Consider the following 457,371-nt stretch of genomic DNA (forward strand, 5'->3'; position numbering starts at 1 on the left):
CTCGACCGGCGGCTACTGCGCGCTGAAGCTCACGATGACCCATCCGGACGCGTTCTCGGCGGCCGTGTCGCTCTCGGGCTACTACAAGACGATCATCGACGGCACCACCGGTGACCTGTTCGGCGGGGACAAGGCGGTCGAACAGCGCAATGACCTCATGTGGCGGCTGTCCAGCCTGCCCGCGCCGCCGGTCACCGTGCTGGTCACCAGCAGCAAGAAGGGCGAGAGCGACTATGGGTCGACGCAGCGGTTCTTGGCCGCGGTGAAGCCGCCGATGCAGGCGTCGTCGCTGATCCTGCCCAGCGGCGGGCACAACTTCAACACCTGGAACAGGGAGCTGCCACAGGCTCTGCCGTGGCTCGCTCAGCAGCTCCACGCCCCCGCCTCCGCCGCGTAGCGGCCCCTACCCGTTCTTACTCGTGGCCGGTTATGCAGGACGTGCCCGCGTCCGACTGGTCGAACAGGCAGCGGCCGTCCTTGTCCAGCGTGATCACTTTCTTGACCGACTTGAACTGCTTCAACGTGGCGGCGATCGTGTGCAGGGCGCGCGCGTCGCCGCCCACCCCGCTGCCCCACACCGTCCGGCAGAAGCGCAGCGTGGCCTTGCCGTCCTTGATCTTCAGCTTGAAGTCGGCGCCGCAGTCGGACGGTCCGCGGAGCCGTCCGGTCAGCTCGGAGCGCAGGCCCCTCCCGCGCTCCGCCTTGGTCGGGCCCGCGATCAGTTGCTCGATCGCGAACTTGGCGACGCCGCGATCGGGCGCCTTCCTGGTCACCGCGACCACCTTGCCGGGAATGCCGTCTCCCTTGGAGAAGTAGACCTTGACCTCGCCGGTCAGCTGCGCCGGGGAGAGGGCGAGCACGGTGGCCATCAGCAGTTCCATCATGACCGTTTGGACGCGTGGCCGGGAGCGGAGGTTCGCAGGAGGCGCAACGCCTTCTCCTGCTCGAAGTCCAGGGCGCGGCGCGGCGCCTGGATGCGCCCGATTCGCACCCCGAGATCGCGTACGGCACCCGCCACGGCGGGCTCGCTGAGCACCCGCAACGCGAACGCCAACTCGGCGGGCGAGATGTCGAAGCGCTTCTCCAGCTCGATCCCCTGAGCCACCGCCGCGAGCTCGTCCGCGCCGAACCTCCGATGCGCACCCTGCTCCCGGACCGGCGGCAGAAGGCCAAGAGCCTCCCGGTATCGGAGCATTCGCGGGGACATGCCGAGCCGCCTGGCCGCTTCAGTGATGCGCATCCTTACATTCTTACGTCAGCTTTCGGGTGGTAGAGATGCGACCTTGCTCGGACGGCACCTAAACTCATCGCGACAACTCCGTGATGCGAGGGGAAAACCCGATGGACTTCAAGGTCGCCGACCTTTCACTTGCCGACTTCGGCCGCAAGGAGATCCGGCTCGCCGAGCATGAGATGCCCGGCCTCATGGCGATCCGCCGTGAGTACGCAAGTACGCGACCCCTGTCCGGCGCGCGGATCATGGGCTCCCTGCACATGACGATCCAGACCGCCGTCCTCATCGAGACGCTGGTCGCGCTCGGCGCCGAGGTCCGCTGGGTCAGCTGCAACATCTTCTCCACCCAGGACCACGCCGCCGCCGCGGTCGTCGTCGGCCCCACAGGCACCGTCGAGGACCCCAAGGGCGTCCCGGTCTTCGCCTGGAAGGGCGAGACGCTGGAGGAGTACTGGTGGTGCACCGAGCAGGCGCTCACCTGGCCCGGCGGCGTGACCCCCAACATGATCCTCGACGACGGCGGCGACGCCACGCTCCTCGTCCACAAGGGCGCCGAGTATGAGAAGGCCGGGGCCGTCCCGTCCGCCACGGACGACGACCCGGAGGAGTGGCACGTCATCATCGACCTGCTCCAGCGCACGGTCGGCGACGACAAGCGGTGGACCGCGATCGCCGAGAGCATCAAGGGCGTGACCGAGGAGACCACGACCGGCGTGCACCGCCTCTACGAGATGCACAAGACCGGCTCGCTGCTGTTCCCGGCCATCAACGTCAACGACTCGGTGACCAAGTCCAAGTTCGACAACAAGTACGGCTGCCGCCACTCGGTGATCGACGGCCTCAACCGCGCCACCGACGTGCTGATCGGCGGCAAGGTGGCCGTGGTCTGCGGCTACGGCGACGTGGGCAAGGGCTGCGCCGACGCGCTGCGCGGCCAGGGCGCCCGCGTCATCGTGACCGAGATCGACCCGATCTGCGCGCTCCAGGCGGCCATGGACGGCTTCCAGGTCACCACGCTGGACGAGGTCGTCAGCCAGGCCGACATCTTCATCACCACGACCGGCAACTTCGACATCATCACCGCCGCGCACATGGCGAAGATGAAGCACCAGGCGATCGTCTCCAACATCGGTCACTTCGACAACGAGATCGACATGGCCGGCCTGGCCAAGCTGCCCGGCGTCGAGAAGCGCAACATCAAGCCGCAGGTGGACGAGTGGGTGTTCGCCGACGGCCACTCGATCATCGTCCTGGCCGAGGGCCGGCTGATGAACCTGGGCTGCGCCACCGGGCACCCGAGCTTCGTCATGTCCAACTCGTTCACCAACCAGGTGATCGCGCAGATCGAGCTGTTCGCGAAGACGGACGAATACCCGATCGGCGTCTACGTGCTGCCCAAGCACCTGGACGAGAAGGTCGCCCGCCTGCACCTGGACGCGCTGGGCGTGAAGCTCACCGAGCTGACCAAGGTCCAGGCCGAGTACATCGGCGTCCCGGTCGAGGGCCCGTACAAGCCCGACCACTATCGTTACTGATTTCTTTTAAGCCCGGCCACTGTCGGTGCTGATTTCTTTCTTTACGGCAGAGCACGGTGAGCGCCAACCCCGCACGGGGTTGGCGTCTGTCCAGGGGAACGCTCCTCCGGTGATGCGGGGCGGGGCGCCGTTAAGTGCGTCTTCTTGACCGTCTTCTTCGGGGAAGTGTGGGGTGGAGCGGTGGATCTTTCGGAGAGCGGAGAGCGGCATATCAATTGGGCCGCTCGGTCCATGCCTGTGTTGACCGCTGTGGGGTCGCGGTTCGCTGTGTCCCGGCCGCTCGACGGCTTGAAGATCGCCGCCTGCCTGCACGTCACCGCCGAGACCGCGGTGCTTATGGGGGCGTTGAAGGCCGGCGGGGCTGAGATCGCTCTTGCCGCCTCCAACCCCCTGTCCACGCAGGATGACGTCGCCCAGGCGTTGCGTGGGTACGGGATCGCCGTTCACGCGCGGGCCGGGGTGGATCGGGCCACCTACTACCGGCATATTCATCAGGCGCTCGATCTGGGGCCTGACCTTGTGCTGGACGACGGGTGTGATCTGGTCAACATCCTGCACACCGAGCGGACCGATCTCCTGGACGGGGTCTCCGGAGGTTGTGAGGAGACCACCACCGGGATCATCCGGTTGCGGCAGATGGCCGCCGAGAGCGCGTTGCGGTTTCCGGTCGTGGCCGTGAATGACACCCGGACCAAGCGGATGTTCGACAACCGCTACGGGACCGGGCAGTCCACGCTCGACGGGATCATGCGGGCCACCAACATGATGCTGGCCGGGCGGACCGTCGTGGTGGCCGGGTTCGGCTACTGCGGCCGGGGGGTCGCCGAACGGGCCAAGGGGCTGGGGGCGCGGGTGCTCGTCACCGAGATCGACGCCGTCAAGGCGCTGGACGCCACCCTTCAGGGGTATGAGGTGCGGCCCATGGCGGAGGCCGCCGTGGCCGGGGATCTGTTCATCACCGTCACCGGGAACCGGGACGTCATCCGGGGTGAGCATCTGGCCGTCATGAAGGACGGCGCCATTCTCGCCAATGCCGGGCATTTCGACATCGAGATCGACGTGCGGGCCCTGGACGAGCTGGCCGAGGAGGTCCACCGCGGGGTGCGGCCCAACACCGACGAGTACGTGCTGGCGGACGGGCGGCGGCTGCTGTTGCTGGCCGAAGGGCGGCTGGTCAATCTGACCGCGGCCGAGGGGCATCCGGCGGCCGTGATGGACATGTCGTTCTCGGCGCAGGCGCTGGCCGTCGCCTGGCTGGCCGAGGAGCGGGCGCGGCTGATGCCGGGCGTCTACGACGTACCCGAGGAGATCGACCACGAGGTGGCCAGGCTCAAGCTGGCCGCCGCCGGGATCGGGATCGACACGCTCACCGGCGAGCAGGAGGAATATCTGCATTCCTGGCGGGTCGGTTCCTAGGCCAACATTCCTGGCTGCCAGGGCACATTCCTGGGGGCGGCTGCTAGAGCAGTTGGCCCATCCGCCGGATTTCCGCCGCCTGGCTGACCGAGATGTCCTCGGCGATCTCCTGGACGCGCAGGTGTGAGCCCTGGGTGATGACCTCGGTCGACATGGTGATCGCGCCCTGGTGGTGGGCGGTCATCAGCTGGACGAACAGCTGGTCGAACGCCGGGCCCTTGGCGGCCTTGAGGCTCTCCATCTGCTCCGGCGTGGCCATGCCCGGCATGCCGTCATGGGCGGCGTGGTGCTCGGGCACCTGCTGGCCCTGAGCCTTCAGCCAGTCCGTCATCATGGCGATCTCCGGGCCCTGCACCTGGTTGATCCGCGACGCCAGGCGCTTCACTCCGTCGTTCGCCGATCGCGAGGGGGCCAGCAGGGCCATGTCGAGGGCCTGGCGGTGGTGGATGATCATGTTCTGCATGTAGCGGACGTCGGCCGCGTTGGCCTTCTGGGGTGGTACGGCGGTGGCGGCCTCGCTCGGGCTCAGCGTCCTGGCCTCCTCGCCGGGTCGTCCGGGAGCGATGACGGGCGCCGTCGCGTCGGCGGTCGGGGCGGGCGGGGCCGCGGAGGTGCCCCCCGAGCAGCCGGTGACGAGCAGGATGGCGCAGGTGCCGACGGTTAGTGCGTTGCGCACCTGACCTCCTTGACCGCGGGGAGTCGCGACGTCGCACTATAGACGCCTCTCCGACTCCAAGGAAATAGGGCAAGTCAGCAAATTTCTTGACACAGTGCTTGCTAGGCGAGAGCTGACAGTCCGGGTCAGAATTTTGTCATTTATGTGTGCCTTATGACCCGGAAGGAGCCCGAGGGTGCTGACCCTTCGCAGGACCCTGGTCGCGGCCGGAGCCGCCGTCGCGTTAGGACTGACGGCGCTGCCCGCCTTGGCCGCCGACATCCCGCCGGCCGACACCGTGGTGACCAGCCCGAACGTGACCCACGTGCTGAACATCCCCAAGCCGGCGCCGATCGCCGCCACCATCAACACCGACATCGCCTTCCAGGGTGACTACGCCTACGTGGGCAACTACGGCGGCTTCTCCATCTACGACATCCGGAACCCGAAGAAGGCCACGCCGGTCAGTTCGGTCGTGTGTCCTGGAAGCCAGATGGATGTCACCGTCTACGGCAATCTGCTCTTCACCGCCGTCGACTCCTCGCGCAGCGACGACTCCTGCAACAGCACGGCCCTGTCGGCGGATCACAAGGAGGCCTGGGAGGGCATCCGGATCTTCGACATCAGCGACAAGACCGCGCCCAAGTACATCAAGTCCGTCGAGACGAACTGCGGCTCGCACACGCTGACGCTGGTGCCGGGCAAGGGCTGGGACAAGAAGAAGAACGTCTACATCTACGTGCAGTCGTACAACCCGAACGCGACCTTCCCCGACTGCCTGCCGCCGCACGACAAGATCTCGATCGTCAAGGTGCCGCTGAAGGACCCGACCGCGGCGGCCGTCGCGGCCACCCCGGTCGTCTTCCCCGACGGCGGCAACGAGACCCAGCCGGGGCTGCTCATCCCGACGAGCGGTTGCCACGACATCACCGTGTACGCGGAGAAGGACATCGCGGCGGGCGCCTGCATGGGTGACGGCGTGCTGTTCGACATCTCCGACCGGCTGAACCCGAAGGTCACGGCCAGGACCACCGATCCGAACTTCGCCTTCTGGCACTCGGCGACGTTCAGCAACGACGCCAAGAAGGTCGTCTTCACCGACGAGCTCGGCGGTGGCGGCGCGGCCACCTGCAACGAAGCGACCGGGCCGAACCGCGGCGCCGACGCGATCTATGACATCTCGCACGGCCGGCTCGTCTTCAAGAGCTACTTCAAGATCCCGCGCTACCAGGCCGACAGCGAGAACTGCGTCGCGCACAACGGCTCGCTGATCCCGGTCAAGGGCAAGGACATCATGGTCCAGGCGTGGTACATGGGCGGCGTCTCGATCTGGGACTTCACCAACTCGGCCGCGCCGAAGGAGATCGGCTACTTCGAGCGCGGCCCCCGCGCCGACAACAGCGGTGGTGGCGTGTGGTCGGCGTACTACTACAACGGCTACATCTACGCCGCCGACTTCAACGAGGGCCTGGACGTCATCAAGATCAATGACCGGCTCACCGACGGCGCCGCACGGGTGCGCGCCGACCAGCTGAACGTCCAGACCCAGCAGTCCTACCGCGAGTGGGGCTGGGGTTACGACGACTGACCCCACCACCTGGCACTGATCCCGCCATCTGGCACTAAATCCGGCCACCTGGCACTGATCCGGCCACCCGGTACGGCGGAGCCCATCCGGCTCCGCCGTACCGGCGTAAGTCCTGAGACCTCCGTTGTACCGGCGGGGCCTCAGGACGTCCGGTGCGGGCCTCAGGACGTCCGGCAAACGTCTCAGGACGTCCGGCAGACGTCTCAGGACTTGCGGCAGAGGCTGATGGCGTCCGCGACGGCCGCCACGTCGGACCGGTCGTTGTAGTAGTGGAACGACATGCGCAGCAGGTCGCCGCGTGGCGCGGTCACGATGCGCCGCTCGGCCAGCCGGGCGGCCAGCCCCTGGGGGTCGTCGTCCGCTATCGCCACCTGCGGCCCGCGCGCGCCGGCCGGGCTCGCCACCCGCTCGCCCGCCGCCGCCAGCCGCTCGGCCAGCTCCTCGACGAGCGCCGACACATGATCCCGTACGGCCCGCGGGTCCACCCGCTCGATGAGGTCGAACCCGGCGTTGGCCGCGTAGGCCGACGGCACGGGCGGCGTGCCGGTCTCGAAGCGCCGCGCGTCCCCGGGGAAGTCCAGCAGCCGGGTGTCGAACGCGAACGGGTTCACCCGGCCGAACCAGCCCGTCAGCTCCGGGTCGCGCTGATGCTCCAGGCCGTCGCGCACGTAGAGGAACGCGATGCCGGGCAGGCCGAGCAGGTACTTCAGTGAGCCCGAGGTCAGATAGTCGCAGCCGAGCGCGCGCACGTCGATCGGGGTGACCCCGGTGGCCTGGTAGGCGTCCACGAACACTCGCGCCCCCTGCTCGTGCGCCAGCCGTACGACGTCCTCGGCGGGCAGGCGGGCGCCGTTGCGGTAAGTGATCAGCGGGACCGACACCAGGTTGACGCGTTCGTCCACCACCCGCGCGTACGCTCCGGCCTCGACGTACTCGCCCGTGTCCGCGGCCACCCGCACCTGGGCGCCGCGTCCGCCCTGGGCCAGCCAGACGTGCGCGATCGACGGGAACTCCAGGTCGTTGGTCACGATGCCGGAGCGGCTCGACCAGTCGAGCGACGAGGCGACCTGGAAGGCGGCCTCCGAAGCGCACGAGAGCACCGCGATCTCGCCGGGGGAGGCCCCGATGAGCCGGGCGAACCGCTCGCGGGCCCACTCGACCTCGGCCATCCACACGTCCCAGGGAGCGCCCTTGTCCCGCAGCGAGTAGCCGATCTCCTGCAGCGAGTACGCCAGCCGGGAGGACAGGGCGCCCTGGCTGCAAGTCGCCAGATGCACGGTGTCGGCCAGCGACGGAAACTCCGCCCGGAATTGGGCAGCGTTCAACATATGTAACATTCCGGGCCGCCTATCAGCCGCTTTTCCTTGAATTCAATAAACCTTCAATCACGCTACATCGATAGGATCGCCGGATGATTGGCACCAGAATTCGCGAGCTCCGGTCCGAACGTAATCTCACCGTGGCGCAGCTCGCGACTGCCTCGGGGGTGCCGAGCGCGTTGCTCAGCCAGGTCGAGCGCAATCGGGACGACCCCAGCCTGGAGACCCTGCGGAAGATCGCCAAGGCGTTGGGGCTGCCGCTGTTCAGCCTGTTCCAGGAGTCGGATCCGGCCCTCGTGGCGGTGATCCGCGCCGAGGCCCGGGTGCGGGTCAAGTCGCCGGCCGACGGGATCACCTACACGCGCGTGTCGCCGGGTCGCGGCCTGCTTGAGGTCCTGGAGGGGCACCTGCTGCCCGGTGGCTCGTCGGCCGCCGAGCCGTGGACGCATCCGTCGGAGGAGTGCGTGATGGTGCTGCGGGGGCGGCTCGTCGTCGAGGTCTCAGGCATCACCCATGAACTCGAGGCGGGCGACAGCTGCTATTTCGACTCCTCGCTGCCGCACCGCTATCTGAACACGGGCACCGAACCCACCGACTTCATCATTGCCGCGACGCCCCCTAGTTACTGATTTTTCCTGTCATAGTGATGCGGCTAGTGCCAACCCAAACCAGGAGGTCCTTCGTGGTGTCCAGATTCGGCCGCGCCTTGATTGTGGCGGGAGCGGCGTTGCTGGTGCTGCCGGTGCTACCGGCCCAGGCGTCGGACGACGTCAAGGCCAGCGCCAACGTCAAGCTCGTCGCCAACGTCCCGAAACAGGGGCCGTTCAAGGACTCCGAAGCCTACGACACCGACCTGGCCTTCCAGGGTGACTACGCCTACCAGGGCAATTACCACGGCTTCACGATCTACGACATCAAGAACCCGGCCAAGCCGGCGGTCGTCAGCCGCGTCAGCTGCCCCGCCGCCCAGAACGACGTCTCGGTCCAGGGCGACCTGCTCTTCCTGTCGGTGGACGAGTCGATGACCAATGACTCCTGCAAGGCCGACGCCGAGACGCCCAGCGTGAAGTCGGCGTGGGAGGGCATCCGGATCTTCGACATCAGCGACAAGAAGCGGCCCAAGTACATCAAGTCCATCGAGACCGCCTGCGGCTCGCACACGCACACGCTCGTGCCCGACAAGACGCGGCCGGGCAAGAAGAGCACGGCCGTCTACCTGTACGTCTCGTCGTACGGGCCCGCCAAGTCCTACCCCGACTGCAAGCCGCCGCACGACCGGATCTCGATCGTCAAGGTGCCGCTCGGCAAGCCCACCTCCGCCAAGGTCGTCGCGCGCCCGGTGCTCTTCCCTGACGGCGGCAACGAGAAGCAGGAGGACCTGCTCGCCCCGACCACCGGTTGTCACGACATCACCGTGTTCCCGGCCAAGGACCTGGCCGCGGGCGCCTGCATGGGCGACGGCGTGCTCATGGACATCTCCGACAGGGAGCACCCCAAGGTCACGGCCAGGGTCACCGACGAGAACTTCGCGTTCTGGCACTCGGCGACGTTCAACAACACCGGTACCAAGGTCGTCTTCACCGACGAGCTGGGCGGGGGTGTCATGGCCGCCTGCAACACGACGGTCGGTCCCCAGCGGGGCGCGGACGCGGTCTATGACATCACCGATGGCCAGCTCGGGTTCAAGAGCTACTACAAGATCCCGCGCAACCAGACCGGGGACGAGAACTGCGTGGCGCACAACGGCTCGCTGATCCCGGTCGCGGGCCGCGACATCATGGTCCAGGCGTGGTACCAGGGCGGCGTGTCGATCTGGGACTTCACCGACTCCTCGGCGCCCGCGGAGATCGGCTACTTCGACCGCGGCCCGCTCAAGCCCCAGAACCTCGGCGGCTCCTGGTCGGCCTACTACTACAACGGCCACATCTACAGCAGCGACATCCAGAAGGGCCTGGACGTGCTGACCATCACCGACCAGCGGACCGACCCGGCCGCCACGAAGCGGCTGAAGGTCCTCAACACCCAGACCCAGTACGCCTACTGACCCGCCCGGTTACTGGGGCGGCACGAACCCACCCGGAGTCGCCTGCGGCGACTCCGGCGCACTCGGCGCCTGCGGCTGGTAAGGCTGTGCGGGCTGCGGCTGGTAAGGCTGTCCGGCCTGAGGTTGGTACGGCTGGGCGGCCTGAGGCTGGTACTGCTGAGCGGGCGGCGTCGTCGGCGGATAGGGCGCTTGGTACCCCGGCGGAGGCGGCGCCTGGTACGCCCCCGGTTGCGCGAAAGGCCCCGGTTGGGGGAAAGGTCCAGGTTGCACCGGGGGAGCCATGCCGTTGCGCTGAGCCAGCCGTACCTGGTCGCGCCTGCGACGTTCGGCCAGGACGGCGCTCAGGTAGGCGTGCGGCGGCACCCCGGACGGCGCGGCGGGTGAGACGAACGCCGCCACCTGAGCCGCGATGCGCATCCCCACCTCGTGCTGGATCTGCGGCGACAGGTCGTGCCAGCGGGAGACGTACTGCCGGGCGGCCGTCGCGACCTCCTCTGGCAGTTGGGAGAGCTCCAGCGTCGCGGCCCAGGCGGCCAGCGGCGGCGGCATCATGATCAGGTGCCCGTCGGATCGCGGCCCGCGCTCCGAGATCACGATCGTGCCCGCGAAGATGTCGCCCAGCCGCTTGCCCCGCTGGGAGACCAGCGAGGAGATCAACGCCGGCGCCCCGGAGAACATCCAGAACTCCACCAGCCCGGCCAGCCCGCGGAACAGCGCCTGCCGGAACCGTTCGGGGCTCCCGTCGTCGCTGACCACCCGCAGCCCGAGCGCCAGCTTGCCGAGGCTCCGCCCCCTGCTCACCGTCTCGAAGATGACCGGGTAGCCCACGATCACCAGCACGAGCAGCACGATCGACACGGCCGCGAACAGCGCCGTGTCGGTGACCAGGAAGAACGCTTGCAAGGCAACGTACGTGGCGATCAGGACGGTCATCTGGACCGCCATGTCGATGATGAGCGCCAAGGCGCGGGACGGCATCTGGGCCACCCGTACCTCGACGACGACGGCGTCACCGGTCACAACCTCTGACATACGTGGAGCCTAACGGCATTGACTCGATGGATGACCGGCCACAATGGTCGGGTGGACATCGATGCGTTCGTCACCGTACACCGCCCGGTATGGGACAGATTGGAGCACTTGGTCAAACACCGCTCCTCCCTGACCGGTCCCGAGGTCGACGAGCTGGTCGACCTCTACCAGCGGGTGTCCACGCATCTGTCGATCGTCCGTTCGTCCTCCGCGGACGCGATGCTGACCGGCCGCCTGTCCGCGCTGGTGGCCAGGGCGCGGTCGGCGGTGACCGGCGCGCACACGCCCGCCTGGCGGGAGTTCGTCAGGTTCGTCACCGTGTCGTTCCCGGTGGTGGCCTACCGGGCCCGGTGGTGGTGGCTGGCCACGTCGCTGGCGTTCATCGCCGTCTCGTGGGTGCTCGGCGCGTGGGTGGCGAGCAATCCCCAGGTGCAGACCTCGATCGCCTCGCCCGATGAGATCACGCAGCTCGTCGAGCACGACTTCGCCGACTACTACTCGGAGAACCCGGCCGCCTCCTTCGCCGGACACGTGTGGATCAACAACGCGTGGGTCTCGGCGCAGGTCATCATCTACGCGATCCTCCTGGGCCTGCCGATTCCGGTGCTGCTCTGGTCGAACGCCGCCAACCTCGGCGTCTCCGCCGGGCTGATGGCCTCCCGTGGCAAGCTGGACATCTTCTTCGGCCTGATCACCCCGCACGGCCTGCTGGAGCTGACCGCGGTCTTCCTGGCGGCGGCCGTCGGCATGCGGCTGGGCTGGACGGTCATCGACCCCGGGCCGCGCAAGCGGGTCGAGGCGCTGGCCGAGCAGGGCCGGGCGGTGGTCAGCGTGGCGCTCGGGCTGGTCGGGGTGCTGTTCGTGTCGGGGCTCATCGAGGCGTTCGTCACGCCGTCCGGGCTGCCGACCCCGGTGCGGGTGGGCATCGGGGTGCTCGCCGAAGGGGCCTTTCTCGCGTACGTGATCGTCTTCGGCAGACGGGCGCTGCGCCAGAACGAGACCGGCGACCTCGAACGCGCCCCGGACGTCGCACCCAGCGCCTGACCTTGTTTACAGGCGGCCGGCGGCCTTCAGCGCCAGGTACGCGTCCGCCAGGGCCGGGGCGATGTCCTCCGGGGGCGCGTCCACCACCTCGACGCCGTGGCGGCGCAGCCGGGCGGTGATGCGCCGCCGCCCCAGCTGCGTGTGCTCGGCCGCCGCCGCGTCGTACACCTGCTCGGCCGTGTCCTTCTGGGCCGCCATCGCCGCCACGCGCGGATCGGAGACGCCCGCGACCAGCACCAGGTGGCGCGCGGACAGCTGCGGCAGCACCGGCATCAGCCCCTCTTCGAGCGCGGCCGAGTTGAGGTCGGTGAGCAGCACGACCAGGCAGCGCCGCTTGGCCCGGGACAGGACCGCCGCGACCATGCCCTGCGAGTCGGCCTCGATCAGCTCCGCCTCGATCGGTGCCATCGCGTTGACCAGCGACGACAGCAGCTCGGTGCGGGAGGCGCCGGCCACCCAGGCGCGTACGGCCCGGTCGTAGGCGAGGAAGTCCACCTGGTCGCCCGCCTTGGCGGCCAGCGCGGCGAGCAGCAGGGCGGCGTCCATCGACCAGTCGAGCCGGGGCCAGCCCGGCACCGGCCGGGGCTCCGGCCGGACCAGCAGCCCGCCGGCGCCCGCCGCGGCGCCGGCCATCGGCGTCGGGGCGTCGCCCACTCGGCCCGCGGAGGTGCGGCCGGTGTCGAGCACGATCAGCACCCGCCGGTCGCGTTCCGGACGCCAGGTGCGGACGACCACGTCGTGGCGGCGCGCGGTGGCCCGCCAATCGATGGAGCGTACGTCGTCGCCCACCACGTACTCGCGCAGCGAGTCGAACTCGGTGCCCTGCCCGCGTACCAGGGCCGGGTGCTGGCCGTCGAGCTCGCGGAGCCTGGCCAGCCGGGAGGGCAGGTGCTTGCGCGACAGGAACGGCGGCAGCACGCGCACCGACCACGGCGCCCGGTGGGTGCCCTGACGGGCGGCCAGGCCGAGCGGCCCGAGCGAGCGCACGGTGAGCGCCACGGACTCGCGGTCGCCGCGCCTGGTCGGGGTGAGCGTCACGACGAGCTTGCGGCGCTCTCCGGCGGGCACGTCGAGCCGCTGGGAGCGCGGTGAGGCGCCCGCGGAGGGCGGCCAGGCGTCGCGCAGCAGACCGCGTACGCGCCTGCCGCCTGGGTTCTCCACCACCAGCTCGACCGTCGCCTGGCCGCCGAGCCGGACCAGCCGGTCGCCCGAGCGGTGGAAGCGCAGCGGGCGGACCGCGCCCGCGAACACCAGGTCCACGATGATCGCGGCGGCCAGCAGCAGGCAGACGCCCGCGACCGCGGGTCCCGGATCGGGCGCCAGCAGCACGACCACGATGCCGATCGCCGCCACCAGCCCGGCGCGTCCCGTCAGAGCCATCAGCGCGGGACCGGGACCGAGGCCAGGATGCCGTCGAGCAGGCCGTCGGAGGTCGCGCCCTCCAGCTCGGCCTCGGGCCGCAGCTGGATCCGGTGCCGCAGCGCGGGCCTGGCCAGCGCCTTGACGTCGTCGGGCGTGACGTAGGCACGGCCCGACAGCCACGCCCAGGCCCGCGAGGCGGCCAGGAGCGCGGTCGCGCCACGCGGCGAGACGCCGAGCTGGAGCGAAGGAGAGTTCCTGGTGGCCCGGGACACGTCCACGATGTAGCCGAGCACCTCGGGCGCCACGTGTACCTTCGAGACCGCCTCGCGGCCCGCTTCGAGGTCCTGGGCGGTGGCGACGGGCTTGATCTCGGACAGGTCGCGCGGGTCGAAGCCGCGCGCGTGCCGTTCGAGGACCATGATCTCCTGGTCGCGCGGTGGCAGCGGCACGGTCAGCTTGAGCTGGAACCGGTCGAGCTGCGCCTCCGGCAGCTGGTAGGTGCCCTCGTACTCGATCGGGTTCTGCGTCGCGCACACCACGAACGGGTCGGGCAGCTTGCGCGCGTCGCCCTCCACGCTGACCTGCCGCTCCTCCATAGCCTCCAGCAGCGCGGCCTGGGTCTTCGGCGGGGTGCGGTTGATCTCGTCGGCCAGCAGCAGGTTGGTGAACACCGGCCCCTCTCGGAACTCGAACCGCGCCGTCTTCGCGTCGTAGATCAGCGAGCCGGTCACGTCGCCCGGCATCAGGTCGGGCGTGAACTGCACCCGCTTGAAGTCCAGCGACAGCGCGGCGGACAAGGTGCGGACCATGAGCGTCTTGGCCACGCCCGGCACGCCTTCGAGCAGCACGTGCCCCCTGCACAGCAACGCGATGACCAACCCGGTCACCACGGCGTCCTGGCCCACCACGGCCTTGGACACCTCGGCGCGCAGCGCGCTGAGCGCGTCCCTGGCCGCGTCACCGCCGGGCACGTGGGCGGTCTCCTCAATGTTCACTGACGGTCCTCTCGATGACGTCCAAGTAGCGTGCCAGGCCGACGAGCCCGGCGTCGTCGGCGGGGGGCGGGCCGTACAACGCGGCGCCGACCTCCTGCGGGTCCTGGCCGGTCCGTACGGCGATGGCGGCCACCAGCTCATGCCGGCCCGAGCCGGAGCCGAGGCCGAGCCGGGGAGTGAGCCGGTCGATCGTGCCCGCTCTGAGCGAGTCGGCCGCCCTGCCCCTGGCCCGCCTGGCTCGGTAGAGCCGCCCGCGCCCCTCGACCGTCTCCGCGGCCCGCACCACGACGGGCAGCCGCTCGGTCACGACCGGCCCCAGCCGCCGGCCCCGCCAGAACGCCACCAGCGCCACCGTGATGACCGACATCAGCACGGCCCAGGGGATGCCCGCGGGCATCAGTTCGTAGATGGACTGACCGGCCTCGCCGGGCAGCTCGCCCACCGGCGGCGTCTCCGGCGCCACCAGCCAGGTCACGGCCTTGGCCGAGCCCAGCAGGTTGAGGGCGAGCGCGGCGTTGCCGTCCTCGGCCAGGCGCTGGTTGGTCATGAACTCGCCACTGCCCAGGACCGTCGTGGTGCCGCCCGCGTTGGGGTAGCTGACCAGCGTCGATCCGTCGCCCGCCGGGTAGCAGCCGATGGTGCCCGACGGTCCGGTGAACGCGCTGCCGCCGATGAACGCGCTGCCCGCGGCCTTGGCGGCGGGCAATGAGCACTCCGGCTCGCGGGAGCGCTCGCGGGCGCCGCCCCGCTCCGGCCGTACGCCGGGGGCCAGCTCGTCGAGGTCGAAGACGCTGCCGACGATCACCCGGTCGCCCTGGATCGCGGCCAGCTCGCGGGTGTTGGCGTAGGTCGCGTCAGTGATCAGCAGCAGCCGGTCGCCCGGCGCGGCGCCGTTCGCCTTCGCGGCGGCCGCCCCTGAGGAGCCGACCCGGTCGACGGTGACACCGCGGTCGCGCAGCAGCTCGGCCAGCGCCATCGAGCCCGACAGCGAGGAGTCGGCGGGGTCCAGATGGCGGGCCGGGCGGGAGCCCGGTTTGAGCAGCACGCTCAAGACCGCGGCGAGCACGATGAGCGCGCCGAGCAGGACGATCATCCGGCTCGCCCGCCAGGTCGAGCGCACGGTCGGGGCGGTGGAGTAGGACTCGCCGGTCTCCTGGGGGCGCATGTCGAGGCTCATGGGGTCCTCCCGACCGACGGGACCGGCCTGGCGCTCATGGGGTCCTCCCGGCCAGTGGGACCGGCCTGGCCTGGCGGAGCCGCTCGTCGAGCCCGCTCATGGCGGTGTACGCCTCCCGGGTGCCCGGCACGTCGCCGTAGGTCACGTCGTCGAACGAGCGGGCGGCGGCCGTCAGTTCCGCGGCGAAGGCGGGCAGCGCCTGGCCCGCCTCGGCGGCCAGTTCGTCGGCCGTGCGTCCGGGCAGCCCGTCGACCAGGGCCCGCTCCTCCAGGTCGCGGGCGATGGCGCGCAGCCGTTCCTGGATCGCCTCGGTCCATCGGCTCTCGGCGGCCAGCCGTTCGGCCGCCTGGCGGTGCTCGGCGGCGGTCATCCTCCGCTCGCCGAACAGGCCGTCCGCCGCCGTCGCGTTCGCCCGCGAGGTCTTGCGGAGCTGCCATACGACCAGCGCGATGACCCCGCCGATGATCAGTACGATCACGACGGCGGAGATGATGCCGCCGGTCGTGCCGCCCCCCGTGGCCGCGTCCATGAGATCGCCGACGAACTGGGTGAAGCGCCGGTACGCCTGGTCCAGCAGTGATTCCTTCTCGTATCCGGGCTTGAGGAGCTCATCCGCGGCCCTGCGCGCGGCCTCCCCCCTGTCGATCGGCGTCACGGCCTGGCGGAGTTGGACGGGTGCCAGAGCTCGTCGGCTGAGGCGTGCACCCAGCCCTGACGCTGCTGCTCGATCGCCGCCGTCTGCAGCACCAGGTCGAACGCCTCGCTGCGCATCCGCCGGTCGGCGTAGAGGAGACCCGAGACGCCCGCCTCGAACGGATAGGTGATCATCGCGCCGAGCGTGCCGCCGATGGTGATCAGCACCGTGGACAGGACGGTGGCGCCCGCCGACTCGCCGAGCAGGCCGAAGAGGGTGCCGGCGATGGTGAAGGGCACCTCCAGGATGCCCGCGACGAGCCCGACCAGCAGCGAGGTGAGCAGCAGGATGCCGAGCACCCGCCAGAAGTCGCCGGTCACGAGGTTCCAGGAGCGCCGCAGGGCGTCGACGGGGCCCCTTCCCTCCAGCACCACGGCCGGGGCCGCGAGCGCGAAGCGGGTCCGGAAGTACAGCACGTAGGCGATGTACAGGATGAGCAGCAGCCCGGTGATCACGAGCACGCCGCCGGCCGCGGCGGGCGAGTCGTCGCCCGTGCCGGTCGCGATGACCGCGACGATGATCAGCGCGATGACGACCAGCGGGACCAGCATGATGACGGCCATCAGCCCCACCACGCCGAACAGCGCCGGGACGCGGCCCTTGGTCAGCTGCCACGCCTCTCCGGCGGAGATCTTGCCGCCGAACACGGCGCGGCCGAGTATCCGCATCAGCACGCCGGTCAGGAGGGTCACCACGACGAAGCTGACCGCGTAGGAGACGATCGCGCCGCCGTACTGGGCGATGAACCCGCCGTACAGGCCGCTCACGTCCGCCTGCTCCGCCGAGGACGGATCGTTCAGCACGCCGCGCATGGTGTCGAAGGCGAACACCTGCCCGATCGCGATCGGGACGGCCCCGAGCAGCGCGGCGACCGCCGAGAGGCCCAGCACGGCCTTGGGGTTGGACCGGATCAGTTTGATCGTTCCGTCGAGGATGTCGCCCAGCCCCAGCGGCCGTAGCGGTATGATCCCCGGGCGCAGTGCGGGCGGATGCGGCATGTAGCCGTAGCCGGGCGGCGGCTGCTGATAGGGCGGTTGCGGACCAGAACCGGGTGGCGGCTGCTGCGGCTGTTGGTGCTCGAAGCCGGGGGCGGTCCACGGCGAGGTCTGCGGGGCGCCGTAGGGAGGGGGCTGTTCTGGAGCCCAGCCTGGTGGCGTCTCGGGCGAGGGACCGTGACCGTCTGACATATCCCAATCCTGGCATGGTGGGCGGGGCATTGGTGTCGTGCGTACGATTCGCCGGCGCAACTTGCCCGCATTCCAGGGCGTTCCGGCTCAAGGATCTCATCGAAGGATGGCCGAAAGTCGTTCCGTTACCGCAGACTGAGATTGCGGTCGCGGATGCAAGTCTAAAACTCGTCTTTTGCGGGTCTCATGTCCCACGCATGGGCCAACTAAGGGTAACCTTCAGCGATCGTGCGGGTATGTCCCAGAATGCGTAGAACGAATGAGGGGCCATGAAAGGTCGCGTGCTGGTCGTCGATGACGACGCCGCTCTCGCCGAGATGCTGGGCATCGTGTTGCGCGGCGAAGGCTTCGAGCCATCCTTTGTCTCAGACGGCGACAAAGCCCTCGACGCTTTCCGGGACACGCGCCCGGACCTGGTGTTGCTCGACCTGATGCTGCCGGGGGCCGACGGCATCGACGTGGCGCGCAGGATCAGGGCGGAGTCGGGGGTGCCCATCGTCATGCTCACCGCCAAGAGCGACACGATCGACGTCGTGCTCGGTCTGGAGTCGGGGGCCGACGACTACATCGTCAAGCCGTTCAAGCCGAAGGAGCTCGTGGCCAGGGTGCGGGCGCGGCTGCGCCGTACCGACGAGCCAACTCCGGAGATCCTGCAGATCGGCGACATCACCATCGACGTGGCCGGTCACTCGGTCAAGCGCGGCGAGGAGACCATCAACCTGACGCCGCTCGAGTTCGACCTGCTCGTCGCGCTGGCCCGCAAGCCGCGCCAGGTCTTCACCCGTGAGGTCCTGCTGGAGCAGGTCTGGGGCTACCGGCACGCGGCCGACACGCGCCTGGTCAACGTGCACGTTCAGCGGCTCCGGGCGAAGATCGAGAAAGACCCCGAGCACCCCGAGATCGTGGTCACGGTCCGTGGTGTGGGCTACAAAGCCGGGCCGGCCTGACCGGCGCCCAACTCTGCCATGCCCCCGACCAGCCAGAAACGACTCCGTCGCCGTACTCTCCGCCAGATTCTCGGCGGGGTCCGGCGGCGGACCCGGCGTGCGGCGGGCAGGGCACGGAGCGTATGGCGACGCTCGCTCCAGCTCCAGGTGGTCACCAGCACGCTGGTGATCTCCGTGACCGTGGTGGTCGTGCTCGGCGTCTTCCTGTCCGACCAGATCAACCGGTCGGTCATCGAGAGCCGCCAGCAGTCCTCGGCCACCGAGGCGTTCGCCGACCGCGTGCAGATCGCCGACGCGCTCAGCCAGAAGCCCGACGACCAGGCCAAGTCGACCTCCGACACCAGCGGCAACGCGCCCGCCGACCCGCTCGACGAGGTGATGGACACCATCACCGGCTCCGGCGAGAACGGTTCCAAGAAGCGCTACGAGGTGCTGGTGCTCAACACCACCAACCCCGGCAGATCGCGCGCCTCGGGCAACGTCACACCCGAGGACGTGCCGCTGGCACTGCAGCAGGCCCTGCGGCGCGACGAGCGGAAGTTCGACTTCGACAAGCCGTACCGCTTCACCGCGCCGATCACGTTCACCGGGGCGAGTCAGCCCACGCCCACGCTGGTCATCGCCGGCGTGGTCAGCCTCCTCAACGGCGAGATCTACGAGGTCTACCACTTCTTCCCGATCAGCGAGGAAGAGCGGATGCTGTCCAACGTCCGGCTCGCCATCGCCGTGGTGGGCCTGGGCCTGGTGGTGCTGCTGGCCGCCATCGCCTACCTGGTCGCCCGGCAGGTGGTCAGCCCGGTCCGGCTGGCCCGCGAGGCGGCCGAGCGCCTGGCAGCGGGCAAGCTCGACGAGCGGCTCAAGGTACGCGGTGAGGACGACCTGGCCCGCCTGGCCACCTCGTTCAACGAGATGGCCGTCAACCTGGCGCTGAAGATCCACCAGCTGGAGGAGCTGTCCCAGGTCCAGCGGCAGTTCGTGTCCGACGTCTCCCACGAGCTGCGTACCCCGCTGACCACCGTGCGGATGGCCGCCGACCTGCTCTACGACGCCCGCGAGGACTTCGACCCGATGGCCGCCCGCTCGGCCGAGCTCATGCAGGCCCAGCTGGAGCGGTTCGAGTCGATGCTGGCCGACCTGCTGGAGATCAGCCGCTACGACGCGGGCGCCGCCACGCTCGACCTCGACCCGGTCGACGTACGTGACGTGGTGCTGCGCGCGATCGGCGACTCCGAGGCGCTGGCCGAGCGCCACACCACCCGCTTCGAGCTGCGGCTGCCCAACGAGCCGTGCATGGCGGAGATCGACAACCGGCGGGTCGAGCGCATCCTGCGCAACCTGCTGTTCAACGCCATCGAGCACGGCGAGGGCAGGGACGTCGTGGTGACGGTGGGCGCCGACCGGGACGCGGTGGCGGTCGCCGTACGAGACCACGGGATCGGCCTGAAGGCGGGCGAGGACACCATGGTGTTCGACCGGTTCTGGCGCGCCGACCCGTCACGGGCGCGGACCATCGGCGGCACCGGGCTGGGCTTGGCCATCTCGCGCGAGGACGCCTCGCTGCACGGCGGCTGGCTGCAGGCGTGGGGGCAGCAGGGGGAGGGCTCGCAGTTCCGGCTGACCCTGCCTCGCGTGGCCGGGACCGACCTGAAGGGGTCGCCGCTGTCGCTGGTGCCACCGGAGATCGAGATGCGGCGTACGTGGCGCGGGCAGATGACGCCGGTGCTGCTGCCCGCCTCGGCGGACGGGGCCGGTTATGACGAGGACTAGTCCTTTCAGGCGGCTCGGCGTCGCTGTAGCCGTCGTCGCGGCTCTCCTCTGGAGCTCGGCCTGCGCGGTGATCCCCGTGGGCGGCCCGTTCCCGGTCGGCGAGGCCGATGGCGGCGACCCGATGAACAAGCCGTTCCAGCGCATGGTCGCCATCCCGCCGCAGGCCGGCTGGTCGCCGGAGCAGGTGGTGACGGGCCTGCAGGCCGCCATGGCCGCCTACGCCGACGATCCGGAGATCCTGGCGAAGTATCTGACCCCCGAGGCGCGGCAGGCGTGGAAGCCCGGCGGTCCGGTGACGGTGCTCGACAACCTGGTGAAGTACGACGTGGAGGGGAAGATCGGCGACAAGGAGATCACCGTCTCCCTGTCCGGAACCCAGGTCGCCCGCATCGAGAACGACGACACCTACGTGCCCACCTCCGTGGGGGTCGACAGGAAGTTCACGCTGGTCAAGGACCAGCAGGGCGACTATCGGGTCAAGTCGCTGGTCGGCGGCCTCCTGCTCACCGAGGCGGACGTCACCCGCGCGTACCGGCCGACGAACCTCTACTACCTGAACGGCACGCCCGGCAGCGGCGGCGCCAACTCGGACATGCTCGTCGTCGACCGGGTCCGGCTGCGGCTCAAGCCCACCGAGAGCTTCGCCAAGACGATCATCGAACGGCTGCTCAAGGGCCCGAGCAAGGCGCTGCAGGGCGCCGTGGAGAACGTCTTCCCGCACGGCACGCGGGTCGAGTCCGTACGCGCCGGGGACGACCGCGTGGTGATCAACCTCAGCGGTCCCATCGACTCGGGCGACATCTTCACCAGGGGACTCCAGGCCCAGCTCAGATGGAGCCTGACCAGCAACAACGTGGCCAACGGCCGGTACATCGAGGTGCAACTGGACGGCGAGCCGTTCTACTCCTCGGAGCCCCTGACCATCCCGCCCAACATCAGCGACCCCTGGCTGGGCACCTCCTCGAACGCCGCCTACTACACCAGCAAGGGCGCCGTCTACGCGATGGCCACCGAAGGCCCCGGCCGGCCCGTGGCCGGACCCGCCGGTCAGGCGAACAACCAGTACTCGGCCTTCGCCGTGGCGGTCGGCGGTTTCTCCGTCGGCCAGGGCGCCGATCTCATCGCCGCCAAGTCGAGCGCGGGCGGCATCTGGGTGACCACGGCCGCGGCGGACGGCCGCTGGCAGCAGTGGATCCAGGGGGCCAGCGCGGATCTCACGGCGCCTTCCTGGCATCGGGATGGCACCCTATGGACGTACGACCGCCGGAACGGCGCCGTGCTGCGATGCAATCCGGGCGCCGGGCGCGGGCCCGAACGGATTGCCGCGCCCAGCCTCGACGGGTTCGACGTCACGCGGCTGCGGATCGCCAGGGACGGCGTGCGGGTGGCGGTGACGATCGGCCAGCACGAGATCCGGGTCGGCGCCATCACAGGAAGCGGCGCCGCCGTCATGCTCGGAAATTTCCAGACATTGAGTACGGTCGACGACGAGAAGATCCGGGACCTGGCCTGGCGCGACGGCGAGCACCTGGTGGTGCTGTCGCAGAGCAAGGCCGGGCCGGTGGTCAAGGAGATCAACGTGGGCGACGGCACGATCACCAAGCTGCCGTCGGACACGCGGCTGCGGGCGCTGGCCGCGCAGGGTGAGCGGATCCTGGCGGGGACCGAGAAGAAGAACGAGATCCTGGAGTCCAACCTGGACAAGCAGAACTGGACCTCCAAGATCGCCGCAGACGCCGACACCCCGCTGTTCCCCCTGGGCTGACCGGACGGCGATCCGCCACTCGTGTGGGGGCATTCCCGGGCCGAAACTGTCGGGGTCGGCGGGCATGCTGGTCCTCGTGTTCGCCGCTCTCGCCGCTCTCGCCGACCTCGCTGACCTGGCCCTTCCGCAGTGCTGTCTGGGTTGCGGCACCAGGGGCCCGCGTCTGTGCCAGACCTGTCTGGACCCCGTCCCGGCCCGCCGCATGCCGAGACCCGCTCCCCACGGTCTCCCCGAGTGCTGGTCAGCCGCCGACTACACGGGGGCCGTGCGCGAGGCGATCGTCGCCTACAAGGAGCGCGGCCAGACCACGCTGGCCCGTCCCCTGGCGACGGCCCTGGCCTTCACCGCCTGCCACGCCCTGGCATACACCGCCGGTCACGCTGTGGCGGACAGGCCCGCCACACCTGTGGCCGTGGCGGTCGTCCCCGTGCCCAGCGCCCGTCGAGCTCTCCGGGCGAGGGGCCACGACCCGGTCGGCAGGCTGGCGGCGTTGGCCGTGCGGCAACTGGCGGCGTTCGGTCACCGGGCGGAGCTGTGGCCCGCGCTCGGACAGGCGCGTCAGGTTGGCGACCAGGCGGGCCTGAGCGCCACGCAGCGGGCCGCCAACCTCGCCGCCTCACTTCGGGTCACCCCCGCCGCGCAGGCCCGCCCAGCGGCCTCTGTGCTGCTCGTGGACGACATTGTGACCACGGGCTCCACACTGGCCGAAGCCGCCAGGACACTCCGGGTGCACGGCGTCGACGTCCTACTGGCGGTGACCGTGGCCGCGACACGCCGAAGATCTTGCAATCCATTACGGTCACACTGAGTAAAGGGAGATCATTTTTCCGCTCTCACCTGGACGCCACATGTGCCTACCCGCTGGGCAGCGGTGGGGCAGCTCAGACCTCCGTAAGGGAGGGGATATGTGGCCCGGCGTACGCAAAAAGCGGCATCCGTCACGTGAGTCACATCGGAGGAAAATCACAGAAAGTGATCGTTTGACCGATCCCTAGGCTGACATTCGTCTCCGATGCGGATAGCGTTCTGACATGGCACCCGTTCGGGTCCGTGGTTGCGCAGGGCCGGGAGTCCCGGCTCTGCTAGCCGATGCCAGCCGCAGGCAAAACGGTCCACGTAAGGCGACTCTTTGTCGACCGATCACGGTGCGGCTTAGGGGTAAGTCCTGCCTTCCCGGGGGTCCAGATGTCCCCCGTCAGGAGAGAAGGGCAGTAGTGGCATCAGAGCCGCGAAATCCTCAGCAGGCGGATGTGGGGTCGAAGACCAGGTCGGCCGGGCGGGTGCCACCCGAGAACCCGGTGACGGAACGTCGGAAGAGGGTAACGGTGACAGCAGAGAGGCAGACGGAAGACCCCGCCCGGCAAGCACGTCGTCGGGCGCTCTTTCTCAGTCGTTAGACGAAGGGGGGCTGTTGCATGGACATCATCGTCAAGGGCCGGCACACAGGAGTGAGTGATCGGTTCCGAGACCAGGTGGAGACCAAGCTGGCCAGGATCGAGCGTCTGGACAACAAGCTCATTCGAGTTGATGTGGAGGTGTCGAAGGAGCGCAATCCGCGCATCGCCAGTCAGCGAGAGCGCGTCGAGCTGACCATTCACTCTCGAGGACCCGCCATTCGCGCGGAGGCTTCCGCCGACGATCGATTCGCCGCCCTGGACATGGCGCTGGACAAACTGGAAGGCCGCCTCAGGCGCCTGTCCGACCGGCGCAAGGTGCACCACGGCAACCACGCCCCGCCCTCCGTCGCGGAGATCACCGCGACGCTGCCCGAAGCCGCCGACCTGGCGCCACCGCGCAAGGCCGAGGTCGTACCGGAGTTCGACGAAGAAGAAGAGCTCCCCGACGACAAGCAGTATGACGACATCGTCCCCATCGAGATGGACGGCGACGGGCCGCTCATCGTACGAGAGAAGCACCACAAAGCGGAACCCATGACCATCGACCAGGCTCTCCTCGAGATGGAGCTGGTCGGCCACGACTTCTATCTGTTCCGTGACAAGGAGAGTGGCCAGCCGTGTGTCGTTTACAACCGGCGCGGCTACAACTATGGCGTACTTCGGCTCGTAGAGCCGTGACACAGCGCTAAAAGATCTTCTCGACCACCCTAGGACCGCGTGAGACATGCCATCATTGGCGGTCCAACGGCTCTGGCCCCCCGACGAGGAGGAGACGTGAGCGAGCTCAGTCAGGTCATGAGCGAGCGAAGCGCGGAGATGGCGGTCTCCAGGCTGATCGAGGAGGCCTGGTGACGGAGTCCGGCGAGGCGCGCCCGTCAGGAGGCGAGCCGATCCGCGTCCTGATCGTGGACGATCACGAGCTGATCAGGCGGAGCCTGGCTCTGGCGCTGGCCGCCGAGCCAGACATCGAGGTGGTCGGTGAGGCGAGCGACGGGCATGAAGCGGTCGAACTGGCCGACCGCCTCATGCCCGACGTGGTGCTCATGGACGTACGCATGCCGCGGCGCGACGGCATCGAGGCGGCGAAGGGCATCAAGGCCTCGGTGCCGAGCACCCGCATCATCATGCTGACGGTCAGCGACGAGGAAGAAGACCTCTTCGAGGCCATCAAGGCGGGAGCGACCGGCTATCTGCTCAAGGACGTGCAGATCAACGACGTCCCCGCCGCCGTGCGCGGAGTTCATGAAGGCCAGTCGCTCATCAATCCGGCCATGGCCGCCAAACTCATCAACGAGTTCGCGAACATGAGCAAGAAGGAGAGCGAACGCCCACCCCAGCTCCCTGTGCCGCGGCTGACCGAGCGGGAGATGGAGGTGCTGCGCCTGGTGGCCAAGGGGATGAACAACCGCGAGATCGCCAAGCAGCTCTTCATCTCCGAGAACACGGTCAAGAACCACGTCCGCAACATCCTCGACAAGCTGCAGCTCCACTCGCGCATGGAGGCTGTGGTCTACGCGGTACGCGAGCGCATGCTGGAGATCACCTGACATCGCCCTCGGGCGGGCGCGGCGGCTGAGAATCGCCCGCCCCCTCGGTGGGCGTGCCGGGCGGTGACCCCTGCCCCCTCGGTGGGCGTGCTGGGTGGCGACCGTCTACGCCCGCGGTGAGCGTAGCGTTGCTGACCGTCTGTCCCTGCGGTGGGCACCGCGGCTTCTGATGGCCTGCGTCCTCGACGGATGCAGCGGCTGCCGACCGTCTGCGCCTGCGGTGATCGTGGCGCGTCAGGCGGCATGCCCCGGCAACTGTCGACCACGTACCCGCCCGCTCGGCGGGCGTGGCGGTGGTTCGTCGGCATCGGCCGCAAGTAGGCGATGAGGCTTTGTCGGCACCCGTTGCCCAGTAGGCAATGAGGTGGCGGTCAGTGCGCCCTTCGCCTCCAGGTGGTGATATCCGAGGTCCGACCCCCAGCCCGGCCGAGGCCTGACCCCCAGCCCGGCCGAGGTCTGACCCCGGTCCGACCGGGGCCCACCTGGTGTCCGACCCGAGCTGTGTCCGAGGTCCGATCCCCGGTCCGACTGGGGCCCATCTGGTGTCCGACCCGAGGTCTGGTCCTCCCTGGGGCCCGAGGTCTGGCTGGGGGTCCTCCCTGGGGTTTGGTCCGAGGCGCTATCTGGGGTCCGCCTCCAGGTGGGCGATGAGGGTGGGGTCGGCGCGTTCGACTCGTACGGTGTCGCAGCCCACCCACTCGGCGGCCGACCACAGCGCGTCGCTCAGGGCGTCGGCCCACTTGGCGCCGGTGAGACCCGGTTCCAGGCTGAGCTGTCTGGCCACCAGCGTGGTGCCGTCGCGGGCCGGGTCCACTCGGCCGATCAGCCGGCCGCCGGCCAGCACCGGCATCGTGAAGTAGCCGTGCACCCGCTTGTGCTTGGGCACATAGAGCTCGAGCTGGTAGTTGAAGCCGAAGACCCGCTCGGTCCGGCCGCGATGCCAGATGAGCGAGTCGAACGGCGACACCAGCGTCGTCCGGTGCCGCCCGCGCGGCGCCGACTCCAGGGCCGCCGGATCGGCCCACGCGTTGGTCTGCCCCCTGGTCGAGGGCCAGCCGGTCACGCGTACGGGCACCAGCCCCGTGGCCCCGCTGAGCAGCGTCTCGTCGAGGATGGCGGCGAATCTCCCCTTGAGGCGCAGGAAGTCGATCAGGTCGCCCCGGGTCGCCACGCCCAGCGAGGCACCGGCGATGGCCGCCAGCCGTACGATGCACTCCTCGTCGGAGAGGTCCTCGGCCTGGAGTTCGGCGGGGACCACGCGCTCGGAGAGGTCATAGACCCGGCGCCAGCCGACGCGGCGGCTACAGACGAGCTCGCCGATGTCCAGCAGCCATTCCAGGCCGATCTTCGAGTCGGACCAGTCCCACCAGGGGCCGCCGTTCTTGGCGCCGCCGACGTCGGAGGTGGTGAGCGGGCCCGAGGCGCGTACCTGATCCAGCAGCTTCTCCACGTGGTCGGGCACCTCGTGCCAGCGGTAGCGGCGATCGCGGTAGGCGCGCCGCCTGAAGGAGTAAAGGGGCCAGTGCTCGATCGGCAGGATGCAGGCGGCGTGGCACCAGTATTCGAAGCTCTGGGCGGGATTGTGCCAGTAGGCCCGCTCGACTTTGGGCCTGCCCACCGCGCCCAGGCGCGCGTAGGCGACGAGCTCGTGGGAGCGGGCCAGGACCGAGATCGTGTCGAGCTGGATCGCGCCGAGCCTGCGGAGCATGCCGTGCACGCCACCTCGGCGGGCGTCCGCGCCGAGCAGGCCCTGGGCGCGCAGGATCAGCCGCCGCGCCTCGTCGGCCGTCAGATCCGTCATATCAGCACATTGGTACGGCTATGCATGCCGCGATGCTAGCGGCGGCCACCGACAGAAACCCGACAGGAGGAAAAACGACAGGAGGAAAGAGGAGACGATGGCCCGCCGCCTGATGCCTGGCATGGGCGGGCGTCCGCTGTGCCGCCTGGACGAGCGATGGCCCGCCGTGTGGCGCCCGCATGAAACGCATGAGAGAGAGGTCTGCCGCGTGGCGCCCGCGTGAGAGAGGTCCGCCGTGTGGCGCCCGCATGAGAGAGGTCGCTGCGATGCCCGGATGGACGATGGTCCTTCCGCCGCGTGACGCGTACGTGAGGCACGACGCGTACGTGAGCGGCGTCCTGCGACGCGTGGCGCACGGGAGCGGAGTCCGCCGCGTAGCGCGTACACCAGCGGCGGCCTTCCGCGTCTGCGTCGGAGGCTCGGGCGGCCCGGAGGGGTAGGGATGCCGGAGGTTCGGGCGTCCCCGAGGTTCGCCGGAGGCTTAGCGGTGGTCTTCCGCGTGGAGTCCCGCCCTGGGCGCGTCGATCACGACGTCGGTGAAGATGTCGAAGACGAGGGCGAGGATGCCGCCCACGACGAACACCCCGGCGCCGATCCAGATGAGCGTCCAGTTGGCGGCGGTCATCCCATAGCCGGCGACGACGGTGCCCAGCAGCATCACGGTCACCGCGAGCCATGAGGACGCGCGGCCGCCATGGTTACCGAGATTCTCCGTGTGCTCTGACTTGCGCCCCTCAACCATCACAAATCCTTCCCTTTGCCAGATATCCCGCTAACGGTGCAAACCACGGGCTTACCGGCATACGCTCTGCCTAGACCCCATTCTCCCAGACATGCCCGACGCTCTCGTCGTCGCGGTGGCTGTGTCTGGTTGCTGAACCGCCTACGATGGCAACGGGGAAGTTTGTCTCAGCCTCTCCTCCTGGCGGCGCCGCCGGGGTAGACCTGCGAGGAGCTTTACATAAAGTGGCAGCCATTCTCGACAAGATCCTACGTGCCGGCGAAGGCAAGACGCTGCGCAAGCTCAAGCGGATCGCCGATCAGGTCAACTCCATCGAGGACGACTTCACGAGCCTGTCCGACGCGGAGTTGCGCGCCCTGACGGACGAATTCAAGCAGCGGCTCGCGGACGGCGAAACCCTCGACGATCTGCTTCCCGAAGCGTTCGCGACCGTGCGCGAGGCGGCCCGCCGCGTGCTCGGTCAGCGTCACTTCGACGTGCAGATCATGGGCGGCGCGAGCCTTCACATGGGCAACATCTCGGAGATGAAGACCGGCGAGGGCAAGACCCTCACCTGTACTCTCCCCGCCTACCTCAACGCGCTCGCCGGCAACGGCGTCCACGTCATCACGGTCAACGACTACCTGGTCAAGGTCGGCGCCGAGAACATGGGCCGCGTCTACCGATTCCTCGGTCTCGAGGTCGGCATGATCCTGGCCGGGCAGGTCCCGGAAGAGCGGCGCAAGCAGTACGAGGCGGACATCACCTACGGCACCAACAACGAGTTCGGCTTCGACTACCTGCGCGACAACATGGCGTGGTCGCTGGACGAGTGTGTGCAGCGCGGCCACCACTTCGCGATCGTCGACGAGGTCGACTCCATCCTCATCGACGAGGCCCGCACCCCGCTGATCATCTCCGGTCCGGGGGAGCAGTCGGGCAAGTGGTACACCGAGTTCGCCAAGATCGTGCCGCGGCTGCGCAGGGGCGTCGAGGCCAAGTCGCCCGACGAGGAGAGCACCGGCGACTACATCGTCGACGAGAAGAAGCGCACGGTCGGCGTTCTGGAGTCCGGTGTCGCCAAAGTCGAGGACTGGCTGGGCATCGACAACCTCTACAAGGCCGAGCACACCCACCTGGTCGGCTTCCTGAACAACGCTCTGAAGGCCAAGGAGCTGTTCAAGAAGGACAAGGACTACATCGTCGCCGAGGGCGAGGTGCTCATCGTCGACGAGTTCACCGGCCGCATCCTGCACGGCCGCCGCTACAACGAGGGCATGCACCAGGCCATCGAGGCCAAAGAGGGTGTGAAGATCAAGGACGAGAACCAGACTCTCGCCACGGTCACCCTGCAGAACTACTTCCGCCTCTACAAGAAGCTGTCCGGGATGACCGGCACCGCCGTCACCGAGGCGAACGAGTTCCACCAGACGTACAAGCTCGGCGTGGTCCCGATCCCGACGAACCGTCCGATGATCCGCAAGGACCAGGCCGACGTCGTCTACAAGACCGAGGACGCCAAGTTCGCCGCGGTCGTCGAGGACATCAAGGAGCGCTACGACGTCGGCCAGCCGGTGCTGGTCGGCACCACCTCGGTCGAGAAGTCCGAGCGGCTGTCCAAGGCGCTCAAGCGCCGCGGCGTCCAGCACGAGGTGCTCAACGCGAAGAACCACGCGCGTGAGGCCGCGATCGTCGCCGAGGCGGGCCGCAAGGGCGCCGTCACCGTCGCCACCAACATGGCCGGTCGAGGCACCGACATCATGCTCGGCGGCAACTCCGAGTTCCGGGCCGACCTTGAGCTGCGCCAGCGCGGCCTCGACCCGCTCGAAACGCCCGAAGAATACGAGAAGGCGTGGCCCGAGGCGCTGGAGAAGGCCAAGGCGGCCGTCAAGGCCGAGCATGACGAGGTCACGGTGCTCGGCGGTCTCTACGTTCTCGGCACCGAGCGGCACGAGTCGCGCCGCATCGACAACCAGCTCCGCGGTCGTTCCGGCCGCCAGGGTGACCCGGGCGAGTCGCGCTTCTACCTCTCGCTCGGCGACGACCTGATGCGCCTGTTCAACTCGGCCAGGGTCGAGATGATCATGACCAGGCTCAACATCCCCGACGAGCAGCCGATCGAGTCCGGCATCGTCTCCAAGGCCATCGCCTCCGCCCAGCACCAGGTCGAGCAGCAGAACTTCGAGATCCGCAAGGAAGTTCTCAAGTACGACGAGGTCATGAACCGGCAGCGCAAGGTGATCTACGCCGAGCGCCACCGTGTGCTGGAGGGCGCCGACCTGCACGAGCAGGTGCAGGGCTTCATCGGCGAGGTGATCGACGGCTACGTCGCGGGCGCCACGGCCGAGGGCTTCGCCGAGGAGTGGGACCTCGACAAGCTGTGGAAGGCGTTCGGCGAGCTCTACCCCGTGACGGTCACCATCGACAACGTGGTGGAGGAGGCCGGCGGCCGCGAGGAGCTCAGCGCCGAACTCATCAGCACGAAGATGAAGAAGGACGCGCTGGAGGCCTACGCCAGGCGTGAGGAGGAGCTCGGCGCCGACGCCACCCGCGAGTTCGAGCGCCGCGTCATCCTGTCGGTCCTCGACCGCAAGTGGCGCGAGCACCTTTACGAGATGGACTACCTGCGCGAGGGCATCGGCATGCGGGCCTACGCGCAGAAGGATCCGCAGATCGAATACCAGCGCGAGGGTTTCGAGATGTTCGCCGCGATGCTCGAGGGCATCAAGGAGGACTCGGTCGGTTTCCTGTTCAACATCGAGGTCGAGGTTCAGGAGAACCCGATCGTCGAGGAAGAGGACGCGATGATGGCGGAGACCCGCTCGATCATCGCGCGCGGCCTGCGTGGGCCCGAGCGGCCCGCCGAGCTCGAATACTCCGCGCCGGGTGAGGCAGGCGAGGTCGAGCACACCCGGGTCCGCAGCACTTCGGCCGAGCGCGCCGCCTACGGCAACGTCGAGCGCAACGCGCCCTGCCCCTGCGGCTCGGGCAAGAAGTACAAGCGCTGCCACGGCGACCCCAAGAACGCCCAGGCATAACGCACCGGTCCGGTTCTGGGAGAAGGCCCTCGCCTGTCGGCGGGGGCCTTCTGCCGTCTTCCGGGCGGACCGATACCTCGGCTTGCTTCCGGCGTGTGTTGGGGGTTGTCAGGCGGTTTCGAAGTCCGTGCACAGCCATTGGACGCCGCGCCGCTCAAGCCGTACGGCGAGTACGTGGCTGCGTTCGCCGCAGTGGACGAGGAGGCACATCTCGACCGCTCCGTCCTTGGGCTCCTTCACGTGCGGGCTCCCCACGAACGGCGGTCGTTTCGTCTCGATCATCCGCCCCGCCTTGACGAGGTCGCGGTAGGCCCGGTCGGTGAGCCGGTCGGCGACGCTCTCGGGCGGCCGCCGCCCCGAGAGCACCTCGGCCAGTGCCTGCCCGAGCAGTCGCAGCCTGCGCTCGTCGGGACCGACTCCCGGCGGTCCCCACACGAGCGGGTCGGAAATGGCGGCGTGCGGAAGGGATGACATGGGGGCCTCCGATGTCATAGGGGGAGAGGGACAGTACAAAGAGTTTCCGGCCCGGCCCTTGAATACATCGCCCACCAACTTTCCCGCTCAGTCCACCCATTCGAGGTGATTGGCGAGAAAGATCGCCGGAAGTTGGAGTGGTGTTGGGCGGCGCGATCCGAATTTCGGCCCTGTACCCGCCATCAATAGGCCGTCCCCAACGAATTCGGCCGGGCCTCTACGGTCTACTGGCGATGGCAGGTTGGGGTGTCGCGGTCCGTAACCCCATTGCGGCACTGCGTGGCAGTCAACGGCCAAGCGCGCAGGGACAGACCACCAAACGTGCGGAGATGATCAGTATGTCGGGGACGGCTGCTAGGTTGCGGTGGCATGGCGAAGTCCTCCCGGCATAAGGCGCCGCACCTTTATGTGATCGATGAAGATTTCGTCCTGCCCGATCGGGGTGACGAGCAGGAAGGGGCGCCTGAGTCCGCGGTTCCCGCCGGCGATCCGGACGAGGCGGTGCGGCTCTTCCACTCCTACCGGCGGCTGATGGCGCGGATCCTCGGATACGAGGAGGAGCTCCCCGAGCCCGCGAGTGAGGAGGACCTCGCCGCGGTGGAGGACAGATTCGGCGTTACGCTGCCTCCGGACCTCCGCGCGCTGTACGGCATCGCCGACGGTGACGGCGACCTGATCAATGCGCTGTTCGACCGGCACCCGTGGCTCTCCCTCGCCGAGATCGGCGACCAGGATGACGAGTGGTTCGACATCGGGCGGGAGTGGCAGTACGAGCCCTGGCGCCGGACGGTGTTCGATGCCCAGCCCCCGAACACCGTCCTGAGGTCGTCGCTGCGCCTGGGCTGGATCCGGTTCGCCTTCGACACCGGCGGCAACTGGCTCGCCGTGGACATGGATCCCGGCCCGAACGGTCGTCCCGGGCAGGTCATCTCGGTCGGAGTCGACTACACGACAGAGCCGACGTACATCGCCGACTCGGTGACCACGTTCCTGCGCCGTCTGGTGGAAGCGCTGGAACGCGGTGACTACCGCCGTCACGACGAGAGCCTGTGGATCGACGCGGACCTGCCGCAGCTGCCCGTCGAGCATGCCACGTACAGCGACGACCCGCCCTCCCGGGAGCGGGCCATGCGGGCCGGTCCACGGGTGCAGGAGGTGCGGGTGGTCGACGTAGAGGATTGCGCGTTCCTCGCCGTGGTGCCCGAGGTGTGTTCGCTGGCGCTGTCGAGCAAGGGTTCGCCCGATCTGACCCTGCTCGGTGACCGTCCGGTGGAGTATCTGGAGCTCGATGTGGAGTCGGCCGACCTGACGGCGCCGGCCCGAAACCGGGAGTTGCGTTCGCTGTCGATCACCTGCGCGCGACCCGTCGAGCTGGCTCCGCTCCGTACGGTGCCGAACCTGTGGGCGCTGGACATCGCGGCGGCGCCCGTCGCCGACATCGCCACGGTGACCGAGCTGAAGGGACTGCGGTACCTGGAGGTGACCCAGGACCAATGGCGGGAGCTGTCGGAACTCGATGACCTGCCGCCGCTGGCCGTCGTCGGTATCCACCCCCACCGCCCCGAACGCGACTGGCCGAGCTCAACGGACTGGGTCACCAGTTATGACGATCCGCCCAGGAGCTAAGAGGGCGGCTCGCCCGAATCGACGTCTGGTTCGGGCTCGCGGCCCGGGGTCATGATGTTCAGTTTGCGGATGAGGAAGCTGAACACCACGTAATAGACCACCCCATAGATCACCCCGAGCAGGAGGATGCCCGGCAGGTTGTGGGTGTTCGACTTGCTGGCGTTCAGCAGCATGTCCAGCAATCCCGCCGAGAAGCCGAAGCCGAGCTGCCCGCCGATGAGCGTGGTGAGCGCCATCGCCAGTCCGGTCAGCACAGCGTGTACGGCCAGCAGCACGGGTGCCACGAAGATGAACGCGAACTCGATCGGCTCGGTGATCCCGGTGACGAACGAGGCCAGCCCGGCCGACAGCATGATGCCGCCCACGGCCGCCCGCCGGTGCGGGGGCGCGGCCCGCCACATGGCCAGCGCGGCGGCCGGCAGCGCGAACATCATGATCGGGAAGAACCCGGCCATGAACTGGCCGGAGTGCGGGGCGCCGCCGAAATAGCAGTTCCAGTCGCCGCCGAGGACCTGGCCGCCGACCTGGCACTGCGGCACCACGTACCAGACGATCGAGTTGACGAAGTGGTGCAGACCGAGCGGGATCAGTAGCCGGTTGATCAGGCCGTAGATGCCGGTGCCCAGTGGTCCGAGTGTGGTCAGGGCCTCGCCCGCGTGGCCGATCCACTCGCCGAGAATCGGCCACACCCAGCCGATGAGCACGCCGAGCAGCAGCGCCACGATCGAGGTGATGATGGGTACGAACCGGCGCCCGCCGAAGAAGGCCAGCCAGGACGGCAGCTTGATCCGGTGGAAGCGCTGCCACAGCATGGCGGTGACCAGCCCGATCATGATGCCGCCGAGCACCTGGGTGGGGTTCTGCATGCCGTAGTTGATGATCTCCTTGATGCTGCCCTGGGGCTGGACCGCTTTGATCAGGACCGTGTCCCTGATCGCCGAGCCGAAGAACATCACCTTGGTCACGCGGTCGAACACCAGGTAGCCGACCACCGCGGCGAGCGCGGTCGAGCCGTCGGACTTGCGGGCGAACCCGATCGCCACCCCCACCGCGAACAGCAGCGGCAGGTTCTCGAACAGCGCCGCACCGGCGGCGGCCAGCACCTCGGCGACCTGGTTCATCCAGCCGAAGCCGGCCACGTCGGCCAGGCCGCCCGGTTCGGCGCCGTTAGAGCCGAGCATGTCGGGCTGGCCGAAGCGGAGCAGCAGCGCGGCCGCGGGCAGGGCGGCGATGGGCAGCATGAGCGAGCGGCCCAGGCGCTGGAGCACGTTCATCACGCGTGAGAACGGCGAAGGCCTGGCGGCGGTGGTCTCGTTCACCGGGCGTTCCTCCGGGTCGGGCCCTCAGCCCCGTCTGGTGGGCATTTCCAGAATGGTGCGCAGCTGGTAGCGGTCCGCGCGATAGGTGGACACGCCCAGCTCCGCGCAGATGCCGCCGGAGAAGGATCTGCGCTGCAACAGTAGTACGGCCCCGCCCCGGGGGAGTTTGAGCAGGTCGGCATCGCTCGGATCGGCGATGCCCCCGTCGATGGTCAGCTCGCCGGCGTCCATGACCAGCCCGTAGCGGCTCTCCAGCAGCTCGTAGAGCGACCTGCCCGACAGGTCGTGCTCGGCCAGGTCGGGCGCGAGCTTGACCGGGATGTGCGCGCGCTCGATGGACAGCGGTTCGCCGTCGGCGGTGCGCAGCCGCTCGATGAAGTGCACTTCCTCGCCCGGCTGGATGCCCAGCTCCTTGGCCAGATGGGCGCTGGCGCGTACGACCCGCCGGTCGAGGTCGCGCGAGCCCGGCTCCATGCCGCGCGCCCGCATGTCATCGCTGAACGACGTGAGCTGCAGCGCGAGCTCGATCTTGGGTCTGGCCACGAACGTGCCCTTGCCCGGCACCCGGTGCAGGCGGCCCTCGGACACCAGGTGGTCGACCGCCTGCCGGACTGTCATCCTGGAGAGGCCGAAGCGCTGGCAGAGCTCGCGCTCCGACGGGATGGCGGCGCCGATGCTCAGCTCGTCGCTGTCGATCAGGTCCAGCAGGATCTCGCGCAGCTGGAAGTACTTGGGCACCGGGCTGTCCGGATCGATGTGCGCCACGGATCCTCCCCTCGATCTGACCTGGGCGATGGGCTATGGTTCGTACTGGTCTAGTCCGGACTAGACCACATGTCGCAAAACAGGGTCAAGTCTGCCCGGTAACGATTTGAGGGATGATGACCACCAAGATGCGCAGCGAGATCGCCGAGCAGCCTGAGGCGCTGCGGGCCACGCTCGATTCCCTGCTCCCCAGGGTCGACGAGGTGAGAGCACTGGGCGAGCGGACCCGCCAGCTCCTGTTCATCGCGCGTGGCACCTCCGACAATGCCGCAGTCTACGGCCGCTACCTGGTCGAAGCCCACGCCGGGCGGCTGGCCGCGCTCGCCGCCCCGTCCGTCGCGACGACGTACAAGCGCAAGCTGGACCTCGACGGCGTGCTGGCCGTCGCCATCTCGCAGTCCGGCCGGACCGAGGAGATCGTCGAGACGCTGACCTGGGCCAAGGACTGTGGCGCCAGTACGGTCGGCGTGACCAACGGCGGCCCGGACAGCCCGCTCGCCCAGGCCGCCGACCTGGCGCTGTGCACGCTGGCGGGTGAGGAGAAGGCGGTCCCCGCCACGAAGACCTACACCACCCAACTCGCCGCGCTGGCCGTGCTCGCGCTCGGCCTCGGCGCCGACGTGGACGCGGCCGACCTGCAGCGGGTCCCGGATGCGGTCGAGAAGCTGATCGCCGAGCCGGGCGACCTCGACGCGGTCGTCGAGGGCCTGGCCGACAAGCAGGGCGCCGTGGTCTCCGCGCGCGGGCTGGCCTTCTCCACCGCGCTGGAGACCGCGCTGAAGCTCAAGGAGGCGTGCTACCTGCACGCCATGGGCCTGTCGTACGCCGACCTGCTGCACGGGCCGATCGCCGTGGTCGACGCCGACACCCCCGCCCTGCTGGTCGCCGCCGAGAACAGCCCGACGCTGTCCGGTACGGTCGCGCTCGCCGAGCGCGTCGTCGCGGCGGGCGCCGCGGCCTTCACCATCGGCGGCGGCCCGGCGCTGGCCCACGCGGGTACGGCGGCGCTCAACGGCCCCGATCTGCCCGAGTGGGTCGCGCCCATGGGCCTCATCGTGCCGGGGCAGTTGCTCACCGAGGCGCTGGCCCGGAGGCTGGGCATCGACCCCGACGCGCCGCGCGGGCTCAACAAGGTGACCCAGACCGACTGACGTTTAGCCTGGTCGTAACGTTACGAGGAGGACGGATGGCGGCTGATGCCAGCGCGATCATCGCGGGGCTCGGCGGTGCGGGCAACATCATCGACATAGAACCGTGCATCACCCGGTTGCGTACGGAGGTGCGTGACGTCTCCAAGGTCGACCAGGCCGCGCTCAAGGCGGCGGGGGCGCACGGCGTCATGGCCGCGGGCAACGTGGTGCAGGTCGTCGTCGGGCCCGAGGCGGACACGATCGCCAGCGACATCGAGGACATCATCGGCTAGAGGGCGAGACCATGACGACTGTTCTCGCCCCGGTCGAGGGGGTGGCCGTGGGGCTGTCGGCGGTGCCCGACCCGGTGTTCTCCGCGGGCATGGTGGGGCCGGGAACGGCGATCGATCCGGCGCGGGAACCCGGCAAGGCCGTAGCCCCAATATCCGGGAAAATCATGAAATTGCATCCGCATGCCTATGTCATCGTCGGGGATGACGGCAAAGGCGTGCTGGTGCATCTGGGCATCGACACGGTCCAGCTGAAGGGGAAGGGCTTCGAGTTGCTCGCGGCCGAGGGCGACAGGGTCCGCGCGGGCCAGCCCGTGGTGGCCTGGGACCCGGCCGCGATCGAGGCCGGTGGCCGCTCGCCGGTCTGCCCGGTGGTCGCGCTCGACGCGCCCGCCGGTGCGGTGACGGCCATGGCCGGCGGGCCCGTGCACGCCGGCGACGAGCTTTTCCTGTGGGACTGAAGAGAGCCATGGGCCGAAACTTTGGGTAGGTGCCGGGGTCGGGTGGTCCGGACCGGTTGGACAAGGAGGAGTACATGGCCGAGCGCAAGGTCACCGTGGCGGCGGAAGTGGGCCTGCACGCCCGCCCGGCGGCGACATTCGTGCAGACCGCAGTCAAGGCCCCGATGGACATCACCGTGAGCAAGGGGGTGACCGGCCAGCCCGTCAACGGCAAGAGCATCCTGCAGATCCTGGGGCTGGACGTCCGGCAGGGCGAGGACATCGTGATCAAGGCCGAGGGCGAGGGCGCCGACGAGGTGCTCGACGCACTGGCGGCGATCGCCGGGACACCATGAACCTGCGGGGGGCCGGGGTCAGCCCGGGGATCGGGACCGGGCCCGCCTACGTGCTGACCGGGGCCGTCCCCGAACCCCCCGCCGGCTCCACCTACGAGGGTCCGCCGGAGCCGGAGCGCGAACGCGCGGTGGCGGCGCTCGGACAGGTCGCGGGAGAGCTGGAGGCCCGGGGCAACCGGGCCGGCGGCGAGGCCAAGGAGATCCTCAAGGCCCAGGCGCTGATCGCCGAGGACCCCGGGCTGGTGGTGGGGGTCAAGGCCCTGATCGACCAGGGCGTCGCGGCTCCCCGGGCGGTTTACCAAGCTTTCGCGAAATATCGGGACATGCTGGTGAGTGCGGGTGGGTACCTCGGCGAGCGGGTCGCCGACCTGGACGACATCAGGGACCGCGTGATCGCCCGCCTCACGGGCCACCCCCTGCCGGCCCCGCCACCCGTTCCGGGCACGGGTGAGCCCTATGTGCTGATCGCCGTCGATCTGGCGCCCGCCGACACCGCGTTGCTGTCGAAGGACGCCGTGGCCGCGTTCGTGACCGAGGCGGGCGGGCCGACCAGCCACACCGCGATCCTGTCCAGGGCGATGGGCGTGCCCGCCGTCGTGGCCTGTCCGGGCGCGACGGAGATCCCGGCCGGCACTCGGATGCTGGTCGACGGCAACACCGGGGAAGTACGGCTGGAGCCCACCGAGTCCGACATCGCCCGGCACGTCAGCGCGCACGAGGCCAGGCGGCGACGCATGACGACCGGCGGTCCCGGCCGGACCCGGGACGACTTCCGGGTGCAACTGCTGGCCAACATCGGTGGCCCGGACGATCTCGACGCGGCGCTGGCCGCCGGGGCCGAGGGTGTGGGGCTGTACCGGACCGAGTTCCTGTTCCTCGGGCGGACCGAGGCGCCGTCCGTGGCAGAGCAGGAGGCGGCCTATCGGGCGGCGCTGGCCGCGTTTCCCGGCGGAAAGGTGGTGGTGCGGACGCTGGACGCCGGTGCCGACAAACCGCTGGCGTTCCTGCCCTCCGCCGCGCCCGAGCCGAACCCGGCCCTGGGCGAGCGTGGCGTGCGGCTGTTCGAGAGGTTCCCCGAGGTGATGGCCGCCCAGCTGGAAGCGCTCTCCGTGGCGGCGGCGGTGAACCAATCGGGTGCGGTGCGGGCCAGTGCGGCGGCGGCCGAGCTCCAGGTGATGGCTCCGATGGTCGCCACGGCCCAGGAGGCCCACTGGTTCGTCGACGCCTGCCACGCCAGGGGGCTCCCGCAGGCAGGCGTGATGATCGAGATCCCGGCGGCGGCGCTGCGGGCGGAGAGCCTGGTCACCGTGGTCGATTTCGTGTCGATCGGGACCAATGACCTGGCCCAGTACGCCTTCGCCGCCGACCGCCAGTCCGCCGCGCTGGGCTCGCTGCAGGACCCGTGGCAGCCAGCGCTGCTCGACCTGGTCGCCATGACCGCTACGGCCGCCTCCGACAACGGCAAACCGTGCGGCGTCTGCGGGGAGTCGGCCGCCGATCCGGCGATGGCCTGCGTGCTCGTGGGGTTCGGGGTGTCCACGCTGTCCATGGGGGCCGCCGCGCTGCCCGCCGTACGGACCGGGCTGGGGGCGCACACACTCGACCAGTGTCAGCTCGCCGCCCAGGCCGCGCGGGGAGCGGCTACGGCGGCGCACGCCCGCGCGGCGGCCCGCTCCCACCTGCCGGGCCTCGTCGAGTTGGGGATCTGACCGGACCGGGAGGGCTGGGGCTCCGACAGGACCGGGAGGAAGAGGGCATTTGTCGGCTGTGTGGCTCAGGGGTCCCGCGGCATGGATACCTTTGAGAGCATGTTTCGACGGACAGGCACGGCTGGGCTCCTCGTGATGGCTCTCGCGGCATGCGCCGGGGGAGGTGGCGGCCCGGTGGGTGCGGCTCCGGCGACCCGGCCGGAGGTGGCGCCTCCGTCCACGGTTCAGCAGAGCTCGTCGTCGGCCGGCCAGGGCAGCGGATTGCCGGGCGTCCTGTCGAAGATGAGCGTGGAGGAGAAGGTCGGCCAGCTGTTCATGCCCGTCCTGTACGGCACGGGCCCCGGTAGCGTGTCGGGCGAGAACCAGGCGAGGTATGGTGCGCAGACCCCGGCCAAGGTGGTCGCCAAATACCATCTCGGCGGCGTGATCCTCTTCCCGGCGAACATCCAGAGTGTCGGCCAGGTCGTCGGCCTGACCAACGGGCTGCAGCAGGCGTCGAAGGACGTGCCACTCCTGATCGGCACCGACCAGGAGAACGGCCTGGTGTCCAGGATGGGCGCGCTTATGACCGACTTCCCCGGCGCCTCGGTCATAGGCGCGACCAAGGACACCGCGGTCGCCCGGTCCGTGGCCAAGGCCACCGGCGAGGAGCTGCGCGCGGTCGGCGTCAACCTCGACTTCGCCCCGGTCGCCGACGTGAACATCGACCCGAGAAACCCGGTCATCGGCAAGCGCGCCTTCGGCGATCAGCCCGGTGAGGTGGCCAAGATGGTGGCCGCGTCGGTGAAGGGTTTCAACGACGCCAAGGTAGCCGCCACCGCCAAGCACTTCCCCGGCCACGGCGACACCAACATCGACAGCCACACCGGACTGCCGGTGATCAAGCACACGAAGGAGCAGTGGGAGCGGATCGACGCGCCGCCGTTCAAGGCCGCGATCGCCGCCGGTGTCGACGCTGTGATGAGCGCGCACATCGTCTTCCCCAAGCTCGACGCGTCACGCGACCCCGCGACGCTGTCCAAGCCCATCCTGACCGGACTGCTCCGTAACAAGCTCGGCTTCCAGGGCGTGATCTCCACGGACGCGCTCAACATGGACGGGGTGCGCAAGAAGTACAGCGACGCCGAGATCCCCGTACGGGCCATCCAGGCGGGCGCCGACCTGCTGCTCATGCCGAACAACCTGCCCGTGGCCTACAACGCGGTGCTGGCGGCGGTGAAGTCGGGCAAGATCTCGCAGGAGCGGCTCGACCAGTCGGTGACGCGGCTGCTCAAGCTCAAGCAGGCCCGCGGACTGCTGCCCAAGGCGCCCGTGGCGTCGGCCGCGCAGGCGGCCAAGGTGCTCCGCAGCACGGAACACCGCAAGGTGGCCGCCCGCGCCGCGCGTTAGTGCGAGCCCTTCAGCCCGCTGGCGATGAACATCGCGGCGAGCAGGGCGAACAGGAACGCCTGCAGGAACTGGATGAACATCTCGAACGCGGTCATCAGTATCGTCATCGCCACGCCGAGGACGCCGATGCCCGCGCCGAGCACGGTGAGCCGCTCGAACAGGAACCAGAAACCGACCGAGCTGAAGAAGGCCAGCAGGAGATGGCCGGCGAACATGTTCGCGAACAGCCGGATGAAGTGCGTGAACAGCGAGTTGATGAAGGTCTCGGCGAGGATCAGCGGGGCGTAGATGCCGTAGGCCCAGCCGGGTAGGCCCTCCAGGTACACCACGCCCTTCAGGTAGCCGCGCACGCCGTGGTGCTTGACGCCGAGGAAGACCTTGACGACGTACACGCTGAGCGCCAGCCCGAGAGGGAAGTCGATGTGCGCGGCGACCGGGAACTGGATGAACGGGACGACGCCCATCAGATTCCAGACCAGCACGGTCAGGAAGATCGTGAGGAGCAGGCCCATCCACCGGTCGGCGTCCTTGCCGAGATTGGGCTTGGCCACCTGTTCGCGGACGAACACGTAGGCGTACTCGCCGAGGTTCTGCCAGCCTCGGGGGACCAGTTTCGGCTTGGCGAAGGCGCCCCAGCACAGGGCGATGACGATGATCGAGGAGAGCAGGGCGAGCAGCGTGGGCTTGGTCAGCCATTCCGGCCCGCCGGGGAGTATCGGGTCGAAATCGAACAGCTCCGTACCAGGAGCTTTGAACTCATCCGAGGTGATCAGGATCGTCGTGCGCACGGCGGTCCCTCCATGGGGTCAGCTCAATGGACCCTCACGATAGCCAGGGAATTTGGCCGCCCTTTATCCGGGGTTTATGTGGGTCTGCGGGTGATGTGCGACGCTCAACTACCCTAGAACGGGATTCCAAGGAGGGGCCTTGATCACAGGGGTGCTGATCGACTGGGGTGGCGTGCTCACCACCAGTCTCTCTGTCTCCATCGGCAAGTGGATCGAGGCGGATCGCATCGACGACCGCCACTACCGAGCCGTCATGCGCGAGCTGATCGACCAGGCCTACGGCGGCGAGCAGGAGAGCGTCGTGAACGCGCTGGAGCGCGGGGAGATCGACGGGGCCGCGTTCGAGCGCGACCTGGCCGCCCGGCTGCTGACCGTCGACGGGGTCTCGCCCGAGGCCGAGGGGCTGCTGGAGCGGATGTTCGCCGGCTTCGAGCGGGTCGAGGTGATGTACGACATGCTGCGCGACGTCAAGCGCAACGGCGTCAAGACGTGCCTGCTGTCCAACTCATGGTCCAACGTCTATCCCCGGGACGGCTGGGACGAGCTCTTCGACGCGGTAGTGATCTCCGGAGAGGTCGGCATGCGCAAGCCGGAGCCGCGCATCTTCGAGCACGCGCTCGGCCGGGTCGGGCTGCCCGGCGAGGCGTGCGTGTTCATCGACGACATCGAGGTCAACATCCTGGCCGCGCGGGGCCTCGGCATGGCGGGCATCCACCACCGCGACGCCGATTCGACCATCGCGGAGCTCGAGACTCTGCTCCAACTTCCGTTGCGACGGGCATGATAGAGCCCTTGCACGCTGTGAAAGGTTCGTGATGCGCGTCTATTTGCCGTGCACGCTCCCCGCGCTGGCCCGAGCGGTCGAGGCGGGGGAGCTAGGCCCGGCCCCGCTGACCGGCTACGCGGTGACCCCCGCGCTGACCGAGTGGTACGCCTCGGGTGACACCGAGGAGCTCGAATACGTGGCTCTCACCGAGGCCGCCCGCGCCTCGCTGCGCCGGCTGGCCGCCGACCGCGCCGACGGCGTCGAGGCGTCCTCCCGGCGCGTGGTCGTCGTGGCCGAGGTGCCCGACGGCACGCTCTCGATCGGCTCCGACCTGGAAGAACGGGCCCGAGTGCGCGTGACGGCGCCGGTTCCGCTGGGCAAGGTGGACGCGGTCCACGTCGACGACCTCTACGCGATCCCGGACATCCAGGCCGCGGTCGCCGCCCTCCCCGCCGCCGACGAAGGCGACGACGACGCCCGCTTCACCGTGGACGGCGCCGAGGCGCACGAGCTCATGTGGTTCGCCACGCAGGAGATCCCCGATCTGCTTCAGACACGTTAGGTATACGTTAAATAGCTCACAGTGCCTTGACCATTTCTTGAAACTTCTCGCTATGGTCCAGACGGATCCCCATCCCGAACCCAAGGAGTCGGTTCCAGTGAAGTTTCGAGTGACGGCCATCGCGGTCGGCGCGGTGGCGGCGGCCCTGCTCACGATCTCTCCTGCCAGTGCGCAGGCGACCGCGAAGCCGTACGACCACAAGGACCCCTACCAGACCGGCTGCGGCAACTCAGCCAAGATCGTGAAGACTGGCTCGATCAACAGCCGGGCCAACGGCAAGGTCGGCACGATCCAGCTCTGGTGGTCGGGCAGGTGCAAGACCAACTGGATCGAGATCAAGACGGCCACGTCCGCGTCCGGCAGCATCAGCGTCTACACCGAGGACGGCAGGTACGACCGGTTCGCCTTCAAGAAGGGCAACGGCGGCCGTCACTGGGGCAACATGCTCTCTGCCAACAACATGTGCGCCTGGGGCGGCGCCAGCGTCCAGTGGAACGGCGGCCGGGGCGGCCAGAACGGCGCCGGCAGCACCGCCAAGGCCTGCGGCTAGCCACACCTCTGTAGTGCGGGTCTGACCCGCAGTCACGGGTGAAGCCGCGGCCAACGGGCTGCGGCTTCGCCGTTCACCGGGATGTCACACCCGCCCGTTAAACTGATCGTGACATGACAAAGCACATCATCTGGGACTGGAACGGCACGCTGTTCCACGACATCGACGCCGTCGTCGGGGCCACCAACGAGGTCTTCCGGTCGTACGAGTTGCCGCCGCTGACCGCTGACGACTTCCGCGCGGTCTACACCCGGCCCATCTGGGTCGCCTACGAGCGGCTGCTCGGCCGCCCGCTCAACGAGGGCGAGTGGGAGCTGCTCGACAACGGCTTCCATGAGCACTACTTCCGCCTCAGCGTCGCCTGCGGGCTGGCCGCCGACGCCGAGCTGTCGCTCACCAGCTGGACGGGCACCCAGTCGCTCTGCTCGATGGCCCCGCACACCCACCTGGTGCCGCTGATCGAGTCCTTCGGCATCACCCGGCACTTCACCAGGGTCGACGGCCTGGTGGGGCTGACCGGCGGCGAGAAGGCCGCGCATCTGACCGCGCACATCGAGGCCATCGAGGTCGAGGCCGGCGAGATCCTGGTGATCGGCGACAGCGTCGACGACGGGCTCGCCGCCAAGCACGTGGGCGCCAGGGCCGTCCTCTACACCGGTGGCATGACGACGCGCGCCGAGCTGGAGGCCACCGGGCTGCCGGTCGTCGACACCCTCGCGCAAGCCCTCACCTATGCCTGAATGCCCCAGCAGGCAGCCTTCGGCGGCCAGATAGCCGTACCCTGGCTGGATCCCCCACAGGAGGTCGCCATCAAACGCCTTGTGCTCTGGAACATCGACCTCACCTTGGTCGACGTCGCGATCGTGACCAGGGACGCCTACGCCGAGGCGTTCCGCGCCGTGACGGGGCGTCCGTTGCTCAAGCTGGCGCCGGCGCGCGGCCGGCCCGACTCCGAGATCGTCTTCGAGACCCTCGCGGTCAACGGCATCGTCACCGAGGACGACACCCTGCCGAGATTCCTGTCCGCGCTGGCGATGGCCTTCGCCGACCGGCGTAAGCGGCTGGCCACTGAAGGCCACGTGATGGCGGGGGCCAAGGAGGCGCTCAAGGCCGTCGCCGGGCTCGACGGCGTGGTCCAGTCGGTGCTCACCGGCACGATCAAGAGCAACGCCGTGCACAAGCTCAAGGCGTTCGGGCTGGACAAGCACGTCGACTTCGAGCTCGGTGGCTACGGCGAGGAGGTCTATCCCAAGGCGACGCTGCTCCAGGTCGCCCAAGGGCGGGCCAAGGCGCGTTTCGGCATGCCGTTCACCGCGGTCAACACCGTGGTGATCGGCGACTCGACGCGTGACGTGCAGGCCGCCAAGATCGGCGGGGCGGCGATGATCGGGGTGGCCTCGGGCCGGTCGATGGCGAGCGAGCTGCGCGAGGCCGGGGCCGACCTCGTGCTGCCCGACCTGTCCAACGCCTCGGAGGTGGTGGCCGCGGTCGCGGGCCTCACCACGCCGGTCGACCGCAGACCGGTCAGCCCTTGACCTGACCATCGGGCCGCACGTCTGCCGGGCCGCACGTCTGCTGGGCCGCACGTCTGCTGGGCCGCACGTCAGCCGGGCCGCGCGTCAGCTCAGCGCGCTGAGGAAGCGGGCCGCGATCGGGGCCGCCACCGCGGAGCCCGCGCCGCCGCCCTCCACGATCACCGCGAACGCCAGGTCCCCTCGGTAGCCGATGAACCAGGAGTGCGCCGGCGGCTCCTTGCCCGAGCCGTACTCCGCCGTCCCGGTCTTGCCGGCCGTACCGGAGGGGAACCGCACCGCCTGGGCGGTTCCGTCCGTGACGACCGCGGGCATGAGCTCGCGCAGGGCCCGCACCACGCCGTCCTCCAAGGGGCGTGGCCGGAGGGTGCGGTCCGGCACCAGCTCCTGGGCGACCAGCCGGGGCGGGCGCCAGGAGCCGTCGGCGATGGCGGCGGCCACCGAGGCCATGTTGAGCGGGCTGGCCAGCACCCTGCCCTGGCCGATCGAGGCGGAGGCCAGGTCGGTGTCGTCCTTCGGCGCCGGGAACTCGGCCTTCACCGCCGGCACGCCCGGCGTGATCGCGGAGCCGAAGCCGAAGGCGCCGGCCACCTCGGCGAGCCGGCCGTTCCCGAGCTTGGCCACCCCCATGGCGCCGAACGTGGTGTTGCACGAGTGGGCGAAGGCGTCGCGGAAGGAGAGCCTGCCGTAGTCGTGGAAGCCCGCGTTGTGGAAGGGGAAGCCGCCGATGTTCTGCTCGGGCGGGCATTCGACCTGCTCGTTCGCCTTCGCCCCGTCCGCGACCAGCGCGGAGGCCGTCACGACCTTGAACGTCGAGCCGGGCGGGTACTTGCCGAGCAGCGCCCGGTTGAACCCGCCGGGCTTGTTGACCACCGACAGGATCTCGCCGGTCGACGGCCGGACGGCGACCAGCGAGGCCGGTTTGCGCACGCCGTCGAGCGCGGCGGCGCCCGCCCGGTGCACCTTGAGGTCGATCGTGGTGTGCAGCGGCGTCCGCGCCGCCGGCTTGACCATGGTCTGGAGGAACTGATCGCCCTGGTAGAGGTCGATCCTGCGGGACTGCCCGTCGGCGAGCCGGTCCGGATAGGTCTGCTTGAGCCCTTCGACGAGTTGCAGCACCGAGCCGGGCGCGTCCGGGGTGTCGACGCGGCTGCCGTTGGCCGCCAGCACCGGGACCGTCGCGGCCTTCTCCGTGACCAGCCGCAGGGACCTGCCCTGCTTGAGCGAGGGATTGATGGCGGCGGGGGTCCAGTCGACCTTCCACTCGCCGCCGCGTTCGACGAGCTTGAGCTTGCCGTCGTACGTCCAGCTCTTCGGGCCGGTGAGACCGGCGTGGAAAGCGATCACACCAGCCGGGCCGGCGGCCGCGTCGCGCTTGAAGGTCGCGCCGGTGAGCTTGAGGTCGGCGCGGAAGCGCTGGTGCCAGCGCTCGAAGTCGGCGGGCGGGTCGGCGACGAGCTCCCGCATCCGCGCATAGTTCTGGACGGACCAGGCGGACAGGTACGAGTCCGCGGTCTCCTCCGGGGTGCCCTTCGTACGCAGCACCCAGATCGTGCCGGCCGCCGCGACGGCGGGAACCAGCACGGCGGCGGTGATCCACGGCCATCGGCGTTTTCGCCTGGGCGGCGATTCTGGCTGAAGATTCATGAAGATTGTCCCCCTTTGTGACCCCATGCGGCCGAGCACACCAGAGCCCGCCGTGTGGTGTCCAATACCGATATGAGCGCTATGTAGATATAAATGTGGATATAGTTGCTGGTCATGGACCTTGTCCGGCACCTGCGCTACTTCACCGTGGTGGCGGAGGAACTCCACTTCGGCAATGCCGCGATCCGGCTCGGCATGGCCCAGCCGCCGCTCAGCCAGCGGATCAAACGCCTGGAGGAGGAGCTCGGCGTGCGGCTCTTCGACCGCTCCGCCCGCCAGGTCCGGCTGACCGAGGCGGGCCGCCTGCTGGTCGGCGAGGCCCGCGAGATCGTGACCAGGGCCGACCGGCTGCGCGAGCTCGTCCGTCACGGCGAGGGCCGGGCGCTCAAGCTCGGCGTCCCGCCCGACCTGGCCGCCGCGGTGATCGCCGCCCTGGTCGAGGGCTTCCGCGCGAGCAATCCGGACGTACGTCTCACGCCGGCGGAGATCTGGACGGCCGATCAGGTGGCCGCGCTGACCGAAGGCGCCATCGACGTCGGCATCGTGCGCCACCCGATCAACGCGCCGGGGCTGCGGTTCGGGCAGGTGCTGGTGCAGCCGCAGGGCGTGCTGCTGGCCGAGGGGGATCCCCTGGCCGTGGCCGGGGAGGTGCACCTGGCCGACCTGGCGGACCGCGAGCTGCTGATGCCGCCCAAGGAGGGGGAGCCGGGGCTGCACGCCGTGACGCTGGCGGAGTGCCGCCGCCACGGCTACGTGCCCGCCCAGGTGCATCAGGGCGCCGGGCTCGGCCTGGTGCTCGCCGGGGCGGCGGTGGCGTTCGGGGCCAGGACGGACCACCCTGGGATCGTCTGGCGTCCGCTGCTAGGCTCGCCGATCAGTTCCCGGGTCTCCACGGCCTGGCGAGTGGAGACGGAGGCGGTCGCCGGCTTCTCGGCGGTGGCCGTACGAACGCTGAAAGAGAGCGCCGGGATGACGGACGAGGCCGCGGCGCCCGTGCGGCACATCAGCCGCAGACCCGGGATGCTGGCATGAACGAGCCGGATCTGGCCGCGCTGTTCGGCGCGGCGGGCGTGACCGGGTGGCTGCACGCGACCGACCTGCGCTCGGGCCGGGAGATCGGGCTCGGCTCCGACGTGCCGCTGCCGACCGCCTCGATGTTCAAGGTGCCGTTGATGGTGGAGTTCTGCCGCCAGGCCGACGCCGGGCTGCTCGATCCGGCGAGCCGGGTGACCGTAGGGGCCGCCGACCGGGTGACCGGGCCCACCGGCCTGTGCGCGATGCTCGACGACGTCACGATCTCCCTGCGCGACCTGGGCCACCTGATGATCACGCTGAGCGACAACACCGCCGCCGACGTGCTGCTGGCCAGGGTCGGGCGCGAGGAGATCAACGCGATGCTCGACGGGTTCGGGCTGCGCGAGACGCGGGTGCGGCAGAGCTGCCGGGACATCTACGAGAGCATGGCCGAGGACGCCGGGCACAGCTGGCCGTACCTCGATCCGGAGGACATCGCGCGGCTACGGGTGCTCGATCCCCCGCGCGCCAACAGCGCCACGCCGCGCGAGACGGCCGCGCTGTTCGGGCTGATCTGGCGTGATCAAGCGGCCTCGGCGGAATCGTGCGCCTGGATGCGCAACGTCCTGAACCTGCAGGTCTGGCCGCACCGGCTGGCTTCCGGCTTCCCGTACGACGACGTGGAGGTCAGCGGGAAGACCGGGACACTCCCGACACTCCGCAACGAGGCGGGCGTGGTCGAATATCCCGACGGCGGCCAGTACGCGGTGGCGGTGTTCACCCGCTCGCTCAGCACCGCGCTCAACCAGCCGCGCGCCGACGCGGTGATCGGCACGGCCGCGCGTATGGCGGTGGACCACCTACGCCGGTAGCAAGTTATGTGGCGGTTCGGGTATGACATTGCCCTTACCGGCCGACAGGATGGGCACATGGTTGCTGAAGGCACACTTCTCTGGGAACCGACCGAAGACATCATCGCGCGCGCCAGGCTGACTCACTATCTGGAGTGGCTGGGCCGGGCAGGGTCGGACTATGAGGAGGTGTGGCGCTGGTCGGTCGACAGTCCGGCGGAATTCTGGACGTCGATCTGGGACTACTTCGAGGTCATCGGCGAACGTGGTGACGGGCCCGTCTTGACTGGGACGATGCCGGGCGCCGAATGGTTCACCGGGAGCTCCGTCAACTACGCCGAGAACGCGCTGCGCGAACGTGACGGCACCGCGATCGTCTTCGTCTCGGAGGACGGCGCCCGCCAGGAGCTGACCTACGCCGAGCTGCGCGAGGAGGTCGCCCGGGTCCGGGCGGGCCTGATCCGCCTCGGCGTCGGGCGCGGCGACCGGGTGGCCGGTTACCTGCCGAACATCCCGCAGGCCCTGATCGCCTTCCTGGCCACCGCGTCCCTGGGCGCGATCTGGTCGGCCGGGTCCCCGGACTTCGGCGTGCCGAGCATCGTCGACCGGTTCAAGCAGATCGAGCCCAAGGTGCTGATCGCGGTCGACGGCTACCACTACAACGGCAAGAGCTACGACCGGTCGGCGGCCGTCAACGAGATCGCCGCCGAGCTGCCCACGCTCCGCGCGACCGTCTGGATCCCGTACCTTTCGGCGGCCGAGGAGGGGCAGCCGCCGCAGCGGGCCGAGCCCGGCGCCGCGCACACCGACTCCGTGCCGCACGGCGAGGTGATCGGCTGGGAAGGGCTGCGCGCGGAGGAGGGGCCGCTGGAGTTCGAGCGGGTGCCGTTCGGCCACCCGCTGTGGATCCTCTACTCCAGTGGTACGACCGGGCTGCCCAAGCCCATCGTGCACGGGCACGGAGGAGTCATCCTCGAACACCTCAAGTCGCTCTCCTTCCACCAGGATCTCGGTGAGGGGGACGTGTTCTTCTGGTACACCACCACGGGCTGGATGATGTGGAACTACCTCATCGGCGGCCTGCTGGTGGGCGCCACCCCGGTGCTGTACGACGGTTCGGCCGCCTACCCCTCCGCCGCGGTGCTGTGGCGGATCGCCGCCTCGGAAGGGGTGACCTACTTCGGGGTCGGCGCGCCGTACATCATGGCCTCGCTGAAGGCCGGGATCGCGCCCGAAGGGCTGGAGGCACTGCGCGGCATCGGCTCGACCGGGTCGCCGCTGCCGCCCGAAGGGTTCGCCTGGGTGGCCGCGGAGCTGCCGGGCATACCGCTCGGGTCGTTCTCCGGCGGCACCGACGTGTGCACCGGGTTCGTCGGGGCGACCGTGCTGCATCCGATCCGGGCGGGCATCATCCCCTGCCGGTCGCTGGGGGCGCGGGTGGAGTCGTTCAACCCCCTGGGCGAGCCGGTCGTGGGGGAGGTGGGCGAGCTCGTGCTCACGCAGCCGATGCCGTCGATGCCGGTCATGTTCTGGAACGACCCCGACGGCGACCGCTATCGCGAGAGCTATTTCGACGTCTACCCGGGCGTGTGGCGGCACGGCGACTGGATCAAGCTGAACGAGGACGGCAGCTGCGTGATCTACGGCCGCTCCGACTCGACGCTGAACCGGGGCGGCGTCCGGATGGGCACCAGCGAGTTCTACCGGGTCGTCGAGCGGTTCGACGAGATCGCCGACAGCCTCGTGATCGACACCGGCCAGCTCGGGCAGGAGGGGCGGCTGCTGCTCTACCTCACGCTGGCCGAGGGTGTCACGCTGTCGGACTCGCTGGTCGAGGCCCTGCGTACGGCGCTGCGGCAGGAGCTGTCACCCCGGCACGTGCCCAACGAGATCCACGCGGTGCCCGGCATCCCGCGCACCCTGTCGGGCAAGAAGCTAGAGGTGCCGGTGCGTAAGATCCTCCTCGGCACCCCGGTCGAGCAGGCGGCCAACCCCGACGCCATGGCCAACCCCGAGGTGCTGCGCCACTTCAAGCCTTGAATCCGCTTCAGCCATGAGCCTGCTTCAGCCATGAGCCCGCTTCAAGCCTTGAGCCCGCTTCAGGCCGCCCTGAGCGGGCGCAGCGCGGTGCCCCAGGAGACGATCTGGTCCAGCATCGTGGTGACCATCTCTTCGCGGTGCGCGGCGGGCTTGAAGTCGGTGAACCCCTCGAAGTCCGTGTGCAGAGAGAGCGTGACCTGAGCCGGCACATCGGCGACCTTGACCCGGCCGAGCACCTGCCTGAGGTGTTCGGCCGCGCGGGCGCCGCCGTCGACGCCGTAGCTGACGAATCCGGCCGCCTTGTCCGCCCACTCGGCGTAGAGGAAGTCGATCGCGTTCTTCAGCACGCCCGAAGTGGAGCTGTTGTACTCCGGGGTCACGAACACAAAGCCGTCGAACGAGGCGATGCGCTCCGACCAGGCACGGGTGTGGGGGTGTTCGTACTGGCCATAGGCCGCCGGGAACGCCTCGTCCAGGTGCGGCAGGTCGAAGTCCCGCAGGTCCACCACCTCGAACTCGGCGTCGCCGCGCTTGGCGGCCAGGTCATGCACCCACTCGGCCACGGTGTCCGCGTTGCGGCCCGGCCGGGTGCTGCCGATGATGATGCCAATCTTGATCATTATTTATCCCCTTGAATGATGATTTTTCCGCGTGTCTGCCCGGCCTCGGCCCGGCGATGGACCTCGTCGAGGCCGGTCAGTGGGTATGTCTCGGCGACCTCCACCACGAGCTCGCCCTTGTCGATCAGCGCCACCAGCCGGGCCAGGTGCGCCGGGTCGTTGCGGGCCACGAAATGGGTGGCTCGGGGCGCGTCGATCGGGGTGGCGATGGTGACGATCACCTCGCCCAGCGTGGCCAGCGTCGCCGCCTGCTCCGGGCCGATGGCCGCCAGGTTGAGCACCACGTCCATGCCGCCGGGCAATGGGGTCGTGGTGTAGTCGACGACCTCGTCGGCGCCGTAGCGCCGTACCGCTGCCGCGCTGCGCGGACCGGCCGTCGCGATCACGGTCGCGCCCGCCAGCTTGGCCAGTTGCACGGCGAACAACCCCACCCCGCCGCCCGCCCCGTTGATCAGCACCCGCTGCCCCGGCCCGACGCGGGCGTGCTCGTGGACCGCCTGCCAGGCGGTGAGCCCGGCGACCGGGATGGCGGCGGCGTCCGCCAGCGGGAGCCGCTCCGGCGCCCTGACCAGTGAACTCGCCGCCGCCACCGTGTACTCGGCCGCCGCCCCCTCCACGAGGCCGATGACCCGGTCGCCGACGGCGGGCCCTTGTACGTCCGCGCCCACCTCGACGACCGTGCCGGCGAGGTCCAGGCCCAGCGTGTACGGCAGGGTGACCGGGAGCAGGTCCCGCAGGAACCCGGCCCGCAGCCCCACCTCGGACGGGTTGAACGAGGTGGCGGCCATCTGGACCAGCACGTCCCCCGGCCCCGGCGAGGGCCGGGGGATCCGGTCGTAACGGATCACGGACGCGTCGCCGTACTCGTGGATGCGGGCGGCGGTCATGGTTGGGCTCATGAGGGACAACGGTAGGAGCCTGGAGCGAGATGGCCAATGCTTGTGTATCTGCCTTTTATACGCGATCGTCTCGCAGGGTAGACTTCGGTCATGGACGTGCTCAGCGACGTGATCGCCATCATGCGCACCGGACAGCCCCGTTCCGCGCTCGTCGAGTGGCACGCCCCCTGGGGTCAGTGGTTCCCCTCGGCTCCCGGCTCGGCGGGCTTCCAGGTGATCATCCAAGGCTCCCCGTGGCTCATCCCGCCGGACGGCGATCCCGTCCAGCTGAGCGTCGGCGACGTGGTCTTCTTCCCGCACGGCCACGGCTACGCGATGGCCGACAGCCCGGCCACCCCGCTGGCCGACCCTGAGTGCGACCCGCTGGAGGAGCGGGACCTGTTCGCCTCGGCCTCCATGGAAGGGCCTGGCGCGGCCACGGTCCTGCTCTGCGGCGGCTACCGGCTCGACCCCAGCCGGGCCCATCCGGTCCTGCGCGACCTGCCCGACATGGTCCACCTGCCCGCCCGCCTCGGCCACCACCCCGAGCTCCGCGCGGCCGTCGACCTGCTGGGCAGCGAGATCGGCAGTCCGCGCCTGGGCGCCGACACCGTCGTCACCTCGCTGCTCGACATGCTGCTGCTGTACATCCTGCGCGCCTGGCTCGACACCGAGCCCGGACAGTGCGAGGTCGGCGGCTGGGCCACCGCGCTGGCCGACCCGTCGATCAGCGTGGCGCTCAACGCGATCCACCGCGATCCCGCGCATCCCTGGACGGTCGAGGCGCTCGGCGGCGAGGCCGGGCTCTCCCGCGCGGCCTTCTCCCGCCGCTTCACCAGCCTGATCGGCCAGCCGCCGCTCACCTACGTCACGTGGTGGCGCCTGGCCACGGCCGCCCGCCTGCTCCGCGAGTCGGAGGACTCACTGAGCGAGATCTCCGCGCGTGTCGGCTACACCTCCGAGTTCGCCTTCGCCAACGCCTTCAAGCGCGAGTACGGCACCGCGCCCGGCAGATACCGCCGCCACGCCTGCCCGCCGCCCGCGTCTGTCGGGGTGGCGCCTTAGCCCGCGAAGGGGTGCGTCACGCATGAAGCAGGCGCGAAAGCCGTGCACCCGGCACACCTGCGGACGGCCGGGACCGCATACGGTGCGGCCATGACTTTTCGCGTCGCCATGGACATCGGCGGTACCTTCACCGACGTGGTCTGCTACGACGAGCAGACCGGTGCCGTGCTGGCCTCGAAGGCGCCGACCACCCCCGGAGATCTCGCCGAGGGCGTCTTCGCCGCACTCGGCCGCGTGGTCGACGACCCGACCCGGATCTCCTTCTTCGTGCACGGCACCACCCAGGGTCTCAACGCCCTGCTCGAACGCAAGGGCGCCAAGGTCCTGCTGCTGACCAGCGCCGGCGCGCGCGACGTCTACCAGATCGCCCGCGGCAACCGCGACCGCATGTTCGACCTGCGCTACCGCAAACCGACGCCACTGGTGCCCCGTGCCGACGTCATGGAGGCGGCGGGCCGGCTCGACTGGCGCGGCACCGAGCTTCAGCCGCTCGACGAGCAGGCCGTACGGCGGGCCGCCCACCGCGCGAAGGCCGAGGGCTTCGACGCCGTCGCGGTCACGCTGCTGTTCTCCTTCGCCAACCCGGCCCACGAGCTCCGCGCGGGCGAGATCCTCCGGCATGAGCTCGGCGACGACGTGCTGATCGTGCTCAGCCACGAGGTGGCCAGGGAGTGGCGCGAGTACGAGCGCACCTCCTCCGCCGTTCTCGAGGCCTACGCGGGACCGGTCGTACGCACCTACCTGTCGCGGATCGAGCGGCGCTTCGCCGAGCGTGGCCTGACCGTGCCCGTACACGTGATGCAGTCCTCCGGCGGCCTGGTCAACGCGGGCTTCGCGATGCGGCGGCCCCTGCAGACCCTGCTGTCGGGCCCCGTCGGCGGCACGATGGGCGGGGTCGCCGCGGCCCGCCTGCTCGGCCGCGAGAACGCCATCTGCGTGGACATGGGCGGCACCTCCTTCGACGTCTCCCTCGTCGTCAACGGTCGCCCGGACGTCAGCGCCGAGGCGCACATCGAGGGCTTCCCCGTCCTGATGCCGATCGTGAACCTGCACACGATCGGCGCGGGCGGCGGCTCCATCGCCTACGCCGAGGCGGGCGCGCTGCGCGTCGGCCCCGAGTCGGCGGGAGCCGTGCCGGGGCCCGCCTGTTACGGCAGGGGCGGCGACCGGCCGACCGTGACCGACGCCAACGTGGTGCTGGGCCGCGTCGACCCCGCCTGGTTCGCCGGCGGTCTGATGGAGCTGGACGTCGAGGCCGCGGGGACGGCCGTCGCCACGCTCGCCGAGACCCTCGACATGGATCCGCTCCAGCTGGCCGAGGGCGTGTGCGACGTCGCCAACGCCAAGATGGCCCAGGCCATCCGTACGCTCACGGTCGAGCACGGCGTGGAGCCGCGCGAGTTCGCCCTGGTCGCCTTCGGCGGCGCGGGCGCCATGCACGCCGTCTTCATCGCCCGCGAGCTCGGCATCGGCGAGGTGGTCGTGCCGCGCTTCCCCGGCGCCTTCTCCGCGTGGGGGATGCTGGAGGCCGACGTACGGCGCGATCTCACCCATCCGTACTTCCGCGCGCAGGACGACCTCGACGGCGAGCACCTGGCGGCGCGGCTGGCCGAGCTCGAACGCGACGCCATGGCCGCGCTCGACAGCCAGGGCGTCCCCCTCGACCGGCGGCGGGTCGAGCACGCGCTGGACATGCGTTACGAGGGGCAGGACTACACGCTCACGATCCCGCTCCTGGACGCCACCGAGCCCGCTGCGCCCGGCTTCCTCCAGGCCATCGCGCGGCGCTACGCGGAGGCTCACACCAGCAGATATGGCCATGCCACGCCTGAGGCGCCGGTTGAGTTCGTCATGCTGCGCAGCGCCGGCTTCGGCACCTTCCCCAAGGCCGCCACCGCGGCTCCGGTGCGCGAGACGCACCCGCCCGCCGTACGCGATGTGATCTTCGACGGGCAGGTGCACCGCACCGCCGTCCTGCGCAGAAGCGCCCTGGACGGTGAGGTTGAGGGGCCCGCCATCGTGGTGGAGGAGACGGCCACCACCGTCATCCCGCCCGGCTGCCTGGCCACCGTCGACGCCAACGGCTTCCTGATCATCAAGGTGACCTCATGATCGACCCCGTGACTACAGAGATCATCCGCTGCGCGCTCCTCCAGGCGGCGGAGGACATGAACACCACCCTCATCCGCTCCTCCTACACGCCGGTCATCTACGAGGCCAAGGACTGCGCCGTCGCGCTCATGGACCGCGACCACAACGTTCTCGGCCAGTCGAGCGGTCTGCCGATCTTCCTGGGCAACCTGGAGGTGTGCACCCGCGAGACCGAGCGGATGTTCGGCCGTGACGCCTGGCAGGAGGGCGACGTCTGGGTGCTCAACGACTCCTACATCGGTGGGACGCACCTCAACGACGTCACGGTCTACGGCCCGATCTTCGTCGGCGGCGAGCTCGTGGGGTTCGCCGCCTCGCGCGCCCACTGGCTCGACATGGGTTCCAAGGACCCCGGCGGCTCCATGGACTCCACCTCGATCTTCCAGGAGGGCCTGCGCATGGGCCCGATGAAGATCTACGAGAACGGCGCGCCCTGTCGCGACCTGCACGAGGTCATCGCCCGCAACGTCCGCTTCCCCCACGCCACGCTCGGCGACATGCGCGCCCAGGTCGCCTGCGCGATGACCGGACAGCGCCGCCTGGCCGAGATCATCGGGCGCTGGGGCGTGGCGACCGTGATGGCCGCCCGTGACGAGATCTTCGCCCAGACCGAGCGCCTCGAACGCCAGGCCGTCGCCGCCATCCCCGACGGCATCTACACCGCCGGTGGGTTCCTCGACAATGACGGCATCGACCTGGCCACCCCGCTGCCGGTCAACGTCACCGTGACCGTCGAGGGCGAGCGCGTCCACGTCGACCTCACCGACTGCGCCGACCAGGCGACCGGGCCGGTCAACTGCGGCGCGGCCCAGGCCGTCGCCGCCGTCCGCGTCGCGTACAAGCTGCTCATCAGCGCCGACGTGCCGCTCAACGGCGGCTCGTTCCGTCCCCTCGACGTGGCCACCAGGCCGGGCTCCATGCTGGCCGCCCAGTCGCCCGCCGCTTGCCAGTACTACTACTCCCACCTCGGCCTGCTCATCGACCTCGTCGTCAAGGCGCTGGCCCCGGTCGTGCCCGGCAAAGCCGCCGCGGCCTCCTACGGCGACTCCCTCATCGTCCAGTTCACCGGCACCGACCCGCGTACCGGCAAGCTGTACGTCTCCCAGGAGGCCACCGTCGGCGGCTGGGGCGCCTGGGAGGGAGGCGACGGCGAGACCTGCCTGATCAACAACGTGAACGGGTCGCTGCGCGACATGCCGATCGAGGTGCTCGAAACGCTCTTCCCGGTCCGCGTCACCCGCTACGAGGTCCGCCCCGACACCGGCGGCCAGGGGCGGTGGCGCGGTGGCCACGGCGTGGTCCGCGAGTACGAGTTCATCGGCGACACCTCGTTGTCGCTGTGGTTCGAGCGCTCGGTCACCCCAGCGTGGGGTCTGGCCGGGGGCACGGCCGGTGCGCCGCCCCGCGTCACGCTCAACCCCGGCACGCCGCGGCAGCGCGAGATGCTCAAGGTCAACGCGCTGCCGGTCAGCGCGGGGGACGTGCTGCGCTGCGAGTCGGGAGGCGGTGGCGGGTACGGGCAGGCGGACCTGCGCGATCCTGATGCTGTGGCGGACGACCTCACCCAGGGGATGGTCACCGGCCCTTGCTAGAGACCGAAGAGGGGCAGACAGGGCTCTAGGTTGTGGATTTCGATGCCGTTCATCGGCTTCCAGTCGGACCGGGGGAGGCGGAAGCGGCGGCCCGTTGCCACTGTGCCCTTGCGGTTGTGCAGGATGATGCCGTCCTCGTGGTAGCCGAGTCGGCGCGTCACCGCGAGTGAGGCGTGGTTGTCGTGGAAGGCCTCCGTCGTCGCGTACTCGGCGCCCAAACCCTCGAAGGCCAGGTGAAGCACCGCCGCGCGCATCTCCCTGCCGATGCCCCGGCCCTGGAAGCGTTTGCCGAGCCACGAGCCCGTCGCGGCCTCCCGCGTGACCAGGAAGTCGGCGGCCATCAGTGCCTGCACGCCGACCACCTGGCCCTCCGAGACCACCGCGAACTCCAGCGTCCACTTCTCCCGAGTGAACTCGGCCCAGGTGCGGAAGTGGTAGCGGACGGTGGCCTTGGCCCGCTCCTGCGGCTCGGCGTCCGACCACGGGAACAGGAACGGCATGTAGCCCGGCTCGTGTACGCCCTCGGCCGCTCGATCACCGAGCTCGTCGAGGTCGGCGAGCGACGGCATGCGGAGTTCGAGGCGCGGGGTGGTCACGGAGAGCCCGAAGAGCGGCCAGTTGCGCATGTTACCGATCTTCCCAGCTCACGGCCCGGTCCGGCGACCGATTTAGACACCTTGGGGCAGGTGGAAGACCCGGCCGGGATCGTAGGCGGCCTTCACGGCGGCCAGGCGTGGCGCGTTGGCTCCGTAGTAGGCGGTCCGCCAGTCGGTCAGGTCCGGGTCGATGTAGTTCACGTACGCGTGATCGCCCAGATGCGCCCGCATGTCGCCGTGGATGCCGCGCAGCCAGGCCCGGCTGGTGCCCTTCGAGTAGTACTGGACACCGAACAGCGCCGCCCGGTGCGGGAAGGCGGTGGCGTCCGGGCGGACCCGGGCGACCGCTCCGCCCAGCGCGTCCAGTTGTACGGTGTGCTCTCCCGCTCGGGCCACCCCGGCGACCAGCGCCTTGACCCCGGCCGCCGACAGCTTCTGGTAGGCCAGATGCGACTTGGCGGCGAAGGTGTCCCTGCTGAGGCGGCCCGCGGCGGTCTGGCCAGGAAGGTGACACTGCGCTACCGAGAGCGAGGAGCAGCCCGCCATGACCATCATGGCGTGCGTGTAGGACGTCGTGGAGGCGTAGCGGGAGGAGGGGCGGCCGATCTGGGCGACGAGCGGCGCCAGGAGGCGGTCGAGCGCCGCCTTCCCGCCCAGGTACGTGCCGCCGATCTGCACGTCCAGCCCGTTGTTGCGCGTCAGGTGCAGCGTGGACCACAGCTCGTCCGGCGCGGTGGGCGCCCAGGACTGCCAGGCCTTGACCGCCGCCTCGGCCTTGGCCCACGGCCAGTGCAGGAAGAACACGGTGGTGTCGCGGGTCTTGTGCGTGCGGAAGGTGAAGGACACGGCCACGCCGAAGTTCCCGCCGCCACCGCCCCTGCACGCCCAGTAGAGGTCGGGGTGGTTATTGGCGTCGCAGGTCAGGAGGCGGCCGTCGGCCGTGACGATCCGTACGGACTCGAGCGTGTCGCAGGTCAGGCCGTACTTCCTGGAGACCACGCCGATCCCGCCGCCCAGCGCCAGGCCGCTCACCCCGACCGTGGGGCACGAACCGGCGGGGATGCTCACGCCGGCGCGGCCCAGCTTGTCGTAGACGTCGACCAGCTTGGCCCCGGCGCCCACGGTGGCGCGGCCGGCGGCGTGAGTGACGGAGTTCATCCGGGAGACGTCGATCACCAGGCCGGTGCCGGTGGACCAGCCCGCGTAGGAGTGGCCGCCCGAGCGGGCGGTGACGGGCAGGCGGTTCGCGCGGACGAAGGACAGGCACGCGGAGACATCCGCGGGGGTCGCGCAATAGGCGACGCCGCCCGGCCTGATGCTGTCGAAGGCGGGATTGAACAGCCGTTGCGCCGCGCCGTACCCCGCGTCGGCCGGCAGGACGAGCGTGCCGGTGAGGCGGCGGCGTAACCCCGACCAGTCGGAGGCGGAGGAGGCGAGCGCGGGCGGTACGGAGACCAGCCCCAGTACCGGTGCCAGCGTGGCGGCGCGGAGGAAGTCGCGACGGTCCATGGTCGTCTCCTGGTGATCGTGGTGAACCGATCGGTGAGACGACTCTGGAAGCCGCCAGGTTGGTCACAAATGCATAACCGGAAGAGCGCGGCCCGTCCGCCTGAGCGCGCTCAGGCGGACGGGCCAGGGATTAGCCCGCCCGTACCGCTATGGACTCATTGAGGCGCAGGGCCAGCGCGGGGCACATGTCGACGGCCCGACGCGCCTCCTTCGCCATCCAGCCCGGCACGGTCTTGAAGGACGGGAAGCCGTATTCGTCCAGTTCCACGAATTCCGGCAGCAGGTGCGCGCACAGGCCGTGGCCCTCGCAACGGGTCCAGTCCACGTCCAGGCGGTACTCGGGCTCGTCCTCGTGCTCCGGGAGGGGCAGCACGCCGCGGACCGGCCGGCCGCAGGAGCCGTACTCCAGGTGAAGGGCGATGTCGCTCTCGAAGGCGTCCAGGGAGGAGAGGACGAACCTGGCGGTGCCGTCGGGGTGGAAGCAGGCCCCTCTCCGCTCGACGGCGCGTACGGTGCGGCGTACCGCGTCCGTGGACCCGGTGCCCTCGACCAGCGCGAGCAGTGCCCGCGCCACGTCGGGCAGCCCGAGGCGGCAGGGGCCGCACTGGCCCGAGGACTGGGCGGCGAGGTAGGCCGCCACCCGGGTGGTCTCGCCGAGTGGGCAGGTCGAGTCGCCGAGCGGGACGATGATCCCGGCACCCAGCTCGCTGCCCATCTTCTTCATGCCTTCGCGCGAGATCACCGCGGAGAGGGCGTTCTCGTAACTCATCCAGGCGCCGTGGTAGCCGCCCATGAGGACGCCGTCGCCGATCTCCGCCTCGCACAGGTCGAGGACGTCGATCAGCGGGGTGCCCGTGGGCGCTTCCACGACGGCGGGGTTGGTGGCGCCGCCGCTCACGCTGAGCAGGACGGTGCCGGGTTCCTTGGCGGTGCCGTACTCGGCGTACCCTTCGGGGCCGAACTCGGCGAGCAGGGCGAGCTGGGCGAAGGTCTCCGTGTTCGACAGCAGCGTGGGCAGGCCGTCCACGCCGCTCTCGGCGGCGCGCTTCTTGCGGCCGTTGGGGATGGCCACGTCGCCGTTCACGCCGCGGACCAGCGCGCCGCCCTCGCCCGAGATGAACCGCTCCTCCAGGCCGACCACCCGGATCTTCACGTGGCTCTCCTGGCCGCCCGCCACATTGGCGGCGCGGCGCTCGGCCACGGCGGCGGAGACCGACGACTCGGCCACCTCGCCGCCGGATCCGATCGCCACGACGACCTCGCGCGCGTGCAGGGCCTCGGCGGCGAGGACCGCTCCGTCGAGCACGAGGTGCGGGTTGCGGATGAGCATCATGGTGTCCTTGAAGCTGGCCGGCTCGCCCTCCGAGCCGTTGACCAGCACGACACTCTCGCGTGCCCCGGCGGCGTCGGCGACGGCGCGCAGCTTGCGGCCGACGGGGAACGCCGCTCCGCCTCGGCCGCGCATGTCGACCTCGTTCACCTGGGCGATCAGCGTCTCGATATCGCGCAACACCGGCTCGCCATGAAGCGTCCGGTGCGCCGGCAGGTCGATCCGCCTGGTGTGCTCCAGCCCGGCGGTCAGCCGGGCCGGGCCCACGCGTAACACGCGTGGGACTCTATGCGGGATCACTCTGGCGCCTCCTGGGCATTCCTGTGCGGTCTCATCCCGCCTCCCGGTACTTCCTGCGCGCCGCGTCGAGGCTAACCGGCGCGTTGACGTCCACCGGCCGCTCGACCGGTGAGGTGTCGACCTCCATCGTCTTCACCCATTCCGGCTGGAGAGCCGGCCTGAGCGTGGTGGCGAGCACTCGTACGAGCAACGCCCCACCGACCGCCGCGAGGCAGGCGATGTAGGACCACGCCACCCAGGGCGCCGGAGGACGGCCCGCCGTGAGGCCATGCATGATGGCCACGGGCCAGGACAGGTACGCGGTGGCATGGAGCGTCCGCCATATCCATGGCTTGGCCGTCACCGCGAACCGTCCTCGGACCATTCCCGACACAACGATGATCACCATCATGTCGAAGGCTACAGCGCCGAATCCCACATAGATACCGGCAATTGGGACCACTGTCGCGGCCAGTGGGGCATGCCCCAGACTGACCATGAGGGTGATGTGCGTGACCAGGTAGGCCATCCCGATCATCGCTGTGGCCCGGTGTGCCAGCTGTGCCCTGACCCTGTTGGACGGGGACAGGAAGACGCGTTCGGTGGTGAGCAGGCCGAGCCCGACCGTCGCGCTCAGCAGCACCAGGGCGAACACGCCCGCGTAGAACTCGAGGAAAGCCACCCCTTGGCCGAGCACTGACATCCCGCTGTCGGTCCTGGTCAGGGCGAACCCCGCCAGGACCAGCGCGGCCAGCACGGCGCTTACCCCGAACCGGACCCACCTGGAGTCCAGCTTGCTCGGAGCATGCCGGGGCAGTCTTCTGTGGAGCATCGATTCCCTCCATGGTCGTCGATTGAGGGTGCGACTCGGGAGGGCCGATCTACGTCAGCAACGACGTCCGCGGTTGATGCAGCTGACCACGAAGTTCATGAGCTGGTCAGACATCACGTTGGCGAAGTCTGCGTGATCGGTCACCGGATTGTGCTTCTGCTCAGGGAACGCGTCCACGGCGAAGGACGGTCCCTGTGGAACCGAGTACGTGAGCGACATGCGCAGCTGTGGGACGGCCTTCGTTCCCTGCGGGCAGGCGCCACCCTGGCCCGGGAACACGATGTGCGTGCGGTGGTTGGCGCTGTCGGTGTTCTGTCCGTCCCAGCAGCTTGGGAAGTCTAGAATACGGACGACCTGGCTGCCGCGTGGGCAGAGTGGATATTTGTTATTAGTGATGCGGTTCTGGAAACCGGTACACGTCCACGCGGCCTTCGCGTTCGCTCCGCCGTTCGTGGCCGCCTTCGCGTCACCGGTGATGATCCTCAGGAACCTCGGCATCGCGACCACCCTGGACGAGGCGTTGCCGCGGAACTGGAGGGTCACCTGGCGGGCCCGCAGGACCTGGCCGACGTTGCCGTCCTGGTCGTTGGTGTTGACGTCCACCTTGCGGTCGCGGAGCACCGGCCAGAAGTAGGTCGACTTGTCGCCGAACCGGCAGGTGGTGCCTCCCGCGGCGAGACTCTGGTCCGTCGAGAACCCGTCCGTCGTCAGGTTGCCCACGTAGTCGTGCAGGTGGTGAGCGCCGTTGCTCACGCCCGGAGCGACGATGAAGTTGTCAGGGTTGTTGTGCTTGTTGCCGTTCGTCCCACAGGCGGAGACGAAGGTGCCCCTGGAGCCGTTCCTACCGAACTGGGGGTTGGCGAGCTGGCCGCGGCCGACCTGGCGGATGTCGACGAAGTCCTCGACGAACGGGCCGAGGTCGGCGCACTCGCCCTCGTCGTGGTCGCTCTCGGTGGGGGAGGGGGACGCGGACGGGCTCTTCGTCGGGTTCTGGTTGTTGTTGTTGCCCCGGCGGCGGAACTGCTGCTGCTGACCCTGGTCCTGCTGCTGCTGGCCCTGGTCCTGCTGACCCTGCTGGTCCTGCTGCTGGTCCTGGTTGTTGTTCTGCTGGTTGTTGTTCTGCTGGTCCTGGCCGTTACCGGTGTCCTGCGTTCCCGGCTCCGGGGTCGGCGCGGCCAAGAGGGCTCCGCCGCCTTGCTGCTGCTGCTGCTGACCCTGCTGCTGTTGCTGGCCCTGGTCCTGCTGCTGACCCTGGTCCTGTTGCTGTTGCTGGCCCTGGTCCTGCTGACCCTGCTGCTGCTGATCCTGGTTGTTGTCCTGTTGCTGGCCCTGGTCCTGCTGCTGTTGCTGGTCCTGGTTGTCCGGGGCCTGCCGCTGTCGCCGTTGTTGCGTCGGTGATTGAGACGGCTGCTGGTTGCTGTTCTGCTGCGCCGGATCGCAATGGTCCGCAAGCGCCGGACCGACGCCGATCACGGCCGCGGACACCAGGCCGCTGGCCATTACGGCCAGGGCGGACACGGCCGCGGCCGTGCGTCTGGATCTCCTCATTACTGTCTCCTCGTATCGACCGCCGTTGCGACGGGTGGAACCGGTGAGGGCGTGGGGGGCTCGGGAAGGTCGCCGAAGTCGACCAGGCCAGTGCCTTCCAGCAGCGTCATGTGCTTCAGCACCACCGTGTTGGCGGTGTTGGCGAACTTCCTGATCTCGGTATTGCGAGTCCCCGACCGCACCTCTGCCACGACGGCGAAGACCTTGCCGTGCGCGGCACGCAACAGGTTGGCGAAGTCCTTGTCGAAGGCGGGACCCTTCTCCGCGGACAGCTGGGCCATCCAGCTCTGCTGATCGGCATTGGCCACGTCTGGGATGGGCACGCCGAGTTTCGCGGCGAGCGCGCGAGTCGCCTCGTCCAGCTTCGTGTGATCTTCGACCAGGTGCTTCCCGGTCTCCTTCACGCTCGCTGACTCAGCCCGTGTCTGGGCCCATTGGCCAACAGGAATCTCCCAGAGGCCCGCCTGGCGTACTCTGACTAGCAGGTCGCGGTCCGCCGGCCCGAGAGGGCCGGCGGCCGACTGCGTGTACTGAGTGGATCCTGCGGAGCTTCCTGGCGGCAGGACCAGCAGGATCGTGACCGTGGCAGCCACTGCGAAGCCGCCGAACATGAGCAGTTCGCCGCGCAAAAGCCTGTGCATGATCGGAGGTACGCGGGCCTTCGGGGACCGGTTCACTCATGGGGTCCAAATAGTCAGAAATGACTGGAGTTATCGGAGTGGCTACCGGAGTGATAACGAAGGTGTAAAGATGTGCCCCGTGCTAGGTCATCTCGCCGGCAGGTTAGAGAGTGCGGATGCCGAGGCGGAACACCGCATTGCGGTGCTCTACCAGGAGTTCGGCGGCCCTCTGCTGCGCCACGTACGCAAGTCGACCGGGAACGATCTTCAATGGGCCGAAGACGTCGTTCAAGAGACGATCGTTAGAGCCTGGCGTCACTCGGCAAGACTGCAATGGGAGCCCAGCCTCATCTGGGCATGGCTACTGACAGTGGCCCGCCGTATCGTCATCGACGGTCGCCGGCGTAAGAGTGTTCGGCCTCACGAGGTCGAGCCGCCGGAAGTCGACATGCTGGCGGTGCCTGACGGCTCGGAGCGGGCGCTCTCGGCCATGGTGGTCGCTGACGCGCTGCGGAGCCTGTCGGACGAACACCGGGAAGTCATTGAGCAGACCTACCTTCGGGACCGTACGATAAGTGAAGCGGCGGAGATTCTGGGGATTCCGCCGGGCACGGTGAAGTCCAGGCTCTACTACGGGATCCGGGCTCTCCGTGTGCTTCTGCAGGACAAGGGGGTAGCCGGGTAATGCATGAAGGGGTGGCCGCCTACGTCCTCGGTGTCCTCGATGAAGAGGAACTAGAGGAGTTCGAGCGCCACCTCGACACATGCGCAAGGTGCCAGGCGGAGCTCCAGGACATGGCCGAGATTCCGAGCCGACTCGACGAGCTCAAACACCTGCCCTCAGCTGCTGAGGACGACCCGCCGATGTCGATGTCACGTTGACCTTTTTCCCCTTTTCGGGTGATATCGGTACGGCGAGGCGCGTACGCCCGGTCGAACAGACCGGGCGGCTTGGGGAGGTGTTCGGTGGGCATCGACGGTGATGCGGCCGTTCCTCCCGACAGGCGATTCGGCGAGGAGGGCGGCCGGCTCTCCTATGGCGGCTACCTTCGCCTGCCCGAATTGCTCGACCAGCAACGGCCTCAGTCCGAGGCGCCCGACGAGCTGCTGTTCATCACCATCCACCAGGTCTACGAGCTCTGGTTCAAGCTACTGCTGCACGAGCTGGAGGCCGGCCGCGAGGCCATGTTCCAGGGCGAGCTCTGGCAGGCCAGGCACGTGTTCCAGCGGGTGCACGCGGTGGAGCGGGTGCTGATCGAGCAGGTCGACGTGCTGGAGACGATGACGCCCCAGGACTTCCTGGAGTTCCGGGCCAGGCTCGCCCCGGCGAGTGGGTTCCAGTCGGTGCAGTTCCGCGAGCTGGAGTTCCTGTCGGGGCTGAAGGATCCGAGCTATCTCGGCCGGCTCAGGGACGCCGACGACGCCGAGCTCACCAGGCTGCGCCGCCGACTCGACGAGCCGACACTGTGGGATGCTTATCTCACCGCCCTTTCCCAGCGTGGGCTGCCGGTCTCCGACGAGGAGATCATGGGCACGCTGCTGGCCGTGGCGAGGGACCGCGGGTCGCACGACGACCTGTGGCAACTGGCCGAAGATCTGCTGACCCACGACGAGACCGCCGCCCAGTGGCGGACCCGCCACGTGCAGATGGTCGAACGGCAGATCGGCACCAAATCGGGCACCGGCGGCTCGACGGGAGCCCCCTACCTGCGAGGCAGGACCCGCCTGCACTACTTCCCACTGCTGTGGGAACTAAGGGCCTGGCTATGACAAGCCATGGCGAACCCTCACAAAGGAGTGAGAGCGAAATGCCGCTCGACGAGGCCAAGGATGAGCTGCTCCAGCGAGCCGCGCAACGATGCGCGGTGAGCAGCGACCATGTGAGCCCCGAGGACGCGCTGGCCTTCCTACGCGTCTACTACCGGCACATCGCGCCGGAGGACCTGCTCGACCGCAGCCCCATTGACGTCTACGGCCCGGCGATGTCGCAGAAGCAGCTGGCCGAGGTACGCCCCCAGGGCCGGGCCATGGTCCGCGTCTACACGCCGACCCTCGAGGAGAACGGCTGGGACCCGGGACACTCCGTGGTGGAGGTGGTCACCGACGACATGTCCTTCCTGGTCGACTCGGTGACGATGGAGCTGGCCAGGCATGACATCAACACCTACCTGGTGGTCCACCCGCAGATGCGGGTACGCCGCGACATGACCGGCAAGATGCTCGGCCGGGGCCAGGAGGACGTCACCGGCCAGATGCTGGTCGAGTCCTGGATGCACTTCGAGATCGACCGGCAGACCGACCCCGAGGTGCTCGGGCAGCTGGAGGCCGACCTTCAGCGGGTCCTGTCCGACGTACGGCAGGCGGTCGAGGACTTCAGGAAGATGCGGGGGGTGGCCGTACAGACCGCCGAGGACCTCACGCTGAACCCGCCGCCGCTGGAGCCCGCGGAGGTCGAGGACAGTCTCGACCTGCTGCGCTGGCTCGCCGACGGGCATTTCACCTTCCTCGGCTACCGCGAATACCGCCTGGAGCAGACCGACGAGGGCGACGCGCTGCGCGCGCTGCCCGGCGCGGCGCTGGGCATCCTGCGGGATGACAAGATCGGCTCCGAGAGCTTCTCCGTGCTGCCCCCTGAGGTACGCGCCAAGGCGCGCGAGAAGCAACTGCTGATCATCACCAAGGCCAACTCCCGGGCGACCGTGCACCGCGCGGCCTACCTCGACTACATCGGGGTGAAGCTGTTCTCGCCGGAGGGCGAGGTGATCGGCGAGCGCCGGTTCCTCGGCCTGTTCACGCACGTGGCCTACAGCGAGTCGATCTCCAGGATCCCGGTGCTCAGGCGCAAGCTCGCCGACGTGCTGGAGCAGGCCGGGCTGGCTCCCGACAGCCACGACGGCAAGGACCTGATCGAGATCCTGGAGACCTTCCCGCGCGACGAACTCTTCCAGACCTCGCTCGACCAGCTGCTGCCGATCGCGCTCGGCGTACTGCGGCTGCGCGAGCGCAAGCAGGTCAAGCTGTTCCTGCGCCGCGACGACTACGGCCGCTACATCTCCTGCCTGATCTACCTGCCGCGCGACCGCTACACCACCCAGGTGCGCTACAAGATGCAGGAGCTCCTGCTCAAGGCGCTGGGCGGCAAGACGCTCGACTACAGCGCGATGATCGGCGAGTCCGCCCTGGCCCGGCTGCATGTGGTCATCCGCGGCGAGCGCGGCAGGCAGCTGCCGCCGCCGGGCGTCGACGTGCAGGAGCTGGAGTCGCGGCTGGCCGCGATCACCCGGTCGTGGGAGGACGACCTGGCCACGGCGCTGGCGGAGCAGACCTCCGAGGCGGAGGCCCCCAAGCTGACCAGGCGCTACCAGTCGGCCTTCCCTGAGGGCTACAAGGCCGACTTCCCTCCGGAGATGGCCGTGGTGGACCTGCGCCGCCTGGAGGAGCTGGTCGGCGCCGACGAGAACGAGATCGGCCTCAACCTCTACGAGCCGTACGACGCGGCCGAGGGCGAGCGGCGGCTGAAGATCTACAAGCTGGGCTCGCCCATCTCACTGTCGCGGGCGCTCCCGCTGATCCAGCGGCTCGGCGTCGAGGTCGTGGACGAGCGGCCGTACGAGATCGACAGGGACAACGACCCCGCCACCAAGAACGCCTGGATCTATGACTTCGGCCTGCGCTACACGCCCAACGACGAGGTCGACAGGAAGGACTTCAAGCGGCTCTTCCAGGACGGCCTCATCGCGCTGTGGAAGGGCGAGGTCCAGGCGGACAACTTCAACGCCCTCGTCCTGCGGGCCGGACTGACCTGGGAGCAGGTCGAGATCCTGCGCGTCTACGCCCAATACCTGCGCCAGGCGGGCTCCGCCTTCTCCCAGCGCTACATGGAGCGAGTGCTGACGGGCAATGTACGGCTGGCCCGGCTGCTGGTGCGGCTGTTCGAGGCGCGGCTCGACCCCCGGCGCGGCGACGACGTGCGGACCGACCTGGCCGACGCGCTCAACGAGGAGATCCTGGGCGCGCTCGACGAGGTCGCCTCGCTCGACGAGGACCGGATCCTGCGGGCGTACCTGGAGATGATCCAGGCGACGCTGCGTACCAACTACTTCCAGACCGTCGGCGGGCGCCGCAAGCCGTACATCTCGCTGAAGTTCGACCCGCAGGCGATCAGCGTGCTGCCGCTGCCGCGGCCCAAGTACGAGATCTTCGTGTACTCGGCCCGGGTCGAGGGCGTGCACCTGCGTTTCGGCAAGGTGGCCAGAGGCGGGTTGCGGTGGTCGGACCGGATGGAGGACTTCCGGACCGAGATCCTCGGGCTGGTCAAAGCCCAGATGGTGAAAAATACCGTTATCGTGCCCACTGGGTCCAAGGGCGGATTTGTCGTGAAGCGTCCGCCGGTGGGCGGAGGGCGGGAAGAGCAGCTCGCCGAGGGCGTGGCGTGCTACCGGATGTTCATCTCCGGACTGCTCGACATCACCGACAATCTGGTCGACGGCAAGGTCGTGCCCCCGCCGGACGTCGTCAGGCACGACGGCGACGACCCCTACCTGGTGGTCGCCGCCGACAAGGGCACCGCGACCTTCTCCGACATCGCCAACGGCGTGGCCAAGGAGTACGGCTTCTGGCTCGGCGACGCCTTCGCCTCCGGCGGCTCGATCGGCTACGACCACAAAGCCATGGGCATCACCGCGCGCGGCGCCTGGGAGTCGGTCAAGTACCACTTCCGCACGATCGGGACCGACATCCAGACCACCGACTTCACCGTGGCCGGCGTCGGCGACATGTCGGGCGACGTGTTCGGCAACGGCATGCTGCTGTCGCGGCACATCCGGCTGGTGGCCGCCTTCGACCACCGGCACATCTTCATCGACCCCGACCCCGACACCGCTCGCAGCTTCGCCGAGCGGCAACGGCTCTTCGACCTGCCCCGCAGCTCCTGGGCGGACTACGACACCCAGCTGATCTCGGCGGGCGGCGGCGTCTACCCGCGTACGGCCAAGTCCATCAAGATCACGCCGCAGATCCGCGAGGCGCTCTCCATCCCCGCGGCGGTCGCCTCGATGGCGCCGAACGACCTGATCAGCGCCATCCTCCGGGCCCCCGTGGACCTGCTGTGGAACGGCGGCATCGGCACCTACGTCAAGGCGGGCACCGAGTCCAACGCCGACGTGGGCGACAAGGCCAACGACCCGCTCCGGGTCGACGCCGGAGACCTGCGCTGCAAGGTCATCGGCGAGGGCGGCAACCTGGGGTTCACCCAGCTGGCCCGCATCGAGTTCGCGCGCGGCGGCGGGCTGGTCAACACCGACTTCATCGACAACTCGGCCGGGGTCGACACCTCCGACCACGAGGTGAACATCAAGATCCTGCTCGACCAGGTCGTCCGCGACGGCGAGCTGACCGACAAGCAGCGCAACCAGGTCTTCACCTCGATGACCGACGAGGTCGCCGACCTGGTGCTGCGCGACAACTACGCCCAGAACGTGGTGCTGGCCGCGACCCGCGCCCAGGCCCCCGAGATGCTCCACATCCACTCCCGCTACCTGCGGCGCCTGGAGCGTGACGGGCTGGTCAACCGGGAGCTGGAGTTCCTGCCCTCCGACAAGATCCTGGCCGAACGCCGCCAGGCCCGGCTGGGTCTGACGGCGCCCGAGTTCTCGGTGCTGCTGGCCTACACCAAGCTGGTGGCCGACGCCGAACTGCTCGCCTCCGATCTGCCCGACGATCCGTACCTGGCTTCGTGGCTGGTGTCGTACTTCCCGTCGGCGCTGCGCGAACGGTTCCGGCCGTACATGGACGCTCACCCGCTGCGCCGCGAGATCATCACCACCACGGTGGTGAACGAGCTGGTCAACTCGATGGGCACCACGTTCATGTTCCGCTTCAGCGAGGAGACCGGCGCCTCGACGCCCGACATCGTCCGCGCCTACCTCGTCGCCCGCGAGGTGTTCGACCTGGCCAGCTTCCACCGCGCGGTGGAAGCGCTGGACAACAAGGCCGACACCTCGATCCAGATCGCGATGCTGCTGGAGGCCAGGAAACTGGCCGAGCGCGGCACGCGCTGGCTGCTCGGCAACCGCCGCCCGCCGCTCGACCTGGCCGGGTCGGTGAGCTTCTTCGTCAAGGGCGTGAACGGCCTGCTCTCCCACATCCCGAAGCTGCTCGCCGGACCCGACCTGGCGGCCTTCGAGGAGCGCCGCGACTCCTTCGCGGCCCGCGGCGTGCCGATGGAGCTGGCGGAGCGGGTGGCGGCCATGGTGCCCGCCTATTCGACGTTCGACCTGGTGGAGATCTCGTCGCTCACGGGGCGTCCGGTCAACGAGGCGGCGGAGGTGTACTTCGACCTCGCCGACCGCCTCCAGCTGGCCCTCCTCAGGGAGCGGGTGATCGCGCTGCCGCGTGACAACCGCTGGAACTCGATGGCGCGGGCGGCACTCAGGGACGACCTGTACGCGGCCCACGCCTCGCTGACCCGCGATGTGCTGGCCCACAGCACGCCTGGGCTGTCTCCGGAGGAGCGACTGGCCCGCTGGACGGAGGCGAACTCGGCGGCGGTCCACAGGGCCCGTCAGACGCTCTCGGAGATCTGGGAAAGCGACAACTTCGACCTGGCGACGCTGTCCGTGGCCCTCCGCGCCATCCGCACGCTGGTGGCCTCAAGCAGCCTTCCCCACAGCGAAGGTTGATCGCTTTTACAACCTTTTCGATCCTTTACGGCAGGCACGGTGGGCCCCAGTCGCCGCACGGCGCTGGGGCCTGTCCAGGGGCACGCTCCTCCGGTGGAGGTGGTTGAGCGCCGTTACGTGCGCATTCTTGGCCCCGGCCGTGGGCAGTCCCCACCCATCGCACAGAGCCGGACCCCCGTCCCGGGGCACGCTGCTCTGGTAGGGGTGGCTGGTCGCCGTGACATGCGCGTTCTTGGCTCCGGCCGTGGTCGCGCCTTACCCCCGGCCGGGGGTCTTCTCAGCCCTCGGACTCTGGTTGGTTTGTGGCTGTGAAGGCGTGCTTGTGGTCTTCTGTCCACTGGGCGAAGGTTCTTGGGGGTTTGCCGGTTAGGTCGGTGAATGTGGTTGATGGCGTTTCTGGGGTGTTTATGGCCGCTATGGAGTTTTGAACGAGTGACTCCACTACTTCCGGTGAGCCCCAGCGGGACAAAGCCTGGCGGTGAGTTTCCAAGTCCTGTAGGTGCCACTCGATCGTCCTGCCGATCACTCGCGCAATTGTGTTCATCTGGTCGCGTTGGGTAAGGGAAGCGGGGCCGGTCAACCTGTAGACGGCGTTCTCGTGGCCATCTTCTGTCAGGGCTTTCAGCGCGATTTCGGCTATGTCGGCTTCGTGGATGGGGGCGGAGTGGGTGTCAGGGAACGGACTGGTGACCTTGCCTTCCGCGATGATCTCCGGCGCCCATCCGAGGGTGTTGGTGGCGAAGGCGCCGGGCCGCAGGACGGTCCAGGAGAGCCCTGAGGCGGTCACCGACTCCTCCGCCACGCCGTGCATGCGGGCGATCGCGTCCGTGGCCGCAGGGTCCGCCAGAGCGGCCGACAGGAGGACCGCGTGGCGCACTCCGGCCTCACGGGCCTTCGCCAGGAAGGCGTCCAGCCCCTGCCGGTCGGCGTAGAGGAACATCCGGTCGACGCCGTCCAGCGCGAGTGCCGCACTGCCCGCGTCGACCACGTCCACGCCAGTGGGCAGGTGGGTGGCGGCGGGATTCTTGCTGGCGGCGCGGACCTGCTCGCCGGCCGCCAGGAGCTGCCGTATGAGACTCCGGGCCACGTGTCCACGGGCCCCGGTTACCAGGATCGTCATGCGGACATGCTGGTCCGGGGCCGTATCGGGCGGGTAGGCACCGCCAGGGCTGGGACTCGCGGTACCAGGCCCGGATGGGCTGGGTCATCATGGTTGGGATGAACAGGGAGGAACTCGGCGGCTTTCTGCGTAGCCGGAGGAGCCGGATCCAGCCCGCGGAGGTGGGGCTGGCGCCCGGCCCACGCCGGCAGACCCCTGGGCTGCGCCGCGAGGAGGTCGCGCTGCTGGCGGGCATCTCCGTCGACTACTACATCAGGCTGGAACAGGGCCGCGGCCCGCACCCGTCGGACCAGGTCCTCACCGCGCTCGGCCGGGTGCTGCGGCTGACGGGCGACGAGCACGACTACCTGCTCCGGCTGGCCGACCACTCCCCGGCCCGCGCCGAGCCCGCACGCGAGGTGCCCGCCTACGTCCGGCGCCTGCTGGACCGCCTCACTGACGTCCCGGCCATGGTGATCAACGCAGGCTACGACGTACTGGCCTGGAACCGCATGCTGGTCGCCCTGATCGGCGACCTGTCAGAGACGCCATCCCGAGAACGCAACACGCTGCGCTGGCTCTTCGGCAATCAGGCCACGCCGCCCGACAAGCTCCAACTCGCCCGCAAGTGCGTGGCCGACCTCCGAGCCACCGGCCGCTACCCAGGGGACGCCGACATCAGATCCCTGGTCGACGACCTGAAAGAGCGCAGCCCTTATTTCGCCGAGCTGTGGGCGACCCGCGACATCGAGATCCAGCGCACCCTGACGAAGCACATGACCCACCCCATCGCGGGCCCCATCGAACTCGACTGCGACTTCCTCCCCATAGCCGGCGCGGACCAACGCCTGGTCCTCTACACCGCCGCCCCCGGAACCCCCTCCCACAAGGCCCTCCAACGCCTACGAGAGACCTACGCGTAGCCACCACCGCTCCTGCCGCCACAGTGCGGAAGGCCACGGCCAAGAAGACGCACGTCACGGCGCTCAGCCCCTCCACGGGGGCAGCGTGTCCCGGCTCTGTGCGGTGGGTCAGGGACGACCACGGCCGGGGCCAAGAACGCGCACGTCACGGCGCCCAGCCACCTCCACCGGAGGAGCGTGCCCCTGGACAGGGCTCAGCCCCGTATGGCGGGTGGGGCCCACCGCGCCTGCCGTAAAAAAAGAAAATGGTGTTAGGGGTCGCCGCCTACGGCCTTGGTGAGGGCGCCGGTGTGGGCGATGATGGCGGCCGGGGTCGGGGTGCCGGATGGCGGGACGACCGTCGCGTACTGGTTGATCTCCGTCGTCTTCAGGAAGCGGCGCGCCCTGTCGTTGTGATAGAGCCAGCGGGCCGACTCAGGCACCGGGACGAAATCCGCCTTGTCCGTCTCCACCGTGGTCGTCGTCGTGCGCGTCATCGCGTATTGGATCAGCGCCCCGCCGCCCACCATGCGCAGCGCGTAGACCGGGTAGTCGCCGGCGCTGAAGATCGAGTCGTAGCTGAACCCGCCGATCTTGGCGCGTTCCCGGTCGGTGGTGATCTGCTCCGCCACGTCCGTGGTGTAGGGGCCCCGTTCGAGCAGGCCGGCCGCCACGCCCGTCTCTCCCGCCTCCGCCACCGTGGCGTGCAGCGGGCCCATGAACTGCGGACTGATGGTGATGGTTTTGTCGTCGGGCGCCAGCACCGTCGCGTAGCCGTCAGCGTCGAACTGGATGTGGGGCGGGTCCTGCCCCGGCAGCAGCTGCGTCGCCGAGCTGAGCCGCCAGTCGTCGGTCTTGGCGTCGGCATTGGCGAACGTCAGCAGCGTCGGATGGCCGTTGCGCGTGGCCAGCACCGTGAACCAGGCCGCCGTCTCACTCTGCTTGAACCGCGGGACGATCAGCGTCGGCGCGCCCCACGTGAAGCGCGGCGGCCGGTTGCCCGTCGACAGGAACGCGGACGAGGTGAGCTGCGCCTCCGCGTCGCGGGTCAGCTCCATCGCCAGCCGCAGGTCGCCCCCGGCGCGCAGCAGGTCGTCGGTGGCGGTGAACGTGGCGAACGCCTTGGCCGCGTCGGCCGGCGTGATCAGCGGGGTCTCCGCCGAGGGCGTCGGGGTCACGGGCTTGGCCGTGGTCGCCGCCACCTGACTGGGCTCGGATTGTGGCGCGGCCGAGCAGCCGACCGCCGCGGCCAGCAGGCCGGCGGCGAGCGCCAGCACCTTCCGCCGACCGTAACTACGCACGTGGCCATGTTATTCGGGCCCGCGAGGGTCGCGTACCCTAAGGAAACGTGGCAGGTATCGATCCAGCAGAAGAGATCAACGAGCTCGCGGGCACCCTGCGGAGCATCCAGGACGTGCTCGACCTCGGCGCCATGCGCAAGCAGATCGAGGAGCTGGAGGGGCAGGTAGCCGCGCCCGACCTGTGGGATGACCCTGAGCAGGCCCAGAAGGTCACCAGCAAGCTCTCGCACATGCAGGGTGAGCTCAACCGCGTCGAAGGGCTGGTGCGCCGCCTCGACGACCTCAGCGTCCTCTACGAGCTGGCCGCCGAGGAGGGCGACGAGGACACCAGGGCCGAGGCCGACAAGGAGCTGGCCTCCCTCCGGTCCGACATCGGCGCGCTGGAGGTCCGCACCCTCCTGTCGGGCCCCTACGACGCGCGCGAGGCGCTGCTCACCATCAACTCGCAGGCCGGTGGCGTCGACGCCGCCGACTGGGCGGAGATGCTGCTGCGGATGTACTTGCGGTGGGCCGAGCGCAAGGGCTTCCCGACCGAGGTCTACGACACCTCCTACGCGGAAGAGGCCGGCATCAAGTCGGCCACCTTCACGATCAAGTCGCCCTACGCCTACGGCACGCTCCGTGGCGAGCACGGCACCCACCGTCTGGTCCGCATCAGCCCGTTCGACAACCAGGGCCGCCGCCAGACCTCGTTCGCCGGGGTCGACATCGTGCCGGTCGTCGAGCAGACCGACCACATCGACATCAACGAGGACGAGCTCCGCATCGACGTCTACCGCTCGTCGGGACCTGGCGGCCAGGGCGTCAACACGACCGACTCGGCGGTCCGCATCACCCACCTGCCGACCGGCATCGTGGTCTCCTGCCAGAACGAGCGCTCACAGCTCCAGAACCGCGCCTCGGCGATGAACGTGCTGCAGGCCAAGCTGCTGGAGCGCAAGCGGCAGGAGGAGGCTGAGCGCATGTCCGAGCTGCGGGGCGCCTCGACCACGTCATGGGGCACGCAGATCCGCAACTATGTGCTGCACCCCTACCAGATCGTGAAGGATCTGCGCACGGGCACGGAGGCGGGCAACCCGACCGCCGTTCTCGACGGCGACATCGATGAGTTCATCGAGTCGGAGATCCGCTGGATGCGCCGGCAGGAATCAGAGCCCGCTTAGGTGCTTGAGCACCAGGGCCAGGAAGAGCAGCACGACCAGCAGCAGCAGGATAAGGGCGGGTGACAGCCCGGCGAAGCCGTGGTTGTGCATCCGCTCGCGGTTGGCACGGCACAGGGGGCAGCGGCCCTCGATCACGGGGTGGGCGCACTGCGCGCATACGAGGTGTTGGCAACTCATGTCAGCCCCAAGTCTAGCCGCACAATCGTTTTGTTTCCGTTATGGACGTTCCATGCCAGTCTTCCCCCTAGACTGTGCTCTGGCCAATCGGAACGTCGATCATCAGTAAAGAAAGCCGTCCCCGATAGGCGTGTGGCGGGAAGTGGGCATGTGCCACCCTCGCTTCCGTCCTGACCCCTAGACTGGCATGCCGTGATGCTCTCGTGATCCATTTCGATAATGTCACCAAGGTCTACACGAACCAGAACCGGCCCGCTCTCGACCATGTCTCCGTTGACGTGGACAAGGGCGAGTTCGTGTTCCTCGTCGGTCCTTCGGGATCAGGCAAGTCCACCTTCCTGCGTCTGGTTCTGAAGGAGGAGCGGCCCAACTCCGGGGCGATTCACGTCGCCGGCAAGGATCTGGCCCGCCTGTCCAACTTCAAGGTGCCGCACCTGCGCCGCCGCATCGGCTGCGTGTTCCAGGACTTCAGGCTGCTCCCGAACAAGAACGTCTACGAGAATGTGGCGTTCGCGCTCGAGGTCATCGGTAAGCCGCGGCGGTTCATCCGCAAGGTGGTGCCCGAGGTCATCGAGCTGGTCGGCCTGGAAGGCAAGGCCCACCGGATGCCCGACGAGCTGTCAGGCGGCGAGCAGCAGCGCGTCGCCATGGCCCGCGCCTTCGTCAACCGGCCCATGATCCTGCTGGCCGACGAGCCGACGGGCAACATCGACCCCGCGACGAGCATCGGCATCATGAAGGTGCTCGACCGGATCAACAGGACTGGCACTACGGTCGTCATGGCCACGCACGACGCGGCCATCGTCGACTCCATGCGCAAGCGTGTCGTGGAGCTGGAGGACGGCAAGATCGTCCGCGACCAGTCGCGTGGCGTGTACGGCCAGGCGTACTGACAGGGAGCAGTAGACAGAACATGCGGGCGAACTTCATCTTCTCCGAGGTCTGGATCGGCCTCCGTCGCAATCTCACGATGACGATCGCAGTGGTCATCACCGTGGCCGTCGGCATGGCGATGCTGGGCGTCGGCCTGATGATCAACGCCCAGGTCACGATGATGCAGGGCTTCTGGTACGACAAGGTCGAGGTATCGGTCTTCTTGTGCGGCAAGAACCCCACGATGCCCACTTGCAAGGGCAAGCCGATCAGCACCCAGCAGACCAAGGCTCTGGAGGGCGAGATCCAGGGCATGGCCGGCGTCGAAGCGGTCATCTACGAGGACCAGGCCACCGCGTACGCCAACTTCCAGAAGTCCTATGCCGCCAACAAGCTGCTCGTCGAAGCGACCAAGGTCGACGACATGCCCACGTCCTTCCGCGTCAAGCTGAAGGACCCCAACAACTATCAACCGATAGTGCAGGCGCTCACGGGCAAGCCCGGCGTGTCGCAGGTGACGAACCAGAGGGACCTGGTCAACCAGTTCTTCGGGCTGCTGGACAAGCTCAGATCCGGTGCGCTGGCGGTGGCCATCGTCCTTGTGCTGGCGGCGGCGTTGCTGATCGGCAACACCGTGCGGCTGTCGGCCTTCAACCGCCGTCGAGAAACCGGGATCATGCGGCTGGTGGGGGCGTCCAACCTCTATATCCAGCTGCCCTTCGTCATGGAGGGCGTGATCTCCGGGCTGATGGGCGGGGTGATCGCCGCCGTGATGCTGATCGTCGCGAAGGTCTTCCTGTTCGAGGAGATCGCGCGTTATTTCGCGTTCGGCAGTCAGCTCGGCTGGGACTCGGTGGCCTCGGTAATCACGCTGACCATGGTGATCGGTGTGTTCATCTGTGTGCTGGCATCCTTCGTCACGCTCCGCCGCTACCTCAGGGTCTGACGAATCGCCGGTAAGGTCGAGGCATGCCACGTGAGACCGGGCGGAAGGTCGTCGCCCAGAACAAACGTGCCCGGCACGACTACCACGTCGAGGACACCTTCGAGGCGGGGCTCGTGCTGCAGGGCACCGAGGTGAAGTCGTTGCGCGAGGGACGGGCGTCCCTCACCGACGGCTACGCCTCCATCGACGATGGCGAAGCGTGGTTGCTGAACGTCCACATCCCCGAATACACCCAGGGGACGTGGACGAACCACGCCGCCCGTCGCAAACGCAAGCTCCTGCTCCACCGCAAGGAGATCGACAAGCTCGCCGCCAAGACCAAGGAGGGCGGGCTGACGATCGTGCCGCTGTCGCTCTACTTCAAGGACGGCCGGGCCAAGATCGAGATCGGCATCGCCCGCGGTAAGAAGGACTGGGACAAGCGGCAGACGCTGGCGGAGCAGCAGGCCAAGCGCGAGATGGCCCGGGCAGTGCGGCATCGCAACCGATGAACCGTCCCGTACGCCTGGGCCGCGTACGCCGCGGCCTGGCCGCGACCGTCACGCTGGCCGTCGCGAGCATGTCGCTGACCGCCTGCTTCGAGGAGTCCTCCCCGCACGATGCCGTGCGGGACTTCCTGGTGGGCTGGCAGTCGGAGGACTACGACCTGGCCGCCGGCCGTACCGACGGTGACCGGGCGACCGTACGCAAGGCGCTCTCGGACGCGAAGGTCGAGCTCGACGCGGCCTCGTTCCGGTTCAAGATCACAAAGATCAGCCTGGCCGGCGACCAGACGCGGGCCGACTTCCGCGCCGAGGTCGACCTGGGGGAGAACAATCCCCTCTGGGCGTACGACGGCGTGCTCCCGCTGCACCTGGTGAACGGTCAGTGGAAGGTGCGCTGGTCGCCTTCCGTGCTGCACCCGCAGCTGAAGGACGGCCAGCGGTTCGCCGTCTCCACCGATCCGAACCCCCGCCAGTCGGTCGTCGACAGAAACGGCAACCCGCTGCAGAGCCCCCAGTTCCTCTACGTGGTCAGAGTCATCCCGTCGCAGCTCGGTGACCAGGCGGAGGAGGTCGTCGCGCAGCTCTCGGCGATCACTGAGTTCGCCCAGGACCGGCTGCTGAGCCGCATCAGGTCGTCACCGCCGAAGCAGTTCGTCCAGCTCGCCAACTTCGGCGCCCAACGCTACCGCGAGCTGAAGGACAGGCTCGACAAGATCCCGCAGCTCAACATCCAGCAGCAGAAGCAGCCTGTCGCGCCCGACGCCCCCAAGGACATCGTCGGCAAGGTGAGCGCGCTGACCCCGGAGACCGAGCAGAAACTCGGCGGCCCGCAGCGGGCGGGCGACTCCTATGGACAGAGTGGGCTCCAGCGGGCCTATCAGGACTACCTCACCGGATCCACGCAGACCCGGGTGATCACCCTCGACCTCAAGACCGACGACGAGGTCGCGCAGCTAAAGGAGTGGCCCGGCCGCAAGAACGTACCCGTACACACCACGATCGACAGCGCCAAGCAGCGCGCCGCCGAAGCCGCCGTGGCGCAGACGGAGACCAGCGCGCTAGTGGCGGTCGACCGGTCGACCGGCGAGATCCTGGCGGTGGGCACGAAGGGCCTCAACCAGGAGAAGGACGCCTTGGCCGGCAAGTTCCCGGCCGGCAGCGCCTTCTCGATCGTGGCCGCCGACGCGCTGCTCAAAGCCGGGATGAAGACCAAGCAGAAGCTCGCCTGCCCGGCCGAGCGCACGGTGGGCGGCGCGCACTTCGTGACGGCGAGTCAGGTCATCGGCGCCTCACCGACGTTCAAGGACAACTTCGCCAAGGGCTGCGTCACCGCACTGGCCTCGCTGGCCCGGCGCGTCGACGCCACGGCCCTGAAAAAGAGTGCTGAGGCGCTCGGCATCGGCAAGGACTGGCGGCTGCCGCTCAAGTCGTTCAGCGGCTCGCTGCCCGAGCTGACCAGCGACGCCGACAAGGCCAGGGCCATCGCGGGCCAGAACGTCCAGGTCAGCCCGCTCAGCATGGCCCTCGTCGCGGGGGCGATCGCCTCGGGCACCTGGCACCCGCCGGTGCTGGTGACCGACCCCAAGACGCCCGACCCCTCGACGGAGACGGTCGCGGTCAAGCCGCCGCAACCGGTCGCCGTTGACCCCAAGGTGCGCACGGCACTGACCGCCATGATGCAGGCCGGCGCCACCGACTCGCCCGCCCAGGCCGGCCGCGGCCAGGTCTACGGCGTGACGGCCGCGGGCGACCAGGAGAAGCGGATGGGCTGGTTCGTGGGCTGGCAGGGTGACGTGGCGATAGCCGTCATGGCCAAGAACTACGACCCCGCGGCGGTCGCGGGCGACTTCTTCTCCGGCCTGCGCGACGCTAAGTGATTTCTTGTCGCTCTAGGCAACCGTTCGGGCGGTCGGCTGCGTCTTACTCAGTGACTGCCCCGCTCGGGGGGTTGCGGGTGCAGTCGCCGTGATGAGTTCAGGACTTCATCTCGGGGGAAGTCCTGCCGTCCGGACCGGCTCGACCCTGCCGGTCGGCCCCCGGGGACGCCTACGCGTTTCCGGGGGTTTCGGCGTCTAGGGAATCAAGTTGACGCCGCAGGTGTTGGAGCATGTAAGGTCATGTTGCTCGGCTCTTCGGGGCCGTGTTGACAACTGCACATGGGGGTGACTGGCTTCGACTTCGACTTTGCAAGTCAGGTGAAGCGGGCCGAGGACTGCGGACATAACCTCGTTAACACTGTGACCGCAAACAACAAGTGCCAATTCTAAGCGCACTGTGGTCGGCCAGGGTTCCCTGGCCCTCGCTGCCTAAGTAGCGTAACCACTGTCAGCCCGGGAGTGCCTTCGGCCCGGGATCTGGCATCGTTAGAAGGCTCAACCGCTCAACCCGGCCACGGGGGAGAGCGGGAAATCAAACAGTGGCTGAGCCCGTCGGCGACACGCCTGCGTGATTGCCGGGGCTGAGAAAAGCACAGCAGGCTGCGCCCGGAGAAGCCCTGTCTTGGGGTTGAAGGACGCGGGTTCGATTCCCGCCACCTCCACTGTTGATCACGATGCGGCGGCACCCGATGCGGGTGCCGCCGTTTTCGCGTCAAAGGGCTTCATCGGGGCGCTTCGCGCTTGAGGGCTTCAGGCGCTGTCTCCAGTCGCGCCGGAGCCGCGACCCTGAGGGGCCTCCGCTTCGCTCCGGGCGTTTGTCTTTGGCGCGGGCTTCACCCGCGCGTCCCCATTGACTGATCGAGCAGTCCAGGAGTCCAGCACTGGGTCGTTGATCATTGGTGATCCATGTAGGAAGGGCTCGATGGCTGAGGAGGCGAGCGCCACAGCCGAACGATGATTGAGTCAGCGCGCAAACTCATCCCCAACTTGTCCCTCTTCTGATTCGTCTACCAGGGCGCCCAGTCACATGGGTATGGGACGTCAGAGGCCGTCGGCTCTAGGAGTAACTGTTCGTCGCCGCGAGCATCCACTTCGACGATCTGCGCTGGGAGGCCTGCTCGTACCCCTGCTCGCGGGCCTGAAGCGCACGGTGGCCGGCAAGGTCATCCTGGCCGGCGACTGACGATCGGAGGCGTTCCGCTTGGCTCGCCGGAACCCTCGCGCGGCGGGTGACGGGGGCCGGGCTGAGCCGCCCGGCCCCCGTCACCGCACGGCTCACAAGCCCAGGTCGGCGCGCCATCACGCGCCTGCCTTATCGGCGCGATGCCGTGGCGAAAGGGCGGTGATAGCCGGTCGGGCGAGGCTCGGTCCGAGCTTAGAACCTGACGCCACCGCCGAAAGCGCATCAGCGTTCGCCGCGACGACAAGGAGAGACCATGCAGACCCTGACCCCCGAGGGCGCCGCGACCACCCTGCTCGAGGCCGGCAACCGGCCGCCCGCGACCGTACGGGACGACGTGGTCGAGGAGCTGGACACGCTGCTGTCCAAGCACCTGGCCACCCGCGCGGACGCGGTGGAGAAGGCCGCGGTGCAGTATTCACGCGAGCACTACGCGCGGATGACCGGGCTGCTGCCCGACGAGATGGTACGCCGCCTCCAGGAGGAGACGACCATGTTGACGGCGGCCAACACCCGCCGCATCGACATCCGCGTGGCCGTGACCGGCAACACGCCGCGGCGGCTGGGCAGCCTGCCGAACTCGCTGTTCGCCTCGCACAGCACGCTGTTCACCGCGCTCTACCACGTGCCGGCGTTCCGCGGGCTGCTCGGCGACATCGCCGGGGCCCCGGTTTTCGACTGCACCTACCCGGACGAGCAGATCACCGGCACCCACCAGACCCAGGTGGGCGACACGCACGGCTGGCACTGGGGCGACCACGAGTTCGCCTGGATCTTCATCTCCCAGGCGCCCGCCCCCGAGCACGGCGGCCTGCTCCAGTGCGTGCCGCACACGCCGTGGAACAAGCAGGACCCGGCCGTGAACCGGTGCCTGACGCGGGGCCCGATCCGTACGTACCACCACGAGAGCGGTGAGTCGTACTTCTTCAAGACCGACACCACGCTGCACCGCACGATGCCCATCCAGACGGACGGCATCACCCGCTCGATCGTGAACCTGACCTACTCCGGCGTCTCCGACCTGCTGACCGAGAAGACCTACGAGACCACCGACGCCGTCTACCTCGACTGATCATCCCATCGCCGCCCGGTCCGGGCGGGAGGCCCGCCGCCTCCCGCCCGGACCGTCGCCGTTTCGGCAGTCCCATATCCGCAGACATGTCGAGGAAAATGGGATATATACGAGAGAGCATCCAATAACAGGGTATAGGGGTGCCCATGCACATTCGGATCCTGGGGCCATTAGAGGTACTGGCAGAGGGTCGCCGAATACCACTCACTGGAGCACGTCCGCAAGTCATTCTGGCGATGCTCGCCCTGGAGCCGAACCGGGTCATCTCCATGGACCGCCTGCTGGACGCCATCTGGGAAGATGAGCCGCCGAGCACGGCCAGGGTGCAGATCCACATATGCGTCTCGGGGCTTCGCCGGACATTTTCCGCATTGGGATTGACCGACGTCATCAGCACCAGACCGCCGGGCTATATCTTGAATATTCCTGTGGAGAATATTGACGCCCATCAGTTCGAAGAATTCATCGCGAAGTCGTATTCCCTGGTCGAGGCCGGAAAACCACAGGAGGCGGTGACCGAGCTGCAGTCCGCGCTCGGCCTCTGGTACGGCACCGCGCTCGACGGCCTCCAGGGCCGGATCATCCGCGGCGGCGCGCTGCAGCTCCAGGAGCGCCGCCTGGCCGCCGTCGAGGAGTGGCTGCGCCTGGAGCTGTCGCTCGGCCGCCACGCCAACCTCATCGGCGACCTCACCGTCCTGGTCCGCGACCACCCGCTCAGGGAGCGCCTCTACGCCCACCTCATGGTCGCCCTCTACCGGTCCGGACGGCAGGCCGAGGCGCTGGAGACGTACCGTATGGCCCGCGCGACGCTGGTCGAGGAGCTGGGCATCGAGCCCGGCGACGAACTGCGCCGGCTGGAGCAGGCCATCCTGCGCGGTGACGGCGACATCGGCGACGAGGCGGTCGCCGAGCAGTCGGCCGCCGCGCCCCGCGACACGCCCACGGCGGCCGTCCAGGTCATCCCGCGCCAGCTGCCCGCCGCGATCGGTGACTTCACCGGGCGCACCGGCGCGTTCGCCGACATCGTGGACACCCTGACCGGCCCGGACGGCGGCGAGGCGTCGGGTACGGTGCCGACCATCGTCATCAGCGGCCGGGGCGGCGTCGGCAAGACCACCCTGGCCGTGCAGGTGGCCCACGACGTGCGCGAGCACTTCCCCGACGGGCAGCTGTTCGCCGACCTGCGCGGCGGCAGCGGCCGGCCCGCGTCCGCGCTGGAGATTCTGGAACGCTTCCTGCGCGGCCTGGGCGTGGACGGCTCCGCCATCCCCGACACCCTCGACGAGCGGGCCGAGATATACCGCAGCCGGCTCGGCGAGCGGCGCATGCTGGTGCTGCTCGACAACGTGATGAGCGAGTCGCAGGTGACGCCGCTGCTGCCGGGCAGCTCCGGCTGCGCCGTGGTGGTCACCAGCCGCACTCGGCTGACCGGCCTGCCCGGCGCCCGCCGCATCGAGCTGGGCGTCCTGGAGAGCGGCCGGGCCGTCACCCTGCTGGAGCGCATCCTCGGCGAGCAGCGGGTCCGGGACGAGCCCGAGCAGGCCGCCGCCCTCGCCGAGCTGTGCGGGCACCTGCCGCTGGCCGTCCGCATCGCCGGGGCCAAACTCGCCTCCCGTCCGCATTGGCAGCTGGGCCGGCTCGCCGACCGGCTGCGCGACGAGAACCGCCGGCTCGACGAGCTGGAGCACGGCGACCTCGGCATCCGGGCCAGCATCGAGGTCAGCTACCAGGGCCTGCCCGGCCCGGCCAAGCGGCTGCTGCGCCTGCTGTCGCTGCTGGAGACCCCGGACTTCCCCGGCTGGGTGGGCGCCTGCCTGCTCGACGAGGATCCGGCCGAGGCCGAGGACCTGCTGGAGGAGCTGGTCGACGCCCAGCTCGTGGACGCCGGCGCCGGCCCGGCCAAGAGCGCGCCCCGCTACCGCTTCCACGACCTCATCAGGACCTTCGCCCGCGACCGGGCGCTGGCCGAGGACAGCGCGGCGGACCGCACCGCGAGCCTGCGCCGCGCCCTGTCGGCCTGGCTCGCGCTGGCCAAGGAGGCGCACCGCCGCGAGTACGGCGGCGACTACACCATCCTGCACAGCGGCGAGGCCCGCTGGTCGACGCCGCCCGCGCTGCTCGAACGGCTCTCGCCACACCCGATGAACTGGCTGGACGGCGAGCGCGCCGCCCTGGTCGCGGGCGTCCGGCAGGCCGCGCAGCTCGGGTTCGACGAGCTCTGCTGGGACCTGGCACTGGCCGCCGAGACACTGTTCGAGGCCAGGAGCTACTTCGACGACTGGCGCTCCACCACCGAACTGGCGCTCGGCGTGGTGCGCAGGAAGGCCAACCCGCGCGGCGTGGCCGCCATGCTGTACTCCCTGGGCAGCCTGCGCATCTTCCAGCTTGAGCCGGACGCCGCCCTGGAGGCGCTCGAACCCGCGCTACGGCTGTTCAAGGAGCAGAACGAGCCGCACGGGTGGGCGCTGGTGCTGCGCAACCTCGCCTACGTCGACTCGCTGCGCGGCGACACCGAGCAGGCCATCCGCCGGTACGGCGAGGCGCTGGAGGTCTTCAAGCTCGTCGGGGACCGCACCAGCGAGGCCCACGTGCTGAGCAACCTGGCGCGATCCCTGCTCGACGGCGGCGAGTACGCCGCGGCGGAGACGTACCTGGAGCGGGCCTTGAAGATCGCCAGGGACGTGGGCAGCCGCCGCTCGGAGGCGCAGGTGCTCTACCGGCTGGGCGAGAGCGCCCTGCGGCAGGGCCAGATCGACCGGGCCGGCCGGTCGTTCACGCTGGCGCTGCGCATCGTCAGGGACGGCGCCGACCACATCGGCGAGGCGTACATGCTGTACGGCCTCGGCCAGGTCTACGTCCGCGAGGGCCGTCACGACCAGGCGCACATGACCCTGGAGCAGTCGCTGGCCCTGGCCGTGCGGGTGGGGGAGCGGCTGGTCGAGGGCCGGGTCCGGCACGAGCTGGGCGAGCTGGCGCTGGCGCGCGGCAGGTTCGGGGAGGCGGCCGGGCGGCTGGGCGAGGCGGTGGAGGTCTTCCGCAGCCTTGGCCTGCCGCCGTTCGAGGCCCGGGCGCTGGTCGGGCTGGCCGAGGCGAGCGATGGGCTGGCCTCGGCGGAGGGGGCGCACGCGGCGGAGGACGCCGCTCGCGCCGCCTGGGCGCTGCTGGCCGGCCTGGACTCGGTCGAGGCCGACGGACTGCGCGACCGGCTGGCGTTGCGCCAGCCGGTCAGGAGTCGCGCCTAGGGCGGCGGAGCAGTTTCAGGAGTCGTGCTTGAGGCGGCGGAGCAGGTCAGGAGTCGCGCCTGAGGCGGCGGAGCAGGTCGAGGCAGGGTGCCGTCATCACGGTGGAGACCAGCGTCATGAACACCAGCATGGTGAACACGGTCGGGCTGATCACGCCCATGGACATCCCGATGTTCAGCACCACCAGCTCGGTCAGCCCCCGGCAGTTCATCAGTACGCCCAGCGACAGCGAGTCACGCCAGCCGATGCCCGAGACGCGGGCGGCCGTCGTCGAGCCGCCGGCCTTGGCCAGCACCGCGACCGCGGTGATGAGCAGGCACCACGCCCACAGCCGCCCGTCGGCGCCGAGCAGCCCGAACTCGGTGTGCAGGCCGGTGTAGACGAAGAACAGCGGCAGTAGCAGCGTCACCGTGAGACCGTGCAGCTGCCCGGCGGCTCGCCGCACCGGCAGGGACCCGCGCGGCATGATCGCGCCGAACAGGAAGGCGCCGAAGATCGAGTGGATCCCGATCGCGTCGGTGGCCAGTGCCGACAGCATCAGGCCGGCCAGCGCCACCGGCAGCACGGCCGCCTCGGGCAGCAGGCCGCCGGGACCGAGCAGCCGGCGCAGCAGCGGCCGGACCCCGAACGCCATCACCGCGAAGAAGCCCACCGACATCCCCGCCGTGACCAGCGCGACGTCCGCGGCGGCGCTGCGGGTGACCGCGACCACGGCGGCCAGCACGCACCAGGCCGTGACGTCGTCCACGGCCGCGCAGGTCAGCGACATCACGCCGACCGGTGTACGGCTCATGCCCCGGTCGGACAGGATCCTGGCCAGCACCGGGAACGCGGTGATGCTCATCGAGATGCCGAAGAACAGCGTGAACGCCAGCTGCCCGACCCCGCCGGAACCGAGCACCGGATACAGCGCGAGCGCCAGCAGCACCCCGCACAGGAACGGCACCACGATGCTGACGTGGCTGATCACCGCGGCGGTGTAGCTGCGCTGCCGGACCAGGTCGAGGTCGAGCTCGTAACCGACGAGGAACATGAAGAAGATCAGGCCGACCTGCGACAGCGTGGACAGCGTCGAGACCAGGCCGGGCGGGAACAGGGTGGCGTACCCGGCGGGCCACAGGGCGCCCAGCACGGACGGGCCGAGCAGCACACCGGCGATGATCTCGCCGATGACGGGGGGCTGCGCGAGCCGCCGGAACAGGCGGCCGCACAGGTGGCAGGCGGCCAGGATCACCGGTATGGCGATCAGCAGCCTGGGGAAGACGTCGGGGACGCTGGGGGTGGCCGGCCCGCCGGCCGGCCGCCCCGTGGCGGAGAGGCCGTGCCGGAGGGTGAACCAGATGAGGGCGACGGGTACCACGACCAGCGCCAGGTAGACAGCGATCATCCGCAGTGATCGCGGACGGACGATCGGGGAGGTCAGCTCCGGCCCGTCGTCGATTCGCACGGACATGTCGGCTCCGATGAGTGACGAGGTACGGGGGGATGAGCTAGGGCGTCAGGAGTGGGTCGGGTCCCAGCCCCAGTGGGTGTTGACGTCGTCGCCGGGGCCGACGGCGACCACGTGGCCGGCCGGCGCGGTGTGCGTCCCGGCGGTGAGTACGACGGCCGGCAGCGCGAGGGAGGCAGCGATGAGGGCGGGGGTGATCAGCCGCTTGAGCATGACGCCTGCTTTCGTGGTCTCGAAGATCTGCTCTGCCCCATACTCAATCGGCACGGGCTTTCTTCGCACTAAGCGCTCGCTAAGTCCGCCCGCTTAGCGGCGTGAAGCCCGCCCGATAGGCGGCCTTCGCAGACTTACCGGCGTGAACAACGACGCCACCGCACTCTGGTACCTCACCGAGGAAGAGACCAGGTGGGCCTGCCAGCGCCTCGACCCGGTCAAGATCGTGCGTGAGGCCCTCGTCCTGCAGGCCGAGGGGAAGACCACCTTGCCGGCCGAGGCCTACCTCGGCTGGACCAGCCCCTCCGGCGCGGCCGCCCGCAGCTTGAACATGCCCGGCTACGTCGGGGGCCCGTTCGAGATGGCCGGCACGAAGATCATCAATGGCTGCCTGGACAACCCTGAACGCGGGCTGCCCCGCGCCAGCGGCCTGACCATGCTCTTCGACCGCCAGACCGCGCGCATCCGCTGCGTCATGGCCTCCGCCCACATCAGCGCCCTCAGGACCGCGGGCGTGACCGTGGCCAGCGCCCAGGCGCTGCTGCCGCAGAAGGTCATCACCGTCGGCGTCATCGGCGCCGGCGCCATCGCCCGCACGCACATCGAACTGCTGGCCCGATCCCTGCCCGGCACCGCCGCCATCGTGCTGCATGACCAGGATCCAGGCCGGGCCGCCGCCCTCGCCGACGGGGTGGAAGCCCTGCTGCGCGCGTACGGCATCCGCATCTCCCTGGCCGACACGGCCCGCGAGGCCGTGCTCGGCGCCGACCTGGTCATCCCCGCCACCACGACCACCCAGGGCTACATCGCCTACGACTGGCTCAGCAAGGGCTGCGTCGTGGTGAACGTCTCCCTCGACGACGTCCTGCCCGACGTGGTGGTCGAGGCGGGCACCCTGCTGGTCGACGACTGGGCCCTGGTCCGCGACGACGAGCACCGCCTGCTCGGCCGCATGCATCGGGCCGGGCGCGTGGTCGGCCCCGGCGAGCACGCGGGCGCCGGCGTCCGCCGCGTGGACGCCGAGCTGGGCGAGGTGTTCGCCGGCCGGCACCCGGGCCGCTACCACCCCGACGACGTCATCCTGGTCAACCCCTTCGGCCTGGCGATCGAGGACATCGCGCTGGCCACGGAGGTGTACCGGATCGCGATGCGCGAGGGCCGCGGCATCCCGCTGCCCCGATGAACCACCCCCAACCCGACAGAACCGATGGGAGACCGATCATGAGCAACGACGAGACCGACGACGGCCGCACCTACCGCGTCGTGCTGAACGACGAGGAGCAGTACTCGATCTGGCCCGCCGGCAAGGAGCTGCCCGCCGGCTGGTACGCCGAGGGCGTCGAGGGCGCCCGCGACACCTGCCTGGCCCACATCGGCCAGGTGTGGACCGACATGCGCCCCAAGAGCCTGCGCGAGCGCATGGCGGCCACCGCCGCTACTGCCACCGCCACAGCCGGCGACGCGATCGCGTGAGGAGGCCGTCGTCATGTCCGTCAGACACCTGATCTCCATGGCCGGCCTCGGGTCCGGCGACGTGCGCCGGATCGTCGAGCGCGCCGCGTGGTACGGCTCCGGGCACCACCGCTGCGACCGGCCGCTGTCCGGCCGCACGGTCGGCGTCTACTTCCGCCGCACCTCCACCAGGACCCGCACCGCCTTCTCCCGCGCCGCGCAGCTGCTCGGCGCCGACATCATCGCCTACGGCCCCGCCGACCTGCAGGAGAACACCGGCGAGTCGGTGGCCGACACCACCCGCGTGCTGTCCGGCATGCTCGACGCCCTGGTGGCCAGGACCGCCGGCAGTGACGCGGAGATGCGCGCGTTCGCCGCCCAGGACCGGATGGCCGTGATCAACGCCATGAGCGCCGGCGAGCACCCCACCCAGGCGCTGGCCGACCTGGCCACCATCCACCGCCGCTTCGGCAGCGTGGACGGGCTGCGGCTGACCTACATCGGCGAGGGCAACAACACCGCCGCCGCGCTCGTCCTCGCGCTCGCCCACTACGGCAGCATCGAGCTGCACCTGCGCACCCCGCCCGGCTACGGCCTGGACCCCGAGGTGCTGGCGGCGGGCCGGCGCGGCATCGAGGCGCGCGGCGGCTTCCTCGCCGTCGAGCACGACATGACCACGCCGATGAAGCCGTGCGACATCGTCTACACCACCCGTTGGCAGACGACCGGCACGACCAAGCCCGACCCTGACTGGCGAAGTGTGTTCGCGCCGTTCCGGGTGACGGCCGAGGTGATGGCCGCCCACCCGCAGGGGATCTTCATGCACGACCTGCCCGCCCACCGCGGCGAGGAGGTCGACGCCGAGGTGCTCGACGGGTCCGACAGCATCGCGTTCGAGCAGGCTGAGGGGAAGCTGGCCGGCGCGCTGGCGGTGCTCGAATGGTGCCTGCTGGGACCGGACCGGTGAGCGCCGCCCCGCTGCGCGGCAACCGCTCCTACCGGCTGCTCTGGGTCGGCGGCGCCGCCTCCGCGCTCGGCTCGCACGCCTCGGCCATCGCCATGCCGATGCTCGTGCTGGCCCTCGGCGGCTCCGCCACCGAGGCGGGCGTCGTCGGGTTCGCCGCCGGACTGCCGTACCTGCTGGCGCAGCTGCCCGCCGGCGTCCTGGTGGACCGGCTCGACCGGCGGGCCGTGATGGTCTTCTGCGACGTAGGCCGGTTCCTGGCGCTGGGCAGCATCGTGATCGCGCTCACCGTCGGCCGGCCGCCGCTGGCCCAGCTCGTCGTGGTCGCGTTCGTCGAAGGCGTGCTCACCGTCGGCCACCAGCTCGCCGAGCAGGCCGCCATCCGGCACGTCGTGTCCCAGGAACAGCTGCCCGAGGCGCTGTCGGCTAACGAGGCCCGGATCCGTGGCGCGCTGCTGCTCGGCCAGCCCGTCGGGGGCGCGCTGTTCGGGTTCGCACGATGGCTGCCGTTCGCGTTCGACCTGGTCACGTACCTGGTCTCGATCGTGACGTCGCTGGCGTTGCGCGGCACCTTCCGCGCCGCCCCGGCAGCGGGGGAGCCCGCGCCGAACCCGCTGGCCGAGCTGCGCGCCGGGATCGCCTGGCTGTGGCGGCAGCCGTTCCTGCGCTCGGCCGTGCTCGCCATCGCGGCCAGCAACCTGCTGTTCCAGAGCCTCAACCTGATCGTCATCGTGGCCGCCACCGGCGACGGGGCCTCACCCGGCGCGATCGGGCTGCTGTTCCTGGGCGCGGGCGTCGGTGGCGTCGCCGGGTCGCTCGCCGCCCCCAAGATCACCCGCCTGTTGTCCATGAAGACCGTCGTCATCGGCGCGAACTGGCTGTGGGCCGCCCTCATGCCGCTCATCGCCGTCGTCGACGGGCCGCTCGCGCTCGGGCTGACGTTCGGCGTGCTGTGCTTCGTCGGGCCCGTGTGGAACGTCGCCGTCGCCGCGTACCAGCTGCGGATCACGCCGGAGCACCTGCTCGGCCGGGTCGGCAGCGCCATCGGGACACTCGCCTTCGGCGTGCTGCCCCTGGGGTCACTGCTGGCCGGATGGCTGCTCGACGGCATCGGCGTCACCGGCGCCGCGCTCACCCTCGCGGGTGTCATGGCCGTCGTCGCGGCCGTCGTCACCCTCACCCCCGCCATCCGCCGGGCCCCCGAACTGGACGCCGGCCCGGAATCTGGCCCGGAACCCGTTCCCGACCGCTCGCTGCAGCCGAGCGGTGACCTCGAGAGGTAAGACATATGCCATCCCGACCTTTCGCCGCCCTGCCCGACCTGGTGCGGGCGCAGGCACGGCGCACGCCCGACGCGATCGCCGTGCAGCACGAGGGCACGCTGCTCGACTACGCCACCCTGGACCTGCGGGTCTCCCGCATGACCGCCCGGTTGCGCGCCGCCGGGGTCGGGCGCGGCGACTTCGTCGGGGTCCTGCTGGAACGGGACGCCGGCCTGCTCGTGGCGCTGCTGGCGGTGCACCGGGCGGGGGCGGCGTACCTGCCGCTCGACCCGTCGCACCCGCCGGCCCGGATCAGCCGGATCGCCGCCGACGCGGGATCGCGGCTGCTGGTGACCACCCGCGCGCACGAGAGTCTGGGACTGCCGTCCCTCTACACCGACGACCCTGAGGCCGACGCCGCCCCCCTCGACACGTCGGCGGTCGCGCTCGACCCGCAGGACATCGCCTACCTGATCTACACCTCCGGCTCCACCGGCGCGCCCAAGGGCGTCCTGGTCACGCACGGCGCCGTCGCCAACCTCATGGCCTCGATGCTGACCTGGCCCGGACTGACCGCCTCCGACGTGCTGCCCGCCGTCACCACCGCGGGCTTCGACATCTCCGTGGCCGAGCTGTTCCTGCCGCTCGTCGCGGGCGCGCGGGTGGTGATCGGCAGCGCCGAGCAGGCCCGCGACCCGCGGCTGCTCGGCGAGCTGCTGGACGCCTCCGGGGCCACCCACCTGCAGGCCACGCCGACGAGCTGGCGGATGCTGCTGGACTCCGGCTGGCGGCCGCCGCCCGGGTTCACCGCCTGGTCCGGCGGCGAGAAGCTGGAGGCCGACCTGGCCGAGCGGCTGCGGGAATCGTGCGCGGTCGTCTGGAACCTGTACGGCCCCACGGAGACCACCGTCTGGTCGGCGGGCGGCCGCATGACCGGCGATCCCATGACCGGCGGCCCCGCGGACCCGGCGCACGACTTCGCCGGCTCCCCGGACTCCCCGGACTCCGCCAGCTCCGCCGACTCCGCCGGCTTCGCGGCCTTCGCCGCGACGAGCCTGCACGTGCTGGACGACGACCTGGAGCCGGCCGACGAGGGCGAGCTGTACATCGGCGGCGCCGGGCTGGCCCGCGGCTACCTCGGGCGGCCCGCGTTGACCGCGGACCGGTTCGTGCCCGACCCGTACGTGCCCGGTGCGCGACTGTACCGGTCGGGCGACGTGGCGCGGCGCACCGCCGACGGGCGGCTGGAGATCCTCGGCCGGACCGACCACCAGGTGAAGATCCGCGGGCACCGGGTCGAGCCGGGCGAGATCGAGGCCGCCCTGCGGACCCACCCCGAGGTCCGGGCGTGCGTCGTGCACCCGTTCGGGACGCCGCCTCGGCTGGCCGCTTACGTGGTGGGCAGGGCCGGGCAGGCTCCGCCGGCCGACGAGTTGCGGGCGCACCTGGCGACGACGCTGCCCGCGTACCTGATCCCGGCGGCGTTCGTCACGCTGCCCGAGCTGCCCGTGTCGGCCAGCGGGAAGGTGGACCGGACCGCCCTGCCCGTGCCCAGCGCCGACCTGGGCGCGCCACCGTACGCCCCGCCCGTCACCGCGACCGAGAAGCTGGTCGCCGCCACCTGGCAGGACGTCCTCGGGGTCGAGCGGGTGGGGCGGGACGACGGGTTCCTGGCGCGTGGCGGGGACTCGCTGGCCGCCGCCAAGGCGATCTTCCGCGCCTCCCGGCACGCGGGGGTCCGGGTGCCGCTGCGCGCCCTGTTCGAGGCGGGTACGGTGCGCGCGTTCGCCGCCTGGCTCGACGAGGCCGTGGCCGCCGCCGCGCTCGCTCCTGTCGCCGCCGCGGTCCCGGAATCCGGCGGCGGGGTTATCGAGGGGCGTGTCGCCGGGCAGTGGGCGCCGGTGCCGGCCGGGGAGCGGGCGCCGCTGTCGTCCGCGCAGCTACGGCTGTGGCTGCTGGACCAGATGGGCGACGGCGGCGACGCCTACCACGTGCCGCTGGTGCTTCGCCTGACCGGTCGCCTCGACCACGACGCCCTGCTGGCCGCCGTACGCCGGCTCGCCGAACGCCACGAGTCGCTGCGCTCCCGCTACGCCTGGGACGGCGGCGAGCCCGTTCAGGAGGTCATGCCGGCCGAGGCCGTCACCGTCACGGTCGCCCGCCTCCCCGCCGGCCGCGACGCCGAGACCGAGACCCGCGCATGGTTGCGGCGGCTGGTGAGCGCCGGCTTCGACCTCGAACACGCCGCCCCCTGCCGCGCCGGCCTGCTCCAACTCGCCCCGGACGAGCACCTGCTCGCCCTGGTCGCCCATCACATCGCGATCGACGGCTGGTCGCTGGACGTGCTCCAGAAGGACCTGGCCGACCTCTACAGGGCCCTGTCGGCGGGCGCCGAACCCGCCCCCGCCGGCCCGGCCGCCCGCTACGCCGACCACGTGGCCCGGCAGCGCGACCGGACCGGCGACGACGCCCACCTGGCGTACTGGCGCGACCGGCTGGCCGGGCTGGCGCCGCTCGACCTGCCCGCCGACCGGCCCCGCCCGCCCGTGTGGTCCCCGGCGGGCGCCGCGCTGCGGTTCGAGGTGGCCGCCCCGCTGCGCGCCGCCGTCACCGAGCTGGCCGCCCGGCACGGCGCCACCCCGTTCATGGCGCTGCTGGCCGCCTTCCAGGTGCTCCTCGGCCGATACGCCGGCACCGGCGACGTCGCCGTGGGCACGGTGCTCGCCGGGCGGTCCGGGCCGGAGTTCGACGAGGTCGTCGGCCTGTTCGTGAACACCGTGGTGATGCGGGCCGACCTGTCCGGCCGCCCGGCGTTCGCCGAACTGCTCGACGGCACCCGGCGTGACCTGCTGCACGCGCACGAGCACCAGGACCTGCCGTTCGAGCGCCTCGTGCAGGAGCTCGAACCCCGCCGCGACCCGTCCCGCAACCCGCTGTTCCAGGTGATGTTCGCCTTCCAGGGCCCCGACTGCGACGACCCCGACTGGGGCGACGGCCTGCGGGCGCGCCGCGAGCCGCGGCCCGCGGGCGGCTCCACCACGTTCGACCTGACGCTCTCGGTCAGCGACGGCGCGGATGGCGGCTGGTCCGGCTACCTGGAGTACAGCACCGCGCTGTTCGACGAGGCGACCGCCGCCCGGCTGGCCGCCCACTACCGCACCCTGCTCGCCTCCGCCGTCGCCGACCCGTCGGTGCCCGTGGCCGAGCTGCCGGTGTTCGACGGCGCCGCCGCCGTCGAGGGGCCGGCCGGCGTCCCCGCCCCCGGCACCCTGACGGACCTGGTGGACGCCCGCCCGCCCGGCGACCCAGCCGTCACCTGCGGGGACGAGCGGATGACGTACGGCGAACTGAGCGCGGCGAGCGACCGGCTGGCCCACCATCTCGTCGCGGCCGGCGCGGCGCCCGGTGACCTGGTCGCGGTGCGGCTGCCGCGCGGCGTGCCGCTGCTGGTGTCGATGCTGGCCGTGGCCAAGGCCGGCGGCCACTACCTGGCCGTGGACCCGGACCACCCGCGCGAGCGGGTCACCGCGATGCTCGCCGATGCCCGCCCCCGCCTGCTCATCACCGCCGGGCCGCTGAACGGCGTGCGGCTGGACGGCGTACGGGTGGACGGCGCGCGGCCGGACGGTGTGCGGTCGGATGGCGTGCGGTCGGACGGTGTGCGGGTGGTGCGGCTGGATGACGAGGCCGGTGCCATCGCCGCCCGGCCCGCCGGTCGGCCGGCCGTGCCCGTGACGCCCGCCGACCCGCTCGCCCTCGTCTACACCTCCGGCTCCACCGGCACGCCCAAGGGCGTCGTCCTCACCCACGCCAACGTGCTCAGCGCCGTCACCGGCCGCCGCGCCTACGCCGAGCCGCCGCGCCGGCTGATGCTGCCGGTGTCGCCGACGTTCGACGTGTTCCTGTCGTTCGCGGCCTGGACGCTCTGCTCCGGCGGCGAGCTGCTGCTGCCGCCGCCCGGCCCCCGCGCCGACCTGGACGAGCTGGCCCGCCTGGCCCGCGAGCACCGCCCCAGCCACGTGGTCTGCGGCCCGCACCTGGTCAGAGCGCTGCTCGAACACGACTCCGCCGCCCTCGCCGCGATCTCCACGGTCGTCACCGGCGGCGAGTCCTGCCCGGTCGCGCTGCTCGACGACCTGGCCCGCCGCGCCCCCGGCCTGACGCTGATCAACGAGTACGGCCCCACCGAGGCGTCCTGGGGCAGCTACTTCGACACCGCCGCCGGTACGGTGCCGCCGGGGCGGGCCGCACTCCCCATCGGCGCGCCCCCGGCCGGCTACCGCGTCCACCTATGGGACGACGGCGGCTCTCCGGTGCCTCTCGGCGCGGCCGGGGAGATCGTCATCGGGGGCCCCGGCGTCGCCCAGGGCTACCACGGGCGGCCCGCGCTGACCGCCGCGCGGTTCGTACCCGACCCGTCCGGGCCGCCCGGTGCCCGCGCCTACCGCACCGGCGACCACGCCCGGCTCGACTCCGGCGGGAAGCTGCAGTTCCTCGGCCGCGTCGACGGCCAGGTGAAGATCCGCGGCCACCGCGTCGAGCTGGGCGAGATCGAGGCCGTACTGTCCGGCCACCCGGACGTCGCCCAGGCCGCCGCCCGCCTCGACGCGGCCGGCCGGCTGGCCGGGTACCTGGTGCCGGTCCCCGGCCGGGCCGCGCCCGACGCCGCCCGGTTGCGCGCCTACCTCGCCGAACGGCTGCCCGAGCACATGATCCCGGCCGGGTACGTACCGATGCCCGAGCTGCCCGTCACCCCGCACGGCAAGGTGGACCGCGCCGCGCTGCCCGAGCCCGGCGACGGCGCACTCACGCCCGCCCGGACCGGCACGCCGCCGCGCACGCCCATCGAGGAGCTGGTCGCGGAGGCGTTCGCGGCCGTGCTCGGGCTGACCGGGTGCTGCGCCGAGGACTCCTTCTTCGACCTGGACGGCAACTCACTCACCGCCGCCCAGGCCGTCGCCAAGGTCCGTGCCCGGTTGCCCGTCACCGTGGGGGTGCGGGACCTGTTCGCGGCGCCGACCGTGGCCGGGTTCGCCGAACTTCTCGGGGCCCGGATGTTCGAGGCACTGACCGCGCGGGGGACCGAGGCCGAGCCGCAGCCCGCCACCGCGCCCGAGGTGCCCGCCGTCCGGCGTCAGGACGCACCCCTGTCGTACGCGCAGGAACGGCTGTGGCTGCTCGACCGGATATTTCCCGGCGGCGCCGACTACGTCGCCCCGATCGCATGGCGACTGCGCGGCCGGCTCGACCCCGCCGCGCTCCGCCAAGCCCTCGACGGGCTGGTCGCCCGGCACGACGTGCTCCGCACCCGGTACGAGCTGCGCGACGGCGAGCCGCGCCAGGTCGTCGACCCGGCGACGGCGCTGCCTCTGGCCCGCCACGACCTGGCCTCCGACGACACCGCCCCCTACGACCCGGCTCACCAAGGCCCGGCTTTCGGCGACACCGCCCCCCACGACCCGGGTGGTGGCCGGCGGCTGGAGGCGTTGCTCGCCGAAGAGGCCGCGCGCGGGTTCGATCTGGCCAGGGAGTGGCCGCTGCGGGCCACGCTGGTGCGGCTCGGCCCCGACGAGCATGTGCTCCTGCTCACCGTCCACCACATCGCCTGCGACGCCTGGTCGCTCACCCTGCTCACCGACGAGCTGGACACCCGCTACCGAGCCGCCGCAGCAGGGACCGCGCCGGACCTGCCGCCGCTGCCCGCCCAGTACGCCGACCACGCCGTCGGCCAGCGCGGGCAGCCCGACGACGCCGAGGCGCTGCGGTACTGGCGCGATCGGCTGGCCGGGCTGCGCGACCTCGCCATGCCCGCCGACCGGCCTCGCCCGCCGGTGCGCGACCGGCGCGGCCGCACCCTCGGCTTCCGCCTCCCCGGCGACCTCGCCGCCCGGGTCAGGGCGCTGGCCCGCGAGCGCGGCGCAACCCCGTACATGGTGCTGCTGGCCGCGTTCCACCTGCTGCTGGGCCGCTACTGCGGGCAGGACGACACCGTCGTCGGCACGCCCGTCGCCCGGCGTGACACGCCGGACGAGGAGACCATGATCGGGTTCTTCGTCGACACGGTGGTGCTGCGTGGCGACCTGGCCGGAGCCCGGGTGTTCGGCGAGCTGCTCGACCGGGTCCGCGACGACGTACTCGGCGCGTTCGCCTACCAGGCGCTGCCGTTCGAGCGGCTGGCGCAGGAGCTCGCCCCCGAACGCGACGCCTCGCGCAACCCGCTCTTCCAGGTGATGTTCTCCTACCAGAACGCCCGCGCCGCCACTCCGCGGCTCGGCGCCCTGGAGGTCTCCGAGGTGCCCGTCGCGCCGCGGACCGCGAAGTTCGACCTGACCCTGGAGGTCGCCGAGGGCCGTGACGGGACCCTGACCGCGAGCTTGGAGTACGCGACCGGGCTGTTCGACCGGGCCACCATGGAGGCGTTCGCGGAGCGGTACGTGTCCGTGCTCAGCCAGGTCCTCGACGACTCCGGCCGGCCGCTGGACACCGTCGACCTCCTCACCCAGGCCGAACGCCACGACCTGATCACCGGCTGGAACGCCACCGCCGCCGACCGTCCAGGCCTGCCGCTGCACGCCCTGTTCGAGCGGCAGGCGGCGGCCACACCGGGCGCGACCGCCTTGGCAGACGGAACACGCACGGTCACCTACGCTGAGCTGGACACCGCGGCCGGTGCCCTGGCCGGGCGGCTGCGGGCTGCCGGGATCGGGGCGGAAAGCCTGGTCGCGGTCGCGCTGCCGCGCGGGACGGCGCTGGTGGTGACGCTGCTGGGCGTGCTGAAGGCAGGGGCGGCGTACGTGCCGCTGGACCCCGGGCACCCGGCGGAACGGCTGACCGCGGTGCTGCGCGAGTCGCGGGCGGCGGCGATCGTCACGGACGGCGACCTCGCCGCGCGGCTCGCCACCCGGCCGCCGCTGGTCATCCCGCCGCCGAACCTGAACGCGCCCGACGCCCCACCCGCTCTCGACCCCGCACCCGCTCCTGGTGCTTCACCCGCCCTGGCGGGCGCGCCGCAGGTCGATCTGGATGCGCCCGCGTACGCGATCTTCACGTCCGGGTCCACCGGTACGCCCAAGGGCGTGGTCATCACCCATCGCGGCATCGTCAACCGCGTCCTATGGACCGTCCGCCGGCACGCCCTGACCGCGGCCGACCGGGTCCTGCAGAAGACCACGATCGCGTTCGACGCGGCCGGGTGGGAGATCTTCGCCCCGCTGGCCGTCGGGGGCACCGTCGTGCTCGCCTCCCCGGGCGCCGAACGCGACCCCGCGCTGATCGTCGCCGACGCCGCCACCCACGGCGTGACCGTGCTCCAGGCCGTCCCGTCAATGCTCGGCCTGCTGGCCGAGGAGCCCGGCCTGTCCGATTGTGCGGCCCTGCGCCTGGTGTTCTCCGCCGGCGAGCCGCTGACCGCCGACCTGTGCGCGCGGCTCGCCGCCCGGCTGCCCGCGGAGCTGCACAACACGTACGGGCCGACCGAGTGCTCCATCGACGTGACCGCCTGGCCGTACCGGCCGGGCATCACCACCGGCGGCCACCTGTCCGGCAAGGGGACCGTGCCCATCGGCGGCCCGATCGACAACACCGCGATCCGCATCCTCGACGCGGAGTCCCGCCCGGTGCCGGTCGGCGTGCCCGGCGAGCTGTGCGTCGCCGGGGACGGCCTGGCCCGCGGCTACCTGCACAACCCCGCCCACACGGCCGCCCGGTTCGTGCCCGACCCGTACGGCCCGCCGGGCGGCCGCGTGTACCGGACCGGCGACCTGGCCCGCTGGCGGGCCGACGGCGCGATCGACTTCCTCGGCCGCCTCGACCACCAGGTCAAGGTACGCGGCGTGCGCGTCGAGCCGGGCGAGGTCGAGGCCGTCCTGGCCGCTCACCCCGACGTGACCGCCGCGGCCGTCGCCGCCGGGGCCGATCCGCACGGCGACACCCGCCTCATCGCGTACGTGCTGCCGGCCAGCCGGCCCGACCTGTCCGTGGACAAGCTCCGGCTGTACCTGTCGGAACGGCTGCCCGAGCCGATGGTGCCCGACGCCGTCGTGGTCCTGGACCGCTTCCCGTACACACCGAGCGGCAAGCTGGACCGGGCGGCGTTGCCCGCGCCGGACGCCGCGCTGTTCGTCCCGCGCGGCGGAGCGTACGTGGCGCCGCGCGACCCGGCCGAAGAGGTGATCGCCTCGGTGTTCGCCGATGTGCTCGGGCTGGAGCGGGTCGGTGTGCACGACAGCTTCTTCGCCGCCGGGGGCAACTCGATGCTCGCCATGCGGGCGGTGTCGCGGCTGCGGGAGACGTTCACGGTGCCGGTGACGATGGGGGCGCTGCTGGACGCGAAGACGGTGGCCGAGCTGGCCAGGCGGCTGTCGGCCGCCCAACCCGCTCAGCCCGAGCCGCCCGGTCCGGTCCCCACCGCCGCACAAGCACCCGCCGACGCCACCCGCACCGATCCCACCGGCCCCGCTCTCCTCGGCCCCGCTCTCACCGGCACCGTTGAGATCGCCTCGGACGCGGCCGCCCGATCCGCTCCCGGCGTCGCCGGGGAGCACGTGCCCCTGTCCGCCGCGCAGCGCCGCATGTGGCTGATGTACGCGATGGACCCCGCCGGCACCGAGTACCTGGCCCCGATCGCGCTGCGCCTGCGCGGCACGCTCGACGAGGCCGCCCTGCTGGCCGCCGTCGAGTCCGTACGCGACCGGCACGCCGTCCTGCGCACCCGGTACGAGGCCGCGGACGGCGAGACCCGCCAGGTCGTCGACCCGCCCACGCCGCTCAAGCCGTACCGCGTGGACCTGTCCGGCCGCCCGGACCCCGAGCGGCAGGCGGCGGAGCTGGTCGAGCGGTGGGTCGCCCGCCCGTTCGACCTGGCCGCGGAGGCCCCGCTGCGGGTGGCGCTGGCCAGGATCGGCACCGACGACCACGTACTGCTGCTGCTCACCCACCACATCGCCTGCGACGGCCGCTCCCTCGACGTCATCGCCCGCGAGCTCGGCGACGCCTACAACGCGCTGCGCGCCGGCGAGCGGCCGGCCCCCGAGCCGCTGCCCGTCCAGTACGCCGACTACGCCATCTGGGAGAACGGTCCCGAGGCCGGTCAGGCCCGCCGCCGGCGGCTGGCCCGCTGGCGGGCGGAGCTGGCCGGCGTGCCCGCGCTCGACCTGCCGCTGGACCGGCCCCGGCCGCCGGTGCGCGACCCGCGCGGCGCCGTGCACACCTTCCGGATCCCGGCCGGCGTCGCCCGCCCCATCCTCGACCTGGGCCGCGAGCGGGCCGCCACCCCGTTCATGACCTGGCTGGCGGCCTTCCAGGCGCTGCTCGGCCGCTACACCGGCCGCACGTCGTTCCTGGTCGGCGCGCCCGTCGCCGGGCGGGACCTGCGCGCCGTCGAGAACCTCGTCGGCTGCTTCGTCAACACCATGCTCACCCGCGCCGACCTGTCCGGCGAGCCGGACTTCGGCACCCTCGTGGACCGGGCTCGCGAAGGTGTGCTGGCCGCCCTCGATCACCGCGACGTGCCGCTGGAGGACCTCGTGGACGCGCTCGGCGTCGAACGCGACCTGTCCCGGGTGCCGCTGCTCGACGCGATGCTGGCCGTCGAGGACACGGCGCTGACGCCGTACCGGCTGGACGGGCTGGCCGTCGGGCCGTTCCCGGTGACGCGGCGGGCGGCGATGTGCGACCTGACGCTGACCCTCGGCGAGGGGCGCGACGGGGGGTGGACGGCGGAGTTCGAGTACGCGGCCGCGCTGTTCGATCCCGGCACCGTGGCCCAGCTGGCCGAGCACTTCCTGCTGCTGCTCGGCGCGTGCGCCGCCGACCCCGCCGCCCGGCCGTCGGACGTGCGGCTGGTGGACGTGGACGAGCCGGACGAGCCGTTCGCCACCCCGCTGGTGGCCGCCGCGGTCGCCGACTGGGCCCGCCGCACGCCCGGCGCGGTCGCCCTCACCGAGGCGGCCGGCGACGGCGGGACCGGGACCTACACCTACGCCGAGCTGGACCGGCTGTCGGGGCACCTGGCCGCGCGGCTGGTGGCGGTGGGAGTACGGCCGGGGGAGTGCGTGGCCTCGTGCCTGCCGCGCGGGTCGCTGGTGGCGGTGTCGCTGCTCGGCATCCTGCGGGCCGGGGGCGTGTACGTGCCGGTGGACGCGGACTCGCCGCCGGAACGACTCGCCGCGCTGCTGGCCGACATCGCCCCGGTCGCCGTCGTGACGGACGGGTCCGCGCCCGCAAGCGCCTCGTCCGTGACGGACCTATGGGTGACCGGCTCGTCCGAGTCGGGTCCGTTCGGGTCCGGTCCGTCCGGGTCCGTCGTGGCCGTGCCGGTCGTGGCGGAGGGTGCCCCGCCCGACGTGCCCCTGCCCGAGCCGGATCCCGGCGACCTGGCGTACATGATCTTCACCTCCGGCTCCACCGGCCGTCCCAAGGGCGTGCAGGTCGAGCACGGCTCATACGCCCAGCACTGCGTCGTCCAGGCCCGCGCCTACGGCCTCGCACCCGGCGACGCCTTCGCCCTCATGGCGTCCGTGACGTTCGACGCCTCGCTGGACCAGATCGCCGCGACCCTGATGGCCGGTGCGACCGTCGTGGTCGCCGACCCCCGTGCCACCCTGCCCGGCGACCTGGCCGACCAGCTCACCCGCAGCCGCGTCACCGTACTCGACGTCACCCCCGCCTACTACCGCGAGCTGGTCGCCGCGCTGCGCCCCGGCGACGGCCGGCTGGCCGGGCTGCGGCTGATGAGCGTGGGCGGCGACGCCGTCACCTACGCCGACGCGGCGATGTGGGCCGCGACCGGCCTGCCCGCCGGCTTCCACACCGGCTACGGGCCCACTGAGGCGACCATCGCCACCACCGCCCACACTGTCACTGACCTCGGCGAACCCCCCGACACGCTGGTCCCGCTCGGCCGTCCGCTGCCCGGCACCGGCGCGTACGTCCTGGACGCGAACCTGTCGGCCGTCCCGCACGGCGTCGTCGGCGAGCTGTACGTCGGCGGCAGCCGGGTCGCCCGCGGTTACCACCGCGCGCCCGCCCTGACCGCCGCCCGCTTCCTGCCCGACCCGTACGCGCCACTGCCCGGCGCCCGCATGTACGCCTCCGGCGACCTGGTCCGCCGCCGCGCCGACGGGATCATCGAGTTCGTCGGCCGCGCGGACCGGCAGATCAAGATCCGCGGCTTCCGGGTCGAGCCCGGCGAGATCGAGGCCGTCCTGGCCACCTGCCCGGGGCTGCGCACCGGCGTCGTGGAGGCCAGACGTTCCCCGCTCGGCGACCTGCGGCTCGTCGGCTACGTCGTCGCCGAACCCGGCGTCACCCCCACCGACCTGGCCGCCCACCTGCGCGAACGGCTGCCCGACTACATGGTGCCCGCCGCCTGGGTGGAGCTGGCCGCCCTACCGCACACCCCGAACGGCAAGACCGACAGAAAGGCCCTGCCCGACCCCGACTGGAGCCGCCCCCAGCCCGCGAACCGCTACACACCGCCACGTACCGAGATGGAGGAGTACGTCGCCGACGTCTGGGCCGCGGTACTCGGCCTGGAACGGGTCGGCCGCGACGACGACTTCTTCGTCCTGGGCGGCAACTCGCTGCTCGCCTCTCGGGTGCTGCTGCGCCTGCGCGAGGCGTTCGACCTGCCCCTGTCCCTGCGTCAGATCTTCGAGGCGCGCACCGTCGCCGCGCTCGGCGAGCTCTTGGAGCACGCCATCACGGAGGAGATCTCCCACTGGACGCGGGAGCAGACGATGTCCCTGCTCTCCGAAGGAGACCAAGCATGACGACCACGACGCCGCCGGACGCCGGGCTCTTGGTGCGCCGCTACCTCGACCGGAGCCGACGCTCCAAGCCCACGCTCATCGCCGCCCGCACCGACCGAGACCGTCCGCCGCCACTGTCGGCCGGCCAGCGCCGCCTCTGGTCGCTCGACCGGATCCGCCCCGGCGGCACCGAGTACCTGGTCCCGGTGGCGCTGCGGCTGCGCGGCCCGCTGGACGCCGCCCGGCTGCGCGCCGCGCTCGACGGCCTGGCCGCCCGCCACGAGATCCTGCGCACCCGGTACGCGGAATCCGGCGGCGAGCCGTACCAGCTCGTCGACCCGCCCGGCCAGGTGCCGCTGACCAGCGTGGACCTGTCGGCGGAGCGGGACCTGCGGGTGCGCGGCATCGTCGCCGCGGGCACTCGCCGCCCGCGCCCCGCCCTGGACGCGCTGCTCGCGCAGGAAGGCGAACGGCCCTTCGACCTGGCCGCCGAGTGGCCGCTGCGCGCCGCGCTGTTCGCGCTGCCCGGCGGCGAGCACGTACTGCTGCTGACCGGCCACCACATCGCCGTGGACGGCGTCACCATGGACGTGCTGGTCGACGAGCTGTGCGCGGAGTACGCCGGCGGCGTCCCGGCCGCGCCCGCCCTGCAGTACGCCGACTACACCGACTGGCAGCGTGCGTTCCTGGCCAGTCCGGCCGCCGCCCGCCAGCTCGGCTACTGGACGCGGCGGCTGGCCGGCGTCGCCCCGCTGGAGCTGCCCGCCGACCGCACCCGCCCCGCCGAGTGGGACGCCACGGGCGACGTCGTCACCTTCGACGTGCCCGCCGCCGAGGCCGCCGCCGCGCTGGCCGAGGGGGCGCGCCGCTCGGCCACGCCGTTCATGACGCTGCTCGCCGCCTTCTGGGCGGTCCTCGGCCGGTACACGGGCACGGACGACGTCGCCGTCGGCACCCCCGTCGCCGGTCGGAGCAGGGTGGAGTTCGAGCGGCTGCCCGGCTACTTCGCCAACACGCTCGTGCTGCGCGGCGACCTGTCCGGCGAGCCCTCGTTCGGCGACCTGGTCGGCCGGGCGCTGACCGCCGTCACCGAGGCATACGACCACCAGGACGTGCCCTTCGAGCGGATCGTCGAGGAGCTGCGGCCCGGCCGCGACCTGGCCGTCAACCCGCTGTTCCAGGCCCTGCTCACCTACCGCGAGGACACGGCGGCCGCCCGCGCCGCCGGACCGCTGACCGTCGTCGAGGAGCCGGTCGGCTGGTCGCCCGCCCGCGTGGACATCGCCCTCGACCTCACCCTGCGGCCCGACGGGTCGCTGCGCGGCGCGCTGGTCTATCCGACGGCGCTGTTCACCCGGGCCACCGCCGAAGGGCTGGCCGGGCACCTGGTCACGTTCCTGCGCCGGGCCGGCCGTACCCCCGGCGTGCCTGTACGCGAGATCGCCCTCACCTCCACCGCCGAACGCGAACGCCTGCTGACCGGCTGGAACGCCACCACCGTGGACCGGACCGCGCACTGCCTGCCCGACAGGTTCGCCGCTCGCGCCGCCCGCGACCCCGACGCCGTCGCCCTCGTCACGCCCGCGGGGACCATGTCGTCTGGAGAGCTCGTCACCCCTGCGGGCACCATGAGGTCCAGCGAGCTCGACGCCGCCACCAGGACCATGACCTACGGCGAGCTCGACGCCGCGGCCAACCGGCTCGCCTGGCTGCTGCGCTCGCGCGGCGCCGGACCCGAGAGCCGGGTCGCCGTCTGCCTCGACCGCTCGGCCGATCTGGTGACCGCGCTGCTCGCCACCGTCAAGGCGGGGGCCGCGTACGTGCCGATCGACCCCGAGTACCCGCGCGACCGGATCGCCTACCTCGTCGCCGACTCGGCCGCCCACGTGGTGCTGACCAGCGCCGCGCACGCTCACCTGTGCCCGCCGGACGCCGTCGTCCTCGACGGGCTCGACCTGGCGGCGTACCCGGCGACACCGCCGCCGGTGCCGCGCGACCCCGACGGCGCCGCGTACGTCATCTACACCTCCGGCTCGACCGGGCGGCCCAAGGGCGTCGTCGTCTCCCACCGGGCCATCGCCAACCGGCTCGACTGGATGCAGGACGCCTACCGGCTGACCCCGGACGACGCGGTGCTGCAGAAGACGCCGTTCGGGTTCGACGTGTCGGTGTGGGAGTTCTTCTGGCCGCTGGCCGAAGGCGCCCGGCTGGTCGTCGCCGCGCCTGGCGGGCACCGCGACGGGGCGTACCTGCGCGACCTGATCGTCGACGAACAGGTGACCGTCTGCCACTTCGTGCCGTCAATGCTGCGCTCGTTCCTGGACGTGCCCGGTGTCGGGGCGTGCACCTCGCTGCGGGAGGTCATGTGCAGCGGCGAGGCGCTGCCCGCCGACCTGGCCGGCCGCTTCCACGATCTGCTCGGCGCCCGCCTGCACAACCTGTACGGGCCCACCGAAGCGGCCGTGGACGTCACCGCCTGGGCGTGCCGGCCCGGGTGGGCCGAGGCGCGGGTGCCCATCGGCGGGCCCATCGACAACATCGCCGTACACGTACTGGACGAGGCGATGCAGCCGGCGCCGGTCGGCGTACCGGGGGAACTGCACATCGGCGGGGTCGGGCTGGCGCGGGGGTACCTGGGGCGGCCGGGACTGACGGCCGAGCGGTTCGTGCCGAACCCGTACGGGGCGGGGCGCCTTTACCGGACCGGGGACGTCGTGCGGCGGCGGGCCGACGGGACGCTCGACTACCTGGGGCGGCGGGACCACCAGGTGAAGATCCGGGGGCACCGGATCGAGCCGGGGGAGGTCGAGTCGGTGCTGCTGGAGCATCCGGGGGTGGGGGCGGCGGCCGTGATCGTGCGCGACGACCGGCTCGTGGCGTACGTGGTCGGCACGGCCTGTGCGGACGGCTCTCGTACGGACGGCTCTCGTACGGACGGCTCCCGTACGGACGGCTCCCGTACGGACGGCTCTCGTACGGACGGCTCCCGTACGGACAGCTCTCGTGAGGACAGTGCTTGTGCGGACGGCTCCCGTGCGGACGGCTCTGGTGAGGACAGTGCTTGTGCGGATGGCTCTCGTGCGGTGGGGGCTGGCAGCGGAGGGCTGGACGGCCGGCAGGTGCGGGGGTGGCTGGTCGGGAGATTGCCCGCCTACCTTGTGCCGGCGTTCGTGGTGACGCTGGACGCGCTGCCCGTCTCCGCGCACGGCAAGCTCGACCGCGACGCCCTTCCGGCGCCCCGGGCCGCCGAGGCGGACGACGCGTTCGTGGCGCCCCGCGACCCGGCCGAGCGGGCCGCCGCCAGCGCCTGGGCCGCCGCGCTGGACCTGCCCGCCGTCGGCGCCCACGGGAACTTCTTCGAGCTGGGCGGCGACTCCATCCGGGCGCTGCGGGCCATCGGGCTGCTGCGGGAGGCCGGCTGGGAGGCGGGCGTGCAGGACGTGTTCCGGCACCAGACCCCCGCCGCCCTGGCCACCGTCATGACTCCCGGAACGTCCGCCGGACACGTCCCCTCGGCGCCGTTCGTCCACGTCCGTCCCGCCGACCGGGCGCTGCTGCCACCATCGGTGGCAGACGCGTACCCGCTCACCCAGGTGCAGGCCGGCATGCTGGTCGAGCTGGCCGCCGATGGCGAGCTGAGCCCGTACCACAACGTCACCTCCTACCTGGTACGCGACGACGGGCCGTTCTCGCTCGGGGCCCTGACCAAGGCCGCCGAGACGCTGGCCGCCCGGCACGACGTGCTGCGCACCTCTTTCGACCTGGCGGCGTACTCCGAGCCGATGCAACTCGTACACCCCGAAGCTCGTGCGCACATCACCGTCGAGGACCTCACCGCGCTGCCCGCCGCCGAACAGCGCGCCGCCGCGGCCGCCGCGCTCGACCGGGAGCGGCGGCAGCCGTTCGACCTGGGGCGCGCGCCCCTGTGGCGGCTGTACGCCCAGCGGCTCGACGAACGGCGATGGCGACTCGGCTGGGTGGAATGCCACCCGATCCTCGACGGCTGGAGCCACAACTCGCTGCTGACCGAGCTGCTGGAGGTGTACCGGGCGGTCCGTGACGGCCGGCCGGTGCCCGAGCCGGCGCCGTGTCCCGTCCGGTTCGCCGACGCCGTCGGGCTGGAACGGGCCGCGCTCGCCTCGGCCGAGCAACGTGACTTCTGGGAGAGCCGGGTGCGCGGCTTCGAACGTCTCCGGCTTCCCGAGGCGTGGACCGCGGACATTCCCTTCGAGCGTCTCCGGCTCCCCGAGGCACGGACCGCGGACATCCCCGCCCCGGAGGGTGAGCCGGGGGCCTGCACCAATGATCCGTTCCCCTATGACCTGCGGGTGCCCGTCGGGGAGCTGATGCCGGGGCTGCGTGCGTTGGCGAAGGTTGCCGGGGCGCCGCTCAAGAGCGTGTTCCTGGCCGCGCATGTGCGCGTCATGAGCATGGTGACCACGCAGCGGGCGTTCCGTACCGGGCTCGGAGTGAATGGGCGGCCCGAGGTGGCCGGTGGGGATCGGGCGCGCGGCATGTTCCTGAACGTCGTCCCGTTCGCGACCGGCACCGGCGCGGCCACTTGGCGTGAGCTGGTGCGGGAGGTGTTCGCGGAGGAGACGGCGCTGTGGCCGCACCGCCGCTTCCCCGCGCCGGAGATGCAGCGGCGGTGGAGCCCGGACGAGCCGCTGATCGACGTGCTGTTCAACTATCTCGACTTCCACGTGCTGGACCGGGACGCGCTCGACCTGGCCGAGACCGACGACCGCAGCGCCACCGACTTCGCGCTGGTGGTATCCACGGAGCCTGGCGCGGTGGTGCTGTCCGCCTCGCCGCGCGCCGTCCGGCCGGCGTGGGGGGAGCGGCTGGCCGCGTTGTACGCGTCGGTGCTCGCCGCGATGGCGGCCGACCCGGACGGGGACGCGCAAGCCGACCTGCTCTCGCCGGTCGACCCAGTTGGGTATGCGCGGGCTGACCTGGTCCCACCGGCCGAACACCGCCGCGCCCTGGCCGGCAGGGACGCCGCGCCGTCCCTGCCGGGGCTGTCGATCCACGAGCTCTTCGCCGCACAGGCGGCCCGGACGCCGGACGCGATCGCGGTCGAGTTCGCGGTCGCGCCGGTCTCAAGCCCGCCACCCGTCGGCCGCATGGGCCCCTTGTCCACGGAGCGTTCGTCTACGGTGGGCTCCTCCACGGCCTGCGGAAGCGAGCCGGAGCGGCTGACCTACGCGGAGCTCGACACCGCCGCGAACCGCCTGGCGCACCGGCTCGCCGGCCGGGGTGTGCGGCCGGGAGACATCGTCGGGATCTGCCTGGACCGCTCGCCCCGCCTCATCGTGGCGGTCCTGGCCGCGCTCAAGGCGGGCGGCGCGTACCTCGCCCTGGACGCCACCGACCCGCCCGTTCGGATCGCCGAACTGCTGACCGACGCGGCGCCCCGGCTCGTGATCACCTCCGCCGACCTCGCGAGCGCCATCGGGCGCCTGGACACGATCCTCCTCGGCGAGGCGATCGAGGCGATCGAGGCGATCGAGGCCACCGAGACCACTGAGAGGACGGAGAGGACGGAGAGGACGGAGAGGACCGAGAGGACCGAGAGGACCGAGGCGACCGAGACGACCGAGGCCACCGGCGGCGGTCCGGCCGCACCGCCGCTCGCGCCGGTCACGCCTTACGACCTGGCGTATCTCATCTACACCTCGGGCTCGACCGGCCGACCCAAGGCCGTGGCGGTCCCGCATCGGGGCGTGGTCCGGCTGGTCACCGGCCAGACCTACGCCGAGTTCGGCCCCGGGGAGGTGCAGTTGCTGCACTCGCCGATCACGTTCGACGCCGCCACGTACGAGATCTGGGGCGCGCTGCTGCACGGCGGCCGGCTGGTCGTCGCTCCGCCCGGCCTGCTGGACGCCCGCGAGCTGCGTGAGGTGATCACCCGGCACGGAGTGACCTGCACGTTCGTCACGCACGGACTGTTCAAGCTGATGATGGACGGCGACCTGACCGGCCTGCGCGGCCTGCGCACCCTCATCACCGGCGGCGAGGCCGTCTCCGCCGAACACCTCGAACGCGCCCGCCGCGCCCTTCCGGCCACCCGCCTGGTGAACGCGTACGGACCCACCGAAACCACCACGTATGCCACCTGCCACCCCCTCGATCCCGGTCAGCCGGTCACCGGGCCCGTCCCCATCGGCCCGGCCATCGCCTACACCACCGCGTACGTCCTCGACCACCTCAGCCGGCCGGTCCCGCTGGGCGTGCCGGGCGAGTTGCACATAGGCGGCCCCGGCGTGGCCCGCGGCTACCTCGGCCGACCGGTGCTCACCGCCGACCGATTCGTCCCCGATCCCTTCAGCCCCGAACCTGGCGCGCGGCTCTACCGCACCGGCGACCTGGCCCGGCTGCGGCCGGACGGCGGGTTCGACTTCCTGGGGCGGATGGACGACCAGCTCAAGATCCGCGGCCACCGCATCGAGCCGGGCGAGGTCGAGGCGACCATGAACAGGTACCCGGGCGTCCGCATGGCCGCGGTGGCCGCCCGTGAGATCACTCCGGGCGACCGGCGGCTGGTCGGGTACGTCATGCCGGGCACCATCGACGTGTCACGGCTGCGCGCCCACCTCGGCGGGCTGCTGCCGGCGCACCTCGTGCCCGATCACCTGGTGGCGCTCGAGGCGTTCCCGCTGACGGCGAGCGGCAAGGTGGACCGCGCCGCCCTGCCCGCCCCCGGAGGGCACCGTCCAGACCCGCGCACCGGGTCCGGGCCGCCCCGGGACGGGCTGGAACGCGCGGCGGCCGAGGCGTTCGCGGCCGTGCTGGGAGTGGACGCGATCGGCAGGGAGGACGACTTCCTGCAGCTCGGCGGGCACTCGCTGGCGGCCATGCGGGCGGCGGCACGGCTTGAGGCCGGCGCGGGCGTCCGAGTGACGGCCCGCGACATCATGCTCCACCGCACGGTCGCCGCCCTCGCGGCGGCTCTCGCCTCCCTTCCCGGTACGGCGGCCTTTCCCGGTACGGCGGCTCTTCCTGGTACGGCGGCCTTTCCCGGTATGGCGGCTCTTCCTGGTACGGCGGCTCTTCCCGGAATGACGGCCGCCTCGCTCGGCACGGACACCGTTCCGCGGGCCTTGGCCGGGGCGACTGTCGGCGCGGGCGTGACGCCTTCGATCGGTGGCGCGGTTGTGGCGCCTTCGACCGGCAGCCCGGACGTGGCGCCCTCGACCGGTGGTGCGGGCGTGGAGCGGGAAAGGCCGGGCCTGGCGGCAGTGTGGTTCCGGGCGTCGGGGGAGCGGGCGCCGCTGTTCGCCGTGCATCCGGGCGGCGGCAGCGTGCACTGGTACCGCGAGCTGTCCCGTCGGCTGCCGGGGGACCGCCCGTTCGTGGCGCTCCAGCATCCCGGGCTCGTGGACGAGGACGCCGCCGCCACCCCTGTCTGGCGGCTCGCGGAGGCGTACCTGACCGAGGTGCGGGCCGCGCAGCCCGCGGGGCCGTACCGGCTGTTCGGGTGGTGCGGTGGGACCGGGGTTGTGTGGGAGATGGCGGCCCGGCTGCGCGACCTGGGCGAGGAGGTCGAGCTGCTGCTGCTCGACCCGTGCCTGCCCGCCGTCGACGAGCCGCTGCACCTGCGGCTGCTCAGACGCGGCGAAGCACTCCTCTCCGCACTGGCCGCCAACGGCGGCGACGGCAAGGCGCGGGCCGAGCTGGCCGTCACTGGCGACGGTGGCGATGGCAAGGCGCGGGCCGAGCTGTCCGCCGACGGCGACGGCAAGATGCGGGCCGAGCTGGCCGAGGTGCTGGCGGCCGTCGTGGACGACAACGACGGGCGGCCGATCACCGAGGAGGATCTGCACGAGGACTGGGCGCCCCGGCTGCGGCTCTGGCGCGGCATGGCCGAGGCCGCCCAGCTCGACCGGCCGCGGCCCGCCGCCGTGCCCGTCGAGATCATGCTCACCGACGACCTGATGGGCGACGGGCACGACGCCAAGGGCGGACTCACGCACGAGGCATACCTGCGCGAATGGCGCCGGCTACGCGGCGGGGACGTGCCGGTCGGCCGGTTCCGCCACGGCCACTTGGACGTTATGGCCCCGCCGCACGTGGACGAACTGGCCGCCCACATCGCGCGCTGGCTCGACCGAGCGGATCAGACAGAGCAGACAGAGCAGAGAGATCAGACGGAGCAGACGGAGCAGGCGCACCGGGTCGGCAGGGCGGGGGAGGCCCGATGAGCGCGCCGTCCACCGTGGCCGCCTCCACCGTGACCGCGACCGCCTCCACCCTGGCCGCCTCCTCCGGGAGGGCGGTCCTCGGGGTCCGGGGCGGGAGCGTGCGGGAGGAGCTGCGGCGGCTCGGGGCCGGTACGCCGCCCACCCCGCTCGTCTGCGTCGGTGCCGAGGTAGAAAGCCGGCGGGTGATCGTACGGCTGAAGCTCGAAGGGGCCGGCACCTGGGGCTCCATCAAGGATCGCACCGCTCTCAGCCTCCTGCGTTCGGTTGCCGACCGGCTCGACGTGCCGGGCGCCGCCCTGGTCGAGTCCACATCCGGCAACCTCGGTGTCGCCCTGGCGTCCGCGGCCCGCGCGCTCGGGATCTCGTTCACCGCCGTGGTGGACCCCAGCCTGTCGCCTGTGCTGGCCGAACGGATGATCGGCCTGGGCGCCGTACTGTCCGAGGTCAGCCGGCGCGACGCCCAGGGCGGCTACCTGTCGGCCCGCCTGGACCGGGTCGCCGCGCTGCTGGCCGCCGACCCCGCCCTGGTCTGGACCGACCAGTACCACAACCCGGCCAACCCGCTGGCCCACTACCAGGGCACCGGCCCGGAGCTGCACAAGCAGGCACCCGGGTCGATGGATGCGGTGTTCGTGGCCGTGTCCACCGGTGGCACCCTCGCCGGGCTCGGCCGGTACCTGCGCCAGCGGCGGCCGAAGGCGCGGGTGATCGCGGTGGACGTGCCGGGGTCCCGGGTGTTCGCCGACCCGGCGGGCACCCGGCTGCTGACCGGTATCGGGGCGTCGCGGCCGTCGGCGTTCCTGCGGCAGGGGGACTGGGACGACGTCGTCATCGTGGACGACGCCGATGCCGTCTCCCACTGCCACGCCCTGGCCGGAACGACCGGGATCAGGCTCGGCGGCTCCAGCGGGGCCGTACTCGCCGCCTGCACCCGCTACCTGGCCGAACACCCGGAGATCACCTCCCCGGTCTGCGTCTGCCCGGACTCCGGCGGCAACTACACGCAGACGCTGTACGCGCCCGCGTGGCTGGCCGACCGCGGCGTCGAGGTGGCCCGCGACCTGCCCGCCACGTTCCTCCGCCGAGAACACTCATGAGCGCCGCGTCGGCGGAGGACGCCCCGGGGGTCCTGCCCTCCGAAACGCAGACCGCCCTGTCCGTACCTGCCGAAAAGCAGGCTGCCCTGTCCGTACCTGCTGAGACACAGGCCGCCTTGTCCGTGCCCGCCGGGACGCGGGCTGCCTTGTCCGTGCCCGCCGGGACGCGGGCCGTGCGGCCCGGTGCGCCCGCCGTGAGCGTGTGGTGGGCGCGCGTCGCGGACGCCAGGGACAGCCTCGCCGCGCTGCTCGACCCCGCCGAACGGGCCAGGTACGAGGAGTACCGCCGCCCCGCCGACCGCGCGAGGTTCCTCACCGCCGCGGCGCTGCTGCGCCTGGTCGTCGGCCGGATGCTCGACGTGGCCCCCGAACTGGTTCCCCTGGATCGGTCGTGTGACCGGTGTGGGCGCCCGCACGGCCGGCCACGCCTGCCCCCCGGGACCGGCGCCCCGTCAACCTCCTGGGCCTCGACCCCCGTCCTGTCGGTCTCGCACGCCGGGGACAGCCTGGTCGTGGCCGTCGGCGTCGGGGTCGAGGCGGTCGGCGTGGACGTCGAGGCGATCGACCACACCCTCGACATAGGCGAACTCGTCGGCGTCGCCCTCACCGATCGGGAGACCCGGGCCCTGGACGCGCTCGACCCGCCCAGCCGGGCGTCGGCGTTCCTGCGGCTCTGGACCAGGAAGGAGGCGGTGCTGAAAGCCCTGGGCGTCGGCCTCGACCACGCCCCCGACCAGGTGGATGTTCTCGGCACGGGAGAGCCGGTACGCGTCATGACCGAACAGGGGGAGGCGACGCTGCTGTCCCTCAACCCACCCCGCGGATATCACGCCAGCCTGGCGGTGATCCGCGGCCCGGTACCGATCGTCGAGTGCGACGGCACCGGCCTGCTCGCCGGCGGAACCCAGAAGGAGCACATCTGGTGATCAGCGTCGGCGGCGGGACGGGCCTGCCGGGGTGAGCCCGGGGATCGTCCGCGAACCTTGGTGGGAGCGGGCCGGGACATCGAGCGTGAGCGATCACGACAAGGCGTCCCGGTCCCGTGCGGCGTTGCCGGCGGTGGACGGCGAGCTGACCGGTCGCGGTGCATGCCATGGGCAAAGGCGCAGGCGACCCACGGCTCGACGGCTGAAGGCTATTGACGCCACAGGTCGACCAGGGCATCCGCTACTCAGCTGTTCCTGATCATGCGGTCTCCACCGAGAGCGAGCAGGCAGAACATGTCGAACTGATGAAGGTCGGCCTTGTCCATACGCTTGATGGCCTCGATGCCGGAGCGAGCCGTGTTGATGTGACCGAGTGTGTCCAGGCGGGTTGCATCGAAGGCAGGGTCGTAGTCCGCGCCATGTCTGGCTTCCAGAAGCTCGTTGAACGCGCTGGCCAGCACTTCCAGATCCACCGGAACGCGCCAGGAAGCGGAATCAACCAGAAGAAGCCGGACCGGGCTCGGTGGCGTACGGCCAGCCGCGATGTCCTCCACCCAGCGGGCGACCTTCTTGAAGTTGCCATGGGCATACCAGCGGCCGATGGCTTGCTGATGCTCGACCGGCCCATTCCTGGCCGCGCGCTTCGCGCCATGCTGTACGAGCTCATGGAAGAGCGCATAGTAGGCCGTTGAGGTAGCACGCCTCAGGTAGGCGGTCCGAGGACGGCCGCGCCCGGCGGTACGGCCTGCGAGGGTGTCGGCTAGATGGAGGTAGTCGTCTGCCTTGAAGTCTCGCCTCACAACCAGTCCTGCTGGTCCCTGGTCAGGGCCTGGTCAATAACGCCTGTGCTGTTGTCTTCGAGCGGCTCGTCGACGTCTTCCCGGGCTTGGAATTCTTCCGGGGTGAACAGTTTGACGTAGACGTGCTCATCGATCTGGCGTTGAGCGGCAAGCTTGTTCACCTCCCTACGCAACGCATGGGTAAATTCGGCCGGCCACCCGTTCTCGTCAGGCGTGTCCATAATGATCACAGCTCGGAGTGCTGCCTCGCCATCGGCATCAAGGTACGGCTCAACCGAAGCCTCCTGGATGTGCGGCGCGTCTGGAATTCGCATGTCGCGGATCGCCATGGCCAGTTCGTTCAAGACTTCGCCCTGCCGCTTCATGCTCATGATGACCATCTTCGCACTTCCCGACTTCGACCAGAGGGCAGGCGAGGGCGCGTCACCAGAGGATCCTGTTCCGACCGAACATCTTCTTTGTGGTCAAGCCGACACCCAGCGTAGCGGCCCTGGTGACCCAGGGGCGGTGAAATCGTGGTGGTAGCGGCGTTCGTGCGTTCGCCCCGGCTGTCCTTGATGTGGACGATGCCGCCGCCGGTCAGAGTTTGAGTCGTCGGCAGACGGGGCGGTTTAGGTTGTGTGCGGTTCGGTGCCCGCCGGAGTGGCGTGCCCTCCGAACATTGCCGCGGCTTGCCGGCCTTTCACCTGGTTCTCCGTGACGTAAGGCCGCAGTTCCGCCTCGTACGCGGCGAAGGCGGTCTTGTGGTCGCCGTCCGCCTCGACCAGGCCGCGGGCGAGCGTCCATGCTCCGATCAAGGCCTGTGAGGTGCCCATGCCGCTGGTGGGCGCGGCGCAGTAGCCCGCGTCGCCGAGCAGCGTGACCCGGTCGTGGGACCAGCGGTCCAGATGGACCTGGCAGGAGGAGCCGAAGTAGAAGTCGTCGGCTTCGCTCATCGCCTTCAGCAGCCGGGGCGCTTCCCAGCCGTGCTCGGCGAAGGCGGCCCGCACGGCCTGTTCCTGCTCCTGGCGGTCGCGGCGGTCCAGCGCGGGGGAGGTGGTGGCGAAGGAAAGACTGACCGTGAGAGGGGCCGCCGCGTCGAGGCCGAACAGGTAGATCGCCGTGTTCGGGGTCTGCTGGAGCAGTCCGGCGCGGTCGAGCCCGAGGTAGTTGGGGGTGCTGAACCCGGCTCCGGAAAGGCCCAGGTGCCGCAGCGCGTCGGCGTGCGGGCCGAAGGACAGCAGCCGGACCTTGGAGTAGACGCCGTCGGCGCCGATCACAAGGTCGAAGTCGCGGGTGGCGCCGCGCTCGAACTCGACCGTGACGCCGGACTCGTGCTGAGTCAGCGCGCTGATGGAGTCGTCGAACACGTACGCCACGTTGTCCGCGGTGATGCGGTGCAGGATCCGGGTCAGTTCCTGCTTGGGCACCTCCAACTCGCCGGCGAACGCCTCCGCGGGCAGCTGCCCGATCTCGGCGCCGTTCTCGTCCACCAGCGTGGTGCCGCGCATCTTCGTGTCGTGCGCCCGGACCTCGGCGAGGATGCCCATCTCCTCCAGTACGCCGAGTGCCTGGCCGCGGAAGTCCACCGCGTAGCCGCTGTCGCGCAGGTGCGGGGCCCGCTCTATCACGGTCACCTCGTACCCGTCGCGGTGCAGGAAGTAGGCGAGGGCGGGCCCGGCCACGCTGGCGCCCGAGATCAGAACCGTCGTCTTGGTCATGGAGATGACCGTAAGCGCGTCTTGCCCATTTGGTCAAACCAAATGGATAGACCGAATGGGCAAGTTCTTCGGTATGCTGCGCCGCATGGGAAACCGAGAGGATCTGCTGGCCGGCGCCAAGCGATGCCTGATCGAACGTGGCTGGGCTCACACGACCGTCCGGGACATCGCCTCGGCCGCTGGAGTGAGTCACGCCGCCATCGGCTACCACTTCGGCTCCAAAGACGCCCTGCTCACCCAAGCCCTGGTGGAGGCGGTTGACGAGCTCGGTGACGAACTCGCCCGTCGCACCCCGTCCGACGAGCCGGAACAGCGCTGGCAGGCGCTGATCGACAGCTTCACCACTCATCGGGCGTTGTGGGTGGCCCAACTCGAGGCCGTAGTGCAGGCCGAGCGATCACCAGAGGTGCGTGAACACCTCGCCAAAGGGCAGCGCCAGGGGCGAGAAGGGCTCGGCGGTTCCGTGCCGCTCGCGTTGCTGACCGGTCTGATGCTGCAGTGGCTGGTGGACCCGGATCACGCGCCCTCCGGCGCAGATGTGATCAGCGAGCTCCGATCACTCCGTGACCTGTGACGTCCGCCGGTGAACGTTCATCGGCTCGGATCGGGATCAGACGGCGCCGAGCGTGGCGATGAGTTCAATGACCTGGTACGCGGTCGGGAAGTCCGGGGCCGCGTAGCGCAGCGTGCAGCCGTCTTCGAGCTCCATGCCCGGCACCAGCAGCGCGTGCTCGGTCATCCGCGGCCGGTGCACCCGTACTTCCAACCGCACCGGGCCGTCGAAACGCAGCGGACGGACGACCCCACGGCCGGCCAAGGCCTCGGGTATCGCCTGTTCGATCCTGTCGCATGCCTCGTCGGGGTGCAGCAGCGCGGCGGCGCGAGCGCCCAGCGCGTGCTTGACCACCACTGAGCGGATGCCCGGGGCGACCTCGGCCGCCTCTGCCGCCACGCTGTCATCGCCGCTCACCAGCACCGGCGGTACGCCGCTGTGCGCCGCGAGCGCGGTGTTCAAGCCGATCTCGCCGAGGGAGCGGCCATTGCAGCGCACGTCGGCGATCACTCCGCCAGAGACGGTGTGAGCCATGACCGAGCGGGGCGTGCCCGCCTTGCCGTGATAGCCGATGAACAGTACCGCGTCGATGGTGTCCGCCAGTCCGGCCATCATTCCGCCGGGTTTGGGCGCGCCACGCAGTAACTCGGCACGCCGGTCCAGCAGTTCGGGGAGAAGATTGCGGAAACGCGCGTGGGCCTCGGTGACCAGCACCTGGGCGCCTGCCTCGTAGGCGTGGACGCCGCGGACGGCTGCGCTGGCCTCCGCCGTGAGCAGTTTGCGGTTGCGCTCGTATTCGCTGTGGCCGGGGATGACATCATCGCCATCGACCACCCCGGCGATTCCCTCCATGTCCACCGAGACAAGCACCCGCATCTCGATCACGCCTTTCCAGGTCGTTCGCACGTACGCCTGCGGCTGAAGCGCCATGGTATCGAGCGCTTTGCGCCCCTCGGGGTGTGGTCCGCCAGCATGTGGATCATGCCCGGCGGGATCCCGGTTACCTGTCCGTGTATTCCGTGGTACGCCGTGGTACGTAGGGGTACAATTGAGCCATGGATGCTCCGATGCCTCGACCGACCGAGGTGAGCGTGCGCCAGTTCGTCAACGACTCTGGAAGCATCACGCGCGGCCTTCGCGAGGGAAAGCGATACATACTGACGATCAACGGCGAGCCGCTGGCCGAAGTGAAGCCGATCAAGCGCCGCCGGTTCGTTCCCACAGCTGAGGCGCAGGCCGTTTTCGCCACAGCCCCGGCTATTGACTGGGACGAGGTGCGGGCTGATCTGGATACGATGATCGATGACGAGCTAGGCGATCCGTTCGGCGGGACCGGCCTGTGATCCGGCATGAGCGGGGCGTTCTCGACACGAACATCGTGGCCGCCTTCAAGCTCTTTGATCCCGCCGAACTGCCCGCGGAGTCGGCGATCACCGCAGTCACGCTTGGCGAGCTGTCGCGTGGCCCATACGCCACCGATGATCCGATCAAGCGCGCGGGAAGGGTCGCGGTGCTCCAGTATGCCGAAGCGGCATTTGGTGACCCACTGCCGTACGACGCCGACGCCGCCCGCATGTTCGGGCAGATCTGTGCTGTCGTGTACGCGCAGGGCCGACAGCCACGAAGCCGGACCGCCGACTTGATGATCGCCGCGACAGCCGCCAGTAACGAGCTGCCCTTGTTCACCGCGAACCCCAAGGACTTTGACGGCCTGGAACGGCTCGTGAACGTGGTCGCCGTGACGCGACCTTACGGCGCGACGGGTTAGCCTCGGGAGCGGAATGAACGTGATCGACAGCCTCGTCAGGCCGACCAGGGAAGACGACACATATTCCACCGCCTCCAGTGGCGCGAAGGAACATCTGTATGGGACACCCGCAGCTTCCGCGACATACAGACGCCCCCGCACCCATGGCGGGCGCGGGGGAGTTGATTGTGCGAGGTGGTCGTCGGAGACGAACCTCTGGCAATTAGCTGAAAGGCACCTATATACGTCTTTCAGAGAGGCGGCGCGCTTGCGTTCTTTGCGGTGGCGACGACCAATGGTGAGAGCCGGCGTCGGCGACCGGGCGCGGGCCGAGGAGGCGGAGGTGCGGCCGTGGATCGACGCGGCGGGCGCCGCTCTCGCCCGACCGGCACTGCGGTGAACCGGGTGCCTCGGGATGGGGGCGACTGTCCGGCGGCGAGGATCGAGGCCGGGACCCGTCACCCGGCGAAGGCTTCCCGGAGGAACTCGACGATCTCCGCCCGCGCGGCCTTGGCCTGCGGCACCACACCCGGCATGCTGAGGAACGCGTGCGTCGCTCCCGGATATTCGGTGAGCCGCGCGGGCGTCCCGGCCGCCCGCAGCCGTTCTGCGTAGCAGCGGCCGTGATCGGCCACCGGATCGATGGTCGGCACCACCACGAGCGCTGGGGCCAGCCCGCTCAGGTCGTCGGCGTACAGCGGCGACAACGCGCGAGGATCCGTCCCCGGCGGAATGGCGAGCTGCTGGAAGAACCGCATCTGGGTCAAGGTGAGGGCCGGGCTGTTGGCGTACTGGCGCATCGAGGCGTGGTCGAATCCCGCCGAGGTCAGGTCGACAGGGGAGTTGGCCAGCACCTGCGCCCGCAAGGGCAGGCCGGACTCCCTGGCCCGGATCGCGGCCAGCGCGGTGACCATCGAGCCGGTGCTCTCGCCGAAGACGGCGGTCCGCGCCGGGTCGATGCCCCACTGCGCGGCATGCCGCACCACGTGCCGCAGTACGTCCCAGCCGTCGTCGACGGCCGCCGACAGCGGAGTATCCGGGTCGAGGAGGCGGTGCTCGACCGAGGCGACGACCGCGGGCAGCTGGGCGGCGAGGTGACTGTTCACCCAGTCGCTCTGCACGGCCGTACCCACGAACCCGCCTCCGTGCACGTGGAGTACAAGTGGCAGGCATTCGCCGCCGTGCCCGAGCGAGGGCCGGTACACCCGGACCCGGAGCCGGCGGTCGGGTAGCGCGACCTCTTGCCACTGGATCATGGCGCCGCGGTCAGGGAACCCGGTGATCAGCCGCGCCAGACGGGAGGCCCGCTTGCGGTTCACCGTGTCGCGGAGGGTGACCAGCTCCTCGGCCGTCATCCCCGACCAGTTCGGCTCCTTCCGCAGGGCATGCATCAACCGGATGCCCAGCGGCGGCCGCTCCGTACCGGTGGCCTCGCTCATCTGTCCCCCTGGTTTCGCTACGGCAAGTATCGATACCGATGGTAGCGCAAGGGGATATCGTGTGAGCATGACCCGAACGACCACATCCGCCAGGCCACCCGGTCGCCCACGAGCCGGCCTCAACGACGTGGTCTTCGCCGCGACGCTGAGCACTGTGCACGAGCTCGGGTACGCGAGTGCCACCGTCGACCGCATCGCCGCCGCGGCCGGCGTCGCGAAGACGACGATCTACCGTCGCTGGCCGTCGAAGGGCGCGCTGATCGTGGACTGCCTGCTGGACGCGTTCGGCCCGGTGCCGCTGGAGGGCGTCAGCCGGGCCGAGCTCATGTCCTCGGCCATTCACTGGATCGCGGCGAAGATCGGCGAGCCCGGGGTGGGTGACGCGTTCGCGGGCGTGTTCAGTGACGCTGTCAGTGATCCGGCCGTACGCGAGATGCTGTCCGCGCGGTTGCAGGACCCGTACCGGCTCGCGCTCCAGGAAGCGCTGGGCGAGCCGGAGAGCCGGGTCCTGTTCTTCATTGACGTCGTCGTCGGTACCTTGCTGCACCGGATGGGCATGACCGGCGAGCCGATGGTCGACGCCGACGTGGCCGCGCTGGTCGAGATGGTTCTGGCGCACTTCGCTGATGGTGCTGATCCGAACTAGACCTGCTGTTTTAGTACTGCACCCACAGGTAGTAAAGGCCCGGGGCGTTCCAGTTGGTCGGGATGACGGTTTCGCAGTAGTACTGGCGCCAGGTGTGGTTGGTCTGACCGTCGTAGCCGATCCCGGCGCATTGGTCGGGCCAGCCATAGGTGCCCTGCTTGACATAGCCGGGTATTTCGGCCTGTGCGGGCGAGGCGAAACTGAATGCGGTGACGAGGGTGGCCGCAGCCAATGTGAGCGCGGCTAGGGGGCGCGACTTCATACAGGAAAGTTAACTAATAATTTAATGATAGGCAATGCACCGCTCCCGTTCCGGCGAACAACCCCTGACCGTTTTGTTGCTATTCGTTCTGTATGTTCGGTAGTCCAGCCCCGTACACGGACTCTGACGCGAGGAGGGACGCATGGCGCGGCTGGTATCGGTCAACGTGGGTCTTCCGCAGGACGTCGCCTGGCAGGGCAAGACGGTGCGTACCGGCGTGTGGAAGTACGCCGTCGCCGGCCCGCGGATGGTGCGGCGGCTCAACGTCGACGGTGACGGCCAGGGGGATCTGGCCGGGCACGGCGGTGAATACCGCGCCGTCCTGGTCTACCAGCTGGACTCCTACCGCCACTGGCAGGAGTACCTGGGCCGCGACGACTTCGTCTACGGGCAGTTCGGGGAGAACTTCACCGTCGACGGGCTGCCGGACGACGAGGTCCGCATCGGTGACCGGTTCCAGGTGGGCGAGGCGCTGTTCGAGGTCACCCAGCCGCGGGTCACCTGCTACCGGGTGGGGTTGCGGATGGGCGAGCCCCAGATGGCCGCGTTGCTGGTGTCCCACCGGCGTCCGGGGTTCTACCTGAAAGTCCTCGTCGAGGGCCGGGTGGAGGCGGGGCAGGAGTTCGTCAAGGTCGACTCCGGTCCCGAGGAGGTGACGGTCGCCGACATCGACGCGCTGCTGTACCTGCCGGGCCACTCCCGTCGGCAGCTCGCGCGGGCGCTGCGCATTCCCGCTCTCAGCCCTGGCTGGAGAACGTCATTGGAGGCGCTGCTCGACCAGGCCGACGGCGCTTCCGGCGCGGCGGGCGGCAACGCGGGGTTGGCCCCCGCCGTCTCTCCGCCGCCGGCCTGGCCGGGGTTCCGGCCGCTCCGGGTGAAGCGGATCGAGGCGGAGAGCGCCAGCGTGTTCTCCGTGACGCTGGCCGCCCCCGACGGCGACCCGCGTCCTGCCGCCTCCGACGGTGACCCGCGTCCTGCCACGCCCGGCATCGACCCGCTCCCTGCCGCGCCCGGCGGCGGCCCGCTTCCTGCCGCGTTGCCGGGCCAGTTTCTCACCGTTCGGGTGCCATCCGAGGGCGGCGGGCCGTCGCTCATCCGCAGTTACTCGCTGTCCGGCCCGCCGGGCGGCGCGGAGTATCGCCTCAGCATCAAGCAGGAGCCGCACGGGGTGGCCAGCGGATACCTGCGTGCCCATCTGCGTACCGGAGACGTCCTCGAATGCGCGGCCCCGCGAGGCGCCTTCACGCTCGTGGCCGGTGACGGTCCCGTTGTCTTCATCTCGGCGGGCATCGGCGCCACCCCCGTCATGGCCATGCTGCACACGCTCGCCGCCGAGCGATCCTCTCGTGAGGTGTGGTGGCTGTACGGCGCGCGAGACGGCACCGAGCACCCCTTCGCCGACGAGAGCCGCGACCTGCTCGGCCGGCTGGCGAACGCGCACCGGCACGTCTGCTACAGCCGCCCGGCCCCAGGCGACCGGCAGGGCGTCGACTACCACTCCAGGGGCCGGCTCTCCCTCGACCTGCTCTGCGGCCTCGGCCTGCCACGCGGCGCCGACACGTACGTGTGCGGCCCTCCCGCGCTCATGCGGGACCTCCCGGTCGCGCTCGCCGCCTCCGCGCTCGCTCCTTCCCATGTACGTACGGAGATCTTCGGCGCCGGTCCGTCTCTGACTCCTGGTGTCACCAGCGCTTCGGTGGCTCCCGTACACCCGCCCGCGGGTCCGCCGGGTGACGGGCCCGCGGTCTCCTTCGCGCGCAGCGGGCTGACGGTGAGCTGGAGCACCGCGTACATGAGCCTGCTGGAGCTCGCCGAAGCCTGTGACGTGCCCACCCGCTGGTCATGCCGTACCGGCGTATGCCACAACTGTGAGAGCGGCCTGCTGGCCGGAAGCGTCGACTACTCGCCCGAGCCGCTCGACGCGCCCGCCGAAGGCGACGCGCTCATCTGCTGCTCCCGGCCACGTGAGGACGTCATCCTGGACCTTTGACACTCCCCGGTCTTCGGACCTCAGGTGCCGCCCTTGGCCTCCATCAGCAGGTCGAGGTGTGTCTGGACGATGGGCTTGGCATCGGTGGCGAGCTGCTTCACCTCCGGCGAGGATCCCTTCCGCAGTTCCTTGGCGCCGTTGGCGAGACTCTGGCGGTGCCCGGCGATCTGCGCGGCCAGCCATGCTCGGTCGAATGCTTCGCCGCTCTTGGCGGCCAACTCCCCGAGCTGGCGGCGCTGGACCTCGCTCGGCTTGTCGGGCAGGTCCACCCCTACCTGCTTGGCGACCCGGGTCACGTCGTCGTCCATCTTGGTGTGATCGCTGACCAGTTTGGCGCCCAGTTCCCGGACCGCCTTGCCGGCGCCCATGTCCTGGGCGGTCTGTCCGGCCTGGATCTCGGCCAGGTTGCCTTGGTGCGCCTGCCGGAGGAAGGTCCGGTCCTGTTCGTTCACGTCCAGGGGCGTGCGCGCGCCGGCGGCCGCGTGAGGCATCACGGCAATCGCAAGGGCGAACATGATGGGGATGATCGCTTTGGGCATTGAATGTCCCCCTTTAGTCGGTTTGTCCGTCCCGACTTGGTGCCCTCCGCTGGCTCCAGACGAACTCATGTGTGATCAAAATGAACGCATGGGTCGTACTGAACCGGCCGCCAAGCGCCTGCTCGTGGGCACCGTGATTTCGGCCGGGGTAGCGGTCATCCGGCGAAGCTGAACTTCGGCGATTGCTTCGCGTATGCGCTGGCGAAGGCCGCTGGGGAACCGCTGTTGTACAAGGGTAAAGATTTCTCGCATACAGATGTGACTTCTGCCCTGTAGGGCCGAGGAGTGGAAGAGGTGCCACGCTTCTACGGCCTTCAAGACAGGGCCCCCATCACGAAAAGTGCCTGTCCACTCGGCTGCATGATCGTTATCAGGCGCCGGTAGCTTGATCGGATATGTCCCTGAGTGCAGGTGGCCTCGGCTAGGACCGTGGGCCTTCCAGGGGCGAAGGTGTCCCATGAAGCGATGGAGGCATGATGCGCTGGGTCTGGCTGCCGTTACTTCTCGTCCTGAGCGGGTGCTCGATCACGTTGCCCTTCTGGCCGCTGCCCATCAGCTCTCCGACGCCTGACAGTGAGGCCGTGATCCCGGCGGAGTCTGTCAGCGAGAAGCGGAGCGTGGTGCGCATCTCTGGGCTGGCGCAGTCATGTGGCAGGAAGCTCGAGGGGACGGGTTTCGTATACGCGCCCCAGCGCGTAGTGACTGTGGCGCACGTGGTGGCGGGGGTCTTGGAGTCCGTCACCGTCACGGCCGACGACGGCAAGGCCTATAAGGCGCGTGTCGTCGCCTTCGATCCGGACGTTGATGTCGCGGTCCTGTACGTACCAGATCTGTCCGTGCCTGCGCTGCGCATCACCGAGGCGCCGCCCGGCGGCAGGCGCGCCGCTGGTCCTTCCCGTGGGTTCGCCCTGCCCGCCGAGGAACTCCTGCCCATCAACCAAGGACGCGAGTGATGCCACAAGGCGGGTCTCGACCCGCCAGTGCGATTGATGATCTGCGAGGTCAGTTGTACGGGTCGCGGCTTCGGCGCTGCTCGTATTCGCGCTGTTCGTACTCGCCGGGACGTTCGTACCCGCGCCGCACGTGTCCCCTGGGCTCGTGACCTCGGGGCTCATGTCCCCGCTGGTCGTATCCCCGCTGGTCGTATCCGCGGGGCTCGTAACCTTGCGGCTCATATCCCCGGGGCTGCTCGTACGGGTACGGGTCGGGGTCCGATACGTGCTCGAAATCCATGGCCGTGCGGCCGATCGAGGCCAGGAGCGAGAAGATGGCGATGCCGACGACGAGGTTGATGGCGGCCGTGGCGATCTGCCTGATGAGGTCCACGGAGTACATGAACGGCAGGATCGTGATGATCACCGTGAAGAGCCCGGCGATCCAGCCGAAGAACTTGGTCGGCTCCGGCGTCGACAGCATGAGGACATAGAGCAGCAGCGTCGCGACGAGCGCGGCCGTGGCGGCCGAGATCGCGTATCCCGTGATCGCCGTGCTGCCGTAAGCGGAGTTCCCGTACGGAGTCAGCGCGCGGATGCCCAGGAGCCGGTTGCTGATCATGGCTCCGACGACCACGATCAGTGCGGCCACCACGGCGGCGGCCACGCCGCCTCCCCACACTCGCGCCGGATTGACCCTCGGCCGGGCCGACCCCGAGTGGCGATCATGGCGGTCATGGGAGGGATATGACATGCGAATCACCTTTGTCGCGAAGGCTGATCAAGCACTTACGGAACCCTACACGCGCTGTCAAGAGCGGATGACGCGCCGTGCGCGTGGTGGATCCCGTAGATCGCCTCGCTTCTCGGTCCCCAGCTCAGTCCCCAGCTCATAGGAATCGGACCCGAATGGCCAAGGGGTTTAATGGCCGCCCCTTCTCCGATAGCGTCGTCGGCGCGATTCCCGGCTGACGGTAGGAGGGAAATCGGTGTCTGAGCCCTATCCCCGTGAAGGAACGCCCGCCCCGCCGCGGCGGTCCACACGCTGGGTGCGACGCTGGGCCGTGGCGATGCCCGCCGCATGGATCGTCGGCATCCTGTGGATCGTCATGTACTACGTGGATCCCGCCTTCCCGGTTCTCGGTGAGTTCGGGAATTGGAATCTGTTGATCGGGTTCGGGCTGCTCTTGCTGGGTGCGGTGTTCGGGTTGTTCCTGTTGGTGGCCTTGGTCATGTCGGCGCGCCGCCGCCCCTGAGAAGGGCCTATGTGACCGTACGGAGGAGCCTTCACACCGAGTCGGTCAGCAGGCCTTGTCGCGGTTCGGCAACTGGCCGGTGGTCAGGAAGCCGGTGACGGTCTGGTCGCCGCAGGCGTTGCCGTTGGCGAGGTAGGCGCCGTGGCCGCCGGAATCGACGCTGACCATGCGGGCCCGCTGCCCGAACGCCTGCCGCATCTTCAGCGCGCCGCTGTACGGCGTGGCCGGGTCACGCAGGTTCTGGATGAGCAGCACATTGGCCGGGCCGCGCGAGCCGACCCGTACGGGCGACTCGGCGGGCTTGACGGGCCAGTACGCGCACGGCCCCATGTTGACCGGCATGCCCGCCGTGAGCGGGTGGGCGATCCGGTCACGCGCCACCTGCCGCTGGAACTTGGCGACCGAGCCCGTCCACTCCACGTCGTTGCACATGGTGGCGCCGGCGTGCGCGGCGGTGTTCTGCAGGACGGCCGGCGGCGGCGTGTTCGCCGGAGGCAGTTCGGCGGAGGTCAGGGCGGCATGCATGAGTCCGGCCAGCATGGGGAAGTTCGCGTCGGAGTAGAGCGCGTTGAGCATGGTCTCCCGGAGGAGGTTGCCGTTCAGCTCCTCGGGGTTGGCGCCCGGCCACGGCAAGGGCTTGCGGTCCAGGTCGGCCGCGAGCTCCAGGAAGGTGCGCCGGACCGCCGCCGCGTCCGTACCGAGGCCGTAATCGGCGTCACGGGCCGCGGCCCAGGTGGCGAAGTCGGGGAAGCGATCCTCCACGCCGACGGAGTAGTTGGCCAGCCACTGCCGCGCCACCCGGCTCGGATCGGGATCGTCGTTGCTGTCCAGAACGACCCGGTCCGTACGCTCGGGGAACATGGTGGCGTAGACCGCGCCCGCGTAGGTGCCATAGGAGACGCCCCAGTAGGAGATCTTCTTCTCGCCCAGCGCCCGGCGGATGGCGTCGATGTCCCTGGCCTCGTTACGCGTGCTGATGTGCCGGATGAGCGGGCCGCCGTTGCGGGCGCAGGCCTCGGCGATCCTGCGCGACCAGGCGGCGTTCTCCGCGATGCCGCCGTCGGCGTCGGGGTACGGCTTGAGCTTGGTGAACGAGAGGTCACCGGTCGCCAGCCCGCAGGAGACAGGGGAGCTCTGGCCCACGCCACGCGGGTCGAACCCGATGATGTCGAAGCGGTCGAGCACGTCCTGCGGCAGCCGCTTGACCTGGACACTCGGCCGGTTCAGGCCCGGGCTGCCCGGCCCGCCGGGGATGATCAGCAGCACACCACGGCGCGACGCGGGTTTGGCGATCCTGATCCGCGACACCGCCAGCGAGATCGCCGGCCCACCGGGCGCCTGATAGTCCAGGGGAACCTTCAGCGTGGCGCACTCCTGTCGCGCGTCGACACCGGGCCCGGCGGGGCAGGCGCTCCACGAGACGGCCGCCGCCTGCGCGGGGGTCACGAGGGCGGTGGCAAGGATGGCGGTGGCCGCTGCGGCGGCGGACAGTCTTGCGAGGTTTCGCATCAGGGGTCCTCTTCAATGATCGTTCGGCTTGCGTCACCGAATCCAGTGATCGTTCGGCTTGCGTCAACGACTCTGCCGAGGCGCGGATCTCCGAACCAGAGACCGCGTCACCGAAGACCCATGACCTCCTCATAAAACGGACAACCCGTAGGCTTGCCCCCGATCTGACACGGGGGAGTGAGTTGTCGCAGGTTCCGGTGCCGCGCCTGGCGCGGGGGATCGTGGTCGTGGTGCTCGCCGGGTTCGCGTCCGTCTATGTGCTGGCGGGGTCCCCTCTCGCGATCGTGGCGTTCGGGCTGCAGCTCGTCTACGTACTGCGCTCCCTGCGGCGGTTCAGGGGGCCGTGGCTGCTGGTCCTACAGGCGGTGGTCGGTTACGTGGCCACGCTCGGCTTCGGCACCTCCGTCGGGATCCTCGGCTTCCTGGGCGGATCGCTGCTGCTGACCCCGGCGTGGCCGTTGGCCCCGCTGGTGGCGGTCAGCGCCGCCGTCGTCGGTCCGGCGGACCCCGCGATCAGCATGGTGCTGATCGCCCTGGTGATCTACGGCCTCACCCGGCTCACCGATCGGGTGGACGAGATGTACGCCGCCCGGCTCGCGCTGGCACTGGCGGCGGCGGCCGAGGAGCGGTTGCGCATCGCCACCGGGCTGAGCGACGGCCTCGGCAGAGGGCTCACGGCGATCGCCGCGGGCGTACGGTCCGCCCTGGATCGACCCGAACGCGTCGCGGAGACGCTCGGCGAGGTCGTCGCCACCGCCCGCCGCTCCCTGGCCGACGCCAGGAACGCCGCTGCGGGCTACCGCGCCACGTCACTCGCGCCCGAGATGACGACCGCCCGCGCGATGCTGACGGCCGCGGCGATCGAGACCGAGACGCGGGTCGGGCACTCCGAGCCGCTCGGCCCCGCGGGCGCGCTGCTCGCTGCGGTGCTGCGCGAGGTGGTGACCGAGGCCGTACGCCAGAACACGGCCACGACGTGCGTGATCGAGACCACCACGGCCGACGGGACGGTACGCCTGCGCGTCACCCACGACGGCGCCCGCACGGCCGAGGACGAGGGCCTGGCCGATCTGACCCGGCAGCTGGGTGCGGCGGGTGGCAGCCTCACCACGGGCCTGTCCGATGAGGGCCGGCTGACCGTGGACGCCGTGCTGCCCGAGGGGCGGGCGGAGGCGGTCGTGGACCCGGGCGCCTACCGGCTGTCGGTCGCGCTGCTCGCCGCGGTGCTGGTCGGGTTCTCGATCAAGGCGCTGCTGTTCGTCCCCGCGAGCCTGTTGGTGCCCGCCGCGGCCTGTCTCGCCGTGATCGTCGTCATGCAGCTCCGTTCGATCAACGGGCGGCACATGCTCGCCCTCGCGTTGTTGGCGTTGCTGGTCTACCTGCCGATTCCGGTGTTCGGGCGGGCCTGGCTGGGCGCGGCCGGGTTCCTCGCCGGTCCGATCCTGCTCGCCTTCCCGTGGAGCGTGGCCTGGCCGCTGGTCGGGTGCGTGATGGCGAGCGTCGCGGTGAGCGCGGTGCTGCTCGGCCTGCCGGTCCCGCTGACGGTCAACTTCACTGCGAGCACGCTCGTGACCGGTCTGGTCGTGTACGGGCTGCTCAAGCTCGCTCAGTTGGTACGGGAGTTGCAGGAGGCCAGGCAGGCGCTGGCCCGCGCCGCCGTGGTCGAGGAGCGCCTGCGCGCCGCGCGCGACCTGCACGACCTGCTCGGCCACAGCCTGGCCGCGATCCTGCTCAAGTGTGAGCTGGCCAGACGCCTGGACCCCGCGCGGGCCCGGGCCGAGTTGGCGGACGTACTGGCGATGGCCGAGAAGGCGGAGGGAGATCTGCGGGTCATCTCCGGTGAGCGGCCGGCGCTGTCGCTGGTCGCCGAGGCCGAGTCGGCACGGTCGGTGCTGGCCGCCGCGGGCATCCAGGTGGAGCTCGGCCTCGCGCACGCGGAGCTGTCCGCCGAAGTGGAGAACGTCCTGGGCACCGTGCTCCGGGAAGCGGTGACCAACGTGCTCAGGCACAGCTCCGCCCGGCATTGTGCGATCACGATGGTGGTGGAGGAGGACGGGGTGGTACGGCTCCGCGTGCGCAACGACGGCGTGCGCTCGTCCGAGGGGCGGCCCGGTTCGGCCGGGATCGGCAACCTGACCACCCGCCTGGCGGCCCTGAACGGGCGGCTCGGCACGGAGCGCGACGACGACTGGTTCGAGCTGACGGCCCAGGCGCCGACCTCCCTGCACATGGTCGGTTAGATCCAGCCCGCCTCGGTGGCGATGCGGACGGCGTCCGTACGGTTGCGGGCATTGAGCTTGGCGACGATGGCGGTCAGGTAGTTACGTACCGTGCCCGCGCCGAGAAAGAGCTTGGCCGCTATCTCGGCCGCGTCGGCGCCGCCCGCCGCCAGCCGCAGCACGTCGGCCTCTCGCGACGTCAGCGGGTTGTCGGCCAGGTCCCAGGCGGTGACCGCCAGCGAGGGGTCGAGCACCCGCTTGCCCGCCGTGACGTCGCGGATCGCCGCGACCAGGTCCTCGGGCGGCGCGGTCTTCAGCAGGAACCCGTCCACCTGCGCCCCGAGCGCCCGGCGCAGGTGCCCCGGCTTGCCGTGTCCGGTCAGCATGAGCGTGCGGCACGACGGCAGCTTCGCGCGTATTTCGGCCGCGGCGGCCAGGCCGTCGAGCGTGCCGGGCATGTCGATGTCGAGCACCGCGACATCCGGCCGGTGGACCAGGGCCGAGGGTACGGCGGCGTCGCCTGATTCGACGGCCGCCACGATCTCCAGGTCCGGTTCGAGGCTGAGCAGGGCGACCAGGGCGCCCCTGATGACGTGCTGGTCCTCGGCCAGAAGCACTCGAATCACAGGGATATGTCTACCAGTGTCCGGATCATGATGAGGTCATGGTGCAGGCGTGATCGCGTCTCTGGTCCGTGCCGTACCTGGTCAGCAGGCTGAGAGGCATGACAGACGTGCTGCGCTTGGACGCGGTGAGCAAGGTGTACGGCAAGGGGCAGGGCGCGGTCGCGGCCCTGCGCGAGGTGTCGGTAGGCATTCCACGAGGGAGTTTCACCGCGGTCATGGGCCCTTCGGGCTCGGGCAAGAGCACGTTCCTGCACTGCGCGGCGGGATTGGACGTGCCGTCCTCGGGTTCGGTACGGCTCGGCGGCACCGAACTGGCCGGGATGGACGAGACCGCGCTGACCGAGCTGCGCAGGCAGCGGATCGGTTTCGTGTTCCAGGCGTTCAACCTGGTCTCGGCGCTCACCGTGATCGAGAACATCACCCTGCCGCTGCGCCTGGCGGGCGTACGCGTGGACCGGGCATGGCTCGACGAGGTCGTGTCCAAGGTGGGCCTGACGGGACGGACGGGCCACCGGCCCGCGCAGCTGTCCGGCGGCCAGCAGCAGCGGGTGGCCATCGCCAGGGCGCTGGTCACCCGGCCGGAGGTCGTGTTCGGTGACGAGCCGACCGGCGCGCTGGACACGATGACCGCCCGTGACGTGCTGACGCTGCTGCGGGAGATCGTGGACGTAACCGGACAGACGGTGGTGATGGTCACCCACGACCCGGTGGCCGCCTCGTACGCCGACGCGGTGCTGTTCCTGGCCGACGGCAGGATCGTGGACTCCGTCGCGGCGCCCACCTCGGAGCAGGTCGCCGAGCGGATGACCAGGCTGGGAGCGTGGGTGCGTTGAGCTCCATGATCTTTGTGGCCCTGAAGACGCTTCGGCACCGCAAGGCCGCCTTCGCCGGGGCGTTCGTCGCCCTGTTCTGCGCCGCCGCACTGGTCTGCGCCTGCGGCATGCTGCTGGAGACGGGACTGCGCGGCAGCGTGGCGCCCGAACGTTACGCGGGCGCCCCGGTGATCGTCAGCGGGGACCAGTACGCCCGCCAGACGGTCCGCGCGTCCGAGACGAAGACCAAGACCAAGGCCAAGCAGCTGTCCGAGCGGGCCTGGGTGCCCGCGTCCCTGGCCGACCGGTTGCGCCGGATCCCCGGGGTGTCGCGGGTGGTCGCCGAGGTGACCTTCCCCGCCTATCTCGCGGGCCGCCGGTTCCAGGGGCACGGCTGGGAGTCGGCGGCGCTCACTCCGTACACGTTGCGCACGGGACGTGCGCCCAGGGCGGCGGGAGAGGTGGTCGTGGAGGCCGCCTCAGGGCTCTCGGTGGGGGCGCGCGTGCCCGTGCGGACGGCGGCCGGGAACAGGAACTACCTGGTCACCGGTGTCACCGCCCAGGACCTGCCGAGCCAGGACACGCTGTTCTTGGCCACCGCCGAGGCGCGGCGCCTGGCGGGACGGCCGGGACAGGTGGCCGCGATCGGCGTCTTTCCCCAGGTGGACGTGTCCGAGGTGGTCAAGGGCGCGCTCGCCTACACCGGGGACGTGTCCGGGATGGTCAAGGCCTACACCGGGGACGAGCGCGGTGCCGTGGAGTTCCTGGACGCCGAGCAGTCGCGGGTGAGGCTGATCAGCCTGGGCGGCGCACTCGGCGGGACCTCGCTGCTGGTGGCGATCCTCGTCGTGGTCGGCACGTTCGCGCTGTCCATCCAGCAGCGCCAGCGGGAGATCGCCCTGCTCAGGGCCGTCGCCGCCACTCCCCGTCAGGTGCGCGGGATGCTCGGTGGCGAGGCGCTGCTGGTCGGCGTGGTGGCCGGGACACTCGGCTCGGCGGCCGGGGTCGGGCTGGGATTCTGGTTGCGGTCCCGGTTCGTCGCGCTGGGCGCGATGCCGGACAACCTGCGGCTGGTGGTCAGTCCGTTTCCGCTGCTCGCCGCGCTGGGCGCGGCCGTGATGGCGGCCTGGGCGGCGGCGTACTTCTCGGCGCGGCGTGCCGTACGGATCCGCCCGGTGGAGGCACTCGGCGAGGCGGAGCTGCCGACGGCGCGCATCCCCCTGGGCAGGATGGTCGCCGGGCTGCTGTGTGCCGCGGGCGGCGTCGCGCTGACGCTGGTGCTTTCCGCCCTGTCGAGCGAGGCGGCCTCCGGCCCGGTCACCCTGCTCACCGCGCTGGTGTGGACGGTCGCCGTGGCCCTGCTCGGCCCGGTGCTCGCGCAGGCGGCGACCGCCCTGCTCGGGGTGCCGCTGCGCGCGGCCCGGACGAGCGGGTACCTGGCCGCCGCCGGTCTGCGGGCCACGTCCAAGCGGCTGAGCTCGGTCGTCACGCCGCTCAGCCTGATGGTGGCGATGACCTGCACGATCCTGTTCGTACAGACGACCATGGGGTACGCGGCCCAGGAGCAGGCGACGGCGGGCACCAGAGCGGAGCACGTCCTCGGCCCGCACGTACCCTCCGGCACGGCGGCGGCCGTGCGGCGGCTTCCGGGCGTCGAGGCGGTCACCGAAGTGCTGCCTACCTCCGTGCGGGTGGGCCTGGACAAGTACGGCGCGCAGGCCGTGACCGCTGGCGGGCTCGGCCGGACCATGGATCTGGGGGTCGTCTCTGGTTCGCTCGATGACCTCGACGACGGTTCCGTCGCGGTCAGCCGGACGGCGGCCGAACGGCTCGGCGTCTCTGTGGGCGCGAAGATCAACCTGACATTGGGTGACGGCACCCCCGTCGAGCTGCGCGTCGTCGCGATCTACTCGCGCGGGCTGGGATTCGGCGAACTCACGCTCTCCCACGCGCTGGTGGCCGGGCACGTGGACGACCCACTCGGGACCGTGCTGGTCGCGGCCCCCTCGGTGACGCGGGCGGACCTGGAACGGGCCGTGCCGGGGGTCGGCGTACTGGACCGGGCCGCCTCGTCCTCGGTCGGCGGGGCCAACGGTGAGGTGAACTACGTGGCGATGGGGCTGATCATCGCGTTCACGGCGATCGCCGTGGTCAACACGATCGCCATGTCCACGTCGTCGAGGTCGCGGGAACTCGCCCTGCTACGCCTGGTCGGCACCACACGGCGGCAGGTGCTGCGGATGCTGCGGCTGGAGACGCTGGCGGCGGTCGTCGTCGCGGTGACCATCGGGACGGTGATCGCGCTGGTCACGCTGTCGGCGTTCAGCATGGGGATGACCGGTTCTTTGCTGCCGCACGTCCCGCCGCTCACCTACCTCGCGGTGATCGCGGCCGCGGCCGGCCTCGCCCTTATGGCCACGGCGCTGCCCGGCCGCCTTGTCCTCGGTCGGCGGCCGGTCGAGCTGATCGGCGCGCGCGACTAGTGGGATGGTTTGGGCATGAGCTTCGTCGGTACGCCACGGCCGCGTCCGCGCTGGTTCCACGCGCGGACGGAGCTGGAGGATTTCGCGATCGTCAGCTACCGGGTGGACGCCGACGCGCTCGCCCGGCACCTGCCCGAGGGGTTCGTCCCGATGCAGATGGACGACGGTCCCGGTGCCCTGGTCTCCGCTGTCGCCTTCCGGGACCGGGACTTCCACTTCCGGTTCCTCCCGTCGGTCGGGATCGACTGCGGGCAGATCAACTACCGTGCCTACGTCACCGCGTACGGCAAGGCGGGCGTCTGGTTCTTCGGCACCAGCCTGGATCACCCGGTCGTCGCGATCCCGCAGCGTCTGTGGGGCATGCCGTGGCGCCGCGATCGCATCCGCATCGAGGCGGACTGGGACGCCGATCCGGCCCGGTGGCGGCTGGCGGCCGGGGACGCCCACTGCGAGGCGGTCGAGCTGGCCGAGCCCCTCACTCAGCTGGCCGGGTTCACGGACGAGCCGGACTGGCTGGAACGGCTCACCCATCCGACCCAGGGCTGGTACCGGCGGCGAGACGGGCGGGTGGGGGTCTACGGCATCTGGCATCCGCCGATGCGTCCCCGCTATCTCGTCGCCGGCTCCGCGGGCTTTCCGGTCTTCGAACGGCTCGGACTGATCACGCCGGACGCCGCGCCGCACTCGATCCTGGCTCAGGCGCGGCTGAGCTTCGACATCCACACTCCGCCGCGCCGCTTCCGACCGGGAACGTAGGTCCTGATGGCCCCGTCCGAGTGCGGACGGGGCCATCGTCTACGGGGACGGCCTCGCAGTGGCGGTCGTAACCGGCGGTGGCCCGGGAGCCGGAGCGTCACCGGCGGCCGTCGTCTACCGGGACGGCCTCGGGGCCGGGGCGTAACCGGCGGCCCGGGTGGTGAAGGTGCCCCGGCCCTGCGTCCGGCTGCGCAGCCGGGTCGCGTACCCGAACACCTCGGCCAGTGGCACGGTCGCGGTGATCACCACGGTTCCCGCCCGCGCGGTCGAGCCCGAGATCCGGCCGCGCCGGGCCGCCAGGTCGCCGAGCACCCCGCCGGCCGCGTCGTCCGGCACGGTGGCCGTGACCTCGACCACCGGCTCCAGCAGTACCAGGAGGCTGGCGCGCAGTGCCTCGCGCAGCCCGAGCCGGCCGGCCGTACGGAACGCCATCTCCGAGGAGTCCTTGGGATGGGTGGCCCCGTCGGTCAGGGTGATCCGCAGGCCGGTCACCGGATGGCCGCCGAGCGGTCCGTCGGCCAGGGCGTCCCGGCAGCCGGCCTCCACCGCCCGAACGTACTCGCGCGGCACCCGTCCGCCGACGACGGTCGAGCGGAACACCACGCCGTCGGCGACGTCCAGCGGATCCACATCGAGGACGACGTGCGCGAACTGCCCCGCCCCGCCGTCCTGCTTGACGTGCCGGTACAGGAACCCGGAAACTCCGCGCTCGACCGTCTCCCGGTGAGCCACCTGAGGCCGGCCGATGGCGACCTCCAGCCCGTGGTCGCGCCGGATCTTCTCCGCCGCGACCTCCAGATGCAGCTCGCCCAGCCCCGACAGCACCGTCTGACCGGTCTCGGCGTCGGTGCGTACCACCAGCGAAGGATCCTCCTCCACCAGCCGGGCAAGCGCCGACGTCAGCCGGTCGGTCTCGGTGCTCCTGCGGGCCTCGACCGCCACCGAGACCACCGGATCGGCCACGGTCGGCGGTTCGAGGAGCAGCGGCGCCGCGGGCGCGCACAGCGTGGCGCCGGTGCGGGCCGTCTTCAGCCCGACCACCGCGACGATGTCCCCGGCCGCCGCCCGGTCCACCTCGGTGTGCCGGTCGGCCTGCACCCGCAGGATCCGGCCGATCCGCTCAGTGCGCCCCGCGCCGGTGTCCAGCACCGCGTCTCCTCTCCGCATCGTTCCCGAGTACACCCGCAGGTACGTCAGCCGCCCGGTGGCGGTCGACTGCACCTTGAACACCAGCGCGGCGAACGGCGCCGCCGGGTCGGCCGGGCGCTCCTGCTCGGTGCCTTTGTGCATGCCGCGTACCGCCGGTACGTCCAGCGGCGAGGGCAGGTAGGCCACGGCGGCGTCGAGGAGCGGTTCGATGCCGCGGTTGCGGTACGCCGATCCGCACAACACCACCACTCCCTCACCGGTACGGGTCAGGTCGCGCAGCGCGGCGGCGAGAGTCTGTTCGGAGATCGCCGACTCCGCGCAGAACTCCTCCAACGCGAACGGGTGCAGCTCGGCCACCGCCTCCTCCAGCAGCCGGCGGCGCCGGTGCGCCTCTTCCCGCAGGCCGTCCGGGATCGGGCCCTCCTCGACCGGGTCGCCACTGTCAGGCCAGGCCAGCATCCGCATGCGCGGCAGATCGACCACCCCGGTGAAGCCGTCCTCCCGCCCGATCGGCAGGTGGACCACCAGCGGGACCACGCGCAACCGCTCGCGGATCGACTCGACCGCCGTGTCGAGGTCGGCACCGGCGCGGTCCAGCTTGTTGACGAAGGCGATGCGCGGCACCCCGTACCGGTCGGCCTGCCGCCATACCGACTCGCTCTGCGGTTCGACGCCCGCGACGCCGTCGAACACCGCGATCGCGCCGTCGAGCACCCGCAGCGAGCGCTCGACCTCGTCGGAGAAGTCGACGTGTCCCGGTGTGTCGATCAGATTGATCCGATGGCCGTCCCAGGAGCAGCTCACGGCCGCGGCGAAGATGGTGATGCCACGGTCGCGCTCCTGGGAGTCGAAGTCGGTGATGGTCGTGCCGTCGTGTACCTCGCCGCGCTTGTAGGTGGCGCCGGTGAGGTACAGGATCCGCTCGGTGATGGTGGTCTTGCCGGCGTCGACGTGGGCGAGGATGCCCAGGTTGCGGACGGCGTTCAGCGAGTCGGTGTGATGACGGTGCAGTTCGGTACGCACGGCCTTATGGCCCTTCGGGACGCTTCAGACAGGACAGCGCGATTCCCGGACGAACACCGCCCGATGTCTGTTCGATTCCGAAAGGAAAGGGCTGATCAGGTGTTCGTCAGAGACGTCCAGTGCCGGCCGCGCAGCCGACGCCGGGCGGACGAAGACACCAGGATCACCTCGTAGCGAGACGTGGGGATGACCGAGGCGGTGCTGTTGCTGGTGCTGTGCACGGTCGGCTCCCCTCACTCGTCAATGCGCGCCACGTTTCCGGGCGAGTGTACTGAAACGGCGGTAAGCGGAAAACCGATTTAAAGCGGGAAAAGTCGGTGTTCTCCGGCGCTGGTGTGAGGGCGGACGTTACCCTGGGCGCGGCTTTGGGGGATCATCCGATCTTAGCGGGGTGGACGGTGACGGTTCCTCGTGCGCTGGGTTTCAAGGAGCCGGAACGCATCGGTGACCATCGGATCTCGGCGGTGCTGGGGGAGGGCGGCCAGGGCACGGTCTATCTCGGGCAGTCACCGGGGCAGGCGCCGGTGGCCATCAAGGTGCTGCACTCCCGGCTGGCGGCCGATCCCGAGATCCGGCGCCGGTTCCTGCGCGAGGCGGAGGTGGCGGCGAGCGTCGCCGCCTTCTGTACGGCCCGGGTCATCGGCACGGGGATGGTGGACGAACGGCCGTACATCATCAGCGAGTACGTACCAGGGCCCTCGCTCGACGCGCTGGTCAAGAACGACGGCCCGCGTACCGGCAGCGGGCTGGAGCGGCTGGCGGTCAGTACGCTGACCGCGCTGGCCTCGATCCACCGGGCCGGGATCGTGCACCGTGACTTCAAACCGGGCAACGTGATCCTCGGGCCGGAGGGGCCGGTGGTGATCGACTTCGGCATCGCCCGCGCTCTCGACCACATGACGAGCAACACCCAGCTGACCGGCACTCCCGCCTACATGTCGCCGGAGCAGCTCAGCGACCAGCCGCTCACCCCGGCCTCCGACATGTTCTCCTGGGCCGGCACGATGGTCTTCGCCGCGACCGGGCGGCTGGCCTTTCCCGGGCAGGCCGTCCCGGCGGTGCTGCACGGCATCATGTCCGGCCGGCCCGACGTCGCGGGCGTACCCGCTCCGCTCCGGCCGCTGGTGATCGCGTGCCTGGCCAAGGATCCGTCGGCCCGCCCGGACGCCGCCCGGCTGCTGAGCGACCTCACCGGCGAGAACGCGGGCCCGCCCGCTCGCGGGCGGCATTCGGCGGCGCCGGCCAACGGGCACACGCTCGTCGAACCGGCCGCTGTCGGACCGGCCGCGCAGGCGGGTCCTATGGGCGCCGTCCAGGCGGGCCCGGTGGGCGGAGCGGCGTTCCGGTCCGTCGGCGGGGGCCCGGAGCGCGGACCGGCCTCGCTGTCCAGCGGGGACCCGGAGCGCGGGGCGACCTCGCCGTCGGGCGCCGTACATCCAGGATCATCCCGGAAGCGCCCGCGAGGGGAGGTGATCGCGGTGGCCGCCGTGCTCACGGCGGCGGCCGTGACGGCCGCGGTGCTGGTCGTGCCGCACTGGCTCAGCGGCTCGGGCGGCGGACAGCCGACTGGGCCCTTCGACCTCGCGACGTTCTCGCACCTCGATGTCGCCGACCAGTTCGGCAAGGACACCTCCCAGCAGTACGCCACCTTCCAGCCGAACAACAACGAGGCCATGCCCGCGATCAGGGCCGGGGGCGGCCGGTTCACCGGGACCGGATCGGCGCCGTTCTTCGGCCTGGTCGCCGGGGAGAGAGGCCTGCCACCCGCCGGTGACGCCGTCAGCGTGCTGACGGCGGGCACGTTCGCGAACACCGGGCAGCCGGAGGACAGCCTTTTCGTGGGGTGGGTGAAAAACGGCAATAGCTATGTGACCGCCTGGTACAACAACACCCGCAAGGAATCGGGGCTCGAAGTCCAGATGGACGGCGCCTTCGTCAGTGTCCCGGGCTCGACGCCCCTGACGCTCAAGCAGGGCGACCGCTTCGCCCTGCTGCTGTCCGGCGACAGAATCACCTCCTATGCCGAGAGCGGCGGGAAATGGCGTCGGCTGGGCACCGGCTCCATCGGTGACATGCTCGCGACGCCGCAGGCGCGGCAGCAGTATCGGTACGGCTTCGGCCTGCGCGGCTCGACCGGCTCGATCGCCATCGCCCGTACGGAAGGCCGCAGCGCTCAGGACTAGGTCGGCTGTCATTCCGAATTGTTCATTCTTTTGCGCTGAATGCTTTAGAGAAAGCTGAATGCGGTAAAGAAACCCGCCATTCTTGGTTTGGGCTCCTGAGCTGCCTGACATTATTTGTCACATTCGCTGTCAGGTGTTAGTTTGTCGGCCGTGGAAAGGGATCCGGAACGCTCGGGGGAACGGCCCGACCCGCCGAAACGGCTGCTGGCCGTCGGCCTGGTGCTGGTCGGCGTGGTGTTCCTCATACTCACCGCGTTGACGACATTTCTCATGGTCGCTGGCCCGGACTGAGCCGGCCCTGGAGGTGGGCTACCTCGGGAATGTGCGCTGACCCTGGCTAGGGTGTCTGCGATGAGTGGCGAGCGGGTCATAGGCGGGTACACGCTGCGGCGGGTGCTCGGCCGGGGTGGCATGGGCGAGGTGCATCTCGCCACCACGCCCACCGGTGGCCTGGCCGCGGTCAAGGTGATCCATCCCGAGCTGGCCCGCGATCCCGCGTTCCGGCGGCGGTTCGAGCGCGAGGTGGCCGCGGCTCGCCGGGTGGCCAGATTCTGTACGGCTCCGGTGCTGGATGCCGGGATCGATGGGGATATCGCCTATCTCGTCACCGAATACGTAAAAGGGCCGGACCTGGCGAAGGCCGTACGTGAACAGGGGCCCTTGTCCGGGTCCGACCTGGAAGCGCTGGCCGTGGGCATCGCGACCGCGCTCGGTGCGATTCATGGGGCCGGGGTCGTCCACCGGGACCTCAAGCCGTCGAACGTGCTGCTCTCGCCGCTCGGGCCGCGCGTGATCGACTTCGGCATCGCGCAGCTCGCCGAGGCCGACAGCCAGACCAGCCAGGCGATCTTGGGGACACCCGCGTTCATGGCGCCCGAGCAGGTACGCGGGGAGCCGCTCGGGCCGGCGGCCGACGTGTACGCGTGGGGCGGAGTGATCGCCTTCGCGGGGACCGGGCGGCTGCCGTTCGGTGGCGGGCCGCCGGCCGAGGTGCTGTACCGGATCGTCAACGAGGGGCCGCGGCTGGACGGGCTCGACGCGGGCATGCGGGACGTGGTGGAGCGGGCGATGGCCAGGGATCCACGCCTTCGCCCCACGGCCCGGCAACTGCTGGAGTCCCTGACAGGCGGCAGGCAGCTGAGCCCGGCCACGGCCACTCAGGTCGTCGAACGTACCTGGACCGGCCCTCGCGGTTTCGCCGCAGCGGTCGAAGAGGCGTCCGTTCAGGCTGCTTCCGGTGTGAGCCTCGCCCGTGGCGCCCGTGGGGGAATGGCGCGGCGTCGGTGGCCCTGGGTGGCGGGGGCGCTCGCCGTTGTGGCCGCCGTGGTGGCGGGGGTCGTGGTGGTGCCTCGGGTGTGGTCGCCGTCGTGGCCGTACACGGCGGGGTTCGGTGACTCGTGGGCCACCGGGGCGTCCGATGGCGGGGACGCGCGGGTCGCCGGGAGCGACTATGTGCTGACCGCCAAGCCGGGCTGGCGGCTGTGGAAGTCCGCGCCCGTGCCGGAGCCGTCCGGTGGGGTGGTGGTGAGCGCGAAGGCGCTGCTTGAGCAGGGGTCCGGTGAGTACGGCGTGTGGTGCCACGGGTCGGCGAACTCGGGGGATCGCTACGAGTTCGGGGTGAACGGCTCGGGGCGGGTGACGATCGTCAAGCGCCGTAGCGGGCAGAAGGGCACGACTCTGTACGGTCCGGCGGCTCTGAGCGGTGCGGCGATGGCCAGGGGCGGCCGGATCGTCGCCGAGTGTGCCGGTCCCAGCGACTCTGCTGGGGTGAGGTTGCGGATGTGGGTTAATGAGAAGCTCGTCGCCGAGGTGTCCGATGCGAGTGATCCGCTCGGGCCGGGGGCGGCCGGGGTACAGGTGGCTCCGGACGCCGGGGAGGCGCTGCGCGTACGCTTCGAGTCGTTCGCCATCGACCGCACGAAGGACTAAGCCCCCCAAATGCCGAAATTCCCGGCGCTGCCCGGCGAAGAGGGGCGCGGTCCCCTCCGGTTCCGGCTGCTGGGACCACTGCGACTCGAAAGCGACCCGGGGCCGGGGCCGGCGAAGCATCGGGCGGTGTTGGCCGCGCTGCTGGTCTCCGCCGGACGGGTGGTGCCGATCGAGCGGCTGATGGTCGTGGTCTGGGACGACCGGCCGCCGGCTTCTGCGGAGTCGGTGCTCAGGGTGTACATCAGCGCGCTGCGCAAGCTCGTCGACGGCATCAGGACCGTGCCCGGTGGCTATCTGATCGAGGTGGAGCCGGATGCGGTCGACTGCCATCGGTTCGAGCGGCTGGTCGGTGAGGCCAGGCGGGCGAGGGAGGCGGGCAGGGCCGAAGCGGCGGCCGAGGGGTTCCGGGCGGCGCTGGCGCTGTGGCGAGGAGACGCCATGGCCGATATCGAGTCCTCATACCTGCGCAGAACGCACGCCGTACCCCTGGAAGAGCTCCGCCTGACCGCGCTCGAAGAACGTGTGGAGCTGGACCTGCGGTTGGGCAGGGGTGGTGAGGTGGTCGGCGAGTTGCGGGCGCTCGTCGGCGCGTACCCGCTGCGCGAGCGGGCCTGGGCGCGCCTGCTCGACGCGCTGCGCCAGGCCGGGCGGCGGGCGGAGGCGCTGGCGGCCTACCAGGAGGCGCGCCGGGTCCTGGTGGACGAGCTCGGCTTGGAACCGGGCACCGAGCTGGTCGAGGCACACCGGCGCGCGCTGTCGAGCGAAGAACCGCAGCAGCGTGTGCCGGTGAAGAGCGAAGCACCGCCGGATATTTCGGATTTCACGGGGCGGCGGGCGGTCCTCGACTGGATCGTCGCCCGGGTGCCTGCACCGGGAGGTGCCCCCGTGCACCTCGTCGTGCACGGGCCGCCGGGGTGCGGTAAGTCCGCCGTGGCTGTGCGCGCCGCGACCATGATCGACCTCCCGGACGGTCGCCTCTACGCGTCCATCCGCGACCGGCCGCCCGGCGCCGTGCTGGAGGACCTGCTCCGGTCTCTGGGGTGTCCCGACGGGGCCGTGCCTGCCGCGTTCGAGGAGCGTGTGCGGCTATATCGCGGCATGACGGCCACCCGCAGCCTGCTCGTGGTGCTCGACGACGCCACGGACGAGGCCCAGGTACGCCCGCTGCTCCCCACCGGTCCGGGCAGCCTGACGCTGGTGACCAGCCGTTCCCCGTTGGCGGGGCTGGAGGCGGCCAGGGCGTACGAGCTGGGGGTGTTCGAACCCGGTGAGGCCGTGGCCATGCTCGCCGAGGTGGTGGGGCGCGAACGGGTCGGCGCCGAGCCCGAGGCCGCAGACCGGATCGTGCGGCTCTGCGGTGGTCTGCCGTTGGCCCTGCGCATCGCCGGATCCCGCCTGGCCAGGAAGCCGGGCTGGACCCTCGACCACCTGGCCGGACGGTTGGGCGACGAGCGGCGCCGACTGGACGAGCTGAGCGCGGGCGACCTGGCCGTACGTGGCAGCCTGGCGCTCGGCTACCACGGGCTGGCCGACTCCGAACGGCGGCTGCTGCGCAGGATGGGCGCGCTGTCCGCGCCCGACTTCGCCTCCTGGGCGCTCGGTGCCGACCTGGAACCGCTGGCCGAGGCCGGGCTGCTCCAGTCGCTCGGCTTGGACGAATCCGGCGGTGAGCGGTACGGCTGGCACGACCTGACCCGGCTGTACGCCGCCGAACGCCTGACCACCGAGGACGGAGGCCCCGCAGCGGTACTGGCCGGGATCGCGGGCGAGATCCTCGACCGGACCCGCCACGCGAGGACGGCCCTCCTCCCCGCCGAACCCGGCTCAGGCCGCACCCTGACCCACACCGACCACCAGGCGCAGGCGGCCGGTCTGGGTTGGACGGGAGAGCCGGGTCTCGGACTGGCGGGCGGGTGGGGGCTGACAGGTGGGTGGGCGTTGGAGACCGGGCGGTTGCGGGCCGACGCTCGGTGGCTGAGTGCCGAACGCCGGTTCCTTGTGGCGACCGTGGGCGACTTCTACCGGGCCGGTCTGCACGAGGCGGCCTGGCGGCTGGCCTTCTATCTGACTCCGCTGTTCGAACTGGGCGCGCATCACGACGACTGGCACGTCACCACTGCTACCGGCCTCGACGCGGCGCGGGCGGCCGGGCATCGGGAGGGTGAGGCGCTGCTGTTGCGTGCTCTGGCCGATCTGCATCGGGTGGAGGGCCGTCCTGAGTCGGCCGCCGCCGCGCTGAGGGCTGCTCAGCCGCTGGTCGAGGGCCTGGAGCTGGCTCGGATCATGCTGCGGCTCGGCCTGGTGGAGCGGCGGCCGGCCGAGGCGGAACGCGCGCTGGCCAGGTGCCTGCACGTCTTCGAGGAGGCCGGTGACCGGCGCGGCACGGCAGACGCGCTCCGGGCGTTGGGCGTCGCACGCGGAGACCTGGGGTTGGTCGACCGGAGCCTGGAGGCGTACGAGGAGTTGGGTGACCCGCGCGGCGCCGCCGAAGCCCTGCTCGACCTGGCCCGGCTGCACCTCGGCGCCCATCGCTACGCGCGGGCCCGCGACTGCGCCGAGCGGCGGATAAGGATCAACCGGCGCCTGGGCGACCGGCTGCCGGAGGCGGCCGGGCTGCTCGTGCTGGCCGACATCGCCAGCGCCGAGGGAGACCCGGAGGCGGCGGCCAGGCTGGCGAGCCAGGCCGAGGTGATGTTCACGGCTCACGGTGACCGGAGAAGCGCGTCAAGAGCCCTGATTGTCCTTATAAAAGCGCACCTGGACCTTGATGAGGTCGATACTGCGGTTGATGGGCTTGCGCGTGTTATGGGAGAGTCTGACAGCTTCGGTGAGCCCCCGGGGGCCGAGGTCGAGCTTCTGGCGCAAGAGCTGGACAGGCGCCGTGGCCTGGGGATTTAGCCCACTATGCGGATCCTGAAGGTCGCCCGGCTACCTTCGGGGCCACGAGTTCCACCCCTACCGGCAAAGGTGATCAGAACATGCGGAAGACGATCGCGCTGGCTGTCGCGGCCGTCGCGTTGACCGGCTGCGGGATGCTCCCTGGCCAGCAGGGCGGCGGCGGCGAGGAGCAGACGGGACAGACCGCGCCGCCTGAGCGGGCCACCACCGCGGCGAGCGCACCGGCCGAAGCGCAGCCGACCGCGCCCGCGCAGGAGGCCAAGGCGATCGCGAGCCGGGAGGTCAAGGTCGGGGCCGGCGGTCAGTACGGCAAGGCTCGCGTCGACATCACCGGGCTCAAGCGGCAGGGCAGGACGATCAGCCTCAACTGGACCGTCACCGCCACCGAGGGCAAGGTCAACCTGCACAACGGCATGAGCAGCGGCACGCTCGACTACACGGTGTCGGCCGTCTCCCTGATCGACCCGGTCAACGCCAAGCGCTACCGCGTCGCCCGCAACGGTACGGGCGAGGACGCGAAGTGCGTCTGCTCGGGCACCCAGGGGCAGTTCCTGGACAGCGGCGACGCCTCCACGCTCTACGCGGTGTTCGCCGCCCCGCCCCCGGACGTCACGAAGATCAATGTCGAGATGCCGATGATGGGCGTGTTCACCGATGTTCCGATCTCTTAGCGTCGCGCTGGCCCTGTTCCTGTCACCAACGACACTCTCTTCGCCGACGCTCTCTTCGCCAACGCTCTCTTCGCCGACGCTCCTGTCCCCGACCCCCGCTCCGCCCGCCGACGCCACCGGTCCGGTGGAGGATCTGGTGCTTCCCGTCGAGGACATCATCGGCGAGGTCGAGTCGCTCGACGGCACCGAGAGCGAGACCAAGCAGGGCGAGCAGGTCACGGTCGCGCTCACCAGCGACGTGCTGTTCGCGGTGGACAAGTGGGTGCTGACCGCTGCGGCGAAACAGCGGCTCAGGGGAGTGGCGCGCAAGATCGACGCGGAGGGCGCCGGGGGCGTCGTGAAGGTCGAGGGGCACACCGACGACCAGGGCAGCGACGCCTACAACGTCACGCTGTCGCAGCGCCGGGCGCAGGCCGTACAGCAGGCCATGCGCGCCATGCTGACCCGCGGCAACGCCGACCTCCAGGCGAAGGGGTACGGCGAGAGCCGCCCGAAGGTGCCCAACATCGTCGACGGCAAGCCCGTCGCCCAGAACCGGGCGAAGAACCGCCGCGTGGAACTCGTCTTCAATGTCAAACAGTGAGCCCATGCGGTCAGCCCGGCCGAAGTAAGTGAGCTCGCCCCAAGATCAGGTGGTGAGCTGGGCCAGACCGTCGCCCATCGAGGTGCGGCTGTACAGGACAGACCGGCCGCTGCGCGTACGCGAGACCAGGCCCGCCCGCCGCAACACGGCCAGATGACCCCCCACCCCGCCGAGCGTCATCGACAGCTGGGCGACCAGCTGGCTGGTGCTGGCCGGGCTGTCGAGCGCCGTCAGCACCGCCGCCCGGCCCCGCCCGAGCAGCGCGACCAGGCCGTCGGCGGCGGGTGAGCCCCGCTCCCAGAGCGCGGCGACGCCGTGCGCGGGGTAGGTGAGGCCGTACGCGCGCGGTGGATCGAGGTAGACGTACCTGGCGCCGAACGCGTTCGGCATCAGCACCACGCCCACCCCGCCGAGCCGGTGGGAGGCGCCGCGGACCTTGCCGAGCAGGATGCGCTCCTCCTTCAGCTCCATGTCGATGCCGAGGCGGCCGAACACCTCCATCCAGCCGTACACCACCAGCCGCCCGGCCCGTTGCACGATGTCGCGCTCCAGCAGGGCGCGCAGCCGGGGCCAGTCGGGGGCGAGCAGCTCGGTCCAGAGCGCTTCGAGGGCGTCGGCGACCCGCGCGGCGGCGTCGGGAACGTCCAGCGCCGGATCGACCGGCCGCTCCCGATGGCTGAGCCGGAAGTCGGCGGCGACCCGGTCGGCGGGCATCCGCCGGACGGCGGCCACCTCCCGCTCGAACGTGGTGTCCACGCCGTCGGGCGGAACGCAGTAGAAGTCGGGGGCGTAGTCGGTCACCCGGTGCAGCCGGATCAGCGCGCGTAAAACGGGGCTGCCCGCGAGCAGCCGCTGGTAGCGGTCGCGTACGCGGGTCGTCCAGATGGGCAGGCCGGGCGGCACGTGCTGGCCGCTCAGCACGTTGAGCGCGCCGACGACCTGACTCATGGGCGACAGACCGAACCTGACCTTCGCCAGATCCTCGGGCGTGCACTCCAGATGAGCCACCGTCCCACCTCCGGACGCAAAGACTAGCGTTGGCGAAAGGAGCGTTGGCGGAAGGAGCATTGGCGAAAGAAGCGAGGAGAGTCAGTCGCCCGGCAGGACGCCCAAGGTCACCGTGATCGTCGTGGTCGAGCCATTGAGCCTGACGACCCCCACCTTGGCCTGCTTCCCCGGCTGGAGCGTGCTCAGCGCCTCGGCCAGCGTGGCCATCGTCAACGTCTCCCGGCCGTTGACGGAGATGATCACGTCCCCCGGCCTGATGCCGGCCTTGGCGGCCGCGCTGCCCCTGTCGACCTTGAACACGGCGACCCCGGCGGCCTGGCCGTCCTTTACGGCCGTAGTGCCCCTGATGCCGAGCGCGGCCCGGTGGCTGTTGGTGACCTTGCCGTTGCGGATGATCTGAGCGGCTATGTCCGTGGCGGTGTTGCTCGGGATGGCGAACCCGATGCCCGGCGCGGCTCCGCCGCCGAGATCCTGGTCGATCGCGGCGAGCGTCGGGATGCCGATGACCTGCCCGGACAGGTCGACGAGGCCGCCGCCGCTGTTGCCGGGGTTGATCGCGGCCGACGTCTGGATGGCGCCGGTGATCGTCGCACCGGGCGAGTCGGGATCCTGCGGCTCGGTCACGGTACGGCCCACCGCCGAGACGATCCCCTGGGTGACGCTGCCCGACAGCCCCAGCGGGTTGCCCATGGCGAGCACCATCTGGCCGACCCGGAGCTTCGACGAGTCGCCGAACCTGGCCGGTGTCAGCCCCTTCGGGTCGTCCACCTTGATGACGGCCAGGTCGCCGCCGCCGAAGCTCTTGACGAGCCTGGCGTCGTGCGCCTTGCTGCCCGTGGCCAGGGTCACGGTCATCTGCTTCGCCCCGCCCACGACGTGCGCGTTGGTCAGGATGTGTCCCGCCGAGTCGTACACGATGCCCGAGCCGAGCCCGTCCTCGGTGGTGATCTGCACGATCGACGGGAGCACCTGCTTGATGGTGCGTTCGAAGGACGCTTCCAACGGCACCATGGACTCCTGGGCGGCGGGCGTCTGGGACGGTGGCCAAGTCGGGGGCGTCGTAGAGCGGGCCGCAGTGGTGTTCGGCGGTCCTGAGCAGGCGACCAGCAGCATGGCGGCGGCGATCGCGGCAACGACCTTGCCCATGCAGGGCTACTGCCCCGGTCAACTGGAAAGATACGCCTCGCGGACGTTTCGTCTGCTCAGCTTGCCGGTGGGCGTACGCGGCAGCGCGTCGCGGAACTCGATGACGCGCGGATGCTTGAGTTTGGCCAGGCGCGGCGCGCAGTGCCGCATCAGTTCGGCGGTGAGGTCGCCGGTGTCGGCTCCCTCGGCGGGCTGGACGAGCGCGACGACCCGCTGACCCCACTCGGGGTCGGGCACACCGATCACCGCGACGTCGGTCACGGAGGGGTGTTCGAGCAGCACCGCCTCGATCTCGGCGGGATAGATGTTGACGCCGCCCGAGATGATCAGGTCGGTCCTGCGGTCGAGCAGGAACAGGTAGCCCTCATCGTCCAGGTAGCCGATGTCGCCGGGGGTGTAGGCGGGTCCGCGCATGGCGGCGGCCGTCTTGCCGGGGTCGCCGTGGTACTCGAAGCGGTTCACGCCGCCGATGTAGACCAGGCCCGGCTCCCCGGGCGCCACCTCCTCGCCGCCGTCGCCGACGATCGTGAACGTCATGCCGTCGAGTGCCCTGCCGACCGTGCCCGGCCTGGCCAGCCACTCCCGCGACGACACCATGGTGGCCACGGCCGCCTCGGTGGAGCCGTAGTACTCCCACAGCACCGAGCCGAGCCAGTCGATCATGGCCTGCTTGGTCGCGGGCGGGCACGGCGCCGCGCCGTGGTAGAGGTGCGTCAGCGATGAGAGGTCGTACTCCTCCCGATCCGGTACGGCCAGCAGCCGGTGGAACATCGTGGGCACCATGAACGCGTTCGTCACCCGATGCCGCTCCACCAGCCGCAGGGTCTCGGCGGCGTCGAACCGCTCCGGCGCCACGATCGAGTGCCCGAGCTGCAGCGCCATCATCGCCTGACCGTACGGCGCCGAGTGGTACAGCTGCGAGCACACCAGATGCACCCCGCCGGCCGGCAGCCCGAAATGCCGCCAGCTCTTGCGCATGAGGATCGGGTACAGCTCTTCGGGAGTCAGGGGCAGCAGCCGCCGGCGCACGCCCTTGGGCCGCCCCGTCGTGCCGGAGGTGTAGAGCATCATCGACCCGGCCCGCCGGTGCTCCGGCGCGGTGTCCGGCTGACCGGCCACCAGCTCGCCGACGCCGAGCGCGGCGGGGGAGACCACGACCTTCGCGCCGCAGTCGGCCACGATGTAGGCGATCTCCTCGTCGGTGAAATGCCAGTTGACCGGTACGAGGTAGGCGCCGATCTGGTACGTCGCGAGCATCATGGTCAGGGCGTCCAGCCCGTTCCTGAGTACGGTCACCACCGAGTCGCCCGGCGCCACTCCGCGCGCGGTCAGGCCGTGGGCGACCTGGTTGGCGCGGGCCAGCAACTCCCCGTACGTCGCGCCGTCCGGGCCCAGCAGGGCGGGACGCTCGGCGTCGGCGGTGGCGATCTCGTAAAAACCCCTCATGCTCGCGACCATACAGAACTAGATTCTGGCGAGCGAGTAGCGGAATTATCCCGCTCCTTCGTAACGTAACCTGAAAGCCATGGCGGACGTCGGCGACCAGATACCTACCTCGGACTCTCCCACCACCCCGTTCAGGAAGATCGTCCTGCCCGCCGACGAGACGGTCATGGTCCCCCGGCCGTTAGAGCGGCCACAGCCGCCCGACCACCCACCGGTCCAGCCCGGCCAGGGTCAGCCCGGCCAGGTTCAGTCAGGCCAAGGTCGGCCGGTCCAGCCGCTGCCGCCGATCCCGCCCCCATCTCTCAAGGGTGGGCTGCTCGCCAGGGTCGGTGACATCCCGATCAAGGTCATCTACCTGTTCGGCGCCATCATCGCGACCGTGCTGGCCGTGCTGCTGGTGTTCGTGATCTTCTCCGGTGACGTGCCGAAGGACACGCAGCAGCCCCCGCGGCAGGTGGCCCCGGTCTCGCCGGCGCCGGGCGGCTCCGCCTCGCCCAAGCCGTCGGCGGCCGGGATCGTGCTCCCCGAGGTGCCGAAGAGTCTCGCGTACCCCGACCAGGCCGGTACGGCGACCGTCACCATCGGCACCATCTCCGACCTGGCCACCGGCATCGGCTACCCGCGCCTGGGCCTGCCGTGGACGGCCAAGTCGTTCGCGCCGTTCGCCATCGCCCAGCGCGTCGGCAAGGTCGCCATCCCGCACACGGTGATCGGCTCGGCGATGCTCCCCGGCGCCACCCCGAAGCCCAAGCCGGCCAAGAACGCCGACTACCGCGACCTCGCCGTCAGGGCGGTCAACTGGACGCTGCGCACGCAGTATCCGGCGGGCGCCACGATCGCCTGGACCGGATCGCAGAAGGCGCCGGTGGGCAAGGGCTGGATGGTCGGCTACAAGGTGACCTACACGGTCTCGGGCAAGCAGAAGACCTCGCAGGCCATCATCTCGATCCACGACGTGGGGAAGGCCAAGCCGGCGATGCTGTTCGCCTCGATCCCCCAGAGCGGCAAGTCGCACTACCGTGACCTGAACACGATCGCCCTCAACATACGGACCCTATAGGCCAGAAGCATGCTCTAGAATATGGTTCTGGCATATAACGGGGCCTGGCTGGAGGATGTGCGATGGCGATCGGGTTGAGCGAGGAACACGAGGCGCTCCGCGAGTCGGTGAGCGGCTGGGCGGCGCGGAACATCCCCGCCGAGCTGCTGCGATCCGGGACGGACGGGCGTCCCGCGTTCTGGTCGGGGCTCGCCGAGCAGGGCCTGCTCGGCCTGCATCTGCCCGAGGAGTTCGGCGGCTCCGGCTACGGGCTGCTGGAGGCCGCGGTCGCCGTCGAGGCGCTGGCCGAGCGGATGGCGCCGGGGCCGTACGTGCCGACGGTGCTGGCCAGCGCGGTGATCAACGCCTCCAAGCGGCCCGAGCACCTGGAGTCGTTCGCCGACGGCTCGCTCACCGCCGCGGTCGCACTGACCGGCACGCTGACCGGAACCCTCACCGAGGACGGCGGCCTGATCGTCTCCGGCACGGCCGAGAACGTGCTCGGCGCCTCGCTGGCCGACGCGCTGGTGCTGCCGGTCGCCACGGCCGAGGGCGAGGAATGGGTCATCATCGACGCCTCGTCCGCCACCGTCACGGAGCTCAAGTCCCTCGACCTCACCAGGCCGGTGGCCAAGGTGGAGCTGTCGGAGGTGCTGGTGCCCGACCTGGGTGTCCTGGGCGGCGTCCAGAGCTCCGACGTACGCAATCTCGCCGCGATCCTGCTCGGCGCCGAGGCCGCGGGCCTGGCCTCCTGGTGCGTGACGGCCGCCGCCGATTACGCGAAGGTCCGCGTCCAGTTCGGCCGCCCGATCGGCCAGTTCCAGGGCATCAAGCACAAGCTGTCCCGCATGCTCGTGGCACTGGAGCAGGCGCGCGCCACCGTCTGGGACGCCACCCGCGCCGACGGCAAGGAGCTGGACTACGCCGCCGCGATCGCCGCCGTGATGGCGCCCGACGCGGCCGTGCAGTGCGCCAAGGACGCCATCCAGACCTTCGGCGGCATCGGCTACACCTTCGAGCACGACGTCCACCTCTACTACCGCCGCGCGCTCACGATCCGCGCGCTGCTCGGCTCGTCGGCCGAGTGGGCGGCCACCGTCACCGCGCTCGCGCTGCAGGGCGTCACGCGCGAGATGGAGCTCGACCTGCCCGAGGACGCCGAAGAGCTGCGCGAGTCGATCCGCGCGGAGATCGCGTCGCTGAAGGAGCTGGAGGGCACGGAGCAGAAGCGGGCGCTGGCCGCGCGCGGCCTGGTCATGCCGCACCTGCCCAAGCCGTGGGGTCGCGGCGCCAAGCCGCTGGAGCAGGTGCTGATCGCCCAGGAGCTCAAGGCCGCGCGGGTGAAACTGCCCGCGATGATCATCGGCGCGTGGGTGGTGCCGTCGATCGTCTCGTACGGCACCCCCGAGCAGCAGGAACGCTTCCTGCTCAAGACGCTCGGCGGCGAGATGATCTGGTGCCAGCTCTTCTCCGAGCCCGGCGCCGGATCCGACCTGGCCTCGCTGCAGATGAAGGCGGACAAGGTCGAGGGCGGCTGGAAGCTCAACGGCCAGAAGGTCTGGACCTCGGTCGCGCACGTCGCCGAGTGGGGCATCTGTATCGCCCGCAACTCCTCCGAGGGCTCCAAGCACGAGGGCATCACCTACTTCCTGGTCGACATGAAGGCGCCCGGGGTCACAGTCCGGCCGCTGACCGAGATGACCGGCGAGAACCTGTTCAACGAGGTGTTCCTGGACGATGTGTTCGTGCCGGACGAGCTGGTCGTGGGCGAGGTCGGGCAGGGCTGGAAGGTCGCCCGCAACACACTGTCCAACGAGCGGGTCTCGCTCTCGTCCGGGTCGGGCGGCACGGGCGCGTCCGTGCCGGACCTGCTCGGGCTGGCCGGCCGGCTCGGGCGGGAGCTGTCGCCGGTCGAGGCGTACCAGGTCGCGCAGGTGATCTGCGAGGGGCACTCGATCAACGCGCTGTCGATGCGGGTGACGCTCAAGCAGCTGGCGGGGGCCGAGCCCGGCGCGGACGCCTCGGTACGCAAGCTGCTGTCCACCGCGCACGCCCAGCACGTCTCGGAGTCGGCGGTGGAGCTGCTGGGGTCCGCGGCCGTGGTGGCGGCCGACATGAAGCTCGGCGACGCCGGCTACTGGAACCGGGCGGTGCTCGCCACCCGGGCGATGACCATCTACGGCGGCACCACCGAGGTGCAGCTGAACATCATCGGGGAGCGCATGCTCGGCCTGCCGAGGGACCCTGAGCCGGGTAAATGACGGCGGGGGCCGGGCTCGGGGGCCCGGCCCTCCACGGGCACTGGACCGGCTCGCCACGCGAACCGAGCCCTGAAGCGGGCGGAGGTGGAGCGGGTCGGTATGGGCTTTACGGGGTGACCGGCTGGAGCGGGCTCGGCGTCCCGTCGGCCCACGGTCTCGGGATGCCGATCTTGATCTCGCCGAGGCAGGCGTCCGGGCCGTTCGCCGTACGGATGACGAGCTCGGTTCCGCCGCCCTTGACCGCGGCGAACGTCCAGCCGAACCCCTTTTCCGCGGCCACCTCGTCCCGCCCGGTGCCGAGCCGTACCGACAACCGGGTGGCGGCCGGGTTGAGGTAGCCGACCTGGACCGTCCACTCGCCCTCGGGCAGCCGCGCCGGCAGCCGGAAGCGGACCTCGCGCGCGCCGACCGGCTTGCAGCCGGTGGGCTGGGGGATCGTCAGCCCGTCGATGCTCACCGGGCGCAGACGGCCCTGCGGGTCGAAGGTCAGCGGGTTGCGTACCGGGCCGCTGAGGCGTCTGGCCCAGGTCACCGGGTGCGGCGCGATCGGGCCGAGCACCTTCGAGGCCAGCGCGTAGTCGTAGAAGAAGATCGGGTAGACGACCTTGGCGGGTACGTGCGTGTCCAGCACGACCGCGTGCTCCGGGGCGCGCTTGAGCGCCAGCCTGCCGGTCTCGACGTAGCTCTTGACGTCCGCGCCGAACGGCAGGCGGGCGTAGGCCGCGACCGACCAGACCGAGCCGATCGCGACCGCGGCGGCCAGCGGGAGCCAGGCGAACCTGAGGCGCGGCCAGGCGCGCAACCAGGGGCGTTCCTCGCCGGCGAGCGGGATGAACGCCAGGCCGATGGCGATCGCCACGACCGTGGCCGTGGACGACACGTAGCGCAGCTCGGCCCCGCTCAGGTCCGGCCCGAGCTGCTGGATCCGGCCGATCATGACGGGCACCACGTCGGCCAGCGCGAAGTAGGCGAGCAGCACCAGCCACGCCAGCCAGGCCCGCCGCCGGAAGAACACCGAGACCGCCAGCACGACCACCGCGACGCCGAGCCCGGCCCAGACCAGCGCGGGCGGCGTCCCAGCCATCGCGTAGTCCTCGCCGATCGGGCGCCACTGCCACGGTCCGCCCAGCGACGTCGGCACCAGTGAGCTGGACAGCAGCGTCCAGGTGAACTTCGCCGCGAGCCCCGCGTCCGGCAGGCTGGGCTGGATCGTGTCGTTGGTGAGCTGCACGGAGGTGAGAAGCTGACGGAAGAAGACGGCCGCGTAGCCAGCGAGCAGGCCCGCGTACAGCAGCAGCGCCGGCCACTGCCGCCGCCAGCGCCAGCCGAGCCAGCCCACGCTCAGCGCGACGGCCAGCAGCAGGATGAACGGCGCCTTGACGAAGAACGCCATCGCGAACAGCGTCCAGCCCGCCGCGGCCAGCGCGTGCCTGAAACGCCCCGTCCTGGTGTAGAGGACGTGCGAGCACAACGCCATCGGCAGCGCGATCTGGAACGGCAGCGTCTCGATCACCACCGCCCACCACGACAGCGAGGAGATCGTCATCGGCGTCAGCAGGTAGAACCCCAGCGGCACCAGGATGGCCGGGCGCGCCCCGAACAGCAGGCGCAGCAGCCGCAGCAGGGCCAGGCCCGCCGCGCCTAACAGGGTGACCGTCACGACGTGCGCGAGGACGTCGTTGTAGACGCCCAGGCGGCCCATCGCCCACTGGATCGCGAACGGGCCGGGGACCAGGTGGCCGTAGTCGACCCGCATGAGGTAGTCCCACGTCAGGTTGTGCTCCAGGCCGCGGGCGATGAAGGTGAAGTCGTCCTGGCGGAAGTACGTACGCCGGACGAGGCCGGACTTCCAGACGAGCTGTACGGCGATCATCGCCAGGGCGGTGGCCATCACGGCGTCCCCGCCGCGCAGCCAATGACGGGCCCCCACCGTCGTCTCGCTCGTCGCCACCCCGCCCCCTCCAGGCCCCCTCAAGCCTCCAGCGGGAAGCGTAGTCATTGGGTGATTTGCGGGGAATGGCCGTTGTTCGGTTGTGATGTCATAGCGGGATGCCGCACACGACCCGAGCCGGACCGCTGTCGGCCGTGCTCGGGCTCGTCCTCGGCTGCCTCGCCCTCGGACCCGCTCTGGGCTGGGGTTTCGTCCTGGTGCAGGACATGGTCTTCGTGCCGGACCCGGCTTTCTCACGCTTCACGTTCGGGCTGGCCGGCGGGGCGCCACGGGTGGTGCCCAGCGACGCCGTGGTCACCGCGCTCGCCACCGTCGTCCCGGCAGAGCTGGTGCAGAAGGCGATCCTGCTGGGGATCTTCGTGCTGGGCTGCTCGGGTGCCGCCCTGCTCGTGCCTTCGGGCCTGCTCGGGGCTCGGCTGGTGGCCGGGGCGTACTACGTGTGGAACCCGTACGTGGCCGAGCGGCTGCTGATGGGGCAGTGGGCCTTGCTGCTGGGGTACGCGGGGCTGCCGTGGGTGGTGCGCGCGGTCCTCGCCCGGCGCGGACTGCTGCTCGCCGTGCTGCCCGCCGCCGTCGGGGGGTTCGCGGCCATGACCGTCACGGCCCTCGCGGCGCTGCCCGTCGCGGGCCGGCGGGTCCGGGTGGGCGCGGTGCTGCTGGGCGTCAGCCTGCCGTGGCTGCTGCTCGCGCTGCTGCGGCCGGGCGGGCTGAGCGGGGATCCGGTGGGCGTGGACGCGTTCGCGGCCAGGGCGGACGGGCCGTTCGGGGCGGTGGGCAGCCTGCTGTCACTGGGCGGGATCTGGAACGCCAATGCCGTCCCGGCCGGGTACGAGACCGCCGTGGGTTCGGTGGCCCGGTTGGCGCTGGCCGTGGCGGGGATCGTGGGGTTCGTCCTGATGAGGGACCGGCCGAGAGGGCTGGGTGCGGCGGCGGCCATCGGGCTCGGGATCGCCTGCCTGGGGGTGACCGAGCCGGGGCGCGCGGCGTTCAGGTGGCTGGTCGGGGTGTGGGGCGGATTCGCGGTGTTCAGGGACGCCCAGCAGTTCGTGGCGCCGCTGGCGCTGCTGGCCGCGGTCGGACTGGGCGCCCTGACGAGAGAAGCCCTGACACGGGAGGCGCCGAAACGAGAGGCGCTGGCAAAAGAGGTGCTGGCAAAAGAGGCGGGGAAGGCCGGACGGTGGGCGGTCCTGATGGTGCTCGTGCCCGTGGCCGTGCTGCCGACCCTGGCCTGGGGCGGCGCGGGGGCGCTGCGGGCCGTGAGCTACCCGGAGGGCTGGAGCCAGGCCCGTGAGGTGATGCGGCGCGATCCGGAGCCGGGGGACGTGCTGGTGCTGCCGTTCGAGTCCTACCGGAGGTTCCCGTGGAACGGGGACCGGGCGGTGCTCGACCCGGCGCAGCGCTACTTCGCCGTGCCCGGCCGGGAGGTGGTAGCCAACGACTCGGTACGCGTCGGTAGCATGGTCGTCCAGGCCGAGGACAAGAGGGTACGCGAGCTAGAACGCGTACTAGTAGGACCCTCGCCAGACCTGGCCGCAGCGGGTTTCCGGTACATCGTGGTCGACGCGGGGACACTGGAGGAGCGGCAGCGGTTCGCGGGCTGGCTCAGCGGAGCGAGCCTGCTAGTGGCCACAGATGACTTGAAACTGTACCGAACCGACCGCCGGTTTGTACGTTTTTTACAACACTAGGTCCGCTGATCAGCGGATTTATTAAGATTTCGTAGAGCTACTTCCGAGTAGCAAGAATTGGTTCTAAGTTTGGGACGCCCGCTCATTAGCCGCTCGAGGAGGAACCCCCCGTGATCAAGATCCTCTTAGCAGCGATCATCGGTGTCGCCGTCGCCGCGCTCGTCGCGACGGTCACCACCGTGTCCTTCACCGGGGCCACCGCGACGCCCGTCAACCGCCCGCTCTACAACTACGGCGACCGGTAGTCCGAGCCGTTATGCCGCCCTCCCCCCAAGGGGACGAGAGGACGAGCCGACCACCACTGCTCGAGATCGTCGTTCCCGCCTTCAACGAGGAACTTCGACTCCCGGGGGGGCTCCTGCAGCTGTGCGCGAAGCTTGCCCGCATGCCGTTCCCGACCGCCGTCATCGTCGTCGACAACAACAGCACGGACAGCACCGCTGAGATCGTCAGGACCTGGCCACGGGGACCGGTTCCGGTTCGGCTCGTCGAGTGCGCGACTCCCGGCAAGGGTGCCGCCGTCCGCGCGGGGTTGCTCGACACCAGCGCTCCCTTCGTGGGGTTCTGCGACGCCGACATGGCCACCGACCTGGCCGCCATCGATGTCGCGTTCGGCCTGCTGCTCTCCGGTGAGCGCGTGGTCGTGGGCTCGCGGGCGCATGCCTTCTCCGATGTCGAGAACCGGCACAGCCGGGTGCGCGAGCTGGGCGCCGTCGGCTTCCGCGCGCTGGCCCGCGTACTGGTGCGCGGGGTGAGCGACACGCAGTGCGGCTTCAAGTTCTTCGACGGCGCGCTCGTCCGCGAGGCCGTCGACGGGCTGCGTACCTACGGCTTCGCCTTCGACGTCGAGCTGCTGGCCCGCTGCGTCGCGTTCGGCTCGACGGTGCTGGAGATCCCCGTCAACTGGCGGGACATGCCCGGCTCCCGCTTCTCCCCGGCCAGGCACAGCGTCGGCATCCTGCTGGAGCTGGGCCGGATCTGGCTCAGACTGCGCGCCGTGCCGAGCCCCGGTGTGACTCCGAGGTGGGAGCAGCCGCTCGACCCCGTCGGATCTCCGTGAACGTCGCCGTCGTCAACTGGCGTGATCCGTGGCACCCGGCCGCCGGTGGCGCCGAGACGTACGCCTGGGAGATGGCCCGCCGCTTCGCGCGGGCCGGCGACCAGGTGTGCTTCGTCACGGCGCGGGCGCCGGGCCAGCTCAGGAAGGAGACCGTCGAGGGGGTAAGGCTGGCCCGCATGGGCGGGCCGTTCACCGTCTACCCCCTGGTCCTGGTCTGGCTGGTGCTGCGCCGGGGCGTGTTCGACGCGGTGCTCGATTGCCAGAACGGCATCCCGTTCTTCACGCCGCTGGTGCTGCCTCGCCGTACCAAGGTCATGTGCGTCGTCCATCATGTGCACGACCGGCAGTTCGACGTGCACCTGCCCCGGTGGCTGGCGGTGTTCGGGCGCTTCCTGGAGGGGCCCGCGTCGCGGTGGACGTACAAGGGGCGCGACAGCGTGGCCGTCTCGCCCTCGACCGTGAGCGCCATGCGCGAGCGGCTCGGCTGGGTCGGCCCCATTCACATCGTGCCCAACGGGGTGAACGTCTCCACGGACGGAGACTTCCCCAGAAGCCGGACACCGCGGCTGGTCTGCGTCGGCAGGCTGGTCGCGCACAAGCGCGTCGACCTGCTGCTCGACGCGGTGAGCCAGCTCAGGAAGCGGTGGCCGGACCTCGCCGTCGACGTGATCGGCAGGGGCCCGGAGGAGGCGCGGCTGCGCGCCCGGCTCCCGGAGGGCGTCACCATGCACGGCTATCTGCCCGAGGACGAGAAGGAGCGGCTGATCGCCGCCGCCTGGCTGCAGGTCAACGCCTCGCAGGGCGAGGGCTGGGGGTTGTGCGTGCTGGAGGCCGCCGCGCTCGGCGTGCCGACCGTCGCCTACGACGTGGACGGCCTCAGGGACGCGGTACGCCACGGCGAGACGGGCTGGCTGGTGCCCGAGGGCGTCGGGAGCACCGGCCTGGCCAAGGGCATCGCCGCGGCCCTGGACGAACTCAACGACACCTATCGCATGAAATGTCGGGAATGGGCGAGGAAGTTTTGCTGGGACCGGAGCGCGGAACAGCTGGCCGCGCTGGTGCATGGCCGTACGGCGGGACCCGGCTGGGAGGAGCCGTGATCGACAGGGTCCGGCACAGGCTCTGGCTGGCGCTCTGCTGCCTGGGCTTCGCGGTGCTGACGTTCACCACCAAGCCGGGCAGCATCATCTCCGACACCAAGCTCGACCTGGCGCTCAACCCGGTCGGCTGGCTGGAGCGCGCCGCCCACCTGTGGGACCCGCAGCACTTCGGCCAGCTGCAGAACCAGGTGGCCGGCTACCTGTTCCCGATGGGCCCGTTCTTCGCGCTCGGCGACCTGGTCAACCTGGCGCCCTGGGTGACCCAGCGGCTCTGGATGACGGTGCTGCTGTGCGTGGCCTTCCTCGGTGTGGAGCGGCTGGGCAGGCAGCTCGGCGTCGGCACGCCGGGCGCCCGGATCGTGGCCGCGCTGGCGTACGCGCTGGCGCCGCGCACGCTGTCGATCATCGGCGAGATCTCCATCGAGTGGCTGCCCGCCGCGATGCTGCCGTGGATCCTGATCCCGCTGCTCACCGCCTCGGAGACGGGCCAGCGGGCCAGGGCGGCGGTCAGATCGGGGCTGGCCGTGGCGCTGTGCGGCGGCGTGAACGCGGTCGCGGTGCTGGCCGTGCTCATCGCCCCCGTGCTCTACATCCTGACCCGGCCCGCCCCGGTGCCCCGCTGGCGGATGCTCGGCTGGTGGACGGGCGCGGTCGCCGTGGCCACCCTGTTCTGGTGGCTGCCGCTGCTGCTCGTGGGCCGCTACGCCTTCTCCTTCCTGCCCTACACCGAGACGGCCTCGACGACCACGCAGGTCACCTCGCTGACGAACGTGCTGCGCGGCGCCTCCGACTGGGTGCGCTACCTGACCGTCGGCGGCGTCACCGACCAGCCCGCCGGCTACGCGATCGCCACCTCCGCCGTGCTGGTCGCGATCACCGGCCTGCTGGCCGCGCTCGGCCTGGCCGGGCTGGCCCGGCGCGACCTGCCCGCGAAGGGCTTCCTGCTGGTGCTGTTCGTCGTGGGCGTGGCCGCGCTGGTCGCCGGGCACGTGAGCGCGCTGGAGCCGGTGGTCGCCGAGCCGGTGCGCTGGCTGCTGGACGGGCCGCTCGCGCCGCTGCGCAACCTGCGGAAGTTCGATCCCCTGGTACGGCTGCCGCTCGCCTTCGGCCTGGCGCACCTGCTGGCCGGGGCCCGGCTGCGGCTGCGCTCGGTGGCCCTGGTGGCCTTGGCCGGACTCGTGCTCCCCGTCTTCAACCAGGGGTTGAGCGCACCCGGCGACTTCAAGGAGGTGCCGCTCTACTGGAAGCAGGCGGCCGCCTGGGTGAACGAGAACGCCGGGGACGACGGCGTGCTGGTCGTGCCCGGCGCCAAGTTCGGCGAATACCTCTGGGGCCGGCCGATGGACGATCCCATGCAGCCGCTGTTCACCGCCCGCTGGACCACCCGGCAGGTCGCGGCGGCCGGCTCGGTGGGCCTGACCCGGCTGCTCGACGTCATCGACCAGCGGCTCACGGCCGGCTACGGCTCGGTGGGGCTGACCGACGTGCTGCGCAGGATGGGCGTGCGCTACCTGGTCGTCAGGAACGACCTCATGCGGGCGAACCTGCAAGGCGCCTGGCCGTCCAGGGTCTACGAGGCGCTGCGCGAGTCGCCGGGCATCACGAAGGTGCGCTCGTTCGGCGGGGAGGTCGGCGACACCGTCACGGACGACGTGATCGAATCGGTGGACTGGCCGTTCCCCGCCCTGGAGATCTACGAGGTGTCGGGCAGCTCCGACCTGCTCAGCGTGCAGTCGGCGGGCGACGCCGTACAGGTGCGCGGCGGCCCCGACTCCCTGCTCGCGATGGGCGATCTCGGGCTGCTCGGCGACGGCCCCGTGCTGGTGAACGACGACGCGGGCAAGCGCGAGGCACCGGTCGTGGCCAGCGACGCGCTGCGACTGCGCGAGCGGCAGTTCGGTGAGATCCGGTCGAACTGGACGCCCACGCTGACGGCCGACAGGCGCGACGACTTCTCCGGGGTCAAGACGCTCGACCTGCTTGAGAACGGCTGGCTGCGCGACACCGCCACCGCCGAGTACGACGGCATCTCCAGCATCACCGCCTCCTCCTCGGTGGCCGACGCCGAGGCGGTGCCCGGCCTCAGCGCCACGGGCCGCAGCCCGTGGGCCGCCATGGACGGCGACTACGAGACCGGCTGGGAGAGCGGCGGCTGGCACCGGCCCCAGGGCGAGTGGCTGCGCGTGGACCTGCCCAGGCCGCGGGTGATCCCGCGCTTCCAGGCGACGTTCACCAACAACGTGCTGCTCGGGCAGTCGGTCAAGCGCGTGGCCGTGGAGACCGAGGGCGGCCGGATCGAGCAGGACGTCCAGCAGACCAACAGCCCGCAGTGGCTGCGCGTCCCGCCCGGCGCGACGAGCTGGCTGCGCGTCAAGATCCTGGCCACGTACAACAGGAACTGGAGCTTCGTGCAGCGGGTGGGCATCACCGAGCTCACGATCCCCGGCATCCTGCCGGGCCGGACGATCCGGCTGCCCGGCGAGGGCGGCGACGCCTTCGTCATGGACCGGGGGCTCGACTCCCGCCCCTGGTGCATGCGGAACCAGAGCCGCTGGATCTGCAACCCGCTGCTGGCCAGGCCGGGCGAAGAAGGCGCCGGATTCGACCGCACTTTCACCGTTGAGGCGGGGCGGAAGGCCGCGGTACGCGGCTCCGCCGTCCTGCGCGACGCCAAGCTCGTCGACCGCTTCACCCGGCTGGGCGGGGACCTGACCACGGTGACCGGTTCGTCGCAGGCGACCAAGGACGCGGTGGTCGCGCCGCGGTCGGCGTTCGACGCCGACGCGGCCACCACCTGGCTCCCGGCCGCCGACGACCCCGAGCCCACGCTCACGCTCGGCTGGCGGGCCAAGCGCGTCCTGTCGCGGATCCAGATCGCCCGGCCCGGCGGCGACAAGCAGCCGCTCGACGTGGCCGTGACCGGTGACAAGGGCGCCGTTCGCAGCGGCCGGGTGGACGCCAACGGCTACCTGACGTTCAAGCCCCTCACCACGACCCGGCTCAAGCTGCGCTTCTATCCCGCCTCCAAGCGGCTGCAGGTCACCGAGCTGGTGATCCCCGGCGTCGCGCCGGCCAGCAGGCCGGAGGGCGTGCCGTTCCGGCTGGCCTGTGGGCAGGGACCGCAGCTGCAGGTCAACGGCGCGAGCGTGGCGACCAAGGTGAGCGGCACCTTCGCCGACCTGCTCGAACAGCGGCCGGTGAAGTTCACCGGCTGCTCCAAGGCCGCGCTGGCGGCCGGCGACAACCGGGTCAGGGCCGCCGGCTGGGACCCCTTCGCGGTGGAGAACCTGGTGATCGGCGCGCTCCCCGCCGGGCCGCCCGCCGTGGAGGGCGCGGCCGTCCCGGCTACATGGTCGTCGTCGGTACGCGAGGCGCGGGTGACGGCGCCGAAGGACGCCTTCCTCGTCGTCAACGAGAACTACAACGCGGGCTGGCGCGCCGAGCTCGACGGCAAGGCGCTGCGGCCGCTCCGGATCGACGGCTGGAAGCAGGCCTGGGAGCTGCCCGCCGGCACGACGGGGACCGTACGCATGGAGTACCTGCCCGACCGGCCCTACTGGCTCGCGCTCGCCGTCGGGCTGGCCGGGATCGCCCTGCTCACGTTGCTCGCCCTCGTGCTGCGCGGGCCGCGTCCCGAACATGTCCTGGCGACCGCCGCCGCCGCCGACTCGCGGCTGTCGCGTTGGCGGGTGCCGTACGTGATCGTGCTGGGGCTGGCGTTCGGCGGCTGGGTGGCGGACTGGCCCGGCATGCTCGCGGTCCTGGCCGCCGTCGTGGCGGTGCTGCTGCTACGCGTACGGCGCGCGGTGGCCGTGCACTGGGTGGCCGGTTGGCTGTTCGGCGGGGCCACGGCGGCGCTGGCGGCGGCCATGGCGCTGCGCGACTACGGGGTGGACGTCGGGCTGCTGACGGACCAGGTGCCGCAGCTCATCGCCTGCGCGGCCATGGGCGTGCTCTTCGGGCAGCTGGTCACGGAGCCGGAACCACCGGCGGCTGAGCCGGAGCCGGCGGTGGCGGAGGAACAGGAGCTGGCCGGCGCCCGGCCAGCCTGAGCGCGCTCTCCTCGACCAGGTGGTAGCTGGTGGCGCTGAGCAGGAGCGAGGCGATGAAGGTCAGGATCGCGACCTTGACGAAGTCACCGGTGAACGGCTGATCCCCGGTGATCTTGTAGTACAGGGTGATCACCGGGGCGTGCCACAGGAAGAAGCTGTAGGAGATGCGCCCCAGGTACGCCGTGACCGGATTGCCCAGCACGCGATGCCTCAGTGAGTCGTGCCTGGAGGCGAGCGCGAACGGCGCGACCACCAGGACGGCCACCGACGTCTCCAGGATCATCCGCCACAGCGACTGCGACAGCGTGGGCAGGGTGAGCGTGCGCGGCCCGGCCAGCTCGGTGCTCAGCACCGCGTACAGCAGCAGGGCCAGCACCAGCAACTGGGGCGCGAGCGCGTCGACGACCTGGCTCTGCTTGATCCACACCGACAGGACGGCCATGGCCATGCCGGCGGCGAAGTAGATCAGGTGATGCGGCAGCCAGAGCGCCAGCTGCGGCTGGTCGAAGACGTGCGAGACGACCACGCTGGCCAGCGAGACCACCGGCAGCACGGCGATGCCCGCCAGCAGCCTGACCGGCCGGTTGCCGCCGCGCGCCCAGGCGTGCAGGGCCCAGACGTTCAGGACCCAGGCGAGCACCGGCAGCAGCAGGTAGAACGCCATCTCGATCGGCATCGTCCACATCTGGTAGAGGCCGTCGGGGGCGCGGTTCTGCTCGGTGTAGTTCTGCAGCAGGAACAGCCACTTCACCCAGCCGGTCCAGTCGAGCGAGCTCCACGCCCACAGGGCCAGCGCCGTGACCAGCCAGTAGGCGGGCATGACGCGGACCACACGGCGCCACAGGTAGCGTCCCGGCCGGGGGCGGGGTGTGTCCTCGATGACCGCGCGGGCCCACGGGCGGTAGAGCAGCAGGCCCGACAGCAGGAAGAAGATCGGCACGGCGATGCCCAGCCGGGTGGTCATCCAGGCGAACATGCCCTCGCGGTACATGATCCCGGTGTTGCCGCCGACGTGCAGCACCCAGACGCCGAGCGCGGCCAGGGCGCGGATGCCGTCGAGCGCGGCGTCCCTGCCCGCCGGTGGGTCCGTCGCGGGCGTCTGCGGGAGGCTCACGGGTGCTTGTTGCGGATTCATGGGCGCTTCCTGAGCACGAGGACCAGATTCCACGTGGCGAACTCCCTGACGATCGGCACCTTCAGCATCGGCCGCCACCACCAAGGCAGGTAGCGGGGCAGCACGTCGACCAGGTCGGCGTCCGTACGGGTCCGCGCCCAGCGCAGACCGTCGGCCACCGAGACCGGATAGAGGCTCTGGCCGTAACGATTTTTGGGCGGCTTCCCGTTTTTTTCCTCATATTTCCGGGCGGCCCGGTCGCCCCCCAGGTAGTGCCAGGGCGAGGTCTCGTGGCCGCCCCAGGGGGAGAGCCAGTTCGTGTACGCGAGGAAGATCAGGCCGCCGGGCCGGGTGACGCGCGTCATCTCGGCCGCCATCCGCCACGGGTCTGGAACGTGTTCCAGGACGTTGGACGAGAAGCAGACGTCGAAGGAGGCGTCGGCGAGCGGCAGGTCGAGCGCGCTGCCGAGCACACCCCCGCTGGGCGCGCCCTGTCCGGCCAGCTCGCCGGCGTCGACGTCCACGCACAGGCAGCGGGCGCCGTCGCGTCTGAAGGCGTCGGCGAAGTATCCAGGACCGCCCCCCACGTCGAGCACCGTCTTGCCGCTCAACGTGACGTAATGCCGCAGCTGTGCGGCGGTGTCGGCGGCGAGCGTGGTGTAGTAGTCGCTCGGCGTGGTCTGCTCGGACCTGAACGCGCGGAAGAGGCGGACGGATCTGGCCAGATCGGCGCGCATACTCGCGGCTCCCGGGTGCTTGACGGGCTCCCACAATAGAACGAAGCTCTGGCGGAGGCGATACCGCTGCGGGACAGGCGCGATAACATCCCGCTCGGACCCGCTTCATCGTAGAACCTGTTCCGATTCGTTATGCGGATGTAGCTGCAGCGATCTGTGATCGAATGCTACTTTCCAGTAGCGATCATGTTGCGGGTTAATCACGCCCGCGATCTGATGTCCGGGGGGACAAGTAAGCCGGCCTTCGTCGTATCCCTCGACCGCCAGGAGGATCCCAGAATGCGACGCACACCTGTACTCGTTCTCGTCGCCGTCGGCGCGTTCCTGGTCGTACTGGCGGGAATGATCCGTTTCTGGGCGGCGGAAAGGATCATCGCGGCTCCGGCGGCCCAATACAGCGTCACCAAGCTGCAGGCCCCGGGAGCCCAATACTTCTCCATCGCCGACGGCAAGGTGCTGACCGCGGACCTCAGCATGCTCGTCACCACCCGTGGCGACGTCAAAGAGGCCACGGACAACCGGGTGGTCTGGGACCAGTTCACCGTGGTGGACGACGTCACCAACAGCAAGCCGCAGATCAGCCTGTCGGAGCGGCGCAGCGCCTTCGACCGGCGCACCGGGGTGGCCGTCAACTGCTGCGGGGTCAGCGTCGACAAGGAGCCGGTGAAGCTGGAGGGGCAGATCTACCTGTTCCCGTTCGGCACCGAGAAGAAGACGTACAAGGTCTTCAACCAGACGGCCAAGAAGGCGTTCGACACGACCTTCGTCGGTGAGGACACCGTCAACGGGCTGCCGGTCTACAAGTTCCAGCAGGTCGTCCCGGCCACGAAGGTCGCCACGCTGACCGCCCCCGGCTCGCTCTTCGGCGTGACCCAGTCGGGCGACATCCAGCTCGACCGCTGGTACGAGGGCACCGACACCTACTGGGTCGAGCCCAACAGCGGCGCCCCGGTCAAGCAGGAAGTGCGGCGCAACGAGACGCTCAAGACCCAGGACGGCGTCGAGCGCGCCAAGGCCCTGGTCGCCACCGCCTCGTTCACTCCGCAGACCATCACCGAGATGGTGCGCACGGCCACTGACGCCAAGAACCAGATCACGCTGCTGAAGACCACGATCCCGATCGTCCTGCTCGTGCTCGGCCTGCTCGCGCTGGCCGTCGCGGTCCTCCTCGGCCGCCGCCGCCGCGAAGGCGAGTAACTCGTACGGCCGGCACAGGGCGCCCGTGACTTGTTCCGGGCGCCCTGTCCGTTTGTGTGGTTATTTGTCCGACCGACGAAAAGTTCTAGTACTAGAACACGTTGCAGTTTCTTCGCCGCCGGTCGTATTGTCGGCCCATGCGGACCCGTGTCACGGACATGTTCGGAATCGAGCTACCGATCTTCGCCTTCAGCCACTGCCGCGACGTAGTCGCCGCGGTCAGCCGGGCCGGCGGGATGGGCGTGCTCGGAGCCCTCTACTTCACCCCAGAAGAGCTCGAAATGGAGCTCAAATGGATCGACGACCACGTCGACGGCCACCCGTACGGCGTCGACGTGGTCATGCCCGCCTCCTACGAGGGCGCCGACTTCGCGCCCGAGGAGCTGGTGGGCCGCCTGCAGACGATGGTCCCGGCGGGCCACCGGCAGTTCGTCGAGAACCTCCTGGCCGCCCACGGCGTGCCGCCCCTGTCCTCGGACGCCGACGCGGGCAAGGTGCTGCTCGGCTGGACGGACGTCACCGCCCGCCCGCAGGTGGAGACGGCGCTGCGGCACCCGATCGCGCTGCTGGCCAACGCGCTGGGCCCGCCGCCCGCGGACGTGGTCGAGCTCGCCCACTCCCACGGCGTCAAGGTCGCCGCCCTCGCCTCCACTCCGCGCCACGCGCTCAAGCAGGTGGAGGTGGGCGTGGACGTGGTGGTGGCGCAGGGCACGGAGGCCGGCGGGCACACCGGCGAGATCTCCACCATGGTCCTGATCCCTCAGGTGGTGGACGCGGTGGACGTGCCGGTCCTGGCGGCGGGCGGCATCGGCAACGGCCGCCAGATGGCCGCCGGCATGGCTCTGGGCGCCGAGGGCGTCTGGACCGGCTCGCTCTGGCTCACGGTCGAGGAGGCGGACACTCCCGAGATGGCCAAGAAGCGCATTCTGGAGGCCACCTCCCGCGACACGGTCCGCTCCCGCAGCTGGACGGGCAAGCCGGCCCGCCTGCTCAAGAACGAGTGGACGGACGCCTGGGAGTCGCAGGAGTCGCCGGGGACGCTGCCGATGCCGCTGCAGTTCATGCTGGTATCGGACGCGCTGCGCCGCATCGGCCGCTCGGACGCCGCCGAACTGGCCACCTTCCCGGCGGGCCAGATCATCGGCATCACCAACCAGGTCCGGTCGACGCGCGACGTCATGTACTCACTGATGGAGGAGTACGCGGAGGCCACGGAACGCCTGGGCCGCATCACGGGGGACTGACCCGCCGTCAGAGGTAGCGGGGGAGTCCCCGCTACCTCGGCGCCGTCGCGCTCAGTGGCCCTTGTAGCTGGCCGCCCGCTTCTCCTTGAAGGCCCGAGCGCCCTCGCGGGCGTCCTGGGAGCCGATCACCGGCCAGCCGATCTCGTCCGACACCTTGAGCGCCTCCGGCTCCGGCATGCCCAGCGTGTCCCGGTACGTGCGCAGGATCGCCTGCACCGCGAGCGGGCCCGAGGCGGCGATGTCGTCCGCGATCTCCCGCGCCACCGCCAGTGCCTGCCCGTCCGGTACGACGCGGTTGACCAGGCCCATGGACAGGGCCTCCGCCGCGGTGATCGAGCGGCCGGTGAGCAGCAGGTCCATGGCGTGGCAGTACGGGATCTGCCGGGGCAGGCGGATCGCGCTGCCGCCCATCGGGAACAGCGCCCGCTTGGCCTCGAACAGGCCGAGTGTCGCCGACTCCGCCACCACCCGCAGGTCGGTCCCGACCAGCAGTTCGGTGCCGCCGGCCACCGCGTAGCCCTCGACCGCCGAGACGATCGGCTTGGTCGGGAGGTCCTCGCGGAGCAGGCCCTTCCAGTGGAAGTTGGGGATCTGGGCGGCGCGCGCCTGGACGTCGGCGTCCGTCGAGGGCTGTCCCATGGCCTTGAGGTCGGCGCCGGCGCAGAAGGTGCCCTCCGCGCCCGTGAGGATGGCGGCCCTGACCTCTGCTTCGGCCGACACGTATGCCCAGGCCGAGGCCAGGCCGATCAGCATGTCGGAGGAGAGCGCGTTGCGCGCCTCCGGCCGGTTCATGGTGACGATGACGACGTGGCCGTCGCGTTCGACCCGGCAGTGGGGGGTGCTGATCGGCAGGAGCTCCACGGACGCCTCCAGATAACGAATCAAGCGCTTGTTAGGCAGCGATCCTACCCTGTGGCGAGCCCGCGAGACGATGATGGCGGCACGACCTCGATCAAGCGCTTGCTACGACTCCGGTGCCGGGATACGCTGCCCAGGCAAAACGAGAACAAGTTCTTGTTTATCGGGGCCTCGGACCACCTGAAGAGGAGTTTCGATGGGCACGCTCGGTTTCTGGAGACTGGCGCAGGCGGATCCGGACTGGATCGCGTGCGTGGACCCAGACGGTACGGAGCACCGCGCGGGCGACCTCCTCGCCCGGTCGAACCAGCTGGTGCACGGCCTGCGCGAGCTCGGGCTGAAGCCGGGAGACGGCGTCTGCGGCCTGGTGCCGAACGGCGTGGACGGGCTCGTCCTCTACCTGGCCGCCTTACAGGCCGGCTGGTACTACACGCCGATCAACTGGCACCTGACCGGGCCCGAGATCGCCTACATCGTGGCCGACAGCGAGGCCCAGGCGTTCTTCGTGCACCCCAGGTACGCGGCCGAAGGAGTCAGGGGCGCCGAGGCCATCGCGCCTGAGCGGCGCTTCGCCGTTGAGGATGGCGATATTTCGGGGTTCCGGCGGATCAGTGAGCTGACCGACGGGCAGCCGGACACCGCACCTCCCGACCGTACGGCCGGGCTGACCATGCACTACACCTCGGGTACGACCGGCAAGCCCAAGGGCGTCCGGCGGCCACTGAACGGGCTCGACCCCGACGACGCCGCCGAGATGCTGTCGTTCCTGCCGGGCCTGTTCGGCATCACCCGGGGCCGGCCGAACGCGCACCTGATCACCTCGCCGAACTACCACACCGCCGTCACCCAGTTCGGTGGCACGGCGCTGCACATGGGCCACACCCTCGTCTACATGGACAAGTGGGACGCGGAGGAGATGCTCCGGCTCTGTGAGAAGTACCAGGTCACGAACTCGCACATGGTGCCCACCCACTTCAAGCGCCTCCTGGCACTGCCCGAGGAGACCCGCCACAAGTACGACCTGTCCTCGCTCAAGTGGATGATCCACGCGGCCGCCCCCTGTCCGGTGCCGGTGAAGTGGGCGATGTTCGAGTGGTGGGGCGACTGCGTCTACGAGTACTACGCGGCCACCGAGGGCGGCGGCACCCTGGCCACGCCGGAGGGCTGGAAGGCGCACCCGGGCACGGTCGGCTCGGCCTGGCCGATCAGCGAGTTGCTCATCGTGGACGACGCGGGCGAACCCCAGCCGACCGGAACCCCGGGGACGATCTACATGAAGATGCTCGGCGCCCGGTTCGAGTACAAGGGCGACCCCGCCAAGACCGCCGAGAACCAGCTCAAGGACTACTTCACGGTCGGCGACATCGGCTACCTGGACGAGGACGGTTTCCTCTACCTGTGCGACCGCAAGGCCGACATGATCATCTCGGGCGGGGCGAACATCTACCCCGCCGAGATCGAGAACGAGATCATGATCCACCCCAAGGTCGCGGACGTGGCGGTGTTCGGCATCCCGGACGAGGAGTGGGGCGAGCAGATCAAGGCCATCGTCGAGCCCGCGCCGGGCTCGGCGCCGGGTCCCGAGCTGGCGGCCGAGATCCTCGCCTCGCTGGAAGGCCGCCTGGCCCGGATGAAGTGGCCCAGATCGATCGACTTCATCGAAGAGATGCCCCGCGAGCCCAACGGCAAGCTGCTCAAACGCAAACTCCGCGCACCTTACTGGGAGGGACACGACCGTGCCATCTGAACCGCTGGTGGCGGAGCACGTACTGGAGTTCCCCGGCGGCTACGCGCGCACGACCGGGCCGGTGATCGGACGCTTCCTGACCGAGCTGCGCGGCGGCCGGATCGTCGGCGTGCGGACCGCCGAGGGCAAGGTGCTGGTGCCGCCGCTGGAGTACGACCCCGCCAGCGGCGAGGCCGTCACGGAGGAGTTCGTCGAGGTCGGGCCCGCGGGGACGGTGACCGCGTGGGCATGGGTCGCCGAGCCGCGCGACAGCCACCCGCTCGACCGGCCGTTCGCCTGGGCGACGATCAAACTCGACGGCGCCGACACCGCGCTGGTGCACGCCGTCGACGCGGGCAACGCCAAGGCGCTGCGGATCGGCAGCCGGGTCTGGCCCGTCTGGCGGAGCGAGCGTACCGGTCATATCACCGACATCTCCTACTTCGCGCCGGAGGTCACGAAGATCGTGTCCCCCGTGCGGGCCGAATACCGGCTGCAGGTGGGCGGGTCGCTGCTGACCTTCCTGGAAGGCGTCGAGCGCGGCGTGTTCCTCGGCGGCCGGTGTCCCAGCTGCGAGAAGGTGTACGTCCCGTACCGCGTCTTCTGCCCGGCCTGCGGTGGCCCGATCGCCGACCAGCTGGAGTTACCCGACACCGGCACGATCACCACGTACGCCATCAACAACCTGCCCGACCCGCGCGCCCCCGAGGTGCCCTTCGTCTCCGCCTACATCCTGCTCGACGGGGCGGACATCCCCATGATCGCCCTGGTCGGCGGCGTCCCGGCGCACGAGGTGCGGCAGGGCATGCGGGTCAGGGCCGAATGGGTGCCCGAGGGCGAGCGGACGAAGTCCATGGCCAACGTCCGATGGTTCGCCCCCACCGGCGAGCCGGATGTGGAGCTCTGATGCGTGAGGTAGCCGTCGTCGCGTTCGCCCAGACCCGCCACACCGACCATGACGGCGGCCTGAGCGAGCCCGAGCTGATCCTGCCCGTCATCAACGAGGTCAAGGAGTCGACCGGGCTGAAGCGGTTCGGCTTCACCTGCTCCGGCAGCTGCGACTACCTCGCGGGCGCGCCGTTCTCGTTCGTCTCCGCGCTCGACGCGCTCGGCGCGTGGCCGCCGATCTCCGAGAGCCACGTGGAGATGGACGCGGCCTGGGCGCTGTACGAGGCATGGGTACGCCTGCAGCACGGTGACATCGACTCGGCCCTGGTGTACGGCTTCGGCAAGTCGTCGCTCGGCGACCTGCGCGAGATCATGACGCTCCAGCTGGACCCGTACTATCTGGCGCCGCTCGGCCTCGACCAGCTCTCCTTCGCCGCCCTGCAGGCCAGCGCGGCCGGCGCCGAACGCAAGGAGCTCGACGAGATCGTCCGGCGCAGCCGGGCCGACGGCCGGAGCAACCCGTACGCGCTCGACCTGCCCGAGGACGTCGGCGACGAGTACGCGGTCGAGCCGATCAGGAAGTCGGACGTCGCCCCCATCACGGACGGCGCGGCGGCGATCGTCCTGGCGGCCGGCGACCTGGCCAGGGAGCTGTGCGCCAGACCCGCGTACATCCGAGGCATCGCGCACCGCATCGAGCCGCACTATCTGGGCACCCGCGACCTGGCCCGGTCGGTCTCCGCGGCCGACGCCGCACGGGCCGCGGGGGTCGGCAAGGGGCCGGTCGAGGTGGCGGAGCTGCACACGCAGTTCGCCCATGAGGAGCCGATCCTGCGCCGGGCGCTGGAGCTGCCCGACGGCACGGTGATCAACCCGTCCGGCGGCCCGCTCGCCGCAAATCCGGTCATGGCCACCGGCCTCATCCGCATCGGCGAGGCGGCCCGGCGCATCCACGACGGCACGGCCGCCCGCACGGTGGGCCACGCCGCCGGCGGCCCCTGCCTGCAGCACAACCTTGTGACCGTCCTGGAGGCATGAAAATGGGCAACAGGTGTGCCGTGATCGGCGTCGGTCAGACGCACTACACGACCAAGCGCAGGGACGTGTCGATCGCCGGGCTGGTCCGCGAGGCGGCCGTCCGAGCCCTGGAGGACGCCGGGCTGACGTTCAAGGACATCGACGCGGTCGTCGTCGGCAAGGCGCCCGACCTGTTCGAGGGCGTGATGATGCCCGAGGCGTACCTGGCCGACGCGCTCGGCGCGGCCGGCAAGCCGATGATGCGCGTGCACACCGCGGGCAGCGTCGGCGGCTCCACGGCACTGGTCGGCGCGAGCCTCATCCAGGGCGGCGTGCACGACCGGGTGCTGGTCGTGGCGTTCGAGAAGCAGTCGGAGTCCAACGCCACCTGGGCCCTGTCCACCCACCTGCCCTTCAGCGCGTCGCTGGTGGTCGGGGCCGGCGGCTACTTCGCGCCGCACATCAGGGAGTACATCCGCCGGACCGGCGCGCCCGAGCACATCGGCCACCTGGTGGCGGTCAAGGACCGCCTGAACGCCCTCAAGAACCCCTACGCCCACCTGAAGATCCCCGGCATCGACCTGAAGATGGTCGAGTCGACGCCCATGCTGTGGGAGCCGATCCGCTACCTGGACACCTGCCCGTCCAGCGACGGCGCCTGCGCCATGGTCCTGTCGTCGGAGTCGGCGGTCACCGGCACGCCCGCGTGGCTGCACGGCACCGCCATGCGCTCGGAGCCGATCTTCCGCGCCGACCGCGACACGGTCAGCCCGCAGGCAGGCAAGGACTGCGCGGCCGACGTCTACCGGCAGGCGGGCGTCACCGACCCGCGCCGCCAGATCGACGTGGCCGAGGTGTACGTCCCGTTCTCCTGGTACGAGCCGATGTGGCTGGAGAACCTGGGCTTCGCGGCCGACGGCGAGGGCTGGAAGATCACCGAATCAGGCGCCACCGCGCTCGACGGCGACACCCCGTGGAACGCCTCCGGCGGGGTGCTGTCGAGCAACCCGATCGGGGCGTCGGGGCTGATCAGGTTCGCCGAGGCCGCGCTCCAGGTACGCGGGACGGCGGGGGAGCACCAGGTGGACGGCGCCCGGCTGGCGCTCGGCCACGCGTACGGCGGGGGAGCCCAGTTCTTCGCGATGTGGATCGTCGGACGGGAGAAGCCCTGATGGAGTTCAACCACGCCGACCTGTTCGAAGGGATCGTGGACGCGGTCGGCGACCGGATGGCCGTCGTCTGCGACGACGAGCGCCGCACCTTCGCCGAACTGGACGCCGAGGCGAACCGCATCGCCCACTACCTCCAGGATCTCGGTATCAAGCCCGGCCAGCACGTCGGGCTGCACCTGTACAACAGCATCGAGTACGTCGCCGGGATGCTCGCCGCGCTGAAGATCCGGGCGGTGCCGATCAACGTCAACTACCGCTACGTCGAGGCCGAGCTGCTCTACCTCTACCGCGACTCCGACATCCGGGCGCTGATCTACGACGTGGAGTTCGAGCCGCGGGTGGCGGCGGTCATGGGGGAGGCGCCCCTGCTGGAGCACCTGATCGCGGTCGGCGGCCAGTCGTCCGTCGCGACCGCCGTGCCGTACACCGAGGCGCTGGAACGCGGCGCGCCCACGCGCGGCTTCGAACCGCGATCCACGCAGGACGTCTACATCATCTACACCGGCGGCACGACCGGCATGCCCAAGGGCGCGATGTGGCACGTCGAGGACCTGTTCGTGGCCTTCGGCGGCGGCAACCCGTACGGCGCGCCGCTCCCTACCCCGCAGGCGGTGATCGACCAGGCGGCCGCCGCGGACCCGCCCATGGTGATGATGGCCGCCGCGCCGCTGATGCACGGGGCCGCGCAGATGGGCACGTTCGTCAGCTGGTGGATGGGCTCGACCGTGGTCTACGTACGCAAGTTCAGCGCCGACGCGGTGTTACGGGCGCTCGCCCGCGAAAAGGTGGCCACGCTGAGCATCACCGGCGACGCCATGGCCAGGCCGCTGGCGGAGGCGTTGGAGAGCGGCGACTACGACATGTCCTCGCTCATCGCGCTCAGCTCGACCGGGGCCATCCTCACCGGATCCGTCCGCGACCGGCTGCAGCGGGCCCTGCCCAACGTCATGATCCTCGACAGCTTCGGCTCCACGGAGTCCGGCTACACCGCCTCCGGGGTGGCGGGCTCCTCACCCGAGGCGGGGCTGCGCTACCAGCCGAACGCCACGTCCGGCCTGGCCGTGCTCGACGAGAAGCTGCGGCCCGTCGAGCCGGGCTCGGGCGAGCTGGGCACGGTGGCCAAGTCGGGGCCGATCTCGTTCGGCTACTACAACGACGCGGAGAAGACCGCCCGTACGGTCGTCACCGACGCCGAGGGCACCCGATGGCTGCTGACCGGCGACCTGGCCAGCGTCGACGCCGACGGCACCGTGAACGTCTTCGGCCGCGGCTCCCAGTGCATCAACACCGGCGGGGAGAAGGTCTTCCCCGAAGAGGTGGAAGCGGTGCTCAAGGGGCATGACGCCGTCTTCGACGCGGTGGTGACCGGGATACCGGACGAGCGGTGGGGCAACCGGGTGGCGGCCGTGGTCGAGGCGCGCGAGGGGGTGGCGGTGACGGCGGACGAACTGGACGCGCACTGCAGGCAACGGTTGTCGGGGTACAAGGTGCCTCGTACGTACGTGTTCGTAGACGAGATGGTCCGGTCACCGGCGGGCAAGGCCGACTATCGGTGGGCCCGGCGGCAGGCGGAGTCCGGCGGCTCGTAAGCCCCGGGTGCGGCGGCGCGCGCCTCCTCCGCCTCCTCGTGGTGGCCCAGCTCGCTCTGGCAGAAAGCGAGCCGGGCCCGGGCCACGGCGCGGAGCAGGTCGTCCTCGATCACCCGGGTGCCTCGGTGCAGCACGACGCTGGCCTCCAGCACCCGCCCCGTCTCGATCAGGGCGTCTCCGAGCATGAGCATCCCATTGGCCAGATGACCCATGAGGACCGGATCGCCGGACGCGAAGCGCTCCAGCGCCGCCACCGCCTCGCCCAGCGGCCGCACCGCGTCGGCGTGCCTGCCCTGGCGCATGAGCGCGGCGGCTTCGGCCTGGGACCAGGCGATGGCCTCCAGCGCGTCGTGCGGCCGGTGGAGTGCGGCCAGCGTCGCGCCCAGGATCGCGTATGTCATGGCCGCGCCGACCGGCTCGTCCAGCTCGTCACAGAGGTCGGCGGCCCGTTCGACCTGCGCCAGAGCCTCCACGGTCCGTTGCCGCCCGAGCAGCGACCTCGCGTAGACGCACAGGCAGCGCACCAGCGTGCCGCGTTCCACGTCCCCATCCGGGCCGCTCAGCAGCGGCCGGAGCGCGGCCTCGACCTGGTCGCCGAGTCGCGCGGACGGCTCGGCCGCCGCCTCCTCCAGCAGCCCGTCGAGCCGGGCCGTGAGCAATGACAGCAGCGCCGACCGTACGGCGGGCCGCTCGCTCGACCGCCGCAGGACGTCCAGCAGCCGCAGGAGGTGCCCGGCCGATCTGGCCGGATGGTCGTGTACGGCCAGCACGAGCGCGTCCAGGCCCTCGGTCTCGGCCAGGAACTGCTCAGCCACGACCTCCGGCCCCAGAGGCGCCAGTCTCCCCTGTGGACCAGACCGGCCCGGGAAGAGCCGGGCCAGCCAGTCGCCCAAGGCCAGACCGCGGTCGTACGTCTGGGATCCGGGCACCGCCGACAGCAGTTCCCGCAGCTCTTGGCGAGTGGGTGTGGTGAGCGTGACCAGGGCCACCGCCTGCCGGGCCGTCACGGCGTCCACCGGCTCGTGCCCGTCGGGCCATACCGTCATCCACTGCTGCTGCTCGTACATCAGGAACCGGCTCAGCAACTCCCCGCCCTCGACGTCGTCCCCGCGCAGCCGCATCAAGGCGGCCAGGTGCACGCGCAGCGGATCGTCGTAGCCCGGATCGTCGAGAGCGGGCAGGACCGCCCGGGGCGACGCGAACGCCCGCATGGCCGCCGCCGCGTGCCCCACCCGCTCGGCGCGCGTCAGCGGACGGCCGTCGAGTTGGACGGTGACGCTGTTCAGCCCCTTCGGCAGGACGTCGACGTCGGGCAAGCCGCGGGTGAGCAGCAGGATCCTGACCCGATGACGGCGCCGCCGACCAGCCAGGTGCCGGATGAGTTCGCCGATCGCCGCCGCCCACGGCTCCGGGTGGTCGACGGCGAGGAGAGTGGGGCGGAGTACGTCGAGGCGGGTGGCGCAGGGGTAAGGGGTAGTGAGGAAACCGGCGTCCCAGCCGACCTCGGCGAGCTCCGCGCACAGCTCGCCCGCCAGCCGGGTCTTACCCGTGCCGCCCCGGCCCGTCAGCACCGCGATCGACAGCGGCGCCGGGTCGTCGGCCCAGGCGCGCAGCGTCGCCAGCTCCTCGTGGCGACCCAGGAAGGGTACGACGGCGTGCTCCGGCACCAGCAGCGGCCAGTCCGGGCAGTGGGGCGGCAGCGGTTCGCGGGCGCGCCGCAGGAGGCTCGGCAGAGAGTGGACCTCGACGACGCGCTCGACCCCGAGGCGGTGCGGTGGCCTGTCCATGGGGCCCGCCTAGTCGCTACGTCCCGATGTGTCGTCCCCCGACGAGGGTGCCACCACTATCCCATCCGGGCTCGCCCCCAGGCAGGAAATTGCTCCGCTTACTATGTCTCCTCAGCCGTGACCAGGGCGGTCGGGTGCTACGCCTTCTCGCCCGTGAGCAGGGCGGCCAGGCCGAGGTAGACGAGGCCGCTGCCGATGTCGAGGCGGCGCCGCGCCCGCGTGGAGCGGCGCACCCGCCCGGCCAGCGCCGAGGAGAGCAGCGCGTACGTGCCGTCGGTGGTCATCCCGAGGCCCATCCAGAGCAGCCCGAGCACCAGGATCTGCGGCGCGACCGGCCCCGCCGCCGGATCTGTGAACTGCGGCAGGAAGGCCAGGAAGAAGATGGCGGTCTTGGGGTTGAGCACGTTGACCACGAAGCCCTCCCAGAACATCCGCCGCTTGGAATGCGTCTCCACCTCGACAGCTTCCTCGGCCGAGGCGGAGGTCCGGTTCATCAGCTTGCGCACCCCGAGCCAGACGAGGTAGGCGACGCCCGCGTACTTGATCACGGTGAACGCCGTGGCGGAGGCGGCCACCAGCGCGCTGATGCCCAGGGCGGCGGCGACCACGTGCACCACCGAGCCCGTGTGGACGCCGAGCACCGAGACCAGGCCCGCCGACCTGCCTTGCGCGACGCTTCTGGTGACGATGAACAGAACCGCGGGACCCGGCACCAGGAGAAGGGCCAGGGTGGCCGTGCAGAAGAGAGCGAGCGTCGCGAAATCCGGCATGCCGCCCATGGTAGGCGTGCACCCCTCGCCGCGGTCAACGGGATTCCGCAGCCGTGGGGCGACAGATGGCAGGTACCCTCGCCGCGGCCAACAGATTTCCGCGCGACGGGTCAGACGCTCTCCACCAGGGCCGACAGCAGCGCCTCGGTGGCCGGCGGGTGGGGCGGGTCGCCGTAGACCGCCGCGTACACGTGCCTGATGGAACCCGGAATCGGGGCCACCTCCACGTCCGGATGCCGGTGCGCGCTGAGCGCCAGTCCGGGCAGCACAGTGGGCCCCATGCCCGCCGCCACCAGCGCTTGTACGGCCACGATGTCGTCGCTGGTGAAGGAGATCCGCGGCTCGAACCCCGCCTTGGCGCAGATGTCGAGCAGATGGCTACGACACCGATCACACCCGGCGATCCAGGGATCCCCGGCGTGTGCCTCCAAATCCCCCGAGCCGCCAGAGAACACCAGGTAACTCGGGTCGTCGAGCAGGTGGATCATCTGGATCCCCGGGTCCTCCGGCGCCGTGTCGTCGTAGCGGAACATCACCGCCACATCCACCCGCCCGCTCCGCAGCAGCCGGAGCGCCTCCGGCGGCTCGGTCTCCGTGAGGTGCAGCCGCAGCCCGGGATGTGAACCCGCCAGCCGGGTCGCCGTCCGGGGGATGAAGGTGCCCAGCGCGGAGGGGAACGCGGCCAGCCGGGCCCGCCCCGAGCGCAGCCCCACGTGCGCGGCGAGCTCGTCGGCGGTGGCGTCGAGGCGGCCGATGATGTCGTCGGCCCGCGCGGTGAGCAGCTTGCCGGCCTCCGTGAGCCGGATGCCCCGCCCGACGCGCTGCACGAGCTTGGCGCCCGTCTCGGCTTCGAGACGGGCGAGGTGGTGGCTGACCGACGGCTGCGAGTAGTGCAGTTCCTTGGCGGCGGCGGTCAGCGAGCCAGTACGCGCGACGGCGACGAGGACGCGGAGCCGTACGACATCCAGCATTCATCAACCATATCTATTGATGAGCCACAAAACTTCTGTTGGACCTATCAATCTCGACGTAGCACCGTAAGAGGGGAGAGAGGGAGGTAAACATGGACACAGTGCTGATTCGGCCGGGGCTCGACGCCCTCGTGTCGGACATCGGCGACATCACCGCCCGCCGTCTCGCCCCGAGGGAGACCGCCTTCGCGGTGGCGGATCTGCTCCGCCCACGGCTGCCCAGCCTCGACCTGCTCACGCAGGAGGAACGAGCGGGCTCGCCCGAGACGTACGTGTCCCAGGCGCTGTACGCGTGTGACGACTTCTCGATCGTGACGGTCGTATGGCGGCCGGGCCAGTACACGGTGATCCACGACCACGTGTCGTGGTGCGCGTTCGGCGTGATCAGCGGGATCGAACACGAGACGCTCTACCGGGACATGGGGGACCACCTGCTGGAGATCGGGCAGGCCGCCAACCTGCCGGGCGAGGCCAGCGGGTTCGCGCCGCCCGGCGACATCCACAAGGTGATCAATGTGAGTGACGAGGTCGGGGTGTCGGTGCACGTGTACGGGGCCGATGTGAGCAGGCTCGGCAGCAGCGTACGCCGGGTCTACGACCTGCCGGTCAGAACGCCGGCCTAGTCACCGGCCCTCACCGATGAGTTTCCACCTGCGTAGCGGTCAGTACCCAGGTAGGCCCATCGAGGAGAAGCCATCATGGAACCGATCACCGAGCTGGACGCCAGATACAGCGCCGAAGGCGCCACCGCGACCGAATGGGCGCGGGCACGCGACACCCTGGAACGCGCCCAGACATTCTGGCTGGCCACCGTCCGCTCCGACGGCAGCCCGCACGTCACGACCCTGCTGGCCGTCTGGCAGGACGGCACGCTCTACTTCTGCACCGGCGCGGGCGAGCAGAAGGCCCGCAACCTGGAGTCCAACCAGCGCTGCACGCTCACGACCGGCACCAACTCCCTGGAGGAGGGCCTCGACGTGGTCGTGGAAGGCGTCGCGGAGCGGGTCACCGATACCGGCCACCTCAAGCGGCTCGCCGACGCCTACGGGGACAAGTACGGCAGCGACTGGCGCTTCGAGGTGGGCGACGACGCCTTCCTGAACTCGGGCGGCGACCGGGCGCTGGTGTTCGCGGTGGCCCCGGCAAAGGCGTTCGGCTTCCGCAAGGGCGACTTCAGCCAAACCCGCTGGCGCTTCCAGCGCGGCTAGCCTTCCGAAAGGGCGCTCCCAGCGCGGCTAGCCTTCCGCAAGGGCGCTCCCAGCGAGGCAAGGCGACCGCGCGGGCGTTTCCGGCGCGGCTAGGCTGAGCCGTATGCCGGCAGAGCGCCCCAGGCGGGCGGACGCGCGCCGCAACCACGACGCGGTCCTGGCCGCGGCCAGGAAGCTGTTCGCCGAGCGTGGCGTGGACGTGCCGCTCGACGACGTCGCCCGCTGCGCCGGGGTCGGCAACGCGACCATGTACCGGCACTTCCCGACCCGCCAGGACCTGATCATCGCCGTCTACGCCGATGAGGTGACGGAGCTGTGCGAGAGCGGCGACGCCCTCCTGGCGGCCGATTCGCCGGGTGACGCGCTGCACGAGTGGCTGGGCGCCTTCGTCGCGCACGTCGCCGGCAAGCGCGAGCTGGCGCTGGCCCTGCCGCGCGACGGCTCGGCGCTGTTCGGGGAGTGGCACGAGAAGATGCTGGCCACCGCGTCGGCCCTGCTCACCAGGGCCCAGGACGCGGGCGAGGTCCGGTCTGATCTGACCGTCCGCGAGTTGATGACCCTCGCCAACGCGATAGCGCTGACCGGCTCGGACCAGTCCGCGCGACTGCTCGACCTGCTCAGATACGGGACGGCCGGCAGGCGCTGACCCGCCCATAAGCCCGGACAAAAGCGCGCACAAAAGCGGCACCGACCCGGCCATAGTGGGAAAAAATGTACAAGCGTTGAGATCTGTGGGCTAGTCCTTTACTCTCAGCCAGAGGCGCGCGTCAGCCGCTGGAAACGGGAGGCACGGCAATGCTGAAAGTGATCGGCGCGGGGTTCCCGCGTACCGGAACCAGCTCGATGAAGGCCGCGCTGGAGCGGCTCGGGTTCGGCCCCTGCTACCACATGTTCGAGATCCTGACCAAGCCCGAGCACGCCGACCGGTGGGTGTCCGTCGTCTCCGGCGAGCCGGTGGACTGGGACAAGGTGTTCGACGGCTACCAGTCGGCCCAGGACTGGCCGGCCAGCGGGTTCTGGCGCGAGCAGGCGGCGGCCTACCCCGACGCCAAGGTCATCCTGACCGTCCGCGACCCCCACCGCTGGTACCTCAGCATGCAGAACCTCCTCAGCAACGGCCCCGGCCGGACCATGTCCATGGACCCGTCGACACTGCCACCGGCCGCGGCGAAGATCTTCGAGGGGATGCAGAAGATGCAGCCGGTGCTGAGCGCGATCGGGGAGGACACCTTCGGCCAGGGCTGGATCCCCGCGAACGGCCTGCCCGACGAGAAGGTCGCCATCGAGGCGTTCGAGCGCCACCGGGCCACCGTCGAGGCGAGCCTGCCCGCGAGCCGGCTCCTGGTGTTCGACGTGCGCCAGGGGTGGGAGCCGTTGTGCGAGTTCCTGGACGTCGAGGTTCCCGATGAGCCGTTCCCGCATCTCAACGACTCCGAGTCGCTGCAGCGCAGGATGGGCGAGCTGATGGCGGGGCAGTTCCCTTCGTCCATCGAGGAGGTCCGCTAGACCCGGCCCCCTGCCCGGCCTCTGGTGGTGCCTGAGCCGGTTACCATCGGAGGCCAGCAGGAGGTGGTGGGCCCATGTCGACCGATGAGATCGCCGGCCAGGCGTGGGAGAACGAGAGCAAGGGCCAGCGCACTCGCCGCCGGATCCTGGAGGCCGCCCGCCGCACCTTCGGCGAGGTCGGCTACGAACGCGCCACCATCCGCGCGATCGCGGCCGAGGCGGACGTCGACAAGTCCTCGGTCATCCAATACTTCGGCACCAAGCAGCAGCTGTTCCGCGAGTCCCTCGACTTCTGCCTCGACGTCGACTCCCTGACCACCGACGACCCGGGCCGCTCCGCTGAAAACTACCTGCGCGCCATGCTCGAGCGCTGGGCCGCCGTCCCCGACAGCCCGATGGCCGTACTCCTGCGCACCAGCATGACCAGCCAGGAAGCCGCCCAGATGCTCCGCGAACACGTGACCTCTGAGGCGATCGACCGGATCGCGGCCGGGGTCCACGGTCCCGACGCGCGCCTGCGGGCGGCGCTGGCGGGCGCGATGATGTTCGGCATCACCGTCCACCGCCACCTGGTGCGCATGCCCGACCTGGCCGAGGCCGATCTCGACGACGTCCTTCGCCTGGCCGTACCGCTCATCCGCACGCTGCTCGAGGACGCCGACGGCTGACCTCAGAGCCTGCTGCCGCCCCCCACGCTGACCCGGAGCTGATCGCCGGCCAGCAGATCGGGCCGGTGGTGGCGGACCCGATCGCCCATCGGACCGTGCTCCCACAATGGGTCGACCACGCCAAGGGGAATGCTCAGTTTCTGTAATCCCGTCACCGGATCGACCGGCATCCGTTCCAGATGGCACAACAACCAGCCGGGGGCGCTGGGAGAAATCTCATATTCCCCCCAGCCGACCACGCCGATGCATTTCCTTGTTCCGGTCCGGACATAAATCCGATCCGCCTCGGCGATGGTGCGCGGGCTCGGCACCCGGCTTTCCACGACGTCGACGCGCTCAATGTGCCGCCATGCCAGGCGCAGGCGTGATCCGTACGCGTCTTCCATCTCCACGCCTTGGGCGGAGAAACGTACGACCGTGTCAGCGGCCATCTGCCGATGCCTGGCCAGCCGTACGCCAATGGCGGGTATCGCCATTCCAGCGGCGGCCAGCCCCCATGCGACATGAGAGCCCGGGAGCATCAGGCATACCGGAGCCAACAGAATGAGCGGGCTGAATAACCGGGCAGCGGTCGCGAGTGAGAATTCGCGCACCATGCGAAACTCCTCCATAAATCAACACTGACGTCCGGTGACATAGGTGTCAATCCGGTGCGCCCGCCCACCGCTCACCCTGTCAGCCCCCCGTCAGCTGAAGTCGGCCGCGTGGTCCATGGCCCATTGGCGCAGAGATCGTGCCGGGATCCCGGTGACGTCGTGGACGGTGGCGGTCAGCACCGGGGGCGGCCCGGCGAGCATGGCGGCGTAGCCGTCGAGGAGCACGTCGACGAAGGAGTCGGGGAAGCTCTCGTCGGCCAGCAGCCGCTCTCGGGCCTGCTCGCGGGTGAGCTCCCGCCAGCGCAGCGGCCGGCCCAGCGCCTCGCCGATGACACGGACCTGCTCGGCCTGGGTGAGCACCTCCGGGCCGGTCAGCGTGTAAGTGGCGCCGTCGTGCCCCGGCTCGGTGAGGGCGCGGACCGCGACGGCCGCCATGTCGGCCTCATGGATCAGGGACATCGGCAGCGCGCCGTAAGCCCCCTCGACGACGTCACCGGCCCGGATCTGGTCGGCCCACCACAACGTGTTCACCGCGAAGGTGCTCGGCCTGATCATGGTGGACTCGATCCCGCGGCCGTGGACCAGCTTCTCCTGCTCCTCGAAGCTGAGATCGGGAACACCGCCCGTACCCAGGAAGACCACCCGGCGGGCCCGCCGGGTGACCAGGTCGAGCACGGCGGGCAGCTGTTCGCCGGTGTGCAGCGGCCAGAGCAGGAACACCGCGTCGATGCCGGCCAGGCAGGCCGCGATGGTGTCCGGCACGGACAGGTCGCCGCGCATCACCTCGACCTCGGCGGGAAAGCGGGCGGTGCGCGGATCGCGGGTGACCGCCCGTACGGCATGGCCGCTCTCGCGCAGCTGGGTGATGATCTGGCCGCCGACGTTTCCGGTGGCGGCGAGGACGAGGATGTTCATGCGACGAGCGTCGCGCACGACCGTCCACCCATCCCAGTCAGGCGGCTAGAATCGCCGGAAACCGTCACCGTGCAGGGATATCTGGATGGATACCGTCGACAGAGGTCTGGTTCACGCGCTGCAGATCGACGGCCGGGCCCCGTTCAGGACGATCGCCGACGTGCTCGGGGTCTCGGAGAACACCGTGGCCCGCCGCTACCGGCGGCTGCGCGGCCAGGGCGTGCTGCGGGTGGCGGGTCTGGTCAACGGCGCTCGGCTGGGGCACACCCAGTGGACCATCCGGCTGCGCTGCACCCCGGACGCGGCCGTGCCGGTCGCCAAGGCGCTGGCCGCCCGTGACGACACGTCCTTCGTGTACCTGATGTCCGGCGGCACCGAGATCTCCTGCACCGTACGCACGCGCGGCACCCGCGACCAGGACGCCCTGTTGCTGGACAAACTGCCCCGCACCAGCCGGGTCGTCTCGGTCTCCGCTCACCTGCTGCTGCGCAATTTCGTCCTGCCGGATGGCTGGCGGGGGCTGGCCTGGCTGTCACCCGAACAGGCCGACCGGCTGCGGCCGCCGCCAGTAGAGGCCGGAGACGGCCCGATCGATCTCGACGAGGGCGACAAGGCGCTGCTGCGGGCGCTCAATCTGGACGGCCGCGCGTCCTACGCCGAGCTGGCCGCCGCCACCGGCTGGTCGGAGACCACGGTGAAACGCCGCCTGAACGCGCTGCGCGGCCAGGGAATCCTGAGCTACCAGCTCGACGTACCGCCTTCGGCGCTCGGATTCGGCACCGAGGCCCGGCTGTGGATCGCCGCCCCGCCTGCCAAGGCGGTCGAGGTCGGCGCGGCGCTGGCGCGGCATCCCGAGATCGCCTTCGCCGCCCTCACCACCGGCCCCACCAATCTGGTCGCGGCCCTGAACTGCCGCGACCCCCTGGACCTGGGCCGTTACCTCACCGAACGGCTCGCCGCCCTGGAGGCGGTCACCACCATGGAGACCGCCCCCATCATCCGCACCGTCAAGCGTGGCGGATCGCTGAGGTTGTAGCGGGGGAGCAGCGGGGGATCACTGAGGTTGTAGCGGATCAGACGCCGAGCGCGGAGGGCAGGCTGAGCTCGCGAAGGAACAGCGCCTCGGCGGTGGCGGTGCGGCGCAGCTCCTCCAGGTCCACCCGCTCGTTGGGCGCGTGGATGGCCGCCTCCTCGTCCTCGGCCCCGAACAGCAGGATCTCCGCCGCGGGGAACTGCTTCAGCAGCGTGTTCACCAGCGGAATCGACCCGCCCGCCCCGACGTCGCGCGGCGGCCGACCGAAGGCGCGCTCCATCGCCCGGTTGAGCGCTGTGCGGGCCTTGCCGCCCGAGTCGGCCTGGAAGCCCGACCCCACGGTGTAGTCGCCGAACGAGACCTGCGCGCCCCACGGCGTGACCTGCCGCAGGAACTCGACCACCGCGTTCACGGTCGTCTTGGGGTCGCCGGACGGGGGGATGCGGACCGTGACGCGGGCGCGGGCCGCGGGCTGGACCGCGTTGATGGCGCCCGACACCGTGGGCGCGTCGATGCCGGTCACGGTGATGGCGTACGACGCCCACAGGCGGTCCGCCAAGGAGCCGGAGCCGACCAGCGACACGCCGTCCAGCACCCCGGCGGTCCTGCGGAACTCCTCCTCCGACGGTCCCTGGCCGAGGAAGGTCCCGCGGGGCAGTCCCGGCACCCGGATGTCGCCGTTGTCATCATGCAGCGAGGTCAGCATGCGCATGAGCGCCGAGAGCGCGTCGGGGGCGGCGCCGCCGAACTGGCCGCTGTGCACCGGCTCGCGCAGGGTGCGGACCTCGATGGTGAACGCGGCCATGCCGCGCAGCGAGGTGGTGACGGCGGGGTCGCCGACGCGCGGGTTGCCGCAGTCGGCCACCACGATGGCGTCGGCCCGCAGCAGGTCGGGGTTGCGCTCGACGAACGCCTCCAGACGCTCCCCGGCGTACTCCTCCTGGCCCTCGATGAGGACCTTCACCCCGACGGGGAACTGCCCCTGGAACGCGCGCAGGGCGGTGACGTGCGAGATGATGCCCGACTTGTCGTCCGCGGTGCCCCGGCCGTACAGCTGGCCGTCGATCAGGGTCGGCTCGAACGGTGGGGTGCGCCAGGCGGCCGGGTCACCGGCGGGCTGCACGTCATAGTGCGCGTAGAGCAGCACCGTGGGCGCGCCGGGCGGCGCGGCCACTTCGCCGTACACGGCGGGGAAGCTGCCCTCGACCGCGACTCGCTGCACGTGCGTCAGCCCCGTGCTGCGCAGGAGCTCCTCGGTCATGGCGGCGGCGGCGAGCACGGGCTCCTCGGGATGCCCGGGGAAGGCCACCGACGGGATGGCGGCGAGCCGCTTGAGGTCCTCTACGGACTGCGGCATCGCGGCCGCGACGGCGCTCTCGATCTGGTCAGGAGTCACGGACGGTCCCCCGGGTCGTTCTTCGATAGTTAACGTCTCATTGGATCACAAAGGCTTCACAACGCGTGAAACGGGCATGACCCGCGCGCTAATCTACCTGCGGATTTCGCAGCTGTTACATACCGTTCCTGCGGATCTCGGTTTTCTTGCACACTGCTGCGACGCTTTCGCTTGGCAAACCCGAGGTGAACATGCAGACTGTGGGGAGATCAGACACGAGGGAAGATAATCATGACGCAGCCGGAAAACGAGATTCTCAAGGCCGCGCAGGATCACCTGTGGTTGCATTTCACGAGGCACAGCGCCTACCAGCAGGCGGAGATCCCGACCATCGTTCGCGGTGAGGGCTCCTACATCTACGACATCCACGGCAAGCGCTACCTGGACGGCCTGGCGGGACTCTTCGTGGTCCAAGCCGGTCACGGCCGGAGCGAGCTGGCCGAGGCGGCCGCCAAGCAGGCACAGGAGCTCGCCTTCTTCCCGCTGTGGTCCTACGCGCACCCGAAGGCGGCCGAGCTGGCCCAGCGGCTCGCGAGCCTGGCCCCCGGCGATCTCAACAGGGTCTTCTTCACCACCGGCGGCGGCGAGGCGGTCGAGTCCGCCTGGAAGCTGGCCAAGCAGTACTACAAGCTCATCGGCAAGCCGCTCAAGCACAAGGTCATCAGCCGCCAGATCGCCTACCACGGCACCCCGCAGGGCGCCCTGTCGATCACCGGCATTCCGGCGTTCAAGCAGATGTTCGAGCCGCTCGTGCCCGGCTCGGTGCGGGTGCCGAACACGAACTACTACCGCGCCGACGAGATCAGCGGCATCAAGGGGATGAGCCCGGAGGAGTACGGCATCTGGGCCGCCGACCGCGTCGCCCGCGCGATCGAGATGGAGGGCCCCGACACGGTGGCCGCCGTCTTCGCCGAGCCGGTGCAGAACGCCGGCGGCTGCTTCCCGCCGCCGGTCGGCTACTGGCAGCGGCTGCGCGAGATCTGCGACGAGTACGACGTGCTGCTCGTCTCCGACGAGGTCATCTGCGCCTTCGGCCGGCTCGGCACGATGTTCGGCGGCCAGAAGTTCGACTACGTGCCCGACATCATCACCTGCGCCAAGGGCCTGACCAGCGGCTACTCGCCCATCGGGGCCATGATCGCGCACGACCGGCTGTTCGAGCCGTTCAAGAGCGGCGACCAGATGTTCGCCCACGGCTACACCTTCGGCGGGCACCCGGTCTCGGCGGCCGTGGCGCTGGCCAACCTCGACATCTTCGAGCGCGAGGACCTGCTCGGCCACGTCACCAAGAACGAGCCGCTCTTCCAGGCCACCCTCGACGGTCTCAAGGACCTGCCGATCGTCGGCGACGTCCGGGGCTCCGGCTACTTCTGGGGCATCGAGCTGGTCAAGGACAAGACCACCAAGCAGACGTTCACCGACGAGGAGTCGGAGCGGCTGCTGCGTGGGTTCCTGTCGAAGGCGCTGTTCGAGGCCGGGCTCTACTGCCGCGCCGACGACCGTGGCGACCCCGTCATCCAGCTCGCGCCGCCGCTGATCGCGGGGCCGAAGGAGTTCGACGAGATCGGGTCGATCCTCCGCAACGTGCTCACGGAAGCGTGGGCTCGCCTCTAACGACTGTTCAAGGAACGAAAGGACCAGCCATGAAGATCGGCGTGCCTGCCGAGGTCAAGAACCACGAATACCGAGTCGCCGCAACCCCGGCAGGCGTGCACGAGCTGGTCCGTCACGGCCACGACGTCACCGTTCAGCGCGGCGCGGGCCTGGGCTCGCACATCCCGGACGAGGAATACCTGGCGGCGGGCGCCAAGATCGTCGAAAGCGCCGACGCCGTGTGGGGCGAGGCGGAGATGGTGCTCAAGGTCAAGGAGCCCATCGCGCAGGAGTACCACCGGCTGCGCGAGGGCCTGGTGCTGTTCACCTACCTGCACCTGGCCGCCTCCCGGCCGTGCACCGACGCGCTGCTCGGCGCGAAGACGACGGGCATCGCGTACGAGACCGTGCAGGTCGGCAACAGCCTGCCGCTGCTCGCCCCGATGTCGGAGGTCGCGGGCCGCCTGGCTCCGCAGGTGGGGGCGTACAACCTGATGCGCTTCAACGGCGGACGCGGCGTCCTGCCGGGTGGGGTGCCCGGTGTGGCCCCGGCCAAGGTGGTCGTGATCGGCGGCGGCGTCTCCGGGCTGAACGCCGCCCAGATCGCCGTCGGTATGGGCGCCGAGGTCACCGTGCTCGACACGAACGTCGACCGCCTGCGCTTCATCGACGCCATCTACCAGGGCCGGCTCAAGACGCTGGTCTCCACCTCGTACGCGATCGAGCGGGAGGTGCTCAACGCCGACCTGGTCATCGGCGCGGTCCTGATCCCGGGCGCCAAGGCCCCGACGCTGGTCTCGAACGACTTGGTCTCGCGCATGAAGCCGGGCTCGGTGCTCGTCGACATCGCCATCGACCAGGGCGGCTGCTTCGAGGACTCCCGCCCGACCACGCACGCCGAGCCGACCTACACTGTGCACGGCTCGATCTTCTACTGCGTGGCGAACATGCCGGGCTCGGTGGCCAACACCTCCACCTACGCCCTGACCAACGCGACGCTCCCGTACGCCGTCAAGCTCGCCGACCTGGGCTGGCGCGACGCGCTCAGGGCGGACGCGGGCCTGGCGGGCGGGCTCAACACCTATGACGGGCTGCTCACCAACGGCCCGGTCGCGCAGGCGCTCGAACTCCCGGTCACGCCGGTGACCGAGGTCCTCGCCGCCTGATCTCACCCTTGGGGCACAGCGCCATCGAGTGCCCAGCCGCTTGGTTTCAGGACGCCGAGCGGCTGGGCTATCGGACGCCGAGTCGCTGTCGCAGGTCGCGGGCCGTGGCGAGGACGTGGTCGATCTCGCCTGGGCTGGGCCAGGGCGCGCTGCCCGGACGCAGCAGCGTGCCGCGCACCGACGCCAGGTGCTCGATCGCGCTGGAGTGCAGGCCGCTGCGCCGGGCCAGCCAGCCCAGCACGTCCGCGTGGTCGTGCAGCGGTCTGGTCGCCAGGTCCCAGGTGCCAAGGATCTCGGCCAGCTCGCGTACGGCCAGCGAGACGCCGCCCCTGCGGCCGGTGGCGGACGCCGCCAGCTCGGCCCGCGCGGCCAGCTCGGGCTCGGCCGGCCGGTCCCACGACGGAGGCGGCGGGTCGGCCAGCCACCGCGCGGCCTCCTCCGTCTCCCCGGCCGCCGACAGCAGCCCGGCCAGCTCGATGGCCGCCTGGTGATGTCCGGCCAGCGCGGCCTGCCGGAACCAGTGCCGGCCGCCCGCCAGGTCGTTGAACTCGGCGATGAGCAGCAGCCCGAAGTGGAAGGCGGACTCGGCGTCGCCGCTGGCCGCCGCCCGGCCGAACCAGTGGCCGGCCCCGGCGGTGTCGCCCAGCTCGACGCAGACGAACCCGGCCATCCGCTGGTCCGCCAGCCGGCCCGCGCTCGCGGCCCGCTCGAACCAGGCGCGGGCCGTACGCAGATCTCCATGGGCCAGCGCGCTGCCGCCGAGCTGCGAGGCGGCGCCCGGGTGGTCGCTCTTGGCGGCCAGCCGGAAGTAGGCGCCGGCGCCCTCGGGGTCACGGCTGGCCTGGAGGAGCAGGCCGAGGCAGTAGGCCGACTCGGCGTGGCCGCTGCGCGCGGCGCACTCCCACCAGTGCAGGGTTTCCTCGTCCTCGCCCGCCGCGTACGCCAGGAAGCCCAGGTCGTGCGCGGAGGCCGCGTCGCCGTCGGCGGCCGCTCGGCGGTGCCACTCGCGCGCGGCCGCGACCTCGCCCGCGTCCTCGCAGATCAGCGCCAGTCGCCGGGCGGCCGTCCGGGAGCCCTCGCGGGCCGCGATCTCGAACCAGCGCCGGGCGGCCGCGACGTCTCCGCGCTGCTCCAGCAGGAGCGTGGCCAGGTTGACCGCGGCCTCGACGTCGCCGGTGGCGGCGGCCAGTTTGTACCAGGAGACGGACTCCTCCAGGCTGCCGTGCTTCTCGTGCCAGACACCCAGGTTGTAGGCACTGTCGATGTTGCCGCCCGCCGCCGCCCGTTCCCACCACTCCTTGGCCGCCGAGCGGTCGCCCCGCTGGGCGCAGAGCCGGCCGAGCCGGTGCGCCGCCTGCGGGTCGCCGGCCCGAGCGGCCATCAGCAGCTCAGGCTCGTCTCCCACCCGTGGCGCCGGAATCGCCGGTGCCGCCACCTCCTCTTGCCACCACGCCATGGCCACAGGGTGCCAGGTAATCGCGCGATTGCGAACAGTAATCGCCGAGGGACTAGGAGAAGTTGATGTAGCCGGTGTACATGCCCATCCCGCATACGTAACGAAGCGACCCTGGGCGCTGCGGCGGCAGATGGACCGTCGCGGGAAGGGCGACGTCCTGCCCGGCGATCGTGACCGTGCTCGTGCAACCCTGGTCGGCCAGCTTGAAGACGATCTCGACGGGGACTCCGGCACGGGCGGTCACGATCTGCGGCCGGTAGCCGTCGCGGGTCGCCCAGACGGTGACCGTATGGGCACCCTGCCCGGAGCCGGCTCCGCCTGACGCCGAACCTGCCGGACCCGCCGAACCAGCCAAGCCCGCCAAACCCGCCGGACCCGCCAGACCCACTGAACCCGCCAGGCCCGCCGAACCTGCCGGAGCCGCGAGCCAGCCGCCCAGACTGACGCCCGAGCCGACCGTCCACAGGCCGGCCGCGAGCGCCGCCACCCCGGCCAACCGGGCGAGCCTGGTCCGCGAGACGCGCCGCAGGACCCAGCCCAGCAGCGCGAACGCGGGCGCGGTGCCGAGCACGAATCCGGTCATCACCGCCGCGCCGCCCAGCGGCGAGCCACTGGAGACCGCGACCATCTCCATGCCGAGTGTCACCCCGCAGGGGATGAGGATGGTGGCCGCGCCCAGCAGCGGCGCGCTCCGGGGGCCGGCGCGGGCCCGCCTGGGGGCCTCGCAGCCGGGTTGCCGCCGGCGGAGCAGCCTGATCGCGTACGTGATGACCGCGACGCCCGCCGCCACGAGCAGCAGCGCCCGCGCCTGCGGAGGCAGGCTGACGGCCGAACCCGCCAGGCCGAGCAGCGCCCCGGCGGCCGCGTACGAGACCAGCCGACCCACCAGGAACCACCCCACGAGCACCGGATCGCGCGACGGCCCCCGCTCGTCGCCATCGCAGCCGCCCGAGGTGAGGCCCACGAGCAGCCCGCCCTGCACCGCGGTGCAGGACGCGGTCCCCGCCACCAGCCCGGCGGCGAGCCCGCTGGCGAGCAGGGTGATGGCCTGCACGGTCAGCCGCGGAGCGCCAGGTCGTCCAGCGCTCCGCTCTTGGCCGCCTCGACGATCGAGCCGAACTGGTCGAGGCTCATCTCCACCCGCTGCCCGAAGTCGTCGGTGATCAGCACCTGACGCTCTTCCGGCGCCGAACGGTCGACGAACAGCTCAGGGCAGCCACAGTTGCATTGGCCGCAGAATCGGGCAATCGACCGCATAAGGGCCTCCACTTCTCGACAGTCCCTAGAGGCAACTTAACGTGGCGAACCGGATGCGGCCAGTAACAGTTGTTTTACCCGTGTGGTGGTTTGGCTTTCGCGGTGGCTCTTAAGCGCCGGGTGGGTCAGCTCTTGAGCACTGATATCCGCTGGAAGTACTCGTCGTCGCTCATCTCGCCGCGCGCGTACCGCTCGGCGAGGATCCGCTCCGCCGACGTGGTCGCTCCGGCCTCGGTACGGTGCCAGCGGCCTTTCTGCCAGGTCCGAGCCGCCAGGGCGACGACGGCCACCCAGAACAGGCCCCAGAGAACCGGGATGATCGGCCAGAATCCAGCGCCCCAGCCCCAATGCGTCATTGTGTTCATGCATCCAGGGTCGCCACCGGGCGGGCCCGGCGCATCGGACCGTGGGCTCGTCGTGCGCTCCACCCAGGGGAGTGTCCGGCGTCTTTTGTCGTACGCCCGCGGAGGTAGTCGGATGTCCAGCCGCAGCGGCCGGGCGACGTCTCAGGCTCTGGCCTCGATCAGGAAACGGGTGGAGTGGGCGATGAACGGCCCGTCTTCCTGGATGCGTTCGTGCAGCTCGCGCAGCTCTTTCCGGTAGCGGTCGACCGAGAAGTCCGGCACGGTCCAGATCACCTTGCGCAGGAAGTAGATCACCGCTCCGATGTCCAGGAACTCCATCCGCAACGACTCGGCCCGCAGATCGACCACGGTGAGCCCGGCCTGCACGGCCGCCGCCCTGGCCTTCTCGGGGTCGCGGCTGGAGCCGTCCTGCGGGCCCATGAAGAATTCGGTCAGCTCGGCGACACTGCGTGCGCCCACCTGCTGGGAGAAGTAGGTGCCACCCGGCCTGAGTACGCGGGCGATCTCGGCCCACCAGGTGCGCACCGGGTGACGGCTGACGACCAGGTCGAAGGCCGCCGTGCGGAACGGCAGGCGGGGCAGCGCGTCGTCGGCCACCACCGCGGCGCCGCGGGCGCGCAGCCGCTTGGCGGCCAGGGCGAGGTTGGGCGGCCACGACTCGGTGGCGACGGTGACCGGCGGGAGCTTCGGGACCCCGGCCAGGATCTCGCCGCCGCCGGTCTCGATGTCGAGCGCGGCCTCGGCGGTGGCCATCCGGCCGGCCAGCCGGCGGGAGTATCCCCAGGAGGGGCGGGCCTCCGTCGCCCGGCCGTCGAGCCAGGAGAAGTCCCAGCCGTCCACGGAGACCGACTCGGCCTCTGCGACTAGGTCGTCGAACGTGCGGTGGTCCATCGTTCGAGCGTGCCAGGGTGATGAGACGCGATCAACCCGATTTCAGGCGGTCAGCTGGTCAGCCGGTTACCGGTCAACCGGTCGGCCCGTCGGCCCGTCGGCCGGTCGGCCGGTCGGCCCGTCGGCCCGTCGGCCGGTCTGCCGGCTGACCGGCCGGTTGTCGGTGGGCCGGTCGCCGGTCGGTTAACTAGGCGGCCAGCCGGGCGCGGACCTCGGCGCGGTCGATGCCGAGCTGGTCGATCAGCGCGGCCACCGGATCGGGCCGTCCCTGCGCGAGCAGGGCCAGCAGCAGCTGGGCCGGTCCGGCGGTGCTCCTGACCTTGTGGGTGGTCGTCTTGATCGTCTGGTTGATCGCCGCCCGCGCGCTGGACGTCAGCGCGGTGCCCGGTACGGCCGGATGCTTGCGCGGCCGGGCCGGCGGCACCTCGCCGACGTCGATCCCGAGCGCCCGCAGCGACGCCCGGTCGAGCTCTTCGAGTGCCGCCCGCGCCCGCGCCAGATCCACGCCGAGCGCTCGGGCGGGGGCCAGATCCGGCTGGCGCAGCAGCCCGAGCAGCAGGTGCTCGGTCCCCAGCCGCCGGTCGCCACGCTGCCTGGCCTCCTCCAGCGCCGCGGTCACGACCACCGCGAACGGGTTCTTCTCCCTACCGAACATGCCAACCCTCACTTTCCATACTTCGCGTGTACCGACTGCCGCGACATGCCGAGCGCATCGCCGATCTGCTCCCACGTCCACCCCTGCTCCCTGGCCAGAGCCACGGAGACGGCCTCGACCTGCTCGGCCAGCCGATGCAGGGCGCCGACCGCGCGCAGTCCCATGGCGGGGTCGTTCGACTTGATGCGCTCAGAGAGTTCTCCCATGTCCACATCGTCAGGCTAGATTGACAGGGCGAAGTTTGTCAATCTAGCCTGACAGGCATGGAAGAAGTAGTGATCATAGGAGCGGGCCCCACGGGGCTCATGCTGGCCTGCGAGCTGCGCCTGGCCGGCGTCCGTACGACCGTGCTGGAGAAGAGAGCCGAGCCTGGCGACCTCCCCAAGGCCAACGGCCTGGGCGGGCAGATCATCCAGCTGCTCGACCATCGGGGCCTGCTCGAACGGTTCAGCGCGGGCAGCCCGTTCGCCGGACGCGCGCCGGGCTTCCCGTTCGGCTCGGTGCCCCTGAAGTTCGCCGAGCTGGGCGGCGAGTCCCCGTTACAGCTGCTGATGATCCAGCAGCCCCGCCTTGAACGGCTGCTGCGCGAGCGCGCGGCCGAGCTCGGCGCCGAGATCAGATCGGGCCACCGGCTGAGGAAACTCGCCCAGGACGACGAAGGCGTGACGCTGGAGGGTGACGACTTCCGGCTACGGGCCCGCTATGTCGTCGGCTGCGACGGCGGCCACAGCCTGGTACGCGAGCAGGCGGGCATCGGCTTCCCCGGCACGACGGACGAGGAGGTGATGCTGCTCGGCCACTTCGCGGCGCCGCAGACGGGGGGCATTTTCGACACAGCGCAGGTCAATGGCCTGCAGGAGGGCTGGAACCGTACCCCGAACGGCCGTTTGCTGCTCACCTCGCTCCAGTCCGGCGTCCACATCGTCGGCGTACGCGAGAAGGGGGCGCTGCCCGCGACGGCCGTCACACTGGCGGAGTTCGAGGCCGCGGTGCGCCGGGTCATCGGCGTCGACCTGCCGCTGGGCGAGCCCATCTGGCTGTCGAGCACCGTCTCGCAGGCCCGCGTCGCCGACCGCTACCGCGAGGGCCGAGTGTTCCTGGCGGGTGACGCCGCCCATCTGTTCCCGGCAGGCGGCTCGGCCCTGAACGTCGGCCTGATGGACACCGCCAATCTCGCCTGGAAGCTGGCTGCCCACCTGCACGACCAGGCCCCGCCCGGCCTGCTCGACACGTACGAGTCGGAACGCCGCCCGGTGGCCGTCCACACCCTGCGCCACACCCGCGCCCAGGCGGCCCTGGAACGCCTCACCGGCGAGGACGGCACAGCCCTGCGCGATCTCCTCGCGGAACTGTTCACCTTCGACCAGCCCTTGCGCCGCCTCGGCGAGATGCTCCAGGGCTCCGACATCCGGTACGGCACCATGCTCCAGGGCTCCGACATCCGGTACGGCACCGCGCCCCACCCGCTGACCGGCCGCTTCGCCCCCGACCTGGCACTGACCACCACGGAGGGGCCGACCCGCGTGGCGGAGCTCATGCGCCCGGCCGGCTGGGTACTCCTCGACCTGGCCCCCGAGCCGTCGGACCTGGGCGACCTGGTGAGCGACGACCGCCTCCACGTCGTCGCCGCGCACTGCGCGGACCCACCCGCCGACGTCCTGCTGATCCGCCCCGACGGCTACGTGGCCTGGGCGGGCGCGGACGGCCTGCCGGAGGCGGTGACCACCTGGCTCACCCCTCGATCGGCGTGACGGGCGATGGCCACCCGACCCGGCCCTCGGTTGGTGTGACGGGCGATGGCCACCCGACCCGGCCCTCGATCGGTGTGACGGGCGTCAAGGGCGCCTGGCTCGGCCCTCGGTCGGCGTGACCGGCGTCAACGCACGATGGCCATGCCGAAGGGCACCGGGCCGAGCGCGCGGACGAGGTCGCCGACCATCAGCATGAACGCCTCCGGCACCCGTGCCGTCTCCACACCCCCGAGATCGATGATCCACTCAGCCGCCCACCCCAGCTCGACCAGCAGGCCACCGACGGTCTTCTTGGCGTCGGCGTCGTTCCCGGACAGAAAGGCAGTGGGCGGATTGGCCGGCACATCCGGTTGAGCCATGATCGATTCGTGCACGGTGTTGAGCGTCTTCACCACCCGTACATCCGGCAAGGCCCGCTGAATCTCCTCGGCGAGGCTGCCGCCCGGATACAGCAGCGCCGTCGCGAAGCCGCGCGCGTCGGATTCGGTGGCGTTGGCGACGTCGACCAGCACCTTGCCCGCCAGTTCGGCCGCGAGGCCGCTGAGCACCTCCGCCGATACGGGGCCGGGCATGGCATTGATCACCACCTCCGCCGACCCGGCCGCCTCACGCAGGCCGATGACAGGAACGGCGGCGTTCTCGCGCGGGGCACGAGAGCCCACGATGAGCTCGTGCCCCGCCCTGCGCAGCCCGCCGGTGAGGGTTCGGGCCACATTGCCCGAGCCGAGGATGGCGATCGTCGTCATGGTCTCTCTTCGCTCCTTGATCAGGCAGGTTGAGCCCTGCTCACGAGCGAAGTTAGGCGGTGCTACGGTCGAACGGCAGTACGCACTTCAAGGTGACCAACGCACGTGAGGGGATGCCATGACTACTCGCACCGCCGCCCAGCGGCGCGCCGAGATCCGGCTCTCCTACCAGGCGCGCTTCACCGCCTGCCCCGCCAACCGGCTGATCGAGCGCATCGGTGACAAGTGGGTGGCCGTCCTGCTCAACGAGCTGGCCGACGGCCCGCGCCGCTACGGCGACGTGGCCCGCACGATCGCGGGCGCCAGCCAGAAAATGCTCACGGAGACACTGCGCAACCTCGAACGCGACGGCCTGATCTCGCGCACGGTCACTCCGGCGGTGCCGGTACGCGTCGACTACGCGCTCACCGACCTGGGACGGAGCCTCCTGCCCGTGATGGCGGTCATGAAGCAGTGGGCCGAGCAGAACATCGACCGGATCGACAGCGCCCGCGAAGAGTACGACGCGCGCGACCGCTGAAACCCCTCCAAGCATCGTCTTCGCCAATGGGGCGCTTCGCGCTCAAGAGCTCAGCCTGTGTCCCGTGGAGGCGCGGCCCCCACACCCCGCTCAACTGCATCGCCTTTCGCTCATGGGCGCTTCGCGCCGATCAACCTCAGACTGTGTCTATTGGGGCTTCGCCCCAAACCCCAGACGAGGGGCTGCCGCCCCTCGAACTCCCCGACCGCTGGGCCTGCCTGGAGTGGCTACTTCGATGACCTGAGCCGAGGAAAGGGAGCAGAGCATGACTGCCTCTCCTCCTTGCCCCAGCGTTGACCGGCGCACACCCAGCACCATCGGGTGCGCGGGGCGGAGGGAGCCGGGCAACAGGGGGCGGCTGGAGCTCCGGGGAAGCGGGCTCAAATATCTCGACCTCACGTAGCAGCGCCAATACCCGCAACATCACGCTCGCCGCCACCATGGGGCTTTCTCACTATGCTCGGCTCCATGATTATTTGGCTGAACGGGACATTTGGCGCAGGCAAGACAAGTGCTGCGAATGACCTCATATCGCTCATCCCTGAAGCTCGGTACTTTGACCCTGAGCAGGTTGGCTACCTGCTGCAAACCGTCTCAGACCTCCCCAGTCTCGGTGACTTCCAGCACTGGAGGCCGTGGCGCGGTCTTGTCGTTGAGACGGCCGCACAACTGCTCGACTATGTCGGCGGTGTACTCGTCATGCCGCAGACCGTCCTCGTCGAGCGGTATTGGCAGGAGATTCACACGGGTCTCCAGAGAGCAAGCATCCCTGTCCATCACTTCGTACTCCACGCGGACGAAGGCACACTCACCCGTCGAATCGAAGCGGATACCCCAGAGATCAGAAAGTGGCGCCTGGATCACCTTCCGGAATACCGCGACGCTCTGCCTTGGCTTGGCCGTGAAGGGAAAATCATCGACACGACCGAGATTCCGCCATTCCAGGTGGCCAAGACCATCGCCGCCTGCGTTGGCGGCTCGCCGCTGGAATGAGTTATCGGACGGCGGTGAAGCCGTCGAACAGGTGCAGCGAGACGGCCCGATACGTGACATGACCGTCATCAGCCGTCGGTAGCTTGATCGAATATGTGTCCCCGGAGCGCATGTGACGTCGACCAGGACAGCGGGCCTTTCCCGGGACGCAGGTTCCCACGAAGAAATGGAAGGCATGATGCGCTGGCTCTGGTTACCGATCCTCCTCGTCCTGAGCGGATGCTCGATCACGGTGCCCTTCTGGTCGCTGCCCACCGCTTCCCCGCCGCACGCCGGTGACGTCGTGATCCCGCCGGAGATCGTCAGTGAGAAGCAGAGCGTGGTACGCGTCTCGGGACCGGCGCCGTCGTGTGGCAAGAAGATCGAGGGGACCGGTTTCGTATACGCCCCGCAGCGGGTGGTCACGGCGGCTCATGTGGTGGCCGGCGTCGTCGAGTCCCTCATGGTCACCGCCGATGACGGCAGGGGATATCAAGCCCGTGTCGTTGCCTTTGATCCGGATATTGATGTCGCGGTTCTTTACGTACCAGATCTTTCCGCACCTGCGCTCCACATCGCTGAAACGCTCTCCGAGGCGCCGCTCGGCGATGCCTACATGCTCGGCTATCGGAAAGACACAGAGCATGCGGTGGTAGAGCCGATCAGGGTCGACCGTCGTGTTGAGGCAGAGAGCAAGGATATTTACCACAAACGCCAGGTCACCCGGACCGTTCTCACATTGTCCGCGGACATGCGCTCAGGCATGATCGGCGCGCCGCTGGTTCTTCCCGGGGCCACAGTCTCCGGGATGACTTTCGCCGCGGCGGTGGATCATCCGGACCGCGGCTTCGCGCTAGCCGCTAAGGAACTCCTGCCTATCACCGACGCCGCGAGTGATGCCACGAGGCGGGTTTCGACCCAGCAGTGCGATGTGGCCGGCCCAACATCCGCCTCGTCCGCGTGAACCTCGGTTCGGGGACCGGGCTCGGTCTCACCGCATGAGAACGCTTCAAGAAGATCGGCGACCCGCCGAAGGTCTCCAGCGACCAGCCTGCCAATTCCGGCGTCCGGATGTCGTGGTCTATAAATGCCTGGACGATCCTGGCCAGAAGCTGGAGGCATCGCAGACCCTTGCGGTTGTCGAGGTTTCCTCGCCGGGAACGGTCCGCGAAGACCTCACCGAACGCGTCCAGTACGCGGCCGCCGGTATCCCGCTTTACCTCCTGATCATGCTTGACGAGAAGTACGAGATCGATGAGGTGAAGGAGTTCCACCTCGACGCCGTCGCTTCGGAGTGCAGGCTCCACCAGGTGCACAGGTCCGAACTCGAGCTGGAACTCCCCACCAGGGCGACCATCCCGTTCGTCACCCTGACCGCCCCCTGACAACCGACAGTGTGCTCGTGGCGTGCACCCGCGAACACCAGCGCCTCAAATCCGACAACAGGCCGATGCGGGTGTGGTTGCATGTCGCTCTGCCACGGCTGAGGCTGATGAGCGCTTCGTGGAACGTCCGTGTGTCGGTGTCGTCAGGCCAGCGCTCGCGCAACTCGCCGTCCAGCGTCTGTAGCTCGCGGCGAATGCGGGCAGAGCCTGTCTGATGGGCGATGCCCAGCGCCTCGTGCCCCAGGTGGGCGGCGCGGCTCGGCTCCGCGAGGGAGGATTGGGCGACGGCTACGGCGAGTTTGGCCGTGAGGTGGCCGCGGTCGCGGGTGAGGTTGGGGGGAAGTTTGCCGATCTGGGCCTGGAGGATGGTGGCGGCGGTGTCGGCGCGGCCAGCGGCCCGGTGGCAGACGGCGCTTTGCTCCTGGAGCGTGTCGAGGTCGTAGGAATGCAGGTAAACCGGTACGTGCTGGCGGGTGACCTGCGGATGGTCGCGGAGGGTTTCGGTGGCTTGGTCGAGAAGGGTGAAGCACTCGTCGAGCTCACCGAGCATGGCCAGCCCGCGGGCCTGCTGCTGGGCGGCCAGGGCGTCCAGCTTCGGCTCCAGCGCGTCAGTGTTGCGGCGGGCGGCGCCGGCGAGTTGGACGACGGCGGCGTGATCATCGGTCAGGCAGGCGATGTTGGACTGCCGTACCAGTAGGTAGGCCGACATTTGGGAATCTCCCGCGCATTGGGACCATTCGGCGGCTCGCCTGGTCCAGTGCATGGCGCTATCGAGTTCGCCGAGGTCTTGGTGCAGCCAGCCGGCCATCTCGGCGTACTGGGCCAGCACCTGAAGGAGCGGCGCGGCGTGGCGGGTGCCGGCGCCGCGGCGAAGCTCGTCCAAGACGTCGATCTGCGCCAGCACCGGACGAAGCAGGGAGCGAGGGCCGAGCATCTTATCAGCGGCGTAGTGCTCGGCCAGCACGCGCCGGAAGTAGTCGATGACTTCGCCGTCGATGCGCGACGGTTGCTCGATCGCGCGGGCCACACGCTGGGCTTGATCCGGGTCGCCGAGGCCGGGCAGGAGGGAGGTGAGTGCTCCGCCGGCGAGCATGTGGGTGAACTGGCGTCGCGAGAGCGTCACGCGCACGCTCCTTCCGTCCGTCGTCTGCATGTCCAGGATGACTGGTTCGCCGTCCTGGATGCCAGCCAACCCCGCAGGGACGGGTCGGGTATCGGCGGATTCGGCGAGCTGGCGCAGGGCGGACAGCAAGCCGTTGGTGCGCAGGGCCGTGTCTATGGCCTTGACCGTCTCGATCGGGGCAAGGATCTCGCCGTTCTCCGCGCGGCAGATCCGGGTGTGGTCGTACAGGGCTCGCTTGCCCAGTTCGCGCTGTGACAGTCCGCCCTGGGTGCGCAGGTGGCGCAGGACCAGGCCGAACATCTGTGCAGTGATGTTGTGATGCTCGTCCATCGCGACCAGCTCTCTTGCCTGTTGCTGCGGTGTTGCGGCAACGCCAGCCCTCTGGCAGTCGACCGGCAATCAGGTAACGATTCGTGTTGGCGGTTGATCGGAGCGTAATCGGACGGTCGAACTGGCGCATCTGGAACGTCGCGATCCCCACCGCCTCGCTATCCCCAAGTTCGGACGTGATGACGGTGATGGAGGCGGACGGTGTCATTGGCCCATCAGCACGGAACGCCCACACCCACCAGCACTGATCTGCAGGGCGGTATGACCCTGATCTCGGCCGCGAGCCTGTGGCGCAGCAACAAGACGCCGCGTGAGGCGCGAATGGCCTTGTGCGGTTGGCTTGGGCAAGATGATCCGCTCCTGCTGGATGCGCAACAGATCGTGACCGAGTTGATCTCGAATGCCGTCACACATGTCGAGGGCGGTGAGGGGCGCGACTGGGTGGTGCTGCGGGTGATTCGTGGCAGCGGCTCTCTTCGCGTCGAGGTCATCGACGCGGGCGCCCTCGATGGGGACGGACCGCACGTTGTGCGGCAACCGCCGACCTCAGATCCGTCGACGTGCGAGGGGTTGAGGGCTCTGACGGAATCAGGACGGGGCTTGCACATCGTGAAGACGCTTTCTCGCGCCTGGGGCACATACCTGAGCGGCCAACGCCGTGTGGTCTGGGCCGACTTGCCTTACCCGTCTGCCCGGCCATCTCTGGTCCGTGATCACTAACCACAAGCCCGTGACCAGCCGAGCGCCGTCTATCGGCCTTCCCCCCTGTGGCTGGTCACGCACCCCCATGGTCCTACCGCTGAGAGGCGGAGATAAGGGAGACGGGCTCCGTCCATCCATGCCTGTCTCTCGGAAATGGACGTTGGGGGGCGGCTCCGCCGCCGAGCCTGGCCCGGTGCAAGCGGCGGGGCCGCAACAAGAGTCGTCGACCCAGCCGTTGAGCCAAGGGCAGCACGGCTCTACGGCGTCTGTTCGGGTTTGGAGCCCTCCTGCGAAGTTGCCTCGGGGTCCGACGGCGGTGTGCGGGGTTGTCCGTCTCGCGTCCGCCTGTCGGGGGCGCGCAGGACGATCCGCAGCACCTGGACAGCGCGGTTCTGGCGCTTAACCGACGGGGCCCACGGGGTGGTCAGGCCTGCTGCGACAACGATGATCGCCAAGGCGAGTGGCAGTACCGAGGCACTTAAGCCCACTATCTCGAAGAAGTCGGGCACTGACGGCCTCCTGGCAGCGCGAAGCTTGCCAGAGGTCTCTCCCGCCCGGCTCAGGGACGGACCAACAGCCCCGGGGGCCCCATGGAGCGGGGCTGCCCGAAGCCCCGTCGACGTGCGGTGGGGGTGATGGGACATCCGGCACTGGGAGCGCCGTAGGGGACTGATGGGAAGAAGAAGTGGGCGTACGGCGAAGGGTGGGTGAAAGCAACGATCACCATCCGGAAGGCACACTCATGACGGAGACGGGCACGTGACCGCCGACGTGGGCGAGCAGGTGACCGACGCCGACCTCGTCGCCGGTTACCGGCGGGATCCCGAGCTGTTCACCGCCGTGCATGACCGCTATTTCCGCGACATCTACCTGTACGTGGCGGGCCGCCTGGACACGCAGGTGGCCGAGGACATCGCGGCGGAGACGTTCCTGCTGGCCTTCGATCGGCGCGATCGTTTCGACCCGGAGCAGGGGGGATTACGGCCTTGGCTGTTCGGGTTCGCCACGAACCTGGTGGCCAGGCATCGCCGTAAGGAGGCCCGCCACTACAAGGCGCTGGCCCGGCTGGACCCCGCACCGGTCGTGGAAGGGCACGAGAACCGGGTCCTCACCTCAGTATCCGCCCAGCGCATGCAGCCGCAACTGGCCATGGCGCTCGCCTCGCTGAACGCTGGCGAGCGTGACGTGCTGCTGCTCCTTGCGCTGGGAGAGCTGAGCTACGACGGGATCGCCCAGGCGCTCGGCATCTCCATCGGCACGGTGGGTTCGCGGCTCAGCCGGGCCCGCGCCAAGATCCACGCCCGGATCGACAGCACCCTCATAGACAGCACGCTCACAGGCAAGGAGACCCCATGAATGACCTGGAAGAGGTGGCCAGTCTGCTGGCCAAGCCGGAGCCGTCCGAGGAGGTGGTCACGCGCAGCCGGAGCAGGCTACAGCACAGGACGCTGGGCCACAGGACGCTGGGCCAGAGGATGCGGAGCCGGGGGCGCGTCAGGTGGTTCGTGCCGGGCGTGGCGCTGGTCGCCGCCGGGGCGGCCACCGCGGTCGTGATCGCTACGGGGGCGGTCACGAACGCGGGCGCACCGGCGCATGTGATCGCCGCGGCTCCGGTCTCGGGCAAGGAGGTCCTACTCATGGCGGCCGTAAGCGCGGAACGTACGCCGCAAAGCTCCGGGACCTACTGGCATGTCACCACCACGTGGTCGAACGAGATCCCCCTCCATGAGAGCTGGACCTCGCGCGACGGCAAGCGCTGGACGAGGAACGAGCCGCAGGACACTCCGGGCATCGTTGTACCGACCCAGATCTCGCTCATGCTCAAGGGCGCCCCCGTGAGCTTCGATGACCTCGAGAAGCTGCCGACGGACCCGGAGGCGCTGAAGGCGTGGCTCGTCCAGCGCAAGGGCAACCCGAACAACATGTCCACGTCCGAGATACAGGGCAACCCCACCTTCAGCCTGCTCGCGCTGATCATGGAACTGCCCGTGCCTGCTGAGGTCCGTTCCGCGGCATTCCGGGCGCTCGCCGCGACGCCGGGAGTCGAGAACACGGGCGCGGTCGAAGGCGGCCAGGCCCTGCGGATGCCCGACCCCAACGGCGGGAAGAGGGGGATCGAGATGGTCGTCGATCCCGAGTCCGCCCGGGTCGTCCGGGCCAACCTCATCCTCTCCGGCGACGGAGGCGTGGGGTGGAGCAAGGGGTACATTGCCATAGATACCGATTGGACGGACGAGCTCCCCGCGACGCCGAAGGGCCGCCCGTGACCAGAGGCAAGGCGTTACTCGCCGCCGTCCTGATGACGGAAGAAGCAGGCGTAGCCGCTGATGGCGGTCCGTTTCCGGCCCGAGGGCCTGGACGACGCCAACCGCGCCGCCGCCGGGAGCGTGACCCGTCGCCAGGCATCAGCCCAGGTCGCGGTTCCGCAGCCGGTTTGGGTCGTTCAGCTCAGGTCGAGGTGGGCGAGTTCGGTGCGGGTGGTGACGCCGAGCTTGGGGAAGGCGCGGTACAGGTGGTGGCTGACGGTCTTCGGGCTGAGGAAGAGCTGGGCGGCGATCTCCCGGTTGGTGATCCCCGTGGCGGCGAGGCGTACCACCTGCTGCTCCTGGGGTGAGAGCAGGGCGGCCAGGTCGGGGCTGCCTTGGGCCACGTTCTCGCCCGCCGCGCGCAGCTCGGCGCGGGCCCGCTCAGCCCAGGGGTGGGCGCCGACGCGCTCGAAGGTCTCCAGGGCCGCGCGCAGGCGGGCCCGGGACTCGTGCCTGCGGCGGTTGCGGCGCAGCCACTCGCCGTGGAGCAGGTCGGTGCGGGCCCGCTCGTAGGGCCGGTTCGCCTCGGCGTGCGAGCGCGTGGCCTGCTCCCAGTGCCGTTCCGCCTCGTGGTCGTCGTGGGCGAGGAGGGCGCGGCAGCGGTGCAGCACGGCCTCCGCCCACGGATGGCCGGCGGCCGCGGTCCAGGCGGCGAAGCGGGCGAGCGGCTGCTCCGCGCGGGCGGGCAGGCCCAGTCGCACGGCGGCCTCGATCTGGTCGGGAGCGAAGTAGATCGGCATGATCTGGTGCCGGAGCGGCCCGCGGGCAGCGGCGTCGAAGCGTTCCAGCGCCGCCTCGAAGCGGCCCTGGCCGAGGTCCAGCAGGCCGAGCGCCCATTCGGCCCAGCCGACGATGGTCGCCACCGGATGGGCGGCGACGTGCGCGATCGTCCGCTCGGCGAGCTCGCGGCACTCCTGCTCGCGGCCCTGGACGGCGCTCGCCATGGCCATGACGCTCTCGAAGTGCGCGACGCGGTGCGTGTGGCCGATGTCGACGGCGAGCCGACGGCCCTCCGTCGCGGTCGTGACCGCGTCGCGGAAGCGCCCGAGGTACATCTGGTGGATGGCCAGCACGGCCTGGGCGAGCGGCAGCAGCCCGATCAGGCCGACGGACCGGCATTCCTCGATCGCCGACTGGGCGATAGCCTCCCCGTTGTCGAAGTCCCCCGAGATCCCGGCCAGCGAGCAGAGGCTGATTCTCAGGGCTGTCATGCCGGCGGGGATCGCCACGGCCACGGCGATGAGCTCACGGAACGGCGGTAGCGCCCGGTCCAGGTCGCCGGCCAGGAAGTCGGCCATGGCGCGGGCCGCCCGGACGAAGCCGTCCAGCCCGTCCTCCGGCGACAACGGCAGCTCGGCGAGCCGCGCCGCGGACTCGGCGACGGCCGTCGGATCGCTGAGGTACCACGCGTTGCGCACGGCGTCGAGCAGGATCAGCGCCGCGGCCTTGCGATCCAGGACGGAGATGGAGGCGGCGCCGTCGAGCAGGATCCGATGGGCGTCGTGCACGGCTCCCCGGTCGAAGGCGATCCGGCCGCGCAGCGCCGCCAGCCGCGCGACGGTCAGCGGGTCGTCGTCGAGCCGCCGCGCCTGGTCGGCCAGGCCCTGCGCGTGCTCCAGGACGCCGGCGTCCGCGGCGGCCTCGGCTGCCAGGGCCAGCCGCCGGGCCCGCTCGGCCAGGCCAGGGGTGAGCCGCGCCGCCCGCTCCAGCGCCGCGGCGGCCGCGGCGTGGCCGGCGCGCTCGCGGGCGCGGCCCGCCGCCTGCTCCAGCGCGGCGGCGATCGGCTCGTCGCGGCCCGTCGCGGCGGCGGCCAGGTGCCAGGCGCGGCGGTCGGCGTCCTGCTCGTCGTCGAGCACGCCGGCGAGGGCGCGGTGCACGGCCAGGCGTTCGTCGTAGACCGCCCGCCGCGCCGCCGCAGTGCGCATGAGCGGGTGGCCGAAGGAGATCCGCCCGTCGGCGGTGGACAGGAAACCGGCGTGTTCGGCCGGGCCAAGGGCACTGCCGTCGACCCCCAGCCGGCCGGCCGCGCGCAGCACGACGTCGAGGTCCCGGGCGTCGTCGAGGGCCGCGACCAGCAGCATCGTCTGGGTGCCCGGCGGCAGGACGGCGATGCGCGCCTCGTAGGCCTCCTGGATCCGGCGCGGCAGCGGCAGCGGCTCCTGCGCGTGCCGCAGCGCCTCGGGAGCCTGGGGCAGCTCGATCAGGGCGAGCGGGTTCCCGCCGCTCGCGGCGAGGATCCTCTCCCGCACCGACGGGCCCAGCCCTGGCGTGCGCTCGCGCAGCAGCTCGCCGGCGGCCTGCCGGTCGAGTCCTTCGAGCCGCAGCTCGGGGACCCCGGGCGCGTGGAAGCCGTCCCTGGCGGCGAACAGCAGGGCGATCCCCTCGGAGTGCAGCCGCCGGGCCGCGAACAGCAGCGCCTCGGCCGACGATCGGTCCATCCACTGGGCGTCGTCGACCAGGCAGAGCAGCGGGCCGTCCTCGGCCAGTTCGGTGAGCAGTGACAGGGCGGCCAGGCCGATGAGGAAGCGGTCCTCAGGGGCGTCCCCGCGAGCGGTGGCCAAGCCGAACGCGCCCTCCAGCGCCCGGGCCTGCGGCGCCGGCAGCCGGCCGATCCGGTCGAGGGCCGGGCGGAGCAGCAGGTGGAGCGCCGCGAAGGGCAGCTCGGCCTCGGTTTCGATGCCGGTGCCGCGCAGCGGTCGCAGGCCCTCCGGCGACTGGGCCGCGTGGTCGAGGAGCGCGGACTTGCCGATGCCGGGCTCGCCCCGGAGTATCAGGCTCGCGCTCCGGCCGTCTCTGGCCCGTGCGAGCAGCGCCTCGATCTCCGCCAGTTCACGTTCCCGCCCTCGCAGCACGATCAGAATGTACCGTCCCTCGCCAGACCGGCATCAGTCACATCACCCGACAATCGTCCGATACCGGCCGGACGCCTCCGGTCCCTAGCGTCGTACCGCAAGCGCGATCCGCGCGCAGACGTAAGGGGAAACATGTGGACTTCCTGATCTTTCTGATCTTGTTCGTCGTGCTGTGCGGGTGGCTCGACCACTGGGCCACCCGCGCCGCCGAGCCCGTCGCCAAGGAAGGACGCTAGATGTTCATCGGACACTTCGGCCTGGCCGCTGCGGTCAAGGCCCGCGAGCCGCGCGTCCCGCTGTGGTCGCTCATGCTCGCCACGCAGTTCCTCGACGTCGTCTTCGTGGCCCTGTACCTGGCGGGCGGGATCGAGTCCTTCAAGGCCGTCGCCCCCGGAACCTACGGCGAGGCGCTGATCAACGCGCAGTACACCCACTCGCTGCTGGGCGCCTTACTGCTATCGGCGCTGTACGGCGGCCTCAGCGCCCGGCGGTGGGGCCGCAGGACCGGTTGGTTGCTGGGCGCGATGGTGTTCAGCCACTGGCTGCTCGACCTGCTGGTCCACCGCGCCGACCTGCCGCTGCTGCCCGGTAACGCCGGCGGCCTGCCGCTGCTCGGCTTCGGGCTGTGGCAGGTCCCCTGGGCCACGGCCGTCATCGAGGGAATCTTCCTGGTGGTCGGCGCCGTCCTGTACTTCCGCTCGGTACAGCGGCGCGCGCCCGTCACTTGGCGCGCGATGGTCTCCGGAGGCGTGATGGCGGCGCTGCTTGTCCTGGGCCTCGCCGTCGATGTCCTCAGCTGAGACCGCCTACGTCCTCTTTCGCGAAGGGTGCTGACATGTTCGTTGACGTGCCGGGCGGGCGGCTGGCCTACGACTCCGCCGGCGAGGGACCGCTGGTGGTGTGCGTGCCCGGCCTCGGAGACACCCGGGAGGTCTACCGGTTCCTGCGTCCCGCGCTGGTGGAAGCGGGGTACCGGGTGGTGACCATGGACCTGCGCGGCCACGGGGAGTCGTCGGCGGGGTGGGACGACTACTCGCAGTCCGCCGTGGGCGGCGACATCGTGGCCCTTCTGGAGGAACTGGACGCGCCCGGCGCCGTCCTGCTCGGCAACTCCTACGCCGGAGGCGGCATCGTCCGCGCCGCCGCCGAGGCCCCCGAGCGGGTGGCCGGCATCGTCCCGATCGACGGGTTCATCAGAGCCATCCCGCTCAACATCGCCGTCCGCGCGCTCGTCCGGGTCATCGGCTCCTCCCTCTGGTTGTGGAAGGTCTACTACGGCATGGCGCACCCCACCGCCAAGCCCGCTGACTTGGACGGGCACCGCGCCCAGCTGGTGGCCATGCTGCGCGACCCGCGGCGACACGAGGCGATGCGCCGCATGCTCTTCGACCGGGCGCCGGACGCCGAGCAGGTCCTCCCGCAGGTCCGCTGCCCGGCCCTGGTCCTCATGGGCGTCAAGGATCCCGACTTCCCCGACCCGGCGGCGGAGGCGCGAACCCAGGCGTCACTGCTGCGGGGGCAGGCCGTGCTGATCGACGACGCGGGCCACTACCCCATGTCGGAGTTCCCCGAGCGCACGGCCGAAGCCCTGCTGCCGTTCCTCAAGAACGTCTTCTGACCTCATCGGGCTTCCAGTGATTCGGTGGACGGTCGATTCCGGCACCCGCTGCATCAGGTGGAGGAAACATCAGGTGGAGGAAGGCGTGGATGACGGGCGCTGATCCAGGAAGCAGCTTTTAGGCGGTGCCCACGATGCGGTGCTCCCACGCCCAGGCGGCGATCTCGACTCGGTTGCGCATCTGGAGTTTGGCCTGGATGGCAGTGACGTGACCTTTGACCGTGCTCACCGAGATGAACAGCTCGGTGGCGATCTCCTGGTTGGTACGACCCGCGGCGATGGCCCGGACGACTTCGGTCTCTCGTTGGGACAGCGGCGCGGCGGCTCCGCCAGTGGGCGGCCCTCCGGAAGCGGTGAGGTGGCGCAGGAGCCGCAGCGTGATCGACGGGGAGATCAGCGCGTCTCCGGCGTGCGCGGCCCGGACGGCCTCGACGAGCAGGGCGGGCCCGGCGTCCTTCAGGATGAAGCCGGCCGCTCCGCCGCGTAGCGCGCCGTAGACGTACTCGTCCAGGTCGAAGGTGGTGACCACGATCACCCGCAGCGGGTCGGGAACGTGGGGGCCGGCCAGCTCGCGGGTGGCCTCGATGCCGTCCAGGCGGGGCATCTGGATGTCCACCAGGCACACGTCCGGGCGCAGTCTCCGGGCCAGGGCGACCGCCTCGGCGCCGTCGGCGGCCTCGCCGACCACGCTGATGTCGGGCTGGTCTTCCAGGATGATGCGCAGGCTGGCGCGGATCATCGCCTGGTCGTCGGCCAGCAGGACCCGAATGGTCATCGGAGCCTGCTCACGGAAGCGGCTGTGGAGATGGGCAGGGTGGCGAGTACGGACCAGCCGGCTCCGCGGCGCGGACCGACGCTGAGCGTGCCGCCGAGGGCTTCGACGCGTTCGCGCATCCCGATCAGGCCGTACCCGCCCCGGTGGGGGTAGGAGGTCACGCCCGGCGGGGCGTCGTCGACGACCCGCACTCTGACGGCGTCCTGGTCTCGGGTGACGGTGACTGTGACGTGGCGGGCGTTCGGGGCGTGGCGGGAGATGTTGGTCAGCGACTCCTGTACGACCCGGTAGACGGTACGGGCCACTTCGGGCGGCCACTCTGACTCCCCGTCGGGCAAGCTCAAACGCACCGCGAGGCCGTGGCCGTCGAACCGTTTGACGAGCTCGCCAAGCTGTTCGTCGGAGTGCGTTTTGTCGTTGTCGGTGGCGTCGCGCAGCAGGCCGACCACGCGACGGGTCGCGGCCAGCGCGTCGGACCCGGCGGCCTCGATGTCGGCCAGGGAGCCTTCCGCCGTGTGCGGCCGCTTGCGGGCCAGGAGCTGGCCGGCCTGGGCCTGGAGCACGATGGAGGTGATGTGATGGGCGACGACGTCGTGCAGCTCGCGGGCCAGCTCCAGACGCTCGTTACGACGTACCCGCTCGGCCATGGCCCGGCGCCGGGCGGCCAGCAGCCGCGGCCCCAGCCCGGCCACCAGCGCGGCCAGCCACGCCGCGCCGTTCAGCACCGCCACCACCGAGCCGGTGGAGAAGACGAACGCGGCCAGCAGCCCACCGGCGACCACCGCGCCACCGCCGGCCGCGACGGCGCCCGCCCACCAGACCGGCAGCACTCTGACCGCGGAGCCGACCAGCACCGACAGGCCCAACGCCATGGCGGGCCCCGGCTCACTCGGCAGCCCGGCCAGCCGGGCGACCACGATGGCGAGCGCCGCGACGGCCAGACCCGCGATGGCCGCCCACAACCGCCCGCGTCGGCGCACCAGAGCCAGCCCGCACACCACCGCCCCCGCCACGCAGCCGAACTGCCAGTAGGCGCCACCCCAACTGTCGGCGATCCGGTACGCCTGGAAGGCGAGCGCCGCCGCGAACCCGACGCCGAGCCCGGCATCGACCGCGAACCCGACCCACCCGCGACCCCTCACATCGCTCAGGCTAGGAGATTGCCACCCCGCACCGAACCAGCCGAAAGTACCGTCAAGCACTGCGTAACCCTGCTTTCGCCCGATGCCCGGCACCGGACCGGGCCCGCAGGATGAGCCTCATGCCACATCAAGATCCCTATTTGGCGCCGAAGGACACGGACCTGACCGAGCCTGAGGGCCGCCGCGCATCCGCCGGCGGGCGCCCGGCTCCATCCGGCGGCCGGGCGATGACCTCCTCCAGCCGCCCACGCATCGGCGCGCTCGACGTGATCCGCGGATTCGCGCTGTGCGGGATCCTGCTGGCCAACGTCCAGCCGATAGCCAGCCTCGGCGGCCCGGTCGTGACCCATGGGTCGCCGACGGTGGGGGATGCGTGGATGGGGCTGCTCGTCGAGCAGCGCTTCTTCCCGATCTTCTCCCTGCTGTTCGGCGTCGGGTTCTCGCTGCTGCTGGAGTCCTCCGCGGGCCGTACCGCTCACCCGCGGGTGCTCCTGCTGCGCCGACTGCTGGTGCTGCTCGCGCTCGGTCTGGTGCACCACTTCCTGCTGTGGCAGGGCGACATCCTGACCATCTACGCCATCGTCGGCCTGGCGATACTGCTGCCCTCGACCTGGCTGCCGCGCTGGGCCGTGGCCGGCCTGGCCGCCGCGCTCCTCGCGGTCTCGCCGATCCTCGGAAGCGGCTTCTTCGGCCTGGTCCCCGGGCTGTTCCTGCTGGGCTCGGCACTGACCCGGTACGGGGTGATCGAGCGGATCGAGCACTCCACCCGGGTGCCGCTCGTTTTGGGCACGGCCCTGGCGGTGGTGGCGGCGCCTGTCCTGTGGTGGCAGGTCGGGCTGCGGTCCGACGACCCCGGCTTCGGCTTCTCGATGGGCGTGGGCGGGCTGCTGGTCGCCGGTTTCTACATATGCGCTCTGCTGGTCCTACTCCGGACGCCGCTCCGACCGGCGCTGCAGGCCATCTACGCGCCACTGGGCAGGATGGCGCTGACCAACTATCTGACCGCCACGATCCTCGTCCTAACTGTTCAGCGCGTCATCGGTGGCTCGCCGGACAACTGGTCCTTGACGATGGTGGTCGGGATCGCCGCTGCCATTCTCTGCACTCAGTGGGTGTGGTCTACTCTCTGGCTGCGCCGATACCGCTTCGGGCCCCTCGAGTGGCTCTGGCGCTGGGCCACCTGGGGCCACCGCCCACTCCTACGCCACACTCCCTGAGGGTCCTAGAAGTGGGTGGCGATACCGAATGCCTCGCGCAGCCGGGCCATGTCATGGAGATCACGGTCGCGGGGCTGGTATCCCTGATGGAAGGCGACCTGCTGGGCGGCCGAGAGGCAGCCCACCCGGACGTTCTCGATCATGCCGGTGGTGAAGGCGTCCGCGGGATAGACGAAGACGCCTCCATGGTCGTTGGCTTGCTGGACAGCGGAGCCGTCCAGGTCGAACCGCAGCGGATGAAGGTCCAGCTCGTGACCATGGCGGTCCTTCATGACGAAACGAACAGGCCGGCCCGGCTGGGCATCGGGCTGCTCGGCGAACCCGGCGGTCGCCAGCGTGTCGATCAGCAGCGGCTCCTGCTCGACACGGTGCAACAGGTCAAGGTCGTGGTGCTCACGGGTGACCTTGCCGACCAGGGCGTCGACGCCCCATCCACCGGCCACCCACACCTGGCACCCCACTTGATGTAGCAGCGCCAGCACCCGCAGCGTCACACTCGTCGCCATCATGAGGGCAATTCTGTCCTCCCGCGCCGACGTGCCCGCCGCGGATGCGGGTTGCGCCTTGATCTGATCATCGGTATATATCGTTGGCATGAGCTTCAGGGCTATGCAGGAACCGACGTTCCTCATCTTGACCGCGCTCGCGGCGGGGCCGCAGCACGGATACGGCATCATCACCGACGTTGTGCGGATTTCCGGCGAGCGGGTGCGGCTTCGGGCCGGCACCCTGTACGCCGCCCTCGACCGGCTCCAGACGGAAGGGCTGGTGGCGGCCGATCAGGAGGAGGTCGTGGACGGGCGGGCCCGACGCTACTACCGGCTGACACCGGACGGTGAGCTTCGGCTGGCAGCGGAGGCCGAGCAACTGCGGCACAACGCGGACACGGCTACGGCTCGGCTGCGCGCCAGGGGCGTGCGGCAGGGGCTCGGGGAGTTGGGGTCGGTGTTCAGCGGGCTGCCGGCGGTGTTCGGCGAGCTGGGGAGGGCACAGTGACGTTCCTGGAACAGCGCTATCGGCGACTGCTCGCCCGGTGGTATCCGGCGGAGCACCGGGCACTGCACGAGGAGGAGATGATCGCGGTGCTGGTGGCGAGCGCGGAGCCCGGCCGGCAACGGCCCGGGGTGCGGGACACGTTCGACCTGGTACGTGGTGGGCTGACCATCCGAGTACAGCGCGGAGCGGGTCCCCACTGGCGAGAGGCGGTCAACGTGGCCGCGCTCATCGCGCCCGTCGCGCTCCTTCTGACGGCCCTCGCCCGGGCCGTCCTGTACGGGGCGCTGGCGTGGCCGGGGCCGCTCGTGGCGGACGAGCTCTGGCAACTCCTGAAGCTGGTCTCGTACGCCCTGCCGTACGGGGTCGTGGTGTGGTTGGCCTGGCGTGGGAGAGGCGGTGCGGCTGCCGCTTGCGCGTGGGCATACGCACTGGTGATCGCCTGGATCGTCGTGCAGCGTGATCTGACCTGGTCGTCCACGTACGTGGTGACCGATGGGGTGATTCTGGTCGGCGGCGTTCCTGTCGATTTCGGTGGGCTGGCGATGTCGGTGCTGCCTCCGAGCTTGTGCGGGGTGATGTTGCTCCTCGCGCCGTCGCCCGGACCCGGCTCGCTGGGGAGCCGGCGGCTGCCGGCGTGGATGGGGATGGTATTCGGCGGTTCGGTGGTCGGTGCAGCGATCTCACCCCGGTGGGGTTACCCGTTCATGTGGGCGGTGGCGATGGTGGCCGCCGTGATGGCGCTGCGGTCGCCGGTCGGCCGCCGTGCTCTGGTGGTGCTGCTGCCGATGGCGGGCGTATACGTGGGAGGGCTTCCGGGAGCCGGGCAGCTGGCGAACGCGGCGGTGCTGGGGGTGTTGGCGGCGGTGGTGCTGGGGGTGACGGCCTGGGTGGCCCGGGTCGCGGGCAAGAGTACCGGCGGGGCCCCGACCAGTTCGGTCGGCGGGTGACCATGGTGGATTCGGTGGCTCGCGAAGATTCGTCGGACCGGCTGCGGTTGGTCATTGGCATGCCGGAGAGGGCCGCGCGGTTCCCTTAAGGGGACAGGATGCGGATGGTTTCCGCCAAACGCCGCGCCTCGTTCCGGTCGACGGCAAGATCGATGGGCTTGCCCTTCTTCCAGGTCGTGACCGGCGAGGTCGGCGGCTGGTCGATGAGCGCGGTGATCGGCGGCCAGGCTTTGGCGACTGGCTGGGCGAATACCGTCGATGTCACCCGTACGAGGCAGCGGCCGAGGTCAGCATCGGGACGCTCTACAACCGCTTCCCCACGCGGGGTGCCCTGGTGGAGGCGGTCTTCGAGGATCGAAGGGCGGCCGTGGCCGAGCTGGCCGAGCAGGCGCTGGCGATGGACGACGCCTGCGACGGGTTCGTCGCGTTCCTGACCGGCGTGTGCGAGCTGCAGGCCGCCGACCTCGGCTACAACGACCTCGCCGCACGGGGAGCGGCGGTGGACGGAAATCGCGGGTACGGCCTGATGCGCGAGATCCTCGAACGCGCCCAGCGATCCGGGGACCTGCGGAGCGACATCACACTCGCCGACCTGGCCTTCGTGCTCTGGGGCGTGGCGGCGACCGTCAAGGCCACGTACGCGGTGGCGCCCGGAGCCTGGCGGCGGCACCGCGCCCTGGCCCTGGACGGCCTGCGCGCCGTCGCCGCCCGGCCCTTGCCCGCCCCGCCGATGTCCCACCGCGCAGACCCGCGCCGCGATGCGGGCGTGCTGACGTTCTCTTGGCCCATCTTGGACGGTGACGGAGCGACCCGCTATCCGAAGGTGAAGGCCCTGCCTCGGGACCACGGCAGGGCCTTCACGTTCGGGCGGGTTACAGCCCGGTCACTCTGAACCTGAGGTTGTATTCGTAGTAGCTGTCATGGGTGCCGGAGATGATGCCCCCGACGATGACGGACTGGCCGGTGGAGAGCCCGGCGCAGGTGGAGCCGTACACGATGTACGTGCCGAGGTTGAAACCGGACTTGACGATCGGCGGCTGGACCTCGCGCAGGTTGAAGGCCAACGACGAGCTGCTGCTGAGGTTGACGCTCGCGTAGTCGAAGTCCACCGGGTCGGCGTCGCTGCCGGCGTTCATGTTGACCCAGCTGCTGGGGAACAGTCTCGATCCGACCTCGAGCCTGAGCTCGTCCTTGCCGTCGACCTCGTCCACGGCGGACGCGTCGAGGTCGTAGAACGCGACCGAGCAGTTCGCGGCCGAGGTGGTCGCGCCGGCGGTCGGGGCCGCGGCCACCACTGCCGGGACGGTCAGTCCCACGGCCAGGGCGAGCGCGGGGATCAGCTTCTGAGAGCGCATGCTGCTTCTCCTTTGGAGAGGATCGCGTCTCGTGGTGAAACGCGGCATCAGAGTGCGGCAGGCAGCGTGAGCACATCGTTAGAGCGCTGGTCAGTGGCGTAGAGCACGTTCCGTGCACGCCTTTTTCCGTAGTCGCGCGGCGGAGACGCGCCTACCGTGCTGCAGCTATGGGAGACTCGCTGACCCTGCTGTTGCTGGGCCCGCCTGAGCTGGCCGTCGGAGCGCGGCCGGTGGGCATCCGCTCCGCCAAGACCCGCGCCCTGCTCTGCTACCTCGCCACCACACCGGGCCCGCGCCCGCGCGCCGAGCTGGCCGGGCTGCTGTGGGGCGAGCGGCCGGACGCCAACGCCCGCGGCAGTCTGCGCCTGGCGCTGTCGGAGCTGCGCAAGGAGGTGGGCGGGTGGCTGGACATCACCCGCGACCACGTACGGTTCCGCCCCGGCGGCTGCTACGTGGACCACGGACGCCTGGCCGAGACGGCGACCGTGGCAGAGGCATTGCGGTTGTGGCGGGGCGACTTCATGGACGGGGTGTGGTTCTGCGACGCCCCGGCCTTCGGCGGGTGGCTGGAGTCGGAGCGCGGGCGGGCCCGGCTGCGGCTGCGCGAGCTGCTGCTGCGCTCCGGCTCCGCGCCTCCGGCCGATCTCGTACGGCTGGCACGCCTGGTGGCCGGGCTGGACCCGTACGACGAGGAGGCGCACCGCCTGTTGATGGCGGCCCTGGCCGCGGCGGGCAACCGGGCGGCGGCCCTGGCCTGCTACGACGACCTGCGGCTGCGGCTGGCCGACGAACTGGGTGTCGAGCCCGCGCCGGAGACCGCCGCGGCCAGGCGGCGCCTGCTCACCCAGCGGACGGCCGTCCGGCGCGCGCCCCTGCCAGTGCCCAGCACGGAGCTGTACGGCCGGGAGGTGGAGCTGGGGCGGCTGCGTACACTGCTGGCCGCCGAACGCCTGGTCACCCTGCTGGGCCCGGGCGGCGTCGGCAAGACCCGCCTGGCCATCGCCGCCGCTTCGGACTCGGCCCGTTTCGTCTCCTTCGCCGGGGTACGCCCGGAGGCGGCCGTCACCACGCTCGCCCGCCGCCTCGGCGTGGACCTCACGCCGCAGCGCCCCGCCCTGGACCTGCTCCTGGCGGCGCTGGCCCGGCAGGAGGTCCTCCTGGTGCTGGACAACCTCGAGCATCTGCCCGCCTTCGACGCGGTCATCGGGAGCGTCCTGCGTACGGCCCCCGGCGTGCGGGTCCTGGCGACGAGCAGGCGGCGGCTCGACCTGCCCGGTCAGGTGACGTACGAGGTGGCGGGCCTGCCGGGACCGGCGGCCGAGGCCCTGTTCGCGGCCAGGGCGACGCGGGCGCAACCGGCGTTCGACGCCGACCGGGACGCCGCCGCCGTGGCCGCGATCTGCGCCGCCACCGGCGGTCTGCCGCTGGCCATCGAGCTGGCGGCCGGGCTGCTGCGGGCCGTGCCGCCCGCCGAGCTGGGCCGCCACCTTGGCGTGGACCCCGGCCTGCTGTCGGCCGCGGGACCGGCGGCCCGGTCGCGGCACGCCTGCATGCGTACGGTGTTCGAGACCTCCTGGCGGCTCCTCGACCCGGCCGGGCAGAAGGCGCTGGCGGCGCTGGCGGTGTTCGGCGGCGGCTGCACCCTGCCCGCGGCGCTGGAGGTGGCCAGGACCGGGCCGCACGTGCTGGTCCGGCTGGTCGACCAGAGCATGATCGAGCTCACCCCCGCCGGACGGTACGTCATCCACCCGCTCATCCAGCAGCTCGCTGCCGCGCACTTGTCGCCGGGCGAGCGGCGGGCGGCGCGGGAGCGGCACGCCGCGTACTTCTCGCGCCTGCTCGACCGGCACGCCGCCGCCCTGCAGGATGCCTCGGACGCGGAGGTGACCCGCGTGCTGGGGGCGGAGATGGACAACATCCGGCTGGCCTGGGCGGTGTCCGGGGAGCCTGGATTCCTGGACAACTATTGGGTGTTGTGCCTGCGGCTGCGGCTGTACGAGGAGTCGGGGGCCGTCGTACGGCTGCATCTGGCCCGTACGCCCGAGGCTCCCCGCCTGCGGGCGCGATGGTTGCGGATGGCGTGCGTGAGCGAGCATCAGCTTGCCCGGGAGCGGGAGGCGTACCGGCTGGTCAGGGCGGCGCTCGACACGGTGGGCAGGCCGCTGCCGGCCTCCCGGCCCGGCCTGGTCGCCGCCACCCTGACGGCCGCCGCGCGCCAGGTCCTCCATCGGGTCCTGCCGGTGCCCCGGTCGGAGCGGGACGCCGAGGTGGCGCAGGCATTGACGTTCCTGGCCCGGCTGGCCTACCACCAGCAGGACGTGCCTACGATGCTGGCGGTCTCGTTGCGCCAGCTCAACGCCGCCGACCGTACCTCCGCCCCGGACCTGCGCGCGGAGGCGTACGCGAACTTCGCCACCATCGCCCGCGTCGCCGGTCGCCACCACCTGGCCCATCGCTACGGCGCGCTCGCCGACAGGGCGCTGACCGGCATCGCGCATCCCACGGAGCCCGCGAGCCGCGCCCGCCTGGCCCGGGGCCTGGACCAGCTCTCGGCGGGAGAGTTCGAAGCGGCCCGGGGGTCGTTCGCCGAGTGCCGGGCCAGGACATTGGACCCCCGGGTGGCCGAGAACTGCGCGGGCATGCTCGCGGAGACGGCCCTCTGGCGGGGCGACTTCGAGCAGGCCGTGAACCTGTACGCCGCCACAGCGGAACAGGCGGCGAGCCGGGTCGGCGGCGACATCGGCCGCCACTGGTGCCTGACGGGCCAGGCCGAGGCTCTGCTGCGGATCGAGGGGACCAGGCTCGATCGGGTCGCCGAGGTGCTGGCGGCGGCCCGCGCCTCGACCGAACGCCGCCGCGCCCACGAGCAGCGCCTCGGCCTGCGGGACGGCGCGGTCATGCCGGTGATCCAGGAGTTGCGCCTGCTCACAGCCTCGGCTCGCCTGATCGCGGCTTGTTTGATGGCAGATGGTCGGCGAGAGGTTCTCGCGGTCCGTCTGATGGCGGACGACCCGCGGGAGGCGCTGGCCCGGGCGCTGGATCTGGCCGCCCGCCTGCCGAAGGCCCAGCGCGGCATGCTGGAGTGCTGGTCGGGGCTGGCCGAGCTGCTCTGCCACATGTCCCCGGACCCGGACCCCGCGACGGCCCGGAGGCTCCACCGGCACCTCGCCGAGTACCAGGCTCGCCATCCGGGAGCCGCCGCCCGCATCGGCTGGGCCCGCGCGCTCGTCCTGGCCGCCGCGGGCGAGCGGCGGGCGGCGGCGAAGGCGGCCGGGCAGGCGGTACGGGCGGCCGAACGCCTGTCTGCACCGTACGACCTGCGCCGGGCCCAGGAGGTGGCCGCCCGGCTCGGGGGCGCGGCCGCGGGGCCGCGCTGAAGCGGTCCGCCATCGAGACCCTCGACGCGCTCGCGATCGCCCTGCGCGTCCCGCTGACCGACCTCCTGGCCCGCGACACCGACCCGGGACCGGTGTACGTACCGGGCACCGACCTGGCCGCCGGCGAAGTGGGACGCGAGCTGCTGCGCCGTATCAGCAGCGGCAACAGCCTGGAGATCTGGCGGCTGCGCATGCCCCCCGGCACGCAGCTGGACGGCGTGCCGCACGCGACCGGCACCATCGAGCACCTGCTCGTCTCCTCCGGCCACCTCACCGCCGGACCCGCCGACGCCCCCACCGACCTGCGCTCCGGTGACCTGCTCGCCTTCGCGGGAGACGCCCCGCACATCTACCGCACCGGCCCTGAGGCGGCCGACGTCACCGTCGTCATCGCCTCGCCCATCATCAGCTGAAAGACACCCTGAACACGAGCGCCACCGTCGGCGTCGCACCTCCACCGAGCACGACGTCGACAAGGTTCAGAGTCTGCTATGACGGAACGTCTGGCACCATCTATTCGGTGGGTGCCCAGCGTTATATGAGCGCCGAGGTGGAATACACGGGTAACAATTTCGGCATGCTGCGGGCGCGTTCGACGGACACCGGGGATTGGGAGCTGTTCTACTGATCGCCTGGTCATGGCCTGGGCGATGACCAGGCGGCCTGAGAAACGGCTGCACCCATCAAACCCGCAGAAGGGTGACCTGGCGGCCGGACGGTGTGGTGGCCTGCTCGAATCCGCCTCGTTCTTTCCAGGGTGGGGCTTCGGGGCGCCGGTCGAAGATCACTAGTACGCCGGTGGTGAGGGTGAGCCGGTCCAGGTATCGGTCGAGCTGTGCGAGGCCGTCGGGCTTAGGGTCGTTTTCGCTGGCTCGCCAGACTTTCAGCTCCATGGCTTCCCGTTGCACCTGCCGCTCGCCTTCGGGGCCGGTGTAGGGCCAGCGGACCAGTACGTCCAGGCGCTTGGTGCCGGCGGCGTACTCCCGGTCGAGTTGGCCTCCGCCGTTGACGAGGCGGTGCAGGAAGGCCATGAGGATGATCTGGCAGGCGGCCTCGTGGTAGCCCTCCTGCTGGATGAGGACTTCGCCGTGTTCGCGCCAGAACACGACGAACTCCTCCAGCAGCCGTGGCAGGTCGAAACGGCCGTCCGGCATGACGAAACTGTGCGGGTCGGCGCGCACCAGCCGCTCCGTGCGATTGCCCAGAACCCGGAGCAGAACTTCTCGATAGATGGGGTTGGCGATCTCCAAATTCGTGGTGTCACGGATGAGGCCCAGATCGTAGACGTAGGAGGCGTCGTCGTCGAAGGTGTCGTCGTAGGCGTCGTCCATCCCCGGCGACATGCCCGCCACGATCGGTTCGATCACCCGCTTGACCCGAGGCTCGTGCAGCCGGGCGACCAGGGCGTCCAGGTGAGTGGCGCGCGCCCGGATCAAGCGCTCCTTGGCCTCGTCCACTTGGGCGGTGGTGATGGTGCCGTTCACCTCCATCTCAATGGTGATCTCATGGGCGAGGGCGTTGACCAGCCAGGGTTGTCCCTGTGTCAGCTCGAAGGCCCGGTCCACCGCGTCTTTGGTGAATTCCTGGCCGGTCGCCTGCGTGTGCTGGCCGTACAGCTCGTCGATCTGGTCGGCGGTGAAATCGTCCAGGCGCAGTGACTTGGTGATGATGTTGAACGGGCTGGCCGGGTTGGACTGGCCGGGATCGCCGCCCGAGGCGACCTTGTAGTCACGCAGATCGCGCAACCCGCACAGCACCACGGAGACGGGGAACGGATAGCCTTCTGGCCGCGCGTTGTGGCCGTCGCGCAGTTGGCTGAGGATGCTGACCAGGCTGTTGCCCTGTAGGGCGTCGATTTCATCCATGAACAGCACCACCCGGTGCGGGCAGTGGCGGCACCACTCGCTCAGCGCCTCAACGAACCGGCTTCCCGGTGTGACTCGCGGCCATGGGTCCGGCGGCAAGAGCGCGTCGGGCCAGCCCGACCGCTTGGCAGCCGCGCGGAGGGAGTCCAGCAGAAGTGATTCCGCGCGGGCGAAGTCGTCACCGGCCGCCTTGGCACGCTCGCAGGAGAACATCAGAGCGGCGATATCGCCCTCTGCGGTCAGCTCGGAGGCCAGCGTGCGCAGCGTGGTCGTCTTCCCGGTCTGCCGGGGCGCGTGCAGCACGAAATAGCGATCCATCTCGATGAGTACCCGTGCCCCGGGAAGCCGTGGCGTGGGGGATAGCATGTAATGGCGTCGCGGGTCGCAGGGGCCGGCGGTGTTAAAAGATCTCGCTCGGGGTGGCCGCATGGTCACATTCTGCCATCGCATTGCCGCTCGGGTCCGGCCAGTCGGAACCATGTCAGTGGGCCGGTGACGGTGATGTGCTCCAGATGGCGGATGAGCATGTCGATCGGGGATCACGGCACCCCCCACTGAACACAGTCTGAGCCCCATTGTGCGAAGCGCCGACCAGGCGAAGGCCGTGCTTGTCTATAGCCAGCCGGGTTTCACCAGGCCGGATTCGTAGGCGATGACGACGAGTTGGGCGCGGTCGCGGGCGTGGAGTTTCATCATGGCTCGGCTGACGTGCGTCTTCGCCGTGGCGGGGGACATGAAGAGGTCCGCGGCTATCTCGTCGTTCGTCTTGCCGGTGCCTACCAGTGACAGGACTTCGCGTTCGCGGTCCGTCAGTTGGTCCAGGTGGTGGTTGGTGGCCGAGGGTTCCTTGGCGCGGGTGGCGTACTCGGCGATCAGGCGGCGGGTGACGCTGGGGGACAGAAGGGCTTCGCCGGCCGCGACCACGCGGACCGCCTGGATGAGCTCCGCCGGTTCCGTGTCCTTGACGAGGAAGCCGCTGGCGCCGCCGCGCAGGGCCTCGAAGACGTACTCGTCCAGCTCGAACGTTGTCAGGATGATGACGCGCGGGCCCGGTGGCATCTGGCGGGTGGCGGCCAGGCCGTCGGTGCCGGGCATGCGGATGTCCATGAGCACCACGTCCGGCTCGTGCTCGCGTGACAGGCGTACCGCCTCGGCGCCGTCGGCGGCCTCCGCGACCACCGTCATGTCAGGCTGGGCATCCAGCAGGGCCTTGAAGCCCGCCCGGACGAGAGCCTGGTCGTCGGCCAGTACGAGCTTGATCATGAGGTCTCCTCGGGGAGGGGCAGTGTGGCCTCGACCTGGAAGCCGCTGCCTGCCGGGCCGGCGGTCAGGGTGCCGCCGAGGGCTGAGGCGCGTTCGCGCATGCCGGGGATGCCGTTGCCGCTGCCTGCCTCCGTCAGTACGGCCGGTTTCGTCGCGCCCGTGTCCGTGACCAGGATGCCCAGCGCGCCTGTGCCGTACTCGAGCCGGACCGTCACCCGCGCCCCGGGCGCGTGGCGGGCGGCGTTCGTGAGGGCTTCCTGGATGATCCGGTACGCGGCGCGTTCGAGCTGCGGCGGCAGCGGCCGGGAGCCGACGCGTTTGAGCGTCACGTCCAGGCCGGAGCGTGCCACGAGTTCGTCGAGGCGGTCGAGCCCGGCCGTGGGGGAGCGGGGCGCGCCTTCGCGCAGCACGTTGAGGACTGAGCGCATCTCGCCGAGAACCTCCTTGGAGGCGGACTTGATGGTGGTCAGGGCGGTACGGGCCTGCTCGGGCTGATCGTCCATGAGATGCAGGGCGGTGGACGCCTGGACGTGGATCAGCGAGATGTTGTGCGCCAGTACGTCGTGCAGCTCCTGCGCCATCGTCAGCCGCTCCTCGCTGGCCTGTCGCCTCGACTCCTCCTCGACGACCCGCTGGTGCTCGGCACGCCGCTCACTGCGGATCCTGACCAGCTCGGCGATCACCATGAACAGCAGGATGAACGCGGTGATCGCCAGCGTGTGGAAGATCCAAAGGCCCTGGTTGCCCCCCAAAGAGGCATAAATCAGGAAAACGGCGAGCGTGACCCCCGAGAGGATCCACGCGACCAGCCGCCGACCCCTGAGGACGAGCGACCCGAGCATGTATATCGGCGCCAGAAAAACCGGCCCATACGGATAGCCAACCACCACATACGCATATGTCGCCAAAAGCGTGACGGCGGTCGAAAGAACGGGAAATTTCCGGCGGGCCACGATCGCTGCCGGCCCCACCAGCAGCAACACGTACGCCAGCGAATCCAGCGGCGCCCTGAAATCCCGCTGCCCCCAGGCCGCCCCCTGCGACAGCACCACCTGGATCACCGCGACGACCAAAGCGACGTAGACGTCGTTTCCCGGCTTCTTTCGCACCCCCCAACGCTAGGCCACCCGCTTGACCTGCGCATCATCCTCGCGCCGCAGGGGGGCCTACCACGATGGGCGTACCTGGGCCATCGTGGACACATGCGCCGAGTGATCGTTCCTGCAGCAGCAGCAATCCTCATCTCGCTGGCCTCCACCCCAGCACTGGCCACTCCCACACCGCAGCAGAAGGCCCCCGTCGCCGAGGGGTACGGCGGTGCGGTCGCCACGGTGGACTTCGACGCCAGCAAGGCCGCCATCGCCGTACTCAAACAGGGCGGCAACGCCATGGACGCGGCCGTCGCCGCCGGCGCCGTGCTCGGCGTGACCGAGCCCTACTCCTCGGGCCTGACCGGGGGCGGCTTCATGGTCTACTACGACGCCCGCAGCCGCAGGGTGGTCACACTGGACGGCCGCGAGACCGCCCCGAAGGCCATGACCGCCACCACGCTGGAGGGCATCCCGTTCGACGAGGGCGTCACCAGCGGCCTGTCGGCCGGCATCCCCGGCACGCTCGCGCAGTGGGACGTGGCCCTGCGGAAGTACGGCACGCTCTCGCTGAAGCAGGCGCTCCAGCCCGCCATCGAGGTGGCGTCCAAGGGCTTCGTCGTCGACCAGACCTTCTACGACCAGACCGCCGCGAACCTCGCCCGCTTCAAGGACATCACCTCCACCGCCAAGCTCTACCTCCCGAACGGCGCCCCGCCGCCCGTCGGCTCCGTCTTCAAGAACCCCGAACTCGCCGCCACCTACCGCGAGCTGGGCAAACGCGGAATCAGCTGGCTGTACGACGGACAGCTCGGCAAGGAGATCGTCGCCACGGTCAAGCAGCCGCCCGTCACCCCCGGCGCCACCCGCAACGTACGGCCGGGCCTGATGGAGCTGTCCGACCTGCGCGCCTACCGGGTGCTCCAGCGCGACCCCACGCGCGTGGACTACAACGGCATGCAGGTGTACGGCATGGCGCCGCCCTCCTCCGGTGGCTCGACCGTGGGCGAAGCGCTCAACATCCTGGAGGCCCTGCCGAGCGTCGGCCTGCACGAATACCTGGAGGCCTCCCGCCTGGCCTTCGCCGACCGCAACAAGTACGTCGGCGACATCCCGAACGTGCCGCTCAAGGAGCTGCTGTCCGACGGCTTCGCCAAGGAACGCGCCTGCCTGATCGGCGACAAGGCGATGGCCAACCCCGCTCCCCCCGGCAACCCCGACGGCAGCTATGAGGCGTGCGCCACCCCGGCGGGCACGGCCACGGCGACCACCGACGAAGGCCCCGAGACGACCCACATGACCATCACCGACCGGTGGGGCAACGTGGTCGCCTACAACCTGACGATCGAGTCCACCGGCGGCAACGGCATCGTGGTCCCGGGGCGCGGGGTGCTGCTCAACAACGAGCTCACGGACTTCACCTTCGGCCCCGCCCCCGGTGACCCGAACCTGCCGGCCCCCGGCAAGCGCCCGCGCTCGTCGATGGCGCCGACGCTGATCTTCGCCCATGGCCGGCCGGTGCTGGCGGCCGGTTCGCCGGGCGGCTCGACGATCATCACGACCGTGCTGCAGATCCTGGTCAACCGCTTCGAGCTGGGCATGAGCCTGCCCGACGCGGTCGCCGCGCCGCGGGCCACGCAGCGCAACACCGAGCAGACGCTGGCCGAGCAGGCCTTCCTCGACAAGTACCGGGCCGAGTTGGAGGCGCGCGGGCACAAGCTCGCACTGACCACGGAGATCGGCGCGGCCACCGCGCTGGAGTTCCTGGGCCGGGGCAAGGTGCAGGCGGTCGCCGAACCGGTCCGGCGGGGCGGCGGCAGTGCCCTGGTGGTGAAACCCGGCTAGTAGATCAGTTCGTACGCGCCGGGCTTCATCTTCCGGGTACGCGCCCAGTACTCGAAGGTGAAGCCCGGCCACAGCGTCCGGTTCACCCCGTGCTCGTCCAGATACCAGGACCGGCAGCCGCCCGCGTTCCACACCAGCGGGTCGAGCCGTTCGCGCAGCCGCCGGTTGAACGCCCGCTGCCGTCCCGGCTTGACGTCGATGGCCCTGGCCTGGGTCTTGGAGAGCAGCCGCAGGCAGTCCATCACGTAGCGGACCTGCGACTCGATCATGAAGACGACCGAGTTGTGGCCGAGGCCGGTGTTCGGGCCGAGCAGGAAGAACAGGTTCGGGAACCCGGCAGTGGAGATGCCGTAATAGGTCTCGATGCCGTCCTGCCAGGCGTCCTGGATCTTCAGCCCGTCGCGGCCCACGATGCGCTGCCGCTGGAGCGCCTCGGTCACCTTGAACCCGGTGCCGTAGACGATCACGTCCACCTCGTGCTCGACCCCGGCGACGTCGACGATCGAGTGCTCCCTGATCTCGGCGATCCCGTCGGTGACCAGCGAGACGTTCGGCCGGGTCAGCGCCGGATAGTAGTCGCTGGACAGCAGGATGCGCTTGCAGCCGATCGTGTAGTCGGGCGTCAGCCGCTCACGCAACTCCGGGTCGGGAATCTGCCTCTCCAGGTGCTTGAGTGCCGCTTGCTCGGACGCCTTCATCAGCTTCGGGTCGAGGGTGAAGCCCAGCGCCCTGGTCTCCAGCAGCCAATAGATGGCGTTGCGGACCGTCCTGGCGGCGCCCGGCAACCGCATGAGCCGCTGTGCCCAGGGCGAGAAGCCGAAGTCCGGTTTGGGGTGGATCCAGGGTGGTGTGCGCTGGAACACGGTGAGCCGCGCCGCGCGTTCCGCGATCCGCGGCACGAACTGGATGGCCGAGGCCCCGGTGCCGATGACCGCGACGCGCTTGCCGGCCAGATCGACCGAGTGATCCCACTCGGCGGAGTGGAAGGCCGCCCCCGCAAAAACCTCACGTCCCGAAATTTCGGGGAATGATGGGATGTGTAGGGCGCCGATGCCCGACACCACGGCATTCGTCCGCAGGGTCTCGCCGTCGTCCGTGGTCACCGCCCACCGGCGGTCAAGGTCGTCGTACTCCAGCGCGACGACGCGCTTGCCGTACCGGAAATGCGGGGTGATGCCATGCTTCTCGCCGCACGCCCGCAGGTAGTCCCAGATCTCCTCCTGCGGGGAGAACATCCGCGACCAGCCGGGATTGAGGTCGAACGAGTAGGAGTACATGGGCGACGGCACGTCGCACGCGCAGCCGGGATAGGTGTTGTCGCGCCAGGTGCCACCCAGGTCGGCGGCCTTCTCCAGGATGACGAAGTCGTGGTAGCCGGCGGCCTTGAGCTTGATCGCCATGCCGATCCCGGCGAAGCCCGAACCGATGATCACTATTCCTGGCTCGTCCACTGCTCCTCCGCGTTATTAGACGACTCGTCCAATGTAATGAGAGGCGTCCAGGTCCGTCCAGGGTGACCCATATCACACCGACTGGTCGGTATGTTACCTGCCCTCAGGGCACACGAAAAGCGCCGAGAGCGGGTGGCCGTCGGCGCTCTGAAGTGCGCGGGGTTAGCGCAGGAGCAGGAAGGCCGCGACGCCGATGATCACGACGACGGCGATCACCGCGACGATCGGCAGAATGGGGGACTTCTTGCTCGGCGCCGCCTCCTGCTCGGACCGCTGCGCGAACGCGCGGAACTGCTGAGTGTTGCCGGCAGGGTCGATATGCTGGTCAGACATGTCCAGCAGCTTAGCGTGATCGTCTGGTGCGCTTGCCGCTTTTGGTGTGATCTGTGGACATGGGCTGATTAGGGGACCGGCCTGGTGGCCGGATAGCTTTGAAGCATGCTCCGGACCCTGTTCTCCCCACGCGTGGTGGGGTTGCACCTGCTGACGATCGGGGTCCTGATCGCGTTCATCCTGCTCGGGCGCTGGCAGCTCGGCGTGTTCCAGGATTCCGGCAAGCCGCACGCGGTCACCGATCCCGCCGCCGTCGGTGTCGCCACGCTGTCCCAGGTGGGTGCGCAGCTGACCGGGCCCGCCGTGGGCCGCAAGGTCTCGGCGGAGGGCGTCTACGACGCGCCGCGCCAGTTGCTGGTGGCCGATCGGCCGGCCGATGTCGACGCGCCCGGCGGCAACGTCTCGCGCGACGAGGGCTACTGGGTCCTCACGCCGCTCCGGCTCGATGACGGCACGCTGGTGCCGGTCGTCCGCGGCTGGGTGGCCAAGGCCGGCGATCCGGCGGCGGCCGTGCCCGGTGGCAAGGTCGCAGTGACCGGGCGGCTGCGCCCGTCGCAAGGCACTGACAGCGTGCAGCGCCGCACCGAGGGGCTTCCCGCAGGGCAGGTGCAGACGGTGTCCACCGGTGAGCTGATCAACCTGTGGAGCGGGCAGAAGGTGCGCAACGGTTATGTCGTCGCCCAGCCCGCCTCGGGGCCGCTGACGCAGGTAAAGGTCCGGCCGCCGGTCGTCGGCGGGGAATTGACTTGGCGTAATCTCGCTTATGCCGCCAACTGGTGGATCTTCGCGGGGTTCGCCGTGTTCATGTGGTTCCACTTCGTACGCGATGCCGTGCGAGCGGATCGTGATCGGGACAGTGGCAAGTCCCCTGAGATGGTTCTGGAAGGTTAACGGTGGAATCGGCTCTGAAGCCCTTCCGGGTGCTCGCCTACATCGTCGGCGTGATGCTGCTCGTGCTCTGCGTGGCCATGGTGCTCCGATACGGCTTCGGCGTCGTGGGCCTGTCGAAGATCGTGGCGCCCATCCACGGCTTCCTCTACATGATCTACCTGATCACGGTGATGAACCTGGGGATGAAGGCGCGCTGGAGCTGGCCGTACATGCTGGGCATCATGCTCGGCGGCACGGTGCCGTTCCTGTCGTTCTACATCGAACGCCGGGTGACGAGCCGGGTGCACACGGCCCTGGCCGCGGCGGCGGCCTGAGGCCCCGCCGCGCGCCTTTTCTCGCCTTAGCTGCCGATGCCGCGTCTGCGGGCTCGCTTGAGCCGCTCGCGCTGCGACGGGTCGAGCATCAGGTAGCCGACCACCGGGGCGGCGACCACGCCGAGGACGACCAGCATGGTGATGAAGCCGGGCCCGAAGAAGATCAGCGAGAGCAGAACCGCGGCGCCTGCGCCGATGGCGTACTTCTGGACTGGTGACATCCTCAACTTCCTCCGTACGCGGAGCGCGCGCCCCGCCTCTCCCATTGTGCGTCTTGAGTCCAACGAGTGGACCACTCCAGTGGTTCCATTCGCGATATATCTTAAAAAATTCGTATCTCAAAACAGGTCCGCGACGGCCTTGAGGTCCTTACGGAGCGCGTCCGGCCCCGGCCGGTGCGCCGGGAACCCCGACAGCAGGCGGAACAGGACCGGCGCCAGCGCGCCCGCCTTGGCCAGCGGGGCGCCGGGCGCGGGCGGATGCCCCTCGACGGCCGCGAACAACGTGGCGCCCAGCGACCACAGGTCCGCCGCGGGTCCTGGCACGCGTTCTGGCGCCGTGTAGGCCGGGATCGTCGCCGGCATCACGGGCGCGTGCGACACCGGCGCGGGCACGGGCGTGGTGGCCAGCGTGGCCCGGCCGGCCGTGTCGATCAGGACGTTGCCCGGCTGTACGCCGCCGTGATGCGATCCCCGGGCGTGCAGGTCGGCCAGCTGGTCGAGTACGGCCAGCCCGATCTCGGCCACCCGGGCGGGCGGCAGCGGCCCGGCGGTGGCGAGTATGTGCCCGAGCGTCTGCTCCACGGCGAGCCGGTCGAGCATCCCGGCCACCACGTCGACCGGGGGCGGTCCGGTGGGCTCCAGCATGGCCCTGACCAGCCATCGGAAGGCGTCGGTGCTTTCCGCGGGAGCCCGCCCCGGCGGCCGGCCCTCGACGGCGAAGTGCAGCGTCGCGGCCATCGACCACATGTCGGCGGCCGGCCGCATGCCCAGCCCCGGCAGCCCGAACCCGGTGAGCACCGCCCGGCCCGTCGAGGTGAGCAGCACGTTGCCCGGATTGACCCGCCCGTGCACGATCCCCGTGTCATGAGCGGTCCGCAGCGCCGACAGCAGGCACACGCCCACCCGGGCGGCCTGCTGCACGGGCAAGGGGTGCCGCGAGTCCACGGTCTGCTCCAGCGAGGTGCCGGAGACGAACTCCATCACCAGCCACGGCTCGCCGTCCTCCACCACCACGTCGAGAACCGGTACGACGGAGGCATGCCGAAGCCCGGCGGCCCGCCGCGCGTCCTGCACCGCGGATCCGCGTAACTCGGCGGGCACACGTAGCTCCCTGACCGCGACGTCACGATGTTCTACCTCGTCGAACGCCAGTCGTACGGAACCCGCGCCCAAAGGGTTCAGCAGCCGGTAGCGACCGGCGAGCTTCTTGGTCTCTCCCATCCCGAGGTGCACGATATCGCCACGTTCTATGGCAAAGCCATGGGCTAGGCGTGGGTTCCTGACAGCCACTTCTCGTGCGCGTCGTGAACCTTCCCGAACAGGGCTTCTTTCTCTTCTTGCCGCACGTCGTCTAGGTGCAATCCGAACACGTCGGACAACGCGGAGTAGTAGTCACGAGCCGTGTGGAGAGTGATGGAATGGGCGCCGTTGCCCACGCGCGACAGGACGAGCCCGCGGAGGAGATCCACGCCGGAAGCGTCCCGCCGGGCGATCGTCGCGACCCGCACGAAACCCGATTCCGGCGACGTCGACAGGTGATGATGCATCGCAGTAAAAGCTGACATGTCGGTCGGGGTGGGGTCGAAGTCCATGCCCGGGAACGAGCCACTCGGGTCGTGGTCGAACCGCCAGCCTCCCGGCGCGACCTCGGAACGCCGCAGGCCGTACGAGAAAGGGCCCTGCCGGTAGACGCCCGCGACCAGCGGGAGCGGCTCGTGCAGCGCGTCGCCCAGCCCCAGGTCGGCCAGCCACTCGCCGCCCGGATTGTCGTCGGACGGCAGCCCGCGCACGGTGAGCACCAGGTGGTTGGCGGTGATGCCGGGCGCGCCGTTGGGGGCCTGCACGCCGCCCACGTGCCTGGTCACGTCGTAGCCGAGCTCCATGAGCAGCAGGGAGAACGCGCCGTTCAGGTGGTAGCAGTAGCCGCCGCGGCCGCCGATGATCCGCCCGGCCGATTCGGCGGGATCGACCGTGGTGGGACGGCCGAGCCAGATCTGCAGCGCCTCGTACGGCACCCGCTCGATGTGCGCGACGTGCAGCCGGCGCAGGTTCTCGGCCGTGGGCGGGGCGGTCAGCAGGTCGGGAAGCCCGAGGCGGCGCAGGTATCCGTCCGTGTTCACCGACCAAGTCTGCACCGGATATGCACAGATTGGGGAGTGCCGTCTGCACAGCCCCCTTCTAGGCTTTCGTCCGTGGCAGAGCAGCGACGCATCCTCCTGGTCGAGGACGACGAGACCATCGCCCTGGCCGTACGGAACCGGCTGGCGGCCGAGGGGTTCGACGTCAGGGTGGCGGGGGACGGGGAGACGGCCCTGGCCGAGTACGGCAGGGCGGAGCCCGATCTGGTGATCCTGGACCGGCTGCTGCCGGGACTCGACGGGCTGGAGGTGTGCCGCCGGATGCAGGCGGCCCGGCCGGTGCCGGTGCTCATGCTGACCGCGCTCGGTGAGGAGACCGACGTGCTGGTCGGGCTCGGGGTGGGCGCGGACGACTACTTGGCCAAGCCGTTCAGCATGCGCGAACTGGTGGCCCGGATCCACGCGCTGCTGCGCCGGGTCGAGCGGGCCGTCCAGCTCGCCTCCGAGGACACGGTGATCAGGGTGGGCGAGGTGGAGATCGACACCGCGGCCCGCCGGGTGTTCGTGCGCGGCGCCGAGGCGCAGCTCACCAGGACGGAGTTCGACCTGCTGCGCCGCCTGGCCGAGCGGCCCGGCCAGGTCTTCGAGCGCGACCGGCTGCTGTCGGACGTGTGGGGTTTCTCCGAGGCCGCCGCGACCAGGACCGTGGACAGCCACGTACGCGCGTTACGCCGCAAGCTCGGCTCCGGCGTCGTCCGCACGGTGCACGGCGTCGGCTACGCGCTGGTCCGCCGATGAGGCAGCCGCTCGACTTCCTCGGCCGCATCAAGGTCAAGCTCGGCCTGGTGATCGTGCTGGCCGTGGGCACCGCCTTCCTGGTCAACGAGGTCGGCATCAACTCCGGCCTCTCCCGGCCCATCCGGATCGTGGTCGCGCTGATCCTCGCCCTGATCATGGTGCAGGTGCTCGCCATGGGCATGACCAAGCCGCTGCGCCAGATGGCCAGGGCCGCCCAGACCATCGCCAAGGGCCGCTACACGCTGCGCGTCCGCGCCACCTCGCGCGACGAGGTCGGGGAGCTGGCCAGGGCGTTCAACGCGATGGCGGCCGACCTCGGCGAGGTCGACCGGCAACGGCGCGAGCTCGTCGCGAACGTCAGCCACGAGCTGCGCACCCCCATCACCGGCCTGCGCGCCGTCCTGGAGAACGTCGTGGACGGCGTCTCCGCGGCCGACCCGGTCACCATGAAGACCGCGCTCGCCCAGACCGAACGGCTCGGCCGGCTCGTGGCGCAACTGCTCGACCTGTCACGGCTCGACTCGGGCGTGCGCCTCATGGAACCGGAACCGGTCGAGCTCGCACCGCTGCTGGAGCAGGCCGTACGCGAGGCCGCGCTGGCGCGGGAGGACGTCCGGCTCACCCCGGTGGTCCCCGCCGACCTCGTCGTACGCGCCGACCCCGACCTGCTCGCCCAGGTCCTGGCGAACCTGCTCGACAACGCGGTACGCCACAGCCCGCCCGGCGGCTCGGTCACCGTGACGGGCGCGCCCGACGGGGACGGGGTGCGCATCACCATCGCCGACCAGGGGCCGGGGATCCCCGCCTCGGCTCACGGGCGGGTGTTCGAGCGCTTCTCCCGGCTGGACGCGGGGCGGACGGCGGACGGCGGGGGTGCCGGGCTGGGGCTGGCGATCGTCAAGGAGATCGTCGAACTGCACGGCGGTTCGATCCGCATCGACGACTGCGCGGGGTGCCGCATGATCGTCGATCTACCAGGGAGGACCATCATGGCGGATACGCCATTAGAACCTGTTTCGGGGGCCGGCGAAGGGGTGCCGCCTGCTGCGGCGGGTGATGCTTTAGTCGAGTCGGAGGTTCTCGCCGCGGCGGTCGGTGGGGTTGAGCCGGGTCTGTCTGAGGTGCGGGCCACGGGGGATGTGGAGGCCACGCCGGAGACCGAGACGGCGGGGCAGGCGGTGCTCGCGGCTTCGTCGGCTCAGGAGCCGGGGTCGCCGGGGTCGCCGGCCCCACCGGTCCCGTCGGCTCAGCCGGTCCCATCGGCTTTGTCGGTCCCATCGGCTTTGTCGGACTCGTTGGCGCAGCTGGTCGCGCTGGCTCAGCCGGTGGTCTCGGGTCAGCCGGCCGCGCCGGGTCAGCCGATCGCTCTGGCTCCGTCGGGCGGTTCGTCGGGAGTTTCGCCGTCGTCGGCGCAGGCGGCCGTGTCGGTGGTGCCGGTGTCTGCCGGGCGGCTTGCGCGGATGGTCGGGGGAGGAGTCATCGGGCTGCTTCTCGGGTTCCTGGTCGGGCTGTTCGCGGCCGTGTTCGTCAGTGTGGCCTTGGGCAGCGACACGGCGGCGCTCATCACGCTCGTGCTGGTCACCGCGCTCATCGGGGCCGTCGGGGTGTCTCTGGGGGCGGGTACCGGGCGACGGGCTGCCACTGCCCCGCCCTACCAGCCCGCTCAGGGTCGGTCGCCGGGCCAGCCGTACCAGGGGCAGGGGCAGCCTGGTCCGCAGGTTCACGGTTCGCAGGTGTACGGGCCGCAAGTCCCTGGTCCGCAGGTCCCCGGACCGCAGGGGCACGGGCCGCAGTCACCGCCTCCGCCGTACGTCCCGCCGCCGCTCTTCCCGCGCCCCGACCTGCCCGAGACGCCGCGCTGGCTGCTGCCGGCGGCGGCGGGGGCCGGCGTGTTCACGGCCGTGGCGTTGCCGGACGCGCAGGTGGGGCTGGGGATCGTCCTGGTCACGATGGTGCTGGGCGCCGCGGCGCTGCCCGCGGTGCTGCGGCGGATCACGCCATGGACGGTGCTGTTCGGCCTGACCGCCTACTGGCTGATCGCGATGGCCGCTGTACGCGACGCCGACTGGCTGGTCGGGATCCTGTTCATGGCCGGGTGCGGGCTGCTGGCGCTGGCCGTCTCAGGGGCGGGGTTCGGCTGGCTGGGCGTGATCAGGGGCGGCGTGTCGGTGCTGCTCGCGCTGGGGCCGGTGCCGTGGTTCCTGGCCAAGCCGCTGAAGCGGCTGACCGCCAAGCGGCGCATCCTGCCCATGGTCGCGGCCCTGGGCATCACGGCGGTGTTGCTGGTGGTGTTCGGGCTGCTGTTCGCCTCGGCCGACCCCGTGTTCGCCACCTACCTGGAGCGCCTGACCGCGACCCCGGACTGGGCCGAGTCGGTGCCGCTGCGGATCTTCCTGTTCCTGGTGGGGGCCGTGCTGCTGGCCGCCGTGGTGCTGGTCGCGCTGCGGCCCGTGGTGGATCCGGTCGGGCCCGAGGTCAAGTTCGGCGTGTCCAGGAGCGTCTGGGTGGTGCCGCTGACGGCGGTGAACCTGCTGTTCGCGGCGTTCGTGGCAGTACAGATCACCGTGCTGTTCGGCGGCGACTCCTGGGTGCTGAAGACCGCCGGTCTCACCTACGCCGAGTACGCCCGGCAGGGCTTCTTCCAGCTTGTCGTCGTCAGCGTGTTCGTGATGTGCATCGTCGCCGTCGTGGCCGGCCTGCTCCGGACCGAGCGGCGCGAACGCTGGCTGCTGGCCGGCCAGCTCGGCGTGCTCTGCGCCCTCACCATGGTCGTGCTGGCCTCCGCGCTGCACCGCATGGACCTCTACACCGAGGCGTACGGCCTGTCCCGGCTACGCCTGTCGGTGCAGGCCACGGTGTGGTGGCTGGGCGCGCTGTTCGCCCTGGTCATACTGGCGGGCGCGGCCCGGCTGGCCGGGCGCGGCTCCGGCTGGCTGCCCCGCACGATCGTGCTGGTCACCGGGCTCGGACTGGGCGCGTTCGCGATCGTCAACCCGGACTTCCGGGTGGCTCAGACGCAGGTGGTGGTACGCGGGCCGGCCAAGCTGGACGCGGACTACCTGGGCGACCTCGGCGCGGAAGCCGTACCGGCCCTGGACCGGCTCCCTGAGCCGCAACGCAGCTGCGTACTGACCGACGTGATCAAGGCCAACGGCCTGAACCAGCCGGACGCCTGGAACGGCTGGAACCTGGCCAGGTCGCAGGCCCGCGAACTCCTCGCCAAGCGCCCGGTCGCCACCACGGCCACGGGCTGCGACCGCCCGGAGCCCCGGATCTCCGACTGACGGCCGGTGGTCCTAGCAGTGGGGGTTGGCGGCCTTATAACCGTGCTTGAACGTCTTCGACCGGCCCTTGAAGTGCCCCTTCACACACCGGTGGAACCTGGCCGCGTCCGCGGCGCCCCGTCTCTTGCCCTGTTGCCTGGACTGGGCGCGCCCGGACGTACCGCCCCCGCCACACCCGGCGTGCTTCCGGCCCACCGCCCAGCCGACCTTGTAGCCGAGTCTGTAGTCCGGCTGGCCGGAAGCCGGGTGTTTGGCCGGGCGGGAGGGCTGGCACCGTACGCCGTTGGCGTAGCCGTCGGAGTAGCCCTTCGCGCAGCCCTGGCCCTTGTCGTCGCACGGGTTCAGCCGTGTCGACAGGGCCGCCGTACGGGTGGCCGGGACCGCCACGGTGAAGCCCTGAGGCAGGGCGAGGGCGGCGACAAGAGCCGATCCTAGGACGACGAGCGCGCCTCTTTCGATCATGACCTTCTCCGTCTCCGGCGAAGAGCACGGCCATGTGTCCCGCCTCGAGCAACGAGCGTCTTGAGGTAATTCCCGCTCATATAGTGGACAAATAGCCATGTAGCGCATTAACCATCTCAAGCTTGATCAAAAGTGATCATGTTCTGTTTTGTCGGCCGTTCGAGTCGGCGACGGCCGCCGGACGGGTTTCCCGGGTTGGACCGCAGCCGCGCGGTACCTGCTGGATCATGTTTAATCCTTGAGTGGCTTTCGATGTGATCATCAGCGGCGGACTCGTGCTCGACGGGACGGGGGCGCCGCCATACCGAGCCGATGTGGCGATCACCGGCGACCGGGTCGCCGCCGTGGGCCGCCTCGACGGCACGGAGGCCGCTTCCGTCATCGACGCGAGCGGACGGTTCGTCGCACCGGGGTTCATCGACTGCCACGCCCACGGCGACGCGGCCGTCTTCGACCCCGCCGTACAGTTGGCGACGCTTCGCCAGGGGGTGACCACGTTCGTACTGGGACAGGATGGCCTGTCCTTCGCCCCCGGCTCCGCCGACACCGTCGCCTACGCGGAACGCTACTTCGCAGCAGTGAACGGCCCTCTTGCGGACAGCCCCCGTACGGACGGGCGCCCTTCGGATGACGTGCGTACCGGCGGCGGGCTGTCGGTCGCCGAGCTGCTCCAGGGATACGACCGCGCGGTCGCGCTCAACACCGCCTACCTGATCCCGCACGGCACGATCCGCTACGACGTCATGGGCCCCTCCTCAGGCACCCCCACACGCGACGAGCTGACCCGCCTGCTCACCCACGTCGAACGCGGCCTGGCGGACGGCGCGGTCGGCCTGTCGAGTGGCCTGGAGTACCTGCCCGGCCGCTACGCCTCAGCAGCGGAACTGGCCGCCCTGTGCGCACCCCTCGCGGGCCTGCCGTACGTTACCCACATGCGCGCCTACGGCGAGCGAGCCGACGTAGGCATGTCGGAGGTCGTCGAGATAGCCCAGCGATCCGGTACGGCCGTGCACATCTCCCACCTGCACGGACCCGCGGACGTCCTGCTCCCCCTGGTGGAGCAGGCGCTGTCCGAGGGCGTGGACCTGACCTTCGACTCCTACCCCTACCTGCGCGGCAACACCATCCTGGCGATGGTCGTCCTGCCGCCCGAGGTCCCGGGCGCCGAGCCGGACCGGGCCCTGGAGATGCTGTCGTCCGGGGAGCTCGACGCCTGGTGGCCGGAGCTGGCGCGGACCTGGCCGCGCCTGACCATCTCCCACGCCCCCGGCCTGGAGTGGGCGGAGGGCCTGGGCATGGTCGAGGCGGCCGAGCGGGCGGGCTTGGCGCCGCACGAGTTCTGCCGTCGCCTGCTCATAGAGACGCGCCTGGAGGCGGGCTGCGTGACGGCCCGTCCCGACGAGGGCCCGGAGGGGGAGGAGTCGGTACGCCGCGTACTGCGCCACCCTTCGCAAACGGGCGGCTCGGACGGCATCTACGTGGGCGGCCACCCGCACCCGCGCGGCTTCGGCGCGTTCGCCCGGTTCCTGGGACGGCACGTGCGCGAGCTGGGCGACTGGACGTGGGGGCAGGCCGCCGTCCATCTGTCGTCGCACCCGGCGCGACGCTTCGGCCTGACGGACCGCGGCCTGCTCCGGCGCGGCTTCGCGGCCGACGTGGTGGTGATCGATCCGGCGACGGTGACGGACCTGGCCACGTACGAGACTCCGCGCACACCGGCGAGGGGAGTGGACGACGTGCTCGTGTCGGGGGTGCCGGTGCTGGCGAACGGTGCCTTGACGGGCAAGACTCCGGGACGAGCGCTGCGCCCGTAACCGGCCGGCGCCCCCTGGAAGCACGGACGGGGCCCACAATGCGCACGTCACGGCGCTCAGCCACCTCCACCGGAGGAGCGTGCCCCTGGACAGGGGCCGGCCCCGTGCGGCGGGTGGGGCTCACCGGGCTTGCCGTACAAGATCATAAAATAAACATGAGATAGGGTCAGGCGCGGACAAATGGGGGTGTTGTGCAGGGAATCCACGAACACAATCGGTCCGTCTTCGACGGGGCCACCCTCCCTCTGATGGTCGTGCATCAGGAGGCGCTCGAGCACAACATCGCGACCATGGCCGCCTTCGCCCGCGATCACGGCATGGAGCTGGCGCCGCACGCCAAGACGCACATGTCCCGAGAGATCGCCACCATGCAGCTCGAAGCGGGCGCATGGGCGCTCACCGTGGCGACGGCGCGGCAGGCGATGGCGGTGCGGGAGTTCGGCGCGGCCAGGGTCATGGTGGCCAACCAGATGGTGGACCCCGCCGGGCTGGAGTGGGCGGCGACGGAGCTGGCCGCCGACCCGGGCTTCGACTTCCTGTCCTTCGTGGACTCCGTGGCCGGGGTGGACATCCTGGCCCGCCATGCCTCGTCGCGGCCGTTCAGTGTGCTGGTCGAGCTCGGGCATGAGGGCGGGCGGGCCGGGTGCCGGACGCTGGAGCAGCTGCTGGAGGTGGCCGCGCATGTGCAGCGGACCGACGGGGTGGAGCTGGCGGGTATCGCCGGGTACGAAGGGGCGCTGAAGACGGCGCCCGAGGTCCGGAAATATCTGTATCTGTTGCAGGATGCCGCCGAGCACATCCGCGTCAAGAATCCCATCCTGACCGTCGGCGGCAGCCAGTGGTTCGACGTGATCGGGCGCGAGCTCGTCACCACCCAGGCCAGGATCGTCCTGCGCGCCGGAGCGTACGTCACCCACGACGACGGCTACTACCGCGAGCGCACGCCCTTCAACCGCGTCCCCGGCGAGTTGCGGCCCGCGTTGGAGGTGTGGGCGCACGTGCTGTCCACGCCCGAGCCGGGGCTGGCGATCGTCGGCCTGGGCAAGCGCGACGCGCCGTACGACGAGGGCCTGCCCGTTCCCAGGCGCGGCGGCGTCACCATCGTGAAGATGCAGGACCAGCACACGGTCGTCCGCGCCGACGGGCTCAAGCCGGGCGACCTGCTCGCCTTCGGCATCTCGCACCCGTGCACCGCGTTCGACAAGTGGCGCACGCTCCCGGTGGTCGACCGCGACTACCGCCGCGTCGGCACAATAAGCACCCAATTTGGTTAGGGAGATGCTGTGAAGAAGGAATTGAGAACCACCGAGGGCGCGGCCCCGGTCGGCGCGTACTCTCAGGGCCTGGTCGTCGGCGACTTCGTCTACACCTCGGGCGCGGGGCCGCTCGACCCGCAGACCGGTGAGGTCGTCGGCGACGACGTGGCCGCCCAGACCCACCAGACCATGCGCAACCTCGGCGCCATCCTCGCCGCCCACGGCCTCGGCTTCGACGACGTGGTCAAGGCCACGGTCCACCTGCAGCATCTCAAGCGCGACTTCGCCGCCTACAACGAGGTGTACAAGTCGTACTTCAGCCAGCCGTACCCGGTCCGCACGACCGTCGGCTCGGACCTGATGGACATCCTGGTGGAGATCGACTTCGTCGCGCACAAGAGCGCGTAAGGTCGGTCCGTGGACAGTTCGGTGTACGTCTTCGTCGAAGATCTACGCGGCGAGGGCGTCGAGCGGGTGCTCGACAGGATCAGCGGGTACGGCGTGGCGGGCGTGACCGTCGGCGCCGTACACCACGCCTCCCGCGACGTCACCCCGCACGGACTGTCCAGGCTCACACTCCGCCACGACGGCGCCCACTTCGTCCCGCCGGCCGACCTGTTCTCCGGTCTGCGGCTCAGGCCGACGGCCGGATACCAGAACGCGCTCGACGGCCTGCGCGAAGCCTGTTCGGAGCGGGGGCTGAAGCTCCATGGCTGGACGGTTTTCCTGCGCAATGCCACGATCGGCACCCAGCATCCAGATGTGACCGTGCGCGACTGTTTCGGTGATCGCGGCTCGCTCACCGACCTGTGCCCGGCCCATCCCGATGTGCGGCAGTACGCCGTCGCGTTGGCCAGGGCGGTCGCCCGGCTCGGCGTCGACAGCGTCGTGGCCGAGTCGCTGCACTTCAGGCCGCTCAAACCGCAGCGCTCGTTCGTGCCGCTCGGGCCGATGGACGCCTACCTGTTCGGCCTGTGCTTCTGCGACTACTGCATGCGCCGGGCCACCGACCTGGGCGTCAACGCCGAGGTGGCCCGCGAGGAGTGCGCCAGGATCGTGGGCGGGGTGTTCGACGGCGACCCGCCCGCGCAGGGCGAGGTGACCCGGGCGGCATTGACGGCGTACGCGGGGCCCGAGGTGGTCGCCTACGCCCGCGCCCGGTCGGAGACCGTCACCACGCTGGTCTCTGAGGTGGCCTCCGCCGTGGCGGACGAGGGCTCCAAACTGGTGTTCATCGACTCCACCGGCGCCGTCAAGGGCTACACCGACGGGCTGCCCTCGCCCGGCCTGGCCGCGCACGACGCCTGGCAGCTGGGCGTGGATCTGGTGGCGCTCGGCGACCTCGTGCCCGCGTTCGGCGTGCTCGCCTACGCGCGCGACGCCGCCCGCGTGGCCGACGACGTGGGCGCGTACCTGCGGTCGGTGGGCAAGGATCGGGAGGTACGCGCGGTGCTGCGGCCCGGTTATCCCGACAGCGATTCGGCCGACCGGCTGGTCGCGAAGGCGCGGGGGGCCAAGGCGGCGGGGGCGTTGGCGGTGGACTTTTACGCCTATGGGCTGATGTCGTACCCGGTGCTGGACCGCATCCCAGCCGCACTGGCCGAGGCCCTCTGACCGGCGGCGGGGGCGCTGCGGTGGGCGGCGCGGCGCCGGATTTATCCCGCTAAGAAATGACGCCACCACTGAGGGCCACGGCCACTACCTGGCCCGCGAAGTCGTCCCTCAAGACATGACGCCACCACCGTCAAGCACCACGGACACCGCCTGACTCGCGAATTCGTCCGTGAGCGGCAACCCCCGGAACACCGCCCTGATCCACACCGCCCCGGCCAGCAGATCGACCACGAGCATCGGGTCGACCGACCGTTTCAGCTCGCCCCGCCGTACCGCGCGCTCGAAGACCTGCCGCTCCCGCGCGAACCGATCCGCGAAGAACCTCCGCGCGTCCAACTCGGGATGGCGTACGGCGGCGCCGAGCGCGGCCACCGCGATGTCCCTGGCCGGCGGCTGGGTGAGCAGCCGCCTGATCCCCTCCACGAGGGCGACGAGATCGCCACGCAGGCTCCCCGTGTCCGGCGCCTCGAACTCCAGCGCCTCCGCCTCCACCAACGCCGCCCCCAGCAGCGCGGCCTTGGACGGCCACCACCGGTAGATCGTCGTCTTGTTGACGCCCGACCGCTCGGCCACGCCCTCGACGGTCAGACCGTCATAGCCCTTCTCCGCGACCAGCAGCAGCGTCGCGTCGAAGATCTCCTGCTGCTTCCTCGGCGCCATGCGCTCATTTTCTCCCGGCGAACGCCGTGATCACGCCCAGCCCCAGGTACACCACACCGCTGAAGAGCCGCAGCCCCCTGGCCCTCCTGACGAGGCGGGCGCCGAGCGCCCCGGCGGTGAACGCGTACACCAGATCGGAGAGCACCCCCAGCACCAGAAGCGTGGCACCGAACACCACGATCTGCAGCGCCGGCGACCCCGCCGACGGTTTCACGAACTGCGGCAGCAACGCCAGAAAGAACAGCGTGACCTTGGGATTGAGCAGATTCACCACGACACCTTCGAGGAACACCTTGCCGAGCGGCTGCGCCGGCTGCGACACCTCGGACTCGGCCTGCTCCTTGCCGGTGAGCGCGCGTACCCCCAGATAGACGAGATAGGCGACTCCTGCCCACTTGACGATCCCGAACAGCGTCGCGGACCTCGTGATCAGGTACGAGAGCCCGGCCGCGGCCGCCACGATGTGCACCAGCGTGCCGGTCTCCACGCCGAACGCGCTGGCCAGCCCCGCCGCGCGGCCCTGGGAAAGCCCCCTGGCGGTGATGTAGAGGTGGTTCGGGCCGGGGATGAGCACCAGCGCGAGCGAGGCGCCCACGAAGAGCACGTACGTGGACCAAGGGATCATGAAATATAAGCGTAAAGCGGCTTTGGCCCGCTGTTGAGAGCCAATCGGGTACCCCGTTCCTGGACCAATCGGAATGTCGGCCAGGCGTGGCATAGTTGCTGCCGTGAAGGGTCTCCTGGTCGGGCGCGCTGCTGAGCTGGCGAGACTCGCGCGCGTGCTCGAATCCGCCGCCCTCGGCACCGCCGAGGTGGCGCTTGTCGGCGGCGACGCCGGCATCGGCAAGACCCGGCTGGTGTCCGAGCTGGTCGCCGAGGCCGGTTCCCGTGGCTTCAACGTGCTGGTCGGGCAGTGCGCCGAGCTCGGCGACACACTGCCCTACCTCCCGCTCGCCGACGCCCTGCGCGGCGCCGAGCCCGCCGTCCGCGAGGCGGCCGCCGCCCACCCCCTGCTCGGCCAGCTGTTGCCGGGCGTGGAGAGCGCGCCTCCGGCCGGGCTCACGCAGCAGCGGCTGTTCGGCTCGCTGCTGGGGTTGCTGGCCGAGGTCCAGCCGGTGCTGTTCGTGATCGAGGATCTGCATTGGGCCGATCGCTCGACCCGTGACCTGCTGGTGTTCCTGAGCCGCATGGTGCAGAGCGAGCGCGTGTGCGTCGTCGGCACCTACCGCACCGACGACCTGCACCGCCGCCACCCCCTGCGGCCGGTGCTGGCCGAGCTGAAGCGCCTGCCCAGCGTCACCCACCTGGAGCTTGGCCCCCTCGACTCCGGCGAAATGTCCGACTACGTCGCGACCTTGGGTGATGTGGACGCACAGGAGCTCGGCGTGATCGTCACCCGGGCGGGCGGCAACCCGTTCTATGCCGAGGAGCTGTTCGCCGCCGTGGCCGAGGGCGACACCCTGCCCGACGGGCTGGCGAGCCTGCTGATGTCCCGGGTCGAGGTGCTGTCCGAGCCCGGCCAGCGCGTGCTGCGCGCCGCCGCGGTCGCCGGCCGCCGCGTCGAGGACGAGCTGCTGCGCGAGGTCTCCGGGCTCCCGCTGGCCGACTTCGAGGAGGCCGTACGCGAGATCGTCTCGCGCGGCCTGCTCCGCGTCGACGGCTACGGTTACGCCTTCCGGCACGCCCTGCTGCAGGAAGCCGCCTACACCGACCTGCTGCCCGGAGAGCGCAGCAGACTGCACGCCGACTTCGCGCGACTGCTCACCTCGCCCGCCGAGCTCGCCCACCACCACCTGGCAGGCCACGACCTGGCGGGGGCTCTGGCCGCCTCCGCGAAGGCGGGCAGGCTGGCCGAGCGCCTGGGCGCGCCCGCCGAAGCCCACAGCCACTACGACCGGGCGCTGAGCCTGTGGGACCGAGTTCCCGACGCCGCCGAACTCGCCGGTGAGGAGCGGGCCACGCTGGCCTTCCGCAGCGCGGTGATGGCGGCCGACAGCGGCGACAACCACCGCGCCGTCCAGCAGCTGCGCGCCCTGCCCCCGACCTCCGAGGTCAACGAGCGGCTGGCCTATTACCTGGTCGAGCTCGACGACCAGGAAGGCGCCATCGCCGCGGCCCAACGCGCCGTCGAAGCCGCCGCCGACCAGCCCACCCTCGCCCGAGCCCTGGCCACCCATGCCCGCACGATCACCTGGTCCGCCTGGCACGCCGAAGCCGAGGACATCGCCCACCGCGCCATCGAGACGGCCAGAGCCGCCGGCGCCCGCGACGCGGAAGCGGGCGCCCTGCTCACCCTGGCCCTGCACGCGGAGAACGAAGGCGACATGACCCGGGCCCGCTCGCTCGCCCAGACCGCCTCCGCCGCGAACACCGGCCACCTGGCCATGGACCTGCGCGCCCGCTTCCACTACGCCCGCATCCTCTACGAGCAGGGCCTGCTCGTAGAGGCGGCCGAGATCGCCGACGCGGGCATCCAACTGGCGGTCGAAACCGGCCTAAACTGGAGCACCTACGGCACCGACCTGCGCTTCCTCCGCTTCCTGATCCACTACGTGGCCGGCGAATGGGACGAAGCCGAGGCCACCGCCGCCGGCTTCGGCGCCCGCGTCGGCACACTGCCGGAGGCGGTCCTGTCGTCGTTCGCCCTGTTCGTAGAGGTCGCCCGCGGCCTGCCCGTCGTCGAAGCACGCCTCAACTGGCTGCGCCCGTTCTGGTCCGACGTACTCGTCGCCTACATGTCCCGAGGCATGGCCGCCGAACACGCCCTCTGGTGTGGGGAGCCCGCCCTCGCCCTGGCCCACGTAGAGGCCGCCATGGCCACCCTCGAACCCGGTGAGACGGGCACCTTGCGCGTCGCCGCCATCGGCCTGTGGGCCCTAGCCGACCTAGGCCAGGTGGAGGGCGCCGACGACCTCCTCAACCGCGTCCGCTTCGCCGTCGAATCCGGCCTGGTGGGCGAACGCGGCCCCATGGGCCCAGAAGGCCAAGCCTGGGCCCTGCGAGCGGAGGCCGAATGGCACCGCGTCCACGGCCGCCTCGACGTGGAGCTGTGGCGGCGCGTGGTGGCGGCCTTCGACTTCGGTTTCGTCTACGAGGCGGCCCGCGCCCGCTGGCGCCTCGCGGAGGCCTTGCTGGCAGCAGGCGCCCGTACGGAAGCCCAGGCGGAGTGGGACCTTGCCCGAGAGGCAGCCGGCAAACTCCGCGCCACGCCATTGGAGACCGCCCTGAGCGACTTCGCCCGCCGAGCCCGCTTCACCACCGGCGGCGGCGGCCATGGCGACGGGGGCTTGACGGCACGGGAGACCGAGGTGCTGCGACTGGTGGCGGAGGGGTTGACCAACCGGGAGATCGCGGAGCGGCTGTTCATCGCGCAGAAGACCGTGAGCGTGCACGTGTCCAACATCTTGGGCAAGCTGGAGGTCTCTACGCGTACGCAGGCCGCTGCGGAGGCCCGGACTCGCGCGCTCCTATAGCCCAAACAGCCTTCGCGCGCTGCTCTTGCTCTATGCCCCCGCGCCCCTGCACTGGGAAGTGGCCCCGCGCTGGTCGCGGGGCCACTGACACCTCAGGGGCTCAGACCCGGCTTCCCGCCGCAAGATCGCGGACCACCTCAATGAGCTCCGCCGGGTCGAACGGCTTGGTGAGATAGGCGTCGACGCCAATCCCTCGCCCCCGCCGCTTGTCATCGTCCTGCGCCCGCGCCGTGATCAACACGACCTTGATGTGACTGGTCGCCTCATCGGTACGCAGCCTCTGCGCTGTCACCCAGCCGTCAAGAAACGGCATCATCACGTCAAGCGTGATGACATCGGGCATGACATCGAGCACCCGCTCGAGACAGTCCTGCCCATCGGTGGCGGTGGCGACTTCGAACCCTTCCAGGCTCAAGTTCACCGCGATCAACTGACGGATGACCTCGTCATCGTCCACGACCAGTACTCTGCCAAGAACCTCGCCCACGGCCGCAAAGCTACCCGTAGTGGCGCGGTCACGTGGGGTTTTCCTCGGATGTGTGGCTGGACCTTTATCGTGGTGCGGAGTGGTGGCCCGATACTGGTAGCCTTATCACTCGTTGAGCCCCCTTAGCTCAGGGGATAGAGCACCGGCCTCCGGAGCCGGGTGCGTAGGTTCGAATCCTACAGGGGGCACACGATCTTGACCGGCGGCTTTGGCCGCTGACCAGGGCAAACATCGTACGAACGGGCGGGCCTCCAGTCTCACGGGGTCCCGCCCGTTCTCGTTGTAGCTCGCGGGTTGTGGACCAGTTACGGACAGATCAGCACGGAGCCACAGATTCAGCTCGGTGGCCAGGTCGCGGAGAGCGGGCCGGTCACGGCGGTGCCGGTAGGGAGCAGCGTTCTCGCCGGGGGCGCGGCGGCGCATGCGGATGACGACGGCGCGGTCTTCGATGGTGTCGGGCATCGCCCCGATGCCGGCGAGTGCGGCCATGGCGAAGGTCGGGATGCTTTCGACGCGGTTGGTGGCCGCGTCGTATCGCTTGGCTGGGCGGTTGCGCTGGTGTCCGGCGTTGAGCAGGCCGCGGAGGTCTTCGTTGCCGTCGGCCTTGGGGCCGAAGATGGTGTCGGCCTCGTCCACGAGCATGGTCGGCGAGTCTTCGGTGATGGAGCGGTAGACGGCGGCGCTGGATGAGTTGACGGTGATGAACGGCTCGTGGCAGGTGGCCTCCACCACGTCCAGGAGCCGGGACTTGCCGCAGCGCTTCTCCGGACCGCGGATGACCAGGCGGGGCGCGTGCGCCCATGCTGGCTGGGCGTGGGTGGCGGCGATCCAGAGGGTTACGGCGTCGGCGGCCTCGGGGCTCGGCAGGATGACGTAGCGAGTGAGGGCGGCGCGTAGTCGGTCGAGCAGAGCGGCGCCGTCAGGTGTGCGGTCGTTCATGGCTGGTGCTCCTTGCGTGGTGTTCATGCGGCCCTGGCTGCCGTCATCGCAGACCAAACGCGCCGAGCTTGCGCGTGCCTACGGCGCGGACGGTTATGCGCTGGTGGAAGCGGTATATGCGCCGTTCTCCGATCCGCCTGCGGTGTGTCGGAGGAATCTGCGCGATCACGACCGCCTGCACCTCGAGGTGATCGGCGATGGTGTTGGCGCCCGCGTTGCCCGGACGCAGCTTGATGGCCAGGCACTCGCCGGTGTTGTCGCACCGGGCGGTCAGCGGGAACAAGCCGAAGCTGCCCTTGAACGTCCCGGCCGCGCTTCTTTGTCACTGTGACAGATCTGGATCGTGGCATCCAGCCGGATCACGACCCATTCGCCCAGGTCGCCGTAGCAGGTCCGCGAGGCCGGAATGCCGCCCTGCCGGGCTTCGATCAGATCCCACACCCGCCGCCGGGCCCTGGCCCGCGCAGCCGCGACCTTGTCGCGTTGCCGGGAGGTCACCTCCTCCAGCGTCCGCCACGCGGTCGATGATGAGGAGACCGGCCCGAACCTGTCCCGCTGGCCCACGTACGGAGGGCATACCGCCGATATACCGGGTTCTCTTAGCGTTGCTCCCCGTCCAACACCTATAGAGGGGACCTGAAATGCGCAAGATCTGGACCTTCACTGGGATAGTTGCCACCGCGGCGATCGTCGCCTCCACCGGGGCGGCCCCGGCTACCGCGGCCCCGGCCGCAGCCGCAGCGCTGGCCACCTCGTCGGATGCGCCGACGAAGGCCACCGGCGTCAAGACCAGGGTGTACAGCCATAGGCCCGATTTCGGCACGCTGCAGATGCGCTATGGCAAGTACAAGAACAAGACGTGGATCTGGGCCCGTATCGAGAAGCCGACGAAGTTGGCCAACGACAAGTATGAAATCACAGTCGCGGGCCAGGGCACGTACCTCCACAAGAACATCAGCGGCACCAGCTACACCACGGCGTTGGAGGCCAAGGACGGCGTGAAGTACAAGGTGTGCATAGCCAAGATCGACGCGCAGCTGTGCACGGGCCCCGAGCTCGCGTGGGTCTACTGACTCGTTAAAGACCGAGGGCCGGGGCGAGGCCAGGACGGCTCGACGGCCACCATGCCTCCGGCGAGCCGATCCGCCCGCCCCACGGCGGCGATGCGGTCGAGAGCGTCGGCCCAGCCCCGCGGCGCCTCACCCAGGCGCAGGCCCACGCTGAGCAGCACCCCGCGTGCGCCCCGCTCGGTGACGGCACGCCTCCACTCGGGGGCGAGCCTCACTGTGCCGTCGAACAGCGTGCCGCCCGGGCCGTCGGCCCGCAGCGCGCTCCCGCTGGGCAGCTCCACCCGCCAGCCCGCCGCGCTGTCGAGGGCGTTGTCGAGCGCGGCGACCAGGTGGAGCCCGTGCTGAAGCCCCCAGGACATCACGGCGTCGACCCGCTCGCCGCCCGCCGGGATGGACACGTTCAGAACGGAGGCGTCGCTGAGGCGCCCGGGGCCCGCGCCCGTGGGAGCAGAGCTGACCGCCAACGGGGAGGTCGCTCCCGCGCTGGGTTCCTGGTCACGCTGCGTCTTGACGACCTTGGCGGACGCCCACTTCAGCGACGGGCCGACGTCTTCGACCTCGACCTCGAACACCGTCCGCTTGCCGCCCTCGCGATCTTCATAGGTGCGCTGCTTCAGCCGCCCCGTGACCACGGCCCGGCAGCCCCTGGTCAGCGACTCTGCGTAGTTCTCGACAAGCTTCCGGAACGCCGAGCAGCGCAGGAACAACGTGTCGCCATCGCTCCACTCGCCGGTGGCCTGGTCCCGAACTCGCCGCGACGACGCGATGGTGAACGACGCCACCGCCACACCCTGCTGCGAGAAGTTCAGCGAGGGATCGTCGGTGAGATTGCCACCAGTGTGATCGTGGTGTCTCCGATAGGCATGACAGAACTCCTTCGGGGTTGAGAAGGGCTACCGGCGCTCACAGCGAGCCATCGAAGCGACGACCCTTGAGTTCCGGAACCCAAGGAAAATGGATAGGCTCGACCAGGGCATACACTCGCCGGTTCAACCGGACGCGGGCTTCAGAATTCGCGAACTCGCGGGAGACTTGGGTGAAGCGCAGTTCGGGGTCGCTGGTCAGGTTGCCGATGATGGTGATGGTGGTCTCGCCGGACATAGCGGGCTTCCTTCCTTGAGGCCGGGGTTAGTGGGTGCCGTTGCGGTACAGGCGGCGGAGGTAGGCGTAGAGCTGCCAGCCGAGGCGTGGCCGCATGCCGGTGCCGTCGCGGGCGCGGCAGGTGCGGTTCTTGCCGCCGGGGCGGCATCGGTTGCATCGGCCCCAGGGGCCACGCCAGGCAGACGATGATGTAACTGAGAGTGATTGCCAGTAGGCAGGCCGCTAGAAGGGCGAGGACAGTGGCTATGTGAGCCCCCAGGGCCGTTTCCGGAGTTTCCGCAGGTCGGGGTCTAGGTGCTAGATCGCAGGTCGGGTGCCGTTTAGGGCTCTAGGCGGGCCTCTGGACCTAGAGGGGTCTGCCTCTAGGTCCAGAGGCGATCGGCTGGGTTACGACGCCTTGCCTCTGTCACGCTGGGTGAGTGCGGTGGCGATGTCGTCTCGGGTGATACCGATGCGGTTGCACCCTTGCCGCCGCCCTCGGGCGTGCCCCAGACCTGCATGGTCTTGATGCCGTACGGCTTGCGCGCCGTGGTGAGCTGAGCCGTCTTCGCGCCGCCCTCCAGGCGCGCCCACAGGCCGTAGATGTTGGGCCGCAGTTCGGCGAGGCGATCCACGATCGTCTCGTTCCAGACCTTGGTCTCGGACAGCGGGACCACGGCCAGGATGTCGGCGAGCAGGTCGAAGGTGGGTGCGTGCTGCTCGGGCGTCTCGCCGAGGGCGTGTCCGCTCAGTGCTCCCGTGCTGGCCCGTAGCGCGTGGGCGCGGTCGGCGATGCGTTGCGTGGCGGGCGTGTCCAGGTAGGCGTTGCGCACCAGCTTGGGCATCGGGGTTGCGCCGAGCAGGTAGCCGATACCGGCGTCCACCTTCGGTTGGAAGACGGTGGCGCGGATGCCGTTCTTGTAGGCGGACGTGCCGAGGATCATGTCGTTTTCGAGCTGGCCGGCGACGCGCAGACAGAACCGGATGGAGGGCGGGGGTAGCGTTTGTCTCCTGCCTTCCACCGCAGCTGCACACACTGACCTCAACCAGAGCAACCGAGAGGTGTTTGCGTGGCGTACGAACCTCTGGCTCGCTATGAGCGCATCCTCGATGAACACCAGTGGATGGACGAGAGCATGAACTGGCTGGTTGTCCAAACTCTCGGACCAGCACCCGGAAGCGTCGACTCCATCGGCGCACGCTTGTCCAAGTTAGGCGTCTGTGATGTCGACATGGAGATGGACCCCCGGGAGGGCTGGGCAGAGTATGACGGCCGACTGGCCGTGTCGGTCGACCTTCAGCAAAAGGGCTACTTCCTCTTCTCGGACACAGACCTCTACGACGAGAGCCCTATCCGTGAACTGAGCTTGGACGGATGCCGAGTCTGGGCTTTAAGAGCCGTCTTGGAGCAACACGAGATGATCTACGCCTTCGACGGCGAGATCCTCATGACGTGGAACACCTTCCGTATCACCGACCGGCCACTCGCACATGACCCGATCGACGAGGACATCCAATTCCTGCAAGAGGTCTGTGCGGAGGAGGGCAAGCGGTTCGATATCGCCGCGATGATGGCAGTGTTCGAGCTAGGCAGCGGAGTCGCCATGGACGTCAACTGGGCCAGCGCGCCGCGGCCAGCCGTGATCATCAGTGACCCTATCTGGTAAGCCCTCCAAGGGTGATGTGCCTGCCGCGTCCTCCGCTCCGTCTTCAGGGGATCGGGATGCCGGATCACGAGCGAAGCGCGAACCGTGGTCTTGAGCCCAGCCGTCTCCGACATACAGCACGTTGGCCTCCCCATGCTCTGGTGGCGCGAACCAGGTAGTCATCTGGGATTCCGCCACCTAATGACTAAGTGCTCACGTCGACCAGACAGGCACGACATCCGTCGACCACGGATAACGCGCGGGCCGTCGCCAAGGATCCTGAGGCGTACACCGATAACGAGGCGCCGCCGAGCGATGTCGCTTGAACCTGGCCGGTGGCGCTGGACACCACGTCAGCAGGAGGCTCGCTGCATAATCGTGGGCCATGTGTGGGCCATCCATGGCCCTGATCGAGTGACATTCGTGAATTGTCCCTGGTCAAGGGCATGCCCACCAGCAAACCTGTAATGCTCTCCAGAGCCGGGTGCGTAGGTTCGAATCCTACAGGGGGCACGCGATCTTGATCAGCGGTTCCGGCTGCTGACCAGGGCGAACATCGTACGAACGGGCGGGCCTCCAGTCTCACGGAGTCTCGCCCGTTCTCGTTGACGCTCACTAGCCTCGGCGATTCACGGCGGCTGATGAGAGTTCAGACCGGATGATCGGTTAGACAGCAAAGCGCGCCCCTGATCTGGAAGATTACGGATTGTCGAGATCAACAACCTTCCAGAGCGAGGAGCACTCTTCGCGTGCAGACTATCCCGAAGTGGATGCAAGGGCTGGCGGTCACGGTCGGCGGTCACGGCGTGGTCTCTCACGTCGGTACGGCAGGGCTGCGCATGCTGGCGTTCAAGTCCGGCCTGACCAGCGAACTGATGGCCGCGTTGCGGGTGCGGGGCCGTCAGATGAGGCACGATCGGGGCCAGGTGTTCACGGATCTCGGTGTGATGATCGCCGATGGCGGGACGGCGATCCGGCACATCCGCACCCTGCGGGACCAGGGCGAGTTATTCGGGCCGGTGGCCTTGGCATCGACGGCGTGGCGGGCGCTGGCGGAGGTGACCGCCCGGCAGCGAGACAAGATCGCCACCGCGCGGGCCAAAGCCCGGCGGCGGGTGTGGAAGTTGCTCGCCGCACGGCACGGAAGCGCGCCGGCCTCGCGAACCTGCTACGGCGACCTCGGCGACTGGATCGTGATCCGGCTGGATGCCACCATCCAGCTCTGTCACAGCGACAAAGAAGCCGCAGCCGGGACGTTCAAGGGCAGCTTCGGGTTGTTCCCGCTGACCGCCTGGTGCGACAACACCGGCGAGTGCCTGGCCATCAAACTGCGTCCGGGCAACGCCGGCGCCAACACCATCGCCGACCACCTCGAGGTGCTGGCCGCCGCGATCGCGCAGATCCCGCCGAAGTACCGCAGAAGAATCCTCATCACTTGCGACGGGGCCGGCGCCACGATCGAGCTCCTGCAGTTCATCACCACGTTGAACACGCGCAGCTGCCGGGCCCACTACTCGGTCGGCTTCGACCTCGATCAGCGCGCCCGCACCGCGATAGCCGCACTGCCGGCGCAGGCGTGGTCGTGCGTGCTGGATGAGGCAGGCCAGGCCCGGCCCCTGGAGGAAGCGGGCGCCGCGGAGCTCACCGGCCTGCTGCGGTATTCGGCCGGTGGCGACAAGCTGGCCACCTGGCCGGCCGGTATGCGCATCCTGGTCCGCCGGGAGAAACCCGCCTCCGGCGCCAAGCTGACCGATTTCGAGAGGGCGCGCGGCTGGCGCTATCAGCTGATCGCGACCAACACGCCGGCTCCCATGCTGCCGCTGCAGCAGGGTGAGGCGCGCCACCGCGTCCATGCCCGGGTGGAGGACTTCATCCGCTGCGGGAAGAACACCGGTTTGGCCGGCCTGCCCTCCTGGTCGCTGGCCATCAACCAGGCCTGGTGCATCGCCGCCGCGATCGGCTGTGACCTGCTCACCTGGTTTCGCCTGCTGTGCTGCGAGACCGAACTGGCGATCGCCGAACCGTTCACTCTGCGCTACACACTGCTGCACACCAGCGCCCGCCTGGTTCGTGGCCAGCGACGACGCACCATCAAGACCCCCTGCACCTGGCCCTGGGCCGATCAGGCGCAACGCGCCATCTCATCCGTTCTGGCGCTGCCCGCTCCCACCTGATCACCAGCCCGCCCCTGACATTACGACCGGCAAGACCCCAACCGGCCCGTGGAACCCGGCACCACCGGCGTGACCGCCGGCCCAGCCCCCTGCCAAGAAGCCGAATCGAAGATCAACAAATCCGGCAGCTGGCACGCAGGGCGAAGCCGCCCAAACCCGTGAATCATCGAGGCAAGTGATCGAACATCGTTGGCCCTCCCCGAGCCGGACATGAGGAAGGCCCGCGCCAGGCGGCCTCAACAACAGATCAGGCAGGCTTGCCTCGGCGTGCTGAACGGCGAGGTATTGCCCGCCTCGGACTAGCTAGTCAGTTCAGAGATGACCGCTCGCGCTCTCGAACGCGTGAACATACCGCCGATATACCGCCTGTCTCTAAGGTCTTTTGACGACAGCAAGGCACACACCCCATGAGAGGGCACCATGCGACTGGGAAACATAGCCGTGGCTGTTGCGGGCATTACTCTGCTGGGCGCAACCCCCGCATCGGCGGCGAGCTACTGGAACTCAGCCGCGCCGACGGCGGCCACGGGCGTGGGCAACCTGAAGACGAAGACGGTCCGCATCGGCAATGGGGAGAGTTCACGATTCAGCTTCGCGTAGGAGATGGTCGTCGTACTCCTACATCTGGGCTCGCGCACCCAAGGACTCCGATGCGGACAGCCATCACATCTGGCTGAAGGTCTACAACCCCAAGACGGGAAAGTGGGACAGCAGGTTCGAGTCGATCAAGAACACGACCTACACCAATGCGCACCGGGCCATCGCTGGCCGCCACTACAAGGCTGCGCGGATGAGTCCATTCTCGACGGAGGCCCGCTCAAGTGCACCGAATCCTGGGTGGTGTGACGCGCCTCCTACATCAGGACAAAGCCAAAATCTTTGTCGACCGCGTTGGCAAGTGGGTTGGCTGATGCGCCCTCGGCAGTCGCTCTCGATCTTGTACTCGTTTACACGGACATGATCGGGAGCGGTTGTTTCCGTGCGCTCACCTCCTATTGCAAGATCGTCTCAGCCGTTCACCGCAGCTCACAAGTCGATTGACGACTGCCTCACTAGTCCGTGATCGACCAACCCAAATCACGGTGTCTGGCTTTCACCTGACGTGGCTCTCGTCCCGCCATCCGTATGCCCGCTTCGGGCGCACAGGCGCAAACAGCGCTGGAGCCAACTTGTAGGCCACGCCCCCACTGCCCCCGGGTTGTGACGGGCGAGGCCCAAACCCTGGAGAGACGGCGATGTGGACAACGCTCATTATCTTCATCGAGCTTGGGTGCTTGCTCCTTGTGGTGGTGCCCAAGGCTCCGTATTGGATGCAGTCCGCTCAATACAAGAATCGTGAGCCCCACGAGCCCGCTGGCTGGGCGGTGACATTCAACCGCGTGGCGGGGATTATCGGTTTGGTGGTGTTCGCGTTTTTCTTTCCCGCAGCCTTCGAACACGACCAAAAGCCCGGCACAGGGCAGTCCACCCGGCAAGAAACCGAGGAGAAAAGCGAACCAAGCCCCTTCTTCACTGAGCAGAAGAAGTGCGACTCAACCTTCCCCTACGACGAACTACCGTGCAAAAGGTGAGTACGGACCATAAAGCAACCGCGATCGTCGCCGCCATCCTTCTACGCGTGGCATGCTGTACTGCTGTTGACACTAACAATGAGCCGCAATCCGTCGTGACGGTCCGCGAAACGGCCACGATCCAGGTGACGGTCACCGCGTCTCCCGAGCCCCTTCCCGCCCACCGTGGCCCCCACCCTGGACTGGTTGGAGGACACCGACGTCGACTCCACGTCCCTCACCGGCGACGACGCGGAGATCGACATCCATGTGGCCTACATCGTCGACGAGGATGACCGGAACAACGCCCAGGTCGACTTCGTGCCTATGAACGACGCCAAGCTCAATGTCGCGTCGGGACAGGTGAGCTCCCGCGCCGAGTGCGAGGCGGTGGCCCAGGCGATGCCCGCGCACGACGGGAACGGCCGGCAGATGATCGGGGCACGCAAGGATGACATCGTTTGCGTGAGAACCGCGAACGGGACCGTCGCCCGGCTCCAAGTGATCAAATTCGGCGAGGACACCGTCACCTTGGACGCCACCGTCTGGAGACGCTGACTCAGGCGTGCCGCTACGGGAAGGTGTAGATGTCCGCCACGTCCACCCCCGGGAAGAATCCCGGCGGCAGCTCGGCCAGCACGTGCGAGTTCGCCCGCGCCGAAGGGCAGGCATGCCCGTCCCACCCAGACGGCGGGACACAGGGGACGCCACTGGTCAGCGGCCTTGGCACATCCCGCGCAAGGACCACTCCCAGAGAGACTCGACGACTCAGCCACCACGTAGGGGAAGAGTGGGCTTTGGGTGCGTGAGGATCATGGATGGACTGACCCAGCTCGATGCGTAGTGTACCGCCAGGGCGTCAGGCCGGCGGCCGGTACCTAAGGTAGGTGCGCACCCACAGCACGGCGAGCGCCGAGTTGAGGGCGTCGCCTGTAGGGTCGTACGGGCATTCGGCGATCGGGCGGGCGTGGATGGCCGCCCACCGCGCCGTGGTGATCGCGGCCCGCCGGTCGAGGTCGGACAGGCTCACCGGCGCTGCTCCCTTGCTCTGCGGGCGGCCTTCACATCGGAGGCACGGCCGAGCATCTGCGCCCGGAACTCCACCAGCGTTATCCGGGGATGCTGCTCCCACCAGGCGCGCAGCTCGTCGGAGGCGTAGCGGTCGGCGCGGGACTGCGGCCCGGACAGCAGGGCGCGGCCATCAACCCCGGCCGCCCGCCCCGCCCGGTTGGTAAGGACGCCGCGCGTGTACCGTTCGGCGGCGATGAACTGCGTCTCCAGCCACTCGTCATACAGGCGGCGCACCACCTGGTCGAGCGGCTCACCCGGCAGCCGCTGCAACTCGACGTGCGACCGGGAGCTCTCACGCCGCACCATGTCCGGGTCCAGCCCATACACCTGCCCGTACGCGTCGAACTCGTGCACGCCGTCCGCGACCAAGCCGGAGACCTGGCGATCCTCCTCGGTCTCGTCGTCCCGCCACGACCAGTTCGGGTCTGTGGCCGACACCCGCTCACGCCCAGCTCGTCCAGCAGCCGCTCCAGCGCGGGCCCGTCGCCAGCGTCGGAGAAGTGGCGCACGAGGTCAAGGATCTGGTCGTCGCTCGCCTGCGCAAAGTCGTCGGGCAGATCCGCCACCGCGGCCGCCACCTTCTGCTCGCGCTGGACCATGCGCTCGTCGTCGCGCTGCTCGAGAACCCGAGTGATCCGGTTGACGGCTGCCTCGTCGTCGGCGTGCTGCCCGAGCAGCGCTGCCAGCTCCTCGTCCGGTCGCTTCTCCAGATTGCGCGGCAGCATCTTGGCGCGCCGCCGATCGCGGCGAATCGGCAGGCCCGACTCCTTGGCATGCTCCTTGATCTGCTCGTTCAGCGACTCCGCGCGCCGCTCGGCTCGATTACGGTCTTCCTTGTCCAGCGCAACCGACGCCTGCCGCTTCGCGGCCCGCAGATCCCGCTCCATGCGGCGCATCTACCGCGAGTCGCCGTAGTCGGCCGGATGCTTGCGCACCGGCGGCCTCTTCGTCGCGCCCGGTAGGTACGCGCCGAGGTTGTGCCCGCACCCGGGATGCAGCAAGCCAGCCGTGCGGGCCTGCTCGACGGTGCCCTCCACGAGTACATCGACCATCTCGTCTGACACGTACGACAGTTCCTGACGCCAGCCGATCCGGCCTGACTGGGTGAGGACCTTCCCCTCCCAGAAGTCGCACTTCGGGCAGGTGAACGGCAGTCTGGACACGATCACGAGATCGACGCCGTTCTCCTTCAGCGTGGCCAGGTGACCGTCCACGGCCGCGCGTGCCATCGCCGTGCGGACGGCCATCTCGGTGTACGTTCCCATCGACCACGACCGGCCCTGCGAATCCGTGAAACCGGTGATGCCCTTGCGTGCGAACATGTCCAGCGCCCGCCGTGTCGTCTGCTCTCTGCTCTCCGCGCCGGTCAGCGCTCGGGCCGACACCTGTGCAACCACCTGAGAGAACACGTCCTGCGTCGTACGCAACGCCCCCATAGGGACGCTCTGCACGCTCTGCACCGTCTGCCTGGCCAGCTCAATAACACCCTGGCCCTGGCCGATCCGCTTCGCGTTCCCGAGATGCGTCAGGTCCGTCATCGCGCGCTGCACGCCGCGGCGCCAGGCCCCGTCGACGCCGGCCGTCACGAGCTTTTCCGACAGCCGCTCCAGGCGGCGCACCACACGGTCGGCCTGGCGGCGCAGCTCCCGCAGCTCCCGCAGCTCCGCGAAGCGAACCCCTTCCCACTCGGGCTCACCGAGCCGGGCGACCAGCGCTTCCGACACGACGCGCAGCAGCTCCCGCTCCGCGTCGTAGTAGATGGCTGTTACGGCGCGGGCGTGGTCGAGAGCGGCCTCGATCTGCTCCAGGTCCTGCTGCGCCAGAGCCTCGGCCGCCGCAGTGCTCACGTCAGTCCTCGCCGTCCGCATCCGGGACAAGAACGTCGTCGAGCCTGTCCGGATCCGGGACGGTCAGCCCGAGCTCGTCGCGCAACCTCTTGACCTCGCCCGTGATCTGGTAGTCATCCCACTCCGGGTGGATCAGGCGCACCTTCGACTCCAGGCTGATGGCCTGGGCCCCCGAGCCGATGGATGATGGTGGTCATGAGCGATGTCGAGGGCGTGTGGGCTCGCATCCGGGCCTACGTCGGACAGGAGTTCCGCACGATGACCGGCCTGCCCTTCACCTATGAGATGCCGGGCAACTACCTTCATGTCAGCCGGACGAACCGGAACCTCTCGGTCGTTGGCCCGAGGACGCGTATATCGGTGGATGCCGCATCGTGCAGGTCCTCTCCAGGAGGCAACCTGGATCACCGTGGCAGACCTACGCGGATCGTCCAACCGTCGAGGATGCCGACGCCGTCATTTTCGTTGATCTCACCGGTGAGACGCCGGACTTTTATGTGGCACCGGCGTCGTGGGTGCGGGACGACGTCCGCACCCACCACCAGGCATGGCTGGCCAGCATCGGCGGCACCCGGCCGCGGAACCCGGGTAGTGATCACGCCGCGATAAGTGTGGAACGACTCCGGCGATGGCATCAACGCTGGGACGTGCTGCAAGCCAACTGAGGCTGCGGTAACTCTTTTCGCTTGGCCATATGCCAGCTCACTGAGGAGACCAACGCCGAACTATGCTCGGAGGACGGGAGCGTACTTGAGCCGGCGCTACCTGTTGACCCAAACTGACTCGACCGCGTGCCGCCGCTCGTCGGAGCTGGACGCGCGGACGCGGTAGTCGATGCGGCGCCAGTCGGCGAGTAGCTCGTCGTACAGAGGCGAGCGGTAGCCGGACAGCACGATCGCGGACTTACATGCGGCGAGCACCTCCAGGAGGCGGCGGTGCTCGGGCTCGCGGTCCATCTCCTGCACGTAGTGGCCGGACCCGAAGATGTTCCGCGTGGAGCGGAGGTAGGGCGGGTCCACGTACATCGCGGTCGTCGGCGAGTCCATGCGGCCGATCAGCTCGAAGGCGTCGCAGTTCTCGATGAACGCCTCCCGCAGCCGGGCTGCATGCCAGCGCAGCGCCGTGGCGGCGTGTCGCCGAGTTCGGCGGCCTGGTGCTCGGCGCGGGCGTACGGCGTGAACTCGATCGCCCTGATCAGGGTGCGGGGCCGGTCTCGGAGCGTCTTCATAAAGCACACGAGGTCGCCGTTGATGTCGTTGATCGTTTCGATCGGGATGGGGTCCTTAGCGAAGAACACCGCGGCACTGCCCGCGAACGGTTCGCAGTACACCTCGTGCGGCCCCAGCAGCCCAGCCAGGAAAGGGGCCAGCCTGCCCTTGGCGCCGTAGTACTGAAATGGAGGGCGCAACGCCACGGCGATCCTCCCTTAGGGCGGCCCGTATAGTCCTGAACAAGTGTTCTAAAAAATATTTTAATGATCTTGGAGCCTGGCATTTGCGCCATGAGGTCATTACCCAGCGACAATTGCCACATCGCAGGGCTTGTGTCACCGAGCGTCCATAGAGCGCACAGTGCCGAAGTGTGCTTCAGGCCGCGACATACCTACGACATACCGGTTCTAGCGTCGTTCGCGTCAACAGCTCAAGTGCAGAGGAGGCTCAATGCGCAAGATGGCCGCGCCACTCGCTCTGGTTGCCAGTGCGTTAGTCCTCGCCAGCCCGAGTCCAGCTTCCGCAGAACCTCCATCGCCCAAGGAGGGTGACGTGACGGTCCTGGACGCAGTCGCCGACTGCGTCGAGCGGAAGACTTGGAGTGACGGACTCTGGAGGATGGCGAGAGCCAGCAATACCTGCTCAACCACCAAGTACGTCAAGTTCGTCTTTGCCAATGGCAAAGACAGCGGGTGTTACACGCTCAAGTCTGGATATTACAAGGATTTCGGGAGGCTTGCCCCCGCCCGTTTTGACGGTTTGGTCAGGTGCTGAACTCCTGCGTCCGGATCTATCGTCTGATGTCATCGGCGCGGCAACCTGGTTGGCGCCGCGTGGAAGATCGCGGCTGAGACCTGGCGAGACGCTCGCCTCTCACGTCGACCCAGTTCGTCGCAAACTACCCGCATGCACGCGCACGACGAACTGGCTACCAATGCGCAAAGCTAGCGGCCGACGCCAACCCGCAGGGTCACCCTGACAGGGACGACTATATGGCCGCCCTCATCCGGCTCAACGCTGCCCTCGCTAACGAAGACGTCGATCAGGTGCAGTAGCGCGTCGCTGTCATGACGCGTTCGACGTCACCAGCGGCACTGAACCGGGTGAGGCCACCGGATCTGCACTCCTCGATGCCGTGATCGCCCTGGGCGCACGCTGGTGCGGGTGACAGCGCGATGAGTTGCGGCGGAGGCGAAAGCTGGTGATTCCTTCACGATGGGTCACCAGCTTTCGTCATTCCAGAGCCGACGCGACCAACTGGGAAGGGTCTCTTTCCAGTTGGCGTCCGGAGCGCACATACCCCATGGTTGTGTCCATTGACTCGTGATCAAGTGCTTCCTTGATCTCAAACGGGTCCGCGCCCAGCTCCGCAGCCAGCGACGCCCACGTGTGCCGCAGCACGTGCGGAGTGACCTTCGCGAGGATCCCGGCCTGACGGCCGATGCGCGTCACCAGGGCCGACGTCGACGACCGGTAGAAGCGGCCTCCGGTGTCTGTCACGAAGATCAGCCCGGTGAGCTGCGACACCTCGACGCCAGCTAGGCGCGCCCGATCCTCGAGGTACCGGTCGATCGCGTAGCCGGTCTCCGCTGGGAGGCGGCGCTTCTTCGGCTTGGTGCCCTTGCCGGTGATCCGCAGTATCCGTAGGCCCCGCTCGTACCCGAGCGCCGACAACTCCGCCGAGACCGCTTCCTCGATCCGGACCCCGGTGTGCAACGCGACCCGGACGAATAGGGAAACATCATCGGGCGCCGACCCTCCTTCCAGAGGGTCGGCGATTTTGCTGGTCAGGGCTTTGATTGCGGGCAAGTTGTCCTCCTTGACGGTGATGCGGATGAGCCCTTCGCGGGTGTCCGCGTGGTAGCGGAGTTCGAGGTTGAAGGCGTCGAAGAGTTTGCGCTGGAGGTCCTCGGTCGTGTCCAGCATGCGGTCGTCGTGAGCCGATCCGCGCGGGTGTCGCCGTGCGTGGGCTTCTGAGGGAGCTCGCGGCATAGAGCCTCGATGCGAGCAGCGCTGAAGACGCGGGCAGCGAAGAACTCCTGCACCAGGTCGAGCAGATCATCTTCGCGGACGCACAGGCTCTTGGGGTGGCTGGCATGCCAGGCGCTGCGATCCTTGTAGCCGACATACGCCACTTGATCCGCGCGCCCAGTATGCGTTACGGGCGCAGGGGAAGCTCGTCGAGCTCGGACGTGGCGAGCGTCGCGGCGCCGGGTTCGTAGCAGCACGGCGACGTTGTCGCCCAGGCTTAGCGCGGCCGGCATCGACTCCGCGCCCTTGGCTCCGGGAGCGATCCACAACCTGCCCTGCAGCGGCTGGTCCTGCTCGTCGTCGTGCTGCACAGGCATGGGCGTCGTGCTTCACAGGCATGGGCGTCGTGCTTCACAGGCATGGGCGTAGACGGGGCCAATGTCGGGCAAACTCTTGACTTAGGTTGAAATTGTGCCCAACGTGGTGCCCGGCGACGTTGCCGCGTCGGTGGACTTCTAGCTTGTTTGGGTGGAATAGATGGATTTGTCGGGCAAGGTGGCGGTGGTCACCGGGGCCGGTCGCGGTCTCGGCCGGGCCTACGCGGAGGCGCTCGGCGCCGCCGGAGCGGCGGTCGTCGTCAACGACGTGGACGCCGCGGCGGCCGCTGAGGTGGCCGAGGCAGTCGTCGCCGCGGGCGGCAAGGCCGTGGCCGAGGCAGGCGCGGTCGGCTCGGCGCAGGTCGCGCAGCGGCTGGTGGAAGCGGCGGTCAAGGAGTTCGGCCGGCTCGACGTCATGGTGACCAACGCCGGCATCCTGCGGGACCGGGTCCTGTGGAAGATGTCCGACGAGGACTTCGACGCGGTTGTCGAGGTGCACCTGCGGGGCACGTTCACCTGTGCCCGCGCGGCCGCGGCCCGCATGCGCGAACAGGGCGAGGGCGGCCGGCTCATCCTGATCTCCTCGCCGGCCGGTCAGCGCGGCAACTTCGGCCAGACCAACTACGCCGCCGCCAAGGCCGGCATCGTCGCCATGGCCCGCACCTGGGCCATGGAGCTGGCCAGGGCGAACATCACGGTCAACGCCGTCGTCCCGGTCGCGGCCACCGAGATGACCAAGACGATCCCGGCCTTCGCCCCGATTCTGGAGGAGGTCGAGCGCACCGGCGGCCCGCTGCCGGACCGGCTGCGCAAGGACGAGGGCCTCGGCACGGTCGAGGACGTGGCCGGGCTCATCGTCTACCTGGCCTCCGACGCCTCCGCGGGCGTGACCGGGCAGGCCGTCGGCATCGGCGGCGACAAACTGGCCCTCTGGTCGCACCCGAAGGAGAAGGCCGTCGCGTACGCCGACGGAGGCTGGTCCGCGGACGCCATCGCCGCTTCCTGGGACACCGGCGTCGGCGCCGAGCCGGAGACGTACGGCATCCCCGCGCCGAAGACCCCCACGTCATGAACATCGACGAGCTGGTCGCGATCGACGTCCACACCCACGCGGAGATCTCCAAGGACGGGCACGGCTCGCTCAGCCCAGAGCTGTTCGGCGCGTCGGCGGACTACTTCGGCGCGCACGAGCGGCCGACCATCGCGCAGTCGGCCGCCTACTACCGGGAGCGGCAGATGGCCGCGGTGGTCTTCACCGTGGACGCCGAGCACGCCACCGGCCACCCCCGCATCTCCAACGAGGAGATCGCCGAGAGCTGTGCCGAGCACCCCGACGTGCTCATCCCGTTCGCCAGCGTCGACCCGTGGAAGGGCCGGGCGGGCGCACGCGAGGCCCGCCTGCTGGTCACCGAGTACGGGGTGCGAGGCTTCAAGTTCCACCCCAGCATCCAGGGCTTCGCGCCGAACGACCCGATGGCCTATCCCCTCTACGAGGTGATCGAGGAGCTCGGCGCGGTGGCTCTGTTCCACACCGGCCAGACCGGCATCGGCGCGGGCGTGCCGGGCGGGGCGGGCGTCCGGCTGAAGTACTCCAACCCGATGCTGGTCGACGACGTGGCCGTGGACTTCCCGCACCTGAAGATCATTCTGGCGCACCCGTCGTTCCCCTGGCAGGACGAGGCCCTGGCCGTCGCCACCCACAAGCCGTCGGTGTACATCGACCTGTCCGGCTGGTCCCCGAAGTACTTCCCGCCGCAGCTCGTCCGGTACGCCAACACGCTGCTGAAGGACAAGGTGCTGTTCGGCTCCGACTACCCGGTGATCACCCCGGACCGGTGGCTGGCGGACTTCGCCAAGCTCGACATCAAGCCCGACGTCCGCCCCAAGATCCTCAAAGGCAACGCCGCGCGCCTGCTCGGCCTCACCCCCAAGGAGACACAGTCATGACCACCGTCGCGAACGGTCTCACCGAGCTCAAGGCGCTGGCCGGGCAGGACCTCGGCCACACCGGCTGGCAGGAGATCGCACAGGACCGGGTGAACCTCTTCGCCGAGGCCACCGACGACCACCAGTGGATCCACGTCGACCCGGAGAAGGCTGAGGACGGCCCGTTCGGCGGCACGATCGCGCACGGTTACCTGACCCTCGCCCTGCTCATCCCGCTCTTCAACGAGCTGCTCGAGATCCAGGGCATGAAGATGAGCATCAACTACGGCCTGGACAAGGTGCGCTTCCCCAGCCCGCTCAAGGTCGGCGGCAAGATCCGCCTGGCCGCCAAGGTCGCCGAGGTCGAGGACGTCCCCGGCGACGGCGTCCAGATGTCGCTCGACTTCACCGTGGAGATTGACGGCTCGGCCAAGCCCGCGTGCGTCGCCCGTGCCGTCTACCGGCACTACGCCTGAACCTCCCTTCCGAGATGTGAGGAGCCCCCACTCATGTCCAATCCCGTCCAGCTGCGCCGCGCGGTCGCCTCGAGCTTCCTCGGCAGCGTCATCGAGTACTACGACTTCCTCCTGTACGCCACGGCGTCGGCCCTCGTGTTCAACAAGGTCTTCTTCTCCAACCTCGACCCGCTGGTCGCCACGGTGGCCAGCCTGGGCACGTTCGCCACCGGCTACCTGTCCAGGCCGATCGGCGGCGTCGTGTTCGGCCACTTCGGCGACCGGCTTGGGCGCAAGCGCATGCTGGTGCTGACCATGGTGCTGATGGGCGCGGCCAGCTTCATCATCGGGCTGCTGCCCACGTACGCGCAGGCCGGGGTGCTCGCCCCGATCGCGCTCGTCCTGCTGAGGGTCCTGCAGGGGGTCGCGGTCGGCGGCGAGTGGGGCGGCGCGGTGCTGATGTCCGCGGAACACGCCACCGGCCGCCGCGGCCTGTGGGCCAGCTTCACCAACGCCGGGGCGCCGTTCGGGATGGTGTTGTCCACGGGCGCGCTGAGCGGCACCGTCGCTCTCGTCGGCAACGAGGCCTTCCTGGCATGGGGCTGGCGGATACCGTTCCTGATCAGCATCGTGCTGCTCGCCATCGGCCTGTTCGTCAGGACGCGGGTGGAGGAGACCCCGGTGTTCAGCGCCGCCGTCAAGGAGCGCGCCTCCAGGGCTCCCCTGCTGGACGTGCTGCGCGACCAGCCCAGGACGCTGCTGCTCGGGGTCGGCGTGGGGCTGGCGGCGTTCGTGGCGCAGGGCACACTCACCACGTTCCTCATCGCGTACGGTGTGGGGGCCGGTTTCGAGCGGCAGACCGTGCTGAACGGGCTGACGCTGTCATCGGCGCTGGCCGTGCTCGGCATCCTCGGCTGGTCGGCACTGTCCGACCGGATCGGGCGGCGGCCGGTCGTCCTGACCGGCGCGCTGATCATGGCGGTCTTCGCGTTCGCCCTGTTCCCGCTGGTGAACACGGGTAACGCCGGGCTGCTCACCGCCGCGCTCGTCCTCGGCCAGGCCGTCGTGCACCCGATGATGTACGGTCCGCTGGCCGCGCTCTACACCGAACTGTTCAGCACCCGCACCCGCTACACCGGAGCGTCGCTCGGATACCAGCTGGCCGGGCTCGGCGCCGGGCTGGCTCCCGTGGTGTTCGCCCAGATCCAGGCCTCCAACGGCGGCGGCGGGACCCTGGTCATCTCGGCCGTCATCGCCGCCGCGTGCCTGCTGTCCGTGGTCTGCACCCTGGCGCTCAAGGAGACCAGCCACGGTGATCTCGCGGAGCCGGTCGTCTCCAAGACCGGCAAGACCGCCAAGACCGCCACGTCCTGACGCGAGAGGTACGCTCATGCAGAACTCCGGGATCGGTGGCTGGCCGGCGCGGCGGGCCATGATGTCGCCGGACCGCACGGCCTTCGTCTTCGAGGACCGTTCCCTGACCTACGCCGAGGTCCACGAGCGGGTGACGCGGGTGGCGGCGCGGCTGCGGGACAGTGGCGTGCGGGCGGGGGACCGGGTCGCCTATCTCGGGCCGAACCACATCGCGTTCGCCGAGACCATGTTCGCCACGCACGTGCTCGGCGCGATCTTCGTCCCGCTGAACTTCCGGCTCGCGGCGCCCGAGATCGACTACATGCTGGGGCACTGCGGCGCGAAGGTCCTGATCCACGCGCCGCAGTGCGCGGACGTGGTGGCGGCGCTGACCGGCACGCCGCGTCCGGATGAGATCATCCCGCTCGACGCCTACGAGAGCTGGCTGGCGGCGGGGGATCCCGCCCCGATCGACGTGCCGGTGGCGCAGGACGACATCGCGCTCATCCTCTACACCTCCGGCACCACCGGCCGGCCCAAAGGCGCCACGCTGAGCCACGCCAACCTGATCTGGAACACCTACAACATGCTCATCGGGGTGGACGTGACCGGCGACGAGACGACGCTGGTCAGCGCCCCGCTGTTCCACGTGGCGGCGTTGAACCAGACGTTGCTGCCGACCTTCGCCAAAGGCGGCCGATCGGTGATCATGCCGTCGTGGGACGTGGACGCCTGTTACGACCTGATCGAGAAGTACGGCGTCACGTGGATGTTCGGGGTCACCACGATGTTCGCCGCGTTCGCCGCATCGCGGCGCTGGGCCGGGGCGGACCTGTCCTCGCTGCGAACGCTGATGTCCGGAGGAGCGGCGATCCCGCCCGCGCTGATCCACGCGTACCAGGAGCGGGGGCTGGTGTTCTGCCAGGGATACGGGATGACCGAGACCTCACCAGGCGCGACGTTCCTGGAGGCCGGTCAGAGCACGCGCAAGGTCGGCTCGGCGGGCGTGCCCGTCTTCTTCGCCGACGTGCGTGTGGTCCGGGCCGACCTCGCCGACGCCTTCCCGGGCGAGCCCGGCGAGGTCCTCATCCAGGGTCCGAACGTCACCCCCGGCTACTGGAACGACGCCGCGGCCACCGCCGCGGCCTTCGCCGAGGGCGGCTGGTTCCGCTCCGGCGACGTCGCCTACCGCGACAAGGAGGGGCACCTGTACATCGTGGACCGGCTCAAGGACATGTACATCTCCGGCGGCGAGAACGTCTATCCGGCGGAGGTGGAGGCGGTCCTCTTCGAGCATCCCGCGGTTGCCGAGGCGGCGGTGGTCGGCGTCGCGGACGAGACCTGGGGGGAGACCGGTCACGCGTTCGTGGTGACCCGTCCCGGGCACGCCGTCACGGGGAAGGAACTGCGCGAGTTCCTGCTCACCCGGCTGGCCAAGTACAAGATCCCCCGGTACGTCACCTTCGTCGACGACCTGCCGAAGACCAGCTCCGGCAAGATCCAGAAGCTCAGGCTCCGGGACCCTGCGGTTCCAGGGACATTCGTTTTCCGGCATCCGGAAACCGCCGTTCCGCGGCGCCGGTGACCCGGGTCACCATCGCTCCATTGTTGAAGGAGCCGCCCATGTCACTCATCCCCCGCGATCAGTGGTACGTCGCCGCGTACGGCCGCGAGATCGGCCATCGGTTGTTCAGCCGCACCATTTGCGATGAGCCCATCCTGTTCTGGCGGACCCGCGCTGGGACCGTCACCGCCATGTCGGACCGATGCGTGCACCGCCGGTTCCCGCTGTCCGAGCCGCCCAGCCGGCTGGTCGACGACCAGGTGGTGTGCGGCTACCACGGCTTCACCTACGGCGCCGACGGCGGCTGCGTGGCGGTCCCCGGCCAGACCCGGGTGCCGCGGACCGCCCGGCTGAAGAGCTACCCGGTCGTCGAGCAGGACTCGTTCGTCTGGGTCTGGATCGGCGACCCGGTCAGCGCCGACGCCACCCGCATCCCGCGGGCGCCCTGGCTGGGCTCGCCCGACTACACCACCGTGTCCGGGATGGAGCCGCTCAAGGCCAGGTTCGGGCTGCTGGTGGACAACCTGCTCGACCTGTCGCACGAGACGTACCTGCACGGCGGGTACATCGGCACCCCCGAGGTGGCCGCCACCCCGATCACCACCGAGGTGGACGAGGAGGCCGGGATCGTGTACGTCAGCCGGCACATGGACGACGCCGAGTGCCCGCCGTTCTACGCCAAGTCCACCGGGCTGACGGGGCGGATCATGCGGTGGCAGGACATCGAATATACGCCGCCGTGCCTGTACACGCTGCACTCGCGGATCGCGCCGCCCGGAGTGCTGCCGAACGCCGACGGCACCGACCCGGACGCCTTCCACGTAGAGGTCGTGTACGCGATCACGCCCGAGACCGAGCACACCACGCACGACTTCTGGGCCGTGGCGCGGGACTTCGCCCTGGCCGACCAGGGTGTGTCGGACTTCCTCGCTGAGAACAACCGGACCGTGGTGCTGCAGGATGTGGCCGCGCTGGACGTGCTGGAGCAAGTGATCGCGTCCGAGCCGGAGGGACGTCAGGAGCTGTCGATCAACATCGACACCGGCGGGCTGGCGGCGCGGCGCATGCTGGCCAGGCTCGCTCGGCAAGGCCTCGGCAGCCGGGTGTGACGGGCATGGAACCGACCCGCGTACTCACCGGGCGTGAGGTGCTCCGAGTGGTGTGGCTGCCGGGTGACGATGTGTTGCGGGGCATGTGCCACTGCGGCGCCACCCACATCGCCGAGGGGCCGATCGAGGTGTGGGAATGGCTCCTCTCCCATCCGGTCGGCCACTTCCCCGAACCGGCCCTCGGCCCGCCTGCGGTCGCTTCAGCCCTAGAGCAGGCACACGGCCCAGCGGCGCCTTCCGGTGCGGGGGTGACCCGATGACCGCAGTGGGGGGCGTATGTGGCGCGGCCGAGCGCAAGGTCGTCGTGCGGGCGCGTGAGCAGGTGGCCGAGGGGGTCGTCGCGATCGAACTGCGTGATCCGGCCGGTGAAGAGCTGCCCGTCTGGACGCCCGGTGCGCACATCGACCTGGTGCTCGGCGGCGGCGACCTCGTCCGCCAGTACTCGCTGTGCGGCGAACCGGCCGACCGGACGACGTGGCGGATCGCCGTGCTGCGCGAGCCCGACGGCCGGGGCGGCTCGGCCTACGTGCACGACGAGCTCCACCCGGGCGCCACGATCCTGACCCGTGGCCCCCGCAACAACTTCCCGCTACACCCCGCTACTCGCTACCTGTTCATCGCCGGCGGGATCGGGATCACTCCCATCCTTCCCATGATCACCGCCGTCGAAGGCGCCCAATGGCGCCTGGCCTACGGCGGCCGCACAGTGGCGTCGATGGCGTTCGCCGGCGACCTGCGTGCCACCCACGGCGACCGCGTGCTCCTATGGCCGCAGGACGAGTACGGCCTGCTCGACCTCGACACTCTCCTGGCGGAGGAGCCCATGGACACCCTCGTCTACTGCTGCGGCCCCGCCCCGCTCCTGGAGGCCGTCGAGGCGCGTTGCGCGAACCGGCCGCTGCACGTGGAACGCTTCGCCTCGAAAGACACGAACGCACCGGACATGACCGGTGCGTTCGAGGTCGAGCTGACTGCCTCCGGTCTTACCTTGATGGTGCCGCCGAACCGGTCGATCCTGGAGGTTGTGGAGAAGGCGGGCGTACACGTCCTGACCTCGTGCCGGGAGGGCACCTGCGGTACCTGCGAGACTCCTGTCCTCGCCGGTGTCGTGGACCACCGCGACTCGCTCCTCACCCCCGAAGAAAAGGCGGCGAATGACGTGATGTTCGTCTGCGTCTCCCGCGCCGCCTGCCCCAAGCTGGTCCTCGAGCTCTGACTTGTGGAGCTCTGATCGTGGAGCCGCCGATGCCGTCAGCCGCCGTGAAGACCGGGCCGGTCGTGGCGCGCGCCCTGCAGATCCTTGGCGCGTTCACTCCCGATCGGCGGTCGCTGACGCTCAGCGACCTGTCCCGGCACTCCGGGCTGCCCGTCTCCACTGTGCACCGGCTGGTGGCAGACCTCGTGGCCTGGGGCGCGCTGGAACGGGGCCCGGCCGGCTGCTACCACATCGGCCTGCGTCTGTGGGAGATCGGCTCGCTCGCCCCGCGCGGGCTGGGCCTGCGTGAGGCCGCGCTGCCGTATCTGGAGGACCTGTCGCAGGTGACCCGCGAGAACGTGCAGCTGGCCGTGCGGGAGGGCACCGAGGTCGTGTTCGTCGAACGAATCGCGGGCAGCGGCGCGGTGCCGGTGCTCACCAGGGTCGGCGGCCGCTTCGCGCTCACGGCCACCGGCGTCGGCCTGGTCCTGCTCGCGTACGCCCCCGCCGACGTGCAGGAACAAGTCCTGGCCCGCCCCGTCGAGCGGTACACCCAGCGCACGCTCACCACCGCCCACCAGATCCGCGCGGCCCTCGCCGGCACCCGCGCCCGCGGCTACGCCGTCAGCGACCGCCAAGTCACCATGGACGCCCTGTCCGTCGCCGCCCCGATCCACGACCTCGACGGCGGGGTCGTCGCCGCCGTATCCCTGGTCGTCCACCACGGCACCGCCTCGACCCAGGCACTCGCCCACCTCGTACGCACCAGCGCCCGCGCCATCTCCCGCGCCCTCCCGCCGTTCGCGGCCGGGCGCTGACGAGTTCGCGTCGAGCGACGAACCGCAGGCTCTGAGCAGAGCGCCGCCCCCTAGCGGCGAACGGTGATGCTCGTATGCGCCGTCGCGATGACAGACTCGCAGTATGAATGCCTCCGTTGTGACGGCCATCATCTCGGCGGTGGGTGGGATCATCGGCGCGCTGAGCGCTCTGGGCGGGGTCGCGCTCACCAACAGGGCCAACGCCAGAAAGGAGGAGCGCGAAGCGCGGCGCCGCCGTGAGGAGCAACGGCAGCAGGCGCGCGAGCAGGCCTTCGGCGACCTGCTGGGCGGGGTGCTGAAGCTCCGGTTACAGATCGAGGTCGCGGCTCAGCATGGCTGGGAGGACATGAACACCAGGCTCTCCGCGATCGAGGAGCAGGCCGCGTCCGTGGGGGATCTCGCCTCCCGCGTGGCCGTGTTGTCGCCGGGCCAGGCGGCGCGGACGGCGCGGACGTTGGCGACGGCCGCCTACGGGCTGGCCAGCCAGGCCACCCAGCACACGAGGATGAACTACGACGGTGACGGCCAGTTCGTGAGCGGGCAGATGCTGGAGCGTCCGTCGTTCGATCGGCTGGATCGGTGCGTCGACGACTTCAGTCAGGCGGTCGTCAGCGCTCAGGGCGAGGGCGACGAGCTCGTGGGGCCGATCTCCGAGAGCTGAAGGGCCGCCGCGCGCTGGTGGGGCGCGAGCGCGGGAGCGGTGGCGGCCAGGGACCTGCGGGCCAGGTCGGCGGCGCCACTCTGGTTGCTGCCCAGGGCCCGTACGCGGGCGGCGTACAGCAGGGCGGGCCCGTTCTGGGCGCCGACCTGGAGCGCGGCCTCCATGTCCTCTTCCGCGTCGCGGGAGTTGCCGGTTCCGACGAGGGCGAGCGCGCGGGCGGCGCGGCCTTCCGGCCGCAGGTATCGGCGCACCTGGTTGAGATCGTGGAGCGCCTTTTCCGACTGGCCGAGGTCGGCCAGCATCTCGCCGCGCGTCCGCAGGGCCTCCGAGGTGCGGGAGTCGGTGTTCAGTACGTCGGTCAGCACGGTCACTCCCGCCCGGCCCTGGCCGGCCTGCCACAGCGTACGGCCGAGCTCCGTCTGCAGGGCGAGGTCGGTGGGCAGGCGGCCGACGGCGGAGCGCATGGTCTCGACGGCCTCGACGTCGAGCCCCTGAGCCAGGAGCGCGTGGCCGATGGCGGCCAGCGTATTGGCCACGGCCGTGTTGTACTGCAGGGCCTCGAAGAGTGACGCGGCGGCGCGGTAGTGGGCCAAGGCATGCTTGTAGTCGCCGCGCAGGTGAGCGACGTCGCCGAGCCTCGACTCGGCCTCCGCGAGGAGCGGGAGGTCGTCCTCACCGGCGGCGGCCAGAGCGGTGCCCGCGTTCTGATCGGCGGCGTCGAGGTCGCCCCGGAACAGCGCCGACTCCGCCGCCGACAGGTGACGGGCAGGAGTGGTGTCGCCGGCGCGCAGCTCTGTGACGTCGAGTCTCGTGAGGGGGCCTGCAAGGAGCTCATGGTGCAGCTGGTAGGAGCCGTGGCTCGCCGCCAGCAGGTAACGGTCCTGGAGCGATTGCAGCACGCTGCGCGGGAAGCCGTCGCGGGCGGCATCGTCGTCGCCGGCGGCGATGCTCGTGCCGGTGGCGGCGGCACGCTGCAGCCAGGACGCCAGACGCAACGTCGAGGCGTGGTGGTCGATGGCCACGTCGGCGATCACCTGGCCGCAGAACTCGCGGAGCGAGCGGTCGATGCCGGGATGAGCGCGTACATCCTGGGCGGTGATGACGGTCGCCTCGGCGGGCAGCGCCGCCCACAACCGCGAGCAGACAGCCTGGAGGAGCACGGGATCCACGGACTGCCGCCGGCCCGCGAGCGTGGTGACGAGCTGCTCGGCCACGCCCTCGTCGTACCATCTGCCGCTTCCCTCGACGGGACGTTTGACGGCCTGCACGGCCTCGTCCATGGTCAGCGGGCTCAGGTGGTACGGCGACTCGAAGCGCCCGAGCGCGGCCTCCAGGGCGGCTGTCCCCTCCTCACGGACGGAGAGGAGCAGGTGGACGTCGGGCAGCTCGGTGACGATCTCGCGGAGCTGGTCGAGGAAGCCCGCGCGGTAGGGGTCGAGCCGGGGATGGCGCTCGAAGACGCCCTCCACCTGGTCGATCGCGACGAGGAGCGGGCCACTTCGGCCGCGCCTGCGGTTGGTCCAGCCGTCGGAGCGCAGGAACTCGTACAGAGACAGTCCGGCGAGGTGGTTCTGCGGGGTCGAGGGCGACCAGGACGACAGGAGCGCCAGCGTGTACGGGTTGTGGCCGGGAAGCGCGGCGAGCGCGGGTGGCGGCGGGCCGACGGGCCGACCCACGGGCAGGACGTCAGCGGCGCTGGCCGCGTCGACGAGCTTGGCGTACAGGAGCGAGGTCTTGCCCGATCCAGGCGGTCCCGTGAGTACGCTCACCCGATGGCGCTGCCAGCGCTCGGCGAGTGCGCTCACCGCCTCGGAGCGTCCGAAGAATTGGCCGGCCTCCGCCGCCAGAAAAGGGCGGGCGCCGACGTATGGTTGCTGATCGACATAATGGGCCATCACGCTGACGGTCATCGCAGCCATCCCATTCGAAATGGGGGCCCTGCAAGCAGGATCGGCTTACGGCAGGAGGTTTCGGCGGGGCTCGAATTCTCGTCGTCGCGGAGCTGCGCGAATGGCTTTCGGCCGCATTGCGGAGCGGTAACGGTGAGGAGAGGCTCGGGCCGGGTGCGCGATTGCCGTGGAGAAGATGGCGGCTGCTCAGAAATGCTGCCGACTCCTCTCAAGGGACGTGCGGTCGCCCGGCGGAGCCCGGTCCGACGTATGGCGAAAGTTTATGCCGATGACCGATGCGGTCATGCCACGACTCACCGTGCGGGGGGCGTGCTCGCGCTCCCGTGCCTGATGGGGTCGCATACCGGTCGCCTCCCGTTACACAGCCGCTGGGCGATGGCTGCAGTCCGTGTCGAGGGTGGAGGATCTCATATGCTCTGCTGGAACCCGAGGAGCGCCCCACTCTGGGTCAGCGCCCTCTTCACCGCCTGGCCGAACACGGACGGGTCTTCCGCCGCGAGGGCCGCGATGTCGCGGAGCGAAGCCCCGGAAAGGTCGAGCAGGCTACTGTCGCCTTCGTCGACACGCTCGTGCAAACCATCCTCCTGTCCCTCCACTGAAACTCCACATTTCGGGCATGTTGCTCGCGTCGGCGAGACCGGGCGAGCCCTCCTCGTGAAGGCATACCTGCCACAGCATCACCCATACGACGGACCTTGCCTAGGGGGCGACCTCGGCCATGGCAAAGTTACTGACCTGGCGGAACTATCGAACACTAGATCATGTAACCGCAGATTTGCTCCTCTATGTCCGCTTAGATGACAGCATGAGCGCGTTAAGCGAAATCGACTAGTATGCGGAATGCTTACCTATACGGTGTCGTGCTAGGAGGCATGCTCTGGTGTTGCTAGGATCGGCCTGTGACGCAGCGCGGATTGCCAGAGGTGTGGAGCGAGAAGATACCCCCGCGCAATAAGAATTTCACCGGCCGAGATGACCTTCTCGAGCAACTACATGCCGGAATCGCATCGGATGTGACCGCGGTCGTGCCGCATGCCCTTCATGGCATGGGCGGGGTTGGTAAGACTCAAGTTGCCGTTGAGTACGCATGGCGCTATTCGTCCGAGTATGACGTGGTTTGGTGGATTTCTGCGGACCAGGAACTTCTGGTGCCCGGGGCCCTGGCCGCGCTCGCGCCACGACTCGGCCTCCCTCCGGCGAAGGCCGTCGGCATCGACGACACGGCGGCGGCCGTGCTGCACACGCTGCGCCGGGGCGAGCCGTACGACCGCTGGTTGCTGATCTTCGACAACGCCGACCGGCCCGAGGACATCAACCAGCTCATCCCGCGCGGCCCGGGACACGTGCTCATCACCTCGCGCAACCAGCAGTGGCGCAGCGTCGTCGAGACCGTCCCCGTTGACGTGTTCACACAGGGCGAGAGCGTGCAGTTCCTGCACAAGCGCGTGTCCAACGCGCTGCGCGACGTCGACGCCAGACGGCTCGCGGACGAGCTGGGGCACCTGCCGCTCGCTCTGGAGCAGGCGGGAGCTCTGCAGGCCGAGGCGGGCATGTCGGTGGAGGAATACCTCCAGCAGCTGCAGAAGCACATGTCCGACACGTTGCACATGCCCAAGCCGCTGGACTATCCGCTGTCGATGACAGCGGCATGGCGGCTCTCGGTGAGCCAGCTGGAGCAGCAACTTTCCGAGGCCGTCGAATTGCTGCGTTACTGCGCGTTCTTCGGCCCCGAGCCCATTCCAGTCGATGTCTTCCGCTGGGGGCCGAAAGAGGGGGTGGACCCCGGTCTGCGGCAGATCCTCGACAGGCCGCTGCTGCGCAGCAACGCCATCCGCGTCATCGGTCGTTTCGCGCTCGCCAAGGTCGATCCCGACACCCGCACGCTCCAGGTGCACCGGCTCATCCAGGCGCTGCTCCGCGCCGACCTCAGCGATGACGAGCAGGACAACTACCGCAGAGGGGTTCACCTGCTGCTGGCGAGCGCCGCGCCCGGATCCCCCGGCGACGAGGCAACCTGGACGCGTTTCAGCGAGCTGGTCCCGCACGTCGCACCTGCGGACCTGGCGAGCACCCGCGATCCGAAGGTCAGGGACTCCGCGCTCAACATGGTGCGCTACCTCTACATGTCGGGCCAGCACCAGACCGGTCGCGCTTTCGTCGAGAGCTTCCTCAAGCAGTGGACGCAGGACTCCGGCCCGGATGATCCCCACTCGATCGACGCCCAGGCTCAGCTCGGCACGGTGCTGCGCGAGCTCGGCGACTACCCCAAGGCCCACGAGACCGACCGGTCGGCCCTGGAGCGGGCGAGCGAGGTCTTCGGGCCCGAGCATCCGAGCACGCTGTTCATCGCGCAGGGCTTCGGCGGTGACCTGCGAGCGCTGGGCGACTTCAACGAGGCCAGGCGGCACGACGAGGAGGTCCTCAGGGGCCACGAGGCCACCTATCCGCCCGACCACGACGAGTTGCTTGCCGCCAAGAACAACCTGGCGCTCGACTACGCCCTGATCAGCAACTACCAGCTGGCGCGGGCGATGCACGAGGAGGTCTACACCGCCTCCGACAGGATGAGCGACATCAGTAAGGTCGTCTACCTGCTGCGCTATGGGAACCTGGCCCGCGTCGTACGCCTGTGCGGCGACTACGAGAATGCCTGTGACCTGGGTGAGGACGCCCATGCCTTCGGTGTGCAGGAGCTGGACGTCGAGCACTGGGTCACGCTGCGCACGGCCAAGGACCGCTCGATCGCCCTGCGTCGTGCCGGCCGCGTCGACGACGCCACCCAGCTCGCGGAAGAGGTCTACGAGCGCTACAAGCGTCTTTTCGGCCCTGGCCACCCCGACACGCTGGCCGCCGCCATGAACCATGCCAACACCCTGCGCACCACCGGCCAGATCAACACCGCGTTCGTGCTGGCCTTGGACACGATGAACCGCTATCCGCAGGTGTACGGCCAGGAGCACCCCTATAACCACGGCTGCGCGGGCAACCTCGCTCTGCTGCACAGGGTGCGGGGGGACGCGGAGAGCGCGCGCAAGCTGAACGAGCAGTGCCTGCACGGCCTGGACATTCGTTTGACCCGTGACCACCACTACTCGCTCGTGGTCGCGATCAACCTGGCCAGCGACCTGACGATGCTCGGGGAGCTGAGCGGGGCGCAGAGCCTCAGCGAGGACACCTACGAGCGGTCGCGGCGGCTGATGGGCGAGACGCACCCGCTGACGCTCGGGTGCGCGGCCAACCTCTCCGTGGTGATGCGGCGGCTGGGCGCCGAGGAGAAGGCCGAGGAGCTGCTGTCGCGAACTCTGGAGCAGTACCGGCGCGTGCTCGGCCCCGAGCACCCCGACACCGTGGTGGCGGGAGAGGCGCGCCAGCTCGACTTCGACTTCGACCCGCCGCCGATCTGAACCCATCTAGCCTTTCGGCCCATTGGCCTGTTGCCAGCGGGTCAGGTGGCGCTGTGCCTCCTGCTGGGCCCTGGTCAGGGCGGCTGGTGGTACGGGCTCGTTCTTCCAGCCGGCCAGGACACGGTGCATGTGGCCTGCGAAGGCCTTCCCGGCCGGCGTGAGGAGGCCGGAGGTCATGAGGGTGTCCACGGCTCCCAGGGCCCCTGCGCGCCATCGGGCGAACTCGCTGTGGGCATGGATGCCCGGCTCGTGCGCGCGCTGGCGGCGCCAGAAGGCGCTGACACCCAGATAAGCGTAGGCGCCCTGCAGCAGCCCCGAGGCGGGCCTTGGGTCCTCCCTCCACGGGGCGTAGAACCTGAGACCCTCGTCATCGGGTTCGACCAGGGCGACGACGTCCAACAGGGCTCCGAGCTTGGCGTGCTGGACCTCGTGGGCCAGCGTGGCGGCGAGCGTCAGGCCGTCCGCGGGCGCCGACAGGCCCACGGCGCCGAAGGCGTCCGAGGCGGTACCGCTCACCACGCCGTGGGCGGGCGAGCGGAGCGGGCTCAGGACGCGGTGGGCGGCCTGGATCTCCGCGGCCGTCGCTAGGTGGTGGGTGGTCAGGATCTCCCAGGCCCGCTCCAGGGCGGAACGCCAGCCGGGGAGGTCGGCGGCGGGCAGCCGGTCGGCCAGGTCGGCCTGCATGCGGTAGGGGTCGAGGTCGTCGACTATGAGGTCGAGGGCGCGGCCGTTGGCGGTGGCGGCCAGGCGGCGCAGGCCGCGCCACCGCAGCAGGTCGATGGAGTGGTCCTCGGGGATGGTCACGTCGCCGCCGGGGCTGATGACCTCGGCCCCGCCGGGCGTGCTGCGTACGGTGGCCGGGCCGTCGGACACGAGGGCCTCCCCCACGGACGGCAGCAGGAGAGATCCGCCGCCGGCGCGGGCCTCGATCGTCAGCGGGGCGCGCGCCCTGACCGCGGCGGCCGCGGCGACGGCGGCCAGGCGGCCGGGGTCGGCTTGCGCGGGATCGCGGTCGAGCAGGAGCAGGGTCGAGCGGAGCCAGGCGCCGACGGCCGGGTAGAGCAGCACGCTCTCGACTGGGCCAGGAGCGTCATCCTGGAGCGCGGCGAGCCGGTCGTAGGCGCCGGCCGTCATGGCGGCGTCCGGGTGGCCGGTGGTCGCGGCCCGCTCCACCACGCCGCGCAGCAACAGCAGGTGTTTGCTGCGTTCGACGGCGGCGAGCTGCAGCACCGCCTCGGCGCCGCCGGCGCCTTCCGCCAGATCGGCGAACACGTCCTCGGATATCCGGTGCCTGCGGAGGTTCATCGAAGCCTTTCCAACAGGGCACCGAGATCGGCGGCCACGGCACGTCTCACATGACGGATCAGTTTCAACAGGTCGGGACAGTAGACCGAGGGATGGACGAAACCGTGTCCGGCCCGGTATCGGTGGGTGAACTGCCCGCCCCCGCACACGTCGCGTAAATCGCAGGAAAGGCATTCCGCCGCCAGGGCCGACACGCCTGATTGGCGGGCCACCGCCTCGGGCCGGAACAATGCCTCGTCGAATGAGTTGGCCGCCACGTTGAGCCCGGTGGCGAGTGTGTCGGGAATGCTGGATTTCACGGTATCGGAGAGCTCTATGGCCCCGTCGGTGTCGATGACCAGAACGGAAATGGGGGAAAGCCCGACCGTTTCGCTGTTCGACCGGCCGCCGAACAGCAGATGGATGATCTCGCTGAAGAGGCGGACCTCCGTCTCCTTGCGCGGAGCGGAGTACCAGCGGTCGAAGGCGGCGATGAGCCAGTCGGCATAAGGCGTGTCCGAACTGCCCGGAACGCGGCCCGGCGGGGGAAAGGACCAGTTGCCGAGCGGGAGCAGGAAGTCGATTCTGGGCGGCCCGTGTTCGAGCAGCGCCTCGTAGGTGCGCACCGGGTCGTTACGAAGGTCTATCGTGCACAACAGCCCGCTGAACAACTGCGGGAACGACTCTCGCAGCAGCCGCAGAGAACGGGCGACAGCATCGTGGCTGCCCTTCCCATTCGCGAATATCCGGTGCCGGTCGTGCGCGCGCCGGTCGCCGTCGAGGCTTACCGCGACAGCGATATCGAGGGCGTCGAACAAGCGCAGGAATTCGGCATCGAGCCGGACGCCGTTGGTCTGTATGCGGGTGTTCACGCGCGCCGATCGGCCGACGGCCTCGCGGGTGGCCGTGACGATGCGGGAAAGGAGCTCGGAGCCGGCGAGCAGGGGTTCGCCGCCATGGAGTATCAGCTCGACGGCGGGCAGCCGGTGCGCCCGCACGTGCTCGGCGACGCGTTCCGCGGTGTGCGCGACGGTGCGGGCCGACATGCGAATGGGCTGGTCGCGCCAGCTCTGGTCGGCCATTTCATAGACGTAGCAGTAGGTGCACGACAGGTCGCACCTGCTGTTGACCTTCAATACGAATTCACGAAACGGGGCGGGACGCCACCCTCGGGACCTGAGCTCGGCCACGTCCAGCGTTTTCGGCCACTCCGTACGGTCCGCGCACTCCATCGATCCGAGGTCCGCCGCCACGCCTTGATCATCTCCCCGAGGTGAGCATTCGGCGCGTCATTGCGCAATCGCTGGATAGTGCACAACCACTATGAGCGTGTAAAGGGACGCCGTCAAACCCCGCCGGCGCTCTCCGCGTGGTCATGAGAATCGCCGAAAGAGTCGCCGAAATGCGCCGTCTAACGCGGATGGCCATCCCCGGGATGGGGTGGCCATCCTGTCGGCCGGTGGACCGGGATCCCTCCGTGGCCACCGCTCGTTCCGCGTCCAGTTCTGTCCCCATCGCGTCCAGCGCCGCTGCTGCTGCTGTCGCGTAAACAGGTAGTCGTTGTGTCAGCCCGGTGACCTCAAATAGTCGTGCGGGCTGGCGTGACGGCTCCGCGAAGGTCGCGGTGCGCCCCGCGCCGCGCCGGCGGTTGTCGCGCTGGATCAGCGCTCCCAGGCCGGCCGAGTCGATGAAACCGCGTCGGCCGGATCGACCAGGGCGATCGAGGCCGGGCCGCCGCTCAGATAAGCGTCGAGCCAGTTCGTGATCTGACTGGCGCTCGTGATGTCGAGATCTCCGAAGGGGTGCAGGACGAAGATTTCTCTCTTTAGATTCGCCAGTGGACGGAAGGTATCCACCTTCGCCACTCTGCTTTCCCGGCTCGGTCGGATAGCGTCCAGGAAGGAATTCGGCGCCGATTCCGGCATTTCCTTGAAATGGCGTTTCCGCCAGTACTTAGGTCTTCGGTGAGCAGGAGCCGCCGACTTTCGAGGGGTTCGACGTGGAGCCGCTGGGCGGATGATGGCCGGCGGGGGCTAGGTCACCTTCAAGGTACGGGGCCAACGTCAACCTGGCGACGATATCCCCTGCTGACAACCTCGACCGGATTGTCCAGCAGTTCGGCGAAACCCAGCTCAGCACCGCCGACAAGGGTCGTGTCATCTCCCAGCGCCGCGATCCGCAGTTTCACTCGTTCGCGCGAAACTGGCAGTACATTGGCGGCGATGCGATCCCGCACCTGTGCTGAGGCCCCTCGGTAAACATCGCGCAGTATTCCGCCGAAGACCACGACGCCCGGGTTGAACAGGTTGATCAGATTGGCGACCCCGACACCCAGCCAATCCCCGACGTGGGTCAGCGCTGCTTTGGCGGATTCGTCGCCTCGCTCGGCAGCGTGTACCACGGACGCCACCGCGTCACGCCCGATCAACCCAGGAGGCCAGTTGGCCGCACTGAGCAGCGCGTCCTCCCCGACCTCCGCTTCCAGGCACCCGCGCGAACCGCACCCGCACGGCCGCCCGTCATGTGCGTTCACGATCATATGACCGGCCTCGGCGGCGTAGCCGTCATTGCCGTCCAGGCGTTTGCCGTCGACGATGATGCCGCCGCCCACGCCGACATCGCCGTGCAGATAGATGAGATTCCGGAATCCGATCCCAGCGCCCCTCTGGTTCTCCGCGACCGCACCCAGGTGAGCTTCGTTGCCAACTCGCACCGGCAGGCCCAGGGCCAAACGGCGCTCAAGTTCCGGGCCGAATGCCTGATCTACCCAGCCGGTGTTGGGGCCGAATCGCACGGTGCCGTCCGCCGGCCGGATCATGCCGCAGAACGACGCGCCAATGCCTGCACATACGGCGTCGCTGGGGACGTCGCGGAGTAGTTGGCGGGCGAACTCGGCGAGAGTTCCAACGACATCGTCCAGGTCGGGGTACTTGCGTTGGCGCACGGCCTCACGGCGATCGAGTATCACGCCGCCCAAGCCCACTCGTGCGGCCAGCAGTCGGTCCACTGCTACGTCAAAGGCGAGCACGAAGACGCGATCAGTGTTCGGGCTGACCACCAGGGACGGTCTGCCCGCTCTGTGGGTGTCCTGGGGAAGCTTTTCCTCGACCATGCCCAGTGCGGCAAGTTCGGCGGTCAGGCCCATGATCGTGGTGCGGTTCAGCCCCAGCTTCTCCCCGAGCACAGCACGTGAAGTCGGACCGTTCAGGTGGACATGGCGTAGTAACGCCCCGAGGTTTCTCCGGCGGGTCTCCTCATTAGGCGCCCCGGGTTTTGCGATCTTCATGAACCGAGTCTCCCGGCTGCTTCAATCCATTTCCACTGCATCGGGGTCCACGAGAGATCCCGTCCCTCCGGGGACCCCTGTCCGCGGCGCTGGCCGCGTGGCCGGCGATCGCGTTGGTGATCTCCTACGAGCTGATCATGTGGGTGGTTCGCTCGGGTCGCGAACTTGCCGATCGCGTGTACGACGCGGGGGAGCCCGAGCGTGTGTACGACGCCGGGCAGCCCGAGCGCGCGTACGACGCCGGGCAGCCCGAGCGAGTGCTCGCCGAGCCCGCACCCCTGAGCGTCCCGAGCGGTCACTCAGACCAGGCGCCGCAGGTGCCACAGCCCGGGGCAGTGGTCACGTCACGCCGCAGATCGACCCGGGCGAGCCGGCGCAGGAAGCAGGCGAGCGCCGGTCAGTGTCCGGCGAGCCCGAACTGGCGGCCCTACGGGCAGGCCAAGATGCCCTGGCGGGCCAAGACGCGCCGACAGGCCAAGACGCGTCGGCGGGCGAAGTCCGTGAGGACAGTGACCGGCGAGCGCGGGGGAGCGAGGTCCGTGAGGACAGTGACCGGCGAGCGCAGGCGGGCGAGGTCCGCGAGGATGACGACCGGCGAGCGCGGGTGGCGGCCTTGCTTGCGCAGGATCCCAACATGACCGGCGCCGCGCTCGCCCGTACGCTCGGGGTGCACGAGACCACCGGCCGCAAATACCGCCGCGAAGCACTCAACGGCAGCGGTCGTTCCGCCTGACGCGCGCCAAACCGGGGCTCGGCGTCGGCAGGGGCCTTGGGCGACCATGGCCACGGGGTGCCCGTGTCGGGGGCAACCATGGTCGGGGGCCCATGGAGGACCGGAAGCAGGCTCTCCCGCTCCTCCAGCCGGGTCAGTGCGGCGGGTGCTGGGTCCACTTGCCGTTCACTAACTAGGAAGTACGCACTCCTACGCTTCGGACGTGAGTGACGAGGCGATGCAACCGACCGGGGCTTGAGGTCAGAGCGCACGGGTGGCTGTTGACGTCCAGTCACGTCTGCATCCCACCACTACGCGAGGAGAAAGCGTCATGAGCTCCACTGCGGTCAACGTCGTGCTCGTGCACGGCGCGTTCGTCGACGGGTCGGGCTGGCAGGGTGTCTACAACCTGCTCAAGCAGGACGGCTACCGGGTCAGTGTCGTTCAGAACCCCACGGTGACGCTGGAGGGGGACGCCGAGGTCACGCGGCGGGTGCTGGATCTCCAGGATGGTCCCACCGTGCTCGTCGGACACTCCTACGGTGGCGTGGTCATCACCGAGGCCGGTACTCATCCGCGGGTGTCGGCGCTCGTCTACGTCGCCGCGTTCGCGCCCGACAAGGGCGAGAGCGTGCAGTCGCTGCTCGCCGACTCGCCGCCGGGTGCGCCGGCGCCGCCGATCGTGCCCCTGGAGGGTGGGTTCCTCGCTATTGAGCGGGACAAGTTCCATGGTGCCTTCGCGGGCGATCTGCCGGCGGAGTTGGCGGCGTTCATGGCCGACTCGCAGGTGCCGTGGGGCGTGGGCGCGGCCGGCGCCGCGGTCACCGAACCCGCCTGGCGCACCAAGCCGGCCTGGTACCTGGTCGCCTCCAGTGATCAGACGATCCCGCCGGCCGCGCAGCGGGCGATGTCCGCGCGTGCGGGTGCCACCGTGGTCGAAGCCGAGGGCAGCCACGCCATCTACATCTCCCAGCCGGAGGCCGTCGTCGCGCTGATCAAGCAGGCGGCCGCTGCCGGCTGAGTGAACGATCCGTAGATCCGGTGGACGCCTCCGCGCGTCGACGGCGGCGTAGAAGAGAAGAAGCGGTCCGCACAGCGTATTCGCCGCATGTGAGCTCTTCGTGCAATGGCCATGGAACGCCTTTAGGGAGGAGAACCATCACTGCGAAAAGGAGAACACATGCGCCATCGCGGCGGTGTCATCCGGCCAGAGGCACTACGGGGGAACGGCCATGGGCAGCCCGGGATGAGCTCCCGGGCTGCCCCAGGCGTCAGCTGGCGGGGGTGTGGCCCGCGCCGGTCTTGTCGGCCGTCTGGTTGGTAGGTGTCGGTACGTTGTCGCGCTTCACCATCGGCACGCTGTTGGCGAACGTCTCAGTCGCGTACGCCGCGCCGTCCGCGAGCTCGTTCAGGAGGGTCGTGTTGACGTTGTTGTAGGTGTCGCAGGCCTGGTGGTAGCAGGGGTCATAGGCCACCCCGGCCGTGCCGCCGAAGACGGCGGCCTCCTCAGCCGTCTTGACGGTGTCGGTGCCGGACCGTACGCCGCCCGCCGGGATGCCCGCGTCCATGAACGACTGGTAGTCGGAGCTACCGGTGAACGCGTCCTGCTTGAGCGGGAGCTTGCGCCCGGCGTAGTAGTCGGTGAAGGCCTTCTCGATCGCGTCCGAGCCGGCCGGCGGCTTGGAGCTGTTGGTGCCGAGTGAGTCGTCACCGTCCAGGACACCGCGGACCCCGTTCGGGGAGCCGATCATGTCGAGGTTCAGGTAGAGCGCGATCTTTGCCTTCTCTTCGGCGCTGAGGTTCGCCACGTAGTACTTGGAGCCGAGGTCGCCGCCCTCCTCGGCGCCCCAGAAGGTGAAGCGGACCCGGTTGTTGACCCGGCCGCGAATCTCGCCGATCTTCTGGGCGATGGTGAGGACCGTCCCCGCGCCGCTGCCGTTGTCGTTGATGCCGGGGCCCGCGGCCACGCTGTCGAGGTGGGCGCCGACCGTCACCACGCGGTCAGGATTGCCGTATGCGGTCTCGGCCACGATGTTGGAGGTCGTGCGCTGTTCGCTGATGGTGTCGGTCTTGATGTGGAGTTTCAGGTCGCCCGCCTTGGCCGCCTGAACCAGCTCGACGCCCAGCTTGTTGGTGAAGCCGATCAGCGGGATGGTGAACGGGCGCAGCGCCGTACCCTCCACTGGCGCATCGGGGACATCGGGCCGCTGATAGTAGGCGACCGCGCTCGCGCCGGCCTTCTGGGCGTTGTCCGTCTTGACCTCGAAGGTACAGCCGCCCCGGCGAATGAGCGCGATGCTGCCGGCGGTGAAACCGGCGAAGTCGTCGGCCTCGCAGCCGCTGCCCAATCCGGCCGCGTCGGGATCCACGGCCACCGCGGCGGCCGTCACGTCGCCGGCGCCCGAGTAGTCGAGAGTGCGGTAGTCGGTGCCATGGATGTAAGAGGTCGGGGACGGAGCGGTCTGCGCGAAGACCGAGGGTGTGACCTCTTTATAGAAGGGAAAAGCGAAGCGCTGGATCGTGGGTTTGTAACCGGCCAGTGTGAGTTTGGCCACAACATAATTCGCTGACTTCTCGAATCCGACCTCGCCCGAAGCGCGGTTGCCGCCGTTGTTGTTGGCGATCGTCTGGAATGCCAACTGGTGCGGCCGGATGTCCTTGAGTTGGACCAGGTCAGCGAGGCTCGGGGTGCCGGCGTTGGCGGACGGTGCCGCGCCGAGGGTTGCCGCTAAGCCGATCAAGGTGCCAATAGCGATTTTGCGCACGTGTGCCCTCTCAAGTTCATGACTGACTTCGCGAATCTGAGTCAAGAGATCCGCGCAGATCCAAGATCATAGCCATGGTTTCTGTGGGATAGAGGGCTTACGTGATAAATGCGATGATATTCCAGACTTGCTGCTCTTTGTGGCCAATGCCCGATCACCCTTGGCGCACCATCCCGGTGGAACGGCCATGGAACGCCCCTAGAGACGAGAACCGTCACCGTTCGAAAGGAGACCACATGCGCCACCAGACTGGCTTCCAGCGCCGCGTGTTGACCGTCCTGGTCATGTTCGCCATGGCCCTCGGGCTCCCGGCCGCCGCCCAGGCGAGCGCTCTTTCCTCGACTGCCTTGCGCAGCAACGCCGCCAGTACCGCCAAGTGCATCGGCCTGGCGAACAACGGCAGCACCGCCAACGGCACCCCGCTCGTGATCTGGGACTGTCACTTCCACCCCGACCAGATCTGGCAGGGCAACAACGACCGCTCCATCCGTACGCTCGCCGGCAGCGGCAAGTGTGTGGGTCTGGCGAACAACGGGAGTACGGCTAATGGCACTCCGCTGGTGATCTGGGACTGTCATCTTCACCCGGATCAGCAATGGAGGTTCGCGGCCCTGGGCGCCAACATCTACTCCATCCGCAGCTTCGCCGCCAGCACCGCCAAGTGTGTCGGTCTGGCCAACAACGGCAGCACGGCCAATGGCACTCCGCTGGTGATCTGGGACTGCCACCTCCACCCCGACCAGCAATGGGGGCTGCCTGACTCTCCCGCGGCCTTCGGATTCGCTTCCTGATCGAGGTCTTCGCAGCCGGACGCGCTCAGGACCACCCTAGGAGGAGGTCCTGGGCGCTACCGGCTGACAGGAGACACCTACGCGCGGCCCAGCAGGGCTCGGGCCACCTCGACGTCCGTGATGAGGATGTTGATCCAGCGCCCGCGTACCGCTCCCCGGATCGCGGCGAGCTTGGCCGCGCCGCCCGCGACCCCGATGCGGCGCTCCACCGCGCGCAGCTGGTCGGGGGCGATGCCGATGATGCGGTCGTCGAAGTCGGCTTCCACGGCTCGGCCGTCGGCGTCGAAGTATCGAGTGCAGACGTCGCCCACGGCGCCGAGTTCCTGGAGCTGGCGCTGGTCCTCGGGGGCGATGGCGTTGCCGGAGCGGCGGAGCAGCGGGGAGGGTTCCAGGGTGCCGATGCCGAGGAGGGCCAGCGTGAGCCGCGACCATGACTTCATGACCTCGGCGACGGCGGGCTCCTTCGACAGCATGTCGCGGAGTTCGCGGCTGTGGACGAGCGCGGCCGACGGTGCGAAGACGGGCCGCGCTCCGGTCAGCTCGGCGAGACGGCTGGTCAGGCGGGTCGCGTGCAGTTGTACTTCGGGGCTGCCCGATCCGCCGACTATCTGGACGACCTCTTCGGCGACGGGCGTCGTCTTGGCCCGCATGACGTTGATCGCCTCCAGGAGCGTCGCGCTCCAGGAGGAGATGCCGATGACGTCGCCGCCTTTGAGCGTCGCGTCGAGGTAGGTGGCCGTCGCGGCGGCGAGCGCGGGGATGACGTCAGGCCCCACGCCCTCGGTCTCGACGACGACGGCGTCGCGCAGCCCGTACTGCTCGACGAGGGCTTCCTCGAGCTCGGCGTGCACGCCGTCGGGGGAGACGACCACGGTGCGTACGACAGCGCGGTCGGCGGCCTCTTTGAGGAGGCGCGAGACGCGCGGCTGCGACATGTTGAGATGGGCGGCGATCTCTGGCTGGCGGAGCCCGCGCTCGTGGTACATGCGGGCCACCTTGACCAGCAGCCGCATGTGGTCGGGGCTGGGAGTCGAAGCGATCACCACGTGAGTTCCCCGTCCTTCCTCGCTCCGGTGAGCGCGTCGCCCGGAGCGTCCGGTCTGCATGCTAGACGTTGGAGCGGCTAGAGGCGATGTCGTCGCCCCTAGCCTCCGGCGCCTCAGAGTTTCGCGAAGACGCCGTACTGGTCGGCGTTGTCCTTCGTAATGATCTCGCAGTCGATCGACTGCTTCTCCGGCTGCCCGGTCGCGCCGGTCTTGACGAACTTGTCGGCCTGCTCGACCGCGGTCGTGGCGCCGAGCGCGGCCGGCTGCAGGGAGGTGGCGAGCATGGTTCCGGCCTTGATCTGCGCGATGGCGTCCGGGCTGCCGTCGAAGCCGACGACGATGACGCCGCTCTTCTTGGCGGCCTTCAACGCCGCCACGGCGCCGAGTGCCATAGTGTCATTGCCGGCGATCACGCCTTGGATGTCCGGGTTGCGCTGGAGGATGGTCTCCATCTTGCTGAAAGCCTCCTGCTGGTCCCAGTTCGCGGTCTGCTGGGCGACCCGCTTCAGGTCCGGGTACTGCGAGATGACGTCGCCGAAGCCCTTGGAGCGCACGCCGGCGTTGGTGTCGGATTCCTTGCCGGTGAGCTCGACGTAGTTGCCCTTCTCCTTCATACCCTTCACGAACTCCTGGGCGGCCAGCTGGGCTCCCTGGGAGTTGTTGGAGACGATCTGGGCCTTGGCGATGCCGGTCTGGTTGATCTCCCGGTCGATCAGGAAGACCGGGATCCCGGCGGTCGTGGCCTTCTGCACGGGGCCGATGGAGGCGTCGGCGCCGGCGTTGTCGAGGATGATCGCCGCGGCCTTGCGCGAGATGGCCGAGTCGATCAGCTCGCTCTGCTTGTTCGGGTCGTCGTCGTGGGAGTCCACCGAGGTCTGGTAGCCGAGCGACTCGGCCTTCTTCTTGGCCGCGTCCGCCTCGGCCTTGAAGAACGGGTTGTCCGGCGAGGGGGTGATGATCGCGATCAGGTTGCTCTTGGGTGCGGAGGCGCTCGACGACGAGGAGGCGCTCGACGCCGTCGAGGCCGCGGGTTCGCCGGATGATCCGCATGCGGTCAGCGTCAGCAGCCCTGTGGTCAGGGCCGCCGCGGCCTGGACGACCAGGCGACGGCTGGGATGGGACATGGTTTACCTCCTGGAAGACGCGCCGGCGTGGACGCGGGATGGGGGGTGGGAACGGTTCTGGAACCGTTCCGGTGCGGAAGTCTGGAAATGGAAATGGGGTGGGACGAGGGTCGGCGTTTGGAAAAAGGAAGGTCAGCGGGCCGGGGCGCTGGGTCTGACCGGTTCGTCGTCGGTGGTCGCCGGTTCGTCGGCCACCGCCACCGCGACCGCCGAGGCGGCGGCGCCGCGGCGCTGGAAGCGCTGCTGGGTCTGGTCGAGGATGACCGCGACGATGATCACGGTGCCCTTGATGAAGATCTGCCAGAACGTCGAGACGCCGACGATGACCAGGCCGTCGGCGAGGAAGCCGATGACCAGGGCGCCGACGAGAGTGCCGCGTACGTTCCCGCGTCCGCCGGACAGGGCGGCGCCGCCGATGACGACGGCCGCGATGGCGTTCAGTTCGAAGCTGTCACCGGCCTGCGGCGCGGCCGAGGTGAGCTCGGAGGCGATGATGAGGCCGGACATCGCGGCGCAGGCGCCGGAGATCATGTAGACGATCACCTTGACGCGCTGGACGGGGACGCCGGTGAGCTCGGTGGCCCGCTCGTTGCCGCCCGTGGCGTAGAGCCAGCGGCCGAAGGGCGTCGAGCGCAGGAGTACGGCGACGACGGCGGCGAGGATGATCATGATCCAGATCGCCACCGGAAGGCCGAGCGGCCGGCCGCCGCCGATCCAGTCGAAGCCGGTGTTGTGAGTGCTGGGGTCGCCGCCGAGCTTGGGATAGGTGGTGCCGCCGGAGATCAGGAGCGCGGCGCCGCGCGCGACGTACAGCATGCCCAGCGTCGCGATGAAGGGCGCGACGTTCAGTCTGGTGATGAGCAGGCCGTTGATGCTGCCCATCACGGTGCCGGCCGCGATGCACAGGATGACCACCGCCCACACCGGCGGGTAGGCGATGACGCCGAACAGGCTCAGATGTACGCCCTGGAGCAGTTCGCCGGCGATCACGCCCGACAACCCGACGATGGAGCCGACCGACAGGTCGATGCCGCCCTTGAGGATCACCAGCAGCATGCCGAGCGCCAGGACGGCGTTGATGGCCACGTGCTTGATCATCGTGATCAGGTTGTCGACAGTGAGGAAGGAGTCGGACAGCAGGGCGAAGACGATGATCAGGACACCGAGCGCGATGAACGCACGTAGCTCGAAGATCGAATTGAGCGTCTTCAGGCGGCGCGCCTCTGCCGCCGCCCGGCGGCGTTGGCGCAGCACGGCTGCGTGGTCGTTGGTCAGGGTGTCAGCCATGGCTAACCTCTTCAGTGGTGTTGGCGCTGTCAGTCATGGCTGACCTCTTCGGTGGTGTCGGCGCTGTCGGCCAGGCTCATCAGCTGGTCGCGGGTGATCTCGCCGGCCCGGAGGTCGGCGATCAGCCTGCCGCGGACCAGGACGAGCAGGCGATCGGGTATGTGCAGCGCCTCTTCGGTCTCAGATGTGGTGAACAGCACCGCCAGGCCGCGTTCGGCCTGCCGCGCCATCAGTTCGAAGACGTCGGCCTTGGCGGCGACGTCCACGCCGCGGGACGGTTCGTCGAGCAGCAGTACGCGGGGGCCGGTCATCAGGGCCTTGCCGATGACGACCTTCTGCTGGTTGCCGCCGCTCAGCGAGCCGATCGGGGCGTCGGGGCCGCTGGTCTTGACGGTGACATCGGTGATCATCGTCTCGACGGCGGCGCGTTCCTTCGTGCGGTTCACGAACAGGCGGCGGACGAAACCGGTCAGCGCGGCCAGGGACAGGTTCTGGCCCACGCTCATCGTCTGGACCAGCCCGTCGCGCTGGCGGTCCTCGGGGACCAGGGCCAGCCCGGCCTGGATGCGGCTGCGTACGGTGCCGACGACCGGCTCCCCGTACAGGCGGATCTCTCCCGATTCGGCGTGCAGGCGGCCGGCCAGGCATTCCAGAAGTTCGGTACGGCCGCTGCCCATGAGCCCGTAGATGCCGACCGTCTCACCGGCGCGGACGGTGAGCGAGACGCCGTCGACGGCCAGGCGGTCGGGGTTGGCGGGGTCGGCGACCGACAGCTCGACCATCTCCAGCGCCACCGGCCCGAGTTTGGGCTCGCGGGCCGGGAAGAGGTCGTCCTGGTCGCGGCCGACCATCTTGCGGACGACCCAGGCGAGGTCGACGTCGGCGGCGGCGGCCGTGGCGACCATGGAGCCGTCGCGGAGCACGGCCACGTCGTCGGCGATGTCGAGCGCCTCCTCCAGGTGGTGGGAGATGTAGACGATCGCCACGCCTTCGGCCGTGAGCTCGCGGATGACCTGGAAGAGGACCTCCACCTCGGGGGCGCTCAGTGCCGACGTCGGCTCGTCCATGATCAGGATCCGGGCGTCCTGCAGCAGCGCGCGGGCGATCTCGACGAGTTGCTGCTGGCCCAGCCGCAGGTCGCCGACCATCAGATCGGGGTTCAGCGCCCCGTCCAGACGGCGGAGCACGCCGGCCGCCATCGACCGCATGGTCGCGCGGTCGACGAGGACGCCGCCGCGGGTCCGCTCCCGGCCGAGGAACAGGTTGTCCTGGATGCTCAGGTTCGAGCACAGGCTCAGTTCCTGATGGATGATCGAGATGCCGCGATCGGCCGCGTCGCGGGCGCTGCCGAACTCGACGACCTTCCCGTCGAGCTCCACCTGGCCGGTGGTGGGCGACTCGACCGCGCTGAGGATCTTCATCAGCGTCGACTTGCCGGCGCCGTTCTCGCCGAACAGCACCACCACGCGCCCCGGGACGATGTCGAGCGAGACGCCCTTGAGCGCCTGCGTCCCGCCGTACACCTTGGTGACGTCGACCGCCCGCAGCACCGGAGTCGCCGTCACGACGCCGCCTCGACGGAGATCGGGGTGATGGTCAGTACGTCGGCGGTCAGCGGTGTCATCGCGCCGACCACGGTGACCTTCTTGCCGTCGAGTGACGGGACGTCGAGCGACGACAGCACCTTCGCCTTGACCTCGTTGTTCAGGGCGGTGCCCGCGTCGGCGTAGTCGACCTGGTTGACGAACTGGCCGAACGCGATGAAACCGACCGCGTCGCGCAGCGCCGTGCCGTTGATGGCCGGGCCGATCTGCACCTGGACCCTGGCCTTGCCGATGCCGGGCACCTCGACCGGCAGCAGGCCGCTCTTCGCCGAACCGGCGGTGCCGGTCAGCGTGACGGCGTAGCTGTAGGGCCCGGTGCCGGCGCGGTGGCCGTACTTCTGGCCGGCCGCGTCCGTGTCGTCGGCGATCGCCTTGCTCAGCGTGACGATGTCGACGGCCTTGCCCTTGATCGCCGGTACGACCTTCGGCCCGTAGGTCGCGGCGCCGTAGCGGGCCGGGTCGAACTTCGCCTGCTCGCCGGCGCGCGGCGCGGTGTCCGAGCGGTACGTCGTACTGGCGATGATCGCGATGATCACGAGCACGAGCGCGATCAGGCTGCCGCGGCCCAGCGTGAGCCGGCCGGGCCGGGTAGATTGCACTGCTGTCATGACGTACTCCCGTTCGCGCGTGCGCCGAGGTCGCGGGCGACCGTGAGGCGCTGGTGCCATCTCGCCGCGGCTGCCCTGCGGTGCTCCGCGCTCCAGTCAGGGGTGAAGATCTCCACGTCGCCGTCGGCCCGGCGTTCGAGGTCGCCGGTGGTCCACAGGCCCAGTCCGAGCCCGGCCAGGTCCGCCGCGCCGCCCGCCGACAGCTCGTGATGCCGGGTGCGGGCCACCTCGACATCGCTCAGGCCGGCCTGCAGCCGCATGAGCGCGGCGCTGCGGGTCAGGCCGCCGTCGGCGACGATCCGGCGCAGGCCCGGCATAGCGGTCAGGACGTCGTCGACCTGGTGCGCCACCGACTCCAGGGCCGCCCGCGCGAGCTGCTCCCGCCCGGTGCCGAGATCGAACCCGGCCAGCACCGGCACCGCCCGGGGGTCCCACCACGGCGCGCCCAGGCCGCCGAAGGCCGGTACGAGGGTGACGTCGCCCGCGTCGGAGCCAGCCGCCAGGTCGACGACCTGGTCCGCGGAGATGCCGAGCAACTCCGCCAGCCAGGTCAGGGTCCGGCCGGTGGAGCGGATGTTCGCCTCCCTGGCGAACGTCGGCCGCTGCCCGGTCGACCAGGCGATCGTGTCGCAGACCGGACTTCCCGACCCACCCGACCCACCCGACCCACCCAGCCCACCCGGACCGCCCGGACCGCCCGGCGACTCCGCGACCGTCATCACCGACGATCCCGTGCCGTAGGTCACCTTGACCACGCCCGGCCGCCAGCCCGCGTGCGCGAACAGCGCGGCGTGCGAATCGCCCAGCACCGCGAGCACGGGCACCCCGGCGGGCAGCGGATCCAGGTCGCGGACCGTGCCGAAAGGGCCGGTGGAGGCGACGACGTGGCCCAGCGCCGCGCGGGGGACGCCGAAGATGTCCAGCAGTTCGTCGTCCCAGTCACCGGTCGCCAGGTTCAGCAGCTGAGTACGGGAGGCGTTGCCCACCTCGGTGACGAACTCGCCGGTGAGCGCGTCGAGCAGCCACGCGTCCACGGTGCCCAGGCGCAACTCGCCGCGCCCGCTGCGCTCGCGCGCCGGATCGTGCCGGTCGAGCAGGGCGCCCATCTTCAGCGCCGAGAACATGGGATCCAGCGGGAGCCCGGTACGACCCCGGACCAGGTCGCCGTACCCTTCCTCCAGCAGCTGGGCCGCCCGGTCCGCGCCGCGCTGGTCCTGCCAGCCGACCAGCGGCGCGACCGGCCGGGTGGTAGCCGCGTCCCACAGGACCACCGACTCGCGCTGGGTGCTCAGCCCGATCCCGCGTACGGCCCGCGGATCGTCCTGCCGCAGGCAGGCGGCGGCGGCGTCGCGGACGCTGCCGAGCAGTTCCTCGGCGTCCTGCTCCGCCAGCCCCGGAGCCGGGTGGCTCTGGGACAGCGGCGCACTGGCACGGGCCACGACCTGACCGGCGGCGTCGACCAGCAGGGCCTTGGTGGAGCCGGTGCCCTGATCGATGGCGAGGACGAGCGGTTCCATCAGACCCGTCCCAAAGCCTCACGGGCGGCCTTGACGATGCCCTCGGCGTTCAGGCCGAAGTGGTCGAGCAGGAAGGACGTGCTTCCCGTCGGTGCGAACGTCGGGACACCCAGCATGCGTACGGGGACCGGATGGCGCTCCGCGACGACCTTGGCGACGGCGGCGCCCAGGCCGCCGGACAGCAGGCCCTCCTCCGCGGTGATGATCGCGCCGGTCTGCTCCGCGGCGGCGACGACCTCGGCCACGTCCAGCGGCTCGACGAAGGTCATGTTGACCACCCGCGCGGTGAGGCCCTCCGCGCGCAGGAGCGCGGCGGCGTCGAGGGCCCGCGAGACCATCGTGCCGATCGCGATCACGGTCACGTCGTCGCCTTCGGCCAGGCGCGTCGCCCGGCCGGCCACGAAGGGCGCGCCCGCCGGTGTCACGGCGGGGACCTTGAAGCGGGGGATCCGGATATAGGAGGGGAGACCGGACGCCGCGGCCCAGCGTATGGCGTCGCGGGTCTGCGACGGGTCGGCCGGGACGACGATGCGCAGCCCGGGGACAGCGCGCATCCAGGACAGGTCCTCGATGGAGTGGTGGGTGGGTCCCAGCTCGCCGTACGCCATGCCCGGACTCTGCCCGCACAGCACCACGTGCCGGTCGCTGTAGGCCACGTCCGCCTTGATCTGCTCCAGGGCGCGCCCGGTGAGGAACGGCGCCGCGGCGGAGACGAAGGGGATGAAACCGGCGTTGGCCAGGCCGGCTGACACGCCGACGAGGTCCTGTTCGGCGATGCCGACGTTGATCAGGCGGTCGGGGAACTCCTCGCGGAATTTGACCAGGTTGCTGGATCCGACCGAGTCATTGCAGACCGCCACGATCCGCTCGTCGGCGCGGGCCAGGGCGGCCAGCTCCTCGCCGAAGTCGACGCGGCAGTCGAACGTGGGCGCCTGCTCGGCGAGGGCGGTCATCGGCTCAGCTCCTCGAGCGCGAGCTGGACCTGCTCGTCGGTGGGCACCTTGTGGTGCCACTCGACCCGGTCTTCCATGAATGAGACACCCTTGCCCTTGACGGTGTTGGCGATGACGGCGACGGGCTTGCCCGTCGACGACGGCGCGTACGCCTGCTTGATCGCGGCGTGGTCGTGGCCGTCGATGACGCGCACCTCCCAGCCGAAGCTCGCCCACTTCTGGTCGAGCGGCTCCAGCGACTTGGTGTCCTCGGTACGCGCGCCCTGCTGCAGCCGGTTGCGGTCGACCACGGCCGTCAGGTTCGCCAGCCCGTAGTGGGCGGCCGTCATGGCCGCCTCCCAGTTGCTGCCCTCCTGCATCTCGCCGTCACCGAGGACGACGATGGTGCGCCAGGTCTCGCCGCGCAGCTTGGCGCCGAGGGCGCAGCCGGTGGCGACCGGGAAGCCGTGCCCGAGCGGGCCCGTGTTGGTCTCCACGCCGGGCACCTTGACCCGGTTGGGGTGGCCGTTCAGCGGCGACAGCGGCGCCATGTACTCGGCGAGCCGCTCCTGGGGGAAGAAGCCGCAGGAGGCCAGCGTCGAGTACAGCGCGGCGGCGCAGTGGCCCTTGCTCAGCACGAACCGGTCGCGCAGCGGGTTGGCCGGGTCGTGCGGGTCGAGCCGCAGCGTCCCCCACATGGCGGTCACCAGCAGGTCCGTCACCGACAGGTCGCCGCCGACGTGCCCCATCCGGGCCGCCTGGATGGTCGTGAGGATGTCGCGCCGGATACGCGTGGCGATTCCGGCCAGCTCGGGGGCCGCCTCGGCGGGCGAGGCCGCGCGCAGGAGCGCGCTGCGCTCGACGTAGGCGTTGGCGACGGGCGCGTCCAGTTCGAGGGGCCTGGACGCGGTCTTCACGGCGGTCATTCGGACTCGCTCTCGGCGAGTGCCCGGTAGAGCGCCCGCTTCGCGATGCGCTGGGCGCCGAGGGCGTCCTGCGCCGACTGAGCGGCGGCGAGCGCGTCGCGGTCGAGGTAGCCCAGTGCGTGGTGGAAGGCGCGCATGGTACGGATGCCCGCCCGCGCCGCCTCGACGGAGTCCTCGCGGAACGGGAACTGGTCGAGCTGCCAGACGCCCTCCCAGCCGGCGTCGCGCAGGGCGAAGAAGAACTCGAACGTCTCCAGCAGGTGCACCGAGCCGACGACCATGTCGTCGTCCCAGCCGCGGAAGTTGTCGTTGACGTCGATCGCGAAGAGTTTTCCGCGGCTCATCGCCATCTTGGCGGCCTCGGCCGGCGTCTCGCCGCCGTACAGGGAGTGGCCGAAGTCGAGCAGGATGCCGACGTTGTCCACGCCCATGTCCTCGATCGCGAGCAGGGTGCGCGCGACGGAGGAGAAGACCATCCGGTTGCGCGGCTCGCGCGGCTTGTACTCGATCGCGAACTTCAAGTCGGGGAAGGCCTGCGCGAGCTCGCGGACCGCGCCGACCGACTTGTCCCACAGGTCGGTGTAGTCGGCCTGGAAGGGATAGTCGTAACCGTCCTGCCCGGGCCACAACTTGATGTAGTCGACACCCAGCTCACGCCCGACTTCGGCCGCGGCCGCCACCAGGTCGATGGCGTCCTGGCGTACGGCGGGGTCGGGGTTGGTGAAACCGCCCTTGGCGAACTTGCCCGTGTAGAACTCGGGCGTGACCGCGATCGCGCGCAGGTTCTGCTCGTCGAGCGCCGCCCGCACCTCGGCGGTGCTGATGCCGCCGGGCGGAAACGGCCAGTTCAGGTCGACGACGGAGAGGTCGCCCACTGCCCCGGCAAGCTTGATGCAGTCCAAGACCGTCTTCGGCTCGCCGTAGCCGTCGGTCGCATACCGGTCGACATAGGTGGCGAAGTGCCAGATGCCGGCCCCGTAGACCGGCTCATCGTAGGGCTGAATGTTTATGCGATCACGATCAGACATGCAAGCAAGTTACGGGAGGATGAAAAGAGGTGTCAATGGGGCGCCCTTGGTCATGTGTCGGCAACCTTGACGACATCCAGGAGCAGCATGAATACTGCGCATGCCATTCGCCACTCAGCGGTGAATAGGCATTCACAGAAGAGTTGCTGTGCCTCCCTCCAGGCTCCCGCCCCCCGGAGTAGGCGACGTATCCGGGCATGGCCTGCGTGATCGCGGCTCTCGACGGGGCCGCTCAGTACGCTCCCGCGCGTGAGCGCCCTCTGGGCGCGAGCATGCCGTGATCGGAGCTTCTTGCGACGCTCCAATCACGTACGGTAAGGTTTCCGTGATCGAATTGGCAGGAACCTGGGGCTACAACTGCGAGCGCGGGCAGGGCAACGTCCGAGGTCTACCGGCAGACCGCGTCTACTTCAGCGGCGCGTGGATCAAGAAGAACATCCAGATCGGGCCGCTGGGCTCGCTCTACCGGTCATGGCTGGACGGCCAGTCGATGCCGGGCGACCAACTCGACATCTTCGGCGACCCCGAGCGTGCCGCGGGCGGCTGGTGCAAGCCGCTGGCGCCGTACGACTTCCTTTCCGAGGGCGACAACGTCGCCTTCAACCCCTTGCTCGACACCGGCATCCAGGATCCGGAGAACCCGCTGCTCGGCGGCTGGGGTGGCCGGGCGACCCAGACGACCACCTCGCCGAACCTGTGGACCATGGTGGGCGCGGAGAAGGACGAAACCGGCGCCGACGTCAAGAACTACACGACGCTGCGGTGGGCCGGAGCCGCGCAGAACGACTTCGCGGCCCGGATGCGGTGGACCCTGACCCCCAAGCACCGCGACGGTAACCATGCGCCGATGGTCGACATCGACGGCAACGACACCGTCCGGGCCCGGCCCGGCTCCGTCGTCACGCTGACCGGCCGCACCACCGATCCTGACCGGGATTCTGTGGCACTCCGCTGGTCGCAGTACCGAGAGGAAGGCAGCTACCCCGGCACCGCCACCATCACCGACCGCGGTCGCGGCCGGGCCGCCGTCACCGTCCCGGCGGACGCGACACCGGGCCAGACCATCTCGATCATCCTCCAGGGCACCGACGACGGCACGTTCCCCCTCACCCGCTACGACCGCGTGTTCATCCGGGTCGTCTGACGATGGCGGGCACCACCCGGCGAGCCATCATGCCCGCCGGGTGATGTCGGGTCAGTAGGCGGCGTCGAGTTTCGCCCGCTGTTCCGCCGTCAACTCCAGGTCCGCCGCGGCCAGACTCTCCTCCAGCTGCTCGACCGAGGAAGCGCCGATCAGCGGGATCATCGGGATCTCGCCGCCGATGAGCCAGGCGAGCACCACCTGGTTGACGGTCGCTCCTGTCTCGTGGGCCACTTCCCGCAACGCCGCGAGACGCTGAGGTGTGCCCGCGTGATCGAAGGCGACGCCAAGCGGCTTGTCGTCACGTACGTAACCGCCGCTCAGCAAGGGTGAGTAGGCGACCAGCGTGAGTTCGGGCTCGGCTCGCAGGTAGCTGAGCAGATCACCGCCGACCACGCCGAGGTTGCCGTCCTGAGAGCGCAGCGTCGGAAGATCGGTGCGCTGCCGGAGGTACGTGTGGTGATATTGCACGACCTCATAGCCGGGCAGCCCCGCCGCGGCCGCCAGGTTCCGGGCCCGCTCGAGTCGCCACGTCCAGTGATTACTCGCCCCGAGCAGACCAACAGCGCCTTCCTCGACCAGACCCGCGAAACCTTCGACCGTCTCCTCCAGCGGCACCTTGGAACCTTCGAGGTAGGCGTGTGCGTACAGGAGATCCAGCTTGTCCACGCCAAGCCGCTCCCGGCTTCGCTCCGAGGATTCCCGGATCACCCGGGCCGACAAGCCCTCAAGGTCATGGCTGAGGGCAGACGATGGAACGTTCGGCCGCCCGCCGAGCTTGGTGGCGATGACGATCTCATCCGTGATGTCGCGGCTGCGTCTCCAGCGGCCCAGCAGCGCCTCGCTTTCACCCCCCTGAGTGCCGTTGACCCAATAGGCATAGTTGTTGGCGGTGTCGAGGAAGGTGCCGCCGGCCTCGACGAAGCGGTCGAGGATGGCGTACGACGTCGCCTCGTCGATGGCGGTGCCGAACAGCATGGCGCCAAGACTCAGCACACTGACCTGACGACGAGTCTTCGGATCGCTGCCGATCATGCGATACCTCATGGGAATCCCCTCCACATTGAGCGTTGGGCGGGATTGTGCACCCTAGAGTCGACTAGAGGTCAATGCGTCAGGCGCGCTCGAAGGGGAGCATTTCCGTCAGGTGCTGGATCAAGGACTCCCCGCCCAGCGCCGAACGCGCCAGCCCACGCAGCAGACCACCCTCCACCTTTCGTAGACGCCGCATAGACGCTCAGGGAAGGCGCTCCTTTTCGGCTGGTCGCGGCATCGGGGCGGGGAGCGTCCGCTCCGGATGGAACAGCCCCAGCAGGCGCAGCGCGGGTACCGTCATCACGGTGGTGATCAGCGCCATCATCACTAGCACGGTGAACGTGCCCGGCCCGATCACGCCGATGCTGAGCCCCGTGCTGAGCACGACGATCTCGGTGACGCCGCGCGCGTTCATGAGGACGCCGAGGCCGAGCGCGAGCCGTCCCGGCATGCCGCCGGCCCAGGCGGTCACGGCGGCGGTGCCGAGTTTGCCGAGGACCGCGGCCACCAGCAGGACCGCCCCGCCCAACAGCACCGTCGGGTCGTCGAAGGCCATGCGTACGTCGGCCTGCAGCCCGATCGAGGCGAAGAACACCGGCAGCAGCAGCGCGCGGTTGAGTGAGGCGAGACGGTCGGGGACCGTGCCCAGGACGCGGGCGTTACGGGGGATCACGACGCCGGCCAGGAGGGCGCCGAAGATCGCGTGCGCGCCGATGACGTCCGTCGCCGCCGCCAGGGAGAAGATCAGGCCCAGGACGAGCACGAGGCTGGCGGGCGCGGGCAACCTGGTCGCCGCGTACCTGTCGGCCAGGGTCCTGAGCGCGGGGCGGAGCACGAGGAGCGCGAGGAGGACCAGGACGGCGGAGAGCAGCATCGTGGTCAGCGCGCCGGCGGGTGAGCGGGCGTGCGCGAGCGCGATCACCGCGGCGAGCGCACACCACGCGAGTACGTCGGCGATCCCGGCGCACAGGATGGCCAGCGAGCCCAGCCGGGTGCCGGTCAGGCCGACTTCCTGGAGGATCCTGGCCAGCACGGGTAACGCGGTGACGCTCAGCGCGGTCCCGATGAACAGGACGAACTCCGTCTTGCCCGCCGCCGGGCCGGCGAGCGCGGAGGCGAACGGGATCGCCGCGACAGTGCCCAGGGCGAAGGGTACGGCCACCATCGCCAGGGCGGCGACGCCCACGACGGTGCGTTGCCCGCCCAGGGCGGTGTGGTCGAACTCCGTTCCCACGGTGAAGATGAAGATCGCCAGCCCGGCCTGGGCGAGCAGGTTCAAGTGCTGCATGGCGGCGGCTGGCATGATCAGCTCGGTCGCCGCCGGCGCCAGCGCGCCCAGCGCGGACGGCCCCAGCAGCAGCCCGGCCACGATCTGTCCCACCACTGAGGGCTGGCCGATACGACGGGCCACGACGCCGCCGAGCGAGGCCAGTCCGCCGATGACCGCCACGGCGAGGAACAACCTCAGGATCGACTGGATGGGCGTCGCCTCCGCGACCGGCGGCACCACCACCGCGCGCTCCACCGGGTGGACACCCCAGCCGAAGACCATCAGGAGCGACACGGCGGCTACGGCGGTCAGCGTGAGCGCGATCACCAGACCCCAGGCCGGGGCGGGCAGGAGGCGTTGTTCGGTGTCTTCGAGCGGGCTCTGTCCACGCATGCTGACGCCCCCTCCGGCGTTCGCGATGGCTACCTGGGTTGCGCTTTGACGGGCTCAGTCGATGACCGGGCCGCCCGGCCGCCGACCAGCAGCAGTGCGCCGACGGCGGCGATCATCCCGACGGCGATGACCGGTACGAGGGCCTGGAAGCCCGGCCCGGCGACCACCAGGCCGAACATGGGCGGACCGAGCAACGACCCGAGGCTGCCCGCCTGAGCGACGACGCCGTTGCCGACATCGGCGTGGTCGAGACGGTCCAGCACCATCGGGAGCGCGGCGAAGACGAGGGCTCCCAGGAAGCCGTTCTCCATCGAGATGATCGCCGCGCCGACCTGCGCCGCCGTCAGCGAAGCCGCGCCACCGTACATGAGCCAGGCCGCCGGGACGGTGAGGAGGCCGACCAGCGCGAGCACGCGGACCGGCGTGCCACGGCGGAGCAGCACTCCCACGGCCAATCCGCCGAGCGCGCTGAGCAGGGAGATCACCGAGGTCACCGCGCCGGCGGCGGTGGCCGTGCGGCCGTACTCCTCGATGAGGAGGGTGGGCAGCAGGACGATCACCGGAATGGTCACCAGCGCGCCCAGGCAGAAGGCGAGGGCGAGTGCCGCCGGCCACTTCAGGGCCCCGATCTTGGGAACGGGTCCGGCCGCCACCAGCCGGCCGGACCCGCGCGGCAGCCGTACCCAGACCACCAGGGCCATCGCCAGCGTCAGTGCGGTGATCAGCCCGATCCAGCCACGCCAGCCCAGAGCGGAGCCCAGTACGCCGCCCCCGAGGGTGCTCAGTCCGATGCCGACGGCGACGAACGTGGCCCAGATCGACAGGGCGGTGCCGCGGTCCCGTTCACTGGCCAGGCGGAGGATCAGCGCCGGGCAGGCGATGGTGACCAGGACGTATCCGGCGCCCTCGACACCTCTGGCGGTCAGCAACCAGCCGAAGCCGCCCGCCCACACGCTCGCCGCGCTCGCCGCACCCATCAAGACCAGCCCGGTGATCAGCGACCGCTCCGTGCCGAAGCGGCGGACCAGGTATCCGGCGGGCAGGCCGACGACGGCGCCCACGCCGACGACCGCCGAGATCACCCAGCCCAGCTCCGACAGCGACAGCCCGAGCTCACCGGCCACCGCCGGCCCGACGGAGGCGAACTTGCCGAGGCTCATCGCCGCGGCGACCCCGCCGAGATAGACGATGGCGATCAGCACCCACGGGGAGCGCTGCGGCGACTTCTCCCTCGGTTCCGTGGTGTCCGGCGTTGGCTGGCGGTCCATGAGTCTCCTTCGCTCTAATCTGGTTCATTCGCCGCTTCGGTCAGGCGCGCCTGGATGGCCACCAGCCCGGCTCCGGCGAAGGAGAAGCGCACGTCGGCGGACCGGCGCTGCCGGGACACGCGGTGACCGTCCTGGACGTGGATCCACAACCAGGCCGCGTCCAGGTCCAAGGCGACGGGACCGCTGCCGGTGGACGGGCGGGGAGGGACGGCGTACCGGCTCAGTGGCGCCAGCAGTTCGGCGGGCAGCCCGATGAGGTCGACGTCGAGCACGTGGGAACGGCAGTCCAGGTCAACGGCGAGCAGAACGCGGGCGACCGCGGCGCCCCCCGGGATCGTGTCGGCGGGGACGGCGGGCGCGGGGATGGCGGGGTCGGCGGAGACGGGGGCGGCCAGACGCAGTTCGAGCAGGCCGGAGGACGCGCGCCAGCCGGCTCCGTCCACGGGGACGAGCCGGTCGTTCGTGGTACGGATCAGCATCGCGACACGTTCGAGGCGAGGAGGCCGATTCCCGATTCGGTGACGTCGACCGCTCCGGCCGACAGCAGGACGTCGATCGTCTCAGGGACGTCCCCGCGCGGCAGCACTCCCTGGAGCACGACCAGGTTCTCGTCCGCCAGGTCCGACCCGGCGCGCCACGATCGGCCGGGCATCGCGGTGACCACCTGGGGCAGGGTTTCGGCCAGCGTCCGGACCGTCAGCAGCACGTGGGACGGGCCGACCCAGGCGCCGCGCAGCAGCAGCGCGATGTTCTGGATCACGCCGCGTTTGCCCTTCTCGGCGTACGCGGCCGGGTTGGCGATCAGCTGCGCGCCGCAGGTCCGGATGGTCTCGATGATCCGCAGGTTGTTCTGGCGGAGCGAATGGCCCGTCTCCACGACGTCCATCATGACATCGGCCAGCTCCGGGATCTTGGCTTCCGTCGCGCCGTAGGACACGACCACCTCGGCCCGCCGTCCGGCGGCCTGGAAGAAGCGGCGGCCGATGTTCGGGTATTCGGTGGCCACGCGGACGCCGTCGGGCAGGTCGCTCACGCTGGTGGCGGGGTGGTCGGCCGGGGCCGCGAGCACCAGCCGCCATGGCCGCTCGGTGTTCCTGGAGTAGTCGAAGGACTCCGCCACCTCGACCTTGGCCCCGGTCTCCTCGATCCAGTCGGCGCCGGTCAGCCCGAGGTCGAACGTCCCGCTCTCGACCGCCAAGGGGATCTCGCGCGGCTTGTAGAACGCGACGTGCGTCACGCCGGTGTAGTCGATCACGCCACGGTAGGACCGTTCGGAGGGCCGCCGGATGGGCAGTCCCGCGGCCGCGAACAGCTGTAGGGCCCGCCGCTCCAGCGACCCCTTCGGCAGTACGAGGGAGAGCATGATTCCTCCTCGGAAACTACACATGCAGAAGACGGTCGATGCCGGTGATGGGCGGTTCGGCAAGGTCGGCCGGGCGTACCTCTATTTCTCCCACCACGAGGTCCGTCGGCCAGGAGTCGACGATGGTGCCCACGCAACGGGCGACCGACCGCGTGCTCATCTTGTGCGCCGAGTCATCGCCGTCCAGGTTGGCGATGGCTCCCGGAGAGACGAGGCAGGCCCGGACCCCGTTGCGGCGTTCCTCCAGCAGCAGCGTCTCGACCAGCGCCTTCAGCCCGGCCTTGGTGGCGCTGTAGGCGGCGCCGCCCTCGAAGTAGCGGGTGCCGGCGTGGCTGCCCATCGCGACGAAGACGCCACGGCCGGCCCGCAACGCGGGCAGGACGGCCTTGACCAGGTGGAAGCTGGCGCTGAGGTTGATCGAGACCAGCCGTTCCCAGTCCGCCCCGCTCAACTCGGCTATCGGGTCGAGAACCCGCTCGACCGCGTTGGACACGCAGACGTCGATCCGGCCCGCCTCGTCGAGCACCTGGCCGACCCCGCTCCTGATCTGCGCGGGGTCGGCCAGATCGCACCGGAGCTCCCCGAGCCAGTCCTCCCTCGCCAAGGACCGGTTCAGGGAGAAGAGGCGATAGCCGCGGTCGCGTAGTTCCTCGGCGATGGCCTTTCCGCTGCCGCGATTGGTGCCGGTGACCAGCGCGACCCGGGCGTCACTTGATGACATCGAGGACGCGACTCCACTGGTTGACGATCTCGTCTGCTTCGACACCGTCCCGGAACAGGTCCTTGTCCAGGGGGGATCCGTCCTCGTGCCGCAGCCGGATGCAGTCCTGGGAGATCTCGGAGATGACGGTCAGCTCGCCGTTGCCCGCCTGCCCGAAGATGAGGCAGAAGTCCCACACGTCCAGCGGGCGCAGCCACGATCGCAGCACCTCGTTGACGGCGAGCGCGCGTTCGCGCATCTCCTCGACCGGCAGCCCGAGGACCCTCAGGTAGTCCTCGCCGATCGGCTGGTCCTCGGGGTCGATCCGGTAGTCGAACTTCACGACCGGGCGGGGCAGTGGCGCGCCGTCCTCGAACAGGCCGGGGTACTTCCGGGTGGTCGATCCGGTGGCCCTGTTCTTCACGATCACTTCGAAGGGGGGCGCGGGGCAGTAGTCGGCGAGGTAGGAGTCCTCGGCGACCCGTTCCCTGAACGCGCACCGCACCCCCGCGGCCTCGATCCTGGCCGCGGCCCTTTCGTAGAAAGCCAGCCGCAGCGGGCCGGTACGCTCGACGATTTCATCACGCTGGTAGGTGAAACTGCGCAGGCTGGGGATTATCTGCACGAGGCACCGCCCGCCGGGCAGTAACCACAGACGCTTACTGCGCCCGATGATATCCGGGCTTCCCCGGGTCGCTTCGTGGTCCACGTCGCCTCCACATCACGCCGACAATGGCCCACACAACTTGATATGCGGCGACCGTTTTGTCAACCCTGGAATAAGGAGCACTTGACGGCGCTCTCGAAGCCTTGCTATGTCGCCGCCGAGTCGCCTGGCCCGCGCGTGATCGGCTCCGCGTGATCCCTTTTCTTTTCATCGCGCGGAGAACCCGGAATATCGGGTGACCCTGGAAAAAGGAGTACTTGACGGAGTCCGGCCGGGCGAAGGTATTGTCGCTGGAATTGCATTTCGATCTTATTAAGCATGGCCCGGAAGGAGAGGATCATTGTTGCAATATGAGCGGATCGCTCACTCGAAGATCACCAAAAAGTTCAGGGCAGAGGGACAACAGCTCCTGTTCTCGCGAGGTAAGAGAGGCGAGGTATCGGACGCGAACGGCGTGCCGTACATCGACTTCGTCATGGGTTATGGACCAGTGATAATTGGCCACTCGGACGACCTCTTCAACGAAATTCTCGGCGGCTATCTGACCAACGGCATCATGATGCCGGGGTTCACCACCTTCCACCAGGAATATCTGGAACGGCTGCTGGGCGAGCGTCCCGGAGACAGGGGCGCGTTCTTCAAGACCGCCTCGGAGGCCGTCACCGCGGCTTTCCGGCTGGCCGCTATGCGGACCGGCCGGCTCGGTATCGTCCGCAGCGGCTATGTCGGCTGGCACGACTCCCAGATCGCCAACTCCCTGAAGTGGCACGAGCCGCTGCACTCGCCATTGCGCGAAAAGCTCCGGTACACCGACGGGATGCGCGGGATCGGCGAGTCCGAGCCCGTACTCAACTGGGTCGATCTGCGCCTGGAGTCCCTGTCGGAGCTGCTGGAGCGGCACCGGGGCCGGTTGGGCTGCTTCGTCTTCGACGCCTACCTGGCCTCGTTCACCACACCCGACGTGCTGCGGCAGGCCGTCGCGATGTGCCGCGAGGCCGGCCTGCTCACCGTCTTCGACGAGACCAAGACCGGCGGCCGGATCTCGGCGCTGGGCTATGACCACGACAACGGCATCGGCTCGGACCTGATCGTGATCGGCAAGGCGCTGGCCAACGGGGCGCCGCTGAGCATCCTGGTGGGCGGCGCCGACCTGCTCGCCCACGCGGAGCGGGCCCGGCTCAGCGGCACGTTCTCCAAGGAGATGATCGCTGTTTACGCCGCACTGGCGACCAGGGACATTCTGGAGAAGCCCACCCAGGACGCGCCGGACGGGTGGGCGGAGGTCGGCCGGATCGGCACCGAGGTGGCGGCAGTTCTCTCCGCGGCGGCCAAAGAGGCGGGGGTGGCGGACCTGCTCGGCGCCCGCCCGGTGCTCGGCGGCGGGATGTTCGAGCTGGTCTACCACGACGAAGCGCTCCTTGGTGACAAGGAGCGGCGTGAGGCGCTGCTCGGCGCTCTCACCGGCGCCGGCATCCTCCTGCTCGAAGGGCACCCGTCCTTCGTGAGTCTGGCCCATCGTGACCTCGACTGGAGCGACTTCCACGACCGGGCGCGCCGCGCCTTCCAAGACTGGAACGGAGCCGACCGTGGCTGATCTCCTGCGCCTCGCGCTCGTCGGCTGCGGCCGCCAGATGCAGCAGAACCTCTTCCCCTTCCTGCAGCGGATCCGTGGCTACCAGGTCGTGGCCTGTGTCGACCCTGACCTGTCGCTGGCCGCCGAGGTGCAAGCCCTGGCCCCCGGCGCGGTCCGTGCCGACTCCATCGAGGCGATCGACCTCAAGACCGTGGACGCGGCGATCCTCGCCGTGCCCCCGGAGCCTTCCTACCGGCTCACCCGGCAGCTGGCCGAACGCGGCGTCGACTGTTTCGTCGAGAAGCCGGCCGGGCCGTCCACTGACGCGCTCCAGGATCTGGAGCGCGTGGTGTGCCGCAGCGGTCGGCACGTTCAGGTGGGCTTCAACTTCCGCTACGCCGAAACCCTCCAGCGGCTGCACGAGTTGAGCACGGACATCCGGTCCAGCCCGTGCTCGGTGACCATCGACTTCTACAGCCGCCACCCGTCCGCTCCGCAGTGGGGGGTGGACACGACCCTGGAGGCGTGGATCCGGCACAACGGGGTGCACGCCCTCGACCTGGCCCGCTGGTTCGTGCCCTCTCCTGTCGTCCAGGTGGACGCGCACGCCATCCCCGGCGCGCCCGACCGCTTCCAGGTGAACCTCTTCCTGCGCCACGACGACGGCTCACTCTCGACGCTGCGCATGGGCAACCATGTCAAGCGCTTCCTGATGGGCGTCGAGGTGCAGGGCATGGACGGCAGCCGCTACAGCGCCCCTTCCCTGGAGCGGGTGACGCTCGAACTGTCCGACGGCCTGCCGTACGGCCAGGAACTGCACAGCACGCGCAACCTGGACCACGGCTGGGCGCGCAGCGGGTTCGGGCCCGAGCTCCAGGCCTTCGTCGACGCCTGCCGCGGGAGGCGGGACGGGCACCAGACGAACGGCCACGCCAAGGACGCGCCGTCGATCACCGATGCCCTGGCGGCGTCCGTGCTCTGCGACCGGGCGATGGAGGAGCTGACCGCGGCGGGGGAGAGTCTGCTGAAGCATCCGGTCCAGGCGTGGGCGTAGGCGGAAGTCGCGGTGAGCGGAGTGAGACATGGCTGAGGAGACGCGACCGGCCGGTGATGCCCCACCGGTCGCGTCCCGGAGCATAGGGGGATGGGTCGCCGGTCATCTCCGGCGGCACAGGATGCTCCTGCTGCTGTTCGCCATCACGGCGGTGGCGGCCAACCTCTGTTCGACGCTCATCCCCGTCCAGGTCGGCGCGGCGTTCGCCCAAGCCACCGGCGCCCGCCACGACCTCGCCGCGGTCGGGGCGGCGGCGATCACGGCCGGCCTGCTGGCGGCCGGCCGGTTCGCCGCCGACCTGATGTCCAACGGCTCGATGGAGATCATCGCCCAGCGGGTCAAACGGGATGTACGCGACGAGCTGTACCGCAGCCTGCTGGCCAAACGCATGTCCTTCCACGACCAGCAGCGCATCGGCGACATCCTGGCGCGGGCCATCAACGACGCCAGGCTCGTCGACTACATGCTCAGCCCCGGGGTCGCCACCGCCGCCAACGGCGTCCTGGCGCTGCTGGTCCCGATCCTGTTCATCGCCACCTTGAACGCCCAGCTGCTCCTGGCTCCCGGCGTGCTGGTCCTGGTGTTCGCGTACGCGCTGTACTACCACCTGCGGCGGCTGAACCCGCTGGTCATCCGCACCCGCGAGACCTTCGCCGACCTCAACGAACGCTTCTCCGCCACCCTCGCCGGCATCGCCACCGTCAAGGCGTCCACGCAGGAGGACCTCGAACGGCAGGCGTTCAGGGACACCGCCGCCGCCTACCGGGACGCCTTCGTCAGGCGGGGCAGAGCGCAGGCCGTCTACCTGCCGGCGCTGAGCTTCGCGCTCGCGATGGCGATCGGCGCCCTCCACTCCCTCTACCTCTACTCCCAGGGCGAGCTGGGCCTGGCCCAGGTGGTGACCTATCTCGGCTGGCTGGTGCTGTTCGCGCAGCCGGTCACCATGTCCGAGCAGGCCGTTCCGGTCATCCAGGAGGGCTTCGTCGCCGCCGGCCGGATGCGGCAGATCATCGAGGGCGACCCCGCCGAGCGTGAGGACGCCCGGGGCACGGTGACGGAGATCCACGGCGCGATCACCTTCGACCGCGTGTCCTTCCGCCACGAAGGCAAGGACATCCTGCGTGACGTCTCCTTCCACCTGCCCGCCGGCCGTACCCTGGCCGTCGTCGGACCCACCGGCAGCGGCAAGAGCATGCTCGTCAAGCTGGTCAACCGGATGTACGACGCCACCGAGGGACGGGTGCTGATCGACGGCCGGGACGTGCGCGAGTGGGAACCGGGCGCGCTGCGCCGCCAGATCGGCCACGTCGACCAGGAGATCTTCCTGTTCGCCAAGAGCGTGCTGGACAACATCGCCTTCGGCTCGCCGGACGAGGCCGAGTACGAGAACGTGCTGCGCGTCGCCAAGCAGGCGTGCGCGGATGAGTTCGTACAGGCGATGGAGCACGGCTACGCCACCATCCTCAACGAGGGCGGGACGACGCTGTCCGGCGGGCAGCGTCAGCGGCTGGCCATCGCCAGGGCGCTGCTGACCGAGCCGCGCGTCCTCACTCTGGACGACGCGACCAGCGCGGTCGACGCCCGGACCGAGACGGCCATCACCGAGGCGATCGAGCGCGCGGCGGCCGGCCGTACCACCGTGCTGATCTCGCACCGCCCCGGCCAGATCCGGCGCGCCGACCTCATCCTGCTGCTGGACGGCGGGCGGGTCGTCGACCAGGGGTCGCACGACGAACTGATCGCGCGCTGTGCGCTGTACCGGGAGATCTACACGTGAGCGACCTCTTCGCGGGCCTGCACGCCGACGAGTACGACCGCGTCTACGGCAACCGCCGGCTGCTGGCCCGAATCCTGCGCTACCTGCGGGCCCAGCACGGCGCCATGCTCGGCTCGGCCGTGCTTGTCGTGGGGTCGGTCCTGCTGACCGCCTCGGTGCCGATCGTCATCTCGCGCATGATCGACCAGATCGGCGGGGGAGCCGGGCTGGGCCTTCAGCTGTGCGTGTTCGTGGTCGCCGCGGCGGCGCTGGCCTGGGCGATGAACTGGGCCCGCCAGGCCATCACCGCCCGGCTGGTGGGCCGGATGGTCTACCACCTGCAGTGCGAGGCCGCCGACGCCGCGCTGGCCAAGGACGTCGCGTTCTACGACGAGAACTCGGTCGGCAAGGTGCTCAGCCGCGTCACCGGCGACACCGAGGGCTTCGGCTCGGTGATGACCCTCGCCCTGAACCTGCTCAGCCAGCTGCTCCTGGTGCTGCTGCTCGGCGGCGCGGTGTTCTGGATCGACGTCGACCTCGGCCTGACCATCCTGGCGGCGCTGCCGATCCTGCTCGCCGCGGCCCTGGCCTTCCGCAGGGTGGCCAGGACGGCGGCGGCGGCCACGCGCCGGGTGATGGCCAGGGTCAACGCCAACGTGCACGAGACGATGATGGGCATCTCGGTCGCCAAGAGCTTCGGCCGGGAACAGACGGTCTATCGCGACTTCGACGCGGTCAACCGGCTGTCGTACCAGGTCTACGTCAGGCAGGGCCTCATCTACGCGGTCATCCTGCCGGTCCTGACGCTGCTGGCCGGTCTGGCCACGGCCGTGGTGCTCTACCAGGGCGGCCGGTTCGCGGTGCTCGGTGGGCTTTCGCCGGGTGAGTGGTACTTCGCCTTGCAAGCCCTCGGCATGTTGTGGCAGCCGGTCACGCAGGCGGCGGCCTTCTGGAGCCTCTTCCAGCAGGGGCTCGCGGCCGCCGAGCGGGTCTTCGCGCTGATCGACAGCGAGCACGCCGTCGTCCAGCGCGGGAACGAGCCGGTGACCGGCCTGACCGGTGAGATCGAGGCACGCGGCCTGCGCTTCGGTTACGGGCTCGGCAGCACGGTGTTCGAGGATTTCGAGGTACGGCTCGCCGCACGGGAGACGGTCGCCGTGGTCGGGCACACCGGCGGCGGCAAGTCCACGCTGGCCAAGCTGATCGCCAGGGCTTATGAGTTCCAAGGCGGCGAGCTGCTGGTCGACGGCCGCGACATCCGCACGCTCGACCTGCGAGCGTACCGGCGACGGGTGGGTGTCGTCCCGCAGCACCCGTTCGTCTTCGCGGGCACGCTCGCGGAGAACATCGCGTACGGCCGGCCGGGCGCGAGCCGCGCGGACACCGAACGCGCCATCGAGCGGATGGGGCACCACGTGTGGTCGCGGAGCATGCCGATGTCCCTGGACGACCACGTGAGCGCCGGCGGCCGGGGGGTGTCGGTCGGGCAGCGGCAGCTCATCGCCCTGGCCCGGATGTTCCTCCGCGAACCGGACATCCTCCTCCTGGACGAGCCGACGGCCAGCGTCGACCCGCTGACCGAGCGGGGCATCCAGGACGCGTTGTCCCGGCTGTTCACCGGCCGGACGGTGCTGGTGATCGCCCACCGGCTCTCGACCATCCGGCGGGCCGATCGCGTCCTGGTCCTCGACCAGGGCCAGGTCGCCGAGGAAGGCCGCTTCGACGAGCTGCTGCGGCGTGACGGCCCGTTCGCCGCCCTGTACGCGACCTACTACGCGCACCAGGAGGCGGTATGAGCGGCTGTGCTCCGCATCCGGCGGAGTTCGAGCGAGTCCAGCGGGAGGCGGCCGCGGACGGCGTGCGGTGCGTGGTGGGCGCCGTTCTCGTCAACCCGGTCGGCGCGGTGTTCATGCAGCGGCGCGCGCCCCACGTACGGCTCTTTCCCGGCTGCTGGGACATCGTCGGAGGGCATGTCGAAGAGGGGGAGACGCTGTGCGCGGCACTCGCGAGGGAGATCGAGGAGGAGACGAGGTGGCACTTGGTCGAGGTGGACAGCGTGGTGGACGTCTTCGACTGGAGCGATGGCGACGGCGCGCGCAGACGCGAGATCGACGTGCTCGCCACCGTCGCGGGCGACCTGACCCGGCCCCGGATCGAGCAGGACAAGTTCGTCGAGGCCCGCTGGATGGACCGGGCCACGCTGCGGCGCATGGCGTCGGAGGCCACCGACACCGGCATGATCGACCTCGCCCTGCGAGCTCTCATGAAACAGGCTTAGGAGGACTGCATGGTCTCGCTCGCGCTGCCCAAGGGGTCGTATCTTGAGCGGCCGATTCTGCGCCTTTTCGCCGCCGCCGGTCTCGACGTACGCAGAACCTCGGACCGCAGTTATCGGGCGAGTATCGAGTACGGCGATCGCCTGAAAGTGGCCTTCTACAAACCGCGCGAAATACCGCTGGTCGTCGAGAGTGGTGCCTTCGATCTCGGCCTGACCGGCACCGACTGGATCGAGGAGACCGGCGCGAAGGTCGAGTTCGTGGAGGCGTTCACGCACGTCGTGGGGGCGGATCCGCCCTGGCGGATGGTGCTCGCCGTGCCGGGCGATCATCCGGCGGAGAGCGCCGACGACCTGCCGCCCGGAATCCGGGTCGTCACCGAGTATCCGAAAATCGCCCGGCAATTCTTCGAGAGCCGGTCATCGCCGGCCGAGGTGATTCATTCGTTCGGCGCCGGAGAGGGCAAGATTCCCGAACTCGCCGATGCCGTCATTGATGTCGACGGACCTGATTCCGCGATGGCGCACCACCATATGCGGATTATTTGCACATTGCGGTCGTGCGTCCCCCACCTCATCGCCAGCCCGGCCGCCTGGCGTGACGCGGACAGGCGGACCAGGATCCAGAAGATCGCCCGGCTCCTGGGCTCGGTCGGCGCGGGCGCGGCATGTGCGCTGCTGACGGTGCGCACCTCCGCGCGCGACCTGCCGCGTGTGGCCAGATCCATGCCGGAGTCGTCCTGGCGGGCCGGCACCGGCCTCGCGGACGGCGACCTGGTGGTCCTCCAGGGGCTGGCGCCGCGGCGGAACCTGGCCGAGACCATCGACGGCGTGCTGACGGCGGGCGCCCTCGACGTCATCGAATCGCAGGTCGCGAAATGGGTGACGCCGCACCTGACCGAGCAGCCGCTGTGAAGCGCCGGATGATCGTGTGCGACCTCGACGGGACCCTCCTGGACTCCCGTGGCCTGGTGTCGGAACGTACGCGGGCGGCCGTGCGCCGCGTACAGGACGCGGGACACGTGTTCGTCATCGCGACGGCCCGGCCGGTCCGTGACACGCGGCACGTGGCGGCGGCGGTCGGCGGCGCGCCCATCGCGGTCTGCGGCAACGGCTCCATCACCTTCGACTTCGCCCGGGAGGAGGTGGTCGACTACTGCCCGCTGGCCGAGACGCGCCTGGTGACGGCGCTGTCGGTGTTGCGCGACCGGTTTCCCGGCGTGCGTCTGGGCGCGGAGTGCCGGATGGAACTGCTGCTGGAGGACGCCTTCGAGCTGCCCGCCCCCCTGTCACGGAGCGCGCGGCGGGTGCCACGCCTGGAGGAGGCGCTTGTCCGGCACGAGGTCGGCAAGCTCATGGTGCAGTTGGAGGGGACCGCCCGCGAGTACTACGAGGGCGTGCGCGCGCTGCTTTCCGGGTGTGAGGTCACCATTTCGGCGGACGTGTTCTGCGAGGTGATGCGCGCCGGTGTCACCAAGGCGGCCGCCCTGGAGTCGATGGCGGGGCGGCTCGGATTCGGCAGTGCGGACGTCATCGCGTTCGGCGACATGCCGAACGATCTGCCCATGCTGACCTGGGCGGGAACGGCGGTGGCCGTGGCCAACGCCCATGCGGCGGTGCTCGCGACGGCCGACGAGGTGACCGCGTCCAACGACGACGACGGGGTCGCCAAGCGGCTGGAGCAACTCATCTGAGAACCCTTGACACTTGTCTGATGAGTATTCACGATGGGCGCTGAGCCGAGATTCACCCGGCCATGATCCGGTCAGCGGAGGTGCGCGTGTCCCGATTAATCACCCTCTGCCTTGTGCTGTGTTCGCTGGCGGCCTGTACCGGCGTGAACCCGGCCCCCGGCAGGAACGGCGCGGCCGCAGACTCCGCCATCGCGGTCGGCGTGGCCTACAGCCGCGGTGGACGCGGTGACAAGTCCTTCAACGACTCGGTCGGGTCCGCCGTGGACCAGGCCAAGGCGCAGCTGGGCGTGTCGGTGAAGGAACTCAGCCCCAACTCCGCCGGGTCGGACCTGGAGGAGGTCCTGCGGCTGCTGGCCGAGACGGGCCACAACCCCGTACTGGCCGTCGGCTTCTTCTACGCCCAGCCACTGACGAAGATCGCGCCCGCCTTTCCCCACACGCAGTTCGTCATCATCGACGACGCGAGCGTGAAGCTGCCGAACGTCACCAACGTGGTCTTCCGCGAAGAGCAGGCCAGCTACCTGGTCGGCGTGGCCGCGGCGCTCAAGTCGCGCACCGGGCGGATCGGCTTCATCGGGGGCGTGCAGACGCCGCCCCAGCAGAAGTTCCTGGCCGGGTACGCGGCCGGCGCCCGAGCGACCAACCCCAAGATCCAGCTCTCCAGCGTGTTCATGAGCCAGCCGCCCGACTTCAGCGGATTCTCCGCGCCGGACAAGGCCCAGGAAGCGGCTCGCGGTATGTACGACGGCGGCGCCGACGTCGTCTACCACGCCGCCGGCGCCTCAGGGATCGGGGTGTTCCAGGCGGCCAAGGCGGCGGGCAAGTGGGCGATCGGGGTCGACGTCGATCAGCGCAAGACGGTCGACCAGGGGCTCTCCCAGGTGATCCTCACCAGCGCCACCAAGAAGCTCGACGTCGCGGTCCTGCGCGTCATCCAGGAGGCGGTGCGGGGCAAGACGACCTCCGGTCTGCGCGAGTTCGGGCTCAAGGAGGACGGGGTGGGCTACGCCACGAGCGGTGGCGCCCTCACCGACGTCGAACCGCGGCTTGAGGAGATCCGCAAAAAGATCATCTCTGGCGGGATCACCGTCCCGGTCGTCCCCTGACCGACCGACCCAGGAGAGGAGGCCCGATGTCCCCCCGCGCAGCTTCGCTCACCAGGCGGATGTTGAGCGCGCTCACTGCTCCTGCGTTCGCGCTGCTGATCGCGCTCACGGTCACCACGGCACTCCTCGCCGCGGTGGGCGCCTCGCCGGGACGGGCGTACCTGACGATGCTGGAGTTCGGGCTCCGGCCGGACTCGCTCGTCTCCGCGGTCAACAGGTCGGCCATCTACTTCTTCGCCGGCCTGGCCGTGGCCGTGGCCTTCCGCATGAAGCTGTTCAACATCGGGGTCGAAGGCCAGTACCGCGTCGCCGCGCTGTTCGCCGCGGTCGTCGGCGCGTCTGTGAACCTGCCAGGTCCGCTGCACCTGGCCCTCGTCGGCCTGGTCGCGGTGCTCGCCGGCGCCCTCTGGGCCGGGATCGCCGCGGTGCTCAAGGTGTGGCGCGGGGTCTCAGAGGTGCTGTCCACGCTCCTGCTGAACTACGTCGCCACCGCCGTCATCGCCTACCTGCTGGCCGACTTCTTCGCGGCCGGCAGCGCCTCCGGATCGACGCCGGAGCTCCCGCCGTCGGCCCGGCTGCCCGAACTCGACGGGCTGGTGTCGCTGTTCGGGCTCTCACTCCCCGCGGGCACCCACCTCGGAGGGGCCGCGCTGGGCGCGGTCGTGCTGGGGGTGGCGGTGCATCTGCTGCTCACGCGCACGCGGTACGGCTACGAGTTGAAGGCCAGCGGGCTGAACCCGGCGGCGGCCCACGTCCACGGCATCGAGCCACGCCGCATGATCCTCCTCACGATGCTCGTCTCGGGCGGGCTGGCCGGCCTGGCCGGGCTGCCGGACCTGCTGGGCAACACCTACAGCTACGGCGTGGACTTCCCCTCCGGGGCGGGATTCACCGGGATCGCCGTGGCCATGCTCGGCCGCAACACCCCGGTCGGCATCGCGCTGTCCGCGCTGCTGTTCGGCTTCCTGGAGCGCTCGGCGCTGATCCTCGACATCCAGGGCCTGCCCAAGGAGATCGTCACGATCATGCAGGGCGTCATCGTGATCAGCGTCGTGGGCGCCCATGAAGTGGTGCGCCGCATGGACCTCAGGCGCGCCGCCCGGCTCATGCGCGAGGAGAGCGTCCCGGTCGTCACGCCCGAGCCGGTGAGGCCCGCGACATGACCATGAAGAATCCGCGCGGCTGGGTGCTCGCCGTACTCATCCTCCTGCTCGCGATGTCGGCCGTCAGGACCTTCACCGGAGCCGAGGCCCTCACCGGCTCCGGTGCGATGGGCGCCGCGCTTCGGCTGGCGGTCCCCATCGGGCTGGCCGCCCTCAGCGGCCTGTGGAGCGAACGCGCGGGCGTCGTCAACCTCGGCATCGAAGGCATGATGATCATCGGGACCGTGTGCGGGGCCTGGGCCGGCCACTTCTACGGCGTCTGGGCCGGGGTGCTCGCCGGTGCGCTCGGCGGCGTCATCGCCGGCCTGCTCCATGCGGTCGTCACCGTGACGTTCGGCGTGGATCAGGTGGTCTGCGGCATCGCCGTCAACATCCTGGCGGTGGGTGTCGCCCGTTTCCTGTCCGTCATCGCCTTCAGCGGCCTGCCGGGGGCGGGGGCCACCCAGTCGCCTCCCGTCACGGGTGCCATCGGCACCGTGAGCATGCCGTTCCTGGCGGGCGGCTGGGGCACGCCGGACCTGCTCGGACAGCTGGAGCGGAGCCGGTGGTTCCTCCTGGCCGACGTCAGCGGCATCCTGCGGGGATTCCTGCACGAGGTCTCCTGGTTCACCGTGCTCGCCGTCGCGCTGATCCCGGTCAGCTTCGTGGTGCTCTGGAAGACCGCCTTCGGGCTGCGCCTGCGCTCCGTCGGCGAACATCCCGCCGCGGCGGACTCGCTCGGCGTCCCGGTCCAGCGGATGAGGTACTACGGGGTGCTGGTGTCCGGCGCGCTCGCCGGGCTCGGCGGGGCCTACCTGGTCACCGTCTCCTCCACCATCTACCGGGAGGGTCAGACCGGCGGCCGGGGCTTCATCGGGCTCGCCGCCATGATCTTCGGCAACTGGCGCCCGGCCGGCACGGCGGGTGGCGCCCTGCTGTTCGGGTACGCCGACGCCCTGCAACTGCGTGAGCCGAGCGCGGTACACGTGCTGCTGCTCCTGGCCGCCGTGCTGCTGTGGACGGCGGCGATCGTCTTCGTACGCCGGCGGCCCCGCCTGCCCTTGACCCTGGCGCTGCTCGGCGCGGCCGCCTTCGTGGTCTTCCAGAGCACCGATTCGGTGCCCACGCAGCTCATCTACGCCACGCCGTACCTCGTCACCCTGCTGGTGCTGGTCACGGTCGCCCAGCGGCTGCGCATGCCGGCCTGTGTCGGCATCCCGTACCGCCGAGGAGGTGCGTGAGCGGATGGAACCGCGCCTGATGGGGTATGCCGACCGCTGGTCCGCCGTCCCCGGACAGCGGCTGACCTTGTACGCCGCGGGCCCGCAGGGAGCCGGGACCGTGGACCTCGTCGACCTGATTGACGAAACCACCCGCACCCCGGCCGCACCGATCTCCCTCGCGCCACAACCCTTGAAGACCGGCTCCTACCTGGAAGCCTCCGTCCCGGTGCCCGCCAGGGGGAGTGTCGCGCTGTGGATTCGCCCGCACCGGCTCGGCACCCGCCAGGTCGTGGCGGAACTGGGCACACCCGGCTGGCGACTGCTGCTCGCGCTGGACGAGGAGAACCGGGCCGAGGCGAGTCTGGAGACGACCTCGGGACTCCTGACCTGCCATGGGAACGCCGTCGTTGAGCAAGGATCCTGGTCGCTGCTGGTGGTGGCCTGGGAGGCGACGCCGTCGACGACCACCGTGCGGCTGGCCGACGGCGGCGTGCGCGCGCATGCCGCGGGTTTGGCGCTGCCGCACGGGACCGGAGAGCTGCGGCTAGGAGCCGGCTCCTTCGTGGGGCGGATCGCCCTGCCGATGCTGACGAGCGGCCTGATCACCACGTGCGCTCCGCTGCTCGACCTGACCACCGGTGCCGAGCTGGCCAAGCACCTTGGTGAGGACGTCCTGGCCCTCTGGGACGCCTCCATCGATCCGGGCGCCTGCCTCGTCACCGACATCAGCGGGAACGGCCATCACGCCCGCGCGGTCAACCGGCCACTCGCCGGGCTGATCGGGCCGGGAAGCGGCACGGATCGCACCGCCGTACAGCTGAGTCCTGAAGACCTCGACGACGCCCGATGGAAAGAGACGTGCGCGCTGACCATCCCGGAGGAGACGACCTCCACCGTGCTCGGCATCCGCCTGCGGACCCGGAGCCAGTCCTGCGTCATCCCGGTGGTCGTCCGTCCCGCCGGTCCGGATCGCGCGCCGGTCGCGGTCGTCCTGCCCACCTTCACCTACCTGGCCTATGCCAACCATCGCCAGCTCAGCGAGGCCGAGTACTTCGGGGACTACTCGCGGGTCACCGACCACGGGATCACGCTCTCGCCGACGGACGTCTACCTCAACGACCACCGGGAGCTCGGCCTGTCGCTGTACGACCAGCGGCAGGAGGGCGGCCCCGTCTACTACTCCTCCGGGCGCCGCCCCGTGCTGAACTTCGCCCCCGGCTACCGCTGGTGGATGACCGGAGCGCCACGGCACTTCTCCGCCGACCTTCTGCTCCTGCGCTGGCTGCGGTCCGAGGGGTTCGCCTTCGATGTCCTCACGGACGAGGACGTACACGCGGGCGGAGCCGATCTGCTCGCCGACTACCGCGTCGTCATGACCGGCAGCCACCCCGAGTACATCAGCGCGCCGGAGCGCACGGCCGTGAGCGCGTACGTATCCGGCGGCGGACGGCTGATGTACCTCGGCGGCAACGGCTTCTACTGGGTGACCGGCGTCGACCCCCGCCACCCCCACGCCATCGAGGTGCGCCGCGGCCACGCCGGCGACTGGTGGGACAACGAGCCGGGCGAGGACGTCCTCACCTCCACCGGCGAGCCCGGCGGGCTCTGGCGCCACCGGGGCCTGGCACCACAGGAGCTCCTCGGTGTCGGCTTCGCCGCCCAAGGCTGGGGGCCGGCACCCGGCTACACCCGCCTGCCCGACAGTTACCGCGACGACGCGTCCTGGATCTTCGCCGGTGTCGAGACGGACTCCGTGGGCCGCTGCGGGCTCGCGCTCGGCGGAGCGGCCGGAGACGAGATCGACCGCGCGGCGCCAGAGCTCGGCACCCCGCCCGGCACCCTGCTGCTGGCCACATCCGCGGGCGGGCACAGCCACCATTACCAGCCGGCCACCGAGGAGGCCGCGCTGGGCGCGCATACCGTCCGCGCCGACATGACCCTGCGACGCCTCGGCAACGGCGGCGCGGTGTTCGCGGCCGGATCCATCAACTGGGTTGCCAGCCTCGCCTGCTGCGACGGCGACATCAGACGCGTCACCCGGAACGTCCTGTCCAGATTCCTGCTCTCCCCGCCCCTGTGAGGAGGAGTGACGTGACCAACGTCAGCGAGCGGCACATTGGTTACCCCTATCCCGACAAGTCGAGTGACCTCACCGATGAGCAGTTGTCCATGCCCGCCGAAGACCTCGCGGCGATCGCCCGCCACCCCCTGACCGTGTACGCCGACACCACCGAGCTCTATCACCGGCTGGCCCGCCAGATGGCCGACGAGCTGCGCGCGAACAACATGCGCGGCGAACCCACCCGCTGGATCCTCCCCGTCGGCCCCAAGGCGCAATATCCCATCCTCGCCCGCATCTGCAATCAGGAGCGCATCAGCTGGACCGAGGTGTTCGCCTTCCACATGGATGAGTTCCTCGACTGGCAGGGCCGGCCCGTGGATCCGTCACACCCCTTCAGCTTCCGCGGCTACTGCGACCGCAACCTCTACCAGCTGCTCGACCCCGATCTGCGGCCCCACCCCGACAACATCATCTACCCGGACGTTTTCGACCCCGACGCGTACGGTGCGCGCCTGCGCCAGGTGGGCGGCGCCGACACCTGCTTCGCCGGATTCGGCTACCGGGGACATCTGGCCTTCAACGAGCCGCCGACCACGCGCTGGCACCACTACGGCCTGGAGGAGTTCGCCGCCTCGACCACGCGCATCGTCCCGCTGCTCGACGACACGATCATGGCCCACTCCCACCGGGTGACCGGCGGCTACACCCAGGCCATTCCCCGCATGGCCATCACCCTGGGCATGTCGGAGATCCTGTCGGCCCGGCGGCTGCACCTCATCACCGACGGAGGCGCCTGGAAGCGCTACATCGTGCGGGTTCTCCTGCTCACCACCGAACCCGAGGTGCAGCTCCCGGTAACCCTCGCGCACCGCCACCCCAACGTGCACGTGAGCCTGGACGCCGACAGCATCGCCCCCTGCGCGTTGGGACTCGGCTCATGACCGTCCTCGCCATCGGCGCCTACACCGTGGACCTCTACATGTTCGGCGACCACCTGCCGGCCGAGGGGGAGAGCGTCGACGCCGTCGACTACGCCACCGCGCACGGCGGCAAGGCGGCGAACGTGGCGGTCGCGTCGGCTCGGTTGGGCGCGCCCACCCGCTTCGTCGGCTGCCTGGGAGACGACACAGACCGGCTGACGGCGCTGGCCGCGCTGCGCGCCGACGGCGTCGAGGTCGACGGCTGCGCCACGGCCGACGGCATCGCGACCGGGCGCAGCTTCGTCTACGTCGACGCCCATGGTCAGCAGATCGTCATGACCTGGCCGGGGGCGGCGAATCTGCTTCCCCCTTCCCGGGCGGCCGCCACAGTGTCCGAACTGCCGGGCACTTCCGTACTCGTCCTGCAGGGTGAGATCCCCGTGGCGACCTCGTCGGCGGCGGCCGCCGCTGCCTCGCCGGACGTGCGGGTCCTGCTCAATCCCAGCCCGGCCGGACCGTTCCTCAGCGAAACCGGAGAGGACCTGCTCAGCCGGGCCGACGTGCTGGTGCTCAACGAGAGCGAGCTGTCCACGCTGGCTCTTTCCGGGCTGGCTCCTTCCGCGATGGCTCCTTCCGCGATGGCTCCTTCCGCGATGGCTCCTTCCGCGATGGCTCAGTGCGCGCCGGCTGAGGACACCGACGACGCGGTGGAGTGCTTGCGCCGCAGAACCAGAGGGCGCACGGTGATCGTCACCCGTGGCGAGCACGGTGCCGAGATCATCGACGACCACGGCACTATGCTGATCGGCGTACCCAGCGTGAACGCTGTGGATACGACCGGCGCGGGTGACGCCTTCACCGGGGCCCTGGCGGCCGCCCTCTGCACCGGCGCGAGCCTGGCGCAAGGAGTCCGGCTCGCCTGCCGGGTGGCAGCCGTTTCCGTCACGCGCCGGTTCTGTGCTCCCAGTTATCCATCAGCCGCAGAGCTCGGTGTCGCTCCCCTGCAAGGTGCGCCCGGGCAGGAGAGAACCACGTGACACGACGACACCCCACCCTCGCGATTCAGGTACGCGATCGGCTCCACGCGCTGATCGTCGAACAGGGGCTGCGCCCCGGGGACAGACTGCCCTCGGAGAACGAGCTCATCACCCTCTTCGACGTCGGCCGTACCAGCATCAGAGAAGCGTTCAAGCTCCTTGAGCAGGAAGGACTCATCCAGTCCCGCCACGGCGACGGCCGGTATCTCACCGCTCAGCCCAGCCTGGACCGCCCGCTGACCCGCCTCGAAGGCGTGACGGAGATGCTGGCCAGCCGCGGCTACACCGGCGTCAACACGGTGCTGGACATCGCGGCGACGGAACCGGACCGCAACCAGCGCGAACTGCTTCAGCTACCTGGCAGCGAGGCCATCGTCCGCCTGGAGCGCCTGCGCCGCTATCAGGACGACGCGCTGCTCTACTCGATCGACCTGTTCCCCCGTTCGCTCATCGGCCGGCCGCTGGACGAGGTGGACTGGACCGGGTCGCTGTTCCAACTGCTCACCGAGTACGGCCACAACATCGCGTACGCGATCACCCAGGTCCGTGCCGTCACCCTCAGCCAGACACAGGCGGAGCGCATCGGCAGCCTCGAAGCCGATGGCGCGTGGCTGCTGCTGATCCAGACCCATCACGACAGCGCGGGCCGGCCGCTGCTGTACTCCCAGGACTACCACCGGGGCACCGACTTCTCCTTCCACCTGGTGAGGCACCGTGACTGACACCTTGAGGCGCCGCCGTCAGGTTCTGTTCGACCAGGACGGCGCACCGGACGACCTGCTGTCGCTTCTCCTGCTGACCCAGTACGACAACGTCGACCTGCGCGGAGTCGCGGTGACCCCCGCCGACTGCCTTCCCCGGCCGGCCCTGTCGGCCACCCACAAGATCCTCGACCTGGTGGGCAGGGACGTGCCGACGGCCATGGGCGTGCTGCCCGGACGCAACCCGTTCCCGCTCGCCTGGCGGATCGACGCCCTGCGGGCGGACGCGTTACCCGTGCTCAATCAGAAGGATGAGCGCCCCGGCGACGCGGACGCGCTTCCCGCGCACGAACAGCTCGCCACCTGGCTCATGCGGGCGCCGGCTCCCGTCACCGTGCTCGCCACCGGCCCGCTGACCAACCTCGCCTGGTGTCTCGATCATCACCCGCAGGTCGAGTCACGCATCGAGGAGGTGGTCTTCATGGGCGGCGCGCTCGACGTCGCCGGCAACGTCAGACAGCCGGATCACGACGGCAGCGCGGAATGGAACGTCTTCTGGGACCCCGACGCGCTCAAGCGGGTCTTCGACTCCTCCGTCCCCATCACGATGTTCCCCCTGGACGTGACCAACCTCGTGCCGGTGACCCACGACTTCGTCCGGGCCTTCGGCCGCCACTACGGGTGGCACGTCAGCGACCTCGCCGGATCGCTGCTCGCGCTGACATTCGGCACTTTGGAGACCACCGGCCTGCCGTACTGCTGCTGGGACAGCCTCACCACTTCCTACCTGGCCGAACCCGACATCTGCACGTTCGAGACAGTGCGCTGCGACGTGATCACCCAAGGAGAGAGCCAGGGACGGATCGTCCGGCTCCCTGACGGGCGGCCTGTCAGATGTGCGCGCGCGGTCGACGCCGACCGGTTCTACCAGCACTTCCTCAACACAATGACCTCAGGTAAGCCACCGAACATCTGACCGAATCCGGGATCCGCGGTTCATGGATCAAGAAGAGAGGATCATGCGATGAGTACGAGAACATTGGAGGTCACCAGGCCGTTCCCAGCCTCCCTTTCCGGCCACCGGGCAGGGTGCTCCAAGCTGTCGGTTTTCTGCCTTGCCATGAACGAGGTCTCCTATTACGGGCTGCCGCTGCTGCTCATGAAGGTGCCGAACGTCGCCAAGGCCGCGGTCGGGCGGAGCGCGGCGGAGGCCAGATCGCGGCTCGCCGGCGAGGATTTCGACGTGGCGGTGATACCGCTCACCATGTTGCCGGAGGTGCTGGACGGCGGTCCCCGGCGAAACCGCCCGAGGATATTGGCCCTCGTGCGGGAGCAAGGAGAGATCGTCTCGCGCCTCGCCTGGCGCCACGGCGTGGCCGACTGCCTCCTGTGGGACGAGATCAATGTCGCGAGCCTGGCCCGCACCTTCGACCGGCTGCTCCGCGGCGACGTGCCCGCTACGTCGCACGGCCCGGACACGCACCTGAACGGGAAGTTGACCCAGCGGGAGCACTTCGTGCTGACTCTGCTGCTGCGGGGGATGAGCAACCACCAGATCGGCCGGGCCATGGGGATATCCATCCACGGCGTCAAACGCCATGTCTCGAACCTGCTGGTGAAGTTCAACTGCTCCAACCGGACGGAGGTGGCCCTGGTCGCCCAGCGGCTGGGGCTGGATTCCGCGCCGCCGAAGGCCATGTAAGCATCACCGGAATTGATCCGCTTTATTTACGCCCCAAAAATATGTCTTTCTTGGCCGCCCCCCAATGAAAGGTACGAACCGCAAACAGGAAAAGATCATCGAGAAATGGAGTGACAATGGAAATCCCTCCCCTGGAACTCAGCGGTCGCGTTCCCACGGTACGGTCGGCGGAAATCGAGGCGGACATGACGTCCGCCACGGAAGCCATCAGGTCGCAGCTGACCGGATGGGGATTCATGGCCGCCGAGGTTCCCGGTATCGGCGCCCGCGTCGAGACCATGATGAACGAATTCGCCGCGGCCTGCGCGTCGACCGAGCCGAGTCTTTCCGATTACACGCACACAGCCGTGCCGCAATTAGGCGTCGGCGGCACCCACGGATTCTTCCCGTACAATTCGGAGATCCCCCGGCTGGCCAACGGCGTACCGGATCCCAAGGAATTCATTCACGTCAGCGGAGCCATGATCTCCGACCAGCCGCCCGGCGCCGGAGACCTCATTCGCGCCTTCCCGGCCTTCGGCACCGCCGCCACCGAGGTGTTCGACATCGCGTTCCGGCTGATCTCCCGCTTCGGCGAGGTCGTACGCGGCATGCTGCCGGACGGCACCCCGGAGCTGGAGCTGTCGCGTGACGCGACGAACCTGCGGGTGATCAACTACCGGGACGTCGGCGACCGCCGGGTGCTGGCGCACGAGCACTCGGGGATCCAGATGCTCGGCCTCCAGCTTCCCCCCTCCGACCAGGGCCTCCAGTACGTCCTGCACGACGGCACCTGGGTCGAGCCGGTGATCGCCAAGACCGACGTGGTCCTGTGCAACATCGGCCGCATGCTGACCAGCGCCTCCGACGGACGCTTCCGGCCGTCGACGCATCGGGTGCACACGCGGCCCATGCCCGCGGGCTACCGGCGCCTGTCGTCCGTGCTCTTCGCCTACCCGCCGCACAAGGCCCGGCAGTGGAAGATGGTGGACGGCGAGCTGATGACGCTGAACGCGACATGGGGCGACTTCATCGAGAACAGATTCCAGGGCCTGGGAAAGTAGTCACCCGAGACCTGAGCGTCCGGGCGGTGGGCTGGGCCCCTCAGCCCGCCGCCCGCTTCACGAGCTCGCCGATGCGCGCCTCGTCCTCGGCGGTCAACGTCGTCAGGGCGAAGGCGGTCGGCCACACGGTGCCATCGTCGAGGTACGCCTGGTCGTTGAAGCCGAGCGTGGCGTACCGCGTCTTGAACTTCTGCGCGGGCTGGAAGAAGCAGACGATCTTGCCGTCCCTGGCGTAGGCCGGCATTCCGTACCACAGCTTCGGCGACAGCTCCGGCGCGTTGGCCTTGATGATGGCGTGCAGCCGCTCGCCGGTGGCGCGGTCCGGCTCCGACATCTCGGCGAGCTTGGCGAGCACCTCGCTCTCCCCGTCGGCCTTGGCCGAGCGCGAGCCGCGCCGGGCGGTGGCCTTCAGCTCCTTGGAGCGCTCCTTCATCGCGCTCCGCTCCTCGTCGGTGAACCCGTCGTACTTCTTGTCGGCCTCGGTGGCGGCCGTGGCGGTCTTGGCGGGCTGCTTGGCGGCGCTCATGGTGGGCGTCCTTCCGTCTGTGTGGCAGTTCGTCGGTGCGTTCCGACAGGAGTTATCTGACCACCGACGGGTCAAGGCCCGCATTGTCCGTGGGACACCGTGGGACATCGGGAACGCGGCCTAGCTGCGGAAACGAGGCTCCGTTCCATGCTCGCGGGCTGGGACGCCGCCCGCGGTGGCTTGGTACGCCGCACGCGCGAGCTTCTCGTTGTGCGGCCGCCCGAGCTTGCGCGCCAGCTCGATCGTCCGCTCGTGCAGCGCCAGCGCCTCGTCGTGGCGGCCCGCCGCACGGCACGTCTCGGCGTACGCGGGCAGGAAGTCGATCTCCAGCTGGGCCTCAGCCAGCGGTTCCAGCAGCTCGAAGGCCTGTCGATGGTGTTCGAGGGCCTCGTCGAGCGAACCCATGACGCGCAGCGCGACACCGAGATAGTTGTGGCACCACGCCTTGTTGTGCTGAGCCTCGGCGAGCTCCAACGCCTCATGCAGCGCGCGCAGCGACTCCGCCGGGTCGTCCGGTGCCAGGGCGACACCGAGTGTGACCAGCCCGGTCATCCGGGCGGGCCCATCGGCCAGAGCCAGTGATGCGCGGGCGAGTTCGGCGGCTTCGCCGTGCCGTCCGAGGTGGAGGGTCACCCATCCGTCGAAGGCCAGCGCCTGGGACAGTCCGGAGCGATGCCCGGTCTTCTCGAACAGCAGGCGCGCCAGCCGGAACTTCGCCTGTGCCGCCTCGAAGTCGCCCAGATCCCGGCGGACGAAGCCGGTACGCAGCGCCAGCGCGCCGGCCAACTCGTCATCGGCCACACCGGACTGTTCGGCCAGTTCGTACGCGGCGAGCGCCTCGGTGAGACGTCCGGCGGCGGCGCGGGCGAACCCGAGATCCACGAGCAGTGAGACACGCTGCTGGTCGCGCCCGAGACGTTCGGCGGCGGCCGCGGCCGCGTCGAGCAGACGTATCTGGTCGTCGGTTCCGCGATGCCGGAAGAACCAGACGCGCATGGCCGGCGGCAGCTCCGCCACCACCTCGTCCGCGCCGAGCCGGACAGCGGCGTCGAAACAGGCGATCAGGTTGGCGTACTCGGTGTCGAACCAGGCCATGGCCTTCGCCGGATCGCCCTCATTGCGGTGGGGCAGGGGCAGCGCCCGATCGTAGCCGGTCGCCCGCGCCAGATAGTGGCTCAGGACACGGTGTACGGCGGCATTCGCCTGTGGCTCCTCATCGGCGGCGATGTCCGCCGCGTACCGCCGGATCAGGTCGTGCAGCCGATACCGTCCGGGCGAGGGCTCCTGGACCAGATGCGCGTCCACCAGCTCTTCCAGCACCGCGTTGACGCGGTCCGGCGTCATGTCGGCGAGCGCGCCCGCCACCGCCGCGTCGAAATCGGCGCCGGGCAGCACCCCCAGCAACCGGAACACCCGGCGCTGTCCCGCGTCGAGCTGCTGCAGCGACATGCCGAACACCGAGTCGAAGCGACTGGCGCTGTCCCGCAGCCGCTCGGCCAGCACCGCCACCGTCCAACCCGGCCGATGCCGTAGCCTCGCGCCCGCCATCCGCAGCGCCAGCGGCAGGCCGCCGCACTGCCGCAGCACCTGGGCGACCGCCTCCTCCTCGGTCAGGTCCACCCCGGCCGCCCGGCCGAACAGCGACGCCGCGTCCGCCGGGGGGAGCGCCTCCAAGGACACCGGGGGCACCCCGTCCAGGCTCACCAGCCGGTTGCGGCTGGTGACCAGCACCGCGGACTTGCCCGCGCCAGGAAGGAGTGGGCGTACGTGCTCCGCGTCGACCGCGTTGTCGAGCAGGACGAGCGCCCGACGCCGGGACAGTTCGGACCGCCAGAGCGCCGCGCGTTCGACCGTGTCGGCCGGGGGATGCGCGACACCCAGGGCACCCAGCAGCCGGCCGAGCGCGGCCGACGGCTCCAACGGCTCCTGGCCAGGAGTGAAGCCGCGCAGGTCGAGATAGAGCCCACCGTCAGGAAAGGACGGCGCGAGCCGGTGCGCCACGTGCACGGAGAGGCTGGTCTTCCCGACACCCGCCATGCCGTCGATCGCGACCGCGCCCGTGGTACGCAGCAGCTCCTCGACCAGCGCCGCCTCCCTCTCGCGTCCGGTGAAGTCGGCGAGGTCGGCCGGAAGGTCGTTCCGGCGCGGGCTGGGCGCCGCGCCGGCCTTGGACGCCTCGACCCACATCGTGCGCAGCGGACGGGGATCGCGGGCGACGACCCGGCACAGCGCCACGACGGCTTCCCACGGCGGCACCAGCCGGCCGGTCATGTACCGGGAAAGGGAGGAGCTGCTGAGGCCCGCCTGGCGGGCGAGGGCGCGCACGCTGAGCCCGCTCAACTCCTTGATCTGGGTGAGCTGGGCGGTCAGGTGTTCGGGTGCGCTCGACACCCGCACACGGTACCCGTCCCAGCCCGCTGTTACGGAACAGAGGGTCGTTTCCGCAGCTGGGCCGCATTCCGGGTGTCCCACGCTGTCCCACGGACGGGGCGGTTCCGGACGCGCCGGTGGTCAGATGACTCCCGTCGGAACGCGACGGACACCCGTCACCACATGGGCCGACACCCGTCAGAACACTCGCTCAGAACACTCGCTCAGAACATGACCACGAAGGAGAAAACGATGCCCACCGAACGCATGCCGAACCCGGCGACCCTGATCCCCGAGGCGATGCAGGCGCTGATGGCCGTCAACAAGGCCATCGTGGGCGCCGGAGTGGACGGGAAGCTGCTGGCGCTGTGCCACCTGCGAGCCAGCCAGATCAACGGCTGCAGCCCCTGCGTGGCCGGTGGCGCCCAGCAGCTCCGCCACCACGGCGCCACCGACGAACAGGCCCACGCCGTCGTCGCCTGGCGTGAGACCCCCTGGTTCAGCGAGGAGGAACGCGCCGCGCTGGCCCTGACCGAGGCCATCACCCGGCTCGCCGACCGGCCCGATCCGGTGCCCAACGAGGTGTGGGACATGGCAGCCAAGCACTTCGACCAGAAGGAACTCGCCGCACTCGTACTCAACATCGCCATCACCAACGCCTTCAACCGCCTCAACGCGCCGACCCGCCAGCAGGCGGGCGGCAAGTGGTAGGCGCGTCGCATGAGGGGGGAGCCCTTGGGCGGGCTCCCACCGGTCATTTCAGGAGCTAGGGAGGCGGACGACCGCGGCTCCGTGCTGATATTCGCCGAAGCTCCAGCCGGCGATGAGGGTGGCGCCCAGGTCTTCGACGGCGCCGCTGCCGGGGGGCCATTCCGTGGTGGCGAGGTACTGGGCGCCCGCGGAGACGGCGTCCGCGTCGCCCACGCAGTGGAAGCGGAGGTGGTCGCGGAGGGCCTGGTTCTGGATGGGGCGGAGGGCCTTTTCCCATTGGGGTTCGGCCTCTTCCACGTACCCGTCGTCGCCGCCCATGGGGATGAGGTGGGCAGGGCCTCGGTGGGTGAAGGTGGCGGCGCGCAGGGCGTCCAGGAGGGTGCCGTCGGTGGCCAGGCGCAGGGTCGCGGTGATCGAGTAGTGGAAGTCGCCGAGGTCCTCGGCGGTCAGGTCGATGCCGTGGCGAGTCAGGAGGGGAGACAGGTCCGCGCCACGGATCAGCAGGTCGACGCCGTCCAGGGCGGCGGCGGCGCGGACGTCGTCCCCGAAAGCGCCGGAGAACGGACCGTCGAGCACCTCCTCGTCGAAGTGGACGAACGAGTTGCTCAGGTCGAAGTGCCAGGCGTACTCCTGGTGGTCCTCGTCGAGGTAGACGGGGTCGGGCAGCGGCCTCGGCGTCGGGTCGGCGAGCGCGACGGGGCTCAGCCAGTCAGCGGGCGGCGCCATCTCGTTGAGGACGTCGCCACCGTAGTAGACCGTGTACGTCGCCGCCGGGTCGTAGTCGGCGAGCCTCCTGCCCAGCAGGAGCCCGAACGCCTCGCTCAGTTCCTCGTCCCAGCCCATGTCCGCCTCATCGCCAAAGGGGTGAATCGCGCTCGATCTCTCCACCCCATGATGGAGGTCGGGCAGAATGCCTTTTGCCGTCATGGGCGGCTCCAGCCAGAGGGCGTCTCCAACCAGTGCGGGGGCAGCGCGTCGTCAGCGCTCCAGGGCGTCTGCGTAAGTCGTTCGGAGGCATCGTCGAGCTCGGTGCCCGCCCGGATGTGTCCGCACAGGTCGGCGAGGCGGAACCAGCTCGCGGCCGCGCAGTCCTCTCCCCTTCTCTGATGGATCAGGGCGAGCTGGTAGGCGGCCTCGGCGTGGCCGCCGTCGCCTGCCAGCCGGTAGAAGAACATCGCGATGTTGGGCTGTTTGGTGCTCTGGTATTCATGACCGTAGCCGTAGGCGAGCTCGGCGGCGGCTCGGCGCCGATGAGGGTGATTGAACAGCTCGGAAGCCTCATGCTGACCGGCGTCGCGGGCTTGGCGCAGCCAGTGGTGGGCCTCGTCAGGCCATCCTTTCAACAGCGCTATGACCGCCAAGCGCATGCAGTCCTGTCCGCTGCCGGCATCGGTTCGGCGCAGCAGGCGAGTGCCGATCCGGCCGTAGATCTGGAGTAGCCGCTGTGTGGCCGCGGGCAGTGGCTCCGGCGTGGTCTTGGCGAGCGGCTCAGGCGCGGTCCTGGTCAGTGGCTCCGGCATGGTGTTGGCGAGCGACTCTGGCATGGCCTTGGTCAGTGGCTCTGACATGGTGTTGGCGGGCGGCTCTGGCGCGGTTTTGGTCGGCGGCTGCTGTTCCGGTTTCCGGATGACGGCGGGCGAGGTGAGCCGTCCAACCGTCGGCCGGCCAGCCGCCGACCATGGGGCAGGCTCCATCGGCGCCTGCCGCGCATCCAGCTGCCGCACATCCGCCTGCCACGCATGCGGCTGCCGCGCATCCACCTGTTGAGCAGGTGGGGGAGTGGCGACTGGCGAGAGTTCGGCGGCATGTGGCGTACCCGCTATGCCCGCCGTACCCGCCGAATCCGGCCGTATGCCGCGGGCGGCTCGCCATCGCTGATGCCAAGCCTGAGTGTCGCCCATGACCTGCACATCCAGCCCGGTCTGCTCAGCGGCCATGGTGCAAACGGTCACAAACGAGGACACCCATTCCCAGTCCGGCACGCGTTTCCGTTTGCCGGTCAGAATGTCGTGCGTGGTGCTTTCAGCCAGTTCTCTGCATAAACCGGCGACGCCGGTGGATTTCGATAGTTTGCGTAGTTTGTCCAGCGTTGGAGAGCCAGCCAGTTCGACCAACTCGTTCAACTGGTCGACGAAGGCGCGCAGCGCCGCAACGCGATGTTCTTCAGCCATCGCCCCTAGCCGGAAAATGAGTGATCTTCGATTTACAGGTAGTAGCGGGAGTCATATTGGCATTAACCGGGGGCTGGGCTGAGGGAGATCGCATATCCCGCCCTGTCCGGGATCGGGGGCAATTGGCCAGTGGTTGCGGCTGGGATGATCCCGGACGAGATCGGAGCGACCCGAACAGCTCCGGATAAAACCGGACGCGACCGGATGAAGTCGGAGTACGTGGGAGCCGACCGGAACCCGCGGTGACCGGGACACGAAGGGGGGTTCCGCTTCCGCTTCCGCTTCCGCTTCCGCTTCCGCTTCCGCTTCCGCTTCCGCTTCCGCTGGCAAGGCCACGGGCACGGCCAGGGCAAGGCCACGGGCACGGACCGCTACGTGCCTCCGTTAAGCGCCGCCATCTAATCCGACGTTGTCCGGAGACGTTTGGAGTGATGGCGGCGGGCCGGCGGGTGCCGCATCGTTGAGCGCATCCCGACCGGTCGACGATGGAGACGAGAGTTCATGGCATGCGCCGCTACTGCCCCGCATTCGTTCTTACGCGTCACCGGCGGTCAGCGGCCCGGCCAGCCCCCGGCGCCCTGGGTCCACGACGATGACCAACTGCTGATCCTGCTGGTGACCACGTGGGCGTTGACCACGGGACGTACACCTCCCAACCGCCCCGCCGATCAGCTCACCGCTGAGGAACTGATCGCGTTCTGGACGGACGAGCAGACAGCCACCGGCAACCCGGTGGCGCCACCGTTGGAGTGAATCCCATGTTTTCCTTGCCCGGACTTGTCGTGCTCACCGTCACCGCGCTGGTCGCGGCGATCGCGTGCGCTCTCACGCTGGCCACCGGTGTTTCGTGGCCGACTGCCCTCCTCAGCGGCGGAGCCGCAGGTGGGATCACCTTGGGCATCCTTCCCAAGCTGCTCACCGAGCCCCGCGACGGCGATGACGAATAGGCCGCCGGACCGCGGCACGCAGGCGATTGGGCAGCCGGGGCGCGGGACGCAGGCGATTAGGTCGCCGGAGCGCGGGACGTAGGCGATTAGGCCGACAGGCCGCGGGCCGCAGACGACTAGGTCGCCGGAGCGCGGGCCGCGGACGATTGGGCCGCCGAGCCGTGGGACGCGGACGCTTAGGCCGCCGGGGTGCGAGTCGCGTCGGTGGCTTTCGCCGTGTCACTTCTCGATGAGGGACTCGAAGGCCGTGCACAGAAGGCGGACGCTCCGCAGGAACTTCTCGTCCTGGCTCATCCCGGGCGCCTCCTGGAAGACGCGCGGGAAGCGTTCGAGCAGGGCGGCGTAGGCGTCCGGGGTGAGGTCCCGTACCGGAGGAGTGCCCTGCTCCTGCAGGACGAACCCCGTGACGTGGCTGAGGAGGGTGTCGGCGGCGACGATGCGGGGCCCGGCGGGTACGCCCGCCCCCTCCAGGGTGGAAAGGAGGCGTTCCATGAGGGACAGGGCGCCGGGGCTGAGCATCTTGGGGCTGTCGGCCAGCAGGATCGCGCCGCTGGGGTGGCGCAGGATGACGTGGCGCAGCGCGCCGGCCTGGGCCTGGATCTCGTCCTGCCAGGTGGCGCCGGGCGGGAGCGCGGTCAGGGCGGCGGTGCCCGCGTCGTAGGCCTGCCCGCAGACGCGGTCGGCCACCAACGCCAGCAGGTCCTTCTTGTTGCGCACGTGGTAGTACAGGCTGCCCGCGTGCGCGCCGAGCCGTTCGGCCACCTGGCGCATGGACAGGCCGTGGTAGCCGACCTCGGCGAACGCGTCGATCGCGGCCTCGACGATCCGCTCCTTCGTGAGCTTCATGGGCCTACCGTATCCCGTTTTCAAACGGTGTTTGAATCGTGTGCTAGCGTGAGCCGTACGGTTTCAAACACTGTTAGAAAAGGTGGGTCACCTTGGACGGGCTGCTGTTCTTCGCCACCACGGCCGCGTTGATGGTGATGATGATCAACTGCGGGCTCGGCGCGCTCGGGGGCGGGCCGGTGCGTGACATGGTGCGCGGGCGTCCCGTCCCGTGGGTCGCCGTGGTGCTGACGACGCTGGCCGTGGCGGGAGTCGTGCTGCAGTTGTCCTGGCCGGGAGCCATGGCCGCGCTGGATCACGACCCCGCCAAGAGCGGCTGGTGGCGGGTGTTCACGTCGGTCTTCCTGCAGAACGGCGGCGTCGGCGGCGCCGTCTGGAACATCGCCACCCTCGCCATCGTGGCGGCGCTCGCCCAGTGGCTCTGGGGCACGTGGACGAGCGCCATCCTCTTCCTGGCCGGCGTCCTCCTCCCGGAACGCATCGACGCCCTGCTCGGCATGGGCGGTCCCAGCACCGATCCCCGTAACTTCGCCGGCAGCTCGGGCGCCACCTACTTCCTCGGGGCGTCCCTGGCCCTGGCCTTGCTGACCCTCACCAGGGCTGTGAAGCAGCGGGTCTTGGCGGTCGGCGTCCCGGTGCTCGGGCTGTTCATGTGGTTTCTGCAGGACAACGGCCACGGTCTGGTCGCCGTGTACGGCTTCGCGCTCGCGGTCCTCATCTGGGCGGCCCGCCGTCTGATGCGACGTCTCGCTCAGGTGGGTTAGGACTTGGGCTCCACCGCTTGGCCGCAACTCCACGGGCGGTGGTTCGGGCGCGCCCTTCGGCTCCGCAGGGGGTGGGTCGGGCGCGAAATACGGCGGTTCAGGCGCGCATGTTGGCGCCGCCGTCGACGGCCCACACCTGGCCGTTGATCCACTCGGCGTCGTCCGACAGCAGGAAGGCCACGGTGGCGGCCAGGTCGCTCGGGCGGCCCAGGCGGGTCGTGGGGACCATCTCCAGGAACATCTTCTGCAGCTGGACGTCGTTCTGTTCCTTCTGCGTCTCGCCCATGACGAGGCCGGGCATCACCCCGTTGCAGCGCACGCCCGCGGAGCCCCAGTTCCCGGCGATGTGACGCGTGAGCGCGTTGATGGCCGACTTCGAGGCCGCGTAGGCGGGGCGCTTGCGGTCGCCGCCGCTCACGGCAGTGCCCGAGGACGTGTTGACGATGCTGCCCCCGCCGTTCGCGAGCAGGTGGGGCAGGACGGCGCGGACGGTCCGTACGTAGCCGACCACGTTGACGTCCATGGTGCGCTCCCCCACGTCGAGATCGGTGTCGAGCAGCGACTTGTCACGCCCGAGATTGCCCGGCGAGAGATCCGCGCCGACATTGAACAGGCCGTGCACCGCGCCGAACGCTTCCATCGTCCTGGCCACCATCGCGTTGATGGACGGCTCGTCGGCGAGGTCGAAGTGCACCGCGATCGCCGAGCCGCCCGCCTCGGTGATCTTGGCGGCGGTGGACTCCGCCCCGGGCAGGTTGATGTCGCCGACGACGACGTTGGCGCCCTCCTCGGCGAGCCTGACCGCGGTACCAGCGCCGATGCCGGTCGCCCCGCCGGCCACGATGAACGTCTTCTCTCGCAAACCGCGCATTGGCGTATCAGGCGGGTGCGGGGCATGCTGCACCGCGCCCTCTTCACCGTGCGAGCCATCGCGTGAGCCACCGTGCGAGTCACTGTGCGAGTCACTGTGCGAGGCGAGGCCGAAAGTCAGGGCTCGTTGAGGTAAGTGAGGACGGCGAGGACGCGGCGATTGCTGCCGTCGTCATCGGCGATGCCGAGCTTGCCGAACATGGAGGTCGTGTACTTGCTGATGGCGCTTTCACTGAGGAAGAGCCGCTGGCCGATCGCCTGATTGGACAGCCCTTCGGCCATGAGGCCGAGCACGGAGTGTTCGCGTTCGGTGAGTCCGCCGAGCCGCCGGGTCGAGGACCCGCTGGACAGCAGCTTGGAGATCACGGCCGGGTCCATGGCGGTCCCGCCATCGGCGACTCGGTGCAGAGCGTCGATGAACTGGTCGGCGTCGAACACGCTGTCTTTCAGGAGATAGCCGATGCCTCCGGCGCCGTCGGCCAGGAGTTCGCGAGCGTACAGCTGTTCGACGTGCTGAGAGAGGATCAGGATCGGCAGTCCGGGCAGTTCGCGACGGGCGGCGAGCGCCGCCCGCAGGCCCTCGTCCGACTGCGTCGGCGGCATGCGGACGTCGACGACGGACACATCAGGCCGCCACTTCAGCAGCGCGTCGAGCGTCTCGGGCCCGGTGGTCGCCGTCGCCACGACCTGGTGTCCGTACGCCTCGATGAGGCGGACCATCCCATCGCGCAGGAGGTAGAGGTCTTCGGCTACAACGATTCGCATGGCACCACCATCCTCACACAGGTCGGACCGCCCACCGGGCTGGTGATCCGCAGAGTGCCGTCGAAGGCCGCGAGGCGGCGGCGGAGCCCCGCGAGTCCACCGTCGGCTGACATGCCGGCCCCGCCTCGGCCGTTGTCTTCGACGTCAACGACGATGCCGGTGCCATCCCTGGCGATCGAGATGCGCGCCCGGGTCGCATGGGCGTGTTTGACGGCGTTGGTCAGCAGTTCGGCGACTCCGAAGTACACGGCGGACTCGATCGGCGGGTCCAGGCGTAGCTGAAGGTCGGTGCTGACCGTCGCTTCGAGGGGGCTGTCCAGGGCGAGAGCGCGTACGGCGTCGACGAGTCCGCGCTCGTTCAGCACCGGCGGGTTGATTCCCTTGACCAGGTCGCGGAGCTCGGTCAGTGACGTGGCGGCGCCGACCCGTGCTTCCCGCATCAGGGCCTTGGCCTGGTCGGGGTTGGTTTCCATCAGCTTCTCCGCGGTCGCCAGGGAGAGCCCGAGCGCGACCAGGCGGGCCTGCGCTCCGTCGTGCAGGTCCCGCTCGATCCGGCGGATCTCGGCGGCCTGCGCGATCGTGATGTCCGCGCGCTGGGCCGTCAGCTCGTCCACCCGGTCCGCCAGGTCCGTCGCGGGTGAGGCGCGCAGGAAGCGGACGGCTACCGGCTCGACGGACCGCCAGGCGTACGGGGCGCCGCCGATCGCCACGGCCAGGCCGAGCACCCCGACCAGGCGCGCGGAGAGCGTCGGCTGGGACAACCCGAGGACCGCCGCCGCGAAGCCAGCCGGCGGAATCGCGCAGATCAATCCCGCGGTGATCGGTACGATCGCCGTGAACCGCAGGTCACGCCAGACCGCGGGATCGCGCCACCGGGTTCGCCACTGCAGATCCATGCGGGCGTCCCGGCTGGTGCGCTCGTAGGAGTAGCCGTTCCACCAGTGCCCGGTCGCCATCTGCGTCACCGGTCCGGTCTGCCGATATCCGGCGGGAATGACAGTGCCCGTCCACTTCGCGACCAGGGAGCGGACCATTCGGCACACCGGGCGGGACAGGGCGAGCGTGCCGATACACGCCCATATGAACGGCGCTATCCCCGACCACGGGTTTCCGCCCCACCACCAGAACCACAGCGCGACGGCAGCGCCCCACACGGCCGGCACCAGCATGGCGACGACCACCACGACGCACGCTCGCCCGAACCCCACACCGGCGCTCGCCATCCACTGTCGCATGATTCTTCCTTCTCACTTCATGACCCTGCGCCGATCCGGCCAGTACGGCTTGGTGCCTCCACTGTGCACCGCACCCGCCCCTGGTCCCCACCAGATCGGCTGTGGAGTGGGTCTAGCCCCACTCACCTGTACGTCCAGGCCGATACCGCGCCACTCATGCGCTCCCTAACGTCGACACCACTCCAGACGACACGAGGGAAGAAGAGACATGGAAACCACCAACCATCAAGCCACCCAGCGAGCCTTCGGCAAGGCGAAGATCTTCATCGCGGCCTATGGAGCGCTCAGCGCCGCGGTCCTCATCACGGTCGCCATCCTCGCGATCACCGGACACACGGTGACCTCGTTCATGTGGGGCCGATCAGCCGGAGTACTCGCGAGCGCGGCGGTGACCTACTGGCTGACCGGCCTCGCCGCACGGGGAGCGCGAGGGGCCTTTCTCCGCGTACGCATCATCTCGATCATCATGCCGCTCGCGATCATCGGCGTCGACCTGATCCCCGGTGTCACCACGGTGTGGTTCGCCATGCTGCAGGCCACCTGCGCGCTCGCCCTCGCCGCGGTCGCCTTCATCGTCAACGGGTCCCGACTGCGCGCCGCCTTCTCCGGATGATCGTCTGGCCGGGCATTGCTGATGTCCGGTCAATGCCCTGGATCGGCGGCCAACCGCGATTGACACTTGGCCCATGAAATCGACAGTGAAGGCATTTCTCGCCGCGTCGGCATTGGCCTGCGTGGCAGTGGTGGGCACCGCGGGTGCGGCGAACGCGGCCACCGGGCGGCTGACCTTGATCAGCGGCACAGCCGCCGTCACCATCGCGTACCCCACCTGCCAGAGTCCGCGGCAGTATCCAGTGCAGCAGTACGAGATCGACGCATTCGTCAACGAGCCGCTGCCCGGCTGTCAGGCCGTCCTGGTCAACCTATCGGGCACCCAGAAAGTGCTGTGTGTCGGCCGCGGGAGCGTGCCTGCCGAATTTCGCCGGTCGGCAGGCGTCATCATCCAGCCGGGCATCGCGCCGGCCTGTACGTATTGAGTAGCGATCATCAGCCGGCGTTGTGGCGAAACCAGTCGAGCGTCGCGGCGATGCCCTCGGCGTGCGGGGTGACCTCGACCGGTCCGAACGCTTTACGGAAGGCCGAGTCGTCGGCGATGAACGGGCGGTCGCGCTGATACCAGGTTTCGCCGAGTTCGCGCACGGTGGGGTTGAACAGGCCGATGAGGCGCTGCATACCCCGGCCCAGCCCGGCGGTCTTCAGCTCGCCTCCCACCGCGGCACGCACGAGGTCGAGGAACTGGCGGCCGGTGATCGCCTCGGCGGCGGGCAGGTGCCAGGAGCGGCCGTCAGCGTCGGCGCGCTCGCCGAGGGTGACCAGCCCGGCGGCGATGTCCGGCAGGTACGCGACAGTGTGCGGCTGGTCGAGGTCGCCGACCCAGCGGGCGGTCTTGCCGGCCAGGGCGGCGGCGAAGATGGTCGGGCCGTAGGTGGTGTTGACGCCTCCGGGGCCGTAGTAGTCGGAGGCGCGCCCCATGGTCGCGCGGACCCGCCCGGACCGGTGGGCGTCGAGGATCAACTCGTCGACCTCGGCGCGGGCCCGGCCCTTGCGGGTGATGGCGGCGTGCGGGAGGTCTTCGGTCATGTGGCCGTCGACGGGTCCGTAGACGTACAAGTTGTCGGCCATGACCAGCTTCGCCCCGGCGGCCTCCACTCCGGTCAGGATCGTACGGATGAGGCCGGGGAACTCCTCGGCCCAGCGCTCGTACTTCGGCTGCGCGCACTGGTAGACGACCGCGGCGCCCTGGCAGGCGGCGAGGGCGCCCTCGGTGGTGGTGACGTCGGCCCGGAGGCCGTCTCGGCCGGAGGCGGCGCCCCGGCTGACGGCGCGGACCCGGTGGCCGCGGGCGGTGAGTTCGGCGACGACGGCCGAGCCGACCCCGCCGGTGGCACCAAGGACAACGTGCAGGTCAGACATAGTAAGAGTCCCCCGGAAGCTGGTTTCAAACCGTTGTTATGTAACAACGTTATGCTAATCTCGCTCCCATGGCAAGACCGAGAAATCGTGACTACGGCGAGCTTCGGCACGAACTCGTCGACGCCGGCGGCCGGCTCCTGGCCGCAGAGGGCCCGGCCGCGCTGACCACCCGCCGGGTCGTACAGGAGACAGGCGTGTCCACCACGGCCGTCTACCAGCTCTTCGGTGACAAGGCCGGCCTCGTCCGTGAGATGTTCCTGGCCGGCTTCGAGCGCCTCGCCGAGGCCTTCGCCGCCGTCCCTCGTACCAGCGACCCGGTCGCCGACCTGCTCGCACTCGGCCACGCCTACCGGACCAACGCCCTGGCCAACCCGCACCTGTACGAGCTCATGTTCGGCCGGCCGATCCCCGCCTTCCAGCCCGACGCCGCCACGGCCGCGCTGATCCAGCCGACCTTCGACACTCTCGTCGCCGCCGTGGCCCGCTGCGTACAGGAAGGCGAATTCGCGCCCGGTGAGCCTTATGCCCTCGCCGTGCGGATCAACGCGCTCGCGCACGGGCTGTGCAGCCTCGACCTGCGCGGCGCCCTTGGTGGCACCGACGAGGCACGCCGCCACTGGGACGACGCCTTCGACACCATGATGCGCGGACTGCGCGCCGCCGAATAGCAAAACCGGGCGGCCCCTGTGCGGGGGCCGCCCGGTCTTTTCATGAGGTCAGGCGATCGCCGGTTCGCCCGAGGAGCGCGGCGCGCTCACCGGAGCCTCGTCGAGCGACTGCGGGGGAGCGTTGAGCACCGCCTCGTCGAGACGACCCTCGCCGCGAGCGACGAGGACCGGCACCACCATCTGTCCCGCTACGTTGGTCGCGGTGCGGATCATGTCGAGGATCGGGTCGATGGCCAGCAGCAGGCCGACGCCCTCAAGCGGCAGGCCAAGGGTGCTCAGCGTCAGCGTGAGCATGACGATCGCGCCGGTCAGACCGGCCGTCGCGGCCGAGCCGACCACGGAGACGAACGCGATCAACAGGTACTCGCCGATCCCCAGCGGGACGTTGAACACCTGCGCCACGAAGATCGCCGCCAGCGCCGGGTAGATCGAGGCGCAGCCGTCCATCTTGGTGGTCGCGCCGAACGGCACGGCGAAGGAGGCGTAGTCGCGGTCGACGCCCAGGCGCTCGATGGTGACCTTCTGCGTCAGTGGCAGCGTGCCGACCGAGGAGCGGGAGACGAAGGCCAGCTCGATCGCGGGCCACGCGTTGCGGAAGAACGTGATGGGGTTGACCTTGCCGACCACCGCGAGCAGCGTCGGGTAGACGGCCAGCAGGACGATGAAGCAGCCGACGTAGACGCCGAGACTGAACTTGGCCAGCGGCGCGATCAGGTCCCAGCCGTACGTGGCGACCGACTTGCCGATCAGACCGGCGGTCCCGATGGGGGCCAGGCGGATGACCCACCACAGCGCCTTCTGGACCAGTTCGAGGATGGAACGGCTGAAGGTGAGGAACGGCTCGGCCTTCTCGCCGATCGCGATGGCCGCCGCGCCGAGGACGATCCCCAGGAAGACGATCTGGAGGACGTTGAGCTCGGTGAACGCCGTCACGATATTCGTCGGGATGATGCCGGTGAGGAAGTCGACCCAGGTGCCGACGTTCTCGGGCGCCTTCGCGCCCGCCGTGTTCAGGGTGATGCCCTGGCCCGGGTTGATGATCAGACCGAGGCCGATGCCGATGATGACGGCGATCAGCGCGGTGGCCAGGAACCAGAACAGCGTCTTGCCCGCCAGCCGGGCCGCGCCGTTGACGTTGCGGAGGTTGGCGACGCTGACCACCACGGCGGTGAACACCAGCGGCGGCACTGCCAGCTTCAGCAGCTGAACAAAGAGTTTTCCGACTTCGGTGAGCGTGGTGGCCAGCCAGGCGAGGTCCCAGATACGGGCGGCGAAGCCGAGGGCCACGCCCACGACCAGGCCCAGCAGCAACTGCAGGGAAAAAGAGAATCTCTTCACGATGAGGAAGGCTCCGAAAGACGGCATGCCTAAGAAGGCACGCGAAAGGGGGGCGGGTGAGGGGTCGGGGGATCCAGCGCTCGTCAGAGCGCGGTCAGCGACAGAGGGAGCCGGTCAGACGACAGAGATCGATGTGCAGCCGCTCAACAAGCCACACAGACAGGACGATGAACCTCACAGCACCACTTAACCGTAGTTAACGGGACACTATTCCGACTCTACGAGCGATCTATCTCACAAATCAAGCCTTTCCCGACCAGATGTCAGGGGATGCGTCACGCGTGGAACGGAACACGAACGTGGCCGCGCTGGGGGAGGGAACCTTCGGGGCAGCCCGCGCCGTCCCCGCCAGTTCGGCGACGACGCGGGCCTGCTCGGCGCGATCCCCCTCGCCGCGCAACGCCTCGCCGACCTCCACGCGTAGCGGCCCTGATCGGTCAGCGGTGAATGGCCGCGCTTGACCTCTACCGAAGTTGAGGTTCCAGACTGGGCCTCGTAGTCGTCAAGCGAGGAAAGTGAGCAGCTGTGCGAGTTGTACGAGTGGCGGAGTTCGGCGGCCCGGAGGTCCTTCAGATCACGACCGTGCCGGACCCGGCCCCCGGGCCAGGCCAGGTCGTCGTCGACGTCGAGGCCGCCGGAGTCCTGTCGATCGACACGGTGATCCGCGGCGGGCAGGCCGGTGACATCTTCCCGGTGCAACTGCCCTACGTGCCAGGCGTCGGCTCGGCGGGGCGGGTCAGCGCGGTCGGCGAGGGCGTCGATCGGGAGTGGATCGGCCGGCGGGTCCTCGCCGACGTCGAGAACGGCGGGTACGCCGAGCAGATCACCACAGCGCCGGAGAGCCTCATCCCGATCCCAGATGGCTTGGGGACGCGGGAAGCGTTGGCGTTGCTCCACGACGGCTCCACGGCGATGGCCCTCTTCGACCGGGTCGACCTGCGGCCCGGCGCGACCGTGTTCGTCCAACCCGCCGCCGGCGGCCTGGGCAGCGGGCTGGTGCAGCTCGCCCACGCCGCCGGCGCCCGTGTCATCGGCGCCGCCCGTGGCTCCCGCAAGCTCAAGGCCGTCAAGGAGCTCGGCGCCGACGTGGTGGTCGACTACAGTACGCCCGGTTGGCTCGACCAGGTCGGCAGGGTGGACGTGGTCTTCGACGGCGTCGGCGGGGAGCTCGGCCGGGCCGTCTTCGACCTGGTGGAGCCGGGCGGCACGTACTCCAACTACGGATTCTCCGGTGGCGGCGGGTTCACCGAGATCGACCGTGACGAGGCGGCGCGACGCGGGGTGACCGCGATCGGCATGGAGCAGCTTGTCGAGGGCCAGCCACATCGAAGGACGTGGGTGGGACGGGTGCTGAAGGAGGCGGTAGCCGGCCGGATCCGTCCGCTCATCGGCCAGACGTTCCCGCTGGAACACGCCGCCGAAGCGCACGCCGCCCTCGAGAACCGCGACACCCTGGGCAAGACCCTCCTGCTGACCTGACAGGTTTCTCGGTTGTGGTGAGCGTCCCGGACATAGAACAGAAGGGTTGGTGACAGCTGGCCCTCTGGGCGGGGTCAACCGCCGGCGGCCGATCGCCTGGTGTTCAGCTGGTCGAACCCCACCGCGACGAGGATGAGCACGCCGATGGCGATCTGCAGGTAGAAGGCGTTGATCGCCAGGAGGTTGCCGCCGTTGTTGAGTACGCCCATGATCAGTGCGCCGGTGGCGGCGCCGATCGCGCTGCCCTTCGCGCCGAAGAGGCTGGCGCCGCCGATGACGCAGGCGGCGATCGCGTTGAGCTCGAAACCGGTGCCGGCGGTGGGGATGCCCGCTCCCAGACGGGAGGCGAGCAGCACCCCGCCGAGGCCGGCGAGCAGGCCCGAGATCATGTAGACGGAGATCGTCACCAGGCGGACGGGGACGCCCGCGAGGCGGGCCGATTCGGGGTTGGAGCCGACGGCGTAGATGTAGCGGCCGAAGACCGTCCGGGCGAGGACGAACCACATCACGGCGGTGACCACGGCGGCGATGATGAGCAGGTTGGGGATCCCCAGGATCGTGCCGTTGGCGATGGTCTGGAACGCGTCCGGCACACCCTGAATGGTCTGGGCGTCCGTGGTGACCAGGACCAGGCCGCGGGCGATGCCGAGCATGCCCAGCGTCGCGATGAACGGCGGCAGCAGGGCCTTGGTCACCAGCAGGCCGTTGACGATCCCGAGCACCGTGCCGATGCCCACGCCGAGCAGGATCGACGGCAGGATCGGCACACCGGCGACCAGGAACTGCGCCGTGGAGGCGCCGGACAGGCCGAGGATGGAGCCGACCGACAGGTCGATCCCGGCGGTCAGGATGACCAGGAGCTGGCCGATCGCGATGATCCCGAAGATGGCGACCTGACGGGCGAGGTTGGCCAGGTTGTTGCCGGTGAGGAACTCGTCGCTGGCGAGCGTGAGGGCGCCGATCGCCACGAGCAGGACGACGAGCCCGCCGCTCTCCCGTCCGGCGATGTCGCCCAGCGTGACGACCCGCCGCTTCGGCTCGGCCGTCGGCTCGGGCGCCTGCCTGGGTTGCGGCACCGTCTCCAGCGCCGCCGCGTCGTCCGTCGCACCGCCGGGCGGCCTGTTGGTGATCGTCGTGGTCTCGATCGGCTCGCGCCAGACCAGCTTAGGCATCTCGGCTCACCCCTCCTGGGTCATCTCCGCCGCTCTGGAGCTCGCTCTTCGGAAGCTCACCGCTCTGGAGCTCACCGCTCTGGAGCTCACCGTCCGGGAGCTCACCGTCCGGGAGCTCGGCGTCCGGGAGGTCGGTGCCCCCGGCGCCGCTGGCCAGACGGAGGACGTCCTCCTCAGTGGCGGTTCCGGGAAGTTCGCCCGCGACCGCGCCGTCCCGCAGCACGAGGATGCGATCGGCGAGCCCCAGCAGCTCCGGCAGGTACGACGAGACCACGATGATCCCCAGCCCGTCGCCCGCCAAGTCACCGATGACGTTGTAGAGCTCGCCCTTGGCCCCGACGTCGATGCCCTTCGTGGGCTCGTCGAACATCAGTACCTTCGGCTTGGTGAGCAGCCACCGGGCGAGCAGGACCTTCTGCTGGTTGCCGCCGGACAGCGTCGACACCGGCTGGTCGTACGAACCGGCGCGCAGCCGCAGGCTGTCGAGCAGCCGGTCCGCCTCCTCGGTCTGTTCGCGGCCGGGCAGGAGCCCTCGGCGAGAGCCGCTGCGCAGGCTCGCGATGGTGACGTTCTCCCGGATCGACAGCTCCGGCAGCAGCCCCAGCACCTTGCGGTCCTCGGTGAGGAGCCCTACCCCGGCGTTCATCATCGTGCGCGGCCCGGACGGTTTCACCGACTTGCCCCTGACCTCCACCTCACCGGCCACGATGGGAGCGGCGCCGAAGATGGACAGCAGCAGCCCGCTCCGTCCCGCCCCCAGCAGCCCGCCGATGCCGAGGATCTCGCCCTCCCCGACGTGCAGGTCGATGCTCGGCGAGCGGTCGAACCGGCGCAGGCCCCGGACCCGCAGCGCGGGCGTCCCCGCGTGCCGGTGGGTCTCCGGATAGAGCGAGCTGATCTCCCGGCCGACCATCGCGGTGATCAGCCGGTCCTCGTCGTACCCGCTGATCGGCCCGGCCTCGGACAGGCCCCCGTCCCGCAGGACGGTCACCCAGTCGCCGATCTCGAACATCTCCTCCAGCCGGTGCGTCACGTACAGCATCGCTATGCCGCGCTCGCGCAGCCGCAGGATGTGCTGGAGAAGGCGCTCCGACTCCGCCTCGGTGAGCGCCGTGGTCGGCTCGTCGAAGACGATCACCTTGACGGAGTCCGCGGTCAGCACCTTGGCGATCTCCACGAGCTGGCGGGTGGCCGCCGGAAGGCGCTCCACGATCGCGTGCGGGCTGAGCTCCGTCAGGCCGACCTCGTCGAGGGCCTTCCTGGCGCGGGTCTCCAGCTGGTTCCTGGCGATGATCCCGGTCCGTGCCGGAAGGCGGCCCATGAACAGGTTCTCCGCGACCGACAGGTGGGGGAGCAGGCTGAGCTCCTGGTAGACGGCCTGGACGCCGGCCGCGCGTACCGATGCCGGGGTCGGCGCGGTGACCGGGCGGCCGTCGATCTCGTAGCTGCCGCTGTCGCGGCGCAGCGCACCCGTCAGCACCCGGATCAGGGTCGACTTCCCCGCGCCGTTCTCCCCGGCCAGGCAGTTCACCTGGCCGGGGACCAAGCGGAGCGAGACGTCGCTGAGAGCCTGGACGGGGCCGAACGCCTTGGAGACGCCGTGCAGCTCGACGACCGGCGCGGTCATCATTCCGCCTTCATCGTCGGCGGGTGGAGCAGTTGCTTCACATCCGGCGCCGTCATGTTGCCCTTGTCGGCCACGACCGCTCCGGGGTCGATGTCACGCGGCGGGATGCGGTTGACCGTGGCCATCCCGGCCGCCAGGACACCCTGGTAGCCGAAGAAGTACGGGTTCTGCACCACCAGCGCGTCGATCGTGCCGGCGGCGAGCGCGGCGTTCTCCTGCGGGTCGGAGTCGAAGGCCACGACGGGGACGGTCGCGGCGGCGTGGTTGTCCTGGATCGCCCGAGCCGCGCCGACACCTGAGGTGTTGTTGTCGGCGAAGACCCCCGCCAGGTTCGGGTTGGCGGTCAGCGCGTCGTTGACCTGCGACGCCGCGGTGTTGATGTCGTTGTTGTTGAAGCGCTGCAGCCCCACCTTGACCTGCGGGCAGTTGTTCGTGATGCCCTGCTTGAATCCGGCGTCCCGATCGACGAGTGACTGGATGCCGGCCACCGAGGACTCGATCATGACGGTGCCGCTCGTCTTGTTCTGCGCCTTGAGCAGTTCGCACATGCGCTTGCCCGCCTGGGTCCCGGCCTTGACGTTGTCGGTGCCGATGAACCCTTCCGAGGGGGTGGTCACGCGGCTGTCCACGGTGATGACCTTGAGCCCCGCCTTGCGCGCCCGGTCGATCGCCGAGTTCAGGGCGCTGGAGGAATTAGGCGCGATGACCAGCCCGTCAACGCCCCGGGAGATGGAGTTCTCGACCAGTTGTACCTGTTGGTCGATGTTCGTCTCGGAGGTCGGGCCGAACGTGCTCACATTGAGCCCGAAATCCCCGCCCGACTGCTTGGCCCCGGCGATCATCGTCTGCCAGAACGAGGAATCGCTCGCCTTGATGATCACATCGATCTTCTTGCCGCTCGCCAGCCCGCCCGCGCCGCCGCCCGCGGCGTGTCCGGCCGTGCTCGTCGCCCGGCCTCCCACCACTCCGAGTACCAGCGCCACCAGCGCGATCGCCGCGACCAGTGAGAGCGAGAAAACGATTCGAGAACTAGCCATGACGGCCCCCTGAAAGGTGTCTCAGGCGGCAGTCGCTCTCGGTCGTCGCGCCCCCGAGAACACCCTTCCAGCAAAGCCTGGGAATTCACTGGTTCGAAACTAGTAAAGAGAAAAGAACTCATTACTCGCATCCGCCAACCACCGCCCCGCTGAGCGACCAATGGCGGCGGTCATGGAGCGACTACGGCGGCGGTTGAGCGACCACGGCGATGGCGGCTGAGCGGCCACAGCGACTAGAGCGACTAGAGCAGGATGCGTCGGTGCCCCGCGTACTGGCGAGGGCGCTGGACCCTGGCGAGTTCGCGCAGGGCGCGCGACGCGCCGCTCCGCCTGGCCAGGGCGAGTGCCTGACGGGCCGCCTCGGCCGAGCGCTCCCTGTCATGGGCGTCGGCGTAGGCGTGGGCCATGCGGGCCAGGGCGTAGGCGACGGCGTACGTCGGCTGCGCCTTCGGCGGTCCCAGCTCCAGGATCTCGATCGCGCCACCGGCCTGACCGAGGTCGATGAGGCACCCGGCGCACAGCGCGTTGTGCGCCTCGGCCGAGCAGTCGAATCGGTAGGGCGGGTCCTCGCCCGGTTCCTCCAGCGACTGCGCCGACTCCTCCAGGCGGCGATGGCACATGTCCACGTCGCCGGCCAGGGCGTGGCCCTGCGCTTCGTGATGTCGGCACAAGGCGTCCATCCGCGGCGGAAGTTCGGCGCGTTCGCGGGCCGCGATGGCCAGGTCCACAAGCCGGCCGGGATCGCCGGTGGTGTCGGAAAGGCCGCCCCGCTGGGCCAGCGTGTACGCCTCCAGCAGCGCGTCCGCCGTTTCACGGGCGTCGCGGATGGCCTCGTCCGACCAGGTCAGCGCCCCGTCGGGGTCGCCGGCCTCGTGGTGCATGCGGCTGATCAGCTCGGCGTTCTCCGCGGCGAGCGCCAGGAAGGCCCGCCTGATCGGCGTACTGGCGTCGCGGTGGAACTCCTCGATCCCGGCGAAGACCGGCCGCAGCGCGTTGATCAGGTCGGCGGGGCGGAGGTCGGTCCGGGAGTAGGCGTCGAGGAGGGTCCTGAAGTAACGGACCGTCCCGTCATCGGCGCGCTGGGGCGCCTCGATCGCCCGGCCGGTACGCTCCTCCTCCTCGGCACTGAACATCCCCGACTGGAGCGGGATGTTCGTGACGTAGTGCCACCGTGTGGTGCCGGCCGCGTCCCCGACGAACAGGTCCGCCTCGTCCACGCCGAACGCCCGGCAGAGCAGCTCCGCGTGCGACTCGTCGAGCCGCCGCTCTCCGGTCTCCCACAGCCGGATCATCGAGCTGAGCGCCTCCGGTGCGGGCAGCTGATCACGCGTCGTCTCGTCCGCCGTGTCGGCCAGCCGTCTCCCGAGCTCGTCGCGGCTCCACAGCCGTCCACGGCGCAGGACCCTCAGGCGGGCGGCCCAGATCGGAACATCGATGTCAGCCATTGGCGTTCCTTCAGCGTCCGAGTGATTTGTCTCTATTGTCCGTTTCCCTGGGCTGTCTCGTTAATCCTGAATCGGTAGATCAGCCGGTTGACCTGGGCGGATGGCCGCCCTTGCGGGTGATGTCACATGGTGGTCCAAAGCCGGAAACCTCCGCGCAACCCTTGACATGCCATCCCGCCACCCAGCACGCTTGTCGGGAAATGAAAAGCCTTTTCACACAGTGAAAAGCATTGGAAGGCGGCCACACCCCCATGAGCCACGAACCCGCGCTCGCCCAGCACCCTCCCGACCATCCGGAACCAGCGGCGCCGTCCGCTGACGCCCGGCTGAGAACGGGGGCGCAGGCCGCCCTCGTGGCCCTCTCGGTCTATGTCGCGATCGAGTCGCTGAGCCTGGGTCTGTGGTCCTCGTTCGGCCCCGGGGCGGGGTTCTTCCCGTTCGTGCTGGGTGTGGCGCTCGGGGCGCTGAGTGTCGCGTGGTTCTTCCAGTCGATCCGCGCGGGGCGCGCCGACGCCGCGCCGGGTGACCGGACCGACGTCCCGCACGCCGTCGCCGTGCTGGTCAGCCTCGTGGTCCTGGCGGCGGTCATGGACCTGCTCGGCTACCAGATCAGCATGTTCCTGTTCCTTATGTTCCACCTCAAATGGCGGGCGGGACGAAGCTGGGCGCTGTCGCTGGTGCTCGCCCTGGTGGGCAGCGCGGGCGTCTTCTACGGCTTCGAGCACGGCCTGATGGTGCAGTTGCCGCCGTCGGCGATCCCGTTCCTCGCCGGATGGGGTCTGTGATGGACGTCCTGTCCGACCTGCTCGGCGGTCTGTCGACGGCTCTGTCGCCGCAGAACCTCCTGTACGCCTTCATCGGCTGCACACTCGGCACCCTGATCGGGGTCCTGCCCGGCATCGGCCCCGTCGCCGGGGTGGCGCTGCTCATCCCGCTCACCCTCAACCTGGACCCGACCAGCGCCATCATCATGCTGGCCGCCATCTTCTACGGCACCCAGTACGGCGGCACGATCACCAGCGTCCTGCTCAACACACCGGGCGAGGCCGCCTCCGCGATCACCACGATCGACGGCTACGCCATGACCAGGCAGGGCCGCGCGGGAGTCGCGCTCACCATCGCCGCGCTCGGCTCGTTCGTGGGCGGCACCGTCGCCACGGCGGGGCTCGTCGTCGCGGCCAAGCCGCTCGGCGACCTGGGCCTGCGGATCGGGCCGCCGGAGTTCTTCGCGCTCATGGTGCTCGGCATCTCGCTGCTTGTCGCGCTCGCGGGCCGCTCCATGACCAAGGCGCTCATCTCCGGCGTGCTCGGCCTGCTCATCTCCATGGTCGGCATCGACCCCGTGGGCGGGGCGCCCAGGTTCACCTTCGGCAGCGATCGGCTGCTCGACGGCATCAACTTCGTCGCCGTCATCATCGGCCTCTTCGGGCTGTCGGAGATCCTCGGCGCGGCCAAGGGCGGCACCGCCAAGGCGGTGGCGCCAGGGCTGCGGGCGCTCCTGCCCGGCCGTACGGACCTGCGGCGCAGCGTGCCGGCGATCGCCAGAGGCACCGGCATCGGGTTCGCGCTCGGGCTGATCCCGGGGATGACCGGCTCGGTCTCCTCGCTGCTCGCCTACGGCGCGGAGCGGAAGTTCGGCAGGCACCGCGCCGAGCTGGGATCGGGCGCGGTGGAGGGCGTCGCCGGCCCGGAGACGGCGAACAACGCGCACGCGAACGGCGCGCTCGTGCCGCTGTTCACGCTCGGCATCCCGGCCTCGCCGACGATCGCCGTGCTCATGGGCGCCTTCCTGCAGCAAGGGCTGACGCCGGGTCCCACGTTGTTCGCCGAGCACGCGGACGTCGCCTGGGGGATCATCGCCAGCCTGTTCGTCGGCAACGTCATCCTGCTGGTGCTGAACGTGCCGCTGGTCGGGGTGTGGACGTCCATCCTGCGCATCCCGTATCCGGTGCTGACCGCGATGATCCTCACCTTCATGGTGGTGGGCGCGTACACGATCAACTTCACCGTCTTCGACGTCTTCGTGATGGTCGCCTTCGGGCTGCTCGGCCTCGCGCTGCGCCGCCTGGACATCCCCCTCGCGCCCCTGGTGCTGACCCTCGTGCTCGGGCCGCTCATGGAACGTTCCCTGCGCGAATCGCTGGAGCTGTCCCAGGGCGATTTCACCGTCTTCCTCACCCGTCCGATCAGCGTCGTGTTGCTGGTGGTCGCGCTGGTCATCGCGGCGAGCCCGCTGCTGCGACTGCGCAAGCCCGCCGCGCTGACCGAAGATCCCGAAGCCTGACCAGAACGTCACCCCCCGAGAAAGAGGAGCCATCGTGAGACTCAAGATCGCAGTCATGGCCGTAGCCGTGACGACAGCGCTCGCCGCGTGCGGTGCCCAGCAGGCCGGCGGGGCCGCGGGCGCCTGGCCGCGCAAGGGGAAGCCGATCACCCTGATCGTCTCCTTCGCGCCCGGCGCGGCCGTCGACGCGGCGGCCCGCGTGGTCGCGCCCATGCTGGAGAAGGAACTGGGTACGAACGTCGAGGTGCTCAACCGGCCGGGCGCCGGCGGCCAGATCGGCTACACCGCGCTCAGCAAGGCCAAGGCGGACGGCTACACCATCGGCGCCACCGGCTCGCCGTCCATCGTCGTCTCACCCCTCGACCCGAGCCGGGGCGCCACCTACACGCGGCAGAGCTTCCAGCCGCTCGGCATGCAGGTCCTCGACCCGATGCTCGTCGGGGTCGACCCCGGCAGCCCGTACAAGACCCTGAAGGACCTGATCGAAGCGGTCAAGGCCAAGCCGAAGAGCATCACCGTCACCACCACGGGCGTGCAGACCGGCGAGCACTTCGCGCTGGCCGACATCCAGCAGAAGACAGAGGCGCAGTTCGCGCCCGTGCACTTCTCGGAGGGCGCCGCGTCGGCCATCGCCGCCTTCCTGGGCAAGCACGTCGGCGCGTACGTCGGCAACGTCAGCGACGTCAAGCCCCTCGTCGCCCAGGGCAAGATCAAGGTGCTCGGCGTCATGTCGGGGCAGCGCAGTCCGTTCCTGCCGGATGTGCCCACTTTCGCCGAGCAGGGGTACCAGGTCGAGCAGGCGACCGCCCGCGGCTACGCGGCTCCGGCGGGGGTGCCCGCCGAGGTGCGTACCAAGATCGAGGCGGCGCTGAAGAAGGCCATCGAGGATCCGGCGGTCGTCGCCAAGATGAAGGATCTCGGCCTGGGCACCGTCTACAAGTCCGGTCAGGAGTACGCCACGTACTGGACCGAGCAGGAAACCACCATCAAGCAGACCCTTCCCCTGGTCCGTAATGACAAAGGCTGATTCGAAAAAGGCTGAGAGGCAACGAACATGAGTGAACCCTCCGTGCTGAGCAGGCTCGCCGCCCTGCCCACCGCCAACATCGGCGATGCGATGGAGCGCCTCGGCATCCTCGACTCCCGGATCCGCCCGGTCTGGCCCGGCGCCCGCGTGGCCGGGTACGCCTTCACCGTATGGACCCGGTCGGGTGACAACGCGCTCATCCACCAGGCGCTCGAGGTCGTCGGGGCGGGCGACGTCATCGTGGTCAACGGCGGTGGCGACGAGTCCAGGGCGCTGATCGGCGAGCTGATCGGCCAGCGGGCCAAGAACAGCGGCGTGGCCGGATTCGTCATCGACGGAGCCGTCAGGGACGCCGAAGGGCTCGGCGAGATGGGCATGCCGGTCTTCGCCCGAGCGGTGACGCCCGCGGGGCCGTACAAGAACGGACCTGGTCATCTCGGCCGTACGATCGCGGTCGGCGGCGTCGCCGTCGCACCCGGAGACCTGATCCTCGGGGACGCCGACGGCGTGGTGGTGGTTCCGCTCGCCGAGGCCGAGCGGGTCGCGCAGGCGGCGGAGGCGGTCTTCAGCCTTGAGGAGGGCAAACGGGCTGCCATCCTTGAATCCACGTGACAACCGTTCTCCTAGGACGAGGGAGTCCCACCGATGGCCGCCGGGCAGCCACAGCCGTCCATGCGCTCGGTCGAGCGCGCGTTCGACGTGATCGAGGTGCTGGAGCAGAGCGACAAGCCGATGCGGCTCTCGGACATCGCGCGGCGGGCCGGTCTGTCCCCGGCCACCACGCTGCGCCTGCTCGGGGTGCTTCAGCGGCGCGGGTTCGTGGTCGCCGAGCAGCAGGCTTACCACCTCGGCCCGGCCACGCTCGCCGCTGCCCACAGCTTCCTCGTCACCGACAGCCTGAGCCGCGCCGCCACCCCGGTGCTGCAGGAACTGGCCGCCACCACCGGCCTGACCGCGACCCTGCACATCAGATCGGGCCTGGAGCGCATCGTCATCGCCCGGGTCGACGGCGCCGATCCGCTGCGCTACCAGCTACCCATCGGCCAGCGGCTCCCGCTGCATCTCGGCGCGGGCAAGGTGCTCGCGGCGGCCATGCCCGAGGAAGAGCTCGAGGCCCTGATGTCAGCGGTACGCGACCTGAGCACCGCGGGCGGCAAGCCCGTGAGCGAGGCGGACCTGCGTGCCGAGCTGGCGCTGATCAGGGAGCGCGGCTACCACGTCTCCGCCGACGAGCGCGTGGTGGGCTCGTCGGGCGTGAGCGCACCCGTGCCGCGCCCGGACGGCCAGGTCATGGCCACGGTGGGCATCTCCGGCCCCGCCGAACGCCACCCCGAGAGCGAAATGCTGAGCATCGTGCCCGAACTGCTCCGCGCCGCCGCCGCGCTCGGCCGCGCGCGTGACCTCTGACGATCTCCTTTCGTTAACCCCTCCAGTCGTTAACCTCTCCACTTCTTGAGCAAGGATTGATGAAAATGCGTTGTGCCGTCATCGGCCTGGGAGAGGCGGGCGGCGTCTTCGCCGCCGCACTCGCCGCGTCCGGGCACCAGGTGCTCGGGTACGACCCCGCCAACACCCCCACCCCCGAAGGTGTCACCAGGACCGCGACGCTGCGGGAGTGCGTCGAGGGAGCCGCGTACGTCATGGTTCTGACCGCTGCCTCCGCCGCCCCCGCAGTCGCGGCGGAATGTGGGCCCCTTCTTGCCGAAGGCGCCTGCTACGCCGACTTCACCTCCGCACCGCCCGCGGTCATGGAGCGGCTCGGCAAGACCATCGACGGCTTCGCGGACGTCGCCATTCTCGGCCCCGTGCCGCTGCACGGGCATAAGGTGCCGCTCCTCGTCAGCGGGCCGGGCGCGGCGGCGGTCTCCCGGCTCGTGAGCCCGCTCGGCACCCCTGTGGAGGTGCTCGACGCGCCGCCCGGCGCGGCCATGGCCCGCAAGCTCCTGCGCAGTGTGTTCATGAAAGGGCTGGCCTTGGTGGTCTGCGAAGCCGTCACGGCGGGGGAGGCCGCGGGTGACAAGGACTGGATCCGGGCCGAGGTCGCCAGGCAGCTCGCCGGTGACGGGCAGGCGATCATCGACCGGTTCCTGACGGGCACCCGTACGCATGCTGTACGACGGGCGCAGGAAATGCACGACACCGGGGCGTACCTGGACGATCTCAGGGTGCCGACCGAGATGACCCGCGCCGCCGAGCGGGGTCTGCGCCGCATCGCGACCCAGGCCGACCCCGTCCTGGCCGAGGCCCGCCCCTGACAGTCATATCCGGGCGCTGAGGGTGCGCAGCAGAGCGCCAAATCCGCGAGTGGCGAGGCGCGGCGGGGTGGCGCCGTTCATGCGCAAGAGGTACTCGCCTTGCAGCAACGTCCTCGGGCCGGACACCGCGAGGCTGTGCGTGGCGATCGTGGAGGCCAGGGCCGCCTGCCGCCTCCGCCTGGCCGAGTACACGTCTACGACCGAGGCCGGATCGGGCACGGCGCCCAGGCAGTCCACCAGCGTCGCCACGTCCTCTAACGCCTGGTTCGTGCCCTGCGCCATGACGGGTGGCATCCCATGCGCCGCGTCCCCGAGCAGCACGCACCGCCCGCCACCCCAACGGCGCGGGACCTTGTGCCGGGTGTGCGGGAACACCTCGGCGTCGCCCTCACCCAGCGACGCCAGCACCCGCTCGACCGGCGAGCCCCACCCCCCGAACCGCCGGCGCAACATCTCCACCGGCTTGTCCTCCGGCGGCGCGCCCGGCGACCACGGCACATCGAAGAACCACTGCATGAGCCCGTCACCCGCCCCCATGTACCCGAAGTCACCCCGCCGGCCGACCATCATCGTCGTGGTCGACCCGGGATCGAACGGGGCCGGCGTCAGGCCCTGCCAGGTCGCCACACCGGTCCGGGCCGCCGGGCCGTCGCCCAGGACGAGGGTACGCACCCGCGAGCGCACACCGTCGGCTCCGACCAGGACGTCACCGCCGTACTCCTGACCTGCCTGCGTCCGCACCTGTACGCCGTCGCCGTCGGCCCGCACCTCCGCGACCCGTGCGCCGAACCGTACGGTCCCCTGCGGCAGGCCGCTGTCCAGGAGGGTGATCAGCGACCCGCGCGGGATCACTCGCGCCGCCGACCCGAACCGTTCGGCCAGCGCCGCCAGATCGAACTCCAGCACCCGGCGCCCGCGTGCGGTCCGCAGGCATAACGTCGTCAGCGGCTGCCCGGTCCCTTCCAGGTCGACGCCCAAATCCCCGAGGATGGCCGTGCCGTTGTGCCACAGCGTGATGGCCCCGCCCTGGACGCGCGGCTCGGGCGCCTGCTCCAGCACGACCACTTCGTGGCCCGCGCCGATCAATCCCCGTGCCGCCGCGAGCCCGCTGATCCCCGCCCCTGCCACAAGCACTCGCACCGGTGGCCTCCACTTCAACTCTACGAGAAGTAGTACTACCCCTTATAGAGCATCTGGCCACCGTCCACAAGGTCGCATGGAACAGGGCCTCCACCGCGCCGTGGAGGCCCTGTCAACGCTTGATGATCAGCTGCAGTGTTCGAAGATGCTGTCGTAGGTGGCGGAGCCCGCCTTGCCGCCCCACCTCACGCACTTGTCCGCCGCCGCGGCGCGTACGGGCCCCGCGTAGTACGCGAAGTTGCCTGAGTCGGTGACCCTGCTACTTCCCTGCACTTCCAGGTAGGCGCTCGTCGCCGTGGCGGTGCCGAGGGAGGTTCGCTTCAGGGTGGCGACGCAGTTGTTGCCGTTGCCGCTGTTGTAGAGCAGGTAGACCGTGCCGGAGGTGCCGAGCGCCGCCGAGTCGATCACGTCGTAGCCGGCGCCGCAGACCTCCTGCGGGGTGTACGGGTTGGTGGTGTTGCCGCAGTTCTTGGAGGTCACCGTCTGGTTGGGGTAGCCGAAGGTCGTGCCGTTGAAGACGGCCTTCTGGATGTTGGAGGGGTAGTCGGTGCCCAGTCGTACCTCGTAGTGGAGGTGGGGGGAGATGTTGTTACCTGGCTTGCTGGTGTTGCCGACCGTGCCGATCTTCTGTCCCTGCGAGACGGTGGCTCCCTCGCTGACCGAGCGAGTGTTCAGGTGCGCGTAGTAGGTCGCCCAGCCGCCGCCATGGTCGATCTTGACGAGGTTGCCGTACCCGTTCGTCGAGCCCTGGTGAGCGGAGATGACCACCGTGCCGGCGGCCGCGGCCACCACGGGGTCGCCCAGGTCGGCGTCGGCGGTGCTGCCCCTGTTGAAGTCGATCTCCCACGACAGGTGGGCGCTGCTCCCGTTGGAGTTGCCGGTCCACGCCTGCCCACAGGGGAAGGGCAGCTGGAAGTTGGTGGCCATGATGCTCGCGTCCGCCGTCACCTGGTTGGGCGGGTCGCCGCCGCTCTCCTCGCCCGGGTCGGCGGCGGCGACACTCAGGAACAGGGCTAAGCCCGCGATCGCGATTGCTCGGAGTTTCAACTGGACCCCTTCCACACCGTGTATGTCTTGCTAGGGCCCAGGGTGGGAAAAATCCGTACAGAAAACATACAGAAACTGCATGGTTTCGCTCCGTGTCCGTACGTGGCCCTCCGTACGCCTGACAAGCACGTGCGAACCGGCCCGCGACCGTCTCTCCGTACGCCCGACAAGGACCTGCGAACCGGCCCGCGAGCTAAGCCGTCCGAGCCGCAACCGTCCGCCACCCGAAGGTGACGGAGCCGGCCAGAAGCACCAGGCCGGACAGCACACCACTGATGAGCGGCACCCATGTCACGGCCGCCGTGGACGCCAAAACCAGACCGGCGACGCCCAGCAGAGTGAGCACCACACCGGGCACGGCGATGCTCCAGTCTTTCCAAACGGGCGCCAACGCGATGAAATGCACACCGACCACGAACGCCACCCAGGCCACATTGGTCTCAACAGGACGCTCCCAGGCGGCCAGCACCCGGAGGCCACCGAAGAGCAGGATCACCTCGGCGGCGACGATGATCAGGTAGCCGCGGCTGAACATGTTCCGCTGCGGACCCGGAGCGGACCGCTCCTTGCGTGCGGTGACGAACCACAGGGCCATGACACTCGCGGCCGCCAGGCACGCGGCCACCCGCAAGAGGTTCACGGTCACGGTGTTGAGCGGGCTCTGCGCGTTGACGACGACGAAGACCGCGCCGAAGACCGCGCCAACCAGCAATCCAGTCATTCGCTGCATGATCCTATTGAACTCCATATCGGGTGGGGGCCGCAGTGGGGCTGGGCCGAGGACGAGGTAGCTCTGGCACTACCGCGCCGCGCGGTGCCAGAGAGGGAGGCTGGGCACTACGTTGCCGGGGCCGCGGCGACGCAGAGGCGGGTCTGGCGCTACGTTGCCGCGCGGCGGCAGAGAGGCGGGACTGGACGCTACCTGACTGCGCCGCGCAGATAGGCCAGCACCGCCAGCACCCGCCGGTTGTCGTCATCGGAAGCAGATAGCGCCAGCTTGGCGAACACACCGGCCACGTGCTTGCCTACGGCCGCCTCCGTGATCGACAGGGCGCGCGCGACGGCCCTGTTGGAGCGCCCTTCGGCGATCAGCGCCAGCACCTCGCGCTCACGCGGCGTCAGCTGGTGGGCAGGCTCAGTGATCTCCCGGGCCTTGGACCTGCTGGATCGGCTCGTCGACGACCCGATGCAGGTCACCGGCCGCGTGCAGCTCCCTGAGCCGGGCCGCTTTGCGCGGGTCGTCCAGTACGCTCGCGTGGATGATCGTGCGCATCGTCATGCCGTCCCGCAGGGCGTCGAGCACGTCGACCCGGCTCTTCTGCTCCTCGCGGCCCTTCTTTGACGAGCCCACCGGATGCATGGCGCGCAGCTCCCGGGCCGAGGCGGCGGCCTGCGCGATCTGCTGCCGTACGAGCGCGCGGTCCTCCAGCCGCTCGACGTCGACGGGGATGCCGCGCAGCTCGTCCACTACCTCTTCCAGCCGATGGGCCAGCTGAGCCAACGACACGCTCTCGTCCACACGCCTCCTTCACCTACCGCGCCGTCCGGACGCCGGGCCTCCTGGCAGCTGGACACCATTCTGGCAGCGCCAGGACGGCGTTCTCCTCTTGCCATCTCGGCGGCCACGCTCTGGTGAGCGCTGGGCGGGAGTTGCGGCCAGGCCCTGGTGGGCGGTGGGCGGGAGCGGAGGTCACGGAGCGTCCGTCGACGGGCCCGATCCCACGGTGATGACGATCTTCCCGGCGGGATGACCCTCGGCGAGGTAACGGATGGCGTCGGGTGCGTCGCCGAGGGGGTAGGTGCGGTCGATGACCGGGGTGACCGCGCCCGATTCGATCAGCTCTGCCAGCTCCTCCAGCTCTTGGGCGCGTTCCTTGGAGGTCACGCCACGGAGCCGCTGGCTGGTGAACATCGAGACGAAGGGCGCGCGCAACTGGCGGGTGTAGCCACCGAGCAGCCCGCCGGCGTCGTGCCCGCCGCCGGCCAGCACCAGGGTCCCGCGCGGGGTCAAGGCGCGCCGCAGCAGCGACAGCGGGCGGCAGCCCGCGAGGTCGATGATCACGTCGTAGCTCGGCCCGTCGCGGTCGACCTCCTCCTGGGTGTAGTCGATCACCTCGTCGGCGCCGAGCGACCGCACCAGGTCGACCTTGCCGGTGCCGCACACCCCGGTCACCTTCGCGCCGGACGCCTTGGCGATCTGCACCGCGAACGAGCCGATGCCGCCGGCCGCGCCGATGACCATCACTCTCTGCCCGGCGTGTACCTGCCCGCCGTCGCGGACGCACTCCAGCGCGGTGACCGCGGAGATGGGCACTGCGGCGGCCTGCTCGAACGACAGCCTGGGCGGCTTGGGCGCGAGCCGCTTGGCGGGGGCGGCCGCGTATTCGGCGAACGTGCCGCTGCGCGGGCTGGTGCCGTACACCTCGTCACCGGGCTTGAACCGCTGAACGCCGGCGCCGACCGCCACGACCACCCCGGCCAGGGCCCGGCCGCGTACGGACACCTTGGGCCTGGTCAGGCCGAACGCGACCCGCACCCCGTACGGCCGGCCGGTCATGCAGACCCACACGCCCGGGTCCACCCCGGCGGCGTGTACCTGGACCAGCACCTCGTCGTCGCCGATCGACGGCCGGTCCACCTCGCGTAACCGGAGGACATCGGCCGAGCCGTACACGTCCTGAGCGATCGCTTTCATTTGGTCTCCTCCTGGGAGTCGGGGTATTGGAACACCTCGTCGAGCGGGACCTTGAACACATGGGCTATCTGGAAGGCCATCTCCAGGGACGGCGAGTAGCGGCCCTGCTCGATGGCGATGACGGTCTGGCGGGTCACGGAGATGCGGTCGGCCAGCTCGGCCTGCGTCATCTCGTCGTGCGCGAAGCGCAGGGCACGGATGCGGTTGGTCACACGGGTCGGTTTCACCATTGAGGCAGGCTCCTGCGGTAGACGATGACCTTGGCGACATTGCCGAGGACCGACGACAGGGCGAAGCACACGTAGATCACGTTGGCGATCCAGAAGCGGTCCCAGTCGGCGATCGCCATGAGCATCGCCGCGACCGCGCCGATCACCACGAACGCCTGGCCGACGTGGTCGCCCAGCCGCCCGATCTCCCGGTCCCTCTCGTCCTTGACCAGGGACGCCGGCCTGGCCGCGGCGACCACGATCTCGAGCGCGATCGCGGCGAGGATGGCCGCTCCCACGCTCCACAGCAGCGCCGCGCCATAGGGCACTTCGGCCAGCGGGCGCTCGCCGGCCCGGCCTAAGACGACGAACGCGTACCCGCCGTAGGCGGCGACGGAGACGATCAGCCGGATCCACGCCCGTCTCTCTTCGAGTGTCATGACAGCTCCTTGATGTACAGAATCTTTGACATTCGAAAAGTAGCAAATCTTTGACTTCATGTCTAGAAAGTTTTACATCGCCCGCCGGTCCAAGCCAGGCCGAACACACGCAAGACCGCCGACGGGCTCACCGGAGTCCGTCGGCGGTCTTCAATCCGGCAGCCGCTAGGGCAGGCCCCACGCCGGCGCGCTGTCATCGCCCGGGACGTCGCGCGGCTGAGCAGGGTGCTGACCTGGTCGGCTGATGACGGCCGTCCTGCCTCTGCGCAGTGGGATCTCAAGGGTGTCCGTACCCCGGTGGGGGAGCGGTCTGCCGTGCTCGTCGCGGACCTCGACCGGACCCTCGATGCCGTGCTTGAGCCGCAGCGGCTCGCCCGCCTCGCTGTGGACCCTGATCCAGTCCGTACGCCCCTGACTCCGCGAGGCGTCCACCAGGAACGCGCCCTGCGTACGCAGCCGCTCGACCGACACATCGGCCCAGGTGGCGGAGACCGCGGGGAACACCTTGACCACCCCGCCGTGGCTCTGGATCAGCATGTCGAGCACCGACTGCGCGGCGGCCAGCGGGCTCTCGACGGCGAAGTTGGCGCCCTCCCTGTACATGGTGTTGGGAGTGATCGCGCAGTTGTCCACGACGTTGCCGTCGATGAAGAAGCGCAGCTGGGCCAGCGCCTCCTCCGGGTTGCCGAACAGCGTCTCCATCGAGGAGGCCGCCGCGAAGCTGTAGCCGTGCCACCGCTCGCGCATGCTGGTCCAATGCTCGAAGCTGCGCCGGTCGAGCGACTCCTGCAGCGGATACATCCACAGCAGGTGCGAGTAGTGCCGGTGAGACTCCGCCAGCGGCACGTCCGCCCCGATCATCACCCCGTCCTCGTTCTGGTGGTAGGGCACCAGCCGCGCGAGGATCTCCTGCCAGCGGGACTTGCGCGGGTCGTCGAGGCGTAACCGCTCGGCGCTGTCGAGGAGGGTGCGGCAGCCCCAGCGGATGAGCGAGAGGTCGTAGGTGGCGTCGGAGGCGTTGGCGTACTCGGGCGAGCGGGTCTCGGGCAGGTGCAGCCGGCCGTCGGCGCCCTCGACCAGGAAGCGCTCGTAGTAGGTGATCGCGCCGGTGAGGATCGGGTGGAGCACGTCGCGCAGCACGCCGTCGTCCATGGAGTGGCGGTAGGTGAGCCAGACGTTGTGCATGCCCCAGGTGAGGTTGCCGGTGTGGTCGTTGGGACTCACGCCGGGCACGCCGACGTATCGCGGGCCGGGCCTGAGCATGCGGTCGCCCGGATGGCACAGCGCGTAGGACTTCCCATCGCGATAACCCGGATTCACATTAAGCTCCAGATTTTCGCGATATTTCCGGAACGTTGTGGTTACCGCGTCCAGCTCCGGGTGGTTCGAGCCGTTGATCATCGGATAGCTGACCTGGACGTTCAGGTTCCACCAGATGTTGGTCCAGCTGTTGCCCGCCTCGGGGAACCACGGCCCCCACTCGGTCACCACGGGCGCGCCGTCCCTGGTGGCCGAGGCCATCTTGTAGAGCTGGATCCAGTAGAACCGCTGCAGCCGCTTGTCCGGGATCGACAGCAGACTGCGCCGGTAGAACCGCTGCCACCAGAGCCGGTGGGCCAGGACCTGCGCCTCCGGGTTCCCGTCGAGCACCCGGCGCACGGTCCGTACGGCCTCCTCGACCCCGGTCGAGTCCGGGTATCCGTAGGCGATCGTGGCGGCGAACACCCGGCCGGTGCCGTGCCGGACCTCGCGCCAAGCCGTCGTGTAGCCACCTCCGGCGTGCATGGGCTGCTCGACGTGCCCCTCGGCGGCCACCGGCTCGGGATTGCCGGTGTATTCGGGCGGGAGCCGGATCGTCCTGGTCGTATGGGAGGGCAGGGGCGTGAAGCCCCACGCCGCCGCCTCCTCGCCCGGGGTCGGCGTCATGGACACCAGCAGCACACCGCGCTGGTTGAGCACGAGCGCGCTGAACCGGACGCCGCCCTGGGCGGTCGTCACGGTCCCGGTGAGCTCGGCGCGTTCGAGGTCCAGCCGCCAGTCCACCGCGGTGACGGTCCCGGCGAAGGTCAGCGTCAGATAGCCGATGGGCAGCCGCGAGTAGCCGATCGCCGCCTCCCACTGGCCTCGCTGGTCCTGTACGAGGGAGTGGCTGAGCATGAACCGCAGGACGTTCCCCTCGCCGCCCTTGTTGTAGACGTGCACGCCGAGAAACCCGTTGCCCAGGAACGGCCCGTTCTGCCAGCCACTGGGGAGCCGCTTCCAGATCATGGCGGCGTCCCGCAGGACGTCCCCGTACGCGTCCGTCTTCTCCGGTACGGCCTGCGCCCACGCGGTGGGAGAGGTGGCGACCACGGCAGCGGCTCCGCCTAAGGCGATACCTCCGAGGAATGTTCGTCGTGAGGCCGAATTTTCCGACATAGTGCCTCCGCTGGGGGGACTGATGAGGCAATTCATCTGATGAATGAGAAGATCCATCGCGATGACTGCCTCTGTCAAGCCCTCTCAACGTGCTGGGTCGGCAGGAGCGACGGGGATTTTCAGCACGAATCGCGCGCCCTTCTCCGAATCCTCGATGGTCAGCGACCCGCCGTGACGCTCGGCGATCTCCCTGGCGATCGCCAGGCCGAGTCCCGTACCTCCCATGTCCTTGCTTCGGGCGGCATCCAGCCGGGTGAAGCGCTGGAAGACGAATTCCCGCTGGTCAGGGGAGATGCCGGGGCCGTCGTCATTCACTTCGAGCACCGCGTCGGCACCGTTGCGGCGGACCGAGATCGCCACGGTGGAGTCGGCGTGCCGCGCGGCGTTGTCCAGGAGGTTGGTGAGCAGGCGGCCGAGCTGGAGCCGGTCGCCCTCGACGACCGCCTCGGGCCCGAGGTCGGTCACGACGCGTGCTTTGGGGGCCCGGCGTTCGAGCTCGGACATGACCAGCTCGCGCAGGTCCACGCGGTCGCCGTCGCACTGGGCGCCGGCGTCGAGCCGGGCCAGCACCAGCAGGTCGACGACGATCGCCTCCAGCCGGTCGAGGCTGGCCAGCAGGGCTTGCGCCATCTCGGACCAGTCCGCCTCGTCCGGGTGCAGCATGGCCGCTTCCACCTGGGTGCGTATGGCGGTGATGGGACTGCGCAGGTCGTGCGAGGCGTCGGAGGCGAAGCGCCGCTGCTGCTCGACCGCCGCCTCCAGCCGCTCCAGGGTCAGGTTCGCGGTCTCGGCCAGTTTCCGGATCTCGTCGTGGTGGTCGGGCACGGGCACCCGGCGGCCGAGGTCGGTCGAGGTGATCTCGGCCAGTTCGGCGACGATGTCGTCGACGGGGTCGAGGGTCTTGCTGACGGTACGGTAGGCGCCGATCGCCGTGGCGCTGATCAGCAGCGCGGACCCGGCGAGCAGGGTGATGACAACCGAGCGATCGATGTACCAGGGGACGACGAGATCGGCTCCGTAGACGATCCAGTCGCCGCCGGCCCCGGCGACCCGTATGGCTACGACGATCATGCACGTGTCCGCGAAGCCCGGCACGGTGCAGACGATCCGGTCCTTGATCAGGCTGTCATCCGGTGGGGTGAAGGAGGCCATGCGCGGTTCGCCGATCATCCGCATGTTCGAGGCCACGAGCCTGCCGCCGGCGTCCACCACCTGAAGGGCGGCGATTCCATGGTCGGGAAGCACCGCGGGGAGCTGGTTGCGCGAGATGTGCCGGGCCACGTGCAACTCGGACTGGAGGATCGCGTCGGTCTGGTCGTCCATGGCGCGGTCATGGGCACCCACCAGGATGAACACGCAGAAGACCAAGCACAACGCCGCCATGACGGCACCGGCCAGCAGTGTCATCCGCGTCCGTACGGACAACTCGTGCCGCAAGGTCCCCATGTCTCTCCGTCCGCCTGACGATCACGCGCCAGGAGCGGGTGCGGAGACAGCCGCTCCTGGTTCGCCTGACTCGATCAGGTGTGCCGCGCGTGCAGCATCGGTTTCAGCGCCACCAGTGCGCCAACGGCGAATATCGCGGTGGCCAGGTAGATGAGCCCGAGGTGGCCGAGAGTGGCGAAATGGTACGGATAGTGCGCGGGCAGGGCGACGACCAGGCCCAGCACTGGGACCACGATCGACGTCACGTACGCCCACCAGAGCCCGTGCCTGACCCCGAACCAGGCGAGAGCCGCGGTGGCCAGCCCGGTCGAGGCGAGGAATCCCGACAACGCGATGTGCAGGTGCGCGATGTACCTGAACAGGTCGGGACTGAACGACTGGACCTGAGCCCGGCTGACATCGACCTCGTGCGGACCGATGCCGAGCTCCAGGAACCCGCCGGTGAAGTTGCGGATGAAGAAGATCACCGCGTAACCCATGAATGTCAGGCCGGCCAGTGCCATGAGCGCCGCGCCGAGCCGCAGGGAGCCGGGCGCCGCTTCTGTCGCCGGGTGATGAGCGATGGTCGCCATGGCCGCCCCCTTCCTGAAATTGTCGCCAAGGGGGGAGCACGGAATGAACACCCCCATTGTCCCACCTGCACGGGAACGCACTTGGCCACCCTGAGGACGTGGGAAGTGTGCCGATTATTGGGCATTTTGTGACTGGTGGTTCAGCAGGAGGAGACCGCAGGAATACGCACCTCATTGCTACGCTATGAGATGACTTGATGACGTTGCGTAGTTATGGGGAGTTAGCGTGAAGGTCGCCTGCGTCGGCGGAGGGCCCGCCAGCCTGTACTTCTCGATCCTGATGAAGCGGGTGGACCCGTCCCACGACATCACCGTCTATGAGCGAAACCCGGCCGGGTCCACCTATGGCTGGGGCGTGACATATATCTACGAACTGCTCAACAGTCTCCACGGCGTCGACCCCGAGTCCGCGCGCGCCATCAGCGAGAGCTCGGTCCGCTGGGACGGCTGGGTCATGCACGTCCACGACCGCGCGACGGTGACGGTGGACCACGGGGACGAGGGCTTCGGCATCGGCCGGCACCGGTTGCTCGACATCTTCACCGAGCGGGCCCGCTCCCTCGGTGTGCGCATCGAGTACGAGCGCGAGATCGCCGGGGAGGAGGAGCTGGCCGACGCCGACCTCATCGTCGCCGGCGACGGGATCAACAGCGTGCTGCGCGAGCGCCACTCCGACCACTTCGGCACCCAGGTCGCGGTCGGGCGGAACGTCTACATCTGGCTTGGCACCACCAAGATCTTCGAATCGTTCACCTTCGCCTTCGTGGAGACCGAGCACGGCTGGATCTGGTACTACGGCTACGGATTCGGCAAGGACCACAGCACCTGCGTCATCGAATGCGCCCCCGAGACCTGGCGGGGTCTCGGGCTCGACCAGGCGAACGAGTCCGACGGCCTGGCCCTCCTGGAGAAGCTCTTCGCCGACATCCTGGACGGGCACCCCCTGATCGGCCGGGCGCACCCCGACGGCCGGGCGCACTGGCTGAACTTCCGCACCCTGACCAACCGGAAGTGGTACCACGGCAACCTCGTCCTGCTCGGGGACGCCGCGCACACCACGCACTACTCCATCGGCGCGGGCACCGCCCTCGCATTGGGGGACGCCGCCTTCCTGGTCAACGCGCTGCACGAGGAGACGGCGCTCAAGCCCGCCCTCGCCCGCTATGAGCGGGAACGCCGGGCCGTGATCCGGGCCACCCAGCGGGCGGCCCGCTACAGCGCGCGGTGGTACGAGAGTCTGCCGCGCTACATCAACCTGCCGCCTTGGCAGCTGTTCGCGCTGCTCGGCCAGCGGCAGTCGGTGCTGCTCCCGCACATCCCGCCGCGGCTGTACTACCGGCTGGACCAGGTGGCCGGGAAGCTCGGGCTGGCGCGCGATCCCAAGCACTGACCGCACTCTGGGCTTGCATTCTGTACCTACTAGTATGTACGGTCAGTGTCGTGGACACGAGGGAACGACTGATCGAGAGCACTCGGGAGCTGCTGTGGGAGTGCGGCTACGTGGGCACCTCGCCGAAGGCGATCCAGCGGCGATCCGGGGCCGGCCAGGGCAGCATGTACCACCACTTCCGCGGGAAGTCCGACCTGGCGCTGGCCGCGATCACCCGTAGTGCCGAGGAGTTGCGTGATCGCGCGGAGGCGGAGCTCGGCGGCTCGGGCACACCGGTCCAGCGGATCGCCACCTACCTGCGCCGGGAGCGCGAGGCTCTCCGGGGCTGCCCGGTGGGCCGGCTCACCCAGGACTCGGACGTCATGGCCGATCCCACGTTGCGCCGGCCGATCGAGGAGACCTTCACTTGGCTGCGCGACCGGCTCACCGGGGTCCTCACCGAAGCGCGGGCGGCCGGTGAGCTGGCCACCGCGCTCGACCCGGCGGCCACCGCCACCGCGCTCGTCGCGGTGCTGCAGGGCGCGTATGTGCTGGCCCGCGCGGCCGGTGACGCGGACGTCTACGCGCAGGCCGTGGACGGCGCGCTCGGCCTGCTCGCCGTCCACTGAACCGGATCGTGGAAAGGAAGAAGTAATGCCATTTGTTCGCATTGATGCGGTTCGCGCAGACGAGAAGCGGCTGGCGGCCCTGGGCCGGGCCGTGCACGATGCCCTGGTCGACGCCATCGGCATCCCGCCGGACGACAGGTTCCAGGTGATCACCGGTCACGACGGAACGCGGCGGATGGTCAGCTACGACGACGGCTACCTCGGCATCCACCGGGACGACGACCTCGTGTTCGTGGCCATCACGATGCGCTCCGGGCGCACCGCGGACCAGAAGCAGGCTCTCTACCGCAGGATCGCCGAGCTCGCCCAGGACTACGCGGGCACCGAGCCGCGGAACGTGTTCGTCACCGTCACCGAGAACGAGCCGCTCGACTGGTCGTTCGGCGACGGCGTGGCCCAGTATGCGCGGGCCGCTCCGTGATCTCCACGGCCGTCCTGGGCAGGGGCGGCCGCCGAGGCCCCGTGATCTCGGCCAGCAGGCTGTCCCAGCGGGCGCCGATCTCCCGCAGGTCATAGGCCCTGGCGGTGCGCTTCGCGGCGGCGCCGAACTTGCGGCGCAGGTCCTCGTTCTCGATGAGCTCGCAGATCGTCTCGGCGAAGGCGCGGACGTCGCCCGGCTCGACCAGGCGGCCGTCGAGGCCATCGGTGATGACCTCCGCCGGACCGGTAGGGCAGTCGAAGGCGACGGCGGGCAGGCCCTTGCTCATCGCCTCGATCAACGCCATCGGCATCCCCTCGGAGCGAGAGCTGAGCAGGAACATCCCCGCATTCGCCAGCTCCTCTCCGACCTGGTCGGTACGCCCCATGAGGAAGGCGCGTCCCTCCAGCCCCGACTCCTCGATCTGGGTCTTCAGCCGCTCCCGCCACGGCCCCGACCCGTAGACGCGCAGCGTCCACTCCGGGTGCCGCTCGCCGACCAGCCGCCAGGCCGCCAGGAGCAGGTCGAAGCCCTTGACCCGATCCAGCCGCCCCACCGCGACGGCGGTCGTGCCGTCCAGCGAGGCGTCGCCGCCGCCGAGGGGCGGCAGGGCGTTGGGGATGCAGGTCAGATGGAGCTGGGGCACCGCCCTGGTGTAGCGCTCCAGGTCGTCACGGGTCAGGGTGACCAGCGCGTCCAGCTTGCCGTACCGGCGCTTGATGACCTTGCGCAGCTCGGGCTTGTGCGCGGCCAGGTTGCGGTGTTCCTGGCCGATGGTGATGACGCCGGGCGGCGCGAAACCGGCGGCGAACAGGTTGAGGCTCGGCCTCGTGGTGATCAGCACCCCGCCGCGCAGCGAGCGCAGGTGGCGCAGCAGCACCAGATCGGTCAGCAGCGAGCAGCGCCGGTAGGAGGGCTCGGTCGGGGGCACCAGCACGCTGGGCAGCCGCGACAGCCATCGGCGCAGCCTGCCTTTGTCGCGCGTACGGTCGTCGAGAACCGAGATCCGCACACCGGAGGGGAGCGGGAAGAACGGCTGGTTCCGCTCACGGATCAGGCTGACGATCTCGACGTCGTGCTCGCGCGCCAGGTATCCGGCGAGGTTGAGCACCGTGCGGATGGTGCCGCCCATGCCGTACGCGTGGAACAACAGGATGCGCACCGTGCCGGCATCGGGCGCGGGTGCCGTGCGGGCCCGCCGCAGGTCCGCCAGCCGGAGCAGCCACAGGGCCGTCCATCGCACCCAGCGTGCCCCCGACCCCAGCAGCCAATTTCGCGATCGCTCGTACACCTCAGCCGGCCCCCTACCTGGATGATCGTCACGAGAAGGACATGTCAGTACCCCCATACCTTTCTACTACATAGTTAGTAGTAGTTGAAGGGGGTGAATCGCCCAGGCACTACAGCTACTCTGCTACACAAGCTGTAAGTAGAGAGTGAGCGCTTATGACCTCACCATCGCGCCAACGCCGGGACCGGGGCGGCCTGGAGAGTGAGGTGCTGGCCATCCTGGCCGGCACCCCTGGCTCGCTGACCCCCGGTGAGGTGGCCCAGCGGCTGGCATCCCCGCTGGCCTACACCACGGTCATGACGGTGCTCAGCCGCCTGCACGACAAGGGCGCCGTCAGCCGGGTCCGCACCGGCCGCGCCTACGCCTACTCCTTCCAGCGCGACGAGGCCGCCCGGCGGGCGGCGCAGATGCGCGACCTGCTTGGTGAGGGCCAGGATCGGGCTCGGGTGCTGGCCCAGTTCGTCGGTGAGCTGTCCGAGCAGGACGAGGCGTTGCTGCAGCGGCTCCTGCGCGAGAGCGGCGGCACCTGACATGCGCGTCGACGTATACCTGCCGCTGCTCATCTCACTGCTGCTCGGCCTGGTCGCCGCGCCGCTGGCGCGCTGGCTGCCACCGTCCACCGCCGGCCGTGCCCTGGTGGCCGCCGCGCTGGTGTCGGCGATCAGCACCGCGTACGCGCTCGCGCTGCTCACCTGGACCCTGCTGGCCCAGATCCGGCTGGTGGCGTGGCTCGGCGGTTGGTCCCTGCAGTCCTGGGACGACGCCGATCCCGTGCCCACCCCGGTCGCCCTGGGTGCGGCGCTCGCACTCGGTGTCGCCGCGATCCGGCTGACCCGTACCATCTTCCGGCATCGCCGGGCCATGGCCGAGGTCCGCCGCGTCGCCGACGAGCTGGACGGCGGACCGGGCGACCTGGTCGTGATCGACGAGGTCCGCCCCGAGGCGTTCGCCCTGCCCGCCCGGCGTGGCGGGCGGGTGGTGGTCTCCACCGGCATGCTGAACGCCCTGAGCCCGGACGAGCGACACGTCCTGCTGGCCCACGAGAACGCCCACCTGGCCCACCGCCACCACCTGTGCCGGGCGCTCGCCGACGCGGCCGCCGCGGTCAATCCCCTCCTGTATCGCCTTCCCCGGGCAGTCGGCTACGCCACCGAACGCTGGGCCGACGAAGAAGCCGCGAGCGCCGTCGGTGATCGCGCGCTCGCCGCCCGGGCGCTGGCCCGCGCCGCCCTCGCCACACTGGCCGCGTCGTCTTCCCCCGCGGCCCCGGCGATGGGCTACCACTCGTCGGACGTACCCGAGCGAGTGCGCTCCCTGCTCAGCCCTCGGCCACGACGCCGGCCCGTGCTCGTGGCCGTGCTCGCCGCCCTGGCCGTCCTGACCTTGTGGGCGCCGCTGAACGCCAACCAGGACGCCGAGTCGCTGCTGGTGCACAGTGGGGCCCCCATCTTCCTGCTGTGCGCGCCCCACTGCCCGGCCTGAAGCACTTGCCCTGCCGGAAGCCGGGTCAGGGGCGGTGGGAGAAGCGGTCGACCAGGATGGCCAGCCGCCGGTCGTGGAACTCGCGGGGGAGCCTGCCGCCGCGCATGAGCGTCACCAGCCCGTGCAGGCCGCTCCAGAAGGTTTCGGTGAGCAGGCCGAGGTCGTCGTCGCCGACCTGTGATTCCAGCGCCTGGCTCAGCTCGCCGAAGGCCGCCTGCAGGGGAGCCGGTGCCTCGGGGGTGGCGAAGGGCAGGTCGACGGCCAGGCTGAAGATCACGTCGTACAGTGCGGGCCGCCGTTCGGCGAAGTCCGCGTAGGCGGCGCCGACGGCCGCGAGGGCCTGCCGGGGGTCGTCCGTCGAGGTACGGGCGGCGCGCAGGTCGACGGCCAGGTCGGCGCAGCCCTCCACCGCGACGGCCGCCATGATGGCGTCCTTGCCCTTGAAGTGGCTGTAGAGCACCGGCTGGCTGTATTCGACCTTTTCGGCCAGGCGGCGCGTCGTCACCGCCTCCCAGCCCTCGGCCTCGGCCAGCGTCCGGGCCGCTGTGATGATCAACCGTTCCCGCTCCGCCCGCTCGCGCTCCCTGCGCTCCTGAATTGACATACCGACAACTCTAGCATCGCTAGCACTTCTGTCGATGCTCTGAATCCGGGCGGCGGACGGGCCGCCGCCCGGAGCCACGACCTCTCGGGCGCTGGGCGCGGGTGGTCAGGCGATGGTGCAGGTCGTGCCGCCCAGGGTGAAGGAGGTGGGTTTGCCGGTGTTACCGGTATGGGTGGCCTGGAAGCCGAAGTTGGTGGAGGCTCCGGGTGCGATGGTGGCGTTGTAGTTGACGTTCCTGGCCGTGACCTGACCGCTGGAGGGGGAGACGGTGGCGTTCCAGGCGGAGGTGACCGTCTGCCCGCCGGGGAGGGTGAAGGTCAGGGCCCAGGTGTTGATCGGGGACGCGCTGGTGTTGGTGATGGTGACAGACGCGGTGAATCCGGTGTTCCAGCTGTTCATGGTGTAGGTGACGCCGCAGGGTCCGCCGGGCGTCGGTGTCGGCGTGGGAGTCGGGGTGGGTGTCGGCGAAGGGCCGGTGGGCCCGCCGTCCAGGCCGAAGAACTGGATGACCCCGGCGGCCATGCCGCCCTGCGGAAGGCTGTGCCCGATCCCTTGGATGCTGACGCCCTCGACGGCGACCATGGTGCCGGTGCCGCCGTAACGGGTCCGGGTCCAGGACGTCTGCGGGTGGTCGGTGAACGTGGGCGTCTGGCTGAGGCCGTGGACGTCGGTCCACTGCTTGATCTCTTCCTGGAAGTTCGGGTAGCGGAGCGTGGCGTCCTCGGTGCCGTGCCACAGTTGCATGCGCGGACGCGCCCCGGTGTAGCCGGGGAAGGCGCCGCGTACGAGGTCGCCCCACTGCTGCGGGGTCTTGATGATGGTGCCGTTGGCGCAGGCGCTGTTCCAGCTGGAGCCGTCGGTGGTGGCGAAGCAGCCGAACGGCACGCCCATGAACGCCGCCCCGGCCTTGAAGACGTCGGGATAGTCGCCCAGCAGCACGTTCGTCATCATGCCGCCTGAGGACGCGCCGGTCACGTAGACCCGGGAGGCGTCGCCGTTGTTGTGCTGCTCGACGTACTTGACCATGGACACGATCCCTACCGGGTCGCTGCCGCCGTCATGCTTGAGCGCCTGTGGCGAGGAGACGTCGAAGCAGGCCCCGCTCCTGGTGGCGGAGGGGTAAATGACGATGAATCCGTACCGGTCCGCCAGCGAGGCGAACTCGGTGCCGGAGTAGAAGGCCGGGCCGGAGCCGGTGCAGTAGTGCACGGCCACCAGGATCGGCGGCCGGGCCGCGACGTTGTTCGGTACGTACAGGTGCATCCGCAGCCCGCTGGGGTTGGTGCCGAAGTTGGTCACCTCGGTGAGTGAGGCCGGCGAGGCCGGTGGCGCCATGGTCAGCCACGCGATGACGAACATCGCGGCGGCGATCAAGGCGCCGAGCACTCTGGTGGTCATCCTCATCCGCTGCCCCTCTCTCAGTGCGACCCCGAAACATTCGGAGTATTCTCAAAAACTTTTCGAGAGACAAGGAGCCACGTGGACTGCCATATGGGCATCCGGATGACCTGGGAAATCTGCTTGGCCCAGGAGCGGATTCTTGAAACTTTCGGAGTTCACCTGGCCAGGCTGGTACGGAGGTGTGCGCGTACGGCGGGGGTCAGCACCTGGCCGGCCCGTTCCACCATGAGCGTCATGTGGTAGGCCACGAGCGCCATGTCGCAGTCAGGCGCGACGAGTGCGGCCAGGCATGAGCCGTCGCTGATCGACATCGTCAGCAGCAGCCCCTGCTGCATCTCCACCACGGCCTGGGTGACGGTGCCGGCCTCGAAGATCCTGGCCGCTCCCAGCGTCAGGCTCACCAGTCCCGCGGCGATCGTGGCCAGCTGCTCGGCCCGGTCGGCGGGAAAGGCCGCCGAGACCGCGAGGGGCAGTCCATCAGATGAGACGACGATCGCGTGGGCGACGCCTGGGACGGTGCTGACGAATTCAGTGACCAGCCAGTCGAGCCCATGCCCCACGTAAGTCAGGTCGTTCATGCACTCTGTTCCCTGTTCATAGGGCGTTCCATATTCACGGGGCCGGTAGAAGGGGCCCTGCCCTGACTGATGTCCTCGCGCGCGGCCCGGAGGCCCTTCTGGAAACTCGCCAGGCGGTTGCGCGCCCGGTCAGGTGAGATCGGGGGCGCCGGCGGAACGTCCTTCGGCGCGGTGGACGCGCCGGCCGAACCCGGCACCAGGTTTGCCTTGGGCACCCGTCTGGGCAACCCCGCGGCCGTCGCGCCGTCACGTACCGGCTCGACCGCGGCCGCCGCGGCGTGCCAGCCGGCATCCGCCTTGGCGGAACTCCAGTTCGCGCCGCTTTCCCCACGCTCGAACCAGGCCGATTCGATCGACTCGTAGATCGGCAGGTACTCGTCACCCCCGGAGGCCGGCCTCACGGCCGGGATCGGGCCGGTGGCGGCCGACTCGGTCTCGGGGAAGTCGTATCCGGCCCGCGCCGGGCCGTCCACGCGGTCGTCGAGGCTCCTGTTCGGCGGCTGGTCGCCAGTGGGCCATTTCGGCAGGCCGCTGTCGCCGGACCAGCCGACCGGCGTTCTCGTCGGCGTCCAGATGTCGCCGGTGTCGTAGGAGCCGAAGCTCGCGCGCGGCTCGGCCGCCCGACCGGTCTCGGCGGGCCGCGGGGGCGACGAGGGCCAGGCGCCTGCCGCGCCCGGAGGATTGGACGAGGGCCAGGCGCCTGCCGCGCCCGGCGGGGTGGACGGATACGACGGGTGTCCCGGGCCCAGCTGGTAGGTGGCCGCCGGCAACGGCGGCGGCGTGGAATAGGTCTCCTCGCCGCCCCCGCCGGGCATGCCGGCGTAGGCGGGCGAAGGTATGCCCAGCAGCGCCTCCGGAATCAGCACCATGGCGGTCAGACCGCCGGAGCCGTGCGGGCGCAGCTGTACGCGGACGCCGTGGCGGTGCGCCAGCCTGGCGACCACGAACAGGCCCATACGGCGCGACACCGAGACGTCCACGATGGGCGCGTCGGTGAGGCGGTCGTTGGCCGCGGCCAGTTCGTCCTGGGTCATGCCGATGCCGGAGTCGGTGATCGACAGCATCACGCCACCGCCGTCGATCCGGCTGCCGGAGACCGTCACGCGGGTCTCGCGGGGCGAGAACGACAGCGCGTTCTCCACCAGCTCGGCCAGCAGGTGGATGACGTCGTTGACGGCCTGACCCGCGACGGACACGCCGTCGGGCACCTGCAGCACGACCCGCTCGTAGTTCTCGACCTCCGACAGCGAGGCGCGGGCCACGTCGACCAGCTTGACCGGCTGGCTCCAGCGGCGCGGCGGGTCCTGACCGGCCAGAACCAGCAGGTTCTCGCTGTTACGGCGCATACGGGTGGCCAGGTGGTCCAGCTTGAACAGGTTCGCCAACCGGCTCTCGTCCTGCTCGCCCTGCTCCAGCCCGTCGATGAGGGTGATCTGCCGCTCGACCAGCGTCTGGCTTCGGCGAGACAGGTTGACGAACATCGCGTTGACGTTGGTACGGAGCTTGGACTCCTCGCCCGCCAGCCGTACCGCTTCCCGGTGTACTTCGTCGAAGGCCCGCGCCACCTCCCCGATCTCGTCCTTCGACGAGATGGCGATCGGTGGCACCTGCACATCGTCCGCGCTGACCTCGCTGGTGCGGAGCTGCCGCACGAGCTCAGGCAGTGTTTGGCCGGCGACCTTGAGCGCGTCTCCGCGCAACCGCCTGAGCGGCCGGACGAGTGAGCGGGCCATGACGGCGGTGACGGCGAGGACCAGGATGATCAGGGTGATGACGAGGGCGATGTTGAGCCCGGCCACGTACTGGTCGCTGCCCTGGACGTCGGCGCTGATGGTGGCGACCTGCTGCGACATCGCCTTCTGCACGGTGTGCGCGCTGTCGACGGTGTCGCTGATGGACTCGACCCAGCGGGCGACGTCGTCGCTCGTCGAGGTGTCGAGCCGCCGCAGGGACAGGCCCGTGTTGGTGAGGAACACGGCCCTGTTCATGTAGAACTCGCCCCGCCCGACCTTCACGCTGGCGACCGTGTTGTCGTAGAACTGCCGCTGGGCGAGGGTGGCCACGGTGCGGAAGGAGGTGCGTTCGCTCTCACGCCTGGAGCGGGCGTCGAGGAACGCCTTGTACTCGGGTTCTTCGAACGACCCCCTGACCAGCGCGATCATCAGCAGACCCCGCAGTTTGGAGGTCTCCTCCTCATAGCGGGCGATGGCTCGCAGGGCCGCGGTCGTGGAGATGAGCTGCTCGTCTGTCGAGCCCTGTGTGACCTCGTCGTAGAGCTGCAGCATCTCGGCGATGGCCTCGGAATACTTCTCCATCGTCGGGAGCGGCGGCAGCAGTGTGCCGGCCACGGTGGCTCGCAGCGAGGCGAGCTGGGTCAGCCTGGTGCGTATGGTGGCCAGCTTCTTGCGGCCGAGATCGGACAGCGAGTCCTCGGCCGTCGTGGCGGCCGCGTTCGTGCGCGCCACGCTGGCGTTCACGATCCCCTGCTGGGCCGCGAGCTGCTCCTTCTCGGCCGATGCCCTGTTGGAGGCGACGAACTGCGCCGAGAGGTCACGCTCGAGGGCCATCTCGCGGGACAGCTCGCCGAGTTGCGCGACGAGGGAACTCACGTTGCTGATGTGCTGATACTGCTGTGCGCTGCTGATCGAGGTGGAGACGCGTAGCCCGCCCAGCATCACAGCCACCAGAGTCGGAATGGCGATGAGAGAAATGAGGCGGGTCCGCACCCGCCAATTGCGCAGGGCCATCGCGCTACCGGGTGCGGGCACCGACTCGGCGGACTTCTCGTGAGCCGCTGACTTTCCCGGCAGAGCGGGGGCCCCGGCACGACCGTGTTTGGTCGTCGTTGTCCTCACTAATGGCAACCTCTCGCGTGGCCTGCTACAGGGAATTCGTCACGGAATTCGTCACACTGTCGAGTGATTGCAGGCGAGTTGGGGGCCTATTTGATCACGAACATCAGGAGTTGGACAAACGCTCAGAAGTTTTCGACCGGTGCGATCTGACTTTTTTTCCATTGATCCTTCAAGTACGGTGCATGCATCCGAAAATCATGACAATTCGGTCATTGGGCCATCAACTGCACTCTAAGCGCATCGAACCTCTATCTCCCCATTTATTGTGTTTCGTTGAAGAAATCGGATATACGTGGCATGGCGCTTCAGATTTGATCTTCCCTCCGGTACGCTTCACGCTCGTTGCCTCCGATGCTGGCGCTCTAGACGCTGAATCCCCTGGTAGGAGTAGCCCCCGATGACCCGCACACTGCGCTGTCGCGCCCTCACTCTCGGCGCCGCAGTCGCTCTCACCCTTACCGCCTGTGGTGGGAACAGCGACTCTCCTGGCGCGTCGGCCAACAGCAAGGGCTTGGAGAAGTCCGTCATCAAGGTCGGCGCGTTGCCGGTTCCCGATGCTGTATCGCTCTATATCGCCAACGCCAAGGGCTTTTTCAAGGAAGAGGGCCTGACGGTCCAGCCGATCGCCATCGCCGGCGGCGCGCTGGCCATCCCGCAGGTCAAGAGCGGTCAGCTGGACATCTCTATGACCAACTATGTCTCGACGTTCTTGGCCGCCAGCAAGGGTGACCAGCTCAAACTGGTCGCGGACAGTTACCAGGCCGGTCCGAACACCTTCAACATCATGGTTCCGAAGGATTCGCCGCTCAAAACGGTCGCTGACCTAAAGGGAAAGACCGTCCTGGTCAACACTCTCAAGAACATTTCCACACTGGCCGTGACGACGCAGTTAAAGGTAGCCGGCCTGACCGAGGACGACGTCAAGTTCGCCGAGAAGCCGCTCCCCGACATGGGCAACGCGCTCACCAGCGGCCAGGGTGACGCCTGCTTGAGCACCGAGCCGTTCATCACCGCCAATCAGAGCAAGCTGGGCTTCCGCAAGCTGGCCGACACCATGACGGGCGAGATGGAGAACCTGCCGATCGCGGGCTGGATGGCCACCGACGGGTGGGTGCAGAAGAACCCGAAGACGCTGGCCGCCTTCCAACGGGCGATCGCCAAGGCTCAGAGTCTCGCATCGAGTAACCGCAAGGAAATCGAAGCGATGCTGCCCAAGTACACGAAGATCGACGCGAAGACCGCTTCGGTCATCACCTTGGGCACCTATCCGAGCGAGCTGAGCGCCACCCGGCTGCAAAAAGTGGCCGATCTCATGCTCGACTACAAGTACCTCACCAGTCCTTTCGACGTGAAGTCGATCATCGTGGCATCATCGAGCTGATGACCCCTGCACGGCTGCTCCGCGGCGTCGTGGGCGCCGCGGGCTTTTTCGCCGTCGGAGAGCTGGTCATCCGGTTCGGGCTGAGCCGCGACCTGGTCTTCCCGCCGCCCTCGGCCATTCTGTACGAGGCGATGCTCCTCCTGGCCGACGGAGACTTCCTGCTGGGAGCGCTCACGACGCTCACCAATTGGGCGATCGGCCTGCTCATCGCGGTGGTGGTGGCCGTCCCGGCGGGCGTCCTGCTCGGCGCGCTGACCCCGATGGAGCGCGCTGTGCGGCCGCTGCTCGAGTTCCTGCGGCCCATCCCCTCCGTCGCGATCATCCCGCTGGCGATCCTGCTGATCCCGGTGGACGAGCTGATGAAAGTCTCCGTCATCGTGTACGCGTCCGTCTGGCCGATACTGATCAACACGTTGTACGGCATGCACGACGTCGACCCGCTGGCCAAGGAATCGCTGCGCAGCTTCGGATTCGGGAGGCTGGCCGTGCTCGGCAGGGTGAGCCTGCCCAGCGCCGCGCCCTTCGTCGCCACCGGCATCCGGATCGCCGCCGGGATCGCGCTGATCATCGCCGTCAGTGCCGAGGTGCTCGCCGGAGGCGCCGCGGGCCTGGGAGTCTTCGTGATCCAGGCGGGAAGCGGGAACAGGACCGACCTCATCATGGCGGCTACATTCTGGGCTGGCGCATTCGGCCTGCTGGCCAACGTGGCGTTACAGGCGGCGGAGCGCCGCCTGTTCCGCTGGCACCGGGTGCGGACGGGGGCGCTGTCGTGAAGGCGCTCGCCAGGTCCTGGGTGATCCTCGTCGTCATCGTCTTCTGGGAGCTCGTCGCGCGGCGGCTCGAGGACACGGACTTCCCGCCGCCCACAACGATCGTCTCCCGCATGTACGAGCTGTGGTTCTCCGGCCCGGCCGCACGACTGTTCCTCACAGACGACGCGTTGGCCAACATCCTGCCCAGCCTGGGACGCATGTTCTCCGGGTGGATCCTGGCCTCGCTCATCGGAGTGGTGCTGGGAGTGCTCCTGGGGCGCTCGCGGGTGGCGGCCGACTACGTGAACGCGCTGATCGAGTTCGGCCGCGCCATTCCGCCACCGTTGCTGCTGCCGCTGTTCCTCGTGTTGTTCCAGACGGGCCTGCAGATGCAGCTCGCCGCGATCGTGTCCGGTGTGATCTGGCCGGTGCTGCTCAACTCGATGGACGGGGCCAGGTCGGTGGACCGGACCTACACCGAGACCGCCACGGTCTTCGGGCTGTCGAGGGCGCAGCGCCTGGGCCGGATCGTCATCCCCGCCGCCTCGCCCAAGATCTTCGCGGGCCTGCGGTTGAGCCTGTCGCTCGCGCTGATCCTCATGGTGATCTCTGAACTGTTCGGCAGCACGGACGGCATCGGCTACCAACTGCTGCAGGCACAGCGCAGCTTCGACACACCCGCGGTGTGGGCGACGATCGCCCTGCTGGGGGTGCTCGGCTTCATCGTGAACGCGCTTTTCGTGGTCGCGGAGCGCCGGCTGCTGGTCTGGCACAGGCAGGCCACCCAAACGCCATGACCTCTCTGGAACCTTTTGGAAGGACACATGTCACACTCTGACAGCCTCCTCTGGAGATCCGTTTCCGAAATTTCGCGGTTCTCAGCTTTGCTGACCATGGCGGAGCTGGGCATCGCCGACCAGCTGGCGGACGGGCCGCTCGACACCGAGGAACTGGCCAAGAGGTGCGGGGCGCACGCCCCCTCGCTCCGCCGGGTCCTGCGTGAGCTGGCGAGCATAGGGGTCATCCGCACGGTCGGTGCTGACGGCTACGACCTGACCGACACGGGCACCGCGCTCCGTTCCGACGTCCCCGGCTCGATCCGCTCCTCGATCCGCGCGATTGGCGAGGAAGGCTTCTGGTACGCGATGGGCAAGCTGCCGGACACGGTCCGCGAGGGCAGCTCAGCATTCGTCGCAAAGTATGGGCATGTGTACGATTATCTGGCGAAAAATCCTGATGCGGGCCGCATATTCGACGACTACATGGCCGCCAGGGCGATCACGCTCACGGACGGTCTGGTCAAGCAATACGATTTCATGGGCGTCGAGACCATGGTGGACGTCGCCGGGGGCAGGGGCCACATCATGGCCACGGTCCTGCACGCCAATCCGGGCATGCGCGGCATCCTCTTCGATCTCGACCAGGTGGTGGCCCGGGCCAGGGACCTGCTGGCCACCGAGGGCCTGGCCGATCGCTACGAGGTCGTGGCCGGCGACTTCTTCGCCTCGGTTCCGGCGGGCGCGGACGCCTATCTACTGGCGAGCATCCTGCACAACTGGGACGACGGCGATGCCCTAAGGATTCTGCGCAATGTCCGCCGCGCGATGAACCCCGGCGGCCGGGTGCTGGTGCTGGAGGTGGCACTGCCCGACGACGAGGCGCCGCATCTGGGCAAGGATCTCGACCTACGCATGCTGGCCATCTTCAACGGCGGCCTCGAGCGTAGCCGGGAGGAGTACGCGACGCTGTTCGAGCAGGCCGGCCTGGAGCTGGCGGAGGTCGTCGAGCTGGGCGCGGGAGCGAGCCTCCTTGAGGCCAGGCCCGTCTGAGGCAGACGTCCTGAGCGGATCCGCGGTCGTTCGCCGTCAGATATGACCAGCCGCCCGATATGACCATCGGGCGGTGACGCCGAGGGCGGTAACGCCTGGGGTGGTGACGCCGCGGGCGGGCGAGCCGCCCGCGGCGCTACCGGATCACTGGACGGTGATCTTGTCCACTTCGACGGTGACCCCCTTGACCTGCGGGGTTGATGTGGCCGTGGTCACGTTGCCGACGCCCGGGCTGACCCCCTTGATCTTCATCGAGTAGGTCAGGGCACCCCCGGGCGCGCCGGGTGTGCTCGTGACCACGAGGTCCTGGGTGGGCGGCCCGGAGATCTGGTCGCCCGCCGTACCCTCATCGTTCTCCGCGCCCACGGTCAGTCCCGCGCCCGCGGGGGCGTCGCCCGGCAGGTTGCCCGGGTCGTAGGCGTAGCTGATGTCCTCCACGCCGTTGAGCCCGATCCACTGCTGGAACACCTTGAGGCTGCTCGTACCGAAGGTGTGGACCCGCCATTCCAGCACCAGCCAGCGGCTGACGCCGTCGGTCAGCGTCCCGGCGAAGATGCCGGGGGCGCCGGTGCCGTCGAGGTCGGTCCAGTAGGAGGCGAGCACGGCGTTCGGCCGCGCCGGGTCGGGCAGCGTCTGCGGGAGGAAGGCGATGTCGTCGGCGCCGTTGGTGCCGCCGGCGACGCTGTAGCCGTTGGAGACCACGCCGATCCTGGTGTAGGTCTTACCGGCGAAGGTGAAGGCGGGCACCGTGAAGTTCAGCGCCTGCTCGTCCCCGATCGGCGTCGGTGTGATGCCGAAGGCGTCCAACGGAAGATATCCGGCAGGACCCGCACCCGGCGCGATGGTCGGCTTGTCGGGCTGGCGGCCGGCCAGTGTCGCCTTGGCCGTCGCGATCTGGGTGCCGATCTTGGTGGCCCCGGTCACGCTGTTCAGCCGCAGGCGCGCGTCGAGTGTGCTCAGCGCGGTCACCTCGGCGCTGGACAGGCTGTTGTTCTGCACGGTGACCGTGCAGGTGGACTCACCGGTGTTCCTCGGGATGGTGGCCGGCGCGCAGGTCTGGTCGACCGGCACGATGCCTTCCTGACGGAAGAAGGCCACCGGCAGGTGCAGCGCCCGCGAGCCGCCGACCTGCTTGAGGTTCACCTGACCGAAGTACTGCCCGTCGGGAAGGTCCGGCGCGGTGATGACCACCGTCAGCTTCGTGCTCTTGCCCGGTGCGACGGTGAAGCGCGCCGGCAGCACCGTGATGTTGGCGCCGCTGACGGTCGTGGCCGAGGCGGAGAAGGTGAGCGACTTGCTGGTGGTGTTCGTGACCGTGCGCTTGGCGGTGATGAGGCCGGGCATGGTCGGCGCGTTCACCGAGGGCAGGTTGAGGTCGATCCGGTTGAGCGGGTCGGTGGCCGAGGCGATGAAGTTGGCCGCGCTCTCGTCCAGGGTCAGTCCGGGGTCGCCGGCCTTGGTCAGGTCGATGCGCCCGCCGCCCATGTCGAACGGGTCCGCGGGGGTGACGCGGTCCTGCTTGGTGACCGCGGTCTTGGCCGTGGTCTCCAGGGCCGACTTCACCTGTCCCGGTGTCCAGGTCGGGTGCAGGGCGAACACGAGGGCGGCCGAGCCAGTCACGTGCGGCGCCGACATGGACGTGCCCTGGATGACCTGGTACAGGTTGCCGGGCGGCCCTTCCAGCGGTGACTCGGGAGTCGGGGTCATGCCCGCCAGGATGTGCAGGCCGGGCCCGGTGACGTCGGGCTTGAGGAAGTCCCCGCCGGGACCACGCGAGGAGAAGTAGGTCATCACGTCGCCCTGCCAGCTGGCCTTGACCCCCTGGGTGAACGACGCCGTCGCGCCAGGATGCGCGGACAGGAAGCTCATGAGTACGTCGGTCTCGGGCTTGTTGACGTGCACCGACGGGACCCAGTGGGCGTCGGTGAAGACGTCGAACGGGAAGGCGTTGTAGAGGATCATCCCCGCGGCGCCGCCCTGCCTGACGTTGAAGCTCTTCAGCACCCGGTTCGGGCCGCGCTCGCAGGCGACGATCTTCCCGGTGAAGATCCCGGCGGGCGCCGGGGTGTCACACAAGGAGTTGGAGTACGGCGGAGCGGACGCCAGCACCACCGGAAGCGGCGAGGCGAGCCCCGAGGTGACGGACGCGCCCTTGATCGTGGCCGTCGCGCCACCGCCGGACAGCGTGATCGTGGACTGGAACGTTCTGGTCTGCGTGGACGCGGCCACCGTGGTCACCCACGGGCTGCGGTGGTCGGTGGTGTTGGCGTCGGGCCCCGAGTTGCCCGCCGACGCCGAGACCAGCACGCCCGCCGCGTACGCGTCGAGGAAGGCCAGCTCGACCGGGTCGCTGTAGGGGTCGGAGCCACCGGAGATCGAGAAGTTGATGACCCGGACGCCGTCCAGGATGGCACGTGCCACCGCCTGCGCCGAGTCGGACGGGAAGCAGCCCTCCGCGCCGCACACCTTGTAGACCGAGACCTCGGCGGCGGGTGCGATGCCGTGGATCGGGCCGCGGCTGATCCCCAGCGGGTTCGCGTCGGCCACCGGGCCGCCGGCCGACGTGGTGGCGGTGTGGGTGCCGTGCCCGTTGGAGTCACGGGCGCTGTCGGGGTAGACCTCGCCACCGAAGACCGCGTTGTAGGTCTCCAGGAACGGCTGCCCGCCGATCAGCTTGTTGTTGCAGGTGAAGGGGTCGTTGGCCGGGGTCAGCGGGTTGTCGCCGAAGTCGCAGACCCGGGGCGTGCCGTCCTTGGTCGGACCCGGCGCGGGCAGGCCGGTCGGGGCGGCGAACTGGGGGTGCTCGGGCCAGGCGCCGGAGTCCAGCACGCCCACGATCACGCCCTTGCCCGAGGAGTTGCTGCCGCCGAGCTGGTTGTAGATGGTGTTGGCGCCGATGAACTCCGGGCTGGAGTCGGTGAGGAGCTGCTGGGGCTTGTCCTCCTGTACGGCGACCGCGCCGGGCAGCTTCAGCACCTCGGCCGCCTTGTTACCCGGGATCCGGAGTGCGATGCCGCCATAGACGGTCCTGACCCGCTGGCCCACCACGGCCCCCGGAACCTTGCCGGCCAGCTGGTCCAGGAACGCCTTCTCCACGCTCTCGATGTGCTGGCCGTACTTCTTGACCTCGGCGCTCCTGGTGTCGAGCGCCTTGCCGGTGACGGCGGGACTGGTGCCCGGCAGACCGGGCAGCCCGCCCCGATAGGCGGCGAGCGAGTCGTAGTCCAGCTTGACCATGATGTTGATCGGCGCCGGCGAAGTGGTCCGCAACAGCGCCTGGTCACTCTTGGCGAGCTTGCCCGTCGGGGACTTGGCGCCCTCGACCAGCTGGGCGCCGGTGACGGGGGTGGCCTGCCACTTCCCGTTCGCGGGAGAGGGTGTGGGGGTGGCCCGCGCCGCTGCCGGGCTCATCACCGCCACCATGCTCAGGCCGATGACCACCGACGCGAGCCGCCGCGCACGGGATAAGCGGGGACTGGATAACACAAGATCCTCCTCGTCGAGGCTGCATGGACTCACCACGCGCCAAGGAGGCGTCAGGTCACCCCGCGTCGAGGCACACCGGAGAGATCACTGAACCCTCCCCGGTGGGTGACAAGCCGTATGAGCCGCCCGGTGGGGCGGCTCGGTACCGACCGGAGTGTAACCAGCGATCACGCGGCCGAGAACCCCACCGAGTTGCCATAATCCGGCGGGCAATTTGGCTATTCGTACGGCTCGGCCGGCTGATCGATCTTCGCCACGTCGGTGGCGGCCATGTCAGGGATCACGTACCCGTGTTTTCTTCCTGCCTCTAGCTTCGGTCCCGTTCTGATGCGAAGATCGTCAGAGATATCGGCACAGACCGAAATCTCTAGGTCATCACCCCCTTCCTCGCATCGGAGGACCTGTGCGGTCTCGCAAGATGATGATTGCCGCCCTTTCGCTGGTGGCATTCGTAGTCCCGTTCGCCCCTCTCCAGCCGGCTTCGGCTGGTCGGCAATCACCCGCATTCGATCCCCTCCCTCCTCCCCCCGGCGACTCGATCTCGCTGGACGCCCAGAATGCGGCCGACGAGTTAGCGAAGCTCGTGGAGGCCTCGCCGGGTTCCTACACCGGCGTGCGGGTCGTGGGGCAAGATGCCGTGACCGTCACGCTGCCGTCCGGCGCTGATTTCAAGCAGCGCGCCGATACCCTGCGCAGCCGAACGCGATCAGTATCGGGCGAGACCGTATCCGTATCGGTGGAACAGGTCCCCCGCAGCCTGGCCGACGTGGAGGCCACCAAGGCGCAGATCGTCGAGCTGATCACGGCCGGCGCCTACAAGAACCAGGTATTCGGAGTGGGCATCGACCCGATCAAGGCGACCGCCGTGGTCTACGCCTCAGGAGACTCCGACACTGCCAGGACCGAACTCAAACAGCGCTTCGGCGACGCGATCACCTTCCGCCGCCAGGACGCGGTCACGCGACCCAACACCCGTTCGCGGGACACGGCCCCGCACTATGGCGGTGCGGGGATCCGCATGTTCAACGAGGCCCGCAGCGCCGCCATCGGCGTCTGCTCGACCGCCTTCGCAGTCGCCAAGCAGGGGGTCACCCACATGCTGACGGCCGCGCACTGCTTCCCGTCGGAGACCGACTACCCCAGGGCCTGGGCGTCGTCCTTCCTCTGGCCGGCGCCCGACACCACCTATTACCACGGCGCCATGGTCACCACCACGATACGCGGCATCCCCGGCTATATAACCGATGGGACCCAGGACCAGTACGGCGACTTCAGCCTGCTGCAGGGAGGCGGCGGCTACCTCCCCCGCGTGTACAACTGCGCCAAGAACGCCGACCCCTGCACCTCGCTGGTGGTCGGCGCGGCCGACTACGGCACCCCACCCAACGGCACCGCCGTCTGCACCAGTGGAGTCATGTCAGGCCAGACATGCCGGCAGTACGTGACCGACGGCTCCTACGCCGGATGGATGGGCGAGAACGACTACTTCGTGTTCGTCAATCATTGGGCGATCACCAACTCCGACCAGAACGGAGACGGCACCTACGACTGCGCCGGCGCCGAGCAGGGCGATTCCGGCGGCGCCGTCTACCGATCCATGGCCGGCGGCAAGGTGGTCGCGATGGGCATCATCAGCGCCGGTGGTCCCCGCTCGAACGGTGTGTGCTACAGCATGTACTCCAAACTGTCCGGTATTCGGGCGTGGGACTCGAGCGTGAGCGTCCTGACGGATTAGCGCGACACGCCCGGAGGTCGGGAGCCTTCAGTGACACATCATCCGTGATGTCCACATAAGCGACAAACTGGAACAATCACTGTTTTGTGTTATTTCAGTGGTGATGTTCCCGTCTCCTGGTCGGAGCATCGGAGTTCCGGATCGGGGTGATGGATGTACGCGCGGTCGACGTACGAGGTCGAAACGGTGCTGGCGGCCGGGGCGGGCGATCGCGGCGCGGTCGACGAGCTGGTCAGGAGCCATCTGCGGCTCGTGTACAACATCGTCGGCCGTGCCATGAACGGCCACCCGGACGTGGACGACGTCGTGCAGGAGACGATGGCCAGAGTCGTGACCGGGGTGTCCGGGCTGCGCGACCCCAGGAGCTTCCGATCTTGGCTGGTCGCCATCGCCTTGAACCAGGTGCGGGAGTGGCGGCGGGCCACCACTGCCGCCACCACCAACACCGCCGCCCTCGACGAGGCGCTGGGCCTGGCGGACGCCAGTGCCGACTTCGCCGGTCTCACCGTCACCCGGCTCGGCCTGTCCGGGCAGCGCAAGGAGACGGTGGAGGCCAGTCGCTGGCTCGACGCCGACGACCGCGAGGTGCTCGCGCTGTGGTGGCTGGAGGCCGCGAAGGAGCTCACCCGGGCGGAGTTGGCCGCCGGCCTGGACCTGAAGGAGAGACACGCGGCCGTCCGCGTGCAGCGGGTCAAGCGGCGGCTGGAGTCGGCCCGCGCGGTGGTGCGGGCCCTCTCGGCCCGTCCCCTTTGCGTTGGGCTGGCGTACGTGGCCGATGGCTGGACGGGCACGCCGTCACCCCTGTGGCGCAAGCGGCTGTCGCGGCACGTACGCGAGTGCCGGACCTGTGCGGATCGTCTGTCAGACCTGGTTCCGGCCGACCGGCTGCTGGCGGGGCTGGGCCTGGTGGCCGTCCCGGCGGGGTTCGCGGTGGGTCTGCTGGAGATGGCGCGGACGGCAGCCGTACCGGCGCTGAAGGGCGGCCTGCTCGCCATGGGCCCAGCCATGGGCCCACTCAAGGGCAAGGTGGCGGCGGGCGCGGCGGGTTCCTCGCTGGCGGCCAAGCCCGTCGTGATCGCGGCGGTCAGCACCGCGCTGATCGCCGGTGGTGCGGTGATCGTCCAGAACCTCCAGCCCGAGCCGCCGCCGCGCGGGCAGGCCGCGCCGGTGATCGCCACCTCTGTCTCCGCCTCCTCCCCGCGCCCCTTGCGGAAGCCGACGCCGAAGCCGACGCCGAAGCCGACGCCGACGCCGACGCGGAGCCGTCCGGCGGGCCTGTACGGGCGCACCGTCGACACGGTGGACCAGGCGCCGCCCAAGGCCCGGCGTCCCGCCCCGCTGCCCCGGCGCGCCGCGGGCACGCTGGCCATCGGTGGGAAACACGGCTACTCAAGGTATGGCGGCGCCCCCCAGATGACGCACCGGGGTGACTACATCACCATCACCGGCAAAGGCTACGTTGAGGTCCGCTGGGGCATCCTCTACCGCAGCCGGATCGGCGACTTCCGGGCCGCCACCTGGACCGGGCTGAAGGGCAGACTGTTCCACGTCGCGTCTGGCGGTGGGCGGCGGATGGACGACGAGCAGGCGCCGGGCGTCACCTGGATGGGCGCTCCCGAGACCGGCTTCGTACGGCTGCCCTCCGGTCAGCAGCAGATGTGGCAGAACGAGTTCTACTACCTGGACGGCCAGGTCACCATCCACAACAACGAGAGCGGCACGGACGTCGACCTCAACGTGGCGCCCCGGACCTGGAGCGAGGTCTGGCGGGACATCTCCACCGGGCTCGACCCCGCCAGGGGAATCGTCCGTTACGGCCTGACCCGCGACACCGGTGACGACCGCGCCCCCGTCCCGCAGTACGTCACCAGGGCGCGGCCCGCCAACCCCGCGACGGTCCCTCAGCGCAGCCGGGTCTCACTCTGAAAATTTCTGTTATCACCGGACAGGCGGCTCCGTCTCCTGTGACAAGAGTGACCCCTGGGAAAGGACTTCCATGACCACGCAGCCCTCCCGCCGGAGCCTGCTGAAGGCGGCCGTGACCGTGGGCGCGGGCGCCGCCGTACTCCCCGCCCTGCCCGCCGGCGCCTCGGCCACGGCGCTCAGGCACCCCGGCATGCTGCACACGCAGCCGGATTTCGACCGGATGCGGGCCCAGGTGAACGCCGGAGCCCAGCCGTGGAAGGCGGGCTGGGACAAGCTGGTGGCCAACAGCCGCTCCAAGAGCACCTGGAAGGCTCGCCCGGTGGAGACGGTCGTCAGAGGTGGCACGGGGGCGAACCACGTGCAGCTCGCCATCGACGTGGCCGCCGCCTACCAGAACGCGCTGCGCTGGAAGATCAGCGGCGACAAGGCCCACGGCGACGCCGCCCGCGACATCCTCAACGCCTGGTCGGCCGCGCTGAAGGCGGTGACGGGCAACGCCGACCGTTTCCTCGCGGCGGGCATCCAGGGCTGGCAACTGGCCAACGTCGGCGAGATCATGCGCGGCTACCCGGGTTTCGACCTCGACCGCTTCAAGAAGATGATGCTCACCGTCTTCTACCCGCTGAACGACCGGTTCCTGCGGGGGCACAACGACGCCTGCATCACCAACTACTGGGCCAACTGGGACCTGTGCGCCATGGCCTCCATCCTGGCCATCGGCATTCTCTGCGACGACCAGGCCAAGGTCGACCAGGCCGTGGAGTACTTCAAGCACGGCAAGGGCAACGGCGCCATCATGAACGCGGTGCCGTTCCTCCACGCCGGCGGCCTCGGCCAGTGGCAGGAGAGCGGCCGCGACCAGGGCCATGCCAGCTTTGGCATCGGGCTGATGGGCGTGCTGTGCGAGATGGCCTGGAACCAGGGCATCGACCTGTACGGCTACGCCGACGACCGGTTCATGAAGGGCGCCCAGTATGTCGCCAAGTACAACCTCGGCGAGAGCGTGCCGTTCACCACGTACAAGTGGGGGACCGGACGGAACTGCGCACCCCGTGAGCAGACGGAGGTCTCCGCGGCGGGACGCGGCATGAACGACCCGGTCTGGGCGCTGCTCTACAACCACTACGGGGTCCGCCGCGGGCTGCCGGTGCCCCACATCGAGGCGTACGTCAAGCGGCTCGCCCCCGAAGGGGGAGGCGGGGACTACGGCGGCAGCAAGTGGGACAACCTCGGCTTCGGCACGCTGACCTTCACCCGGGCCACGGCCGCGGGCGGGGGCGGGTTGCTGCCGACGGGCGTCTCGCGGGCCTTCCAGTCGGTCAATCATCCGAAGGCGTACATCCAGGCCGCGGGCGCCGTGGGCCGCATCGGGGCGACCGCGCTCGCGCTGCGCATCGTGCCCGGCCTGTCCGACGCCAAGGGATACTCCTTCGTCGACTCCGAGGGCCGATACCTGCGGCACAAGGACTTCCTGGTCCGATTCGACACCAACGACGGCACCGCGCTGTTCAAGCGCGACGCGACCTTCCACGCTCGCCAGGGCACGGTGGACGGGTCGGTGCGGCTGGAGTCGGCCAACTACCCCGGTCGGTTCGTCCGCCACCGCGACGACGTCCTCCGCTTGGACAAGGCAGAGGACACGACGCTGTTCCGCGGAGACAGCTCCTTCAAGCCGACCGCCTGACCCGAGTGCCGGGCGGCGGCGGTGTGAGCGCGCCGCCCGGGCACCTTTCGTCAGATCTCGCAGTTGAGCTCGGTGTCGCCTCTGTCGGAGTCGCACGTGTCGGTGCCGCCGTCGGCGCTGATGGTGTCGTTGCCGCCGATCCCGTCGACGGTGTTGATGACGTCGTCGCCGTTGCCGCCCCGGATCTCGTTGGCCGCGGCGTTGCCGGTGATCCGGTCGGCGCCCGCGCCGCCGAACACCCGCTCCACGTCGCCGCCGACGTTGTCGCCCTCGCCGGCCGTGCCGTCGTTGGCCACCCCGTCCAGGGTGATGGTCTGGGCGGCGCCCCGGTTGTTGTAGGCCGCCAGGTCCGATCCGGGACCGCCGGAGAAGCTGTCCCGGCCGTCGATCCCGTCGGCCTGGTAGATGTCGTCACCGCTGTTGCCGAACGCGGTGTCGTCGCCCAGGCCGCCGGAGAGGGTGTCGCCGGCGCTGCCGCCCCTGAGGGTGTCCCGGCCGGCCTCGCCGAACTGCTGCGTGGTCACCGCGGAGTTGTTGGTGATGGTGTCGTCCAGGTCGCCGGCGAAGATCCGGATGACGATGACGCCCTGGCACCGTACCTGGCTGGCCGTGACCTGCGCGCAGGCGCCGCCGTCGGCGCGGACCACGTCGCCGGTGTCGGAGACCAGTACGTTGCCGGAGGCGTCGGTGGAGACGGTGATGTTGTTCACCTTGCCCTGGGCCGCCACCACTTGGAGGTTGTTGCCGAAGAGGGCCGCCAAGGTGTCCGCGCGGGACGGTAAGGCGAAGGCCGCTTGGACACCGGCCATGGTCGCGACCAACGCCAGGATGGACAGAATCTTTCTCATGTGTGGTGCACACCTCTCTGAAGGGGATGTGCCGCAATTAGAGGGTATGCGTGCCGTCTCGGGACAGGTAAAAGGGCGCATATTCTTTATGGCCCGGATCATTATACGTATCGCCTGGTGGCGGAGCCGCGCGGTGGATATCCGTCCCGACGATGGAACTGAATGGAACGGAATGGAACGCCGTAACCGGGAGGCGTTCGCCGTCGAATATCGCGCCGATTCCCATGCAAGATCATGTGCATTTGAGTCATACTCTGCTGCATATGGGGCGACGGAGGGCGGCGGATACATGAGGCGGCTGCGCGGCTGGTGGCTCCTGGTGATCGCGGCGACGGCGAGCGCGGTGGTCTCACTCCTGGCGTCGTCCATGCCCGCGCTGGTCGGCTCCCTGCTGGTGGGGGCGGTCAGCGGCGGGGCCGCGGTCCTCACCGTACGAGCCGAGCGCGCGATCGACCGGAACGCGGCCACGCGGCCGCAGCTCTACACCGGCGAACGCCGAAAGCCGCCCCTGGTGCGCGACATCGAAGACCCGCTCAGCATCGGGGTCCACCTGGCGCCCCCACTGACCGGGCCCGACGGCACGATCGACCGATGCCCGCCGTACACCCGCCGCGACCGGAGCGACGACCTGGAGCGGGCGCTGGCCGTGAGTAGGTTCGTCCTGGTCGTGGGCGAGTCGACGGCCGGCAAGTCCAGAGCCGCCTACGAGGCGATGCGCGCGTGCCTGCCGGACCATACGTTCATCCGCCCGGTGGGCAAGCCGGACCTGCCGCAGGCCCTGGACCTGGCGCGGCGCCGGAGCAAGAGCGTCATCTGGTTGGACGACCTGGACCTGTACCTGGGCGTGGACGGCCTGATGGCGGAGATGATCAGCCCACTGATCGCCGCGCCGGACCGTCATTGCGTGGTCCTGGCCACGATGAGATCGCACGAGCGGGCTCGCTACAGCCCTCGGGCGAGCTCGGGTCTGAGCGACAGCGACCGGCAGGCGCATCGGTTGGCGGGAGCCGTGCTGAAGCAGGCGCTGGAGATCCGGATCGAGCGCCTGTGGTCGCCGGACGAGCGGCGGGCGGCGGCCGACGTCGACGATCACCGGATCCGCCAGGCGCTCGAGCATGGCGAACAGTACGGCGTGAGCCAGTATCTGGCCGCCGGCCCGCAGCTGTTCCAGGAATGGCTGGACGCTCAGGGCTCCTGGCCGGAGGGCCGCCCGCGCGGTGCCGCGCTGGTGAGCGCGGCGGTCGATGTACGGCGGGCTGGGGTGCAACGGCCGGTGCCGCTGTCGTTGCTGCGCGAGTTACACGAGGGCTACCTGCGGCCCGGTGTTCGCCCGGAATCGTGGGAGCAGGCGCTGGACTGGGCGACGCAACCGCTGCACTCGACCAGCAGCCTGCTGGTTCCGGCCGAGGATGAGCAGTATGTGGCGTTCGACTATTTGGCCGACGCCCTGGACGAGGCCCAAGGCCTGACCGGGGTGCCGGGGCAGACCTGGGAGGCCGTCGTCTCCTTCGTCACCGCGAGTGATGTTGTGGAGGTCGGCTGGTCGGCATATTTCCGGAACCGTACGGATATCGCCGAGCGCGCCCTTCACCAGGCGTTCGACGCGGGGCTTCTCGAGGCGGCGCTGGACTTCTCCCACATGATGAGTTCAGCCGGCCGCGACGAGGACGTGGTGAGCTGCCTGGAACAGGCCCTGGCCAGGGCGTCCGAGAGCGGAGCCCCGCCGGAGGAGGTGATCGAACTCCGACGTCAGGTGGCCTGGTGGGTCGGGGCGCGCTATCACGCGAGCGGAGATCCCGCCCGGGCGCTCGACCTCGCGCGGGCGGCGGTGGAAGAGAGCGAACGCCTCCTGGGCGCGGAACACGCGCAGACGTTGGCGTGCCGTCTGACGCTGGCCCGCCAGGTCGGCGCGGTGGGCCGTACGGAAGAGGCGCTCGCGCTGGCGGAGGAGCTCGTCGAGGTCGGTACGCGGGTGCACGGGGCCGACAGCGGCATCGTGCACGGTGGGCGCTTCGAGGTCGCGGTCTGGACCCGGTGGGGCGGGAACCCCCGCCGGGCGGTCGAGCTCTGGCAGGAGCTCGCCGCCGACAAGGTCGCGATCGGTGACGGCGAGATCGCCGACAGCCTGGACAACATCGAGGCCACCCTTGAGGAGATCGGCGACCCGAGGCTCGACGCGGATGCCGTCGCCTGGCTCGACGAGCTGGGTGAGCGTGGGCTCCAGGAGGGGACGCTGGATGGCTGGGGCGCCATGGCGCTGTTCACCAATCTGGCCTGGTGGGTGGGCGGCCGGATGGACGGGGCGGGAGACCATGAGCGGGCCAGAGAGATCGCCGAATGGGCCCTGGAGGTGGGCCGGAGCGTGTTCGGCGCCGGTGACGCGCATGTCCTCGCGGGTGAGGTCATCCTCGCGCACCAGCTCGGCAGGCTCGGCGACCCCGAGGCCGCGGTGCGGCGCTGCGCGCGAGTGGCCGAGGACGTGGCCCGGATCTATGGCGAGACCCATCTCCTCACCGGCTTCGCGCGATCCGTGGTGAGCCGGTGGAGCCCGCGGGACTCAGCGGGATGAGATGACGCGGGATGAGGCGACGATGTCCGAGAGCCACGCTTTCTCCGGTTCGAGCATGGATTCCGCGGACAAGCCGGTCTCCGCCTCCACCTCGGCGATGTTGGCCCGCACCTGAGCCGCCTCGCTGTCGGCCAGGTGGTCGAAGATGGTCAGGGACCGCCGCCAGGTCTCGACGGCCAGCACCGGGCAGCCGGTCGCCGCCAGGGCTTGGCCCAGGATGTGCAGGGTGCGGGCCTCGGTGTTGCAGTCGCCGATCTCACGGCTGCGGTCGAGCGAGCGGAAGCACCAGCGGATCGTCTCCTCGTGGTCGCCCAGCGCGGCGTACGTGATGCACATGTCGGTCAGCGCGATGCCCTCACCCCAGAGATTGTCGATCGCGCGGAAGGCGGCGAGCGCGGACAGATGGTGCTGGAGCGCCGTACGCGGCTGGCCGAGAGCCAGCAGCGCCCGGCCGAGCCCGGCCGAGGCGATGGCCTGCCCCCAGTGATAGCCGAGGTCGGTGAAGATGGCCAGCGCCTCCCGGTGGCACACGACGGCCACCTCCGCCGCGTCCAGATCCCGATGCACCAGGCCGAGCGTGTTCAGCGCGTTGCCCTGGCCCCACCGGTCGCCGAGATCACGCTGGAGCGCCAGCGCGATCTCGGCGTGCGGAAGCGCGTCCTTGAACTGCCGGCGGTCCCAGTGAGCCAGCGCGAGGCTGGTACGGATCGTGGCTTCGGCGTGCGCGTCGCCCAGCAGCAGCGCGGCCTCCAGGCCGATCTCGTTGCTGGAGATCCAGGCGTCCCAGTGCTTGCGCAGGTTGAAGAAGCTCCACAGCGCGCACGGCAGCTGCCATGCCACGCCGTACTGGCCGAGTGTGAAGGCCCGCTGTACGGCGGCCATGAGGTTGGCGTGCTCGGTCTGGAGCCAGCACAGCGCGGCGTCGTAGCCGGAGAAGGTGTACGGCTCGCACGACGGCTCCAGCGGCGGGAGCGGGAGGCCCTGATGCTGGGGGTTGAGCACCTGGTCGGCCTGGTCGACGGTGTGGAGGTACCACGACAGCAGGCGCTTGATCGCGGCCAGCCGGTCAGCGTCGGACTCCTCCGCCTCGACCCGTTCGCCGGCGTAGACGCGCATCAGGTCGTGCATGCGATACCGCTCGACACCGCCCGTCTCCAGCAGGCACCGGTCGGTCAGGATCTCGGCCAGCCGCCGTGCCTCGGCGGGCGGGACCCCGATCAGCGCCGCGGCGGCGCCGACCCCGAACTCCGTACCGCTGTGCAGCCCGAGCAGCCGGAACGCCCGCGCGGCCCGCGGATCGAGCGCCTGGTACGACCACGAGAACACCGCCCGCAGGCTCATGTGCGGATCGTCGTCCACGTCGAGCAGGTCGAGGCGGGACCGCTCGTCGCGCAACTGGGCGACCAGGTCCGCCAGCCGCGCGCCGGACCGCCGGGTCACGTGCTCGGCGCTGATCGCCAGCGCCAGCGGAAGGTGGGCGCACAGCCGGGCCAGCTCGGCCGCGGCCTCGGCCTCGGCGGCCACCCGCCCGGCGCCGAGGATCTTGCCCAGGAGCGTGTGCGACTCCGCCTCAGGCAACCTGCGCAGGAAGACGTGCCGCGCGTCATCGTGTACGGCCAGCCCGGCCAGGCGGGTGCGGCTGGTCACCAGCACCAGGCAGTCAGACCCGGGCAGCAGAGGCCGTACCTGGGCGGTGTCGCGGGCATTGTCCAGCAGCACCAGCACCCGCCGCCCGGCCAGCGTGCTGCGCAGCAGCGCGGAGCGGGCCTCGACCGCCGTGGGGATCTGGTCGGCGGGTACGTTCAGGGACCGCAGCATCATCTCCAGTGCGGTGGCGGGCGCCATCGGCTCGCCGGGGCCGAACCCGCGCAGGTCGATGTGCAGCTGCCCGTCGGGGAAGCGCTCCCGCACCTGATGGGCCCAGTGCACGGCCAGCGCGGTCTTGCCGACCCCGCCCGCGCCACCGATCGCCGCGATGACGATGGGCCGGTGCTCTCCCTCTTCCGGAAGTAAGTCGTACAGCCTCGCCAGGTCCGTGTGGCGGCCGGTGAACCGGGCGAGGTCGGACGGCAGCTGACGCGGCACCGGGGCCGGGGGATAGGTCGCGGGCTCGGCGGGCGCCGGCTCCGTCGTCGTCAGGGGAAGGCCGTTCAGCACGGCCTGCTGGAGACGCCGCAGCTCGCTGCCCGGATCGATGCCTAGCTCCTCGCGCAGCAGGGCGGCGACGTGGCGGTAGACCTCAAGCGCCTCGGCCCGGCGCTCGGCGAGATGGAGGGCCAGCACCAGTTGTTCCCACAGCCGCTCGCGCAGCGGGTGCTCGGCGGTGGCGGCCTTGAGGTCCGCGATGATCTCCTCGTGGCGGCCGGTCCGCAGCCCGAGGTCGAACCAGCGCTCCAGCAGCCGCATCCGCTCCTCTCCCAGCCGGGGCACCTCATCGCGGTGCAGCGACTCCGACGCCACGTCGACCAGCACCGGGCCCCGCCACAACCCGAGCGCCTCGCGCAGCAGACCGGACTCTTCCGCCTGGTCGCCCGCCGTGGCCGCCCGCGTCGCCTGTCCGGCGAGCTCGCGGAACCGCTCGACGTCGAGGGTGTCGGCGTCGGCCCGCAGGAGGTATCCAGCCCCCATGGTCTCGATCAGCGGCCGCCCGTCGGCGCCGTCGTCCAGTGCCCGGCGCAGCCTGGTCATCTGGGTGTGCAGGGCTGCGCGCGCCTGCCTGGGCACGTCGTCGCCCCACACGTACTCGATGAGTTTGTCGGGCGGTACGTGGTGGTTGGCGTTCACCAGTAGCGTCGCCAGCGCGATGCGCTGCTTGGCCGCCGAGAGTCGCACCGGCCGGCCGCCCCGTGTTATCTCCAATGGTCCCAGCACACTGAACCGGATCCCCGTACCCGTTTCCATCCGTGGACCTTTCCGCGATCTCCCGTCGGTGTGCGCGCCATCCCCAATGACACGATCACCTGTTCGCACTCTCCACCATGCAGCAAGGAAGGACGCTTTCCGCGCGTACCGGAATACATCCTGTCCGGAGTTCTACTTCCTAGCCATCCTTAATACGGCGGCCGCGCGCTGGGGCGACAGGTTGCCGAAAGGATGACGTCAGCCTTTTGACAGGGCCGCTGTTTAGCGTGATGACGACAAGGGGTCAGGAATTTCGCTTAGACCAGGGGGAGAAACATGCAGAAAAGACATCTCGGGGTGGCTGCGGTGTCGGCCATTCTACTCGCCGGTGCCGTTGTGTCCGCGCCGAGCGCGTCGGCGGCGCCCGCGCCCGCGACGGCACGTCCGGCGGGGGCCGCAGCGGTGGCAGCGGCGGCGGCCCGTCCGGCGGTGGCTGGGACGGCGGCGCGTCCGGCGGTGGCCGCGGCCGATCCCATTGACTGCGGCGGATGGTGGCACTTCACGGGCAACGACCCGAAGTCCGCCCGTATGGTCCGCTGGGGCGGCACCAACGGACGCCCGCAGTTCAATCTCATGTACGGCAAGATCCAGGGCATCCAGCACGGCTGGGCCCAGCTGTCCGGCGCCAAGCAGGGCGACTGGGTCACCCTTGACGTGACCAGCGACGGGGGCCGTACCTGGGGCTACTGCGGTCCGTTCGAGGCCCGTTGGGACGGGGACATCGTGATCACTCCCGCCGCGCGCACCTCGAGCGACCCGAACCTGCAGTTCCGCGCCTGCGGGGCACCGAGGGGCGTGCCCGGTAGCCGGGCCATCTGCACCGCCCCCTGGTGACAGGGACCGCGTCCTGGCCACCGCATCGCACCCATCGGCCAGGACGCGGTCCTCGGCGGCTGAGCCGGTGCGGCCCTCGTTGGCCGCGCCGCAGGGGCCTCGGCGGCGGCCCTGGACGGGGACACCGCACGCGGTCCTCGGCGAGCAAGACCCGAGTCTGACTGGGGCGGTCAGATTTGGGTCTTGCTCGCCGGAAGACCTCCGATCTACGCTCCAGACTACTCGTTAGTTAACCTTCCTAATCGAGTCCAACCATGCCGGATTCAGCGGGACAGGATTCGTCGACTACGACAACATCTGCCGCATCTACGGCCCCGAGAAGGAGTCGCTCGGCGTGCTGGCCATCGAGATCGAACTTCTCCAGCCCGCAACCGGATGAGCCACGGGCCGAAGCCCCACATTGCGACGATGGCCCGCGCGGTGCGCAGGTCATCGTTTGCGTGGCAAACAAGATCTATTGTCAGGAGATGTCCGCTCCGAAGGGGGAAACTCAAAAGCCCCGATCCTCGGCCGAGGGGGCAATGACACCACCTGGGTGCAGGGGAAGGCGGCGACCGCTGATCTCGTTCAGGGACAGCCGTACGAACACCGGTTCGGCCATCGCGACCCAGGGCGCTCCGACGATGCGCTCCAGACGACGGACCTGTCCAGGGTCGGTGACCACTTCGGCCCGGCCAGTCAGTACGACGCTCCAGCCCACGTGCAAGGCCGACTCCGTGTCGTCGGCTTCGAAGATGAGCGGCACACCGTGTTCGATGGCATCCAGCTTGCCGCCCTTCTCGGTTCTGAACGCGATGCCGTCGTCGTCCAGCACGAAATTGACGGGCACGATCTCCAGGGCATCGGTGCCGGGTGCCGTCCAGGCGATACGCCCGACGGCGACCGTTGACAGCAGCGCCAGGCAGGCATCACGGTCCAGGACCTGGATGTGGCCGGTGGCTTGCGATCGCTTGTCCTGCTGCTCCATGCACGCAGCCTCTCACGTGACTCGTCAGCCGCACGTCAGGCTTCGCCGCTCCTCCGGGCACTTCGGAGGGGTTGCGCGTGGTGGGCGTCATTTGTGTGATGGGGAAGTGAAGAGACTGCCGCGCATGCGGCCGCGAGCCGCAGAGGGCCGATGGTGTCGGTGGTGCCGGAGGCCTCCTCGAACAGGGACATCAGCGGGGTCGCTGCGGGAAGCGCTATGTCGGCACCCCAGCGCCGATCGAAAAGCCACGCGTTGTCAGGATCGTTGATGCGGGCGAGGACCCAGCCAACGACCTTGGTTGTCTGTGAGCATGCCCATGTTGGGCAGGCAAGAGTGCTTTCTAGTCGATCGTGGCCACGTCCGGGGTCGGGCCCTCCTCGGTGAGAGAACTGCGTCTGCCAAGGTCGAAGAGGGTGCGTCTGAGGTCGACGACGGCGTGATCCAGCCCGCCGATGGCGCGAGTGATTCGCGTTCTGGCCTGGGCATCGTCGGTCAGAGTGAGGGCGGCGTGCAGGTCCAGGCTGACGATGAAGATCTGATTGACCATGATGTCGTGCAGGTCGGAGGCGATGCGGTGGTCGTCTTCGACAGGGTTCTGCGGTGCCTGAAAGGGGGCGTTCACGTGGCCGGCAAGGCCGGCTTCACGCAGATGGGTCTGACCGAAATCGTTGCCGTGCATGGCGGCGTTCCTCGCTGCGCCAACCGGCTCGCCGTCCCGCCGACCGGAAAGGTTTCCGGGCGGCCGGTCCAGTGGTCGCCGACGCTGGTGGGCGATCGTGAAGCGATAACCATGACCGCGACGGTGCCCGTCGTCCGCCGTGGACTCCACACGCCCCGGCCGTCGGGGACGACGATGGGATGGCCTGCACTGCCGTGGACTGGTGGATGCCGCCGGGGGTTGGGGCAACGCCTGGTCCCGGACCCGGCAGAAGGCGGCCCGGCTGGTGTGTCGTGCTCCTCCTGATCTGACCCTACGCCCCTTGCGGTCCCAAAAGCACGCGCTGGGCGGTGCAACCTGATGGTGGCTCACGGGCGAGGAGCGAAGCGCCTGCCTTCTCGCGACAGGGCAGAGGGTCCCACCCCGCGCCGCCGAACGCCCCTCGCGGTCGTGCCGGCTGAGGTCTTTCGCCTCTGGCGGCCAGGCGCGCCCGGCTGGAGGCTTCCGGTAAGGGGATCGCCCACAGGGCGTCCACCAGCCGGGTTGACGAGGATGTCTTGTCGATCCTGCCGGACCCGGCGATCTCCGCTGGAGAGCGAACGGAGCTGACCATGAACGGCTGGACCATCCCTGCGATCATCGTGGCCGTGCTGCTGCTGGTGTTGGCGCTGGCGGTGCGGATCGTCAAGCAGTACGAGCAGGGCGTGCTTTTCCGCCTGGGCCGGGTGCAAGGAGTACGCGAACCAGGCCTACGGTTGATCATCCCAATCGTGGATGTGCTGCGCCGGGTGTCGATGCGGATCGTCACGATGCCGATCCAGTCCCAGGGCATCATCACCCGCGACAACGTTAGTGTCGATGTGTCCGCGGTCGCCTACTTCAAGGTGGTCGATGCGATCAAGTCGGTCGTGGCGATCGAGAACGTCCGCGCGGCCATCGACCAGATCGCCCAGACCACGCTGCGTAAGGTCGTCGGCCAGCACACCCTGGATGAGACGCTGTCGGAGACCGACCGGATCAACCTGGACATCCGCCAGATCCTCGATGTCACCACTGTCGAATGGGGGGTGGAGGTGACCTTGGTGGAGCTGAAGGACATCCAGCTCCCCGACAGCATGAAGCGCGCCATGGCCCGCCAGGCCGAGGCCGAGCGGGAGAAGCGCGCCAAGATCATCAACGCGGAGGGCGAGCATCTGGCCGCCGCCGCGCTGGGCGAGGCCTCCGACATCATGATGGCCCACCCGCTGGCGTTGCAGTTGCGCAACCTGCAGAGCCTGGTCGAGATCGGCGTGGACAAGAACAGCACCGTCGTCTTCCCCGCCCCGCTGATGACCACCATCGCCGAACTCGGCGCCTTCCTTGCCCGTGAGCAGAAGGCCGCCGCCCAACCCGTCCCCGCAAAGGACGCCGTCGTACCGGTCGAGGTTCCTGCGGGCAACGGCATCGTAGAGATCGCCTGAGCGGGGGCGGATGAACGCACTGCGGCTGTCGACTCCGCGGCATGAGTTCGCACGGCCTGCGGTGGCACTACCAGTGTCTCAACACCGCGTCACTGAACGCGCTGGTCGACGCATGTATGCCGGACCGTCGCAGAGATCGAGACGGTCGTGTGACGAGACAGCCGGGGATCCTAGGAGAAGAGCTCGCGGCTCCGCCTCGGCCAACTCCCGCCGCACATCAGCCGCGTCCCGCCGCGCCTTCGGTCGAGTTCGACGGCGATGGACCAGTTCCGCTGGATGGTCCCGGCGCCGAGGAAGGCGTCCTCGTTCGCGTACATGGTGATGTTTCCCCATTGCGCGCCGCAAATGTAGTCGAGGCGGCGGGCCAGTTTGGGGTTCTGATGATGGGCTCCGGCGCGCCCGGCTTGAGGCTCCCGACGAGGGTCAGGTAGATCGCGATCCGGTACACGAGCGCGACGCCGAGCGTGACGGCCGGAACCATGGGCGCTTGCAACAGGGAGCCGGTGCTGTCGCTCACGAGATCCGGAGCGGCAGGCTCAATTCCGTATATATCGGGAAATGATGAGCGGCGTGAGGTGAGCAAGCCCGTAGCCGCAGAGAAGAGTGCACTGAAGATCGCCAGAAAGAGCAGCGAGAAGGCTGAGTACCCGGCCCAGAGCCAGATCAGCGCCCGCACGCGGAAGCCGCTGTCCAGGTAGGCAGCGCCGCAAAGGTAACGGGTCACATTGCCCATGCGAGACGTTCTCGCATTCGAGGTCAGCGTGTGCAGGGAATCCGTTCCGGAGCTGTTGAGCATCGTGGCCGCCTCCCGCTCATTCGTGCGTGGCGGTGAGCCTATAGTGGGCGAATATCTCAAGAGTGGCTCGTTATCAAATAGTCTTCTTTCGGTAATGCGAGCGGCCGTCGACACGACGAATCAGCAATAAAGCATTTGTCCTGGTTTTTCGTGATTAATTAGGGAGAGGTGCATTGGTGGATGAATCGGGCTCCGGCCGCCTTTGTGGGCGATGCGGGGCCGACGCCGGGAACCTCGACCGGTGTCCGAGGTGTGGAGCGGCCCTCGCGGAGCCACCGGCGCGGGCGGACGGTGGGGAATGGGACCCCTGGGATCGGCCGCGCCCCTGGACGTCGCTGGTCTTCCTCGGCCTGATCCTGCCGGCGCTCGCCCTCGGGCTGGTCTGGTGGCTCGCCTCCGGTCTCCCCTGGCCCTCCGGTGAAGGAGACACCCAGGCGCGGCAGGACGAGGTGCCCGTGCTCACCGATGCCACCGATGCCACCGGCGCGACCTCAGCACCGGCGACCGACACCGGAGCGCCGGCGGCCGACACCGACCAGGCCGCCCGGCAGGCCACCGGTCTGGATGATCTGCTGACCAACAGCCACTCGACCCGCGCCAGCCTGTCGGGGGCCATCGCCCGCGCGAGCAAATGCGAGCGGAGCGGCGTGAACGCCATCCAGAACATCACCGTCAACCGGCGCGACCAGCTGACCCTGGCCCAGGCGCTCGACCTGACCGCCCTGCCGGAGGGACCGGCGCTCAAGGAGTCCCTCGTGGCCGCGCTCCACGCCTCCTACTCCGCCGACGCCGCCTTCCTCACCTGGGGACGGCGCCACCTGGCTAAGGGCTGCACCGGACCCATCGCCCAGGATCCCGACTACCAGCGCGGACTCGACAAATCGGGCGACGCCCAGACGGCGAAGGCCCGATTCGTCGAGGCGTGGCGCCCCATCGCGGAGACCTACGGCCTGACCCACTGGAAGGCCGACGACATCTAAAGGGGCTGAGCTCCCGAAGCCCGGCGCCCGCATCGTCGAGACGAGGGGTTGACGATGCGGACGCCGGAGCCGTCAGCGCACGCGGACCTGGGAGGCCAGCGTGCCGCCGCTCGTGGCCTGCCATCCCGCCACCACTGTCGGGTGGCCGCCCGTCGCACGGGTCAGGGGTACGGTCACGGTCGTGGTGCCCTTGCCGGAGACGGTGACGACGCGGCCGCCCGCCGTGCCCTGGTCGTCGCGGACGAACAGGTGCGCCTTACCGGCGGTGTTGGCGCGCAGTGTCACCTTCACGGCGTTCCGTCCACTCGTGGCGGAGACCACCCGGCCGCTCTCCGACTCCTTCGCCGCGGGACCGCCGGCGAGCGGGAGGTGGACGCGGACCGCCTGCTCCAGCGACTGCGGCGAGTCCAGGCTGGACAGCCCGGTGTCGGGGATCACCGGGTCGGGCGGGGTGGTCGGCCGGTCGGCCGGCGGCTGGTAGCCGGGCAGCGTCGCGACGCCCCACCGGTACGGGTCACCCTGGACGCCGCCCCAGGTCGACCAGCCGATCCGGGTCTGGCCGGTCTTGTCCTGGGTGTCGGAGTCGTACACCAGGATGTTGAGCCCGAGATGCGCGGGATCGACCGCTCCCGGCAGGGTCTCCATCGGGATGGCCATCTCCACGTCGTACGCCCCGGCGGAGACCTTCGAGGCCACCCGCATGCCGGTGGCGGGTCCCTGGTGATTGTCGGCGTCGCGCAGCGCGCAGGGCGGCCCCTCGGCCGTCACCGGCAGCACCGCGGCCTTGAACGTCGTGGAGGTGTTCTCCGACGTGCCGCGCGGGTCGAGGGTCACCTCCACCGAGTCGGTACGCCAGTGCCGCTTGCAGTCGGAGGCGGGCAGGCGGGTGCCGACGACGTCGTCCTTCACGTGGACCATCAGGAACAGCGTGTCGTCCCGCCAGCTCACCTTGGCCGTGCCGGAGCAGTCCGCGGCCGATGAGCACGCGGTGCCCTCCCACAGGCGGGAGATGTCGAGGGCGGGGCCGGCGTATTCGCCGTCGCCCTCCACGCCGTCGACGGCCGGCGCCGCCGCGGCCTGCGGGATGGCCGCCGCCGGGACCAGTTCGAGCGCGGGCTTGCTCACCGACGAGCCGTCCGCGCTGGTGGTGGTGATGGTGTACGCGTAGTCGCCGCCCTGGTTCGAGGTCTTGAGCGAGGTGTCGGAGTTGGTGACGGTGAACGGCACCGTCGTCGAGGCCCCGGCCGCCAGCCCGCTGTAGGGCGCCTCGGCGCGGTCGGCGGTGAAGCCGGCGGGCAGCTCCAGGCGTACCGTGCCGGACTGGGTGGTGCCGCTCACGTTGGTGACCACGACGCCCACCTGGCGGGAGCCGCCGGACGGGAGGGTGAGCACGGGCGTGACCAGGCCGCGCAGCTGCGGCACGCCGAGTTCGGCGGTCCACTTCTCGTACTGGGCGACCTGGGGGAGCAGCTGCTGCCCACCTCGTACGGCCGGGCTGACCTCGACCTGCCGGTCGGTGTAGCCGCGTCCGCGCTCGGTGGTCAGCGTGGCCGCCAGGCGAGCCCGGTCACCGGCGCTCGCGCCCTGGGGCGGGGTCACCGTGAAGGTCGCGGATCCCGTACGCCCCTGGGCGATTCTGCCGAGGTCACCGGAGCCGCTGACCACCCAGCCCTGGGGGGCGCGCAGCACGGCGGACGATCGGCCGAGCGGTTCGCCGGACGGGGCGGTCGCGGTGACCTTGACGGTGAAGGCGGTTCGCGGGCGGACGTCGAACGTACTGGGCCGCAGGTCGAGCAGGGTGCCGAGCGGCACGGTGCCGGCCGCGCGGGTCAGCGCGCCGTCCAGGATCGCCGTCGGCGCGGTCGCCGCCGCGCTGCCCGGCTCGGGGAAGGGCACCCGCGAGTCCACCTGGGTGAAGAAGTCGCAGCCCAGCTGGGCCGGGTCGGACGGCACGTCGGGGAAGACGGCCCAGCCCTGGGAGGCGTACGAGCGCTGGGCCTCGCGTTCGATGGTGGCCCAGGTCTTGCCGCCCTGGCTCTGGGAGGGGCGTCCGCTCCACACGCCGTACACGTTCTGCGCCGGGTTCGTGGGACGGAACGTCGCGGCGCAGGTCGGACCGACCTGGGAGGTGCCGCGCCCGCCGCCGAGGAACAGGCGGGCGGGTGCGAAGGGCCGCAGTCCCTCACGGGTGAGCTGCTCGGGGAACGCCTTCGGGTCGGCCGCCGCGTAGAACGCCTCGACGGCCAGCCGGGCGGCCTGCTGGTGGTTGCCGTGGTTGCCGGGGGAGGGGGCCGGGTCCATGGTCAGCATGACCTCGGGCCGGGTCTGGCGAACGACCCGTACGACCTTCTCCAGGGTGTCGTCCCCCCAGATCTGGTCGGTCAGCGGGGCGCTGACCGTGTAGTAGAAGTCGACGTCGTCGAGGTTGAACACCTCCCGCACACCGGCCTTGCCGACCGCGGTCCGCTCCTCGGCCTCCCGCAGCAGGCCGAGCGCCGGGCCTTCCTCCGGCCCGACGGCGTTGCCGCCGCCCTCGCCCCGGGTGACGGTGACGACGCCGGCGCGGATCTTGTGGTCCTCGTTCCACTGGCCGAGCGTGGACAGGCTGAACGCCTCGTCGTCGGGATGGGCGCCGACGAACAGCGCGTCGAGGTCAATCGGGGGAGCGGGGGCATGTTCGGCCAGCGCGGGCGCCGCCGGTACGAAAGCCAGCGCGGCGGCCACCGCTACCAGCGCGTAGAGCGACCTCTTCAAGGGAACCTCCGGGGGGTTATTCGCGGACCGCCCCCTGGAGCAGCCCGCGGACGAAGTGACGCTGGAGGAACAGGTAGAAGATCACGACCGGGGTCGCGACGATGACCGATCCGGCGGCGAGGAGGGTGAAGCCGGAGGTGTACTGGCCCTGGAAGAAGGCCAGCCCCAGGGGCGCGGTCCGCAGCGACTCGCTGGTCACCATGATCAACGGGATGAGGAACTCGTTCCACGTCCACATGAAGACCAGGACCGTCAGGGTGACGACGGCGGGCCGGGCCGGGGGCACCAGCACCTGCCACAGGATGCGCCAGGTCGAGGCGCCGTCGATGCGGGCGGCCTCGACGATCGCCCGGCTGCTGGCGCGGAAGTAGGCCCGCATCCAGAACGTGCCGAACGCCACCGACAGCGCGACCTGCGGCAGCGCGACCGACCAGAAGGTGTCGATGAGGCCGAGGGAACGCAGGTCGAAGTAGAGCGGGACCGCGATGGCCTCGCTCGGCATCATGATCCCGAGCATGAACAGGTAGAACAGCACCGACTGGCCACGGAAGCGCATGGTGCCGAAGGCGTACCCGCTCATGATGGACAGCACCACGCTGACGACCACGACGAACGCCGACACCATCAGGCTGGTACGCAGGTAGGTGCCGAACCGCCCGATCTCCCACGCCGCCGAGAAGTTGCCCACGTGCAGTCCTGCCACGCTGAGCCCCTGCCCGGTGGCGTCGGCGCTGTCGTCGGGGCCGAGCGCGGCGAACAGGATCGACAGGATGGGGAAGAGCGCGAACGCGGCGAACGCCGACAGGATGACGTAGTTGGCCAGCCGCTCCCCGCGCGAGATCACGAGGCCCCCCTGTCCGCGAAGCGGTTGATCATGAACGAGATCGCGAAGATGGCGACCGTCAGGGTGACCCCGATCGCCGCCGCCGAGCCGATCTGGCTGAGCCCGAAGGCGCGGTGGTAGACCTCGTACGACGGCACCGACGTCGAGTTGCCGGGACCGCCACGCGTGGTGATGTAGACCAGGTCGAAGGTCCGCAGCGCGGCGATCACGGTCAGCGTCAGCGCGACCGCGATCTCCCCGCGTACTGAGGGCAGCGTGACCGCGAAGAACTCCTTGACCGCTCCGGCCCCGTCGAGCCGCGCCGCCTCGTACAGTTCCGAAGGGATGCGGCTCATCCCGGCCAGCAGCAGCACGGTCACCAGGCCGGTCTCGAACCACGTGCCGACCACGCCGACCGCCGGCAGCGCGAAGGTGTAGTCGCCGAGCCAGCCCCTGGTGAGCGAGTCGAGCCCGAGCGCGCCGAGCAGGCCGTTGAGGGTGCCGTCCGGGGCGTACACGCGCCGCCAGGCGACGGCCACCACGACCATGGCGACCACCTGCGGCAGGAACACCACCGTCCGGAAGAACCCGAGCCCGCGCACCTTGGCGTGGTTGAGTATCGCGGCCAGCATCAGCCCGATGGCCAGCGGCGCCAGCGCGTAGAAGGCGACGAGGACCAGGGCGTGGACGAAGGCGTCGCGCAGCCCTTCGTCCGCGACGATCGCCGCGTAGTTGGACAGCCCCGCCCACGTGCCGACCGACAGCCCGTCCCAGTTGTACAGCGACAGCTGCACCGCCCGGCCGATCGGATAAAGGAGGAACGCCGCGTAGATGACGAATGCCGGAAGTATGTAGAGGTAGGCGACGCGCCGGGGCTCGCCGGGAGGTCGGGCCACGCTCACCCGTTGCTCTCTGCGAAGGTCTTGTAGTCCTTCTCCAGCGTGGCCAGGAACTCCTGCGGCGTCGCCTTCTTGGCCAGCAGGTCCTGCAGCGCCGCGCCCAGCGTGTCGGCGAAGGTCGGCGTCGCGTAGTCGAGGTAGGGCACCAGGCCGTCGTTCTTGGTCGCGGTGCCGAACGCCTTGAAGACGTCCTGCTGCGCGCCCGCCGGCACGGTCTGCTGGTCGGTGTCGGCGACCGGCAGGTTGCCGGTGGTGGTGAGCACCTTCATGGCGTCGGCGTTGGTGATGAAGTCGATGTACGCGGCGGCCGCGTCGGGGTTGGGGCTCTTGGCGGTGATGGCGAACGGCAGGCCCGTGCCGCCGGTCGCGACGGGCGGCGCGTCGGGCGTGGCGCCGGGCGGCAGGATGAAGCCGAGGTTCTTGCCCAGGACCTTCTCCATGTCGGCCATCAGCCAGGTGCCGCCGATCAGGAAGACGCCCGTCCCCTTGCTGAACGCCTGCCACGCCGGGTCGTAACCCTGGCCGTTGAAGCCCTTGTTGAAGTAGCCCTTGTCGACCCAGTCGACGAGTTGCTGGGCGGCCTTGGTGTTCTCGGGGGTGTTCCAGGAGGCGCCCTTGCGGCCGAAGGCCAGCGTGCCGATCTGGGCGGCCGGAACGTTACGGCCCTGCACGGTGCCGAACACGTGGATGGCCGGCCACTTGTCGAGGTTGCCCAGCTGCATGGGCACCTCGCCGGCGCTCTTCGCCTTGGCCAGCGCGGCCTGGAACTCCTCCCAGGTCTTCGGCGGCTGCAGGCCCAGGCTGGTCAGCTTGGCGGCGTTGTAGAAGATGCCGACGACCTCGCCGACCTGCGGCAGGCCGTACAGGTTGCCCTCGCCGAACACCTTGCCGTCGGCGCTGTAGCTCGAATAGCGCAGGACGGAGTCCGGATAGCGCTTCTTCCAGCCGTACGCCTCGGCGTAGGCGTTCAGCGGGCGGAGCTGGCCGGCCTTCACGAACGCGCCCATCGAGGACCGGCCGTTGTTGGCCTCCACCACGTCCGGCGGTTCGTTGCCGCTCAGCGCCAGGCGCAGGGTGGTGTTGAGGTCGTCGAAGGAGCGGGAGACCCGCTTGAGCTTGATGTTGGGGTATTTCGCCTCGAAGGCGGCGTTGAGCTGCTTCATCTGGGCCGCCTGCCCCCCGCGTACCTCCTGGTCCCAGATGGTGAGCGTCACGTTCCCGAGGGCCGCGGCGTCGGTGCGCACCGCGCTGGGCGCCGCCGACGAGGCGGCCGGTGGTGGAGCCGAGGAGCCGGGCGCGCACGCGCTCGCGGCGAGGGCCACGGCGGTGGCGGCGAGTACGGCACGCGTGCGAGGCGTCGGGGGGATCATGGCGTTACTCCTTTTGCGCAGGCACGCGGGACGTGCTCGGACCCTCGGGCTCGTCGGGTGGACCGTCGGCCGTGGCGCCCTCGGGCCCGCCGGACGCTTCGGCGGCGGTCCTGGCCGGTGGCTTACCCGGCGTCAGGGGCGCCATTCCCACGTCGGCCTGCCGGGCGATGGTGGCGGCCGCCCGGCGCACGGCGCCCACTGGATCGGTGGGCACCAGCTTGTCGAGGAAGCCGTAGCGGCGGGCCAGCGAGTCGCCGTAGGCGCCGCTGTGGCCGGCCGCCGCGCGTACCTCGTGCCACCAGTCGGCGATGTCCCCCCAGCCGGGCGCGGCCAGCGAGCCGCCGAACTGCTGTACGGCCAGCGCCGAGCAGACCCCGGCGAACGCCAGCCGATCGGCCAGCGGCCAGCCGCACAGGGTGCCGAGCACGAGGCCCGCGCCGAAGACGTCCCCCGCGCCGGTCGGGTCCAGGGCGGTTACCCGTGGAGCCGGGACGAATGCCTCCTCGCCCGTCAGGGAGTCGATGGCCATGGCGCCGTTCGCCCCGTCGGTGACCACGGCGAGGGGGACCCGGTCGGCGATCGCGTACAGGGCGTCACGCGGGCTGTCGGTGTGGGTGTAGGCCATGGCCTCGACCGCGTTGGGCATGAACGCGTGACAGACCGACAGCTGCTCCAGCAGGGCGGCCGGCCAGGCGCCGGACGGATCCCAGCCCACGTCGGCGAAGATGAGGGCACCGTCGAGCTGCGCCTTCTCGGCCCAGTTGCACTTGCCGGGCATGCCGAGCGGCTCCTCGGCCGACAGCGTCACGATCGCCGCCCTGGAGCGGGGCGGGGCGCCGATCATGTCCGAGGCGGTCAGGGGAGCGGAGTGGCCGTGGGTGACCATGCTGCGGTCGCGGTCGACGGCCATGGAGACCGTCACCGGCGAGTGCCAGTTCTCGAAACGCCGGGACCTGGACAGGTCGACCGACTCCTGCTCCGCGAGCGTACGCCAGCAGAAGTCGGCGTAGTCGTCGTCCCCGAACGCGGCGGCCAGCGAGGTGCGCAGGCCCAGCCGGCTGGTCGCGATGGCCAGGTTGGCGATGCCGCCCGGACACGAGCCCATGCCGTCGGCCCAGATCTCCGTGCCGGCCGCGGGCATCGCGGGCAGGCCGGTGAACACGATGTCGAGGAAGACCGTGCCCGCTAAGAAGACGTCGAACTGCGGCCCCTCCGGGGTTCGCTGATCGGCTAGAGGGTCATACGCCTGGGCAGACACAGAACAAGTCCTCCTCGACAGTGCGAGATGTGCGCAATCTTGCATGTTTGCTCGCGTACTTCAAGTGTTTCGCGCGAGGTTTTGGTCAAAGATGCTCACACATGAACAGATATGACTGATACGATTCCCGCGTGCTTCAGCGCCTCAGGCATGCCGAGATCATGCGCCGGGTCCGCCTCTCAGGCGCCACGAGCGTGAGCGATCTGGCCAGCCAGCTCGGCGTGAGCCCGTCGACCATCCGCCGCGACCTTGAGGTGCTCGACCGCGACGGCACGCTGCGGCGGGTGCGCGGCGGCGCTCTCGCCGAGGTCGACGCCGACGCCGACCGGCCCTTCGCCGAGGTGGCGGTGGTCGACGAGCAGGACAAGGAGGCGGTGGCCGGCCGCGCCGCGCAGCTCGTCCGCGACGGCGACGTGGTCCTGCTCGACATCGGGACGACGACCATGCAACTGGCCCGCCGGCTGCGTGGCCGCCGCGTCACCGTGGTCACCTCCAGCCTCGCCGTCCTCGACGTGCTCCGCGCCGACCCGGCGGTCGAGCTGCTGCTGCTCGGCGGCATGGTCCGCCGGCCGTACCACTCGCTGGTCGGCGTGCTGACCGAGGAGGCGCTGCGCCAGGTGTGCGCCGACCGGGTGTTCCTGGGCGTGAGCGGCGTACGGCCGGACGGCCAGCTCGTCGACACCACGCTCGCCGAGGTGCCGCTGAAGCGCGCCATGATCGCGGCGGCGGGGCAGGTGGTATTACTCGTGGACCGGCACAAGTTCCCCGGCACGGGCGCGCTGCGGGTGTGCGGTCCGGAGGACATCGACGTGCTGGTCACGAACTCGGGCGCCGACGAGACGACGCTGCGCAACTGCGCGGCCGCGGGTGCCGAAGTGCAGGTCGTGTGACAGCGGTGGCGATTCGTGTGACAGCGGTGGCGATGAAGGGGTGGCGATGAGACTGACCGTGCTCGGTGGTGGCGGCTTCCGGGTCCCGCTGGTCTACGGCGCGCTGCTGCGCGACACCGCGAAGCCGCGCGTGGAGCAGGTGATGCTGTACGACGTGTCGGCCGACCGCCTGGCGGCCATCCGGCACGTGCTCCAGCAGCTCGCCGCCGGGCACGACGACCCGCCCGAGGTGCTGACCACGACAGACCTGGACACCGCGCTGCGCGATTCCACCTTCGTCTTCTCGGCGATGCGCGTCGGCGGGCTGGCCGGCCGCACCGCCGATGAGCGGGTGGCCCTGGAGCTGGGCCTGCTCGGCCAGGAGACGACCGGGCCCGGTGGCATCGCCTACGGCCTGCGCACGATCCCGGTCGCCGTACGGGTGGCCGAACGGGTGGCCGCCCTCGCGCCCCAGGCGTGGGTGATCAACTTCACCAATCCGGCCGGCATGATCACCGAGGCCATGCGGAGCGTGCTCGGCGACCGCGTGATCGGCATCTGCGACTCGCCCATCGGGCTGGTCCGCCGGGCCGCCGCCGCCCTCGGGCTCGACCCGTCCCGCGTGTCGCCCGACTACGTGGGGCTGAACCACCTCGGCTGGCTGCGCGGGCTCACCTACCAGGGCCGCGACGTGCTGCCAGAGCTGCTCGCCGACGACGCGGCGCTGGGGCGGGTCGAGGAGGCCCGGATCTTCGGCGGCGACTGGGTGCGGACCTTGGGGGCGCTGCCCAACGAGTATCTGTACTACTACTACTTCACCCGCGAGTCCGTCGCCGCCATGTCCGGGCAGACCCGTGGCGAGTCTCTGCTCGGGCAGCAGGATCGGTTCTACGAGGCCGTACGCGCACGTCCTGAGCAGGCCCTCGCCGAGTGGGGCAGGACACGCAAGGAGCGCGACGAGTCGTACATGGCCGATACGCGGGAGATCACCGACGCCGGTGAGCGCGACGCCGTCGACCTGGAAGCGGGCGGCTACGAAGGCATCGCGCTCGCCCTGGTGGGCGCCATCGCGCGTGGCGAGCCGTCCACCATGATCCTCAATGTCCGCAACGGCGGGGCGGTGGCCGGTCTGCCCGAGGAGGCGGTCGTCGAGATCCCCTGCGCGGTGGACGGCTCCGGAGTCCGGCCCCTGGCCACCCGCCCGCTGCCCGGCCGCTTCCTCGGGCTCGTACAGCAGGTGAAGGCGGTCGAGCAGACGACCATCGAGGCCGCTCTGTCGGGCTCGTCCCGCCTGGCCGTCGAGGCGTTCGCCCTGCACCCCCTGGTCGACTCGGTGGGCACCGCGCGCAAGCTGCTCGACGGCTACCGGGCCCGCATCCCGGAGCTGGCCGCCGTCCTTCCCACGTAGCACTCGCTCGCCCCTTCTTCAGACACTCGCCCCTTCTTCGGTCAGTCGTGGCGCTCTTCGGGCGCGTTTCCGAGCGCCCGGAGCGTGGGCAGGAGCGCGGTCAGGACGCGGGCGTAGGCGGCGAGCAGATGGGGCAGCTCATCGGCCTGCTTCCACAGGGAGTCGACGAGGTCGCTCTCTTCTGACGATTGCGCACCGTCCCATTCATCGGACAGCTCCCAGGCGCGTTCCTTGGCCGCGACGGCGATCTCCACGGCCCCGGAGGCGAAGCGGACGTTGTCCACCATGGGCGGAGCGACACCGGCCGCGGTCAGGGCCTGGACGAGGTCGTCGGTCTCCGGCAGGAGCGGCATCCGGTGCTTGCGCCACATCTCGCCCCACAGGCGCTGCCGCCGCCCCTCCGGCGTCCCGTCCTCGACGAGCATCGGATTTCCCTCGGCGTCACGCTGGAGGATCAGTCCGAGCTCCGCCGCGAACGCCTTGCCGCCGACCGGGATGCCCTCCGGCGTCCAGCACTGATCCATGCTGCCGGCGAGCTCGGCCAGTTTGCGGTCGTCTTCGGGTATGGGGGGCAGGCAGGCGAGTTCGGCCGGGCACATGCACGAGCTCGGATCGCCGGCCGCCGCGCGTCCCCGGGTCAGCGGAACGCCGGTGAGCAGCGCCATCACCGCGCAGACTGCGAGGTCGACCCACCAGGCGATGAACTTCTGGGCGGCCTCCTCGTGCTCGTCGACCATGCTCTCGGCGAGGAGCACCCGTTGGACGATGAGCGACACCAGCGGCTCGAGCCTCGTCCCGCCGACCACCCGGCCGGACGAGGAGTCCTGCTGGCGCACCCGTTCGGCGAGGGCGTAGGAGTCGCGATAGTGCTTTTCCGCGGTGGCGTGGTCGGACACGGCGTGCTCGGCGATCTCGGCCACGCCCTCAAGAAGCCGATCGATCGACTCGTCGGTCAACGGCCGCCGGGCGGGGGAGGAGTACACGGTGGGGGCCTCCTGGCAACTGGCTGTTGCCGGAAGATTACTCTCGGGCACCGCCGCTCAGGGCGGATTCCGCTTTGATCAGCCCGACTTGCCGTGTACGACGAGCGCCCAGGCCAGCAGGCCGAAGGCGGTCGTGGAGGCGAGGACGCGGACGAGGTTCCAGCCCACCCACCGGGCCTCGTCGAAGCGCGCGCGGACTGCGGCGAGGTCGGCGATGGAATCGGGGTCGCCGGCCGCCTTGAGCGCGTCGTTGAGCGGCACGTTGATCGCGATCGTGATGACGAACGCGACGATGTAGAGGACGAGCGCGACCGCGACCCACGGCAGCTCGGGCCGCCCGATATGGGCGATCGTGGCGACGACGGTGAAGATCAGCGCGCCCAGGAAGCCGCCGCCCATGAACCACGGGTTGATGATGGCCCGATCCATGGCCTGGAACGCGCCGATGAAGGTGCGGTCGTCGGTCTTGGCCAGGCCGGGCATGACGGTGTGCGCGTAAAGGCCGAAGACACCGGCCACCAGCCCCATCGTCATCGTGGCGGCCATCAGCGAGACAACCCGCAACACGTCCATGGTGCTACTCCTGGGGAGACGGGGGGGTTCGTGGCTCGTTGAGGATAACAAGGGGCCTCTGTCGTGACCCTTTCGCGCGGCTGTCGTGGGGGGCCGCTGAACCCCGCGATACCCTCGAGGTCGTGACGTTGTTCGGCATCCGTTCAGAGCAGGGCGTACGACTCACCAATATCTTCGCCACACCCTGGCATGTGACGGACGGCGGAGAGGTGGCGTCGGCGGGCGAGCGGCCACGGCTCGGGCGGCCGGAAACCTACTTCACCGGCTCGGCGACCCCTCAGGTCTTGCACAAGCTGGCTCTCGACCATCACAAGATCGAATTCGAGAGCTGGGACCGGCCGCTCGCGAGTGCCCGGTTGTGGTTGTTCGCGGTGCCGTCCACGCAGATCGTGGCCGTGCTGAGCCTGGACGTCGAGGACGAGCTGGCCGACACGGTCGATCTGCTGGAGGACTGCTTCTACGCCGACCTGAAGATCGACGGCCGCTCGCTGGAGGAGGTGGCCGCGGAGCTCGCGGGCGGCACCGGCGGGTTCTTCCCCGAACGCCACCAGCTCGCCTTCAGCTCCCAGCTGCCGCCCGAGACGTCCGACGACCTGGTCAAGCGGGTGATCTACCGTGGCGATCTCCCGGAGCGCGAAGAGTTCAGCACGATCACGTACCCGAGCGAGCTGAACCGCCGCCCGCAGACGACCGCCGCCGTGGGCCCATACGTCAGCGTGCTCTGCGGTCAGCCGAAGTACGTGGAGGACGGCATCTTCCTCTCGGCCGTGCAGGGCGTGGCGAGCGCGGCGCGGCTGCGCGAGATCCGGTCGGTGGCCTACCAGGCGGTCGAGGCGTTCCGTGGCCGCGACCGGGGCTGGCAGGACACGCGGGAGCGGCGGCGGAGCCTGGAGTCACTGACCGACCAGCTCGGCGACCTGGAGCTGGACCTCAGCTACAGCGTCGAGGCGACGGCGGACCTCGGGATGATGGTGCCGTCGTTGCGGGTGGCGGGCTACCACGACGCCCTGTACGGGACGATGGGGCTGGTGGGCAAGGCGGAGAACGTGGCGCGCATGCTCGAACGGCTCGCCCGGGCGATCAGGGCCGAGCTGACCTCGATCGAGAGCCTGGAGCGGCGGGCGGATGAGGACCGGCGGCTGCGGTGGACGGTGGCGGTCGGGTTCGTGTCCACGGTGGCGATACCGGTGACCTTGGTGCTCACCTTTTTCGGGGTGAACGCGCATGAGGTGGATGCGCGGGTGTCGATGTTCGCCGGGCGATACTGGGGGATCTACGGCTTGACGGTGGCCGTGGTGGGGGTCGGGGTGGGGCTGCTGCTCGGCCTCTATCTGCGGCAACGCCACGAAATGCGCCGAGACCGCCGCTGAGCTGCGGCCCCGGCCAGCAGGCTGGTCGCATGGCAACGACAACCCCACGGGCAGCCCGACCAGCAGTGGACCACCGTTCACTTGACGGCTCCTCCGGTGATGCCGGAGATGATCCGTCTTTGGGCGACAACGAAGACGACGACCAGCGGCAGGCTCATGAGCACGACGTAGGCGAAAACGAGGTTCCAGTTGTTCTGATACAGGTTGCTGCTCGCCACCGAGTACAGGTTCAGGGGAAGTGTCGAGTACGTCCCTCCGCCGAGCACGAAGAAGGCGTAGAAGACGTCATTCCAGATGTAGAGGCAGATGAGGATCGTGGCGGTCGCGATGACCGGGCGCAGCAGCGGCAGGACGACCTTGATGAAGATCCCGAGCGGCCGTGCGCCGTCCATGCGGGCCGCTTCCTCCACCTCGACCGGTATGGTCCGCACGAAACCGGTGACGAAGAAGATCACCAGGGACATGTACATGCCCATGTAGACCAGCACCATGCCGATCGGCGTGCTGGCCAGGTGGAGTTGCCGGAGCAGCAGCACGATCGTGACGACGGCCGGGGGCAGGATGATCCCGCTGATCGCGGCCGAGTAGAGCACAGCCATGACGCGCCCTGCACGCCGAGCCAGCACCCATGAAGCCAGCGAGCCGAAGATCAGCACCCCGGCGACGGACGGCACCATGACCAGCAGACTGCCGAACAGCGCCCACAGCACGCGGCCCTGGGTGAACGCCTGGGAGTAGTTGTCCCACAGGTGCCACACCCGTGGTAGAGACAGGTCGGGCAGGTTCGCCTCGCCTTGCGACTTGGCGGAGGTCACCAGGGCCAGCCACAACGGGATTCCGATGACGACGGCGGTCAGGATGATGACGACGGCCGGGTGAACGAGGCGGGACCAGCCCCGGGCGGAGATCCTCACAGGACACGCTCCCTCTTGCGCAGGTAGCCGATGACAGGGAAGGCCAGCAGAGCGACCAGGAGAAGGAGGGCGAGGCTCATCGTGGTCGCCTGGGCGAACAGGCCGTTGCCGTAGACGCGGAAGATGTAAATGTCGAGCACCTCGGTCTGCTGTGCGGGCCCTCCCCCCGTGGTCGCCAGGATCGTGTCGAATCCGTTGAAGGAGCCCAGCAGCGCGGTCGCGACGTTGAAGGTCACCGCGGGGGCGATCAGCGGGAACCGGATCGATCGGAAGGTCCTCCACCTGCCGGCGCCGTCGATCCTGGCCGCCTCCAGGACGTCGGCCGGGATCGTCTTGAGACCGGCGAGGAAGATCACCATCGCCAGCCCCATCCACTTCCAGGAGTTCACCAAGGCCACCGTCACCACCGTCCACGTAGTGCTGCCGAGCCAGGGGATCGTCACGTGCTGGCCGGTGAGAGCGCCGATGAGCCCGTTGAGCGGACCGTCGGGCTTGAGGAGCGCCTGGAAGGTGTACCCCACTGCCAAGGCGGACATCAGCACCGGAATGAAGAAGACGACCCTGGCGAACCGGTTGATCCGAGTGTCGCGCTCCAGGAGCAGGGCGAGCCCCAGCCCGAACCCCGTCTGCATGATCGCCACCAGGACCGCGTACACGATGGTGATCCGCAGTGACGACAGCAGGGCGCCGTTGGACAGCACCGCCTTGACGTTCGCCAACCCCACGGGGCGGATGTCGTCATGGAAGGCCGACCAGTCCGTGAAGGCGTAGACGAAGTTGAAGACGGTCGGTAGGAAGAAGAACACGGCCAGCACGGCGAACGCCGGAGCGAGGAACGAGCTCGGGTACAACACCGGTCGCCGCGGCGAGCGACCGGAAGCGGCCGAAAGAGAAGAGATCATGGCGATCCTGCACACCTTTCAGTGTGGTGGCGGGGGCGGGAGGGGCCCGTGCCCCCGCCGCTGTCAGAAGCCCTGGATCCCGAGTGCCTGGGCGAGCTGGGCGAACTGCGACTGTGTAGTGGAGGTCACCTGTTCGGGGGTCATGGTCCCGTTGACCATGTTCGCCAGGTTCACGTAGAAGTCCGGGTTCACCGCGGCGTTCTGCTGCATCGAGCCGGCCGCGTCGTCCAGCGCGGCCGAGGCCTGCTTCACCACCTCCGGCACCCCGGTGGGAGCCGGTACGGCGGGGTCGATCGACACGGTGCCGGCAGACTTCACGTAGTCGGGGTAGTAGCTCTCCAGCCAGAACCGCAGGAACTGCCGGGCGCCGGACTCCCGCTTCGGATCTCCGGTCTTGAAGGCGACCAGGGCGTTGTCGCCGCCGGGCACCGACGTGGCGATGTTGCCGTCCTTGGAGATGGGGAACCAGCCGATCTCGCGGTCTATGGTCGCCGTGTCCGCTGTCGACTGCATCAGCGACGCGAACGAGGTGAGCTGCAGCACCATCGCCGCCTCGCCCTTGAGCAGGGCCGGGCCGGACTCGGTGTACTTGGAGGTCTTGTCGTCCTTGTTGAACAGCCCCTGCTTCACCATGTCTTGGAACTGCCGGACGGCGCCGAGGATCTCCGGATCGGTGAACTTCTCCTTGTTCTGGCTGACCCGCTCCCACAGGCCCTTCTTCGACGCCTCGGCCAGGAGGACCTGCGGCCACCACTGGGTGGGCCACTGGTCGCCGGCGGCGCCGAAGAACGGCGCCACCCCCTTCGCCTTGATCTTCTGGGCGTCGGCAAGCAACTCGTTGAAGTTCTTGGGCGTGCTCGTGATCCCCGCCTTCTGGAACACCGACTTGTTGTAGAAGACACCGAGAACGGAGGGGACGTTGACGAAGGCCGCGTAGTGATGCCCGTTCACCAGACCCAGCTTCTGGATGGCCGGCGTCTGCTTGGCCAGCCACGGCGCGCCGTCCAGGCTCTGCAAGTCGGTGGACGGCTTGAGCAGCGCGAGCATGCTGCCTGTCGGCTGCCAGGTGGCGAGGTCCGGTTTGGTGCCCGTGGCCAGCTTGGTCGGCGCGTTGGTCTCGTAGACGTCGGGAATGACGACCTTGTTGATCTTCGCTCCGGTTTTGGCCTCGAACGACTTGATGACGTTGTCGGCCATCGCGGCGGTCTGCGTCGACATCCACAGGGTGAGGGTCACCCCCTGCAGGCCGACGCCCGGGTCAGGCCAGGTCGTGGGGACCGGCGGGGCGGTGGCTGAGGACGTTCCGGGGTTGCCCGCCGAGCAGCCGGCCAGCAGCAGCGCCCCGCATGTGGCGGCGGCTGCCGCGCGGGAAATGCCTCGTGTCTTCACGGATTCTCCTGGTGTGTGGTGGGAGGTGAGGGCTGCCACGCTCAAAGGGATCAGTTCTCCGGCCGCAGGCGGAGCAGGCGTGCGGACGGTCCGGGTACGGCAGGACGGACCGTGAGCCGCGCGGTGGAGGCGTCCCACCGGTGCTGCCAGCCGGGTAGCGTCGCCGGATACTCGGTCTCCACCCGCAGGCGGCGGCCGCGCAGGCCGGGCAGGTCCAGCTGGATGTCGTGCGGCCCGCCGTCGCGTTGCCATACGGCCAGGCGCACCGTGTCACCGGTGCGCAGGCCCAGCGCGACGACAGGGTCGGACCAGGCGGGCAGCCCCAGCGGCCAGAACGGCTCGGCCGTGGCGACCTCGGCCCTGATCCGCTTGTGCACGGCCACCCCGTCCGCGACGAGCTCCCGCTCGGCCCGGCTCATCTCGTCGAGATGCCCCGACAGGTAGAGCCGTCCGGCCAGACCGTTGATCATGGTGAAGGCCAGAGCCTCCGGGGGCATCCCCGGCTGCGGGTAAGCCCAGTTGCCTGCCTGCTCGGGGAGCATCGTGGCGGGCGCGGACGCCGCGATGGCGGCGTAGAGGCGCCAGTCCTGCTGGTCCGAGGTGGACTGGAGCTGGAGGCGGGAGAGCATTGCGTAGTCGGCTCGCATGGCTCCCGAGGCGCAGTTCTCGAAGATCACCTCCGGGTGGCGGTCGAGCAGGTCGTCCAGCCACTCCAGGTGGGCCCGGTTGTGCTCGAGCAGTCCCTCTCCCGGTTGGAGCGCGTCCCGGTCGGTGCCCGGCCCCGGGGTGACGTTGTAGTCGAGCTTGAAGAATCCGGTGCCGTACTCGTGCACGAGGCGATAGACCACCTCGTCGAGATGCTTCCTGGCCAAGGGGTGGCGCAGGTCGAGGAAGTACCGGCCGTGCTCCACGACCCGCGCGCCGTTGCGACTCAGGAACGCCTCGTCAGGCAGCATCGCGGCGACAGGGCTGCGCACCCCGACGACCTCCGGCTCCAGCCACAGGCCGGGGCGCATGCCCCTGGCCATGATGTGGTCGAAGACCCGGGCGAGCCCGCCGTCCGGGAAGCGGCCGGTCGAGGGGCGCCACTCGCCGACGCTGTCCCACCAGTTCCCGCCGTCGTCGTACCAGCCCGCGTCGACGCAGAAGTACTCGGCGCCGGTCTCCGCGGCGGCGTCGATGAGAGGCAGCAGGCGCTCGGTGGTCGGGTCGCCCATGAGGGTGTTCATGTAGTCGTTGAAGATGACCGGCAGCGCGTCGTCTGTGGGATGCGCGCGGCGGATCGCCCTCCGCTGCCGGGTGAGGGCGGCCAGCGCTCCCTGGCAGCCCTCGTCGGACACGGCGACGGACACGGTAACAGCGACGAAGCTCTCCCCCGGGAGCAGCCGGGTGCTCCACTGGTGGTCGAGGTCGGTGGGTCCGCTCAGCACCAGGCAGACGGCGTTCGCCCCGTCGCGGCGGCGGTCCACCTCCCAGCGCCAGGCGCCGTTGTGCTCGATCTGCCAGCCCCAGGCCCGGCCGGTGCGGGCGCTCGCCAGGACGCCGGTCGGCAGGTACTCGCCCGAGGACCAGGTGCTCTTGCTCACCGTGACGAGCGCGCCCCGGCCGTCGTGCTGGTGCAGTTCGCTGTTGATGTCCGCCAGCCCGTCCGGCCCGGACAGCGGGATGGCCGCCCACCTGCCCTCGGCGCACCAGTCGGCGCGCGCCCGCCACATGACCAGGTCGCCGTCGTCCGCCGTCTCGGCCAGCGCGCCGGAGGCGAAGGACGACACCATCTGCAGAACCCGGGGCGCCGGCCCGGTGTTCGTGACCTCGGTCCAGGTCTGCAGGGCCGGGACGTCCGTCCTGGCGCGAAAGAAACTGGTCGCCTCCAGCCCGGTCACCTCGTCACGCTGCCTCACCCGCAGCTCGCGCCAGTCGCCGTCCGCCTGCTCGACGGCGTCCACGAACCGGAGCCGCGATCCGGCGGCGGTGTCAGTGAACCGGGTGTTGGACAGCCCCCGGCCCTCCCCCAGAACCATCAGCTCGACCAGCGGCTGCACCCGGAACGGGTCCACCGGGCTCGGTGCGGGCGACGCGGTCCCGAGCCTCGCGATGCGGGCCGGAGCGTCTTCGGGCCGCTCGAGTACCAGGTCGAGAGAGCCGGGACGCCACTGGAGGGTTCTGCTCGTCATCACGTTCCTTAAGCCGGACAAACGGTGCGGTTCAGCTATGAAAACGTTTATCAAGCGATGTGGCAAGGGGGCCACGGGAAATGTGCTGATAACGCTTTCAACACGAGACGTTCATGAAGGAACGTGACCACGCGTTCGCGTGGTTCCAGGGTTCCTGGGCCGAGGTCAGCCGGCGGGTGGAGCGGTGCTCTTGCGCACGACCAGGCGCGGGGTCGACGGCGCCGCCGAGACCGGCACGCCTGCCAGGCTGCCGAGCAGGAAGTCGACCGCCATGCGCCCCAGTTCGGCGAAGTCCTGGCTCATCGTGGTCAGGGAAGGAGTCCAGATCTCGGCCAGCGGGTGGTCGTCGAAGCCGACGACGCTGACGTCCTCGGGGACCCTCGAACCCTCGTCCTGCAAGGCCTTGATCACGCCGAAGGCGACCTCGTCGTTGCCGCACAGCACCGCGGTCACGTCGCCGCGCCTGGCCAGGCGCGCGCCGGCCTGGAGGCCCGAGCGCGGGGTCCCGTCACTCTCCACGATCTCCGGAACCGGGGCTCTCGCCGCCTCCAGCGCCTCCCGCCAGCCCAGCAGCCGCCCGCTCGGCCGGCCGGAGGCCGGTATCCCCACGTGGTGCACGGTGCGATGGCCCAGTCCGAGCAGGTAGTTCGTCGCATCCCGCGCGCCGGCGTGGTCGTCGAACAGGGCCCGCGGGACGCTCCTGCCCTGCCCGGCGGAGGACACTGCCGCCACGGGGAGCGTGTCGGGCAATGCCGCCAGCGCCCGGCTGCCCTGGATATCGAACTCGAGCACGATCATCCCGGCGAGCGGCTGGTCGAGCGCGAGGTCCACGGCTACCCGCGCCGACTCCTCGTCGCCGCCGTCCAGCATCGTCAGGGCGACCACCAGGCCGACCGCGCGGGCGGCCTCCTCAATCCCCCGTATCGTGCTGGCATAACCGTACCGGGTGGTGTCGCTGGTCAGCACGCTGATGATGGAGCGCCGGCCAGTCACCAGGGCGCGCGCCGCGGCGTTAGGGCGGTATCCCAGCTCCTGGATCGCGCGCAGGACCTGCCTGCGCTTATCGGCGCTCACCGGCGCGGACCCGCTCAGCACCCGAGACACCGTGGGGACGGACACGCCGGCGACCCTCGCCACGTCCGCGAGGACGGGAGCGCGGGTGTGCGGGCGGCGGGTCACACCGGTAAGCGTACATACCAGGAGGTGACGGCTTGGACGGGCAGCTCCTGCGGCCGGACGGCGGCGGGGGTGTCAGGCAGTCCGACCTTCTCGCAGAAGGCCGCCAGTTTCGGCTGGCATTCTGCCCAGGGCAGCAGGTGGGCGCTCCAGTCGGCGTACTCCCGGCCTGCTCCACCGCCGCCCGCACCGCCTGCACGCTGTGGGTCTGCACCACGAGCGCTGGCCGCCGCGGCCCTCGCCTACCACCTACGCCGCCGAGGCCAGTGCCGCTATTGCGGCCAGGGCGCCGATGATCGGGCCGACCGCCCATCACCCAGCTGGTGTGACCGCTAATCGTAAGTGCGGCGGGTGTAGGCGGGGTGGCGAGCGATGATGCCGGGTTCGGGTTGCCGTGGGGTCGCGTTGCCGGTCAGAGCCGCAACGAGCCGATCTCGTACGGCGCTCAGCTCGGCGATCCGCTCCTCCAGGGCCGCGACCTTTCTGCTCACCGCTTCCACACCGGGTGGGCAGGCAAGTCCCAGCGAGACCTCGCCATCGTCCAGGCAGGGCAGGAAGCCGCGTACGTCCTGGGCGGTGAAGCCGTTCGACAACAGGAGCTGAATGTTGCGGACCTTGGCCACCGCGCTGCCGTCGTAATGCCGATAGCCGTTGCCGGCCCGTTCCGGCTCAAGCAGGCCCTGCTGCTCGTAGTAGCGCAGGGCCCGGACGGTGACGCCGCTCGCGCGCGCCAGCTCCCCGATCAGCACTGCCGCAGTTTATGCCCTATACCCCCGCCGCCACGGAGAGGCCGCCGTCCACGCGAACCACCGTGCCGGTGAGGTACCCGGCCTCGGGCCGCGTCACGTTCACGATCCACCAGGCGATCTCGCCGGGCTGAGCGATGCGACCAAGCGGAATGCGTCCGACAAGTCCTTCGCCCGCGGCGGCGATCTGCTCCTGGGTGAATCCGGCGTGCGCCAGCACGGGTGTGGCGGTGATGCCCGGCGCCACGGACACGACCCGCACACCCTTGGGCGCGAGCTCGACCGCCCAGGTGGCCGTCAGGAAGTCGAGCGCGACCTTGGTGGACCCGTAGACGGAGTTGTCCGGCCAGCCGTACGAGGGCGGGTTTGAGGACACATTCACGATCGTCCCCTTCGCGGCGGCCAGGTGCGGCAGGGCGGCCTGGGCCAGGAAAAGGGGAGCGAGGAGGTTCGTGGCGATCTGCTCTTCGGCGGTACGGCGATCGATCGTCCCGAGCGCGGCGGGCCGAGTGATCGCGGCATTGTTGACCAGGACATCGATCCGCCCCAGCCGCTGTACCGCCGCCTCGACGATGCGCTCGGGCCCATCGGCTGCCGCGCCGTCCGCGGCGAAGGTACTGATCGAGGGGTACGCGGCAGCGGTCTCCTCCAGACGCGCGGCGGTACGACCGATCACGAGCACCCGCGCGCCCTCGGCGGCGAACTGATGAGCCGTGGCACGGCCGATCCCCGTGCCACCTCCGGTGATGACCACGCCCTTGCCTGCCAGGCCGTCCATGAGTGTCCTCTCTGTCCACAGGTGAGTGACCGCGACGCTAAAGGCTGACCTGGGGGTCAAGGTCAAAATGGCGGCTCGTCCCCGGGTTGCGACGCGGCGGCCGGAAAGCCAGTACGACGCGGCGGCTGGGAAAGGCCCCCAGACGGAACGCTGCGGCGGATGCGCGTCTGGGGGCCTTCTCCTCCCTGGGGGGTCAAGGGAGGTCTGCACCCCACGGCAGGTAGAGGCACCGTCGTACCGACCGTGGGGATGTCTAGCGAGGCAGCAGCGCCCACACGACGCGCTCGCCAACCGGGCTGCGGTGGGTATCCCACTGGCCGTTGGTGAGGGCGTCTACAACCAGGAGCCCGCGCCCTCCCGTCTCGTTCGGTCGAGGCTGGCGCGCGCGTGGAGTTTCGCTGGAGTTTCCGGGGTCGGTGATGGTCAATCGCCAAACCATCGGTTCGGGGATCAGGTGCATTCGGACCCATATGGCGTTGGCGTGAATGATGGCGTTGGTGAGTAGTTCTGAGGATATTTCCTGAAGGTCGGGAAGGGTGGGATGGTTCGGGCCATCCATTTCACGAGTTCTCGGCGGGCCAGCGAGGGAATCCGGTGGGATTCCGTCTCGCCCGCCGTCCATACCTTGACACCTGCGTACGGGGGGTTAGACACAGCTGCTCGCATGGCCACCTCGGAACGTACAGATCTCTTGCGATTGTGCGGTTACAGGTCCCAAGCATGGCCATGGTCAATGCGGATGTCTTTCGGAATCCCCCTCCAAAAGCTTCACAACCTGTGGTTGTCTTTGTGCGTACGGGTGTGCACGCAGCGGAGAAAGGGTGTGATATGTCGGAAGATGGGAATAAAGCTGCGAGAAACGCCAGCGAGGAATACCGGGCCCGAATGCTGAAGTATCGAACAGCAAAGGATCTCACTCACGCCCGTCTCGCACCGCTCCTTCCCTGCAGCGAGAGCCTGATAGGCGCGGTTGAGCGAGGCACCCGGCTGCCCACCGAACCGTTCACCCGGCAGCTCGAAAAGGCGCTGGGGCTGCATGGCGAGCTGCTGGAGCTGCTGCCCCCGATCAGGGGCTTGGGCCAGAAGTGGTTCAGGAAATGGCCGGCAGCCGAGCAAGCGGCGCGATTCATCCGGGTCTACGAACTGGCGTTGATCCCTGGGCTCCTCCAGACCGCCGACTACGCCAGGGCGATCTTTCAGGGCGAACCGGGGGCACTACCCGCCGAGGTAGAAGAGGAGGTCAAGATTCGGCTCCAACGTCAGGCGATCTTGTCTCGGGTCACTCCGCCTACCCTCTCCGTCATCCTGGATGAGAGCGTCTTGCGGCGGGAGGTCGGCGGACGTGAGGTGATGAGAGCGCAGCTGGCAAATCTGCTTGCTCTGATGGCCCGTCCATGCATTACGGTTCGGGTGATTCCCCTGGCATCGGGGGCTACGGCTGGATTAGTCAGCGCATTCGCGATAGCCGACACTGACGACGGTACGCAGACTGGCTACATCGACAGCGTCGAGAGCGGCGAGGTCACGCACCAGACAGAAATGCTCCGGAAGCTAGGCGAGCGATGGGAGGTGCTGTCCGCTCTTGCGCAACCCATCTACGAGACCGAGAAGATCATTCAGAGGGTGATGGAAAGTCATGACCGATAGGGAGTTGGTCACCGCTGCCTGGCGAAAGGCGACGGCCAGTGGCGGTAACGGAGGCAACTGCGTCGAGGTCGCCCCCCTGAGCGGTGGACGCGTAGGGGTGCGGCACAGTCGGCATCCGGAGGGGCCTGTCCTGGTTTACACGCAGGCTGAGTGGGATGCCTTCCGGGATGGGATGTCCAGGGGAGAGTTCGACTTCTAGCCAGACCGGCAGGGGACAGTCCGGCTTAGCCGGGGGTCATGGTCTGGGTGCCGATGGTGTCGAGCAGGGCGAGTTTGGTCTCTGATTCGCTGCCCGGCTGCGCCGTGTAGATCACGATCCGGAGGTCGCCGTGCTGGGTGGTGAGGATGTCGCAGTCCAGGTCGATTCTGCCCACCTCGGGGTGGTCGACGCTCTTGGTCGCCTGATGGTGGTCGGAGACCAGGTGGGCGTCCCACAGCGTGCGGAAGGAGTCGCTGAGTTCGCGGAGTTGCTGGACGAACGCGTGCAGTCGCGGGTCGTCGGGGTAGCGGGCGGCGGTCCGCCGGAGGTCGGCGACCATTGAGCGCTCGAAGGCCGTCCACTCGTCGAGTGTCATGATGATCCGGTGCGGTTGGCCGGTGTAGGCGCGCCAGAGCATGTGGCGCTCCTCCTCGTCGAGGGCCGATGGGTCGCCCATCAGCGCCGCCCAGGGCCGGTTCCAGAGGATGAGCGTCCACATCGCGTCGTGCACGGCGATCGGGTGATCATCGAGCCGGTTCAGCAGCCTGCGTACGCTCGCCGGGACCCACTGGCCGATCCGCCCGCTGCCGACCGCGTGGCCGGCCAGCAGGAAGAGATGGGTCTGTTCGGCGTCGTCCAGTTGCAGCGCCCGGGCCAGTGCGGCGCACACCTGGGCCGACGGTGTCGAGGCGCGGCCCTGTTCCAGGCGGACGATGTAGTCGGCCGACACGCCCGCCAGCATCGCGAGCTCCTCGCGCCGCAAGCCCCGCGTGCGCCGCAGCCCATTGGTGGGCAGGCCCGCCTGTCTGGGGAGCAGTCGCTCGCGCCAGACCCGCAGGATCGTCGCCAGTTCGCCGTTGCCGCTCACCTCCCCATCGTCGCACCACCCCGCAGTCCGTGCCTGGTACGGGTGTTCCCAGGAAGAGTCTTCGCTGGTACGAGGTGCGACGGCGGGGTGAGGCTGGAGGCATGACAACGACAGTGATCACCGGAGCGAACAAGGGCCTCGGCTTCGAGACCGCCCGCCAACTCGTCGCAGCGGGCCATACCGTCTACATCGGCGCACGCAACGAGGACAACGCCCGACGGGCGGCCAAGGAGCTGGGCGCGTTGCCGCTGCTCATCGACGTCACCGACGAGGCGTCCGTCCAGGCGGCCGCGGAACTCGTGGACAAGGAGCAGGGCGGCCTGGACGTCCTGGTCAACAACGCGGGGATCGCCGGTGGCGCGCCTTCGGCGAGCGAGTTCACCGGGGCGGACTTGGAGACCGTCCTGAACACCAATGTCGTGGGCGTCGTCCGGGTGACCCACGCGTTCCTGCCGCTGCTGCGGCGCAGCAAGCATGGAGTCGTGGTCAACGTCGGCAGCGGCCTTGGGTCGTTCGCCCGGGTTCACGATCCCGACCGCATCGAGTTCCACGTGCCCGCCCTGGCCTACACCGCCTCGAAGGCCGCGCTCGCCATGCTGACCGTCCAGTACGCGAGGCTCTGCCCCGAACTGCGGGTCAACGTGGTCGACCCCGGCTACACCGCCACCGATCTCAACGGCTTCAGCGGGACCCAGACCGTCGAGGAGGGCGCGGCCCCGATCGTACGAGCGGCGTTGTTGGGCGCAGACGGGCCCACCGGGGCGTTCTTCGACCCCGCCGGCGTAGCACCCTGGTAACGCCTGAACCGGTCGGCGGGCGGGTGACGTCTCACCTTTGTGAATCTCCGTCACGTAGCCGTCGTCGTCACCGCGATCTGCGCGGCCACCGTCCTGACCTCATCCTCGGCGAACAGCCCGCCAACCGTCCTGGCGTCGTGCCCGCAACAGTGGGGAGGCCGCCATGCCGGTGGCTGGGTGCCTGCCGCCGGGCAGATCGACGGGGTCGGCGACTACCTCGTGCCCGGCAGGCCGGTCACCGCGATGATCTGCGCGTACCCGGGCGACAACACCCGCAAGGGCGGCGAGCGGCTGGCCGGATCACGGACCCTGACCGGCGACGCCGGGGCCATGGCCCGCGACCTCGGCTACCTTCCGGTCGGCACGGAGGAACGCGAGGTCATGTGCACGCTGATGGGCGGCCCGATGACCAACTACCTCATCCTGTTCGCCTACCCCGGCGGCGGAGGGCTCTGGGTGGGCAGCGCCGAGGAGGTCAACGGCTGCGTCCGGACCACGAACGGCACGGTCCAATCCCACTCCTACGTAGGCCGGAGCCTCACCGCCGCCTACCGGACCGGAACATGGCGGCTCGTACACCCCGACGACCCCTGCCAGATGCCCGGCGAACGCCGGGGCCAGGACGGGCGGATGGTGCCCGACGAGCCCATCTCCGTCCTGGTGTGCAGGCGTGCGACCAGGGCGGGTGAGCGGGATCCGCGCCGTGAGCACGACCGCCGGACGGCAGGACCTCTGGCGGAGACGCTGAACGCTCTGGACGCTGGGGGGAAGGAGATCCTGAACGAGATCAGCTGCGACCCGGCCGACTGGTTCGATCTCCTGTTCGGATACGCGGAAGGGCCACCTGTCCGGGTCTCGATCGTGGTGGGCTGTGATCGTGGCATCGACAACGGGTTTCTCAATGCGGCCCTGGACGATGCCCTCCGCGACCAGATCATCCGTCTTGCCCCGCCGGGCTAGCGCTGTTGCGCGAGCCAATCGTCGAAGGTGGTCGGCGCGATGCGGGCGTCCTCGCCGGGCAGCAGCGCGTTGCCGGCCGCCGCCGGGTCGAACGCCGACCACGTCGGCACGAGCTTCACCGTACGGCCGCGCGCCTCGTTGGTGCGCCGGGCCATGTCCACCAGGTCCTGTGGGTCGGGCCCGGCGACGTCGACGTAACGTCCCCGCGGCTCGCCCACCGCGATCTCGGCGAGGATGTCGGCCACGTCCGCGGGCGCGATCGGCTGTATGAGCAGCGGCGGGATCGTCGCGACCCCGTCCTGCTCGGTCCAGCTCGCCATCAGCGCGGCGAAGTCGTGGAACTGCGTGGCCGGGACGATCGTCCACGGCACCGCTCCCTCGGACACGAGGCGCTCCTGTTCCCGCTTGCCGGCGTAGTGAGCGTTGCCCTCGATGCCATGGATCCCGACGATCGAGAGCAGCACATGGTGACGGACACCGGCTCGTTCCTCGGCGGCGAGCAGATTGCGCGTGGCGGTGCCGAAGTAGGCCACCGTCTCGGCCGGGTCGGTCGCCGGTCCGTTGGTGGCGTCGACGACCGCCTCGACACCGGCCAGCGCGTCGTCGAGCCCGTCACCGGTCAACAGGTCCACGCCGAGCGAGCGGCTGATCCGCACGACCTCGTGCCCGCCGCGTTCGAGGGCGGTGACGGTGAGGGCCCCGATGTTCCCGGTCGCACCGGCGATCGCGATCCGCATGATGATCTCTCCTTCACTGACTGACGTGCGAAACGGTATCGCGCTGCCTGCCGAGGACGGCGTGGACACAGGGGCGGCCGACGAAAACCAGGTGCGGTGAGCGGCGTCCCAGGCGTAGAAACGGCCTCATGGATGAGCAGCCCCTGCCGGGTGGCAGGCATGTCGGCGGCGTACGCATCGGCGATACCGTCCATCGGCCCGCCAACCCGTGGACGCGCACCGTCCACACCGTGCTGGCCCATCTGGAGGCGACCGGGTTCGAGGGGGCGCCGCGGGTCCTCGGGTTCGACGAGCGAGGGCGCGAGGTGCTGACCTACCTCCAGGGCGACACGATCGGGGAGCAGGCTCCCTGGCCCGCCTGGCCCTGGTCGGACAGCGCGCTCAAGCAGGTCGGGGCCTGGATGCGGCGGCTGCACGACGCGACGGCGACGTTCGTGCCCGAGCCGGACGCGGTCTGGTTCACCGGGCGTCCCTGGCGGCCGGGGCTGGTCATCGGGCACCACGACGCCTCTCCTTACAACGCGGTGTGGCAGGAGGACGACCTGGTCGGGTTCGTCGACTGGGACACCGCCGGGCCGTCCTCGCGAGAGCGCGATCTGGCCTACAGCGCGCTGACATGGGTCCCGCTGCACGCTCGGCGGGTCGTCACGGAGCAGGGGTTCACGGCGTTCGAGGATCGCTCCCGGCGGCTGCACCTGCTGCTCGACGCCTACGGCTACGAGGGCGACCGTACGGCGTTCCGCTCCGAGGTGATCGACCGGGCGCGGATGAACGCCGAGGTCATCCGCCGGCTCGCCGAGGGTGGTGAGCCGGTCTATCAGGCGCTGTTGCCGTTCGCCGCGAACCTCGAACAGGCCGTGGTCGAGATCGAGGCGCTGCCGGGGGCCTTCTGGGAGCGCGGCTGAGGGGCCGCCCGCGAGATGCGTGACCTTTTTGTGATCCTGCGGGCGTGACATCTCCGGAAAATAGGAGATAATGAAAGCGAAGTCCAGCAGAGGGCTTCGTCTCGTGTTATCGAGGCGTGTCTCTGTCTGGGCTTTTGTCTTTGGACGGGACCGCCTGCAGTAGATATGAGGAGCAGGAATGACCGTCCAGCAGGCTCACGCTCAGCCTCAGGCACTCGTGCTCAGCGAGATGACCGCCGAACAACTCCTGGTCGAAATGGTCAAGCCGGAGACCTCCGAGCTCGACAAGGTACGGATCCGCGAGCGTCTCGTAGCAATGCACGAGTGGCTGGCCAACGACATCACCCGCCGCTACCGCTACCGCGGCGAGCCCATCGAAGACCTGCGCCAGGCCGCCTACGTCGGCCTCATGAAGGCGATCAACGGCTTCGACGCCGAGCTCGGCCACGACTTCAGGGGCTACGCCGTCGTCACCATGACCGGCGAGGTCAAGCGCCACTTCCGGGACCGTACCTGGGCCATCCGGGTGCCGCGCGTCTACCAGGAGCGCCGCTCCGAGCTCAACAAGCTCGTCTCCGACCTCAGCCAGACCCTCGGGCGCGCCCCCACGGTCGCCGAGCTGGCCGAGAAGATGAAGATCTCCCAGGAGGATGTGCTGCTCACGATGGACGCCTCGGCGGCCTACAGCACGCTCTCGCTCGACGCCCCGACGGGTGTCGACGACGACTCCGCCTCCCTCGGCGACGTCATCCCCGAACACGACGAATCGCTCGACTCCCTGGTCGACAAGCACGCCGTCAAGCCGCTCATCGACGCGCTGCCGGTACGGGAGAAGAAGATCCTGTTGCTGCGCTTCTACGGCAACATGACGCAGGCCGAGATCGCCGCGGAGTTCGGGATCTCGCAGATGCACGTCTCGCGCATCCTGCGCAAGGTCCTCGACGACCTGCGCAAGGGCCTGTCGGACTGAGGTCCCCGGTCACGCCGCTTCGGCCGACGCCACACCGCGCCGGCCGAAGCGGCGTCACCACAGGCGCCACAGCAGGCGTCACTGCAGCTCGACACCGATCAGGCACGTGTCGTCGTCGGTGTCGGAGTTGCAGTGCGTCAGCAGGTGGTCCAGCCGCAGGTCGAGAGACCGAGCCGGCTGTCCGGCGATGACCAGCAGATGCTTCTGGGCGTGCTGCAGGGCGCGGTCCCGGCGTTCGATGAGCCCGTCCGTGTACATCATCAGGGTGTCGCCGGCTTCGAGCTGCAGCTGCCCCTCCTCGTACGCCGCCTCCGACACCGCGCCGAGCAGCAGCCCCTGGACCATCGGCAGCTCCGCCGCGTTCGTCCCCCGGACCAGGAGCGGCGGCAGGTGCCCGGCGCGGGCCCAGCGCAGGACCTTGGTCCGCGGGTCGTACAGGCCGCAGATCGCGGTCGCGGTCACGCTGTCGGTGAGATGGTGGGCGACGAGGTTGAGCCAGGTCAGCAGCTGGCCGGGCCCCGCGCCGGTGGCGGCCAGCCCGCGCAGGGCATTGCGCAACACGACCATGCCCGTGGCCGCCTGGATGCCGTGTCCGGCCACGTCGCCCACGGACAGGAGCACGTGCTTGGACGGCAGTACGACGGCGTCATACCAATCGCCGCCGACCAGGTGCTCCTCCTCGGCGGGCCGGTAGCGGACGGCGATCCGCAGCCCGAAGGCGTCCGTCGTCTCGTGCGTCGACGGCATGATGGCCCGCTGCAGCTGCAGGGCCAGGCGGTTGCTCTCGGCGGTCTGCTGCTCGCTGTGGGCGAGCTGGTCGCGGGTCGCGGCGAGCGCCACCTCGGTCCAGTGCTGAGATGAAATGTCCTGATAGGCACCGCGTACGGCCAGCAACCGGTCATCGGCCCCGAAAACCGGCTCCGCCACCACGCGGATGTGCCGGGCGATCCCGTCGGGCCGCTGGAGCCGGAACGCCGTCGAAGCCGAGCGCCGATGGTGCAGCACGGTGCGCAGGAACCGGCCGATGCCGGTCTCGTCGTCGGGATGGGCGTGCTCGCGCAGCCGTTCGAGGGGGATCGGCTCGTCGCCGGGAGACAGGCCGTACAGGGCGAAGAGCTGGTCGTTCCAGGTGACCCGGCCGGTGAGCGCGTTCTCCTCGAAGCCGCCGATGCGGCCCAGACGCTGGGCGTGCTGCAGGATGCCGGCCAGCCGCGCCCGTTCGTCCTGCGGCCGCCAGATGAGCAGCACGCAGTCACCGTGGCGGGTGGCGCTGACGCCGGCCTCGGTGCTCAGCCGTACCTGGTCCACCAGGGTGTCGAGGGTCATGCGGTCGGTGCGGAACGGCTCGCCGGTCGCGTGTACGTGCTCGACCCTGGCGAACAGCCCGCCGTTCTCGGCCGCCAGCGGGTACGCCTCCAGCAGCAGCGCCCCGGTCACCCGGTGGCGCGGACGCCCGGCCGGGTCGGCGAACCGGCCGTTGGCGTGCACGATGCGGAAATCGGTCAGCCTGCCGCCGCTGTCGAGATGCGGACAGAGCACCAGGGCGGGATCGTGCAGCCCGTCGGCCAGGTCGACGAGCTCGGAGAAGGCCGGGTCGGGCGACGCGGGCCCGCCCGGCGCGAACGTGTCCAGCGTGTGGGCGCACAGGTCCGCCAGCGCCTCGATCTGCCGCTCTATCTGCGGCGGCTGCGGCTCCAGGTCGTGCGGCCAGCCGATCTCCAGAACGCCCAGGATGCGGCCGCCCGTACCGGCGGGCACCGTCACCCGCCCGCCCTCGGCCGCCTGCCGGTGCCCGATGGTGGGCAGGCCGGCCTCGCGCAGGGCCGGGAACCAGACGGTCCGGCGCTCAGTGAGAGCCTGGCGAGCCGGGGTGGCCACGCCGGGAGGGACGTACCGCCACCGCATGGCCTCCTCGGCGCTGAGCCCCGCGTAACCGGCCAGGCTGAGCGAGGCGTCGGGACCGGCGGCCCACACGGCGACCGTCGTCGCGCCGAGCGGCGCCAGCGCGTGCTCCAGGAGCGACTCGGCGACCGCCTGGGTGTCGGTCGCGTCGAGCGCGCCGCTCTCGGCGGCGCGCAGCCGCAGGGAGACGGAGTGGCGCGCACGGTGGTGGTCCGCCGCCGCCAAGCGCAGGAACTCACCGGCCGTCTCGCTGATGCGGTCCTGCGCCGCCTGGTCGATGATGACCGAGGCCAGCTCCAGCTGCGACATCCCGGCCTGCTCGGCGAGCGTGGTGAGCTGGCGGGCGGCTTCGGCGGGGCCGCAGCGCAGCCGCTCGACCAGGACGCCCTTGGCCAGCTCGATCAGGGCGCGCCCGTCGGCGGCCAGGTGGGCGTCCTGGATCTCCTTGCGCAGCCGTTCGATCGTGGCGGCCAGCCGCCCTACGTTCGCGTCATCGGCCGAAGCCTCCGCACGGGCGGTGCCAGGCTGCTGTGCTGGTTGCAAGGTGGGACTCCTGGGGATGGACACGTGCTTGCCCGGCGGACTGCGCTAGGAGCTCATCCAGCGCTGGATCACCTCGATGAGATGGTCGGAGTCGACCGGTTTGGTGACGTAGTCGCTCGCTCCCGCCGCGAGTGACTTCTCCTGGTCGCCCGGCATGGCCTTGGCCGTCACCGTGATGATGGGCAGACCGTTGTACTGAGGCATGGCCCGGATCGCCTCCGTGGCGGCATAGCCATCCATCTCCGGCATCATCACGTCCATCAGGATGAGGTCGGTCTCCGGGTGGGCGATGAGCGTGTCGATGCCCTTGCGGCCGTTCTCCGCGTGCAGCACGTTCATGCCGTGGATCTCCAGCATGCTGGTGAGCGCGAACAGGTTCCTGGCGTCGTCGTCGACCACCAGCACCGTACGCCCGGCCAGCGTGTTGTCGACCTCCCGTCCGGCGGGCACGCCCACGTTGGCCGGCCGGACCAGGGGGAGCACGTCGCTCGGCTGGTCGGCGGTCAGGTGCAGGGCGATGCGCTCGCGCAGCTCGTCGAGGCTGGACAGCAGCTCCAGCGGCCGGTTGCTGGCGCGGGCCTGAAGCGTCGCCTCCTGCTGCGGGTTGGTGCGCCAGTTGTTGTAGGCCAGGACCGGCACCTGCTGGAGCGCGGGGTCGCCGTCCATGGCCTCCAGCAGGCCGTACGCCGCCATATCGGGCATGTCGATGTCGAGGACGATGCAGTGGCACGCCTCGGCGGCGAGCGTGGCGGCGGCCTCCTCCGCACCCGCGGCGGTGACCACCTCGACGCTCCCGTGGAGGTGGGCCAGGTCGCGGGTGTTGGCCAGGTCGGTCACGACGCTCTCGGCGACCAGGGACAGCAGCCCGCGCTGCCGCTCCTCGATGATCAGGAGCCGCCGTTGCTGCGGCACCACGGGCGCGGCGGGCAGGCTCTGCCTGGCGGCGGACGGCAGCGGCTTGGTCTCGGGGGCGGAGTAGTCCTCGAAGTCGGGGCGCGCGATCGGCAGGTAGAGCGTGAAGACGCTGCCCTGCCCCGGGGTGCTCTGCGCGGTGATGCCGCCGCCGAGCAGGTAGGCGATCTCGCGGCTGATCGACAGGCCCAGCCCGGTGCCGCCGTACTTGCGGCTGGTGGTGCCGTCGGCCTGCTGGAACGCGCCGAAGATCACCTCCAGCTGCTGCTCGGGGATGCCGATGCCGGTGTCGATGACCCGCAGGGCCACGGCCGCGCCGTGCGGACGCGCCTGAACGGGCAGCTCGGCCGGGCCGGCCGGTTCGATCCGTAGCTCGACGCGGCCCGTCTCGGTGAACTTCACCGCGTTGGAGAGCAGGTTGCGCAGCACCTGGCGCAGCCGCGAGTCGTCGGTGAGCAGCTCGGTCGGCACACCCGGCATGGTGGTGATCAGGAAGTCCAGGCTCTTCTGCGTGGTCATCGGCCGGAAGGTGGCCTCGACGTAGTCGAGCAGCTGGCGCAGCGACACGCGTTCGGGGTTGATGTCCATCTTGCCGGCCTCGACCTTGGACAGGTCGAGGATGTCGTTGATCAGCTGCAGCAGGTCGGAGCCGGCCGAATGAATGATGCCCGCGTATTCGACCTGCTTGGCCGTGAGGTTGCGGGTGTGGTTCTGGGAGAGCAACTGGGCCAGGATGAGCAGGGAGTTGAGCGGGGTGCGCAGCTCGTGGCTCATGTTGGCCAGGAACTCACTCTTGTACTTGGAGGCCAGCGAGAGCTGCTGGGCCCGCTCCTCCAGCTCTTGCCTGGCCTGCTCGATCTCCAGGTTCTTGGTCTCGATGTCGCGGTTCTGGGTGGCCAGCAGCGTCGCCTTCTCCTCCAGCTCGGCGTTGGAGCGCTGGAGCTCCTCCTGCTGGTTCTGCAGCTCCGCCGAGCGGGTCTGCAGCTCGACGGTGAGCCGCTGCGACTCCACGAGCAGTTCGTCGGTACGGGCGTTGGCCACGATGGTGTTGAGGTTGACGCCGATGGTCTCCATCAGCTGGTCGAGGAACGCCCGGTGGACCGGGGTGAAGGCGTAGACCGAGGCCAGCTCGATGACGCCGAGCACCTGCTCCTCGGCCACGATCGGCAGCACGACCACCGAGACGGGGGCCGTGCGCCCGAGCCCGGAGGAGACGGTGATGTAGTCGGCCGGGATGTCGGTCATGGCGATGGTCTTGTGGGTGCGCGCCGCCTGGCCGACCAGCGCCTCACCGATGCGGAACCGGATCGGCCGCTCGGGGTCGGCGGCGAATCCGTACGCGCTGATGAGCTGCAGCTCGGTCTCCTCGGCCAGGAAGAAGGCCCCGTACTGGGCCGAGACCAGCGGTGCCAGCTCGTCCATCACCAGCTCGGCGACCGTGGCCAGGTCGCGATGGCCCTGCATCAGCCCGGACATGCGGGCCAGGTTGGACTTGAGCCAGTCCTGCTCCTCATTGGCCCGCGTGGTCTCGCGCAGCGACTCCACCATCGAGTTGATGTTGTCCTTGAGGTCGGCGAGCTCTCCTTCCGCGTCCACGGTGATGGAGCGCGTCAGGTCGCCCGAGGTGACCGCGCTGGTCACCGCGGCGATGGCGCGGACCTGGCGAGTGAGGTTGCCGGCCAGCTCGTTGACGTTCTCCGTCAGCCGCTTCCAGGTGCCGGAGACCCCTTCGACCTCGGCCTGGCCGCCCAGCCGCCCTTCGCTGCCGACCTCGCGGGCCACCCTGGTGACCTCCGCGGCGAAGGAGGACAGCTGGTCGACCATCGTGTTGATGGTGGTCTTGAGCTCCAGGATCTCGCCGCGCGCGTCGACATCGATCTTGCGGGTCAGGTCGCCCTTGGCCACCGCCGTGGTCACCTGGGCGATGCTGCGTACCTGGTTGGTCAGGTTGTCGGCCATCGAGTTGACGTTGTCGGTGAGGTTCTTCCAGGTGCCGGCCACGTTCGGGACCCGGGCCTGGCCGCCGAGCTGGCCTTCGGTGCCGACCTCGCGGGCGACTCGGGTGACCTCGTCGGCGAAGGCGGACAGGGTGTCGACCATCGTGTTGATGGTCTCGGCGAGCGCGGCGACCTCGCCCTTGGCCTCGACGGTGATCTTCTGCGACAGGTCGCCCTTGGCCACCGCGGTGGCGACCTGGGCGATGCTGCGTACCTGGCTGGTCAGGTTGGAGGCCATGACGTTGACGTTGTCGGTCAGGTCCTTCCAGGTGCCCGACACGCCACGAACCGTGCCCTGGCCGCCCAGGTTGCCCTCGGTGCCGACCTCGCGGGCCACCCTGGTGACCTCGTCGGCGAACGCCGAGAGCTGGTCGACCATCGTGTTGATGGTCTCCTTCAGCTCCAGGATCTCGCCTCGGGCGTCCACCCGGATCTTCTGCGACAGGTCGCCCTTGGCCACGGCGGTGGTGACCTCGGCGATGCTGCGTACCTGGGCGGTGAGGTTGTCGGCCATGACGTTGACCGACTCCGTGAGGTCCTTCCAGGTGCCGGAGACGCCCTTGACGTCGGCCTGGCCGCCGAGCCGTCCGTCGGTGCCGACCTCGCGGGCCACCCTGGTGACCTCGTCGGCGAAGGAGGACAGCTGGTCGACCATGGTGTTGAGGGTGTTCTTGAGCTCCAGGATCTCGCCGCGGGCGGCGACGGTGATCTTCTGCGACAGGTCGCCGCGCGCCACGGCGGTGGCCACCTGCGAGATGTTGCGTACCTGGGCGGTCAGGTTGCCGGCCATGAAGTTCACCGAGTCGGTCAGGTCCCGCCAGGTGCCCGCCACGCCCTTGACGTCGGCCTGGCCGCCCAGCTCGCCCTCGGTGCCGACCTCGCGGGCCACCCTGGTGACCTCGTCGGCGAAGGAGGACAGCTGGTCGACCATGGTGTTGACGGTGTTCTTGAGCTCCAGGATCTCGCCGCGGGCGGCGACGGTGATCTTCTGCGACAGGTCGCCCCGGGCCACGGCCGTGGTCACCTGGGCGATGCTGCGTACCTGGTCGGTGAGGTTGCCGGCCATGGCGTTGACGGACTCGGTGAGGTCCTTCCAGGTGCCGGACACGGCCGGCACCTCGGCCTGACCGCCGAGCCGCCCTTCGGTACCGACCTCGCGGGAGACGCGGGTCACCTCGGAGGTGAACAGCGAGAGCTGGTCGACCATGCCGTTGAAGACGGAGGCGATCTCCCCGAGCAGCCCGTCGGCGTCGTCCGGCAGCCGGGTGCCGAAGTCGCCGTCGCGGACCGCGGTCAGGCCGGCCAGCAGCTGTCGGAGCTCCGGCTCGCCGACCTCGCCGACGTCACGTGTCCGCTTGGGACGTCCGGACGAACGTGAGGCCCCCGCTGCGTCACTCATGTTCACCCCTGGGTCGATCCTGCAATTGTCAAAGCTTCACCAGGAGAATAGTCAAGCGGGCGAGTACATCGTGCTCATCGTCGAGTAGCGGTCAAGCAACTGGCTTAATGCCCTGGTAGATGGTCAGGATTTGCGGCCGACAGCGCCATATTGCGACACTTCCTGGCCGCGATATTGGGTGGTGGGCTCGGGGCGCCACTTCGGCAGCGACACCATGCCCGGCTCGACCAGTTCCATCCCCTTGTAGAACTCCATGAGCTGCTCGGTCGTCCGGATCGTGATGGGTGTGGCGCCGCTGTCGTTCCAGATGGCCGCGGCGCGGTCCATGGCCGGGCTGCTCACGCTGGAGGCGATGGTCAGATAGCTGCCCGAAGGGAGCGCCCGCATCAGCTCGGCGACGACCGTGTACGCCTGCTCGTCGTCCGGCACGAACTCCACCACGCCCAGCAGCATCAGCCCGACCGGCTGGGTGAAGTCCAGCGCCTTGGCCGCGTGTTCCAGGATCGTCTCCGGGTCGCGCAGGTCGGCGTCGATGTACGTGGTCAGGCCCTCGTCGGTGCCGCGCAGCAGCGCGCGGGCGTGGGCCAGGACGATCGGGTCGTTGTCGACGTACACGATGCGCGCCTCGGGCGCGGCGGCCTGGGCCACCTCGTGGGTGTTGTCGGCCGACGGGATGCCGGTGCCGATGTCGAGGAACTGACGCACCCCTTCCTCCACGACCAGGTGCCGCACCACGCGGGCCAGGAACTCCCGCTCGGCGCGGGCGATGATGGCCAGCTCCGGCATGACCTCGAGGATCTGCTCGCCCGTCTCGCGGTCGGCGGCGTAGTGGTCCTTGCCACCGAGCCAGTAGTCGAAGACGCGCGCCGGATGAGCCACCGAGGTGTCTATGCGGCTGAGCTGCTCCATGACGTCGTCGTTCGCGTCCTCGGTCATCAGGGGTCCCCAGGTCGTCGCGGTAAAGGAGGGCTTATCTCGGCTCAGCCTAGAGGTCATTTCACTGGCAAATCGCAAGAATCACGACATGTGATCATTTGAATACTTGACATGGATCAAAGGGCACCAGGAAACTCTCCTGCACCACCGGACAGATTGTTCGGTAAACGTTTACAGGGAGCGACCGATGCCCTTAACTCGATGGAGCGGTGTCGGTGCGCTCATAGCCCTCGCCCTCGTCGTCCTGCTGGCCGTACCGGGAGAGGCACGCGTACGAGCCGGCCGCACCGGGACGATCACCACGGCCGCCGCGCCCTCGGCTGCGCTGGGGGAGAACATCGCCTACAACCTCTACCTGCCGTACGGCTACGCCAAAGGCACCGATCGCTACCCGGTGCTGTACCTGCTGCACGGCCGCGGCGACACGATGCAGGCGTGGACCCGGGTCAAGGACACGCTCGACGCGATGATCCGGACCCGGCGGATACCGCCGCTCATCGCCGTCATGCCCGACGCGCCGTGGAGCGAGCGCGGCAGCTGGTACGTGGACTCCCGCTACACCGGCTCCGACCTGCCAGGACGGCCGGTCGAGACCGCGCTGACCCGCGACCTGGTCGCCCATGTGGACGCGACGTACCGCACGGCGCCGATCCGCCAGGCCCGCATGGTCGGCGGCTACTCCATGGGCGGCTCGGGCGCGCTGCGCTTCGCGCTGGCCCACCAGGACCTGTTCGGCAGCGCCATCGTGCTCAGCCCGGCCGTCTACACGCCGCTGCCGCCGGGCGACTCCTCCACGCGCGACTACGGCGCCTACGGTCAAGGCGGCGAGAAGTTCGCCGACAAGGTGTATGAGGAGTCGAACTACCCCGCCCTGCTCCCCAAGCTCGACCAGGACCTGCCCGTACGGCTGTTCGTGGCCGTCGGCGACGACGAGTACGCCAACCCCGATCCCGCCGACGCCCAGCACGACCTCGACTTCGAGTCCGCCGCGCTCTACAACGCGGCCCGGCGCTCGCCCGCGATCTCGGCGCAGCTGCGCGTGCTCGACGGCGGCCACGACTGGAGCGTCTGGGCGCCCGCGTTCGAGCAGGCGATGGCCGAGCTCGGCCCGGGGCTGAGCGTCACGCCGCCGGCCGGGCTGCCCGCCCCGCTGTACGGCACGGCCGCCCAGGACTGGGCCGGTGGTGTCGCGGCCCACGCCGACGGCTCGCTGACCACCGGGTTCGCGGCGAGCGGACCCGTCGGCGGCCAGCCGTACGCGGGCCGCCTCGACGCGGTGCTGGTCCGCGGCGGAGCGAACGGCTGGACCAGGCAGCTCGGCACCGCCGCCGACGAGCGGTTGTACGGCGTCGCGGCGCTGCCCGACGGCGGCGTCCTCGCGGCCGGTTACACCAAGGGCGACCTGGACGGCCACCACGCGGGCAACACCACGGACGACGCGTTCGTGGTCCGGCTCGACGCGAAGGGCGCGGTCCGCTGGCTCACCCAGTTCGGCGCGCCGGGCGTGGCCGACCGCCTCTACGGCCTGGCCGCCGCCCCTGACGGCGGCGCCTACGTGGCCGGCTACACCAAGGGCGCCCTCGACGGGGCCAACAGCGGGGACAAGGACGCGCTGGTCGCCCGCCTGTCCGCCGACGGCGCGGTCTCCTGGGTCCGCCAGTACGGCGGGGTGGGGGAGGACAAGGCGTATGGAGTGGCCTCGGACGGGACGAACCTCTACGTGACCGGCAGCGCGACCTCGGCACTGCCGGGGACGACCGCGCTCGGCGGGCTCGACGGCTGGCTCGCCGCCTACGACGTCACCGGGGCCCGGAAGTGGGCCACCACGGTGGGCGGCACCGGTGACGACCGGCTGAACGCGGTGACCGTCACCACGGCGGGCCTCGCGGTCGCCACCGGGGGCATCGGCGGTGATCTGGTCGCGGCGGCGTACACGGGCGCGGGCAAGCCGCGCTGGCAGGCCACCGTCGCCACCCCGGCCGCCGACGAGGGCGCCGCCGTGGTGCCGCTGACCGGTGGTGCGGTCGCCCTGGCCGGGTACACCCGGGGCCGGGTAGGTGTGGTGGCGGGCGCCGCCGACGTCCTGACGGTCCGGCTCGACGGCAAGGGAAAGCAGCAGGCCGCCGCCCAGCTCGGCACCGCCCGTGACGACGGGGTCGACCCGTTCTCCGAGGTCAACCTGTACGCCGCCGCCACCCCGTCGGGCCAGGTGGCCGTCTCCGGCCTGACCTACGGCACACCGACCGGCGGCCAGGCACCGGGCAACGGCGACGTCTTCACCACCACGATCGACCCGGCCACCGGCCTGCCCACCGCCAAGGGGTGAGCGCCGGGTGCCCAGCCTGCTGGGCGCCCGGCCCGCCCGGCTCGAAGAGGCCGCTTGGGGAAGGGCGCCTTCGGAGGGGCGCTGGCGTCAGCCCGGGGTGAGGAGGCCCGCGTCGACGATGGCCCGGCCGAAGGGGCGGGCCAGCTCGGCGAGGCGTTCGCAGCCCTCCTCGCCCAGCGCCGAGTAGGCGGGCAGGGCCAGCGCGTCGGTGCGGGCCTCGATGTGCTGGCGCAATGTCTTGCCCTCGGCGCTGAGCGTGTGGCCGTCGAGGAGCCCGCGTTCGCGCAGGCTCTCCCCGGCGGCCGCCCACTCCGGCTCCGGCCAGGCCCGGCTCAGCTTGAGGAAGTCCACCGGGACCTCCCCGCTGGCGGCGTGCAGCACGAGCGCGTCCAGCGGCCCGACGCCCTCGGTGACCAGCGTGCTGATGTGCCCGTCACCACGGAACTCGCGCAGCAGCGTCTGCGCGTGCCACAGCTGGAGCAGCGGGTCGTCCGGCCAGGCCAGCGCGGCGTGCGCGGCGAACAGCGGGCGGCCCTGCGGATGCTCGCAGGCGGCCTCGGCGGCGCGGCGGGCCAGCGCGAGGACCGTGTCCAGCTCGGGCTGCTCGTGGATGCCCGCCCGGCGCAGGGCCTCGTCGGCCGCCTCGTACCGCGCGGCCAGCACCTGCTCGGGCGTCGCCAGGTCCCAGGCGGCGGGCAGCGCCTTCCGTACGAGGTCGGGGTGGAAGTTGTAGAAGGTCGCGATGACCAGCTCGGCGGAGGCCCGGCCGAGCGCCGCCCCGCGCGAGGCGAAGTAACCGGAGCGGACGTTCAGCCCCAGCGCGGCGTACCGCTTCCGGCCCTCGGGGACGAAGTAGATCATCCCGTGCACCGGCTCCAGCCGCCGCCAAGCCTGTCGTGCCGCCTTCATGTCCACGTCCCCCTTCATGACAATGACTCCACGAACCGCGCCATCCCGGCCAGCCACCGGTCGGGATCGTCGGCTTTGCGGCGGGCGAAGTCGGCCACCTCAGGGTGCGGAAAGATGTGGAAGCGCTCCGCCGCCAGCCCTTCGACCACTGTGCCTGCCACGTCGGCCGGGTCGAGGATCGCCCCGGACGCGCCGACCGCGCGCGCCGTCAGGTGGTCCTCCGCGACGCCGCGCTCCAGCATGGCGGTCCGTACGCCCTGCGGGCACAGCACGCTGACCTTGACGCCCTTGGTCGCGTAGTGGATCGAGACCCACTCGGCGAAGGAGATGGCCGCCGCCTTGGTCACCGCGTAGGGGGCGTCGCCGGGGCAGCTGATCAGTCCGGCCGCCGAGCAGGTGTTGAGCAGGTAGCCGCCGCCCCGCTCGACCATGCCGGGCACGACCGCCCGCGCGGCGTACACGTGGGCCCGCAGGTTGACCGACCACAGGCTGTCCCACTCCTGGTCGGTGGCGTCCAGCCCGTGCCCGGCGATGACGCCCGCGTTGGAGCAGAACAGATCGGGCGGGCCGAAGGGCGTCTCCGCCAGCGCGGCCACCTCGGCCTCCACCGACACGTCGGTCCGTATGGCCACGGCCCGGTCGCCGATCTCCTTGGCCACCGCGCCCGCGCCCGCCTCGTCGAGGTCGGCGACCACCACTCCGGCCGCCCCCTCCGTGGCGAACCTGAGCGCCATGGCCCGGCCGATCCCGCTCGCCGCCCCCGTGACGACGACGACCTTGTCCCGCACCCGCATGAAGCCACCTTCCTAACCGACCGCCCGGTATCCAGAACGTAGTTCTATTACCGGTGGCGAGTCAACGTCTCGATGGCGCGCTTGAGGATCTTGCCGGTGGGGCTCATGGGCAGTTCGTCGGCGAACGTGACGTGCCGGGGGTACTTGTAGGCCGCCACCCGCTCCCTGACGAAGGCCCGCAGCTCGTCGGCCTCGACCGGCGCGCGCAGCGTCACCACGGCCGCGATCTCCTCGCCGAGCTCCGGGTGGGGGACCCCGATGACCGCCGCCTGCCGTACGGCGGGATGCTCGTACAGGACCTCCTCCACCTCGCGCGGGTAGACGGTGTAGCCGCCCCGGATGATCACGTCGCGGCGGCGGTCGACCAGGAAGAAGAACCCGTCCTCGTCGACCCGGCCGAGGTCGCCGGTGTGGAACCAGCCGTCGCGGATCGCCTCGGCGGTGGCGGCCGGATTGTTCCAGTAACCCTTCATCACGTTGGGGCCCCGGACGACGATCTCGCCGATGTGGCCGGTCGGCACCTCGCCGCCGTCCTCGTCGACCACCTTCATCTGGACGTCCTTGATCGGGCGGCCGATCGACCCCGGCCGGGTGCCGTTGCGGCCCCGGTTGGACGAGGCGACGGGCGAGGTCTCGCTGAGCCCGTAGCCCTCCACGATCGAGCAGCCGAACCGCCGCTCGTACGCCCGCAGCACGTCCAGCGGCAGCGCCGCCCCGCCGGAGACCAGGATGCGCAGCAGCGACATGTCGGAGGCGCCCGGATGGTCGAGCAGCGCGATGTACATGGTCGGCACGCCCTGGAAGACCGTGACGCCGTCCCGCCGGATGACCTCCAGCGCCCGGCCCGCCGCGAAACGCCGCAGCAGCGTGAGGCGCGCCCCGGCCTGGACGGTGGCGTTGAGCGAGCAGGTCTGCCCGAAGGAGTGATAGAGCGGCAGCGCCCCGAGCACGACGTCGTCCACCCCGAGCGCGTGCATGCGGGCGACGGCCGCGGCGTTGCCGCCGAGGTTGCCGTGGGTCAGCTCGACGCCCTTGGCCCGGCCGGTCGTGCCGGAGGTGTAGTGGATGACCGCCGTCTCGCCGTCCGCGCGCGGGGTGACGTCGTGCTCGGCCGCCAGGCCGCGCAGCAGCCGCTGGAACTCGCCCGGCACGACGAAGAAGCAGTCGGTCGGGGTGCCGGCGGTGCCCGCCTCGGCGGTCTCCGCGAAGGCGTGCCAGGCGATGAGCAGGCAGGCCCCGCAGTCACCGACGTACGCGGCGATCTCCCGCCTGCGCAGCAGCGGATCCAGCGGGACGACGACCGCCCCGATCCGCAGCACCCCGTAGTAGACGACGGCGAACTCCGGGACGTTCGGCAGCATGATCGCCACCCGGTCGCCCGCGCCGATCCCGCGCAGCCGCAGCAGTGCGGCGACGCGGGCGCTCATCAGGTCGAGCGCGCCATAGGTGAGCGCCTCGTCGTCGAGCGTGACAACCGTCCTCCCGCCGAGCCGATCGGCGACGGTGTGGAGCCGGTCAGCGAGATTCATGGAACGACCGTACGTCCCCGCTCCCACGTCGCTCATCGGTCACGGTGGCCAGTCTTTGCCGCCCGAGGTTGGTGGTGGGCGGCAGAGAGTCGTGCAGGGCGATCGCCACGAGCAGGTCGAGCAGGTCGCTGATCCGGCGCAGGCTGCGACCGGTGCGCTCCTGGATGCGGCGCAGGCGGTATTGAGCGGTATTGGGGTGGATCTGCAGCCGCTCGGCCGAGGCGCGCAGGTTGAGGTCGGCGGCGGCGAAGGCGCGGATCGTGGCGGTGAGCACGCCGCCGCGCGCCCGGTCCTCGGACAGGAGCGCGGTGATCCGCGGATCCACCAGGTGGCGGGCGGTGTCGTCGGCCCTCAGCGCCAGGTACTGGAACGGCGACAGCCGCGGCAGCGCGGCCACACCGCCGTCCTCCGGCAGGAACTCCAGCACGGTACGGGCCTCGTCATACGCCTGCGGGATCCCGGCCGTCCCGGCGACGACCGTGCTGATGCCCATCGCCAGCACGATCCCCTCGCCCATGAGGCTCTCGCGCACGGCCTGCAGTCGCTCGCACAGCTCCTCCGGGTCGCCGCCGGGGCCGAGCGCGGGGATGGCGACGATCTCCGACTGCCGTACGACCGACAGCGTCCGCGTGCCGTTCGCCCCGGCCCTGGAGATGGCCGCGCAGGCCGCGTGCCGCGCGTCCGCACCGCGGTCGGGTCCCGTGGCGACCGGGTTCCCGCTGGTCACGAGCGCGCGCGGCCCGAGCAGGACCGCGATCACCACGACCAGGGGCGTGCGGGTCTCGGACCCCAGACCGTACGCCTGGGCTGCGGCCAGTTGCCCGCCGCGCGTGGGCGCGCCGCCGGCCAGCAGGGTCTCCAGCAGGTCCCTGCTCTCGTGTACGGCCTCCGCCGCCGCGTAGCGCTGGAACTCCATGTACGCGTTGGCCGCGTGCGTACTGGCGAAGTCGCAGTAACGCATGATCGGGGCCGCCAGGGAGAGCGCGGCCTCGTGGCCGGCGGCCGAGTGGCCGGCCCGCTCCAGCACCGACCCCCAGAAGACCCGCTGGCCGACGCGGAAGGCGTTGATGTAGTCGGCCAGGGCGACCCCGGCCCTGGCCCGCCGCATGGCGGCCCGGCGTGCGAAGGCGATGTCGTCGACTGTGGCCGTGCGGTCTTCGAGCATCACGGCCAGCTTGCTGCGGTAGTGACGGACCACTTGGTCGCGTACGTCGGCGAAGAAGTTCTCGTCCTGAGCCGCGTAGGCGGGGATCTCGGCCCGCATCGTCTGTACGGCTGTGTCGGCGAGGTCGGCTAGATGATCGAGGAGCTCGGAGAGGATGCGCGTGCGTTGGACGCGGACCATCGCCGAACCGGTGAGCGTTTCCGTGCTGAAACCACCGGACATGCCGGGATGATCCATGCACTTTGCCAGGCGGTCAACAGGTCGTAACCGGTCCGAGACAGACCCTGTGCCCGGCGGACAACAGTCGGCACGCATCTTGGGTGACCGTGCCCAATGTGGTGCCGGACGGGTGACTTCTACGCTTTCAGCACGTTGTTCGCCGCTCACCGTCAGCGGGAGGCCGGAGTGCTGGAGGTAAGCGAGCTCACGGTCCGATTCGGTGGCATCACGGCGCTCGACGGCGTGGGCTTCTCGGTGCGGCGCGGCGAGATGGTCGGGCTCATCGGGCCGAACGGCGCGGGCAAGACCACGCTGTTCAACTGCCTGACCCGCCGCCACGACGCCGACGCGGGCCGGGTCGCGTACGAGGGGCGGGACCTGCTCGCCGTACCTCCGCACGCGATCGCGGCTTTGGGCATCGCCCGGACCTTCCAGAACCTCGGCCTGTTCCCGCGCATGTCGGTCCGCGACAACACGCTGGTCGGCGCGCACCACCGAGGCCGGGCCGGCTTCCTCACGGCGGGCCTGCGCCTGCCCGGCGTGGGCCGCGAGGAGGCCGGGCTGCGCGCCGAGGCCGACGCGGTGCTCGAGCGGCTGGCGCTGAGCGAGGTCGCCGACCATCCGGCCGCCGGGCTCCCGTTCGGCACGCTCAAGCGGGTGGAGCTGGCCAGGGCGCTGGTCGGCCGCCCCGAACTGCTGCTGCTCGACGAGCCGGTGAACGGGCTGAGCTCGGCGGAGGTCGAGGAGTTCGCCGGCGTCCTGCGCGCCATCCGCGACGAGTACGACCTGACCATGGTCGTGGTCGAGCACCACATGGGCTTCGTCATGGGAATCTGCGACCGGATCGTCTGCCTGGACTTCGGCCGCAAGATCGCCGAAGGAGCTCCGGCGGAGGTCCAGCGCGATCCCGGGGTCATCGAGGCGTACCTGGGGACCGCCGTATGAGCGAACTGGTGGTGACGGACCTGGTCGCCGGATACGGCGACGCGAAGGTGCTGCACGGGCTGAGCCTGGCGGTCGGCGCGGGGGAGATCTGCGCGATACTCGGGCCGAACGGCGCCGGCAAGACAACCTTGCTGAGGGCGCTGTCCGGCATGGTCCGGGGGCGCGGCAGCGTCCGGCTCGGCGGGACGGAGCTGACCGGCCGCTCCCCGGACGCCATAGCCCGGCGCGGTGTCGCCCACGTGCCCGAGGGGCGCGGCACGTTCATGCCGCTCACCGTCGAGGAGAACCTGCGCTTGGGCGCCTACGTACGCCGGGGCAGAACCGGCGTGGACGCCGACCTCGACCGCATCTACACCTACTTCCCGGCGCTGAAGCCCAGATTGCGGCAGACGGCGGGCAGCCTCAGCGGCGGCGAGCAGCAGATGCTGGCCATCGGCCGCGCGCTCATGCTGCGGCCCCGGCTGCTCCTGCTGGACGAGCCGTCACTGGGCCTGGCGCCGCTGGTCACCCGGGAGCTGTTCCGCATCGTGCGGGCGATCAACGAACAGGAGCGGACCACCGTGGTCGTCGTCGAGCAGAACGCCCATCTCGCCCTCGGCATCGCCCAGCAGGCGCATGTCCTGGAGACCGGCCGGATCGTGCTGTCGGGCACGGCGGAGCAGATCAGGGCGGACGAGCAGGTCGCCCAGTCCTACCTCGGATACCGGGTCTAGCCATGGCCGGCTTCCTGCAGCAGGTCGTCGAGGGGCTCGGCGCGGGTGCCATCTATGCCAGCCTCGCGCTGGCCCTGGTGCTGATCTACCAGTTCACCGGCATCGTCAACTTCGCCCAGGGCGAGCTGGCGATGTTCTCCACCTACCTGGCCTGGCAGTTCACCGCCGCCGGGCTGCCGTTCTGGCTGGCGCTGGTCATCACGCTCGTGGTGTCGTTCGCGGGCGGGATGCTCATCGAGCGAGTGATCATCCGCCCGGTCGAAGGCGCTCCCGAGCTGACCGTGGTGATCGTCACCGTGGGGCTGTTCATCTTCGTGAACGCCGCCGCCGGGTGGATCTGGTCCTTCACCATCAAGGACTTCCCCAACCCGTTCCCTGAGGGCGCGCTCACGGCAGGGAGCGTCAGCGTGGGGTACTCGACGCTGGGCATCCTCGGCGTCGTCGCCGTGGTGATGGGCCTGCTGTACCTGCTCTTCCAGCACACCAAGATCGGCCTGGGCATGCGCGCGGTGGCCGCCGGCCCGCAGTCCGCCCGGCTCGTCGGCATCCGGGTGGGCTGGACGCTCGCGCTCGGCTGGGGCCTGGCCGCCACGGTCGGCGCGGTGTCGGGCGTGCTGGTGGCGCCGCTGCTCTTCCTGGACCCCAACCTGATGGGCGGGGTGCTCATCTACGCCTTCGCGGCGGCGACGCTCGGCGGGTTCGACAGCCCGCTGGGCGCGGTCGTGGGCGGCCTGATCGTCGGCGTGGCCGAGACGCTGGCCGGGGCGTACGTCGGCTTCATCGGATCGGATCTCAAGATCGGGGTGCCGCTGGTCATCATCCTCGGCGTCCTGCTGCTGCGGCCTCAAGGGCTGTTCGGGCGAGCGGTGGTGGAGCGGGTATGAGCGAGTCGGCGGAGGCGACCGGTTCGCCGGTCGCGAAGGGGCGGTGGCGGGTGCCCGCGAACTGGCGCTGGATCGCCGTGGCTCTGCTGCTCGTACTGGCTTGCTACGCGCCCTTCCAGCTGGTGCCGTTCCGGGTCTTCCAGTTCACCATGGTGCTGATCTACGCGGTGGCGCTGCTCGGGCTGAACCTGCTCGTCGGGCACACCGGCCAGATCTCGCTGGGGCACGGCGCCTACTTCGCCGTCGGCGCCTACACCGCGGCCATCCTGCTGCACAGCTGGCGCGTGCCCTACCCGGCCACGCTGCCGGCCGCCGCCGTGGTGGCGTTCGCGCTGGGTCTGGCGTTCGGCGTGCCCGCCGTCCGGCTGCGCGGCCTCTACCTGGCCCTGGTGACCCTGGCCATCGCGATCTTCCTGGTACCGCTGCTCAAGCGGTTCGAGTCGGTAACCGGCGGCTCCATGGGGCTGACACTGGCCAAGCCGGCGCCGCCCGCGTGGACGGGACTGGCCGAGGACCAATGGCTGTACTTCCTCACGCTGGCGGTGGCCGTCGTGGCGTTCCTGGTGACCCGCAGCGTGCTGCGCTCGCGGGTCGGCCGGGCGCTGCACGCCATCCGCGACAACGAGTCGGCGGCCGAGGTCATGGGCGTGCGACTGTCGTTCTACAAGACGCTCTCCTTCGCCTGGAGCGCGATGCTCGCCGGGATCGCGGGCTGCCTCTACACGTGGGTGATCGGGTTCGTCTCGCCGGACTCCTTCGTCGTCACGCTCTCGATCACGCTGCTGGCCGGCCTCGTCGTGGGCGGCCTCGGCTCGTACTGGGGGCCGCTGCTGGGCGGGCTGTTCGTCATGTTCGTACCGAGCATCTCCCAGAGCGTGAACGACGCCGCGCCCGGCGTCGTCTTCGGCCTGCTGATCATCGCGGTGATGTACGTCGCCCCGACCGGCCTGGCCGGGCTGGCGGGCCGCGCGGCGTACTCGATCAAGAAGACCCTCCGGAAGGAGTAACAGGCATGCGCGTATCCGTTATCGGCTGTACGGCGATGCTCCTGGCCGCGGTGGCGGCCTGCGGGGGGCGGGGCGGGACCGAGCCGGGCACCACGGCGTCGGGGCCGTGCCAGGGCCAGCAGACGACCGGCATCACCGACAAGAGCATCAAACTCGGCGGCATCTACCCGCTGTCGGGACCCGCCTCCGCGTACGGTGACATCCCCAAGGGCATCAAGGCGTACTTCGACTACACCAACGCCGAGAAGAACGGCATCGGCGGGCGCAAGGTCGAGTTCGTGGTCCGGGACGACGGCTACCAGCCGCCCAAGGCGGTCGAGGAGGCCCGCCGGCTCGTCGAGCAGGAGCAGGTGTTCGCGCTGTTCCAGACGCTGGGCACCCCCTCGACGACGGCGACCTGGGACTACACCAACCAGCAGAAGGTGCCGCAGATCTTCGTCGCGACCGGCGCCTCGAAGTGGGGCACCGACACCAAGCACCCGTGGACCATCGGCTGGCAGCCCAACTACATCTCCGAGGCTCGCGTCTACGCCCAATACCTCAAGAAGGAGAAGTCCAACGCCAAGGTCGCGGTGCTCTACCAGAACGACGACTTCGGCAAGGACCTGTTCGGCGGCTTCAAGCGGGCCATCGAGGGCAGCGGGATCACCGTCGTCGGCGAGCAGAGCTACGAGGTCACCGACCCGAGCGTCGACCCGCAGATGCGCAACCTCGCCGGATCCAAGGCTGATGTGTTCCTCAACATCACCACACCAAAGTTCGGCTCGCAGGCGCTGGCCGCCGACGCCAAGAACACCACCTGGAACCCGCTGCACATCCTCAACAACGTCTCCGCCTCGATCACTGTGCTCAAGCCCGTCGGCTTCGAGAACGTCCAGGGCGTCGTGTCCTCCACCTACTACAAGGACCCCAGGGACGCGACGTGGAACGACGACGCGGAGATGAAGCTCTACAAGGCGAAGATGGCGCAGTACGCGCCGGGCACCGACCCGAACGTGCCGTTCTTCACCTTCGGCTGGGCGGTGGCCGACTCCTTCAACAAGACGATGTCGGCCGCGAAGTGCCCGACCCGCGAGGGGCTGCGCGACGCGATGCGCAGCCTGAGCAACGTGCAGATCAACATGCTGCTGCCCGGGGTGACGATGAACACCGCCGCCGATGACGGCTTCCCGATCGAGTCGATGCAGCTGATGAAGTTCAAGGGCGAACGGTGGGAGCTGTTCGGGAACGTCATCGACACCCGCAAGGAGTTCGGACCGCTGACCGGCTGACAAGCATGGGCCTTCGCTTTCGGGGGGCGCTGTCGCGCTGCCGGCTTCGGGCTGCGTCCAGTGGGGGGCAACGCCCCCCACGCCCCCACCTTCACAAGCGTGGGCCTTCGCTTTTGGAGCGCTTTCGCGCACTGGGCTTCGGGCTGCGCCTAGTGGGGGGCAGCGCCCCCCACACCCCCACAAAAGCATGGTCCTCGCTAATCGCTCGGGCGCCTTCCAAACGCAAGCGGCCCCCTGACCGGAGCGAGCCCACCCAGCTTCCACAGGCGATCGCTCAGCATCAAAGAAGCCGCGCCAAAGCTGACAACAAGGTCGCGTCCAGTGACGGGTGCAAGTGAGACGGCGGGCGTAGGTTCCCTTCAATACCGCCAAGCGCTGCGCAGACTAGCTAACGGGGCGGCCGTTGTGCAGGTACGCGACAGTGTCAGCGTCAGCGGCGGTGATCGCGGCCTGTAGGCGTGCCCACATGTACGGCCGGAGCCGCTTCCGCGCTTGGTCGGGAGTGCAGAACTCGAACGCGCCCAACTCGGTATCGGCAAGGCGTAGCGCGGCGGTTTGGCCGGCGGTGAGGATTCCGGCGTTGAAGATGAACATCACCGAGTCGTCCCATGGGCCGTGTGGTGGCACCCAGTCAACACACACCAACGCCATGTCCTCCGGGAGGTGGAGGCTGAGTTCTTCGGTCAGTTCTCGGCGGAGGGCATCAAGCGGTGGTTCGTTGGCTTCGGCCATGCCACCGGGGAGATCCCAATTGGGTTTGTAGGTGGGGTCGACGAGCAGCACACGGCCATGATCATCACAAATGAGGGCATCTACCCCCACGCGCTTGCGGGCCTGGCGGGCGTTGCCCTCGGTCAGATGCGCGCGGTAGGCGGCGGGATCGCGTTCGTAGAGCGGCCGGGTGTCGGGCTCGGTCATGGGGTTGGGCTGGTCCTTGACTGTGTGGTGTCGGTGGTGAGCTGGTAGAGCCATTCACGCTGCCGCAGCGCCTCGGCCAGGTGGTCGAGGAAGCCCCGCGCGCATGCGGTGGCGCGATGCGGCTGAAGCTGGTCGCGCAGATCGCGTAGTTGCTGAATCACCAGATACGAGCCTAGCGACCCGGTGGTATAAAGAACATCGGTCGCGACTGCACACGCCTGGTCCAACGCGCCGCGTTCGATGAGCACACCGGCCAGGGTGAGGTGCCCGAACGCGCGGGAGCGGGTGCGGCCGGCCGGCCGTAGCTCTAGAACTCGCTGGGCGTGGCGCTGGGCTGCGAGTAGGTCGCCGAGCTGCCGCATGCACCGGGCCGCGTCTCCGGCGAGGGACGCAGCATCAAACGGTGACACCCAGGGCGACGGGGCCGCGCTGTGGCTGCCCTGCAGGGCGGTCTCAGCGCGGCCCAACAGTGCGCGCGTTTCCCGTGATCGTCCTGCGGCGGCGTGCCCGCGAGCCTGCAACGCCCACAGCCGCGCGGCCAGTTCGGGGTGAGCCGGCCCCGCCGTCAACTCGCGCTGTCCCTGAGCGGCGTAGCCGATTGCGTCATCGGGGTGGGCGCGATGGTGCGCGAGGTGGGCCAGGCTCGCGAGCACGTGAACCCTCAAATGGGGGTCGTCGCCCACGCCGGACAGGTCTCGCGCCCGCGCGAAATGCCGCCCGGCGCGGTCGTCGTCTCCGGCGTCATGCGCCATCCACCCGGCCATTTCTGTGAGTGCTGCCGCCGCGGTGAACACCTGCGTCCCCTCACCGCCGAACATGCGGAGACTGAGGTGGTCGCGTAGGTAGGTGGCGACGGTCGCGTACAGGTGAGCGCCGCCAATTTGGGCGTCCACCGCCCGCCACGCCGCCACTGCCGCCGCCGCATCCTCACCGGGCCCCGAGACGGTGGCCCGCGCCGAAACCGGAACAGGGACCGGGGGCGGTTCCGCGGCCGGGGCTGAGGCATGCGCTGGTGGGCGCGCTGCGCGCTGCTGCGGTACCTGAAACCACAACCGGTCAGCCGGGATGTGCAGCAGTCGCGCCCACTGTGTGAGCCTGCCCAAGTCGGTTATCGGCGGGCCGTTCTCAATCCTGGACAGCTGGGGTTGGGTGATGCCCACCCACGCTGCCACCGTTTCCTGTCGTAGGGGGCGGTCGTGGTGCGGGTGGGCGCGATAGGCTGCGATGACCTTGCCCATGTGCCACTGGTCGAGCGCTGAGCGCATGCTGGGATGGGTCCAGAACTCCGGCGGCGCCCTCGGCGGCCCGGCGGGCGTACCAGTCGCCTCACGTGCGCCCGTGGTGCATGCCGCGCACCGGCCGCTGGTGTTGTCGCGCGCTAGGCGTGTCCCGCAGCGGCAGCGCCGCGCCTGCGTGTCGGTCATCTGGACTCACCGCCACATCGGAGATCCCTGCACCCCGAATGTAACCACGCGATCACGTTGCGAATCCAGGTATTCGCTGGGGCGCATATCCATATGCGTTATTGGTCATGGCCGCATGTGCGGGTTGCTGGTCACTGTGGGAGCACCTCCAGCCGACCAGCGAAAGGCACACCGTGACCACACAACACGCAGCACCAGAGCCGGTGATCGGCTGGAACTACCTGGCGGCCTCGGGCCGCCCCATCGTCTGGGCCGGTCCGGTCACGCATCCGGGACCGCTGCCCGGATCGGCCCTCCCACCAACAGCACGACGCCGGGCGGTGGGGTACGTGCGGCTTCGACCCGACACCGACACCGCCGCCAGCGAGCAGATCACCGCGCGCCTGCGAGGGTTCGCGGCGCGGTCAGGGCTGGACCTGGTCGACATCTACACCGAGCACCCGCACCCCTACCGGCGATCGGCGTTTGGTGAGCTTCTCCAAGCGCTGTGCCGCCCCGACATCAGCACCGTGGTGATCCCCGCTCCGGAGCATCTGTCGGAGTTCGACGGCATCTATCAGGCCATGCGCGCCCTGATCGAGATAGAGACCGGCGCTGATGTCTTGGTGATGTCCCACACCACCGAGGCCACGCAATGACCCCGGCACCTGTCCATGAGGTCCATGACCGGCGGCTGAAAGAGTTGCTCGGTCAGGTGATCGCGGCGGAGGTTCCCGCGATCGTTGTGGACCAAGCCACCGCCGAACGGTGGCTCCTACGGCTGGCCGGTGCCTTGCTGGGGATCAACGCCCGGCACCGCGTCGACCCGCGCGGGAGGTGCCGGTTGTGCCGCCCCGGATTCCTGCGGCGATGGTGGCCCCGGGGGGCGCGGCGAGTCTGCACTGTCCAACCGACGCTCGCGCACTACCTCCGCGACGCCGAACCGTTCCTATTGCCCACCGAGGATCACGGGGCCTCATGAGCGACCGGTTCGCGCCCGTGCCGCCCACCGTGCGCGCCTCCGAGGTCACCCTGTTGGCGCTGCACACCGCGATCACCCTCGGCGCGCAAGTCGCCCGCATCAGCGCCCGAGTGTGGGGCCTGCCCTACCTCGAACGCCCTGCCGAACGGACCGCTGGCCACCTGCTCGCCCGCGCCGTCGAGAACACCGGCCACCCCGACCCCAATCCCCGATACTCCGACATCGACTGCGCCACCATCGCCGCCGTGAGTATCCGGGTCCACCGCCGCGCAGACGCCCTGATCATCGACGTGTGAGACACCGACCCCACCCCGCCAGACACCACCCCACCGGACCCCCACATGAGCGCCGTAGGCGCCCTGGCGCGCCGCTGGGGCACCTACCCCTCCCCGTGTGGCGGGAAGGTCATGTGGGCCGAGATAGGCGCAGACGATCACTCACCTGCCGGGCTGGCGCAACCTGGCGGTTCTGACCATCTCACGCCGCGCCCCGATCCCAGCGCCGATGCGTGCCCATGCCACGCCGCATAACCCCCCCACCGAAAGCGGAGGTTTTACTAGGTTCGTCTCTCCGCACCGACGAACACCGGGACGGAGTTGCTGGTCAGCGTCGTTGGCGTTGGGCGGCGCGGAAGTGGTCAGGTGCTGAGCGGCATGCGGCACGATGGAGCGCGAGTGGGGCGGTGACGGGACCAAGCGACCCTGGCCGCGGCTCGGGAGTAGGACGCCAAGCTGCCCAAGCTCGGCCGTTGCGCCAGGGTGCAGGCGGCTGATGGGGCGATCACAAATCAGCCGCAGGCCTTCGCAGTGGTGCCGCTGCCCTTGTTGACGCGGCCGATTCCGGCCGTCACGCTGCCCGTGGCCTGGGCGCAGACGCCGCTTGGCGCGTAGACCATGTCGCCCCAGTGGTGCCCGCCGTTCCCGGCGCGGTAGGTGAAGGAGATGTTCTTGCGGCTGGTGAAGACGGTGATATGGCCGGTCGCGTTCTTGGGCACCGTCACCTCGCCCCAGTTGGTGCCGCAACGACGGGAGTAATACAGCCGGATCGTGCCCAGGGTGTCATCGATCTCGTTGCTCAGCGAGGCCTTCTTCCCGGTGTAGACCTTGCTGTTGGCGCACCCGCTTCTGTAGGGGTCCTTTCCGTCGTACGTGTGGGCACTCGCTGGGCCCGTGGTCAGCAAGAGCGTGCCAATCGTCGCTACGGACACCGCAGCCGCTGCTACGTGGATCTTCATATTGGTCGACTCCTTTGTGAGAGGCCCGGGGTGTGAACTCAATTTCTCGCCCTTATCTCTCCGCGAGAGATGATCTCTGGAAGGAGGGAGACTTCCCGATAGGCGGGGGAGGCGAGAGCAGCTCCGACTATGCCGGGCGCCTCGAACGGCGGCAACGGACATCCGCCGGATAGCCGTCCAAACATTGTCCAGACGTCCGGTTTGGACAAATAGCCCAGGCCGATGGGGGGTGGCCACAGGGCGCCGCCCGCAGCGACGAGGTCTCCGTCACCCGGCAATGAGATGAAGGGACATCACTTTGGGTAACGATAAGGTGACGGGCCGCAGCTGGCGGCCTGGACGGTGCTCCGGGGGACGGCCGGCCCTGTGTGAGTGTGCACCGCCTTGTCCCGGCCGAGGAGTGTCATGTCACCCACCACCGTTGAGGTCTCGACCGCCTATGGCCCGGTATCGGGGCTGATCGAAAACGGGATCACGTCCTTCCGCGGGATCCCCTATGCCGCCGCTCCCGTCGGGCCGAACAGGTTCGGCGCGCCCGTGCCGCCCGATACGTGGAGTGCGCCGTTGCCCGCTCACGAGTTCGGACCGACCCCGCCGCAGCCGCCGCTCAAGGGCAAGCTCGGCGAGCTGTTCCACAACCCGGTCATCCCCGGGGACGGTTACCTCAACCTGAACGTGTGGACCAGCGCCGCCGGCTCCGATGCCGCGATGCCGGTGCTGGTGTGGATCCACGGCGGCGCGTTCACCACCGGTTCCTCCGCGGTGACGACCTACGACGGCGCCACCTTCGCCCGCGACGGCGTCGTCTGCGTCACCATCAACTACCGCCTCGGGATGGACGGCTTCGCCTACATCGAAGACGCTGCCGTCCCGGCCAACCGCGGCCTGCTCGACCAGATCTTCGCGTTGGAGTGGGTGCGGGACAACATCGCCGGCTTCGGCGGCGACCCGGGCAACGTCACCGTGGCAGGCGAGTCCGCCGGCGCGATGAGCGTGCTGACCCTGCTCTCCCTCGACCGGGAGCTGTTCCACCAGGCCATTGTCGAAAGCGGCACCGCGCACATCGGCCAGACCCTCCAGGACGCCGCCCTTGTCACCGCCGCCGTCGCCACCCGGCTGGGTGTGGCGCCGACCGCCCAGGCGCTCGCCGCAGTGGACACCGCCGCCTTGATAACGGCGCAGGCCGAGGTGAGCGATGACGTCACTTCCGGCGCCGACCCCGCGCGGTACGGGGCGAGCACCATCGCCTCGTGCGGCATGTCGTTCATGCCGGTGGTCGACGGCGAGGTGGTTCCGCGACTGCCGATCGACGCCATCGCCGACGGCTGTGGCGGTGACGTGCCGCTGCTGATCGGCACCACGATCGAGGAGTTCAGGGCCTTCGTCGTTCCCACCGCCATGGTGGGCTGGCCCGGTGCGGCGCCGTTCAGGACCAGGACCGAGGTCTACGGTGCCCCGGCCGGCTTCTACGACCGCTACGCCGATACCAGCGTCGAGCCGTACGCGCGCAACGCCCCCTCCGGCATCGCCTGCGCGACGCTGACCGACCGCATGTTCCGCATCCCCACCTACCGCATCGCCGAGGCTCGCGGCGACGCGCCTGCCACCACCCACGTCTTCGAGTTCGGCTGGCGGTCACCCACCACGCCCAACACCCTCCGCGTCAAGCTCGGCGCCTGCCACAGCCTTCCGCTCCCCTTCGTGTGGGACACGCTCGACAATCCCCACAGCGCGGAGTTCACCGGTCCGAACCCGCCCCAGGAACTGGCGGACGCCCTGCACGGACGCTGGGTCGAGTTCGTCAAGACCGGCGACCTCGGCCAGTGGGCCCCCTACAACACCACCGAACGCCCGGTGATGACCTTCTACCGCGACAACATGCCGGACAACGTCATCGTCCACGACCCGCGCCGCGACGAGCGGGAAATCTGGAAGAACGATCTCAACCCGAGCTGACCGTCAGCACGGCCCCGGCCTCCGGCGTGCGCGGTGCGCGCCGGAGGCGTGCGGGTGTGATGTGGGCAGCGGCACGATACCTCCCGCGAGGCCGACGGTGTCGGCTGGGGAAAGGCGGTGGAACGCTGGGGAATGTCAGCTGCCGCCGACGCCCAGGGCGGAGAGCAGGACCAGGACTACGGTCACGACAGCGAACAGCCCGTGTGCGCCGACCACGGCGACCGGGAAGTGCCGCTCGGCGGGGGCGGTGTGCTCGCCTGCCGCTGGTGCGGTGGTGGCGCGGGCACGGTGTACCGGGATCCACCGGCTCAGCATGACGAACCCGAGCAGGGCGACGGGCACCAGCAGGACGAAGGCGATCCAGGCCAGCGCATCCAGGTCGGCGATGAGGTAGACGATCCAGACGACGAGGCCGACGGCGGCCAGCGCGAAATGGCCGAAGATCACCGGGACCGGGAGGTGGCTGCCGCCGCGGGCGCCGCCGCGCGAGAGCCAGGTGCCGAGCATGTAGAAACCGCCAAGAGCGGTGATCACCCAGGTGATCAGTGCGGCGATGTTCATGGGAACTCCAGATTGATCATGGCCGCACCGGGACGGTGCGGCAGCCGGTGCGGAGTGTCAGTGGGTACGGCCGGCGGATATGAACCCTTCGGCCTGCGTCGTCTCGTCGGCCACGCGGACGCCGTAGCGGTAGGAGAGCTTGCCGCCCAGCCATCCCGACACGGCCAAGGTCAGGAAGGCGGCGGCGTTGAGCGTGAGCGGCCCGGCGGGGACGCTGCCGGTGACGGTCTCGGAGTGCCGCCACAGGAAATTGCCGAGGTAGGCGGCGGTCACCAGCAGGTTCAGGGTCATGTGGGTGAGCGCCAGCCGGAACGCGCGCGTGCCCGCGGGGATGGCGAACAGGTCCAGGAATCCTGCCATGGCCGCGCCCAGAGCGCCGATCACGCCGACCGCGATCAGCCACATCGCCCCCTGGGACAGGAAGCGTGGGTCCGCCACGAGCTGTGAGGCGATGTCGAAGACCAGGCTGGCCGCCCAGGCGCCGATCGGGATCGTGACCAGCATGGGATGGAACGGGTGCCCGTACGGGCCGGCGAGCGCGGCGCTGACCGGCTGCTTGGCTTGATGCGGCTGGGTCATCACGGCCACCTCCTTTTCACCAATGGATTTTGGTCTTATTAGGGATGGCGGTCAAGTAGGGCCGTTCAATAGGCTGCTACCCATCGTCTGGCAATGCATGCTGGCGTTACCATGAACGCGTGACCTCCGACATGAGCCAGCTGGCGTCTCCGGCGGATGCCGCGCTCGATTCCCTCAGCGTGCTCGGCGAGGGCACCCGGCGGCAGATCTTCGCCTTCATCCGCCGTGCCCGCCAGCCCGTCACACGCGAGGAGGCAGCCGCCGGCGTTGGCATCTCCCGCAAACTCGCCGCGTTCCACCTGGACAAGCTGGTCGACGTCGGCCTGCTCCGCACTCGGTACGTGTCCCCCGCCGGAGGGCGCAAGGTCGGCCGGCAGCCCAAGGTCTACGAGCCGACCGACAGCCCCATCCAGGTCAGCATCCCCGAACGCCGCCACGAACTGCTGGCCGGCCTCCTCCTCCAAGCCGTCCTGACCGAAGGCGACGACGAGAGCGCCGCGACCGCCGCCGTACGCACCGCCAGGCAGCACGGCCACGAACTCGGCGGGCAGGATCGCGCACGCCTGCGCCCCGGCCGGCTCGGCGCCGAACGCGGCCTGACCCTGTGCGAGCACATGCTCGACCAGCACGGTTTCGAACCCACCCGGCAGGCCCCCGACCGGCTACGGCTGCGCAACTGCCCCTTTCACCCCCTCTCCGCCCAGGCCCCCGACCTCGTCTGCGGCATGAACCACGCCTTCCTCACCGGGTACCTGCAAGGACTGCAAGCCACGGCCGTTCAGGCGGTCCTGGCCCCACACCCCGGTGAATGCTGCGTCCAACTGCAGCACGCGCAGTCACAGGACCCGCCCAAGACCGGCTGACACCAGAGAAGGGCTCTTGCCCGTCCTGCGCGCATGGGGAACGTCGGAAGGTGTGAAACAGCCCCGGCTTTCCCCGATCAGCCGCATGGTGGTGGCACCGTCGCCGGAATCGTGCTGGTGCCGGAGGTTCTGCGTTTGCTGACACCCAGCGCGGATCCGCTGTCGGTGTTGCGGGCGACGCTGATCCGCTCTCCGATGGAGATCTCAGCCGAACCCATGGCATTTGGCCTCTCGCACGTCCGGGACCAGCACATTCCGAACCACCGCTCTCCACGGTAAGCCTTAGCGTGCGTGTCACCATCAGCGGGAAGGGCGGTCGCGTGCTCACGAACCGGCTCGTTCTCTGGGACGTCGATCACACCTTGATCGAAACGGGCGGGGTGGGACGGGGAGGTCTTTGCTGCCGCCTTCGCCGAGGTGACCGGCACGCCCATGAAAGACATGGCCGAGGTCAGCGGGAGAACCGAACTGGTCATCTTCGGCGAGACGCTCGACATACATGGAATCCCGCGCTCTGATGATTACTTCGAGAGGTTCATCGACCTCCAGGCGCGCGATTATGAGGAGCGTGCGCATGAGATGCGCCTGCGGGGCCGCCTCCTGCCAGGCGCACTCAACGCGCTACAGGCGCTGAGCCGCGTACCTGGCATCACTCAGTCCGTCCTGACGGGGAACACGAAGGCGTCAGCGGAAGCCAAGCTGAGGATCTTCGGGTTGAACTGACTCCTTGATCTGGAGATCGGCGGGCAAGAGCAGCCCTGCCGACCTCAAGGCGGCGGGCGCGGACGTCGTCTTTCCCGACCTCGCCGACAGCGCCGCGCTCATCCGGACCGTCACGGGGTGAGCGGGCCTACCTTAACCAGCCAATACCGGTGCTGTTGGCGACAATAGCCCAGGTCAACCCCCGAAAACATGGGATGCCGGGTGCGCTGGCCATCAGCGCACCATCAGATGTGCCCTCACGAGGCGTCAGGCCACCCGACCGAGAAAAGACGCCGAGGAGCGCTCAGGTCCGCTCAGCGGATCGATCGAACATCGACGAAGGGATCTCCCATGCGCACCAAGCTTGCCACGGCCGGCCTCGCTCTTGTTCTGGGTGGCGTTGGTCTCGCTCTGGCCCCTGCCGCCGGCGCCGCCGGCGTGTCCTCCGCTTCGCGGACGGCGACCGTCGCGGCGCCCGAGTTCTCCGTCAATGGCAGGTGGCAGTTCACTCAGAGCGGCGGGATCACAGTGACGATGAACGTGACACAGGACAGCAGCGGGAGGCTCTTCGGGACCGCCTCCTGGTCCGGCGCCGTGGGGACGATCGAAGAAGGCGCGGTGGAAGGCCGGAACATCTTCTTCACCGTTGGGTGGTCGAACGGGGCCAGGGGCCGATACACCGGCTCGCTGGGCTCGGACAGGCGCCTGTCCGGGACCACGTTCGACCTGAATAATCCGTCGAGTCAGGCGAACTGGGTCACCACTCGCACCTTCTAAGACGAAGCCGAGGTCGGTGTAGGAGAAGGTGACCTTCTCCGCGCCCAGGCCGCCGGCCTCGGGCAGGACCCGCTCGGTGACGGGGCGGTGCCGGTCATTCACCGCCGGGCCGCGGCCGGCCGCGCGGGAGACTTGCGCCCGCGCGGCCGGAGTGCGGATCCGTCACCCGATGGCGTACGCCCGGGTGATGGTCTGTGTCACGCGGTCACCCGCCGCGTCCGTGACCTTGGCGCGCAGTGAGACGAACCCGGGTGCGGCCGGGTTCGTGATCCGGGCCGTCCATCCTGAGCCGGCGTGGGTCAGCCGGACCGGCCGCCAGTTCGCCCCGTCGTCGAAGGACGCCTCAAGCGTGATCGATGTGGCGTGTGGCGCGGAGGCGCCGGGGTTGCGGTGGAGGCTCACCGGGACGACGGTCGTGGACCCGGGCTTGGCGCGGTTGTGGTCGTCCAGGCCCTCGGGGGCGTAGCGGACGGCGGTCAGGGGCAGCGGCCGGGGTTCGGCCGTCCGCTGCGACTGGAATGTCCAGGTCGACTCGACCTTCGTGGACAGCGCCGACGGCCGCCGCGCCGACGCGGTCAGCGTGTAGGTCGCCGGCTCGGCGGGCAGGCGGACGTCCAGCCGGCAACTTTCCGTGAATCCGGGTTCGCAGGTCGCCAGATCGGTCTCGGCCAGTTTCTCCTCGCCGCGGGCCAGGGCGATGGTGCCGGTGATGTCGTAGTCGCCACCCATCAGTCCGGCCCGCCCGTCGGCGAGGATGCCGTCGACGTTGAAGTTCAGCCAGTCGCCGTCGCGGCTGCCCGCGGACGTGCCGAAGGCGGGACCGGTCACGGCGGCGTTCCACAGCTCGGTGACGGGCTGGCGGCCAAGCACCTGGCTCACGCCCGACACCCAGTGGGTGCCCGTCGTGATGTTGGTTGCCCAGGCGAAGCCGGGAGTGCGGTAGTGCGTCATAGTGGCCGGCAGATTCAGGCTCGGGCTCCCGGACAGCCAGGCGCCCCCTGCCCAGGACCCGCCGGGGATTAGCGGCCCCGCCATCACGTCGGCCGTGCCGGGCACACCGGGCGCCCGGTACGTCGCGCTCACCTTCACCAGGTCACGTGTGCGCGCCGTGTACGACAGGTCGTCCGGAATTCCGCCGGTGCGGTAGTCGACCAGGTCGTAGCGGTACGGGCTCGGCGCGGCGTCCTTCTTGTGCCAGGTGCTCCCGGCCAGGTACTTCAGGCCGGGCTGGCGCACCGGCACAGCGTAGACGTCGTCACCGAAGCTGGACCAGCCTTGACCGAACCAGCCGTTGGCCAGGGTGATCTCCTCACTGCCGTCCTGGACGGCGGTCGGCTCGTCCACCGTGAACGTGATCTCCTTCCCCTGGCGCGCGTCCACCGTCACTTCCTGGTCCGCGCCGTCGATGGTCACGGGCCGATGCGCGGTCGTGGATTGGTCCGAGTTGAACACGTTGACGTAGAGGTTCCACTCGCCCTTGGGTACCCGTACTCTTGCGACGCCTTGGTCGTCGAACGAGAGCGTGTTCTGGGTATCGGTCTCGAGCTGGTAGAGATAACCCATGGCGGAGCGGGGTGTCTGGCCGTCCCTCTCGATGGTCTTGACGGTCAGGGTGTGGGTCTCGGGCTCCACGTACGCGCCCGCGAGCGTGCGCACGACGGTATCGCCCGACTTGGCGGTGACGATGCCGGGATAGTCCCCGGGCGCCTTGCCCTCCGCGCGGATCGTCAGCTCGACCGACGCCTCGCCCTTGGCGGGCACCTCCAGCCGCTTGGAACCCAGCTCCAGCCCTTCGCCGTCCGCGGCGAGGTCCAGGCTGAGCGGGGTGTTGCCGGAGTTGGCGTACGTGAGCGTCTTGGTCGCCACGCGCTCGCCGGTGCCGTTCCAGGGGAAGGAGGCCCAGACGTTGCCGGTCGTCGCGGCCACCTGCTGGGAGACCGCACGGGCCACGTCCACGCGTCCGGCGCCCTCCTCATAGATTTTGGCGCTCCCGTTGGGGGCGGCGCTGCCGATGAGGGCCGCCTTGAGCCGCTGTCCGCTCCAGTCGGGATGGCGCTGGGCGAGGATCGCGGCGGCTCCCGCCACGTGGGGTGCGGCCATCGAGGTACCGCTCATGGCGACGTACGGGGCGTCGGCACCGCCATTGGCGTTGGCGGCCTTGATGGCGACGCCGGGGGCGGTGAGGTCCGGCTTGATGGCGTGGTCGTTGAGCCGGGGGCCCTTGCTGGAGAAGTCGGCCACCTTGTCGTCCCGGCCGACGGCGCCGACCGTGAGGGCGGCGTCCGCGCTGCCGGGGCTCAAGACCGAACCGGGCTTGGCGTCGTTGCCCGCGGCCACGACGAAGAGCGCGCCGGTACGCTCCGACAGCGTGTTGACCGCCTGCTCGACCGGGTCCACGTCGATCGTGTCCGGGCCGCCGATGCTCATGTTGATGACCTTGGCCTTGACCTCGGCCGCGGCCCACTCCATGCCGGCGACGATGTCGGATTCCCGCATCACGAAGTCGCCGACCTTGCCGATGACGAGTTTCGCGCCGGGCGCCACACCGCGCTGTTTCTCTCCCGCTCCCGCGACGATCGACGCGACGTGCGTGCCGTGCCCGTTCCTGTCGCGGATGTCATCGCGACCGGTGAAGTCGCGTGCCTGCGTGACGACGTCCTTCAGGTCGGGATGCGTGGGGTCGTAGCCGCTGTCGAGCACGGCGACCGTGACGCCCTCGCCGGTGAAGCCCTGCTTCCACGCCTCGGTGGCGCCGATCTGCTTGACGCTCTGGTCGAGGGTGAAGGAGCGGTGGCCGTCCAGCCAGATCTTCGTCCGGCCGGCGGTCAGAGTCTGGACGCCGTCCGTTATGCCCTTCCACGTCTCGGCGGCGCTCTTCTTGGGCACCTCCTCGGCGGACATGCCGAGGGAGGACAGCCGCCGGTCCTGGCGAGCGCTCCGGAGCGCGGGCACATCCCCCTTGGTCGACTGCGTGATCAGCGGGATGTCGCTCCGCTTCGCGTCGCCGTACCCCCAGGCCAGGAGCTGCGTGACGTCGAACAGCCGCTCGTCCAGAACGCCCTTGGCCACCAGCGGATGGGCGTCGGACGGGTAGACGTACAGATGGCCGTCGCGGTACTGGCTGCTGTAGTGCGCCTGCCTGCCCGCTCCCAGCTCCACCCGATGCCCGGCGGCGGTGACGACGACGCGGTCGCCGGTGATCAGCGTCACCGTGCCGGTCGGCCGGTTCGTCGCGCCTTCTTGCCTCGCGACTCCCGGGGTCGGGGCCGGCGTCGCGGCGGCGGGTGCCGGGGCGGTCGTGACGCCGGCCGTTACCGCCAGGATGGCGGCCAGCAGGCCCTTGCCTAACCTCATGCGTTTCCTCTCCATCGGCTGCATGACCGATCGCCGCCGACGACGCTCAGGTACGTCCAGCGGCAACGCATGAGCAAATGTCCGGATACGGCAGGGTGTTACCGAGTCTCGGGTGAAAACTGAGCCTTTCGGGAAAATAGGCTTTGTTGTGAAACAGGGCCGTTAAGCCGGACATTTGCTGAGGTGTGTCCAAACAACGGAGAGAAGGCGACATCGGGCCCCCGGCGCCGGAGCAACGCTTCGAGCAGCTCTACCTGGCGCACTATCCCGCCATCGCCGCCTATGTGGCGCGACGTACCGAGTCCACGGACGACATCGCCGACGTGATCGCCGAGACGTTCACGACCGCCTGGCGCCGGCTGGACGACATTCCCGCGGGGGACGAGGCCCGGCTGTGGCTGTACGCCGTCGCCCGGCGGGTCCTCGCCAACCACTTCCGCGCCGAGGAGCGCCGATCGGCGCTGGCCGCGCGGCTGCGCGAGGAGCTGTCCACCTGGTCCAGGCCGGTGGCCGAGCGGTACGGCGAGGCCACCCGCCAGGCGTTCATGCGCCTGTCGCCCGACGACCGGGAACTGCTCGCCCTGGTCGGCTGGGAAGGGCTGAGCAGCGCCGAGATCGCCAAGGTGCTCGGCTGCTCGCGCGGAGCGGCGCGGCTGCGCCTGCACCGCGCCCGCCAGCGGCTGGCCAAGGAACTGGCGGCCGCCGACCTCGACCTGACCACCTACGGCCTGCGCGCCGTCGCACTCGCGGAGGGAAAATCATGAAGAACAGCGTGGACCGCGTGGTCGCCCACCTGTCTCCTGGCGCCGGGCCCGGCATGACCGAGGCGGCCCACGAGCTCATGCGCGACATCATGGCCGCCGAGCCCGCCACAGCCAGGGCCGTCGCACCGGCAGGGCGGCGCGCGCGCCGGCCGCTGGTCCTGCGCGCCGCGGTGCCGGGCGTGGCCCTGCTGGCCGCCGCGTTCCTCGCTCTGAGCTGGCTCTTGCCCACCGGGCTCGGCCTCGGGCCCGGGACGGCCGCGGCGCTCGACATCAAGAAGGAGGACGGCTACTACGTCATCGAGATCAAGGACCTGTACGCCGACGCCGGCACGTACCAGGCGCAGCTCCGTGACGCCGGGCTGAACGTGACCCTCAGGGTCATCCCCTCGACGCCGTCGTGGGTGGGCTCCATCTTCCCCACCTCGCTCACCGATCACCGGTACCTCGACGAGATCAAGACCATCGACCAGCCGGGGACCTGCGACAAGATGGGCGGCTGCCCCATCGGGGTGAAGATCCCGGAGAACTTCCAGGGACCCGCCGAGATCACGCTCGGGCGCGAGGCCCGGCCCGGCGAGCCGTTCGAGAACGGCACCACGATCGACGGCCTGGGCGAGCCGCTGCACTGCCTGCCCTACATCGGACGGACCGTGGCCGAGGTGCGCGGCATGCTGCAGGAGCGCGGCGTGACCATCCAGAATTTCGAGGACATGGACCCCATAACCGGCGGAACGAAGCAGTCGGTGCCGGACTCGTGGCTGGTGGAGAACGGCTCCATGACAGAGCCGGGCAAGGCGACCCTGAGCGTGTACGAGGGGTCCGAGCCGCAGGAGCCAGGAGGCAGCCGGGGCGAGAACTGCCCGACCTCGTAGGCCCGCGAGCCGCCGCCCGAACCGGGGGTACGAGGGCTGCCGCCCGCACGGGCGCCGGGCAGCAGCCCTCTTCCCATCGCCCGAGGCGATGTGGCGGTTTCGCGCCGGCTGCCCCTGACAGTGGGTCAGAGAGGGAGGCCGCCGGTGGCCGCGGCGGTGGAGCCTGTGTCGCGGTAGGCGGCGATGGTCCGTTCGGCGATGCGCATCTGGTGGATCTCGTCGGCCCCGTCGGCGAACCTGGCCCAGCGGGCGTGCTGGAACATGCTGGCCAACGGGGTGTCGGTTGAGTAGCCGAGTGCGCCGTGCACCTGGATCGCCCGGTCGATGATGCGGTTGAGGCTGTTGGCGACAAAGTGCTTGGCCATCGACACCTCCGTACGGAAGTCCTCGCCCTTGTCGATCTTGTACGCGGCGTGCAGCACCATCAGCTTGCACTGATAAAGCTCCATGGCCGAGTCGGCGATGAGCCACTGCACCCCCTGCTTGTCGGCGAGCACGGAGCCGTGGCTGTATCTGTTGAGCGCGCGGCCGACCATCATGTCGAGCGCCGTCTCCGCCTGCGAGATCCAGCGCATGCAGTGGGCCAGCCGCGCCGGGCCCAGGCGGTATTGGCCGAGGCGGTGGCCGTTGCCCCGCCCGCCGAGCACCTGGTCGTCGGGCACCCGCAGGTCGGTGACGACGATCTCGCTGTGGCCCGTCGAGCCGTGCATGGTCTCGACCTCGCGGATGTCGTTCCAGCCCGGCGAGGGCAGGTCGACGAGGAAGGCCGTGTTGGCGCCCCGCGCCCCTTCGGGCAGGTCGAGTTCGGTCCTGGCGATGAGGATGGCGAAGCCCGCCCGGCGGGCGTTGGAGATGAACCACTTGTGGCCGTTGATCACCCACTCGTCGCCGTCTTTGACCGCCTGGGTGCGGATGAGCGTGGGGTCGGAGCCGGCGACCTCCGGCTCGGTCATCGCGAAGCACGACATCTTGCTCCCCTCAAGCAGAGGACGCAGGTATTTCTCCTTCTGCGCGTCGCTCGCCCAGTGCAGCAGCGTGTGCATGTTGCCCTCGTCGGGCGCCATGCAGTTGAGCACCCACGGCCCGAGCCGGGTCTTGGCCGCCTCCGACTGCACCATGGCCAGCTCGACGTGGCCGAGCCCCATGCCGCCCCACTCCTTCGGCATGTGCGGCAGCCACAGCCCTTCGGCCTTGGCCTTCTCGCGCAGCCGGAAGATCGTCCGGAGGTAGGCGTCGCGGTCGCTCTCCGGCACCTCCTCGACGGCCGGGATGACCGTGCCCTGGATGAAGGCCCGGACCCGGTCGCGGATCTTCTCGTGCTCGGGGGCGAGGGTGAAGTCGATGGCCATGGTGCTCCTTCGGGGGATGTCCGGCCGGCGGATGGGCCGGACGCCGGGTGGTGCCCGGCCAGCGGATGGCCGGACACCGGGTGGTGTCAGGCCAGCAGATGGGTCAGACGCCGAGTGAGGCCGGTGTTGCGGCGGTCGCCGAGCCGGGCGACCGCCAGCTCCAGGGCCTTGCGCTCGCCGACCAGCACCACCCACGACCGGGCCCGCGTGACCAGGGTGTAGAGGAGCCGGCGGCGCAGCATGATGCCGCCGGACTCGGCGACGAGGGGCGCGACCACGAACGGGTATTCGCTGCCCTGTGAGCGGTGCACGCTGATCGCGTAGGCGTGGGTCAGGTCGTCGAGCTCGTCGAAGCCGTAGGTCACCGTCTCGCCGTCGTCGATGGCGATCTCCACGAGCCGCTGCTCCTGGACGATGCCGGTGATCGTGCCCGTCTCGCCGTTGAAGACGCCCTTGTCGTAGTTGTTGCGGATCGGCATGACCCGGTCGCCGACCCGGAAGGCCGAGGCGCCCGACCAGTGCTCGGCCCGTCCTTCCTGGGCGGGGTTGAGCCGCTCCTGGAGCCGGCGGCCGAGCTCGGCGGTGCCCGCCGCGCCCTTGCGCATCGGGCACAGCACCTGCACCTGGCCCGGCTCGACGCCCTGCTTGCGGGGGATCGCCACCGTCGCCAGGTGGACGACCCGCTCGGCGACGGCCTCGGGGTCGTCGAGCTCCTCGAACCAGAAGCCGCCGCCACCCGGGATCCCGGGCAACTGCCCGGCCCGGATGCGGTGGGCGTTGTGGATGATGCCGCTGCCGTCGGCCTGGCGGAAGACATGCGTGAGCCGTACGCGCGGGATCTCCTCGACCCGCAGCAGGTCGGCCAGCACGCTGCCGGGCCCGATGCTGGGCAGCTGATCGCTGTCGCCGACGAGCAGCAGGTGGCTGCCCGACGGGATGGCCGAGGTGAGCCGGGTGGCCAGGTGCAGGTCCAGCATGGACGCCTCGTCGACCACGATCAGGTCAGCCTGCGCGGGCGTCTGGTCGAACAGCGCGTCGGGGTCGGGCTCGTAGGCCAGCATCCGGTGGACGGTCATGGCCGGCAGCCCGGTGAGCTCCGACAGGCGCTTGGCCGCCTTCCCGGTGGGCGCGGCGAGTGTCACCCGGCCGCCCATCGCCCGCGCGGTGGCCGCGATGACCCGCACCGTGTGGCTCTTGCCGCAACCCGGACCGCCGGTGAGGACGGAGACGGTGCTGGTCAGCGCCATGGTCACGGCCGCCCGCTGGTCGTCGTGCAGCTCCGGGTCCTCCTGGAAGCCGCGCATGGGCAGCGTCGAGCGGGCCTGCCAGAGCCTGCCCAGGTGCTCGGCCAGCTTGAGCTCGCGGCTGTGCAGCTCCTTGCCGTAGACCACGATCTGGTCGGCAGTCGCCTCGACGACCACCCGCCGCTCGGCGGTGAGGGCGTCGATCATCGGCCGCACCATGTCCTGATCCTGCTCGACGAGCTCGGCGGTCTGGGTGAGCAGGGCGGTGAGCGACAGGTAGCAGTGGCCGCCCCTGGCGGCGGCCGTCTCCAGCCGGTCGAGCAGCGCCGCCTTGATCCGCTGCGGGCTGTGCTCGGGCACCCCCGACTGGAGGGCGATCTTGTCGGCCGTACCGAACGCGATGCCCCGCACCCGGCCGATGAGCTGGTAGGGGTCGGAGGTGACAAGCTCGGCCGAGTCGCGGCCGAAGACCTGGAAGATCTTGGCCGCGAGCAGCGGGCTGACCCCGAAACCTTGCAGGACCACCATCAGCGCGGCGATCTCCTTCTGCTCCCGCCACGCCTCCAGGATCTGGCCCTGCCGGGCGGGGCCGATGTTGATGACCTCCCTGAGCCGCTCGGGCTCGGTGTCGATGACGGTCAGCGTCGCCTCGCCGAAGTGGCCGACGATGGCCTGGGCGAGCCGCGGGCCGATGCCGCGGATCAGGCCGGAGCCCAGGTAGAGCTGGATGGCCCGGGTGGTGGACGGCACGATCCGCTCGCACGCCGTCACCGTGAAGCGCCTGCCGTGGCGGGGGTGCTCGCCCCACTCGCCGGTGAGCGCGAGCGTCTCGCCCGGCTGTACGCCCGCCAGCGCCCGGCCAGCGGCGACGAAGTTGGGCGTGGTCTCGGCGGTCATCCGGGCAACCGTGTATTCGTCCTCACGGACGTACACGAGCTGCTCGACAGAGGCCTCCACGGCACTGATCCAATCATTCGCGCTTACTGGCCGCGTAGGCACACTAAGTGAGGGGACCGACAGATTACCCGCCGGTCCCGTCGCGATTGATCAGCCTCCGGACTTCCACTGGGCGATGAGCTTGTCGTAGTCCAGCGTCGCCGGCTTGCCGCGCTCGTCGGCCAGCTTCGGCGCGGGGGCGCCGGGCTGGTCCAGCCAGTATTGGGCGTCGCGTTCCGGGTTCAGCTTGGGCGCGCAGTTGCCGCCGCGGCGCTCCAGCCGGGACAGGATGTCGTCCTGCTGCTTGGCCAGGTTGTCCATCGACTGCTGGGCGGTGGTCTCACCGGTGACGGCGGTGGCGACGTTCTGCCACCAGAGCTGGGCGAGCTTCGGGTAGTCGGGGACGTTGGTCCCGGTCGGCGTCCACTGCTTGCGGGCGGGGGAGTTGTAGAACTCGATCAGGCCGCCGTACTTCGCGGAGTTGTCCTTGAAGTAGTCGCTCTTGATGTCGGAGTCGCGGATGAAGGTCAGGCCGGTGATCGACTTCTTCAGCGAGACCGTCTTCGAGGTGACGAACTGGGCGTACAGCCAGGCCGCCGCCCGGCGCTCCTTGGGCGTGTTCTTGAGCAGGGTCCAGGAGCCGGCGTCCTGGTAGCCCAGCTTGTTGCCTTCCTTCCAATAGACGCCATGCGGGCTGGGCGCGATGCGCCACTTCGGCGTCCCGTCGGCGTTGACCACCGGGAGACCCGGCTTGGTCATGTCGGCGGTGAACGTGGTGTACCAGAAGACCTGCTGGGCGATGTTGCCCTGCGCCGGGACCGGGCCGGCCTCGCTGAAGTTCATGCCGGCCGCCTCCTTCGGCGCGTACTTCTTCAGCCAGTCGACGTACTTGGTCAGCGCGTACACCGAGGCGGGCCCGTTGGTGTCGCCGCCGCGGGTCATCGAGGAGCCGACGGGGCGGCAGTTCTCCACCCTGATGCCCCACTCGTCCACCGGCAGGCCGTTGGGGATGCCCGGGTCGCCGTTGCCGGCCATGGACAGCCACGCGTCGGTGAAGCGCCAGCCGAGTGAGGGGTCCTTGCGGCCGTAGTCCATGTGGCCGTAGACCTTCTTGCCGTCGATGGTCCCGTTGCCGTTGACCTTGTTGGTGAAGAAGTCGGCGATGTCCTCGTAGGCCGCCCAGTTGACGGGCACGCCCAGGTCGTAGCCGTAGGCGTCCTTGAACTGCTTCTTGATCGTCGGGTTGGTGAACCAGTCGTAGCGGAACCAGTAGAGGTTGGCGAACTGCTGGTCGGGGAGCTGGTACAGCTTCTTGTCCGGCCCGGTGGTGAAGCTGGTGCCGATGAAGTCGTTCAGGTCGAGGGTGGGCGAGGTGATCGCCTTGCCCTCGCCCGCCATGTAGTCGGAGAGCGGGAAGACGTAGTTGCCCCGGGAGTGAGTGCCGATGAGGTCGGAGTCGTTGACGTAGGCGTCGTAGATGTTCTGGTTGCCCTGGATCTGCGTCTGCAGCTTCTCGATCACGTCACCTTCCTGGATCAGGTCGTGCTTGACCTTGATCCCGGTGATGTCGGTGAACGCCTTGGCGAGCTTCTGCGACTCGTACTCGTGGGTGGTGATCGTCTCGGAGACGACGTTGATCTCCATGCCGCGGTACGGCGCAGCGGCCTTGGTGAACCAGTCCATCTCCGCGAGCTGCTGATCCTTGGACAGGGTGCTCGGCGTGAACTCGCTCGACACCCACTTCTGTGCCGCCGCCTTCCCCTGGGCCTCGGTGAAATCGCTCTTGGGCTTCTGCTCGCCCGCTGAGCACCCGGCCCCCAGTAGGACGAGTACGGCCAGGCCAACGGCCGTGGTCCTGCCTCTTGGACGTCTCATCGCCTCATGCCTCCTTCGGTCAGCCCCAAATCCCGATCACGATGGTCACCAGGAGCGCGCACGCCAGAGCCAGCCACATGGACAGGTCGGTGACGGCGATCCAGCCGGCGAGTACGACGGCCGCGCTGATCAGGCCGATGTACAAGCGGTCGCCACGGTCGGTCTCGATGCGCAGGAAGCCGCGCCGGGCCACCGGGGGCGAGAAGTGGCCCCAGATCGCCATGCCGCACAGCAGCAGCGCCAGGCCGATGAAGACCAGGGCCGTGGGGAGGGTCCACACCATCCACTGCATCGTCAGACCCTTCCAAGAGCGAAGCCATGCATCGTCAGACCCTTCCGAGCGCGAAGCCCTTAGCCACGTAGTTGCGCACGAACCAGATGACGATGGCTCCGGGGATGATGGTCAGCACGCCCGCCGTGGCCAGGAGGCCCCAGTCCACGCCGGCCGCGCTCACCGTCCGCGTCATCGTGGCGGCGATCGGCTTGGCGTTGACCGAGGTGATGGTCCTGGCGATGAGCAGTTCGACCCAGCTGAACATGAAGCAGAAGAAAGCGGTGACGCCCACCGCGGAGCGGATCATCGGCAGGAAGATGCGCAGGAAGAATCGCGGCAGGGAATAGCCGTCGATCGCCGCCGTCTCGTCTATCTCGCGCGGTATCCCCGACATGAATCCTTCGAGGATCCAGACGGCGAGCGGGACGTTGAACAGCATGTGCGCGATGGCCACGCCCAGGTGCGTATCGAACAACCCCACGCTCTGATAAATCTGGAAAAAGGGCAGCAGGAAGACCGCCGGCGGCGCCATGCGATTCGTCAACAACCAGAAGAACAGATGCTTGTCCCCGGCGAACCTGAACCGGGAGAAGGCATAGGCGGCCGGCAGCGCCACGATGAGCGACATCACCGCGTTCAGCGACGTGTAGATGATGGAGTTCAGATAGCTCGAATACCAGACCGGGTCGGTGAAGAAGGTCCGGTAATTGTCGAGCGTGGTCCGCTGCGGAATGAGCGAGAAACTGCCGAGAATGTCCTCGTTCGGGCGGATGGACATGCCGAACATCCACAGCAGCGGCAGCATCAGGGTGGCGGCGTAGAGCCAGAACACCGCCCGCGCCCATGGCAGCTGCCGCCCGGCCCGCCGCGCCACGGCGACCTGTCCCTCGGCCATCGCGGTCACCTCCCTGACCTGGTCAGCACGGTGAAGAAGACGTACGAGACGATCTGTACGACGAGGAAGTACAGCAGCGAGAAGGCGCCCGCCGGCCCGAGGTCGAACTGCCCGACGGCGACCTTCGACAGCAGGATGCTCAGGAACGAGGTGGCGTTGCCCGGCCCGCCGCCCGTCACCACGAACGGCTCGGTGTAGATCATGAAGCTGTCCATGAACCGGAGCAGGATCGCGATCGTCAGCACCCCGCGCAGGCGCGGCAGCTGGATGTGGCGGAAGGTCGCCCAGGCCGAGGCGCCGTCGATCTGCGCGGCCTGGAAGTAGGGGTCGGGGATCGACCGCAGCCCGGCGTAGGCCAGCAGCGCCACCAGCGGGGTCCAGTGCCAGACGTCCATGATCAGGACCGTGATCCAGGCGTCGGTGGAGTCCAGCGTGTAGTTGAAGTCGATGCCCAGGACGTTGTTGATCGTCCAGCCGCCCAGCCCGATGTCGGCGCGGGCGAAGATCTGCCAGATGGTGCCCACCACGTTCCACGGGATGAGCAGCGGCAGCGCGACGATGACCAGGGCCACCGACACCCAGACCCCGCGGCGCGGCATCGCCACCGCGAGCGCCACCCCGAGCGGGATCTCCAGCAGCAGCACCTGGGCCGAGAACAGCAGGGTCCGGACGAACGCGGCGCGGATCTCGGGGTCGCGGGCGACGGATCTGAACCACTCCAGCCCCACGAAGATCCGGTCGTCGGGGCTGAAGATGTCCTGGACGGAGAAGTTGACGACGGTCATCAGCGGGATCACGGCGGTGAAGGCCACCGACACGACGACCGGCAGCACGAGGAGCCAGGCGCGGTTGTTCTTCGGCTTGAGGCTCACCCGGGTGTCGGGCGTGCCGTCCTGTGGGGCGGCACCGGTGACGATCTCGCCGCCCACCTGGCTGCCCGCGACGGTGACGCTCTGCTCGGTCACGATGCGCCCTCTCCGTCGAGTTCGTCGAGCCCGTCGAGCGGTGCGCCCTTTCCATCGAGCCCGTCGAGTGGTGCGATGGACCCGCACCTGACCGAGTCCCTGAACAGGAACGCGCGGTCCGGCGCCAAGTGCAGGAACTGCACGGTGTCCGGCGCGAACCGGGCGTCCGCCTCCGTCTTGGCGATCACCGGGTGGCCACCGGCCTCGACGTGCACGAGGTTGTAGGCGCCCATCCGGTCCACCCCCGTCACCCGTACGGGCAGTCCGGGCGAGGACTCTTCGCCGCCGAGCCGGGCGAACTCCGGCCGCACCCCGATGCGCACCGGCCCCGGCGCCAGCTCGCCCTCCTGGTCGCCGACCGCCTGCCCGACGTCCGTCTCCGCCACCCTGACCACTCCGTCGGCGATCTCGGCGGGCACGACGTTCATGCCGGGCGAGCCGATGAAGTGGCCGACGAACTCGTGGGCGGGCGACAGGAACAGCTCCGTCGGCTCGCCCGCCTGCACGATCGCGCCCTCGTTGAGCACCACCACCTCGTCGGCGAAGGTCAGCGCCTCGGTCTGGTCGTGGGTGACGTAGATGAGCGTGTGGCCGGTGTCGCGGTGGATCTCCTTGAGCTTGCTGCGCAGCGTCCACTTGAGCGCGGGGTCCACGACGGTGAGCGGCTCATCGAGGAGTACGGCGGCCACCTCGGAGCGGACCAGCCCGCGCCCCAGGCTGACGATCTGCTGCCGGCCCGGGTCCAGCCGCCGCGACCGGCGCTTGAGGTGGTCGTCCAGGCCGAGGAGCTGCGAGACCCGGCGTACCCGCTGGTCGATCTCCGCCTTGGGATACTTCCGGTTGCGCAGCGGGAAGGCCAGGTTGTCGTAGACCGACATCTCCTCGTACAGCACCGGGAACTGGAAGACCTGCGCGATGTTGCGGCCCGCCGTCGGCACGTCGGTCACCTCGCGGTCGTCGAAGAAGATCCGCCCCACGGTGGGGGAGAGCAGCCCCGAGATGATGTTCAGCAGCGTCGTCTTGCCGCACCCGCTCGGGCCGAGCAGCGCGTACGCCCGTGAGCTCCGCCAGGTCCACGTCATCGGCCGCAGCGCCCAGGTCCGGCCGCCGTCGTAGCTGTGTCCCACGCCTTCGAGCCGGATGTCAGCCATGCAGGTCGACCTCCGCGGCGGAGGTGGCGAGCAGGCGCCCGCCGGCCTCGTCGAAGACGAAGATGTGCGCCGGGTCCACGTAGGCCATGGCCCGCTCGCCGGGGGTGAAGAGCTGGGGGCCCGGTAGCTGGGCGACCAGGTGCCGCCCGTCGACCAGCTGCAGGTGCAGGAAGGTCGAGCTGCCCGTCACCTCCGCGAGCCTGATCTCCGCCGGGAACTCCAGCACGCCGGCTCCACTCCGTTCGATCGTCACCTGGTGGGGGCGTACCGCGAGCACCACGTTCCGCCCCGAGGCGTGCGCGCCGGGGGAGGGGAACGAGCTGCCCAGGCACTCGATCCGGCCCTCGCGTACGACGCCGGGCAGCAGGTTGAGCGGCGGATCGCTGAGCGTCGCGGCGACGGACAGCGTCGGCGGCTGGGCGTACATGTCCGCCACGTCGCCCACGTCCAGCACCCGGCCCTCGCCCAGGACCACCGTCGGCGAGGCGAAGGTCAGCGCCTCCGCCGGGTCGGCCGTCGAATAGAGGACCACACTCGGCGAGTCGAGGAACATGTTCTTCAGATCGCCCCGCAACTGCTCGCGGAGCTTGAAGTCGAGGTTGGCCAGCGGCTCGTCGAGCAGCAGCACGTCGACCGGCCGGGCCAGCGCGCGGGCGATCGCGGTGCGCTGCTGCTGGCCGCCGGACAGCTCGGCGGGCCTGCGGTCGAGCAGGTCGCCGATGCCCATGATTTCGGCGACCTCGCGCACCCGCCGATCCATGTCTTTCTTGGGAAAGGAGCGCGCCATGCGCAGTGGTGAGGCGATGTTCTCGTAGACCGAGAGCGAGGGATAATTGATGAATTGCTGATAGACGAAGGCGACCGAGCGTTTGCGCACGGAAATAGCCGTTACGTCTTTTCCGTTCACCACGACCCGCCCCGCGTCGGGTGGAAGCAGCCCTCCGACGACCCGCATCAGCGTCGTCTTCCCCGCTGCCATCGGCCCGACGAGCGTGGTCATTCCATTGGATAATTCCAGGTGGATGTCGTGCAGCCAGGTTTCCCCGCGCTGCCGTACGCGGACGCCGTCAAGAACCAGCGCCATGTGCACGAGCCTCCTTGCCGGAGTGCGATCGACTGCCGCGCCGCCC

Annotated in this window: 404 protein-coding genes, 1 tRNA gene, 1 other RNA gene and 2 pseudogenes (1 of these 408 running past the window's edge); 215 read left to right on the plus strand and 193 right to left on the minus strand. The window is 69.9% G+C overall.

All coding sequences use genetic code 11. From position 1 onward, the window contains the following. Window positions 1-397: the 3' end of an alpha/beta hydrolase gene (locus tag ACIBO2_RS01295; protein ID WP_397294749.1), read on the plus strand. It extends 692 nt beyond the left edge of the window; 397 of the gene's 1,089 nt are visible here — the last part of the coding sequence; the start codon falls outside the window, past its left edge; it ends in the stop codon at window positions 395-397. 16 nt (window positions 398-413) lie between these two features. Here ACIBO2_RS01295 and ACIBO2_RS01300 read toward each other — a convergent pair whose 3' ends face one another. Beyond that, window positions 414-884 (minus strand): GerMN domain-containing protein, encoded by a 471-nt coding sequence (locus tag ACIBO2_RS01300; RefSeq protein ID WP_358550824.1) that lies wholly within the window; start codon window positions 882-884, stop codon window positions 414-416. Beyond that, window positions 881-1,240 carry a MerR family DNA-binding transcriptional regulator gene (locus tag ACIBO2_RS01305; protein WP_358550826.1) on the minus strand — a complete coding sequence of 120 codons (360 nt, stop codon included), beginning with the start codon at window positions 1,238-1,240 and terminating at the stop codon, window positions 881-883. The genes ACIBO2_RS01300 and ACIBO2_RS01305 overlap by 4 nt, the downstream gene beginning before the upstream one ends. Before the next feature lie 101 nt (window positions 1,241-1,341). Between ACIBO2_RS01305 and ahcY the strand changes: the two genes are divergently transcribed. Together ahcY and ACIBO2_RS01315 are read left to right on the plus strand one after the other, a co-directional pair. Further along, window positions 1,342-2,769: an adenosylhomocysteinase gene (ahcY, locus tag ACIBO2_RS01310; RefSeq protein WP_358550828.1), complete on the plus strand. Its 1,428-nt coding sequence runs from the start codon at window positions 1,342-1,344 to the stop codon at window positions 2,767-2,769. A 180-nt stretch (window positions 2,770-2,949) separates the two neighbouring features. Beyond that, on the plus strand, window positions 2,950-4,185 hold the full coding sequence (locus tag ACIBO2_RS01315; RefSeq protein WP_358550830.1) for an adenosylhomocysteinase: 1,236 nt from the start codon (window positions 2,950-2,952) through the stop codon (window positions 4,183-4,185). A gap of 43 nt (window positions 4,186-4,228) precedes the next feature. On the opposite strand, the gene ACIBO2_RS01320 is transcribed toward ACIBO2_RS01315, so the two are convergent. Then, window positions 4,229-4,861, minus strand: coding sequence for a DUF305 domain-containing protein (locus ACIBO2_RS01320; protein WP_358550832.1), 633 nt, complete (start codon window positions 4,859-4,861; stop codon window positions 4,229-4,231). Window positions 4,862-5,036: 175 nt separating this feature from the next. Between ACIBO2_RS01320 and ACIBO2_RS01325 the strand changes: the two genes are divergently transcribed. Further along, complete coding sequence (locus tag ACIBO2_RS01325; protein ID WP_358550834.1) at window positions 5,037-6,428, plus strand: hypothetical protein; 1,392 nt, start codon at window positions 5,037-5,039, stop codon at window positions 6,426-6,428. A 203-nt stretch (window positions 6,429-6,631) separates the two neighbouring features. Here the strand turns inward: ACIBO2_RS01325 and ACIBO2_RS01330 are convergent, their stop codons facing one another. Next, entirely contained in the window at window positions 6,632-7,756 is a 1,125-nt protein-coding gene (locus tag ACIBO2_RS01330) for an aminotransferase class V-fold PLP-dependent enzyme (protein ID WP_358550836.1), read from the minus strand. A gap of 83 nt (window positions 7,757-7,839) precedes the next feature. Here ACIBO2_RS01330 and ACIBO2_RS01335 point away from each other — a divergent pair, with 83 nt between their 5' ends. Both ACIBO2_RS01335 and ACIBO2_RS01340 read left to right on the plus strand, forming a co-directional pair. Then, a complete protein-coding gene (locus tag ACIBO2_RS01335) occupies window positions 7,840-8,376 on the plus strand; it encodes an XRE family transcriptional regulator (protein WP_358550838.1) in 537 nt (178 codons plus the stop codon). 17 nt (window positions 8,377-8,393) lie between these two features. Next, complete coding sequence (locus ACIBO2_RS01340; RefSeq protein WP_397294753.1) at window positions 8,394-9,791, plus strand: LVIVD repeat-containing protein; 1,398 nt, start codon at window positions 8,394-8,396, stop codon at window positions 9,789-9,791. 9 nt (window positions 9,792-9,800) lie between these two features. On the opposite strand, the gene ACIBO2_RS01345 is transcribed toward ACIBO2_RS01340, so the two are convergent. Next, a complete protein-coding gene (locus ACIBO2_RS01345) occupies window positions 9,801-10,823 on the minus strand; it encodes an RDD family protein (RefSeq protein WP_397294755.1) in 1,023 nt (340 codons plus the stop codon). Window positions 10,824-10,874: 51 nt separating this feature from the next. On the opposite strand from ACIBO2_RS01345, the gene ACIBO2_RS01350 reads away from it, so the two are divergent. Further along, on the plus strand, window positions 10,875-11,867 hold the full coding sequence (locus ACIBO2_RS01350; RefSeq protein WP_358550844.1) for a stage II sporulation protein M: 993 nt from the start codon (window positions 10,875-10,877) through the stop codon (window positions 11,865-11,867). A gap of 6 nt (window positions 11,868-11,873) precedes the next feature. On the opposite strand, the gene ACIBO2_RS01355 is transcribed toward ACIBO2_RS01350, so the two are convergent. Genes ACIBO2_RS01355 through ACIBO2_RS01375 form a run of 5 tightly spaced genes read right to left on the minus strand, consistent with a single transcriptional unit; the run spans window position 11,874 to window position 17,282 of the window. Beyond that, window positions 11,874-13,247, minus strand: a complete 1,374-nt coding sequence (locus ACIBO2_RS01355) for a DUF58 domain-containing protein (protein ID WP_358550846.1) — start codon at window positions 13,245-13,247, stop codon at window positions 11,874-11,876. Further along, window positions 13,247-14,224, minus strand: a complete 978-nt coding sequence (locus ACIBO2_RS01360) for a MoxR family ATPase (RefSeq protein ID WP_357949082.1) — start codon at window positions 14,222-14,224, stop codon at window positions 13,247-13,249. The genes ACIBO2_RS01355 and ACIBO2_RS01360 overlap by 1 nt, the downstream gene beginning before the upstream one ends. After that, window positions 14,214-15,401, minus strand: a complete 1,188-nt coding sequence (locus ACIBO2_RS01365; protein WP_397294758.1) for a DUF4350 domain-containing protein — start codon at window positions 15,399-15,401, stop codon at window positions 14,214-14,216. The genes ACIBO2_RS01360 and ACIBO2_RS01365 overlap by 11 nt, the downstream gene beginning before the upstream one ends. A gap of 34 nt (window positions 15,402-15,435) precedes the next feature. After that, window positions 15,436-16,056, minus strand: coding sequence for a DUF4129 domain-containing protein (locus tag ACIBO2_RS01370; RefSeq protein WP_397294760.1), 621 nt, complete (start codon window positions 16,054-16,056; stop codon window positions 15,436-15,438). Further along, window positions 16,053-17,282 (minus strand): glycerophosphoryl diester phosphodiesterase membrane domain-containing protein, encoded by a 1,230-nt coding sequence (locus ACIBO2_RS01375; RefSeq protein WP_358550850.1) that lies wholly within the window; start codon window positions 17,280-17,282, stop codon window positions 16,053-16,055. The genes ACIBO2_RS01370 and ACIBO2_RS01375 overlap by 4 nt, the downstream gene beginning before the upstream one ends. A 269-nt stretch (window positions 17,283-17,551) precedes the next feature. Between ACIBO2_RS01375 and mtrA the strand changes: the two genes are divergently transcribed. The 7 genes from mtrA to ACIBO2_RS01410 all read left to right on the plus strand — a co-directional run bounded on the left by mtrA (window position 17,552) and on the right by ACIBO2_RS01410 (window position 25,026). Then, window positions 17,552-18,229 carry an MtrAB system response regulator MtrA gene (gene mtrA / locus ACIBO2_RS01380; RefSeq protein ID WP_043620615.1) on the plus strand — a complete coding sequence of 226 codons (678 nt, stop codon included), beginning with the start codon at window positions 17,552-17,554 and terminating at the stop codon, window positions 18,227-18,229. Window positions 18,230-18,247: 18 nt separating this feature from the next. Next, a complete protein-coding gene (gene mtrB, locus ACIBO2_RS01385; RefSeq protein ID WP_358550852.1) occupies window positions 18,248-19,996 on the plus strand; it encodes an MtrAB system histidine kinase MtrB in 1,749 nt (582 codons plus the stop codon). Next, the gene (locus ACIBO2_RS01390; protein ID WP_358550854.1) at window positions 19,983-21,761 is read left to right on the plus strand and encodes an LpqB family beta-propeller domain-containing protein; all 1,779 of its coding nucleotides are present in this window, start codon (window positions 19,983-19,985) and stop codon (window positions 21,759-21,761) included. The genes mtrB and ACIBO2_RS01390 overlap by 14 nt, the downstream gene beginning before the upstream one ends. A gap of 64 nt (window positions 21,762-21,825) precedes the next feature. Then, window positions 21,826-22,569 carry a ComF family protein gene (locus ACIBO2_RS01395; RefSeq protein WP_397294763.1) on the plus strand — a complete coding sequence of 248 codons (744 nt, stop codon included), beginning with the start codon at window positions 21,826-21,828 and terminating at the stop codon, window positions 22,567-22,569. Between the two features lie 607 nt (window positions 22,570-23,176). Further along, window positions 23,177-23,836, plus strand: coding sequence for a ribosome hibernation-promoting factor, HPF/YfiA family (hpf, locus tag ACIBO2_RS01400; RefSeq protein ID WP_357949102.1), 660 nt, complete (start codon window positions 23,177-23,179; stop codon window positions 23,834-23,836). Window positions 23,837-24,006: 170 nt separating this feature from the next. After that, window positions 24,007-24,705 (plus strand): response regulator transcription factor, encoded by a 699-nt coding sequence (locus ACIBO2_RS01405; RefSeq protein WP_357647853.1) that lies wholly within the window; start codon window positions 24,007-24,009, stop codon window positions 24,703-24,705. A gap of 189 nt (window positions 24,706-24,894) precedes the next feature. Next, entirely contained in the window at window positions 24,895-25,026 is a 132-nt protein-coding gene (locus ACIBO2_RS01410) for a hypothetical protein (RefSeq protein ID WP_397294765.1), read from the plus strand. Window positions 25,027-25,324: 298 nt separating this feature from the next. Here the strand turns inward: ACIBO2_RS01410 and ACIBO2_RS01415 are convergent, their stop codons facing one another. After that, window positions 25,325-26,506, minus strand: coding sequence for a DNA glycosylase AlkZ-like family protein (locus tag ACIBO2_RS01415; RefSeq protein ID WP_358550858.1), 1,182 nt, complete (start codon window positions 26,504-26,506; stop codon window positions 25,325-25,327). 481 nt (window positions 26,507-26,987) lie between these two features. Continuing rightward, window positions 26,988-27,248, minus strand: a complete 261-nt coding sequence (locus ACIBO2_RS01420) for an HGxxPAAW family protein (protein WP_357647849.1) — start codon at window positions 27,246-27,248, stop codon at window positions 26,988-26,990. Window positions 27,249-27,472: 224 nt separating this feature from the next. Here ACIBO2_RS01420 and secA point away from each other — a divergent pair, with 224 nt between their 5' ends. After that, complete coding sequence (secA, locus tag ACIBO2_RS01425; RefSeq protein WP_358550860.1) at window positions 27,473-30,265, plus strand: preprotein translocase subunit SecA; 2,793 nt, start codon at window positions 27,473-27,475, stop codon at window positions 30,263-30,265. 108 nt (window positions 30,266-30,373) lie between these two features. Here the strand turns inward: secA and ACIBO2_RS01430 are convergent, their stop codons facing one another. Then, window positions 30,374-30,739, minus strand: a complete 366-nt coding sequence (locus ACIBO2_RS01430; protein ID WP_358550862.1) for an Rv3235 family protein — start codon at window positions 30,737-30,739, stop codon at window positions 30,374-30,376. A gap of 408 nt (window positions 30,740-31,147) precedes the next feature. Between ACIBO2_RS01430 and ACIBO2_RS01435 the strand changes: the two genes are divergently transcribed. Further along, window positions 31,148-32,365, plus strand: a complete 1,218-nt coding sequence (locus ACIBO2_RS01435) for an SMI1/KNR4 family protein (protein WP_358550864.1) — start codon at window positions 31,148-31,150, stop codon at window positions 32,363-32,365. Here the strand turns inward: ACIBO2_RS01435 and ACIBO2_RS01440 are convergent. Together ACIBO2_RS01440 and ACIBO2_RS01445 are read right to left on the minus strand one after the other, a co-directional pair. Further along, window positions 32,362-33,684, minus strand: a complete 1,323-nt coding sequence (locus tag ACIBO2_RS01440; protein WP_358550866.1) for a PTS transporter subunit EIIC — start codon at window positions 33,682-33,684, stop codon at window positions 32,362-32,364. The two genes, ACIBO2_RS01435 and ACIBO2_RS01440, sit on opposite strands and share 4 nt — an antisense overlap. A 24-nt stretch (window positions 33,685-33,708) precedes the next feature. Next, window positions 33,709-34,449, minus strand: coding sequence for a GntR family transcriptional regulator (locus ACIBO2_RS01445; RefSeq protein ID WP_225295901.1), 741 nt, complete (start codon window positions 34,447-34,449; stop codon window positions 33,709-33,711). 116 nt (window positions 34,450-34,565) lie between these two features. Between ACIBO2_RS01445 and ACIBO2_RS01450 the strand changes: the two genes are divergently transcribed. The 6 genes from ACIBO2_RS01450 to nagZ all read left to right on the plus strand — a co-directional run bounded on the left by ACIBO2_RS01450 (window position 34,566) and on the right by nagZ (window position 39,763). Next, complete coding sequence (locus tag ACIBO2_RS01450) at window positions 34,566-35,600, plus strand: SIS domain-containing protein (RefSeq protein ID WP_397295697.1); 1,035 nt, start codon at window positions 34,566-34,568, stop codon at window positions 35,598-35,600. Window positions 35,601-35,608: 8 nt separating this feature from the next. Continuing rightward, window positions 35,609-35,872 (plus strand): PTS glucose/sucrose transporter subunit IIB, encoded by a 264-nt coding sequence (locus ACIBO2_RS01455; protein WP_263655705.1) that lies wholly within the window; start codon window positions 35,609-35,611, stop codon window positions 35,870-35,872. A gap of 11 nt (window positions 35,873-35,883) precedes the next feature. Beyond that, window positions 35,884-36,330: a PTS glucose transporter subunit IIA gene (locus ACIBO2_RS01460; protein WP_358550870.1), complete on the plus strand. Its 447-nt coding sequence runs from the start codon at window positions 35,884-35,886 to the stop codon at window positions 36,328-36,330. A 74-nt stretch (window positions 36,331-36,404) separates the two neighbouring features. Continuing rightward, on the plus strand, window positions 36,405-36,665 hold the full coding sequence (locus ACIBO2_RS01465) for an HPr family phosphocarrier protein (protein WP_357949124.1): 261 nt from the start codon (window positions 36,405-36,407) through the stop codon (window positions 36,663-36,665). After that, window positions 36,662-38,374, plus strand: a complete 1,713-nt coding sequence (gene ptsP / locus ACIBO2_RS01470) for a phosphoenolpyruvate--protein phosphotransferase (protein WP_358550872.1) — start codon at window positions 36,662-36,664, stop codon at window positions 38,372-38,374. The genes ACIBO2_RS01465 and ptsP overlap by 4 nt, the downstream gene beginning before the upstream one ends. Before the next feature lie 174 nt (window positions 38,375-38,548). Continuing rightward, complete coding sequence (gene nagZ, locus ACIBO2_RS01475; protein WP_358550874.1) at window positions 38,549-39,763, plus strand: beta-N-acetylhexosaminidase; 1,215 nt, start codon at window positions 38,549-38,551, stop codon at window positions 39,761-39,763. Here nagZ and atpB read toward each other — a convergent pair. Continuing rightward, window positions 39,760-40,551: a F0F1 ATP synthase subunit A gene (gene atpB, locus ACIBO2_RS01480; RefSeq protein ID WP_357949131.1), complete on the minus strand. Its 792-nt coding sequence runs from the start codon at window positions 40,549-40,551 to the stop codon at window positions 39,760-39,762. The two genes, nagZ and atpB, sit on opposite strands and share 4 nt — an antisense overlap. A 139-nt stretch (window positions 40,552-40,690) precedes the next feature. On the opposite strand from atpB, the gene ACIBO2_RS01485 reads away from it, so the two are divergent. The 5 genes from ACIBO2_RS01485 to ACIBO2_RS01505 all read left to right on the plus strand — a co-directional run bounded on the left by ACIBO2_RS01485 (window position 40,691) and on the right by ACIBO2_RS01505 (window position 43,964). Beyond that, window positions 40,691-41,335: an HAD family phosphatase gene (locus ACIBO2_RS01485; protein ID WP_358550876.1), complete on the plus strand. Its 645-nt coding sequence runs from the start codon at window positions 40,691-40,693 to the stop codon at window positions 41,333-41,335. Window positions 41,336-41,366: 31 nt separating this feature from the next. Beyond that, entirely contained in the window at window positions 41,367-41,879 is a 513-nt protein-coding gene (locus ACIBO2_RS01490) for a DUF6912 family protein (RefSeq protein ID WP_358550878.1), read from the plus strand. Window positions 41,880-41,976: 97 nt separating this feature from the next. Beyond that, window positions 41,977-42,429 (plus strand): DUF2690 domain-containing protein, encoded by a 453-nt coding sequence (locus ACIBO2_RS01495; protein WP_358550880.1) that lies wholly within the window; start codon window positions 41,977-41,979, stop codon window positions 42,427-42,429. A 113-nt stretch (window positions 42,430-42,542) separates the two neighbouring features. Further along, window positions 42,543-43,169 (plus strand): HAD family hydrolase, encoded by a 627-nt coding sequence (locus ACIBO2_RS01500; protein ID WP_358550882.1) that lies wholly within the window; start codon window positions 42,543-42,545, stop codon window positions 43,167-43,169. Beyond that, on the plus strand, window positions 43,170-43,964 hold the full coding sequence (locus ACIBO2_RS01505) for a haloacid dehalogenase-like hydrolase (protein ID WP_358550883.1): 795 nt from the start codon (window positions 43,170-43,172) through the stop codon (window positions 43,962-43,964). Window positions 43,965-44,048: 84 nt separating this feature from the next. Here the strand turns inward: ACIBO2_RS01505 and ACIBO2_RS01510 are convergent, their stop codons facing one another. Next, the gene (locus ACIBO2_RS01510; RefSeq protein ID WP_397294772.1) at window positions 44,049-45,608 is read right to left on the minus strand and encodes a penicillin-binding transpeptidase domain-containing protein; all 1,560 of its coding nucleotides are present in this window, start codon (window positions 45,606-45,608) and stop codon (window positions 44,049-44,051) included. A gap of 114 nt (window positions 45,609-45,722) precedes the next feature. Between ACIBO2_RS01510 and ACIBO2_RS01515 the strand changes: the two genes are divergently transcribed. Genes ACIBO2_RS01515 through ACIBO2_RS01525 form a run of 3 tightly spaced genes read left to right on the plus strand, consistent with a single transcriptional unit; the run spans window position 45,723 to window position 49,513 of the window. Next, window positions 45,723-46,640, plus strand: coding sequence for a LysR substrate-binding domain-containing protein (locus ACIBO2_RS01515; protein WP_358550887.1), 918 nt, complete (start codon window positions 45,723-45,725; stop codon window positions 46,638-46,640). Further along, a complete protein-coding gene (locus tag ACIBO2_RS01520; RefSeq protein ID WP_397294774.1) occupies window positions 46,637-47,494 on the plus strand; it encodes a serine hydrolase in 858 nt (285 codons plus the stop codon). Before ACIBO2_RS01515 ends, ACIBO2_RS01520 begins: the two co-directional genes overlap by 4 nt. Window positions 47,495-47,551: 57 nt before the next feature. Continuing rightward, window positions 47,552-49,513, plus strand: a complete 1,962-nt coding sequence (locus ACIBO2_RS01525; protein WP_358550891.1) for an acetoacetate--CoA ligase — start codon at window positions 47,552-47,554, stop codon at window positions 49,511-49,513. A gap of 59 nt (window positions 49,514-49,572) precedes the next feature. Here ACIBO2_RS01525 and ACIBO2_RS01530 read toward each other — a convergent pair whose 3' ends face one another. Further along, on the minus strand, window positions 49,573-50,133 hold the full coding sequence (locus tag ACIBO2_RS01530) for an NAD(P)H-dependent oxidoreductase (RefSeq protein ID WP_358550893.1): 561 nt from the start codon (window positions 50,131-50,133) through the stop codon (window positions 49,573-49,575). Continuing rightward, the gene (locus ACIBO2_RS01535; RefSeq protein ID WP_358550895.1) at window positions 50,133-51,032 is read right to left on the minus strand and encodes an NADP-dependent oxidoreductase; all 900 of its coding nucleotides are present in this window, start codon (window positions 51,030-51,032) and stop codon (window positions 50,133-50,135) included. The genes ACIBO2_RS01530 and ACIBO2_RS01535 overlap by 1 nt, the downstream gene beginning before the upstream one ends. Before the next feature lie 90 nt (window positions 51,033-51,122). Here ACIBO2_RS01535 and ACIBO2_RS01540 point away from each other — a divergent pair, with 90 nt between their 5' ends. The 3 genes from ACIBO2_RS01540 to ACIBO2_RS01550 all read left to right on the plus strand — a co-directional run bounded on the left by ACIBO2_RS01540 (window position 51,123) and on the right by ACIBO2_RS01550 (window position 55,819). Then, the gene (locus tag ACIBO2_RS01540) at window positions 51,123-52,076 is read left to right on the plus strand and encodes an AraC family transcriptional regulator (RefSeq protein WP_358550897.1); all 954 of its coding nucleotides are present in this window, start codon (window positions 51,123-51,125) and stop codon (window positions 52,074-52,076) included. A 90-nt stretch (window positions 52,077-52,166) separates the two neighbouring features. Then, window positions 52,167-54,188 (plus strand): hydantoinase/oxoprolinase family protein, encoded by a 2,022-nt coding sequence (locus ACIBO2_RS01545; RefSeq protein WP_358550899.1) that lies wholly within the window; start codon window positions 52,167-52,169, stop codon window positions 54,186-54,188. 8 nt (window positions 54,189-54,196) lie between these two features. Continuing rightward, window positions 54,197-55,819, plus strand: a complete 1,623-nt coding sequence (locus ACIBO2_RS01550; RefSeq protein WP_397294778.1) for a hydantoinase B/oxoprolinase family protein — start codon at window positions 54,197-54,199, stop codon at window positions 55,817-55,819. Here the strand turns inward: ACIBO2_RS01550 and ACIBO2_RS01555 are convergent. From ACIBO2_RS01555 to ACIBO2_RS01575, 5 genes are all read right to left on the minus strand, one after another. Next, window positions 55,816-56,445 carry a GNAT family N-acetyltransferase gene (locus ACIBO2_RS01555; protein ID WP_397294780.1) on the minus strand — a complete coding sequence of 210 codons (630 nt, stop codon included), beginning with the start codon at window positions 56,443-56,445 and terminating at the stop codon, window positions 55,816-55,818. The genes ACIBO2_RS01550 and ACIBO2_RS01555 overlap by 4 nt on opposite strands. 42 nt (window positions 56,446-56,487) lie before the next feature. Continuing rightward, entirely contained in the window at window positions 56,488-57,924 is a 1,437-nt protein-coding gene (locus tag ACIBO2_RS01560; RefSeq protein ID WP_397294782.1) for an FAD-binding oxidoreductase, read from the minus strand. A gap of 130 nt (window positions 57,925-58,054) precedes the next feature. Beyond that, entirely contained in the window at window positions 58,055-59,530 is a 1,476-nt protein-coding gene (locus tag ACIBO2_RS01565) for an NADH-ubiquinone oxidoreductase-F iron-sulfur binding region domain-containing protein (protein WP_358446506.1), read from the minus strand. A 55-nt stretch (window positions 59,531-59,585) separates the two neighbouring features. Next, window positions 59,586-60,365: a hypothetical protein gene (locus tag ACIBO2_RS01570; RefSeq protein ID WP_358550906.1), complete on the minus strand. Its 780-nt coding sequence runs from the start codon at window positions 60,363-60,365 to the stop codon at window positions 59,586-59,588. Between the two features lie 54 nt (window positions 60,366-60,419). Continuing rightward, complete coding sequence (locus ACIBO2_RS01575; protein ID WP_397294784.1) at window positions 60,420-61,544, minus strand: DUF1996 domain-containing protein; 1,125 nt, start codon at window positions 61,542-61,544, stop codon at window positions 60,420-60,422. A gap of 15 nt (window positions 61,545-61,559) precedes the next feature. Here ACIBO2_RS01575 and ACIBO2_RS01580 point away from each other — a divergent pair, with 15 nt between their 5' ends. Then, complete coding sequence (locus ACIBO2_RS01580; protein WP_397294786.1) at window positions 61,560-61,763, plus strand: hypothetical protein; 204 nt, start codon at window positions 61,560-61,562, stop codon at window positions 61,761-61,763. A 149-nt stretch (window positions 61,764-61,912) separates the two neighbouring features. Here the strand turns inward: ACIBO2_RS01580 and ACIBO2_RS01585 are convergent, their stop codons facing one another. Next, window positions 61,913-62,554, minus strand: a complete 642-nt coding sequence (locus ACIBO2_RS01585; protein WP_397294788.1) for a DUF4142 domain-containing protein — start codon at window positions 62,552-62,554, stop codon at window positions 61,913-61,915. A gap of 109 nt (window positions 62,555-62,663) precedes the next feature. On the opposite strand from ACIBO2_RS01585, the gene ACIBO2_RS01590 reads away from it, so the two are divergent. From ACIBO2_RS01590 to ACIBO2_RS01605, 4 genes are all read left to right on the plus strand, one after another. After that, window positions 62,664-63,218 carry a sigma-70 family RNA polymerase sigma factor gene (locus tag ACIBO2_RS01590; RefSeq protein WP_357949189.1) on the plus strand — a complete coding sequence of 185 codons (555 nt, stop codon included), beginning with the start codon at window positions 62,664-62,666 and terminating at the stop codon, window positions 63,216-63,218. An 11-nt stretch (window positions 63,219-63,229) separates the two neighbouring features. Continuing rightward, entirely contained in the window at window positions 63,230-63,415 is a 186-nt protein-coding gene (locus ACIBO2_RS01595) for a zf-HC2 domain-containing protein (RefSeq protein WP_357949191.1), read from the plus strand. A gap of 84 nt (window positions 63,416-63,499) precedes the next feature. After that, window positions 63,500-64,303, plus strand: a complete 804-nt coding sequence (locus ACIBO2_RS01600) for a tryptophan 2,3-dioxygenase family protein (RefSeq protein WP_358550914.1) — start codon at window positions 63,500-63,502, stop codon at window positions 64,301-64,303. A gap of 38 nt (window positions 64,304-64,341) precedes the next feature. Continuing rightward, window positions 64,342-69,213 carry an NAD-glutamate dehydrogenase gene (locus tag ACIBO2_RS01605; RefSeq protein WP_358550916.1) on the plus strand — a complete coding sequence of 1,624 codons (4,872 nt, stop codon included), beginning with the start codon at window positions 64,342-64,344 and terminating at the stop codon, window positions 69,211-69,213. Between the two features lie 277 nt (window positions 69,214-69,490). Here ACIBO2_RS01605 and ACIBO2_RS01610 read toward each other — a convergent pair whose 3' ends face one another. Next, window positions 69,491-70,333 (minus strand): NAD(P)H-binding protein, encoded by an 843-nt coding sequence (locus ACIBO2_RS01610; RefSeq protein WP_397294791.1) that lies wholly within the window; start codon window positions 70,331-70,333, stop codon window positions 69,491-69,493. Window positions 70,334-70,431: 98 nt separating this feature from the next. Here ACIBO2_RS01610 and ACIBO2_RS01615 point away from each other — a divergent pair, with 98 nt between their 5' ends. Continuing rightward, window positions 70,432-71,235, plus strand: a complete 804-nt coding sequence (locus ACIBO2_RS01615) for a helix-turn-helix transcriptional regulator (protein ID WP_358550920.1) — start codon at window positions 70,432-70,434, stop codon at window positions 71,233-71,235. Between the two features lie 251 nt (window positions 71,236-71,486). On the opposite strand, the gene ACIBO2_RS01620 is transcribed toward ACIBO2_RS01615, so the two are convergent. Further along, window positions 71,487-72,515 (minus strand): hypothetical protein, encoded by a 1,029-nt coding sequence (locus ACIBO2_RS01620; RefSeq protein WP_358550922.1) that lies wholly within the window; start codon window positions 72,513-72,515, stop codon window positions 71,487-71,489. Between the two features lie 47 nt (window positions 72,516-72,562). On the opposite strand from ACIBO2_RS01620, the gene prfB reads away from it, so the two are divergent. Next, window positions 72,563-73,678, plus strand: a complete 1,116-nt coding sequence (gene prfB / locus ACIBO2_RS01625) for a peptide chain release factor 2 (protein WP_358550924.1) — start codon at window positions 72,563-72,565, stop codon at window positions 73,676-73,678. Here the strand turns inward: prfB and ACIBO2_RS01630 are convergent. Beyond that, window positions 73,664-73,855 carry a hypothetical protein gene (locus ACIBO2_RS01630; RefSeq protein WP_225295827.1) on the minus strand — a complete coding sequence of 64 codons (192 nt, stop codon included), beginning with the start codon at window positions 73,853-73,855 and terminating at the stop codon, window positions 73,664-73,666. The two genes, prfB and ACIBO2_RS01630, sit on opposite strands and share 15 nt — an antisense overlap. 203 nt (window positions 73,856-74,058) lie before the next feature. Here ACIBO2_RS01630 and ftsE point away from each other — a divergent pair, with 203 nt between their 5' ends. The 8 genes and pseudogenes from ftsE (at window position 74,059) to ACIBO2_RS01670 (ending at window position 83,530) form a co-directional block, all read left to right on the plus strand. After that, the gene (gene ftsE, locus ACIBO2_RS01635) at window positions 74,059-74,748 is read left to right on the plus strand and encodes a cell division ATP-binding protein FtsE (protein ID WP_049564761.1); all 690 of its coding nucleotides are present in this window, start codon (window positions 74,059-74,061) and stop codon (window positions 74,746-74,748) included. Window positions 74,749-74,768: 20 nt separating this feature from the next. Further along, a complete protein-coding gene (gene ftsX, locus ACIBO2_RS01640) occupies window positions 74,769-75,674 on the plus strand; it encodes a permease-like cell division protein FtsX (RefSeq protein ID WP_358550926.1) in 906 nt (301 codons plus the stop codon). Window positions 75,675-75,697: 23 nt separating this feature from the next. Beyond that, the gene (gene smpB / locus ACIBO2_RS01645) at window positions 75,698-76,165 is read left to right on the plus strand and encodes an SsrA-binding protein SmpB (protein ID WP_357949212.1); all 468 of its coding nucleotides are present in this window, start codon (window positions 75,698-75,700) and stop codon (window positions 76,163-76,165) included. Beyond that, a complete protein-coding gene (locus ACIBO2_RS01650) occupies window positions 76,162-78,036 on the plus strand; it encodes a penicillin-binding transpeptidase domain-containing protein (protein ID WP_358550928.1) in 1,875 nt (624 codons plus the stop codon). The genes smpB and ACIBO2_RS01650 overlap by 4 nt, the downstream gene beginning before the upstream one ends. Window positions 78,037-78,317: 281 nt before the next feature. Continuing rightward, window positions 78,318-78,701, plus strand: a transfer-messenger RNA (tmRNA) gene (ssrA, locus tag ACIBO2_RS01655). Between the two features lie 771 nt (window positions 78,702-79,472). Next, window positions 79,473-80,288: a hypothetical protein gene (locus tag ACIBO2_RS01660; RefSeq protein ID WP_358557933.1), complete on the plus strand. Its 816-nt coding sequence runs from the start codon at window positions 79,473-79,475 to the stop codon at window positions 80,286-80,288. A 236-nt stretch (window positions 80,289-80,524) separates the two neighbouring features. Further along, a pseudogene (locus ACIBO2_RS01665) lies at window positions 80,525-80,692 on the plus strand (winged helix-turn-helix domain-containing protein); the annotation flags it as partial. A gap of 24 nt (window positions 80,693-80,716) precedes the next feature. Then, window positions 80,717-83,530: a BTAD domain-containing putative transcriptional regulator gene (locus tag ACIBO2_RS01670; RefSeq protein ID WP_397295700.1), complete on the plus strand. Its 2,814-nt coding sequence runs from the start codon at window positions 80,717-80,719 to the stop codon at window positions 83,528-83,530. Window positions 83,531-83,576: 46 nt separating this feature from the next. Here ACIBO2_RS01670 and ACIBO2_RS01675 read toward each other — a convergent pair whose 3' ends face one another. Both ACIBO2_RS01675 and ACIBO2_RS01680 read right to left on the minus strand, forming a co-directional pair. Beyond that, window positions 83,577-84,983, minus strand: coding sequence for a cation:proton antiporter (locus tag ACIBO2_RS01675; protein ID WP_358557928.1), 1,407 nt, complete (start codon window positions 84,981-84,983; stop codon window positions 83,577-83,579). A gap of 45 nt (window positions 84,984-85,028) precedes the next feature. Further along, a complete protein-coding gene (locus ACIBO2_RS01680) occupies window positions 85,029-85,247 on the minus strand; it encodes a hypothetical protein (RefSeq protein WP_358557925.1) in 219 nt (72 codons plus the stop codon). Window positions 85,248-85,335: 88 nt separating this feature from the next. On the opposite strand from ACIBO2_RS01680, the gene ACIBO2_RS01685 reads away from it, so the two are divergent. The 8 genes from ACIBO2_RS01685 to ACIBO2_RS01720 are packed head-to-tail and all read left to right on the plus strand — an operon-like array spanning window position 85,336 to window position 110,848. After that, entirely contained in the window at window positions 85,336-86,376 is a 1,041-nt protein-coding gene (locus tag ACIBO2_RS01685) for an ornithine cyclodeaminase family protein (RefSeq protein ID WP_358557922.1), read from the plus strand. Window positions 86,377-86,414: 38 nt separating this feature from the next. Next, window positions 86,415-86,666, plus strand: coding sequence for an MbtH family NRPS accessory protein (locus ACIBO2_RS01690; RefSeq protein ID WP_358557919.1), 252 nt, complete (start codon window positions 86,415-86,417; stop codon window positions 86,664-86,666). Between the two features lie 13 nt (window positions 86,667-86,679). Beyond that, the gene (locus tag ACIBO2_RS01695; protein WP_358557917.1) at window positions 86,680-87,612 is read left to right on the plus strand and encodes an ornithine carbamoyltransferase; all 933 of its coding nucleotides are present in this window, start codon (window positions 86,680-86,682) and stop codon (window positions 87,610-87,612) included. Then, entirely contained in the window at window positions 87,609-88,892 is a 1,284-nt protein-coding gene (locus ACIBO2_RS01700; RefSeq protein WP_358557914.1) for an MFS transporter, read from the plus strand. Before ACIBO2_RS01695 ends, ACIBO2_RS01700 begins: the two co-directional genes overlap by 4 nt. Before the next feature lie 5 nt (window positions 88,893-88,897). Continuing rightward, window positions 88,898-100,642, plus strand: coding sequence for an amino acid adenylation domain-containing protein (locus ACIBO2_RS01705; RefSeq protein ID WP_397294798.1), 11,745 nt, complete (start codon window positions 88,898-88,900; stop codon window positions 100,640-100,642). Then, window positions 100,639-108,825, plus strand: coding sequence for an amino acid adenylation domain-containing protein (locus ACIBO2_RS01710; RefSeq protein ID WP_397294800.1), 8,187 nt, complete (start codon window positions 100,639-100,641; stop codon window positions 108,823-108,825). The genes ACIBO2_RS01705 and ACIBO2_RS01710 overlap by 4 nt, the downstream gene beginning before the upstream one ends. Continuing rightward, window positions 108,822-109,922, plus strand: a complete 1,101-nt coding sequence (locus ACIBO2_RS01715) for a pyridoxal-phosphate dependent enzyme (protein ID WP_397294802.1) — start codon at window positions 108,822-108,824, stop codon at window positions 109,920-109,922. Before ACIBO2_RS01710 ends, ACIBO2_RS01715 begins: the two co-directional genes overlap by 4 nt. Next, the gene (locus ACIBO2_RS01720; RefSeq protein ID WP_397294804.1) at window positions 109,919-110,848 is read left to right on the plus strand and encodes a 4'-phosphopantetheinyl transferase superfamily protein; all 930 of its coding nucleotides are present in this window, start codon (window positions 109,919-109,921) and stop codon (window positions 110,846-110,848) included. The genes ACIBO2_RS01715 and ACIBO2_RS01720 overlap by 4 nt, the downstream gene beginning before the upstream one ends. Before the next feature lie 245 nt (window positions 110,849-111,093). On the opposite strand, the gene ACIBO2_RS01725 is transcribed toward ACIBO2_RS01720, so the two are convergent. From ACIBO2_RS01725 to ACIBO2_RS01735, 3 genes are all read right to left on the minus strand, one after another. Beyond that, window positions 111,094-111,648: a hypothetical protein gene (locus ACIBO2_RS01725; RefSeq protein ID WP_358557900.1), complete on the minus strand. Its 555-nt coding sequence runs from the start codon at window positions 111,646-111,648 to the stop codon at window positions 111,094-111,096. Beyond that, a complete protein-coding gene (locus tag ACIBO2_RS01730) occupies window positions 111,645-112,019 on the minus strand; it encodes a hypothetical protein (protein ID WP_397294806.1) in 375 nt (124 codons plus the stop codon). Before ACIBO2_RS01730 ends, ACIBO2_RS01725 begins: the two co-directional genes overlap by 4 nt. A gap of 240 nt (window positions 112,020-112,259) precedes the next feature. Continuing rightward, complete coding sequence (locus ACIBO2_RS01735; protein ID WP_358557895.1) at window positions 112,260-113,348, minus strand: FAD-dependent monooxygenase; 1,089 nt, start codon at window positions 113,346-113,348, stop codon at window positions 112,260-112,262. 55 nt (window positions 113,349-113,403) lie between these two features. Here ACIBO2_RS01735 and ACIBO2_RS01740 point away from each other — a divergent pair, with 55 nt between their 5' ends. Next, window positions 113,404-113,922: a TetR family transcriptional regulator gene (locus tag ACIBO2_RS01740; protein WP_358557892.1), complete on the plus strand. Its 519-nt coding sequence runs from the start codon at window positions 113,404-113,406 to the stop codon at window positions 113,920-113,922. Between the two features lie 36 nt (window positions 113,923-113,958). Here ACIBO2_RS01740 and ACIBO2_RS01745 read toward each other — a convergent pair whose 3' ends face one another. Continuing rightward, window positions 113,959-114,777 carry a M55 family metallopeptidase gene (locus tag ACIBO2_RS01745; RefSeq protein WP_397295702.1) on the minus strand — a complete coding sequence of 273 codons (819 nt, stop codon included), beginning with the start codon at window positions 114,775-114,777 and terminating at the stop codon, window positions 113,959-113,961. 179 nt (window positions 114,778-114,956) lie between these two features. Between ACIBO2_RS01745 and ACIBO2_RS01750 the strand changes: the two genes are divergently transcribed. After that, entirely contained in the window at window positions 114,957-115,244 is a 288-nt protein-coding gene (locus ACIBO2_RS01750; protein ID WP_397294809.1) for a hypothetical protein, read from the plus strand. Next, window positions 115,241-115,669, plus strand: a complete 429-nt coding sequence (locus ACIBO2_RS01755) for a type II toxin-antitoxin system VapC family toxin (protein ID WP_397294811.1) — start codon at window positions 115,241-115,243, stop codon at window positions 115,667-115,669. The genes ACIBO2_RS01750 and ACIBO2_RS01755 overlap by 4 nt, the downstream gene beginning before the upstream one ends. Window positions 115,670-116,106: 437 nt before the next feature. On the opposite strand, the gene ACIBO2_RS01760 is transcribed toward ACIBO2_RS01755, so the two are convergent. Further along, window positions 116,107-117,087: an alpha/beta hydrolase gene (locus ACIBO2_RS01760; RefSeq protein ID WP_358547786.1), complete on the minus strand. Its 981-nt coding sequence runs from the start codon at window positions 117,085-117,087 to the stop codon at window positions 116,107-116,109. Window positions 117,088-117,154: 67 nt separating this feature from the next. Between ACIBO2_RS01760 and ACIBO2_RS01765 the strand changes: the two genes are divergently transcribed. After that, entirely contained in the window at window positions 117,155-117,733 is a 579-nt protein-coding gene (locus tag ACIBO2_RS01765; protein WP_358547783.1) for a TetR/AcrR family transcriptional regulator, read from the plus strand. A gap of 10 nt (window positions 117,734-117,743) precedes the next feature. Here the strand turns inward: ACIBO2_RS01765 and ACIBO2_RS01770 are convergent, their stop codons facing one another. Continuing rightward, window positions 117,744-117,995 (minus strand): hypothetical protein, encoded by a 252-nt coding sequence (locus ACIBO2_RS01770; RefSeq protein WP_397294813.1) that lies wholly within the window; start codon window positions 117,993-117,995, stop codon window positions 117,744-117,746. Between the two features lie 142 nt (window positions 117,996-118,137). Between ACIBO2_RS01770 and ACIBO2_RS01775 the strand changes: the two genes are divergently transcribed. Then, window positions 118,138-119,985 carry an MOSC domain-containing protein gene (locus tag ACIBO2_RS01775; RefSeq protein WP_397294815.1) on the plus strand — a complete coding sequence of 616 codons (1,848 nt, stop codon included), beginning with the start codon at window positions 118,138-118,140 and terminating at the stop codon, window positions 119,983-119,985. 20 nt (window positions 119,986-120,005) lie between these two features. Here the strand turns inward: ACIBO2_RS01775 and ACIBO2_RS01780 are convergent, their stop codons facing one another. Next, window positions 120,006-120,524, minus strand: a complete 519-nt coding sequence (locus ACIBO2_RS01780) for a DUF4142 domain-containing protein (protein WP_358547775.1) — start codon at window positions 120,522-120,524, stop codon at window positions 120,006-120,008. Between the two features lie 473 nt (window positions 120,525-120,997). Here ACIBO2_RS01780 and ACIBO2_RS01785 point away from each other — a divergent pair, with 473 nt between their 5' ends. Continuing rightward, window positions 120,998-121,477, plus strand: coding sequence for a trypsin-like peptidase domain-containing protein (locus tag ACIBO2_RS01785; protein ID WP_397294817.1), 480 nt, complete (start codon window positions 120,998-121,000; stop codon window positions 121,475-121,477). A 49-nt stretch (window positions 121,478-121,526) separates the two neighbouring features. Here ACIBO2_RS01785 and ACIBO2_RS01790 read toward each other — a convergent pair whose 3' ends face one another. Continuing rightward, window positions 121,527-122,210, minus strand: coding sequence for a DUF6069 family protein (locus ACIBO2_RS01790; RefSeq protein WP_358547769.1), 684 nt, complete (start codon window positions 122,208-122,210; stop codon window positions 121,527-121,529). Between the two features lie 235 nt (window positions 122,211-122,445). On the opposite strand from ACIBO2_RS01790, the gene ACIBO2_RS01795 reads away from it, so the two are divergent. Then, the gene (locus ACIBO2_RS01795; protein ID WP_358547766.1) at window positions 122,446-122,712 is read left to right on the plus strand and encodes a cell division protein CrgA; all 267 of its coding nucleotides are present in this window, start codon (window positions 122,446-122,448) and stop codon (window positions 122,710-122,712) included. A gap of 45 nt (window positions 122,713-122,757) precedes the next feature. Here the strand turns inward: ACIBO2_RS01795 and ACIBO2_RS01800 are convergent, their stop codons facing one another. After that, on the minus strand, window positions 122,758-124,221 hold the full coding sequence (locus ACIBO2_RS01800; RefSeq protein ID WP_358547764.1) for an alpha/beta hydrolase: 1,464 nt from the start codon (window positions 124,219-124,221) through the stop codon (window positions 122,758-122,760). Window positions 124,222-124,403: 182 nt separating this feature from the next. Between ACIBO2_RS01800 and ACIBO2_RS01805 the strand changes: the two genes are divergently transcribed. After that, the gene (locus ACIBO2_RS01805) at window positions 124,404-126,461 is read left to right on the plus strand and encodes a histidine kinase (protein ID WP_397294820.1); all 2,058 of its coding nucleotides are present in this window, start codon (window positions 124,404-124,406) and stop codon (window positions 126,459-126,461) included. On the opposite strand, the gene ACIBO2_RS01810 is transcribed toward ACIBO2_RS01805, so the two are convergent. Continuing rightward, the gene (locus ACIBO2_RS01810) at window positions 126,458-127,066 is read right to left on the minus strand and encodes a DNA-binding response regulator (protein WP_397294822.1); all 609 of its coding nucleotides are present in this window, start codon (window positions 127,064-127,066) and stop codon (window positions 126,458-126,460) included. The two genes, ACIBO2_RS01805 and ACIBO2_RS01810, sit on opposite strands and share 4 nt — an antisense overlap. A 98-nt stretch (window positions 127,067-127,164) precedes the next feature. Here ACIBO2_RS01810 and ACIBO2_RS01815 point away from each other — a divergent pair, with 98 nt between their 5' ends. From ACIBO2_RS01815 to ACIBO2_RS01825, 3 genes are read left to right on the plus strand one after another with little or no spacing between them, the layout of a single operon-like run. Next, the gene (locus ACIBO2_RS01815; protein ID WP_358547755.1) at window positions 127,165-127,899 is read left to right on the plus strand and encodes an ABC transporter ATP-binding protein; all 735 of its coding nucleotides are present in this window, start codon (window positions 127,165-127,167) and stop codon (window positions 127,897-127,899) included. A 5-nt stretch (window positions 127,900-127,904) separates the two neighbouring features. After that, window positions 127,905-130,361 (plus strand): FtsX-like permease family protein, encoded by a 2,457-nt coding sequence (locus ACIBO2_RS01820; protein ID WP_397294824.1) that lies wholly within the window; start codon window positions 127,905-127,907, stop codon window positions 130,359-130,361. A gap of 15 nt (window positions 130,362-130,376) precedes the next feature. After that, window positions 130,377-131,117: a DUF2071 domain-containing protein gene (locus ACIBO2_RS01825; protein WP_358547749.1), complete on the plus strand. Its 741-nt coding sequence runs from the start codon at window positions 130,377-130,379 to the stop codon at window positions 131,115-131,117. A 114-nt stretch (window positions 131,118-131,231) separates the two neighbouring features. Here ACIBO2_RS01825 and fusA read toward each other — a convergent pair whose 3' ends face one another. Beyond that, window positions 131,232-133,289, minus strand: a complete 2,058-nt coding sequence (gene fusA, locus ACIBO2_RS01830; RefSeq protein ID WP_397294826.1) for an elongation factor G — start codon at window positions 133,287-133,289, stop codon at window positions 131,232-131,234. Between the two features lie 95 nt (window positions 133,290-133,384). Further along, entirely contained in the window at window positions 133,385-133,510 is a 126-nt protein-coding gene (locus ACIBO2_RS01835) for a hypothetical protein (protein ID WP_357949273.1), read from the minus strand. Between the two features lie 177 nt (window positions 133,511-133,687). Here ACIBO2_RS01835 and ACIBO2_RS01840 point away from each other — a divergent pair, with 177 nt between their 5' ends. From ACIBO2_RS01840 to ACIBO2_RS01865, 6 genes are all read left to right on the plus strand, one after another. Then, window positions 133,688-135,472, plus strand: coding sequence for a serine/threonine protein kinase (locus ACIBO2_RS01840; RefSeq protein ID WP_397294828.1), 1,785 nt, complete (start codon window positions 133,688-133,690; stop codon window positions 135,470-135,472). A gap of 150 nt (window positions 135,473-135,622) precedes the next feature. After that, window positions 135,623-135,763: a hypothetical protein gene (locus tag ACIBO2_RS01845; protein ID WP_358547740.1), complete on the plus strand. Its 141-nt coding sequence runs from the start codon at window positions 135,623-135,625 to the stop codon at window positions 135,761-135,763. 60 nt (window positions 135,764-135,823) lie between these two features. Next, the gene (locus tag ACIBO2_RS01850; protein ID WP_358547737.1) at window positions 135,824-137,401 is read left to right on the plus strand and encodes a serine/threonine-protein kinase; all 1,578 of its coding nucleotides are present in this window, start codon (window positions 135,824-135,826) and stop codon (window positions 137,399-137,401) included. Between the two features lie 9 nt (window positions 137,402-137,410). Then, window positions 137,411-140,299, plus strand: coding sequence for a BTAD domain-containing putative transcriptional regulator (locus tag ACIBO2_RS01855; protein ID WP_397294831.1), 2,889 nt, complete (start codon window positions 137,411-137,413; stop codon window positions 140,297-140,299). Window positions 140,300-140,379: 80 nt separating this feature from the next. Further along, window positions 140,380-140,970 (plus strand): hypothetical protein, encoded by a 591-nt coding sequence (locus ACIBO2_RS01860; protein WP_358547731.1) that lies wholly within the window; start codon window positions 140,380-140,382, stop codon window positions 140,968-140,970. Between the two features lie 136 nt (window positions 140,971-141,106). Continuing rightward, entirely contained in the window at window positions 141,107-141,553 is a 447-nt protein-coding gene (locus ACIBO2_RS01865; protein WP_397294833.1) for an OmpA family protein, read from the plus strand. Window positions 141,554-141,598: 45 nt separating this feature from the next. Here the strand turns inward: ACIBO2_RS01865 and ACIBO2_RS01870 are convergent, their stop codons facing one another. The 3 genes from ACIBO2_RS01870 to ACIBO2_RS01880 form a co-directional block, all read right to left on the minus strand. Next, the gene (locus tag ACIBO2_RS01870) at window positions 141,599-142,561 is read right to left on the minus strand and encodes an ArsR family transcriptional regulator (protein ID WP_397294835.1); all 963 of its coding nucleotides are present in this window, start codon (window positions 142,559-142,561) and stop codon (window positions 141,599-141,601) included. A gap of 81 nt (window positions 142,562-142,642) precedes the next feature. After that, entirely contained in the window at window positions 142,643-143,707 is a 1,065-nt protein-coding gene (locus ACIBO2_RS01875; protein ID WP_397294837.1) for a S1C family serine protease, read from the minus strand. A gap of 18 nt (window positions 143,708-143,725) precedes the next feature. After that, window positions 143,726-145,153 carry an AMP-binding protein gene (locus ACIBO2_RS01880; protein ID WP_397294839.1) on the minus strand — a complete coding sequence of 476 codons (1,428 nt, stop codon included), beginning with the start codon at window positions 145,151-145,153 and terminating at the stop codon, window positions 143,726-143,728. Window positions 145,154-145,232: 79 nt separating this feature from the next. Here ACIBO2_RS01880 and ACIBO2_RS01885 point away from each other — a divergent pair, with 79 nt between their 5' ends. Together ACIBO2_RS01885 and ACIBO2_RS01890 are read left to right on the plus strand one after the other, a co-directional pair. Beyond that, window positions 145,233-146,213, plus strand: coding sequence for a hypothetical protein (locus tag ACIBO2_RS01885; RefSeq protein WP_397294841.1), 981 nt, complete (start codon window positions 145,233-145,235; stop codon window positions 146,211-146,213). Between the two features lie 62 nt (window positions 146,214-146,275). Next, the gene (locus tag ACIBO2_RS01890; RefSeq protein WP_397294843.1) at window positions 146,276-148,453 is read left to right on the plus strand and encodes an acyl-CoA dehydrogenase; all 2,178 of its coding nucleotides are present in this window, start codon (window positions 146,276-146,278) and stop codon (window positions 148,451-148,453) included. 106 nt (window positions 148,454-148,559) lie between these two features. Here the strand turns inward: ACIBO2_RS01890 and ACIBO2_RS01895 are convergent, their stop codons facing one another. After that, complete coding sequence (locus ACIBO2_RS01895) at window positions 148,560-150,404, minus strand: hypothetical protein (protein ID WP_397294845.1); 1,845 nt, start codon at window positions 150,402-150,404, stop codon at window positions 148,560-148,562. A 98-nt stretch (window positions 150,405-150,502) separates the two neighbouring features. Here ACIBO2_RS01895 and ACIBO2_RS01900 point away from each other — a divergent pair, with 98 nt between their 5' ends. From ACIBO2_RS01900 to ACIBO2_RS01920, 5 genes are all read left to right on the plus strand, one after another. Beyond that, window positions 150,503-152,092, plus strand: coding sequence for a hypothetical protein (locus ACIBO2_RS01900; protein WP_397294847.1), 1,590 nt, complete (start codon window positions 150,503-150,505; stop codon window positions 152,090-152,092). A 110-nt stretch (window positions 152,093-152,202) separates the two neighbouring features. Further along, on the plus strand, window positions 152,203-152,337 hold the full coding sequence (locus ACIBO2_RS01905; protein ID WP_263655675.1) for a hypothetical protein: 135 nt from the start codon (window positions 152,203-152,205) through the stop codon (window positions 152,335-152,337). Window positions 152,338-152,348: 11 nt separating this feature from the next. Continuing rightward, the gene (locus ACIBO2_RS01910) at window positions 152,349-153,152 is read left to right on the plus strand and encodes a glycosyltransferase (RefSeq protein WP_357647703.1); all 804 of its coding nucleotides are present in this window, start codon (window positions 152,349-152,351) and stop codon (window positions 153,150-153,152) included. After that, a complete protein-coding gene (locus ACIBO2_RS01915; RefSeq protein WP_397294849.1) occupies window positions 153,149-154,252 on the plus strand; it encodes a glycosyltransferase family 4 protein in 1,104 nt (367 codons plus the stop codon). The genes ACIBO2_RS01910 and ACIBO2_RS01915 overlap by 4 nt, the downstream gene beginning before the upstream one ends. Next, window positions 154,249-158,304 carry an alpha-(1->3)-arabinofuranosyltransferase family protein gene (locus ACIBO2_RS01920; protein WP_397294851.1) on the plus strand — a complete coding sequence of 1,352 codons (4,056 nt, stop codon included), beginning with the start codon at window positions 154,249-154,251 and terminating at the stop codon, window positions 158,302-158,304. The genes ACIBO2_RS01915 and ACIBO2_RS01920 overlap by 4 nt, the downstream gene beginning before the upstream one ends. Here the strand turns inward: ACIBO2_RS01920 and ACIBO2_RS01925 are convergent. Next, window positions 158,222-159,439 carry an acyltransferase gene (locus ACIBO2_RS01925; RefSeq protein ID WP_358547704.1) on the minus strand — a complete coding sequence of 406 codons (1,218 nt, stop codon included), beginning with the start codon at window positions 159,437-159,439 and terminating at the stop codon, window positions 158,222-158,224. The genes ACIBO2_RS01920 and ACIBO2_RS01925 overlap by 83 nt on opposite strands. Beyond that, entirely contained in the window at window positions 159,436-160,155 is a 720-nt protein-coding gene (locus tag ACIBO2_RS01930; protein WP_358547701.1) for a class I SAM-dependent methyltransferase, read from the minus strand. Before ACIBO2_RS01930 ends, ACIBO2_RS01925 begins: the two co-directional genes overlap by 4 nt. Before the next feature lie 279 nt (window positions 160,156-160,434). Here ACIBO2_RS01930 and ACIBO2_RS01935 point away from each other — a divergent pair, with 279 nt between their 5' ends. Then, a complete protein-coding gene (locus ACIBO2_RS01935) occupies window positions 160,435-161,352 on the plus strand; it encodes a DUF3068 domain-containing protein (RefSeq protein WP_358547699.1) in 918 nt (305 codons plus the stop codon). Window positions 161,353-161,489: 137 nt separating this feature from the next. Further along, window positions 161,490-162,596: a nitronate monooxygenase family protein gene (locus tag ACIBO2_RS01940; RefSeq protein ID WP_225295762.1), complete on the plus strand. Its 1,107-nt coding sequence runs from the start codon at window positions 161,490-161,492 to the stop codon at window positions 162,594-162,596. 51 nt (window positions 162,597-162,647) lie between these two features. On the opposite strand, the gene ACIBO2_RS01945 is transcribed toward ACIBO2_RS01940, so the two are convergent. Then, window positions 162,648-163,457, minus strand: coding sequence for a crotonase/enoyl-CoA hydratase family protein (locus ACIBO2_RS01945; RefSeq protein WP_358547694.1), 810 nt, complete (start codon window positions 163,455-163,457; stop codon window positions 162,648-162,650). Between the two features lie 193 nt (window positions 163,458-163,650). Between ACIBO2_RS01945 and ACIBO2_RS01950 the strand changes: the two genes are divergently transcribed. From ACIBO2_RS01950 to ACIBO2_RS01970, 5 genes are read left to right on the plus strand one after another with little or no spacing between them, the layout of a single operon-like run. Then, window positions 163,651-165,201 carry an acyl-CoA synthetase gene (locus tag ACIBO2_RS01950; protein ID WP_397294854.1) on the plus strand — a complete coding sequence of 517 codons (1,551 nt, stop codon included), beginning with the start codon at window positions 163,651-163,653 and terminating at the stop codon, window positions 165,199-165,201. After that, a complete protein-coding gene (locus ACIBO2_RS01955; protein WP_358547690.1) occupies window positions 165,191-166,087 on the plus strand; it encodes an OB-fold domain-containing protein in 897 nt (298 codons plus the stop codon). The genes ACIBO2_RS01950 and ACIBO2_RS01955 overlap by 11 nt, the downstream gene beginning before the upstream one ends. Next, window positions 166,087-167,106, plus strand: a complete 1,020-nt coding sequence (locus ACIBO2_RS01960) for a thiolase domain-containing protein (protein ID WP_358547687.1) — start codon at window positions 166,087-166,089, stop codon at window positions 167,104-167,106. Before ACIBO2_RS01955 ends, ACIBO2_RS01960 begins: the two co-directional genes overlap by 1 nt. 2 nt (window positions 167,107-167,108) lie before the next feature. Further along, on the plus strand, window positions 167,109-168,257 hold the full coding sequence (locus tag ACIBO2_RS01965; RefSeq protein ID WP_358547794.1) for a thiolase domain-containing protein: 1,149 nt from the start codon (window positions 167,109-167,111) through the stop codon (window positions 168,255-168,257). Next, window positions 168,257-169,846, plus strand: coding sequence for an acyl-CoA synthetase (locus tag ACIBO2_RS01970; protein ID WP_358547685.1), 1,590 nt, complete (start codon window positions 168,257-168,259; stop codon window positions 169,844-169,846). Before ACIBO2_RS01965 ends, ACIBO2_RS01970 begins: the two co-directional genes overlap by 1 nt. Here the strand turns inward: ACIBO2_RS01970 and ACIBO2_RS01975 are convergent. The 3 genes from ACIBO2_RS01975 to ACIBO2_RS01985 form a co-directional block, all read right to left on the minus strand. After that, complete coding sequence (locus ACIBO2_RS01975; protein WP_397294857.1) at window positions 169,804-171,633, minus strand: hypothetical protein; 1,830 nt, start codon at window positions 171,631-171,633, stop codon at window positions 169,804-169,806. The two genes, ACIBO2_RS01970 and ACIBO2_RS01975, sit on opposite strands and share 43 nt — an antisense overlap. A 137-nt stretch (window positions 171,634-171,770) precedes the next feature. Further along, entirely contained in the window at window positions 171,771-172,403 is a 633-nt protein-coding gene (locus tag ACIBO2_RS01980) for a LysE family translocator (RefSeq protein ID WP_358547679.1), read from the minus strand. A gap of 110 nt (window positions 172,404-172,513) precedes the next feature. Further along, a complete protein-coding gene (locus ACIBO2_RS01985) occupies window positions 172,514-173,374 on the minus strand; it encodes a LysR family transcriptional regulator (RefSeq protein ID WP_397294859.1) in 861 nt (286 codons plus the stop codon). A gap of 92 nt (window positions 173,375-173,466) precedes the next feature. Between ACIBO2_RS01985 and ACIBO2_RS01990 the strand changes: the two genes are divergently transcribed. From ACIBO2_RS01990 to ACIBO2_RS02010, 5 genes are all read left to right on the plus strand, one after another. Beyond that, window positions 173,467-173,997, plus strand: coding sequence for a cysteine dioxygenase (locus ACIBO2_RS01990; RefSeq protein WP_397294861.1), 531 nt, complete (start codon window positions 173,467-173,469; stop codon window positions 173,995-173,997). Window positions 173,998-174,072: 75 nt separating this feature from the next. Beyond that, the gene (locus ACIBO2_RS01995; protein ID WP_358547670.1) at window positions 174,073-174,582 is read left to right on the plus strand and encodes a pyridoxamine 5'-phosphate oxidase family protein; all 510 of its coding nucleotides are present in this window, start codon (window positions 174,073-174,075) and stop codon (window positions 174,580-174,582) included. 103 nt (window positions 174,583-174,685) lie between these two features. After that, a complete protein-coding gene (locus ACIBO2_RS02000) occupies window positions 174,686-175,228 on the plus strand; it encodes a helix-turn-helix domain-containing protein (protein ID WP_358547667.1) in 543 nt (180 codons plus the stop codon). Between the two features lie 149 nt (window positions 175,229-175,377). Then, entirely contained in the window at window positions 175,378-176,088 is a 711-nt protein-coding gene (locus ACIBO2_RS02005; protein WP_358547665.1) for a sulfotransferase family protein, read from the plus strand. A gap of 74 nt (window positions 176,089-176,162) precedes the next feature. Then, the gene (locus tag ACIBO2_RS02010) at window positions 176,163-176,756 is read left to right on the plus strand and encodes a TetR family transcriptional regulator (RefSeq protein WP_358547662.1); all 594 of its coding nucleotides are present in this window, start codon (window positions 176,163-176,165) and stop codon (window positions 176,754-176,756) included. A gap of 2 nt (window positions 176,757-176,758) precedes the next feature. Here ACIBO2_RS02010 and ACIBO2_RS02015 read toward each other — a convergent pair whose 3' ends face one another. Together ACIBO2_RS02015 and ACIBO2_RS02020 are read right to left on the minus strand one after the other, a co-directional pair. After that, window positions 176,759-177,352, minus strand: a complete 594-nt coding sequence (locus tag ACIBO2_RS02015) for a hypothetical protein (protein WP_358547659.1) — start codon at window positions 177,350-177,352, stop codon at window positions 176,759-176,761. Between the two features lie 90 nt (window positions 177,353-177,442). Beyond that, a complete protein-coding gene (locus ACIBO2_RS02020; RefSeq protein ID WP_358547656.1) occupies window positions 177,443-178,267 on the minus strand; it encodes an NAD(P)H-binding protein in 825 nt (274 codons plus the stop codon). Window positions 178,268-178,352: 85 nt separating this feature from the next. Here ACIBO2_RS02020 and ACIBO2_RS02025 point away from each other — a divergent pair, with 85 nt between their 5' ends. Beyond that, the gene (locus ACIBO2_RS02025; RefSeq protein WP_358547653.1) at window positions 178,353-179,303 is read left to right on the plus strand and encodes an Lrp/AsnC family transcriptional regulator; all 951 of its coding nucleotides are present in this window, start codon (window positions 178,353-178,355) and stop codon (window positions 179,301-179,303) included. A gap of 37 nt (window positions 179,304-179,340) precedes the next feature. On the opposite strand, the gene ACIBO2_RS02030 is transcribed toward ACIBO2_RS02025, so the two are convergent. Then, window positions 179,341-180,696, minus strand: a complete 1,356-nt coding sequence (locus tag ACIBO2_RS02030; protein WP_358547650.1) for a dipeptidase — start codon at window positions 180,694-180,696, stop codon at window positions 179,341-179,343. Between the two features lie 231 nt (window positions 180,697-180,927). On the opposite strand from ACIBO2_RS02030, the gene ACIBO2_RS02035 reads away from it, so the two are divergent. Both ACIBO2_RS02035 and ald read left to right on the plus strand, forming a co-directional pair. After that, a complete protein-coding gene (locus ACIBO2_RS02035; protein ID WP_358547648.1) occupies window positions 180,928-182,310 on the plus strand; it encodes an aspartate aminotransferase family protein in 1,383 nt (460 codons plus the stop codon). A gap of 29 nt (window positions 182,311-182,339) precedes the next feature. Next, on the plus strand, window positions 182,340-183,455 hold the full coding sequence (ald, locus tag ACIBO2_RS02040) for an alanine dehydrogenase (RefSeq protein WP_358547646.1): 1,116 nt from the start codon (window positions 182,340-182,342) through the stop codon (window positions 183,453-183,455). Between the two features lie 67 nt (window positions 183,456-183,522). Here the strand turns inward: ald and ACIBO2_RS02045 are convergent, their stop codons facing one another. The 7 genes from ACIBO2_RS02045 to ACIBO2_RS02075 all read right to left on the minus strand — a co-directional run bounded on the left by ACIBO2_RS02045 (window position 183,523) and on the right by ACIBO2_RS02075 (window position 188,285). Next, window positions 183,523-184,911, minus strand: a complete 1,389-nt coding sequence (locus ACIBO2_RS02045; RefSeq protein ID WP_397294866.1) for a tetratricopeptide repeat protein — start codon at window positions 184,909-184,911, stop codon at window positions 183,523-183,525. A gap of 52 nt (window positions 184,912-184,963) precedes the next feature. Continuing rightward, window positions 184,964-185,965 carry a sulfite exporter TauE/SafE family protein gene (locus ACIBO2_RS02050; RefSeq protein ID WP_397294868.1) on the minus strand — a complete coding sequence of 334 codons (1,002 nt, stop codon included), beginning with the start codon at window positions 185,963-185,965 and terminating at the stop codon, window positions 184,964-184,966. Between the two features lie 2 nt (window positions 185,966-185,967). Beyond that, a complete protein-coding gene (locus tag ACIBO2_RS02055; RefSeq protein WP_358547638.1) occupies window positions 185,968-186,168 on the minus strand; it encodes a hypothetical protein in 201 nt (66 codons plus the stop codon). A gap of 125 nt (window positions 186,169-186,293) precedes the next feature. Continuing rightward, on the minus strand, window positions 186,294-186,533 hold the full coding sequence (locus tag ACIBO2_RS02060; RefSeq protein WP_358547636.1) for a hypothetical protein: 240 nt from the start codon (window positions 186,531-186,533) through the stop codon (window positions 186,294-186,296). A 141-nt stretch (window positions 186,534-186,674) separates the two neighbouring features. Further along, window positions 186,675-187,424 (minus strand): class I SAM-dependent methyltransferase, encoded by a 750-nt coding sequence (locus ACIBO2_RS02065; protein WP_358547634.1) that lies wholly within the window; start codon window positions 187,422-187,424, stop codon window positions 186,675-186,677. A 187-nt stretch (window positions 187,425-187,611) separates the two neighbouring features. Continuing rightward, window positions 187,612-188,079 carry a Clp protease N-terminal domain-containing protein gene (locus ACIBO2_RS02070; RefSeq protein WP_358547631.1) on the minus strand — a complete coding sequence of 156 codons (468 nt, stop codon included), beginning with the start codon at window positions 188,077-188,079 and terminating at the stop codon, window positions 187,612-187,614. Between the two features lie 8 nt (window positions 188,080-188,087). After that, window positions 188,088-188,285, minus strand: coding sequence for a helix-turn-helix domain-containing protein (locus ACIBO2_RS02075; RefSeq protein ID WP_214633670.1), 198 nt, complete (start codon window positions 188,283-188,285; stop codon window positions 188,088-188,090). Window positions 188,286-188,342: 57 nt separating this feature from the next. Between ACIBO2_RS02075 and ACIBO2_RS02080 the strand changes: the two genes are divergently transcribed. Beyond that, window positions 188,343-189,830: an FAD-dependent monooxygenase gene (locus tag ACIBO2_RS02080; protein WP_358547628.1), complete on the plus strand. Its 1,488-nt coding sequence runs from the start codon at window positions 188,343-188,345 to the stop codon at window positions 189,828-189,830. Window positions 189,831-189,955: 125 nt separating this feature from the next. Here ACIBO2_RS02080 and ACIBO2_RS02085 read toward each other — a convergent pair whose 3' ends face one another. After that, window positions 189,956-190,576: an NADPH-dependent F420 reductase gene (locus tag ACIBO2_RS02085; RefSeq protein ID WP_397294872.1), complete on the minus strand. Its 621-nt coding sequence runs from the start codon at window positions 190,574-190,576 to the stop codon at window positions 189,956-189,958. A 118-nt stretch (window positions 190,577-190,694) separates the two neighbouring features. Between ACIBO2_RS02085 and ACIBO2_RS02090 the strand changes: the two genes are divergently transcribed. The 4 genes from ACIBO2_RS02090 (at window position 190,695) to ACIBO2_RS02105 (ending at window position 193,453) form a co-directional block, all read left to right on the plus strand. Continuing rightward, window positions 190,695-191,096 carry a winged helix-turn-helix transcriptional regulator gene (locus ACIBO2_RS02090; protein WP_397294874.1) on the plus strand — a complete coding sequence of 134 codons (402 nt, stop codon included), beginning with the start codon at window positions 190,695-190,697 and terminating at the stop codon, window positions 191,094-191,096. Window positions 191,097-191,564: 468 nt separating this feature from the next. Next, entirely contained in the window at window positions 191,565-192,089 is a 525-nt protein-coding gene (locus ACIBO2_RS02095; RefSeq protein WP_357949400.1) for an ATP-binding protein, read from the plus strand. Window positions 192,090-192,264: 175 nt separating this feature from the next. Continuing rightward, window positions 192,265-193,032: a trypsin-like peptidase domain-containing protein gene (locus tag ACIBO2_RS02100; RefSeq protein WP_358547619.1), complete on the plus strand. Its 768-nt coding sequence runs from the start codon at window positions 192,265-192,267 to the stop codon at window positions 193,030-193,032. A 34-nt stretch (window positions 193,033-193,066) separates the two neighbouring features. Further along, a complete protein-coding gene (locus ACIBO2_RS02105; protein ID WP_397294876.1) occupies window positions 193,067-193,453 on the plus strand; it encodes a Uma2 family endonuclease in 387 nt (128 codons plus the stop codon). Here the strand turns inward: ACIBO2_RS02105 and ACIBO2_RS02110 are convergent. Continuing rightward, complete coding sequence (locus ACIBO2_RS02110) at window positions 193,434-194,975, minus strand: helix-turn-helix domain-containing protein (RefSeq protein ID WP_397294878.1); 1,542 nt, start codon at window positions 194,973-194,975, stop codon at window positions 193,434-193,436. The genes ACIBO2_RS02105 and ACIBO2_RS02110 overlap by 20 nt on opposite strands. Before the next feature lie 132 nt (window positions 194,976-195,107). Between ACIBO2_RS02110 and ACIBO2_RS02115 the strand changes: the two genes are divergently transcribed. From ACIBO2_RS02115 to ACIBO2_RS02125, 3 genes are all read left to right on the plus strand, one after another. Beyond that, window positions 195,108-195,626: an ATP-binding protein gene (locus ACIBO2_RS02115; protein ID WP_397294880.1), complete on the plus strand. Its 519-nt coding sequence runs from the start codon at window positions 195,108-195,110 to the stop codon at window positions 195,624-195,626. 741 nt (window positions 195,627-196,367) lie between these two features. Then, the gene (locus tag ACIBO2_RS02120; protein WP_397294882.1) at window positions 196,368-196,964 is read left to right on the plus strand and encodes an RNA polymerase sigma factor; all 597 of its coding nucleotides are present in this window, start codon (window positions 196,368-196,370) and stop codon (window positions 196,962-196,964) included. Further along, window positions 196,961-197,875, plus strand: a complete 915-nt coding sequence (locus ACIBO2_RS02125) for a CU044_5270 family protein (protein ID WP_397294884.1) — start codon at window positions 196,961-196,963, stop codon at window positions 197,873-197,875. Before ACIBO2_RS02120 ends, ACIBO2_RS02125 begins: the two co-directional genes overlap by 4 nt. Window positions 197,876-198,051: 176 nt before the next feature. On the opposite strand, the gene ACIBO2_RS02130 is transcribed toward ACIBO2_RS02125, so the two are convergent. Continuing rightward, window positions 198,052-200,766, minus strand: a complete 2,715-nt coding sequence (locus ACIBO2_RS02130; protein ID WP_397294886.1) for an AAA family ATPase — start codon at window positions 200,764-200,766, stop codon at window positions 198,052-198,054. A gap of 236 nt (window positions 200,767-201,002) precedes the next feature. Here ACIBO2_RS02130 and ACIBO2_RS02135 point away from each other — a divergent pair, with 236 nt between their 5' ends. After that, on the plus strand, window positions 201,003-201,566 hold the full coding sequence (locus ACIBO2_RS02135) for a permease (RefSeq protein ID WP_358547601.1): 564 nt from the start codon (window positions 201,003-201,005) through the stop codon (window positions 201,564-201,566). Between the two features lie 35 nt (window positions 201,567-201,601). Continuing rightward, window positions 201,602-202,384 carry an alpha/beta hydrolase gene (locus tag ACIBO2_RS02140; protein ID WP_358547598.1) on the plus strand — a complete coding sequence of 261 codons (783 nt, stop codon included), beginning with the start codon at window positions 201,602-201,604 and terminating at the stop codon, window positions 202,382-202,384. Between the two features lie 118 nt (window positions 202,385-202,502). Here the strand turns inward: ACIBO2_RS02140 and ACIBO2_RS02145 are convergent, their stop codons facing one another. Further along, a complete protein-coding gene (locus tag ACIBO2_RS02145; protein ID WP_358547595.1) occupies window positions 202,503-203,159 on the minus strand; it encodes a response regulator transcription factor in 657 nt (218 codons plus the stop codon). Continuing rightward, on the minus strand, window positions 203,156-204,301 hold the full coding sequence (locus ACIBO2_RS02150; protein WP_358547592.1) for a sensor histidine kinase: 1,146 nt from the start codon (window positions 204,299-204,301) through the stop codon (window positions 203,156-203,158). Before ACIBO2_RS02150 ends, ACIBO2_RS02145 begins: the two co-directional genes overlap by 4 nt. 119 nt (window positions 204,302-204,420) lie before the next feature. On the opposite strand from ACIBO2_RS02150, the gene ACIBO2_RS02155 reads away from it, so the two are divergent. After that, a complete protein-coding gene (locus tag ACIBO2_RS02155) occupies window positions 204,421-205,518 on the plus strand; it encodes a DUF418 domain-containing protein (RefSeq protein WP_397294889.1) in 1,098 nt (365 codons plus the stop codon). 5 nt (window positions 205,519-205,523) lie between these two features. Here ACIBO2_RS02155 and ACIBO2_RS02160 read toward each other — a convergent pair whose 3' ends face one another. Beyond that, window positions 205,524-206,027, minus strand: coding sequence for a nucleotidyltransferase domain-containing protein (locus ACIBO2_RS02160; protein WP_358547585.1), 504 nt, complete (start codon window positions 206,025-206,027; stop codon window positions 205,524-205,526). Window positions 206,028-206,112: 85 nt separating this feature from the next. Between ACIBO2_RS02160 and ACIBO2_RS02165 the strand changes: the two genes are divergently transcribed. Beyond that, on the plus strand, window positions 206,113-206,514 hold the full coding sequence (locus ACIBO2_RS02165) for a helix-turn-helix transcriptional regulator (protein WP_358547582.1): 402 nt from the start codon (window positions 206,113-206,115) through the stop codon (window positions 206,512-206,514). Next, on the plus strand, window positions 206,511-207,461 hold the full coding sequence (locus tag ACIBO2_RS02170) for a hypothetical protein (protein ID WP_358547579.1): 951 nt from the start codon (window positions 206,511-206,513) through the stop codon (window positions 207,459-207,461). The genes ACIBO2_RS02165 and ACIBO2_RS02170 overlap by 4 nt, the downstream gene beginning before the upstream one ends. 85 nt (window positions 207,462-207,546) lie before the next feature. Here ACIBO2_RS02170 and ACIBO2_RS02175 read toward each other — a convergent pair whose 3' ends face one another. Then, window positions 207,547-207,726 carry a hypothetical protein gene (locus ACIBO2_RS02175; RefSeq protein WP_397294892.1) on the minus strand — a complete coding sequence of 60 codons (180 nt, stop codon included), beginning with the start codon at window positions 207,724-207,726 and terminating at the stop codon, window positions 207,547-207,549. Between the two features lie 69 nt (window positions 207,727-207,795). Between ACIBO2_RS02175 and ACIBO2_RS02180 the strand changes: the two genes are divergently transcribed. Beyond that, on the plus strand, window positions 207,796-208,353 hold the full coding sequence (locus ACIBO2_RS02180; RefSeq protein WP_397294894.1) for a hypothetical protein: 558 nt from the start codon (window positions 207,796-207,798) through the stop codon (window positions 208,351-208,353). Here the strand turns inward: ACIBO2_RS02180 and ACIBO2_RS02185 are convergent. Next, complete coding sequence (locus ACIBO2_RS02185) at window positions 208,334-208,816, minus strand: hypothetical protein (protein WP_358547571.1); 483 nt, start codon at window positions 208,814-208,816, stop codon at window positions 208,334-208,336. The genes ACIBO2_RS02180 and ACIBO2_RS02185 overlap by 20 nt on opposite strands. 167 nt (window positions 208,817-208,983) lie before the next feature. On the opposite strand from ACIBO2_RS02185, the gene ACIBO2_RS02190 reads away from it, so the two are divergent. Continuing rightward, window positions 208,984-212,193: an ATP-binding protein gene (locus ACIBO2_RS02190; protein WP_397294896.1), complete on the plus strand. Its 3,210-nt coding sequence runs from the start codon at window positions 208,984-208,986 to the stop codon at window positions 212,191-212,193. 92 nt (window positions 212,194-212,285) lie between these two features. Further along, window positions 212,286-212,606: a cupin domain-containing protein gene (locus tag ACIBO2_RS02195; RefSeq protein WP_397294898.1), complete on the plus strand. Its 321-nt coding sequence runs from the start codon at window positions 212,286-212,288 to the stop codon at window positions 212,604-212,606. 270 nt (window positions 212,607-212,876) lie between these two features. Here ACIBO2_RS02195 and ACIBO2_RS02200 read toward each other — a convergent pair whose 3' ends face one another. The 3 genes from ACIBO2_RS02200 to ACIBO2_RS02210 form a co-directional block, all read right to left on the minus strand. Beyond that, complete coding sequence (locus tag ACIBO2_RS02200; protein ID WP_397294901.1) at window positions 212,877-214,376, minus strand: ATP-binding protein; 1,500 nt, start codon at window positions 214,374-214,376, stop codon at window positions 212,877-212,879. A gap of 294 nt (window positions 214,377-214,670) precedes the next feature. Beyond that, a complete protein-coding gene (locus tag ACIBO2_RS02205) occupies window positions 214,671-215,321 on the minus strand; it encodes a response regulator transcription factor (protein WP_357647582.1) in 651 nt (216 codons plus the stop codon). Next, a complete protein-coding gene (locus ACIBO2_RS02210; RefSeq protein WP_397294903.1) occupies window positions 215,318-216,430 on the minus strand; it encodes a sensor histidine kinase in 1,113 nt (370 codons plus the stop codon). Before ACIBO2_RS02210 ends, ACIBO2_RS02205 begins: the two co-directional genes overlap by 4 nt. 93 nt (window positions 216,431-216,523) lie before the next feature. Between ACIBO2_RS02210 and ggt the strand changes: the two genes are divergently transcribed. Continuing rightward, window positions 216,524-218,254, plus strand: coding sequence for a gamma-glutamyltransferase (ggt, locus tag ACIBO2_RS02215; RefSeq protein WP_358547556.1), 1,731 nt, complete (start codon window positions 216,524-216,526; stop codon window positions 218,252-218,254). Here the strand turns inward: ggt and ACIBO2_RS02220 are convergent. Continuing rightward, a complete protein-coding gene (locus ACIBO2_RS02220; RefSeq protein WP_397294906.1) occupies window positions 218,251-219,705 on the minus strand; it encodes a flavin-containing monooxygenase in 1,455 nt (484 codons plus the stop codon). The two genes, ggt and ACIBO2_RS02220, sit on opposite strands and share 4 nt — an antisense overlap. Window positions 219,706-219,867: 162 nt before the next feature. Continuing rightward, on the minus strand, window positions 219,868-220,038 hold the full coding sequence (locus tag ACIBO2_RS02225) for a hypothetical protein (protein WP_357941520.1): 171 nt from the start codon (window positions 220,036-220,038) through the stop codon (window positions 219,868-219,870). Window positions 220,039-220,143: 105 nt separating this feature from the next. On the opposite strand from ACIBO2_RS02225, the gene ACIBO2_RS02230 reads away from it, so the two are divergent. Both ACIBO2_RS02230 and ACIBO2_RS02235 read left to right on the plus strand, forming a co-directional pair. After that, window positions 220,144-220,929: an SURF1 family protein gene (locus tag ACIBO2_RS02230; protein WP_397294908.1), complete on the plus strand. Its 786-nt coding sequence runs from the start codon at window positions 220,144-220,146 to the stop codon at window positions 220,927-220,929. 2 nt (window positions 220,930-220,931) lie between these two features. After that, a complete protein-coding gene (locus ACIBO2_RS02235; RefSeq protein ID WP_358547548.1) occupies window positions 220,932-221,243 on the plus strand; it encodes a DUF3817 domain-containing protein in 312 nt (103 codons plus the stop codon). A 26-nt stretch (window positions 221,244-221,269) separates the two neighbouring features. On the opposite strand, the gene ACIBO2_RS02240 is transcribed toward ACIBO2_RS02235, so the two are convergent. From ACIBO2_RS02240 to ACIBO2_RS02250, 3 genes are all read right to left on the minus strand, one after another. Continuing rightward, the gene (locus tag ACIBO2_RS02240) at window positions 221,270-221,464 is read right to left on the minus strand and encodes a hypothetical protein (RefSeq protein WP_358425485.1); all 195 of its coding nucleotides are present in this window, start codon (window positions 221,462-221,464) and stop codon (window positions 221,270-221,272) included. A 117-nt stretch (window positions 221,465-221,581) separates the two neighbouring features. Then, window positions 221,582-222,685 (minus strand): protein kinase, encoded by a 1,104-nt coding sequence (locus ACIBO2_RS02245; protein WP_358547544.1) that lies wholly within the window; start codon window positions 222,683-222,685, stop codon window positions 221,582-221,584. 44 nt (window positions 222,686-222,729) lie between these two features. Further along, window positions 222,730-223,584, minus strand: a complete 855-nt coding sequence (locus ACIBO2_RS02250; RefSeq protein ID WP_358547541.1) for an arylamine N-acetyltransferase — start codon at window positions 223,582-223,584, stop codon at window positions 222,730-222,732. Window positions 223,585-223,656: 72 nt separating this feature from the next. On the opposite strand from ACIBO2_RS02250, the gene ACIBO2_RS02255 reads away from it, so the two are divergent. Both ACIBO2_RS02255 and ACIBO2_RS02260 read left to right on the plus strand, forming a co-directional pair. Then, window positions 223,657-224,340: a response regulator transcription factor gene (locus ACIBO2_RS02255; RefSeq protein WP_358547539.1), complete on the plus strand. Its 684-nt coding sequence runs from the start codon at window positions 223,657-223,659 to the stop codon at window positions 224,338-224,340. Further along, window positions 224,337-227,624 (plus strand): DUF4153 domain-containing protein, encoded by a 3,288-nt coding sequence (locus ACIBO2_RS02260; RefSeq protein ID WP_397294911.1) that lies wholly within the window; start codon window positions 224,337-224,339, stop codon window positions 227,622-227,624. The genes ACIBO2_RS02255 and ACIBO2_RS02260 overlap by 4 nt, the downstream gene beginning before the upstream one ends. Before the next feature lie 12 nt (window positions 227,625-227,636). Here ACIBO2_RS02260 and ACIBO2_RS02265 read toward each other — a convergent pair whose 3' ends face one another. Then, on the minus strand, window positions 227,637-228,086 hold the full coding sequence (locus tag ACIBO2_RS02265; RefSeq protein ID WP_358547535.1) for a hypothetical protein: 450 nt from the start codon (window positions 228,084-228,086) through the stop codon (window positions 227,637-227,639). Between the two features lie 242 nt (window positions 228,087-228,328). Here ACIBO2_RS02265 and ACIBO2_RS02270 point away from each other — a divergent pair, with 242 nt between their 5' ends. The 4 genes from ACIBO2_RS02270 (at window position 228,329) to ACIBO2_RS02285 (ending at window position 232,770) form a co-directional block, all read left to right on the plus strand. Further along, a complete protein-coding gene (locus ACIBO2_RS02270) occupies window positions 228,329-229,900 on the plus strand; it encodes an amidohydrolase family protein (RefSeq protein WP_358547533.1) in 1,572 nt (523 codons plus the stop codon). Between the two features lie 248 nt (window positions 229,901-230,148). Beyond that, window positions 230,149-231,174, plus strand: a complete 1,026-nt coding sequence (locus ACIBO2_RS02275) for an alanine racemase (RefSeq protein WP_358547530.1) — start codon at window positions 230,149-230,151, stop codon at window positions 231,172-231,174. A gap of 9 nt (window positions 231,175-231,183) precedes the next feature. Beyond that, complete coding sequence (locus ACIBO2_RS02280; RefSeq protein ID WP_357941542.1) at window positions 231,184-231,564, plus strand: Rid family detoxifying hydrolase; 381 nt, start codon at window positions 231,184-231,186, stop codon at window positions 231,562-231,564. Between the two features lie 9 nt (window positions 231,565-231,573). Further along, entirely contained in the window at window positions 231,574-232,770 is a 1,197-nt protein-coding gene (locus ACIBO2_RS02285; protein WP_358206059.1) for a hypothetical protein, read from the plus strand. Window positions 232,771-232,878: 108 nt separating this feature from the next. Here ACIBO2_RS02285 and ACIBO2_RS02290 read toward each other — a convergent pair whose 3' ends face one another. Both ACIBO2_RS02290 and ACIBO2_RS02295 read right to left on the minus strand, forming a co-directional pair. Then, entirely contained in the window at window positions 232,879-233,430 is a 552-nt protein-coding gene (locus ACIBO2_RS02290; protein ID WP_358547528.1) for a TetR/AcrR family transcriptional regulator, read from the minus strand. Window positions 233,431-233,434: 4 nt separating this feature from the next. Beyond that, the gene (locus ACIBO2_RS02295; protein ID WP_364001436.1) at window positions 233,435-234,055 is read right to left on the minus strand and encodes a LysE family translocator; all 621 of its coding nucleotides are present in this window, start codon (window positions 234,053-234,055) and stop codon (window positions 233,435-233,437) included. 103 nt (window positions 234,056-234,158) lie between these two features. Between ACIBO2_RS02295 and ACIBO2_RS02300 the strand changes: the two genes are divergently transcribed. Next, window positions 234,159-236,903 (plus strand): AAA family ATPase, encoded by a 2,745-nt coding sequence (locus ACIBO2_RS02300; RefSeq protein ID WP_397294916.1) that lies wholly within the window; start codon window positions 234,159-234,161, stop codon window positions 236,901-236,903. 100 nt (window positions 236,904-237,003) lie between these two features. On the opposite strand, the gene ACIBO2_RS02305 is transcribed toward ACIBO2_RS02300, so the two are convergent. Further along, window positions 237,004-237,390, minus strand: coding sequence for a response regulator (locus ACIBO2_RS02305; protein WP_357647542.1), 387 nt, complete (start codon window positions 237,388-237,390; stop codon window positions 237,004-237,006). A 116-nt stretch (window positions 237,391-237,506) separates the two neighbouring features. On the opposite strand from ACIBO2_RS02305, the gene ACIBO2_RS02310 reads away from it, so the two are divergent. After that, window positions 237,507-237,578, plus strand: a tRNA-Arg gene (locus ACIBO2_RS02310). Window positions 237,579-237,756: 178 nt separating this feature from the next. Here ACIBO2_RS02310 and ACIBO2_RS02315 read toward each other — a convergent pair. Next, window positions 237,757-238,356, minus strand: a pseudogene (locus ACIBO2_RS02315) (hypothetical protein); the annotation flags it as partial. Between ACIBO2_RS02315 and ACIBO2_RS02320 the strand changes: the two are divergent. Together ACIBO2_RS02320 and ACIBO2_RS02325 are read left to right on the plus strand one after the other, a co-directional pair. Further along, the gene (locus ACIBO2_RS02320) at window positions 238,355-238,660 is read left to right on the plus strand and encodes a hypothetical protein (RefSeq protein WP_397294918.1); all 306 of its coding nucleotides are present in this window, start codon (window positions 238,355-238,357) and stop codon (window positions 238,658-238,660) included. The pseudogene ACIBO2_RS02315 and the gene ACIBO2_RS02320 sit on opposite strands and share 2 nt — an antisense overlap. 310 nt (window positions 238,661-238,970) lie before the next feature. Next, window positions 238,971-239,402: a hypothetical protein gene (locus ACIBO2_RS02325; protein ID WP_358547518.1), complete on the plus strand. Its 432-nt coding sequence runs from the start codon at window positions 238,971-238,973 to the stop codon at window positions 239,400-239,402. Here ACIBO2_RS02325 and ssb read toward each other — a convergent pair. The 3 genes from ssb to ACIBO2_RS02340 form a co-directional block, all read right to left on the minus strand. Beyond that, on the minus strand, window positions 239,396-240,181 hold the full coding sequence (gene ssb, locus ACIBO2_RS02330; RefSeq protein ID WP_397294920.1) for a single-stranded DNA-binding protein: 786 nt from the start codon (window positions 240,179-240,181) through the stop codon (window positions 239,396-239,398). The genes ACIBO2_RS02325 and ssb overlap by 7 nt on opposite strands. Window positions 240,182-240,302: 121 nt before the next feature. Beyond that, window positions 240,303-240,500 carry a hypothetical protein gene (locus tag ACIBO2_RS02335; protein ID WP_397294922.1) on the minus strand — a complete coding sequence of 66 codons (198 nt, stop codon included), beginning with the start codon at window positions 240,498-240,500 and terminating at the stop codon, window positions 240,303-240,305. A 362-nt stretch (window positions 240,501-240,862) separates the two neighbouring features. After that, window positions 240,863-241,423: a hypothetical protein gene (locus tag ACIBO2_RS02340; RefSeq protein ID WP_397294924.1), complete on the minus strand. Its 561-nt coding sequence runs from the start codon at window positions 241,421-241,423 to the stop codon at window positions 240,863-240,865. Window positions 241,424-241,549: 126 nt separating this feature from the next. Between ACIBO2_RS02340 and ACIBO2_RS02345 the strand changes: the two genes are divergently transcribed. From ACIBO2_RS02345 to ACIBO2_RS02360, 4 genes are all read left to right on the plus strand, one after another. Further along, window positions 241,550-242,146 carry a hypothetical protein gene (locus ACIBO2_RS02345; protein ID WP_397294926.1) on the plus strand — a complete coding sequence of 199 codons (597 nt, stop codon included), beginning with the start codon at window positions 241,550-241,552 and terminating at the stop codon, window positions 242,144-242,146. A 728-nt stretch (window positions 242,147-242,874) separates the two neighbouring features. Next, on the plus strand, window positions 242,875-244,299 hold the full coding sequence (locus ACIBO2_RS02350) for an IS1380 family transposase (protein WP_397294928.1): 1,425 nt from the start codon (window positions 242,875-242,877) through the stop codon (window positions 244,297-244,299). Between the two features lie 1,235 nt (window positions 244,300-245,534). Beyond that, window positions 245,535-245,870: a hypothetical protein gene (locus ACIBO2_RS02355; RefSeq protein WP_397294930.1), complete on the plus strand. Its 336-nt coding sequence runs from the start codon at window positions 245,535-245,537 to the stop codon at window positions 245,868-245,870. A 186-nt stretch (window positions 245,871-246,056) separates the two neighbouring features. Then, on the plus strand, window positions 246,057-246,407 hold the full coding sequence (locus ACIBO2_RS02360; RefSeq protein ID WP_397294932.1) for a hypothetical protein: 351 nt from the start codon (window positions 246,057-246,059) through the stop codon (window positions 246,405-246,407). A gap of 13 nt (window positions 246,408-246,420) precedes the next feature. Here ACIBO2_RS02360 and ACIBO2_RS02365 read toward each other — a convergent pair whose 3' ends face one another. The 3 genes from ACIBO2_RS02365 to ACIBO2_RS02375 form a co-directional block, all read right to left on the minus strand. Then, window positions 246,421-246,579, minus strand: coding sequence for a hypothetical protein (locus ACIBO2_RS02365; protein WP_397294934.1), 159 nt, complete (start codon window positions 246,577-246,579; stop codon window positions 246,421-246,423). A gap of 129 nt (window positions 246,580-246,708) precedes the next feature. Then, window positions 246,709-246,879 (minus strand): hypothetical protein, encoded by a 171-nt coding sequence (locus ACIBO2_RS02370; protein WP_358547498.1) that lies wholly within the window; start codon window positions 246,877-246,879, stop codon window positions 246,709-246,711. Beyond that, window positions 246,876-247,358, minus strand: a complete 483-nt coding sequence (locus tag ACIBO2_RS02375; RefSeq protein WP_397294936.1) for a hypothetical protein — start codon at window positions 247,356-247,358, stop codon at window positions 246,876-246,878. Before ACIBO2_RS02375 ends, ACIBO2_RS02370 begins: the two co-directional genes overlap by 4 nt. A 62-nt stretch (window positions 247,359-247,420) precedes the next feature. Between ACIBO2_RS02375 and ACIBO2_RS02380 the strand changes: the two genes are divergently transcribed. Then, a complete protein-coding gene (locus ACIBO2_RS02380) occupies window positions 247,421-247,882 on the plus strand; it encodes a hypothetical protein (protein WP_397294938.1) in 462 nt (153 codons plus the stop codon). On the opposite strand, the gene ACIBO2_RS02385 is transcribed toward ACIBO2_RS02380, so the two are convergent. Both ACIBO2_RS02385 and ACIBO2_RS02390 read right to left on the minus strand, forming a co-directional pair. Continuing rightward, window positions 247,817-248,767, minus strand: coding sequence for a phage minor capsid protein (locus ACIBO2_RS02385; protein WP_397294940.1), 951 nt, complete (start codon window positions 248,765-248,767; stop codon window positions 247,817-247,819). The two genes, ACIBO2_RS02380 and ACIBO2_RS02385, sit on opposite strands and share 66 nt — an antisense overlap. Window position 248,768: 1 nt before the next feature. Beyond that, window positions 248,769-248,909 carry a hypothetical protein gene (locus ACIBO2_RS02390; RefSeq protein ID WP_397294942.1) on the minus strand — a complete coding sequence of 47 codons (141 nt, stop codon included), beginning with the start codon at window positions 248,907-248,909 and terminating at the stop codon, window positions 248,769-248,771. Window positions 248,910-249,141: 232 nt separating this feature from the next. Between ACIBO2_RS02390 and ACIBO2_RS02395 the strand changes: the two genes are divergently transcribed. Next, window positions 249,142-249,432 carry a hypothetical protein gene (locus ACIBO2_RS02395; protein WP_358547486.1) on the plus strand — a complete coding sequence of 97 codons (291 nt, stop codon included), beginning with the start codon at window positions 249,142-249,144 and terminating at the stop codon, window positions 249,430-249,432. A 96-nt stretch (window positions 249,433-249,528) separates the two neighbouring features. On the opposite strand, the gene ACIBO2_RS02400 is transcribed toward ACIBO2_RS02395, so the two are convergent. After that, entirely contained in the window at window positions 249,529-249,885 is a 357-nt protein-coding gene (locus ACIBO2_RS02400; RefSeq protein WP_397295704.1) for a DNA adenine methylase, read from the minus strand. Continuing rightward, the gene (locus tag ACIBO2_RS02405; protein ID WP_358547483.1) at window positions 249,822-250,181 is read right to left on the minus strand and encodes a DNA adenine methylase; all 360 of its coding nucleotides are present in this window, start codon (window positions 250,179-250,181) and stop codon (window positions 249,822-249,824) included. The genes ACIBO2_RS02400 and ACIBO2_RS02405 overlap by 64 nt, the downstream gene beginning before the upstream one ends. 349 nt (window positions 250,182-250,530) lie before the next feature. Here ACIBO2_RS02405 and ACIBO2_RS02410 point away from each other — a divergent pair, with 349 nt between their 5' ends. Beyond that, window positions 250,531-250,752, plus strand: a complete 222-nt coding sequence (locus tag ACIBO2_RS02410) for a hypothetical protein (protein WP_358547480.1) — start codon at window positions 250,531-250,533, stop codon at window positions 250,750-250,752. 459 nt (window positions 250,753-251,211) lie between these two features. On the opposite strand, the gene ACIBO2_RS02415 is transcribed toward ACIBO2_RS02410, so the two are convergent. Continuing rightward, the gene (locus tag ACIBO2_RS02415; RefSeq protein WP_358547477.1) at window positions 251,212-251,904 is read right to left on the minus strand and encodes a site-specific integrase; all 693 of its coding nucleotides are present in this window, start codon (window positions 251,902-251,904) and stop codon (window positions 251,212-251,214) included. A gap of 582 nt (window positions 251,905-252,486) precedes the next feature. Here ACIBO2_RS02415 and ACIBO2_RS02420 point away from each other — a divergent pair. The 10 genes from ACIBO2_RS02420 (at window position 252,487) to ACIBO2_RS02465 (ending at window position 261,407) form a co-directional block, all read left to right on the plus strand. Continuing rightward, on the plus strand, window positions 252,487-253,398 hold the full coding sequence (locus ACIBO2_RS02420; RefSeq protein WP_397294946.1) for an SDR family oxidoreductase: 912 nt from the start codon (window positions 252,487-252,489) through the stop codon (window positions 253,396-253,398). Then, window positions 253,395-254,273: an amidohydrolase family protein gene (locus ACIBO2_RS02425; RefSeq protein WP_397294948.1), complete on the plus strand. Its 879-nt coding sequence runs from the start codon at window positions 253,395-253,397 to the stop codon at window positions 254,271-254,273. Before ACIBO2_RS02420 ends, ACIBO2_RS02425 begins: the two co-directional genes overlap by 4 nt. Next, entirely contained in the window at window positions 254,270-254,728 is a 459-nt protein-coding gene (locus tag ACIBO2_RS02430) for a MaoC family dehydratase (protein WP_397294950.1), read from the plus strand. Before ACIBO2_RS02425 ends, ACIBO2_RS02430 begins: the two co-directional genes overlap by 4 nt. Window positions 254,729-254,761: 33 nt before the next feature. Continuing rightward, window positions 254,762-256,081, plus strand: a complete 1,320-nt coding sequence (locus ACIBO2_RS02435) for an MFS transporter (RefSeq protein WP_397294952.1) — start codon at window positions 254,762-254,764, stop codon at window positions 256,079-256,081. Window positions 256,082-256,097: 16 nt separating this feature from the next. Then, window positions 256,098-257,645: a long-chain fatty acid--CoA ligase gene (locus ACIBO2_RS02440; RefSeq protein WP_397294954.1), complete on the plus strand. Its 1,548-nt coding sequence runs from the start codon at window positions 256,098-256,100 to the stop codon at window positions 257,643-257,645. 38 nt (window positions 257,646-257,683) lie between these two features. Beyond that, window positions 257,684-258,733, plus strand: a complete 1,050-nt coding sequence (locus tag ACIBO2_RS02445) for an aromatic ring-hydroxylating dioxygenase subunit alpha (RefSeq protein ID WP_358547463.1) — start codon at window positions 257,684-257,686, stop codon at window positions 258,731-258,733. A gap of 5 nt (window positions 258,734-258,738) precedes the next feature. Next, window positions 258,739-258,993 (plus strand): hypothetical protein, encoded by a 255-nt coding sequence (locus tag ACIBO2_RS02450; protein ID WP_358547460.1) that lies wholly within the window; start codon window positions 258,739-258,741, stop codon window positions 258,991-258,993. Beyond that, complete coding sequence (locus tag ACIBO2_RS02455) at window positions 258,990-259,949, plus strand: PDR/VanB family oxidoreductase (RefSeq protein WP_358547457.1); 960 nt, start codon at window positions 258,990-258,992, stop codon at window positions 259,947-259,949. The genes ACIBO2_RS02450 and ACIBO2_RS02455 overlap by 4 nt, the downstream gene beginning before the upstream one ends. A 29-nt stretch (window positions 259,950-259,978) precedes the next feature. Then, window positions 259,979-260,746 carry an IclR family transcriptional regulator gene (locus ACIBO2_RS02460; RefSeq protein WP_358547454.1) on the plus strand — a complete coding sequence of 256 codons (768 nt, stop codon included), beginning with the start codon at window positions 259,979-259,981 and terminating at the stop codon, window positions 260,744-260,746. A 103-nt stretch (window positions 260,747-260,849) separates the two neighbouring features. Beyond that, entirely contained in the window at window positions 260,850-261,407 is a 558-nt protein-coding gene (locus ACIBO2_RS02465; protein WP_358547451.1) for a hypothetical protein, read from the plus strand. On the opposite strand, the gene ACIBO2_RS02470 is transcribed toward ACIBO2_RS02465, so the two are convergent. Together ACIBO2_RS02470 and ACIBO2_RS02475 are read right to left on the minus strand one after the other, a co-directional pair. After that, window positions 261,362-263,317, minus strand: coding sequence for a hypothetical protein (locus tag ACIBO2_RS02470; RefSeq protein ID WP_358547448.1), 1,956 nt, complete (start codon window positions 263,315-263,317; stop codon window positions 261,362-261,364). The two genes, ACIBO2_RS02465 and ACIBO2_RS02470, sit on opposite strands and share 46 nt — an antisense overlap. Before the next feature lie 407 nt (window positions 263,318-263,724). Further along, window positions 263,725-263,892 (minus strand): hypothetical protein, encoded by a 168-nt coding sequence (locus ACIBO2_RS02475; RefSeq protein WP_358547446.1) that lies wholly within the window; start codon window positions 263,890-263,892, stop codon window positions 263,725-263,727. Between the two features lie 348 nt (window positions 263,893-264,240). Here ACIBO2_RS02475 and fxsT point away from each other — a divergent pair, with 348 nt between their 5' ends. Then, window positions 264,241-266,721 carry an FxSxx-COOH system tetratricopeptide repeat protein gene (gene fxsT / locus ACIBO2_RS02480; protein WP_397295706.1) on the plus strand — a complete coding sequence of 827 codons (2,481 nt, stop codon included), beginning with the start codon at window positions 264,241-264,243 and terminating at the stop codon, window positions 266,719-266,721. A gap of 6 nt (window positions 266,722-266,727) precedes the next feature. On the opposite strand, the gene ACIBO2_RS02485 is transcribed toward fxsT, so the two are convergent. The 5 genes from ACIBO2_RS02485 to ACIBO2_RS02505 form a co-directional block, all read right to left on the minus strand. Continuing rightward, the gene (locus ACIBO2_RS02485) at window positions 266,728-268,026 is read right to left on the minus strand and encodes an HEXXH motif domain-containing protein (RefSeq protein WP_358547440.1); all 1,299 of its coding nucleotides are present in this window, start codon (window positions 268,024-268,026) and stop codon (window positions 266,728-266,730) included. Next, on the minus strand, window positions 268,023-269,258 hold the full coding sequence (locus ACIBO2_RS02490; protein ID WP_358547437.1) for an FxsB family cyclophane-forming radical SAM/SPASM peptide maturase: 1,236 nt from the start codon (window positions 269,256-269,258) through the stop codon (window positions 268,023-268,025). Before ACIBO2_RS02490 ends, ACIBO2_RS02485 begins: the two co-directional genes overlap by 4 nt. 7 nt (window positions 269,259-269,265) lie before the next feature. After that, window positions 269,266-269,763 carry an STAS domain-containing protein gene (locus ACIBO2_RS02495; RefSeq protein WP_397295708.1) on the minus strand — a complete coding sequence of 166 codons (498 nt, stop codon included), beginning with the start codon at window positions 269,761-269,763 and terminating at the stop codon, window positions 269,266-269,268. Further along, entirely contained in the window at window positions 269,667-269,870 is a 204-nt protein-coding gene (locus ACIBO2_RS02500) for a hypothetical protein (RefSeq protein WP_358547435.1), read from the minus strand. Before ACIBO2_RS02500 ends, ACIBO2_RS02495 begins: the two co-directional genes overlap by 97 nt. Window positions 269,871-270,049: 179 nt before the next feature. After that, window positions 270,050-271,291 (minus strand): ROK family protein, encoded by a 1,242-nt coding sequence (locus ACIBO2_RS02505; protein ID WP_358547432.1) that lies wholly within the window; start codon window positions 271,289-271,291, stop codon window positions 270,050-270,052. Window positions 271,292-272,334: 1,043 nt separating this feature from the next. On the opposite strand from ACIBO2_RS02505, the gene ACIBO2_RS02510 reads away from it, so the two are divergent. Continuing rightward, entirely contained in the window at window positions 272,335-273,024 is a 690-nt protein-coding gene (locus ACIBO2_RS02510) for an alpha/beta hydrolase (RefSeq protein ID WP_358547428.1), read from the plus strand. A gap of 250 nt (window positions 273,025-273,274) precedes the next feature. Here the strand turns inward: ACIBO2_RS02510 and ACIBO2_RS02515 are convergent, their stop codons facing one another. After that, on the minus strand, window positions 273,275-274,744 hold the full coding sequence (locus ACIBO2_RS02515; protein WP_397294960.1) for a M20/M25/M40 family metallo-hydrolase: 1,470 nt from the start codon (window positions 274,742-274,744) through the stop codon (window positions 273,275-273,277). Window positions 274,745-275,004: 260 nt separating this feature from the next. Here ACIBO2_RS02515 and ACIBO2_RS02520 point away from each other — a divergent pair, with 260 nt between their 5' ends. Continuing rightward, window positions 275,005-275,559: an RICIN domain-containing protein gene (locus ACIBO2_RS02520; RefSeq protein WP_358547422.1), complete on the plus strand. Its 555-nt coding sequence runs from the start codon at window positions 275,005-275,007 to the stop codon at window positions 275,557-275,559. A gap of 77 nt (window positions 275,560-275,636) precedes the next feature. Here the strand turns inward: ACIBO2_RS02520 and ACIBO2_RS02525 are convergent, their stop codons facing one another. The 9 genes from ACIBO2_RS02525 to ACIBO2_RS02565 all read right to left on the minus strand — a co-directional run bounded on the left by ACIBO2_RS02525 (window position 275,637) and on the right by ACIBO2_RS02565 (window position 285,631). Beyond that, on the minus strand, window positions 275,637-276,605 hold the full coding sequence (locus tag ACIBO2_RS02525; RefSeq protein ID WP_225289899.1) for a sugar-binding transcriptional regulator: 969 nt from the start codon (window positions 276,603-276,605) through the stop codon (window positions 275,637-275,639). Between the two features lie 113 nt (window positions 276,606-276,718). Beyond that, complete coding sequence (locus tag ACIBO2_RS02530) at window positions 276,719-277,729, minus strand: D-ribose ABC transporter substrate-binding protein (RefSeq protein ID WP_358547420.1); 1,011 nt, start codon at window positions 277,727-277,729, stop codon at window positions 276,719-276,721. 132 nt (window positions 277,730-277,861) lie between these two features. Then, window positions 277,862-279,016 carry an ABC transporter permease gene (locus tag ACIBO2_RS02535; RefSeq protein ID WP_358547418.1) on the minus strand — a complete coding sequence of 385 codons (1,155 nt, stop codon included), beginning with the start codon at window positions 279,014-279,016 and terminating at the stop codon, window positions 277,862-277,864. A gap of 29 nt (window positions 279,017-279,045) precedes the next feature. After that, window positions 279,046-280,581 (minus strand): sugar ABC transporter ATP-binding protein, encoded by a 1,536-nt coding sequence (locus tag ACIBO2_RS02540; protein WP_358547415.1) that lies wholly within the window; start codon window positions 280,579-280,581, stop codon window positions 279,046-279,048. Next, window positions 280,578-281,228 (minus strand): DUF2291 domain-containing protein, encoded by a 651-nt coding sequence (locus ACIBO2_RS02545; protein ID WP_358547412.1) that lies wholly within the window; start codon window positions 281,226-281,228, stop codon window positions 280,578-280,580. Before ACIBO2_RS02545 ends, ACIBO2_RS02540 begins: the two co-directional genes overlap by 4 nt. Next, window positions 281,225-282,745 (minus strand): FGGY family carbohydrate kinase, encoded by a 1,521-nt coding sequence (locus ACIBO2_RS02550; protein WP_358547409.1) that lies wholly within the window; start codon window positions 282,743-282,745, stop codon window positions 281,225-281,227. The genes ACIBO2_RS02545 and ACIBO2_RS02550 overlap by 4 nt, the downstream gene beginning before the upstream one ends. Next, a complete protein-coding gene (locus ACIBO2_RS02555; RefSeq protein ID WP_358547406.1) occupies window positions 282,745-283,698 on the minus strand; it encodes a transketolase C-terminal domain-containing protein in 954 nt (317 codons plus the stop codon). Before ACIBO2_RS02555 ends, ACIBO2_RS02550 begins: the two co-directional genes overlap by 1 nt. After that, window positions 283,695-284,603, minus strand: coding sequence for a transketolase (locus tag ACIBO2_RS02560; protein ID WP_358547403.1), 909 nt, complete (start codon window positions 284,601-284,603; stop codon window positions 283,695-283,697). The genes ACIBO2_RS02555 and ACIBO2_RS02560 overlap by 4 nt, the downstream gene beginning before the upstream one ends. Next, the gene (locus ACIBO2_RS02565) at window positions 284,600-285,631 is read right to left on the minus strand and encodes a sugar phosphate isomerase/epimerase family protein (protein WP_358547400.1); all 1,032 of its coding nucleotides are present in this window, start codon (window positions 285,629-285,631) and stop codon (window positions 284,600-284,602) included. Before ACIBO2_RS02565 ends, ACIBO2_RS02560 begins: the two co-directional genes overlap by 4 nt. A gap of 325 nt (window positions 285,632-285,956) precedes the next feature. Here ACIBO2_RS02565 and ACIBO2_RS02570 point away from each other — a divergent pair, with 325 nt between their 5' ends. After that, entirely contained in the window at window positions 285,957-286,775 is an 819-nt protein-coding gene (locus tag ACIBO2_RS02570; protein ID WP_397294965.1) for a nucleoside hydrolase-like domain-containing protein, read from the plus strand. A gap of 51 nt (window positions 286,776-286,826) precedes the next feature. Here ACIBO2_RS02570 and ACIBO2_RS02575 read toward each other — a convergent pair whose 3' ends face one another. The 7 genes from ACIBO2_RS02575 to ACIBO2_RS02605 form a co-directional block, all read right to left on the minus strand. Then, window positions 286,827-287,819: an aldo/keto reductase gene (locus ACIBO2_RS02575; protein ID WP_397294967.1), complete on the minus strand. Its 993-nt coding sequence runs from the start codon at window positions 287,817-287,819 to the stop codon at window positions 286,827-286,829. A gap of 190 nt (window positions 287,820-288,009) precedes the next feature. Beyond that, window positions 288,010-289,470, minus strand: a complete 1,461-nt coding sequence (locus tag ACIBO2_RS02580; protein WP_358547392.1) for a cation:proton antiporter — start codon at window positions 289,468-289,470, stop codon at window positions 288,010-288,012. 29 nt (window positions 289,471-289,499) lie between these two features. Further along, window positions 289,500-290,738, minus strand: a complete 1,239-nt coding sequence (locus tag ACIBO2_RS02585; protein WP_397294970.1) for a CynX/NimT family MFS transporter — start codon at window positions 290,736-290,738, stop codon at window positions 289,500-289,502. A 14-nt stretch (window positions 290,739-290,752) separates the two neighbouring features. After that, the gene (locus ACIBO2_RS02590; protein WP_358547387.1) at window positions 290,753-291,217 is read right to left on the minus strand and encodes a hypothetical protein; all 465 of its coding nucleotides are present in this window, start codon (window positions 291,215-291,217) and stop codon (window positions 290,753-290,755) included. Further along, entirely contained in the window at window positions 291,211-292,101 is an 891-nt protein-coding gene (hisG, locus tag ACIBO2_RS02595; RefSeq protein WP_358547384.1) for an ATP phosphoribosyltransferase, read from the minus strand. The genes ACIBO2_RS02590 and hisG (ACIBO2_RS02595) overlap by 7 nt, the downstream gene beginning before the upstream one ends. Window positions 292,102-292,117: 16 nt before the next feature. Next, window positions 292,118-292,822, minus strand: coding sequence for an SDR family NAD(P)-dependent oxidoreductase (locus ACIBO2_RS02600; protein ID WP_358547381.1), 705 nt, complete (start codon window positions 292,820-292,822; stop codon window positions 292,118-292,120). Continuing rightward, entirely contained in the window at window positions 292,809-293,426 is a 618-nt protein-coding gene (locus tag ACIBO2_RS02605; protein WP_358547379.1) for a phosphoribosylaminoimidazolesuccinocarboxamide synthase, read from the minus strand. The genes ACIBO2_RS02600 and ACIBO2_RS02605 overlap by 14 nt, the downstream gene beginning before the upstream one ends. 382 nt (window positions 293,427-293,808) lie before the next feature. Here ACIBO2_RS02605 and ACIBO2_RS02610 point away from each other — a divergent pair, with 382 nt between their 5' ends. The 17 genes from ACIBO2_RS02610 (at window position 293,809) to ACIBO2_RS02690 (ending at window position 312,756) form a co-directional block, all read left to right on the plus strand. Continuing rightward, entirely contained in the window at window positions 293,809-295,062 is a 1,254-nt protein-coding gene (locus ACIBO2_RS02610; protein WP_358547376.1) for an aminotransferase class III-fold pyridoxal phosphate-dependent enzyme, read from the plus strand. Further along, window positions 295,055-296,095, plus strand: a complete 1,041-nt coding sequence (locus ACIBO2_RS02615) for a Gfo/Idh/MocA family oxidoreductase (protein WP_358547373.1) — start codon at window positions 295,055-295,057, stop codon at window positions 296,093-296,095. The genes ACIBO2_RS02610 and ACIBO2_RS02615 overlap by 8 nt, the downstream gene beginning before the upstream one ends. 28 nt (window positions 296,096-296,123) lie before the next feature. After that, window positions 296,124-297,872 (plus strand): ABC transporter ATP-binding protein, encoded by a 1,749-nt coding sequence (locus ACIBO2_RS02620; RefSeq protein ID WP_358547370.1) that lies wholly within the window; start codon window positions 296,124-296,126, stop codon window positions 297,870-297,872. Then, entirely contained in the window at window positions 297,869-299,647 is a 1,779-nt protein-coding gene (locus tag ACIBO2_RS02625; protein ID WP_397294975.1) for an ABC transporter ATP-binding protein, read from the plus strand. The genes ACIBO2_RS02620 and ACIBO2_RS02625 overlap by 4 nt, the downstream gene beginning before the upstream one ends. Next, the gene (locus ACIBO2_RS02630) at window positions 299,644-300,129 is read left to right on the plus strand and encodes an NUDIX domain-containing protein (protein WP_358547365.1); all 486 of its coding nucleotides are present in this window, start codon (window positions 299,644-299,646) and stop codon (window positions 300,127-300,129) included. Before ACIBO2_RS02625 ends, ACIBO2_RS02630 begins: the two co-directional genes overlap by 4 nt. A gap of 9 nt (window positions 300,130-300,138) precedes the next feature. Further along, a complete protein-coding gene (gene hisG / locus ACIBO2_RS02635) occupies window positions 300,139-301,041 on the plus strand; it encodes an ATP phosphoribosyltransferase (protein WP_358547362.1) in 903 nt (300 codons plus the stop codon). Next, complete coding sequence (locus tag ACIBO2_RS02640; RefSeq protein ID WP_397294979.1) at window positions 301,038-301,820, plus strand: HAD hydrolase family protein; 783 nt, start codon at window positions 301,038-301,040, stop codon at window positions 301,818-301,820. The genes hisG (ACIBO2_RS02635) and ACIBO2_RS02640 overlap by 4 nt, the downstream gene beginning before the upstream one ends. Before the next feature lie 86 nt (window positions 301,821-301,906). Further along, window positions 301,907-302,926: a BMP family protein gene (locus ACIBO2_RS02645; protein ID WP_397294981.1), complete on the plus strand. Its 1,020-nt coding sequence runs from the start codon at window positions 301,907-301,909 to the stop codon at window positions 302,924-302,926. Window positions 302,927-302,952: 26 nt separating this feature from the next. Next, window positions 302,953-304,089, plus strand: a complete 1,137-nt coding sequence (locus tag ACIBO2_RS02650; RefSeq protein WP_358177027.1) for an ABC transporter permease — start codon at window positions 302,953-302,955, stop codon at window positions 304,087-304,089. After that, complete coding sequence (locus tag ACIBO2_RS02655) at window positions 304,086-305,309, plus strand: ABC transporter permease (protein ID WP_358547353.1); 1,224 nt, start codon at window positions 304,086-304,088, stop codon at window positions 305,307-305,309. The genes ACIBO2_RS02650 and ACIBO2_RS02655 overlap by 4 nt, the downstream gene beginning before the upstream one ends. A gap of 4 nt (window positions 305,310-305,313) precedes the next feature. Then, window positions 305,314-307,371, plus strand: a complete 2,058-nt coding sequence (locus ACIBO2_RS02660; protein WP_397294984.1) for a N,N-dimethylformamidase beta subunit family domain-containing protein — start codon at window positions 305,314-305,316, stop codon at window positions 307,369-307,371. 11 nt (window positions 307,372-307,382) lie between these two features. Then, window positions 307,383-308,294, plus strand: a complete 912-nt coding sequence (locus ACIBO2_RS02665) for a hypothetical protein (protein ID WP_358177036.1) — start codon at window positions 307,383-307,385, stop codon at window positions 308,292-308,294. Beyond that, window positions 308,291-309,310 (plus strand): ribokinase, encoded by a 1,020-nt coding sequence (locus ACIBO2_RS02670; RefSeq protein ID WP_397294986.1) that lies wholly within the window; start codon window positions 308,291-308,293, stop codon window positions 309,308-309,310. Before ACIBO2_RS02665 ends, ACIBO2_RS02670 begins: the two co-directional genes overlap by 4 nt. Beyond that, window positions 309,307-310,032 (plus strand): GntR family transcriptional regulator, encoded by a 726-nt coding sequence (locus ACIBO2_RS02675; RefSeq protein WP_358547346.1) that lies wholly within the window; start codon window positions 309,307-309,309, stop codon window positions 310,030-310,032. The genes ACIBO2_RS02670 and ACIBO2_RS02675 overlap by 4 nt, the downstream gene beginning before the upstream one ends. Then, window positions 310,025-310,987, plus strand: coding sequence for a nucleoside hydrolase (locus ACIBO2_RS02680; protein ID WP_358547344.1), 963 nt, complete (start codon window positions 310,025-310,027; stop codon window positions 310,985-310,987). Before ACIBO2_RS02675 ends, ACIBO2_RS02680 begins: the two co-directional genes overlap by 8 nt. 144 nt (window positions 310,988-311,131) lie before the next feature. Further along, complete coding sequence (locus ACIBO2_RS02685) at window positions 311,132-311,713, plus strand: LuxR C-terminal-related transcriptional regulator (RefSeq protein WP_358547341.1); 582 nt, start codon at window positions 311,132-311,134, stop codon at window positions 311,711-311,713. A 116-nt stretch (window positions 311,714-311,829) separates the two neighbouring features. Continuing rightward, complete coding sequence (locus ACIBO2_RS02690) at window positions 311,830-312,756, plus strand: 2OG-Fe(II) oxygenase family protein (RefSeq protein ID WP_358547338.1); 927 nt, start codon at window positions 311,830-311,832, stop codon at window positions 312,754-312,756. 40 nt (window positions 312,757-312,796) lie between these two features. Here the strand turns inward: ACIBO2_RS02690 and ACIBO2_RS02695 are convergent, their stop codons facing one another. After that, window positions 312,797-313,282, minus strand: a complete 486-nt coding sequence (locus ACIBO2_RS02695) for an iron chaperone (protein WP_397294990.1) — start codon at window positions 313,280-313,282, stop codon at window positions 312,797-312,799. A 120-nt stretch (window positions 313,283-313,402) separates the two neighbouring features. Beyond that, on the minus strand, window positions 313,403-315,673 hold the full coding sequence (locus tag ACIBO2_RS02700; RefSeq protein ID WP_397294992.1) for an ATP-binding protein: 2,271 nt from the start codon (window positions 315,671-315,673) through the stop codon (window positions 313,403-313,405). Between the two features lie 231 nt (window positions 315,674-315,904). Here ACIBO2_RS02700 and ACIBO2_RS02705 point away from each other — a divergent pair, with 231 nt between their 5' ends. Then, on the plus strand, window positions 315,905-316,363 hold the full coding sequence (locus ACIBO2_RS02705; protein ID WP_357941693.1) for a carboxymuconolactone decarboxylase family protein: 459 nt from the start codon (window positions 315,905-315,907) through the stop codon (window positions 316,361-316,363). A 48-nt stretch (window positions 316,364-316,411) separates the two neighbouring features. On the opposite strand, the gene ACIBO2_RS02710 is transcribed toward ACIBO2_RS02705, so the two are convergent. Together ACIBO2_RS02710 and ACIBO2_RS02715 are read right to left on the minus strand one after the other, a co-directional pair. Next, window positions 316,412-317,206: a hypothetical protein gene (locus ACIBO2_RS02710; RefSeq protein ID WP_397294994.1), complete on the minus strand. Its 795-nt coding sequence runs from the start codon at window positions 317,204-317,206 to the stop codon at window positions 316,412-316,414. 80 nt (window positions 317,207-317,286) lie between these two features. Continuing rightward, window positions 317,287-318,534: a hypothetical protein gene (locus ACIBO2_RS02715; RefSeq protein ID WP_397294996.1), complete on the minus strand. Its 1,248-nt coding sequence runs from the start codon at window positions 318,532-318,534 to the stop codon at window positions 317,287-317,289. 501 nt (window positions 318,535-319,035) lie between these two features. Here ACIBO2_RS02715 and ACIBO2_RS02720 point away from each other — a divergent pair. Both ACIBO2_RS02720 and ACIBO2_RS02725 read left to right on the plus strand, forming a co-directional pair. Continuing rightward, entirely contained in the window at window positions 319,036-319,287 is a 252-nt protein-coding gene (locus tag ACIBO2_RS02720) for a hypothetical protein (RefSeq protein WP_358547326.1), read from the plus strand. Window positions 319,288-319,301: 14 nt separating this feature from the next. After that, window positions 319,302-319,481 (plus strand): hypothetical protein, encoded by a 180-nt coding sequence (locus ACIBO2_RS02725; RefSeq protein WP_358547324.1) that lies wholly within the window; start codon window positions 319,302-319,304, stop codon window positions 319,479-319,481. Window positions 319,482-319,700: 219 nt separating this feature from the next. On the opposite strand, the gene ACIBO2_RS02730 is transcribed toward ACIBO2_RS02725, so the two are convergent. Next, the gene (locus ACIBO2_RS02730; protein WP_358547322.1) at window positions 319,701-320,327 is read right to left on the minus strand and encodes a TetR/AcrR family transcriptional regulator C-terminal domain-containing protein; all 627 of its coding nucleotides are present in this window, start codon (window positions 320,325-320,327) and stop codon (window positions 319,701-319,703) included. A 92-nt stretch (window positions 320,328-320,419) separates the two neighbouring features. On the opposite strand from ACIBO2_RS02730, the gene ACIBO2_RS02735 reads away from it, so the two are divergent. Then, window positions 320,420-321,091, plus strand: coding sequence for a hypothetical protein (locus tag ACIBO2_RS02735; protein WP_358547320.1), 672 nt, complete (start codon window positions 320,420-320,422; stop codon window positions 321,089-321,091). 97 nt (window positions 321,092-321,188) lie between these two features. Here the strand turns inward: ACIBO2_RS02735 and ACIBO2_RS02740 are convergent, their stop codons facing one another. The 3 genes from ACIBO2_RS02740 to ACIBO2_RS02750 all read right to left on the minus strand — a co-directional run bounded on the left by ACIBO2_RS02740 (window position 321,189) and on the right by ACIBO2_RS02750 (window position 323,961). After that, window positions 321,189-321,962, minus strand: a complete 774-nt coding sequence (locus tag ACIBO2_RS02740) for an SDR family oxidoreductase (RefSeq protein ID WP_358547317.1) — start codon at window positions 321,960-321,962, stop codon at window positions 321,189-321,191. Between the two features lie 116 nt (window positions 321,963-322,078). Further along, complete coding sequence (locus tag ACIBO2_RS02745; protein ID WP_358547314.1) at window positions 322,079-322,726, minus strand: response regulator transcription factor; 648 nt, start codon at window positions 322,724-322,726, stop codon at window positions 322,079-322,081. Next, a complete protein-coding gene (locus tag ACIBO2_RS02750; RefSeq protein WP_358547311.1) occupies window positions 322,711-323,961 on the minus strand; it encodes a sensor histidine kinase in 1,251 nt (416 codons plus the stop codon). Before ACIBO2_RS02750 ends, ACIBO2_RS02745 begins: the two co-directional genes overlap by 16 nt. A gap of 208 nt (window positions 323,962-324,169) precedes the next feature. On the opposite strand from ACIBO2_RS02750, the gene ACIBO2_RS02755 reads away from it, so the two are divergent. Continuing rightward, window positions 324,170-324,574 carry a hypothetical protein gene (locus tag ACIBO2_RS02755; RefSeq protein ID WP_358547308.1) on the plus strand — a complete coding sequence of 135 codons (405 nt, stop codon included), beginning with the start codon at window positions 324,170-324,172 and terminating at the stop codon, window positions 324,572-324,574. Between the two features lie 85 nt (window positions 324,575-324,659). Beyond that, window positions 324,660-324,998: a hypothetical protein gene (locus tag ACIBO2_RS02760; RefSeq protein ID WP_397295001.1), complete on the plus strand. Its 339-nt coding sequence runs from the start codon at window positions 324,660-324,662 to the stop codon at window positions 324,996-324,998. Between the two features lie 10 nt (window positions 324,999-325,008). Here ACIBO2_RS02760 and ACIBO2_RS02765 read toward each other — a convergent pair whose 3' ends face one another. After that, window positions 325,009-325,935, minus strand: a complete 927-nt coding sequence (locus tag ACIBO2_RS02765; RefSeq protein WP_358547302.1) for an NAD-dependent epimerase/dehydratase family protein — start codon at window positions 325,933-325,935, stop codon at window positions 325,009-325,011. 68 nt (window positions 325,936-326,003) lie between these two features. Between ACIBO2_RS02765 and ACIBO2_RS02770 the strand changes: the two genes are divergently transcribed. Further along, window positions 326,004-326,603, plus strand: a complete 600-nt coding sequence (locus tag ACIBO2_RS02770) for a TetR/AcrR family transcriptional regulator (protein WP_397295003.1) — start codon at window positions 326,004-326,006, stop codon at window positions 326,601-326,603. A gap of 48 nt (window positions 326,604-326,651) precedes the next feature. On the opposite strand, the gene ACIBO2_RS02775 is transcribed toward ACIBO2_RS02770, so the two are convergent. Both ACIBO2_RS02775 and ACIBO2_RS02780 read right to left on the minus strand, forming a co-directional pair. Continuing rightward, window positions 326,652-327,941 carry a dicarboxylate/amino acid:cation symporter gene (locus ACIBO2_RS02775; RefSeq protein ID WP_397295005.1) on the minus strand — a complete coding sequence of 430 codons (1,290 nt, stop codon included), beginning with the start codon at window positions 327,939-327,941 and terminating at the stop codon, window positions 326,652-326,654. Window positions 327,942-328,035: 94 nt separating this feature from the next. Further along, window positions 328,036-328,119, minus strand: coding sequence for a putative leader peptide (locus tag ACIBO2_RS02780; protein ID WP_357943094.1), 84 nt, complete (start codon window positions 328,117-328,119; stop codon window positions 328,036-328,038). A gap of 347 nt (window positions 328,120-328,466) precedes the next feature. On the opposite strand from ACIBO2_RS02780, the gene ACIBO2_RS02785 reads away from it, so the two are divergent. Further along, window positions 328,467-329,420: a zinc-binding dehydrogenase gene (locus ACIBO2_RS02785; RefSeq protein ID WP_397295007.1), complete on the plus strand. Its 954-nt coding sequence runs from the start codon at window positions 328,467-328,469 to the stop codon at window positions 329,418-329,420. Window positions 329,421-329,494: 74 nt separating this feature from the next. Here ACIBO2_RS02785 and ACIBO2_RS02790 read toward each other — a convergent pair whose 3' ends face one another. From ACIBO2_RS02790 to ACIBO2_RS02805, 4 genes are all read right to left on the minus strand, one after another. Then, window positions 329,495-330,592, minus strand: a complete 1,098-nt coding sequence (locus ACIBO2_RS02790) for an ABC transporter permease (RefSeq protein WP_358547290.1) — start codon at window positions 330,590-330,592, stop codon at window positions 329,495-329,497. Continuing rightward, window positions 330,585-332,222 (minus strand): sugar ABC transporter ATP-binding protein, encoded by a 1,638-nt coding sequence (locus ACIBO2_RS02795; RefSeq protein ID WP_358547287.1) that lies wholly within the window; start codon window positions 332,220-332,222, stop codon window positions 330,585-330,587. The genes ACIBO2_RS02790 and ACIBO2_RS02795 overlap by 8 nt, the downstream gene beginning before the upstream one ends. Beyond that, window positions 332,219-333,256 (minus strand): ABC transporter substrate-binding protein, encoded by a 1,038-nt coding sequence (locus ACIBO2_RS02800; RefSeq protein ID WP_358547284.1) that lies wholly within the window; start codon window positions 333,254-333,256, stop codon window positions 332,219-332,221. Before ACIBO2_RS02800 ends, ACIBO2_RS02795 begins: the two co-directional genes overlap by 4 nt. A gap of 242 nt (window positions 333,257-333,498) precedes the next feature. Continuing rightward, entirely contained in the window at window positions 333,499-334,701 is a 1,203-nt protein-coding gene (locus tag ACIBO2_RS02805; protein ID WP_358547281.1) for a hypothetical protein, read from the minus strand. 251 nt (window positions 334,702-334,952) lie between these two features. Between ACIBO2_RS02805 and ACIBO2_RS02810 the strand changes: the two genes are divergently transcribed. From ACIBO2_RS02810 to ACIBO2_RS02835, 6 genes are read left to right on the plus strand one after another with little or no spacing between them, the layout of a single operon-like run. Continuing rightward, window positions 334,953-335,486 (plus strand): tripartite tricarboxylate transporter TctB family protein, encoded by a 534-nt coding sequence (locus ACIBO2_RS02810; RefSeq protein WP_358547278.1) that lies wholly within the window; start codon window positions 334,953-334,955, stop codon window positions 335,484-335,486. Beyond that, on the plus strand, window positions 335,486-336,985 hold the full coding sequence (locus ACIBO2_RS02815; protein WP_358547275.1) for a tripartite tricarboxylate transporter permease: 1,500 nt from the start codon (window positions 335,486-335,488) through the stop codon (window positions 336,983-336,985). The genes ACIBO2_RS02810 and ACIBO2_RS02815 overlap by 1 nt, the downstream gene beginning before the upstream one ends. A 34-nt stretch (window positions 336,986-337,019) precedes the next feature. Then, window positions 337,020-338,012, plus strand: a complete 993-nt coding sequence (locus ACIBO2_RS02820; protein WP_397295011.1) for a tripartite tricarboxylate transporter substrate binding protein — start codon at window positions 337,020-337,022, stop codon at window positions 338,010-338,012. Between the two features lie 27 nt (window positions 338,013-338,039). Beyond that, window positions 338,040-338,624: a methyltransferase gene (locus ACIBO2_RS02825; RefSeq protein WP_358547269.1), complete on the plus strand. Its 585-nt coding sequence runs from the start codon at window positions 338,040-338,042 to the stop codon at window positions 338,622-338,624. Window positions 338,625-338,657: 33 nt separating this feature from the next. Further along, the gene (locus ACIBO2_RS02830) at window positions 338,658-339,419 is read left to right on the plus strand and encodes an IclR family transcriptional regulator (RefSeq protein WP_358547266.1); all 762 of its coding nucleotides are present in this window, start codon (window positions 338,658-338,660) and stop codon (window positions 339,417-339,419) included. A gap of 59 nt (window positions 339,420-339,478) precedes the next feature. After that, on the plus strand, window positions 339,479-340,267 hold the full coding sequence (locus ACIBO2_RS02835; RefSeq protein WP_397295014.1) for a DUF1932 domain-containing protein: 789 nt from the start codon (window positions 339,479-339,481) through the stop codon (window positions 340,265-340,267). A 3-nt stretch (window positions 340,268-340,270) separates the two neighbouring features. Here the strand turns inward: ACIBO2_RS02835 and ACIBO2_RS02840 are convergent, their stop codons facing one another. From ACIBO2_RS02840 to ACIBO2_RS02890, 11 genes are all read right to left on the minus strand, one after another. Then, window positions 340,271-341,407, minus strand: coding sequence for an FAD-dependent oxidoreductase (locus ACIBO2_RS02840; protein WP_397295016.1), 1,137 nt, complete (start codon window positions 341,405-341,407; stop codon window positions 340,271-340,273). A 126-nt stretch (window positions 341,408-341,533) separates the two neighbouring features. Next, entirely contained in the window at window positions 341,534-342,454 is a 921-nt protein-coding gene (locus tag ACIBO2_RS02845; protein WP_358547257.1) for a M23 family metallopeptidase, read from the minus strand. Between the two features lie 193 nt (window positions 342,455-342,647). Then, window positions 342,648-343,175 carry a hypothetical protein gene (locus tag ACIBO2_RS02850; protein ID WP_358547254.1) on the minus strand — a complete coding sequence of 176 codons (528 nt, stop codon included), beginning with the start codon at window positions 343,173-343,175 and terminating at the stop codon, window positions 342,648-342,650. Window positions 343,176-343,372: 197 nt separating this feature from the next. After that, complete coding sequence (locus ACIBO2_RS02855; RefSeq protein ID WP_397295019.1) at window positions 343,373-343,651, minus strand: response regulator transcription factor; 279 nt, start codon at window positions 343,649-343,651, stop codon at window positions 343,373-343,375. Further along, window positions 343,590-343,973, minus strand: coding sequence for a hypothetical protein (locus tag ACIBO2_RS02860; RefSeq protein ID WP_358547251.1), 384 nt, complete (start codon window positions 343,971-343,973; stop codon window positions 343,590-343,592). Before ACIBO2_RS02860 ends, ACIBO2_RS02855 begins: the two co-directional genes overlap by 62 nt. Window positions 343,974-344,144: 171 nt before the next feature. Continuing rightward, a complete protein-coding gene (locus ACIBO2_RS02865) occupies window positions 344,145-345,149 on the minus strand; it encodes an NAD(P)-dependent alcohol dehydrogenase (protein ID WP_358547248.1) in 1,005 nt (334 codons plus the stop codon). Continuing rightward, entirely contained in the window at window positions 345,146-345,379 is a 234-nt protein-coding gene (locus tag ACIBO2_RS02870; protein WP_358547245.1) for a helix-turn-helix transcriptional regulator, read from the minus strand. Before ACIBO2_RS02870 ends, ACIBO2_RS02865 begins: the two co-directional genes overlap by 4 nt. Further along, complete coding sequence (locus ACIBO2_RS02875) at window positions 345,373-345,798, minus strand: hypothetical protein (RefSeq protein ID WP_358547242.1); 426 nt, start codon at window positions 345,796-345,798, stop codon at window positions 345,373-345,375. The genes ACIBO2_RS02870 and ACIBO2_RS02875 overlap by 7 nt, the downstream gene beginning before the upstream one ends. A 165-nt stretch (window positions 345,799-345,963) precedes the next feature. Further along, a complete protein-coding gene (locus ACIBO2_RS02880; RefSeq protein ID WP_397295022.1) occupies window positions 345,964-348,273 on the minus strand; it encodes a glycosyl hydrolase family 95 catalytic domain-containing protein in 2,310 nt (769 codons plus the stop codon). Window positions 348,274-348,300: 27 nt separating this feature from the next. After that, complete coding sequence (locus tag ACIBO2_RS02885) at window positions 348,301-349,662, minus strand: ATP-binding protein (RefSeq protein WP_358547236.1); 1,362 nt, start codon at window positions 349,660-349,662, stop codon at window positions 348,301-348,303. A gap of 74 nt (window positions 349,663-349,736) precedes the next feature. Continuing rightward, window positions 349,737-350,234: a hypothetical protein gene (locus tag ACIBO2_RS02890; RefSeq protein WP_397295024.1), complete on the minus strand. Its 498-nt coding sequence runs from the start codon at window positions 350,232-350,234 to the stop codon at window positions 349,737-349,739. Between the two features lie 226 nt (window positions 350,235-350,460). Between ACIBO2_RS02890 and ACIBO2_RS02895 the strand changes: the two genes are divergently transcribed. From ACIBO2_RS02895 to ACIBO2_RS02905, 3 genes are read left to right on the plus strand one after another with little or no spacing between them, the layout of a single operon-like run. Then, window positions 350,461-351,624: an FAD-dependent monooxygenase gene (locus tag ACIBO2_RS02895; protein WP_358547233.1), complete on the plus strand. Its 1,164-nt coding sequence runs from the start codon at window positions 350,461-350,463 to the stop codon at window positions 351,622-351,624. A 50-nt stretch (window positions 351,625-351,674) separates the two neighbouring features. Further along, window positions 351,675-352,232, plus strand: coding sequence for a TetR/AcrR family transcriptional regulator (locus tag ACIBO2_RS02900; protein WP_358547231.1), 558 nt, complete (start codon window positions 351,675-351,677; stop codon window positions 352,230-352,232). Window positions 352,233-352,257: 25 nt separating this feature from the next. After that, on the plus strand, window positions 352,258-352,653 hold the full coding sequence (locus tag ACIBO2_RS02905; protein ID WP_358547228.1) for a tautomerase family protein: 396 nt from the start codon (window positions 352,258-352,260) through the stop codon (window positions 352,651-352,653). On the opposite strand, the gene ACIBO2_RS02910 is transcribed toward ACIBO2_RS02905, so the two are convergent. Next, window positions 352,583-353,893 carry a glycosyltransferase family 4 protein gene (locus ACIBO2_RS02910; protein ID WP_397295027.1) on the minus strand — a complete coding sequence of 437 codons (1,311 nt, stop codon included), beginning with the start codon at window positions 353,891-353,893 and terminating at the stop codon, window positions 352,583-352,585. The two genes, ACIBO2_RS02905 and ACIBO2_RS02910, sit on opposite strands and share 71 nt — an antisense overlap. Before the next feature lie 203 nt (window positions 353,894-354,096). Between ACIBO2_RS02910 and ACIBO2_RS02915 the strand changes: the two genes are divergently transcribed. Further along, window positions 354,097-354,471 carry a BlaI/MecI/CopY family transcriptional regulator gene (locus tag ACIBO2_RS02915; RefSeq protein ID WP_358547223.1) on the plus strand — a complete coding sequence of 125 codons (375 nt, stop codon included), beginning with the start codon at window positions 354,097-354,099 and terminating at the stop codon, window positions 354,469-354,471. A 1-nt stretch (window position 354,472) separates the two neighbouring features. Beyond that, window positions 354,473-355,423, plus strand: coding sequence for a M56 family metallopeptidase (locus tag ACIBO2_RS02920; protein ID WP_358547221.1), 951 nt, complete (start codon window positions 354,473-354,475; stop codon window positions 355,421-355,423). A 25-nt stretch (window positions 355,424-355,448) separates the two neighbouring features. On the opposite strand, the gene ACIBO2_RS02925 is transcribed toward ACIBO2_RS02920, so the two are convergent. From ACIBO2_RS02925 to ACIBO2_RS02940, 4 genes are all read right to left on the minus strand, one after another. Next, a complete protein-coding gene (locus tag ACIBO2_RS02925) occupies window positions 355,449-356,027 on the minus strand; it encodes a TetR/AcrR family transcriptional regulator (protein ID WP_358547219.1) in 579 nt (192 codons plus the stop codon). A 105-nt stretch (window positions 356,028-356,132) separates the two neighbouring features. Beyond that, window positions 356,133-357,431 carry a PHB depolymerase family esterase gene (locus ACIBO2_RS02930; RefSeq protein WP_358547217.1) on the minus strand — a complete coding sequence of 433 codons (1,299 nt, stop codon included), beginning with the start codon at window positions 357,429-357,431 and terminating at the stop codon, window positions 356,133-356,135. 152 nt (window positions 357,432-357,583) lie between these two features. Beyond that, entirely contained in the window at window positions 357,584-358,006 is a 423-nt protein-coding gene (locus tag ACIBO2_RS02935; RefSeq protein ID WP_358547214.1) for a roadblock/LC7 domain-containing protein, read from the minus strand. Beyond that, on the minus strand, window positions 358,003-360,753 hold the full coding sequence (locus tag ACIBO2_RS02940) for a nitrate- and nitrite sensing domain-containing protein (protein WP_397295031.1): 2,751 nt from the start codon (window positions 360,751-360,753) through the stop codon (window positions 358,003-358,005). Before ACIBO2_RS02940 ends, ACIBO2_RS02935 begins: the two co-directional genes overlap by 4 nt. Window positions 360,754-361,258: 505 nt before the next feature. Here ACIBO2_RS02940 and ACIBO2_RS02945 point away from each other — a divergent pair. From ACIBO2_RS02945 to ACIBO2_RS02960, 4 genes are all read left to right on the plus strand, one after another. Next, entirely contained in the window at window positions 361,259-362,242 is a 984-nt protein-coding gene (locus ACIBO2_RS02945) for an ABC transporter substrate-binding protein (protein ID WP_358536181.1), read from the plus strand. Then, the gene (locus ACIBO2_RS02950; protein WP_358536183.1) at window positions 362,242-363,015 is read left to right on the plus strand and encodes an ABC transporter permease subunit; all 774 of its coding nucleotides are present in this window, start codon (window positions 362,242-362,244) and stop codon (window positions 363,013-363,015) included. The genes ACIBO2_RS02945 and ACIBO2_RS02950 overlap by 1 nt, the downstream gene beginning before the upstream one ends. Further along, window positions 363,012-363,791, plus strand: coding sequence for an ABC transporter permease (locus ACIBO2_RS02955; RefSeq protein WP_358536185.1), 780 nt, complete (start codon window positions 363,012-363,014; stop codon window positions 363,789-363,791). Before ACIBO2_RS02950 ends, ACIBO2_RS02955 begins: the two co-directional genes overlap by 4 nt. A 96-nt stretch (window positions 363,792-363,887) precedes the next feature. Next, window positions 363,888-364,823, plus strand: coding sequence for a methyltransferase (locus ACIBO2_RS02960; protein ID WP_358536187.1), 936 nt, complete (start codon window positions 363,888-363,890; stop codon window positions 364,821-364,823). A 144-nt stretch (window positions 364,824-364,967) separates the two neighbouring features. Here the strand turns inward: ACIBO2_RS02960 and ACIBO2_RS02965 are convergent, their stop codons facing one another. Beyond that, window positions 364,968-368,309 (minus strand): S8 family serine peptidase, encoded by a 3,342-nt coding sequence (locus tag ACIBO2_RS02965; protein ID WP_397295034.1) that lies wholly within the window; start codon window positions 368,307-368,309, stop codon window positions 364,968-364,970. 736 nt (window positions 368,310-369,045) lie between these two features. Here ACIBO2_RS02965 and ACIBO2_RS02970 point away from each other — a divergent pair. The 3 genes from ACIBO2_RS02970 (at window position 369,046) to ACIBO2_RS02980 (ending at window position 373,654) form a co-directional block, all read left to right on the plus strand. Next, complete coding sequence (locus ACIBO2_RS02970) at window positions 369,046-370,044, plus strand: hypothetical protein (RefSeq protein ID WP_358536191.1); 999 nt, start codon at window positions 369,046-369,048, stop codon at window positions 370,042-370,044. A gap of 153 nt (window positions 370,045-370,197) precedes the next feature. Next, complete coding sequence (locus ACIBO2_RS02975; protein ID WP_397295036.1) at window positions 370,198-371,970, plus strand: RNA polymerase sigma factor; 1,773 nt, start codon at window positions 370,198-370,200, stop codon at window positions 371,968-371,970. A gap of 70 nt (window positions 371,971-372,040) precedes the next feature. Continuing rightward, window positions 372,041-373,654, plus strand: coding sequence for an AbfB domain-containing protein (locus ACIBO2_RS02980; RefSeq protein ID WP_358536195.1), 1,614 nt, complete (start codon window positions 372,041-372,043; stop codon window positions 373,652-373,654). 50 nt (window positions 373,655-373,704) lie between these two features. Here ACIBO2_RS02980 and ACIBO2_RS02985 read toward each other — a convergent pair whose 3' ends face one another. After that, the gene (locus ACIBO2_RS02985) at window positions 373,705-374,502 is read right to left on the minus strand and encodes a calcium-binding protein (protein ID WP_397295038.1); all 798 of its coding nucleotides are present in this window, start codon (window positions 374,500-374,502) and stop codon (window positions 373,705-373,707) included. Window positions 374,503-374,791: 289 nt separating this feature from the next. Between ACIBO2_RS02985 and ACIBO2_RS02990 the strand changes: the two genes are divergently transcribed. Then, complete coding sequence (locus ACIBO2_RS02990) at window positions 374,792-377,071, plus strand: hypothetical protein (RefSeq protein ID WP_397295040.1); 2,280 nt, start codon at window positions 374,792-374,794, stop codon at window positions 377,069-377,071. Here the strand turns inward: ACIBO2_RS02990 and ACIBO2_RS02995 are convergent. Next, entirely contained in the window at window positions 377,060-379,930 is a 2,871-nt protein-coding gene (locus tag ACIBO2_RS02995) for a BTAD domain-containing putative transcriptional regulator (RefSeq protein ID WP_397295042.1), read from the minus strand. The genes ACIBO2_RS02990 and ACIBO2_RS02995 overlap by 12 nt on opposite strands. Before the next feature lie 348 nt (window positions 379,931-380,278). Between ACIBO2_RS02995 and ACIBO2_RS03000 the strand changes: the two genes are divergently transcribed. Beyond that, entirely contained in the window at window positions 380,279-380,806 is a 528-nt protein-coding gene (locus tag ACIBO2_RS03000; RefSeq protein ID WP_397295044.1) for a hypothetical protein, read from the plus strand. A 490-nt stretch (window positions 380,807-381,296) separates the two neighbouring features. Here the strand turns inward: ACIBO2_RS03000 and ACIBO2_RS03005 are convergent, their stop codons facing one another. Both ACIBO2_RS03005 and ACIBO2_RS03010 read right to left on the minus strand, forming a co-directional pair. Next, entirely contained in the window at window positions 381,297-381,773 is a 477-nt protein-coding gene (locus ACIBO2_RS03005; protein WP_358536205.1) for a pyridoxamine 5'-phosphate oxidase family protein, read from the minus strand. Between the two features lie 340 nt (window positions 381,774-382,113). After that, window positions 382,114-382,452, minus strand: a complete 339-nt coding sequence (locus ACIBO2_RS03010) for a histidine kinase dimerization/phosphoacceptor domain-containing protein (RefSeq protein WP_397295046.1) — start codon at window positions 382,450-382,452, stop codon at window positions 382,114-382,116. Window positions 382,453-382,988: 536 nt separating this feature from the next. Between ACIBO2_RS03010 and ACIBO2_RS03015 the strand changes: the two genes are divergently transcribed. Next, a complete protein-coding gene (locus tag ACIBO2_RS03015; protein ID WP_358536209.1) occupies window positions 382,989-383,891 on the plus strand; it encodes a slipin family protein in 903 nt (300 codons plus the stop codon). 217 nt (window positions 383,892-384,108) lie between these two features. On the opposite strand, the gene ACIBO2_RS03020 is transcribed toward ACIBO2_RS03015, so the two are convergent. Next, on the minus strand, window positions 384,109-384,687 hold the full coding sequence (locus ACIBO2_RS03020; RefSeq protein ID WP_358536211.1) for a hypothetical protein: 579 nt from the start codon (window positions 384,685-384,687) through the stop codon (window positions 384,109-384,111). Between the two features lie 176 nt (window positions 384,688-384,863). Between ACIBO2_RS03020 and ACIBO2_RS03025 the strand changes: the two genes are divergently transcribed. Next, entirely contained in the window at window positions 384,864-385,667 is an 804-nt protein-coding gene (locus ACIBO2_RS03025) for a hypothetical protein (protein WP_397295049.1), read from the plus strand. A gap of 72 nt (window positions 385,668-385,739) precedes the next feature. On the opposite strand, the gene ACIBO2_RS03030 is transcribed toward ACIBO2_RS03025, so the two are convergent. From ACIBO2_RS03030 to ACIBO2_RS03050, 5 genes are read right to left on the minus strand one after another with little or no spacing between them, the layout of a single operon-like run. Then, window positions 385,740-388,421, minus strand: a complete 2,682-nt coding sequence (locus ACIBO2_RS03030; RefSeq protein ID WP_397295051.1) for a sugar-binding protein — start codon at window positions 388,419-388,421, stop codon at window positions 385,740-385,742. 16 nt (window positions 388,422-388,437) lie between these two features. Next, window positions 388,438-389,265: a carbohydrate ABC transporter permease gene (locus ACIBO2_RS03035; RefSeq protein ID WP_357941824.1), complete on the minus strand. Its 828-nt coding sequence runs from the start codon at window positions 389,263-389,265 to the stop codon at window positions 388,438-388,440. Beyond that, on the minus strand, window positions 389,262-390,146 hold the full coding sequence (locus tag ACIBO2_RS03040; protein ID WP_358536217.1) for a sugar ABC transporter permease: 885 nt from the start codon (window positions 390,144-390,146) through the stop codon (window positions 389,262-389,264). The genes ACIBO2_RS03035 and ACIBO2_RS03040 overlap by 4 nt, the downstream gene beginning before the upstream one ends. Next, a complete protein-coding gene (locus ACIBO2_RS03045) occupies window positions 390,143-391,513 on the minus strand; it encodes an extracellular solute-binding protein (protein WP_358536219.1) in 1,371 nt (456 codons plus the stop codon). The genes ACIBO2_RS03040 and ACIBO2_RS03045 overlap by 4 nt, the downstream gene beginning before the upstream one ends. A gap of 4 nt (window positions 391,514-391,517) precedes the next feature. Beyond that, a complete protein-coding gene (locus tag ACIBO2_RS03050) occupies window positions 391,518-392,771 on the minus strand; it encodes a PfkB family carbohydrate kinase (protein WP_397295054.1) in 1,254 nt (417 codons plus the stop codon). A gap of 131 nt (window positions 392,772-392,902) precedes the next feature. Between ACIBO2_RS03050 and ACIBO2_RS03055 the strand changes: the two genes are divergently transcribed. Both ACIBO2_RS03055 and ACIBO2_RS03060 read left to right on the plus strand, forming a co-directional pair. Beyond that, complete coding sequence (locus ACIBO2_RS03055) at window positions 392,903-393,661, plus strand: DeoR/GlpR family DNA-binding transcription regulator (protein WP_358536223.1); 759 nt, start codon at window positions 392,903-392,905, stop codon at window positions 393,659-393,661. Window positions 393,662-393,707: 46 nt separating this feature from the next. Next, window positions 393,708-395,048, plus strand: a complete 1,341-nt coding sequence (locus tag ACIBO2_RS03060) for a 6-phospho-beta-glucosidase (protein ID WP_358536225.1) — start codon at window positions 393,708-393,710, stop codon at window positions 395,046-395,048. Window positions 395,049-395,089: 41 nt separating this feature from the next. Here the strand turns inward: ACIBO2_RS03060 and ACIBO2_RS03065 are convergent, their stop codons facing one another. Together ACIBO2_RS03065 and ACIBO2_RS03070 are read right to left on the minus strand one after the other, a co-directional pair. Continuing rightward, window positions 395,090-396,031, minus strand: a complete 942-nt coding sequence (locus ACIBO2_RS03065) for a hypothetical protein (protein WP_397295057.1) — start codon at window positions 396,029-396,031, stop codon at window positions 395,090-395,092. A 78-nt stretch (window positions 396,032-396,109) separates the two neighbouring features. Next, window positions 396,110-396,604: a DUF1772 domain-containing protein gene (locus tag ACIBO2_RS03070; protein WP_397295059.1), complete on the minus strand. Its 495-nt coding sequence runs from the start codon at window positions 396,602-396,604 to the stop codon at window positions 396,110-396,112. Window positions 396,605-396,726: 122 nt separating this feature from the next. Between ACIBO2_RS03070 and ACIBO2_RS03075 the strand changes: the two genes are divergently transcribed. Further along, window positions 396,727-397,974, plus strand: coding sequence for a hypothetical protein (locus ACIBO2_RS03075; protein WP_397295061.1), 1,248 nt, complete (start codon window positions 396,727-396,729; stop codon window positions 397,972-397,974). 77 nt (window positions 397,975-398,051) lie between these two features. Here the strand turns inward: ACIBO2_RS03075 and ACIBO2_RS03080 are convergent, their stop codons facing one another. From ACIBO2_RS03080 to ACIBO2_RS03115, 8 genes are all read right to left on the minus strand, one after another. Continuing rightward, on the minus strand, window positions 398,052-398,888 hold the full coding sequence (locus tag ACIBO2_RS03080) for a carbohydrate ABC transporter permease (protein WP_358536233.1): 837 nt from the start codon (window positions 398,886-398,888) through the stop codon (window positions 398,052-398,054). Then, complete coding sequence (locus ACIBO2_RS03085; RefSeq protein WP_358536235.1) at window positions 398,885-399,790, minus strand: sugar ABC transporter permease; 906 nt, start codon at window positions 399,788-399,790, stop codon at window positions 398,885-398,887. Before ACIBO2_RS03085 ends, ACIBO2_RS03080 begins: the two co-directional genes overlap by 4 nt. A 63-nt stretch (window positions 399,791-399,853) precedes the next feature. Beyond that, a complete protein-coding gene (locus ACIBO2_RS03090; protein WP_397295064.1) occupies window positions 399,854-401,179 on the minus strand; it encodes an ABC transporter substrate-binding protein in 1,326 nt (441 codons plus the stop codon). A gap of 50 nt (window positions 401,180-401,229) precedes the next feature. Continuing rightward, window positions 401,230-403,353 (minus strand): glycoside hydrolase family 36 protein, encoded by a 2,124-nt coding sequence (locus ACIBO2_RS03095; RefSeq protein ID WP_358536239.1) that lies wholly within the window; start codon window positions 403,351-403,353, stop codon window positions 401,230-401,232. A 165-nt stretch (window positions 403,354-403,518) separates the two neighbouring features. Next, the gene (locus tag ACIBO2_RS03100) at window positions 403,519-404,532 is read right to left on the minus strand and encodes a LacI family DNA-binding transcriptional regulator (RefSeq protein ID WP_358536241.1); all 1,014 of its coding nucleotides are present in this window, start codon (window positions 404,530-404,532) and stop codon (window positions 403,519-403,521) included. A gap of 329 nt (window positions 404,533-404,861) precedes the next feature. After that, window positions 404,862-405,278, minus strand: a complete 417-nt coding sequence (locus ACIBO2_RS03105; RefSeq protein ID WP_358536243.1) for a MerR family transcriptional regulator — start codon at window positions 405,276-405,278, stop codon at window positions 404,862-404,864. Window positions 405,279-405,294: 16 nt separating this feature from the next. Then, window positions 405,295-406,053: an SDR family oxidoreductase gene (locus ACIBO2_RS03110; protein ID WP_358536246.1), complete on the minus strand. Its 759-nt coding sequence runs from the start codon at window positions 406,051-406,053 to the stop codon at window positions 405,295-405,297. Window positions 406,054-406,306: 253 nt separating this feature from the next. After that, a complete protein-coding gene (locus ACIBO2_RS03115; RefSeq protein ID WP_397295068.1) occupies window positions 406,307-406,675 on the minus strand; it encodes an ATP-binding protein in 369 nt (122 codons plus the stop codon). Between the two features lie 263 nt (window positions 406,676-406,938). Here ACIBO2_RS03115 and ACIBO2_RS03120 point away from each other — a divergent pair, with 263 nt between their 5' ends. Together ACIBO2_RS03120 and ACIBO2_RS03125 are read left to right on the plus strand one after the other, a co-directional pair. Further along, a complete protein-coding gene (locus ACIBO2_RS03120; RefSeq protein WP_397295070.1) occupies window positions 406,939-407,700 on the plus strand; it encodes a Scr1 family TA system antitoxin-like transcriptional regulator in 762 nt (253 codons plus the stop codon). Continuing rightward, complete coding sequence (locus tag ACIBO2_RS03125) at window positions 407,690-407,899, plus strand: DUF397 domain-containing protein (protein ID WP_397295072.1); 210 nt, start codon at window positions 407,690-407,692, stop codon at window positions 407,897-407,899. The genes ACIBO2_RS03120 and ACIBO2_RS03125 overlap by 11 nt, the downstream gene beginning before the upstream one ends. Window positions 407,900-407,924: 25 nt before the next feature. Here ACIBO2_RS03125 and ACIBO2_RS03130 read toward each other — a convergent pair whose 3' ends face one another. Next, window positions 407,925-408,767 (minus strand): helix-turn-helix transcriptional regulator, encoded by an 843-nt coding sequence (locus tag ACIBO2_RS03130; protein WP_397295074.1) that lies wholly within the window; start codon window positions 408,765-408,767, stop codon window positions 407,925-407,927. Window positions 408,768-408,868: 101 nt separating this feature from the next. Between ACIBO2_RS03130 and ACIBO2_RS03135 the strand changes: the two genes are divergently transcribed. After that, window positions 408,869-409,564, plus strand: coding sequence for an SDR family NAD(P)-dependent oxidoreductase (locus ACIBO2_RS03135; RefSeq protein ID WP_358536254.1), 696 nt, complete (start codon window positions 408,869-408,871; stop codon window positions 409,562-409,564). A gap of 39 nt (window positions 409,565-409,603) precedes the next feature. Continuing rightward, window positions 409,604-410,524, plus strand: a complete 921-nt coding sequence (locus tag ACIBO2_RS03140) for a hypothetical protein (RefSeq protein WP_397295077.1) — start codon at window positions 409,604-409,606, stop codon at window positions 410,522-410,524. Here ACIBO2_RS03140 and ACIBO2_RS03145 read toward each other — a convergent pair. Then, entirely contained in the window at window positions 410,521-411,261 is a 741-nt protein-coding gene (locus tag ACIBO2_RS03145; RefSeq protein WP_397295079.1) for an SDR family oxidoreductase, read from the minus strand. The genes ACIBO2_RS03140 and ACIBO2_RS03145 overlap by 4 nt on opposite strands. Before the next feature lie 128 nt (window positions 411,262-411,389). Between ACIBO2_RS03145 and ACIBO2_RS03150 the strand changes: the two genes are divergently transcribed. Both ACIBO2_RS03150 and ACIBO2_RS03155 read left to right on the plus strand, forming a co-directional pair. Then, on the plus strand, window positions 411,390-412,166 hold the full coding sequence (locus tag ACIBO2_RS03150; protein WP_397295081.1) for a phosphotransferase: 777 nt from the start codon (window positions 411,390-411,392) through the stop codon (window positions 412,164-412,166). A 178-nt stretch (window positions 412,167-412,344) separates the two neighbouring features. Continuing rightward, complete coding sequence (locus tag ACIBO2_RS03155; protein WP_358536262.1) at window positions 412,345-413,136, plus strand: SigB/SigF/SigG family RNA polymerase sigma factor; 792 nt, start codon at window positions 412,345-412,347, stop codon at window positions 413,134-413,136. A 78-nt stretch (window positions 413,137-413,214) separates the two neighbouring features. Here ACIBO2_RS03155 and ACIBO2_RS03160 read toward each other — a convergent pair whose 3' ends face one another. The 3 genes from ACIBO2_RS03160 to ACIBO2_RS03170 all read right to left on the minus strand — a co-directional run bounded on the left by ACIBO2_RS03160 (window position 413,215) and on the right by ACIBO2_RS03170 (window position 420,825). Further along, window positions 413,215-415,581, minus strand: a complete 2,367-nt coding sequence (locus tag ACIBO2_RS03160; RefSeq protein WP_358536264.1) for a SpoIIE family protein phosphatase — start codon at window positions 415,579-415,581, stop codon at window positions 413,215-413,217. A 45-nt stretch (window positions 415,582-415,626) separates the two neighbouring features. After that, window positions 415,627-419,889 (minus strand): HAMP domain-containing protein, encoded by a 4,263-nt coding sequence (locus ACIBO2_RS03165; RefSeq protein WP_358536266.1) that lies wholly within the window; start codon window positions 419,887-419,889, stop codon window positions 415,627-415,629. 123 nt (window positions 419,890-420,012) lie between these two features. Beyond that, window positions 420,013-420,825, minus strand: coding sequence for an SAM-dependent methyltransferase (locus ACIBO2_RS03170; RefSeq protein ID WP_397295084.1), 813 nt, complete (start codon window positions 420,823-420,825; stop codon window positions 420,013-420,015). Between the two features lie 187 nt (window positions 420,826-421,012). On the opposite strand from ACIBO2_RS03170, the gene ACIBO2_RS03175 reads away from it, so the two are divergent. Then, the gene (locus tag ACIBO2_RS03175) at window positions 421,013-423,151 is read left to right on the plus strand and encodes an alpha/beta hydrolase-fold protein (protein ID WP_397295085.1); all 2,139 of its coding nucleotides are present in this window, start codon (window positions 421,013-421,015) and stop codon (window positions 423,149-423,151) included. An 87-nt stretch (window positions 423,152-423,238) separates the two neighbouring features. Here ACIBO2_RS03175 and ACIBO2_RS03180 read toward each other — a convergent pair whose 3' ends face one another. From ACIBO2_RS03180 to ACIBO2_RS03195, 4 genes are read right to left on the minus strand one after another with little or no spacing between them, the layout of a single operon-like run. After that, window positions 423,239-424,078 (minus strand): hypothetical protein, encoded by an 840-nt coding sequence (locus tag ACIBO2_RS03180; protein WP_358536270.1) that lies wholly within the window; start codon window positions 424,076-424,078, stop codon window positions 423,239-423,241. Further along, window positions 424,075-424,854, minus strand: coding sequence for an SDR family oxidoreductase (locus tag ACIBO2_RS03185; protein ID WP_397295087.1), 780 nt, complete (start codon window positions 424,852-424,854; stop codon window positions 424,075-424,077). The genes ACIBO2_RS03180 and ACIBO2_RS03185 overlap by 4 nt, the downstream gene beginning before the upstream one ends. 47 nt (window positions 424,855-424,901) lie before the next feature. Continuing rightward, window positions 424,902-426,383, minus strand: a complete 1,482-nt coding sequence (locus ACIBO2_RS03190; RefSeq protein ID WP_358536274.1) for a long-chain fatty acid--CoA ligase — start codon at window positions 426,381-426,383, stop codon at window positions 424,902-424,904. Then, window positions 426,370-427,770: a helix-turn-helix domain-containing protein gene (locus ACIBO2_RS03195; protein WP_358536276.1), complete on the minus strand. Its 1,401-nt coding sequence runs from the start codon at window positions 427,768-427,770 to the stop codon at window positions 426,370-426,372. The genes ACIBO2_RS03190 and ACIBO2_RS03195 overlap by 14 nt, the downstream gene beginning before the upstream one ends. 183 nt (window positions 427,771-427,953) lie before the next feature. Between ACIBO2_RS03195 and ACIBO2_RS03200 the strand changes: the two genes are divergently transcribed. Genes ACIBO2_RS03200 through ACIBO2_RS03220 form a run of 5 tightly spaced genes read left to right on the plus strand, consistent with a single transcriptional unit; the run spans window position 427,954 to window position 432,587 of the window. Next, window positions 427,954-428,712, plus strand: coding sequence for an ABC transporter ATP-binding protein (locus tag ACIBO2_RS03200; protein WP_358536278.1), 759 nt, complete (start codon window positions 427,954-427,956; stop codon window positions 428,710-428,712). Then, complete coding sequence (locus ACIBO2_RS03205; protein ID WP_397295090.1) at window positions 428,709-429,425, plus strand: ABC transporter ATP-binding protein; 717 nt, start codon at window positions 428,709-428,711, stop codon at window positions 429,423-429,425. The genes ACIBO2_RS03200 and ACIBO2_RS03205 overlap by 4 nt, the downstream gene beginning before the upstream one ends. A 2-nt stretch (window positions 429,426-429,427) precedes the next feature. After that, window positions 429,428-430,309, plus strand: coding sequence for a branched-chain amino acid ABC transporter permease (locus ACIBO2_RS03210; protein WP_358536282.1), 882 nt, complete (start codon window positions 429,428-429,430; stop codon window positions 430,307-430,309). Then, entirely contained in the window at window positions 430,306-431,316 is a 1,011-nt protein-coding gene (locus ACIBO2_RS03215) for a branched-chain amino acid ABC transporter permease (RefSeq protein ID WP_397295092.1), read from the plus strand. The genes ACIBO2_RS03210 and ACIBO2_RS03215 overlap by 4 nt, the downstream gene beginning before the upstream one ends. A 5-nt stretch (window positions 431,317-431,321) precedes the next feature. Then, on the plus strand, window positions 431,322-432,587 hold the full coding sequence (locus ACIBO2_RS03220) for an ABC transporter substrate-binding protein (protein WP_358536287.1): 1,266 nt from the start codon (window positions 431,322-431,324) through the stop codon (window positions 432,585-432,587). Between the two features lie 384 nt (window positions 432,588-432,971). Here ACIBO2_RS03220 and ACIBO2_RS03225 read toward each other — a convergent pair whose 3' ends face one another. Together ACIBO2_RS03225 and ACIBO2_RS03230 are read right to left on the minus strand one after the other, a co-directional pair. Further along, window positions 432,972-433,505, minus strand: coding sequence for an NUDIX domain-containing protein (locus ACIBO2_RS03225; RefSeq protein WP_397295094.1), 534 nt, complete (start codon window positions 433,503-433,505; stop codon window positions 432,972-432,974). Further along, window positions 433,502-434,770 (minus strand): helix-turn-helix domain-containing protein, encoded by a 1,269-nt coding sequence (locus ACIBO2_RS03230; RefSeq protein WP_397295096.1) that lies wholly within the window; start codon window positions 434,768-434,770, stop codon window positions 433,502-433,504. The genes ACIBO2_RS03225 and ACIBO2_RS03230 overlap by 4 nt, the downstream gene beginning before the upstream one ends. 332 nt (window positions 434,771-435,102) lie before the next feature. Here ACIBO2_RS03230 and ACIBO2_RS03235 point away from each other — a divergent pair, with 332 nt between their 5' ends. Further along, window positions 435,103-435,567, plus strand: coding sequence for a hypothetical protein (locus ACIBO2_RS03235; RefSeq protein WP_358536294.1), 465 nt, complete (start codon window positions 435,103-435,105; stop codon window positions 435,565-435,567). A 319-nt stretch (window positions 435,568-435,886) separates the two neighbouring features. Then, entirely contained in the window at window positions 435,887-436,186 is a 300-nt protein-coding gene (locus tag ACIBO2_RS03240; protein WP_358536296.1) for a hypothetical protein, read from the plus strand. 491 nt (window positions 436,187-436,677) lie between these two features. On the opposite strand, the gene ACIBO2_RS03245 is transcribed toward ACIBO2_RS03240, so the two are convergent. Beyond that, window positions 436,678-437,124, minus strand: coding sequence for a DUF2690 domain-containing protein (locus ACIBO2_RS03245; RefSeq protein WP_225290036.1), 447 nt, complete (start codon window positions 437,122-437,124; stop codon window positions 436,678-436,680). 405 nt (window positions 437,125-437,529) lie between these two features. Here ACIBO2_RS03245 and ACIBO2_RS03250 point away from each other — a divergent pair, with 405 nt between their 5' ends. After that, window positions 437,530-439,080 carry a carboxylesterase family protein gene (locus ACIBO2_RS03250; protein ID WP_358536299.1) on the plus strand — a complete coding sequence of 517 codons (1,551 nt, stop codon included), beginning with the start codon at window positions 437,530-437,532 and terminating at the stop codon, window positions 439,078-439,080. Between the two features lie 135 nt (window positions 439,081-439,215). Here the strand turns inward: ACIBO2_RS03250 and ACIBO2_RS03255 are convergent, their stop codons facing one another. Both ACIBO2_RS03255 and ACIBO2_RS03260 read right to left on the minus strand, forming a co-directional pair. After that, window positions 439,216-439,641, minus strand: coding sequence for a hypothetical protein (locus ACIBO2_RS03255; protein ID WP_358536302.1), 426 nt, complete (start codon window positions 439,639-439,641; stop codon window positions 439,216-439,218). A 57-nt stretch (window positions 439,642-439,698) separates the two neighbouring features. Next, window positions 439,699-440,220 (minus strand): DUF2231 domain-containing protein, encoded by a 522-nt coding sequence (locus tag ACIBO2_RS03260; protein ID WP_357941929.1) that lies wholly within the window; start codon window positions 440,218-440,220, stop codon window positions 439,699-439,701. Window positions 440,221-440,339: 119 nt separating this feature from the next. Between ACIBO2_RS03260 and ACIBO2_RS03265 the strand changes: the two genes are divergently transcribed. The 3 genes from ACIBO2_RS03265 (at window position 440,340) to ACIBO2_RS03275 (ending at window position 442,562) form a co-directional block, all read left to right on the plus strand. Further along, window positions 440,340-441,083 carry a helix-turn-helix transcriptional regulator gene (locus ACIBO2_RS03265; protein ID WP_397295100.1) on the plus strand — a complete coding sequence of 248 codons (744 nt, stop codon included), beginning with the start codon at window positions 440,340-440,342 and terminating at the stop codon, window positions 441,081-441,083. Window positions 441,084-441,500: 417 nt separating this feature from the next. Continuing rightward, entirely contained in the window at window positions 441,501-441,806 is a 306-nt protein-coding gene (locus tag ACIBO2_RS03270) for a hypothetical protein (protein ID WP_397295102.1), read from the plus strand. Between the two features lie 330 nt (window positions 441,807-442,136). Beyond that, entirely contained in the window at window positions 442,137-442,562 is a 426-nt protein-coding gene (locus tag ACIBO2_RS03275; protein ID WP_358536329.1) for a hypothetical protein, read from the plus strand. Window positions 442,563-442,724: 162 nt separating this feature from the next. Here ACIBO2_RS03275 and ACIBO2_RS03280 read toward each other — a convergent pair whose 3' ends face one another. Then, window positions 442,725-445,916: a S8 family serine peptidase gene (locus ACIBO2_RS03280; protein WP_397295104.1), complete on the minus strand. Its 3,192-nt coding sequence runs from the start codon at window positions 445,914-445,916 to the stop codon at window positions 442,725-442,727. A 185-nt stretch (window positions 445,917-446,101) separates the two neighbouring features. Between ACIBO2_RS03280 and ACIBO2_RS03285 the strand changes: the two genes are divergently transcribed. Next, window positions 446,102-446,680 (plus strand): RNA polymerase sigma factor, encoded by a 579-nt coding sequence (locus tag ACIBO2_RS03285; protein ID WP_397295106.1) that lies wholly within the window; start codon window positions 446,102-446,104, stop codon window positions 446,678-446,680. Next, window positions 446,677-447,552 (plus strand): hypothetical protein, encoded by an 876-nt coding sequence (locus ACIBO2_RS03290; protein WP_358536338.1) that lies wholly within the window; start codon window positions 446,677-446,679, stop codon window positions 447,550-447,552. The genes ACIBO2_RS03285 and ACIBO2_RS03290 overlap by 4 nt, the downstream gene beginning before the upstream one ends. Window positions 447,553-447,677: 125 nt before the next feature. On the opposite strand, the gene ACIBO2_RS03295 is transcribed toward ACIBO2_RS03290, so the two are convergent. The 8 genes from ACIBO2_RS03295 to ACIBO2_RS03330 all read right to left on the minus strand — a co-directional run bounded on the left by ACIBO2_RS03295 (window position 447,678) and on the right by ACIBO2_RS03330 (window position 457,325). Next, a complete protein-coding gene (locus tag ACIBO2_RS03295) occupies window positions 447,678-448,901 on the minus strand; it encodes an acyl-CoA dehydrogenase family protein (protein WP_397295109.1) in 1,224 nt (407 codons plus the stop codon). A gap of 86 nt (window positions 448,902-448,987) precedes the next feature. After that, on the minus strand, window positions 448,988-451,102 hold the full coding sequence (locus tag ACIBO2_RS03300; protein WP_397295111.1) for an ATP-dependent RecD-like DNA helicase: 2,115 nt from the start codon (window positions 451,100-451,102) through the stop codon (window positions 448,988-448,990). Between the two features lie 90 nt (window positions 451,103-451,192). Next, complete coding sequence (locus tag ACIBO2_RS03305) at window positions 451,193-452,956, minus strand: ABC transporter substrate-binding protein (protein WP_358536345.1); 1,764 nt, start codon at window positions 452,954-452,956, stop codon at window positions 451,193-451,195. Window positions 452,957-452,975: 19 nt separating this feature from the next. Continuing rightward, entirely contained in the window at window positions 452,976-453,239 is a 264-nt protein-coding gene (locus tag ACIBO2_RS03310; protein WP_358316370.1) for a DUF2160 family membrane protein, read from the minus strand. A gap of 43 nt (window positions 453,240-453,282) precedes the next feature. After that, entirely contained in the window at window positions 453,283-454,035 is a 753-nt protein-coding gene (locus ACIBO2_RS03315; protein WP_357647321.1) for a carbohydrate ABC transporter permease, read from the minus strand. Between the two features lie 95 nt (window positions 454,036-454,130). Next, window positions 454,131-455,090 (minus strand): sugar ABC transporter permease, encoded by a 960-nt coding sequence (locus ACIBO2_RS03320; protein WP_357941954.1) that lies wholly within the window; start codon window positions 455,088-455,090, stop codon window positions 454,131-454,133. Then, entirely contained in the window at window positions 455,087-456,241 is a 1,155-nt protein-coding gene (locus ACIBO2_RS03325) for an ABC transporter ATP-binding protein (RefSeq protein WP_358536348.1), read from the minus strand. The genes ACIBO2_RS03320 and ACIBO2_RS03325 overlap by 4 nt, the downstream gene beginning before the upstream one ends. Next, window positions 456,234-457,325: an ABC transporter ATP-binding protein gene (locus ACIBO2_RS03330; RefSeq protein WP_397295114.1), complete on the minus strand. Its 1,092-nt coding sequence runs from the start codon at window positions 457,323-457,325 to the stop codon at window positions 456,234-456,236. The genes ACIBO2_RS03325 and ACIBO2_RS03330 overlap by 8 nt, the downstream gene beginning before the upstream one ends. Window positions 457,326-457,371 lie beyond the last annotated feature (46 nt).

It is taken from the genome of Nonomuraea sp. NPDC050022 (assembly GCF_044460705.1).
Lineage (GTDB): Bacteria > Actinomycetota > Actinomycetes > Streptosporangiales > Streptosporangiaceae > Nonomuraea.

What these genes read in the sequence shown, in the direction of transcription:
- ggt (WP_358547556.1), top strand. Translation starts at nt 216,524, where the DNA reads ATGCGCCGAGTGATCGTTCCTGCAGCAGCAGCAATCCTCATCTCGCTG.
- ACIBO2_RS01750 (WP_397294809.1), top strand. Translation starts at nt 114,957, where the DNA reads ATGGATGCTCCGATGCCTCGACCGACCGAGGTGAGCGTGCGCCAGTTC.
- ACIBO2_RS03120 (WP_397295070.1), top strand. Translation starts at nt 406,939, where the DNA reads ATGCTGAAGTATCGAACAGCAAAGGATCTCACTCACGCCCGTCTCGCA.
- ACIBO2_RS02245 (WP_358547544.1), bottom strand. Translation starts at nt 222,685, where the DNA reads ATGGGAGAGACCAAGAAGCTCGCCGGTCGCTACCGGCTGCTGAACCCT.
- ACIBO2_RS02440 (WP_397294954.1), top strand. Translation starts at nt 256,098, where the DNA reads ATGCAGAACTCCGGGATCGGTGGCTGGCCGGCGCGGCGGGCCATGATG.
- ACIBO2_RS03185 (WP_397295087.1), bottom strand. Translation starts at nt 424,854, where the DNA reads ATGCGGGTGCGGGACAAGGTCGTCGTCGTCACGGGGGCGGCGAGCGGG.
- ACIBO2_RS02530 (WP_358547420.1), bottom strand. Translation starts at nt 277,729, where the DNA reads ATGTCCCATCCCAGCCGTCGCCTGGTCGTCCAGGCCGCGGCGGCCCTG.
- ACIBO2_RS02745 (WP_358547314.1), bottom strand. Translation starts at nt 322,726, where the DNA reads ATGCGAATCGTTGTAGCCGAAGACCTCTACCTCCTGCGCGATGGGATG.
- ACIBO2_RS02340 (WP_397294924.1), bottom strand. Translation starts at nt 241,423, where the DNA reads ATGATCCTCGGCACGTCCGCCTACAAGAACGGCATCCGCGCCACCGTC.
- ACIBO2_RS01355 (WP_358550846.1), bottom strand. Translation starts at nt 13,247, where the DNA reads ATGGCTCTGACGGGACGCGCCGGGCTGGTGGCGGCGATCGGCATCGTG.
- ACIBO2_RS01545 (WP_358550899.1), top strand. Translation starts at nt 52,167, where the DNA reads ATGACTTTTCGCGTCGCCATGGACATCGGCGGTACCTTCACCGACGTG.
- ACIBO2_RS02450 (WP_358547460.1), top strand. Translation starts at nt 258,739, where the DNA reads ATGGAACCGACCCGCGTACTCACCGGGCGTGAGGTGCTCCGAGTGGTG.
- ACIBO2_RS01570 (WP_358550906.1), bottom strand. Translation starts at nt 60,365, where the DNA reads ATGCTCCACAGAAGACTGCCCCGGCATGCTCCGAGCAAGCTGGACTCC.
- ACIBO2_RS01970 (WP_358547685.1), top strand. Translation starts at nt 168,257, where the DNA reads ATGGAGTTCAACCACGCCGACCTGTTCGAAGGGATCGTGGACGCGGTC.
- ACIBO2_RS01660 (WP_358557933.1), top strand. Translation starts at nt 79,473, where the DNA reads ATGCAGACCCTGACCCCCGAGGGCGCCGCGACCACCCTGCTCGAGGCC.
- ACIBO2_RS02885 (WP_358547236.1), bottom strand. Translation starts at nt 349,662, where the DNA reads ATGGGGACCTTGCGGCACGAGTTGTCCGTACGGACGCGGATGACACTG.
- smpB (WP_357949212.1), top strand. Translation starts at nt 75,698, where the DNA reads ATGCCACGTGAGACCGGGCGGAAGGTCGTCGCCCAGAACAAACGTGCC.
- ACIBO2_RS01300 (WP_358550824.1), bottom strand. Translation starts at nt 884, where the DNA reads ATGATGGAACTGCTGATGGCCACCGTGCTCGCCCTCTCCCCGGCGCAG.
- ACIBO2_RS02065 (WP_358547634.1), bottom strand. Translation starts at nt 187,424, where the DNA reads ATGGACCACCGCACGTTCGACGACCTAGTCGCAGAGGCCGAGTCGGTC.
- ACIBO2_RS02930 (WP_358547217.1), bottom strand. Translation starts at nt 357,431, where the DNA reads ATGAGGATGACCACCAGAGTGCTCGGCGCCTTGATCGCCGCCGCGATG.
- ACIBO2_RS02790 (WP_358547290.1), bottom strand. Translation starts at nt 330,592, where the DNA reads ATGCCTAAGCTGGTCTGGCGCGAGCCGATCGAGACCACGACGATCACC.
- ACIBO2_RS02770 (WP_397295003.1), top strand. Translation starts at nt 326,004, where the DNA reads ATGGCAAGACCGAGAAATCGTGACTACGGCGAGCTTCGGCACGAACTC.
- ACIBO2_RS02055 (WP_358547638.1), bottom strand. Translation starts at nt 186,168, where the DNA reads ATGCGGTCGATTGCCCGATTCTGCGGCCAATGCAACTGTGGCTGCCCT.
- ACIBO2_RS01390 (WP_358550854.1), top strand. Translation starts at nt 19,983, where the DNA reads ATGACGAGGACTAGTCCTTTCAGGCGGCTCGGCGTCGCTGTAGCCGTC.
- ACIBO2_RS01815 (WP_358547755.1), top strand. Translation starts at nt 127,165, where the DNA reads ATGACAGACGTGCTGCGCTTGGACGCGGTGAGCAAGGTGTACGGCAAG.
- ACIBO2_RS03290 (WP_358536338.1), top strand. Translation starts at nt 446,677, where the DNA reads ATGAAGAACAGCGTGGACCGCGTGGTCGCCCACCTGTCTCCTGGCGCC.
- ACIBO2_RS02800 (WP_358547284.1), bottom strand. Translation starts at nt 333,256, where the DNA reads ATGGCTAGTTCTCGAATCGTTTTCTCGCTCTCACTGGTCGCGGCGATC.
- ACIBO2_RS02670 (WP_397294986.1), top strand. Translation starts at nt 308,291, where the DNA reads ATGACCGTCCTCGCCATCGGCGCCTACACCGTGGACCTCTACATGTTC.
- ACIBO2_RS03145 (WP_397295079.1), bottom strand. Translation starts at nt 411,261, where the DNA reads ATGCGGATCGCGATCGCCGGTGCGACCGGGAACATCGGGGCCCTCACC.
- ACIBO2_RS02975 (WP_397295036.1), top strand. Translation starts at nt 370,198, where the DNA reads ATGTACGCGCGGTCGACGTACGAGGTCGAAACGGTGCTGGCGGCCGGG.
- ACIBO2_RS01525 (WP_358550891.1), top strand. Translation starts at nt 47,552, where the DNA reads ATGGTTGCTGAAGGCACACTTCTCTGGGAACCGACCGAAGACATCATC.
- ACIBO2_RS02545 (WP_358547412.1), bottom strand. Translation starts at nt 281,228, where the DNA reads ATGACAGCAGTGCAATCTACCCGGCCCGGCCGGCTCACGCTGGGCCGC.
- ACIBO2_RS01555 (WP_397294780.1), bottom strand. Translation starts at nt 56,445, where the DNA reads ATGCGCAACTGGCCGCTCTTCGGGCTCTCCGTGACCACCCCGCGCCTC.
- ACIBO2_RS02020 (WP_358547656.1), bottom strand. Translation starts at nt 178,267, where the DNA reads ATGAACATCCTCGTCCTCGCCGCCACCGGAAACGTCGGCGGCCAGATC.
- ACIBO2_RS02815 (WP_358547275.1), top strand. Translation starts at nt 335,486, where the DNA reads ATGGACGTCCTGTCCGACCTGCTCGGCGGTCTGTCGACGGCTCTGTCG.
- ACIBO2_RS03280 (WP_397295104.1), bottom strand. Translation starts at nt 445,916, where the DNA reads ATGAGGTTAGGCAAGGGCCTGCTGGCCGCCATCCTGGCGGTAACGGCC.
- ACIBO2_RS02550 (WP_358547409.1), bottom strand. Translation starts at nt 282,745, where the DNA reads ATGGAACCGCTCGTCCTCGCCATCGATCAGGGCACCGGCTCCACCAAG.
- ACIBO2_RS01410 (WP_397294765.1), top strand. Translation starts at nt 24,895, where the DNA reads ATGCAGCGGCTGCCGACCGTCTGCGCCTGCGGTGATCGTGGCGCGTCA.
- ACIBO2_RS02555 (WP_358547406.1), bottom strand. Translation starts at nt 283,698, where the DNA reads ATGACCGCCCTCGCCGAGCAGGCGCCCACGTTCGACTGCCGCGTCGAC.
- ACIBO2_RS01705 (WP_397294798.1), top strand. Translation starts at nt 88,898, where the DNA reads ATGCCATCCCGACCTTTCGCCGCCCTGCCCGACCTGGTGCGGGCGCAG.
- hisG (WP_358547362.1), top strand. Translation starts at nt 300,139, where the DNA reads ATGGTCTCGCTCGCGCTGCCCAAGGGGTCGTATCTTGAGCGGCCGATT.
- ACIBO2_RS02140 (WP_358547598.1), top strand. Translation starts at nt 201,602, where the DNA reads ATGTTCGTTGACGTGCCGGGCGGGCGGCTGGCCTACGACTCCGCCGGC.
- ACIBO2_RS02335 (WP_397294922.1), bottom strand. Translation starts at nt 240,500, where the DNA reads ATGTCCGGCGAGACCACCATCACCATCATCGGCAACCTGACCAGCGAC.
- ACIBO2_RS03045 (WP_358536219.1), bottom strand. Translation starts at nt 391,513, where the DNA reads ATGATCCCCCCGACGCCTCGCACGCGTGCCGTACTCGCCGCCACCGCC.
- ACIBO2_RS01925 (WP_358547704.1), bottom strand. Translation starts at nt 159,439, where the DNA reads ATGAATCCGCAACAAGCACCCGTGAGCCTCCCGCAGACGCCCGCGACG.
- ACIBO2_RS03295 (WP_397295109.1), bottom strand. Translation starts at nt 448,901, where the DNA reads ATGGCCATCGACTTCACCCTCGCCCCCGAGCACGAGAAGATCCGCGAC.
- ACIBO2_RS02080 (WP_358547628.1), top strand. Translation starts at nt 188,343, where the DNA reads ATGGAAGAAGTAGTGATCATAGGAGCGGGCCCCACGGGGCTCATGCTG.
- ACIBO2_RS02485 (WP_358547440.1), bottom strand. Translation starts at nt 268,026, where the DNA reads ATGAACCTCCGCAGGCACCGGATATCCGAGGACGTGTTCGCCGATCTG.
- ACIBO2_RS01990 (WP_397294861.1), top strand. Translation starts at nt 173,467, where the DNA reads ATGGACACAGTGCTGATTCGGCCGGGGCTCGACGCCCTCGTGTCGGAC.
- ACIBO2_RS02420 (WP_397294946.1), top strand. Translation starts at nt 252,487, where the DNA reads ATGGATTTGTCGGGCAAGGTGGCGGTGGTCACCGGGGCCGGTCGCGGT.
- ACIBO2_RS01745 (WP_397295702.1), bottom strand. Translation starts at nt 114,777, where the DNA reads ATGCGGGTGCTTGTCTCGGTGGACATGGAGGGAATCGCCGGGGTGGTC.
- ACIBO2_RS03330 (WP_397295114.1), bottom strand. Translation starts at nt 457,325, where the DNA reads ATGGCGCTGGTTCTTGACGGCGTCCGCGTACGGCAGCGCGGGGAAACC.
- ACIBO2_RS02980 (WP_358536195.1), top strand. Translation starts at nt 372,041, where the DNA reads ATGACCACGCAGCCCTCCCGCCGGAGCCTGCTGAAGGCGGCCGTGACC.
- ACIBO2_RS02045 (WP_397294866.1), bottom strand. Translation starts at nt 184,911, where the DNA reads ATGGCGTGGTGGCAAGAGGAGGTGGCGGCACCGGCGATTCCGGCGCCA.
- ACIBO2_RS01855 (WP_397294831.1), top strand. Translation starts at nt 137,411, where the DNA reads ATGCCGAAATTCCCGGCGCTGCCCGGCGAAGAGGGGCGCGGTCCCCTC.
- hisG (WP_358547384.1), bottom strand. Translation starts at nt 292,101, where the DNA reads ATGCTCTCCCTCGTACTGCCGAAGGGGTCGCTGGAGCGGCGGGCCCTA.
- ACIBO2_RS02260 (WP_397294911.1), top strand. Translation starts at nt 224,337, where the DNA reads ATGAGGCAGCCGCTCGACTTCCTCGGCCGCATCAAGGTCAAGCTCGGC.
- ACIBO2_RS01760 (WP_358547786.1), bottom strand. Translation starts at nt 117,087, where the DNA reads ATGAGCGAGGCCACCGGTACGGAGCGGCCGCCGCTGGGCATCCGGTTG.
- ACIBO2_RS02095 (WP_357949400.1), top strand. Translation starts at nt 191,565, where the DNA reads ATGATTATTTGGCTGAACGGGACATTTGGCGCAGGCAAGACAAGTGCT.
- ACIBO2_RS01395 (WP_397294763.1), top strand. Translation starts at nt 21,826, where the DNA reads ATGCTGGTCCTCGTGTTCGCCGCTCTCGCCGCTCTCGCCGACCTCGCT.
- ACIBO2_RS02880 (WP_397295022.1), bottom strand. Translation starts at nt 348,273, where the DNA reads ATGGATCTTCTCATTCATCAGATGAATTGCCTCATCAGTCCCCCCAGC.
- ACIBO2_RS01720 (WP_397294804.1), top strand. Translation starts at nt 109,919, where the DNA reads ATGAGCGCCGCGTCGGCGGAGGACGCCCCGGGGGTCCTGCCCTCCGAA.
- ACIBO2_RS01820 (WP_397294824.1), top strand. Translation starts at nt 127,905, where the DNA reads ATGATCTTTGTGGCCCTGAAGACGCTTCGGCACCGCAAGGCCGCCTTC.
- ACIBO2_RS01910 (WP_357647703.1), top strand. Translation starts at nt 152,349, where the DNA reads ATGCCGCCCTCCCCCCAAGGGGACGAGAGGACGAGCCGACCACCACTG.
- ACIBO2_RS03125 (WP_397295072.1), top strand. Translation starts at nt 407,690, where the DNA reads ATGACCGATAGGGAGTTGGTCACCGCTGCCTGGCGAAAGGCGACGGCC.
- ACIBO2_RS02535 (WP_358547418.1), bottom strand. Translation starts at nt 279,016, where the DNA reads ATGGCTGACACCCTGACCAACGACCACGCAGCCGTGCTGCGCCAACGC.
- ACIBO2_RS03210 (WP_358536282.1), top strand. Translation starts at nt 429,428, where the DNA reads ATGGCCGGCTTCCTGCAGCAGGTCGTCGAGGGGCTCGGCGCGGGTGCC.
- ACIBO2_RS02850 (WP_358547254.1), bottom strand. Translation starts at nt 343,175, where the DNA reads ATGACTGGATTGCTGGTTGGCGCGGTCTTCGGCGCGGTCTTCGTCGTC.
- ACIBO2_RS01890 (WP_397294843.1), top strand. Translation starts at nt 146,276, where the DNA reads ATGGCGATCGGGTTGAGCGAGGAACACGAGGCGCTCCGCGAGTCGGTG.
- ACIBO2_RS01790 (WP_358547769.1), bottom strand. Translation starts at nt 122,210, where the DNA reads ATGTCATATCCCTCCCATGACCGCCATGATCGCCACTCGGGGTCGGCC.
- ACIBO2_RS02430 (WP_397294950.1), top strand. Translation starts at nt 254,270, where the DNA reads ATGACCACCGTCGCGAACGGTCTCACCGAGCTCAAGGCGCTGGCCGGG.
- ACIBO2_RS03175 (WP_397295085.1), top strand. Translation starts at nt 421,013, where the DNA reads ATGCCCTTAACTCGATGGAGCGGTGTCGGTGCGCTCATAGCCCTCGCC.
- ACIBO2_RS01420 (WP_357647849.1), bottom strand. Translation starts at nt 27,248, where the DNA reads ATGGTTGAGGGGCGCAAGTCAGAGCACACGGAGAATCTCGGTAACCAT.
- ACIBO2_RS02565 (WP_358547400.1), bottom strand. Translation starts at nt 285,631, where the DNA reads ATGTCTGATCGTGATCGCATAAACATTCAGCCCTACGATGAGCCGGTC.
- ACIBO2_RS03275 (WP_358536329.1), top strand. Translation starts at nt 442,137, where the DNA reads ATGCGCACCAAGCTTGCCACGGCCGGCCTCGCTCTTGTTCTGGGTGGC.
- ACIBO2_RS01775 (WP_397294815.1), top strand. Translation starts at nt 118,138, where the DNA reads ATGGCGCGGCTGGTATCGGTCAACGTGGGTCTTCCGCAGGACGTCGCC.
- ACIBO2_RS02000 (WP_358547667.1), top strand. Translation starts at nt 174,686, where the DNA reads ATGCCGGCAGAGCGCCCCAGGCGGGCGGACGCGCGCCGCAACCACGAC.
- ACIBO2_RS02920 (WP_358547221.1), top strand. Translation starts at nt 354,473, where the DNA reads ATGCGCGTCGACGTATACCTGCCGCTGCTCATCTCACTGCTGCTCGGC.
- ACIBO2_RS01650 (WP_358550928.1), top strand. Translation starts at nt 76,162, where the DNA reads ATGAACCGTCCCGTACGCCTGGGCCGCGTACGCCGCGGCCTGGCCGCG.
- ACIBO2_RS01505 (WP_358550883.1), top strand. Translation starts at nt 43,170, where the DNA reads ATGCCCCAGCAGGCAGCCTTCGGCGGCCAGATAGCCGTACCCTGGCTG.
- ACIBO2_RS02765 (WP_358547302.1), bottom strand. Translation starts at nt 325,935, where the DNA reads ATGTCTGACCTGCACGTTGTCCTTGGTGCCACCGGCGGGGTCGGCTCG.
- ACIBO2_RS01735 (WP_358557895.1), bottom strand. Translation starts at nt 113,348, where the DNA reads ATGACCAAGACGACGGTTCTGATCTCGGGCGCCAGCGTGGCCGGGCCC.
- ACIBO2_RS02225 (WP_357941520.1), bottom strand. Translation starts at nt 220,038, where the DNA reads ATGTCTGACCAGCATATCGACCCTGCCGGCAACACTCAGCAGTTCCGC.
- ACIBO2_RS02325 (WP_358547518.1), top strand. Translation starts at nt 238,971, where the DNA reads ATGCGCAAGATCTGGACCTTCACTGGGATAGTTGCCACCGCGGCGATC.
- ACIBO2_RS01305 (WP_358550826.1), bottom strand. Translation starts at nt 1,240, where the DNA reads ATGCGCATCACTGAAGCGGCCAGGCGGCTCGGCATGTCCCCGCGAATG.
- ACIBO2_RS03325 (WP_358536348.1), bottom strand. Translation starts at nt 456,241, where the DNA reads ATGGCTGACATCCGGCTCGAAGGCGTGGGACACAGCTACGACGGCGGC.
- ACIBO2_RS01345 (WP_397294755.1), bottom strand. Translation starts at nt 10,823, where the DNA reads ATGTCAGAGGTTGTGACCGGTGACGCCGTCGTCGTCGAGGTACGGGTG.
- ACIBO2_RS02730 (WP_358547322.1), bottom strand. Translation starts at nt 320,327, where the DNA reads ATGAAGCTCACGAAGGAGCGGATCGTCGAGGCCGCGATCGACGCGTTC.
- ACIBO2_RS02685 (WP_358547341.1), top strand. Translation starts at nt 311,132, where the DNA reads ATGAACGAGGTCTCCTATTACGGGCTGCCGCTGCTGCTCATGAAGGTG.
- ACIBO2_RS03165 (WP_358536266.1), bottom strand. Translation starts at nt 419,889, where the DNA reads ATGAGTGACGCAGCGGGGGCCTCACGTTCGTCCGGACGTCCCAAGCGG.
- ACIBO2_RS01335 (WP_358550838.1), top strand. Translation starts at nt 7,840, where the DNA reads ATGATTGGCACCAGAATTCGCGAGCTCCGGTCCGAACGTAATCTCACC.
- ACIBO2_RS02915 (WP_358547223.1), top strand. Translation starts at nt 354,097, where the DNA reads ATGACCTCACCATCGCGCCAACGCCGGGACCGGGGCGGCCTGGAGAGT.
- ACIBO2_RS02590 (WP_358547387.1), bottom strand. Translation starts at nt 291,217, where the DNA reads ATGCTGATCCGTACCACGAACGACCGGCTCGTCCCCGTGGACGGAGCC.
- ACIBO2_RS03060 (WP_358536225.1), top strand. Translation starts at nt 393,708, where the DNA reads ATGAGACTGACCGTGCTCGGTGGTGGCGGCTTCCGGGTCCCGCTGGTC.
- ACIBO2_RS02435 (WP_397294952.1), top strand. Translation starts at nt 254,762, where the DNA reads ATGTCCAATCCCGTCCAGCTGCGCCGCGCGGTCGCCTCGAGCTTCCTC.
- ACIBO2_RS02520 (WP_358547422.1), top strand. Translation starts at nt 275,005, where the DNA reads ATGCGCCACCAGACTGGCTTCCAGCGCCGCGTGTTGACCGTCCTGGTC.
- ACIBO2_RS02295 (WP_364001436.1), bottom strand. Translation starts at nt 234,055, where the DNA reads ATGATCCCTTGGTCCACGTACGTGCTCTTCGTGGGCGCCTCGCTCGCG.
- ACIBO2_RS01740 (WP_358557892.1), top strand. Translation starts at nt 113,404, where the DNA reads ATGGGCAAGTTCTTCGGTATGCTGCGCCGCATGGGAAACCGAGAGGAT.
- ACIBO2_RS02950 (WP_358536183.1), top strand. Translation starts at nt 362,242, where the DNA reads ATGACCCCTGCACGGCTGCTCCGCGGCGTCGTGGGCGCCGCGGGCTTT.
- ACIBO2_RS02290 (WP_358547528.1), bottom strand. Translation starts at nt 233,430, where the DNA reads ATGGCGCCGAGGAAGCAGCAGGAGATCTTCGACGCGACGCTGCTGCTG.
- ACIBO2_RS01825 (WP_358547749.1), top strand. Translation starts at nt 130,377, where the DNA reads ATGAGCTTCGTCGGTACGCCACGGCCGCGTCCGCGCTGGTTCCACGCG.
- ACIBO2_RS01340 (WP_397294753.1), top strand. Translation starts at nt 8,394, where the DNA reads ATGCGGCTAGTGCCAACCCAAACCAGGAGGTCCTTCGTGGTGTCCAGA.
- mtrB (WP_358550852.1), top strand. Translation starts at nt 18,248, where the DNA reads ATGCCCCCGACCAGCCAGAAACGACTCCGTCGCCGTACTCTCCGCCAG.
- ACIBO2_RS02865 (WP_358547248.1), bottom strand. Translation starts at nt 345,149, where the DNA reads ATGAAAGCGATCGCTCAGGACGTGTACGGCTCGGCCGATGTCCTCCGG.
- ACIBO2_RS02010 (WP_358547662.1), top strand. Translation starts at nt 176,163, where the DNA reads ATGTCGACCGATGAGATCGCCGGCCAGGCGTGGGAGAACGAGAGCAAG.
- ACIBO2_RS02580 (WP_358547392.1), bottom strand. Translation starts at nt 289,470, where the DNA reads ATGCGTGGACAGAGCCCGCTCGAAGACACCGAACAACGCCTCCTGCCC.
- ACIBO2_RS02600 (WP_358547381.1), bottom strand. Translation starts at nt 292,822, where the DNA reads ATGTCATCAAGTGACGCCCGGGTCGCGCTGGTCACCGGCACCAATCGC.
- ptsP (WP_358550872.1), top strand. Translation starts at nt 36,662, where the DNA reads ATGAACCTGCGGGGGGCCGGGGTCAGCCCGGGGATCGGGACCGGGCCC.
- ACIBO2_RS01950 (WP_397294854.1), top strand. Translation starts at nt 163,651, where the DNA reads ATGGGCACGCTCGGTTTCTGGAGACTGGCGCAGGCGGATCCGGACTGG.
- ACIBO2_RS02205 (WP_357647582.1), bottom strand. Translation starts at nt 215,321, where the DNA reads ATGATCAAGCTCGTACTGGCCGACGACCAGGCTCTCGTCCGGGCGGGC.
- ACIBO2_RS02650 (WP_358177027.1), top strand. Translation starts at nt 302,953, where the DNA reads ATGTCCCCCCGCGCAGCTTCGCTCACCAGGCGGATGTTGAGCGCGCTC.
- ACIBO2_RS02750 (WP_358547311.1), bottom strand. Translation starts at nt 323,961, where the DNA reads ATGCGACAGTGGATGGCGAGCGCCGGTGTGGGGTTCGGGCGAGCGTGC.
- ACIBO2_RS02200 (WP_397294901.1), bottom strand. Translation starts at nt 214,376, where the DNA reads ATGGATCGCTATTTCGTGCTGCACGCGCCCCGGCAGACCGGGAAGACG.
- ACIBO2_RS01465 (WP_357949124.1), top strand. Translation starts at nt 36,405, where the DNA reads ATGGCCGAGCGCAAGGTCACCGTGGCGGCGGAAGTGGGCCTGCACGCC.
- ftsX (WP_358550926.1), top strand. Translation starts at nt 74,769, where the DNA reads ATGCGGGCGAACTTCATCTTCTCCGAGGTCTGGATCGGCCTCCGTCGC.
- ACIBO2_RS02240 (WP_358425485.1), bottom strand. Translation starts at nt 221,464, where the DNA reads ATGTCACCAGTCCAGAAGTACGCCATCGGCGCAGGCGCCGCGGTTCTG.
- ACIBO2_RS02075 (WP_214633670.1), bottom strand. Translation starts at nt 188,285, where the DNA reads ATGGGAGAACTCTCTGAGCGCATCAAGTCGAACGACCCCGCCATGGGA.
- ACIBO2_RS01985 (WP_397294859.1), bottom strand. Translation starts at nt 173,374, where the DNA reads ATGCTGGATGTCGTACGGCTCCGCGTCCTCGTCGCCGTCGCGCGTACT.
- ACIBO2_RS01780 (WP_358547775.1), bottom strand. Translation starts at nt 120,524, where the DNA reads ATGCCCAAAGCGATCATCCCCATCATGTTCGCCCTTGCGATTGCCGTG.
- ACIBO2_RS02085 (WP_397294872.1), bottom strand. Translation starts at nt 190,576, where the DNA reads ATGACGACGATCGCCATCCTCGGCTCGGGCAATGTGGCCCGAACCCTC.
- ACIBO2_RS02795 (WP_358547287.1), bottom strand. Translation starts at nt 332,222, where the DNA reads ATGATGACCGCGCCGGTCGTCGAGCTGCACGGCGTCTCCAAGGCGTTC.
- ACIBO2_RS01875 (WP_397294837.1), bottom strand. Translation starts at nt 143,707, where the DNA reads ATGGGCAAGGTCGTTGCCGCGATCGCCGCCGCCATGCTGCTGGTCGCC.
- ACIBO2_RS02560 (WP_358547403.1), bottom strand. Translation starts at nt 284,603, where the DNA reads ATGACCGCCGTGAAGACCGCGTCCAGGCCCCTCGAACTGGACGCGCCC.
- ACIBO2_RS02655 (WP_358547353.1), top strand. Translation starts at nt 304,086, where the DNA reads ATGACCATGAAGAATCCGCGCGGCTGGGTGCTCGCCGTACTCATCCTC.
- ACIBO2_RS03250 (WP_358536299.1), top strand. Translation starts at nt 437,530, where the DNA reads ATGTCACCCACCACCGTTGAGGTCTCGACCGCCTATGGCCCGGTATCG.
- ACIBO2_RS03215 (WP_397295092.1), top strand. Translation starts at nt 430,306, where the DNA reads ATGAGCGAGTCGGCGGAGGCGACCGGTTCGCCGGTCGCGAAGGGGCGG.
- ACIBO2_RS01500 (WP_358550882.1), top strand. Translation starts at nt 42,543, where the DNA reads ATGACAAAGCACATCATCTGGGACTGGAACGGCACGCTGTTCCACGAC.
- ACIBO2_RS02060 (WP_358547636.1), bottom strand. Translation starts at nt 186,533, where the DNA reads ATGAACACAATGACGCATTGGGGCTGGGGCGCTGGATTCTGGCCGATC.
- ACIBO2_RS02945 (WP_358536181.1), top strand. Translation starts at nt 361,259, where the DNA reads ATGACCCGCACACTGCGCTGTCGCGCCCTCACTCTCGGCGCCGCAGTC.
- ACIBO2_RS03180 (WP_358536270.1), bottom strand. Translation starts at nt 424,078, where the DNA reads ATGAAGGGGGACGTGGACATGAAGGCGGCACGACAGGCTTGGCGGCGG.
- ACIBO2_RS01450 (WP_397295697.1), top strand. Translation starts at nt 34,566, where the DNA reads ATGACCACCAAGATGCGCAGCGAGATCGCCGAGCAGCCTGAGGCGCTG.
- ACIBO2_RS01965 (WP_358547794.1), top strand. Translation starts at nt 167,109, where the DNA reads ATGGGCAACAGGTGTGCCGTGATCGGCGTCGGTCAGACGCACTACACG.
- ACIBO2_RS01585 (WP_397294788.1), bottom strand. Translation starts at nt 62,554, where the DNA reads ATGCACAGGCTTTTGCGCGGCGAACTGCTCATGTTCGGCGGCTTCGCA.
- ACIBO2_RS01800 (WP_358547764.1), bottom strand. Translation starts at nt 124,221, where the DNA reads ATGCGAAACCTCGCAAGACTGTCCGCCGCCGCAGCGGCCACCGCCATC.
- ACIBO2_RS03315 (WP_357647321.1), bottom strand. Translation starts at nt 454,035, where the DNA reads ATGCTGCCGCTGCTGTGGATGTTCGGCATGTCCATCCGCCCGAACGAG.
- ACIBO2_RS01885 (WP_397294841.1), top strand. Translation starts at nt 145,233, where the DNA reads ATGGCGGACGTCGGCGACCAGATACCTACCTCGGACTCTCCCACCACC.
- ACIBO2_RS02185 (WP_358547571.1), bottom strand. Translation starts at nt 208,816, where the DNA reads ATGCGCTCTCAGAAGCTGATCCCCGCGCTCGCCCTGGCCGTGGGACTG.
- ACIBO2_RS02135 (WP_358547601.1), top strand. Translation starts at nt 201,003, where the DNA reads ATGTTCATCGGACACTTCGGCCTGGCCGCTGCGGTCAAGGCCCGCGAG.
- ACIBO2_RS02090 (WP_397294874.1), top strand. Translation starts at nt 190,695, where the DNA reads ATGACTACTCGCACCGCCGCCCAGCGGCGCGCCGAGATCCGGCTCTCC.
- ACIBO2_RS02355 (WP_397294930.1), top strand. Translation starts at nt 245,535, where the DNA reads ATGTGGACAACGCTCATTATCTTCATCGAGCTTGGGTGCTTGCTCCTT.
- ACIBO2_RS01540 (WP_358550897.1), top strand. Translation starts at nt 51,123, where the DNA reads ATGGACGTGCTCAGCGACGTGATCGCCATCATGCGCACCGGACAGCCC.
- ACIBO2_RS02940 (WP_397295031.1), bottom strand. Translation starts at nt 360,753, where the DNA reads ATGGCCCTGCGCAATTGGCGGGTGCGGACCCGCCTCATTTCTCTCATC.
- ACIBO2_RS02155 (WP_397294889.1), top strand. Translation starts at nt 204,421, where the DNA reads ATGCCACATCAAGATCCCTATTTGGCGCCGAAGGACACGGACCTGACC.
- ACIBO2_RS01710 (WP_397294800.1), top strand. Translation starts at nt 100,639, where the DNA reads ATGACGACCACGACGCCGCCGGACGCCGGGCTCTTGGTGCGCCGCTAC.
- ACIBO2_RS02705 (WP_357941693.1), top strand. Translation starts at nt 315,905, where the DNA reads ATGCCCACCGAACGCATGCCGAACCCGGCGACCCTGATCCCCGAGGCG.
- ACIBO2_RS02810 (WP_358547278.1), top strand. Translation starts at nt 334,953, where the DNA reads ATGAGCCACGAACCCGCGCTCGCCCAGCACCCTCCCGACCATCCGGAA.
- ACIBO2_RS01880 (WP_397294839.1), bottom strand. Translation starts at nt 145,153, where the DNA reads ATGAGGGGTTTTTACGAGATCGCCACCGCCGACGCCGAGCGTCCCGCC.
- ACIBO2_RS01995 (WP_358547670.1), top strand. Translation starts at nt 174,073, where the DNA reads ATGGAACCGATCACCGAGCTGGACGCCAGATACAGCGCCGAAGGCGCC.
- ACIBO2_RS02710 (WP_397294994.1), bottom strand. Translation starts at nt 317,206, where the DNA reads ATGGGCTGGGACGAGGAACTGAGCGAGGCGTTCGGGCTCCTGCTGGGC.
- ACIBO2_RS01785 (WP_397294817.1), top strand. Translation starts at nt 120,998, where the DNA reads ATGATGCGCTGGGTCTGGCTGCCGTTACTTCTCGTCCTGAGCGGGTGC.
- ACIBO2_RS02935 (WP_358547214.1), bottom strand. Translation starts at nt 358,006, where the DNA reads ATGAACGACCTGACTTACGTGGGGCATGGGCTCGACTGGCTGGTCACT.
- ACIBO2_RS01630 (WP_225295827.1), bottom strand. Translation starts at nt 73,855, where the DNA reads ATGAGTTGCCAACACCTCGTATGCGCGCAGTGCGCCCACCCCGTGATC.
- ACIBO2_RS02695 (WP_397294990.1), bottom strand. Translation starts at nt 313,282, where the DNA reads ATGAGCGCCGCCAAGCAGCCCGCCAAGACCGCCACGGCCGCCACCGAG.
- ACIBO2_RS02165 (WP_358547582.1), top strand. Translation starts at nt 206,113, where the DNA reads ATGAGCTTCAGGGCTATGCAGGAACCGACGTTCCTCATCTTGACCGCG.
- ACIBO2_RS03225 (WP_397295094.1), bottom strand. Translation starts at nt 433,505, where the DNA reads ATGACCGAGCCCGACACCCGGCCGCTCTACGAACGCGATCCCGCCGCC.
- ACIBO2_RS02005 (WP_358547665.1), top strand. Translation starts at nt 175,378, where the DNA reads ATGCTGAAAGTGATCGGCGCGGGGTTCCCGCGTACCGGAACCAGCTCG.
- ACIBO2_RS01515 (WP_358550887.1), top strand. Translation starts at nt 45,723, where the DNA reads ATGGACCTTGTCCGGCACCTGCGCTACTTCACCGTGGTGGCGGAGGAA.
- ACIBO2_RS02105 (WP_397294876.1), top strand. Translation starts at nt 193,067, where the DNA reads ATGAGAACGCTTCAAGAAGATCGGCGACCCGCCGAAGGTCTCCAGCGA.
- ACIBO2_RS02690 (WP_358547338.1), top strand. Translation starts at nt 311,830, where the DNA reads ATGGAAATCCCTCCCCTGGAACTCAGCGGTCGCGTTCCCACGGTACGG.
- ACIBO2_RS01490 (WP_358550878.1), top strand. Translation starts at nt 41,367, where the DNA reads ATGCGCGTCTATTTGCCGTGCACGCTCCCCGCGCTGGCCCGAGCGGTC.
- ACIBO2_RS01975 (WP_397294857.1), bottom strand. Translation starts at nt 171,633, where the DNA reads ATGGACAGGCCACCGCACCGCCTCGGGGTCGAGCGCGTCGTCGAGGTC.
- ACIBO2_RS02835 (WP_397295014.1), top strand. Translation starts at nt 339,479, where the DNA reads ATGAAAATGCGTTGTGCCGTCATCGGCCTGGGAGAGGCGGGCGGCGTC.
- ACIBO2_RS02505 (WP_358547432.1), bottom strand. Translation starts at nt 271,291, where the DNA reads ATGAAGATCGCAAAACCCGGGGCGCCTAATGAGGAGACCCGCCGGAGA.
- ACIBO2_RS02985 (WP_397295038.1), bottom strand. Translation starts at nt 374,502, where the DNA reads ATGAGAAAGATTCTGTCCATCCTGGCGTTGGTCGCGACCATGGCCGGT.
- ACIBO2_RS03190 (WP_358536274.1), bottom strand. Translation starts at nt 426,383, where the DNA reads ATGAATCTCGCTGACCGGCTCCACACCGTCGCCGATCGGCTCGGCGGG.
- ACIBO2_RS02035 (WP_358547648.1), top strand. Translation starts at nt 180,928, where the DNA reads ATGACGCAGCCGGAAAACGAGATTCTCAAGGCCGCGCAGGATCACCTG.
- ACIBO2_RS02425 (WP_397294948.1), top strand. Translation starts at nt 253,395, where the DNA reads ATGAACATCGACGAGCTGGTCGCGATCGACGTCCACACCCACGCGGAG.
- ACIBO2_RS02025 (WP_358547653.1), top strand. Translation starts at nt 178,353, where the DNA reads ATGGATACCGTCGACAGAGGTCTGGTTCACGCGCTGCAGATCGACGGC.
- ACIBO2_RS03115 (WP_397295068.1), bottom strand. Translation starts at nt 406,675, where the DNA reads ATGGACGGCGGGCGAGACGGAATCCCACCGGATTCCCTCGCTGGCCCG.
- ACIBO2_RS03240 (WP_358536296.1), top strand. Translation starts at nt 435,887, where the DNA reads ATGAGCGACCGGTTCGCGCCCGTGCCGCCCACCGTGCGCGCCTCCGAG.
- hpf (WP_357949102.1), top strand. Translation starts at nt 23,177, where the DNA reads ATGGACATCATCGTCAAGGGCCGGCACACAGGAGTGAGTGATCGGTTC.
- ACIBO2_RS02470 (WP_358547448.1), bottom strand. Translation starts at nt 263,317, where the DNA reads ATGACCGTCAGCGTGATGGCCCATTATGTCGATCAGCAACCATACGTC.
- ACIBO2_RS03070 (WP_397295059.1), bottom strand. Translation starts at nt 396,604, where the DNA reads ATGGACGTGTTGCGGGTTGTCTCGCTGATGGCCGCCACGATGACGATG.
- ACIBO2_RS01770 (WP_397294813.1), bottom strand. Translation starts at nt 117,995, where the DNA reads ATGAAGTCGCGCCCCCTAGCCGCGCTCACATTGGCTGCGGCCACCCTC.
- ACIBO2_RS01960 (WP_358547687.1), top strand. Translation starts at nt 166,087, where the DNA reads ATGCGTGAGGTAGCCGTCGTCGCGTTCGCCCAGACCCGCCACACCGAC.
- ACIBO2_RS01605 (WP_358550916.1), top strand. Translation starts at nt 64,342, where the DNA reads ATGCCGCTCGACGAGGCCAAGGATGAGCTGCTCCAGCGAGCCGCGCAA.
- ahcY (WP_358550828.1), top strand. Translation starts at nt 1,342, where the DNA reads ATGGACTTCAAGGTCGCCGACCTTTCACTTGCCGACTTCGGCCGCAAG.
- ACIBO2_RS03110 (WP_358536246.1), bottom strand. Translation starts at nt 406,053, where the DNA reads ATGGACGGCCTGGCAGGCAAGGGCGTGGTCATCACCGGAGGTGGCACG.
- ACIBO2_RS02630 (WP_358547365.1), top strand. Translation starts at nt 299,644, where the DNA reads ATGAGCGGCTGTGCTCCGCATCCGGCGGAGTTCGAGCGAGTCCAGCGG.
- ACIBO2_RS02740 (WP_358547317.1), bottom strand. Translation starts at nt 321,962, where the DNA reads ATGCGCGGTTTGCGAGAGAAGACGTTCATCGTGGCCGGCGGGGCGACC.
- ACIBO2_RS02265 (WP_358547535.1), bottom strand. Translation starts at nt 228,086, where the DNA reads ATGATCGAAAGAGGCGCGCTCGTCGTCCTAGGATCGGCTCTTGTCGCC.
- ACIBO2_RS02720 (WP_358547326.1), top strand. Translation starts at nt 319,036, where the DNA reads ATGGCATGCGCCGCTACTGCCCCGCATTCGTTCTTACGCGTCACCGGC.
- ACIBO2_RS02275 (WP_358547530.1), top strand. Translation starts at nt 230,149, where the DNA reads ATGGTCGTGCATCAGGAGGCGCTCGAGCACAACATCGCGACCATGGCC.
- ACIBO2_RS01935 (WP_358547699.1), top strand. Translation starts at nt 160,435, where the DNA reads ATGCGACGCACACCTGTACTCGTTCTCGTCGCCGTCGGCGCGTTCCTG.
- ACIBO2_RS01365 (WP_397294758.1), bottom strand. Translation starts at nt 15,401, where the DNA reads ATGAGCCTCGACATGCGCCCCCAGGAGACCGGCGAGTCCTACTCCACC.
- ACIBO2_RS02890 (WP_397295024.1), bottom strand. Translation starts at nt 350,234, where the DNA reads ATGGCGACCATCGCTCATCACCCGGCGACAGAAGCGGCGCCCGGCTCC.
- ACIBO2_RS03085 (WP_358536235.1), bottom strand. Translation starts at nt 399,790, where the DNA reads ATGATCTCTTCTCTTTCGGCCGCTTCCGGTCGCTCGCCGCGGCGACCG.
- ACIBO2_RS01980 (WP_358547679.1), bottom strand. Translation starts at nt 172,403, where the DNA reads ATGCCGGATTTCGCGACGCTCGCTCTCTTCTGCACGGCCACCCTGGCC.
- ACIBO2_RS02070 (WP_358547631.1), bottom strand. Translation starts at nt 188,079, where the DNA reads ATGTTCGGTAGGGAGAAGAACCCGTTCGCGGTGGTCGTGACCGCGGCG.
- ACIBO2_RS01615 (WP_358550920.1), top strand. Translation starts at nt 70,432, where the DNA reads ATGAACAGGGAGGAACTCGGCGGCTTTCTGCGTAGCCGGAGGAGCCGG.
- ACIBO2_RS02830 (WP_358547266.1), top strand. Translation starts at nt 338,658, where the DNA reads ATGGCCGCCGGGCAGCCACAGCCGTCCATGCGCTCGGTCGAGCGCGCG.
- ACIBO2_RS02870 (WP_358547245.1), bottom strand. Translation starts at nt 345,379, where the DNA reads ATGGTGAAACCGACCCGTGTGACCAACCGCATCCGTGCCCTGCGCTTC.
- ACIBO2_RS03255 (WP_358536302.1), bottom strand. Translation starts at nt 439,641, where the DNA reads ATGAACATCGCCGCACTGATCACCTGGGTGATCACCGCTCTTGGCGGT.
- ACIBO2_RS01590 (WP_357949189.1), top strand. Translation starts at nt 62,664, where the DNA reads ATGTGCCCCGTGCTAGGTCATCTCGCCGGCAGGTTAGAGAGTGCGGAT.
- ACIBO2_RS02755 (WP_358547308.1), top strand. Translation starts at nt 324,170, where the DNA reads ATGGAAACCACCAACCATCAAGCCACCCAGCGAGCCTTCGGCAAGGCG.
- ACIBO2_RS01430 (WP_358550862.1), bottom strand. Translation starts at nt 30,739, where the DNA reads ATGTCATCCCTTCCGCACGCCGCCATTTCCGACCCGCTCGTGTGGGGA.
- ACIBO2_RS03305 (WP_358536345.1), bottom strand. Translation starts at nt 452,956, where the DNA reads ATGAGACGTCCAAGAGGCAGGACCACGGCCGTTGGCCTGGCCGTACTC.
- ACIBO2_RS01510 (WP_397294772.1), bottom strand. Translation starts at nt 45,608, where the DNA reads ATGAATCTTCAGCCAGAATCGCCGCCCAGGCGAAAACGCCGATGGCCG.
- ACIBO2_RS01535 (WP_358550895.1), bottom strand. Translation starts at nt 51,032, where the DNA reads ATGAGCCCAACCATGACCGCCGCCCGCATCCACGAGTACGGCGACGCG.
- ACIBO2_RS02445 (WP_358547463.1), top strand. Translation starts at nt 257,684, where the DNA reads ATGTCACTCATCCCCCGCGATCAGTGGTACGTCGCCGCGTACGGCCGC.
- ACIBO2_RS02415 (WP_358547477.1), bottom strand. Translation starts at nt 251,904, where the DNA reads ATGCTGGACACGACCGAGGACCTCCAGCGCAAACTCTTCGACGCCTTC.
- ACIBO2_RS03260 (WP_357941929.1), bottom strand. Translation starts at nt 440,220, where the DNA reads ATGACCCAGCCGCATCAAGCCAAGCAGCCGGTCAGCGCCGCGCTCGCC.
- ACIBO2_RS01765 (WP_358547783.1), top strand. Translation starts at nt 117,155, where the DNA reads ATGACCCGAACGACCACATCCGCCAGGCCACCCGGTCGCCCACGAGCC.
- ACIBO2_RS03010 (WP_397295046.1), bottom strand. Translation starts at nt 382,452, where the DNA reads ATGCACGGCAACGATTTCGGTCAGACCCATCTGCGTGAAGCCGGCCTT.
- ACIBO2_RS02925 (WP_358547219.1), bottom strand. Translation starts at nt 356,027, where the DNA reads ATGTCAATTCAGGAGCGCAGGGAGCGCGAGCGGGCGGAGCGGGAACGG.
- ACIBO2_RS01330 (WP_358550836.1), bottom strand. Translation starts at nt 7,756, where the DNA reads ATGTTGAACGCTGCCCAATTCCGGGCGGAGTTTCCGTCGCTGGCCGAC.
- ACIBO2_RS02575 (WP_397294967.1), bottom strand. Translation starts at nt 287,819, where the DNA reads ATGAGGTATCGCATGATCGGCAGCGATCCGAAGACTCGTCGTCAGGTC.
- ACIBO2_RS02990 (WP_397295040.1), top strand. Translation starts at nt 374,792, where the DNA reads ATGAGGCGGCTGCGCGGCTGGTGGCTCCTGGTGATCGCGGCGACGGCG.
- ACIBO2_RS03020 (WP_358536211.1), bottom strand. Translation starts at nt 384,687, where the DNA reads ATGCTCAACAGCTCCGGAACGGATTCCCTGCACACGCTGACCTCGAAT.
- ACIBO2_RS03150 (WP_397295081.1), top strand. Translation starts at nt 411,390, where the DNA reads ATGGATGAGCAGCCCCTGCCGGGTGGCAGGCATGTCGGCGGCGTACGC.
- ACIBO2_RS02805 (WP_358547281.1), bottom strand. Translation starts at nt 334,701, where the DNA reads ATGGCTGACATCGATGTTCCGATCTGGGCCGCCCGCCTGAGGGTCCTG.
- ACIBO2_RS01460 (WP_358550870.1), top strand. Translation starts at nt 35,884, where the DNA reads ATGACGACTGTTCTCGCCCCGGTCGAGGGGGTGGCCGTGGGGCTGTCG.
- ACIBO2_RS02145 (WP_358547595.1), bottom strand. Translation starts at nt 203,159, where the DNA reads ATGACCATTCGGGTCCTGCTGGCCGACGACCAGGCGATGATCCGCGCC.
- ACIBO2_RS01930 (WP_358547701.1), bottom strand. Translation starts at nt 160,155, where the DNA reads ATGCGCGCCGATCTGGCCAGATCCGTCCGCCTCTTCCGCGCGTTCAGG.
- ACIBO2_RS01695 (WP_358557917.1), top strand. Translation starts at nt 86,680, where the DNA reads ATGTCCGTCAGACACCTGATCTCCATGGCCGGCCTCGGGTCCGGCGAC.
- ACIBO2_RS01530 (WP_358550893.1), bottom strand. Translation starts at nt 50,133, where the DNA reads ATGATCAAGATTGGCATCATCATCGGCAGCACCCGGCCGGGCCGCAAC.
- ACIBO2_RS01860 (WP_358547731.1), top strand. Translation starts at nt 140,380, where the DNA reads ATGCGGAAGACGATCGCGCTGGCTGTCGCGGCCGTCGCGTTGACCGGC.
- ACIBO2_RS03245 (WP_225290036.1), bottom strand. Translation starts at nt 437,124, where the DNA reads ATGAAGATCCACGTAGCAGCGGCTGCGGTGTCCGTAGCGACGATTGGC.
- ACIBO2_RS03220 (WP_358536287.1), top strand. Translation starts at nt 431,322, where the DNA reads ATGCGCGTATCCGTTATCGGCTGTACGGCGATGCTCCTGGCCGCGGTG.
- ACIBO2_RS01415 (WP_358550858.1), bottom strand. Translation starts at nt 26,506, where the DNA reads ATGACGGATCTGACGGCCGACGAGGCGCGGCGGCTGATCCTGCGCGCC.
- ACIBO2_RS02190 (WP_397294896.1), top strand. Translation starts at nt 208,984, where the DNA reads ATGGGAGACTCGCTGACCCTGCTGTTGCTGGGCCCGCCTGAGCTGGCC.
- ACIBO2_RS03230 (WP_397295096.1), bottom strand. Translation starts at nt 434,770, where the DNA reads ATGCGCTCAGCGCTCGACCAGTGGCACATGGGCAAGGTCATCGCAGCC.
- ACIBO2_RS01940 (WP_225295762.1), top strand. Translation starts at nt 161,490, where the DNA reads ATGCGGACCCGTGTCACGGACATGTTCGGAATCGAGCTACCGATCTTC.
- ACIBO2_RS02905 (WP_358547228.1), top strand. Translation starts at nt 352,258, where the DNA reads ATGCCATTTGTTCGCATTGATGCGGTTCGCGCAGACGAGAAGCGGCTG.
- ACIBO2_RS03310 (WP_358316370.1), bottom strand. Translation starts at nt 453,239, where the DNA reads ATGGTGTGGACCCTCCCCACGGCCCTGGTCTTCATCGGCCTGGCGCTG.
- ACIBO2_RS02825 (WP_358547269.1), top strand. Translation starts at nt 338,040, where the DNA reads ATGAGTGAACCCTCCGTGCTGAGCAGGCTCGCCGCCCTGCCCACCGCC.
- ACIBO2_RS03135 (WP_358536254.1), top strand. Translation starts at nt 408,869, where the DNA reads ATGACAACGACAGTGATCACCGGAGCGAACAAGGGCCTCGGCTTCGAG.
- ald (WP_358547646.1), top strand. Translation starts at nt 182,340, where the DNA reads ATGAAGATCGGCGTGCCTGCCGAGGTCAAGAACCACGAATACCGAGTC.
- ACIBO2_RS02960 (WP_358536187.1), top strand. Translation starts at nt 363,888, where the DNA reads ATGGCGGAGCTGGGCATCGCCGACCAGCTGGCGGACGGGCCGCTCGAC.
- ACIBO2_RS01850 (WP_358547737.1), top strand. Translation starts at nt 135,824, where the DNA reads ATGAGTGGCGAGCGGGTCATAGGCGGGTACACGCTGCGGCGGGTGCTC.
- ACIBO2_RS02585 (WP_397294970.1), bottom strand. Translation starts at nt 290,738, where the DNA reads ATGGACCGCCAGCCAACGCCGGACACCACGGAACCGAGGGAGAAGTCG.
- ACIBO2_RS02460 (WP_358547454.1), top strand. Translation starts at nt 259,979, where the DNA reads ATGCCGTCAGCCGCCGTGAAGACCGGGCCGGTCGTGGCGCGCGCCCTG.
- mtrA (WP_043620615.1), top strand. Translation starts at nt 17,552, where the DNA reads ATGAAAGGTCGCGTGCTGGTCGTCGATGACGACGCCGCTCTCGCCGAG.
- ACIBO2_RS01900 (WP_397294847.1), top strand. Translation starts at nt 150,503, where the DNA reads ATGCCGCACACGACCCGAGCCGGACCGCTGTCGGCCGTGCTCGGGCTC.
- ACIBO2_RS02660 (WP_397294984.1), top strand. Translation starts at nt 305,314, where the DNA reads ATGGAACCGCGCCTGATGGGGTATGCCGACCGCTGGTCCGCCGTCCCC.
- ACIBO2_RS02715 (WP_397294996.1), bottom strand. Translation starts at nt 318,534, where the DNA reads ATGGCTGAAGAACATCGCGTTGCGGCGCTGCGCGCCTTCGTCGACCAG.
- ACIBO2_RS02875 (WP_358547242.1), bottom strand. Translation starts at nt 345,798, where the DNA reads ATGACACTCGAAGAGAGACGGGCGTGGATCCGGCTGATCGTCTCCGTC.
- ACIBO2_RS02510 (WP_358547428.1), top strand. Translation starts at nt 272,335, where the DNA reads ATGAGCTCCACTGCGGTCAACGTCGTGCTCGTGCACGGCGCGTTCGTC.
- ACIBO2_RS01675 (WP_358557928.1), bottom strand. Translation starts at nt 84,983, where the DNA reads ATGTCCGTGCGAATCGACGACGGGCCGGAGCTGACCTCCCCGATCGTC.
- ACIBO2_RS03170 (WP_397295084.1), bottom strand. Translation starts at nt 420,825, where the DNA reads ATGACCGAGGACGCGAACGACGACGTCATGGAGCAGCTCAGCCGCATA.
- ACIBO2_RS03155 (WP_358536262.1), top strand. Translation starts at nt 412,345, where the DNA reads ATGACCGTCCAGCAGGCTCACGCTCAGCCTCAGGCACTCGTGCTCAGC.
- ACIBO2_RS02320 (WP_397294918.1), top strand. Translation starts at nt 238,355, where the DNA reads ATGCGGCCCTGGCTGCCGTCATCGCAGACCAAACGCGCCGAGCTTGCG.
- ACIBO2_RS03195 (WP_358536276.1), bottom strand. Translation starts at nt 427,770, where the DNA reads ATGTCCGGTGGTTTCAGCACGGAAACGCTCACCGGTTCGGCGATGGTC.
- ACIBO2_RS01520 (WP_397294774.1), top strand. Translation starts at nt 46,637, where the DNA reads ATGAACGAGCCGGATCTGGCCGCGCTGTTCGGCGCGGCGGGCGTGACC.
- ACIBO2_RS03005 (WP_358536205.1), bottom strand. Translation starts at nt 381,773, where the DNA reads ATGGAGCAGCAGGACAAGCGATCGCAAGCCACCGGCCACATCCAGGTC.
- ACIBO2_RS02160 (WP_358547585.1), bottom strand. Translation starts at nt 206,027, where the DNA reads ATGATGGCGACGAGTGTGACGCTGCGGGTGCTGGCGCTGCTACATCAA.
- ACIBO2_RS02015 (WP_358547659.1), bottom strand. Translation starts at nt 177,352, where the DNA reads ATGGTGCGCGAATTCTCACTCGCGACCGCTGCCCGGTTATTCAGCCCG.
- ACIBO2_RS01560 (WP_397294782.1), bottom strand. Translation starts at nt 57,924, where the DNA reads ATGGACCGTCGCGACTTCCTCCGCGCCGCCACGCTGGCACCGGTACTG.
- ACIBO2_RS01715 (WP_397294802.1), top strand. Translation starts at nt 108,822, where the DNA reads ATGAGCGCGCCGTCCACCGTGGCCGCCTCCACCGTGACCGCGACCGCC.
- ACIBO2_RS03205 (WP_397295090.1), top strand. Translation starts at nt 428,709, where the DNA reads ATGAGCGAACTGGTGGTGACGGACCTGGTCGCCGGATACGGCGACGCG.
- ACIBO2_RS01375 (WP_358550850.1), bottom strand. Translation starts at nt 17,282, where the DNA reads ATGTCAGACGGTCACGGTCCCTCGCCCGAGACGCCACCAGGCTGGGCT.
- ACIBO2_RS02455 (WP_358547457.1), top strand. Translation starts at nt 258,990, where the DNA reads ATGACCGCAGTGGGGGGCGTATGTGGCGCGGCCGAGCGCAAGGTCGTC.
- ACIBO2_RS02230 (WP_397294908.1), top strand. Translation starts at nt 220,144, where the DNA reads ATGCTCCGGACCCTGTTCTCCCCACGCGTGGTGGGGTTGCACCTGCTG.
- ACIBO2_RS03095 (WP_358536239.1), bottom strand. Translation starts at nt 403,353, where the DNA reads ATGACGAGCAGAACCCTCCAGTGGCGTCCCGGCTCTCTCGACCTGGTA.
- ACIBO2_RS01730 (WP_397294806.1), bottom strand. Translation starts at nt 112,019, where the DNA reads ATGAGCATGAAGCGGCAGGGCGAAGTCTTGAACGAACTGGCCATGGCG.
- ACIBO2_RS02620 (WP_358547370.1), top strand. Translation starts at nt 296,124, where the DNA reads ATGGCTGAGGAGACGCGACCGGCCGGTGATGCCCCACCGGTCGCGTCC.
- ACIBO2_RS02125 (WP_397294884.1), top strand. Translation starts at nt 196,961, where the DNA reads ATGAATGACCTGGAAGAGGTGGCCAGTCTGCTGGCCAAGCCGGAGCCG.
- ACIBO2_RS01610 (WP_397294791.1), bottom strand. Translation starts at nt 70,333, where the DNA reads ATGACGATCCTGGTAACCGGGGCCCGTGGACACGTGGCCCGGAGTCTC.
- ACIBO2_RS02465 (WP_358547451.1), top strand. Translation starts at nt 260,850, where the DNA reads ATGAATGCCTCCGTTGTGACGGCCATCATCTCGGCGGTGGGTGGGATC.
- ACIBO2_RS01690 (WP_358557919.1), top strand. Translation starts at nt 86,415, where the DNA reads ATGAGCAACGACGAGACCGACGACGGCCGCACCTACCGCGTCGTGCTG.
- ACIBO2_RS02100 (WP_358547619.1), top strand. Translation starts at nt 192,265, where the DNA reads ATGATGCGCTGGCTCTGGTTACCGATCCTCCTCGTCCTGAGCGGATGC.